This is a genomic window from Cupriavidus sp. D384, from assembly GCF_001652915.1.
Taxonomy (GTDB): Bacteria; Pseudomonadota; Gammaproteobacteria; order Burkholderiales; family Burkholderiaceae; genus Cupriavidus.
Map to the genome: position 1 here is coordinate 169,000 of NZ_BBQI01000090.1, position 374,891 is coordinate 543,890.

Below are 374,891 nucleotides of genomic sequence, written 5' to 3' on the forward strand. Positions count from 1 at the left end.
ACCCGAACTGCGCGTACGGCTGCTGCCCGACTGGGAAACGCTGCCCTACGACAGCTTCTCGCCGCACCAGGACCTGGTGTCCGAACGCCTGGCGACGCTGCACGACATCCAGGGCGGCCAGTGCGACGTGATGATCGTGCCGGCGTCGACCGCGCTCTATCGCCTGGCGCCGCCCTCGTTCCTGGCTGCCTACACGTTCTTCTTCAAGCAGGGCGAAAAGCTCGACGAGGCTGCGCTCAAGGCGCAGTTCACGCTGGCCGGCTACGAGCACGTGAGCGCGGTCATGCGGCCGGGCGAATACAGCGTGCGCGGTGGCCTGATCGACCTGTACCCGATGGGCTCGGCGCTGCCGTACCGGATCGACCTGTTCGGCGACGAGATCGAGACCATCCGCGCGTTCGATCCCGATTCGCAGCGCAGCCTGTATCCGGTCAAGGAAGTGCGCCTGCTGCCGGGCCGCGAGTTTCCGCTGGACGAGCCCGCCCGCACCGCCTTTCGTGGCCGCTGGCGCGAGATCTTCGAAGGCGATCCGACCAAGTCGCCGATCTACAAGGACATCGGCAATGGGGTGCCGTCGGCCGGCATCGAGTACTACCTGCCGCTGTTCTTCGAGCAAAGCGCCACGCTGTTCGACTACCTGCCCGCCGGCACGCAACTGGCGTTCGCCGGCCAGGTCGACGAGGCCATCCGCCGTTTCTGGGCCGACACCACGCAGCGCTACACGTTCATGCGGCACGACCGGGAACGGCCGCTGCTGCCGCCCGCGGACCTGTTCCTGTCCGAAGAACAGTTCTTTATCGGCGCCAAGCCGCTGGCCCGGCTGGTGCTGCACCGCGATGCCGTTGCGGCGGAAGTGCCGGCGTTCGCCGCCAGCCTGCCCGATGTCTCGGTCAACCGCCGTGCCGAAGACCCGCTGGTCAACCTGGAATCGCTGCTGCTGAACAAGGCCACGCGCGTACTCATGTGCGCCGACTCGGCGGGCCGCCGCGAAACGCTGATGCAGCTGTTTGCCGAAAGCGGCCTGCGTCCGATGGTGGTCGAGGACTTCGCCGCGTTCCTGGCCGGCGACTCGCATTTCTCGATCGCCGTGGCGCCGCTGCAGAGCGGCTTTGCCCTGCCCGCCGGGCAGTTTGCATTCGTCACCGAGAACGAGCTGTACGCCGGCACCACCCGCCGCACGGGGCGCCGCAAGCAGGAGCAGGCCAGCACCGTCGATTCGATGGTGCGCGACCTGGCCGAACTGAAGATCGGCGACCCCGTGGTGCATAGCGAGCACGGCATCGGCCGTTACCAGGGCCTGGTCACACTGGACATGGGCCAGGGCGACGAGGAATTCCTGCATCTGGATTACGACAAGGGCAGCAAGCTCTACGTGCCCGTGCATCAACTGCACGTCATTTCGCGCTACTCGGGCGCCGATCCGGATACCGCGCCGCTGCATTCGCTGGGCACCGGCCAGTGGGACAAGGCCAAGCGCCGCGCCGCCCAGCAGATCCGCGACACGGCTGCCGAGCTGCTGAACCTGTACGCGCGCCGCGCGCTGCGCCAGGGCTTTGCCTTCCCGCTGCAGCCCAAGGACTACGAGACCTTTGCAGAGAGCTTCGGTTTCGAGGAAACGCCGGACCAGGCCGCCGCCATCTCCGCCGTGATCGCCGACATGACGTCGGGCAAGCCGATGGACCGCCTGGTCTGCGGCGACGTGGGCTTTGGCAAGACCGAGGTCGCGCTGCGCGCCGCGTTCGTGGCCGTGCTGGGCGGCAAGCAGGTGGCGATGCTGGCCCCCACCACGCTGCTGGCCGAGCAGCATTTCCAGACCCTGTCCGACCGCTTTGCCGAGTGGCCGGTGCGCATCGTGGAGCTGTCGCGCTTCAAGACGAAAAAGGAAGTGGATGCCGCGATCAAGCAGATCAACGAAGGCACGGTCGATATCGTCATCGGCACCCACAAGCTGCTGTCCGACGAGGTGAAGTTCCAGCGCCTGGGCCTGGTCATCATCGACGAGGAACACCGCTTCGGCGTGCGCCAGAAGGAAGCGCTGAAGACGCTGCGCGCCGAGGTGGACGTGCTCACGCTGACAGCCACCCCGATCCCGCGTACGCTGGGCATGGCGCTCGAGGGCCTGCGCGACTTCTCGGTCATCGCCACGGCGCCGCAGAAGCGGCTGGCCATCAAGACCTTCGTGCGGCGCGAGGAAGACGGCGTGATCCGCGAGGCCATCCTGCGCGAGCTGAAGCGTGGCGGACAGGTCTACTTCCTGCACAACGAAGTGGAGACCATCGAGAACAAGCGCGCCAGGCTGGCCGAACTGGTGCCGGAGGCGCGCATTGCCGTGGCGCACGGACAGATGCACGAGCGCGAACTGGAACGCGTAATGCGCGACTTCGTGGCCCGCCGCGACAACATCCTGCTCTGCACGACGATCATCGAGACCGGCATTGACGTGCCCACGGCCAACACGATCCTGATCCACCGCGCCGACCGTTTCGGCCTGGCGCAGCTGCACCAGTTGCGCGGCCGCGTGGGCCGCAGTCACCACCAGGCCTATGCCTATCTGCTGGTGCATGACGTGGACGGCCTGACCAAGCAGGCGCAGCGCCGGCTGGAAGCCATCCAGCAGATGGAGGAACTGGGCGCGGGGTTCTACCTGGCGATGCATGACCTGGAAATCCGCGGCGCCGGCGAGGTGCTGGGCGACAAGCAGTCGGGCGAAATCCACGAGATCGGCTTCCAGCTCTACACGGACATGCTCAACGCGGCCGTGAAATCGCTGAAGGCCGGCAAGGAACCGGACCTGATGGCGCCGCTGGCGGCCACCACCGAGATCAACCTCGGCACGCCGGCCCTGCTGCCAAACGACTATTGCGCCGATGTGCACGAGCGCCTGTCGCTCTACAAGCGCCTGGCAAACTGCGAGACCGGCGAACGCGTGGACGATATCCAGGAAGAGCTGATCGACCGTTTCGGCCGGCTGCCCGCGCAGGCGCAGGCGCTGATCGAAACACACCGGCTGCGCATTGCGGCCGCGCCGCTGGGCGTGCGCAAGATCGACGCCGGCGAGGCCACGGTGAGCATGCAGTTCGTGCCAAACCCGCCGATCGACGCCATCCGGATCATCGACCTCGTGCAAAAGAACAAACACATCAAGCTGGCCGGCCAGGACAAGCTGCGCATCGAGGCCAAGATGCCCGACGTGGGCGCACGTGCGCAAACCATCAAGCACACGCTGCGCCAACTGGCCTGACCGCGCCGACAGGTGTACGATCACATCCTTGACGAATCAACTGTTTCACCATCCCATGCAAGCTGCCGCCGACACCCGAAACACCAACACCGAAGCCCCGCAACGCGGCAGCGCGCTGGACTGGACCCAGCGCCTGGTGTCGTTCGACACCACGTCGCGGCATTCGAACCTGGGCCTGATCGAATCCGTGCGCGACCACTTCCTGGCCAAGGGCCTGCGTCCGCATCTGAGCTACAACCCGCAGGGCGACAAGGCCAATCTGTTCGTGACGATTCCGGCCGCAAACGGTGCCACCGACGGCGGCATCGTGCTGTCCGGCCACACCGACGTGGTGCCGGTGGACGGCCAGAGCTGGACCACCGACCCGTTCAAGCCGGTGATCCGCGACGGCAAGCTCTATGGCCGCGGCACCTGCGACATGAAGGGCTTCATCGGCACCAGCCTGGCGCTGCTGCCCACCATCCTGGATGCGAAGCTGCGCGAGCCGGTGCATTACGCGCTGTCGTTCGACGAGGAAATCGGATGCATGGGGGCGCCGTACCTGCTGGCCGAACTGCGTGACCGCGGCGTGAAGCCGGCGGGCTGCATCGTGGGCGAGCCCACCAGCATGCGCGTGATCGTGGCGCACAAGGGCATCAACGCCTACCGCTGCTGCGTGAAGGGCCAGGCCGCGCACTCGTCGCTGACACCCAAGGGCGTGAACGCCATCGAATATGCGGCGCGCCTGATCTGCTACATCCGCGACATCGCCGACGAATTCAAGGCCAACGGCCCGTACGACCAGGCGTTCGACGTGCCATTCACCACGGCGTCCACCGGCACCATCCACGGCGGCATCGCGCTGAACACGATTCCGGCCGAATGCGAGTTCGTGTTCGAGTTCCGCAACCTGCCCGGCGTGGACCCGGAAGCCATCCTGGCCCGCATCCAGCAATACGTGCACGACGTGCTGGTGCCGAAGATGCGCGCCGAACATGTGGATGCCGGCATGGCGATCAGCAAGATTGCAGCGGCCCCGTCGCTGGACGCCGCAGAATCTGACGCCATCACCCAGCTGGTGCGCGCGCTGACCGCCGACCGCGAAACGAACAAGGTGGCCTACGGCACCGAGGCCGGCCTGTTCCAGCGCGCCGGCATTCCGGCCGTGGTGTGCGGCCCTGGCGATATCCAGCAGGCCCACAAGCCCGACGAATTCGTGGCGCTGGACCAGTTGGCCGCCTGCGAGGCCTTCCTGCACAAGGTGGTGGACAGCCTGCGCGTGGCCTGATCGCCCGCAGCAAGCCGCTGCCAGGGAGCAAGGGCACAGTACAATACGGCCCTTGCCCTGTCGCGCCCGCAGCGCTGCCGGCGCCCTTCTGCACTCTTTCGCACCCTTTCGCACCGTTTCCCGCTTCGCCCGGATTCCTGCCGTCATGCCCCTGATTCTCCAAAGCCTGTCCCCGCTGCCTGCCGCCGACCTCGACGCTGTGCGCGCGGTGGCCAATGCCTCCGATTTCGTGCTTCGCGCCGACAACGTGGCGGCCGCCGAACACTGCAATCCGCTGACCCCGGCGCTGCGCGATGCCCTGGACGATGTGTGCGGTGAACGTGGCATCGACTGGGCCGTGGTGCCGGCGGGCCGCAAGCTGTCGGACTTCCGCCTGGTGGCGATGGACATGGACTCCACGCTGATCACGATTGAGTGCATCGACGAGATCGCCGACTTCTGCGGACTCAAGGCCGAAGTTTCGGCCATTACCGAAGCCGCCATGCGTGGCGAGATCACGGACTTCAACGAAAGCCTGCGCCGTCGCGTGGCCCTGTTGAAGGGGCTGGACGCCAGCGTGCTCGACCGCGTCTACGCCGAACGGCTCAAGCTGTCGCCGGGGGCGGAACGCATGCTGCAGACGGTCCAGGCGCTGGGCATGAAGACGTTGCTGGTATCGGGTGGCTTCGTGCATTTCACCGACCAGCTCAAGCCGCGCCTGAAACTGGATTTCACGCGCGCCAATACGCTGGAAATCGTCGACGGCAAGCTGACCGGCAATGTGGTGGGCGAAATCGTCAATGCGGACGTCAAGGCCCGCACGGTGCGGGAAGTCTGCGAGCAGATCGGCGCGGAACCGTCGCAGGCCATCGTGATGGGTGATGGGTCCAACGACCTCAAGATGATGGCCGTGGCAGGCCTCTCGGTAGCCTTCCGGGCCAAACCCGTGGTCCGTGCGCAAGCCAGCGTCGCGTTCAACCACGTGGGCCTGGACGGCTTGCTCAACCTTTTCCCGCACTAAGCTCGGTCGCATCCACCGATCGCCCCGGGCATTCCAGCGCGGCGATCCTCCCCGTGCCAGGCACCCGTTCGCGGTGCCTGCTGCCGCCCCCAAGCGCTGCCAAGATCTCTTTCGCGCACATCTTGCTGCGCCTGTCACATTACATTTGCGTCATTCGCATTTCGGTCACAGCGATACCACATCGCGGCATAACGCTTTGATTTTCTTGTGAAATCAAATGCGAATCATTATTATTATTCCTTTCCCGCAATTCCCTCCCTCGGGTCGCACGACGCATGCAAGCGTTAGCCGTTTTCCTATCCCTGGCCGCCGCCGCGTGCCTTTACCTTTCCGCGCCCAACCAGGTGCTGTGCGTGGACGCCGACAACAATGGCCGCGCACCGCTGCCGCCCCGCCTGCTGTTCTGGCTGGGCATCGTGCTGGCGATTGCCGGCACCTGGGTCATGAGCATCCCTGAAGGCTGGCCTGTGGCGATTGCCGCAACGCTGGTCACGCTGACCTGCTGCCTGTCCGCCTGGCCGTTCGTGGGCACCTGGATCCACCACAAGCGCTACGACGACATGCCCGGCGAAGGGAGCCCATCATGATCGGAACCAAGTGGCTCGCCGGAGCCTTGCTGGGCCTGCCGCTGGCCATCGCCCTGTGCACCCTGGGCGTCTTGTGGCTGCCGGGCGGCTGGGAAAGCGGCGTCGTGCTGGCCGTGATGCTGAGCTTCGTGCTGTGGGTCACCATCATCAGCCTGAGCCTGCTTTTCCAGACCAGCCGCGCCGCGTGGCTGTGGCTGATCGGGGGCAACCTGGTCTGCTACGGCATCCTGTGGGCTGTTCGCCTGATGCACGCGATGCCGCCGGCATCGACATTGTCGGCCCTGTCAGGGCACTGATCCGGCCACCGAGGCATACGCATGAAACCCAACACCCTGCGCGTATTCAATACGCTCCATACCTGGGTCGGCCTGATGGCCGGCTGGGCACTGTTCATCGCCTTCTTCGCGGGCGCGATCACTGTCTTCCACCATGAGCTGCACGTCTGGCAGAACCCGGCGCGCCTGGAGGGCCATCACGGCGCCGAAGTCCAGGTGGATGGCCCCGCCATCGACGCCTTCGTGCAAAAGCTGGTCGCGGTGCATCCGGACGCGGCCAACAGCGTTTATGTCGGCCTGCCCAGCAAGGAGGAACCGGACTTCAACGCCTACTGGCAGGACAAGGCCGGTGAATGGCACACGATGAACGGCGAGCGCCTGAATGGCGACAAGGCGGCCCAGAACAACACATCGCTCGACCACGTGACTGGTGAACTGTCGGCGTTCCTGAACTCGCTGCACTATTCGCTGGGCCTGGGCATCAACGGCATGTACTTCATGGGGATCATCTCCGTGCTGTACGGCCTGGCGCTGGTATCGGGCGTGATCCTGCACCTGCCCCGCCTGAAAAAGGACCTGTTCGCGGTGCGGCCCGGGCGCAACCTGAAGCGTTTCTGGATGGATACGCATAACGTGCTGGGCCTGTTCAGCCTGCCCTTCCACCTGATCTTCGCCGTCACGGGCGCGTTCTTCTGCCTGTCGCTGATCATGGTGATGGTTTTCAACACGCTGACGTTCGACGGCAAGCTCTTCGAAGCGGTACCGCGCGTCACGGGCGCCGCGCCCGAAGTCACGGCCGCGGGCCGCGCATCGCCCACCATGACGTCAGCCCAGTTGCTCGCGATTGCGCGCGAGCACGGCGGCGAACGGTTCACGCCCAGCGCGATCCGCTTCCAGCGCTATGGCGATGCCAACGCCGTGGCCGAAGTGCGAGGTGACAGTACGCGCGCGCTGGGCAATGGCGGCGCGGTGGGCATCCACGCCGCCGCCAACGAGCCGAATGCCGGCCAGTTGATCGCCAACCAGACGGCTGGCGCACGCGATACGAACCATACGGTCTACAGCGCCATGTTCGCGCTGCACTACGGCACCTATGGCGACCTAGCCGTGCGCTTTGTCTACCTTGTGGCCGGGCTTGCCGGTGCGTTCCTGTTCTATTCCGGCAACCTGTTGTGGATCGAGACGCGCCGGAAGTCGCGCCAGGCCGAACAGCCCCGCGTGCACAGGCTGCTGGCCCAGGCCACGGTTGGCGTCTGCATCGGCACCTGTATCGGCGTGGCGCTGTGCTTCCCGGCCGCCTTGCTGTGGCCCGACCGTGCGGTGAGCTATGTGTTCTGGCCGATGTTCGTGCTGTCCGCAGCCTGGGCGCTGGCCCGGCCGCCAATTCGTGCCGCCGTGGAACTGCTCTACGTGGCCGCACTGGCGACCCTGGCCGTGCCGTTCTCGAACTGGGTCCTGACGGGCGACCACCTGTTTGCCGCCGCACTCCACGGCCGCTGGGTCATCGCCGGCTTCGACATTGGCGCCATTTCCATGGCAGTCGGCTACATCGCACTGGCCCGGGTCACCCAGCGCCGCGCGCAGAATGGTCCCGCAGAATCGGTTTGGGCACCACGTGGTGCCACGGCGCAGGCTGCACCGCAGGCAACGATGCGCAAGGCAGACGTATCCTGACCCGCTTGCAACGGCCGTATCGGCCCGGCTGCAAACAAAAAGCCCCGCTCATCTCTGGCGGGGCTTTTTGCTGCTGGACGCCGGCGGTTAGCGCAGGGTTATCTCCATTGCCTGCTTCAGATCGCCGATCAGGTCGCGCGAATCTTCCAGTCCAATGTACAGGCGCACCAGCTCCCCGGCGTTGATCCAGCCCTCCGGCGGCCAGGTGCCCGCCGGACGCATCGTATCGACGTGATACGGCACGGCCAGGCTATGCGCGCCGCCCCAGGACCAGCCGATCGCAAACAACTTCAGGGCCTCGACAAATGCATCGACCTGTTCGCGCGAAAAGCGACTATGCAGGATGATCGAAAACAGCCCGCTGGCGCCGGAAAAATCGCGCGACCATTCCGCGTGCCCGGGGCAGTCGGTCAGTGCCGGATGCAGGACGCGAGTCACCTCCGGGCGCTGCTTGAGCCATTCGGCAACTTCACGTGCCGCACGGTCGTGCGCGGCCAGGCGCACCGGCATGCTGGCCAATCCGCGCAGCACCAGGAAGCAATCGTCTGCCGACACGCCCCACCCCATGATCATGCGGGTACGCTTGAGACGGTCATGCACCTTGTCGTCCTGCGTGATGACTGCGCCCATCAGCACGTCGCTGCCCCCGGACTGGTACTTCGTCAACGCCTGCACCGAGATATCGATGCCCTTCTCGAAAGGCTTGAAATAAACGCCGGCCGACCACGTGTTGTCGATGGCGGTCAGCACACCATGCGCACGCGCGGCCGAGACGATGGCATCGCTGTCCGGCACCTCCATCGTCACCGAGCCAGGCGCCTCCATCCAGATCAGTCGCGTATTGGGTTGGATCAGCGAAGCGATACCCGCGCCAATCGACGGATGGTAGTACCGAACCGTCACGCCGAATTCGCGCGCCAGCCATTCGCCGTGGTCGCGGTTCGGGCCATAGACATTGTCGGGTACGAGCACGTCGTCGCCGGTTCGCAGCAGGGCAAAGTACACCAGCGAGATGGCGCCCATGCCCGAGGGCAACAGCAATGTGTGCCGGCCACCTTCGATCTGCGCCAGTTGCTGGCACAGCGCCTCGCTGGTGGGCGTGGCGTGCAGGCCGTAGCGCCAGTAAGTCTTGCTGCGATCACCGTAGGCGCGCAGTTCGGCAAGGTTGCGGAAGACGATTGTCGAGCCGCGGTAGGTGGGCGTGGAAAAGGAGTCGAAACCCGGCGCGATATCCAGGTCGGGCTGGACCGCAGTGGTCTGGATATGGCGAGGCGGGTTGCGTGACGAGTCGGAAGCAGACACGGCGGATTCCCTGGAAAATTCGGATCAGGCGTCCGAGCTTACCAGCAAATGCCGCGCTCGCCACGCGAAGTGGCGCCGGCGCACTAACGGGGCTTGCCAGTCGAGATGGAGGACTTCGGCGCAGGCGGCGCATAGGTGATGCCGCTGCCGGAATTCATGTCGAACGGCGGAATCACCAGGTATCCGCCAAACGGCCGAATGAAAAACGGCAGAACGATGGACGGATTGTAGGCATCGGTCCAGGTGCCGCGCACCGCACCATCCCGGTCGATCTGGCCTTCCCAGTTACCGGACACACGCGTGCCATCGTCGGACTCTTCCATCAGGAACGCACCGTTCTCCCACTCCCCGGAAAGCAGCCGCACACCCTTGCCGTCCCCGATCTGGTATTCGCCCTGCAGGCTGTCCCGCGTATCGGTCTTCGGCGCGATGCGCATGCGCACCTGCTTGTCGCCCACCGTGCCGACGTACGTCGGATAGTGCGCGTACTCCTGGCGCGGCGACAGCGTGCGTACCTGCCCTGTCGATAGCGACGCCCCGCGCCGGGCTTCGCCCGCGCGGATAGCGTCGTTGATACCCAAGCTGTCGCCCTGCCCGTTGCCTGTCGACAAATCGTCCCCGGCCGCCATGGTTGCCACCGGCAATGCCACCGAAATGGCGACGATCATCGAATACAGAAGGCGGGACAGGACAGGACGGGACAAGACAGCTTTCTCGGCAATAACGAGCAGGTGACGTTAGACGCGCTCGAAGATCGCGGCAATGCCCTGGCCGCCGCCAATGCACATCGTGACCAGTGCATAGCGACCCTGAACGCGCTGCAGCTCATGCACCGCCTTCACGGTGATCAGTGCGCCCGTGGCGCCAATCGGATGGCCCAGCGAGATGCCCGAACCGTTCGGATTCACCTTGGCGGGGTCCAGGCCCAGGGCCTTGGTCACGGCGCAAGCCTGTGCGGCGAACGCTTCATTGGCCTCGATCACGTCCAGATCCTTGACCGACAGTCCGGCACGCTCGAGCGCAATCCTGGTGGCGGGTACGGGACCGATCCCCATCGTCTTCGGGTCCACCCCGGCATGACCATAGGACACCAGTCGCGCCAGCGGCTTCAGCCCGCGACGCTCGGCTTCCGCCCGTTCCATCAGCACCACCGCCGCAGCGGCGTCATTGAGGCCCGATGCGTTGCCAGCCGTGACCGTGCCGTTTTCCTTGACGAAAACAGGCTTCAGCTTGGTCATGTCGTCCATGGTCGCTTCATGGCGCACGTGTTCGTCGGTATCGAAGACCACGTCGCCCTTGCGCGACTTCAGCGTGACCGGAACGATCTGGTCCTTGAAGTGACCCGCCTTGATCGCGGCCGATGCCCGGCGGTGCGATTCCAGCGCGGCTTCGTCCTGCTGCTGGCGCGAAATGTCGTATTCCTTCGCGACATTTTCGGCGGTCACACCCATGTGAATCGTGTGGAACGGGTCGTGCAGCGCGCCCAGCATCATGTCGACCAGCTTGGCATCGCCCATGCGCGCGCCCCAACGGGCCATCGGCGCCAGATACGGGGCGCGGCTCATGCTTTCGGCACCCCCGCCAATGGCGACGTCGGCATCGCCCAGCAGGATCGTCTGTGCGGCGCTGACAATCGCCTGCAGACCCGAGCCGCACAGGCGGTTCACGGTGAGCGCGGGCGCATTGATCGACACACCGCCGTTCACGGCCGCCACGCGGCCCAGGTACATGTCTTTCGGCTCGGTCTGGATGACATTGCCGAACACGACGTGACCGACGTCATCGCCGGACACGTTGGCGCGGGCCAGTGCTTCGCGCACAACCAGCGCTCCCAGTTCGGTCGGGGCCAGGTCCTTCAGGCTGCCGCCAAAGGTACCGATTGCGGTGCGCACACCGCTGACAACCACCACTTCACGCGTCATGTTTCGTCTCCATGCGTTATGTTGCGGCGCACAGTATAGTCTTCGCCAAGCAAAAGCGAACGACCGTACTTTTACCTAATTGTCTGGACAGGCACACTTGCAGCCCGGCCTTCCGGCCCCCGAAGCCGACACACTGGATCAGGCGATTTCACCCCAGAGGTCGTGGCCGTCGGCGCCCGTAATCTTCACATTGACGAAGTCGCCAGTCTTGAAACGCTGCGACGGCTTTGCAGCCGGATCGATATAAACCAGCCCGTCAATTTCCGGGGCATCGGCGGAAGAGCGACCGATGCCGCCGTCCTGGTTCACCTCGTCGACGAGCACCCGCAGCGTCTGTCCCACCTTGCGCTGAAGCCTGCGCGCCGACACCGCCTCGGCCACTTCCATGAAACGCGCCCGGCGCTCCTCACGGACTTCGTCGGGCAGCGCGCCGGGCAGGTCGTTCGCCGTTGCACCCTCCACCGGCGAATAGGCGAAGCAACCCACGCGGTCGAGTTCGGCTTCGGCAATGAAATCCAGCAGCGTCTGGAATTCCGCTTCCGTTTCGCCCGGGAAACCGGCGATGAACGTGCTGCGGATGGTCAGTTCGGGGCAGATTTCGCGCCAGGCGCGGATGCGGTCGAGGGTCTTTTCGGCATTGGCCGGACGCTTCATGCGCTTGAGCACGTCCGGGTGCGCGTGCTGGAGCGGCACATCCAGATACGGCAGCACATTGCCCTGGTTCATCAGCGGAATGATCTCGTCGACGTGCGGGTACGGATACACATAGTGCAGGCGCACCCAGGCGCCGTACTGGCTAGCCAGTTCGCCCAGCGCCGCCACCAGCTCGGTCATGCGGGTCTTGAGCGGCCGGCCGGCCCAGAACCCGGTACGGTACTTGACGTCCACCCCGTAGGCGCTGGTGTCCTGCGAGATCACCAGCAGTTCCTTCACGCCGGCCTTGAACAGGTTTTCGGCTTCCAGCATCACTTCGGCCACCGGACGGGACACCAGATCGCCGCGCATCGATGGAATGATGCAGAACGAGCAGCGGTGATTGCAGCCTTCCGAGATTTTCAGGTAGGCATAGTGCTTGGGTGTGAGCTTGATTCCCGCAGCCGGCACCAGATCCGTAAACGGATCGTGCGGCTTCGGCAGGTGCGTGTGCACAGCCTGCATGACTTCACCAAGGGCGTGCGGGCCGGTAACGGCCAGCACCTTGGGATGCACCGACGATACGATATCGTGTCCCGCCGCGTCTTTCTTGGCGCCCAGGCAGCCGGTCACGATGACCTTGCCGTTTTCCGTCAACGCCTCGCCGATGGCATCCAGGCTCTCCTGCACCGCCTCGTCGATAAAGCCGCAGGTGTTGACCACCACAAGATCGGCACCGTCGTAGGTGCCACTGATGGCATAGCCTTCGGCGCGCAGCTGCGTGATGATCTGCTCGGAATCGACCAGGGCCTTGGGGCAGCCAAGTGACACAAAGCCGACTTGCGGCGCAGGATTGGACAGATTGGTTTCAGACGACATGGGGCACCGCGAATGTGGGAATCTGGGCGCGCCCTACCGTCCCCGGTGGTGCGCCGCGCTGGTCTAGAGGCAACCGGCGAGCCTGCCGGGCGCCGTCATTTGCCATGAAAGGCGGAGATTTTACCCCGAGCGGCCGTTGTTGGCGCATGGCCCGACCAAATGGGCCGGAAACCGCACCGTCACAGCCCAGCCAGACCGCCCACGCGCTCGATGATCGGCTTCCAGCCAACGGCCAGACCGAGGGCGATGCCCCCGCCCGACGCCACCCAGAAGACCTTGTTGAGTCGGTCTTTCAAGGCGGAAATCCGTTCGTTACTGGAGTGGATGCGATCTCCAAGGCTCTCTTCCAGCTTGTCCACCCTCGCGTCGGATTTATCGAACCGGTCGTCCACCTTGTCGAACCGGATATCCATCTTGTCGAACCGGTCGTCCATCTTGTCCATTCTGGCGTCCATCTGCTCGAACCGCGCGTCCATCTGGTCGAAACGGGCGTCGATGGCATCGAACTTCGCGCCCACGACCTCGAATCTTGCGTCGATCGCGTCGAATCGGGCTTCCATCCGGCTAAAGCGCGCCTCGGAACGGGCATCGATCTCTTGCAGCACACGGGTGATGGTCGACTCCCATTTGCTCTCCGACGCATCCAGCGCCCGGGTCATTCGGGCCTCGGATTCGCGAATGCGGTCGCTCAACCGGGCCTCGGTTTCGACGATCCCCTCACCAAGGCGCCCTTCGGCGGCCCCGATCTGCGCCCGCGTGGCATCGATCCGCTCCTCGATGCCCTGCTGGGCCGCCGACAACGTGCCGACGTCGCGCTGGACCTGCGCGACATGCCCGTACACCCCGAGCGCGAACTCGAAGACATTCGTGAATTTCGGCGATTCGACATGGTCGGGCGAAAGGCCCCACCTAGCGGCTTGGCTGGACATGGATGTGCCTCCAGTTCGGGCCCGATGGCAGCGCGCATTACCCGCGCTCGCGCTTGCGATGCCATCGTGCAGCGAAAAAATAAGGATCAGCGAGTGCCCGGTGCTCAGGGCTTGGCCGATTGGACCACACAAGACGTGCCGTGGTCATCGCCTTACTGGGAGTGCATCACCAATGTGGCAATTCGCCAGACATTCACAACATCTCGTCGCCGCCGCACAACGAAAAAGGCCCTGCAGTCGTGCAGGGCCTTTCTTTGATCGGCGCGCGAGGGGCTGGCCGCTTACTTCTTGTCCGGCTGGTTGAACGGGAACGTGCCGAACATGCTCTTGGCCTGGTTCTGCATCTGTTCCTGCATCTGCACGAACAGGTTCTTGCTCTGCTCGATGTAGTTGCTCATCATCCCCTGCATCATCGGGCCTTGCAGGTTCATGAACTGCGACCACATGTCCGGGCTGAACGCCTCGCCCGAATACAGACCCTTCGAGTTCTCGGCGAGCTTGTTCTGGATATCGATGAACGCCTGGATGTTCTTTTCCAGGTAGGTACCCATCATGCCCTGCATGGCATGGCCGTAGAAACGGATGATCTGCGACAGCATGGCGCTCGAAAACATCGGCACGCCGCCCGTTTCCTCTTCCAGGATGATCTGCAGGAGGATGCTGCGCGTGAGTTCCTCGCCCGTCTTTGCATCGACGACCTTGAATTCCTCGGTATCCATGACCAGCTGCTTGACGTCCGCGAGCGTGATGTAGGTGCTCGTCTGCGTATCGTAGAGCCGGCGATTGGGATATTTCTTGATCAGTCGCTCTGCGCCTTTCTTGGTCGTGGCCATCGGTGCTCTATCCTTTTGTCGTCGCTGATGCCGGCGGTTGGCATCCGCTGCTGCGCCTGGTCGCAACGCTGCTGCACCGCATGCGGTGCAGTGCGCAATGGACGCGCCGTCCCGGGCGGGATCGGCGCCGCAGGCGCGCAAGATACAACCGGACCAGACCCGTGAGGAGCGCTCCTCTTTGGTGCCGGTTGCGCCATTGCCCTGATTCTATGCTCAAGAAAGCACTATGGAAAGACGGCAGTGTTTAAGGAAAACCCGCAGCAAAGTGTCGCGTATACAAAAGAAAGGCCGCCCGCGTGCCAGATAAACACGCGGGCGGCCCGTTTCCGCAAGCCGATTGCCGACCCCGGAATCCGCTTGTGCACTGCGCTGGATGCGCCGCATCAACGCGGCGCCCCAGCGCGTGCCGCCGGCGTCAGCCCATGTGCAGGCCGCCGTTCAGCGAGAAGTCGGCACCGGTCGAAAAACCCGACTCTTCCGATGCCAGCCAGGCGCAGATCGAGGCAATTTCATCCGGCTCGCCCAGGCGCTTGACCGGAATCGTGCCGACGATCTTGTCCAGCACGTCCTGGCGGATGGACTTGACCATATCCGTGGCGATATAGCCCGGCGACACGGTGTTCACCGTCACGCCCTTGGTGGCCATTTCCTGCGCCAGCGCCATCGTGAAGCCATGCAGGCCGGCCTTGGCCGTCGAATAGTTGGTCTGACCGAACTGACCCTTCTGGCCGTTCACCGACGAAATATTGACGATCCGGCCCCAGCCACGGTCGGCCATGCCGTCGATCACCTGCTTGGTCACGTTGAACAGCGACGTCAGGTTGGTGTCGATCACGGCGTCCCAGTCGGCCCGCGTCATCTTGCGGAACACCACGTCGCGCGTGATGCCGGCGTTGTTGACCAGTACGTCAACCTCGCCCACTTCGGACTTGACCTTGTCGAAAGCGGTCTTGGTCGAATCCCAGTCGGCCACGTTGCCCTCGGACGCCACGAACTCGTAGCCGAGCGCGCGTTGCTGTTCGAGCCATTTCTCGCGGCGGGGCGAGTTCGGGCCGCAGCCGGCCACCACCTTGAATCCGTCCTTGGCCAGGCGCTGGCAAATCGCGGTTCCAATGCCACCCATGCCGCCGGTCACATATGCAATGCGCTGAGTCATATCCACTCCTAGTTGGCTCGCTCGATCGTTGTTATCGATGCTCAGGTCTGTACCGAAACCGGCGGGCTGGCGTTCCTCGGCACGCGCCGCCGGCATACTCCTCCTGCAATCAGCGCTCGACTGCCAGCGCCACGCCCATGCCGCCGCCGATACACAGCGAGGCCAGGCCCTTCTTCGCGTCACGACGCTTCATTTCGTGCAGCAGGGTCACCAGAATGCGGCAGCCCGATGCACCGATCGGATGGCCGATGGCAATGGCGCCACCGTTCACGTTGATCTTCGACTGGTCCCAGCCCATCTGCTGGTGAACGGCCAGCGCCTGCGCGGCGAAGGCTTCGTTAATCTCCATCAGGTCCAGGTCCTTGACTTCCCAGCCGGCGCGCGACAGGCAGCGCTTGCTGGCCGGCACCGGGCCCATGCCCATCACGGCCGGGTCCACACCGGCGTTGGCGTAGGCCTTGATCGTAGCCAGCGGCGTGAGGCCCAGTTCCTTGGCCTTGGCGGCCGACATCACCACCACGGCAGCGGCGCCGTCGTTCAGGCCCGACGCATTGGCGGCCGTGACCGTGCCGGCCTTGTCGAAAGCAGGCTTCAGGCCGGCCATGCTGTCCAGCGTGGCGCCCTGGCGCACGAACTCGTCGGTCTTGAAGGCCACCGGATCGCCCTTGCGCTGCGGAATCAGCACGGGAACGATTTCCTCGTCGAACTTGCCGGCCTTCTGGGCGGCCTCGGCCTTGTTCTGCGAAGCCACCGCGAATTCATCCTGGGCTTCGCGGGTGATGCCATATTCCTTGGCGACGTTTTCCGCGGTGATGCCCATGTGGTACTGGTTGTAGACGTCCCACAGGCCGTCCACGATCATCGAGTCCACCAGCTTGGTGTCGCCCATGCGGAAGCCGTCGCGCGAGCCCGGCAGCACGTGCGGGGCGGCGCTCATGTTTTCCATGCCACCGGCCACCACGATCTCGGCTTCGCCCGCGATGATGGCGTTGGCTGCCAGCATCACGGCCTTCAGCCCCGAGCCGCACACCTTGTTGATGGTCATGGCGGGCACCATGTCAGGCAGGCCGGCCTTGCGCGATGCCTGGCGTGCCGGGTTCTGGCCCGCGGCAGCCGTCAGCACCTGGCCCATGATCACTTCGCTCACCTGGTCCGGCTTCACGCCGGCGCGCTCGAGCGCGGCCTTGATCACGAGGGCGCCCAGCTCTGGCGCCGGAATCTTCGCCAGGGAGCCACCGAACTTGCCAACTGCGGTACGGGCTGCGGAAACAATGACGATATCGGTCATTTGAGGTCCTTTCGAGAAAGCGAATCGCGGATCGGTTCGAAACCGGGCCGACCGGAACGGCCAGCCCGCATGAAAATCAGGCGCGCTGACGCACGTAGCGGCCGGGTGCCGGTTCTACAGGCTGGTAATGGGCGTTGCCCAGCGTGTCGGACGCGGCGCGCTTCTGGCCTGCCTGCTTGCCCAGCCAGGTCATCCAGTCGGGCCACCAGCTACCCGGGTGCTCCTGGGCACCGGCCAGCCATTCGTGGGCCGATTCGGGCAGCGCGTCATTGGTCCAGTGGCTGCGCTTCTTCTTGGCCGGGGGATTGATGACGCCAGCGATATGGCCGGAAGCACCCAGCACGAAACGGAGCTTGTTGTTCAGCAGCGCGGTCGATGCATAGGCGGCCATCCACGGCACGATATGGTCTTCGCGCGATCCATAGATATAGGTCGGCACGTCGATCGCGCCCAGGTCCACCGGCGCGTTGCAGACGGTCAGCTTGCCCGGCACCTTGAGTTCGTCCTGCAGGTAGGTGTGGCGCAGGTACCAGCAGTACCACGGGCCCGGCAGGTTGGTGGCGTCGCCGTTCCAGAACAGCAGGTCGAACGGTACCGGCGTATTGCCCTTGAGGTAGTTGTCGACCACGTAGTTCCAGACCAGGTCGTTCGGTCGCAGGAACGAGAACGTGTTCGCCAGTTCGACGCCGCGCAGCAGTCCGCACGGCGCACCGGCTGCGCCGCCCAGCGTGGCCTCGCGCAGCTGTACGTGCGATTCGTCGACGAATACGTCCAGGATGCCGGTATCGGCGAAGTCAAGCAGCGTGGTCAGCAGCGTCAGGCTGGCCACCGGCCGTTCTCCACGGGCGGCCAGCACCGACAGCGCCGTCGAGACGATGGTGCCGCCCACGCAGAAGCCCAGCACGTTGATCTGGTCCTGCCCGCCGATATCGCGCGCCACCTCGATCGCGCGAATGGCCGCGTGCTCGATGTAGTCGTCCCAGGTGCGCTCGGCCATCGAGGCATCGGGATTGCGCCACGACACCAGGAAGACCGTGTGGCCGTTCTCCACGGCGTGCCGCACCAGCGAGCTTTCGGGCTGCAGGTCCAGGATGTAGAACTTGTTGATGCACGGCGGCACCAGCAACAGCGGGCGCGCGTAGACCTTGTCGGTCAGCGGCTTGTACTGCAGCAGCTGGAAATATTCGTTCTCGTAGACCACGGCGCCTTCGGTCACGGCCACATTGCGGCCCACTTCGAAGGCCTTGTCGTCCGTCTGCGAGATCTTGCCGCGCTGCAGGTCTTCCAGCATGTTGCGCACGCCGTTGCGCAGCGATTCGCCGCCCGACTCGATCAGGCGCTGCTGGGCATCGGGATTGGTAGCCAGGAAGTTGGCCGGCGACATCGCATCGACCCATTGCGACACCGCGAAGCGGATGCGCTGGCGCACCTTCGGATCGGCTTCCACGGCATCGGCCAGTTCGGTCATGGCGCGCGCCGTCAGCAGGTAGAACGCGGCGGTATAGCGGTACGGCGCGTTGTTGCGCCAGGCAGGACTGGCGAAGCGGCGATCGGAGAGCCGTTCGCTGGCGCCGCCGTTACCGTTGCCGGCCGGATTGCCGTTGGCAGTCATGGCGCCCTCGCCCATTTCGCGCCAAAGGTCGGCAAAATCCTTCAGGTAGCGTTGCTGGATGCCCGCGAGCTGGTCCGGCGCGATCTTCAGGGGCGCGCCGTTCGCACCGCCATTCGGAAACGCCTGCTGGAACGCCTTGGCGAAGGCATCGCCAGAGGGGAAGCCGCCAGGAAACGCACCGGCCAGACCTGCCGGGAAACCGGCCGGCATCTCGCCATTGGTTTCAGGTGCCCACTGACGGGACCATTCCAGCCATGCAGCTGGATCGAATGGCCCCGGCGCAAATTGAAACGGTTGGGACTTGTCTTCCTTGCCGGAAGCTGCCGCACCTTTGCCGGTCGCCATGATGTAATCGTCTCTCTGCCTGTCGTAGTGGATGACGGGCTCGGGGTAACTGTCTCCCGACCCGCCCCGTATCCGGGTTGCGTCCGCAAGCTGCCCAGGGCTGCTTGGCTCTTACGCTATGCTTGCCGGCGAAACCCTGGAATCGTTCCTCGGTTCCGATACATTTCGAGGCATTGTTGCCTTGCAATGGAGAGACTGTCAATGCGGAAATCGGCATTGCCATGCGGGGGCCGAATAAGTGAAGCCCGACCTACCGGACGGTAATGCTGGCGCGGGTTGCCGGGCCGGTTCACCCCATATTCGAGAAAGATGAAAGCCTGATGTATATCGTGGCAATTGGCTGGCTTTATGTCGCCCTGATGATGGCCATTACCGAGACCAGCATCGTCGCGGGCGTTGCCACGTTCCTGCTGTACGGACTGGCCCCGGTGTCGATCGTCATGTACATCATGGGAACGCCGGGACGACGGCGCCGGCGCAAGGCGCGGGAGGCCCGGGAAGACCGGGAAGCCCGGGAAACGCAGGACGTCAGACAACCCCGGGAATCGTCGGAAGCCGCTACGGCACAGCCCGCGCGGCTTCCTGACGATGGCGGCGCGGGGGCCTAGTCAGCCAGCCAGACCATCGTCGCCATGCGGCCTGTGGTGCGGTCGCGGCGATAGGAGTAGAACCGGCCGGCATCGCTGACCGTGCAGGTATTTCCGCCGAACACCTGCATGCAGCCGGCGCGCGCCAGACGGATGCGTGCCAGTGCATACAGGTCGGCCAAGTATTTGCCCGGCGCGCCTGCCACGAATGCCGCCGCCACCGACGCGTGCTCGTCGGGCAACGCCTGCTGCAGGAACGCTTCGCGCACCTCGGCGCCCACCTCGAAGGCACTGGGGCCGATCGCCGGCCCAAGCCACGCCAGCCACTGCGCTGGCGCACCGGCACGCGCGGCCATGCGTGCCAGCGTGGCCTCGATCACCCCGTCGCACAGCCCGCGCCAGCCGGCGTGGGCGGCACCCACCACCGTGCCTGCCATATTGCACAGCAGCACAGGCAGGCAGTCGGCCGTCATGATCGCGCACACATGCCCCGCCGTGGCACTGACGCTGGCGTCGGCGCGCGGCACGTGGCCGCCAGCGCCCTCGTCATCGGCGGTGGCGACGCCGCAACCATGCACCTGCTCCAGCCAGTGCGGCATGGCCGGCAGATGGCTGGCCAGCCGGGCGCGATTGGCGGCCACCGCGGCCGGGTCGTCGCCGACATGCGTCCCGAGGTTGAGTCCGCCTGCACTGCCGTCCGCCAGCCCGTACGGGCCCGCGCTGACGCCGCCCATGCGCGTGGTGGACAGCGCGCGCACCCGCGCCGGCGCCGGCCAGTCGGGGACGATCCAGGCCGAGGCATCGGCCATCGGATCAGCGGTCGTCCGGTCAGTCGTCATCGTCGTCGGCCTCCCCTTCGTACCATTCGGGCTCGCCCTCGTCCTCGTCGTCCTCTTCCGCATACCGGTCAAAGTCGAGCGCATCGATCAGCGCCTGCAGGTCTTCGGGCGGCTCGGCTTCCCACGACTTCTTGCGGCCCGTTACCGGATGCATCAGCCCCAGCCGGTACGCATGCAGCGCCTGGCGCGTGAACGGCACCGGCAGCGGTACGCGCACGGCCGGGCGCTGGCCGCGTTGCGTGGCCTTGTGGTAGACCGGATCTCCCACCAGCGGATGGCCGATCGACTCAAAATGCACGCGGATCTGGTGCGTGCGACCGGTTTCCAGCTGGCACATCACCATCGACACCTTCGAGCGGCCAAGCGGCACGGTGCCGAGCGTTTCGAAATGGGTGCGCGACGGCTTGCCGCTGTTGGTATGCACGATCGCCATGCGCGTGCGCTCGCGCGGATCGCGGCCGATCGGCGCATCGATGGTGCCCTCGTCGGGCGTTTCGCCCCAGACCAGCGCGATGTACGAGCGCTTGACCGTGCGGGCCTGCAGTTGCCGCACCAGGTCGGTCTGGGCCGTCAGCGTGCGCGCCACCACCATCAGGCCCGAAGTTTCCTTGTCGAGCCGATGCACGATGCCGGCGCGCGGCAGGCGCGCAGCGTGGGGGTCGCGATGCAGCAGGCCATTGAGGACCGTGCCGCTCCAGTTGCCCGCCGCCGGATGCACCACCAGCCCGGCCGGCTTGTTGATGACCAGCAGTGCGTCGTCTTCGTACACGACGTCCAGCGGCACGTCCTCAGCCGTAAAGGCCATCGACTCAGGGGCGGCCTGGGGGTGGATCTCGATCTGCTGCCCCATCTGCACCGATGCCTTGGCGCGGCTGGGCTCGCCGTCCACACGCACGGCGCCGTCCTCGATCCACTGCTGGATGCGGCTGCGCGAAAATTCGCTGAAGTGGCGTGCTAGCAATTTGTCGAGCCGCTCGCCATGGGCTGCGCTATCGACTTCAAGGTACAGTGGCACCAGGTCAGGGGCGGCAGGCGCCGTCGCAGGCACCTCGTCATTGAATTCACCTGCCGACTCCCCTTCGTCGCCATCCTCGAAATGGTCGTCGAAGTCTTCGGATTCCTCATCGGTCACGTCGGCTTTTTCGGTGTGGCGTTCCAGACCGGTTTCGGTCTTGGGGCTTCGGCTATAATGCTTGGCGCTATTTTTTTTCATCCGGAACAGGTTGCCCATGCAATTGCAGAGCATCAAACGCGCGAACTGGCGCGCGAAAATTGGAGCGGTTTTGCTCGCAGGCGGATGCGTCATGCTATCGGCATGCGGCCTGCTGGGAGACCAGCCTGACGAAACGGCCGGCTGGTCGGCCAACAAATTATATTCGGAAGCCAAGGATGCCCTCGATGGCGGCGACTACACGCGCGCCGTCAAGCTGTACGAAAAGCTCGAGGGCCGCTATCCGTTTGGCCGCTACGCACAGCAGGCGCAGATCGATACCGCCTACGCCAACTACAAGGATGGCGAGACCGCTGCCGCGCTGGCGGCCGTGGACCGCTTCATCCAGCTCCACCCGAGCCACCCGAACATCGATTACGCCTACTACCTCAAGGGCCTGATCAACTTCAACGACAACCTCGGCTGGCTGGGCCGCTTCTCGGGCCAGGATCTCAGCGAGCGCGACCCCAAGGCTGCCCGTGCGGCCTATGACGCGTTCCAGACCCTGATCACACGCTATCCGGAAAGCAAGTACACCCCGGACGCCACGCTGCGCATGCAGTACATCGTCAATGCGCTGGCCCAGCACGAAGTGCACGCCGCGCGCTACTACTACCGCCGTGGTGCCTACCTTGCTGCCGTGAACCGCGCGCAGCAGGCGCTCAAGGACTACGATGGCGCGCCGGCCAACGAGGAAGCGCTGTACATCATGGTTCGGTCGTACGATTCACTGGGCATGAAGGACCTGCGCGACGACGCGGCCCGCGTGATGGAACGCAACTACCCGAACAGCGACTTCATCAAGTACGGACAGCGCCGCAAGGACAAGGCCTGGTGGGAAGTGTTCTGAAGACACCCGGTCTGACCGCCGCATGAAAAAGCCCGACCTTGCGTCGGGCTTTTTTGCGCCTTCAGGCCGGGCTGCTCAGGCGCTTCCTGGTGCTTTCTGGCGTTTTTCCTATTCGCCGTCGCCCTGTTCCGCGCCCTCCGCACCTTCCTCGCCGGCCGGCTTGCGCAGGCTTTCCAGGAACCGGACCACGGTGTCTGCCTCGCGCGTGCGCGTGAACGGCGGCAGGCTCTGCCAGATCTGCCGGCCATAGGGTTTTTCCACGAGCCGCGTATCGCAGATCGCCAGCACGCCGCGATCCGATTCCGAGCGGATCAGGCGGCCCGCACCCTGCTTCAGCGTGATGACCGCGTGCGGCAATTGGTGGACGGCAAACGGGCTCAGGCCCTTCTTCTGCAGCACCTCCATGCGGGCGGCCAGCACCGGATCGTCGGGCGGCGCAAACGGCAGCTTGTCGATGATGACCAGCGAAAGCGCCTCGCCGCGCACATCCACACCTTCCCAGAAACTCTGGCTGCCGACCAGCACTGCGTTGCCCAGCTGGCGGAAGCGGTCGAGCAATTCGGTTCGGCTGGCCTGCCCCTGCACCAGCAGCGGCAGGTTGATACCCCGTGCGGCAAACAGGTCATACAGCATGTCCGACGCCTTCTGCACCGCGCGCAGCGTGGTACAGAGCAGGAACGTGCGGCCACCAGCCGCCTCGATCAAAGGCAGCGCCTTTTCCACCACGGCTTCGGTGAACTGGGGTGAATTGGGTGGCGGCATATCGCGCGGCACATACAGCAGGCCCTGCTTCGCGTAGTCGAACGGACTGGGCAGCGTCAGCGACTGATCCTTGTTCAGCCCAAGCTGGGCCGCGTAGTGGGCGAAATTGCCTTTCACCGACAGCGTGGCCGAGGTGAAGACCCATGCGCGTGGCTGGCCCTCGCGCTGCCGCGTGAAGATCGGTGCAATCGACAACGGCGTGCGATGCAGCTGCACGGTGTGCGAGAACACCTCCACCCAGCGCACGGTGTCCGGGCCCAACTGGGCCGGCGCGGGCGGTGGCGGCGTTTCCGTGCCGCCCTCGGTATCCGATGCATCGGACGGGGCTGAGGCCTCGGCAGGCGGCGGTGCGGCGGCGCGGTCGTCGCGCCATACCTCCAGCTTGTTCGCCAGTTCCACGGCCCGGCGGTGGCATTGCTCCAGCGTTTCAGCACGCTCTGCCTGCGATTCCAGCGCCTCGACAAACCCCGACAGCGCTTCTTCCAGCGCATCGAGCGTTTCGTAGAACGGCTCGGCGGTACGCGGATCGGCATCGATCTGCCCCATCGCCATGCGCACGTTGTCGCGGCCGAACGCCAGGCGCAGGTCGCGCGCGGCGCGCTCCAGCGGCGCGCCCAGCGCCACCCAGTCCACCGCGTCGCGGGCGTGGGACAGCCCTTCGGCCACGGTATCGCGCGCCAGCTCCAGCAACTGGCTGGTGGACAGCGTATCGCCGAAGAACAGCGTCGCGGTTTCGGGCAGCTGGTGGGCTTCGTCGAAGATCACGGTGTTGGCGGCGGGCAGCAGCTCGGCCATGCCGGTATCGCGCAGCACCACATCGGCAAAGAACAGGTGATGGTTCACCACCACCACGTCGGCCTGCTGCGCCTCCTTGCGGGCGCGCATGACGAAGCATTCCTTGTAGTTCGGGCATTCGCTGCCCAGACAGTTGTCCCGCGTGGACGTCACCAGTTGCCAGACCGGCGCATTCTCGGGCACGGCCGCCAGTTCGGCCTTGTCGCCGGTGGCCGTCGTCTTGGCAAACTTGCCGATGTCGCGCAACCACGCCGCATCCTGCTTGGAAGCGAGGCGCCCGTTGGCCTGCGCACGCTCCAGGTGGTAGTGGCACAGGTAGTTGGCGCGGCCCTTGAGCAGCGACACCGATACGGGCACGTTCAGCGCATGGCGCACCGTGGGAATGTCGCGCAGGAACAGCTGGTCCTGCAGGTTCTTGGTGCCGGTGGACAGGATGACCTTGCCACCCCAGAGCATGGCCGGCACAAGATAGGCAAAGGTCTTGCCGGTGCCGGTGCCCGCTTCGACGATCACCGTGTCGTTCTGCGCGATGGCGTTGGCCACGGCCTCGGCCATCTTCTGCTGCGAAGCGCGCGGACGATAGCCGGGAATCGCCGTGGCCAGTGTGCCGGTCTCGGCAAACATCTGCGACAGTTGGGCCGCTTGCGAGGCCGCCTGGCTGGCCGATGCCGCGGCCACGGCGTCGCCCAGCGATTTGGCGGGTTCGTGTGCGTCTGGCGCCGCGGCGGCGTCGGACAGAAGGTCGTCGGTGGGATCTGGCAAGGTGGGGCTTTCTTCGGTACCCGCGGCCGGCTGGCCTGCCACGGGAAATGTCTGGTGCTTGGGGCGCGCTTCAGTGGGCCGGGTCGCCAGGCCAGCGCGCCATCGGGGCGACCGTCAGGGCACGACCGGGCAAGACACGGTCACGCAGGGACATCGGGTTCCAGGTGCAGCTGCAGCAAGGTGATCGCATCCTTGAGCTTGAGCCGGCGCTTCTTCAGCCGGCGCAACTGCAGTTCGTCGTGGGCGGGATCGGCGGATAACCGGTCGATCAGGAAATCGAGGTCGCGGTGTTCGATCTGCAACTCGATGATCTGCCGCGCCAGCGTGTTGAGATTTTCATCCATGGTGCGCCTTCGTACTCCATGGCGGCAGCCAGCGGCCCCGCCCGACCCTGCCAACGAATCAGAAACCGAACGGGCTCGGCGCCGAATTCTGGCCGCCCTGCTTCTGCTTCTCCTCGGCACGTGCGCGCCGCTCGTCCAGGTCTTTCTGGCGCTGTGCGGCGTCTGCCTGCTTCTGCTCGTAAGTCTTGACGTTTTCCTGTCGCTGACGCGCGCTTTCGGCGCCCTTCTGCTGGGCTTCCTTCATGCGCGCGTTGTAGTCGTCCTGCTTCTTCTGGTACGCCTCGGCGTTGGCCGCGCGCTGGGGCGCCTGCCCGGTGGCCTGCGCATCGCGCAGCGCCTGTTCCTGCTGCTTGCGATCGAATGCCTCGCGGCTGGCCTGCTCGTTGGCCGCCCGGCCCGGCTGGCCGGCCTCGTATTCGGCGCGGCGCAGCGCCTGCTCGCGATCGCGCGTGGCCGCCTTGTAGGCGCGCTCGGCATCGCCAACTTCCAGGTCCCTGGCGCGCAGCACGTGCAGTTCCTCGCGCTGCACGTCCTGGGCCTTCTCGATGCAGCTGGTGACCAGGAACTTGCTGTAGCACGCCCGCTCGGCCACCGCGAACCGGTAGTTGGTCCAGGCGCGCGAATCGCCGATGGCCTTGCGCTCGGCCTCGAAATCGCGCGGCTTGCCAGGGTCCGGCGGGATGGGTACCGATGCGGGCGCGGACGTGGGAGCGGCAGCGGGTGCCGACGCCTGCGCGTGCGCGGCGCCCAGCGGCGCCGCCAGCAGCAGCGCGGCCAGCGCGAGCGTGGCAATCGGGGGAGCGGAAATGGAAACCGGGCGAGCCATGACGGCCGGAAGGGGCTTGACGATCATGCCGCGATTCTAGCATCCGGGGAGCCCTCGGACCGCGGCACGAACCGGCCGCCGGGTGCCGTGCAGGCGCCACCCGCGCAAGCCGTCGAAAAGACGATGTAAAAGGTGTCTTCCCGTCACCGGAAGCGCGCCGCGCTTGTGGCACAATGCCCCGCTTTCGACTGACTCGTTTTCTCGATGTCCAATCTGCCTGCTTCCGTCCTGCAAAAGATTGTGTCGCTGATCGCGGCCGAACTGTCCGTGCAACCGCGCCAGGTGGCGGCTGCCGTCGACCTGTTGGATGAAGGTTCCACAGTGCCGTTTATCGCCCGCTACCGCAAGGAAGTGACGGGCAACCTGGACGATACGCAACTGCGTACGCTGGAAGAACGCCTGCTCTACCTGCGCGACATGGAAGACCGCCGCGCCACGATCCTGGCGTCGATCGAGGAACAGGGCAAGCTCACCGACGAACTGCGCGCAGCCATCGAGGGTGCCGAGACCAAGCAGACGCTGGAAGACCTGTACCTGCCCTACAAGCCCAAGCGTCGCACGCGCGCCCAGATCGCCCGCGAATGCGGCCTGGAGCCGCTGGCCCAGGCACTGCTGGCCGACCCCACGCTTGACCCGCAGGCCGAGGCTGCCAAGTACGTCAACGGCAACCCCACCGCCGACGGCGGCGTGCCCGATGCGAAGGCCGCGCTGGACGGCGCGCGCGACATCCTGTCCGAACAATTTGGCGAAACAGCCGACCTGCTGGGCAAGCTGCGCGACCACCTGTGGAACAACGGCGTGGTGTCGTCCACGGTCATGGAAGGCAAGGAAACCGCCGAGGAAGAGAAGTTCCGCGACTACTACCAGTACAGCGAGACCATCCGCACCGTGCCGTCGCACCGGGCGCTGGCGCTGTTCCGCGGCCGCAATGCCGGCGTGCTGCTGGTCAAGCTGGGCCTGGGCGACGAACAGGACGCCATGGTGCCGCACCCGTGCGAAGGCATGATCGCGCGCCATGTCGGCATCGAGAACCGCAACCGTCCGGCCGACAAATGGCTGTCCGACGTGTGCCGCTGGTGCTGGCGCGTCAAGGTGCAGCCGCATCTGGAAACCGAACTGCTGACCCAGCTGCGCGAAACCGCCGAGGGCGAGGCCATCAAGGTATTTGGCCGCAATCTGCACGAACTGCTGCTGGCCGCACCGGCCGGCCCCAAGTCCGTGATGGGTATCGACCCCGGCATCCGCACCGGCTGCAAGATCGCCGTGGTGGACAGTACGGGCAAGCTGCTCGATACGGCCACGATCTATCCGCATGAACCGCGCCGTGACTGGACCGGTTCGCTGGCTACGCTGGCCCGCCTGGCGAAGCAGCACAACGTGGCGCTCTGCTCCATCGGCAACGGCACGGCCAGCCGCGAGACCGACAAGCTCGTGCAGGACCTGATGAAGGGCGCCCCGGAATTGAAGCTGACCAAGATCGTGGTCAGCGAAGCCGGCGCGTCGGTGTACTCGGCGTCGGAACTGGCCGCCAAGGAATTCCCGGAACTGGACGTTTCGCTACGTGGCGCGGTGTCGATTGCCCGCCGCCTGCAGGACCCGCTGGCCGAACTGGTCAAGATCGATCCCAAGTCGATCGGCGTGGGCCAGTACCAGCACGACGTGAACCAGCGCGAGCTGGCCCGCGCGCTGGACGCCGTGGTGGAAGACTGCGTGAACGCCGTGGGCGTGGACGTGAACACGGCATCCGCCCCGCTGCTGGCACGCGTTTCGGGCCTGAACTCGGTGCTGGCGCGCAATATCGTCGATTTCCGGGATGCCAACGGCGCGTTCAACAATCGCGAATCGCTGAAAAAGGTGCCGCGCCTGGGGGACAAGACGTTCGAGCAGGCCGCCGGCTTCCTGCGCATCAACACCGGCGACAACCCGCTGGACCGCTCGTCGGTCCACCCGGAAGCCTATCCGGTGGTGCAGAAGATCCTGGACCACATCAAGAAGGGCCTGCCCGACGTGATGGGCAACCGCGAAAGCCTGCGCGGCCTGTCGCCGCAGCAGTTTGCCGACGACAAGTTCGGCCTGCCCACCGTGCGCGACATCCTGACCGAACTGGAAAAGCCGGGCCGCGACCCGCGCCCCGAGTTCAAGACCGCCACCTTCCAGGAAGGCGTGGAAGACGTGAAGGACCTGCAGCCGGGCATGATCCTGGAAGGCGTGGTCACCAACGTGGCGGCCTTCGGTGCGTTCGTCGACATTGGCGTGCATCAGGACGGCCTGGTCCACATTTCGGCGCTGTCGACAAAGTTCGTCAAGGACGCGCACGAAGTGGTCAAGGCGGGCCAGATCGTCAAGGTCAAGGTCATGGAAGTGGACGTCAAGCGCAACCGTATCGGCCTGACGATGCGCCTGGACGACGAGCCCGGCCAGCAGGCGCCGCGTACCGGCGGTGGCGACCGTCCTGCCGATCGCGGCCAGCGCAACGGCGGTGGCAATCGTGGCGCTGGCGGCAACAACCGCCGCGAGTCGGAACAGCAAGGCGCCATGGCCGCGGCCTTTGCCAAGCTGAAGCGCTGAGCCAGCGCCCCCCCGGCACCGCACGGCAGAATGTGAAACGCCCCGCTTGATGCGGGGCGTTTTTCATGGCGGTTCAGTCAGCGAACGGGGTCAGATTTCCACCTTCGTGCCCAGTTCCACCACACGGTTGGCCGGGATCGAGAAGAAGTCCGACGGCTTGGCGCCGTTCTGATGCATCCAGGCAAAGAGCCTTTCACGCCACATCGACATACCCGGCAGCTTTGACGGGATCACCGTCTCGCGTGCGATGAAGAATGACGTTTCCATCAGTTCGAAATGCATGTCGAGCTTGCGCTGCGCCAGATCAAGCACGCGCTGTACGTCCGGCGTTTCCTTGAAGCCGTACTCGGACGCCAGGATGAATACACCGCCGCCCAGGTCCTTGCAGGTCAGGCGGTGATCGTCGTCCACGTACGGAATATCGCGCGTCACGAAGCTCAGGAACACCACGCGCTCGTGCAGCACCCGGTTGTGCTTGAGGTTGTGTAGCAGCGACACCGGCACCGATTCGGTACTGCCGGTCAGGAACACGGCCGTACCTTCCACGCGATGCGGCGGATGCGCCAGCAGGCCTGCGATAAACGGCTCCAGCGGAATGCCGTCTTCAAGGCTGCGCGCCCGCAGCAGCTTGCGGCCGCTGTGCCAGGTCATCAGCAGGAAGAACGCGGTGCTGCCCATCAGCAGCGGGAACCAGCCGCCCTCGGCCACCTTGAGCAGGTTGGCCGCAAAGAACGACAGGTCGACGATCAGGAACGACGCGCCAAGCAGCGTCACCAGCACCCGGTTCCACTTCCAGAACCGGCGCATGACGATGACCGCCAGGAACGTCGTGATCAGCATCGTGGTGGTCACGGCAATGCCGTAGGCGGCGGCCAGGTTCTCTGACTTGCGGAACGACAGCACCACGGCAATCACCAGCACCAGCAGCGCCCAGTTGATCACGGGCAGGTAGATCTGGCCGATTTCCGCCGCCGACGTGTACAGGATGCGCATGCGCGGCAGGAAGCCCAGCTGGATGGCCTGGCTGGTCAGCGAGAACGCCCCCGAGATCACGGCCTGCGACGCGATCACAGTGGCGGCGGTGGCCAGCAGCACCATCGGCAGCTGCAGCATGTCCGGCACCATCAGGAAGAACGGGTTCTCGATGGCTTGCGGGTTGACCAGCAGCAGCGCGCCCTGGCCGAAGTAGTTCAGCATCAGGCAGGGCATCACCAGCGCGAACCAGCCGTAGCGGATTGGCTTGGCGCCGAAATGGCCCATGTCGATGTACAGCGCCTCGGCGCCGGTCAGCACCAGGAACACGCTGCCCAGCACGATAAACGCCAGCAGCGAGTGTTCGATCAGGAACGAGATGCCGTACCAGGGGTTGACGGCCTTGAGGATGTCCGGTGCCTGCACCAGGTTGAAGATGCCCAGCCCGCCCAGCGCCAGGAACCACACCACCATGATCGGCCCGAACAGCTTGCCCACCGCGCTGGTGCCATGGCGCTGGATAAAGAACAGCACGCACAGGATGGACAGCGTGATCGGGATCACGAAATGCGACAGCGCCGGCGCGGCAATCTCCAGGCCCTCCACGGCCGACAGCACCGAGATGGCCGGCGTGATCACGGCATCGCCATAGAACATGCAGGCCCCGAAAATGGCCGACATCATGATCAGCCGGGCCATGCGCGACCGCGGCGCGGCGGTACGCAATGCCAGCGCCATCAGCGCCAGCACCCCGCCTTCGCCGTTGTTGTCGGCGCGCATCACGAAGAGCACGTACTTGATGGAAACGACGACGATCATGGCCCAGAACAGCAGCGAAATGATGCCCAGCACCGCTTCGGGGCTGAACGGGATGCCGTGGTCCTTGCTGAAACACTCCTTCAGCGAATACAGGGGGCTGGTACCGATGTCGCCAAAGACGACGCCGATCGCGCCGATCACGAGCGCACGGGTGCTCGGGCTTTCGACGAAATAATGACTGGTGGTTGCGGACTGGGTCATGGAATTGGGTCAGGTGAACCGGCTCGCGCCTCCCGCGCCTGCCTTTGGCTGTCCCGGCGTGGTGCCAGATGGACAGTCCCTCCAAAGTGCTTTATCAGGCACGATTTCTCTCACGCTTGCGGCTCCGGTCCCCGATGGGGCGTGTGGGCCTTCTCAGTTTCTATTGCGTTGCACAAACGCGCGCATTCTAGATGAAGTGTCGTGCGGCGACCACTGTGGAAATGCCGACGTCGTCGGGCATGACGGATCAAGCATGGGAAAGAAGCCGGGCATGGTCAAGCCCCGCCAATGCCGCAACGGTCGGTTCACCCACGGTCGGGCCGTTGCGAGGGCACGACATCGAATGTCTGATACGTTACTTTTTTCAAACGGGCGTCAGACGCCAAGATAACGATCCAGCGCCGCCGGCGTGGCCGCCAGCTTGGCGGCCGGCCCGGCCATCACCACCTGGCCTTTTTCGAGCACGACCACGCGATCTGCATGCGCCAGTACGGCGCGGTAGTTGCGATCCACCACGATCGATGCAATGCCGGTGCCGCGCACGGTGGCAATCACGTTCCAGATCTCATGCACGATACGGGGCGCCAGCCCCTCGGTGGCCTCGTCAAGGATCAGACAGTCCGGGTTGGTCATCAGCGCCCGGCCAATCGACAACATCTGCTGCTCGCCGCCTGACAGTTGCTGCCCACCATGCGATAGCCGTTCCTTGAGCCGCGGAAACAGGTCCAGCACGCGGGCCTCGTCCCAGTCCTTGCGGCCGTCGCAGCCCGGCCGCGCGGCCATCACCAGGTTTTCGCGCACGCTCAGATTCGGAAAAATGCCACGTCCTTCTGGCACATAGGCGACGCCAAGCCGGGCCACCTCGTGCGGCCGGGCGCGCGACATCTCGCGGCCCGCCACGCGGATGGTGCCGGCGCGTTCCCGGACATGACCCAGCAGCGTACGCAGCAGCGTGCTCTTGCCCATGCCATTGCGCCCCAGCAGCCCGACGGTTTCCCCCGCATTGACGTGGAAGTCGATGCCGCGCAGCACATGGCTCGATCCGTACCAGGCGTTGATGCCGTTGGCGTCGATGATGGCATTGGTGCTCATGCGCCGGCCTCCTGCTTCTGCCCCGCCCCGTCCTCCTCGCCCAGGTAGGCCAGTTGCACCTCGCGGTTCGCGCGGATGCTGGCCGGATCGCCCGAGGCAATGACCGTGCCGTTGACCATCACCGTGATACGGTCGGCCACGGCGAACACAGCCTCCATATCGTGTTCGACCAGCAGGATCGCATGCCCTTCGCGCAGTCCGCGCAGCAGGTCGAGCATGCGGGCCGATTCCTCGGCGCCCATGCCGGCCAGCGGTTCGTCCAGCAGCAGCGCCACCGGCTCGGTAGCCAGGCACATCGCCACTTCAAGCTGGCGCTTCTGCCCGTGGGCCAGTTCGCTGGCAACGCGGCCCGCATGCTGCTCCAGTCCGGCGCGCTCCAGCGCTTCATCGGCCAGCGCCCGGCTGGTGCGGCAGCCCTGCGCCGACTCCCACAGCCGCCATGCGCGCTGGGCGCGCGATTGCGCCGCCAGCCGGCAGTTCTCGCGCACGGTCAGCGGCAGGAAGATATTGTTGCGCTGGTAGCTGCGCCCCACCCCGTGGCGCGCCAGTTTCGGCTGCGCCCAGCCGGTGACCTCGTGCCCCTGCAGATAGAGCTGGCCTTCCGACGGCGGCAGTTCGCCTGACAACAGGTTGATCAGCGTCGACTTGCCCGCGCCGTTGGTGCCGATCACGGCATGGATTTCATTGAGGTGCAGCGACAGGTCCACCTGGTTGACTGCGGTCAGGCCGCCAAAGCGGCGCGACAGCATGTCGGCCTGCATCACCGGTGCCGATGTGGGCTGGTTCATGCGGCCTCCCGGCTTTGCGCGTTCGGGTCGGCGGCCCCCACATGGCGGCGCGCCCGGCGCGGCGAACGTTGCCGCAGCACCGCCGGCACGCTCACCAGCCCGCGCGGCAACAGCGCCACCGCGACGATGATGAAACCGCCCATCAGCAGTTGCCAATGCCTGGTCAGGGTGCCGAACCACTCGGCCAGCAGCACGAACGAGAACGCGCCCAGCACCGCGCCGGCCAGGCTGCCCACGCCGCCCAGGATCACCATCAGCATGGCATTGCCCGACTGGTGCCACGACGCGATCTCGGGGTTCACGAAGCCGAACTGGATCGCATAGAGAAAGCCCGCCAGCCCGGCCAGCATGCCGCCGGCCACAAAGGCCCCCAACTGGTAGCGATACGTGCCAAAGCCGGCCGCGCGCATGCGTTGCTCGTTATGGCGGATGCCGACCAGCGCGTGACCAAAGCGCGAGCGCAGCAGCAACGCCAGCAGGGCCACCGTCAGCACCAGCGCCGCCAGCACGAGCCAGTAGAACTGCACCGGCTCGTTCACCGTAAGCGGCAGTTCCGAGAACAGGCCGAATTCGGGCCGGAAGTAGATATAGGTGCCATCGCTGCCACCAGCGATCTTTGTATCGTGGAACACGAAATACACCATCTGCGCAAAGGCCAGCGTGACCATGATGAAGTAGATGCCGCGCGTACGCAGCACCATCGCGCCCACCACCAGCGCCAGCAGGCCCGCGGCGCCCACCGCGCCCAGCATCAGCAGCCAGCCGTTGCCCGCGCCGCTCTCGGGCGCCAGCATGGCCGTGGCATACGCCGCCATGGCAAAGTACGCCGCGTGCCCCAGGCTGACCAGGCCCGTGTAGCCAATCAGCAGCTGCAGCGACAGCGCGAAGATCGCCATGATCATCACCTTGCTGAGCAGCTCGATGTAGTACTTGTGGCTGTCGGCGGTCAGCAGCAGCGGCACGGCGCACAGCACGGCCAGCGCGATGATCCAGCCCGTGGCCGCCAGCCACGCGGGGCGCCGTACGTCCTGGGGCCCGGTTGTCGAGATATCGGTTTGCATGTCCCTTCCCTGCTCAACCCGCGCGGAACAGCCCTTGCGGCTTCCACAGCAGGATCACGGCCATCAGCAGGTACACCAGCACGCCGGCTGCATCCTGCCAGAACACCTTGCCGAACGTATCCACAAAGCCGATCAGCAGCGACGCCACCAGCGCGCCCTTGACCGACCCGATCCCGCCAATCACGACCACCACGAAGCAGATGATCAGCACCTGGCCCCCCATGCCCGGATACACCGACGACACCGGCGAGGCAATCATCCCCGCCAGCACCGCCAGCGCCACGCCCAGCGCGAACACGAAGCGGTACAGCACGGTGACGTTGATGCCGAGCGATTGCACCATTTCGCGATTGGTGGCGCCCGCGCGGATCATCATGCCCACCCGCGTACGGCGGATCACGTAGTACATCGCCCCGGCCACCAGCAGGCACACCGCCGAGATGAACAGCCGGTAGACCGGATAGGTCATGTCGTTGCCGATCGGCAGCGCACCGTCCAGCAGCGCCGGCACGGGCACGCCGTGGACGTCATCGCCCACCAGGATGCTGCGCAGTTCCTCGAAGACCAGGATCAGCCCGTAGGTCATCAGCACCTGCTGCAGGTGGTCGCGCTGGTACAGGTAGCTGAAGAACGCCCATTCGAGCAGGTAGCCGAACAGCACGGCCAGCACGATGCCCAGCGGCAGCGCGATAAACAGGTTGCCCGTCAGGCTGGCCAGCGTGAACGCCAGGTAGGCCCCCAGCATGTAGAAACTGCCGTGGGCCAGGTTGATCACACCCATGATGCCGAAGATCAGCGTCAGCCCGCTGGCCACCAGGAACAGCAGCAGGCCGTACTGCACGCTGTTCAGGCACTGGATAAGGAAGGAAACAATGTCCATCGTGAAGCCGGCGCTGCCGTCTGGTGGGTCCTGGGGGCCTCGGAGGTTCCGCGGGTCCTGTGGATGGGCCGGATCAGAGGCGGCAGCCGCGCGCCGGGTCGGCCAGCGCCTTCACCGCCACGGTGCTGACCTTGTTCTCGCGGCCGTCCACCTTGCGCAGGTAGAAGTCCTGCACCGGGTTGTGCGCCTTCGACAACGTGAACGCACCGCGCGGGCTGTCCACCCTGGCCGTCTCCATGGCCTTGATGATGTCCGGCTTGCGGGTCATGTCGCCCTTGACCGCGTTCGCACCGGCAGCCAGCAGCTGCGCGGCGTCGTAGCCCTGCACCGCATAGACGTCCGGCTGCAGCTTGTAGGTCTTGGCGTAGTCCAGGCGGAAGGACTTGTCACGCGCGTTGCTCAGGCCGTCGGCATAGTGCAGCGTGGTCTCCAGCCCCTGGGCGGCCGCGCCCTGCGCTTCCAGCGTGCCGTCGGTCAGGAAGCCCGAGCCGTACAGCGGAATCTTGTCCTTCAGGCCGGCGGCCTGCCAGTCCTTCACGAACTTGACCGCGCCGCCGCCAGCAAAGAACACGAACACCGCGTCCGGCTTCAGCGACGCCACCTCGGTAATCAGCGCCTGGAACTCGACGTTCGGGAATGGCAGGCTCAGTTCCTTGACCACCTTGCCGCCCTTGGCCTCGAAGGCCTCCTTGAAACCCTTGACCGACTGCTCGCCGGCCGCGTATTTCCAGGTCAGCGTGACCACCTTCTTCATGCCGCGTTCGGCCAGCACGTGGCCCATGGCATAGCCCGGCTGCCAGTTCGAGAACGACGAACGGAAGATATTCGGGCCGCACAGCGGGCCGGTGGCTTCGTCCACGCCCGCATTCGGGATGATCAGCAGCGTGTTGTTTTCCTTCGCCACCTTGACGATGCCCATCTGCACGCCCGAGTGCACGGTGCCGACCACAACATCCACCTGGTCGCGCCGGATCAGCTTGGTGGCGTTTTCCGGGGCCTTGGCGGGGTCCGATTCATCGTCCACCTTGAAGTACTCCACGTCGCGCCCGCCCAGCTTGCCACCCTGCTGCTGCACATACATGCGAAAGCCGTTCTCGATGGCGGTGCCCAGCGCCGCATAGGTGCCCGTGTACGGCAGCATGAAGCCGACCTTGACCTTGCCACCGGCTGCCGGGGCGGCCGGCGCGGTCTGGGCCACGGCGGCGCTGCCGGCGGCCAGCAGCGCGCTGGCGGCCAGCGTGACGACAGACAGACGACGAGCGTGTAGCAGCCTGCGCAATGCATTGCGATGCATGGATTCTCCTCCTGGTGGTCTGAAGCCGGTGGCGCCGCGCGCACCGGACCGGTGCCGGCCCGGCTGTCGCCGCCAATTATTTTAGGATTGAAGTATTCGCCGTTATAAACGCCGCGGTCGCAGCCGTCAATGCGCCCGCCTGGTCGCGGTGCGGCGAATGCCCACAGCGCGCGAGTTTAAGCAGTACGGTTTGCGGGGCATATCGCTGGATACCCTCGATCTGGGCCATGGTGCCGTACTCGTCGTCCTCGCCCTGCACGGCCAGTACCGGGCAGCGGACGCCGTCCAGCAGCGGGCGCAGGTCAAAGTGGCGAAAGTCCGGGTTGAGCCAGATATCGTTCCAGCCCCAGAACGCCGAATCCACATCGCCGTGGTGGCGCGCCAGCCGCGCGCGCAGGTCGGTGTTCAGGTAGGTCTCGCGCGTGGTGGCAATGCTGCGCACCGAGAGGTCTTCGACGAAGATATGCGGCGCCAGCACCGTCAGGCCATCCGCCGCATCGGGAAAGCTCGCCGCGTAGATCAGCGCGATCGATCCGCCATCGCTGTGGCCCATCAGCCAGGGCCTGCCGTGCTGGCGGCCGGGGCCGACGCCAAGCGTCTCGAACAACACCGGCAGCGCCTCGCGGGCCTGGCGATGCATGAAATCGACTCCCCATTGCTCGTCATGCGGCCGTGGCGTGGAGCGCCCGTAGCCGTAGCGCGAAAAAAACAGGCCCCGGAAGTCGCCGGCCTCGCAGAACTGGCGCGGAAAATCGCGCCACATGCTGACCGAGCCCAGGCCTTCGTGCAGGAACACCACCAGCGGGCGCCGTTCGCGCCCGGGTCTCAGCCATTGATACTCGATGTCGATCTGCCGCCCATCGAAGGGAATCCGAACCAGTTCGCTGCCCATCTCACCACCCCTGTCACCACGCATACCACGCATATCACGGCCCTGCCCGACGGTATGCCGTCACCATCCCTCACGACAACCGCGCCGCTTCCTCGCGCTGGCGCAGCCGGAAACGCTGGATCTTGCCGGTCGCCGTCTTCGGCAGCTCCTCCACACACTCGATCTGCCGCGGATACTTGTACGGCGCCAGTTTCGACTTGACGAAGGCCTGCAGTTCGGCGGCCATGCCGTCGTGCCATTGCTGGCCCGGGCGCAGCACCACGAAGGCCTTGGGCTTGATCAGGTCGTCGGCATCGGCCACGCCGATCACCGCGGCCTCCAGCACGGCCGGATGCTGGGCCAGCGCGGCCTCCACTTCGAATGGCGACACGTAGATGCCGCCGACCTTGAGCATGTCGTCGCTGCGGCCCGCATAGGTGTAGTAGCCGTCGGTGTCGCAGACGTACTTGTCGCCACTGCGGGTCCACGCGCCCACGAACGTATCGCGGCTCTTGTCGCGGTTGCTCCAGTACATCAGCGCGGCCGATGGCCCCTTGATATAGAGGTCGCCGATCTCGCCGGCCGCGCACGGCTCGCCCTGCTCGTCGAGCAGCTTCAGTTCATAGCCCGGCACCGGGCGGCCGGTGGTGCCGTACCGCACTTCGCCGGGGCGGTTCGACAGGAAGATGTGCAGCATCTCGGTGGAACCGATGCCATCCAGGATGTCGCAGCCGAAATGCGCCAGGAAGCGGTCACCGATATCGCGCGGCAGCGCTTCGCCGGCCGACGTGCAGACCCGCATCGCCACACTGGCGCGCGGCGGCAGGTCGGCGGCGGCCAGCATGCCGGCGAACAGCGTCGGCACGCCGCAGAAGACGGTCGGGCGATGTGAAACCAGGCGCTGGAATACCGCCTGGGGCGTCGGCCGCTCGGCCATCAGCACGGTGGTGGCGCCCACCGACAGCGGAAACGTCAGCGCATTGCCCAGCCCGTAGGCAAAGAACAGCTTGGCCGCCGAGAACACCACGTCGTCTTCGCGGATGCCCAGCACGCGGCGCGCGTACAGATCGGCCGTATGGAACAGGTTGCCGTGGGTATGGACGGTGCCCTTGGGACGGCCCGTCGAGCCCGACGAATACAGCCAGAACGCCATGTCGTCGGGGCCCGTGGCCGCGGCGTCCGGCGCGGGTTCGGCATCGGCCACCATGCTGGCGACGGTCGGGCCCGGCCAGCCGGCATCTGGCGCCGGCCCGGGCGCGGCCACGATCACGTCTGGCACAAGCCCGGACTTGTCGATAGCCGCCTGCATCGTGCCCAGCAGCGGCGCCGACACCACCACGGCCCGCGCGCCGCTGTGCGCCAGCATGTATGCGTAGTCTTCAACCGTCAGCAAGGTGTTGACGGCAACCGGCACCCCACCGGCCAGCAGGCAACCCAGGAACACCGTGGGGAAATCGATCGTATCGAGCGCGCACAGCAAGATGCGCTCCTCGCGCCGGAACCCGGCCCGGCGCAAAGCGCCGGCAAAGCGGCGGCAGCGGCCGTCCAGTTCGGCAAAGGTCAGCGTGGTGGAGTCGTCGATATAGGCAGGCTTGCCGCCCCGCCCGGCCTGCAGGTGACGCGCCAGCAGGTCCTCGGCGGCGTTGTAGCGGGCGGGAAGCACGGCCACGCCAGCAACAGACGGGGCAATCGCCGGGCCCGGCGTGTCGGCGGGCGGCACGGAAGACGATGCCATGGATACAGCCGGGGACACCGCCTGCCCTGCCGTACCGGCAGCCGCGGTGCTTGTGATCGGGGGCGTCATGTCTCCACTCCTCTGGCCACCCGGATCGTCGCCAGCCGCAATGCGCGATCCGGTATGGCTTCCAGCAGTTTGTCTTCTTGTACCGGCAGCCATGCCCAGCGCTGCCGCGATGTCGATGCATTTTATTTCATATCGACTATTATGCAAGCAAGGGTATGCACTATATAACTACGCACCATATGCACTGCCACGCATGCCGTGTACGTATAATGCGACGCCCCATCCGACTGACCCAATTTTTCGATACCCGCATGCGTCGCGACCCCGACCCGCTCCTGACCGCCGACAGCCGTGCCGACCAGCGCGCGGAGCCCCGCGCCGCAGGCGAGCGCGACCCCTACCTGACGCAGCTTGGCGAGCGCATTCGTTCGCTGCGCGCAGCACGCGGCATGTCGCGCAAGGATCTGGCACGCGGCGCCGATGTATCCGAGCGCTACCTCGCCAACCTGGAAACCGGCACCGGCAATGCATCGGTCCTGCTGCTGCGCCAGGTGGCTGGCGCGCTGGACGTGCCGCTGCCAGTGGTGCTGGCCGAGGTGGATGGCCACGCCGCCGGTCACGGCGGCTCCCGGGCCGCAGAATTCTCGCAACTGGTGCAGTGGCTGGCACAGCTGCCCGCCACGGATCTGGCGCGCGTGCGCGAGGCGGCGCAGCACGCGCTGTCACCCGCCGAATCGCGCGACGCGCGGCATCGCCGCATCGCACTGATCGGCCTGCGCGGCGCCGGCAAATCCACGCTGGGCCGGTCGCTGGCAGCTGCCGAGGGCATGCCGTTCGTCGAACTGAATGCCGCGATCGAACAGGAAGCTGGCGCGAGCCTGTCGGAAATCCATTCGCTTTATGGTCAGGCTGCCTATCGGCGCTACGAAATGCGCGCCCTTGAACGCGTGCTGCGCGAGCACGACACGATGGTGCTGGCCACGCCGGGCAGCCTGGTGTCGGAGCCCGCCACATTCAACCTGCTGCTGTCGCGCTGCCTGACCGTCTGGGTCCGGACCTCACCCGAGGAACACATGGCCCGCGTGGTCGCCCAGGGCGACATGCGGCCGATGGAGGGCAACCGCGAGGCCATGACCGACCTGCGCCGCATCCTTCAGGCACGCACCCCGCTCTATTCGCGCGCGGACGTGTCGGTCGACACCAGCGGTCAGGACGCCGCATCGTCGCTTCAGGCGCTCCAGACGCAACTGCGCCAGATTCCGCACTAGGCGCATAAGCGGCCCGCCGCCACCCCTGCCCCTTCCGCCCCGCCCTCCCGCTGCACACCAGACCCCGCCGGGGCTTGCATCGCCCGTCATGATGCACTATATTTCATCGCAAACGATACAGCACTATAGTGCATCAAGGAGACGCCCCCATGTCGACGGATACCGCCACGCCCGCCGCTGCCGCCCCGGTGACGTTCGAGCGCCACCCCGACCAGTACCGCCACTGGAAGCTTACGTTCGACGGCCCGGTCGCCACGCTGGCGATGGATGTCGACGAGGAAGGCGGCCTGCGCCCCGGCTACACGCTGAAGCTCAATTCCTACGACCTGGGCGTCGACATCGAACTGCACGACGCACTGCAGCGCATCCGCTTCGAGCACCCCGAAGTCCGCACCGTGATCCTTACCAGCGCCAAGGACCGCATCTTCTGCTCCGGCGCCAATATCTTCATGCTGGGCAAGTCCAGCCATGCCTGGAAGGTGAACTTCTGCAAGTTCACCAATGAAACGCGCAATGGCATCGAGGACGCCAGCCGCCATTCCGGCATCAAGTTCATTGCGGCCTGCAACGGCACCACTGCCGGCGGCGGCTACGAACTGGCCCTGGCCTGCGACGAGATCGTGCTGATCGATGACCGCTCGTCGGCGGTCAGCCTGCCCGAGGTACCGCTGCTGGGCGTGCTGCCGGGCACCGGCGGCCTGACGCGCGTCACTGACAAGCGCCACGTGCGCCGCGACCACGCCGACATCTTCTGCCTGACCACCGAAGGCGTGCGCGGCCAGCGGGCCAGGGACTGGCGCCTGGTGGACGATGTGGTCAAACCCGCCCGCTTTACCGAACACCTGCGCGAACGCGCCCAGGCGCTGGCCGCGCAAAGCGACCGCCCGGCCGGCGAGGCCGGCGTGGTGCTGACGCCGCTGGCACGCCAGGCCAGCGACAGCGGCTATGTCTATGACACGGTACGCGTCGATATCGACCGCCACGCGCGCCACGCCACGATCACCGTTGCCGCCCCCACCGGCGCGCAGCCGAAGGATGTGGCCGGCATCGTCGCCGCCGGCGCTCAGTGGTGGCCCCTGAAAATGGCCCGCGAACTCGACGACGCCATCCTGACCCTGCGTGCCAACCACCTGGACATCGGCATGTGGATCCTGAAGACCCGGGGCGACGCCGCCCAGGTGCTGGCCGCCGACGCGCTGATGGATGCTCACGCCGGCCACTGGTTCGTCCGCGAGACCATCGGTATGTTGCGCCGCACGCTGGCCCGGCTCGATGTGTCGTCGCGCAGCCTGTTCGCACTGGTGGAACCGGGCTCGTGCTTTGCCGGGACACTGCTGGAGCTGGCGCTGGCCGCCGATCGCACCTACATGCTGCACATGCCCGATGCGCCCGGCGAAACCCCGCACCTGCATGCCGACGCCGCCAATTTTGGCCGTTATCCGATGCCGAACGGCCTGACCCGCATTGCCGCACGGTTCTACGAAGAAGCCGATGCGCTCGCCGCCGTGCGCGAGCAGGCGGGCAAGCCGCTCGATGGTCCGGCCGCCGAGGCACTGGGGCTGGTCACCGCCGCGCTGGACGACATCGACTGGGAAGACGAGATCCGCATCGCCATCGAGGAACGCGCCAGCCTGTCGCCCGACGCGCTGACCGGCCTGGAGGCCAATCTGCGCTTTGGCGGCCACGAAACCATGGAAACGCGCATCTTCGGCCGGCTGACAGCCTGGCAGAACTGGATCTTCAACCGCCCCAATGCCGTGGGCGAACACGGAGCGCTCAAGGTCTTCGGCACCGGCAACAAGGCACGCTTCGACTGGGACCGGGTCTGACCGCCGCCCGGCACCCCTGACAACGATAAAAGGAGACCCGCGATGAGCATCGACTACAGCCAGAAGATTCCCAACAACGTCAACTTGTCCGAAGACCGCACGCTGCAGCGTGCCCTGGAGCACTGGCAACCGGCGTTCCTGGACTGGTGGCGCGACATGGGGCCGGACGGCTCGCACAATTTCGATGTCTACCTGCGCACGGCGGTGTCGGTGGACCCGTCGGGCTGGGCGCATTTCGATCACGTGAAAATGCCGGACTACCGCTGGGGCATCTTCCTGCAGCCCGCCGATGCCGAGCGCAAGATCCACTTTGGCGAGCACAAGGGCGAGGCGGCGTGGCAGGAAGTGCCGGGCGAGCACCGCGCCAACCTGCGCCGCATCATCGTCACCCAGGGCGACACCGAACCGGCATCGGTGGAGCAGCAGCGCCACCTGGGCCTGACCGCGCCATCGCTCTACGACCTGCGCAACCTGTTCCAGGTCAATGTGGAGGAAGGCCGGCATCTGTGGGCCATGGTGTACCTGCTGCACCGGCACTTCGGCCGCGACGGCCGCGAAGAAGCCGAGGCGCTGCTGGGCCGCCGATCCGGGGATGAAGACAACCCCCGCATCCTGGGCGCCTTCAACGAGCGCACGCCCGACTGGCTGTCGTTCTTCATGTTCACGTACTTCACCGACCGCGACGGCAAGTTCCAGCTCTGCGCACTGGCCGAATCGGGCTTCGATCCGCTGGCCCGCACCACGCGCTTCATGCTGACCGAGGAAGCCCATCACATGTTCGTGGGCGAATCGGGCGTGTCGCGCGTAATCCAGCGCACCTGCGAGGTCATGCGCGAGCGCGACATCCAGGACCCGGCCGACGTGCGCGCCGCCGGCGTGATCGACCTGGAGACCATCCAGCGCTACCTGAACTTCCACTACAGCGTGACGATCGATTTGTTTGGCGCCGATCAGTCGTCGAATGCGGCCACGTTCTACAGCGCCGGCCTGAAGGGCCGCTTCGAGGAAGGCAAGCGCGCCGACGATCACCTGCTCAAGGGCGACGTGTACCGCATCCTGGAAGTGCGCGACGGCAAGCTGGGCGAGCGCGAGGTGCCGATGCTCAACGCGCTGAACGAGGTGCTGCGCGACGACTACATCAAGGATTCCGTGGGTGGGGTGGCACGCTGGAACAAGGTCATCGAGAAGGCCGGCATTCCGTTCCGGCTGACGGTGCCGCACAAGGCCTTCAACCGCAAGATCGGCACGTTCGCCAACCTGCACGTGTCGCCCACCGGCGACGTGATCGGCGAAGCCGAATGGAATGCCAACAAGGACAAATGGCTGGCCACCGACGCAGACCGTAAATATGTGGCGTCGCTGATGGGCCGGGTGGTGGAGCCGGGCAAGTTCGCCAACTGGATCGCGCCGCCCGCCATCGGCATCAACCGCCAGCCGGTGGACTTCGAGTACGTCCGCTTCAACTGAATTTTCGGAGGAACCGACGATCATGGGCGCCGCCGACATCATCAAGCAACACCTGATCGATCCGGAAATCTGCATTCGCTGCAACACCTGCGAAGACACCTGCCCGATCGATGCCATTACCCACGACGACCGCAACTACGTGGTCAAGGCGGACGTCTGCAACGGCTGCGGCGCGTGCCTGTCGCCCTGTCCCACGGGCGCCATCGACAACTGGCGCACGATGTTCAAGGGCCACGCCTACACCATCGAGGCCCAGCTGGGCTGGGACGAGTTGCCTGCCGAGGTGCCGTTGACCGAAGCAGTCATCGACGCCGCCATCGATGCCGCAGCCGCGGCCGAGCAGGCGATTGGCGACGCGGCGATATCGAGCAAGCCCGTGACGGTGACGGTGCAGGAGGTTGAGACCAGCCGCCATACCTCGCCCAAGGCACCGTGGTCGGCCGCCCATCCGTACGTGAACCTGCATGGCATCCGCGAACCGCTGACCGCCACGGTGGCCGGCAACTACCGGCTGACCGAGACCGATGCGTCAAGCGATATCCACCATATCGTGCTGGACTTCGGCAACCAGTTCTTTCCGGTGCTGGAAGGCCAGGCCATCGGCATCGTGCCGCCCGGCACCGATGCGTCGGGCAAGCCGCACTACATCCGCATGTATTCGGTAGCCAGCCCGCGCGATGGCGAGCGCCCCGGCTACAACAACCTGGCGTTGACCGTGAAGCGCGTGGATACCGACCACGACGGCAACCCGGCGCGCGGCGTGGCATCGAACTTCCTGTGCGACCTGAACAAGGGCGACGCGGTGCAGGTGGTGGGCCCGTTCGGCAATACGTTCCTGATGCCGAACCACCGCGAAGCCAGCGTGATGATGATCTGCACCGGCACGGGGTCCGCGCCAATGCGCGCCATGACCGAGCGGATGCGCCGCAACATGGCCCACTTCGGCGGCCGCCGCCTGCTGTTCTTCGGCGCCCGCAACCGGCGCGAACTGCCCTACTTCGGCCCGCTGCTCAAGCTGCCCAAGGATTTCCTGGACATCCATTTCGCGTTCTCGCGCGATCCCGAGGTGCCGCGGCGCTATGTGCAGGATGCGATACGCGAAACGTCCGCCAACGTTGCCGCATTGCTGGGCGACCCGCATGGCTACATCTACATCTGCGGGCTCAAGGGCATGGAGGAAGGTGTGCTGGAGGCGTTTTCGGAGGTCTGTGCCAGTGCCGGATTGTCGTGGTCTGACATCGAGTCGCGACTACGCGCGGAGGGCCGCCTCCACATCGAAACGTACTAATTGGCGAGTATCCGGAACTGTCTCGATTTGCAACTTCCCAACTGAAACCTGCCGCCTATAATGTTTCTCAAGAAACAGGAGACAACAGGCGATGCAATCGAGGCAGATTCCGGAGACTGCGCCCGCCGGCAACCCTGATCCCGGCGTGACGCTGACCAAGGCAGTGATGCGCGCGGCCGGCTTCCTGGGCATCAGCCAGGCCATCGTAGCCAGCGTGCTGGGCATCAGCACCGCGTCGGTATCCCGCATGGCATCGGGCGGCTATGTGCTGGACACGCATCGAAAGGAATGGGAATTCGCTGTCCTGTTCGTCCGCCTGTTCCGGTCGCTGGATGCCATCCTGGGCCATGACGAGCAGGCGCGACTCTGGCTGACCCACGACAATATCTCGCTTGGCGGCAAGCCACTGGAACTGATCCGTACCACCGAGGGCCTCGTTCGTGTCGTTCACTACCTGGACGCCACCCGCGGTCGCATCTGAGCGCAAGCCGTTCGCGCTCACACTCTGGCGGGCCGTGGAGGCCCAGCACGTTGTCTCGACCATGCCCCTGGTCGACTCGCTCGAAGAGCAGGCTGTCCTGGAGGCCGTGATCGACGCCGGCAAACCCGTCGTGCCCCCCGACGCCCGCCCGCTGCACTACCTGATGTTCACGCCATTCCGCTATCCCGCCACAGAATGGGGTTCGCGCTTTCGCGGCGGCCAGGACCCCGGGGTGTTCTACGGCGCGGATTCGATCCGGACCGCCTGCGCCGAACTTGGCTACTGGCGCTGGCGCTTTCTGATGGACTGCCCGTCCCTGCCCCGCATCGACGCCCGCGCGCAGACGCTGTTCCAGGTGGGTGTCCGCACCGAAGGCGTGGCACTGGACGCGCCTCCGTTCGTGGAGGACGCCGCGCAGTGGACCGCCCCCGACGACTACGGCGCCTGCCAGGCATTCGCACGCATTGCGCGGGAAGCCGGGGTTGGCCTGATCCGCTACACATCTGTGCGCGACCCCGAGCCGGGCATCTGCGTGGCCGTGCTGACGCCGCGCGCGTTCGAACCGCCCCAACCGCTGGCAACGACAACCTGGATGCTCACCGTGCGCCATGACCGCGTGATCTGGCAACGCGACGACTTGCGGCAGCGCGACAGCTTCGAGTTCGAAAGTGCCGGATGGCAGCCGCTGCCGCGCCGCACAAGCGAAATCCCGGCGTCGGCCTGAACGACCTGCCACGAAAGCGCTCCAACTGTTCAGGCACGGCGCGCAGGCGCGTCATTGCAGGCCATCACAGAAGTTTTAAGTTTCTGTTGCAATGCGCCAACGGGTCGCCTATAATCACAGCTTCGACGGACGCGGGGTGGAGCAGTCTGGCAGCTCGTCGGGCTCATAACCCGAAGGTCGCAGGTTCAAATCCTGCCCCCGCAACCAACCGATCGACGTGGATCGGAACCGTCAGGCAGTCACACAGCAAACCCGCCCAATCGGCGGGTTTTTTGTTTTGCGCTGTATTGCGTTCAGACTACTGCGGCGTTCAGACTACTGCGCGCCAGGCCACGTGCATGCCGCAAGTCCGGCGCCGCACACCATCACCACGCTGCGCGCGCCACATCACGCAGGCGCCAAAGCGAGTCTCCGGCGCGGTGATACACTTGCCCCCATTCTTCCCGGACGCCTCCCATGAAATTCTGCTCGAACTGTGGTCATGCGGTTGTGTTGCGCGTGCCCGAAGGCGATAACCGCCCGCGCAGCATGTGCGATAACTGCGGCACCATCCACTACGTCAATCCGCGCAACGTCGTGGGTACGATTCCGGTCTGGGAAGACAAGATCCTGATCTGCAAGCGCGCCATCGAGCCGCGCTACGGATTCTGGACGCTGCCGGCCGGCTTCATGGAAATTGGCGAAACCACGGCCCAGGCTGCGGCGCGCGAGACACTCGAAGAAGCCGGCGCACGCGTGGAGGTAGGCGAGCTGTTTTCGATGCTCAACGTCCCGCACGTGCATCAGGTGCATCTGTTCTACCTGGCGCAGCTGAACGACCTGGACATCGCACCCGGCGAAGAAAGCCTTGAGGTCAAGCTCGTCGACGAAGCCGACGTCCCCTGGGACGACCTGGCCTTTCCGACCGTGATCCACACGCTGCGCTGCTTCTTTGCCGACCGCGCCGCTGGCCGGATCGCCGCAGGCGATTTCCGCCTGCACACGCTCGATATCGACAAGCCGATGCGGCCGCTCACCAGCCGCGCAACGGTCACACCGTAACGGCGCCCCGGCGCCGCCGCCCACCTTCCCGGCATGATCACCTGGCTCGACCCGCAGGATCCGTTTCCGCCGGTCGAGCGCGCGCTCGGCCCTGCCAGCGACGCGCCCGGACTGCTCGCGGCCAGCCGCGACCTGACACCGCAGCGCCTGCTGCTGGCGTATCGCCAGGGCATCTTTCCGTGGTACTCCGAAGGCCAGCCCGTGCTGTGGTGGAGCACAGACCCGCGCATGGTGCTGGCGCCTTCCGCCCTCAAGGTATCGCCCTCCTTGCGCAAGACATTGCGGCGCGTGCTGCGCGACCCCGACTGGGAAATCCGCGTCGACGACAATTTCTCGGCTGTCATGCGCGCCTGCGCCATGACACCGCGCGACGGCCAGCTGGGCACGTGGATCACCCACGAGATCATTGCCGCGTACGTTGCCCTGCACCGGCTGGACCTGGCGCATTCCGTCGAAGCCTGGTACCAGGGCGAGCGCGTCGGGGGCCTGTACGGAGTGGCGCTGGGACGCATGTTCTACGGGGAATCGATGTTCGCCCATCGGACCGATGCCTCGAAGATTGCACTGGCCGCGCTCTGCGCGTTCCTGGAACGCCATGGCGTCACCATGATCGACTGCCAGCAGGAGACCGACCACCTGGCCTCGCTGGGCGCGGCACCGATCGCGCGTACGGACTTCATCGCGCATGTCCGCGCCGCAGCGGCCTCGCCGGCCATCGAACCATGGCGTTTTGACAAGGGCGAACTGCGCCGCTGGGCCGGCACGAACAGCGCCAACGGCGCCACCTGAGCGCCTTCACTTGCCGACCTTTCCTTCCAGCCGGCCCAAGCGGACATTGATGCCGCCGACTTCCTTTTCCAGTCCGGAAAGACGCTGATTGGTTTCGTCGATGCGACGGTTCGTGTCGTCGATCTTGTCGCCGAGGCGCGCTTCCAGCCCCTTCATTTCGCCGCTGAGCTTCTTGTCCAGCGCCACGATTTCACCACTGAGCCGCTTGTCCATTTCCGACATCGTGGATACCACGGCCCCAATCTCGGTTTTCAACATGTCGCCGTAGACCTTGCGCTGGTAATCGAGGATGCCAAACAGTGCGGCGAGCAGCCCGAGACCGACGCCTGCCACCGCCGCCATATCCGCATAGCGTGTCCACCGCCCCACCGGGTAGCCCGCAACCAGCGTCACACCGGACTGCGTCTTTCCCAACCCCTCCTCAAACGGCAGTGATGCCATGATGTGCTCCTGAAGTATCAGAAAGCCCATCGTAGAAAGCCTCTGCCCTGAAAACAATGCGAGGAATCTCAAAATGCGAGCCGGCGCGCCAATGCGGCTTGCAGACGTGCCCCAATGGGCTCTGATAGACTGCCATTCAGACCCGCCATGCCGGCGTCCGACGCGCCGCCCCCTCATTCGACGTCATGAGCAAGCTGAAGGAACTACCGCTTTCCGCGCTGCAGTTTTATGCGACGGCGCCCTACGCTTGCAGCTATCTGGAAGGCCGCATGGCCCGCTCGCAGGTGGCAACGCCTGCCCACCTGATCAACGCCGACGTCTACTCCAGGCTGGTACGGGCCGGGTTTCGCCGCAGCGGCATCTTCACGTACCGGCCCTATTGCGACGAATGCCGCGCCTGCACGCCGTGCCGCGTGCTGGTGGACCAGTTCGAAGCCGACCGCAGCCAGCGCCGCGCATGGAAGCAGCACCAGGACCTGCAGGCGCTGGTGGCGCCACTGACATATGTGGAAGAGCACTACGCGCTGTACCTGCTCTACCAGTCGATGCGCCACGCGGGTGGCGGCATGGACCAGGACAGCCGCGATCAGTACGAGCAGTTCCTGCTGCAAAGCCGCGTGAATTCCCGGCTGGTGGAGTTCCGCGAGCCGCCCGGGTCGCCCGAGGCCGGCAAGCTGCGCATGGTCAGCATGATCGATGTGCTCGACGACGGGCTTTCGTCGGTCTACACGTTCTACGACCCGTTGGTGACCGGCACGAGCTACGGCACCTACAACATCCTCTGGCAGATCAATCAGACCCGCGAACTGGGCCTGCCGCACCTGTACCTCGGCTACTGGATTGCCGACAGCCGCAAGATGGCCTACAAGGCACGCTTCCAGCCGCTGCAGGTGCTGACCGGCAACCAGTGGCACGCGTTCGAAGGCGCGCCCGCGACGCCGGACGCGCAACCCCAGGCCAACCCCGGGCCGGCGCAGGAATAGGCCCTGCGCAAACGCCCCGGCCAAGGCACGCTCCCCCCCCCTCCAAGACGACCAGCTCGGGACGAATCCGAACGATACGCGCCAGAACGGCGCGTTTCTGGGGCAAAGGCGGCCTGAACGGCTACAATGCCGCCCTGGTTCCGACTTCTCGCCGGCTCCGGCCGCGCCCCACTCCGTGCTCAACGCGCTCTATCCCCTGTTTCGCCCCGCCCTGTTCTCCATGGACGCGGAGGACGCCCACCATTTCACGCTGAACAACCTGATGCGCGCCCAGCGCATGGGCCTGGCCGGCTGCCTCGGCAACAGCATTGCCGACGATCCGCGCACCGTGATGGGCATCCGCTTCCCGAATCCCGTGGGCCTGGCTGCCGGCCTGGACAAGGACGGCGCATACATCGACGGACTGGCCGCATTCGGTTTTGGTTTTATCGAAGTCGGCACTGTCACGCCGCGTGCGCAGGCCGGCAACCCGCGTCCGCGCATGTTCCGGCTGCCTCAGGCCGACGCGCTGATCAACCGCATGGGCTTCAACAACGGCGGCGTCGACGCCTTCATCCGCAACGTGCAGGCTTCGCGCTGGAAGGCCGAGGGCGGCGTCCTGGGCCTGAATATCGGCAAGAACGCCGATACGCCGATCGAACGTGCGGCCGACGACTACCTGTACTGCCTGGAGCGCGTCTATCCGCATGCCAGCTACGTGACGGTGAATATCTCGTCGCCCAACACCAAGAACCTGCGCCAGTTGCAGGGCGCCAGCGAACTGGACAGCCTGCTCTCCACGCTCAAGGCCGCGCAGCAGCGCCTGGCCGACCAGCACAAGCGCTACGTTCCGGTGGCGCTGAAGATCGCGCCCGATCTCGACGACGACCAGATTCGCAATATCGGCGATGCACTGGTGCGCCATGGCATCGACGGCGTGATCGCCACCAACACCACCATCTCGCGCGACGCGGTCAAGGGCCTGCGCCATGCCGACGAGGCCGGTGGCCTGTCCGGGCGCCCCGTCTTCGAGGCGTCGACGCGCGTGGTGCGTGAACTGCGCCGTGTCGTCGGCAATGATCTGCCAATTATTGGCGTGGGCGGCATCTTCGACGGTGCGGGCGCCAAGGCCAAAATCGATGCCGGTGCGCAACTGGTACAGGTCTACAGTGGCTTGATTTACCGCGGCCCGACGCTGGTGCGCGACTGCGCCGCCGCCCTGCGCAAGTAGCCTTCCGGCAACGTCGCGAGGGGCGCCATCCCGAGTGGGCCATCGGGCGCATTTCCGCGAAAAATGACAATCTCGCGCAATATCTTGCGGCACACCCTCCCTTGGAAGGTGTTTTACAGCAGGATATGGCGCGATGCAGCACCAAAAGCGATCCCAGCAGGGGCCGGAAATGGTATGCTCGCAGGCTTCGCGCCGTCGTATCCGATGTGACCATGCGCGTGCCCGCACCTGCCGCCGGGCGCGCCGCGTCCGCATCCGGACCGTCGGGCTGTCCGGCAGAACGTCCGATCGTCCTGCCGGCACCCGTCAGGACGGCTGTCGTACCGTTTGCGGCTGACTGACTGAAAAGCACCGAACCCTCGGGGGAGAACAATTACATGCTGCGTCTCAAGGCATCCACCACCCAGTCCATCCTCGGCAGCGCGGTAGCGCTGGCCCTGCTCTACGGCGGCGCCGTGCAGGCCCAGACGGCGACCGTGAAGGTCCTGTCGATCGTGGACCACCCGGCTCTCGACGCCATCCGCGATGGCGTGCGCGACGAGCTGAAGACCGCCGGCTACGACGCCGACAAGAACCTGAAGTGGGAATACCAGAGCGCCCAGGGCAACCCGGGCACCGCTGCCCAGATCGCCCGCAAGTTCGTGGGTGACCAGCCGAGCGCGATCGTGGCCATCGCCACGCCGTCGGCCCAGGCCGTGGTCGCCGCGACCAAGACCGTGCCCGTGGTGTACTCGGGCGTGACCGATCCGGTGGCCGCGCAACTGGTGAAGAGCTGGAGCGCAACGGGCACCAACGTGACGGGCGTGTCGGACAAGCTGCCGCTGGACAAGCAGGTGTCGCTGATCAAGCGCGTGGTGCCCAAGGCCAAGACCGTCGGCATGGTGTACAACCCCGGCGAAGCCAACTCGGTGGTGGTGGTCAAGGAACTGAAGGACCTGCTGGCCAAGCAAGGCATGTCGCTGAAGGAAGCCGCGGCACCGCGCACCGTGGATATCGGCCCGGCTGCCAAGAGCCTGATCGGCAAGGTCGACGTGATCTACACGAACACCGACAACAACGTCGTGTCGGCCTATGAGTCGCTGGTGAAGGTCGCCAACGAATCGAAGATCCCGCTGGTGGCTGCCGACACCGACAGCGTCAAGCGTGGCGCCATCGCCGCGCTGGGCATCAACTACGGCGACCTCGGCCACCAGACCGGCAAGGTCGTGGTGCGCATCCTGAAGGGCGAGAAGCCGGGCGCGATTGCCTCGCAGACGTCGGACAACCTTGAGCTGTTCGTGAACACGGGCGCCGCCGAGAAGCAAGGCGTGACCCTGTCGCCGGACCTGATCAAGGAAGCCAAGACCGTCATCAAGTAATACCGCCGGATGCCGCGCGCCCTACCCTGTGGCGCGCGGCCCGAAGCGCCCCCAATGGCCCTATCCGGGCCGGCCGGACGGCCTGCAAAGGATTCCCCCAATGTCCCTCTTTTCCCTGCTGGGCGCCCTGGAGATCGGCCTGATCTTCAGCCTCGTGGCGCTCGGGGTGCTGATCTCGTTCCGCATCCTCAACTTCCCCGATCTGACCGTCGACGGCAGTTTCCCGCTGGGTGGCGCTGTCGCCGCCACGCTGATCTCCGCCGGACAGGATCCGTTCATCGCCACGGTGGCCGCCATCGTGGCCGGCGCCATGGCCGGCTGGATCACCGGCTGGCTCAACGTGCGCCTGAAGATCATGGATCTGCTGGCCAGTATCCTGATGATGATCGCGCTGTACTCGGTCAACCTGCGCATCATGGGTCGCCCCAACGTGCCGCTGATCACCGAGCCGACGATTTTCACGATCCTGCAGCCCGAATGGATGCCCGACTACGTGCTGCGCCCGCTGGTGCTGTTCGTGGTGGTGGTCATCGCCAAGCTCGCGCTGGACTGGTTCTTCTCGTCGCAGCTTGGCCTGGCCATGCGCGCAACCGGCGCCAATCCGCGCATGGCGCGTTCCCAGGGCGTGCCCACCGGGCGCGCCACGCTGGCCGGCATGGCGCTGTCCAACGCGCTGGTGGCCCTGGCGGGTGCCCTGTTCGCCCAGACGCAAGGCGGCTCGGACATCTCGATGGGTATCGGCACGATCGTGATCGGCCTGGCTGCGGTCATCATCGGCGAGACCATCATCCCGGCGCGACGCCTGGTGTATGTGACGCTGGCCGTGGTGATCGGTGCCATCCTCTACCGGTTCTTCATCGCGCTGGCGCTGAATTCCGAGTTCATCGGCCTCAAGGCACAGGATCTGAACCTGGTGACCGCCGCGCTGGTGACGCTGGCGCTGGTGCTGCCGGCCACGCGCAAGAAGCTGTTCGCCCGCAAGAACGGAGGTGCCTGAGATGCTGCGCGCTGAAAACCTGAAGCTCACCTTCAATCCGGGCACGCCGATCGAAAACCGCGCCCTGCGCGGCCTGAGCCTGGAGATCCCGGCCGGCCAGTTCGTGGCCGTGATCGGCTCCAACGGTGCTGGCAAGTCGACCTTCCTGAACGCCGTCAGCGGCGACACGATGGTCGATAGCGGACGCATCATGATCGACGACACCGATGTCACGCGCCAGCCCGCCTGGGATCGCGCACATCTGGTGGCCCGCGTGTTCCAGGACCCGATGGCCGGCACCTGCGAGGCGCTGACGATCGAGGAAAACATGGCGCTGGCCATGGCGCGTGGGTCGCGCCGCGGTTTCCGTCCGGCGCTGAACAAGCAGTCGCGCGAACTGTTCCGCGACAAGCTGCGCCTGCTGAACCTGGGCCTGGAAAACCGTCTGACCGACCGCATCGGCCTGCTCTCGGGCGGCCAGCGCCAGGCGGTAAGCCTGCTGATGGCATCGCTGCAACCGTCGCGCATCCTGCTGCTCGACGAGCACACGGCGGCGCTGGACCCGAAGACGGCCGCGTTCGTGCTGGAACTGACTGCGCGCATCGTCGAGGAAAGCAAGCTGACGACGATGATGGTCACGCACTCGATGCGCCAGGCGCTGGACTACGGCCAGCGCACCGTGATGCTGCACCAGGGTCAGGTGGTGCTCGACGTGTCGGGCGACCAGCGCAAGGGCCTCGACGTGCCCGACCTGCTCAAGATGTTCGAGCAGACCCGGCATGAGCAACTTGATGACGATGCGCTGCTGCTGAGCTAAGGCGCCCAGCAGCCCATGATGTGCGCTCTCTCCCGCAGGGCGGGAGAGAGGAGCACAGTCACTCAGCGGTTCAAGCCGCCCCGGCCTTGTCCAGCCACTTCCCGAGCTGTTCCGTCACCGCCGTGCTCGAAAACGAGCAGCTATCCTGCGCGAACACTGCCGCCATCTCCATCCGACGTAGCAATTCCTCCATTGCCTGACCGAACACGGGCGGCAGCGTCAGCGACGGCGCCGCGGCACGCCACCTGGCGATCAGTTCGCCGGGGGGCAACGTGCCCGCCAGATGGGCATCCAAAGCCTGGCGCATGACGGCCAGCGTTTCCTGATTGGCGCTCATGAACGCGCCCTCCTTTCCTTGTAAAGCTCGCGGAATGTGCGGCCGCTCGGGGCCGGCATGTCGCGTGTTTCGGTCCAGCCCTTGCCCGCCATTGGCAGGCTGGCAATCAGCTTGCTGCGGCCGCCCATGCGTGACAGCATACGCGCCCCCATCCGCGTGACAAAGGCATACAGGTCCGGCCGCCGGGCCACGTAGCCCCAGACCTGCAGCGCCACGCGCTCCTGCCATGGGCGCAGGTGGCGCTCCATCTGCTTCTCGCGCAGCTTGCGCAGCAGGTCGGACAGCGGAATCGACGCCGGACACACCCGGTTGCACTCGCCGCACAGGGTGGCGGCCTGCGGCAGATCCACCGCATTGGCCAGGCCGACGTAGCTTGGCGTCAGCACGCTGCCCATCGGGCCGGGATAGACCCAGCCGTAGGCGTGGCCGCCGATCTTCTGGTACACGGGACAGTGGTTCATGCACGCGCCGCAGCGGATGCAGCGCAGCATCTCCTGGAATTCGCCACCGATCAGCCCGCTGCGGCCGCCATCGACCAGCACGAAGTACATGTGCTCAGGGCCGTCGCGTTCGCCTTCGGCACGCGGCCCGGTCAGCAGCGAAAAATAGTTGGAGATGGCCTGGCCGGTGGCCGAACGCGGCAGCAGCCGCATGACGGTTGCCAGGTCTTCCAGCGTCGGCAGCACTTTCTCGATGCCCGTCACGGCCACATGCACCCGCGGCATGATCGTGCACATGCCTTCATTGCCTTCGTTCGTGACCACGGCCACGGAGCCGGTCTCGGCAATGATGAAGTTGCCGCCGGTCACGCCCATGTCCGCCGACAGGAACTCGGGGCGCAGCACTTCGCGCGCCTCGCGCGTCATTTCGGGAATGTCGGTCAGGCGCGGTTTGTTGTGGACCTTGGCGAACAGGTCGGCAATCTCGTCCTTGTCCTTGTGGATCACCGGCGCAATGATGTGCGAAGGCGGCTCGGCATCGTTGATCTGCAGGATGTACTCGCCCAGGTCGGTCTCGATGCTCTGCACGCCCATCTCGCCCAGCACCTGGTTCAGGCGCATTTCCTCGGTCACCATCGACTTGCTCTTGATGACCTTCTTCACGCCGTGCTTCTGGGCGATTTCGGCCACCAGCCGGGCAGCATCGGCCGTGGTCTCGGCGAACAGCACCGTGGCACCACGCCTGGTCGCATTTTCTTCAAACGTTGCAAGCCAGACGTCGAGGTTTTCCAGCGCACGGTTGCGGCGTTCCTTCAGCGCAGCACGGGTGGCGTCGAAGTCGATGTCGCGGATGGCGTCGGCGCGGGCCGTCACGAACTTCGTCGACAGCTTCTTGAGGTTCTGCTGCAGGCGCTGATCGGCCAGTTTCTGCCCGGCGCGCGCCTTGAATTCCATGCTATGCACTTGCATCGTGGGGGCTCTCTTGTGGTTCGCGCGTCAGGCGTCGCCGGCCAGCACCTGCGCGATATGAAGCACGCGCGTCTGCGAATCGCCGGAGCGGCGCAGCCGGCCTTCGATATTGAGCATGCAGCCCAGGTCGCCCAGCACCACGGCGTCGGCGCCGCTGGCCTTGATGTTGGCGCACTTCTCGTCGACGATCGCCGTGGAAATATTGCCGTACTTGACCGAAAACGTGCCGCCAAACCCGCAACAGGCCTCGCAGTCCTTCATCTCGGTCAGCTGTACGTTGGACAGCTTGCCCAGCAAGGCGCGCGGTTGCTGCTTGACGCCCAGTTCGCGCAGGCCCGAGCACGAATCGTGATAGGTGATGTGGCCCGCAAAGCCGGAGTCGAGCTTGTCCAGCTTCGCCACGTTGACAAGGAAATCGGTCAGTTCGAACACGCGTTCGCGCAGCCGCTCGTAGCGGCCATGCAGTTCGGGATCGTCGCGCAGCAGGTCGTGGTAGTGGTGGCGGATCATGCCGCCACAGGAGCCGGACGGCACCACCACGTAGTCGAACATCTCGAATTCACGCAGGAATTTCTCGGCCAGATCGCGCGACACGGCTCGCTCGCCCGAGTTGTATGCCGGCTGTCCGCAGCACGTCTGCGCCTCGGGCACCATCACCTCGTAACCGGCCGATTCCAGCAGCTTCAGCACCGAAAACCCGATTTCGGGGCGCATGAGGTCCACCAGACAGGTGGCGAACAGTCCGATTCGCATGACTTCCTTTTCCAGACCCTGAAACCTCGCAATTATGCCCCTTTGCCCCACCGCTGCGGGCATCTGGCGCCGCAATCCTGTTCATCTGGCAATGCAAAGTGGCTCATGGGCGGCAACTTGCCACGCGTCATCTATGGAGGGAAATCTCGAAAATCACGTTTCATCTGTTGAAATTTTCACGATGCGAGATAGAATCAGGCAAACGCTTGATTTGCCGCACGGCAACATTTTTCCACATGGCAGAAGCAGACAAGTCACCCGGCAAGACCTCGATCCAGGTGATCGAGCGCATGATGACGCTGCTGGACGCGCTGGCCCAGCACGCGGATCCCGTCAGCCTGAAAGAGCTGTCGCTGGCCACCGGCCTGCACCCGTCCACCGCGCACCGCATCCTGAACGACATGGTGGCCTGCCGCTTTGTCGATCGCTCCGACCCCGGCAGCTACCGCCTGGGCATGCGCCTGCTGGAACTGGGCAACCTGGTCAAGGCACGCCTTTCGGTCCGCGACGCGGCACTGGCGCCGATGCGGGCCCTGCATCGCGTGACGGGGCAAACCGTGAACCTGTCGGTACGTCAGGGCGACGAGATCGTCTACATCGAACGCGCCTACAGCGAACGCTCGGGCATGCAGGTCGTGCGCGCCATTGGCGGGCGCGCCCCGCTGCACCTGACGTCGGTCGGCAAGCTGTTCCTGGCCGCGGACGAAGCCACGCGCGTGCGTACCTACGCCACGCGCACCGGGCTGGCAGGCCATACGCGTACGTCGATTACCGATCTGCCCAAGCTCGAACGCGAACTGAGCTGGGTGCGCTCGAACGGCTATGCGCGCGACAACGAGGAACTGGAACTGGGCGTGCGCTGCATTGCCGCGGGCATCTACGACGACTCCCGCCGGCTCGTCGCTGGCCTGTCGCTGTCGGCCCCGGCCGACCGCCTGCAGGACAGCTGGCTGCAGAACCTCAAGGAAACCGCGCTGCAGATCTCGCGGGGCATGGGCTACGTGCCCGAGCCGACGGCCTGATCCTGGCTGGCTGTCGCCTGCCCGGCGACGACCTGCACCAGCGGACGGGCAAAAAAGAACGCGCCGGGGGTCTGACACCCCACGGCGCGTTTTCCATGGCGCAATGGCTACAGCTCAGGTGCCATGCGACTGCTGCGATACCAAGACAGCTGCAGGGGATCTAGGACCCTGCGTAAGGTTGGGTGTCGAAGGAAAAGGGCGCGATTGGCCCCCTGCCGACGATGGCTGATGCTCAAGCCAGTTGCGCACACGCGTGGCATCGGCAAAGCGCGACAGCTTGCCCACCGAGTCCAGGAACACCATCACCACGTTGCGATCGTTCACGCGGGTCTGCATGACCAGGCACTGGCCGGCCTCCGAGATGTAGCCGGTCTTCTGCAGGCCGATATCCCAGCTGCCGCCACGCACCAGGCGGTTGGTGCTGACGTAGTGCATCGTGCGGCCCGACACGCTGACCTCATGCTCCGGCTGCGTCGAGAATTCGCGGATGGTCGGGTTGCGGTAGGCGGCGTTGACCAGGCGAGCCAGGTCCATGGCGCTCGACACATTGCTGCTCGACAGGCCGCTCGAATCGACGAAGTGGCTGTCGTTCATGCCCAGTTCGCGCGCCTTCTTGTTCATCGCGCCGACAAACGCCGGCAATCCACCCGGGTAGCTACGGCCCAGCACCGACGCAGCGCGGTTTTCCGAAGACATCAGCGCCAGCAGCAGCATTTCGTGGCGCGTCAGCGTGGTGCCGAAGCGCAGGCGCGAGCTGCTGTGCTTCTCGGTGTCGCGATCGTCCTCGCTCACCGTCAGCATTTCATCCATCGGCAGGTGCGAATCCATCACCACCAGCGCGGTCATCAGCTTGGTGATCGACGCAATCGGCAGCACTGCTGTCGGGTTTTTCTGGAACAGCACCTCGTTGGTGTTCTGGTCCATGACCAGCGCCACCGACGAACGCAGCGACAGCGCGTCCTCGGTATCGCGCAGGCCCATGGCCTCGCCCAGCGACGGCTTGGCCGGCACGAACGCGGCTCGCACCGGCGCGGCGCGGCTGGCCACCACGGTGCGTTTGCCGTTCTTGACGACAATCACCTTGCGTGGAGACGCTTCCGCTTTCGCGGAAGTCACCTTTTTGGTGGATTTAGAGGCTTTTTCGGTCTTTTTGGCCGAAGTTTTCGTCGCAGTCGACTTCGTCGCTGCGTACGCTGCCGGCGGCGCCAGCAGGGCAACGGACACCAGCGCCGAGGTGGCGATAGCGGTCAGTTGGGGAAGGCCAAAGAGTCGGGACATGAAGGAATCGGTCCGGAACATGATCTGTTCAGCGCGGATACGGAATGGCGCTAGTGTAGGAAATTAAGAAATTCTTAGCAAGATTAATGACTTACAGCGACTCTTTAAAGTTTGATTCGCAAACATTTCCGCATTACGGAAAAAGAGCCATACAAATCACATCACTGCTAACGCAAATACAACAGTTTTTTGCCCTGCAGGCCTCAGGCGTCACGCCAGCATCGTCGTCGGTGACGGATCACGTCAACGCGCTTTGTGCCGTGCCGGTTTCTGTCGATAACGGTCTGCATGGCGGAATCCTGAGATCTATCCGGGCAATCAGGAGAGGAAACGCACGAACCCGCTTACCGGTTCACGCTCGGTCGTCAATTGATTGGCTGTGGCGCTCGGGTCTGCATAACCCAGCGACATGCCGCACACCACCATTTCCTCTTCGGTCAGCAGCAGGTGCTGCTTGATGATCGCGTGGAATTGCGTGAACGCCGCCTGCGGGCAGGTATCCAGCCCGCGCGCCCGCGCCGCCACCATGATGCTTTGCAGGAACATGCCGTAATCGAGCCAGCTGCCCTGCTCCATGATCCGGTCGATCGTGAAGATCAGGCCGACCGGCGCATCGAAGAACCGGAAGTTGCGGGCATGCTGTTCGTGCATGCGCGCCTTGTCCTCGCGCTTGATCTCCAGCAGGCTGTACAGGTCCCAGCCAACCTTGCGGCGGCGCGCCAGGTACGGATCGACCCATTCGCGCGGATAGTACGGATATTCCTCGCGATACTTGGCATCGCGCTCGGGATCGTCGTAGGCGGTGAGCACATCGGCGCAGAAGCGCGCCTTGGCATCGCCTGCCAGCACATAGACCTTCCAGGGCTGCGTGTTCGTACCCGACGGCGCGCGGCTGGCTACGGCAAGAATTTCCTCGATGGTCTCGCGCGGCACCGGTGTGTCCAGGAACGCGCGAACCGAACGGCGTGTCGTGATGGCGCGATCGACAATCGCGGCGTCATCTGCGTGCGACATGCTCTGTGGTCTCCTCAAATCTTGTTCATTCTGGCTGGCCAACGACCAGCGCCTGCAATGCCTGACGCAACGCCGGCGGCAAAGCCACCGGCCTGCGTGTTTCGCGATCCACGTACACGTGCACGAAGTGCCCCTGCGCCGCCGCCACATCCTCGTCGTTGCGGAACAGTCCCACTTCGTAACGCACGCTGGAATTCCCCAGCTTCGCCACGCGCAGGCCCGCCACGACCGTATCGGGAAAGCTCAGCGACGAGAAATAGTTGCACTGCGTCTCGATGACCAGGCCGATCGTGGCACCGGCCTCGATGTCGAGCACGCCCTCCCGGATCAGGTACGCATTCACGACGGTATCAAAGTAACTGTAGTAGACAACGTTGTTCACGTGGCCATACACATCGTTATCCATCCAACGCGTCGTGATGGGTTGAAAGTGCGCGTACGCACTACGGCGATCGGGCTCGGGCTTCATCGGTATCGGTTCAGGACAACATCGGGTGAAGACGGAATCGGCGCCGCCGCAGCCACACGGGAGGTCCGTATGAGCGCACGGTGTGCCACAAGGTTCCAAGTTTTTTGCGATGCATCGAAGGCCATCATGCGGCCGCTGCCGGCAGCGGCGACGAAAGCCCCGCATCCAACGCACCAAAGCGTGCATGGCAGGCTGCTGCAAGCGCAACGGTCTGCGTGTGTACGGCCACGGTGTTCTCGATGTGGTTGCCATAGCCGCCGGCCATCGCCACGGCAATCGGCAGTCGTTGCGACAAGGCAAAGTCGAACACCATCGTGTCGCGCCGGGCCAGGCCCGCCATCGTCAGGCGCAGGCGCCCCAGCCGGTCGTCTTCGTGCGGGTCGGCGCCGGCCAGATAGATCAGCAGATCGGGAGCAAAGCGCGCCTTCAGCGATTCCAGCGCGCCGGCCAGCGCGGCGGCATAGCCATCGTCGTCACAGCCATCGGGGAGCCCGATATCGAGATCGCTGGCTTCCTTGCGGAACGGATAGTTCTTCTCGCCGTGAAGCGACAGCGTGAAGACCGTGGGATCGTCGCGCAGGATCGACGCCGTGCCGTTCCCCTGGTGGACATCGAGATCGATCACGGCCACACGCCGCACCTGACCATCACGCTGCAGCTGGCGCGCAGCGATGGCGGCGTCGTTGAACACACAGAAGCCGCCGCCCTTGTCGGCGTAGGCATGGTGGGTGCCGCCGGCCAGATTGACCGCAATGCCCTGCGTCAGCGCGGTACGGCAGGCCGCAATCGTGGCGCCGGCAGACCGCCGCGAGCGCTCCACCATCTCATGCGACCACGGAAAGCCGATCTCGCGCTGGCGCGCCGGGTCCAGCCGCCCTGCCGAGACGTCGGCGATATAGCCGGCAGAATGGGCCAGTGCCAGCGCGTCGTCACCGGCACGCGGTGCCTCGTGCAATTCGAGCCCCGGCACCTCGCGCACCACGGCATCGCGCAGCATGCTGTACTTGCGCATGGGAAAGCGATGTCCGGGCGGCAGTGGCAGGACGAAGTGGTCGGCGTAGAAGGCTAGCATCAGGGGCGCTGGGGGTCGGGGCGCGGGGATCTTGGCCGGCAAGTGGCGTGTTGACGTCATTTACCGACCGGACAGTCAGCGATGGTAGCACCGAGTGCGACGGCAGGCCCGTGGCGATGCCGCAAAGCGTGTGAAACACCCGTTTTTCTCGCGTCGCACCACCTCTGCGACGACTACCCAGATCGGGACAAACCCTTACCCATGGCGGGATAGTGGCCCGCAATGCCCTTCTGAACGGCATTCCCCCGGTATTTTTGGTGCGCCGCACAAAAACCGCTTGACACCCAATTTGCCTTGCTTAGAATTGGAATTGTTGCGGCGCATCAAAGACCGAGGCGATCTCGGAAAACGCCGACGAACATACGAAGGTACGCTCGGGCTGGCCAGACACTTGAAGTCATGGCCCTGACATCTGGGCGGCTTAATTTTACTTTTGCTTGACCTTGAAGTTCACCACTGGAGACCAGCAATGATCCTGACCCCGGAACAAGTTGCAGCTGCACAAAAAGCCAACCTCGAGACCCTGTTCGGTCTGACCTCGAAGGCCTTCGAAGGCGTTGAGAAGCTCGTTGAGCTGAACCTGCAAGTGGTCAAGGCTACGTTCGCCGAGAACGTCGACAACGCCAAGAAGGCCCTTGGTGCCAAGGATGCCCAGGAACTGCTGGCCATCCAGGCTGCCCTGGTGCAGCCGGTTGCCGAAAAGACCCTGGCCTACACGCGTCACCTGTACGAAATCGCTTCGGAAACCCAAAGCGAGTTCACGAAGGTTGCCGAAGCCCAGCTGGCCGAAGGCACGAAGAACGTGCAAGCCCTGGTCGACAACTTCGCCAAGAACGCCCCGGCCGGTTCGGAATCGACCGTCGCCATCGTGAAGTCGGCCATCTCGGCTGCCAACAACGCCTACGAGTCGGTCCAGAAGGCCACCAAGCAGGCTGTTGAAATGGCCGAAAGCAACTTCCAGGCTGCCGCCACGGCCGCCACGAAGGCTGCCCAGCAAGCCAGCGCCACGGCCCGCACCGCCGCCAAGAAGTCGGCTGCTGCCGCCTAAGGCACCGTAGTTCTCCAGCGCACCGGCTTCGGCCGGTCCGTTGGCAAAGCATCCCCCCGCCGAGCGGACATGGGTGTTTTGCCAACGGAAGCGAAGACCGGAGCGATTTTTTCGCCCTGTCCACCGCCCTGTACCGATGTCTCCTCGGTACCGATTCCAAAAGGTATCGTTCAGGCCCGGCCCTGCAAGCAGGTTGCCGGGCTTTTTTTCGCCCGCTCGACGTTGGCGGAAATGCATGGCGGTTAATTGAATAATTGACCTCAAAAAGAAACCCGCCGGATGGCGGGCTTCTTCATTGCGACGGGCCCAATCAGCGCTTGCGCGGCGGCGGCACGTCGGTGCAGACGCCTTCGTAGATCTCGGCGGCCATGCCGATCGACTCGCCCAGCGTCGGGTGCGGGTGGATCGTCTTGCCGATATCCACGGCGTCGGCGCCCATCTCGATGGCCAGGCAGACTTCGCTGATCAGGTCGCCCGCATGGGTGCCGACGATGCCGCCACCGATGATGCGGTGCGTTTCCTCGTCGAAGATCAGCTTGGTAAAGCCTTCGTCGCGGCCATTGGCGATCGCGCGGCCCGAAGCGGCCCACGGGAACACGCCCTTGCCGTACTTGATGCCCTGCGCCTTGCACTGGTCTTCGGTCAAGCCGGCCCAGGCCACTTCAGGATCGGTATAGGCCACCGACGGAATCTGCTTGACGTCGAAGTACGCCTTCTCGCCATGGGCGGCCTCGGCGGCCACGTGTGCCTCGTGCACGGCCTTGTGCGCCAGCATCGGCTGGCCGACGATGTCGCCAATCGCGAAGATGTGCGGCACGTTGGTACGCAATTGCTTGTCGACGTCGATGAAGCCACGGTCGGTCACGGCCACGCCAGCCTTCTCGGCGCCAATCTTCTTGCCGTTCGGCGTGCGGCCCACCGACACCAGCACGGCGTCGTAGCGAACCGGTTCGGCCGGGGCACCCTCGCCTTCGAACTTGACGTAGATGCCGTCCGGCTTGGCTTCCACGCCAACCGTCTTGGTCTTCAGCATCACGTTGTCGAAGCGCTGCTTGTTCATCTTGTCCCAGACCTTGACCAGATCGCGGTCGGCGCCCTGCATCAGGCCGTCGAGCATTTCGACCACGTCGATGCGTGCGCCCAGGGTGCTGTAGACGGTGGCCATTTCCAGGCCGATGATGCCGCCGCCGATCACGAGCATCTTGTTCGGGATGTCGCGCAATTCCAGCGCGCCGGTCGAATCGAAGATACGCGGGTCTTCGGGGATGAACGGCAGCTTCACAGCCTGGCTGCCGGCCGCGATGATCGCCTTTTCGAAGCGGATCACGGTCTTCTTGCCCGTAGTAGCCTTGGCATCACCTTCGGTTTCCTGCACTTCGAGGTGATTCGGGTCCAGGAACGTGCCAATGCCGCGCACCACCTGCACCTTGCGCGCCTTGGCCATGCCGGCCAGGCCGCCGGTCAGCTTGCTGACGACCGATTCCTTGTAATGGCGCAGGCCGTCCAGGTCGATCTTGGCTTCGCCGAACAGGATGCCGTGCGCGGCCAGGGCCTTGGCCTCGTCGATGACGGCCGCATTGTGCAGCAGTGCCTTCGACGGAATACAACCCACGTTCAGGCAGACGCCGCCCAGCGAGCCGTAGCGTTCCACCAGGACCGTGTTCATGCCCAGGTCGGCCGACCGGAAGGCGGCCGAGTAACCACCGGGGCCAGCGCCCAGCACCAGCATGTCGCACTGGATGTCGGCGCTGCCGCTGTGCTTGCCAGCTACAGGGGCCGCGGCCGGCGCGGCGGCCGGAGCCGGAGCTGCCGCCGGCGCGGGGGCCGCAGCAGGTGCCGGCGCCGGGGCAGCGGCCGCGCCGCCTTCCACCGTGCAGATCACCGTGCCCTTGGCCACCTTGTCGCCCACCTTGACCTTGACGTCCACCACCTTGCCGGCGGACGACGACGGCACTTCCATGCTGGCCTTGTCGCTTTCCAGCACGATCAGCGACTGCTCTTCCTCGACCGTATCGCCGGCCTTGACCAGCACCTCGATCACTTCCACCGCGTCGAAATCGCCGATATCCGGCACCTTGACTTCGATCACACTCATGCTTTTCCTCCTGGGATGCGCGCCCTGCCCGCTCCGGGCTCAGGCCGCGCCGTCTTTGTTGGTTGCCGCGCCGCCGGGTTGCTGGGGCGTCTCATGGGGTGCCGCAAGAATCTTCACCGTGTGCACGTCGATCGGGCCCGCCGAGCTCTTGTCGAACTCGATCCCCGCGTCGACCCCGATCCGCGCAATGTCGCCGGCGTCCATTTCGGGCCGGTCGTACACCGCGTGCATGGCCCCGAGCGCATAGTTGCGGCCCGAGCCGATGCCCCAGAAACGGTCGAACGAAAACACCTCGCGGTAGGAATAAACGCCAAAGATGCCGCCGGGATTGGCGATCAGGCAAACGATCTGCGATGACTCGTAGGGGTCGTCCTCGTCTTCCTTGGTGTTGATGAAATACTCGTTCTTGAGCCTTTCATGCACCTTGAGGAAGGTCCGGAACACGTCGTCGCGGGTCATCAGGCGGCATTCTTCGCCCATGCCCGTCAACAGTGCGCGCATGACCGGGAAATGCGCCGTGGTACCCGCCAGCGCGACAAAGCTCTCGCCTACGGGAATCACTTTCTGGTTACGCTCGTAGGCACGCGACAGCCGCGTATCGCCGAACGTCACCAGCGCATCGGCCGCGATCGCCACCTCGTCACCCTTGCGTACAACAACGCAGGTAGTCATGGCACGCCCCCTTACTCGGCAATTCGCACACCGGCACCGCCGGTGTGCGTTGCGGTTGCTTCAGGATGAAGCGAAGCGGTTCTGGCGCTGCGCGCGGCCGCAGACAGTACCAGCGGTACGGCCACGCCGCGCAACGACGCCAGAATCATCTTCAAGCGACCGCTTACAGCAGGATGCGGCGGAAGTCCGCCAGCAGTGCAGCAAAGTACGTATTGAAGCGTGCGGCCTCGGCGCCGTCGATCACGCGGTGATCCCACGACAGCGACAGCGGCAGCGTCAGGCGCGGCGCAAACTGCTTGCCGTCCCAGACCGGCTTCATGTACGACTTGCAGACGCCCATGATGGCCACTTCCGGCGCGTTGATGATCGGCGTGAAATATGTGCCGCCAATGCCACCCAGCGACGAGATCGAGAAGCAGCCGCCCTGCATCTGGTCAGGCTTGAGCTTGCCGTCGCGTGCCAGCTTGGCCAGCTCGCCCATTTCCTGGCTGATCTCGATCACGCCCTTCTTGTCGGCGTCCTTGATCACCGGCACGACCAGGCCGTTCGGCGTGTCGGCGGCGAAGCCGATGTTGAAGTACTTCTTCAGCACCAGGTTGTCGCCGTCCAGCGACGCATTGAAGTTCGGGAACTTCTTCAGCGCCGCCACGGTGGCCTTGATCATGAACGCGAGCATCGTGACCTTGATGCCAGCCTTCTCGTTTTCCTTGTTCAGCTGCACGCGGAACGCTTCCAGGTCCGTGATATCCGCCTCGTCGCAGTTCGTGACGTGCGGGATCATCACCCAGTTGCGGTGCAGGTTGGCGCCCGAGATCTTCTTGATGCGCGACAGCGGCTTCGATTCCACCTCGCCAAAGCGCGTGAAATCGACCTTCGGCCACGGCAGCAGGTCCAGGCCGACGCCCGAGCCACCGCCAGCGGCGGCAGCCGGCGCAGCGGTCTGGCCCGACATCACGCCCTTGACGAAGTTCTGCACGTCCTGCTGGGTGATACGGCCCTTCGGACCAGAGCCCGGCACGCGCGTCACGTCCACACCCAGTTCACGCGCGAACTTGCGCACGGACGGGCTGGCATGGGCGGCCTTGCCGGTCACACCCTGGGCGGGCGCAGCGGCGGGAGCGGGCGCCGGCGCGGGCGCAGCAGCAGCAGGCGCGGGCGCCGGAGCAGCGGCCGGTGCCGGGGCAGCAGCGGGTGCTGCGGCCGGCGCCGTGGCGGCGCCACCGGCAGCTTCCAGGATCAGGATCAACGTGCCTTCGGCCACGTTGTCGCCAACCTTGACCTTCACTTCCTTGACGATGCCACCCTGCGGGGCCGGCACGTCCATCGTGGCCTTGTCCGATTCCAGCGTGACCAGCGCGTCTTCCGCGTTGATCTGGTCGCCCGGCTTCACGTGGACTTCGATGACAGGAACGGCGTCGTAGTCGCCGATGTCCGGCACCTTGACTTCGACCGTGCCACCACCGGCCGGCGCGGCTGCGGGGGCCGGAGCCGGCGCAGCGGGAGCCGGGGCCGGCGCAGCGGCGGCCGGTGCCGGAGCTGCGGCCGGAGCCGGGGCGGCTGCGGCGGCGCCGGCAGGCTCCAGCATGACCAGGACCGTGCCTTCGGCCACGTTGTCGCCCACCTTGATCTTGACTTCCTTGACCGTGCCGGCCTGCGGCGACGGCACGTCCATCGTGGCCTTGTCCGATTCCAGCGTGACCAGCGCGTCTTCCGCGTTGATCTGGTCGCCCGGCTTCACATGCACTTCGATGACGGGAACGGCGTCGTAGTCGCCGATGTCCGGCACCTTGATTTCAATCGCTTGACTCATTCAGTGTCTCTCCTGGGCAGCCGGCACCCTGGTTCGTTACGCTCAACACGACAAACGCAATCGGCGAGGTTACTCTCGCCGCACGCATCTGTCACGCTGCCGCGCATCACCTGCGCCGCGGGGCACCGCCGGGCCAGCCGGGGGCGCCCGCGGCGCGGCGGGTTGCCGCGCTGCGGGGGTTCAGTCGTGCAAGTCCGGGGAATCAGACCGACATCGGGTTCGGCTTGCTCGGGTCGAGGTTGTACTTCTTGATGGCTTCCGCCACCTTCTCGCGACCGATCGCACCTTCGTCAGCCAGCGCCTTCAGCGCGGCCACCGTCACCCAGTTGCGATCCACTTCGAAGAAGTGACGCAGCTTCTCGCGGGTATCCGAGCGGCCGAAGCCGTCGGTGCCCAGCACCACGTAGCGACGCGGCACGAACGGACGGATCTGCTCGGCAAACGCGCGGATGTAGTCGGTCGACGCGATGACCGGGCCACGCACGCCCTTGAGCTTCTGGGCCACGAACGACTCGCGCGGCGCTTCCGTCGGGTGCAGCAGGTTGTGGCGCTCCGTGGCCTGGCCTTCGCGGGCCAGTTCGGTGAAGCTCGGGCAGCTCCAGATGTCCGATTCCACGCCCCAGTCCTTCTTGAGCATGTCGGCGGCGGCAATCACCTCGCGGAAGATCGTGCCCGAACCCAGCAGCTGCACGCGCGGTGCATTGCTGTTTTCCACGCCCTTGCGGAACTGGTACATGCCCTTGACGATGTCCTTCTCCACGCCAGCCGGCATTTCCGGATGCTCGTAGTTCTCGTTCATCACCGTCAGGTAGTAGTACACGTCTTCCTGTTCGGCGTACATGCGGCGCAGGCCGTCCTGCATGATCACGGCCAGCTCGTACTGGAACGTCGGGTCGTACGAGATGCAGTTCGGGATCACGGCGTGGAACACGTGCGAGTGGCCGTCCTCGTGCTGCAGGCCTTCGCCGTTCAGCGTGGTGCGGCCCGACGTGCCGCCCAGCAGGAAGCCGCGCGAGCGCATGTCGGCAGCGGCCCAGCACAGGTCGCCGATACGCTGGATACCGAACATCGAGTAGTAGATGTAGAACGGGATCATCTGCACGCCGTGCGTCGAATACGACGTGGCCGCGGCGATCCAGTCGCACATGGCGCCGGCTTCGTTGATGCCTTCCTGCAGCACCTGACCCGTCTGCGATTCCTTGTAGAACATCAGCTGGTCATGGTCTTCCGGCACGTACTTCTGGCCTTCCTGGTTCCAGATACCCACCTGGCGGAACAGGCCTTCCATGCCGAACGTGCGCGATTCGTCCGGCACGATGGGTACCACGTGCTTGCCGATCTGCTTGTCCTTGAGCAGCGTGTTCAGGATACGCACGAAGGCCATGGTGGTGGACACTTCGCGGCCTTCGCCGGTGGCCTTGAGCAGCGCGTCGAACGCCGACAGCTCGGGCACCTTCAGCGGGTCGGCCTTCTGGCGGCGGGCCGGCAGGTAGCCGCCCAGGTTCATGCGCGCCTGGCGCATGTATTCCAGTTCCTTCGAGCCTTCCTCGAAGGTCAGGTACGGCACTTCTTCCAGCTTGTCGTCCGGCACCGGGATATTGAACTGGTCGCGGAACGCGCGAATGGCGTCCACCGGCATCTTCTTCTGCTGGTGGGCCACGTTCATGGCCTGGCCGGCATCGCCCATGCCATAGCCCTTGATGGTCTTGGCCAGGATCAGCGTCGGCTGGCCCTTGTGCTCGCTGGCCGCCTTGTAGGCCGCGTAGACCTTGTGCGGGTCATGGCCGCCACGGTTCAGGCGCCAGATGTCGTCGTCGGACCAGTCGGCCACCATGGCCTTCAGTTCCGGCGTGTTGAAGAAGAACTCGCGCACGTAGGCGCCGTCCTTGGCCTTGAAGGTCTGGTATTCGCCGTCCACGCATTCCATCATGCGCTTCATCAGCAGGCCCTTGGTGTCGCGCTGCAGCAGCTGGTCCCAGCGGCTGCCCCACACCACCTTGATCACGTTCCAGCCCGAACCGCGGAATTCCGATTCCAGTTCCTGGATGATCTTGCCGTTGCCGCGCACCGGGCCGTCCAGGCGCTGCAGGTTGCAGTTGATCACGAAGACCAGGTTGTCCAGCTTCTCGCGGCCAGCCATGCCGATCGCGCCCAGCGATTCCGGCTCGTCGGTCTCGCCGTCGCCCAGGAAGGCCCAGACCTTGCGGCCTTCGGCGTTCACCAGGCCGCGGCTGCCCAGGTACTTCATGAAGCGGGCCTGGTAGATGGCCATGATCGGGCCCAGGCCCATCGACACGGTCGGGAACTGCCAGAAATCCGGCATCAGCCACGGGTGCGGGTACGACGAGATGCCCTTGCCGTCCACTTCCTGGCGGAAGTTGTCGAGCTGCTCGACCGTCAGGCGGCCCAGCAGGAAGGCGCGCGAGTACACGCCCGGAGCCGAGTGGCCCTGCACGAAGACCAGGTCGCCACCGCTCTGTTCCGACGGGGCGCGCCAGAAGTGGTTGTAGCCCACGTCATAGAGCGTGGCTGCCGAGGCGAACGACGAGATATGGCCGCCGACGTTGGTGTTCTTGTTGGCGCGCAGCACCATGGCCATCGCGTTCCAGCGCGTGTACGAGCGGATGCGGTGCTCGATATCCTGGTCGCCCGGAATGCGTGCCTGCTGCTCCACCGGAATGGTGTTGATGTACGGCGTCTCGGCGTGGAACGGCTGCGTCACGCCGTTCACGCGGGCGTACTGGATCTGCTTGTCGATCAGGAAGGCCGCGCGTTCGGCGCCTTCCGCATTCAGGACGCCCTGCAGGGCATCCAGCCATTCGTGCGTTTCCTGGGGATCTGCGTCGTTGGCGCTGCTGGCGCCGAGGATCTGCTCTGGTACAGCGGACATGACTGTCTCCTGGGTAAATTCCTGCCCCGGCGCCCGCCCGGTATGGCGGATCTCGGTTGGCCGGTCTGACGGTTTTGACGTCGCGGCGAAAGCCTTGCCTGTGTGCCCCTGGCATCGGTTCAATGGCCAGGGCCGGGATCTTTCGCGTCGGGTCGCAGCGCCCGGATCCTCGACGGCAAGCACATGGCTCCGCCCGCATTGTTCGGTCGAAGCGATTCTATGGAAGCACAGCAACGGCTGACAAGCTAAATTTTCAGATTACGAAGTCATTTCTTATAATGTGGAATATTGCCGCAGTGCACCAGAAACCGCCCGGCGGCGCCGGAAACCGGCCTGCCGGATTTGGCGGATTCCCTGTGCCGGATAGGCGCTTTCCCCAAGCGACGCACCGCAATAAAGCCGATACACTGGCCGGTCGACCGTCAATACCCTATGCAGTTCTTCCAACGAATCCTCTCCGGCCTGCGAATGGCCATCCTGCCGCCGAATTCCGCCGGTACCGTCAGCGATTCCAGCCAGGGCGTGGCGCCCGGCGTGGCGCGCGCTGGCCATGGCGACCCGCATGGCGGGCACGATGAGCACCCCGAACACGGCGATCATGCCGACGTCATGGAGCCGCTGGCCGCACCGCCGCGCCGGCTGTGGATCATGCGCTGGCGCAACCTGGTTGCAACCAGCTGGTTCATGTTCATTCCGCTGGTGGCAATCGTGCTGTTCACGGTGGCGATGGGCGTCATCCTGTGGTCGTTGCACGAAACCGAACGCCAGCAGCAGCGCGATTCGCTGTACCGCGATGCCGCCTGGGCGCAGCAGCGGGTGCGGCTGTCCCTGCTGAGCAACCAGGACCAGATGGCCTCGCTGGCGCGCGACATCGCCGCCGCGCAGCTGGACCAGGGCGCCTACCGCACCGCCGCCCAGGAAATCCTGCGCGAGAACCCCGAGATCGTCTTCATCAACTGGCTCGACGCCACCAAGCGTGGCCGCTGGTCGCTGCCATCCACCTCCGAATTCGCCAGCCGGCTGCGTGAAACCGTGGACCAGCCGCTGGAACCGGAAGTCCTGGACACCTTCGACGCCGCCCGCGAGACCCAGCGCGTGGTCTATTCCCGCCCGCTGACCAACGATCGCGGCGACAGCTTCATGCTGATGGAAGTGCCGATCGTGCGCGACAACGAGTTCCTGGGCACCCTCGGCGCGCTCTATTCGATCAACGGCATCCTGACCCACCTGCTGCCACCCGAGCTGACCGAGCGCTACCGCTTCTCGCTGATCGACAAGAACAACCAGACCCGGGCCAGCACGTCGGTACGGCCGGTGCCGGGCAATGCGCTGTCCTACGAGGTGCTGCTCGACCCCCCGGGTCATTCGCTGTCGCTGCGTGCCGATGCCTATCCGCCGCCATCGAACCTGCCCAACAACATGCTGCTGTGGCTGGTGGTGGGGCTGTCGTGCTTCCTGCTCTGGAGCCTCTGGAGCATGTGGCGGCACACCAGCCGCCGCTCCGAGGCGCAGCGCGCGCTGCTGGCCGAGACTTCGTTCCGGCGCGCGATGGAAAATTCGATGCTGATCGGCCTGCGGGCGCTGGACCTGAACGGCCGCATCACCTACGTGAACCCGGCGTTCTGCCGCATGACGGGGTGGTCCGAGCCCGAACTGGTGGGCCGCATCCCGCCCTTCCCCTACTGGCCGCCCAACGACCAGCAGGAAATGCAGAAGCAGATCGACCTGACGCTGCAGGGCAAGTCGCCGGCCACCGGCTATGAAATGCGCGTGATGCGCCGCGACGGCAGCAGCTTCTTTGCGCGGATGTACGTGTCGCCGCTGGTCGACAGCCGCGGGCGCCATACCGGCTGGATGAGTTCGATGACGGACATCACCGAGCCCAAGCGCGCCCGCGAGGAACTGGCCGCCGCCCACGACCGCTTCACCACGGTGCTGGAAAGCCTGGATGCCGCGGTGTCGGTGCTTGCCACCGACAAGGCCGAACTGCTGTTCGCCAACCGCTACTACCGCCAGCTGTTCGGCTGGGAGGCCGAGGGGCACCTGAAGCTGGCCGGCGACGACTTCGACAAGGAGCAGATGTCGAGTGACAACACCGACTTCGTCGACGCCTATGCCGGCCTGCCCGCCTCGGAGCTGATGCCGTACGCGTCGGACGCCCGCGAGGTGTTCGTGCCGGACATGCAGAAATGGTTCGAAGTGCGCCGCCGCTATATCCAGTGGGTGGACGGCCATCTGGCGCAGATGCAGATCGCCACCGACATCACGGTGCGCAAGGCCGCCGAGGAAATGGCGCGCCAGCATGAGGAACGCCTGCAGTTCACCAGCCGCCTGACCACCATGGGCGAGATGGCGTCGTCGCTGGCGCACGAGCTGAACCAGCCGCTGGCAGCCATCAATAACTACTGCATGGGTGCCGTGGCGCGCCTGCACTCGGGCCGAAGCACGCCGGAGGACCTGATTCCGGTGCTGGAGAAGACGTCGGCGCAGGCCGTGCGGGCCGGCACCATCATCAGCCGCATCCGGGGTTTCGTGAAGCGCAGCCAGCCGCAACGGCGCGAGGCCGCCCTGCACGACATCGTGGCCGACGCCGTGGGCCTGGCCGACCTGGAAGCCACGCGCCGCCGCGTGACCATCCTGACGCGCCTGCCCGCCCCGCCGCTGATGCTCTATGTCGATCCGGTGCTGATCGAACAGGTGCTTGTCAACCTGCTCAAGAACGCCGTGGAAGCCATGGCCGGCCTGCCGGCAATGCGCGCGGCCGGCGTGGTCCGGCTCCATGCGCGGGTCGAGAATGTTGAGTTCGGTCAATCGGTGTGCATCGACGTGATCGACCAGGGTCCGGGCGTGGACGAAGCCACCAAGGAACGCCTGTTCGAGCCGTTCTTCAGCACCAAATCGGACGGCATGGGCATGGGCCTGAACATCTGCCGGTCGATCATTGAATCCCACCAGGGCCGCCTGTGGGTGGAAAACAATGTGGACGGCATCGGTTGTACGTTTAAAATCACCCTGCCGCTGCAGCCCGCGCTACCCGAGCAATAACCTCGGGAGCGCCCCCGGGCATGCCGGACGACCCTCTGCCGCGGGGCATCGGGAGGCCGTCCGGACGATTTGCCTGGGGGTGTTGCGCGCCGCCGCATGCAGTTACACTTCGTTGCAAACGACTTTGCCCCAGGAGACTTCATGACCGCAACGCCCAGCCCAACGCCGCATCGTGGCGAGACCGTCTTCATCGTCGACGACGATGAAGCGATGCGCGACTCGCTGACCTGGCTGCTAGAGGGCAACGGCTACCAGGTGCGCAGCTTCAACAGCGCCGAGCAGTTCCTGTCCGCCTACGACACCAGTTCGGTGGCCTGCCTGATCCTTGACGTGCGCATGCCGGGCATGAGCGGCCCGGAACTGCAGGAGCGCATGATCGCCGAGAACATCGATATCCCCATCGTCTTCATCACCGGCCATGGCGACGTGCCGATGGCGGTGTCGACGATGAAGCGCGGTGCCATCGATTTCATCGAAAAGCCGTTCGACGAATCGGAACTGCGCGCGCTGGTGGAACGGATGCTGCAAAAGGCCCGCACCGATCATTCCACCGCCCGCGAGCAGCGCGCCGCCAAGGACCTGCTGTCCAAGCTGACCACGCGCGAGCAGCAGGTGCTGGAGCGCATCGTGGCCGGCCGCCTGAACAAGCAGATCGCCGACGACCTGGGTATTTCCATCAAGACCGTGGAGGCGCACCGCGCCAACATCATGGAAAAGCTCAACGTCAACACCGTGGCCGACCTGCTGCGCCTGGCGCTGTCGCGCAACAGCTGATCCGCGCAGGACAGGCGACGCGCCGGCCGCCCGTGCATCGCCACGGGGTGGCCGGCGCGGCCGCTGCGGGTGGCGCACCCCTGCCTTTGCCCGCCTCCCGGCCCAAGCCGGGTCCGGCCCCTACTTTCCCTCCAGATATTCCGCGTCGGCGAACGTCACCACCCATTGCGGGCGGTAGATGACGAAGATGGCCACCAGCATGCCGGTCAGGAACGCCTCGCCAAAGGCGATGATCACCACGCCGGTCAGCCAGTCGCCCACAGTCAGCCCGGCATCGCCCGTCTGCCCCGCCAGCATCAGCCAGGCCAGGCGCAGCACCCCCGACACAATGGCCGCCACCAGCGCGGCAAAATAGCCGTGGCCCAGGATAAAGATGAACAGGTGCCGTGGCAGCCAGTGCCGCAGGGTGGCCTGCAGGCCGGCGGTGACCAGCCCGGGCACGGCCGCCATCCAGATAAAGCGCGGCGCCAGCGATACCCAGTGGATGTCCTGCCACGCCTGCCCGGCCAGGTAGGCCAGCCCGACCAGCGAGATCACGTTGGCGATGGCCAGCGTCACCAGCGCCATCGGCAGGCCGAACATCGTCACGGCCAGCGTAGCCCCCATCAGCTGGATGACCACCCCGCCGCCCAGCGTGGCGCGCGCCGTCCAGAGCAGCGCCAGGAACACCAGCGTCCCTAGCCAGGCATGCTGGATCGGCTCGCGCCGCAGCACCCGCCACGGCCGTTGCGAGAGCGCCCAGGCCAGCACGGCCACCGCCAGGGTAGGCAGCGGCCAGGTCGCCAGCAATTCCGGAATTGAAGAATCGTCGATGTCCATCGGCGGATGCTAGCAGCCGCCGGCCGATCTCCGCTTGCATCCGGTCAAGCCGGCTCCGAATCGCGCCAAGCCTTTATAATCCGGGTTTTGCACGCGCCCGCCCCCGCGCGGCGCGCGCCCCCATCCTTCCAGCCTTTCCAGTCACGTACGCCCATGTCCGCCCAACTGATCGACGGTAACGCCCTTGCCAAACAAATCCGTGCCGAAGCCGCCCAGCGCGCCGCCCGCCTGACCGCCGCCGGTCACCAGCCCGGGCTCGCCGTGGTGCTGGTGGGCGAAGACCCCGCCAGCCAGGTCTATGTGCGCAACAAGGTCAAGGCCTGCGAGGACAACGGCTTCTACTCCTCGCTGGACCGCTACCCGGCCGACCTGTCCGAAGCCGACCTGCTGGCCCGCATCGACGCGCTGAACAACGATCCGAAGATCCACGGCATCCTGGTGCAACTGCCGCTGCCCAAGCATATCGACAGCCACAAGGTGCTGGAAGCGATCGCCCCCGAGAAGGACGTCGACGGCTTCCACGTGGCCAACGCCGGTGCGCTGATGACCGGCGCCCCGCTGTTCCGCCCCTGCACCCCGTACGGCTGCATGAAGATGCTGGAATCGATCCAGTACCCGCTGCGCGGCGCCCGCGCCGTGGTGGTGGGGGCATCGAACATCGTGGGCAAGCCGATGGCGATGCTGCTGCTGCAGGCCGGTGCAACCGTCACCATCTGCAACAGCAAGACGCGCGACCTGGCTGCCCACACCCGTGACGCCGACGTCATCGTGGCCGCCGTAGGCCGCCGCAACATCATCACCGCCAACATGGTCAAGCCCGGCGCCGTGGTCATCGACGTGGGCATGAACCGTGACGACGCCGGCAAGCTGTGCGGCGACGTGGACTTTGCAGGCGTGCGCGAGGTGGCCGGCCACATCACGCCGGTTCCGGGCGGCGTGGGCCCGATGACGATCACGATGCTGCTGATCAACACGCTGGAAGCCGCCGAGCGCCGCGCAGGCCTGGCCTGAAGCATTGTCTCGATGGGTCCCGACGGCGCGCCCGCCGCGCCTCAATCACCCTGATAGCAAAGTCGTACTGGATATTTGGCCGCAAAGGCCTCATCTTGCACAGGTAACCGTGCCGTCACGCGCGCAGGCGCCTTTTACCGGCGGCACGCCAACGGGGAATTGTCATGACTGATACCACCGACCGCGCCAACAACCCGCTGCTGGATTTCGCGGACCTGCCGCGTTTTGCCGAGATTCGCCCCGAGCACATCGGACCTGCGCTGGACGTCCTGCTGGCGCAGGCCCAGGTCGCCGTCACGCGCGCCGAAGCCCCGGAAACGCCGGCGTCCTGGAACACCGCTGTCGAAGCGCTTGAAACCGCCACCGAGCCACTGGGCCGCGCCTGGGGCGTGGTGGGCCATCTGAGCGCCGTGGCCGATACGCCCGAGTTGCGCAAGGCTCACTCCGACAACCTGCCGCGCATGACCGAATTCTGGTCGTCGCTGGGCCAGAGCCTGGCGCTGTACGAGAAATACAAGGCCGTGGCCGCCGGCCCCGAGTTCGCCGGCCTGTCGCCGGCCCGCAAGCAACTGCTGGAAAACGAGTTGCGCGGCTTTCGCCTGGGCGGCGCCGAGCTGCCCGAAGACAGGAAGCCTCGTTTTGCCGAGATCCAGGAGCAGCAGGCCCAGTTGTCGAAGGCCTTCTCCGACCACGTGCTCGATGCCACGAACGCCTACGCGCTCTACATCGACGACGAAAAGCGCCTGACCGGCATTCCGGCCGACGCACTGGAAGCCGCAAAGCTGGGCGCCGAAAAGGATGGCAAGGCCGGCTGGAAGTTCACGCTGCACTTCCCGTCGTACTTCCCGGTGCTGCAGTACGCCGATGACCGCGCCCTGCGCCAGACCATGTACGAGGCCAGCGTCACGCGCGCGTCGGAACTGGGCCCACGCTACAACAACGGCCAGGCCGACTGGGACAACACGTCGAACATGCGCGAGCAGCTGACGCTGCGCCGGGAAGAGGCGCAGATGCTCGGCTACAACAACTACGGCGAAGTCTCGCTGGTGCCGAAGATGGCCGAATCGCCGGCCGACGTCCTGAAGTTCCTGGACGAACTGGCTGTGCGCGCCCGCCGCTTCGCCGAAGCCGACTGGAAGGAACTGCGCGAATTCGCGGCCGCCGAACTGGGCCTGGACAAGATCGAGCCATGGGACGTGGCCTACGCCTCGGAAAAGCTGCGGCAGAAGCGCTACGCGTTCTCCGACGACGAGGTGAAGCAGTACTTCCAGGAGCCGCAGGTACTGAAGGGGCTGTTTGGGGTGGTCGAGAAGCTGTTCTCGGTGAAGATCGAGCCGGACAACGCCCAGACCTGGCACAAGGATGTGCGCTTCTTCCGCGTGGTGTCGCCGCAGGGCGCGCTGCTGGCCCAGTTCTATATCGACCTCTACGCACGCGAAGGCAAGCGCGGCGGCGCGTGGATGGACGACGCCCGTGGCCGCAAGGAGCGCGACAACGGCACCGTGCAGACGCCGGTGGCCTACCTGACCTGCAACTTCACCGCACCGGTGGGGGGCAAGCCGGCGCTGTTCACGCACGATGAAGTGATCACGCTGTTCCACGAGTTCGGCCACGGCCTGCACCATATGCTGACGCAGGTGGGCGACCTGGGCGTCTCGGGTATCAATGGCGTGGAATGGGATGCCGTGGAACTGCCGTCACAGTTCATGGAAAACTTCTGCTGGGAATACGAGGTGCTGTCGACCATGACGGCCCACGTGGAGACCGGCGCCCCGCTGCCGCGCGCGCTGTTCGACCGCATGCTGGCAGCGAAGAACTTCCAGAACGGCATGATGACGCTGCGCCAGATCGTGTTCTCGTCGTTCGACATGCACCTGCATACCGACTACGACCCGCAAGGCGCGGTGTCGGTGCTGGAGCTGTCGCGCCAGATCAACGACGCCAAGCACGTGGTGCCGCAGTCGCCGCTGTCGCGCTGGCCGAACACGTTCAGCCATATCTTTGCGGGCGGCTACGCGGCCGGGTACTACAGCTACAAGTGGGCCGAAGTATTGTCGGCCGACGTGTACGCGGCCTTCGAGGAAGCCGCCAAGCTGTCGGGCAGCGTGCTCGACGCGGCGACCGGCGAGCGCTACCGGCAGGAAATCCTGTCGGTGGGCGGCAGCCGCCCGGCCATGGAATCGTTCGTGGCCTTCCGTGGCCGCACCCCGCAGATCGACGCACTGTTGCGGCACGGCGGCATGGCCGAAACGGCGGCAGCAGCAGCCTGATCGCATCGCCCCGACCAGGCGCCCCGGCTCATGGAGATTCCTGTTCCGATCCGCAAGGAATGTCCGCCGGGCGCCTGCGTCTGCAACCGCGAGGCGCTGCTCGACAATCCGCACGCCGACCGGCGCATCCTGCAGCTCACGCAGCAGGAAGAAAAGAAACTCGTAGAACGACTAGAAAACATCGCCACGCTGGCCGAGCTGAACCGCATGCAGGAACGGATGCACGCGCTGCTGGGCATCACGATCATGATCACACCCAGTGACAACGTGGTGCGCACCACGCGCGGCTTCCGCATCGAACTGGCCGACCAGCCGGGGCTGTGCCGCAAGACCCGGCAGGCAATTCCGGCCGCCATCCGGCGCAGCATGGAAACCCATCCCGAAATCGCGTTCGAGATTCTCGACCAGCGCGATCTGCTGGGCGGCAGCCGCAACCTTTTTGGCGAAAGCGCCAACCCCGAAGAATAACGACCCATGAGAATCGCGAGCTGGAACGTCAACTCCCTGAAGGTCCGCCTGCCGCAGGTGCTGCAATGGCTGGCCGCGCAGGACGCCGCGGGCACCCCGATCGACGCGCTGTGCCTGCAGGAACTGAAGCTGCCCGACGACAAATACCCGCTGGCCGAACTGGAAGCAGCCGGCTTCCACAGCATCTTCACGGGCCAGAAGACCTATAACGGCGTGGCGATCGTGGCGCGCGACGGTGCCATGCCGGCGCCAACCGATGTCGTGCGCAACATTCCGGGCTACGAAGACGCGCAGCAGCGCGTGGTGGCCGGCACCTATGGCGATGTGCGCCTGATCAGCGCGTACTTCCCGAACGGCCAGGCGCTTGATTCGGACAAGTTCGTCTACAAGCTCGACTGGCTCCGCGCCATGACCGACTGGCTGCGCGCCGAGATGATCAAGTATCCGAAGCTGGCACTGCTGGGCGATTTCAATATCGCGCCGGAAGACCGCGACGTGCACGATCCGGCCAAGTGGGAAGGCCAGAACCTGGTATCGCCGCAGGAACGCGATGCGTTCAAGGCACTGGTGGCGATGGGCCTGGTCGATTCGTTCCGCATGTTCGAGCAGCCCGAGAAGGTGTTTTCGTGGTGGGATTACCGCATGATGGGCTTCCGCCGCAACGCCGGCCTGCGTATCGACCACATCCTGCTGTCGCCCCACCTGGCCCAGCACTGCACGACCTGCGTGATCGACAAGGAACCGCGCCGCTGGGACCAGCCGTCGGACCACACGCCTGTGGTGGCGTCGCTTCAGCTCGACTGAGCCGATGAGCGCCGCCGCCCGCGCCAATCCCTCCGCCCTGCAACGCTGGTTCCCCTGGCTCCGGCGCGTCACCCCGCTGACGCTGCGGGCGGACGTCATCGCCGGCCTGCTCGGCGCGGTGCTGGTCTTGCCCCAGGGCGTAGCCTTCGCCACGCTGGCCGGGCTGCCGCCGCAATATGGCATCTACACGGCGGTCATCCCCTGTATCGTGGCGGCCCTGTTCGGGTCGAGCTGGCATGTGATGTCCGGGCCGACCAATGCCAATTCGCTCGCGCTATTCGCCATGCTAAGTCCGGTGGCCTTCGCGGGCAGTCCGGCCTATATCGCACTGGCGCTGGCCGTGACGATGCTGGTAGGCCTGCTGCAGCTTGCGGTCGGGGCGTTGCGGCTGGGTTCGCTGGCGAACTTCATCTCGCCGTCGGTGTTGCTCGGCTTCACATGTGGCGCGGCCACGCTGATCGGGCTCTACGCGCTCAAGGACCTGTTCGGCCTGGCGGTGCCCACCGGCACCAGCGCGTTTGGCGTGGTGCGTTTCCTGTTCGATAACCTGGACACCGTCAACGGCAGCGCGCTGATCGTCGGTGCCGTGACGCTGGTGGCCACCGTCGCCATCAAGCGCATATCGCGGCGGCTGCCGTTCATGCTGCTGGGCCTGCTGGCCGGTTACTGCGTGGCGCTGCTGCTGAACCATAGCGGCTGGGGCGGCGCCCAGCATGTGAACGTGGTGGGGCCGATTCCGTCGGCCATTCCGCCCTTCCATGTGCCCGACATCAACTGGCGCACGGTGCCCGACCTGCTCGGCATTGCCGCCGCGCTGACCATCGTGGCGCTGGGCCAGTCGATCTCGATCGCCAAGGCCGTGGCGCTGCGATCGGGACAGCATGTCGACGCCAACCGCGAATTCATCGGCCAGGGGCTGTCGAATATCGCGGGCGGGCTGTTTTCCGGCTATATCTCGTGCGGCTCGCTGAACCGCTCGATGCCGAATTTCGAGGCCGGTGCGCAGACGCCGCTGGCCAGCGTGTTCTCGGCCCTGCTGCTGGTGGTGCTGGTCACGGTCAGCGCCCCGCTGCTGGCCCAGATTCCGCTGGCAGCCATCGCGGCCATGCTGATGCTGGTGGCCTGGGGCCTGTTCGATTTCCAGCGGCTGCGCCGCATTGCACAGCTATCGCGCACCGAATTCGCCATTGCGGTGGGCACGTTCGCCGCCACGCTGGTGATCCGTCTGGAAATGGCCGTATTGCTAGGCACGATACTGTCGCTGGTGGCCTATCTCTATCGCACGTCGCGCCCGGCAGTGCGCAGCCTGGTGCCCGACGCCGACGACCCGGGCCGCCGCTTCACGCCGCTGGATGAACTGCGACGTCCGCAGCCCGAATGTCCGCAACTGAAGCTGCTGCGCATGGAAGGCGCAATCTACTTCGGCGCGGTGCAGTACGTGACCGATCGCCTGCACTGGCTGCGCACTGTCGATGCCGACCAGAAGCATCTGCTGGCGATGACCAAGAGCATGAACTTCATCGACCTGGCCGGCGCCGAGATGTGGGAGTCGGAACTGTCCGAGCGGCGCGGCGCGGACGGCGACCTGTACTTCCATCGCCCGCGTACGCAAGTGCTGGAAACATGGGAACAGACGGGCTTTACCGCCAAGCTGGGCAGCGATCATATCTTCCCGACCAAGCGGCAGGCACTTCACACGATCATTGACAGGCTGTCGCCCGAAATCTGCGCACAGTGCCAGGCGCGCATTTTCGAGGAATGCGCCCAGCGGCCAGGCGGCTCCGCAAGCCAGCAGGAACAGGACAGCACCGTTCAGTCCGCGCCACGGCATGACGCAAGACTGGACACGACGCATCCTGCCTGAATGGCAATGCAGACAACCAGACTTTGAAAAAACTGCTGAGAACTACTCGAAAGGCGCCCTGAAACTACTGGCGTCTGGCGCGCCGGCCGGCCTGCGGTGAAGCAGGGCCGAAGCCGGCGGGCGGAGGGTTGCTACCGTCGGCCGGCCTTCAGACCGGCGCCACGTGCGCCCGCTTGACCACGACCGGCTGGGGCACGCCCTGCTCGATCAGCACCACGGCCGCGCGTTCGATCGTGTCACGACCGGCGCGGAACGCCTCTTCCAGCGACAGCACCTGATCGGCGCTGAAGCCTTCCCAGAGTGCTTCGCGTGTTACCACGCATGTCACTTGCTCACCATCGACAAGCGCGTGGAACAGCAAACCCTCGTTGTTGATGTCGTAGCGGTCTTGCTCCTGGAATTTGATTTCCATCATCACAGCCCTCCATATGCAAGTGGAAAAGAATCCTAACATGGCTTTGCGGAAATCGTCTTCGATCCCCTACATGCCATCAGCAGAATAAGATTCGTCCCAATGACCAGTGGCGGGTGCAGCAAGTTCCGTCATTTGTCGTCTGTGCTGCATGGTGACGCCACCGCAACCGCGCAGCATGCCATGCGTGTGTGTCAGCGCGATGTGCCGACTGTTCTGCCGAATGGGCCGATCAATCCGGTCACGCGTCAGCTTGCAGCGCGCATGCGAGCCTGCCTTCCGGCCGGTTTATTCGCGGCACGCATTTAGCGTTTGACAAAGTCAAAAATGCTGCTAGAATCTCGGTCTTCGTCGGGGCGTTAGCTCAGTTGGTAGAGCAGCGGACTCTTAATCCGTAGGTCGAGTGTTCGAGTCACTCACGCCCCACCAGACACAGAAAGGCCGGAAGCAGCGATGCTTCCGGCCTTTTGCTTTTTCCAGCCAATACCGCTTTTTCCGGCCAATTCCGTTCCCGGCCTGGCTGGAGCCGGATCGCTCATGCGATCCGCTCATCAAAGCACGCTGACCCGACGTATCAAACCCTGGCGCTTTCGAACAGCTCGCGCGCCAGCCGGCGATGATCGGCCAGCACGTTCGGCAGATCGACCGTGCGCAGCTGGCCGTCCCGCACCACCACGCGGCCGTTGATGATGCTGGTCGACACATTGGCCGGCGTGCAGAACACCAGTGCCGCCACCGGGTCGTGACCGCCGCCGGCAAAGCCCACGGCCGACATGTCGAACGACACGATGTCGGCCGACATGCCCGGCACCAGCGCGCCGATATCATCGCGGTTCAGCACGCGCGCACCGCCCAGCGTGGCAATCTCCAGCGCCTCGCGTGCGCTCATGGCCGCCGGGCCAAATCCCACGCGCTGCAGCAGCATGGCCTGACGCGCCTCGCCCAGCATGTGCGCACCGTCGTTCGACGCGCTGCCGTCGACACCCAACCCCACCGCCACGCCCGCATCGCGCATCCGGCGAATTGGCGCGATGCCCGATGCCAGCCGCATGTTCGAGCACGGGCAATGCGCCACACCCGTGCCGGTACGCGCGAACAGCGCCACGCCCTCGTCGTCGAGCTTCACGCAGTGCGCGTGCCAGACATCGTGCCCCACCCAACCCAGATCCTCGGCATATTGCGCCGGCGTCATGCCAAACTTCTCGCGCGAGTAAGCGATATCGTTGTCGTTCTCGGCCAGGTGGGTGTGCAGCGACACGCCATAGTGGCGCGCCATCGTTGCCGATTCGCGCATCAGGTCGCGCGACACCGAAAACGGCGAGCACGGCGCCAGCACCACGCGCAGCATCGCGTGGCGCGAGGCGTCGTGGTACTGCTCCACCAGCCGCTGGCTGTCGCGCAGGATATCGGCCTCGCGTTCGACCACCACATCGGGCGGCAGGCCGCCCTGGCTGCGGCCCACGCTCATGGAGCCGCGCGCCGCGTGGAAGCGCATGCCGATCTGCCGCGCCGCATCGATGGAATCGTCGAGCTTCGATCCGTTCGGATACAGGTAAAGGTGATCGCTCGTGGTCGTACAGCCGGACAGCATCAGTTCGGCCATCGCCGTCTGCGTCGAGACGCGGATCATCTCGGGCGTCAGGTGCGACCAGATCATGTACAGGTTGGTCAGCCAGCCGAACAGCTCGGCGTCCTGCGCGGCCGGCACCGCACGCGTCAGGCTCTGGTACATGTGATGGTGCGTGTTGACCAGGCCGGGCATGACCACATGGCCGCGCATGTTCACCACGTCGGCGCTGCCGTCGTCGATCATGCGGCGATAGGTCTCGGGCAGCGCGGCGGTGGCGCCCACCCACTCGATGGCCGGGCCGTTGGCGACCAGGGCGCCGTCGGCGATCTCGCGGCGCTGGGCGTCCATGGTGACGAGCACGTCGGCGTGCTGGAGAATCAGGGTCATGGCAGTCGGGTGTCCGGTTGGTGATGCCCGGAGTCTACGCATCGCCGGCACGTGACCCCAAGCACAGAATTTCGCGCGGGGTGTCCACAATTTGTGGACAGACGACTATCGGAACAGACCGGCCAGCGCCTCTGACATGGCATCCGCCATCAACCCGGCGGCCGGCGACAACTGGCTGCGGCCACGCGCCACGAGCCGCAGCGTCTGGCGCTGCAGGCCGGTATCGCGCAGCGGCACGAATACCACCGCCCCGCGCGCCCGCTCTTCCATCACATCGAGCGGGTTCAGCAGCGCCACACCGGCTCCAGTCGCCACCAGGCGCTGGATCAGCACCACCGAGGTGGACTCCACGACCGGCATCAATTCGATCGACTGGCGGGCGAAGGCATCGTCGACCAGCGCACGGATCGACAGCGACGGTGCGGGCAGGATCAGCGGATATCCAGCACATTCGGCCAGCGTGGCCGATGTCTGGGCCGCCAGCGGATGCCCGGGCGCCACCACGGCGCCAATCGACCAGTCGCGGCTGGCCATCACACGAAAGGCCGCCACTTCCGGCAGGTCGTAGCCCAGCCCCAGGTCGGCATCGCCCTGCTCCACCGCCGTGACGATGCCGCTGACCGGCAGGTCGGCCACGCGCACGACGATGCCCGGCTGATGCTGGCGGAAGTCATGCACCAGCGACGGCATCAGCGCGCCGGCCAGCCCCGATGTCGTGGCTACGGTCACCATGCCGCGCCGCGCCCCCTTGATCTCGGCCACTCGCGCCTGCAGCGCCTCGTGCTCGCGCAGCGTCTGCCGGACATGCGCCAGCACGGCCTCGCCCAGCGGCGTCAGGTGCAGGCGCTTGTGGATGCGGTCGAACAGCGGCGCGCCAAGCTCGGCTTCCAGTTCAAGGATCTGGCGATTGATTGCCGTGGGCGCCACGTGCAGCGACTCCGCCGCGCGCCGGATCGAACCACGGCGGACAACCTCGTCGAGATAGCGCAGAACACGTGCATGCATGGTCGTAGATAGAAAGGAATGGGCAGAAACCGGCGAGTCAGGGGCCGGCCCAGGAACCCGCGCATTGTACGGGGCAGCAAAATCCTCAAAAAAATCGGCAAAGGGGCTTGCGCGATACAAATCCCCTTGCTACAATCTTTTTCTTCGTTGGGGCGTTAGCTCAGTTGGTAGAGCAGCGGACTCTTAATCCGTAGGTCGAGTGTTCGAGTCACTCACGCCCCACCAGCGAATTCCTGAAAAGCCCGAAGCCTATCGCTTCGGGCTTTTTGCTTTTCCGGCCGTGTCTGCCTTGCCGCCCGCCGGTCTCTGCTTTTCCCCGCCTGCCGCTTCCCCAACCCTCCCGGCCGCTGACGCCAGTCGCGCCCATACCGCCTGCCCGTCAGTCCAGCCGGTGGTCTGATCTCCACGGGTTCCCCCCTATATCCCACCCCTTGCCTTTCGCGGTTGAATGCTTCCCGACGCATATCACGGAACGTAGTTCCGTATTGCGGAACCCGGACCTGTAGCCGGGCAATACAAGCAATATGTTGGGAGGCATCTCTTGAAAGCTGTTCTGAAAGTGGGCGCTGCGGGCGCCCTCGCCGCATTGGGTCTGGTCGCAACCGCCGCGCAAGCGCAGTCGTATCCGAACAAGCCGATCCGCCTGATCGTGCCGTTCGCAGCGGGCGGCACCACCGATATCGTTGGCCGTGCCGTATCCGATGCGCTCGGCCGCGAACTGGGTCAGCCGGTGGTGGTGGAGAACCGTGGCGGCGGCGGCGGCGCGATTGGCGCCGACGCGCTGGCAAAGTCCGCGCCGGACGGCTACACGCTGGGTATTGCCACCGTCAGCACGATGGCCACCAACCCGGCCACGAACGCCAAGAACCCGTACGATCCGATCAAGGACTTCGCGCCGATCACCAACCTGGTGAACGTGCCGAACGTGCTGACGGTGAACCCGAAGGTGCCGGCCAAGAACCTCAAGGAATTCGTGGCCCTGCTCAAGTCGAACCCGGGCAAGTACAGCTACGCGTCGGCCGGCAAGGGCAGCATCTCGCATCTGGACGGCGAGCTGTTCAAGTACATCACCAAGACCGACATGGTCCACATCCCCTACCGTGGATCGGGCCCGGCCCTGAACGACACGCTGGCTGGCCAGGTGAATGCCCAGTTCGACAACCTGCCGTCGTCGATGCCGTTCATCCAGACCGAAAAGCTGCGAGCGCTGGCCGTGGCCGCGCCCAAGCGCGTGGAAGGCCTGCCCAATGTGCCGACCTTTGCCGAAGAAGGCATGAAGGACATGAACAACATGGCCTGGTACGGCCTGGTGGCACCGGCTGGCACGCCGGCCGCGATCGTCACCAAGGTGCACGATGCCGCGATCAAGGCACTGCAGGATCCGAACGTGAAGAAGCGCCTGCACGACGCCGGCGCCTACCCGGACGGCAATACGCCGCAGCAATATGCCGCGCAGATCAAGCGCGAACTGGAACTGCGCAAGAAGATTGCGACCGACCAGAACATCACGCTCGAATGACAGCATGATGATGGCGTGGCAGTAACGTGAAGTAACGTGACGTGCCCGTCGCCCGAGTATTGTTACTACAACTCCCGGCGGCAGGCCGTCACAAATCCCGGTACAGTGTCATTATCGATGCAGGCATTTTCTACAAATTTCTGCTTTTGGCCGGTTCCACTATCCGGCCCTCACTTGAGAGGATGATGATGCTGAAGAAGACCGTACCGACGCTGATCGTTGCCGCCCTGACTGCCCTGGGCGCCGTGCAACTTGCCCACGCGCAGAAGAACTACACGGACGGCGGCGATCTCTACAGCGGTAGCCATACGAAGAACAAGGCGAATCCGAACCAGAACCCGGCCAAGTCCGGCAAGTTCGATCCGTACACCGACGGCGCCAAGAAATCCACGCGCGCCGATCTGGCCCCGAACAAGAAGGCCGACCCGTACACCGATGGCGCCAAGTCCGGCAAGCCCGATCCGTACCTGGACGGTGCAAAGAGCGGCAAGCCCGATCCGTACCTGGATGGCGCAAAATCCGGCAAGGCCGATCCGTACACCGACGGCGCCAAGAAGCAGTAAGACAGCACAGCCCGCTGCCAACGACTCCAGGCCCCTGCCATCCGGCAGGGGCTTTTTCATTTGCGCACGGCACCGCGCCCCCCCACACATCGGACATCAGACGCCCGTCCCGCCCTGCAGCGCCGAGCGGCAGGCTCGCCGCCTCAGCCAAAAGATTGACTAGGACATACCCGACCTGTCACGCAAATGTCCCAACATTACTGCTAGTGTTCAGCCCTACCGATTTTCAATGAAGAGCGACCCGCCCGAAAAAGAGGCAGGCGCCAAAGCCGTCCGGGCCGGCCAATGCACCGGCCCAAGAAGTGTCAGGCGGCAAAAAGAAACCCTTTATGGGAGACCTGAGCAAATGCAGCCCAAAGCACTCGAAATTCACGAGCCTGTCGTGCTCTCGCTTGTCGACGCGGTCACCGCGTGGCAGTGCGCCCTGGAACAGACGTTGAGCGTCTCGGGGCTGTCCTATCCGAAATGGTTGCTGTTGCGCGCCATCCGCTCCGGCGAATTCACGCGCGGCGAGCCATGCCAGGGCGCGATCTTCCTCGACGTGCCCCAGACCGAACGGCTGTTACGCGAACTTCATGCCGATGGCTGGCTGGAGTTTCCGAGCGACGGCACGCCGCAGGTTGCCCTCGAAGCCTGTTCGCGCCTGGAGCGCGCCGCGCTGGCCGTGCGCGCGCTGCATTCGGTCTCGATCTCGCATCTGGCGCCGGCGGAACGCACCGCGCTGACCAGCCTGCTGCACCGCATGACCGCCACGCTGGACGATCATGCCGAACGCCATAGCCGCCAGGCCGCGCGCAACACCGCGGAACTGTCGCTGGTGGTGGCCGACCACGCCGCCGCCCGCACCGCACAACACGCGCTGGCCGCCTGAGCGCACCCCGGGCTTCGGCCCGTGCGCACCCTTTGCTGCCCTGACGCCCCGCCCTGCGGGGCGTCGTCGTTTTGTCACCCCGGCCTCGTAAATCTTTCCTACAGTGTGAGCATGCACCGGCACACCACCGAGAACACCGAGGAGAGGCCATGCCCCCCGAGAACGAAGAAAAGGTTGCGCAACTGCTCGAGGACCTGGTTGCATTCGCGCGCGAACGCCTGCCCGCCGCCACGTTTGCCATTGTCGAACCGCTGTTCCGGCATTACTACGACCTGGCCGATGCCGAAGACCTGCTGGCGCGCGACGTGGCGGACCTGTACGGCGCCGTGATGGCGCACTGGCAGACGGCACAGAAGTTCGTTTCGGGCGCCGCGCGGCTGCGCGTGTACAACCCGAACCTGGAAGAACATGGCTGGCATTCCGACCACACGATCGTCGAGATCGTGAACGACGACATGCCGTTCCTGGTGGACTCCGTGACGATGGAGATCAACCGTCACGGCCTGACCCTGCATTCGGCCATCCATCCGGTGTTCCGCGTCTGTCGCGACGCGCGCGGCGCGATCGAGAGCATCGGCCTGGGCGGCACCGAGGCCAGCACCGAAAGCTGCCGGCTCGAATCGTTCATCCATTTCGAAGTGGACCGCACCGGCGAGGCCACCCGGCTCGACGCGCTGCGCGTGGGCATTGGCGCCGCGCTCGGTGACGTGCGGGCGGCCGTGGAAGACTGGCCGCGCATGCGCCAGATCGCGCAGGAAACCGTGGCCGGCATGGCCCACGCGGCCGATGCCGCCACGCCGGAGTCCGCCGAGGCGCGCGCATTCCTGGAATGGATGCTCGACGACCATTTCACGTTTCTGGGCCAGCGCGACTACGAACTGGTATCGCGCGACGGCCATTATTTCCTGCGCGGCGTGGCGGGCTCGGGTGCGGGCATCCTGCGCGAGGCCCTGCGCGACCCGGGTACCGACGATGTCACGCCGCTGCCGCCCGCCGCCCGCGCCATCATCGAAGGCGCGTCGCCGATCTTCATCACCAAGGCCAATTCGCGATCCACCGTGCACCGGCCCGGCTACCTCGACTATGTGGGGGTGAAGCTGCTGGACGCCAACGGCAAGCTGTTCGGCGAACGCCGCTACGTAGGCCTGTACACGTCCACGGCCTACATGGTGAGCACCAGCGAGATTCCGCTGGTGCGCCGCAAGTGCGCCAATATCCTGCAGCGGGCCGGCTTCCTGACCAAGGGCCACCTGTACAAGTCGCTGGTAACGATCCTGGAGCAGTATCCGCGCGACGAGCTGTTCCAGGCCGACGAGGACGAACTGTTCGACATCACGCTGGGCATCCTGCGCCTGCAGGAACACCAGCGTACGCGGCTGTTCGTGCGGCGCGACCGATTCGACCGCTTTATCTCGTGCCTGGTCTTCGTGCCGCGCGACAAGTACAACACCGACCTGCGCCAGCGCATCCAGAAGCTGCTGGTGCAGTCATTCAACGGCACCAGCTGCGAATTCACGCCGCAGTTGTCGGAATCGCCGCTGGCACGCATCCAGCTGACGGTGCGCGGCCAGCCCGGCACGATGCCCGAGGTGGACACGCGCGAACTGGAAGAGAAGATCGTGCAGGCCACGCGCCGCTGGCAGGACGATCTGGCGCAGGCGCTGCATGACAGCCGGGGCGAGGAACACGGCAACCGCCTGCTGCGCCGCTATGGCGACTCGTTCCCGGCCGGCTACCGCGAGGACTACGCGGCGCGCACCGCCGTGCGCGATATCGAGCTGATGGAACACGCGCGCCAGCATCCGAGCAAGCTGGCGATGAACCTGTACCGGCCCATCGAGGCCGCCTCGGGCGCCTTCCGCTTCAAGGTCTACCGTGCCGGCGAGCCCATTGCGTTGTCGCTGAGCCTGCCGATGCTGGAGCACCTGGGCGTGCGGGTGGACGAGGAACGCCCCTACCTGATCGAGCCCGACGGCTGCGAGCCCGTGTGGATCCACGACTTCGGCCTGGAGATCGCCGCCGACCCCGATGGCAAGCCGCTGGACATCGACATCGAGAAGATCAAGCCGCTGTTCGAGGACGCCTTCGGCCGTGCCTGGAACGGCGAGATCGAGAACGACGACTTCAACCGGCTGGTGCTGCGCGCGGGCCTGGCGGCGCGCGACGTGACCATCCTGCGTGCCTATGCCAAATACCTGCGGCAGGTAGGATCGACGTTCAGCAACGCGTATATCGAACGGGCCCTGACCGCCAATCCCAATATCGCGGCGATGCTGGTGTCGCTGTTCCTGGCGCGCTTCGACCCGGCCACGGCCTCTCCGCCCGCTCCGGCCATCGCCCCCGATCACGCGGAAAAGAGCGACGACCCGCAAACCCGCAAATGGCTGGCCGATATCGATGCCGCGCTCGATCAGGTACCCAACCTGGACGAGGACCGCATCCTGCGGCTGTTCCTGAACGTGGTCAACGCCACGGTGCGCACCAACTATTTCCATCGCGGCGCGGACGGGCAGTCACGCCCGTACGTATCGTTCAAGTTCAATCCGGCGCTGGTGCAGGGCCTGCCCGAACCGCGACCGATGTTCGAGATCTGGGTTTATTCGCCACGCGTGGAAGGCGTACACCTGCGCGGCGGACGGGTGGCGCGCGGCGGCCTGCGCTGGTCGGACAGGCGCGAGGATTTCCGTACCGAGGTGCTGGGCCTGATGAAGGCCCAGATGGTCAAGAACACGGTGATCGTGCCGGTGGGCTCCAAGGGCGGATTCGTGGTCAAGCGCCCGCCACCGGCCACCGATCGCGATGCGTTCCTGGCCGAAGGCGTGGCCTGCTACCAGACCTTCCTGCGCGGCCTGCTGGACCTGACCGACAACCTGGTCTCGGGCCAGCTGGTGCCGCCGCCCGACGTGGTGCGCCACGACGAGAACGACCCCTACCTGGTGGTGGCGGCCGACAAGGGCACGGCCACGTTCTCCGACTACGCCAATGCAATCTCGGCCGAATACGGCTTCTGGCTCGACGATGCCTTCGCATCCGGCGGCTCGGTGGGCTACGACCACAAGAAGATGGGCATCACCGCGCGCGGCGCGTGGGAAAGCGTCAAGCGGCACTTCCGCGAGATGGGCGTCAACATCCAGAGCACCCCGTTCACGGTGGTGGGCGTAGGCGACATGTCGGGCGACGTGTTCGGCAACGGCATGCTGCTGTCGCCCCATATCAAGCTGCTGGCGGCGTTCGACCATCGCCATATCTTCCTCGACCCCGATCCCGACTGTGCCAGGACCCTGGCCGAACGCCAGCGCCTGTTCGACCTGCCCCGCTCCAGCTGGGCCGACTACGACACCGCGCTGATCTCCGCCGGCGGCGGTGTATTCCCGCGCACGGCCAAGACGATCCCGCTGTCGCCCCAGGTGCAGGCGGCGCTGGGCATCCAGGCCACGGCGCTGTCGCCGAACGAGCTGATGCACGCGATCCTGACTGCGCCGGTGGACCTGCTCTACAACGGCGGCATCGGCACCTACGTCAAGGCCAGCACCGAGACGCACCTGCAGGCCGGCGACCGCTCCAACGACGCCATCCGCGTGAACGGCAGCGAACTGCGGTGCAAGGTGGTGGGCGAAGGCGGCAATCTGGGGTTCACGCAACTGGGCCGCATCGAGTTCGCGCGCAATGGCGGACGGATCAATACCGATGCCATCGACAACTCGGCCGGCGTCGACTGTTCGGACCACGAGGTCAATATCAAGATCCTGCTTGGCCTGGTGGTGGCCGATGGCGAGATGACCGAGAAGCAGCGCAACAAGCTGCTGGCCGAGATGACCGACGAGGTGGGCCTGCTGGTCCTGGAAGACAACTACTACCAGACCCAGGCCCTGTCGGTGGCCGGGCGCGAGGCGCCGACGCTGGTGGATGCCGAGGGCCGGCTGATCCGCTGGCTGGAACGCGCGGGCCGCCTCAACCGTCCGCTCGAATTCCTGCCGTCGGACACCGATATCGCCGAACGCAAGTCGCTGGGCCAGGGCCTGACATCGCCCGAACGCGCGGTGCTGCTGGCCTACAGCAAGATGTGGCTCTACGACGAACTGCTGGTATCGGACCTGCCTGAAGATGCGCTGGTGGCAGGCCTGCTGGTCGACTACTTCCCCAGGCCGCTGCAACAGCAGCATGCCGCAGCCATGCAGCGGCATCCGCTGCGGCGCGAGATTCTGGCGACGCACCTGACCAACATGCTGGTCAATCGCATCGGCGCCACGTTCGTCCACCGGCTGATGGAAGAAACCGATGCCCGGCCCGCCGACATCGTGCGGGCATGCCTGCTGGCGCGCGACGTATTCGGGCTGACCGCGCTGTGGGAACGCATCGACGCGCTCGACAATCGCGTGGACGATGCCATCCAGGCGCGCATGTTCGGCGCGCTGGGCCGGCTGCTGGAGCGCGCCACGCTCTGGTTCGTGCGCTATCTGCGTGGCGGCGGCACCGTGGAACCGGGTGCAACCCGTTTCATGGAAGCCGCGCAGTGGCTGACACCGCAGTTGGCAACCCTGCTGCCGCCCGAGACCTCGCAGACCATGGCCGATGCCGCGCTGTCGCTGACCGAGGCCGGCGTCGACGACGATCTTGCGCTGCGCGTGGCGGCCAGCGATACCGCCGCGGCCGCCCTCGACATTGCCGAGGTGGCGGCGTCGTGCCATCGCAGCCTGGCCGCGGTGGCAGCGGTCTACTTCGCGCTCGATACCGAGCTGAATTTTGGATGGCTGCGCGAACGCGCGCTGTCGTTGCCGGCGGATACGCACTGGGACCTGCTCGCACGCACCACCACGCTGGAAGACCTGGGCCGGCTCAAGCGCGCTCTCACCACCAGCGTGCTGGCACAGGCGCAGGACAGCGACGATGCCGCCGCGATGATCCACGGCTGGCGTGGCAGCCGGCAGGTGGCGCTGGACCGCTACGCGCAGATGCTGACCGACCAGCGTGCATCGGGCGTGTCCGGCGTGGCGGCGCTGTCGATGCTGTCGGTGGCGGTCAGGGAGATCGGCCTGCTCGACCGCGCCTGACACGCTGCGAGCGCACCCGCCCAGCGGAAATAGAAACGGCCCGCACATGGCGGGCCGGAAGGTGGTGGTCAAACAGTCGTATGAAGCCGCGGATTGCGACGGCCTGGGATACGTCGGCTTCAGTCGTCGTCGATGACGTCGTCGTCATCGATATCGCGCAGCGGCGGTGGGTCGTCACCGTCGTCCGTCAGATCATCGTCGGCCCCATCGCCACGCGCGCGGAATTCCAGTCCGAGACGCAGGAAGAGGTCAAACGCATCGGCCAGCAGGTGCTTTTGGCGCGGCAGCAGGCTTGCGTACGGCATGTCGTAGATCGACTGATGCGTGCCGCGCGCCCCCTTGAGCCCGCGGTCTCGTGCGATGTCAGACAGCAGCGCGGCAAAGCCCGAGAGATCCTGCGCCGCCAGCGCGGTGTTCAGCACCCTGGCAATGACCTGTGGGGATGCACCCGACCATCCAATGACTTCGGCATTGGAGGCGGCATCGTGAGAGATATCGCTAATGTCCATGATTGTCTTAACGGTACAAGAGCGCGCCGTCTTGAGGTGACATCGCTATCGCAATCGACGTCGCCCCTTTTGCACGGCGAAGTCAGTGCCGTTTTCCACGGTGAGGCGCCGGCCTGGACGGACGCTCCGGCGCCGCAGCAACAGGAGCGTGAGGAACCTGGCGATATTTTGGCGCGCCGTCCGGCCCTTGTCGGGCCTCCAGGTGATTGCGCGCGCCACACAGCGGGCAGCGGAACAACGGGCCCTGCCCTTCGTTCCGGATCTCCACCTCGTCGGGCGCCCAGTGCGCGCCGCAAGGCTGGTTCTGGCAGACAAACATCATGAACTCCAAATGAAGCGAGTCATCGTATCACGCAGGCATCACGGGTCACACCGCGCAATGTCACGATTCACGCCCCACGTCGGCGGGATGGCGTGACCGTCCTAGCCATTGTTCTGCACCCAGTGGCGAGCCCACGCCCCGGCAGCCAGCCGCGCCTCGCCCGCACTCAGAAACGTGGCCGGCGGCCCACCCGCTTCCTGCACCACGGCCCCGGATTCCCAGATATCGCACCACGCGCGATAGCGCTCCGGCGCCAGGGCCTGCCAGAACAGGTGCACGACAAACCCACGGTACTCGAACATGTCCGACCCGCCGTCGGTCGCGTGCGACGCGGCCATCGACCGCGCCGGCCCGGCAGGGGCATGCCCGGCCTCGTCGGCACGATCGGCATCCGCCTCGGCGAGCGTCCCGGCCAGCCCGCTGGCGTTTCGCGCGCGTTGGCCGCCCAGCCATGCACATAAGCCAGCCGTGATGGCACCTGTCAGCAATCCCGCAGCAAACCAGCAGGTCCTGCTTTCCCGTTCCAACATGCATAGCCCTCCGCTTCGAGACGTCTCTCCGATGTCGAGATGCGCCGGAAGATCGGAGGTTCCTGCACTTCAGGTTATACCAATCTGGGGATGGGTCAGCGTCGGAGTCGGCGACGGAGCGGCGATGGAGCGGGGATAGGTGGGAGGGTGACGCGATGCAATGTCGTCGATAGGAGACTTTTCTGAATCGGCGACCGGTATGGAAAATTGAGAATCGGGCACGTGCAGGGGCACGGCAAGGCCGCTATACTACTGTACGTTTATACAGTATCCGCCGCACCGCTGTTTTTCCCGGACGCAATCGCCACCCCACCATCATGCCCGCCTACCAAGCTGCCTCGATCCTGCTGGAAGCCCATTACTTCGGCGACGACGCCGAGTTGCTGCGCCTGCCCTGTGACAGCGTCACGGTACAAGGCGGCGCCATCGTCGTCGATGGCCTGGAAACCCGGTTCCTGCGCGGCCTGCGATGGACGCCCGACTATCTGTCGTTCGAGGCCGGCGGCGACCATCATCGATATCCGGTCAGCCGGCCGGCGGTTGTGGGGCCTCAGGTCGCGCGCTTCGCGCTGCTCTAGGCTCACCGGCCCCAGGGTTTCCGGGGCCGGCGGCATCCCGCCCGCCTTGGCGCATCAACGCCGCAACGCTGCCCCGCCCGCATAGCGCGCTCGATTGCCGAGCATGCGCTCGATACGCAGCAACTGGTTGTACTTGGCCGTACGATCGGCGCGCGACATCGATCCGGTCTTGATCTGTCCACAGCGCGTAGCCACGGCCACATCGGCAATCGTGACGTCCTCGGTCTCGCCCGAACGATGCGACATCACCGCGGCATAGCCGTGACCGTGGGCCACGCGTACCGTCTCCAGCATTTCACTGAGCGTGCCAATCTGGTTGGGCTTGACCAGGATGGCATTGGCGATGTGCCGGTCCACGCCTTCGCGCAGCAACGTGGGATGGGTACAGAACACATCATCGCCCACCAGCTGGCAACGCTTGCCTAGCCGCCGCGTCAGCAATTGCCAGCCTTCCGCGTCGTCTTCGGCCATGCCGTCCTCGATCGACACGATCGGGTAGCGCGCCGCCAACCCAGCCAGGTAGTCCACCTGTTCGGCCCGCGAACGCGTCATGCCTTCGCCCGCGTAGCGATACTGGCCGTCCGCATACAGCTCGCTCGCGGCAGGGTCCAGAGCCAGTGCAATGTCCTCGCCCGGCCGGTATCCGGCCCGGCCAATCGCCTCGACCAGAAAGTCCAATGCCGATTCGGCGGTGCGCAACTCCGGGGCAAAGCCACCCTCGTCGCCCACGTTCGTGTTGTGACCCGCCGACTTGAGCAGGCCACGCAGCGTATGGAATACCTCGGCACTGGCACGCATCGCATCGGCAAACGTGGCCGCGCCCACCGGGGCAATCATGAATTCCTGAAAGTCGAGCGCGTTATCGGCGTGGGCGCCGCCATTGATCACGTTGATCAGCGGCAGCGGCAACAGCGTGGCGCGCTCGCCACCAAGGCTGGCGAACAGCGGCTGGCGCTTCGAGACTGCCGCGGCCCGTGCCACGGCCAGCGACGCGCCGAGCATGGCGTTGGCGCCGAGCCGGCTTTTGTCCGGCGTGCCATCGACGTCAATCATGATGGTGTCGGCCTGCGCCTGATCGCGCGCATCGAGCCCCAGCAGCGCGTCGCGCAAGGTGGTGTCGACCGCCCGGACAGCGCGCGACACGCCGCGTCCCAGAAAGCGCCGCGGCTCTCCGTCGCGTAGCTCCAGCGCTTCGCGCGCCCCCGTCGACGCGCCCGACGGCACGATGGCGCGGCCGCTCGCGCCATCGTCCAGCACCACTTCCACCTCCACCGTCGGGTTGCCCCGGCTGTCCAGCACCTCCAGTCCCGTCACCGCCACGATCCGTGCCATGCCAACTCCCCGTCAAAGAATTTGAGAACTTCGTGAGAAAAATGTCGATGGGTGGATCGTAAAGAGCTTCCTGGACGGCGGATATCGAGTTATTTTCCTGAATTCGTCAGTTTTTCTCACAAAGCCATCATGCGCACCCTGCCCCCGATGTCCACGCTGCGCGCGTTCGAAGCCACGGCCCGAACCGGCTCGGTCACGCGCGCTGCCGAGGAGCTGTGCCGCACCCACGGCGCGGTCAGCCGGCAGCTGCGCCAGTTGCAGGAGCACGCAGGCGTGGAACTGTTCGAGCGCGACGGCACCGGCGTGCGGCTCAACGACCACGGCCATGCGTTCCACGACGTGGTGCGCGCAGTGTTCGACCAGCTTGAACAAGGCTATGGCCGCGTTCTCGATCAGGCGCGAGGACCCACCTTGCATGTGGCCTGCAGCGCCACGTTCGCAATGCGCTGGCTGGTGCCGGAGCTGGCGGATTTCTATCGTGTACGGCCCGATATCCGGATTCGGCTATCGATGACGTCGGCCCGCGAGATGCGCACCGAGGGCGCCGATGTGGTGATTGCCTGGGATCTTTCGTCGTACCCCGCCGCCGACCGGCAGCGCGCGATGCCGCTGGCGCCGGTCCTGTTCGGCCCGGTCTGCACACCGGCGCATGCAAAGCGGATCGCCACCGGCCAGCGCATCACGCACGACTTCACGTCGAGTGCATGGGATCAATGGGAAGCAAAAACCGGCAAGCGCATCGCGCGCCATGGCGGTCTGACGTTTCCGCATACCCACTTGTGCATCCAGGCGGCGCTGGCGGGATTGGGGGTGGCGCTGGTGGAGCAGCGGCTGATACGTGCCGAGCTGGATTCGGGCGCGCTGGTGGCGCCCTATGGCTTTACGCCGTTCGACGGCGGCCTGATGGCGGTACCGGCCGAACGTCCGGCCCGCACCGACGTTCGCGCCGCCGACACTCACACCGATATCGCGGCATTCGTCGGCTGGCTACGCGAGCGTTTGCGCTAGCACGGGCATGCCCCTCGCCCGCGCGCAGCCGGGAAAGGGGCAGAGCCGGCAATCAGGCGTCGATGCCGACGATGACGCTCGATGCCTTGAACATCGCCGCAGCGGCCTTGCCCACGGCCAGGCCCAGGCGATCGACGCTGTTGTTGGTAATGATGGCGGACACGGCCAGGCCGCTGGCATCGGTAATCGTCAGATCGGCGTTGACCGCACCCTTGGTCAGCTCGGTGACCTTGCCCTGCATGACGAAGGAAAGGCCCGCCGACGGATGCCGTACATCACACGCGAGCCATGACCATCATGCCGCCTGGCGCCCCGCTGCCCGCAGCGCAAAGGTCAGCGTCGTGCCGCCTTGCCGGTCCACCAGCCTGACCTGACTGCCATTCAGCTGCAGCATGCGCTGCACGATCAGCAGGCCCAGGCCACCGCCCCGATGCGCGCCGCCCGACGGAAACGGCCGTTGGAAGATCGATTCGCGCAGTGCCGGCGGAATGCCCGGCCCCGTGTCGCTGACCGTGACCGCCACCTTGCCGTCCTGGCTGGCAAGGTCGATCTCGACCGTGCCGCCGGCCGGCGTGTGCCGGATCGCGTTGTCCAGCAGATTGGTCAGCACGCGCTCGATCATGCCCAGGTCAGCCGACACGGCCGGCAGCGCGGGCGGCACCCCGGCGCGCAGTTGCAGGTGCTTGGCCTCGGCGGGCAAGGCGAATTTTTCGAGCACGTCCTGCGTCAGGTCAACCATCGAAAAATCCTCGGGCACGGCCTGCACCATGCCATGCTCCAGACGCGCCAGTTCGAACAGCGCCTGCGCCAGGCCGCCCACCTTGGCGCTTTGCGCCAGCGCAATCGCCAGGTAGCGCTGACGTTCGTCTGCGCTCAGGCTGTCGGCCTTGACCGACAATGTCTCCAGATAGCCGTGCAGCGATGTCAGCGGCGTACGCAGATCGTGCGAGATATTGGCTACCATCTCGCGCCGTTCCTGGTCCTGCTGCTTGAGCGCGCGCCACTGGCTGTCGATGCGATCCGACATCTGGCGAAACGCCGATTCCAGCGCGGCCATCTCGTCGCGCGGCACAGGCTCGGATGGCATGGCCTGCGGGTCGCCGCTGGTGAACGCATCGCCGGAGTCGAACTGCCGGATCTCGTTGGTCAGCCGCCGCAGCGGCCGCGTGATCAGCGCAAAGGCCACCAGACCGGCGATCAGGCCCAGCGAGGCTACCAGCGCCATCGACCACAGCGTGGTGCGCATGACCGAATCCTGCGACGCCCGTGCGGCCAGCCGGTCGTGCGTCTCGCCCATCAGCACCACATAGATATAGCCGCCCTGCCGCAACGGCGCGGCACTGAACACCTTGCGCCCGGACGCACTGCGCGGGTCGTCGCCAAGGATTGGCAGCGGGCCGCCTTCGATCAGCCTTTTCACCGGCGCCAGGTCCACCCGGTCACGGATCAGGTGGCCGCTGGGCGCGTCGTGCCCGCGGATGTGGCCCTGGTCGTCCAGCAGGTAGACCTCGACGCTGGGATTCACCACCATCAATTGGCCGAACAGCTGGCGCAGCGCCTGAGGCGCGATGGCGCTCTGGTCCTCGAGCAAGGCATTGCGCGCGATGTAGGCCGCCAGGCCGCGCGACAGGTTCTGGACCACCTCCTTCTCGTGCATGGCGTTGGCACGGACCTGCAGCCAGGCCGACGCGCCGCAGCAGGCCAGCAGCAGCGCCGCGAACACGGCGGACAGGCGCTGGGTCAGCGACAGGTTCACGATGCCTCCCCCTTGTCGGCCTTGTCGGCCTTGTCGGCCTTGCCCGGCTTGTCGCCTTCGTCGCCCAGCGGCGCCGCAGCCGGGTCGGCCACGAACCGGTAACCCCGGCGCCAGACGGTCAGGATGCGCATCGGCCGCGCCGGATCGGCCTCGATCTTGGTGCGCAACCGGTTGATATGCGTGTTCACGGTGTGCTCGTAGCCTTCGTGCTGATAGCCCCATACCGCATTGAGCAGGTCCATGCGCGAGAAGACCTTGTCCGGATGGCGGGCAAAGAAGTACAGCAGGTCGAACTCGCGGGGCGTGAGATCGAGCCGCCGGCCATCGACCGAGGCCTGCCGTGCCAGCGGGTCGATGACCAGGCCCGCCAGTTCCAGGCTGCCCGCATCGGCGCGTACATCGCGGGCCATGGCCTCCACGCGCCGCAGCAGCGCCTTGACGCGCGCCACCAGTTCCAGCACCGAGAACGGCTTTGCCAGGTAGTCGTCGGCGCCCAGTTCCAGGCCCAGGATGCGGTGGACTTCGCTGGACCGCGCGCTGGTGATGATGATCGGCGTGTAGCGGGTCATGGCGCGCGCGCGCCGGCAGATCTCCAGCCCGTCCACGCCCGGCAGCATCAGGTCCAGCACCAGCGCATCCCAGCCGCCCTGCTCCAGCAGGCGCAGCCCCTCGGCGCCGTCGGCGCTGTGCACGACCTCGTAGCGCTCGTCGCGCAAGTGCATCGCCAGCACATTGGCAATGCCGGCATCGTCTTCAACCAGCAGGATCCTTTTCGGGTGTTCCATGTTGTACCGGGTGGGCAGAAACTGACGGAAAGATTGGGCAATCGGGAAGCGGGAATGTGTCGCTATTGTGCAGAAATCCGCGCCGGCAGTTATCACGAATTGTTTAAGGTTCGGCGAGGACTCCGATACGCCCCGTTGCCTACCATCCGATCACCCCTTCCTGAGCACGGAGTCCACCATGCGCATCACCCGACGCTTTTTGCTGTCCGGCGGCACCCTGACCGCTGCAGTGGCCGCCGTGGGCGGCTGGCGCCTGCTGGCCGGCCCGGCCACCGCCGGTACTGCGCCCCAGGCTCCCGAGAAATTCGAAGTGACCATGAGCGAGACCGAATGGCGCAAGAAGCTGACGGCCGCCCAGTACAACGTGCTGCGCCAGGAAGGGACGGAACGGCCGTTCAGCAGCCCGCTCAACGACGAGCACCGCAAGGGCGTGTTTGCCTGCGCGGGCTGCCAACTCGACCTGTTCCCGTCGACGACCAAGTTTGACAGCGGCACCGGCTGGCCCAGCTTCTGGGCGCCGCTGACCAATGCGGTGGGCACCACCCAGGACGTGTCGTTCGGGATGATCCGCACGGCCGTCCATTGCCGGCGCTGCGGCGGCCACCTGGGCCATGTATTCGACGATGGCCCCAAGCCCACCGGCCTGCGCTACTGCATGAACGGCGTGGCGATGACCTTCCGGCCGGCTGCGGCCTGACGCACCGCGATCCGTCGACCCATCGACCCATCGACCAATTTGCCGCCCGACCTTCCGACCACCTGACCAAGAGCGCCACGCCATGTTGCTGCTGATACTTGCCTACCTGGGCGGGGTCCTGACGATCCTGAGCCCCTGCATCCTGCCCGTCCTGCCGTTCGTCTTCGCGCGGGCCGACCAGCCATTCGTGCGCAGCGGCCTGCCCCTGCTGGCCGGCATGGGCATCACGTTCGCCGGCGTGGCCACGCTGGCCGCGGTAGGCGGCGGCTGGGTGGCGCAGGCCAATGAACTGGGCCGCTGGCTTGCCATCGCGTTGCTGGCCGTGTTCGGCCTGACGCTGCTGCTGCCAGGCCTGGCCGAACGGCTGACCCAGCCGCTGGTACACGCGGGCAGTCGCCTGACCAGCTTCGCCCAAGCGGACGGCCGTCCGGCCAGCCCCGCGTCGTCGTTCCTGCTTGGCATCGCCACCGGACTGCTCTGGGCGCCCTGCGCGGGCCCGATCCTGGGCCTGGTGCTGACGGGCGCCGCGCTGCAGGGCGCCAGCATCGGCACCACCCTGCTGCTGGTTGCCTATGCCGCCGGGGCGGCTACCTCGCTGGCCGTGGCGCTGCTGGTGGGCGGGCGCGTGTTTGCCGCCATGAAGCGATCGCTGGGCGCGGGCGAATGGATCCGCCGCGGTATCGGCGCCGCCATGCTGCTGGGCGTGGCAGCCATCGCGCTCGGGCTCGATACGGGCATCCTCACACGCATTTCCACGGTAGCCACCGGCGGCCTGGAACAGCGGCTGGTCGACACGTTCGCGGGCCGCAAGGACGGCAGCGACGGTGCCGGCGGCGCGATGATGATGCAGGCGAAGCCACAGGCCATGGCGCAGAACACCATGGCGATGTCGGCCACGCCGCAGGCTTCCGGCGGTTCGATGATGATGCGCGCGACGGCCGACCATGCGTCGAACCTGCCGGTCGAGGGCAGGTTCCCCGGTGTGGATGGTGCCGTGGCCTGGCTGAATTCGCCCCCGCTGACGGCCGACGCGCTGCGTGGCAAGGTGGTGCTGGTCGACTTCTGGACATACTCGTGCATCAACTGCCTGCGCTCGCTGCCGTACGTGAAGGCGTGGGCCGAGAAATATCGCGACCAGGGCCTGGTGGTGATCGGCGTGCACGCGCCCGAGTTCGCCTTCGAGCGCAATGTCGACAATGTCCGCAAGGCCACGAAGGACCTGGGCGTGACCTATCCGGTTGCCATCGACAACAACTATGCCATCTGGCGCGCCTTCAATAACAACTACTGGCCCGCGCACTACTTCATCGACGCCCAGGGGCGCGTGCGCTTCCACCATTTTGGCGAAGGCGAGTACGACAAGTCCGAGCAGGTCATTCGCGAACTGCTGGCCGAGGCCGGTCACGGCGACATGGGCAAGATGGCCGCTGGCAGCACCGTAGCCGGGCAAGGCATGGCACAAGGCGTGGAGATGGCAGGCGATGCAAAGGCCGTGCAGTCACCCGAAACCTATGTCGGCTACGCGCGGGCCGAGAACTTCGCCTCGCCCGGCGGCGCCCGGGAAGACGCCACCAAGGACTACGCCGCGCCCACCGGTCCCGCGCTGAACCAGTGGGGCCTGGCCGGCCAGTGGAATGTCGGCGAGGAACATGCATCGCTGGTGAAGCCCGATGGCCGCATCGTCTACCGCTTCCACGCCCGCGACCTGCACCTGGTGCTGGGTCCCGGCAGCGACGGCAAGCCGGTGCGCTTCCGTGTGACGATCGACGGCCAGTCGCCAGGCGCCTCGCACGGTACCGACGTGGCCGCCGACGGCACCGGCACGGTCACGGACCAGCGGCTCTACCAGCTGGTGCGCCAGGACGGCATTGTCCGCGATCGCACCTTTGCCATCGAGTTTCTCGACCCTGGCGTGCAGGCCTACGCGTTCACGTTCGGTTAACGGACCCGATCCGCGCGATTCACGCGATTCACGCGATTCACGCGACCCAAGCGATCCACACTGATTTCGACAGCGAAAGGAACATCACCATGACTGCCATCGCCAAACTGCAACGCTGGACCCGCCCTACCACGCTCAAGATGATGGGCCTGGCCTTCGTCGCGGCCATCGCCACCACCTATCGCGTGCCCGCCCTGTCGGCCGAGGATGCCGTGAAGATCCCCGCCCCTGCCGTCGACGAAAAGCCGGGGGCCAGCCATTCCGCCACCGCTGTCTTTGCGGGGGGCTGCTTCTGGGGGGTGCAGGGGGTGTTCCAGCATGTACGTGGCGTAACACTGGTCACATCCGGTTACGCGGGAGGCGCAGCCAATACGGCGCAATACGAGAAGGTGGGCACCGGCAATACCGGCCACGCCGAGTCGGTGGAAGTCCGTTACGATCCCACGCAGATTACCTACGGCAAGCTGCTGCAGGTGTTTTTCTCGGTAGCCCATAATCCGACGCAACTGAACTATCAGGGGCCGGATCACGGCACCCAATATCGCTCCGCCATTTTCCCGCTCACAGCCGAGCAGAAATCGATTGCCGAAGCCTATATTGCGCAGCTGGGCAGCACCCGGGCCTGGCCGTCACCCATCGTGACACGCGTGGAGCCCAACAAGCCGTTCTATGCCGCCGAGAGCTATCATCAGGACTATCTGGCCCGGAATCCGCGAGACATGTACATCGTCTTCAACGATCTGCCGAAAATCGGCAATCTGAAGAAGACGTTCCCGGACCTCTACCGGAACGATCCGGTGCTGGTATCGAAAGCGCAGTGAAGGACCGTCACGCTCAGCCGAGCACCTTGACCGCAGCGGTCACGATCCAGCCCACGGCCACACAGGCACCTACCCATCCACAACCAATCAGTAAGACGTCACGCCAGGTCATCAGTAAATATATGCAGCCGCACGATAAAAGCCCGTCGCGCGGCTTTTCACGAGATTGATGAATGGGGTTAAGGCTAGACCATCACAGACGCAGAACAATGTCTGAGATGTAAGGAAATTTTGCGGTTTGCCACGCGACGGGCCCCTGTCGAACTGGCAAATCCGGCAATGCATTCGCCGAGAATCGGAAAAGACAAAGCCCGCGTAACCAATCGATTACGCGGGCTTTTATTTTCTGGTCGGGGCGAGAGGATTTGAACCTCCGACCACCTGCACCCCATGCAGGTACGCTACCAGGCTGCGCTACGCCCCGAAGAAGAACGAGATTATATCAGAGCCAACAGTAATGGCTAGTGGTTTGCAGTTAATTTATTCGTGCTTCGCGATCTGCCGCAGTTGCGCCAGCAGATGCTGAACTTCCACCAGCTCGCCGCGCAGCGTGTTCAGGTCCACCGACAGCACCGGCGCTTGCACCCCGGCAGCCGGTTGCGATTCGACGGCCTGTACCGGCATGGCTTCGGCAACGCCGTGATGGCGTCCCTCGTCGAGCCGATTGCGCGCCCCGTTGATCGTAAACCCCTGCTCGTAGAGCAGTTCGCGAATCCGACGGATCAGCAGCACCTCATGATGCTGGTAGTAGCGGCGGTTGCCGCGGCGCTTCACCGGCTTTAGCTGCGTGAACTCCTGTTCCCAGTAGCGCAGCACGTGCGGCTTGACGGCGCAAAGCTCGCTGACTTCACCGATCGTGAAATAGCGTTTTGCGGGAATCGGCGGCAGCGCGACGCGCTCGCTGGATTTTTCCGTCATCGATGGGGGAAGCTGATGTCAGCCCCGTCAGGGGCGAGACGCGGTTGGCGCGACGTACGCGCGGCATTGCAGGATACAGATAGCCACCGCCTCGGGCAATCCAACCGATGTGGCAATTTGATACAGATGTCTGCGCGCCGCGACGGTCGTCACTCAACAGGCCACTGACGCGCACGCAATGCGCGCAGCGTCAGATCCTGCCGTGACGTCAGCCCGGAAGCGCCACGTCGGCGCGTTCCTCGACCAGGCTCTTGAGCTTCTGGCTGGCGTGGAACGTCACCACACGGCGCGCGGTGATCGGAATGATCTCGCCCGTCTTGGGGTTGCGGCCGGGACGTTGCGCCTTGTCGCGCAACTGGAAGTTGCCGAAGCCGGACAGCTTCACGCTATCGCCCTTTTCCAGGGCTTCGCGAATCACGTCGAAGAAAGCTTCGACCATGTCCTTCGATTCGCGCTTGTTCAGGCCAACCTGGTCGAACAGCATTTCTGCGAGTTCGGCCTTGGTCAGCGTAGGCACCTCGGTAGCGCGGGCTTCCGGCGATGCATCGTCGAAGGAGGCAGCGTGCCGGTCGCTTGCCTCGCCCAGGTCTGCAGCATTCATGGAAATCGCGTCTCGATCGTTCATCCTTGATCGCTCTCTTGCATCTGTCTGGCGATCCGCCCGGGAGCTGTGCCCGGGCGCTCCAACTGCGATGGTGGCTTAACCGCGCAGACGGGCTTCGAAGCCCGCTGTCAGCGCGTCGACCATGCAACGCACCGCGCTGTCGACTGTCTCGTCCTGGAGGGTCGCCCCAGTATCTTGCAAGGTTACCCGGAAGGCAAGACTTTTCTCATCAGCGCCAATTGACGCCGACGCCGCCTTGGGACGGAACTCGTCGAACAGTACCAGGCTCTGGACAAAGTGGCCCGAGCCGGCCTTGTCCAGCGCCGCGCGCATGGCATCGATCATGTCCTGTACGCGAACCTGCTGCTTGACCACCACCGCCAGGTCACGCACTGCCGCCGGGAACTTGGAAATCTCCGTGTAGACCGGCAGGCCGACGTCGCGCAGCGCATCCAGTTCCAGCTCGAACACCACGGGTGCGTTGGTCAGCTCGTACTCCTGCAGCCAGCGCGGGTGAACTTCACCCACCACGCCGACGGGCTTGCCGTCGACGATCACGCGGGCGGCGCGGCCCGGGTGCAGCGCGGGGTGTGCTACCGGCTCGAAGCGCGGCGTGCGCGGGTGGAACAGTGCCTCCACATCGCCCTTGACGTCGAAGTAGTCCACCGGGCGCGTTGCCACGCCCCACTGTTCTTCGAACGCAGGACCGTAGGCGATGCCAGCCGCCATCATCGGCTGGCGGTAGCCGGCCACGGTCAGGCCGCCATCGGCCACGCTGGCGTCGCGATGGAACACGCGGCCCACCTCGAACAGGCGCACGCGCGCAGCCTTGCGGTTAAGGTTGTAGCGAACCTTGTCCACCAGGCCGCCGATCAGCGTGGAACGCATCACTGCCAGCTGGCTGGCGATGGGGTTCAGCAGGCGGATCGGGTTGTCGTTGGCGGCAAAGTCGCGCTCCCACTGCTCTTCCACGAAGGCGAAGTTGATCACCTCGTTGAAGTCGCGGGCGGCCAGCGCGTGGCGCACCACGTGCTGCGAGCGGCGCCCCTCGTTGGTCGGGCGCATTTCACTTTCGGCGATCGGCGGACGCGCCACGATGCGCTCGAAACCGTAGATCCGCGCCACTTCCTCGATCAGGTCTTCCTCGATCTCGATGTCGAAGCGGTAGCTCGGCGGCGTCACCTCGAACACCTCGCCATCAGCGCCCTGCGAACGCGTGAACGGCAGGTTCAAGCGCTGGAACACATCGGCAATTTCCGCCGACGACAGTTCGATACCGAGCACGCGCTCGGCACGCGCCACGCGCAGGGCCACTGGCTTGCGCTGCGGCAGGTTGACGATCTGGTCATCGACCGGTCCGGCCTGGCCGCCGCAGATTTCAAGAATCAGCGCGCTGATGCGTTCGATATGTTCGACGGTGGTGGCGTAGTCCACGCCGCGCTCGAACCGATGCGCGGCATCGGTCGAGAAGTTGTAGCGGCGCGCACGGCCCTGGATGGCATTGGGCCACCAGAATGCGGCTTCCAGATAGATATTCGTGGTGTCCAGCGACACGGCGGTGCTGTCGCCGCCCATGATACCGGCCAGGCTTTCGATTTCCTTGTCGTCGGAGATCACGCCAACCTGCTCGTCCACCTCGACGGTGTTGCCGTTCAGCAGCTTGAGCTGTTCGCCCTTGCGGCCCCAGCGCACGTCCAGCCCGCCATGGATCTTGTCCAGGTCGAACACGTGCGACGGACGGCCCAGTTCCAGCATCACGAAGTTCGAGATGTCGACCAGCGCCGAGATGCTGCGCTGCCCCGAGCGCTCCAGGCGCTGGACCATCCAGGCCGGCGTGGCTGCACGGGCGTTCACGCCGCGGATGATACGACCCGAGAAACGGCCGCACAGGTCGGGCGCCGAGATCTTGACCGGCAGCTTGTCCTGCAGCGTCACGGCCACCGGCGACATGTCCGGCAGCGTCAGCGCGGCACCGGTCAGCGCCGATACTTCGCGCGCCACGCCATGAATCGACAGGCAGTCCGCCTTGTTCGGCGTCAGCTTGATCGTGAATACCTGGTCGTCAAGGTCCAGGTACTGGCGGATGTCCTGGCCTACCGGCGCGTCGTCCGGCAGCACCAGCAGGCCGCCGTGGTCTTCCGACAGCTTCAATTCGCGGGCCGAGCACAGCATGCCGAAGCTGTCGACGCCACGGAGCTTGCCCACCTTGATTTCGAACGGCTTGCCACCCTCTTCGGCCGGCGGCAGCACGGCACCCACCAGCGCGCAAGGCACCTTGATGCCCGGCTTCACGTTGGGCGCGCCGCACACGATTTGCAGCGTCTCGCCGGTACCGGCATCGACCTGGCAAACGTTCAGGCGGTCGGCATTGGGATGGCGTTCGGTCGCCAGCACGCTGGCCACCACGATCTTGTTGAACGGCGGCGCAACCGGGCCAACCTCTTCCACTTCGAGACCGGCCATGGTCAGGCTGTGCGACAGCGCGTCGGTCGAGATCTTTTCAGGATTGGCGAATGTGCGAAGCCAGGATTCCGAGAATTGCATGGCGCTTCTGATCCGGTAGGTATTCTGTGATGTCTTTGACGATATGCAGGCAGCGGGCTGCGGCGATCAGGCGAACTGGCGCAGGAAGCGCACGTCGCCCTCGAAGAACAGGCGCAGGTCGTTGATGCCATAGCGCAGCATCGTCAGGCGCTCCAGGCCGGAGCCGAACGCGAAGCCGATGTAGCGCTCGGGGTCCAGGCCCATGTTGCGCAGCACGTTCGGGTGTACCTGGCCCGAGCCGGAAATCTCCAGCCACTTGCCATTGCCGAACGCCATGTCGATTTCGGCCGACGGCTCGGTGAACGGGAAGTACGACGGGCGGAAGCGCACCTGGATATCGTCGCGCTCGAAAAACTTGCGCAGGAAATCGGTGTAGACGCCCTTCAGGTCGGCAAAGCTCACGTCCTCGCCAATCCACAGCCCTTCCACTTGGTTGAACATCGGCGAGTGCGTGGCGTCGCTGTCCACGCGATAGGTGCGGCCCGGGCAGATCACCTTGATCGGCGGCATTGCCTTGCCGGCGTACTTCTGCACGTGCATGCGGGCATAGCGCACCTGCATCGGGCTGGTGTGGGTACGCAGCAGCAGGAGCTTGTCATCGCTGTCGCGGCCGTCCACGTAGAACGTATCCTGCATCGAACGCGCCGGATGGTTGTCCGGGTTGTTCAGCGCGGTGAAGTTCATCCAGTCGGTTTCGATCTCGGGGCCATCGGCCACGTCGAAGCCAATCGAGCCGAAGATCTGCTCGACGCGCTCCCACGTCCGCATCACCGGGTGTACGCTGCCGCGCGCCACGGCGCGGCCAGGCAGCGTCACGTCGATGGCCTCGGCGGCCAGGCGCGCGTTCATCAGCGCATCGGCCAGCGCCTGGCGGCGCGCCTGCAGCGCACCCTCCACCTGCTGCTTGACCTGGTTGATGCGGGCGCCCTCGGTCTTGCGGGCCTCCGGGTCCAGCTTGCCGAGACCCTTCAGCAGTTCGGTCAGCGCGCCGGTCTTGCCCAGGAAGCGGGCCTTCTCGTTTTCCAGCGTGGCGTTGTCGTTGGCGGCAGCGAAGGCGGCCTGTGCGTCGGCGACGATTTGATCCAGATCCAGGGACATGACGGCTATACGTGGACGGTACGTGGATGGTGCATAGAAAGGTTTGGCACTGCCGCCGGGAGCGATACGCGATATGCAGTAGGTGCGATATGCAGTAGATCGTACGCGGCGATGCATTGTCATTTCGGATGCGGTGCCGGCCTCGGGAAGCCCGCGTTCGGCACGGCATTCGAAATGAAAACGGGGCTCGGTGAGGAGCCCCGTTTCAGCAGACCTTGCGGTCGGTGCTTGCCCGGAAGCGCGTTACGCGCTTCCCGAACGGCCATCAGGCAACGGTGGCTTTCACCTGGTTGACGATGGCGGCAAAGGCAGGCTTGTCATGGATGGCCATGTCCGACAGCACCTTGCGGTCCAGTTCAATCGAAGCCTTCTTCAGGCCGTTCATGAACACGCTGTAGGTCATGCCATGCTCACGCGTCGCGGCATTGATACGTGCAATCCACAGCGCGCGGAACACACGCTTCTTGTTGCGACGATCGCGGTACGCGTACTGGCCAGCACGCATGACCGCCTGCTTGGCGATACGGTAGACATTATTGCGACGGCCGCGGTAACCCTTGGCAGCGTCGATAACCTTCTTGTGACGGGCCCGTGCAGTGACCCCACGCTTGACTCGAGGCATGTAATACTCCTTTCGTTATCGTTTGGGGTTATGCGTAAGGCATCATCGCGCGAACCGACTTCAGGTTCGTCTCATGGACGTCCTGGGTGCCGCGCAGTTGACGCTTGTTCTTGGTGGTCTTCTTCGTCAGGATGTGACGCTTGAAGGCCTGGCCGCGCTTGAACGAACCGTTCGGGCGCGCCGTAAAGCGCTTGGAGGCGCTTTTCTTGGTCTTCATCTTAGGCATGAAAAACTCCAGCTCTATGACATGCATGCAGGTGGATGACTGTCGCCATCGCTTGCAAGACCCGCATTCACTTGTTTTTGTACGCGGCACCGGGGCGCGAACCCCGTACACCTCGCACGATTTCCGCACAGGGCAACGCCGGGATACCCCCGGCATCCCGGCCGTCGCCTCGCGCAGGAATTACTTCTTCTTCTTGGGAGCCAGCACCATCACCATCTGGCGACCTTCCATCTTCGGCATCTGCTCGACCTGACCCAGTTCTTCCAGGTCAGCCTTCAGACGCTCGAGCATGCGCGCGCCAATTTCCTGGTGGGCCATCTCACGACCGCGGAAACGCAGCGTGATCTTGGTCTTATCCCCATCCTCCAGGAAGCGTCGCAGGTTGCGCAGCTTGACGTTGTAGTCGCCATCATCCGTGCCAGGACGGAATTTCACTTCCTTGACCTGGATGATCTTCTGCTTGAGCTTGGCCTCATGGGCGCGCTTGGCTTCCTCGTACTTGAACTTGCCGTAGTCCATGATGCGGGCCACGGGAGGAGCCGCGTTAGGCGCGATCTCCACCAGATCCAAGTCCTTCTCCTCGGCCATGCGCAGTGCGTCCATGAACTTGACGATGCCGAGCTGCTCGTTATCAACCCCTACCAGGCGCAGCTCAGGCGCGCTGATTTCCCGGTTGATACGGTGACCTTTGTCTGTAGCGATGTTCCGTTACCTCAAGAAGACAAAAAAACAAGCCGTGCTTCACACCCTCAGGCTTTGCTGGCAACGTCGTTCTGAAGACGTTCCACAAACGCGGAAACGGGCATGACACCCAGATCCGCGTTGCCACGGGCACGCACGGCCACTTGATTGGCGTCCCGCTCCTTGTCGCCTACCACTAACAGGTAGGGAATCTTCTGGAGCGAGTGCTCGCGGATTTTATACGTAATTTTCTCGTTACGCAAATCCGCCTTGGCCCTAAACCCTTGTTTTTGCAAGAGTTGCACGACGCTTTCGGCATATTCCGACTGCGATTCGGCGATATTCATGACCACAACCTGCTCCGGAGCCAGCCAGGCGGGCAGCGCACCCGCATGATTTTCCAGCAGGATGCCCAGGAAGCGCTCGAACGAACCGAGGATTGCGCGGTGCAGCATGACCGGACGCTTCCGGCCATTGTCGTCCGCAACGTATTCGGCACCCAGGCGTTCCGGCAGCACCAGGTCAAGCTGCAGCGTACCGCACTGCCACGAACGGCCGATCGCGTCCTTGATGTGGTACTCGACCTTCGGGCCGTAGAAGGCACCCTCGCCCGGCAGTTCTTCCCACTCCACGCCGCAGGCACGCAGCGCCAGGCGCAGGCCGTCTTCGGCGTGATCCCACACGGCATCCGAGCCGGCGCGCTTTTCAGGGCGCAGCGACAGCTTGACCTTGACGTCCTTGAAGCCGAAGTCGTCATACACCGAGAACGCGAGTTCGTTGAACGCCTTCGCTTCCTCGACGATCTGCTCTTCCGTGCAGAAGATGTGCGCATCATCCTGCACAAATCCGCGCACACGCATCAGGCCATGCAGCGCGCCGGACGGCTCGTTGCGGTGGCACGAGCCGAATTCGGCAAAGCGCAGCGGCAGGTCGCGATACGAACGCAGGCCATGATTGAAGATCTGGACATGTCCCGGGCAGTTCATCGGCTTGATCGCGTAGTCGCGCTTTTCCGATTCCGTGACGAACATGTTTTCCTTGTAGTTCTCCCAGTGGCCAGACTTTTCCCAAAGAGAACGATCCATCACCTGCGGCGTGCGCACTTCCTGATAGCCAGCTTCCGTCAGACGGCCGCGCATATATTGCTCGACGGCCTGCCAGACGCTCCAGCCCTTCGGGTGCCAGAACACCATGCCGGGCGCTTCTTCCTGCAGATGAAACAGGTCCAGCGTCTTGCCCAGGCGGCGGTGGTCGCGCTTCTCGGCCTCCTCCAGCATCGTCAGGTACGCTTCCTGGTCTTCCTTCCTGGCCCAGGCCGTGCCGTAGATGCGCTGAAGCATCTCGTTGTTCGAGTCGCCGCGCCAGTAGGCGCCGGCCACCTTCATCAGCTTGAAGACTTTCAGCTTGCCCGTCGACGGCACGTGCGGGCCGCGGCACAGATCGACAAAACTGCCTTCGCGATACAGGCCGATTTCCTGGTCGGCCGGGATCGAACCAATGATCTCGGCCTTGTACTTCTCGCCCATCGATTCGAACAGCGCCACCGCCTCGTCGCGATTCCACACTTCGCGCGTGACCTTCTCATCCTTGCGGGCCAGCTCCGTCATCTTCTTCTCGATGGCGGCGAGATCCTCGGGCGTGAAAGGACGCTTGTAGGAAAAGTCGTAGTAGAAGCCGTTCTCGATGACCGGGCCGATCGTAACCTGCGCATCCGGGAACAATTCCTTGACCGCGTAGGCCAGCAAGTGGGCAGTCGAGTGACGGATGACGTCGACGCCATCGGCGTCCTTGTCCGTGACGATAGCCAGCGAAGCGTCCTGGTCGATCGTGTAGCTCGTATCGACCATGCGACCGTCGACCTTGCCGGCGAGCGCCGCCTTGGCCAGGCCCGAGCCGATGCTCTGCGCCACTTCGGCCACCGTGACGGGACCGGGGTATTCGCGACGGGAACCGTCCGGCAGCGTGATTGCGATCATCATTGCACCTCTTGTGGATTCCACCGCGCCGGCGTCTCGGTGCCTGGCGGGAGGACAAAGCAACTTTTGTGGCGCCGAGCCACCCGATGCGGCGCACGCGCGCATCGAACAACACCGGCAACGGAAATCTCTCGGACTGACCCGCACCCGAAACCGGGCGACGCGGCAGCTTAGCAGCACGCTGGCAAACGACAGACGAAAAAAAACGCGGCCAAGGCCGCGTTTTTCTGTGTTTCCCCGCATCCTGCACGGGTCGAAGGCGCACCTCGACTACTGTCGCTAACCAGCGGTAGTAGTTCGAGTTGTCATGTTCATAGTGCGCTTCCGGCGTTGTACTGCATGTTCGTTGGTAGGCTCGATTGGACTCGAACCAACGACCCCCACCATGTCAAGGTGGTGCTCTAACCAGCTGAGCTACGAGCCTAGCGAAGCGCAGAGTATAACCTTATTTCCGCCGGGCGTGCAACACCCCCTGCACTTCCTCGATGATCGACAGTGCGCGCTGCAACTGCGTGGCCTCGGAAACCTCCGCCGTAAACTGCATGCGCGCCACACCCTTGCTCGACAGCGTCTTCACGCCCGTCACGTTGATTTTCTCCCGCGACAGCACTTCGGAGATATCGCGCAACAGGCCCTGGCGATCCACCGCCTCCACCTGGATATCGACCGGATACACCGCGTCGCTGCGCTTGCCCCACTCGGTCTGGATCACGCGCTCGGGCGCCCGCGCCGACAACTGAAGGAACGTGCTGCAGTTGCGGCGATGGATCGACACCCCGCGCCCGCGCGTGACAAAACCAACGATCTCGTCGGGCGGGGCCGGTTTGCAGCAACGTGACATCTGCGTCATCAGCGAATCCACGCCCACCACCAGCACGCCGCTCTTGGCGCCCCTGGCCACGCTGGTCGCGCGGCTCTTCTTGGTGACGGCCTCTTCCTCGCTGAACTGCGGCTGCGCCTCGCCCTCCGGGTGACGTAGCGCATGCTCCACATGACGCAGACTGAACTCTTCCTTGGCCACGGCCGCGTAGAGATCGTCGGTGGACTTGAAGTTGAGCCGGGTGGCCAGGTCGTCCAGATTGACGGCCGTCTTGCCCTCGCGCTGCAGCGTCTTTTCGATCAGCGCGCGGCCCTGTGCCAGCGTTTCCTGGGAATCAAGGGCATTGAACCAGGCCCGCACCTTGGCCCGCGCGCGATTGCTCGCCAGGTAGCCAAGCTCGGGATTCAGCCAGTCGCGCGAAGGCCCGCCCTGCTTGACCGCCACGATCTCCACGGTCTGCCCGTTCTTGAGCGGCGTGTTCAGCGGCACCATCGACCCATCCACACGCGCGCCACGGCACCGGTGGCCCAGGTCGCTGTGCAGGTAGTAGGCAAAGTCCACCGGCGTGGCGCCGTGCGGCAACGCCACCACGCGCGCCTGCGGCGTCAGTACATAGATATGGTCGTCGATGGCCGCATGCTTGAGCTGCTCCCATGGCGAATCTTCGTGCGCCACGGTGTGATCGGCCTCGTCTTTCCAGGCCAGCAGCTGCCGCAGCCAGGCAATCTTCTCGTCGTAGGTGTTGTCGGCGGCAAACTGGCCGCTATAGCCCTTGCCGCCCGCCTCCTTGTAGCGCCAGTGCGCGGCCACGCCGTACTCGGCAAAGTGGTGCATCTCCTGCGTGCGGATCTGCACTTCGAAGGCGCGCCCATCGTCGCCGATCACCACGGTATGCAGCGACTTGTAGCCGTTCGCCTTCGGCCGCGAGATATAGTCGTCGAACTCGCGCGGAATCGGCTGCCAGATATGGTGGACGATGCCCAGGACGGTGTAGCAGTCCTTGATGTCGTCGACGATCACGCGGAACGCGCGCACGTCGTACAGGTCGGCAAAGTCGAGTTCCTTGCCGCGCATCTTCTTCCAGATGCTGTAGATGTGCTTGGGCCGGCCCGTCACCTCGGCACGGATGCCGGCCGCGGCCAGTTCCGACTGCAGGCGGCCGATGGCCTGGGCGATATAGCCTTCGCGCTCGATACGCTTTTCGTCCAGCAGCTTGGCGATGCGCTTGTAGGTATCGGGCTGCTCGAAGCGGAACGCCAGGTCTTCCAGTTCCCACTTCACCTGCCAGATTCCCAGACGGTTGGCCAGCGGCGCGTAGATATCCAGCGTCTCGCGGGCCACGCCGGACAGCGGCGGGGTCTTGGTCTGGGCCAGCCAGCGCAGCGTTTGCAGGCGCGACGCCAGCCGCACCAGCACCACGCGGATATCCTGCGCAAACGCCAGCAGCATCTTGCGCAAGGCCTCGACCTGCTCGTGGCGCGCGGCCACCTGCGATTTCGACGACTCCGACACATCGGCCTGCGTCACCGCAATGGCGCCGATGCGCAGCAGCTGGCGCACGCCCTTCACCAGGCGCACCACCTCCTCGCCAAACCTGGGTTCGATCTGCGCCTCGGCATCGGGCACGAAGGCCGCCGCCGCGAACAGGCAGGCCGCGGCCCGCGCGGCATCGTCCACCCGCAGGCCATCCAGGATGCGCAGCATCCCTTCGGCGTGCGACAACACGCTCTCGCCGGTGGGCAACAGCACGGGGTTTTCGCCGTCGGCCACGTCGCGCACAAAGGCCAGTGCGCGCTCGACAAGCCCGGCATCCGGAATGCCTGCGGTCTGGCCCGTCAGCTCCGTTGACGTCACCATGTCACAACGCCTGCATCAGTTGAGGGCGGCCGTCACCACCACTTCGATCAGGTAGTCGGGATTGGCCAGCTTTGCTTCCACCGTCGCGCGCGGGGGGGTGTTGCCCTGGGGGACCCATTCGTCCCACACCTCGTTCATCTCGCCGATGCGAGTGACGTCGGTCAGGAAGATCTGGCACATCAGGATGCGCGTCTTGTCGCTGCCGGCCTCGGCCAGCAGGCGGTCGATGTGACCGAGCACCTCGCGGGTCTGGCCGCGCAGGTCGGCCTTGGGGTCGACCTCGGGCACCTGGCCGGCCAGGTAGACCACGCCGTTGTAGACCGCGTATTCGGACAGACGCTTGCCCACGTGGGCGCGCTTGAGGGTGTTGGTGCTCATATCAGATTCTTCTCAGCAAAAAATTCGTTACGTACCCAGGAAAAAAGCCCGGGCAACGGCAATCTGCGCCGGATCGACAAACGTGGGCGCGTGCCCCACATCGGGGATTTCGACGGTCGACACCTGCTTGCCGCGCGCCACCATCTCGGCAACCGTCTCGCGCAGCAACAGGTCGGATTGGGCGCCTCGCACGATCAGCGTCGGCCCCGGGGCTGCCTCGAACATGTGCCACAGCGCCAGCTCGCCGGCCTGCACCGCCTCGGGCGACGTTTCCCTGAACGGCACGGCCAGCGCGGGATCATAGTGCAACCCCCACTCCAGCCCCTCGGTGCCCTGCACCGGCTTGAGGATGGCACCGTTAAGCTCGCGCCACTGCTCGGGCGTATGGCGCCCGAACGACGCGCTGATCGTCTGCAGGTACGCCAGGCCTTCCTCGAAAGTCTTGAACCGGACCGGCAGGCCCAGGTAGGCGCCGATGCGTTCCAGCGCCTGCGCCGTGATGCGCGGCCCCACATCGTTGAGCAGCAGCTTGCGCACCGGCGACTTCGGCAGCCCGGCCAGGCCCATGCCGATCAGCCCGCCCATCGACGTGCCGAACCAGTCCACCTGGTCCACGTTGAGCCGCGCGATCAGCGTCACCATGTCCGACACATACTGTGGCACCACATAGTGATGCGGATCGGCCAGCCATTCCGAGCGTCCACGGCCGACCACGTCGGGACACACCACGCGATACTCGTCGGACATCGCCTGCGCCAGCGCATCGAAGTCGCGCCCCGTACGCGTCAGGCCATGCACGCACATCAGCACGCGCGGATTCAGGGGATCGCCCCATTCGTGATAGGCCATGCGATGCAGGCCCGACGGGCTGATGCACTGGACGAATCCGAGGCGCGGACTGGAAGACATCTGTTGACTCCCCTGCTGGTGCCACCGCATCTCTTGCGGCGTGCGAGTTTTTCCGGAATTTCTTGCCCGCGATAAAACACCGGGCAGAACGCGACGAAATACGGCGCCAGGCCAAAGCCGGATTGTACGCCCTGCGAGTACAATGCCACAGCACATCCTGACACTCCCGACGGAGGCTTACATGCTCAAAGGCAAGACGGCACTGGTCACGGGCTCGACCAGCGGTATCGGACTCGGCATCGCGCAGGCTCTGGCTGCGCAGGGCGCGAACATCATTGTCAACGGATTCGGTGATGCCGACGGCGCAAAGGCGGAAATCGCCCGCGCCGGCAGCGGCATCCAGGTGGGCTACCACGGCGCCGACATGAGCAAGGCGGGAGAGATCGAGGACATGATGCGCTATGCCGAAAAGGACTTCGGCGGCGTGGACATCCTGGTCAACAACGCTGGCATCCAGTTCGTGGCAAAGATCGAGGAATTCCCGGTGGACAAGTGGGATGCCATCATCGCCATCAACCTGACCTCCGCCTTTCATACCACCCGCCTTGCCCTGCCGTCGATGAAGACGAAGAACTGGGGCCGCATCATCAACGTGGCATCCACCCACGGCCTGGTCGCCTCGGCCGAGAAGTCGGCCTACGTGGCAGCCAAGCACGGCATTGTGGGCTTCACCAAGGTCACCGCACTGGAAACCGCGCAGACCGGCGTCACCGCCAATGCGATCTGTCCGGGCTGGGTGCTGACCCCGCTGGTGCAGAAGCAGGTGGAAGCCCGCGCACAGAAGGAGGGCATTCCGGTCGAACAGGCCAAGCGCGAGCTGGTACTGGAAAAGCAGCCGTCGGGCCAGTTTGTCACGCCCGAGGAACTGGGCGCGCTGGCCGTGTTCCTGTCCAGCGAAGCGGCCAGGCAGGTGCGCGGCGCGATCTGGAACATGGACGGCGGCTGGGTGGCGCAATAAGGAGGCATCGATGCAGCGTAGTCAATCGGGACGCCAGTCGCGACGCAATGCCCTGCGCACCCTCGGTGCCAGCGCCCTGCTGCTGTCCCCGCTGATGGCTCTGGCCCAATCGCCAAAAGCCCTGAAGATCGACGTCTACAAGAGCCCGACCTGCGGCTGTTGCGAAGACTGGGTCAAGCATCTGCGCGACAACGGCTTTACCGTCGCCACGCATGATGTCGAAGATACCGGGGTGTATCGCAAGAAATACGGCATTCCCGAGCGCTTCGGCTCCTGCCATACCGGCGTCATCGACGGCTATGGTATCGAGGGCCACGTGCCGGCCAGCGACATCAGGAAACTGGTGGCCGCGAAGCCCAAGGCAGCCGGCCTGGCCGTGCCGGGCATGCCGGTAGGCTCGCCCGGCATGGAGTACGGCCCGCGCAAGGACCCCTTCGACGTGCTCCTGGTGAAGTCCGATGGCGCCGCGTCGGTCTTTTCGAGCTACAACAAGCCCAAGACCTGAGCCTTGGGCGCCCTGACCGGCCAACCCGGTCAACGCGCTGCTCGGATCAGAAGCAAAAACCCCCGCCGGCGCAAACCGGCGGGGGTTTTTTATTGATGCTGCGGCCTCGGCTCAGCCGCTCAAATCAGCTCGGCTTCCGTCTTCGCCTGGACTTCCTCGCGCGACACGCCCGGCGCCGTTTCCACCAGCTTCAGGCCTTGCGGCGTCACGTCGATCACGGCCAGGTCGGTGATGATGCGGTTGACCACGCCCAGTCCGGTCAGCGGCAGGTTGCATTCCTTGAGGATCTTGACGTCCTCGGTGCCGTCCTTCTTCTTGGCCGTGTGTTCCATCAGCACCACCACGCGGCCCACACCGGCCACCAGGTCCATTGCGCCGCCCATGCCCTTGACCATCTTGCCCGGGATCATCCAGTTGGCAAGGTCGCCGCGCTGGCTGACCTGCATGGCGCCCAGGATAGCCAGGTTGATCTTGCCGCCGCGGATCATCGCGAACGAATCGGCCGACGAGAAGATCGACGACCCCGGCAGCGTCGTCACGGTCTGCTTGCCGGCGTTGATCATGTCGGCGTCCACTTCTTCCTCGGTCGGGAACGGGCCGATGCCGAGCAGGCCGTTTTCCGACTGGAGCCACACCTCCATGCCTTGCGGCACGTGATTCGCCACCAGCGTCGGCAGGCCGATACCCAGGTTCACATAGAAGCCGTCCTGCAGCTCCGCGGCCGCGCGTGCGGCCATTTCGTCACGTGTCCATGCCATGATCTGTCTCCTTACTTGGCACGCACGGTGCGCTGTTCGATGCGTTTTTCGGGGTTCGTGTTCAGTACGACGCGGTGTACGAAGATGCCGGGCAGGTGAACGTCGTCCGGGTCGATCTCGCCGGTTTCGACGATCTCTTCCACTTCGGCGATCGTGATCTTGCCGGACATGGCGCACACCGGGTTGAAGTTGCGCGCGGTGCGGCGGAATACCAGGTTGCCGGCCTTGTCGGCTTTCTGGGCCTTGACGATGGCTACGTCGGACACCAGCGATTTCTCCATCACGTAGGTCTCGCCGTTGAATTCGCGCGTTTCCTTACCGTCGGCGACGATCGTGCCCACGCCAGTCTTGGTGAAGAAGGCCGGGATGCCCGAGCCGCCGGCGCGCAGCTTTTCGGCCAGCGTGCCCTGCGGCGTGAATTCGAGCTCGAGTTCGCCGGCCAGATACTGGCGCTCGAACTCCTTGTTCTCGCCGACATACGACGAGATCATCTTCTTGATCTGACGGGTTGCCAGCAGCTGGCCCAGGCCGAAGCCGTCCACGCCGGCGTTGTTGGAGATGCAGGTGAGCTGCTTGACGCCGCTGTCGCGCAGTGCAGCGATCAGCGCTTCGGGGATGCCGCACAGACCGAAACCGCCCACGGCGATCGTCTGGCCGTCGCGTACGACGCCCGCGAGCGCCTCGGCGGCGCTGGCGTAGACCTTGTTCATGTTCGCTCCTTCCTCGGTAGTCCCGCTCTTGCGCGGCCGGTTGGCCACACGCGGAAATTGTAACGGTACAATCGGCGGTCAGGCGCCGCCGTTGACGCCCCAAAGGATACGTCAACGGATGCCGCGAACGCCATTACGTAAAAGTACATAAGGGATAATGCCGTCCATCGACTACCAGACCGCATTCCAGCTGGCTCCGGTCGGCCTGGTGCTCTCGCGCGCCCGGAGGATCGAGGATTGCAACGACGAGGTCTGCCGGATCTTCGGCACCACGCGTGATGCCCTGATGGGCCAGTCGTTCCAGGTGCTCTACCCCACCGCCGACGAGTTCGAGCGCACCGGCGCGCGCATCGTGCCGGTCATGAACACCCGGGGGCTGTATTCCGACGAACGGATCATGAAGCGCGCCAGCGGCGAGCTGTTCTGGTGCCATGTCACGGGCCGCGCGCTGGACCGCGCCGATCCGCTGGGCGCCGGCATCTGGACGTTCGAGGATCTGTCACAGAAGCGGCCGGTCACGGCCGAGCTGACCGCCCGGGAACGCGACATCGCGGCGCAGCTGGTGGAAGGCAAGACCAGCAAGCAGATCGGCAAGCTGCTGGCGATCAGCCCGCGCACGGTGGACATCTACCGGGCGCGGCTGATGAAGAAATACGGGGCCCACACGGCCGTGGACCTGGTCCAGCGCCTGGTGAACCACTGAGGGAAACTCTGCCCCCTCTCCCCATGAGGGAAAAGGGAGCCAGAACCCTGCCTTCTGTTGGCACCTGGGCGTGGCGCGCGGCGGCGGCCGTCGAACAGCCGACAGCCGCGCCTGACGCCATCCGCTACCCCTCGATCAGCCGCCGGATCGCATCCGGCACCGGCACGCTCTTCTCCACCGCGTAGTCGCACCACACCACCTTGGCCCCGCCCTCGGCCCAGACCACATCGGGCAGGTCGGTACGGCGGATCTCGATCTTCGTCTCGAAGCTCGACCTGCCGAGCTGGCCCGCGTACACCCGGCATTCGATATCGCCGGGGTAGCGCAGCTGCTTCAGGAACGTCATGTGGGCGTTGATCAGCACGGGCCCGTGGCCGTTGCCGTCCCGGCCATTGCGGCCGATCGACTCGAACCACTCGATCCGCGCCTGCTCCAGGTAGCGGAAGTACACAGTGTTGTTGACATGGCCCATTGCGTCCATGTCACCCCACCGGATCGGCATGACGCAGGTGAAGACGTGCTTCATCAACGCTTGGCGATCGACGCTTCGGCCTTGGTCACCAGGTCGGCGCCAATCTGCTTCTTCCACTTGTCGTAGACCTTGGCCGTGGCCTTCTTGAACGCGTCGTGCTCGGCCGGCGACAGCGAGACCACCTTCACGCCGTGCTGCTCCATGTCCTTCCAGGCCGGCGCGCCCGGCTCCACCAGGCCCTTGCGGGCCAGCCCGATTTCCTGCTTGCCAGCGTCGATGGCAGCCTGCTTGACGATCTCGCGGTCAGCCGGCGTCCAGCTTTCCCAGATCTGCTTGTTCACCACGAAGATCAGCGGATCGGCGACATAGCCCCAGGTCGTCACGTACTTCTGGCCGACCGTGTACAGCTTGGCGGCAGCGAACACGCTCTGCGGGTTTTCCTGGCCGTCCACCGCGCCCGAGGCCATGGCCGGCTGCGCATCGGCCCAGCTCATCTGGGTCGGGTTGGCACCCAGCGCGTTGAAGGTCTCGATGTACAGCGGCGAGCCCACCACGCGCAGCTTCAGGCCCTTGAGGTCTTCGGGCTTGCGGATCTCATGTTTCGAATTCGACACTTCGCGGAAGCCGTTCTCGCCCCAGGCCAGCGGCACCACGCCGGACTTTTCCAGCGTGGCAAAGATCGACTTGCCGACTTCGCCCTGCGTCAGCGCGTCCAGCGCCTTGTAGTCGGGCATCAGGAACGGCAGCGAGAACAGGTTCAGTTCCTTGACCTGCGGCGACCAGTTGATGGTCGAGCCCACCGCCATGTCGATCACGCCCTGGCGGATGGCCGAAAACTCGCGCGTCTGGTCGCCGGCCACCAGCGACGTGCCCGGATACAGCTTGATGTTGATGCGGCCGTTGGTACGCTGGCGCACCAGGTCTGCCCAGATTTCGCCGCCCTTGCCCCACGGGAACGCAGGGCCAAGCACCAGCGACATCTTGTATTCGGACTTGTAGGTCTGGGCCATCGCGGACGGCGCGGCAAAGGCAGCGGCGGCAATCGAGGCGGCAACGGACAGCATCAGGGCACGGCGTTTCATGCGGGAATCTCCTCGTTTCATTTTCGTCTTGTCGTTCAAATCAGTAGCCCAGGTAATCGGGCAGCCAGGTAGCCAGCGGCGGATAGGCCAGCACCATCAGCATGGCGATGAACATCGCCAGCAGCATCCAGATCACCCAGGGCACGGTTTCTTCCATGCGCACGCGGGCGATTCGGCACGACACCATCAGGTTCACGGCCAGCGGCGGCGTGAACTGGCCCAGCGCCACCTTCAGCGTCAGCACCACGCCAAACCAGACCGGGTTCCAGTGGAACGCGTTGGCAATGGGCAGCAGCAGCGGCACGAAGATCAGGAAGATCGAGATGCCGTCCAGGAACATGCCCACCGTCATCAGCAGCAGCACGATCAGCGCCAGCACGCCGTACTCGCCCAGGCCCGAATGCGCGATGGCGTTCGCCAGCGGGTCGATCACGCCAAGCGTGGACAGCGCGTAGGCAAAGATGCCGGCCAGCGCCACCACCAGCAGGATTACCGCCGACGTCTCCGCGGCCTCCTGGAAGATCGTGAACAGGTCGCGCATGCCGATGCTGCGGTAGATCACCATGCCGACGAACAGCCCGTAGACCACGGCCACCACGGCAGCCTCGGTCGGCGTGAACCAGCCCGCGCGCATGCCTCCCAGGATCAGGAACGGCGCCACCAGGCCCCAAGCGGCTTCGCGCAGGCTCTTCCAGAACGGCGGGCGCGGCAGCGCGGCCTCGATATGCCCCATGTTGTGCTTGCGCGCCAGCCACACGGCCGGCACGATCAGCGCCACACCGGCCAGGATGCCCGGGATCATGCCCGCCGCGAACAGCGCCGGCACCGATGCACCCGGCACCAGCACGCTATAGATGATGAAGGCCACCGACGGCGGGATCAGGATGTCCGTGGCCGCCGCGGCGCCCACCACCGCGGCGCTGTACGCCCCCGGATAGCCGGCACGCGACATCGCCGCGATCATCACGCCGCCCACGGCCGCCGCATTGGCGGGGCCGGAGCCCGAGATGCCGCCCAGGAACATCGCCACCAGGATGGCTACCAGCGGCAGCATGCCCGGGCCGCGTCCCACGATGGCGATGGCAAACGTCACCAGCCGCTGTGCCACGCCGGAGCGGTCGAAAATCGACCCGACCAGCACGAACATCGGAATCGCCAGCAACGGGTATTTGGCAAGCCCGGCATAGAAGTTCTGCGGCACGGCCAGCAGGCCGAACATCTGCGTGTCCAGGTTCGACAGGCCGATAGCCACCAGACCGCCCAGCCCCAGCGACACGCCGATCGGCACGCCCAGCAGCATCAGGCCGATGAACACCACGAAAAGGATAATGGCGACCAGTGTCATTGCGGCTGGCCTCCGTCCCGGTTCGCGGCATGGAGCGCCTTCAGCGCGCGGACATTGCGCAGCGCCAGGGCCAGCGCCCGCAGCGCGATGGCCGCCGACAGCACCGGCAGCCAGATCGAATACCACCAGCTGGGCACGCCGATGCCTGGCGAAGTCTCGCCGAACGTGTACTCATCCCAGGTGATCCGCGCCCCCAGCACCGCCAGCGCCAGGAACATCACCGCCACGGCCACGGCCGACAGGATCGCCAGCCGCTTCTGCCGCGCCGCGCTGCCCCGGTCGAAGAAGTACTCGATGCGGATATTGCGGTCACGCGCCACGGCAGCGCTGCCGGCCACCAGGGCCAGCACGATCATCAGGAAGACCGAGAATTCCTCGGTCCAGGCAAACGATTCGTCGGTGAAATAGCGGACCACCACATTGGCAAACGTGATGGACACCAGCAACACCATCACGATTACGCCAATCCAGTCCTCGATACGCGGTGAAATGCGGAATTCGCTGTCGCGTGCCTCGTCGGCGGCTTCGGGAACGATCACCGAATCGACGATATGCTGCGGCCCGGCGTCGCGCCGTGCCTGTTCTTCTTGAGCCATCAAAACCCGGCCTCCGGTTCCGGGCCGCCCCTGGCCGTCTGGCCGTCCGGGGCGTTTCTCCTGTTGCTTATTCTTTTATCGGCCCGCCCCCTCCCCGAAGGGTCGGCGGTCAGACCATGCCATCGTCGGCAGTGACCACCGCGCCGTTGATAAAGCGCGATGCATCGGACGCCAGCAGCAGCAAGAGGCCATCGAGGTCTTCGGGTTGGCCCAGGCGCTTGCGCGGCAGCATCTGGATCAGCTTCTGCCCCGCATCGGTATCCCAGTGGTGGTGGTTGATTTCGGTGTCGATATAGCCGGGGCAGATCGCGTTCACGTTGATACCGTGGCGCGCCCACTCCAGGGCCATGGCCTTGGTCATGTGGACCACGGCGGCCTTGCTCATGCAGTAGACACCAATCTGCGACAGTACCTTGAGACCGGCCACCGACGCAATATTGACAATGCGCGCCTGGGGCAGCGGATTGCCCATTTTTTCGGCGCCCTTGGCCCGCGCGATCATGCGCTTTGCCACTTCCTGGGCCACGAAGAACGCGCCGCGGGTATTGGTATCGAAAACGAAATCGAAGTCGTCGGCCGTGACGTCGGTGAGCTTCTGCGTGGTGGACACACCCGAGTTGTTCACCAGGATGTCGATGGAACCGGCCTCGGTCTCGGCATGCGCCACGGCGGCGCGGATGCTGTCGGGGTCGGTCACGTCCAGCCGCACCACGTGGGCGCTGCCGCCATCGGCCTCGATTGCGGCCCGCAACTCCTTGAGTCGCTCCACGCGGCGCGAGGCCAGGATGACCTTGGCGCCGGCGGCCGCCAGAACGTGGGAAAACCGCGTGCCCAGTCCGCTCGACGCCCCGGTCACCAGCGCGACCTTGCCTTCCAGATTGATCGACAAACCCATAGTTACCTCGGTGTGGGAGCAACCGCGCCGGCCGGCCCGGCCGGCTGTTCCGCATCGCGGGCGCCGGGAAAGGCACCTGCCGATGTGCGGCCGCAGCTTATCAAAAAAAAGAACGGTCGTTCAAAAAAATGTCTTGCCTGAGGGTGTCGAGTCCCGGACAATGCCGAAGATTCTAAGAACTTGGTCCCCAAAGGGAAAGAGGAAAAACGCCTAGATCCGGCCCGGTAACCCGCCGACGGCCTGGTCAGCGCGCATGCCGCGCCGCGCCCGCACCGGGCTCGCGCGTGCCGCCACACGTCGAACCCGCCTCGCACCCCGCACGGTCCCCGGTTCCGCAGAGCCACGATTACCGCATCCCACAATCCGCACGCCTGGAGAGGGCTGCAACATGCGGCAGTATTGCCGCCCAGAAGAAACTGAGGGTTAGAGACAATGGATCAGCAACAGCTCGTCGAGCAGTTCGGCCCGCGCGAAGCCATGGAGTATGACGTGGTCATCGTCGGCGGCGGTCCCGCCGGCCTGGCCACCGCCATCCGCCTGAAGCAGCTTGCCACGGAAAAAGGCGGCGACGTCAATGTGTGCGTGCTGGAAAAGGGCTCCGAGCCCGGCGCGCATATCCTGTCGGGCGCCATCATGGACCCGATCGCGCTGAACGAGCTGATCCCGAACTGGAAGGAACTGGGCGCCCCGCTGAACCAGCCCGTCACCGAAGACAAATTCCTGTTCCTCGACGAAGCCGGCTCCAAGGGTGCCCCGCTGCTGCCCGAGTGCTTCCATAACGAAGGCAACTACATCGTCAGCCTGTCGAACTTCGTGCGCTGGCTGGGCCAGCAGGCCGAAGCGCTGGGCGTGGAGATCTTCCCGGGTTTCCCGGCTGCCGAGGTGCTCTACAACGACGACGGCTCCGTGAAGGGCGTTGCCACCGGCAACATGGGCATCAACAAGGAAGGCGAGCCCACCGAGAACTTCCAGCTCGGCATGGAACTGCATGCCAAGTACACGATCTTCGCCGAAGGCGCGCGCGGACACCTGGGCAAGCAGATCATCGCCAAATACCAGCTCGATGCCGGGAAGGACCCGCAGAGCTACGGTATCGGCCTGAAGGAACTCTGGGAAATCGACCCGGCCAAGCACAAGCCCGGCCTGGTGGTGCACACGGCCGGCTGGCCGCTGGACCCGGCCACCTACGGCGGTTCGTTCCTCTATCACATGGAAGACGGCAAGGTCGCCGTCGGCTTCGTGGTGGGCCTGGACTACACCAACCCGTGGCTGTCGCCGTTCGAGGAATTCCAGCGCTTCAAGACGCACCCGGAAATCCGCCAGTATTTCGAAGGCGGCAAGCGCATTGGCTACGGCGCCCGCGCCATTACGGCTGGCGGCCTGCTGTCGCTGCCGAAGACCGTATTCCCGGGCGGCGCGCTGGTCGGCTGCGATGCCGGTTACCTGAATGCCTCGCGCATCAAGGGCAGCCACGCCGCGATCAAGACCGGCATGATGGCCGCCGAAGCCGCCTATGACGCGCTGCAGGCTGGACGCCAGCACGACGAACTGACCGCCTACCCGGCCGCGTTCGAACAAAGCTGGCTGCACAAGGAACTGCTGCAGGCCAAGAACTTCAAGCAATGGTTCAAGAAGGGCCGCACCACGGCCACGCTGATGACCGGCATCGAGCAGTGGCTGCTGCCGAAGCTGGGCATCCGCAACCCGCCCTGGACCATTCACCGCACCAAGCCGGACCACGTGTACCTGAAGCCGGCCGCCGAGTGCCAGAAGATCGAGTACCCGAAGCCGGATGGCAAGCTCACGTTCGACCGCCTGTCGTCGGTGTTCATCAGCAACACCAACCACGAAGAGAACCAGCCCGCGCACCTGACGCTCAAGGACGCCAGCGTGCCGGTCAACGTCAACTGGGAAAAGTTTGCCGGCCCCGAGTCGCGCTACTGCCCGGCCGGCGTGTACGAATTCGTGCAGAACGACGACGGCAAGGAGCGCCTGCAGATCAACGCGCAGAACTGCGTACACTGCAAGACGTGCGACATCAAGGACCCGACGCAGAACATCGTGTGGGTCACGCCGGAAGGCGGCGGCGGCCCGAACTACGTGGGCATGTAAGCCGCGCCTGGCGCAGCACCCGGAACGCCGGCCAGTGGCCGGCGTTTTTCTTTGGCGTCTACGCAGACCGGGCAAGATGCGCAGTGGCGTCACGCATCCGCGCCGCGCGGTGCGTGGAACACATCCACGTCCGGCGCCTTGCCCCGGAATCTCTCCACCTGCACCATCCCCGTATGGCCGCAGTTGCCCTGCGCAAGCTTCGACGTGCCGATTCCGGTCGTCAGGTTGTTGACATCGCCATACCGGCACAGCGACCCCGGCTGGCCGCCTTCGACCGGGTCGTACCAGCCGCCTTCGCAGATACGGATGGCACCTTGCCGGATATCGGCCGTCAGCCTCACACCCGCCAGGATCTGACCCCGGTCATTGAAAACACGAACGATATCGCCGTCGGCAATGCCGCGCGCCCTGGCGTCGTCCGGATGCATCAGGCATGGCTCGCGGCCCTGGATCGCATAGTGCTTGCGCAGTACGGTGCCGCATAGCTGCGAATGCAGCCGGTCCTTCGGATGGCTGCTGACAATATGCAGCGGGTACTTCGCCCCCGGCCCGCCCAACCACTCGATTGGCTCCATCCAGGTCGGATGCGGCGGGCAATCGTCGTACTTCATCCGCGCGATGTTCGCCGAATAGATCTCGATTCGGCCCGACGCCGTGCCCAGCGCATTGAGCAGCGGATCATCGCGAAACGCCTTGTGCCGGATAAAGCCCCTGGCCTCGTCGCTGATCGGGAATGCCAGCGGCTTGTTGCTGTTCCAGAACACATCGAACACTGGCATCTCCAGGCGCTTGCCCCGGGCCTGCACACGTCCTGCCTCGTAGAACGAACGGATCCAGCCCATTTCGTCGCGGCCTTCGGTAAAGGCCTTGCGGGTACCCATCCGCTCGCAGATGTCGGCGAAGATATCGTAGTCATTGCGAGCCTCGAAGACGGGATCCACCACCTTGCGCATGGCAAGGATATGGCTCATCGCATAATCGCCAATTCCCTCGATATCGTTGCGCTCGTAGCTGGTGGTGCAAGGCAGAACGATGTCAGCATGCCGCGCCGTGGCCGTCCACTGAAAGTCGTGAACGATAAACGTGTCCAGCTTCTGCCACGCCTTGAGCATCCGGTTGCGATCCTGGTGATGCATGAACGGATTGCCACCGACCCAATAGGCCAGCCTGATATCGGGATACTTCGAGCGCCGGCCGTTGAAGTCGTACGGCTTGCCGGGATTTTCGAGCATGTCGACGATGCGCGAGACCGGAATCGACTCCGTGCCGCCCGCCTCCAGCCACTCCGATCCGGCCGGCGGCTTGGCCCCGCCGATGATGCCAGGCAGCACTGGCCCGGTTGCCGTCGGGCTTCCGCCATTGGCGTAATGATAGGTAAAGCCGTAGCCGCCACCAGGCAGGCCGATCTGTCCGAGCATCGACGCGAGCGTGACCAGCATCCAGTGCGACTGCTCGCCATGATGCTGTCGCTGGATCGACCACCCCGCCGCCAGCATCGTACGATTTGCCGCAAAGCGACGAGCGAGCTCACGAATCGTGTTCGCCGGAATTCCGCAAATGGCTTCGGCCCAGGCCGCATCCTTGGGCACGCCATCGGACTTGCCCGTCAGATACGGCACAAAGCGATCAAAACCAGTGGTGTAGCGCGCCAGGAATTTTGCGTCGTGGAGATTTTCCGAATACAGCGTATGGGCGATGCCCAGCATCATGGCCACATCCGTATGCGGGCGCGGCGCGATCCATTCGGCATCGAAATACTGGCAGGTTTCCGTGCGTACCGGATCGATGCAAATGACCTTGACACCCTTCTTCCTGAGCGCCTCCATGCCCGGATAAGCGCCGTGGTCCGGCACCTGCCACCCGATCTGGTTGGTCACCATGGGATCGGCGGCCCAGAACACCATCAGTTCGGTGTGGGCTTCCAGCACCGGCCAGACGGTGGGCTGCTCGTACACGTCGATCGAGCCCACCACATAGGGCAGGATGACCTGCGCCGCACCGGTGGAATAGTCACCGCTGCGGCTCACGAAGCCGCCATTGACGGTCATCGCCCGCGACAGCAGGGTCTGGCAGTTGTGCAGCTTGCCTGGGCTTTTCCAGCCATACGAGCCCGCGAAAATGGACGTCGGACCATGCTTGCGGCGCACGCGATCAAGTTCCTTCGCCACCAGGTCCAGCGCCCGCTCCCAACTCACGCGCACGAAGTCGCCCTTGCCGCGGCCGGCGCGATCGGCGCCTGGTCCTTTCTCCAGCCAGGCGCGCCGCACCATCGGATAGCGAATGCGCGTTGGCGAATAGATCGAGTCGATCACGCCCGGCAACTGGTGCGATGGCCTGGGGTCCTTTTCCCACGGGCGGACACCCGTAACCCGCCCTTTCTCGACACGCGCATAGAAGGCGCCCCAGTGCGAGCCGGTCAACACTTCGGAAACGCCGGCAGGCGCCTGCTTGCCTGCGCCGGAGGCCAGCAACGCAGGGCTGGAACCCAGGGCGCCTGTGGCGAGTACGCCTTTGATGAAACGGCGACGGGACGTGCTCAGTTCGCGGTTCTTCCATTCATTCGGCATGTTGACTCCATTCTTGTGGTGCGGGATCCGGCGTGTGCCCAAGCAGCACGCCAAGCAGACTGGTGCTGGCGCCATAGAAGCCGCCGGGATCCATCTGGCGGCATCGCACGATCAGCGCTGGTACCCAGGCGTAGAGATGCCCGCGCATCAGTGCCATGCCCTCCCTGTCGCCGCGGCGCAGCAGATGCGCATACAGGGCGAGTTCCACCGCAACGTGGTCCGAGGGCTCGCCCGGGTGCACCAGCGACATGTCAAAGCGCACCAGCAGATCGTTCATCTCATCGACCGCCTTGCCAAACGGCCGGGCATTCGGCGTCGCGGGCTCGTTCGCATAGGCGCTCTCGTAAGGGGACACGGCCGGCGCGCCCGTCACGCCCTCGAACAGCCGGGTCCAGGACACGGCAATGTCGAGTGCCACCGTGGCAGGCGATGCCCCGGCCAACGCCGCGCACAGCGCCTGCACCTGCGCTGCGCAGTCGAATTCCTCGGCAAGCGCGGCAAGCATTGCCTGCCCGTTGGCCGACTGCAGCTGCGCGACGACATGCTCGGCCGGAGGCGCAGCCAGCCAGCCGGCCACGCGGTCGATCGCCAGCCCGCATAGCTCGCGCTGGGCGCGGGCCAGTACATGCGCATTGGTCATTCGGCACCACCGTGCGGTTTGCCGTGCGCGCCGCCGCCCACGTCCTTGGAGTGGTTCTGCAGCCAGGACAGCATCAGCCGGTACTCGGCATCGTCAAGCGATGTATAGCGCTTCATCGCCCCAAGCGTGCCGATCCACTGGTTCGCCAGGTACTCATCGGTGTGCGGCAACGCGTGGCAGCTCGCGCACGATTGGCGATATGTCTCGTCGCTGTGTTTCCAGAGTTGTGACAGGTCGGCCGACAGGCCAGCGGCAGGAATCCAGACCGTCAGACGGCCTTCGTGCCAATCCTGCCCGGTCTCTTCGTCGCGCTCCGTCCTGACACGCTCTACCTTGGCAATTGCCTCGGGCGACAGCACGGCCAGCATGATGCGTTGCCCCCTGAGCGCATACATCGCGCTGTCGGAGCCATCCTGCTGCCAGCCCTCCACGCGCACCTGCAAGCGCTCCGCTTCGCGCCTCAGCACGGCCAGCCGGGTGGCGCCGAGCAGCTTGCCGTCCTCGCCCGTGCCGCCCGCCTCCAGCGTGAATGGGGTCGGGGACACCACGTACAACGCATCCTCGGCCGCCAGCGTGTCAGCCGGCGACGCCAGAGACGCCAATCGGGATGGCCCTGCATGCGTCTGGCCTGCGGGCAGCAGTACCACTTCCTCGGTGCGGTTGGGCCGGGGTGCGCCAGCATTGGGCGCTTCCACACCGGGCAGCGACTTCAGGTAGACGGCCATCGCCAGCCGGTCGGACTCCGACAGGCGCGCGGTATTCACGATGACTTCCTTCATGTCGCCACCGGCCTTGATGCCGATAGGATTGACGCCCTCTTCCAGATATCGCGCGATGTCATTGACCGACCAGTAGCCGATGCCAGTCTCGTCCTGCGTGATGTTGGGGATATGGCCGGTGCCTTCCGGATTCGGGCCGCCCGAGAAGCGCCTGGCGAACGGGATGGCGCCCATGACGTTGCGCGGCGAATGGCATTCCACGCAGTGCGCCGAGCTTTCCACCAGGTAGCGGCCGCGGTTCCACTGTTCGCCCTTCGCCAGGTCGTCGGTCAATGGCTTGCCGTCCAGGAAGGCCAGCCGCCACAGTCCTACGCCACGGCGCACGGAGAACGGGAATTTCAGATCGTGATCGGGTACCTTGCCTGCCACTGGCGGCAGCGTCTGCATATATGCAAACAGGTCGCGCAGATCATTGGCCGTCATGCGCTGGTACGACGTGTAAGGAAAGGACGGATAGGCGTTGCCCTTGCCCGGAATCACGCCCTCGCGCATCGCCATGATGAACTGCTCGATCGTCCAGCCGCCGATGCCGTCGTTCGGGTGGGACGAGATATTGGGCATGTGGAACACGCCGAACGCGGTGTCGAGCGAGCGCCCGCCGCCGAGCAGGGTTTCGTCGCCCTTGCCAACCGATGCGTGGCACGTTGCGCAGTCTCCCGCGATGAACTGCGTCCTTCCGTTCTTCAGGTCGGGCGTCGACGCGTCTGGCAAATCGCGCGAAGCGTGCAGTAGTCGCCAGGTGCTGGGTGCCGTCAGCAGCAGGAATGCGACGACACTAACCAGCGCGACGATGGCGCCGATTGCCAGGGACCTTTTTCTCGTTGTCATACGGTGACCTCGTTGAGCAATCCGTCGGGATGCCCATAACCGTATGCTTTCGAGGGATATTAACGATTGACGCGGCGCAACGGCGATATCACCTGGAACAGTCTGGTACAAAGGCGCGCGTCAGCGCTGCCACGATGACAACCATGGCACCGGGAATGCCATGGTCTGTACGCGCATCGCCGCGTTGCCGGCTATCGAGGCAGAAGCCGCAACAGAGACAGAAGCAGATGCCGGCGTCAGACCGGCATGCAGGTGGTCGCCAGAAGCTGCTCGTAGATAAAGCACTGCAGCAGCGTCAGTTCGCGCTCGCCCAGCGCGTCGAACGCCACGCCAAAGGCGGGGAATTCCTCATCATCCTGCCCCGGCGCGCTGCGTACCGTGGCGTCGATCATGACTTCGGCATCGAGCGCCCCAGTGCGCAACTGGAAGCGAAGCTGCACCTTCTGCCCCACTGCGGGCGCGGGCGATGACGTCTGCACCAGCGCGCCGCCAGTGCTGAGGTCGGACAGCAGCCCCAGCCGCGCCAGGCCCTCGCCCACACGCCGGTCGACGGTCAGATCGGTGACGGTCTGGCTGGCGCCATCGCCACCGATTTCGCCATTGCTGTCATGGCCGCCCTCGTCAGCGTCGGCACCCGCGCCATCCGCATCGATCAGATAGGCTGCCAGGCGCGTTGGCACACGCGCGGCACGGCGCACCGGCATCTGCTCGGTCTGCGCCGGCGCCGACAGCACCAGGTATCGGAACGGGCTGCGGCACACGGCCGTTACGGTCGACGTGAAGCTGTGGATGGCGTGGCCCGAGAACCCCCGCAGCAGCAGGTTTTCGCCGGCATGCACGGCCAGTTCGCGCCCGCCCAGCGTTGGCCACGTCACAAACAGCCCCTGTTCGATAAAGCCGATCAGGCGGCTTGCTGCGGCACGCGACTGGTCGCCCGGCGTCTTCACGTGCAGCAATGTGCCCACCTGCAGGCCCAGCGGCCCGGCGCTGAGGCGCGAGCCGGCCAGGGCATCGGGCTCGTTGCCGGGCTCCGGCATGTCGTCAGGCCGGCAGACGGTGCCGTGCCGGAACATCAGCGCCAGATCGCGCGCATCGGGAATGATGCTGCCACTGCCAAGCATCAGGTTGCCCTGTCCGTCCAGCAGGGACCAGGGAAGCGGCTGCCCGACGGGCAGGTCTTGCGGCGTAAGCGGAATCATGGCGTCGAGGACTCCCCGCGCGCCGACGCACGCCGCGCCAGCGCAAGAAATCGAGATGGATGGCTGCCTGCCCTGACCAATGACGGACACACCAACCTGATGCGTCTGCTATCGACCAATGTGACAGAACCTTGACCCCACCTTGGTAGCGTGCACATTCGGGACAAACCCTTGTGGCGTCGCCGCCATTCCGCCATCGCGGTATCAAGAGATGCTTGACGGCCATCAATCGACCTTGCAGAATCAGCGTTCTACGAAAAGCTGTCAGACAGCCTGACAGCATGCCGGATCACAATGGATCGCCTGTCCCGCCCCGCTTCCCTTGCCAGCCGCATCGCCCAGACCTTGCGCGACGATATCGCCGCCGGACGCTTTGCCGCCGGGGCGCGCCTGCCGGCCGAGGCGGCACTGGCCGAAACGTTCGACGTCAGCCGCCCCATCGTGCGCGAGGCCATCGCCCTGCTGAAGGCGGACGGCGTGCTGGTCACGCGCAAGGGTTCCGGCGCCTATGTGTCTGAGACGCCGGGCGGCCAGGTCTGGCGCGTAGCCAGCACGCCCGACGGCGGCCCGACCCTGGCCCAGCTTTTCGAACTGCGGCGCGTGGTGGAAACCGCCTGCGCCGAAATGGCGGCGCTGCGTCGCACCGAAGCCGATCTGCAACAGATTCGCGACGCCCTCGCCAGCATGCAGCGCCATGCTGCGGATTTCCCCAGTGCCGCCGCGGCGGACATCGCGTTTCATCACGCCATCGCCCAGGCCGCACACAACCCGTGTTTCACGGGACTGACCGATTTCGTCAGCCAGCAACTGCTGGTGGCCCGCCAGCATGCGTGGGAAAACAGCGCCCGGCTGCACGCCGCCCAGGGCGTACCGCGGGCGGCCGATGCCGAACATGCCGCGCTGGTCGACGCCATCGCCGCCGGCAACCCCGAAGCGGCGCGCGCCGCCGCATCGGCCCACCTGAGCGCCGCCGCGCAACGGATGGGGCTCGACTGAACACCCGACAACAGCACAGACTGGAACAAGACAGGAGCAGACAGATGGAAAACGTGGATTGCGTCGTGATCGGCGCTGGCGTGGTAGGCCTGGCCGTGGCACGCGCACTGGCGCAACAGGGCCGCGAGGTCATCATCCTGGAAGCCGAAAACGCGTTCGGCACGATCACCAGCGCGCGCAACAGCGAAGTCATCCACGCCGGCATCTACTATCCCGCCGGATCGCTCAAGGCCGACCTGTGCGTGCGCGGCAAGGCCATGCTCTATGACTATTGCGCCAGCCACCACGTGACGCACCAGCGCTGCGGCAAGCTGATCGTTGCCACCAGCGAAGCCCAGGTTGCCACGCTGGCCGGCATTCGCGCCAAGGCCGAAGCCAATGGCGTGCACGACCTGCGTCTGCTGACGCGCGACGAGGCACGCGCCCTGGAGCCCCAGCTCGAATGTCATGCCGCCCTGCTGTCGCCATCCACCGGCATCATCGACAGCCATGGCCTGATGACCGCCCTGCTGGGCGATGCCGAACAGGCCGGCGCGATGCTGGCCGTGCAGTCGCCGGTGGTATCCGGCGCCGTTACGCCCGATGGCATTCGTCTGGAAGTGGCTGGAGAAGATGGCGATACGACGCTGCTGGCGCGTACCGTCGTCAACTCGGCCGGATTGACCGCCCCCGAACTGGCGCGCCGTATCGACGGTATTCCGCCCGAGCACATTCCCGGCCAGTACTACGCCAAGGGCTGCTATTTCACGCTGGCTGGCCGGGCGCCGTTCTCGCGCCTGATCTACCCCGTGCCCGAGGCGGCCGGGCTTGGCGTTCACCTGACGCTGGACCTGGGCGGCCAGGCGCGCTTCGGCCCCAATGTGCGCTGGATCGACGAGATCGAATACAGCGTGCCGCCGCACGACGCCGACAGCTTCTACGACGAGGTGCGGCGCTACTGGCCGGGTCTGGCCGATGGCGCCCTGCAGCCGGGCTACGCCGGTATCCGCCCGAAGATCAGCGGCCCCGGCGAGACAGCCGCCGATTTCCGCATCGACGGCCCGCAGGTGCACGGCATACCGGGGCTGGTGAATCTGTTCGGGATCGAATCGCCGGGGCTGACGTCGTCGCTGGCGATTGCGGAGAAGGTGGCGGGGTTGCTGGCAAATTGATGATTAGCCCGCCTCTCCCATTGCATGGGCAAGGCGGGCGCATATTGACGGCGTGTCGGGCCGACACGGACAGCCTCAGGCCCGCCCGGCCTCCCCGCGAAAACTCATCACCGCGCAGCCGGCGCCCAGCGCCGCCGCCAGCGCCGCCAGCCCGAACGTGTGCATCGGCGCCAGCGTCTTCCACGTCCACCCCATGACCAGGCCGCCGAGCGTGCCGCCAAGGCCGTAGGAAATGCCCGTATAGAGCGCCTGCCCGCGCCCTTGCAGCGGCCCGGCAAACCAGCGCTGCAGCCGTTTCAGGCTGGCGCTGTGGTGCGCGGCAAAGGTGGCCGCGTGCAGGACCTGCACGGCCGCCATCAGCCAGGCGTACTGGGCGAAATACCCGGTCACGCCAAAGCGCAGCGCTGCCAGGACGAAGGTGCCCGCCAGGATCGTGCGCAGCGCCAGCGCGCCGAACAGCCGCCCCTGATAGAAGAAGAACACGATCTCGGCCACCACGCCGATGGTCCACATCACGCCAATGGCGATCTTGCTATAGCCCAGTTGCTCCAGGTACAGGGAATAGAACACGTAGAGCGCCGCGTGGGCGAACATCATCAGGAAGGCCGACGCCAGGAACCAGGCCACATCGGGCCTGCGCAGCAGCGGCAGTGCCGGTGGCGGCTTGACGCGCGGTCCCTCGTCTTCGGCATCGCGCAGCCCGAACACCACCACGGCGAACAGCGCCAGCATTGCGCTGGCCAGCCACGGGAAGGCCGGCATGCCGAAGTGCTCGAACAGCGCGCCGCCCAGCAGCACGGCCGCGATAAAGCCGACCGAGCCGAACATGCGCACACGGCCATAGCGATGGTCGAACGCGCCATGGCGCCGCAGCGTGGAAATCGTCAGCGCATCGCCCAGTGGCGACATGGCGCTGGTAATCAGGTTGAGCCCGATCATCATCGCCATCATGCCGCCATAGCTGTGGACGCCGGGCACGGCCAGGAACGCCAGCAGCGACGCCACGGCCGCCAGCCGCAGCAGTTTCACGCGCGTATGGGTGACGTCCGACAGCCAGCCCCAGAGGTAGGGGCCGACGATGCGGCTTAGCTGGAAACAGGCCATCAGCACGCCGATCTGTACCGGCGAGAAGCCGCGATCGGCGAAGAACAGGCTTACATAGGGCGAGATGACGCCAACGTAGCCGTAGTAGCCGAGGTAGAAAAGTCCGAAACGGAGATAGGTGGCCGGGTCGATCGACCCCGGCCGGTATGAGGCGGTACTCAGGATTTGACCTGCGCCGGGATGCGCGGCGTATCCACGCGCACATCGCCGCACTGGGCGCGGTGGCGCAGCGCATGATCCATCAGCACCAGCGCCAGCATTGCTTCGGCAATCGGCGTGGCCCGGATGCCCACGCACGGGTCATGGCGGCCGAACGTCTCGACGCTGGCCGACTGGCCTGCCTTGTCGATCGATTCACGCGCGGTGCGGATGCTCGACGTCGGCTTGATCGCCAGCGACACCGTCACGTCCTGCCCGGTGGAGATACCGCCCAGCACCCCGCCCGAGTTGTTGGTGCGGAAGCCTTCCGGCGTCAGTTCGTCGCCATGCACGGTGCCGCGCTGGGCCACGCTGTCGAAGCCGGCGCCAATCTCCACGCCCTTGACCGCGTTGATGCCCATCATCGCGTGCGCGATATCGGCGTCAAGCTTGTCGAACAACGGCTCGCCCAGGCCCACCGGCACGCCACTGGCCACCACCTCGATGCGCGCGCCGACGGAATCGCCATCGCGGCGCAGTGCATCCATATAGGTTTCCAGCTCGGGCACGATATCGGCGTTCGGCGCGAAGAACGGGTTCTCCGGCACATGCTTCCAGTCCGTGAACGGCACTTCGATCTCGCCGAGTTGCGACATGTAGCCACGGATCTCGGTGCCGTACTGCTCGCGCAGCCACTTCCTGGCAATCGCCGCCGCGGCCACCACCGGCGCCGTCAGGCGCGCCGACGAACGGCCACCGCCGCGATAGTCGCGGATGCCGTACTTGTGCCAGTAGGTGTAGTCGGCATGGCCGGGACGGAAGGTCTCGACGATATTGCCGTAGTCCTTGCTGCGCTGGTCGGTGTTGCGGATCAGCAGGCAGATCGGCGTACCCGTGGTCTTGCCTTCGAACACCCCCGACAGGATTTCAACCTGGTCCGGCTCCTGGCGTTGTGTGACATGGCGCGACGTGCCGGGCTTGCGGCGATCCAGGTCGATCTGGATATCGGCTTCGGTCAGCGACATGCCCGGCGGGCAGCCATCCACAACCGCGCCAATGGCCGGGCCGTGCGATTCGCCGAACGTGGTGACTGTGAAAAGCAGGCCGAGGGTATTGCCAGACATGATTGAAATGCGCAGGAATTGGGGGACGGGCTACATTGTAAGGCCATTAGCGCCCGGACAGACGCGTCGGCGGCCGGAAGCTGGCCCCGGCGCCGGCTCAGGCGCCAGCCGTCTCGGGTGTGCCAATGCCGGCAGCCGGCTTGCCGAAATCGGGCGCAAACACGCCGCCGCCCACGAAATCGGGATAAAACTGCGCCCGCATGCGCACCAGGTAGGCCTGCAGGTTGGCGTGCGATTGCGCGGCCGCCCGGATCGGCGTCTCGAACACCGGCGATTGCAGGCTGGCCGCGAACGCGAACAAGGTGGCGTCGGCGCCGCATGGCCGATCACCCATCAGGTACGGCTTGTTGCCCAGGATGTCGGCCACGGCCTGCACGCCCTGCACCGCGATGGCGGTCATGTCGTCCAGGCTATGGCGCCCCAGGCCTTGCGACCACAGCATCTGGCGCACACGGCGCTTGACCAGCGCCTTGACCATGCCGCGCAGCGGCCCAGGCACCACGTTGAAGAACTGCGCCGGCCCGCGCTCGAAATTGTCGCCTTCCAGCCAGCGCACGCGTGCCACGGCCCAGTAGAGATTGTCCTCGAGCAGTTTTTCCACCGCCCAGGCCGCGCCGCGCTCGGCCGGCGTCAGGCCTTCGTCGAAATCCACGTGGTAGGTCTTCTCGAGATGCCAGCGGATCAACGTCGAATCGGCAACCTGCCGGCCCATGTCGTCCAGGTACGGCAGCTTGCCCTTGGGCGCCCGGCGCACGTTGCCGCGCCGGGTCTGGTATGGCAATCCGGCCAGCTTCAGCAGCATCTCGGCCTTGATGACGAACGGGCTGGCGTCGGGCAGGCCGAACGCGGGACCAAACGTGAACAGCGTGATCATCGTTATTTCCAGTCGCCGCGCAGGGCAAGCACCATCTGTTGCAGACTTTCGGGCGTGGCCGCCTCCGGCGGCACCGGCTCGCCCACCACCAGTTCCAGCTTGCTCAGCAGGCCGCGCCGGAACGGCCGGGTCATGGCCGGCGCGCCCTTGCGCGAGAAGAAGCTGCCCCACAGGCCGCGCAGCGCCATCGGCACCACCGGCACCGGCGTGCGCTGGATGATCTGCGAAACACCAGTCTTGAACGAGTTGATCTCGCCGGTGGCGGTGATCTTGCCCTCCGGGAAGATGCAGACCAGTTCGCCGTCTTCCAGCGCAGCCGCCACGGCGTCGTAGGCACGCGACAGCAGTTCGGGATTCTCGCGCGCCGGCGCGATCGGAATGGCCTTGGCCTGGCGGAAGAACCACGACAGCCCCGGCACCTTGAAGATATTGTGATCCATCACAAAGCGCACCGGGCGCGGGCTGGCGGCCATCAGCACCACGGCATCGGCAAAGCTCACGTGGTTGCAGACCAGCACGGCGGCGCCCGCTTCCGGAATCCGCTCGGCATTCACGCGGCGCAGCCGGTAGATGGTATGCACGAGCAGCCACGCGATAAAGCGCAGCAGGAACTCGGGCACCAGCGTGTAGATATAGACAGCCACCACGGCATTGAGCAGCCCGACCACCAGGAACAGCTGCGGGATCGAATAGCCCGCCTGGGTCATGAACACACCCAGCAGCGACGCGGCGATCATGAAGAAGCTGTTCAGGATGTTGTTGGCGGCGATGATGCGCGCACGGTGCGTGGGCGCCGAACGGCTCTGGATCAGCGCATAGAGCGGCACGCTGTAGAACCCGCCGAACATCGCCACGCAGAACAGGTCGACCAGCACGCGCCAGTGGCCCGGCTGGGCCAGGAAACCACCTACGCCGCTGAGCGCGCCGACCGACGCGTGGCCATGCGTGGCGAAAAAGAGATCCACCGCGAACACCGTCATGCCGATCGACCCGAACGGCACCAGCCCGATTTCCACATGGCGCCCCGACAGCCGCTCGCACAGCAGCGACCCGATGCCGATCCCGACCGAGAACACGGCCAGCAGCAGCGTGACCACGTTCTGGTCGCCGCCCAGCACATCCTTGGCAAAGCTGAAGAACGACGTCAGGAAGGTGGCGCCCAGGAACCAGAGCCACGAAATGCCCAGCAGGCTTAGGAACACCACGCGGCTCTGGCGCGCCAGGATCAGGTTGCGCCAGGTCTCGGTGAACGGGTTCCAGTTGATGCGCAGGTCCGGCTGGGGCGCCGGAGACAGCGGCACGCCCTGCGAGACCGTGCGCCCGGCCAGCGCGATGGCGACGCAGACGATGCCCACATAGAGCGGTCCCACCACCTTGCCATCGGCGCCCGTCAGGCCTGCCAGTTCGCCGCCCAGCAGCGTGCCCAGCAGGATGGCGACGAAGGTACCCATTTCCACAAGCCCGTTGCCGCCCACCAGTTCGGTCTGGTCCAGATGCTGGGGCAGATAGGCAAACTTGACCGGCCCGAACAGCGTGGAATGCAGCCCCATCAGGAATGTGCCCGCGTAGAGCAGCGTGGCGCTGTGCAGGTAGAAGCCAGCCAGCCCCAGCACCATGATGCCGATCTCCAGCGACTTCACCAGCCGGATCAGCCGCGACTTCTCGATCTTGTCGGCAATCTGCCCGCTGGTGGCCGAAAACAGCACGAACGGCGCGATGAAGATGGCGGAAATCAGGAAAGCGGCGCTATGCGGATCGACACCGTCGAACAGCGCGGCGTGATAGGTGACCAGCGAGGTAAAGGCAACCTTGAAGACGTTGTCGTTCATGGCCCCCAGGAACTGCGTCCAGAAAAACGGGGCGAAACGGCGCACGCCAAGCAGGCGAAACTGGCTTTGTTGGCTCATCGATGGCAAACAGGATGTGGACCCCGGTGACCCGCCGGGGCATCAGTTCGCCGCCATCATGCCAGCAGCGGGCAGGATCGGCTACGGGGAGAGGCCCAAATTAGAAAAGTCTGATATCCGGAAGGTCCGATGCCGTGGCGGCACCGGACGGCAGCGGGCTAGCGCGCCGGCTGTTCCTTTTCTTCCGGCCAGTCGCGGATGTACGCCTTGAGCATCTTGTTCTCGAAGCTCTGTTCCTCGACCACGGCCTTGGCGACGTCGTAGAACGAGATCACGCCCATCAGCGTGCGTTTTTCGAGTACCGGCAGGTAGCGGGTGTGTCGCTCGAGCATCATGCGGCGCACCTCGTTGACGTCGGTTTCGGGGGTGCAGGTCAGCGGCGCGTCGTCCATGACCTTGCGGATGCTGTGGGTGCCCAGCGTGCCATTGTTGGCGGCCAGGACCTCGATGATCTCGCGGAAGGTCAGCATGCCGACGAGATCGCCGTACTCCATGACCACCAGCGAGCCAATGTCGTGCTCGGCCATGGTCTGGATGGCCTGCTGCAGCGGCGTATCCGGCTTGACGGTAAAGAGCGTGTTGCCCTTGATCTGCAGGATGTCGCTGACTTTCATGATGGTGTCTCCAGGGCTGCCTTGTATTGCAGGGTCTGTGGCTCAGGTTTGATGGTCGATGCTAGCCCAAACCGCCGCCTCAAGTAAAGCGAGCGTGACCTCCAGAGGCCTGCCAGGCGGGCCTGGAGGCCCCATCCGGCGGGAAAAACCCGGACTGCCCCGTGTGGCGCATGATGCTAGGATGCCGGTCGGAGACAACCACACGCGGCCCGGCCGACCGGGCCCTTTCCCGCCATGTCCACATCGTCTGGCAGCCGCTTCGACACGCTGGCCCTGCACGCCGGCGCCGCGCCCGACCCCGCCACCGGGGCCCGCGCCACACCGATCCACCTGACCACGTCGTTCGTGTTCCGCGACAGCGAGCATGCGGCGTCGCTGTTCAACATGGAACGCGCCGGTCACGTTTACTCACGCATCAGCAACCCCACGGTGGCCGTGTTCGAGGAGCGCGTGGCCGCGCTGGAAAACGGCGCAGGGGCCATCGGCACGGCCTCGGGCCAGGCCGCGCTGCACCTGGCCGTGGCAACGCTGATGGGAGCCGGCTCGCATATCGTGGCGTCCACCGCGCTGTACGGCGGCTCGCACAATCTGTTGCATTACACGCTGCGCCGCTTCGGCATCGAGACCACCTTCGTCAATCCGCGCGATATCGACGCCTGGCGCGCCGCCATCCGTCCGGAGACGAAGCTGCTGTTCGGCGAGACGCTGGGCAACCCCGGCCTGGACGTGCTCGATATCGAGACGGTCGCCCAGCTCGGCCAGGAACACCGCATTCCGCTGCTGGTGGACTCCACGTTCACCACGCCCTACCTGCTGCGGCCGTTCGACCATGGCGCCGGCCTGCTCTACCACTCGGCCACCAAGTTCCTGGGCGGCCACGGCACCACCATCGGCGGCGTGCTGGCCGAAGGCGGCACGTTCGACTTCGAGGCCTCGGGCCGTTTCCCGGAACTGTCCGAGCCCTACGAGGGCTTCCACAACATGGTGTTCACCGAGGAAAGCACGGTGGCGCCGTTCCTGTTGCGCGCGCGCCGCGAAGGGCTGCGCGACTTTGGCGCCTGCATGAATCCGATGGCGGCCTGGCAGCTTCTGCAGGGCATCGAGACGCTGCCGCTGCGCATGAGCCGCCACGTCGACAACACGCGCCGCGTGGTGCAGTTCCTGGCCGCCCACCCGATGGTGGAATCGGTGGCCTACCCCGAACTGGAATCGCATCCGGACTACGAACTGGCGAAACGGCTACTGCCGCGCGGCTGCGGCGCCGTGTTCAGCTTCAACCTGAAGGCCGATCGCAAGGCCGGCCAGCGCTTTATCGAGAGCCTGTCGCTGTTCTCGCACCTGGCAAACGTCGGCGATGCCCGCTCGCTGGTGATCCATCCGGCCTCGACCACGCATTTCCGCATGGACGCCGCCGCGCTGAAGGCGGCCGGCATTGGCGAAGGGACGATCCGGTTGTCGATCGGCCTGGAAGACCCGGACGACCTGATCGACGACCTGAAACGCGGGCTCAAGGCCGCGGAGAAGGCCATGGGAGGCAAGGCGTGATGAAACTGACCGTTGCCGGCCAACCGGCCTATGCCTATACGGGCGGCAAGCCATTCGACGCCACCCTGCCCTGCGCGATCTTCGTCCACGGCGCCCAGAACGATCACAGCGTCTGGGCGCTGCAGACGCGCTGGTTCGCCAATCACGGATTTTCGGTGCTGGCCGTGGACCTGCCCGGCCACAACCGCAGCGCGGGCGCGCCGCTGACCACCGTCGAGGACATGGCCGACTGGGTCATGGCACTGGCCCGCGCGGCCGGCGTCACGGCCCCGGCGCTGGTGTTCGGCCACAGCATGGGGTCACTGATCGCGCTCGAATGTGCGGCCCGGCATCCGCAGGCCGTGCGCGGCATCGGGCTGCTGGCCACGGCGTATCCGATGAAGGTGTCCGACGCGCTGCTCGACGCCGCGCTGCACCGCGAAAGCGATGCCATCGCAATGGTCAGCCAGTGGTCCATTTCCAGTCTCGCCAGCAAGCCGTCGTCGCCGGGGCCCGGTGCGTGGATGCATGGCGGCAGCCAGCGGCTGATGGAGCGCGTCAGCGCCCGCAACCCTGATGCCCACGTCTTCCACACCGATTTCTCCGCCTGCAACGCCTATGCCCATGGCGACGAAGCGGCCGCTGCGGTGGCCTGTCCGGCCCTGTTCATCGTGGGCAGCAAGGACATGATGACCTCGCCAAAAGCGGCCCAGGCGCTGGCGGGCAAGATGCCGAAGGCCCGGGTCGTGTCCGTGGCGAGCGGCCACGCGATGATGGGCGAAAAGCCCGACGACGTGCTCGACGCACTGGCCGCGTTCGCAAGGTCTACACTTCAGGAATAGGAAGACTTCGAAAACAACAACAAAATCAGGAGACTGCGATGGCCCAGGCCCATGCCAAGGAATTCGCCAGCTTTGCCGATTTCTATCCGTACTACCTGGGCGAACACCGCGACCGCACCTGCCGGCGGCTGCATTTCGCCGGCTCCACGCTGGCGCTGGCCTGCCTGGTGACCCTGGTGGTCACCGGCAACGCGTGGTGGCTGCTGGCGGCGCTGGTATCGGGCTACGCCTTCGCCTGGGTCGGTCACTTCGGCTTCGAGAAAAACCGCCCGGCCACGTTCCGGCATCCGTTCTACAGCCTGATGGGCGACTGGGTGATGTACGCCGATATCCTGCGCGGCAAGATCCCGTTCTGAAGGCGCGCCGCGCAGGCGGCGTGCCCCGGCCGTGCTCAGCCCTGTCCGTGCCGGCCCGGCGGCACCGCCTGGACCACGGCGCTACCCGCGTCATTCGCGTCATTCGCTTCGTTCGCTGCCGCACCGGCAGTCTGCTGCCGAAACACGGCTTCCAGCGGCTGGTCCAGCTGCGGGTTGTCCAGGATGCCACGCAGCACCTCCACCCCCTGCATCTGCTGCGCCAGCGCCGTGCGCGGCAGGCGCGCCATGTTCAGCACGAGCCGGTCATGCAGCGTGCGCAGCGTGACCTGGGACGGATCGCACAGCAGCGCCCAGTGCGCCTGACCATGGTCCTGCTGCAGCTTGCCCACCAGGTGCAGCGCCTTGAGCTTGGCAAGCAGCCCGGCCAGGTAGTCGGCCTCCACCCGCAGCTTGCGCCCCATGTCCAGTTCGCCCACGCTGCGCGGCACCTCCTCGCGCGCGCGGTACAGCACGTAGAGCACGCCCAGCGCGTCAAAAAACTCGCTGCCCGCGAACGTGCGGCGGCGCCAGTGGCCCTCGCGGATCACCGGCAGGTTCGCGGCGATGGTGGCACCCAGCAGCGTCACCAGCCAGCTTACGTACATCCACAGCAGGAACAGCGGCAGCACGGCAAACGCGCCATAGACGGCCGTGTAGGTCGGAATATGGGTGATGAAATAGCCGAAGGCGCGCTTGGCAACCTCGAAGGCCACGGCAGCCACGATGCCGGCGAAGATCGCGTCGCGCCAGTCCACGTAGGCATACGGCACGGCCATGTACAGGAAGGCAAACGCCAGCGCGGTCAGTCCGATGGGAATCAGGCTGACCACCAGGCCCATGCCGAACGGCAGGTTGCCGACATAGCCCATCGAGATCGAGATCAGGTACGAACTGACCGACAGGCTGCCGCCGATCAGCACCGGCCCGAGCGTCAGCACGGCCCAGAACACGAGCACCCGCTGGGCCAGCGGGCGGCGGCGCTTGACGCGCCAGATCGCGTTGAGCGCATCTTCCACGGTCAGCATGGTCAGCACCGACGTCACCATCAGGCCGCCCAGGCCCAGGGCTGTCAGCCCGCGCGCGCTCTTGGAAAACTGCCCAAGGTAGCGCGACACCGAGTCGCTGATATTGCCGCCCGGGATCAGGTTCTGGAACAGGAAACCCTCGATTTCGCCGCGAAACTCGCGGAACATCGGAAACGCCGCCAGCAGCGCGAACGCCACGGTCAGCACGGGCACCACGGACAGGAACGTCGTGAACGTCAGGCTGGCGGCCACCTGCGGCAGGCGGTTCTCGCCGGCACGGCGCAGCGCGTAGCGGGCCAGTGCGCGCACCTTCTGCAGGTTCCATTCCCTGCGCAGGCGGGCAATGCGGACGGCGGACATGCGGGGGCTTTCTCCTTCGGATTCGATGAAACCAGCCGCGAGGCCGGCGGCGCGGCACTTGGGGCAGCGCCGCAACTATAATACGCGGATCGTTTTGCGGCGCTTGTCCCGGCACCGTCCGCCGCCCGCGCCTGCCCATCCATGACCGACATCCTCGTCCTTTACTACAGCCGCCACGGCGCCACCCGCAGGCTCGCCGAACTGATTGCCACCGGTATCGAAAGCGTCCCCGGCGCCCAGGCCCGCCTGCGTACCGTGCCGCCGGTGTCCACGGTCTGCGAGGCCACCGCGCCCGACATCCCGCCCGAGGGCGCGCCCTATGCGGAACTGCGCGACCTGGAGGAATGCGCCGGGCTGGCGCTGGGCAGCCCCACCCGGTTCGGCAACATGGCCGCCCCGATGAAGTACTTCCTCGATGGCACGGTTGCCCAGTGGCTGTCCGGCGCGCTCGCCGGCAAGCCGGGCTGCGTGTTCACGTCGACCGGCAGCCTGCACGGCGGCCAGGAAACCACGCTGCTGTCGATGATGCTGCCGCTGCTGCACCACGGCATGGTAATCGTCGGCCTGCCCTATTCCGAGGCCGGCCTGATGTCCACCACGGCCGGCGGCACGCCCTACGGCCCCAGCCACCACGCCCACGTGGACAACCACGGCCCGGTCACCGACCAGGAATCCGCGCTGGCAACGGCCATGGGCCGCCGGCTGGCACAAACCGCCCTGAAGCTCGCCGCACGATGAAGACCCCCGACGATGTTGCGCTGCACAGCCCGGCGCTCTGGCGCCTGAGCCTGACCAGCCTGATCGCGCTGATCGCGCTGTGCATCGCCTGGGAGTGGTTTCTGGCGCCGCTGCGCCCGGGCGGCTCGTGGCTGATCCTGAAGTGCGTGCTGCTGCTGCCGGTGCTGCGCGGCGTCTGGATGCGCAATCGCTACACCATGCAGTGGTCGTCGATGCTGATCCTGCTGTATTTCACCGAGGGCATCGTGCGCGCCACCAGCGACCGTGCCCCGTCGTCGTGGCTGGCCTGGGCCGAGGTCGCCCTGACGCTGCTGTTCTTCGTCAGCACGATCCTGTACCTGCGCCCTTACAAGCGCCGCGCCAAAACCATCGCCAAGACGTCCCAACCCTCCTGATTGCCATGACCGCCGTGCATTCCGACTCGTTCCTCGATCTCTGCCGGGCCGCCATCGGCCCGCAAAACGTGCTGACCGACGCGGCCGACAAGGCGCCGTACCTGACCGACTGGCGCCGCCGCTATACCGGCGACGCACTGGCCGTGCTGCGCCCCGGCACCACCGAGGAAGTGGCCGCCGTGATGCATGCCTGCCACGCGCACAAGCTGGCCGTGGTGCCGCAGGGCGGCAATACGGGCCTGTGCGGCGGCGCCACGCCCGGGGCCGGCGAGTCCGCCGCGCGGGGCGTGGTGGTGCTGTCGCTGCAACGCATGAACCGCGTGCGCCAGGTGGACCCGCTCAACAATACGATCACGGTGGAAGCCGGCGTGATCCTGCAGCAGCTGCAGGACGTGGCGCGCGAGCACGGGCGCCTGTTTCCGCTGTCGCTGGCGGCCGAAGGCAGCTGCACGATCGGCGGCAACCTGTCCACAAACGCCGGCGGCACGGCCGTGCTGCGCTATGGCAATACGCGCGAGCTGTGCCTGGGGCTGGAGGTGGTCAACGTCCGCGGCGAGGTCTGGGACGGCCTGCGCGGCTTGCGCAAGGACAATACCGGCTATGACCTGCGCGACCTGTTTATCGGCGCGGAAGGCACGCTCGGCGTCATCACCGCCGCCGTGATGAAGCTGTTCCCGGCGCCGCGCGCCCGCGTGACGGCGCTGGCGGCGGTCAAGAGCCCGCGCGCCGCGCTGGCCCTGCTGGCTATCGCCCAGTCGCACGCCAGCGCCATGCTCACCGGCTTCGAGCTGATGTCGGCGATGTGCATCGACCTGGTGACCCGGCACTTTCCGCAGCTGCGCTATCCGTTCAGCGAGCACCATCCGCAACTGGTGCTGCTGGAGCTGTCCGACAGCGAGAGCGAAGCGCACGCCCGCGGCATCTTCGAGACCATGATGGAAGCGGCCTTCGACGCCGGCGTGGTGACCGATGCCGTCGTGGCGGAATCGGTGCAGCAGTCGCGCGATTTCTGGAACCTGCGCGAGCATATTCCGCTGGCCCAGGTGGAGGAAGGCAAGAACGTCAAGCACGACATTGCCGTGCCGATCTCGCGCGTGGCCGACTTCATCGAGACCACCGATGCGCTGCTGCAGGACGCCTTTCCCGGATCGCGCATGGTCACGTTCGGCCACCTGGGCGACGGCAACCTGCACTACAACGTATCGCCGCCGGTCGGCGTCGACAACGACCAGTTCCTGAAGCACCAGGACGCCATCAACCTGATCGTCCACAACAGCGTCCATGCCCACAACGGCTCGATCTCGGCCGAACACGGGCTGGGGCAGCTCAAGCTGGAAGAAAACCGCCGCTACAAGAGCGACGTGGAACTGGCGATGATGCGCGCGATCAAGCAGGCGCTGGACCCGCAGGGACTGATGAATCCGGGCAAGGTGGTCTGAGCCGTCGAGCCTGCCTTTCCCTCCCAGCCATGGGAGAGGAAGCCATCACCGTCATCAATGCAGCACCGGCGTCTCGCCGCCCCCATCGGGCTCGCCAAACAGCTGCCCGCACACCGCCTGCCCCTCTTCGGTCAGCCGGGCCGAGCCGCGCCCGTCCTCTTCCATGACCGTCTCGACCAGGTCGGCGGCGCCCAACTGTGTCAGCATGCGCCGCAGCACGCTCATCTGCACCGCGGCGCGCTTGCTCAGCCGGGCCAGGGTCAGGCCCTTGTCCGATCCGCCCTGGCCGTGGTCCCACAGCGTCTTCAGGATGGCGCCCACCACGGGGTCCAGATCCTCGCCCTCGTCTTCCGGCATGTCGTCTGCCGCGTCGTTCGTCATGTCGTCTCCCTTTCTTGTAATGTCGCCACGAGCTTGCCCAGCGTGATCACGGCGGCTTCCATGTCTTCCGACCAGGCGCCGCTGTAGTTCAGGCGGATGCAGTTCGTGTAGGTGGGCACCGGCGAGAAGATATGTCCCGGCGCCACGGTGATGCGCCGCTCCAGCGCGGCGTGGTACAGCGCCATGGCATCCACCTCGTCGGGCAGTTCCACCCACAGCACGTAGCCGCCCGCCGGACGCGAGACGCGCGTACCGGCCGGGAAGAAGCGCCGCACGGCGGCGGCCATGATATTGGCCTGCTGGGCGTAGGCCTTGCGCACGCGGCGCAGGTGGTAGTCGTAGCCGTCGCGGCGCAGGAACTCGGCAATCGCCAGTTGCGGAATCGTCGAAGTGGTCAGCGTATTCAGGAACTTGAGCCGCTCCACCTTTTCCTTGTATCGCCCCGGCAACGCCCAGCCGATACGGTAGGCATTCGTCAGCGTCTTCGAAAATGACGAGCAGTGCAGCACGATGCCGGCCGTGTCATAGGATTTCAGCGAAGTTGGATGGGCATCGCCGTAATACAGCTCGCCGTAGACATCGTTCTCGATGACGGGGATATCACGCTCGGTCAGCAACGCCACCAGCGCCTGCTTGCGCGCGTCGGACATCTGGAAACCCAGCGGATTCTGGAAGTTCGGCATGACCATGCAGGCGGCCACGGGCCGTTCGTCGATCAGCCGGGCCAGCGCCTGCACGTCGATGCCTTCGACGGGATCGGTAGCCACCTCCACGGCGCGCATGCCCAGGCGCTCGATGGCGTGCAGCATCGCGTAGTAGGTGGGCGACTCCACGGCAATCGTGTCGCCTGGCTTTGCCACGGCCTGCAGGCACAGGTTGATGGCCTCGGTGGCGCCAATCGTGACGATCACCTCGTTCGGGTCCACCGTGTAGCCGTTTTCCAGGTAGCGGCGCGTGATCTGCCGGATCAGCTCGGGCGACCCGGGCGGCAGGTCGTCGAGCACGCTCCAGGTGTCATAGCGCTTGCCGATGGTGTTGGCGTACTGGATGATGCGCTGCCACGGATACAGCTTGGGATCGGGGTATGGCGAACCGAGCGGCACGGCGTCGTCGGCGCGGATCGAGCGCAGCGTGGACAGCACCAGCGCGCTGACATCGACCGCCGACGGCCGCGCCGCCGGGCGCGTGGGCTGCAGGTCGATGGCCGGCTCGCCGGGCCGGGCGCGCACGAAATAGCCGGACTGGGGACGGCTTTCCAGGATGCCGCGCGACTCCAGCAGCAGGTAGGCGCGGATCACCGTGGTAATGCTCAGCCGGTGGTGCTGGGCCGCCTGCCGCACCGACGGAATCTTTTCGCCGGGCAGCAGCACGCCCTGCTGCACCAGCGCCTCGATATCGGCCGCGAGCTTTTCGTACAGGGTTGCCAAAGGGTCTTCGCCTTTTTCTGGATGGTCCGGGGGGCGCCGGACCACCCAGGCGTCAGCCTGCGGCCTCCAGCGAATCGGATGCTAATACGGATACAGGCGAAGTGTATTCGACGAAGCCATCCTGGCGGCAAAAGCTCAGCAGCCGCACGCCGGCCTGTTCCGCGATGCGGATGGCGAGCGAGGTTGGCGCCGAGATCGTCGCCAGCATCGGAATCTGCATGCGGGCGGCCTTGCGCACCAGCTCGTAGCTGGCCCGGCTGGACAGGAACACGAATCCGTCGCCGAAACTCTCGCGGGCCCGCGCCAGGTGGCCAATCAGCTTGTCCAGCGCATTGTGCCGCCCCACGTCCTCGAACACGGCACGCAGCTGGCCGTCCGGCCCGCACCACGCCGCGGCATGGACGCCGCCAGTGGCCGCCATCAGGTGCTGGCGGGCGCGCAAGGCGTCGGACGCCTGCCGGATCATGGCCGCCGACGGCGCAATGGTGCGCGCCGCCGCCAGCGGCTCGGGCACCAGGTCGAGCAAGGCCAGGCTCTCGATGCCGCAGACGCCGCAGCCGGTACGGCCAGCCAGCGTGCGGCGGCGTTCCTTCATGGCCATGAACGCGCGCTGGCTGACGTTCAGGCGCACCTCGATGCCGTCGCAGCCCGGCTCGACCTCGACGTCGTAGATCTCGCGCACGCTGTCGACAATGCCTTCGGTCAGCGAAAAGCCGACCGCGAACGCCTCCAGGTCCAGCGGCGTCGCCATCATCACCGCGTGCGAGATGTCGTTGTAGACCAGCGCAACCGGTACTTCCTCGGCCACGTTGTCGATCTCCAGCGCGACGGCGTCGCCCTGGTGGCGGCGAATCTCGCGCGTGATGTAACCGCGTTCGGCCATGTACTACCCCCTGCGGTGAACTTCAGCCTTGCCCGGCGCGTTGCAGCAGCACCGGAATCGACTTCGACGTGGGCGTGCCCGACCGGTCGCCGATGCTTTCCAGCGGCACCAGCGGGTTCGTCTCCGGATAATAGGCGCCCAGGCAGCCGGCCGGAATGTCGTAGTCGACGAGCAGGAAGTCTTGCACATGGCGCGTCACGTCGTCTTCCCAGACACTGGTGATATTTACGCGTTCGCCCTCTGCAAACCCCAGACGCTCGCGGTCGGCCCGGTTGATGAACACCACGCGGCGCAAGCCGAACACACCGCGATAGCGGTCGTCCAGGCCATAGATCGTGGTGTTGTACTGGTCGTGCGAGCGCGTGGTCATCATCACCAGCAGGTCGTCGCCGTACTTGTCGCGGGCGCGCTTGATCGGCGTGTCGCGGTCGATCGGATGCACCAGGAACTCGGCCTTGCCCGATGCCGTGCGCCACACGCGGTTGCGCGAGGCCGGCGTCAGGTGGAAGCCGCCCGGCTGCGCCACGCGCTCGTTGTAGCGCTCGAAGCCCGGAATCACCTTCTCGATGGCGTCGCGGATGCGCGCGTAGTCCTGCGCGAACCACAGCCAGTCCACCTTGTTCGATCCCAGCGTGGCGTCGGCCATCTTTGCCACGATCATCGTCTCGGACAGCAGGTGCGGCGACGCCGGCTTGTTCATGCCGTACGAGATATGCACCATGCAGACCGAATCTTCCACGGTCACGCCCTGCGCCACGCCGTTCTGCTCGTCCACCTCGGTACGGCCCAGCGTTGGCAGCAGCAGCGAATCCTTGCCAATCACCAGGTGGCTGCGGTTCAGCTTGGTGGCGATATTGACGGTCAGGTCGCACTGGCGCAGCGCTTCCCAGGTGCGCGGCGTGTCGGGCGTGGCAATCGAGAAATTGCCGCCCAGGCCTACAAACACCTTGACCTTGCCTTCCAGCATCGCATTGATGGCGGCCACCACGTCCTGGCCGTGGTGGCGCGGCGGCTCGAAGCCGAAGGTGGCGCCCAGGCGGTCCAGGAAGGCGTCGTCGGGCTGTTCCTCGATGCCCATCGTGCGGTCGCCCTGCACGTTCGAATGGCCGCGCACCGGCATCAGGCCCGCACCGGGCCGGCCGATATTGCCGCGCAGCATCATCACGTTGGACAACAGCTGGATCGTGCGCACGCTCTGCTTGTGCTGCGTCAGGCCCATGCCCCAGCACATGATGGTGCGCTCGCTGTCGATGTAGACGTCGGCCAGCGCGTCGATATCCTCGCGCGTCACGCCCGATTCGGCCACGATGTCGGGCCAGCTCTCGGCGCGCAGGTCGGCCGCGAATGCCTCGTAGCCGGCCGTATGGTCGTTGACGAAGGCGATATCCACCACGCGCTTGCCGCCCGTGGCCACGGCCTGGTCATCCAGTTCGATGACGCGCTTGCCAATGCCCTTGAGCAGCGCAAAGTCGCCGCCCAGCGTGGGCCGCACGAACATCGACGCAATCTGGGTGCCGCTGCCGCCGAGCATTTCCGTCACGTGCTGCGGGCTGACAAAGCGCTCCAGGCCGCGTTCCTTGAGCGGGTTGATCGACACGATCCTGGCGCCGCGCTTCGAGGCATCGCGCAGTTCGTTGAGCATGCGCGGATGATTGGTAGCCGGATTCTGGCCCCAGACCATGATGGTGTCGGCCAGCTGGAAGTCATCGAGCAGCACCGTGGCCTTGCCCACGCCCACCGTCACCGGCAGGCCGCGGCTGGTGGCCTCGTGGCACATGTTCGAGCAGTCCGGGAAGTTGTTGGTGCCATACATCCGCACGAACAGCTGGAACAGGAAAGCCGCCTCGTTGCTGGCCCGGCCCGAGGTATAGAACGTGGCCGCGTCGGGGTTGTCCAGGCGGCGCAGGTGATCGGCGATCAGGCGGCACGCGTCGTCCCACTCCACCGGCACGTACTTGTCGGTGGTGGCGTCGTACCGCACCGGATAGGTCAGGCGACCGTGCTGCTCCAGTTCGTAATCCGACTGCTGCATCAGCTCGGTGACCGTGTACTTCGCAAAGAACTCGTTGGTCACGCGCTTGCTGGTGGCCTCGGCCGCCACGGCCTTGACGCCGTTTTCGCAAAACTCGAACGTGGACGCGTGCTGGCGGTCAGGCCAGGCGCAGCCCGGGCAATCGAAACCGTCCGGCTGGTTCTGCCTGAACAGCGTCTTGTACTTGCCGCCGGCAACTCTTTCCTTGACCAGGTTGATGGCGACCTGCTTGAGCGCACCCCAGCCGGCGGCCGGGTGCGTATAGGGGGCGATATGCCCCTTTTCGGGCGTGGGAGTACTCATGGGGGCGACTTCCAGAACAAGTGCCCGAGTGCCCGGCCCGGTTTTCCGTGTGATGTCCGGGCGCTCGCTGCGATGGTTGCAGACTAGGCCCGGAATGTGACCCGAGGGACGTACAGAACAGGTACAGCCGAAAGAGTACAGTTTGCGCCATCGCAGTGCACAAACCTTGAACTGTGCTTATCGGTTTTGCATGACTGCACCAGCTTGAGTCATATTTCTCATGATTTTGTCGCAAATTGCCGATTCTGGAGGCCTCGGGCCACCTGATCGTCGCGCTGGCTGCTGTCTGGGGCCGCTACTCCGGCTGCTGCGGCGTGGCGTCGATGATGTCCTCCAGCTGCGCGCTCATCGGAATGCCAAGCCGCTCGCCGGTGGGAAGCCGGTTCAGGAACCACTGCTTGTAGAGTCGCCCCAGTTCGCCGGACGTGATCAGGTCGCGTACGGCCTTGTCGACCACGGCCGCAAATTGCGGATCGCTCCGGCGCAGCATGATGCCGTACGGGTCGTAGGACAGGAATTCGCTGGTCACGATGAACTGCTTGCCCGCGTTGTAGTGCGCCAGGAAGCCGTACAGCAGCACGTCGTCGCCGGCGTAGGCATCGGCGCCGCCATGGCGCAGCACCTCGAAGGCATCGGCATGGTCGCGGGCGTGGATCAGCTTGATGCCCAGGTTGAACCGTGTGGACAGGTCCTCGATGGCGCTGGCGTTGGTGGTGCCAGCCGTTGCCACCACGGTCTTGCCCTTGAGGTCGCGGAAGGTCTTGACCGGCGAATTGCGCGGCACCATCAGCTTGGTCCCCGCCACGAAGATCACCGGCGAGAATGCCACCATGCGCATGCGCTCGGCATTGCGCGTGGTCGACCCGCATTCCAGGTCGGCCTTGCCCGACGTAATGGCGTCGAAGCGGTTCTCGGACGTCACCGGCACCCATTGCACGGTCAGGTTGCGGCTGATTTCGGCGGCTGCGGCGTCGACAATGGCCTGGCAGATGTCGATCGAATAGCCGATGGGCCGCTTTGCCTGGTTCAGGTACGAAAACGGCAGCGAAGACTCCCGGTAGCCGATGGTCAGCACGCCGGTGTCCTTGGCCTTCTTCAGCGTGCCGGACAGCGCCACGGCGTCCTGCGCCTGGGCAGCCATTGCGCCACAGCCGAACAGCATCAGCGCGGCCAGGCCCCTTGCGGCCAGTTTCCAGACGGATGCGCGCATGGCGTCAGGCCTCCGCGGTGCCGGGCGTGCGGGGCTCCTCGCCCGGTATGTCCTTCTCGGTCTCGGGCACCGGCCCGGAAGCCAGCTGCCCTTCCCACTTGGCTACCACGGCCGCGGCAATCGAATTGCCCACGGCGTTGGTGGCCGAGCGGCCCATGTCCAGGAACTGGTCCACACCCATGATCAGCAGCAGGCCCGCCTCGGGAATGCCAAACTGGTTCAGCGTGGCCGCGATCACCACCAGCGACGCGCGGGGCACGCCCGCCATGCCCTTCGAGGTCAGCATCAGCAACAGCAGCATCGTGATCTGCGTACCCATCGGCAGGTGGATGTCATAGGCCTGGGCGATAAACAGCACAGCAAACGTGCAGTACATCATCGAGCCATCCAGGTTGAACGAGTAACCCAGCGGCAGCACGAAACTGGAGATTTTGCGATTCACGCCGAAGCGGTCGAGCGAGTCGAGCAGCTTCGGATAGGCGGCCTCGGAACTGGCCGTGGAGAACGACAGCAGGAACGGTTCGCGGATCAGCCGCACCAGTTCGAAAATGCGCTTCCCCAAGAACACAAAGCCGGCCAGCGTCAGCAGCCCCCAGAGCACGAAGAGCGCCAGGTAGAAACTGCCCATGAACTTGGCAAACGTGATCAGGATGCCCAGCCCCTGCGTGGTCACGGTCGATGCAATCGCCGCGAACACCGCGATGGGTGCCAGCCACATCACCGCGCCGGTGATCTTCAGCATGATCTGCGCCAGATCCTCGATCACGGCGGCCATGCGCGCGCCGCGCTCGCCCAGCGTGGCAATGGCCGTGCCGAAGAAGATCGAGAACACCACGATCTGCAGGATTTCGTTGTTGGCCATGGCCTCGGCCACCGATTTGGGCACCAGGTGCGCCACGAAGTCCTTGAGCGTGAACGCATTGGTTTTCAGGTTGGTGGCCGCGCCCACGTCGGGCAGCGGCAGGCCGATGTTCACGCCCGGATGCAGCAGCGTCGCCATGATCAGGCCCAGCGTCAGCGATACCAGCGACGCCGTGATGAACCAGGCCAGCGCCTTGACCCCGACGCGCCCCACCGTGCTGGCATCGCCCATGTGCGCGATACCGATCACCAGCGTGGAGAACACCAGTGGCGCAATGATCATCTTGATCAGCCGAAGGAAGACGTCGGTGATGATCGAGATATACCCGGCGATCTCCTTTGCCACCTTCGGATCGGGGAACGCCGTGTTGCACGCATAGCCGACCACGGCACCCAGGATCATCGCGATCAGGATCCAGGTCGTGATATTTGACTTCTTGCTCATGACGTCTCCTTGGGAGCGGCCGTATGGAAGTCCTGCGCCGGGGTCTGCACCTGTAACGATAGGATGCGGGGGTGCCATGGGCAAACCCGGAAACGTGGATCTGCCCCCTGCCGGCGCATCGCATTTCCTTTGATTGCACCAACAAGGGGCGATGTTTATAATCCGCCACACTCGCCACCGGCCCGATGCGGCCGGAGCGTCATACCCAAAAGCGCGCGCTGCGCTACCCGATCGAGCCATCGGGCCGCGCTGACCGTGCCACCGGGCCTCACCGGCCCACCGACCGCCCGGCATCCCATCCGCCTGGCGGCGGCCGACTTTGCGATACCCACCCAACCCACGCCGGGCTTCGGCGCGCCGCCGCATGGCCGGGCGCGATGCACGGTGTTAGCAGTCGTTCGTCCTCTATGGCGCATTTTTTCCTTCGCCGCCCCGCGTTTGCGTGGGTGCTTGCCATCCTGACCGTGGTCGCCGGCCTGGTCGCGCTGAACCGCATTCCGATGGCGCAATACCCGGCCGTGGCCCCGCCGATGGTGATTCTTTACGCCGACTACCCGGGCGCCACCGCGCGCACCGTGGAAGACCGCGTGACGGCCGTGCTGGAGCAGCAGATGCACGGCATTCCGGGCCTGCTCTATATCGACTCGAACAGCGAGGCCGGCACCGCCACGGTGACCATCGGCTTCAAGCAGGGCACCGATCCGCAACTGGCCCAGGTCAACGTGCGAAACCGGGTGGCCCAGGCCGAGCCGCTGTTGCCCGAGGTGGTTCGCCGGGGTGGCGTCTACGTCGACCAGGCCAGCGCCAGCCCGTTCATGTACGTGTCGCTGATCTCGAAGACCGGCTCGATGTCCGAGACCGCGCTGGCCGACTACGCGGCGGGCACGGTGCTGCCCATGCTGCGGCGCCTGCCCGGCATCGGCAAGGTGGAACCGTACAGCGCCGAATACGCGCTGCGCGTCTGGTTCAACCCCGACCAGCTGCACGCCTACGGCCTGACCACGGCCGATGTGGAAGCCGCCATCCGCGCGCGCAACGGCAGCGTCACGCCGGGCCAGCTTGGCGGGGCGCCGGCCGCGCCGGGGCAATCGTTCCAGGCCATCGTGCGGCCCCCCGCGCCGCTGTCCAATGCGGAATCGTTCGGGCGCATCGTGCTGCGCCCGGGCAAGGACGGCTCGGCGGTGCTGCTGCGTGACGTCGCGCGCGTGGAAATGGCAGCCGCCGACTTCCGGTACAGCTCATCGCTCAATGGCCGCGAAGCCGCGTCGATGGGCCTGAAACTGGCCGATGGCGCCAACGTGCTTGCCACCTCCCGCATCGTGCGCGCGGCGCTGGACGAGGCCGCCCGCGGCTTTCCGGCCGGCGTGACCTACGACATCTCGTACGACACCGCGCACTTCGTGCAGAACTCGATCACGCGCGTGCTCGTCACGCTGGGCGAGGCCACGGTGCTGGTGTTCCTGATCCTGTGGCTGTTCCTGGGCAACCTGCGTGCCACGCTGATCCCATGCATCGTGGTGCCGGTATCGCTGCTGGGCACGGTGGCCTGCCTGCAGGCGTTCGGGCTGTCGCTGAACGTGATCACGCTGTTTGGCGTGGTGCTGGCAATCGGCATCCTGGTGGACGATGCCATCGTCGTGGTGGAGAACGTCGAGCGCATCATGCGCGAGGACGGCGTGGACGCGTTCACGGCCGCATCGCGGTCGATGCGCGAGGTCTCGGGCGCGCTGCTGGCCGTCACCCTGGTGCTGTGCGCGGTGTTCGTGCCGATGACGTTCATGGACAGCGCGGTGGGCGTGATCTACCGCCACTTCGCCATGACGCTGGCAATCTCGATCGCGTTCTCGCTGTTCTTTGCGCTGACGCTGGCGCCGGCCATGTGCGCCACGCTGCTGCGCCACGGCGCCGCCCCGGCACGTGGCCCGCTGGCGTGGTTCGAAGCCCGCTTTGCCGCCTTCACCGCGCGCTATGCCGGCTGGATCCACCGGCTGCAGCAACGGCGCCTGCGCTGGCTGGCCGTCTACCTGGCCATGACGGCCGCCTGCGCGCTGACGCTCTGGCAACTGCCGGGCGGCTTCCTGCCCGAAGAGGACACCGGCGAACTGGTGATCGACGTGGAACTGCCGCCGGGCAGCACCCAGGCCCAGACGCGCGAGGCCATCGCCCGGATGGAGCAGTGGATGACTGCCGAGAAATTCCCGATCAAGACCACGTTCTCGCTGCTGGGCTGGAACAATGGCGGCTCGGGCGAGCAGCGCGCCAGCGTGTTCCTGTCGCTCGACGACTGGCAGCAGCGTGGCCGCGCCAACGCGGCCGATGTGGTGCTGGCGCGGCTGGGCAAGGGCCTGGAAACGTGGCCCGGCAAGGGGGAGGCCCAGCTCTACCCGTACAACGGCACTGCCCTGCCCGAACTCGGCAGCACCAGCGGCCTGGACATGCGCCTGGTGACGCGCCGCGAAGGCGGCCGGCAAGACCTGTACGCCGCCCGCGACAAGCTGATCGCGCGCGCCAAGGCCGATCCGCTGTTTGCCGAGGTGCGTGCCACGGCCGGCCAGCCCACGCCGGCACTGGATCTGGCGATCGACTATCGCAAGGCGGAGAGCTTCGGCGTGGACGCCGAGGCCATCCATCATGCGCTGTCGACCACCATCGGCTCGCGCTATATCGACGAACTGGCCCGCGAAGGCCGCGTGCGCCGCGTGATCCTGCAGGCCGATGCGCCGTTCCGCATGCAGGCCGCCCACCTGGCTCGCGTGCACGTGCGCAACGCCAGCGGCCAGATGGTGTCGCTGGGCGCGTTCGCCACGCTGGAATGGGGCAACAGCGAATCGACGCTGGAGCGCTACAACGGCCTGACCTCGGTGCGCATCAATGCGGATACGGCGCCCGGCGTGAGCACCGGCGCGGCGATGGCGCGGCTCGACGCCATGGTCCGGGAACTGGGCCCCGACTTCGAGGTGCGCTGGAATGGCCGCGCGTTCGAACAGCAGCAAAGCGGCACGCAGGCGCCGTGGCTGTTCGCGCTGTCGCTGCTGTTCATCTTCCTGTGCCTGGTCGCGCTCTATGAAAGCTGGACGCTGCCGCTGGCCGTGCTCGCCATCGTGCCTGCCGGGCTGATGGGCGCGGCAGCGGCGGTGTGGCTGCGCGGGCTGCCCAACGACGTCTACTTCAAGGTGGGCGTGGTCGTCATCATGGGGCTGGCCGCCAAGAACGCAATCCTGGTGGTCGAATATGCCGAGCAACTGCGGCGCGGCGGCATGGAACGCGTGCAGGCCGCCACGCAGGCGGCGCGCCAGCGGCTGCGCCCCGTGGTGATGACGTCACTGGCGTTCATCCTGGGCGTGGTGCCGCTGGCGATCAGCACCGGGCCCGGCGCCGGCGCGCAGCGCGCGGTGGGCACCGGCGTGCTGGGCGGCATGCTGGGCGCCACGCTGCTGGGTACGCTGGTGATTCCGCTGCTGTATGCGTGGATTGCGCGCTGGTCGGCGGCAAGAAAAGCTATGCCCGACCCGGCAACCGGCGCCGCCGACGCCTGAGGCCCCTGGCAGCGCCCTGCGGGCTGGCTAGCGCTTCTGCCAGACCCGCAGGCCAAACACCGGCAGCACGCCGTACACGTGATCGAACAGGTCCGACTGGATCTGCTCGTAGGTCTCCCAGCGCGTGTCGCTGAGGTACAGGAAGACTTCCAGCGGCAGGCCCTGGCTTTCCGATTGAACGTGGCGCACCACCAGCGGCAGGTCCTGCCGCACGGCCGGATGCTGGCGGAAATAGCCCAGCATGTAGCGGCGCAGCATGCCCAGGTTGGTCAGCGGCTGACCGTCGGCTTGCGGGGCCACGGGCAGCTTCAGCGCGCGGCAGGCGTTCAGTCCGCCCAGCAGCGCGTCGTCGCAGAAACGCACACTGTCCGCATCCACGGGGATGCTGTGCTTTACGCGCCGGCCGCCAGATTCCACCATGCCGCGCCAGTTCCGGACGCCATTGGTCAGCAGCACGTAGCTGGGCAGTGTCACGATCGTATTGTCGAAATTGCGCACCTTGATGGTGTTGAGCGCGATATCGGTGACCACGCCGTCCGCCACATAGCCGGGCACCTCGATCCAGTCGCCGATGCGCAGCATGTCGTAGGCCGCCAGCTGGATGCTCGCCACGAAGCCCAGCAGCGAGTCGCGGAACACGATGATCAGCAGCGCCGTCATGGCACTGACGCCGGTCAGGAAGTATGTGGGAGGCCGGCCCAGCAGCAGCGAGACGATGGCGACGAAGGCCAGCAGGTACAGCACGAGCGTAGCCACCTGGAGAAAGCTCTTGATCGGGCGTTCGCTGGCGTGAGGCAGATGGCTGTAGCGGTCCTCGATACTGCCCAGAAACGCAAAGCCCGCGCGCAGCCCGGTGTAGACCATGAAACAGGCCGCAGCCACCCCCAGCGGCGCGCCCAGCATCGCAATCACCGGAAACGTCAGGCTGCTGATCAGCGGCGCGGCCAGGTAGACGATCAGCGCCGGCACGATCGGCGCCAGCCGATGGAAGACCTTGCGCCGTTCCGCCGCGCGCAGCCATTTGCGGTGCTCGCCGCGCGCCAGCCGGCCTACCGCCCACAGCATCAGCGTGCGGGTCAGGTAGTAGCAGGCCACGCTCGCCAGCACGATGGCTGCCAGCAGCAGCGCCACCAGGATGATTGCCACGGCCAGGCTGTCGGTATGGACGAAGAACTGGTGTCCGTCTGGTCCCGTCTCGATGCGAATCAGGTTGCCGAACATGCATCCTCCCCGCCGGGCCGCCCCGTGCGCCATCCAGCCAGTGTAGTCGCTGGCCGCGCAGCGGGTGCGGCGAACTACATACGAATACAAAATCCCCCCCGCCCGCACACAAACCGGATACGCGGCCGTCGCAATATCGTCCCGAGATCAAACCAGTCAGGACGAGGAACGACATGGACCTTTCAACGACAAAGGCGGCCAGGGCCGCCCTGGTATTCGGCGGCTCGCGCGGCATTGGCGCGGCCATTGCCACGCGGCTGGCGCAGGACGGCTTTCACGTCGCGCTGACCTACGCCACGCGGCCCGACAAGGCCGCCGACGTGGTAGCGCGGATCGAGGCGGCCGGCGGCCAGGCGCTGGCCATTGCGGCGGACAGTGCCGACCCGGCCGCCATCCGCGCCGCCGTGCGGCAGGCGGTGGCGCGCTTCGGCCCGCTCGATGCCACGGTGGTCAATGCCGGCGTGCTGCGGCTGGGCGCCATCGACACCGTGGCCGATGCCGATCTCGGCCTGATGCTCGATGTGAATATCCGCGGCGTGTTCGTCGCCATCCAGGCTGCCGCGGCGCAGCTGCGCGACGGTGGGCGGCTGATCACCATCGGCAGCAACACGGCCATCCGCACCGGTGCGCCGGGTGGCGCGGTCTACGCCATGACCAAGGCAGCCGTGGCGGCGCTGGTAAGAACGTGGCGCTGGAACTGGCGCCGCGCGGCATCACGATCAACAACATCCAGCCTGGCCCGACCGTGACCGACATGACGGCCGACATGATCGAGCACCTGATCCCGAAAATTCCGCTGGGTCGTGTGGGCCGGCCCGAGGAGATTGCCGGGCTGGCAAGCTGGCTCGCCAGCCCGGCGTCGGCCTACATGACCGGCGCCAGCCTGACCATCGATGGCGGCTACGTGCTCTGAGGCCCCGGTGCGCCCCCTCAGCCCCCCTCGGCAAAGATGCCCATGCGATGCTGAATAAAGGCCAGCACCTCCAGCGCCGCCGCCGGCAACGGGCGCCCGGCCTTGACCAGCAGCCGGGCCTGCGTGCCCCGGAACAGCGGATGGTCGATCGGTACCGTGGCCAGGCTGCCGGCGGCCACCTCGCGGTAGGCGGCGAACTGGCCGATCAGCGTCACGAAATCGTCGTAGGCCACGAACTGCTTGAGCGCCGACAGCGAATTGGTGACCAGCGTGGGCCGGATGCGGATGTTCTCGGCGAATTCCAGCATCCTGGCCGCATGCCCGATGCCATAGGACTCTGGCATCAGCGCCAGGGGGTAGGCCATCACGTCATGGATGGTGGCCGCGCCACCGCGCAGCGCCAGCGGATGATCGTGGCGCGTCAGCAGCACGATGGGCTGCGCCGAACTGGCGCGGTACTCGATGCGCGGGTGCAGCGGCGGGTTGTAGGCCAGGCCGATATGGGCGCGGCTTTCGGCCACCTCGTTGAGCACGTCGTCCACGGGCAGGATCTCCATGCGGATATCGACCATCGGGTATTGCGCGCAGAACGGCGCCACCACCTCGTTGACCAGCGCATCGACATAGCCCTCGCTCAGCACGATCTGCACCAGGCCCTGCTGCAGCCCCATCAGCGCGTGCAACTGGTCTTCAAGCTTTTCCTGGTGCGAGCGGTACCCGCGCCAGAACTCCAGCAGGTGGGCCGCCGCCTCGGTGGGCCGCACGCCGCGCGCCTGCCGCTCGAACAGCGTGGTGCCCAGTTCCTCTTCCAGCAGCCGGATCTGGCGCGTGATGACCGACGGCGACGTATTGAGGCTCTCGGCCGCGCCACGGATCGTGCCGTGCGCCAGCACTTCCCGGAAATAGCGCAGCCGCTGCTGATTGATTTCGCGCATCGCATGCCTTTTTGTTATCTAAAAGCCGCTTTTAGTGCGCCGAGCGCCGCTGCGTTGCTTTCAGAAGAACGAAGTGTGGACTTTGTTACTGTTGGTATCAGTCTACGCGGCTGCCACTATCGAAGCCAATCCCACAACCATCACAACGCTCTGGAGACTGGCAAATGTTAGTGATGTCGAACCCCGCCGCCGTAGACGGCACTGCCGCGCTGTATCAGAAGATCAACCTGCGGCTGCTGCCGTTTTTGCTGGTCTGCTACCTGTTTGCGTACCTGGACCGCGTCAACGTTGGCTTTGCCAAGCTCCAGATGCAGGGCGACCTGGGCTTTTCCGATGCGGCCTACGGCGTGGGCGCCGGCATCTTCTTCATCGGCTACGTGCTGTTCGAAATCCCGAGCAACCTGATGCTGCCGCGTATCGGGGCACGCAAGACCTTCAGCCGCATCCTGGTGCTCTGGGGCATCACGTCGGCCTGCATGCTGTTCGTGCGCGACGTGCCCACGTTCTACGCCATGCGCTTCCTGCTGGGCGTATTCGAGGCCGGCTTCGCACCGGGCATGATCTATTACCTGTCGTGCTGGTACGGGCCGCAGCGCATGGCACGCGCCATCGCCATCGTGTTCCTGGCGGGCCCGATCGGCGGCATCGTCGGCGGCCCGTTGTCGGCCTGGCTGATGACCACGCTGGCGGGCCATGCCGGGCTGGCCGGCTGGCAATGGATGTTCCTGATCGAGGGCCTGCCCTGCCTGGTGCTTGGCGTGCTGGCCTGGAAGCTCGTGCCCGACCGTCCCGCCGATGCGAACTGGCTCACCGCCGACGAAAAGCGCCTGCTCGAACAGGAACTGGCCGTGCCGGCCGCGCACAAGCACTCGTTCGGCGCCGTGGCACGCGACCCCAAAGTCTACGTGCTGGCGTTCGCCTACTTCTGCGTGATCGCCGCCATCTACGCGCTGAGCTTCTGGCTGCCGACGCTGATCAAGGCCCAGGGTGTCAACGACACGGTGCAGCTGGGCTGGTACACGGCCCTGCCCTATCTGGGCGGCGCCATCGGCATGATCTACATGGGCCGCCGCTCGGACCGCAAGCGCGAACGCCGCTACCACGCCGCGGTGCCGGCACTGGCGGGCGCCGCGCTGCTGGCAGGCTCGACCCTGGCCGACGGCCACCTGGCGGGCACCATCGCGCTGCTGACGCTGGGCACCACCACCCTGTGGATGACCTACACGGTGTTCTGGGCCATGCCGTCCGAATACATCAAGGGGCCGGCGGCCGCCGGCGGCATCGCGCTGATCAACACCATCGGCCTGTCCGGCGGCTTCTGGGGCCCCGCCATCATCGGCTGGGCCAAGGCGGCCAGCGGCAGCCTGCATCCGGGCGTGCTGATCATCGCCGCCATGCCGCTGGCGGCCGCGCTGATCATCCTTGCCACGCGGCTGCCGTCGCGGCACTGAATCACTGAACCGCATCCAACCCGTCGCTCTCCCCGCAACACCCCCACGTAAAACAAGGAGTCAATCATGCTGCTGTACCTGTCCACCTGGTCTGAAATCGAGCAGTACCTGAAGCGCAGCCGGACCATCGTCATCCCGATCGGCTCCAACGAGCAACATGGCCCCACGGGCCTGCTGGGCACCGACTGGATGTGTCCGGAGATCATCTGCCGCGCGGCCGAGCAGCAGGCCGATATCCTGGTGGCACCCACCTTCAATATCGGCATGGCCCAGCACCACCTGGGCTTTGCCGGCACCATCTCGCTGCGCCCGACCACGTTTATCGCGGCCATCGTGGACTGGACGCGCTCGCTGGCCCGCCACGGTTTCGAGAAGATCCTGTTCCTGAACGGCCACGGCGGCAATATCGCGTCGGTCGAGGCGGCGTTTTCCGAGATCTATGCCGAATCGAGCTTCGCCGGGCGCCGCGCCGGCTTTGCGATGAAGCTCACCAACTGGTGGGACCTGGAAGGCGTGAACGAGCTGGCGAAGGAGATGTTCCCCACTGGCCATGGCGCACATGCCACGCCGTCGGAGATTGCCGTCACGCAATATGCGTACGAGCACGCGATAAAGCATGCCGACTACGCGCCGCGCATCGCGCCATCGGGCCCCATCCGCGAAGCGCTGGACTTCCGCGCGCGCTTCCCCGATGGCCGCATGGGATCGGACCCGAACCAGGCCACGCCGGAAAAGGGCCGCGCGCTGGTCGAGCTGGCGGCCCGCAGCCTGGTCAAGGAACTGGCGGCGTTCGGGGACGAGGCCGTGCCGGGCTGATCGATCCCCGGCGTTTTGCGCCCGCTCCCGCGCTGCGGGAGAAGGCGCGGCGGTTCAAGCCGAGACCTGCCGCGGATTGCACCGCCCGCCCTCTCCCCCACCCCTCTCCCACTACATGGGAGAGGGGAGCGCATAGCAAAGCGCACCGGCAAACCCGGCCAACGTTTTGCTCCCTCTCCCGAGCTGCGGGAGAGGGGCCGGGGGAGAGGGCGCGGCGGCTCAAGTCGAGACCTGTCGCCGATTGCACCGCTCGCCCTCTCCCCCACCCCTCTCCCACTACATGGGAGAGGGGAGCGCATAGCAAAGCGCACCGGCAAACCCGGCCAACGTTTTGCATAGCAAAGCGCACCGGCAAATCCAGCCAACGTTTTGCTCCCCTCTCCCATGTAGTGGGAGAGGGGCCGGGGGAGAGGGCGCGGCGGTTCAAGTCGAGACCTGCCGCCGATTGCGCCGCCCGCCCTCTGCCCCGCGCCTGACTACATGGCAGAGACAACAGCCGGGATCATCGATACTGCCGGCGCCCGCCCGGCGCCATCGCCTGGAACACCCCGTCGCGCAGCACCAGCGCATGCAGCAGCGCGGCGGCCAGGTGCAGCAGCACCACCGCGAACAGCGTCAGTCCCAGCCACGTGTGCAACGTTCGCAGCAACGCGAACAGGCTCACGTTGGCGGGCAGGATCGGCGGCAGGTGAAAGCCACCTGCCATCGTCACCGGATAGCCGCCGGCCGACAGCATGCCCCAGCCGATCAGCGGCATCGCCAGCATCAGCCCGTACAGCACGTAATGCGATGCCTTGGCGATGGCGCGCTGCGCGGGCGGCATGCTGTCCGGCAGCGGCGGCGCGCCGCGCCGCAGGCGCACGGCCAGGCGCACGATCACCAGCAGCAGCAAGGCGATGCCCAGCGGCCGGTGCAGCGCCACCAGCGTGTCATGCGCACGCGAAACGGTAAAGACCATCCCGACCCCGACGAACAGCATCGACAGGATCAGCACGGCCATCAGCCAGTGCAGCAGCTTCTGCAAGCCGCTGAATTGTGTATGCGTAGCCTTCATGCCTGGTTCCTTTTATCGGGATGCCTGCTGTCCGTGCGCGTCGAGGGCCTCCTCGCGCGAGCGGCGCTGGTACGACAGCGCATAGGCCGCCGAACGGGCAGCCAGCAGCGGGTCGTTCGACGCGGCGATGCCCGATGGCAGCACGGTCGGATCAAAGTTGACATCGCGGCAGACGCCGCCATCGGCCTGCGAACTCGCGCGCTCGATCACGAGCGTGCCGGCGTCCACCTGCTGGCGGTCATCGGGCCAGGCCTGCGTGGCATCGTCGGTGGCGTCGCCGGGCGCACCCAGCGTCAGCATCAGGCGCCAGCGCAGCGGACCGGCGGCCAGTTTCTGCGTCAGGTCGGCGGCCAGGAACGAGGCCTCGCCCTTCTCGGCGTCGGTGACCGGGGCATAGGGCAACTCGGGCTGCACCGACCAGCGCACGGCCTGCCGCTTGCCGCCCGCGTCGACCAGATAGAACGCGTTGACGCTGTAATAGGCGCTGTTGGCGAAGCTCGACGACGGGGGATGGCCCTTGACCCAGCCCTGGAACGCCCCGAGCGTGGGATTGGCCTCGGCGAACGCCTTGAGCCTGGCGGGATCGGGCTTGTGCGTGGCCGGGTCGGGCTGGCTGGCCTGCAGCAGCCCATAGAACTGCTCCGGCGTATGCACCGGGAACAGCGGCACCGAATTCATGCCGGTACGCCACTGCTGGCCGTCCGCCTGCTTGAACATCAGCGCGAAACTGCGAATCGGCACGCTGCCATCCGCCGCCTGCGGATTGCCGCCCGGAATAGCCAGGCGCCCGATCACCGGCGTTCGGCCCGCGGCGAACACGCCGGCCTTCGACAGTTGCGCAGCCCCTCCGGTACTTTCGAAATAGCCTTCGACGCAGACGCCCTTGGCGTGATTGCGCCGGTATCCTTCGTGCAATCCGTCGTTGCGCTGGAACTGGTTGACGATGGTCTGGGTGGATAGCCGGTGCGGCGCGATCCACCCGCCCGTATAGGCGAAACCGCCGGCCAGCACGAGCACGACGGCGCCGATGGCGCCCAGGCGGCACGGCACGCAGATGCGCGTGCCCGATTGTGATGTGGGGGTGTTGTCGGTCAATGCGTACTCCCGATGAGTGAGGACTCATCCGGTATACGCACAACTCCGGGGGCTATTCCATCCCACCCGAAAAATTCGCCCGGTATCCGGGCGAACATCGGGCGAATCCGAAACCGCTTACGGTTTCTCGCGGGTGATCGACAGCGCGCTGAACGACTGTGTCACCGGCATCACTTCCAGGTAGTTGATATTGACGCGCGCGGGCAGCGTGGCGGCCCAGAACACGGTCTCGGCGATATCGTCGGGCGTCAGCGCATCGGCGCCTTCGTAGACCTTGTCCACGCGCGACTGGTCGCCGCTGAAGCGCACATTGGAGAATTCCGTGCCACCCACCAGCCCCGGCGCCACATCGGTCACGCGCACGCGGGTGCCGGTCAGGTCGGCACGCAGGTTAAGCGAGAACTGGTGCACGAACGCCTTGGTGGCGCCGTAGACGTTGCCACCCGGGTAGGAATAGGCACCGGCCACCGATCCGATGTTGACCACGTGGCCGCGATTGCGCGCGACCATGCCCGGCAGGACCGCACGCGTCATCGTCACCAGGCCCGTGACGTTGGTATCGATCATCGTTTCCCACTGGTCCAGGTCGGCGCGGTGCGCCGGCTCCAGGCCCAGTGCCAGGCCCGCGTTGTTCACCAGCAGATCGATCTCGGCATAGTCGGCCGGGAGGTTGGCGACAGCGGCGAACACGGCGTCGCGGTCGCGCACATCCAGCACCAGCGGCAGCACATTGTCGCTGCCCAGTTCATCGACCAGGGCCTGCAGCCGGTCTTCACGGCGGCCGGCGGCAACGACGCGGTGGCCGGCATTGACAAAGCGACGGGCGATGGCGGCGCCGAATCCGGCAGTGGCACCGGTGACGAAAACGATCATGTTGGCTCTCCAGCTTGAAACAGGTTTGGCCCCGGATACTACACCGTTGCCCGCAAACCCGTGTGTCACTGGATGCAGATCGATATTACGCGGCGCGCGGCAGGATCACCCGGCAACGCGGGAAGTTCATGCACCCCCAGAACGGGCCCGCCTTGCCCTGGCGCGCCACCAGCTTGACGCCACAGGCCGCGCAGCTGGGCGTGCTGAAATCGCCGGCGAAGGCCGATTCCATCAGCATGGCCTGCGTCTCGGCCGGCAACGCACGGATGCGGGCCACGATGGCCTCGCCATCGAGCAGCTGGATGCCGGCGCGCCCGGCCGATTCCCGCACCGGCTGGCCCACGTAGCCCGACAGCGACCAGAACACGCCGCGCCGCACCTGCCGCTCCAGCATCACGCCGCCCAGCGCCCGCACCTGCTCCACCTTGACGGGCCGGTTCCACGCCTTGCATTGCACGACCGCCAGCGGCGCGCGCTGGCCGCGCTTGTACAGCGTGGCATCTACGCCGCCGTCCGGGCCATTGGGCACGGTCTTCACCTTGAAGCCCATGGCCTCGTAGTAGGTCACGCACAACAGCTCGAAGCGCTTCCATTCCAGTTGTTTGAGCGCGTCGAGCGACCATTCGCGGATCGGTGCCGGTGCCGCCTGCGGCATTGCCGGCGGAAGCGGCGCTGCGGCATCCGCTACGGCAATCCTGGTGCTGGCCTGGGGCACGGTCCTGATCGTGTCGGCATACGGAGGCGGCCCGGGCGGCGACGCCACGGGCCGGCGCCCCGGTGCCACGCGCCGGCGCTGCTGCGCTTCCTGCTGGCGGCGCTCCCCGGCGTGCCGGTGCGACATCCAGGCCACGATGGCGGCAAGTGCCGCCACCACGGACGCCAACAGGCGGAGAACCCCGGCCAGGCCTGACGCGGCCGGGGGCAGCGCATGCGAATGGACCAGAAAACCGATCATGCCCGGCATGACCACGTAGAGCGTGACATAGCAGGCGATGCCCAGCAGCACCGTCATCCACCATGGCGCCTCGAACAGCGTGGCGATGACCGAATGCCGGTCCCATTGCCGCTGCGCTTGCGTACGCGGCTGCGCGCCCATCCCTCGAACCATTGACCCACCTCTTTTTTGTTTTTGAAGGTGTCCGAGGCGTCCGACCGGTCCCGTCCAGTCATATGTGTACGCCCGGAAAATGCCAAATGTATCGAAGATGTCTTGCGGCCGGGTTGTATCGTGCCCACACCCGCCTTTCGCGGGGTGCGGCAGCGCACCATGTGCCGTTATCGCATCGGCTATTGCATTCGTTTTGCGACTTTATTTTGTGAATTCAAGTCATTTTGGGAATTTAATGCGGAGGCGTAGCCTTTGCGTACGGCTCGAACGGAGCCGATCACAACAACACACCATCATGACCTCGAAGACTCTCCTGATCCCTGCCCTGCTTCTCGCCCCCATGCTGGCCTGGAGCGCCCCCGCCCCCACCCCCGTCAGCCACGAAGCCGCCCTGTTCGGCAGCCCGGCGCCCGTGCAGACCGTCGGCCGCACCATCACGATCGGGCCGGATACGCGCTACGTCACGGTGGCATCGGGGGAATCGGTCGCCATTCGTGCCGGTGGCCAGACCGTCAACTGGACGTTCCTTGAGGCGCTCAATGGCGCCACGATGCCGCTGCACCTGCTGATGCCCGGCACGCAACAGGCCAGCGGCGTCTATATCCACGTGGCCCCGAGCGAGGTGTACAGCGCGGGCTGAGCCGCCCGCGCGGACTGAGGGCCGGTCGATAACTGGGCGATGACCGGGCCGGACCAGCCCTAGAGCGGCTGCCAGCCGCCGCCGGTGGCCACCATCGCCTGCTTCAGCTCCAGCTTGCCACTGCCCCTGAGCACCCGCGCCAGCACCGGAAACGCGCCCTGCACCGACGCATCGCTGGCCCACGCCGCCGGTTCCAGCGTGTAGGTATAGCGGACGGTGGTGGTCAGGCGAACCGGCGTTTCGTCGGTCTTTTGCGGCTTGTCCCAGCCCGTGACCTTCGCCAGCCGCACGCGACCATAGCAAAGGTCCGGCTGGCTGGCGCTGGCGCCATGCGCAGCCGTGTGCGGGCTGTCGTTGACGTACTGGCGCCCCTTGTCGGTCAGGTCATAGCGCAGCGCCTTGACCTTCTCGTCCTCCCCGTTCTGATGATGCAGCGTCATCTCGGCGCTGACATGCGAGACCAGCCCCGCATGTTCGAGGGCCGGCATCTGGATGCCATCGCGCATCTGCGCGGCAACGGGCAGGTCGGGTACGTCCACCGGCCACTGGTGGCGGCCAATGCAGAGATCGCCATGCGCGGTCAGGTGCTTGTCCAGCGCGGCGCTGAAGTTGGCTTCGGTGGCGGCGTCTGGCGCGTTGCAGCCCGCCAGCAGCAGGCTCGTGGCCGCTGTCAGCGCGGCGGTCAGCAGAATCGGTTTCATCGTAGGACTCGGGGTATCAGTGGGTCTTGGCGGCCTTCTGCGCGTTGGCATCGGCAAAGGCATTCGCCACCGTGTGGCCATGCGCATCGCCGTCGGCAGCATTGGCCGGCGCGACGTAGCCGTCGGTGAGCGTGTTCAGGAAGGCGATCAGGTCGTGCATCTCCTGATCGGTCATCGGCGGCTGGCTGCCGGCGCGGCGCTGGTCCAGCGGCATCTGGTCGTCCAGGTTGGCGCGATATTTCGCAGGCAGGTCGTTGAATTTGGCAACCTTGCCGCGTGCATCGCGCGGATACCATTTGTCCGGCGACGTATCGCGCGTGTTGTAGAAGCGGACCACCTCTTCCAGCGACCGGAACACGCCGTTGTGCATGAACGCGTGGCGCGTGGCGGCATTGCGCAGCACCGGCGTCTTGAACATGCCGCAGGTGGCTGCCGCCCCGCGGTCCTTGCCGGGGCGATGGTCGGTGCGCAGCGGCCCGCACAAGCCCAGGTCGAAGTACTTCGGATCGGCGTTGGCCGGAATATCCATATTGCGCGGCACGCCGATCGCGGCGAACGAGTAGTCGCTGGTCATGTCCTGGCTGCCGTCGTTGCCGCCGCCCAGCAGGTGGCAGGCCATGCAGTTGCCCTTGGTGGGGTCCATGAACACCCGCAGGCCGCGGATCTCGGCATCGTTCAGCGCGCCGCCCACCTTGTTGGTGCGGTAGCGGTCGAACTTGCTGCTGTACGGGTGGAAGCTGCGATCTTCGATCTGGAACGCCTGCAGCGCCGCGCCCACCAGCGCAAACGCCTTGTCGGTATCGTCGAACACGTTCTGACCATAGGCCTGGCGGAACGCATCGGCATGGGCGCCATTGCGCACGGCATCGACCACGGCCGCCTTGCTGGCTGCCGCCATCTCGTTGGGCGCCAGCAGCGGAATCGCGGCCTGCTCGGCGATGGTGTTGGCGCGGCCGTCCCAGGTCAGGCCGCCGCCGGGTCCGGGCGGGCTGATCATGTCGGGGTTCTCGAACGTGTCGGAATAGGCGTTGGTGTACTCCTTGTACATCAGCGTCGGCACGGCGCGCGTGCCGGGCTGCTTGCCATCGGTGCCGCCCAGCTGCACGGACAGGTCATTGGCTGGCCCATAGGCGTGGTTGGGGTCGTGGCAGGTGGCACAGGACATCTTGCCCGAGCCCGAGAGCGATGGATCGAAGAACAGCCTGGCGCCGGCCTGCGCGGCGGGCGACAGCGGCGATGCCGGCGCGGCGGCCACGGTAGCCGACACGGGCTGCACGGCGGCAGGCTGCGCCGGGGCCTTGTGGCCGGACGCGCCCGTCTGGGCCGCCCGGGCCGGCTTGCCGGAATCGGTGGCAGGCTGGCAGGCAGCCAGCGCCACGGCAAGCAGTACCGCGCAGCAGCGCGCGGCAAGTGGAAGAACACGCATGGTGAGGGTGGGCGGTGGCAGCCGCCATCCATTGTCGGTTTGAACACGGCAAGCCACCTGGCCGTGGCCGGTGGCTTGCCCGGGGCTCTGGTGCTTTACGACTTGATCGCCCAGATATTGGTCTGGGTAGCATCCGGGCCCGTGGCGGTGTTGTTGCCGGAGCCCACCGAACCGCTGCCGCTGCCGCCGGCCACGCTGCCGCCCGACTGCAGGTCGCCGGCCTTGACCACGTACTTGTGGTTCATCGGGCGAACCGAGTCGAAGTGCGTATTGGCGCTGCCCGAGTACTCCGCCAGGTTCGCCAGGTTGTCGGCGATGTACTGCTCGGTGTACTTCGAGCGGTTCATGTACGACGTCGGCACAGCGGGGTCTGCCAGGCCGAACATGTCCTGCATCGTGCGCACGAACGAGAAGTGGCTGTAGGCGTCGGAATCGACGATCTGCTTCGGCGCGCCGGGCTGGTTGGTCAGCAGCGCGAAGATGGTCGGGCCGTCGCCCTTGTTGCCGCCGTTGTAGCGCGGAACGGCCGTGGTGATGCCCTCGCCCAGCGGCGCACCGCTGGTGGCGGCACCACCCACATTCCAGCCGCAGCACGACGAACTGCCGAAGAAGCTGCTGCCTTCGTCGAACAGCATCACGATGGCCGAACGGCGGCTGGTGTTCTTCCAGACCGGCGATGCCTGGATCTGGTCCACCAGGTACTTGGCGTACGCATCGCCACGCGCGATATTGGTCGACGAGCAGGTGCCCACGCCGTGGATGTCGTCGCACTGGTCCGGCACGATGTAGTTCAGCGCACCGATATCGCCGCTCTTGAGGTCATCCTCGAACTGGTGCGTGTTCCACGTGATGCTGTTGGCCGCCGCGTAGCTGACGATCGACGCATCCCACTGGCCGCCGCTCACCGTGCGGTTCAGGTTCTTGAAGAAGTCCGGGCGGTTGCGCACGTCGTCGAAGTTGACTGCCGGGTGGTGCTTGGTCTTGTACAGGCCGGCAGGCATCGTCTCCGAGGCGCCCGAGGTGGGGTTCGGACCCGTGATCGACGCATTGGCCACGCCGTCCTTGCGCGGATCCTGGCCCGGGTTCATCGACTCGCTGTACACGCGCGCCGCCATGCCGGCCTTGTAGAGCGCCGTGAACATGTTGCGGCGGCCCTTCAGGTTGTGGACCTTGGTATCGGCATTGCACGCCGTGACCGGCACGTAGACGTCGGTCGGCTGGTTGGCCGTGTCGCCGGCAGGCAGGCAGTTCCATGCGTTGTCGTCGGCCACGCCCCAGTCATCGGCGCTGGCCAGCGAGATGTAGTTCGGCTCGCTGGGGTTGCCGGTCGAGAAGTAGTTGGCCGCCTTGTTGCCTTCCGTGTGCAGGTACTTGTAGAAGTTCGGGTAGGCCGCGTTGTCGATGGTCTGGTTGCTGTGGTTCTCGAAGATCACCACGAACAGGTGGTCGTAGCGCGGAATGCCTTCGGGGTTGAACGCGGCGTCCTGTGCAGCCTTCAGCGAGGTCACCGGGTCGGCAGCGCTGTCGCTGGCGTAGCCGCGATCCAGGATCGTGGTGGCCTGCGTGTAGCGGGCGGCCAGCGTGTTGTCCTCGACCAGCAGCGCCTTGGTGGCGGCCGCGCTGGCCAGCGAACCCGGCAACGCCACCACATCGTCGGCGTTGATGGCGACATCGGCCGTGCCGCCGGTGAAGCTCAGGCGCCCGGCGATGGCGGCCTTGGCATCGGCGAACTTCATCGATTCCGATTCCGTCAGGCGCACCGCCTCGGTGGAAAGCGGGCTGATGACCACGTCCGTACCGGCCGCAGCCTGTTCGGCGGCACTGCGCAGGATCATCTTGCTGGCCACCTTGGTATTGCCAGCCACGGGGTCGACAAACGACGCATCGGTGCCCACCACGGCCACCAGGCTGGCGGCCGGCGTGGCCAGTGTGAAGCGGCCATTGGCGTCGGTACGCGTGGCAGCCTCGCCGGTATCGCACAGGCCATTGCTGTTGGTATCGGCGCAGACCGTGGCGTTGGCATAGGTCACGGGCACGAACGCCTGGTCGACGTTGTCGCCGGTGGTGCTCTTGGCGTAGTCAACGCCGGTGGCCGACGAATTCGCCACGCCGGTCGGGTTCTTGACGGCCGCGCCGGCCACGACGCCGCTCACGGTCTGCGTGGTACCGCCGTTGCCGGTGGTGCCCGTCGCCGTGGTGGTGGTGTCATCGCCGCCGCAGGCGGTCAGCAGCGCAGCAGCCGCCAGCGCGGTAAGCAAGGGGACGTAGGTAGTTTTGTTTGGGTGCATGGTTCTGGCTCGCCGGTAATCGCGCGATGGTTATCAGTGGGACTCGAGTGGGTCTCGAGGAGAGTCTCTTTAGCGCCGCACCAGAGGCTGCCCCGTCGCGATGGTGCTGGCGGGCGCGCCGCCTGCGCAGGAAGGCTCCGGGCCGGCGACAGCGCGAAAGCCATCCCCAACCCTGTGCAGCGGGCCAGATGCTAGAAATTGAATGTGACGATTTCGTGGAATGCTTGACGTATCGAGTTACAGAAGATTTCGACGCGACGAATCCCGATACAAAGCGGACATACAGTTGCCAGGGCCGCTGCCACGGGGCAATACTTGCGGCCGCCCCGTTTTCATCCGTCCTTGCGACTCGTGGAGGAATCCCGCTCATGCACCCCGCCCCGCACTCCGACAACGCACCCCGCCAGATGGCGACGCTCCATTTCTCGCCGGAACTGCGCGACTGGATCGTGGGGGCGCTGAAGCGTGGCGGTACGGCACCGGAGATCGCCGAAGCGCTGGTGTCACGGCAGTTCGATCCGGCCGTGGCCCGTACGCTGGTGGATGCCTTTGCGCGCGTGTTGCACGACGGCGGGCCGTTGCCCGAAGGCCAGATCAGCGTCGAACGGATGCCGATGGCGCCGGCCGTGCCCAGGCTGCCATATGCTTCTGTGCTACGCGGCGGCGATCGTGACGTGCACGTCCTGTCGCGCACGGACAAACCGGTGGTGGCCGTGCTCGAAGGCGTGCTCAGTCATGCGGAATGCGATGCGCTAATGGCGGCGGCACGCCCACGCCTGGCGCCGTCGACCATCGTCGACCCGCGTACCGGCGCGCATGTGGTCAGCGCCGACCGCAGCAGCCAGGGCATGTTCTTCCAGCTGGCCGAGTCCGCGCTGCTGGCAGCCATCGACGCGCGCGTATCGGCGCTGATGCAGTGGCCCACGGAACACGGCGAGGGCCTGCAGGTGCTGCAGTACCGGCCCGGCGCCGAGAGCCGGCCGCATTTTGACTTCCTGATGCCAAACAACGCGGCCAACCAGGCATCGATCGCGCGCAGCGGCCAGCGCGTGAGCACCATGGTGATCTACCTGAACGATGTGGAAGAAGGCGGCGAAACGGTGTTTCCGGAAATTGGCCTGATGGTGGTGCCGCGCAAGGGCAATGCGGTGTACTTCGAGTATTGCGACAGCAACGGGCAGCTCGACGGCAAGACGCTTCACGCCGCAGCCCCGGTTGCGCGAGGCGAAAAATGGGTGGCTACCAAGTGGATGCGACAGCGGCGCTTTGTGTCCGCGGCCGAAGAGGCGCAGATCGCATCGATGTAGGACGCGGGCCAGCCAGCCGCCGGCCCTGCGCGCTATGCGCGACGGCGCGGCGCCATCACCGGTTCGGCCAGATGGGCGAACACAATGCCCAGCGCCGCCCACAGCACCGCCTGGATGCCGAACGCCGCCACGCGATATTGCCACAGCAGCGTGGACGGAAAATGCTCGGGCACCTCGTTGATCTCGGGCAGCAGCGCATGTGCCAGCGCGCCCAGCACCACGAAGATCGCGCCGGCGGCCAGGCCCACGGTCCAGCCGTCCCGGCGCGCGGCCAGTCGCCGCGCCACCACCACCGCCACCACCATGGCCGCCAGCGACACGGCGATCATCGAAAAGAACAGCGCCGTGCGCAGGCCGATGGTCGACGGATCGCCGATGGCCGGCGGATTCGGCGGGTACTTGAAGAACGGCACCAGCACGATCGCGATATAGCCAAGCAGCGCCAGCAGCCCCGAGGTTGCCCGTGGACCCAGCGCCCCCAGGGCGCCCATGCGGCCGTGGACGAACGCGAAGACCAGCGCGAACAATCCGCCCAGCGCGGCGCCGAACACGCCCAGCCCGACAAACAGGCCGACACCCGACTGGGTGTCGCGGCTGACCAGTTCGGGCATCTCGTGCGCATGGCTGCCGCCCATCGCATGGGTGGCCTGTTCCTCGAAGGCGATGGCCGCCTCCACCTGCGGTTCACCCACCACGCGAGCGAACGCAAAGGCCAGCAGGCTGGCCACAAAGCCCGCGATCATGCCGCGGACCAGCAGACTTCTCACCATGAAGGGGCCTTCTCAGTGGCAGGGAAAGCCAAGCAGATGGCGGCCGTCGTGCACGAACTCGTGCACGTACATGGTGTTGAAGATGGCGGCGGCGCCCTCTTCCACACCCACGAAGTAGATCGCCAGAAGCAGCAGCATGCCGCCGAAGATGGCCCAGGGCAGCAGTTCGCGAACAGGGATCGTGACCGGCGCGATGGCCGGCGCAAGGGTGGCGCTTGCAGTAGCGCTTGCGTGCATGAGGATTCTCCTTGAGGATGACGCGTCCCGTGATGGATCGTTGTGCCCGAGGAGAAGGTCTGACTTGCCAGCGCCGCCCGCGATATCACGCAGGCAGGCCGGAATACAGTGGCGCGACCGTGCCGGAATCTCACCGGCTTCCTCTCGTCGGAGTGCGTGCATTCTAGTCGAGGGACTACCAATCCACCTAATCGTCATCGCCCAGTTGCCACCCAGCCCGCTGCCAGACGTCATGCCCCGCCGCCTCACCCTGCTCTGTGTACCCGCCACGGCCGCCCTGCGTGCCGGGCGCTTTCCTGCCGACGACGGGCTCGATGCAGACAATCTCGTCCAGCTGGCCGGGTGGGCCGGCAAACCCGGCCGGCCAGACCGCGTGCTGTGCAGCCCGATGGCGTGCGCGCGCGACACGGCGCGGGCGCTGGGCCTGCCTGTCACGGTGGAAGATGCGCTGCGGGAAGTGGACTACGGACGCTGGCGCGGGCGGTCGCTCAAGGAAATCGGCGCCGCCGAGCCCGACGCACTGGCCGCATGGCTGTCCGATCCGGAGATGAATGCACACGGTGGCGAGTCGCTGGCAGCAGTCATCGACCGTGCCGGCCTGTGGCTGTCGCGCTGCGAGCCCGGCCATACGCTGGCCGTGACCCATGCCAGCGTGATCCGCGCCATCGTCGTGCATGCGCTGGGGGCGGGGGCACAGGCTGGAATGCGGCTCGATGTCGCGCCGCTGACGCTCACCACGCTGTCAGGCCATGACGCCGCGTGGCGCGTGACGTCGGTGGCCGCCCAGCCTTACTGAGTCGGACAGTTCGTCGCCCCGCCCTGGTCGGTATTGCGGAAGGTCACCACCAGGCGGCTGTCCTTTGCCATCATCAGCGTGTTGCCGTAGGTCACGGTCGGCATGAACGCGATATCGGGGGCCACGGCCACCGGCGGCTGCCGTTCGGCATCGACGGTGAGCACCAGTTCGACGGTATAGGTGTCGACGGCAGCGCCCTGCGGCGACTGCGCAAACTTCTGGCGGAACGCGCACATGTCGCGCGTAATGGTGTCGAGCGCCGCCTGCACGGATACCGACTTGCCGGGCGGGATGGGCGCGGTATTGCACCCCGCCAGCAGCACGGAAGCCAGACTCGCCAGGACAGTGAAGCGCAAGGGCCGGATCATCGATATCTCCCGCACGGCGGGCGCCGTTGATGCGATGCACTCTACTGCCCACCCGTGCGGCACTCCAATTGGCCCGAAGGCCAACCCTGATTGCCTTTTACGCGACACATCGCCGTCTCGAAGGCGTTTTTTATGCTCTATAAAGCACTTATCACGACATCAGTCTTTGCAACATGCCGGGTACGCCACAGGCACGCCTACCCGTCATCGTGCGACTGCTGCTGGAAAAGATGGCGCGAAACATGGAGGATGCTGAACGTAACAACCAAGGAACGACATGACTGCTGACAAGGCCATTCTCGATGCCTTCGCCCCGACCGGCGTGCTGCGCGCATCGATCAACCTGGGTAACCCGGTGCTGGCGCATCGCAAGGACGGCGGCGGTGCCGGCGGCGTCTCCGTGGAACTGGCGACGGCGCTGGCCGGACGGCTTGGCGTGAAGCTGGAACTGGTGGTGGTGGAGACGGCAGGCAAGTCGGTGGATGTGGTCTCGAACGAGGAAGCGGACATCGGCTTCTTCGCCATCGATCCCAAGCGCGGCGCCACCATTGCGTTCACGGCGCCGTATGTGCTGATCGAGGGCTACTACATGGTGCGCGACGATTCGCCGGTGCGCGCCAATGCCGATGTCGACCGTGCTGGTACGCGCGTGGTGGTTGGCAAGGGCAGCGCCTATGACCTCTACCTGACGCGCGAACTGCAGCACGCCGAGATCGTGCGCGCGCCGTCGTCGCAGACCGTGGTGAAGACGTTCCTGGAAGAACAACGCGACGTGGCCGCCGGCGTGAAGCAGCAACTGGAGGCCGACACGGCCGGCATGAGCGGGCTGCGCCTGCTGGGCGAGCGCTTCATGGTGATCCGTCAGGCGATGGGCGTGCATAAATCGCGCGGCGAGGCTGCGGCGGCTTATCTGGCGAAATTCGTCGAGGAGATGAAGGCATCGGGCCAGGTGGCCGCTGCCTTGCAGAAGCACAACATCCAGGGCGCCAACGTGGCACCGGCCGAAGGCTGAAACGGCCGCGGGGGGCGGGGAGAAACAGAAGGAACGGGATGCCAGGGCCTGGCCCTGGCAGATCCCCCACCCCCGGGTCCCCGTGTTGCTGCAAACGGGACCCGGTGCGGGAGATTGTCCGGCAGGATTACGAGCCGACCTTCAGCTGGCCGCCGCGACCCAGGCCGCCCTTGACTTCCTGCGCCTTGTAGTTGCGCAGCGACACCACCATGTTGTTGTAGGCGTCCATGAATGCCGCCACGGTGGCCTTGCCTTCAGGCGTACGCGAGAAGCCACCCAGGCCGCCGGCTGCACCACCGCCGAACGCGCCCAGTGCCGCGCCGAAGTTCGTCGCCGTGGCATTGCCTTCCGAGATCGACAGTTGCACGCCCGAGCGGATGTCGAACATGGTCAGCGTCACGACCGAAGCCTTGCTCGCCATGGCACCGCCAACCAGCGCGCCAACGCTGCCGAACAGGCTGCCCACGCCGGCGGCGAGTTGGCCCGTGGGGTCGTTGTCGATGATGATGGCCGGTTCCATATAGTAGTCGGCGGCCACGCGCTGGCCCTTCTGCTGCTTCGAACCGGCGCGGAATTCGCCCGAGTTGCGCTGCTTGTCGGTGATGTTCGACAGCTTGCTTTCCGTGCGGTTGTTGCCCACGGAGGTGATTACGAAACAGTTCGACTGCTGCACGGCCAGGCGGATCAGCGGCTCGATGGTCGTGATCTTCGTGGTGGCGCCAAAGCTTGCATACCATTCCTTGCCACGGCCATCGTCAACGGCCAGCGTGCCCAGCGGCGTATCGCAACGCTCCAGCGTCGGGTTGGCGTTCACGCTGGTTGCGCCGCCTGCTGCGCCGGTGGCAGCCGTAGGCGCCGTGCCGGTGCTGATCGAGCCACCACCCATGTTGGCACAGCCGGCCAGCACCAGTGACGCGGCCAGTGCAGCCGCGCGCAGAGAGTTCTTCTTGGACATGAATTCGCGTTCCTGTTGACGGAAGTGAAAGGAAAAGTCAGGGAGGGAAGAAATGGCGCCCGGCGCTTAGCGCTGGTACCAGCCGGAGGGGCCCCAGACCCAGTAATACGGATAGCCGCTGTACCACGCGTACCACGACGTGCGATAGGCCTCGCGCACGCGGTACAGGGCCTGTTCATCCTTCTTGGCGGCCTGGGCCTGCGGAATCAGCGCCGCGGCTTCCTTGTTGCCCTTGGCGGCAGCACGGGTCAGCCATGCCTCGGCTTCGGCCGGGTCCGAGCCCATTTCCTCGAAGCCCATCAGATAGAGGCGGCCCAGCGCCAGTTGCGCCTGCACATGGCCGTTGTCGCCAGCCTTGCGCATCCATTCCAGCGCCTGGTAGGTGTTGCGCTCGACGCCGTCGCCGCGCAGCAGGCGCAGGCCCAGGTCATAGGCCGCATTCGGATTGCCCTCTGCCTTTTCCGCCAGCGCCTGCATGCGGCGATCGGATTCGGTGGGACCCGCCGGGGTAAAGGTCGCGACGCGCCGGTCCTGCTCCGAGCAGGCATTGCCATTGCACAGCCGCACCGTCGGCGACCGCGACAGCTGCGATTCCGGCGCCTGGGCGCAGGCAGCCAGGCCTAGAACTGCCGTAAATACCAAAGGAACAAAAACGCGCATGAAACGACCACCCCGAAGTTTTGTTTAGTTTTTATTCGTTTTGCTACAACAGCACATTGTAAGCAAACGTTTAGATTGTAACCATAGTACATGTAGCGATTGCAATACTTTGTACCGTTCGCCCGCCTGCCACCCGCCCGGGCGTTCCCAATACGCAACAGTAATCATTCGCTTTTGCATGCCCTCTGACGGCTCTGAAATAGGGAAACTCCCACTTTCAGGTGGCTTTGTGCGACGACTACGATGGTCCTGAACGTCCATATCGTAGTCAACATGTCCATACCATGGACAACAAGCCAATGCCCCTCGACAAGACCGACGCCGAACCGCTCACCCCCTACCAGTACCCCAATCCGCCCGATGCGCTGCCCGAAATCGTGGTGCCGCACGCGATTCCGACCGACGAGCGGCTGTGGGTGCCGCAGGCGCCCAGCGTCTGGTTCCGCCCGCTGTGCCTGAACCGCAGCCAGGGCTACTGGATGAACCTGCTGCGCGTGCGCAAATCGGGCGTGCTGAGCCGGCACCGTCATCCGCAGGCCGTGCATGGCTTTGTGCTCAAGGGCCGCTGGCGCTATCTCGAACACGACTGGGAGGCCACCGAGGGCAGCTATGTGTTCGAGCCGCCAGGCGAAACCCATACGCTGTACGTGCCGCCCGATGTCGAGGAAATGATCACGTACTTCCAGGTCAACGGCGTCATGTACTACACCGACCCGTATGGCAAGGGCATGGGCTACGAAGACGTCTTCACCAAGATCGACATGTGCCGCAAGCATTTCGAGGAGGTGGGCCTGGGGGCGGACTTCGTGAACCAGTTCATCCGATGAGCACCGCCCGTTACGACTTCCAGGGCACCGTGGCCGTGGTCACGGGCGGCGCGGCCGGCATCGGTGCGGCGATTGCCGCGCGCCTGCGGGCCGACGGTGCCACCGTGGTGGTGTGGGATCTGGCGCCTGGTGACGCCGAAGTGTCGGACTTTCATCGCGTCGATGTCACCAACCCGGCGACGCTGCGCGCAGCCACGGCTGCCACGCTGGGCCGGTTCGGCCGCATCGGCTGCCTGGTCAACAACGCCGGCTATGCGGGCCCGACGATGCCGCTCGATGCCTACGACGCGGCCATCTGGCAACGGATCATCGACGTCAACCTGACAGGGGTATTCCACGCCTGCCAGGCCGTGGTGCCAGCCATGCGCGCGGCGGCCGCGGGCCGCATCGTCAATATCGCGTCGCTGGCCGGCAAGGAAGGCACGCCCAATGCATCGGCCTACAGCGCCGCCAAGGCGGGCGTGCTGAGCCTGACCAAGTCGCTGGGCAAGGAACTGGCGACCGCCGGCATCCTGGTGAATGCGGTCGCCCCCGCCGCCGTCCGCACGCGCTTGCTGGAGCAGATGTCGCCGGCTCATGTCCAGACCATGATCGACAAGAGTCCGATGCAACGCCTGGGCGAGCCCGAGGAAGTCGCCGAGATGGTGGCGTGGCTCTGCTCCGCGTCATGCACGTTCAACACCGGCGCTGTCTTCGATCTTTCCGGAGGCCGCGCCACCTGCTGACCCTTCCGCCGTACCCCCGCCGTACCCCCGCCGCACTCTGCCGCACGCGAGCCACTGCACCAATAACGATATTTGGAGACAAGCCCATGAACATCGCCAAGACCGGGGCATTCCGCCTCGGATGCGCCCTGACGCTGCTGACCTCGCTGGCGTGCGTTGCCACTGCGCCAGCCCATGCCCAGTCCGGCTATCCGAGCCACAGCATCGAACTGGTGGTGCCCTTCCAGGCCGGCGGCGGCACCGATGCGCTGGCGCGGGCGTTTGCCGAATCGTCGCGCAAGCACCTGCCGCAGAGCGTGGTGGTTACCAACAAGCCTGGCGCCAGCGGGGCCATCGGCTGGGCCGATGTTGCCAACGCCAAACCCGATGGTTACAAGCTGTCGCTGATCACGGCAGACCTGGCGATCGTGCCGCACCTGGGCCTGACCAAGCTGACCTACGAGAACTTCACGCCGATCGCGCGCTTCAACGCCGACCCGTCGGCCATCACCGTGCGCAGCGATTCGCCGTACACCACGATCGAACAGTTCCTGGACGCGGCCCGCAAGAACCCGGGTGGCATGCGCGTGGGCAACGCCGGCAATGGGTCGATCTGGCACCTGGCGGCAGCCGCGCTCGAAGACAAGACCAGCACCAGGTTCAACCACATCCCGTTCCAGGGCGGCAACCCGGCTGTGCTGGCGCTGCTGGGCGGCCATATCGATGCCGTGGCGGTGAGCCCGGCCGAGGTGTCCGCCTATGTGACCGCCGGCAAGCTCAAGACGCTGGCCGTGATGGCCGACGCGCGCGTCAAGGGCTTCGAGTCGGTGCCGACACTCAAGGAGCGCAAGATCGACCTGTCGATCGGCACATGGCGCGGCATCGCGGCGCCCGCCAATACCCCGCCCGAAGTCGTCAAGGTGCTGCGCGCGGCGGCGGCAGCCACGGCCAGGGAGCCCGCGCTGCGTGAAACGCTCGACAAGCAGAACCTGGGCTACGCCTATGCCGACCAGGACGAGTTCAAGGCGGCCATCGCCCAAGACGACGCGTATTTCAAATCGCTGATCGCCAAGTTCGGAATGCGCCAATGACCTTTGACTCCCGACTCTTCGAAGGCCGGCGCGCGCTGGTCACCGGCGCGACGCAGGGGATTGGCGCGGGCGTGGCCAACCGGCTGGCCGAACTGGGCGCGCGGGTCACCGCCAGCGGCATCGATCGTGGCGACGGCTCGCTGGCCGCCGGCATCGACGTGAAAATCGCCGACGTCAGCAAGGAAGGCGACGTGGCCGACCTGGTGGGCAGCTTCGATGCGCTCGATATCGTCGTGAACTGCGCAGGCATTATCCGGCGCGGGGCAGAACACGATCCGGATGTCTTTGCGCAGGTACTGGCCGTGAACCTGACCGGCACCATGCGCATCTGCAGCGCCGCCCGGCCACTGCTGGCGCAACGGCGCGGCACCATCGTCAATACAGCATCGATGCTGAGCTTTTTCGGTGGAGCGCTGGTGCCGGGCTACGCGGCCAGCAAGGGTGGCGTGGCGCAGCTGACCAAGTCGCTGGCGCTGGCCTATGCGCAGGAGGGCATCCGCGTCAATGCGGTGGCGCCGGGCTGGATCGCCACCCCGCTGACCCAGGCACTGCAGGACGACCCGGCCCGCGCCGAACCAATCCTCTCGCGCACGCCGCTGGGCCGCTGGGGCACCCCGCGCGATGTCGCCGACGTGGTGGCCTTCCTGTGCTCGCCCGCCGCCGCATTCATGACCGGGGTGATCCTGCCGGTGGATGGAGGATATCTGGTGGCCTGAAGCCGCGATGGGCTTTACCGTTGTTCCACGCAATGCAGGAGGGGGCGGGGAGAAGGCAGTGCATTCGAACTCGCGATCGTCGCGGGTTGAGCCCTACCCTCCCCCCCCCGGCCCCTCGCCCGCATGCGTGAGAGGGGCGCCACCCGTCCGCTCACATATTCCGCGCGGCGGCCAGTGCCGGCGCCTCGGCCACACGGCGCGAGATTTCGCGGCAGGCTTCGATCAGTGGCTTGACATAGGCCGCGTCGGGATCGGGCTTCTGGCGGAAGCGCAGCGTGCTGACGCTGACCGCCGCCACCGGCTGCCCCTGCGGATCGACCACGGGCGCGCCGAAGCAATAGATGCCCGCCTCGTTCTCCTCGGCATCGACCGACCATCCCTGCAGCCGGAACTGCTCCACCTGCGCCCTCAGCGCGTCGGGCGTCATGATCGTATCGGGCATATAGCGCGCAAAGGTCAGCCGGGCGATCAGCGCATCGCGTGCAGCGGGCTGCAGCGCGCTCAGGTAGGCCTTGCCGACCGCCGTCGAGTGCATCGATACCGATGTGCCGATGCGCGACGCCATGCGTACCGCGCTGGTGCTCTCCAGCTTCTCGATATAGATCATCGTGGTGTCGTTCGGCACGGCCAGATGCACGGTCTCGCCGGTCAGGTCGCGGAGCGCCTTGAGCGCGTCCATGGCGGCCAGGCGCAGGTCCGAGCGCGACCAGCTGCGGCTCGCAAGCTGCATGAGCCGCGTGCCCAGCGCCAGCACGCCGGTCGCCGGATGCTCCTGCAGCATCCCCTCCGCCACCAGTGCCGCCACGATGCGGTAGACCGTGGGACGCGGATAGCCCGACACCCGCGCCAGCCCGGCCACCGTCATCGGTTCGTCGGCGTCGGCCACGAGCTGCAGGACTTCCATGAACTTCGAGAAGGCGGCGGTGCCGGCCACCTTGGCAGAGGTCGCGGACGGTGTCGAAGCGGGCATGTTCGGATCAAAGTGGCACTCGGTCACGCATTATCGCCCACACGTTCCACTGTTGCGCGAAAAGTGCCAGCGAATCTGCGTTTTGTGTAGAGGCACGCGCGCGCACCTTCCCTACCATGCGATGGCACACCGGCATCGCGCCGCGTGTGCCGGCCAGTACAAGAGTCGATCACGACCCTGGCCGTCGATACCCATACCAGTCCAACGGACGGAGACATGACACCCACCATCAGAACGGCGCACAGCGCCGCGCTTGGCCTTGCCCTGGCCTGCTGCCTTGCTACGCCCGGCCACGCCGAGGATATTCCCGCACCCGCCCCGAACGCACCGCCACCCGGATACGTCCAGCCGGTCAACTGGAACGATACCTACCTTGGCTACCGCTGGGCACCAAATTCGTACTTTCCGGGCAGCGACCACAAGGTCGTGCAGAACATCGGCTTCCTGAACACCGTGGGCGGCTTCAAGTACGGCAGCTACTTCTTCAACGTCGAATACCTGGTCTCGGACAAGAACAACCCCGAGGCCAACGGCACCGGCGGCGCGCAGGAAATCTACAGCGTCGGCCGTGTCGCGTGGAGCGCCAGCAAGATCCTGGGCCGCCCGCTGGACTACGGCGTGATCCACGATGCCGGCCTGGTCACCGGTTTCGACTTCAGCGCCAAGAACGATGCATTCGGCAACCGGGCGCGGATGTTCATCCTGGGCCCGTCCATCGACTTCGCCGTGCCGCGCGGCTTCTGGAACGTGATGCTGGGCCTGCGCACCGAATCGAACCACAACGGCATCTCGCACACCGACGTCACCTACTCCACGGCCTTCCACGCCGAAAGCACCTGGAACGTGCCATTCCACGTGGCATCGGCGCCGCTGGTCTTCAAGGGCTTCGTCAGCCTGACCGGCCCCAAGGGCAAGGACGGCTTCCATACCGAGACCAAGACCGAACTGCTGATGCGCACATCGCTGCTGCTCGACGTCGGCGCCCTGGCCGGCCATCCGCGCGTGGTCTACATGGGACCCGGCTACGAGTACTGGCACAACATGTTCGGCACGCCGTCGAGCGAGGCGCCGGGCACCCTGCGGTCGCAGGTGATGCTGGTGACGGAGGTGCATTTCTGAGGGCCTTCCGTTCCCCTACGGCAGCGCCCGCTTCGGCGGGCGTTTTTTTATGGGCGACGCGCGCCGCAATAAAAAAACGCCGTGCAAGCACGGCGCCCAAAGCACTATCGCTACATCGACAGGATTCAATGACTGGGGACGAACAGCGGCATGGCCTCTTCCCAGACCGTATCGGTCAGCGGCTTCTTGCCCGATCCATCGGCGTTCATCAGCCAGTTCTGGCCGTCCGGCTGGAACGTGAAGTCGTAGAGCGCCACTTCGTCGCGGTAGCCGTAGATGCCCGAGTTGTAGAGGATGCGGCCGTCCCAGGTCCAGACCGCGTGGCCGTCGTTGGCGCCGTGCGTGGTCAGGCGGGTCAGCTGGGTACCGTCGGGACGGATCGTGAACACGTCATAGTTGTACCGGTTCGGGTTCGACGGGTCCACCTGCTTGCGCGTGAAGACGATCCTGCTGCCATCCGGCGACCAGCCGGGCGTGTTGTCGGGCTCGGTGGTCAGCGTGGTGATGGCGCGCGTGTTCACGTCGATGATGCGCAAGCCCACTTCGGCGGGGCTCCAGACACGGTAGACCAGCTTCGAGCCGTCCGGCGAATAGCTCGGGAAGCCCGAATTGATGGTGCCGTCGGTCAGGAATTCCGGCACGCCGTTCATGCTGCCGTCGGTCTTGATGCGGGCGATGCGGCCCGGGCCTGCGGCGCGCGTCAGGAACCACTGGCCCACCCCGAACGCCACCCACTTGCGGTCGGGCGACCAGGTGGGCTGGAAGGCGCCCGCCAGCCCCTTGGCGATCAGCGCCGGATCCACACCGCTGGTGACGGGGTCATAGATGCGCGTATAGCCCGTGAAATCCGGGTTGATCGTGGCGATGGAGCCATTGATCGCCTTTTCCGTGTAGACCAGCTTCTGGCGGTCGCGCGACAACTGCGGGAACACGTCGGTGTACTTGTAGTCCCAGTTGCGGTCGAAGCTGTACAGCGCCGTGCCGTTGGTCCGCGCCGGCTGGAATGCCACCTTCTCGTAGACCATGCGCAGGCCATCGGCGGAATAGTGCGGCGACCGCAGGCCGCTGCCGGCTGTTGAACGGAATGCCCCGGCCGTGGTGTAGATGCCTTCCGTCGCCCCGCCCTTCACGTGCCAGGCAATCGTGCCGCCGTCCAGGTACTGCGGGAACACCTTGTAACCCGGCCCCGAGGTCAGCGTCGTCTTCTCCAGCGTCAGGACGTTCACCGCCACCACCTGCGAACTGACCGCGTTGATCAGCTCCGGACGGTGCGCGCCCCAGGTGGCTTCCTGCGTCGACTCGTAGAACACCAGGCTCGCGCCGTCGGGCGACCAGGTGGGGGATCCATCCGCATAGCCAGGGTTGCTGGCAACTTTCCTGAAGCCGGAGCCATCGGGCCGGATCACGTAGATCGCGCTTTCCTGCGTACGCTCCCAGCCGTTGGGCAGGTCGTGGCCGCGCCAGTCGGTGCCCACGTCGGACGAGAATGCCAGCCACTGGCCGTCCGGCGACCACGACGGCCGGAAGTAACCATGCGGCTTGCTGGGGTCGAACGGCAGCGATCCGGTGACGTTCTTCAACGCGCCGGTGGCGATATTCAGCGTCCAGATATTTGCCGTGGCCCAGCCGTCGGCGCCCTTGCGCGACGACACGAAGGCAATCACATTCGCGTCGGTGGGCGAGAACACCGCCTGGTCATCCACGGCGATATGGTCGGTCAACCGCTGCAGGTGCGTGCCATCGATCTTGACGCGGAACAGGTTTGACTGGCCCAGGCCGTCACGTTCCGATGTGAAGACCACCCACTGCCCGTCCTTCGAAAACGAGGCGTGATAGTCGAAGCCCGTGGTGCCCAGCAGCTTGTGCTCGCCCGTGCCATCGGCGTTCGATACATAGAGTTCGGAACTGACCGGACCGATGCGGTTCAGCAGCAGCTCGCCCCTGGTTGCGGAGCCGGCCTGTGCCGGCGTGGTCGGCAGTGCGGTCATTGCCGCCGCCACCGCGATGGCGGTCAGGATGTTATGTGTTGTTTTCATCGTGTTGTCTCCCGCATTGCATTAGAACACGTGCCGGATGCCGGCCATGACGGATTGTTCGGAGCCGCCCGGCAGCGGCGGCGTGCCCGGCGGATTCGAGCTGACCGGGGCGGCCAGCGTGCCGCTGTTCTTGATCATCGACGCCGACAGGTACACCAGCGTGCGCTTCGAGAACGTGTAGCTGCCGCGCAGCGTGACCAGCACGGCCTTGTTGGGCGATTCCTCGAACTTGTTCATCGCCACCATGCCGTCGATCGTGAACGCCTTGGCGACCGGCTGCGACGCAACGATCCAGTACAGGTTGCTCCGGGGTGTGGTGCTACCTTCGTTGATGCGCTTGAGCCAGCCGGCGCCAAGCTGCGTTTCCCCGAGTTGCAGGTAGCCGTTGACGGTCAGGCGGCTGTCGGTCAGGTCCGAGTTGACCAGGCCGCCGTACGTGGCTGCCGTGCCGCCATAGATGCGCTCCCAGGCGCTGACAATGCCCCACTTGCCGCCGTTGTACTTCAGGTAGGCCGAATACTCGCGGCACTGCTTCGCGTCGCCCGGCACTTCGCCCGCGCAGTTGGTGGCGGCCGGGTTGTTGCCCGATGCCGCGTCGCGCCCGAAGCTGTAGTTCAGGCCGCCGCTGATCGGCCCGTAGGCGCCCCGGTACGAGATGGAGTTGTCGGCGCGGGCGTTCGGAATGCCGGCATCGAGCACGCCCAGGCCCTGCGACGCCGCCGCAAAGATATCGGCATCGAGCATGCCGTAGTAGCGCATTGTGTACTGGCGGCCGAAACTGATGGTGCCCCAGTCGTTCTGCAGCCCCACCCAGGCCTGGCGGCCAAACATGCGCGACTGGCTCTGCCCGCCCGTATCGACCATGATGCCGCCCTCCAGCGTGAACAGCGCCTTGAGCCCGCCGCCCAGGTCCTCCACGCCCTTGATGCCCCAGCGCGATGGCGCCCCGCCGTAGCCCATGCGCATCTGGCTGCCCGTGGTGCCGGGTCCGGTCTGCGCACCGTGGATGTACTCGACGCCAACGTCCACCAGTCCGTACAGCGTGATGGACGTCGGCTGCGGCACGTTCTGCGGTTGCTGCCCGACCTGCGCCCATGCGGGCGTGGTCACCAGTGCCGCGCCGCATACGCATGCGGCGATCCCTTGCTTCATTCTCTGTCTCCTCTGTTTTTATTTGCGGCTGGTTGCCGGGCGCGCCGCCATGCCTGGCGGCGCGCCGTCCGTTCTTGTTCTGGTGCGGCTTTTCCTCCCCTGCGCCTGCGGCGCCCTGCCGGCGTCAGCCCAGGCTGCCCGTCACGTCGTCGAACAGCTCGTCCACCGACAGGCGGCGCAGAATGATGCGCTGGTCCAGCGCCCAGTCGATGGCAAGCTGGATGCCCTTGCGGTTGGCTTCGAGCCCGATGGGCGGAAAGACGGCTGGCACGCCGCCCTCGGCCTGCGCCCGGCTCTTGACGATCATCCGGTACAGTTCGCGCACGATGTCCGGCCGCTGTTTCGAGATGTCCTGATGCACCACGAACATGTGGTTGACCGGCACCACGCCTTCGCGCGCAAACCAGTCTCGGGCGGCGTCCTGCGCGTTCGGCACCAGCGTGCGCACGCGGTCGTCCCGGGGCATGTCCTCGCCCAGCAGCGCGGCCGCCAGCTCGCCGCCGAGCATCATGTCGGGGATCGACGAACCCTTGGGCAGGCGCTGGCAGTTGGGCGGATCGGCGTACTCGGCCAGATGCCCGTCGTTGAGCGTCATCCAGGTGACCTTGTCCAGGTCCACGCCGTATTCGTGGCGCAGGATGCCGCGGATCCACAGCGCGGTGGTCTGGGTGTAGGTACGCACCCCTACCCGCTTCCCCTCGATGTCCTTCGGGTCGAGATGGCCGAAATCGATATTGAAACCGGCGCAGTGATGCTGGAAGCGGCCCGAGATCGGCGCAGGCAGCAGCACGTATGGCTTGCCGTAGGCCTTCGCCTGCAGGAACGTGACGATGGCCAGCTCGCCCGCATCGAACGCGTTCTCGCGCACCATCGCCTTGAAGCCGTTATGCGCGGGCGTGGGGCCGCAGAAGTCCAGCCTGACCCGATCGGACGACACGCGGCCGTCGCGCAGCGCCTGCGTGACCTTGTACTCGGCCAGGTTGGTGCGCAGCGTGGGCACGCCATCGGGCGCGGCAGTCACGGCGGTGCTGGAAGCCGAAGTCATGGCGGCCTCCATCAGTAGCCTGCCATCTCGCGCGCCGCGCCGGCCACGCCGTAGCTCTTGAGCGGCGCCGACATCAGCATGCGGTAGCCCTCCTCCAGCAGCCGCTTGTGGTTCTTGGCGTTGACGTGCGGATTGCCCACCACCACGTCGTGCTTGCGGCAGGTCTCCACGATCTGGCGCATCGCGTCGGCCACCTCGGGGTGGTCATACTGGCGCGGAAAGCCCAGTTGCTGGCTCAGGTCGCCTTCGCCGATCAGGATGAAGCCGATGCCGGGCACGTTTGCCAGCATATCGTCGAGGTTCTCGATGGCCTCGGTGCTCTCGCACATCAGTCCCACCAGGATCTCGCCCTCGGGTGCCAGCGGCCAGACGTCGGCGCGGCGGTAGTATTCGGGCATCGACAGGCCCCAGTAGCGCGCGGCGTTGGCCGGGCCGTCGCCACGAATGCCCTTGGGCTCGTACAGCGGCGCGTGCTTCGGCCGTGCGTAGCGGCAGGCGGCCACCGCGTTGTAGGCCTGTTCCACCGTCGACACGTGCGGCCAGATCACACCGTAGCAGCCACGGTCCAGCACCTGCTTGGCGAACGACTGGTTCATCTCGGCGCCGTTGGCGGGGATGCGCGCAATCGGGGTCACGCCCGGCGCCATCGAACCGCGTTCGGCGATGGCCTTGCGGTTCAGCATGTACTGCAGCGCGTCGCCCAGCGCCGATACGTCGTACGGGTTGTGTTCCATCTCGAACACGACGCCGTCATAGGGCGCATCGCTCATCTCGATGGCGGTCTGCTTGTCCAGCTTGGAGAATGCCGCGTAGGCGGGCTTGCCCGATTCGAAGGCGCGGATGATGCCGTTCAGGCGGTTGTCGCTCATGGTGTCTGTTCCTTGACGAATGTGTGAACCAGGCCGGTCAGGCCTTCCAGTACATGAAGCCCATGCCCTCGCCGGTGCCGGCCGGCGTGCGCCAGCACGGCACGTAGTCCACCAGCGTCATGGCGGCGCCGGTTTCCTGCAGCGCCTTCATCACGCTGACGTAGAGCTTGATCTCGGAGGTGCCCGACTGGTACGAGCGGTTGTCCACGGCGGCCAGGCCGTCGTAGTCGTAATCGGCCAGCATCTTCATGATGCGGTGGTCGAATTCCTCGTCGTTGACGAAGTGCGACAGCCCGCCCGATGCGAAGATGCCCACCCGCACGTCTTCGGGCCACGCCGCGATGGCATCGCGCAGCACGCGGCCGAACTCGATGCAACGCGACATCGACGGCTGCGTCGGCGGGTAGAAGCAGTTCATGATCACCGGCACATGCGGCGGCGGGTTGTCGCCCATGATCTGGTGGTAGACAAAGCTGTACGCGTGCGGCACCACCGGGTACTCGGGCAGCGGCTTCATCCACACGTTGTCGGGCCAGGCGAACAGATCGGTCAGGTCGAAGTTCTCGCGCTGGAAGTATTCGATCAGGTAGGTCGCCAACTGCGGATGGCACGGGTGCACCACATGGTGATCGGGCGCGTAGACGGCGCGCTGCGGCGGGCCGTTGTGCACTTCCTTGCCGCTGTAGATCGCAATCGACGGCGAGAAGTCCGTGAAGATTTCCTTCTGGTCCTTGCCCAGGATGATCGCCACGTCGATATCGGCCTCCCGGTATGCGGCGGCCATTGTGTCCAGCGCCACGCGGCAGCGCGCGGCCCGCGCGGTGCGCTCTTCCAGCGTCAGGTATTTCTCGAAGGCGGCCTCGCGGTGCGCCTCCAGTTCAGGGTACGTCCAGGTACGGTTGCGGAACCACAGCTCGGGGTTGGCGCGGTCGCGCTCGCCGTTCTTGAGCCAGTCCTCGGGAGCCTGGCCGAGCATGCCGCTATGCGGTACGGCCATCCCGAATACGATTTTCGCCATAAGGATTCTTCAGAAGATTGATGGGTTCAGGGGTGTTCAGGCCTCGGCAGCATGCGGGCGCTCCTGCGCCTCGGTCAGCCGTGGCGCCCATTCCGGGCGAAACAGGATGGCGGTAGCCAGCGCGCCGATCACCAGGAAGACCAGGATCACCAGCATCGGCAGGTCGTAGCTGCCGCTCACGTGCAGCAGCCAGCCCGACAGGCTCGCCGCCACGCCGCCGGCCAGGCTGGTAGCCACCTGCTGCACGCCGGTCACCAGGCCGATGGCAGGTTTCGGGATCAGCGTCAGGCGCGACAGCGCCAGGTTGTTGGCCGTGGTCAGGCCCAGCAGCGACAGCGACAGCACGTTCCAGAACAGCGCCATCTCCAGCGACCTGGCCTGGGCGCCCAGCAGCACCGTGCAGCCGCCGATAAAGCCGCCGATGATGAAGATCTTGCGCACCCGCACCGCGTCGTGGCCCCGGGCGATGATCCGATCCGCGGCCCAGCCCGCCACGGCGGCCACGATGGCAATGCCCGCGAAGCTGACAAACGTGTAGACGCCCGACTCCTTGAGCGACAGCCCGCGTTGCTCCACCAGGTAGGCCGGCATCCAGCTCATGCAGTAGAACGTGAAGTAGCCGTAGCAGAAGTTCGTGATCAGGCCACCCCACACCACCGGACTTGCCAGGATGCTGCCCAGCGACACCGCGCTGGCCTTGCGATGCGCCACCGCCAGCTCCGCCTTCGACGGAAAGTCGTTGCGCACCAGCACCAGCCACGGCGCCAGCCAGATCAGGCCCACCACGCCTGTCGCCACGAACATGAACTGCCACGAGTAGTTGACGATCAGCCAGGCTCCGACCGGTGCGCCAATGGCCGGGCCGAACTTGTTGCCCATGGCAAGGATGCCCACGGCCAGGCCGTTCTGGCTTTCGTCGAAGTTGTTGCGGATCCAGCGGTAGCTGGCCGGAATGACGATGGCCTCGGCCATGCCGATGACCAGCCGCATCGCCACCAGCCCTGCCAGCGCGGTGACCGCGCCCATCAGCGCCGTTGCCACGCACCAGGCGGCAAAGCACAGCGCGTAGGGCCATTTCACGCCATAGCGGTCGGCCACCCAGCCCATCGGCACCTGGAACAGGCCGTACGACCAGAAGAAGGCCGAGTTGATCCAGCCGCGATCCACGCTGGACAGCCCGAACTCCCTGACGAAGGCCGTATCGGCCAGTGCCGACGCGATACTGGTGCGGTCGACAAAGGAAATCAGTACGCCGGTGGCGAGCAGCGCCAGAATCGTCCACCGGCTCAGCGCCTGCTGTGGCGGCTGGGTCGATGACGATGCCGATGCCGACCGCGTTGATTGGGTTGTCTCCATGTCTTCTATTTGGAATGCACTGCGATGCTTCATGCAGGCCGCCATCGGCGGCGGCCTGCCCCTGCTGCGCTGCCGCCCCGCAAGGGCGGGCAGATCAGGCCAGGCCCGGATAGAGCTTTTGCGCGGTCTTGCCAAAGATCCACGCGCGCTCGGTCTCGTTCAGGCAGGCCAGCCCTTCGCGCGCCGTTGCCAGGATCTCGGCCAGCGTGCCCGGCGAGGTCGGGAAGTTCGATCCCCAGGCAAGCCGTCCCGCGCCAAAGGCCTCCACCACGCGCGGGAAGAACGTCTCGGCGCTGGCGCGCTCCTTCTTCACATCGCCGAAGATGCGCGGCGTGAGCTTCAGGTAGATGTTCTCCAGCGCCGCCAGGTCGAACAGGCTTTGCGCGTTCGCATACGGCGGGCCGTCGGCCACTTCGGGACGGCCCAGGTGATCGAGCAGGATGCGCACCGTGGGAAAGCGCTTCGCCAGCGCCGTCACCTGCGGCAGCCCCACCGGACCGGTCTGGATGCACATCGTCAGCCCCAGTTCGCCACACATCTCCCAGGCCGGAAACGCGCGCGGATCGTCCAGTTCGCTCGGATCGAAGTCCTTGGTGCTGCCGCCCGTGAACAGGCGCAGGCCGGCCAGGCCGCGCTCCACCCACTCGCGGATGCGCTGCGGCGCGTCGGGCTGCAGCACGTCGACCGAGCCCACCGCGACCAGCCGCCCGGCATACTGGTTGCAGCCGTCCACCACGTAGCTGTTGTCGAAGCCGTACGTGGTGGACGAATGCACCACCGCGGCCCTGGCAACGCCAGCCGCATCCATCGCGGCGATCAGCGTCTGGACCGTGGTGGGCCGCTCCTTCGACCATTCCGAGCGCTTGCCGAACAGCGGTGCCGGCGGATACCGTTCCTCGTCGTCGGAAATGATGTGCGGGTGGATATCGATGATCTGTTGCGATGTCATGCCAGGGCTCCCTGCTTGGCGCGTGCCTTCAGGCGGGCATCCAGGCGCGGGTACACGCGGCGCGCATTGCCTTCGAAGATGTTGTAGCGGTCGGCATCGCTGAGCGCCGCGCAGGCGTCCAGATAGCGCTTGGTGTCGTCGAAGTTGTGGCCGGTGTCGGGGTCCTTGCCGCGCACCGCGCCGATCATCTCCGAGCCGAACAGCACGTTGCTGGACGGAATCACCTTGGTCAGCAGTTCCACGCCGGGGTGGTGGTAGACACACGAATCGAAGAACACGTTGTCGAGCAGCCCTTCCAGCGGACGCTCGCGCATTTCCAGCGACATGCCGCGATATCGGCCCCAGTGGTAAGGCACCGCACCGCCACCGTGCGGAATCACGAGGCGCAGCGTGGGAAAGTCCTTGAACAGGTCGCCCTGCAGCAGCTGCATGAAGACCGACGTATCGGCGTTCAGGTAGTGCGCGCCCGTGCCATGGGCGCACGGGTTGCACGACGCCGCCACGTGGATCATGGCCGGCACGTCCAGGTCGACCAGTGCCTCGTAGAGCGGATACCACGAGCGGTCGGTCATCGGCTTGCCGGTCCAGTAGCCGCCCGACGGGTCGGGATTCAGGTTGCAGCCGACAAAGCCCAGCTGCTCCACGCAGCGGCGCAGTTCGGGAACGCAGTTGGCCGGATCGGCGCCGGGCGACTGCGGCAACTGGCACACCGGCGCGAAGTTGTCGGGGTACATCTCGGTGACGCGGTAGACCAGATCGTTCGAGATCTCGGCCCACTCCAGGCTGGTGCGCTCGTTGCCCAGGTGGTGGCTCATCAGGCCGGCAATCGGCGAGAACAGCGTAAGGTCGCTGCCGCGCTCCTTCTGCAGTCGAAGCTGGCCGTTGCCAACGCCTTCGCGGATTTCGTCGTCGGACACATGCGCGCCCGACAGCGGCGGCGCGTTGGCGATGTCGTCGGCGCTATCCACCTGTTTGGCGCGCCAGGCGCGGAACGATGCGGGGACGGTCGTGAAATGACCGTGGCAGTCGATGATCATGATGCGTTTCCGTATGGGTTCAGCGGGCCAGCGGGTCCACGAACAGTTCGTGGACAGCCATGCGGCGCGGGGTCAGGCCCTGCTTGAAAGCCGTGGCTTCGAGCGTTTCGATGGTCTTGATGTTTTCCGGCAGGCCGTAGGGCAGCGGATCGTGGCCGACGATCTTGCGAAGTTCCAGATACTTCCTGTCGCTGGCGCTGGTGGCCTCGCCGGCATCGAGCCGGGCCAGCCATTCCTGCTTGGCCTGCGCAAAGGCGTCGTAGATCGACCTGGCAATCCACGGGTGCTCGGCCAGCACCGAATCCTTGACCACGATGGTCCCGTGCATCGGATAGACGCCGGTACGCGCGTAGTACTCCGATTCCAGTTCGGCCGCGTTGGGCAGCAGGTCCGGGTAATCGGCCTCGACTTCCTTCCAGCCGCCGGTCGGCGCGCCGGTGCGCCCGATGCCGGCCGCTGCCGCAAAGCCGGCCACCAGTTCGCCGCTGGCCATCATGTCGGCCAGCGATTTGCCAGCCGGGGCGTGGATCACGTTCGACGGCAGCTCCAGCTGCGTCACGTGCTCTTCGTCATCGACCACCCAGGTCACCTTCGAGGCATCGAGCCCGAATTCGTCGATCAGCACCTGGCGCGTCCATACGCCGGTGGTCACCGAGTAGGCGCGCACGCCCACCTGCTTGCCTTCGAGGTCTTTCGGATGCCGGATGCCGGCATCGGGCCGCACCAGCAGCCCGCCGTGGTGGAAGCGGCGCACCACGAAGACCGGCAGCGCCACGAACGGCGCGCCGTAGGCACGGGCAATGATGTAGGTGGTGGGCGCCAGTTCGCAGACATCGAACTCGACATCGCGCACCATGCGGCGGAAGGCGCCGATCTGCGGCTGCACCGTGATGAATTCGGCATCCACGCCTTCGATGGGAATGGTGCCGTTGCGGATGGCCGAGGTATGCGGGTGCTCGGCAATCGCGATCTTGAGCGGGACTTTCTTTGCCAACTGCTTCTCCTTTGGGTATCTCGCGTCCGCCGCACCAGATCACGGGGCTGGCACCGGACGCGTCGTCTCGATGGAGAGCAAGAATATTGAGCACGCAGCGCCGCGTCCCTACACAAAACAGAGATTCACTGGGACTTTTGTGAACGGACGCGAAGTCGGGGCACAATGGCCGCCACAGGCCCACGCGCGCGGCTAGGGGTCATCCCTGAGCCGGACAGGAAGTGCCAGCAAAGCTGCGTTTTGTGCAAGGACGCACGGCCAGGCGTGGCCTACGCTTCTCGCGCTGAAATCACCCTGACACCACACGAAAAGAACAATGACGCTGATTTCCCGCAGGCAGACCTTGAAGCGGTGCGGCGCGCTGGCGGCGCTGGCCGTATCGGGCATACCCGTGGCGCCGCTGCTGGCCGCCTCTCCGGCGCCAGGCCCGCCGGGCGCCGCACAAGGCGAACTGGTCTATGTCGGCATGCAGGAGCGCCAGATCCGCACGCTGCGCTTCGACGCCGCCACCGGCACGCTGGGCGCGCTTGGCACCGTGGCCGAAGGGCTGCGCTCCACCTGGACGCTTGCACATCCGAAGCTGCCGGTGCTCTATGCGGTGGACGACGACAACACGCGCGAAGGCAGCGTGACCGCGTTTGCCGTGCACCGGCAGACCGGCGCGCTGACGCGCATCAACGAGGTAGCCAGCGGCGGCAGCGGCACCACTTATCTGTCGCTGGATGTGCCGTCGATGACGCTGCTCGCGGCCAATTTCGGGGGCGGGTCGTCGTCGAGCATTGCCGTGCAACCCGATGGCAGCCTGGGCGCGCGCGTCTCGACCATCAAGGAAACGGGCTCGGGGCCGCATCGGCGCCAGACCAGCGCGCACGCGCACGGCATCGTCATCGACCCTTCGGGGCGCTTTGCGCTGGTATCCGATCTGGGCGCCGATCGCGTGTTTGTGTACGGCTTCGACCGGGCCACGCACGAGCTGTCGCGCGACGACGCGGCCAATCCGGCGCCGTTCGTCGCCACGCCCGGCAGCGGCCCGCGGCATATGGCGTTCGGGGCCGACGGACGCATTGCCTACCTGCTCAGCGAACTGACCGCCGAAATCGTCACGCTACGCTGGGACGCCGCACGCGGCACGCTGACGGCGGTGCAGACGCAAGCGGTCAGCAGCACCGCCTTCGAAGGGGTCAGGAGTGGTGCGGAACTCGCAGTCAGCCGCGATGGCCGCCATGTCTACGTGGCGGATCGGGGCGAAAACACGATGGTGGTCTATCGCGTCGCCGCCGGCTCGGGAGAGCTGTCGCTGGTGCAGCGCGTGCCATCGGGCGGTGAACGGCCCTGGCACTTCGCCATCCATGACTCCGGCAAGTGGATGCTGGTCGCCAACCAGCGCAGCGGCAGGGTCAGCGTGTTTGCCGTCGACCCCGCTTCCGGCAAGCTGACCGATACCGGCCATGCCGCCGAAGTGCCCTCGCCCGTCAGCCTGACTTTTGTGAAGTAGGCTGCTGGCGCGCTGCAATGCGGAACTGGCTCGGCGCCTGGCCCACTTCCTTGCGGAAAAAGCGCGTGAAGTAGGCGGCATCGGCAAAACCGAGCCAGAACGCGATCTGCTCCACGGACATGTCACCGAAGATCAGGCTGCGCTTGGCTTCGGTGACGATGCGCGCATGGATCAGCTTGGTCGGGCTCTGCCCCGTGGCCGACGCGCACGCGGCACGCAGCTGCACCGGCGACACGGCCAGCTTCGATGCATAGTCCTGCAGCGACAGGTTGTCCCGGTAGTGCTGGTCGATCAGTTCGCGGAAGCGCTCGGCCAGACGGACGTCGTGCCGTGCCGTGCCATCGCCCCCCGCCATGTCCAGCGTGGTGCCGCGCAGCAGCATCAGCAGCAGCGTGGTCAGCAACGCCTCGGTGCCCACCACATGGCCCACCGACTGCGACTGGATTTCCTGCTCCAGGCTGCGGATCAGCCGGTGGAACTCGATCTCTGCATCGGCAGAATACGCCAGTGAAATCATGCGCGGCGACGACCAGAGCTGCACGAACGCCTGCAGCTTGGCATTGAGCTGCGCCAGGTAGGTGACCTCGATGGTCACCACCCAGCGGTCGACATCGATCTCGTAGTCCAGCCCGTGTACGCACTCGGTGGGTAGCAGCAGCGCGCACGGGCCTTCGAATGCCACACTGCTGCCCTCCAGGTTCATCACGCCCTTGCCGCTGCGCACGAAGATCACCTGGCCATAGGCCGGATGCGCGTGCGGCTCGGTCTTCCAGCGCCCGCGCTCGGTCACGTGGCCGACATTGACGAACCAGTCTTCCTTCTTCTCTTCGGGACGCTCCACATAGAGCCGCACCTTGGGCACCGTGGTCGGTGCCGCATTGGGATTCGCGGTGCGCGATGGCCGGGCGGCCGCAGCGTGTTCCATACACAAGTCTCCTGGGCTGCGGGATCGTCGTGGTCATGCCGCGCCCGAAGGCTGGCGCGCGTCCCGCTAGTACCTTTTGTGTGCCACCGGGCAGTGGAGTGCACCCGCATGTGATGCATCCGCCCGGCAGGCGATCGCGACATTCTAGACCCGCAGCGCACGCGGCTCAATGCACGGGATCTTACGAATGGTTAGGCAAAAACCCGCATGCGCTGCCGCCCGTCAGGCCGGCACCCGGGCAGCGCATGGGAATGTGCCTTGCGAAGCGCGCCACGGTCTGGCAGGCCGGCCACCACGATGTCGCTGCACAGCGCGATGCCCTGCCCCGCCCCGGGAACCGCAACATCGATCCGGCGACGGCCTCGGGCGGCACCAAAGAAAACGGGCGCTGCTTGCGCAGCGCCCGGCACCGTCTTGAGACCCCTGTTTTCTTATTCGTTCACGGCCAGGCCGGAATCGGGCACCTCGACCACCGGCTTGCTCTTTCCGCCGCGACCGCGCCATGCCGACCACGTCACCGCCGTCACCAGCAGCACCGAGATCACCACGAAGGTGCAACTGATCGGGCGCTGGATAAAGACCGACAGGTCACCACGCGACAGCAGCAGCGCACGGCGGAAGTTCTCCTCGACCATCGGTCCCAGCACGAAGCCCAGCAGGATCGGCGCCACCGAGAACTCCAGGTACATCAGCAATGCGCCGATCAGGCCGAAAGCCAGCACTTCCCAGATCTGGAACAGGCTGCTCTGCGTGCTGAACACGCCCACCGCGATAAAGAACATGGCCGACGGGAACAAGTAGCGATACGGCACCTGCAGCAGCTTGACCCACACGCCGATCATCGGCACGTTCAGGATCATCAGGATCACGTTGCCGATCCAGAAGCTGGCGATCAGGCCCCAGAAGATGTCCGGGTGATCGCTGATCAGCTGCGGACCCGGGGCAATGCCCTGGATCATCAGCGCGCCCAGGATCAGCGCCATCACCGCGTCGCCGGGAATGCCCAGGCTCATCGTCGGGATGAAGTCGACCTGCGTCTTCGAATGCGACGATGCCTCGGGCGCGGCCACGCCAGCGATCATGCCCGTGCCGAACTTCTCGGGCGTCTTCGAGATCTTGCGCTCCAGCGCATAGGCCACGAACGTGGTGATGGTCGGGCCGGTGCCCGGCATGGCGCCGAACAGCGTGCCCACGCCAGTGCCACGCACCATCGGCCAGAACGCCTGCTTCAGCTCGGCCATGCTCGGACGCATGTCGCGGATACGCAGCTTGGCATTGCTGGTCACGGCGGTCATGCGGTTGACGTTCAGGATGAAGTCGGCCACGCCGAACAGGCCCATGGCGATCGCCACCAGTTCCAGGCCGTCGCTCAGCTCGGGAATCCCCAGCGCAAAACGGAACGTACCGGTGTTCACGTCGGTACCCACCACGCCGCACAGCAGGCCGAACAGCGTCATCGCCACGCCCTTGAGCGGCGATCCGCGCGACATGGTCGATCCGGCCAGCAGCCCCAGCAGCATGATCGAGAAAATCTCCGCCGGGCCGAACTTGAATGCGATGGCGGTCAGCAGCGGCGACGCGAAGATCATCACCAGGATGCCCACCGATGCCGCAAAGAACGAGCAGATCATCGTGATGCCCAGCGCGGTACCGCCCTTGCCTGCGCGCGTCATCGGATAGCCGTCCAGGCACGTCACCGCGTGCGGCGGGTGCGACGGCAGGTTGAGCAGGATGGCGCCGATGGCGCCGCCGTACTGCGATCCGTAGAAGATGCCGGCCAGCATCAGGATGGCAGGCACCGGATGCATTACGTACGTCAGCGGCAGCAGGATCGAGATGGCCGACAGCGCGCCCATGCCGGGCAGCACGCCGATCAGGTTGCCGACCAGCACGCCAAAGAACGACCACATCAGGTTGCTGCCCTGGAACGCTACGCCGAAGCCGAACCAGAGATCATGCAAGGCATTGGAAACCATGGCTCAGCCCCCCCAGGTAAACAACGGCAACTGGATCTGCAGCAGCCACGAGAACACCGCTGCGGCAATCACGCACATCGCCACGGCCAGAGCAGCCGCCTGCTTGATGTTGTTGTTGCGATCACCGAGCGCGGAAATAAAGACGATGGCAAACGTGGCCGGAATCATGCCGCCGTACACGCCGAACAGCAGGAACGCCAGGGTGCCCAGCACGATGCAGACCGTGCCGCGCAGGTCGGGGGCCGCATGGCCGTGACCGTGCCCTGCGGGCTGTTCCGCCTGCGATGCCGACTGACCCCGTGCAGAACTGGCGATCAGCACGCCAACAAATGCCAGCAGCGCGCCCACGGCAACAGGGAAGAATCCGGGGCCCATGCGGCTGAGCGTGCCGGTGTGGTACTGCAGGCCGGCGGCCACGGCGGCCAGACCGACGAGCACCATCAGCGCACCACCGTAGTAGTCCTTCTTGAAGCGATGTGCCTGGCTCATTGGTCGGCCCTCCTGCAGTCGTGCTGCGAGGGTTGGATACGGCGATCGAACATCGTTTGTCTCCTTCATTGCCCGCGCATGCGGGTCAAGCGGAAATCTACAAACGATGTCTTCCAAGGGCCTTTCATGAAGCTTCCATCAACCTTACATTTAGCATCACGTTGTGATGTATTTGCCTTCGTCTCCGGTTTTCTCGGTGTTATCCCTGCATTGGGAGACAAGCGGCTCCGGGGGAAGTTGTATGAGACACGCAGACACATTGCGACGCCCGTTTGCGGCGCGTCGGGTGGTTGCCTGTGCGCAGCGCCGCAACGATTTCGTCACATTTCCATCAACGCCATGTCACGCAGATTCCAGACACTTGCCGCTTTTCAAGAACGCAAGACCGAGGAACGCCGTCATGACCAGCAAGAAGCCGTACACCCCTGCACTGCCGCTCGACACCCGTGCGCTCGAAGGGATTCCAGACCGTCAGCGCCGCCTGTTGCTGCGCGCTGGCCTGGGCATGTCCCTGGGCGGTTCGGCAGCCTTGCTGGCCGCCTGCGGTGGCGGCGACGATGCGCCGGCAGGATCATCGGCCACGCCCGGCGCCACCGCCCCCGGCGGCACGACGCCAGCGGGCAAGGTTTCAAGCTTTGCGCTGGCCGTGCTGCCCGATACGCAGTTTTACTCGCGCTACGCCACCACCGACGAGAACCTGCAGTTCCAGCGCAAGTACGGTTCCACGCCATTCCTGGCCCAGACCAAGTGGATCACGCAGAACGCCGCCAGCTTCCGCATTCCGTTCACGATCCATCTGGGCGACGTGGTGGACCAGCAGGGCAAGCCGCTGCAGTGGCAGATCGCGGACGAGGCCATGAACGTGCTGGAGCGCGCCAACGCGCCCTACTCCATCCTGGCCGGCAACCACGATGTGATCTCGGATGTGGACTACGTGAATGCCAGCAGCCAGGCATCGAACACCGATGCCCAGCGCAACCTTGCCAACGAGCCGTACCTGAAGACGTTCCCCACCACGCGCGCGCAGCGCCAGACCACCTTCGGTGGCCGCGATCCGTCCGGCTTCCATGAGTACCACCTGTTCGACGTCGACGGCAATCAGTTCATGGTGCTGTCGATGTCGTGGCGCGCCTCTGACGCGGCCATCACGTGGGCGCGCCAGGTACTGGCCGATCACCCGAAGGTGCCGGTGATCCTGTCCACGCACCAGCTGCTCAATATCGGCCCCGATGGCGTGACGCCGCTCGAAGTGCCGTACGGCCTGATGCTCTGGGAAAAGCTGATCAAGGACAACGACCAGATCTTCATGACGCTGAACGGCCACTACCACGGCGCCGCGCACCTGACCAAGGTGAACAATTTCGGCAATCCGGTCGAGGAAATGGTGGTCGACTACCAGATGGCCTATATGGGCGGTAACGGCCTGATGCGCCTGTACGAGTTCGACCTGACCAACAACAAGATCAAGATCCTGTCGTTCTCGCCGTGGGTGCCGCAGAAGCCCAGCAGCACGCTGAACGAATTCGACGTGGCGGTGCTGACCGAAGGCAACCAGCAGTTCGAGATCGATTTCGATTTCCGCACGCGCTTTGCCCGCTTCAACCCCGGCTTCGTGATCCCGGCCGCCGGCAACGACCCGATCAACGTCCGCGCCAAGGCGGCCATCCTCGCCAACTACAACGAGCCGACCATCACCGACAAGAAGCCCGCGGCCGATGTGAACGACTATCCGCTGGTGGCATCCACCGTGGCGCACTGGCGCTTCTTCGGCGGCACCGATGGCGCCGCCGTGCCGGTGGGCCAGGTCATCGACGACGTGACGGGTGCCAACCCGGTGGCGCGCGAAGCGCTGGCCAATGGCGGCGCCGCCCAGCTCGGCGACATGACGTGGTCCAACGACCACCACTACCTGTCGGCCGCACCGGGCAGCGTCATGTTCTCGAATTCGACCAATTCGCCGACGCGCATGAGCTACTTCGCCACGCAGACCACCGCGGCGATCAACGCGCTGACCTTCGACACCGGCTATACGGTCGAGGCGTTCATCAAGCTGCCGGCCACGTGGACGGCCGCCAACAACGCGTGGATGAACATCATGGAGCGCGAAGGCCGGCGCGGTAACGTTACCGGCTTTGGCAGCGGCGACGCCAGCGAAAGCCCGCTGATCTTCGCGATCTCCAGCCTGCGCGAAGTGCAATGGGAGGTGACGCCCAGCACCACCGGCACAAAGAACCCCGCCGCCAACTGGTCGGGCGAGATCATTGCAGGCAAATGGGTGCATGTGGCCGTGGTGAACGATCCCGCGACCAACGAGACGGTGATGTACGTGGAAGGCGCCCCGGTGCTGCGCAACGCGTCGAATACGCGCGGCATCGCCTTCGTCACGGCCGCCAGCCGCATGTTCATCGGCGGCGGCGTCTACAACAACGCGCCGTCCAACGGCTTCCTGGGCCAGATCGGCGAGGTACGCATCTGCACCGAACCGCTGACCACCGACAAGTGGCTGACCGCCCGGCGCGCCTGATCGGCGTCAATAGCGGCGGTTACGAATGGTTGCACTGAAGCCGCCGCTTCTCGTTTGCACTACGCTGCTGCGCGGCAACAAGGAAACGGCCGGTCAGAGGACCGGCCGTCGTGGCCGCTGGCAGCGGCAAGGATCAGCAGTTGCCCTTCTTGGCCTGGCCCGGCGGGCAGAATCCGTTGCCTGGGCCGCCTTGCGGATGGGCGGCCGGCCCATGGTCGGGCACGTAATAGGCGCAGCCGCCAAGCAGCGTCACGCCGGTGACAATCATGATGAGGATGGTTTTCATGGTATGCAGGGCAAATGCCCGTGTCAGTCGCCTGTTTTAAAAACTGAAGTTGACGCCGGACTGGCCGCCATTGAATACGTTGACGTTATTGGTCTGTGTCGCCCCGCCCGTGCTGGTGGCCTGCACCGAATACTGGCCGGCGGCGGATGACACGGCGGACAGCGTGATCGGCAACGTCGTACTGTAGGTGCCGAACAGCGGCGCGGCGGCCGGCAATGCCAGCGAATAGGCGCCCGTATCGAGGTTGGCATTGGCCGAGGCAATTTCGTACGACACCGACCCGATGGTCTGCAGCGCGCGCACGGCAGCCTGCGCCGACGCCGTGGCCGTGCCCGACACCGTATTGGTCGTCGATGCCGGCAGCGTGATTGGCGACGCAGCCGTGGCGACCGATGTCGTGGCGCTGGCGGTGACCGGCACGGCACCGATGATGCCGGTGGCGTGGCCGGACGGCAGCTTGTTGTCGACGATGACCACGTCATAGTTACCGCCGGTGCTGCTTTGCACAAGCGGCGTCAGCACGAACTTCCCGCTGGCATCGGCCACGGTGCCACGCACGATCTTGCCGTTCTGCTCCGCGTAGACGGTGGCCCCAGCCTGCGCAGTCGCCACAAAGCCGGTGATCGAACCGCTGACCGTCATCGGCGTGGCGGTGACCACGGGCTTCAGGCTATATCCGCCGTTGCCCTGCTGGACGATGGACTTGCAGGCGTTGAAGTCCAGGATCAGGTCGACCAGCGTATTGGCCGGCACCGTGAATGGCTGGATGATCTTGTACCCGCTCTGCGTGGCGCTGGGCGTAGCCAGCGGCAGTTCGGCAGTCGTTCCGGACACCACCACTGCATTCGCCAGCGAATTGCCCTGGTTGGCGCTCAGCACCAGGCGCACCTGCTGGTACTGGCCGGCCGGCAGCGGCGCCCGCCCCAGATCGAACAGCACGCCGTTCGTCAGCGACAACAGGTCGACCCGCTGCGGCGTCGCCAGCGCGATATCTGTCCAGCCACCATCGTTGTCGCCCGCCGAGTTGCTCGCATTCACGCGCACCTTGCTGACCGTGACAAAGACGTGGTCGAAGCCGCAGGCCGGGGCATCGGTCATTGACACATGCAGCGTGCCATTGGTGGAAGTCGTGTTGTCGCTGCCGCCGCCGTCTCCGCCGCCGCACGCGACGACAATAAACGAAGCCGGTAGTACGGCCAGGATTTTCGCCAGATCAAGCGGGCTTCTGATTTTCATGACGAGCCTCTCCTCAGGGCACGGTGATGCCTGAAGCATAGGGCCGGCACCCCGGCTCGCGGATCCGGCATTGCAACGAATCGTAACGGAAATGAAACAGATCGGCGCCAGCAGCGGGCGCCTACGTTGGGCACGGCACATCCGGCACCGGCCAGTGTCGCCTACAGTGGTTCTTGTCTGTCTGCGCGCGACGCGCATCCGCAGCACTTTCCGCACTTCGAGCATTGCCAGCAAGGAGAACCGCCGTGGGCAAACTGCAAGATCGTCGCCGCTTCCTGGGCGCCGCCCTGACCGGCGCGCTGGTCCCCACCCTGCCCGCCTGTGGCGGCAGCGACGACCCGGCCCCTGCACCGGCGCCCGCCCCTGCTCCCGTGCCCGAGGCACAGATCACCCAGGCCATCGCCCAGGTCGACACACTGGCTGCCAACCTGATGACCAGCTCCGGCGTGCCCGGCATGGCCATTGCCGTGGTACGCGGCAACCAGACCGTGTATGCCAGGGGGTTCGGACGGCGGCTGGTGACCGATCCAGCGCCCGTCGATGCCGACACCGTGTTCCAGCTGGCGTCGGTATCCAAGCCCATCGGCGCCACGGTGGTGGCGCGTCAGGTGGGGCGCGGCAGCATCCAGTGGGACACGCCCGTCATCGCGCAGTTGCCCTGGTTTGCACTGTCGGATGCCGATTCCACACAGGCCGTGACCGTCGGCGACTTCTACGCGCATCGTTCGGGGCTGCCCGACCATGCGGGCGACCGGCTCGAAGACATGGGCTACGACCGCCGCGAAGTATTGACGCGCCTGCGCTTCCTGCCCGTGCACCCGTTGCGCACCGCGTACGCGTACACCAATTTCGGCATGACGGCCGGGGCCGAGGCCGTGGCAACCGCAGCCGGCATCGACTGGGCCACGCTGTCGGAGCAGGCCATCTACCAGCCGCTGGGCATGATGCGCACCAGTTCGCGCTACGCAGATTTTGCTGCCCGCGACAACCGCGCGCTCGGCCATGTCAAGGTCAACGGCGCCTGGGTGCAGGGCATGGGAACCATGCCCGATGCGCAATCGCCGGCGGGCGGCGTCAGTTCGTCAGTCAACGACCTGGCAAAATGGCTGATCATGCTGCTGGCGACGGGCGAGTTTGCCGGCCAGCGCATCGTCGATGCAGCGGCCCTGGCACCCGCACTGGCGCAGCAGATGCAAAGCGGCCCGCCCGCCAACGGCCGCCCGGCAAGCTGGTACGGCTACGGCTTCAATGTCGGCACCACCGAACTGGGCCTGACGTCCTACAGCCATTCGGGCGCGTTTGCCGTGGGTGCCGCCACCAGCTTTACCGTCGTGCCGGCGCTGAACCTGGCCATCGTCACGCTGACCAACGGCTACCCCATCGGCATCCCCGAGACGCTGAACGCGCAGTTTTTCGACCTGGTGCAATACGGCGCCTTCCGCCGCGACTGGGGGGCCATCTTCACCGATGCCCTGGCGCCGCTGCTGCTGCCCGAAGGCCGTCTGGTGGGCCAGTCGCCGCCGGCCAGCCCGCTGCCGGCGCGGGCGCTGTCGACCTACACCGGCACCTATCGCAACGACTACTACGGCCCGCTGCAGGTCACCGAACAGGGCGGCGCACTGGTCATGACGCTGGGCGCCAGGCCGCTGACCCTGTCACTGACACACTGGGACGGCGACGTCTTCACGTTCACGCTCCATAACGAGAACGCCACACCGGGCACGATCTCGCAGGCGGCATTTGCGAGCGACCGGGTGTGGCTGGAGTATTACGACCACGAAGGGCTCGGGGTGTTCCTGCGCTGAAACGCAGCGCCGCGCGCCACGGATATCACCCCGCCAGTTGCCCCGCCCGGGGATCGAAGCGTGCCAGCCGGGCCAGCAGATGGTCGACTTCGGTCCTGGCCTTGGCGCTCATCGGCGCGGACGGCTTGCGCTGCGCCGCGGACGCCAGGATGCCCCGGCGCATCAGCACATATTTGCGGACTGCCAGGCCGGCGCCCGGTTGCTGCTCGTACCGCAGCAACGGCAGGTGCGCGTCGAAAAGATCGTGTGCGGCCTCGCGCTGGCCTTCCTGGCTCAGGCGCACCACGTCGCAAAGCATGTCGGGAAACGCATAGCCCGTGTTGGCGCCATCGGCGCCCCGCTCCATCTCGTAGTCCAGGAACAGCCCGTTATTGCCGCACAGGATCGAGATATGCCGCATGGAACCCTCGGCCTCGAAGGCGCGCAGCGTGGAGATCTTCTCCAGGCCGGGCCAGTCCTCGTGTTTCAGCATCACGCACGACGGCAGTTCCTGCACGATGCGGCGGATCACGCCGGGCGTCATCTGCACCGAGAAAGTCAGCGGGTAGTCCTGCAGCACAAACGGCACGTCGGCACCAATGGCCTCCACGGCCTGGCGGTAGTAGCCCACGATCTGGTCGTCGGTACGCAGGGTGTTGGGCGGCGCGATCATGACGCCGGTCGCGCCACGGTCCATGACGTCGCGGGTCAGTGCGCGCATGGCGGCAAAGCCCGGAGCCGACACGCCCACCACCACCGGCAGCTTGCCGGCGCGGGCGATCACGCGCGACGCCACGTCGAGCGATTCCGCGTGCTCCAGCTTGGACGCCTCGCCAAGCTGACCGAGCACCGTCACGCCAGTCGAGCCACAGCCGGCGTAGAAGTCCATCATGCGGTCGATGGAAGCCGTATCGATGGTGCCATCGTCAAAGAACGGGGTGGGCGCGATCGGGAACACGCCCTTGGCATCGGAGGTCAGCAGCATCAGTCGTTCACCTGTAGTAAGCGGATGGAAAGCCGGCAAGTGCCTGCCGTGGCACATCTGACACCACAAGTGCCGCCGCAGTCAATCCGTCAATCGGCATACGCGCTGGCGGCAACAGCGCCAGGCCCTAGCTGCCCGTATACGTCGTGATCAGCCCGACCAGCGACACCATGCCGCCACCCGGTCGTCGTCGACCGAGGCAGCGGCCGGGCGCAGCTTCGCGCCGGGCGCCACCGGATAGCGGCTGTCGTAGATGTGCATAGGGCAGTCGCAGGCGCCCGCGAAAGCCATGACGGCGGTGGGAGCGGCGTTCATGCGACGCGTCCGCCATGCACCGGCGCGCCGCCTTCCGGCATCTCCGCGCACAGGACGGAACCGGTCGTGGACTCGGTCATCAGCAGCGTCCTGCCGTCGGCACCACCGAAGCACAGGTTGGTCAGCGATGCGCCCACGGGGGTACGAATCACTTCAACCGGCTCGGCACGATGGTTGAGCACCCAGACATGGCCCAGCCCCGGATTGGCCACCAGCAGGAAGCCATCGGCGCGCATGGCAAGGCCGTCGGGGCCGCTTGGTCCGTACGACGTAAAAAACTGGCCGACCTTGCTGACCGAGCCATCGGCCTGCAATGGCACGCGCCACACGCAGTTGCCGCGTGTCATTGCCACATACAGCACCTTCTCGTCGGGCGACAGCACCAGGCCGTTCGGGCTGGGCGCATTGGTCAGCAGCACATCGAGCCTGCCGTCAGGCGCCAGGCGATACACGCGGCCCGTGGGATCGTGCATGCCGGTCTGGCCCTGATCCGTGAAATACAGGTTGCCGGCCGAGTCGAAGGTCAGGTCGTTCACGCCACGGAAGCGCTCCGAATTCCGCCGCTCCAGGAACGGCGTCACGGTGCCGGTGCGGGCGTCGAGCCGCATCAGGCCGTTCCGGTAGTCGGTAATCAGGAAATCGCCGCCGGCCAGGCGTTTCATGCCGTTGGGCTCGCCGTCGTACTCGGCCACCTGCTCCCAGTCGCCGTGCAGCGACACGCGGAAGATCCGGCCGTAGGGAATATCGGTCACCCAGAGATGGCCGTCCGCCCAGACCGGGCCTTCCAGGAACGAATCGGTAACCGCGCCGCCGCGATTTGCCAGCGACCAGGCGTTGTCACGATCCTGCCGGCGAAACGCTTCCGGCAGGCGGGTAAGCACGGTGGCGTCGCGCACGCTGGGGGACTGAAGCAGCATCATGATGGCTATTGCTTTTCGATATTGGCTTTCTGTGCAACGGTGGCCCATTGCGCCGTTTCCCGCTGGATCAGCTGCGCAAACGCGGGGCTGTCCAGGTTGCCCGGCTGCGAACCCATCTTTGCCAGGAATTCCTTCATGTCGGGCGCCTGCAGCGCCTTCTGGATCTCCGCCTGCAGCTGGGCGATGACTTCGCTGGGCGTGCCCTTCGGCGCGGCCAGGCCCGACCAGTTGAACAGGCTGAAGGCCGGCACGCCGGCTTCGGCAAACGTGGGCACGTTCGGGAACACATCGACCCGGCGCTTGCCGCTGATACCGAGCAGACGCATCTGGTTGCCCTTGACCGGCGCCAGCGCGGTCGGCGTGGACACCACCAGCAGATCGACGCTGCCGCCCAGCAGGCCCACCATCGCCTCGCCAGCACCCTTGTACGGCACGTGCATCAGCTTGATGCCGGCGGCCTGCTGGAACGCCTCGGCGGCAAAGTGCGGCGAGCTGCCGGGGCCGCCGGTGCCGAACGTGACTTCGCCCGGATGCGCCTTGGCGTAGCTGACCAGCGACTGCAAGTCCTTGAAGCGCGAATCGGCCTTCACGCCCACCACCACCGGCGAGAACGCAAACGGTGCGATCGGGACCAGGGCGGTCTGGTGGTCCCAGTTCAGCTTTTTGAATACGTAAGGCAGCGTCGTGTACGAATTGTCGTTCGCCAGCAGCGTGTAGCCATCGGCCGGCGCGTTCACGACCTGCGTGGTACCGATCGTGCCCGATGCTCCCGGCTTGTTCTCCACCACGAAGCTCTGGCCCGTCTGCTGGGTCAGTTTCTGCGCCACCTTGCGCGTCACCACATCGACGGCGCCGCCCGGCGGGTTGGGCACGACGATCCGGACGGGCTTGTCGGGATAAGCCGCCTGCGCGGGCACGCCCAGGCCGGCCAGTACTGTGGCGGCGGCCAGTGGCGCCGCCATGCGGGAAAATGCGCGATGCAACATCGTTGTCTCCTGGCGCCTGCGGCGGGCCCGGCCTGGGGCCAGACCCACCGCGACGCCTGTTTCTATCCTGGGAAGCCTGAGGCTCCCCTTACACCGCCGTGGCGGCGTCCTGCAGCACGGCCAGCACGTTCTTCGCCGCGCCAACGCCCATGTTCACGTAGGCCGCATCGCTGACACCGCCAATGTGCGGCGACAGGATCAGGTTCGGAATCTGCTGGAACGGGTGCGGCACCGTCATCGGCTCCACTGCGAAGCTGTCCAGGCCAGCCGCGTAGAGCTTGCCGCTGGACAGCGCCTCGGCCAGTGCCGGTTCGTCGATCAGGCCGCCGCGCGCCGTATTGACCAGGATCGCGCCGTCCTTGAACTGGGCCAGCGTCTCGCGGTTCAGCATGCCGCGGTTGTCGTCGGTCAGCGGGCAATGCAGCGACACCACGTCGGCTTCGCGATAGATCTGCGGCAGGTCCACCAGCGTCACGCCCTGGGGCACGGTCTTCGCATAGGGATCGAACGCGATCACGCGCATGCCCAGTGCCACGCCGGTCACCGCGGCGCGGCGGCCGATCTCGCCCAGACCCACGATGCCCAGCGTGCGGCCGTTCAGTTCGATGGTCTTGTGGGTCGACTTGTCCCAATGACCGGCGCGCATACGCGCGTTCAGATGCGGCACGGCCTTGGCGCAGGCCAGGATCAGCGCCCACGCGTGCTCGGCCACGGCTGCGGCATTGGCGCCCACCGCCGCCTTCACCGCGATGCCGCGCTGCGCGGCGGCGGGCTGGTCGATCACGTCGATGCCGCTGCCGTGCTTGGAGATCACCTTCAGGGAAGGCGCGGCATCCATGATCGTCGCCCCCACCTTGCCGTAGCGCACGATGATGGCCACCGGGTCCTTTTCCTTCGCCAGCGCCAGCACGGTTTCCTCGCTGCATTGCTTGCCGGCGAAGCACACGTCGAAGTCCTTGAGCAGTTCCAGCGCCTGCGGCGCGAGGTCATTGCCCATGACCAGCAAAACAGGTTTCTGCATGATGCTCACAGCGATTCACCTTCGGCCAGCACGCCGGCGGCGCGCAGTTCCTTGTCGAGCCAGCCCGGACGCAGGTCGCCGGCCTTGATGGCGGCAATGCGCTTCGCTTCGGCATCCACCTTCTTCTGGGCCAGTTCCAGGATGGCTGGCACGTCTTCACGCGGGATGACCACCACGCCATCGGCATCGCCAACGATCAGGTCGCCCGGATTGACGGCAACGCCGGCCACCGAAGCGGGCCAGTTGACCAGGCCGCCGATGGCCTTGGTGGGGCCGCACGGGTTGGTGCCGGCGGAGAACACCGGGAACGGGCCATGGGCCAGTTCGTGAGAATCGCGCACGGCGGCATCGATCACGAAGCCGGCCAGGCCCGAGGCCTGCGCCTGCGTCGCCATGATTTCGCCGCACAGGGCAGCGGTCTGGTCGCCCTTGCCGTCGACCACGATCACGTCGCCGGGCTTGGCCAGCGCCAAGCCCACGTGGAACATCAGGTTGTCGCCGGGACGCACTTCGACGGTCAGCGCCGGGCCGCACACCTTCATGGCGGGCGACAGGCCCTGCACGCGGGCGTTCAGCGTGCCGCGACGGCCCACCACATCGGCCAGGATGGCGGCCTGGAAGTTCGACGCACGCGCCACCAGTTCAGGCGAAACGCGCTCGAAATCGCGGCGGATGGCAGGGGATGTTTTGGCTTGGGTGCTCATGTACGACTCCAGATATGGCGGACAGACAAGGGGGTGCAACTAAGGGGCTTACTTCGTGGAAGCGATCTTCCAGAGGCTTTCGAACTTGCCGCGCTGCGTGGCCATGTGCTGCGTCCACGCGGCGCCGGACAGATAGGAGATGCCGCGCGCCTCGTTGACGGCGCGGGCCAGGAATTCGGGGTCTTTTGTCGTGGCCTCGATGGCGTCCTGCAGACGCTTTGCAATCTCCGGCGGCAGGCCACGTGGTGCCGCGAAGCCGCGCTCGGACGAAATCGTGATGTCGAGCTTCTGCTCGCGGGCGGTCGGCACATCCGCCACCAGGCCCGGGCGGCGTTCGTTGCCCAGTTGCGCCAGCAACTTCACATCCTTCGAAGCGCGATCGGCCTCGGTGAATTCGGTGGTGCTCATTGCCATCACATCGATGTGGTGACCCAGCAGGCTCGTCTTGGTCTGCGACGTCCCGGCAAACGGAATGTGATTGACGCGGGCGCCAGTGGCCTGCTGCAGGGCCAGGGCGGCCATATGGCCATTCGTGCCAATGCCGTTGCTGCCCATCGACAGGCCTTCCGGATTGGCCTTCAGTTGCTTGACCAGATCCGCCATCGACGCCAGCTTGCTATCGCCCGCGACGACGAACATGGTCGGGTCATCAATGACGCGCGCCAGCGGCACGATGCTGGCGGGGTCGTACTTGGGCTTGCGCTGGATCGGAATGGTCAGCAGCGATGGCGTCGACACGATGCCGATGGTGTAGCCATCCGCCGCCGCCCGCGACAGCGCCGAGTACGCGATCTCGCCCGAGGCGCCCGGCTTGTTCACCACCACGATGCGGGCCTTGCCGCCGAGATGCTTCTGCAGGAACGGCGTCATGGCGCGCGCCAGCAGGTCCGTGCCTCCCCCGGCGGCAAAGCCGACGTAGACCTCGATGGGCCGGTCATCGGGCCAGGCCGCGTGGGCGGAGATGGCCGTCATCGCGAACGCCGTGGCGAGAAGGAATCGGACTTGACGCATTGGTTGTCTCCGTTTCTTGTTGCGTTGTACTGTGTACAACCGCGTTTCATAAATTTGAGACAACTATAGTCCGTTTAAAGTCGCGGCTCCATCTGGCGTTTACCCTTGTACCGTACAAAATGGCGTTGTACACAGTACAATGCTCGAAATCACGTACCGGAATAAGAGATGAGTAACCATGGGGTAGCCGCCGTCGAAAAGGCGCTTGGTTTGCTGGACTGCTTCCGCCTTGGCGCAGAGATCCAGTCGCTGGCGCAGCTTTCCAGCACCTCCGGCATGCACAAGACGACGGTGTTCCGTCTGCTGAATTCGCTGGAGCGGATGAGCTATGTGGTGCGCACGGCCGATGGGCGCTATGCGCTGGGGCCGCGCGTGCTGTATCTGGGCAAGCTGTACGAGCAGTCGTTCCAGCTGGGCTCGGTCATCGAGCCCGTGCTGCAGGAGCTGGCGCTGGCGACCAGGGAAAGCGCGTCGTACTACGTGCTGCACGGCGACGAGCAGCGCATGTGCCTGTATCGCGCCGAGCCCAGCGAAGGCCTGCGCGAGACGCGCCTGCCCGGCACCATCCTGCCGCTCGACGACACCGCAATCGGGTCGGTGCTCAAGTACTGGGGGAAGGAAGATGAATCGGCGCGGCGCGACGAGCCGCTGCCATGGTTCACCGCCGGCGTGCGCGACATCTATACCGCGGCCTTCGCCACGCCGTTGTTCGGGGCTGGCGACAAGTTCATGGCGTCGCTCACGCTCTCCGGCCCGGCCACACGCCTGCAGGCGGCGGATCGCACCGAGATCGCCCGGGTGCAGCTGGTGGCTGCCACCAAGCTGTCAAGGCTGCTCGGCGCAAGTCCGGCCTGGTGCGAGAAGGTCTACAGCACCGGCAACTTCGTTCACGACTGAAACCGCGCCGTCTTCCCTGATTTGACGGCTCTACCCGCCCCGACCGTGTAAACTCCCCGTTTTTTCATCCTGGCGACATGATGCAAGTGCCACAGCGCACGGGTCTCAGCGGCCCGAAACTGCTACGCCTGCTGGCTCGCCTGACGGACGCGAATGCCTCGGGCGCCGCACAGTCGCTGTCTGCCGTGATGAGCCGGTGGCTTGGCTGGACCGACGCCATCGCATTGTCGGCCGCGCTCAACGGCAATCCGCCCGAAGTGGCGTCCGGCGCACCGGCGCGTGCTGGCAGCGGCAGGCCAGCGGCCATCGGCGACGCCGCCGGCGCGCATGTGCGCGCGATGCTGACCGCCGCGATCACCGGGCAGGCCGCTTCGGCCGACAACCGGCGCCGCATGCCGGCACGGCCCGCCGCGCAGGACCCGGCCGAGGCCGATTTTGCCGTCCATCGCCAGCGCTACGTAGCGCTGCAACAGCAGATGGAGCACGAGATTGCCGGTCTGCGGGCGCGCTTGCGCACGGCCCTGGCAACCCGCACCGCGCAGGCGGGCCGGCTCGCCATGCTGGATACCGTCATGGAGCAGGTGCTCGGCCCGCGCGAACAGGCCGTGCTGGCGGCCGTGCCGGGCATGCTGGAACCGCATTTCACACGGCTGCGCGGCGCTGAGGGCGCGTGGCTCAACGAATTTCGCAGGGACATGCAGAGCGTGCTGCTGGCCGAGCTGGAGATCCGCTTCCAGCCCGTGGATGCGCTGCTCGCAGCCCTGCGCGAAAGCTGAATCGACATGAAGAGACCTCTCACATCCAACGCCGCACCCCTGATCGTCTTCCTCGCGGGCCTGGCCGTTGTCGGCTGGGTTGGCGCGGGCTACGCGGGCACGAATGCGCTGGCGCTGGCCGTCACGCTGATCATCGGCGGCTTCTACGTGGGCGGCGCACTCGAACTGCACCGCTACCGCGAGGCCACGCCCACGCTGACCGCCGCGCTGGCCGACCTTGCCACCCCGCCGGCCAGCCTTGGCGCCTGGCTCGACCGTCTTCACCCAAGCCTGCGCAATGCCGTGCGCCTGCGCGTGGAAGGCGAGCGCGTGGCCCTGCCCGGCCCGGCCATGACACCGTATCTGGTGGGCCTGCTGGTGCTGCTGGGCATGCTCGGCACCTTCCTCGGCATGGTCGGCACGCTGCGCACGACCGGCGTGGCGCTGGAAAGCGCCGCCGACCTGCAGGCCATCCGCGCGTCGCTGGCGGCACCGGTCAAGGGCCTGGGCTTCGCGTTCGGCACGTCGGTGGCCGGCGTCGCCACTTCCGCCATGCTCGGGCTGCTCTCGACGCTGGCCCGCCGCGAGCGGGTACAGGCCGCGCAGATGCTCGATGAACGCATCGCCACCACGCTGCGCGTGCATTCGCGCCATCACCAGAATGAGGCCGTGTTCGCATTGCTGCAGCGGCAGGCCGAGCTGATGCCCGCGCTTGTGGATCGCCTGGAAACCATGACCACGGCGATGTCCCGCCAGAACGAAGCGCTCGGCGAGCGCCTGTCGGCCAGCCAGGACGCCTTCCACACCCGCACCGATGCCGCCTACGCGCGACTGGCCGAAACCGTGGGGCAGTCGCTGAAGGACGGGATTGCCGACAGCGCGCGCGCCGCCAGCGCCGCGATCCAGCCCGCCGTGGACACCACGATGGCCGGCCTGGCCCACGAAGCGGCCACCGTGCGCGAATCGGTCACGCAGACCGTGCAGCAGCATCTGGACGGTCTGTCCGCGCGCTTCGATGCCACCACCACCGCCGTGACCGATACCTGGCGCCAGGCCCTGGCACAGCACCAGCAGGCAAACAGCGCGCTGACGACTGACCTGCGCGCATCGCTCGACGGCTTTGGCGAGACCTTCGCGCAACGCTCGGCCACGCTGGTGAACGATATCGGCACCCGCCTCGACGCGGCAACGGCCGACGCCACCCGCACGTGGGATGCCGCGCTGTCGCGCCTGGCGCAAACCGGCGCTGCGCTCACCGAAGGCAACCGACAGGCCATGGCCGATGCGTCGGCCGCCTTTGCGCAGCACGCTGCCGGCATTGCCGGCACGGTCAGCCAGTCGCACGCCGACCTTCAATCGCAACTGGCCACGCAGGAGACGGCGCGCCAGTCGGCAAGCGCCGACCGCGACGAGGCCCGTCTGGCCGCCTGGCGCGACACGCTGGCCGCCATGGCCGCAACCCTGCGCGATGCGTGGCAACAGGCAGGCGAGGCTTCGGCGGCACGCCACCAGGACGTGCATGACGCCCTGTCGCAGAGCGCCCGCGATATCGCCACGCATGCGCAAACCCACGCCACCGGCACCGTTGCCGAGATCGATCGCCTGCTGCAAGCCGCGTCTTCGCTGCAGGCCGAACTGGCCGCGCGCGACGAGCAGCGCCTGACGGCATGGCGCGACACGCTGGCCGCCATGGCCGCCACGATGCGCGACGAGTGGCAGCAGGCGAGCGCAGCGTCAGCCGCCCGCCAGCAGGAGGTTCACGACACTCTGTCGCAGAGCGCCCGCGATATCGCCACGCACGCGCAAACCCACGCCACCGGCACCGTTGCCGAGATCGATCGCCTGCTGCAAGCCGCGTCTTCGCTGCAGGCCGAACTGGCCGCGCGCGACGAGCAGCGCCTGACGGCATGGCGCGACACGCTGGCCGCCATGGCCGCCACGATGCGCGACGAGTGGCAGCAGGCGAGCGCGCAATCCGCCGATCACCAGCAGCAGATCCGCGACGCGCTCTCCCAGACGGCCCGCGACATCGCCACGCACACGCAGCAGCAGGCCAGCGAGACCATCGCCGAGGTGGCCCATCTGGCACAGGTTGCGACAGAGGCGCCCAAGGCCGCCGCCGACGTCATCGCCGAACTGCGCCAGAAGCTGACTGACGGCATGGCGCGCGACAACGCGATGCTGGAGGAACGTGGCCGCCTGCTGGAAACCCTGGGCACGCTGCTTGACGCCGTGAACCATGCCTCCACCGAGCAGCGCACGGCCGTGGATGGGCTGGTCACGACCACGGCCGACCTGCTGGAGCGCGTTGGCACGCGCTTCACCGAGCAGGTGGCGCAGGAGGCTGGCAAGCTGGACGGCATCGCCGCGCAGATCACCGGCAGCGCCGTCGAGGTGGCGAGCCTGGGCGAAGCGTTCGGCGCGGCGGTACAGCTGTTCGGCGCATCGAACGACAAGCTGGCCGAGCATCTGGCCCGCATCGAGGCCGCGCTCGACAAGTCGATGACACGCAGCGACGAGCAACTGGCCTACTACGTGGCCCAGGCGCGCGAGGTGGTCGACCTCAGCATGCTGTCCCAGAAGCAGATCCTGGAGAACCTGCAGCAGTACTCCGCCCAACAGCCTGGTGCCGAGGCGGCATGACGGACGATATCGACGCCGGCGTGGAGCCGACCGTCCCGGCCTGGGCGGTGTTCGGTGACCTGATGTCGGTCATGCTGGGCGCCTTCGTGCTGGTGCTGCTGGGCGTGATCGGGGTGCAGATGGAGTTGTCGGCCCGGCTGGAGAACGAGGTCAAGCAGCGGCAGGAGGAACTGAAGCGGCGCCAGACGCTGGAACAGGCGCTGGCCGGGCCGCTGGCGGCTGGCCGCGTCACCCTCAAGGACGGCCGCATCGGCATCAGCGGCAACGTGCTGTTTGCGCTGAACTCCGACCAGTTGCAGCCCGAAGGCCGCGCGCTGCTCAAGAGCCTGGCCGCCCCGCTGTCGGCCTACCTGGGCGCGCGCGACGAGATCTTGATGGTGAGCGGCTTTACCGACGACCAACAGGTCAGGGAAGGCAACCGGCGGTTTGCCGACAACCTGGAACTGTCGGCCCAGCGCGCGCTGACCGTGACGCGTGCCTTGATCGAGGCGGGCGTCCCCCCTGCATCGGTATTCTCGGCGGCATTCGGCGCGCAGCAACCGGTTGCGCCGAATGCCACGGAAGAAAGCCGGGCGAAAAACCGGCGCGTGGAAATCGCGCCGGTACCGCGTATTTCGGCGGGGGCCGGTGCCACGACAGGCAAGCCCAGGCCCGATGCATAGCGACGAGCGCGACGCATTGCGCGACGACCTTGGCGACCAGGCCCGCCAGGAACCCGCTCAGGAAGCCCGCGGCGCCCGCGCCCTGCTCGACGGCTGGCGCGACAGCGGCGCCGACCGCGCGGACCCGGTTCGCTTTCGCTTTATCGACGCGCTGGCCCGGCGCGCATCCGGCTACGACGGCCAGGCGCGGCAGTTGCTGGAGCAACGGCTGGCGGGCCTCATCGCCGACTTTGGCGATGGACTGGCACGCACGCCAGGCGGCAATCCATCGTCCGATGGCCCCGCCGACACGCTGCAGCCACAACCCGGCATGCGCTCCGATCTTGCCAGCCTGACGGAGCGCCTGGTCCGGAGCACGCAGCCTGCCGCAGCCGCAACGCCCCAGGCACCTCAAGCTCCTGACGCACCTAACGCGCCTCACGCACCTCACGCAGCGCATGCGCTGGCCGCCAACGAACAGCGTGCCCGCCATGCCGAGCCGGCCCTGGCCGACTACTTCCGCGAGACGTGGGCGCGCGTCAGCGTGGACCGCCAGCTTCGCGCATCGCAGGCGGGCGTGCCGGAGAACGCGGGCCCCCTCAACACGAACCACCTGGTGCATCGCTCGCTGTCGCTGATGCGCGAGGTATCGCCAGGCTACCTGGAGCAGTTCCTGTCCTATGTCGATGCGCTGTCGTGGCTCGAAGGCATGCATGCCATCTCGCTGGTGCCAGACCGCGAGGCGCAGCGCACGCCAGCGCCGCGCAAGGCGCGGGCCAGGTCAGGCAAGCCGGGGAGCAGCGCAACGTAAGAAGGCAGCCGTTCGGGCAGCCTTCTGGCCGATGTCAGGCGGACATCAGGCTGGCTGGTGGCACGGGGCCAACGCCGGCCGATTGTAGATGCGGCGTATTTCCCTGGCAGTCTTTCAGGGCATCTCTCAGGGCCTCTTTCGCGGCATGCTCAGGCGGGCTTGCGGCTTTCCCGCGACGCAGGCACCGGATCTTCCGCGACGGATTCGCCATCGGTCGTGGCGATCAACGCCTTGGGCGCCAGCGGAATCAGGATCAAGATCAGCGCGTACACGGCCGTGGTGGCGATGACGCAGTACACAAACCCATGCGACGGCGCGCTGTGATAGATCCATGACCCCAGCAGGTCGCCGGCCCGCCCGGACAGTGCGAGCACGCCGTCCACCAGCATCATCAGCGTGCCTTGCAGGCCCGGCGGACACGACCGCATCGCAAGATCGAGGTACGCGGCCGTGGCAATGCCGCCCATCAGCCCGGTGGGTGCCGCCATCATCAGGGCGAGATCGGCGGAGTGGATAAACGCCAGCGGAATCATCTGCGGCACGGCAATGATCGTGCCCCACCACAGCAGCTTGCCGAGCGCGACCCGCTTGCACAGGAAACCGTAGAGCAGGAATGTCGGGACGAACGCTGCCGCAAAGATGCCGTTGTAGTACGAATACACGGAATCCGACGCGTGCAGTTCGTTGGTCAGGTAGAACTGCAACGGCGTGGCCGACCCCGGGGCGAAATTCCAGAGAAAGCAGATCAGCACTGCCGGATAGACGGCCTTGTGCCTGACCAGCCGTCTGATATTCCCGACAAAGTCCGTGGCGTGGGCCTGCTTCCGGTCATAGATCTGCCCGAAGACCGACGGCGGCTTCCAGAGCGCCAGGGCAACGATCAGCAGATTGAAGATGGCTACCAGATAGATGGCCTGCCGGGCCGCCAGATGGTCGGAGACGTAGCCCGAAGCGAAAGCGCCCGCCACCACCGGGACGGAGCTGATCACATTCCACAGCGCGCTCAGCCGGCCTGACATGAGCTTTTCCTGGCCGACCAGGGCGATCAGCCCCTGACAGGCCGCCGCCACGAACCGGAATGCCAGCATGGCCATCAGCGTGCCCACCAGCAGGCCGATATACGTGAAGCCCGCATACGCCATCCAGACGCAGGCCAGCGCCGTGACCGGCGCGAAGACCAGGAAATAGCCGCGATCGCGCATGCCGAACGGGCTCCACTGGTCGCGTGCCAGGCCGAACACGAACGCGACATAGACGGGGATGCCCGTGACCAGCCGGAATGTAGAGATCTGCGTGGCCGTCGCATGCAGCTCGTTCTTGAGCATGTACGACGTCTGGATGTCGACCAGCGCGCCGGCGGGCGTCGCCAGATAGACGAACAAGGTCAGCCATCCGAAATACACCAGGGTTCGGTCGCTGCCCTCGCCGTCCTGACGACCAGAATCGGTCCGCATCGCCGTACCCGCCTGAGCCTGCCCGGACTAAGTGTAGGCAAAAAATGGGGGCGCGGATCCAGCGCTCCGGGCGACCCGGGCGATGCGGACAACCAGCGCCTTAGCTCGTGGCGATGCGCCGGCGGCGGGGTTTTGCTGCCGGCCCTTCCTCGCGCACGCGGTCCAGTACCCACTGCACCCTGTCGGAGCAATCCAGGTCTTCGGGCCGGTTCTCGACGTTCCGGATCACGGCGAGCAGGTGATCCTTGTTCTGCTGCAGGCGCTGCTGCATATCCTCGATTTCGGCGACCTTGCGCCGCAGGGCGTCCAGCAGCTCGTCATGCTGCCAGTTGCCCGAACCGATCGGCAGCAGGTGGCGGATCTGATCGAGCGAGAACCCCGCCCCCTGGGCGGTGTCGATGATTTCCAGAATCCACACCGCGTCGGGCGAGTAGTCGCGATACCCGTTTGCCGAGCGCTCGACCGCGGTGATCAGCCCGGCCGACTCGTAGAAACGGATGCGCGAGGCCGTCAGGCCGCTGAGCCGTGCCAGTTCCCCAATTCTCATAACCTGAAAAAGATTGACCTTGAAGTGAGCTTCAATCCTACAGTGGTTTCTGGCCCGGACGCCCGAACGAACCGGTACCGCGGGCCCAGACCGGCTGCGGCGTGCCCGCGCCGTCCGCCGGATTCGCGAATCGATGGTTCATGGCTGCACCAAACAGGAGAAGCGAGCATGGGATACGTCACAACCAAGGACGGCGTTGATATCTTCTACAAGGACTGGGGGCCGCGCGACGCGCAAGTGATCTTTTTCCATCACGGCTGGCCGCTCAGCGCCGACGACTGGGACGCACAAATGCTGTTCTTCCTGGCGCAGGGCTATCGGGTCGTGGCCCATGACCGGCGCGGCCACGGGCGGTCAAGCCAGGTCTGGGACGGTCACGACATGGATCACTACGCCGACGATGTGGCGGCAGTGGTGAAACACCTCGGCGTGCAAAAGGCCGTCCACGTCGGCCATTCCACGGGCGGCGGCGAGGTCATCCACTACGTTGCGCGCCATGGCGAGGATCGCGTCGCCAAGGCCGTGCTTGTCAGTGCCGTGCCGCCGTTGATGGTCAAGACCGAAAGCAACCCGGGCGGTCTTCCCAAGGACGTCTTCGACGGTTTCCAGGCGCAGCTTGCCGCCAATCGCGCGCAGTTCTACCTCGACATTCCCACCGGCCCCTTCTACGGCTACAACCGCCCGGACGCGAAGCCGTCCGAAGGGGTCATCCGGAACTGGTGGCGCCAGGGCATGATGGGCAGCGCCAAGGCCCACTACGACGGTATCGTGGCGTTCTCGCAGACCGATTTCACCGAGGACCTGAAGCGCGCCACCATTCCCGTCCTGGTCATGCATGGCGACGACGACCAGATCGTTCCCTATGCCGATTCGGCGCCGTTGTCCGCCAAGCTGCTGAAGAACGGCACGCTGAAGACCTACCCCGGTTTTCCGCACGGCATGCCCACCACCAACGCCGACACCATCAATGCCGATCTGCTGGCCTTTGTGCGCAGCTAGGCGCCTTTGACGGATATCGGTCCTGCAGGCCCGTCCCGCTTCCGGGGCGGGCCTGCCGGCTTCCTGCGGCCGGATCCGGGCGCGCCAGAAAACCCTTGACCTTAAAGTCAGCTTTAAGCTTAAAGTCGGCACACGCTCCCACCAGGTGACCTCATGAACGTGTTCGACAAGCTGGTGCTTGGCAACGGTGCCAGCATCCCCAACCGCATTGCCAAGGCTGCGATGGAAGAGAACATGGCCGACGCCGACCATGCGCCGTCCGATGCGCTGATCCGCCTGTACAAGGCATGGGCAGACGGCGGCGCCGGCCTGCTGCTGACCGGCAATGTGATGGTGGACGGGCGCGCCATGACGGGGCCCGGCGGCGTCGTGCTCGAAGACGCCACGCATCTGGACCGGTTCAGCCGCTGGGCCAGCGCGGGCCGCGCCAACGGGGCGCAGTTCTGGCTCCAGATCAATCATCCGGGCCGTCAGATGCCCGCCAGCCTGAAGCAGCCCACCTGGGCTCCGTCCGCCGTGCCGATGGACCTGGGCAATATGTCGAAGCACTTCGGCACGCCCAGGGCCATGACGCAGGACGTGATCGAAGACGTCATCCGGCGCTTTGCCCGCACCGCGCAACTGGGCCAGCAGGCCGGCTTCACGGGTGTCCAGATCCACGCGGCGCACGGCTACCTGCTGAGCCAGTTCCTGTCGCCGCTGACCAATCGCCGAAGCGATGCATGGGGCGGCCGGCTGGAGAACCGCGCCCGGCTGCTGATTGAAATCGTCAAGGCGGTACGGGCCGCGGTCTCGCCAGGCTTCGCGGTCGCGGTGAAGCTCAACTCGGCCGACTTCCAGCGCGGCGGCTTCAGCGTCGAGGACGCCCGTGAAGTCGTGAAAATGCTCAACGATCTGGGCGTCGACCTGGTCGAGTTGTCGGGCGGCAGCTACGAGGCGCCCGCCATGCAGGGCCAGGCGCGCGACGGCCGGACGCTGGCCCGGGAGGCCTACTTCGTCGAGTTCGCGCGCGACATCCGCACCGTGGCGCAGATGCCGGTGATGGTCACCGGCGGCATCCGCCGCCAGCCCGTGGCCGAGCAGGTGGTGCGCAGCGGCGTGGACATGGTTGGCATCGGCACCGCCCTGGCCATCAATCCCAACCTGCCGCGCGACTGGCTCGCCGGCAAGGACAGTGAACCGGCGCTGCTGCCCATCACCTGGAAAAACAAGGTGCTGGCGTCGCTGGCCAACATGGCTGCGGTCAAGTTCCAGCTGCGCAACCTGAGCCGCGGCAAGGCCACCCATCCCGGGGTGTCGCCGCTGCGCGCGCTGATCCTGCAACAGGTATCCGATGCCTGCCGCGTGCGCCGGTATCGGCGATGGGCGGCGCAGCGCGTACGGGCCTGAAGGGTGCGGACCCGGCCTGCCCCTGCCCCGCAGACTGCATTGCCGGGGCGCGGCTGCAGCTGCGCCGGTGTTACCCCAAAGTGCCATTGCGCCCGGTCTGCCTACCCATAAAATGAAGTAGCGGGCGGTCCGGAGGGTCCGCCGGGATTGCCAACGCCCGTTGCAGCCGATGCCCCGGCACCCTGTGCGGGGTAGACCTCATGCGAGATCGGATCGGCGACGCGCGCGGCGGCAACCGCCCCGCGCCAACCGGATCGCGCAGACCAAGGCCGTCATGGAAACGCTTGGACGATCATGGCAGTGTCGGCCCCTTGTCGGCCTTTCGCTCCTGGCATGGATGCTGGGCGGCGGCGAGGCGCTCGCGGCCCCCGCCAATATCGTTCCGGTGACGTTCGCCAGCGCGCCCCTGACCACCTTTGACCGCTCGTTCAGTGCCGCCGTACGAGCATTTCGCGATGAAGGGCTGGCCGACATCAGCGCAGACCGGCGCGCCGGTTCCATCACCGGACGCGCAGGGGCGACGACCATCAGTGCCGCGTTCCGCACGCAGGCCGACGGCACGCTCAATGTCCAGTTCGCGTCGCCGGACCCGAAGGCCAGGGATCTGGTGCAGCGCATCTACAACGCCTACAACCGACGCATGGGACGATGATGTCCGCGCACTCAGGAAACCATGTCATGACGATACGGCCAGGTCCGTTCCGATTGCGCCTTGCCTCGTTGCGATCCTGGGGCCTGGCGACCGTCTTCGCCCTGCTGGCGCAGGCAGCGCTTGCCCAGCAGCATTTCGACACGGCCCAGGACGGCATGCGCGCGTTTGGCGAGGCGGTACTGGCCGACGATCAGCCCGCGCTTACCCAGATGCTTGGCGACGACTTCCGGGCGATTGTCCCGCCCCCCGGCGACGCGGCCCGCGAGACATTCATTCGCGCGTGGAACGTGTCCCACTCCGTTCGAACCGCCAACGGGCATGCGTTCATCGTGGTGGGCGACAGCGGATGGACCCTGCCCGTCCCGCTGGTGAAGCGCTCTGCCGGCTGGCAGTTCGACACCCGGACTGGCCTGCAGGAAATGCGCGTACGCCGGATCGGGCGCAACGAACTGGCCGCGATACAAACCCTGCTTGCCATACGCGACGCCCAGGACGACTACGCCGAGACCGCGCATGACGGCGACAAGCTTCTCGTCTATGCCAGCAAGCTCGCCAGCAGCCCCGGCAAGCACGACGGCCTGTACTGGCCCACCGCGCCAGGCGAGCCTCCGAGCCCGCTTGGCGAGGCCTTCAGCGATGCCAGCCGGCCCAACCAGGGCGCGGACGGCTACAACGGCTACCGCTTCAAACTGCTCACCGCCCAGGGCAAGCACGCGCAGTCCGGCGCATTGAACTATGTGGTGGACGGCAAGCTCTTCGGCGGCTTCGCCGTGATCGCGTGGCCGGTGCGCTACGGCGACACAGGCGTGATGACCTTCATGGTGAACCACCTCGGGATCGTCTATGAACGCAACCTCGGCCCGCAGACCGAAATGAAGGCGTCCGGCACCCAGACATTCGATCCAGCCCCGGGCTGGAGGCGGGTAGCGCCATGAACCGCCGCGCCATCGTGACGGCATGCATCGCGCTGATGCTGGCCGGGTGCCAGACCAATCCGCCAGCGACCGGCGCGGCCGACGCCACGGCGCAGGCACCGGGCGCCGCACCGGCACAATCGCTGGACCAGGCCCGTCTGGCCGCCGTGCAGAAGCCGGCCGGCGCCGCGTACAAGCCCGAGGAAATCGAGGCGCTGGTGGCCCCGATCGCCTTGTACCCGGACAGCCTGCTTTCCCAGGTGCTGATGGCTTCCACCTATCCGATGGAAATCGTCCTGGCCGCCCGCTGGCTGAAGGCGCATCCCGACCTGAAGGGCGACGCCGCCATCCAGGCCGCGCAGAAAGAGACGTGGGACGCCAGCGTGAAGTCGCTTCTCGCCTTTCCGCAGGTGCTTGAGCCGATGAACGACAAGATCGACTGGACGCAGAATCTCGGCGACGCCTTCCTGGCACAGCAAAAGGACGTCTTCGATGCCGTCCAGCGGCTACGCGCAAAGGCGCGGCAGACCGGCAACCTGCAGTCCAATGCCCAGCAGACGGTCACCACGCAAACGACGGCAGCCGGCCAGAGCGTTGTGATCATCGAGCCGGCCAATCCGCAGACGATCTACGTGCCGGCGTACGACCCGGGCGTGGTCTATGGTGCCTGGGCCTATCCCGCCTACCCGTACTACTACTGGCCGCCTTATCCCGCCTACTATCCTGGCTACGGTTCGGGGATCGCCTTTGGCGTGGGGTTGATCACGGCGGCGGCAATCTTCGGCAATTGCGACTGGAACAACAACAACGTCCATATCGAGCATCACAAGGCCCGCAATATCGACCGCAACTTCGATTCGAGCAAACTGTCTGGAGACCGCTGGCAGCACGACGCCCGACATCGCCAGGGGGTGGCCTACCGCGACAACGCGTCGCGCGAGAAATTCGGCCGTAGTTCGCCCGGCGCGGAGACGCGCAACGGATTCCGTGGCCGCGACGGTGCGTCGGGCCGTGACAGCGGGTTCAACGGCGTCGGCAATGGCCGCGGCGAGATGCAGCGCGACCTGAACCGCGGCAACTCGAGCCTTGGTTCAGGCTCCCGCGGCAGCGCCGCCGGTAGCGGAGGCGGCTTCCGCGGCAGTGGCGGCGGTGGGGGACGCGGGTTCGGTGGCGGCGGCCGGGGTGGCCGGCGCTAGGCAGGCGCCCGGGACGAACAACGCGCGGCCTGCGCCCCGCCCGGTATCAATCTTCGCTGGCTCGCGGCGGCGAACCTTCCGGCACACGGGCACGCCCTTTCGGCGATTTCGCCCGGGCCGGCCCTTCGCACTCGTGCGCCAGCATCGCTAGCGTGACCTTCCCGAACTTTGCCAGCATCACGGCTTCGGCTTCCAGCACGGTTGCCGACAAGTGCGCGTTCACGGCCTGCTCCACCATGCATTCGGGATGGTCCCGGGACACCAGATCCGAAAATAGCGGGGGCTCGCCAACCGCGCGATAGACATCCAGCAGCGTAATGTCCTCCAGCGGCCTGGCCAGCACCCAGCCACCGCCGTGCCCCTTTTCCGACACCACGTACCCCATGTCGCGCAGACCGCCGAACAGGCGCCTGACAACGACCGCGTTGGTGCAAAGCATTTCGCCCAGCGCTTCGGAAGTCAGCGGGCCATCGGCATGCTTCATGTGGATCAACGCGTGCAAGACGCGAGATATACGGCTATCGGTTCTCATCGTGGACCGCCATCTCAGGAAACTTTTCAGGTTGCATGAAAGTTTAACATGGCGCTATCATGCAACTTCTTATGTTGCGTGAAGCGCAGGAGGAAATCATGGATACGCACTATGACGTCATCGTGGTCGGCGGCAGCTTCGCCGGCCTTTCAGCCGCCATGCAGCTGGCGCGGGCCCGGCGCCGCGTACTGGTGCTGGATGGCGCCAAGCCTCGCAACCGGTTTGCACCCCATTCGCACGGATTCCTGGGACAGGATGGCAAGGCACCGGCAGCCATCGTCGGCGAAGCCAGGACCCAGCTTGCCGCCTATCCGACGGCACGCATCGTGGCGGGCGAGGCAACCGCGGCACAGCGCGCCGATGATCGGTTCGTCGTGACGCACGGCGACGGACACACGGCCAGCGCCGATCGGCTGATCCTGGCGACAGGCCTGCGCGACGAACTTCCGCCGTTGCCCGGCCTGGCGGAATGTTGGGGGGTATCGGTGCTGCATTGCCCGTATTGCCACGGCTACGAGGTTGCGGACAAGCAACTCGGCGTCCTGGCGACGCATGCGCTGTCGATCCATCAGGCCATGCTCGTTCCAGACTGGGGACCGACGACATGGTTCACGCAAGGCATCGTCGTGCCAACATCCGACGAAGCCGCGCTGCTGGCCCGCCGCAATGTGCGGGTCGAGCCGGCACCCGTCGTCGAAGTCCTGGGCGATGCGCCCAACCTGACGGGGTTGCGCCTTGCCGATGACCGCGTGATCCGCATCGATGCGCTTTTCGTGGGGCCGCGCACGCACATGGCAAGCCCCCTGGCGGAACAGCTCGGCTGCGCATTCGACGAAGGTCCGATGGGCCCGGTCATTCGCGTCGACGACCTGAAGCAGACCAGCGTGCCCGGCGTGTTCGCCGCCGGCGATGCATCGACGATGTGGAGCAACGCGACGTTCGCATCCGCTGCCGGTGTGGCCGCAGGCGTCTCGGCCCATCGTTCCCTGATCTTCGGCCTGTAGGCGGCAACCCCACGCCGGTGCTGCCCGCGTTCGTGAAGCAATGCAATCGCACGGCAATCAGACATCTCCGGTTCCGTGCGCAGCGCCAAAGTCCAGCGGATAGTCGGGCGCTTCGCCCAGCCGCTGCCGCAATGCGTTGACCTGTGCCTTGAGTTCGATCATGCGCAGTTCGCGGCCCACCGTCGCTGCATTGAAGCGTTCGAGTTCGACATTGCGCGCGCGGAGTTCCTCCTCTGTCCGCGCACGCTCCACGGCTGCCAACGTGTGTTCCGCCACCAGTTCCAGGAATGTCAGTTCCTCGGCCGACCAGCGGTATTGTGTTCGCAGATGCACGGCCAGCGTGCCGGTTACCCGTCCGCACGACATCGTGGGCAGGTTCGCCCACGCGCCGATTGCGAGATTGCCATCGGCAATGTCATGCGCGGCGGCCACGGGGAAGTTCTCGGCCGTCCCGTCGTTTCCACTCTTGTGAGGCGAAAGCAGCTCGCCCGGAACGTGCTCCGCGCTGCCACCCACCACATAGCGCCGGCCAACGTCGGCTGCCTCTGGCGCACAGTCGATGGCCGCGATGCGCGGCATGCCGCCATCGTCTTTCTCGACCCAGATGACACGCAGGGCATTCAGTTGCTCGCGCAGCAGGCGCGCCGCGGTTTCCTGCATATCGGAGGCGATGGACAGCGAGCGAAACGAATCGGCCAGCCGCACCAGAAACGCGCTGCGCCCTGCACTCTCGTGCAGCGCCTGCTCTGCGCACTTGCGTTCGGTGATGTCCGTGAACGTTATCGCAACGCCTGCCACCGCCTGCGCAGCGGTGAGATACGGCCGGATCCGACGCAGATACCACCGGTTGTCCTGGCTGCAGACCTCGGCTTCCCGCGGCGCGCGGCAGGCCAGCACGCTGCGCACATCGGCAAGAAACGCCGCATCGTCGAACCTGGCGTTCAGGTCGGTGACCCGGCGGCCAACGTCGGCAGGCATCAGCGGCAGCAAGGCGGTGATCGCTGGCGTGAACCACTGGATGCGCAGCCGTTCGTCGAGAAATAACGTCATCACCGCGCCGGCACTCAGGACACCGCTTTGCATTTCAAGCTCGGTGAGCTTCTCCTTGAGTTGCTCGTTCGATATCCGCAGTTCTTCGTTGAGCACCTGAAGTTCTTCGCGCGACGCATCGATTTCGGCATACGACGCGCGCATCGCGATATTGTTCGCTTCGATGTCTTGGGCCCTGTCTGTCCCGTCGCACGACAGCGCATCGGTGCCGTCCTGGGTTGCCGTACTGGCTTCCGGAGGGATGAAGGAAACCAGAAGCCGGGCCTCCGCCGTGCCGTTGACGGATCGCACCGGCGTCACGCGCAACTTCGACAGATACCTGCCGCTGACGCGATCGCGAATGCATTGCAGCGTCACCGGCCGGCTGGCGGCGATGGCCTCTGCGGCAGCAGCGTGGAATTCGATCGCCACGTCCCGTTCCAGCAGATCAAGCAGGTTGTCGCCGGGCTGCCCGGTCGCCTGCCGCAGATAGTTGCTGGTATCGCCGTAGAACTCCAGAATCCGTAATTCCTGGTCCACCATGACCGACGGCAGGTCGTAGTGCGCGATGGCCGCCCGGTGCGCGATGGCCGTCGCAGCCGCGCGGTCTCCGAGCGCCTCGTGCTGGGTCGTGGTCCGGATATGGCCCCCCGCCGCGGCACCTACCTTCCGATAGATGCCAAAGCGCCTTGAAACGATTTCGAAGCCCCGCTGGTGGGCGGGCAAGGCTTCGTTGATCCCGAGGAAGAGATAGCCTCCGATGCGCAGCGCGGCATGCAGCAATGCCAGAACGCGGTCGATGGCATTGCTGTTCAGATAGATCAGCAAATTGCGGCACGTGACAAGGTCCAGGTCTGGCAGCGGCGGATTGACCAGAAGATCGTGCGGTGCAAACACCATCCGCTCGCGCAGGTCGCGCTTGACGCGATAGATACCGTCGGCGCCATAGAAGAACATTGACCTGCGCGCCTGGGACACCTGCTGCATGGCTGCCTGCGAGAATACGCCCCGGCTGGCCCGCGCGACAATTTCCGGCGATGCGTCAGTCGCAAAAACCTGGAACCCGGCGCGGCCGTCTCCGGGCGCCATCGATTCTGCCAGCAGCATCGCGGCGGAGTATGCCTCCTCGCCTGTGGCACACGCTGTGGTCCATGCGCGCAATGGGGTGTTCTTGCGGCTTTCCACCAGCGGCAGGACGACATCAGTATTCAGGGCCTCCCAGGCAGCCGGATCGCGAAAGAAACCGGTCACATGAATCGGCAGGCCGCGAATCAGGGCCTGCAGTTCTGCCGGATCGTCGCGCAACAACGACTCGTAGTCGCGCAGCAGCATGACGCGGCGCTCGTCCATGCGCTTCCTAATGCGCCAGAGCAACGGCGACGCCTTGTAGCCGCCGAGATCGAGGCCTTCCTGCCAGCGGATCAGCCCGACAATCCCGTCGACAGCCGCAAACGTCGCGGCGGTCGAGTCGACTGTCCTGACAGGTCTCTCGTATTCTCTCGTTGCGCATTGCCGCAGCTGCGGCATGATTTTGCTGACCGGAAGGACATAATGGGCGGCGCTGCGCTCGATCACGGCACGTGGCATGCCGTCATGCATCGCGGTAAGCGGGTCCTGCACGATCACGGTGCCGCCGTTCTGCCCGACGCATGCGGCGCCGTCGGCGCCATCGCTTCCCATGCCCGAGAGAATGACGGCGATTGCCCTCGGCCCGTATGCACTGGCCAGGCTCTCCAGGAACGCGTCGATGTTATCGATCCCGGGACGCCGGTGCCCGCTTTCGTCGCAGGAAGAGTGAAAGACTCCGCCCCCGACCGTGAGCACTTCGTCGCTGCGTGCCACGTAGAGATGACCGGCACACAAACGCTCTCCGGTGCGCGCCTGACTTGCCGGCAGCGCCGACCATCGCGAGAGAAGGTCAAGCAGGCGGTCATTCTGCCCGGGCGTCAGGTGCTGCACGACCACGAGCGTCAGGCAGGACCCCGCCGGCACGGCACTCAGGAGTGTTTGCAGTTCCGAAATGCCGCCGGCGGACGCCCCGATGCCTACTACGCAAAACTCAGAGCCAGCTGCTTGCCGGACCGAACTTTTCGTCATAAGCCGCCCTTTCAAAGACCTGACACCAGTTTAGTGGCTTGAGCCTCTTCTCGGTATGGCGCCTTGCCGCCGCGCTCGCATGAAGAAAGGCGCCGCACCGCATGTGGACCTTTCTTCACCCGGAAAGGGGCATCTGCGGCGGCGAAGTCAACGCCGGAGTGTCGGCCCGCGTGACGGGGGACACCAGGACTTTTGCGTTATGGGAGTGGCGTCGAGGGCGAACCGCTGCTTCATCGGCGACGCCGGTCTTCGGAATCGCGAGGAACGGTACTGGCTTGCGCTTCGCGCCGTGACAGTGAAATGGTGACTGATCCCGCTATGTCGCCGCGCTTGACCTGCGCGCCGTCATGCCGCCGGCACCTCGCTGTCGGCGGTTTGCGCTTGCCGGAGGGGGACACGGTGGGATTGCCCTCCGCCTCACCGGCTTTCCTGGGAATCCTCTTCGCTGGCTGCCCCGTCAGGGAGTTCGCTGATAAAGACGGCCTGGTACGTGGCCAGCAGCGTCTTGACGTCTTCCAGTTGCGTCGCCGGCACGCCGGAAACCTCCAGTCTCGCCGCGCATCCATCCGGACGCTCGTCGCCGTCCGTGCCTTGCACACCGACGATTTCCACCATCAGACTGCGTAGCCCTGACAGCACGCCATCCTCGTCATGTTCGCCGCCACCTTCCGATGCCAGACGCAAGGCGACGCCAAGACCCTGGTATCGGTCAGCAAGCGCCTGACATGCGACACCCGCCGCGGAACGATCGGAAAATCCGGCAACTATCGTCGGCATGACATCTCCCGTGAAGCCGTTTCCCGCAGGCGACGCAAAATCCGGTCCAAGCCGGGCCGTTTGAAGCGCGCCTGAGGAATGCATGACTGGGAGGGATGACTACCGGAAGGGGGTACTGGCCGGGCAAGGCCACCATCCTTATCCGGACGTCACGGTGTCAGCCCGGCGCCAGGCCAAAGGGACCAACTCGCCGTGCGGCGCGGACGGGGCCGTAGTGCGCATTGCAAGTTGCGTGTAAAGGCGTTGTAGATTCGCGGCGAGCCGCGGCGGTCAGGCTCCGTGCGTCGAGCTAGCGGCTTGCGCCACCCGGCTGCCAGCCGCCCCGGAGATTGAATCGGTCCACCACCGCATTGAGGCGCACCGCCTGACTCTTGCCAATGGATGCCTTTCACCCGGCGCCATCTTCCGAAAGGGCCTGATGGTGCCCGACTACAAGGAACCGACTGTCATCTACGATGACGGCATCAACATCCAGACCACGGACCCGTCCGAGAGCAACGTTGGGTACGATTCGCCCTTCACCCCGATCCCGGGCTGATCTGCCAGCTCTATCGCTACGTTCGAACCCACACCACCACCCCGCCCCGTCACCTTGCAATCATGGCGATGCCCGATAGCGCGAGCAAGGCAGCAACAAGTGGCCGCATCACGGTCGGGCGCACTGGTGGGGGCATCTTCATGGTCAGCCGTGTAGTGAAGTGGACAATGGGGAACGACAGTACGCAGAGCAGCAGCGCGTGGGAAGACAGCCCCATGGAGAAGGCCACCAGCACCAGGCGCACGCTGGCGTTGCTGGCAAACATCACCAGCAGCGCGCGGCGGACGACGTCGGTGGTGAGCGGCTGCCGGTACAGATAGAAGACGATGGGTGGCCCCGAGGTACCAAACAGGCCGCCCATCAATCCTGACAGCGCACCGGGCTTCTCAGCCATGACAGTCCCCTAATAGTTTGTATCAGGACGCCCGACTCACGGTCAGCGGATACCAAAGCAGGCTCGTGGATGTCGGGGTCTTTCGCTTCTCGGACTGCACGGGCATCGACCGTTTAGGCCGTGGGCTGCCTATCGCGCTGCCACAGTGAGATAAGGGATTCGAGTGTCTGACCTGTTGGCGCAGGATTCGCGTTGCCGGGCTGGCCCGCGGACGCATTCTGTGGGGCAATGGCACTCTGCCCTCATGGTCTGCCACGCGTCGTCAAGCTCGACAGATAGTGCGCGCAAGGCGCTCGGCCTCGGCCCGGTTCTTCGTGCCCAGGCTGCGGATAATCTCGCGCTTGCCGCTGTGCTGCGCGATGAGGTCTAAGGAGGATTTTGCGGCGGAAGTAGTAGCCGCTGCCGCGCAGCTGGATGTTGGCCGCCATTCGGATTCTCACAGGTACCGGTGTAACACCTGCGCGGCATAGGGTACCGCCTGAATCCCGCTCCAAAAAACAAAACCCCGGAAGACCGCGATCTTCCGGGGTTCGCCGCCTATACAGATGTATTGGCGGAGACGGAGGGATTCGAACCCTCGATCCAGGTTTTGGCCCGGATGCTCCCTTAGCAGGGGAGTGCCTTCGACCTCTCGGCCACGTCTCCCAAACTTTTGTTGTGCAAGGGAGGCTGCACAACAGAGCGCGTATTCTAGCGAGGCAGTCTCGACTGGTCAATGAATTTCTCGTGACCCGTGACAAAAATCACGCCAATCCTGCCCGCCGGAATATTCAGCAGCGGATCACGCCTGATCCAGCTCGAACACCTTGTGCAGCGCGCGTACGGCGAGCTCCATGTACTTCTCGTCGATCAGCACCGAGATCTTGATTTCCGAGGTGGAGATCATCTGGATGTTGATACCCTCTTCCGACAGCGTGCGGAACATCTTGCTGGCGATGCCCACGTGCGAACGCATGCCCACGCCCACCACCGACACCTTCGACACCTTCGGGTCGCCCGACACGCTGGCGGCACCGATATGGGCCTTCACGCTGTCGTTCAGGATGGTCAGCGCGCGCTGGTAGTCGCCGCGCGGCACGGTGAACGTGAAGTCGGTCTTGCCGTCCACCGACTGGTTCTGGATGATCATGTCGACGTCGATATTGGCGTCGGCGATCGGGCCCAGGATCTGGTAGGCGATGCCCGGCTTGTCCGGCACGCCCAGCACGGTGATCTTGGCCTCGTCACGGGCAAAGGCAATGCCGGAGATGACGGCTGCTTCCATTTCAGACTCTTCCTCAAAAGTAATCAGCGTGCCCGAATGCATTTCCTGTTCGAGCGGCATCAGGGGGTCGGTCAGCGACGACAGCACGCGGGTCTTCACGCGATACTTGCCGGCGAATTCCACCGAGCGGATCTGCAGCACCTTCGAACCCAGGCTGGCCATTTCCAGCATTTCCTCGAAGGTGATCTGGTCCAGCCGGCGGGCGTCCTCGACCACGCGCGGATCAGTCGTGTACACGCCGTCCACGTCGGTATAGATCAGGCACTCGTCGGCCTCGATGGCGGCGGCGATAGCCACGGCCGAGGTATCCGAACCACCGCGACCCAGCGTGGTGATGTTGCCTTCGTCGTCGATGCCCTGGAAGCCGGTGACCACCACCACCTTGCCGGCGTCGAGGTCGCCCAGGATGCGCTCGTCATCGATCGACTCGATACGGGCCTTGGTGAAAGCCGAATCGGTCTTCACCGGCACTTGCCAGCCGGTGTAGCTGACCGCGTCGATGCCTTCGCCGTGCAGCGCGATCGCCAGCAACGCCACGCTGGCCTGCTCGCCAGTCGAGGCCAGCATGTCCAGTTCACGCGGGTCCGGCTGTGCGGAGATTTCCTTGGCAAGGCCCAGCAGGCGATTGGTCTCGCCCGACATGGCCGAAGGCACCACGACAACGCGGTGACCTGCGCGGTGCCACTTGGCCACGCGCTTGGCGACATTCTTGATGCGTTCCGTGGAACCCATCGAAGTGCCGCCGTATTTGTGAACGATGAGAGCCATCTTCTTGTCGACGCCAGCGGTTGTGCAAAGCCGATGAAATTACACCAAGAGTGGCTACCCGTAAAGGCCGAAGGGCGAAAATCCCGCAAAAACGCCACACATTCGGCGCGATTTTTATGTGAAAAATATTCACATAGCGGATTCTATCTGTCCCTATTTAACAGCCGATGGCAGGTCTAATCACCCCGTTCCGGCCCTGACAACCACGTCACGCGCCAGCGCGGCGCATGTGGCGTATCCGCCGGCCAGCGGCGATGCATGCCCAGTCCGGCGGCCAGCACAAGTGTGTCGCCGCTCCACAGCAGCGGCAGATGGGCGCGCCGCCAGGCCGGGATATCCGCCTCCTGGTACGCCTGCTTCAGCGCCCTTGCCGGGCCGCCCGGACGCAGCACGATGCGCTCCCCCCCTGCCCTGGCCGCCAGGCGCAGCGGTGCCCTCAGGATGGCCTCAGGCACGCCAAACGTGTCATCCCTGTCGAAGTGCAGCTCCCCCCGCCAGGCGGGCACCACGATGCGCGCCTCGCCGCGCCATTCGAACGCGAACGGCGCCGGCACCCCCGCAGGCACCGCGCGGCAGGCCAGCACACGATCGCGAAAGCGCCGCAGGATCAGGCCGTCGTGCGCCACGGCAGGCTCGCCACCTTCATGCTCGATCAGCTGGATACGCATTGCGGCCAGGCGGGCCGTGGATGGCGGCAACGCGCCGAGATCGCGCAGCCAGTGCCGCAGCACCGCGTCGGCATGCTCCGCAGTCAAGGCGCGCAGACCCGCTAGATCGAGCTCGGAAAGGGTATCGGCGTCGCGCCCGCTGCAGACCAGCCTGGCAAGAGACTGGGCGGCAAGCGCGTCGAGCATGCCGGCCGCCTGCGCAAAATGCGAGGCGGCCTGGGTAACGTTGTCGTATAGCGCGGGAAAGGCCTGCAGCAGCGCTGGCAACTGGGCGCGCAGGGCGTTGCGCGCAAAGCGCGTGTCAGTGTTCGAGGGATCGTCGATCCAGCGCAGGCCATGCGCTGCGCAGTAGGCATCGATGTCGGCGCGCGGCACGTCCAGCCAGGGGCGCAGCAGCCGGACCTCGCCTTCGGCATCGCCAAGGGCATCGAGGGGGCGGCTGGCCGGCATGCCAGCCATGCCGGCGACGCCGGTGCCGCGAAACAGCCGGAGCAGCACGGTTTCCACCTGGTCGTCGCGATGATGGGCGAACAGCAGCAGTCGGGCACCCTGCTCGCGGCACATCCGTCCCAGCGCCGCATGCCGGGCACGCCGCGCCGCGGCTTCGATGCCCTCGCCCGCCGTGGGTTGCACGGTCACGCGCGTGCTCGCCAGCGGCACCCGCAGGTCCGTGCACAGCGCCGCGCAGAAAAGGTCCCATTCGTCGGCCTGGGCCTGCAGCCCATGATGCACATGCAACGCCACCACGCGCGCCAGCGGGCACGCCGCGGCCAGCGCATCGCGCGTCGCGTGCAGCAGCGCCACCGAATCGCGGCCACCAGACAGCGCCACGGCTACGGTTACGGGACGGCCATCCTCAGAAACAACAAAGGCCGCACTGGCCTGAACAGCCTGTGCGACCTTGTCGGTCAGACGCGCGGTGAGGTGCGTCGAGTCTTCAGCGCTCACATCACTCCTGGGCGCCGGTTTCCTTGAATTTGCCATAGGCCATCAGGCGCTCGTGGCGGCGGGCCTGCAGTTCCTTGACGCTCATGCCCTGGAACTGGCGCAGCGATTCGGCCAGCGTGCGCTTGAGCATCGTCGCCATGCCCTTCGGATCGCGATGCGCGCCGCCCAGCGGCTCGTTCACGATCTTGTCGATCAGGCCCAGCGCCTTCAGGCGGTGCGCGGTCAGGCCCAGGGCCTCGGCCGCTTCGGGCGCCTTCTCGGCCGTCTTCCAAAGGATCGATGCGCAGCCTTCCGGCGAGATCACGGCGTACGTGGCGAACTGCAGCATCTGCACGACGTCGCCCACGGCAATCGCCAGCGCGCCGCCCGAACCGCCTTCGCCAATGATCGTGGCGATCAGGGGCACCTTCAGGCCAGCCATCACATAGAGGTTATGGCCGATGGCTTCCGACTGGCCGCGCTCCTCGGCATCGATGCCCGGGAATGCGCCCGGGGTGTCGACGAACGTGAAGATCGGCACGCCGAACTTGTCGGCCAGTTCCATCAGGCGCTTGGCCTTGCGGTAGCCCTCGGGCTTGGACATGCCGAAGTTGCGCAGCGCGCGTTCCTTCGTGTCGCGGCCCTTCTGATGGCCGATGACCATGCAGGCCTGGCCGTTGAAACGCGCCAGACCCCCAACGATCGACAGATCGTCCGCAAAGGCACGGTCGCCATGCAGTTCATGGAAGTCGGTGAAGATCTCGCGCACGTAATCCAGCGTGTACGGACGCTGGGGGTGACGCGCGATCTGCGCAACCTGCCACGGGGTCAGGTTGGCATAGATATCCTTGGTCAGCTGCTGGCTCTTGCCGGCCAGCCGCGAAATCTCTTCGGAAATATCGACAGCCGAATCGTCCTGCACAAAACGCAGTTCTTCGATCTTTGCCTCGAGCTCGGCAATCGGCTGCTCGAAATCCAGGAAGGTGGTTTTCATAAAAACGCGGACCTGTCTGTGAAGGGGCGCATTCTACCGGAAAAAATCCAGAAAACCGCCGCACAATATGTTGATTCTTATGCATATTTGGCAAGAATCAACGCCGTCACCACTGCAATCCCTCCGATCCAGTTACTAATACGTCACTGGCAACGGATCCAGACTGCGCCACATGTACCAGGTAGCCACCGTGCGCCACGGCTCCCAGTTCGCCGCCACCTCGCGCGCTTCGCTGCGAGTGACGGGTTCGCCACTGAAATAATTGGCCGAGATGGCGTTGATCAGCCCTACGTCATCGAGCGGCAACACGTTGGGACGCATCAGATTGAACATCAGGAACATCTCTGCCGTCCAGCGGCCGATGCCGCGGATCTGGGTCAGCTCGGCGATCACGGCCTCGTCATCCATGCCGGCCCACTCCTTGACATGGACAGTGCCAGCCTTGAAATGGTCCGCCAGATCGGTGATGTATTCCGCCTTGCGTTTCGACAGGCCGCATCCGGCCAGCTGCTCGGTACCGGCCTTCAGGAACTGCGCCGGCGTGACGCGCGGGCACAGCGTTACCAGGCGCTCCCACACAGACTGCGCGGCCTTGACCGAGATCTGCTGACCGACGATCGAACGGGCCAGCGTAATGAACGGATCGCCGCGCGACACCAGGTGCGCGGGCCCGTACGTAGGAATCATCTTGCGCAGGATGCGGTCGCGCTTCATCAGGTCCGCGCAGGCTTCGTCCCAGTAGGCCGGACGCACGGCGTCGACCACCGTCTCCACGGGCAGCGGAACGGCCTGCGCCTCCGGCAGGTCAGGCTTGCGCGCCTTGCCGGATGCCCTGGCCGTGGCGGGTGCCTTGGCGACGTCCCGGGCCGGCGCCTTGGCCGATACCTTGGGCGCCTGCCTGGCCGCAGTCTTGCCGGCAGGCTTCGGCGCCACGGCAACGGACTTCGGCTTGCGCACGGCAGCGTTCAAGCACGCCTCCACTCGGTGGCGCCACCCGGCTTGTCTTCCAGCACCACGCCCGCCGCCAGCAGCGCCGCGCGGATGCTGTCCGCCTCGGCGAAATTGCGCTCGGCCTTGGCCGTGCGGCGTGCGGCGATCTGCGCTTCGATCTGGTCGGCACTCAGGCCATCGGCCGCCGTGCTCCCCTGCAGGAAGGTATGCGGGTCGCGCTCCAGCAGGCCCAGCGTGCCGGCCAGCGCCTTGAGCTGGTGGGCGGCCTGGACCGATCCGGTGCGATTGACCTCGCTTGCCAGGTCGAACAGCACCGACATCGCGATCGGCGTGTTGAAGTCGTCATTCATCGCATCGGCAAAGCGCTGCGCATGCGGCTCGGCCCAGTCCACCGCGCAACCGCCGGGCTGCGTTTCCTTGAGCGCCGTGTACAGGCGCGTCAGCGCATGGCGGGCATCGTCCAGGTGGGCATCGCTGTAGTTCAGCGGGCTGCGGTAGTGCGCGCGCAGGATGAAGAAGCGTACGACTTCGGGGTCGTACTGCTTCAGGACTTCGCGGATCGTGAAGAAATTGCCAAGCGATTTCGACATCTTCTCGTCATTGATACGCACGAAGCCGTTGTGCATCCACATATTGACGAACGGCTTGCCGCTGGCGCCTTCCGACTGGGCAATCTCGTTCTCGTGGTGCGGGAACTGCAGATCGGCGCCACCACCGTGGATGTCGAAATGCTCGCCCAGCAGCGTGCAGCTCATGGCAGAGCATTCAATATGCCAGCCCGGGCGGCCACTGCCCCACTTCGAATCCCACTTGCTCTCGGGCGGCTCGCTTTCCTTGGCCGACTTCCACAGCACGAAGTCCAGCGGGTCCTGCTTGGCGTCGTTGGCGCTGACGCGTTCGCCGGCGCGCAGGTCTTCCAGCGACTTGCCTGACAGCTTGCCGTAGCCCGGAAACTTGCGCACCGAATAGTTCACGTCCCCGTCGGCGGCGTGGTAGGCCAGGCCCTTGGCCTCGAGCTTCTCGATGATGTTGAGCATCTGCGGCACGAACTCCGTGGCGCGCGGCTCGTAGTCCGGCCGGATCACGCCCAGCGCGGCAGCGTCCTCATGCATGTACTGGATGAAGCGCGTGGTCAGCTGGCCGATGGTCTCGCCGTTCTCGGCGGCGCGACGGATGATCTTGTCGTCGATATCGGTGATGTTCTGCACGTACGTCACGTCGTAGCCCGCGGCGCGCAGCCAGCGGTGCACCATATCGAACACCACCATCACGCGCGCGTGGCCCACGTGGCAGTAGTCGTACACGGTCATGCCGCACACGTACATGCGGACCTTGCCGGGTTCGATAGGCACGAAAGGCTGCTTTTCACGCGCAAGCGTGTTGTAGATGTTCAGTTGCTGCATGGAGCGATGTGATTGGGTGACGATGCGGCGCGCGCGATGGCGCACGGGCCCCATATCTTACCGGAAGCTTGTCAGGCCGGCCCGAGGCGGGTCTCGGCATTGCGCCCTGTCCTGCACGCCCTGCCGCTTTGCTAGAATGCCGCGGAGTATAACGGACCGCCCTTACATGAGCCTGCTTCTGCCCACCACCATCCTTGCAACGGCCCGCCGCGGCGCCAGCCTGTCCGCCCTCACTGCCCAGGCCGCCCTTCGCGCCGCCGGCGGCGTGCTGGCGATGACGGCGGCCCTGGCAGCCGCGCCGGCCCTGGCGCAGAACGGGCCCGTATCCATGCCAGCCCCGCCGGCACCGACCAGCGGCGTGGCGTCCACCGACCCCGGCATGGTGCCGGCGCAGAAGGCCGTCAACGACAAGCGTTACGAGGACGCCATCAAGGGCTTCGACAAGGTGCTGGCGACCAACCCGCGCAACGCCCAGGCCCGTTTCCAGCGCGCATGGGCCATGGCGCAGGCCGGCCACGAAGACGAGGCGATCCAGGCCTTTGCCGAAATGGCGCAGGACTTCCCCGAGCTGCCCGAACCGCACAACAACCTGGCCCTGCTCTACGCCAAGCGCGGCGACCTGAAGCGCGCCGAGGCCGAACTGCTGCTCGCCATCGACGCCAAGCCCGACTACGCCATCGCCTACAGCAACCTGGGCGATGTCTATCGCCGGCTGGCCGAAAAGGCTTATGGCGACGCGGTACGCCGCAACCCGGGCGACACGCGCGCCGCCGCAGGCCTGCGCCAGCTGGGCGTGGCACCGGTGGCAGCCCCGGCTTCGGCCCCGGCTGCCGCGCCCAAATCGCGCAAGGCGCCGGCCAGCGCGCCGGCGGCCCGCTAGACACCCAGGCCATGCCGGCGTCATCGGCGCCGGCAGCCTGCCCCACCTGCTCACCTGCAATGCAAGACGGAGTCCCAGAGATGACCCTTTCCCGCCGCATCGTCCTGGCTGGCCTGGTGGCCGCCACCACCGCACTGTCCCCGCTGGCCGCCCTGGCCCAGGGCGCCAGCCCGGCCGCCGCCGCGCCGAAGTCCGAGCGTGTGCAGTTCGTCACCAGCGCCGGCAAGTTCACGGTCGAGGTGTATCCCGACGCCGCTCCCAAGACCGTCGCCAACTTTATGGAATATGTGAAGAGCGGGTTCTACGGTGGCACGATCTTCCACCGCGTGATCAACGGCTTCATGGTTCAGGGCGGCGGCTTCGACCGAGACATGAAGGAAAAGCCCACGCGTGCGCCGATTCCGCTGGAAGCGCAGAATGGCCTGAAGAACAAGGCCGGCACGGTAGCCATGGCGCGTACGTCGAATCCGAATTCCGCCACTGCGCAGTTCTTCGTCAATGTGGTGGATAATCCGAACCTCGACTACCCGCAGCCGGATGGCAACGGATATGCCGTATTCGGCAAGGTGGTGGAAGGCATGGACACGATCGACAAGATCAAGACCACCCCGACCACGGCTTACGGCGCCATGCGCAACGTGCCGGCCGCGCCCATCGTGATCGAGTCCGCCACCGTCGTCACCAAGTAAGGCCGCGCGCACCGCGCGTGGTCATAACCGTCACCGAACAGAGGTAACCCATGAGCAAGGTACAACTCCAAACGACGCAAGGCGTCATCACGATCGAACTGGACGCCGAGAAGGCCCCGAAATCGGTCGAGAACTTCCTGTCGTACGTGCGCAAGGGCCACTATGACAACACGGTCTTTCATCGCGTGATCAAGAACTTCATGATCCAGGGCGGCGGCTTCGAGCCGGGCATGAAGCAGAAGGACACCGATGCCCCGATCGAGAACGAGGCCGGCAATGGCCTGAAGAACGACCGCTACACGGTTGCCATGGCCCGCACCAACGCGCCGCACTCGGCCACGGCCCAGTTCTTCATCAACGTGGTGGACAACGACTTCCTGAACTTCAGCTCGCCCACGCCGCAAGGCTTCGGCTATGCCGTGTTCGGCAAGGTCGTGGAAGGCACCGACGTCGTGGACGCCATCAAGGGCGTGCGCACGGGCAGCTCGGGCTTCCACCAGGACGTGCCGGTGGACGACGTGGTGATCCAGAAGGCCACCATCGTCGAATAATCCGGCGACAACGTTCCTTTCGATGGCGGCATGCCGCTCGTGGTGAACACACCTCTCCGACACGCATGACCGCATCCGACCGCACGCCGGCGGCCGCACCGATCGAGGTGCAGGCGCCGGCGTGGTTCATTTCCGACCTGCACCTGACACCCGGCATGCCGCGCACGCTGGCCGCCTTCCAGCGCGTGCTGGACCAGGCCGCGCGGCAGGCACGCACGCTGTTCATCCTGGGCGACTTCTTCGAATTCTGGGTGGGCGACGAGGAAACCGAAACGCCGTTCGCGGCAGAGGTGGCGGCCGCCTTGCGCCGGCTGGCCAATGCCGGGGTGCCGGTCTACCTGATGCACGGCAATCGCGATTTCCTGATTGGCCGGCGTTTTGCCGATGCGGCCGGCGCCACGTTGCTGCCGGACCCTTCGATCATCCATTGCGCCGGGCAGCGTGTGGTACTGAGCCACGGCGACATGCTCTGCACCGACGATCCACGCTACAACCGTTTCCGCCACTGGACCCGCAAGGGCTGGGTGCAGCGGCTGTTCCTGGCGCTGCCGCTTGCCACGCGGCTGAAGATCGCGCGCCGCCTGAGGTCCGACAGCGAGTCCGGACGAGCGCGCCAGGCCGCAGGCGCCGCGCCGCCAGACTATGGCGATGCGGCACCGGCTGCCGTCGATGCCCTGCTGGCATCAAGCGGCGCTCCTACCCTGATACACGGCCACACGCACCGGCCGGCCCGCCATGCGCATGCGCGCGGCGACCGCTGGGTGCTGACCGACTGGGACCTCGATGGCCGCCATCCTCGCGCGGCCGTGCTGCAGCTGGACACCGGCGGCTTCACGTTGCTGTCGCAGGTGGATTGACGATGCGGTCGGCCCCGCGAACCACACCGCGCCGCTCGGCGTGCCAGTCAGTCGCCCGCACGCCTATTTCATCAACTTGCGTAATTCGCTCGCGTCAAAGCGGTCGTTCGGGGTGTTCTCGAGATGCTCGCCGAGCCGGTCGAGCGCGGCCAGCACGGCCTCGATGCGGTCATGTTGCTTGGCCGCGTTGTCGATCAGGCTCTTGAGCGCCAGCGATACCGGATCGTCGGCGTTCGGCGTGATGCCGTAGGCCGAGAACTCCTGCTTTGCGCCCTGCTGCTGCGGCGGCGCGTCGGGCATGATGATGCGGGCCGGAATGCCCACCGCGGTAGCGCCCGGCGGCACCGGCTTGAGCACCACGGCATTGGAACCCACGCGGGCACCATCGCCCACCTCGAATCCGCCCAGCACCTTGGCGCCGGCACTGACCACCACGCCGGCACCCAGCGTTGGATGGCGCTTCTGGCCCTTGTAGAGCGACGTACCGCCCAGCGTCACGCCTTGGTAGATCGTGCAGTCATCGCCAATTTCGGCAGTTTCCCCAATCACCACACCCATGCCGTGATCGATGAATACGCGGCGGCCAAGCCTGACCGCCGGATGGATCTCGATCCCGGTCAGCCAGCGCGACCAGTGCGAGATCCAGCGGCCGAGCCAGTGGAATCCACTGCCCCAGCACGCGTGGGCCACGCGATGGAAAATCACGGCGTGCAGCCCCGGATAGCAGGTCAGCACCTCCAGGCGGCTGCGTGCGGCGGGGTCGCGCCGCATGATGGCATCGATATCTTCCTTCAGGCGAGTGAACATCTTCGTCGTGTCGTGTTGCCGCGCCGATGCGCCGTTCGCCCAACGTGCGAACGGTCGCCGGCGCGGTCAGGAGCCGGTCTTGTGCTTCTGGATTGCGTGGGGGACGGCCTGGGCGCGTGCGAGCAGGGAGTGTAAGAGATTTGTGCGCCTGCCGCCGGGCCCTGAGGCCATCAGGGCTTTTCGGGTCGCGACGGCTTCAACATCGCGGCGTCTGACCAACGCACGCGCGAACGCCGGTCTGCCCGGGGGTCGGGCCAGTGGAATCGTTGCGCATGTCGTATGCCGGGATGGAAATCACGGTTCAGCTTTCCTTGTTGCCGTCTGTCTGCCTGCCCTGCCTGCCGGCCCTGTCGTCGCCATCGCTCGCCAGCAGCATGCGCTTGGCGATGCCACGCAGGATGTTGACCTCTTCGCGTTCGAGTCCGGCCCGGGCGAACATTCGCCGCAGACGCGGCATCAGCTTGCGCGGATTGTCCGGATCGAGAAATCCGATGGCCACCAGCCCGGCCTGGAGATGGCCGAACATCGATTCGACCTGTTCCGCCGTGGCAGGCTCACCAGCATAGCCGATATTCGGCGCCCCGTCCGATGCCTCGCCCGCCACCGCCTGCCCTTCCAGCAATGCCAGCCGCATCTCGTAGGCGATCAGCTGCACCGCCTGCGCCAGGTTCAGCGACGCGTAGGCAGGGTTGGCCGGAATATGGGTCACCGCCGAACAGCGCAGCACGGCGTCGTTGGGCAATCCGTAGCGCTCGTTGCCGAATACGAAGGCAATGATGCCGCCACCATCGGCTGCCAGCACAGCCTGACCCCGTGCGGCGGCGGCACGCGGCAGCAGGCGCGGCGGACCGAATTCACGCTGCCGGGCGGTCATCGCCACGGTGAACGCCGTGCCAGCCAGCGCGCTTTCCACATCCTCGATAATGCGGGCGCCAGCCAGCACGTCGTCGGCGCCGCTGGCCAACGCCACGGCTTCCGGGTGCGTCAGCACGCCGGGCTCGCGCGGCGACACCAGCACCAGGCTGCCGGGCTGGCCGCCAAAGCCCATGGTCTTCATCGCCCGCGCCACCGAACCGACGTTGCCCGGGTGGCTGGTTTCCACCAGCACCACGCGCACACGCGAAAATATGTCTGCCGCGCCACTTTCGGTGGCCGCTACGGAAATGGGTTCAGCCTGCGAGTTCAATGCTTCAGTCATGTGGGATGCCCCTGCCGCGGCGTTTGCCGCCGTCGGCTCGTACAGCGGGCCGGGTTCCTATACAATGGCGCCTTCCAATTGCGGTGCGGCGCCCAACAGGGCGACGCCCCTCGTTCTTCTACAATCTGTTGTGCTGTTCGGCCAATGCCGGGCGGTTCGCGCGCCCTTCACCCATTGCCGGTGGATGCCGCCGTCGCGAATCATGTCCCGCGCGGCCCCTGGAGAGATTCATGCATCCGATGCTTAATATCGCCGTCAAGGCGGCCCGCAAGGCGGGATCCATCATCAACCGCGCGTCGATCGACGTCGACCTGGTCCGCGTTTCGCGCAAACAGCACAACGATTTCGTGACCGAAGTCGATCGCGCGGCCGAAGCCGCCATCATCGAGGTCATCCGCACCGCCTACCCCGAGCACGCCATTCTAGCGGAAGAGTCCGGCCAGTCCTGGGCCGAGGGCGACGACCAGCACGAATTCACCTGGGTGATCGATCCGCTGGACGGCACCACCAACTTCATTCACGGCTTCCCTCAATACGCAGTATCGATCGGCCTGCTGCACAAGGGCGTGCCCTCGCAGGCTGTGGTCTACGATCCTACGCGCGACGAACTGTTCACGGCCAGCAAGGGCGCCGGCGCGTTCCTGAACAACCGCCGCATCCGCGTGACCCGCCGCGACAAGCTCGCCGACTGCCTGATCGGCACGGGCTTCCCGTTCCGTGACCTGGAAGGGATGGACGAATACCTTGAAATTTTTGCGCTGATGACGCGCAGCTGCGCCGGCCTGCGTCGCCCGGGCGCCGCCGCGCTGGACCTGGCCTACGTGGCATGCGGCCGCCTGGACGCATTCTTCGAGCGCGGCCTGAAGCCGTGGGACATGGCTGCCGGCATGCTGCTGATCACCGAGGCCGGTGGCCTGGTGGGCAACTACAACGGCGAATCGCGCCAGATGGAACAGGGCGAAGTGATGGCCGGCAACCCGAAGGCGTTCGCGCAGATGGTACGTCTGCTGTCGCCGTATTCGCTGGACAACGTCAAGCCGTCGCTGAAGCCGATCGGCGAGTAAGCGCCCCGGCCGCTAGCTGGTCGAATCGATGAAACACGCGGTGGGCAGTTGCTGCGGCGTCACGGCGTCGCTGCCAACCCGCACCGCGCAGTTCCACGTGCCGTTGGCCAGGCGGCCCACCGTCAGGCGCGTGCCCCTGACCGCCGGATGCACGTCACCATCAAGCGTGACGACGATACTGCCGGAGCCGTCCGCGTTGAAGTCGAACCGGTTTGGCGTGGTGGTCAGTTGTGACCGGATATAGCCAAGCGACACGACCGGATCCGGAAATGAGTTCTGGCCGTTCTGCAGCCGCTCTTCCACCGGAATCTTGTACGCCGATGCCTCCCAGTAGGCGCGGCCGATCTCGGCCTTCACCACAAAGCCCTGATAGGTGGGAATGGCGATCGCGGCAAGAATGCCCACGATCGCCACCACGATCATCAGCTCGATCAGCGTGAATCCGCGATGAGGCGATGGCCGCCAGGCCATCCTCCCCACCGGGCCCCCTGCCCCAGGCCTCCCCTGCCATTTTCCCGTCTTTGCTTTTTTCATCTTGCGACCCGTCATGTTGCCGGCCTCTGCGTGCCGGTACGCCCTGACTTATCCAAGGACCGTGCCAGGCCGATATGGCGTCGCGAGTGACAGTTTTTGTCGGAAACATCTGGTTACATATGGCAATGACTGACAGGTTTGCAGCGCGCTGCGCGGCCGGGTGACAAATCTCGTCGCCAGCACCTCACTTTGAGAATCCGGCCCAGGACTTCTTGATCTGCTCCGCCTAGAGTCTCCCTTCATACACAAACGAGTTGCACCCCCTTATCGTCGTGTGTATTTTTACACACGGATCGCCATGGAGAACAACGATATGGAATTTCCGATTGCCATTCACAAGGATCCCGAGCGCATTCACGGCGTGACGGTGCCTGACGTGCCGGGCTGCTACGCATCGGGCGACACCATTGAGGACGCCATCCGCAATGCGCGCGAGGCGATCATCAGCCACTTCGAGGTGCTGCTGTCACTGGGCGAGGAGACCAGGCTGACGGCCACGCCGATCGCCGAACTGGCGGAGCGGCCCGAATTTGCGGAGGCGGTCTGGGCGCTGGCAGACGTCGACTTGACTCGGCTCGACAACCGGCCCGAGCGCATCAACATCAGCCTGCCCCGCTTTGTACTGCACAGGATCGACACCTTCGTCGGCGCCCGCCATGAGACGCGCAGCGGCTTTCTGGCCCGCGCGGCGCTGGAAGCCATGGCCAACGACGCATGAGTCGGCGCAAAAGCCCCCTAACTTCCGAGCAAAAATGAGAATCCGGGACGAAGTTCCGGGATGGGCTGGCAGTAAAATGCCGCTTTGCGCCGCGGTCGGGAACAGGCCGGTGACGCCGGGACAACTCCCGGGCGTCTGACCGAAGAACTGCCTGCCGCGCGGCAACCGATATACCGGCGGCCCCGATGTGGCGCCGCCCGAGAGGAATGCATGTCCGCTGAAGCCGTTTCCAACCCGTCCACGACCTCGCCCGACGACTCGCCGCGTGAGGATGACATCCGCGAAGCCGGCAACGGAGCCCTTGCTGCCGACGCCCTGGCTGCCGCCGAAGGCACGACTCCGCGCAACGGAAAGGCGGGCAGGTCGGACAAGGCCGATAAAACAGACAAGGCCGAAAAACACACGCCCATGATGCTGCAGTATCTGCGGATCAAGGCGGACCATCCGGACACGCTGCTCTTCTACCGGATGGGCGATTTCTACGAACTGTTCCATGACGATGCCGAGAAGGCCGCCCGCCTGCTCGACATCACGCTGACGTCGCGCGGCCAGTCTGGCGGCGTGCCGATCCGCATGGCCGGCATTCCGTTCCACTCGGTCGACCAGTACCTGGCACGCCTGGTCAAACTTGGCGAATCGGTGGCGATCTGCGAGCAGATTGGCGATCCTGCCACCAGCAAGGGCCCGGTCGAGCGCAAGGTGGTACGCATCGTCACGCCGGGCACGCTGACCGACGCGGCGCTGCTGCCCGAGAAGACCGACAGCTATCTGATGGCCGTGCACCAGCAAACCACGCGCCGCGGCATCAGCAAGACGGGCCTGGCGTGGCTGAACCTGGCAAGCGGCGAACTGCGCCTGATGGAATGCGATGCAGCCCAGCTCTCGCGCGAACTGGAACGCATCCGTCCGGCGGAACTGCTTTACGCGGACGGGATCGACCTGCCGGTACTGCCGTGCGCCCGCACCCGCCTGCCCGAATGGCACTTCGACCAGGACGCCGGCACCCGCCGGCTGCGCGAGCAGATTGGCGTGGCCAGCCTGGAACCGTTTGGCTGCGCCGGACTGGGTGCCGCCCTGGGCGCGGCGGGCGCACTGCTCAACTATGCCGCCACCACGCAGGGCCAATCGCTGCGCCACGTGCAGGGCGTGACCGTCGAGCGGGAGTCCGAGTTCGTCGGGCTGGACACGGCCACCCGGCGCAATCTCGAATTGACCGAAACGCTGCGCGGCGGCGAGTCGCCGACGCTGTTTTCGCTGCTCGACACCTGTTCCACGACGATGGGCAGCCGCGCGCTGCGCCACTGGCTGCATCACCCGCTGCGCGACCCGGCACTGCCACGCGCGCGGCAGCAGGCCATCGGCGTACTGATCGCCCAGGATCCGGAAAGCGTGCGCACCACCCTGCGCCGGCTGTGCGATGTCGAACGCGTCACGGCGCGCCTGGCGCTGCTGTCCGCACGCCCCCGCGACCTGTCGTCGCTGCGCGACACGCTCAAGGCGCTGCCCGCCGTGCAGGCCAGTGTTGTCGCCGCGCACGAATCGCCGTTGCTTGCGCAGACGATCGACGAACTCGAAGTCCCGGCTGACTGCCTGACGCTGTTGACACGTGCAGTGGCCGAGGAGCCGTCGACGGTGATCCGCGACGGTGGCGTGATCGCGCGCGGCTACGATGCCGAGCTTGATGAACTGCGCGACATTTCGGAAAACTGCGGCCAGTTCCTGATCGAACTGGAGACGCGGGAACGCCAACGTACCGGCATTTCGAACCTGCGCGTCGAGTACAACCGCGTGCATGGCTTCTATATCGAGGTGACAAACGGCCAGGCCGACAAGGTCCCCGACGACTATCGCCGCCGCCAGACGCTGAAGAACGCCGAACGCTACATCACGCCGGAACTCAAGGCCTTCGAGGACAAGGCATTGTCCGCGCAGGACCGCGCATTGGCACGCGAGAAACAGCTTTACGAAGCATTGCTGCAGGCGCTGCTGCCTCATATCGGCGGCCTGCAACGCGTGGCGGGCGCCCTGGCCCGGCTCGACGTGCTGACTACGCTGGCCGAGCGTGCCCGAACGCTCGACTGGACCCAGCCCGAGCGCGTCAGCGAAAACGTGGTCGACATCGCCCAGGGCCGGCATCCGGTGGTGGAAGGCCAGCTGGCGGCGGAATCGGTGGCCTTCATCGCCAACGACTGCCAACTCAACGAGGCGCGCAAGCTGCTGCTGATTACCGGCCCGAACATGGGCGGTAAGTCGACCTTCATGCGTCAGACTGCACTGATCGTGCTGCTGGCCTGCGTAGGCGCCTGGGTGCCGGCGCGGCAAGCCAGGATCGGGCCGATCGACCGCATCTTCACGCGGATCGGTGCCGCCGACGACCTTGCCGGCGGGCGGTCGACCTTCATGGTGGAAATGACCGAGGCGGCCGGCATCCTCCATAACGCCACGCCATCGAGCCTGGTGCTGATGGACGAAATCGGCCGAGGCACGTCAACGTTCGACGGCCTGGCGCTGGCATGGGCGATTGCCCGCCACCTGCTGTCGCACAACCGCAGCCACACGCTGTTCGCCACGCACTACTTCGAGCTCACGCAACTGCCACAGGAATTTTCGCAGGCGGCAAACGTCCATCTTTCCGCCGTGGAGCACGGCGACGGCATCGTCTTCCTGCATGCCGTGCAGGATGGCCCGGCCAGCCAGAGCTACGGCCTGCAGGTAGCGCAACTGGCGGGGGTGCCGCAACCGGTGATTCGCGCCGCGCGCAAGCACCTGGCCTGGCTGGAACAACAGTCGGCCGATGCCACGCCCACGCCGCAGATGGACCTGTTCGCGGCACCGGCCACGCCGCTGGACGACGACGACGCGGCACCAGCCATGGCAACCGCGTCGGCCGAGCAGACAGCCGCGCTCGATGCGCTGGCCGATATCGATCCGGACAGCCTGTCGCCACGCGACGCGCTGGAGGCACTGTATCGGCTCAAGGCCATTGCGGAATCCGCTGCCAAAGCATGAGCGCCACGCACGGCTCCGGACGCGTGGCCCTGGCAGCGGCCGTCATGGCGGGCTTTGTCTGCCTGATGTCGCCAGGCGCTGCCGAGGCGGCACGTACCAGCAAGGTGACGCCGCCACCAGCGCCAGCCGTACAGCTCACGCGCATGGCGTTGATTGCCGACCTGCCGCAATGGCCGGCGGCGGAAGCCGATATGGCTGCCCTGTTCGACCAGATGAACGCGCGGCAGGTGGCGTTGATCATTCATGCCGGCGGCATCAAGGGTGACACGGAATCCTGCGGCGATGCCGTGCTGGGCGCGCGGCTGCGGGCCCTCGACGACTCGCCCGCGCCCGTGCTTTACGTCCCCGGAGAAACGGACTGGGCGGAATGCCAGAAGCCGGTCAATGGCAGATTCGATGCGGTCGAGCGGCTTAACCGGTTGCGCGAACTGTTCTTCCCGGTCGATGCCACGCTCGGCCGGCGCACGATTCCGGTGGTGCGCCAGTCGGATCAGGCCATGTTCCGCAGCTTTCGCGAGAACGTGCGACTGGTGGAAGGCAACGTGATGGTGGTCGGGCTGAACCTGCCCGGCGACAACAATCACTATCGCAGCGAAGGCGGCCGCAATGGCGAGTTCGAGGACCGCCGCGAAGCCAACCGGCAATGGCTGGGGCGGGCATTCTCGGTGGCTACCCAGCGCGACCTGCCAGGCATCCTCGTGGTGGCCCATGCCGACCCGATGTTCGGCAACGGGTGGGAAAAACGTGGCAAGCCATCGCTGCTCGACGGATTCCTGCGCCGCGGCACACGCGACGGCTATCTGGAATTCAAGCGGCAACTGCGCGACCTGACGGCCAAGTTTCCAGGCCAGGTGTTGCTCGTGCATGCCAGCGACAGTGGCTTCAGCGTCGACAAGCCGTTGCGAGACACTGCCGGCAAGGTGATAGGTAACTTTACGCGCGTGGCATTGCCCATCGGCAATCCGTCACGCTGGGTCGAATTGACCGTTAGTCCCGGCACGCGGTCGGTGTTCCAGGTGGAAGTCCAGGACGGCCCCAAACCGAACTAGAACGGCCGGAACGGTTTGGTTGGTGGGCGCCGATTGACATGCGTCAGGCATCCGGTTCATCGCCTTCCCCGGGGCCGGGCCAGTTCAAATAGAAAAAGCCGGCAAATGCCGGCTTTTCCATGTTCGCGATGACCTGTCGCGTATCGCTCGACTGGCGCAAATCCAGTATCAGATCAGTGCAGCGTGCGCGGGCTGTCGCCTTCGCCGCCTTCATCCTCGTCTTCGTCGACGACTTCGATGCCCGAAGCGCCGTGCGCGTGACCGTGTTCCACTTCCTCGGCGGTGGCTTCACGCACCTCGGAGACCTTCAGCCAGAAACGCAGCGCCATGCCGGCCAGCGGGTGGTTGCCGTCAAGCACGACCTTGTCTTCGGCAACGTCGGTCACCGTGTAGATGATCGAATCTTCGTCGTCACCGTCTTCGGGCACGCCTTCAAATTGCATGCCAACTTCCAGCGGCTCAGGGAAGCGATCGCGCGGCTCGACCTTCACCAGTTCGGCATCATAGTCGCCGAACGCTTCTTCGGGCTCCAGCTGCAGCTCGGTCTCGAAGCCGGCATCGTGGCCGTCCAGCGCTTCCTCGATCTTGGGGAACGTGCCATCATACCCGCCGTGCAAATAGACCATGGGCTCATCGGATTCCTCGATGAGATTGCCCTGCGCGTCCGACAGCTTGTACACAACGGACACCACCGTGTTCTTAGCGATTTTCAATTCTTGACTCCATGAGCGATTCCGCATTATACGCGCAGGCCCTGCCTGCGGGCCCGATTGATCCCGACGCTCCGCTCACGCTGCTCGGGGGCATGACGCCCGCGGCATTCATGCGTGACGTCTGGCACCGCAAACCATTGCTGATTCGACAGGCCGTGCCCGGAATCGTGCCTCCTGTGTCGCGCGAAGCGCTTTTTGAACTGGCCGACCGGGACGATGTGGAATCGCGCCTGGTGTCGTACTTTCGCAACCGCTGGAAGCTCGAACATGGTCCTTTCGCCGAGGACAACCTGCCGTCACGCAAGTCTGGCAAGTGGACACTGCTGGTGCAGGGTGTGAACCTGCACAACCGCGCAGCTGCCGACTTGATGAGCCAGTTCCGCTTCGTGCCCGACGCGCGGCTCGACGACGTCATGATCAGCTACGCCACCGATGGCGGCGGCGTCGGCCCCCACTTCGATTCGTACGACGTTTTCCTGCTGCAAGTATCGGGCCGGCGCCGCTGGCGTATTTCGTCACAGACGAAGCTCGACCTGATACCCGACGTGCCGCTCAAGATCCTGTCGGACTTCAGCACAGAACAGGAGTGGGTGCTCGAACCCGGCGACATGCTGTACCTGCCCCCGCAGTACGCCCACGATGGCGTCGCCGAGGGCGAGTGCATGACCGCGTCGATCGGCTTCCGCGCACCGGCCTACCGCGAACTGGCGGGCCACTTCCTGGCCTGGCTGTCTGAGACGGTCGAGGGCAACGAAGACCTGGACGGCCGCTACGCCGATGCCGGCGAGGCAGCTACGGCCACCCCGGCCCAGCTTCCCGCCGGCCTGGCGCGCGCCGTGGCCGACCGCCTGCAGGCACTGAAATGGGACAAGGGCATGGTGTCCGAATTCCTGGGCTCGTACCTGTCGGAGCCCAAGCAATCGGTCCAATTCGACGAAGTTACGGAAATCAGCCTCAAGCAGTACACGAAGCTTGCCAAGGCACATGGCGTGGTCCTTGCTCCGGCCTCCATTGCGCTCTACGACCGCACGCACTTCTTCCTGAACGGCGAGGCGTACGAACCACCGCCCGCACTGGCGAAATGGCTGCGCCGGCTGGCAGACCTGCGCCAGCTCACTGCCGAGGAGGTCTCGGCGTGCGCAGCACTTCCGGACCTCATGGACACATTTCACGACTGGGCCATGGAAGGCTGGTTGCAGATCGCGCCGGCAGGTGTGTAATTTTGCGTAACAGAATGAACCGGCATATTTCGCCTATACACAAGGCGGGAAAACGCGGATATAATCGCCCGCTGGCTAGTACTGTGGACCACTGCACTGTCGGCACCCGGGAGAGCCTCATATTTGCAGTACAAGAGCGATAATTACCGGTAATTATTCATCGCCTGTTTTCGTTTTATTAAAAGTTAAAGGACGAACAATGAAGAAGTCTCTCCTGATCGCATCCCTGCTGGCTGCTGTTGCTCTGGCCGCTTGCGGCAAGAAGGAAGAAGCCGCTGCCCCCGCTGCTGACACCGCTGCTTCGGCTCCGGCTGCTGCTGCTCCGGCTGCTGACGCTTCGGCTCCCGCAGCTGCTGCTCCGGCTGCTGACGCTTCGGCTCCGGCTGCCGACGCTTCGGCTCCGGCTGCTGACGCTTCGGCTCCGGCTGCCAAGCAGTAATCGGATTTTTCCGAGAAACAAAAAGCCGACCTTCGGGTCGGCTTTTTGTTTTGGCGATTATCTGACACCCCTTCATTAGCGGCATCGGCGCTCGCCGATTATGCCCGCACAGGCTGCCAGCCCAGCCCTTCTTCCTGGTCCGCGATCAGAATTTCACCAGGCAGTACACCCAGCACCGTAGCCAGCGCTCCAGCCGCCAGTTCACGGGTATTGTTCTGCTTGCTCAAGTGTGCCGCCACCACGCGCGACAGACCCGGATGGGTCACCTGCGACAGGATACTGGCCGCAATATCGTTTGCCAGATGGCCAAAATCACCACCTATCCGCCGCTTCAGCGACCACGGATAGACCGAGTTGGCCAGCATGTCGCGATCATGGTTGCATTCGAGGACCAGCGCATCCACGCCAGCCAGACGCGCCGTGACGTAGGGCGTTTCCATGCCCGCATCGGTCAGCACGCCAAGCCGCGCATCGCCATCGGTCAGCACGAACTGCAACGGCTCCCGCGCATCGTGCGGCACCGTATAGGGATGGATCTGCAGACCGCCCACCGCGAATACGTGATCGGCGCAACATACCCGCACATCGGCCTGGTCGGCGCCACGCATGTGCGAAGTAGCCAGCCAGGTGCCGTGACTGGTGTGAACCGGAAGCTTGTGCCGTGCGGCAAATGCATAGGCAGAGCCGACGTGATCGCCGTGCTCGTGGGTGACCAGCACCGCGTCGAGTTGTCCGGGCAAGACGCCCAGCCGCTCCAGGCGACGCGCCGTTTCCTTGATGCCGAAACCGCAGTCAAGCAGCACACGCGTCACGGACGCGCCCTCGCCGGCCTCGATCAGCAGCGAGTTGCCTTCGCTGCCACTTCCCAAAAAAGCAAAGCGCATCATCGATGCGCTCGCTTGGGAAGATGCCCGACGGCGGGCGCCGTCGGCATCGATGGACTACAGACGACCATCAGTGCAGCTGTTCGTCCAGCAGCGACAGGATACGCTTGCTGATCTCGGTGTTTTCCGGCTGGCCGGCATCGTTCTGCACGGTGACCGTGGTGCCGGTGCCATTGCCCTTCAGCGACACGCGATACTTCTTCGCGGTCTTGCCGTCGTTGGCCTTCGTGAAGAGCTTCGAGAAGAAGCCGCGATCGTCCACAGCCTGCTTCGGATCCACGTAGCGCACGTAGTACAGGCCTTGCGCGCGGTCGCGGTCTTCCACGGTGAAGTTCACGCGATCCAGCGACAGGCCGACCGAACGCCATGCACGGTCGAACGGCTCCGGCAGCTGCAGCGCCGGGGCACCATTGACCTGCGCCAGGAACGACTTGCTGTCGACGGCGCTGGCCGAGGCTGCACCGGTTGCCGCAGCGGCACCGATACCGGTGGCGTCGCCCGAAGTCGCCGGGGCTACGGCGGCTGCAGCATTGCCCACCGGAGTCGGGTTCTTGGCCATCTGGTTGGCCTGCTCCTTCTGCACGCCCAGGCGCTGGGCCAGGCGCGACAGGAATTCGGCTTCCAGTTCCGGATCAGCCGGACGCGGCGTCCAGACCGTGGTCGACTTGTCCACGCCGGTCAGTTGCTCCTGCGCGCCACGGTGGCTGATGAACACTTCGAGCTGACCGTTCTGGGCGCGCTCCACACGCGTACGGAACTTGTCGCGCTCGGAGGTCGAGTACAGGCCGTCGAACACCTTGCCGATCGTATTGCGGATGATGTCCTGCGGAATCTTGGCGCGGTTTTCGGCCCAGTCCGTTTCCATGATCCCGGTCTGCGGCGAGTCCTGGGTCAGCAGGAAGCCATTTTCCTGCCAGAAGCCGCGCAGCGACTCCCACAGTTGGTCGGCGCGCATGCCGTTGCTGATCACCAGCCAGCGCTGGTTGCCATCACGCTCCATGCGGATGCCCTGCGAGGAGGGCAGCACGTTGGTGGCGGGCTCGGCCTCGCGCGTCTTGGTAGCCTGCTGGTAGTTCGACAGCGTCGACGTGCCTGCCGCGTCGGGCACGGTATAACGGCGGTCGCCTTCGAGCTTGGTCAGGTCCGGCGGAATGTCCAGCGACGCGGTCTTCTTGCCCTGGGACTTGTAGTCGATCTTGTCGGGCTGCATGGCTTCGTTGATGCTGCTGCAGCCGGCAATCAGCGTCAGCGCCAGCACGGGCGCAACCACGGCGACACGGCGGATCTGCGTCGCGCCGCGACGGTTAAGCTTCTGTTTCATTGACACGTAATCCTGGTTTCAAGAATCGGCGAATAGCCGAACGTTCAGCCGGCGAATCTCAGCCCAGCAGGCCGGCCGCTGCCAGCGCGCGGCGCACGGTTTCGTGCTGGCCTTCCGCCAGCGGGGTCAACGGCAGGCGGATACCGCCTTCCATCTTGCCCATCTGCTGGAGCGCCCACTTGACCGGAATCGGATTGGCCTCGACGAACATCGCGCGGTTGAGGTCGATCAGTTCCATGTGCAGGCGGCGGGCCGTCACCACATCGCCCTTCAGGGCCGCGACGCACATTTCGTGCATCTTGCGCGGCGCCACGTTGGCAGTGACCGAGATATTGCCCTTGCCACCCAGCAGGATCAGCGCCACCGCGGTGGGATCGTCGCCACTGTAGATGGCGAACGTATCGGGTGCGTCCTTGATCAGTTGCGCGGCACGGTCGATGTTGCCGGTCGCTTCCTTCACGCCCACGATGCCCGGCACCTGCGCCAGGCGCAGGATCGTCTCGTTGTTCATGTCCGCCACGGTACGGCCGGGGACATTGTAAAGCAGCACCGGCAGGTCAACGGCTTCCGCGATCGTGCGGAAATGGCGGTACATGCCTTCCTGCGTCGGCTTGTTGTAGTACGGCACGACCTGCAGCGACGCATCGGCGCCCACCTTCTTCGCAAAGGCGGTCAGTTCGATGGCCTCGTTCGTGGAATTGCCGCCGGTCCCGGCGATGATGGGCACGCGGCCAGCCGACTGCTCGACCGCCACGCGGATCAGTTCGCAATGCTCCTCGACGTTGACCGTCGGCGACTCGCCCGTGGTGCCCACGATCACGATGCCATCGGTGCCTTCCGCCGCATGCCAGTCGATGAGGGCGCGCAGGGCCGGGTAATCCAGGCTGCCATCCTCATGCATCGGGGTGACGATGGCCACGATGCTGCCGGTAATCTGTGTCATATCTCAGGGAATTCGGGAAATTCGAACAAACGGGATTGTACCGGAACCGTCAGGGGCTCCGCCCCCCCTATCAATGAGGGAAAACGTTAGCGGGCGTAACGTGTGGCGCGCCGGTCTCGCTGACGGCCGCCGCTGCGCTCCCGGCGCCTCACGACTGGGGCCATCCGGGCAGCGGATATCGCCGCGGCGCGGCCTCGGGCGCGCTCCCGGGTACCTCGCGCACGGCACAAATCCGCTGCACGAAGGCCTCGCGCGGCGCCGCCAGCGTGCCGTCCTCGTAACCTGCCACCCGCAACCTGCCGCGCGTCACTTCGAGCAATTCACCGGGTTGCAGCAGGAAATCGGGCCGCGACGGCTTGCCGACGGTTTCGTTGCCGGCCGCAAAGGTCTCGTAGACCAGCACCCCGCCCGGCGCCAGCGCGTCCAGCAGATGCGGCCACAGCGGCCGGTGCAGGTAGTTGGTGACCACCACCGCGTCAAACCGGCCGGCATCCGCCAAGGGCCAGGCGCCCTGCTCCAGATCGGCCACGCGGCCCTCGATGCCAGCCGGCAACCCGGCAACCGCCTCGGCATCGCGGTCCACGGCCAGCACCGCAAACCCCTGCCCCGCCAGCCAGACGGCGTGGCGCCCGCTGCCGCAGGCCAGGTCGAGCACCCGGCCGCCGGGCCGGATCAGGTGGGCCCATCGGGTCAGCCAGGTGGAAGGCGCGGCAAGCTGGGAATGCATCGGCGGGAACAGGGAAAAGGAAGGGAGCCGGGAAGCCGGAACAAGGGGGACAGGCCGGGCCGGTGCTACTGCAGCACCATCAGCACCGGGCGCAGCATGAGTTCGACGATCGACAGCAGCACCGTCATCACCGGCTGCATCCAGATTCGCGTGATGACACCGGCAGCCACCAGCGCCAGCACGATGAAGATGCCGTACGGCTCGACCCGGCCCACCGCCTCGGCCATGCGACGCGGCAGGAACGCCGTCAGCACGCGGCCGCCATCGAGCGGCGGAATCGGGAACAGGTTGAACGCGGCCACCACCGTGTTGACCAGCACACCGGCGCGGGCCATCTGGCTCCAGAAGGGCTCCTGGATCTGCGCCAGGGCCAGGCCGACGGCGATCAGCGCCCACAGGAACGCCTGCACGACGTTGCTGGCGGGACCGGCCAGCGCCACCCACATGCCATGCCAGCGCGGGTTGCGCAGGTGGTCGAACACCACCGGCACCGGCTTGGCAAACCCGAACACGAACTGGCCGGCCGTCAGGAAATACAGCAGCAGCGGCACGGCCACGGTGCCAATCGGATCGATATGGCGAATCGGGTTCAGGCTGACGCGCCCCAGCAGCCAGGCGGTGTTGTCGCCGAAATACTTGGCCACGAAGCCGTGCGCGGCCTCGTGCAACGTGATGGCAAACAGCACGGGCAGTGCATATACAGCGAAGGTCTGGACGATCGAGGAATCCATGCGAATTATTCTATCGGGCCGCCGGCGCCCAAGGCTGTCCGGCATGTCCGTGGATGTGCGGTATGTATCAGAAACGACAGGTCAAATGACACAAGGCTGGCCGGATCAGGCGGCAGCGACCAGCCCAAAGCGTTCGACATCGCCACGCCCGGCGCGCACCAGTTCCGGCTCGCCGCTGGTCAGGTCGATCACGGTGGTCGGCTGGGCCGGCGCGGGGCCGCCGCAGATCACCAGGTCGAGCTGCTTCTCCAGCCGCGTACGGATCTCGGCCGGCTCGTTCATCGGCGCCTCGTCGTCCGGCATCTGCAGCGTGGCCGAAATCAGCGGCTGCCCCAGTTCGGCCAGCAGCGCCAGCGGAATCGCATGGTCCGGCACGCGCACGCCGATGGTCTTGCGCGCCGGGTGCGACAACCGCCTGGGCACTTCCTTGGTCGCTTCCAGGATAAACACGTACGGACCCGGCGTGGCGCCCTTGATCCAGCGGTACTGGCGGTTATCGACCCGGGCAAAGTTGCCGAGTTCCGACAGGTCGCTGCACATCAGCGTCAGATGGTGTTTTTCGTCGATGTCGCGCAGCCGGCGCAGGCGCTCCACGGCAGACTTGTCGTCAAGCCGGCAGGCCAGGGCGTAGCTGGAATCGGTCGGCAGCGCGATCAGGCCGCCCTTCTGCACGATCTGCGCGGCCTGCTTGACCAGCCGCGCCTGCGGGTTTTCGGGATGAATCTCGAAGTACTGGGACATGAGGGGCGCGGATTTCCGGGGCGGGGCAGGTTACCAGTCGTACCAGACCGGCGTGACGTCCGACGGCAGCGGCGGCAGCGTGCCGATTTCCACGCGTCCCTCGCCGGGACCGTGGAAATCCGATCCGCGCGATGCCAGCAAACCATAGTGGCGCGCCACGTCGGCGTAGCGGCGGAACTGGTCGGGCGTATGGCTGCCGGTCACGACCTCGACCGCGCGGCCGCCCAGTTGCGTGAATTCGTCGAACAGCGCGTCGTGCTGCAAGTCTGTGTAGTTGTATCGGCCCGGATGCGCCATCACCGCAACGCCGCCGGCGCCGCGGATCCAGCCCACCGCCTCCTTCAATGCCGACCAGCGGTGCGGCACAAAGCCCGGACGGCCTTCCGACAGGTATTCGCTGAACACGTCGCCGATGGTCTTGCAACGGCCCTCGTCCACCAGCCAGCGCGCAAAGTGCGTGCGGGAAATCAGGTCGGGGTTGCCAACGTAGCGCAGCGCGCCTTCGTAGGCGCCGGTAATGCCGACTTTCGCCAGCGCCTCGCTAATGTCCTGCGCGCGGCGCGCACGGCCGTCGCGGGTCCGGGCCAGGCCATCGATCAGGTCCGCGTTGAACGGATCGATCTGCAGGCCGACGATATGCACGGTCTGCCCGGCCCAGGTCACCGAAATCTCCACGCCCGGCACGTAGCGCATGCCCAGCGCTTCGGCCGCGGTGCGGGCTTCGGCCTGGCCGCCCACCTCATCGTGGTCGGTCAGGGCCCAGAACGCCACGCCGCCGGCGTGCGCACGTGCGGCCACCTCGGACGGCGACAACATCCCGTCGGACACGGTGGAATGGCAGTGCAGGTCAGCGTTGATGGCATTGGCGTTTTGCATGGTCATATTCTACTCCCGGCAGGGTTTTTTAGCCCTGCCACCAAAGGTGGCGTGCCCGGATTGCCGCAGCACGCAAGGTATGATGGGGCCTGTCCAGACCGCTTTTTTCCGCTTCCAGCCATGTCCACCACGCCCGCATCCCCGACCCCGGAAACCATTCAGACCGATGTGCTGATCGTCGGTGCCGGCCCGGTGGGCCTGTTCGCCGCATTCCAGGCAGGCGTGCTGGGCCTCAAATGCGAGCTGATCGACGTGCTGGACCGCGCTGGCGGCCAATGCACCGAGCTGTATCCCGAAAAGCCGATCTACGACATTCCGGCCGTACCAGGCTGCCTGGCGCAGGAACTGGTGGATCGACTGCTCGAACAGTGCGCACCGTTCGCGTTTCCGATGCACTTCAACCAGCGCGCGCAGTCTGTCAGCGACACCCACGGCGCCGATGGCCACCCGCGTCTGTTGATCACCACGGATGGCGGCAAGCGCTTCGACGTGGCTGCCGTGCTGATCTGCGCCGGGGCCGGGGCCTTCGCCCCGCAGCGCGTGTCGCTGCCCGAGGTTGCGCCGCTGGAAGACCGGCACGTCCACTATGCCGTGCGCGACGTGTCACGCTTTGCCGGCAAGCGCGTGATCGTGGCCGGCGGCGGCGATTCGGCGCTGGACTGGGCGCTGGCCTTGCGCAAGGTGGCGGCACGCGTGACGCTGCTGCACCGGCGCGAAGGCTTTCGTGCCGCCGATCACTCGGTGGCCGCCATGCGCGCGGCCGTCGAGGCAGGCGAGATGGATTTCGTGGTCGGCATGCTCGGCAGCCTGCAAACCGATGACACCGGCGCCCTCACCCACGCCGGCATCAAGACGCGCGACGGCGACCGCACCGTGGAAGCCGACGAACTTGTCGCGCTGTACGGTCTGGTGTCCGAACCGGGGCCGATCGCCCAGTGGGACCTCGACATGCACGCGGGCCGCATCCATATCGAGAACACCACCACGTACGAAACGTCGCGCCGCGGCATCTTTGCCGCTGGCGACATCGCCGTTTATCCAAACAAGCAGAAGCTAATCCTGTCGGGCTTCCACGAGGCCGCGCTGGCCCTGCGCAAGGCGTATCACTATGCCTTCCCTGACAAAGCGCTGGTGCACATGCACACCAGCAACAACCCCGCGCTGAAGCAAAAGCTCACGCACGCGTAACCGGGATACGCTCCGCTCAGGCCAGGAAATCCTCGATCAGCCCGGCCACCACCTGCGGCTGGTCGTGGTGGAGCATGTGCCCGGCGTCGTCGACGAATACCTCGCGGAAATCGGGGAATGCGCGGAAACGCTCCTTGAATTCCTCGACGGTCTGCTTGTGCGCGATGTGCTTCAGCGTGGCCGAATCCCGCGCTTCCACGTGCAGCACCGGCGCCGCCACCTTTTCCCAGATCGCCATGATCTCGTCGATGCGGTACAGCGTCGGGTTGGTCATCTTGTGCGCCGCATCTCCCAGGATTTCCCAGCGACCGGCCTCGTTGCGGCGCGACCAGTGCGCGGCCAGGAACGCGGCACGATCGTCGGGCAGGCGCGGATTGGTCTTCTGCAGCCGCGCGGCCACGGCAGCCTCGCTGTCGTAGGTCTTCAGTTCGGGCGGCGTGCGCAGTTCGTCAAGCCAGCGCGCCAGCCGGGCTGGCGCCTGGTCCGGCCGCGTGCGCGTCAGGCCGAAGCCTTCCAGGTCCACCACGCGCCGTACGCGCTCCGGCCGCACACCCGCGTAGATGCACACCGCGTTGGCGCCCATGCTGTGGCCCACCAGGTCCACCTGCCCGTCGGGCTGGTAATGGTCGAGCAGCGCTTCCAGGTCGGCCACGTAGTCGGGAAACCAGTACGAGCGCGTGCCCGGGTATTGCGTCGGGTATTCGGTCTCGCCAAAGCCGCGCCAGTCCATGGCGATCACATGCCAGTCGCGCTGGAATGCATCGACCAGGAACTGGAACGACGCCGCCACATCCATCCAGCCATGCAGCATGAACAGCTTGGGCGCGCCGGGTTGTCCCCAGTGGCGGACGTGCGTGCGCAGGCCACGCAGCGTGATAAATTCGGAACGCGAAGTTTCCGTGATGGTCATGGTGTCTACCCTCTGTGCCCGGGTCTTCTGATGCGCGCGCAGCGATGGCCGCGCGGCAGCCCGGATAAAAATAGAACGATCGTTCGCTTGTCGGATTATAGCCAAACGGCTAGTCGAAGCGAGCAAGAACATTGGAGACATTGGCATGACCGCCTTGCCGGCCACGCGCCGTGACGACTATCACGCGCTGCATGAATCGTTCCACTGGAACGTCCCGGAGTTTTTCAACCTGGCCGAAGTCTGCTGCGGCCGCTGGGCCCGCGACCCGGCCACGGCAAGCCGCATCGCCGTGCACACCGAGCATGAGGATGGCCGGCGCGCGTCGTACACCTATGCGCATATCCAGGCCGAAGCCAACCGGCTGTCGCGGGCGCTGCGCGAACTGGGCGTGCAGCGCGGCGACCGCGTAGCCATCGTGATGCCCCAGCGAATCGAGACGGTGATCGCCGGCATGGCCGTTTACCAGCTTGGCGCGATTGCCATGCCGCTGTCGATGCTGTTCGGCCCCGAGGCGCTTTCCTACCGGATCGACCACAGCGAAACCCGCGTGGCAATTGCCGACGAAACGTCGATCGACAACCTGCTGGCCGCCCGCCCGGAATGCCCGACGCTGAAGACCATCATCGGTGCCGGTCAGGCCACTGGCCGCGGCGACCTGGACTGGGACACCCTGCTGGCCGCGCAACTGCCCGACTTCACCGCCGAACAGACCAAGGCCGACGAGGCCGCGGTGCTGATCTACACCAGCGGCACCACCGGGCCGCCCAAGGGCGCGCTGATTCCGCACCGTGCGCTGATCGGCAACCTGACCGGCTTTGTCTGTTCGCAGAACTGGTATCCGCAGGACGACGACGTGTTCTGGAGCCCCGCCGACTGGGCCTGGACCGGCGGCCTGTGGGACGCGCTGATGCCGGCGCTGTATTTCGGCCGTCCGATCGTCGGCTACCAGGGCCGCTTTTCGGCCGAACGCGCCTTCGAACTGCTGGAACGCTACGGCGTGACCAACACATTCCTGTTCCCGACCGCCCTCAAGCAGATGATGAAGGCCTGCCCGGAGCCATCGGAAAAGTACGATCTGAAGCTGCGCGCCATCATGAGCGCGGGCGAGGCCGTGGGCGAGACGGTGTTCACGTGGTGCCGCGACGCGCTGGGCGTGATCGTCAACGAGATGTTCGGCCAGACCGAGATCAACTACATCGTTGGCAACTGCACGGCGCAGTACGACGACGATCACCTGGGCTGGCCGGCGCGTCCGGGATCGATGGGCCGCCCCTACCCCGGGCACCGCGTGGCCGTGATCGATGATGACGGCCGCCCGTGTGCGCCCGGCGAGGACGGAGAGGTCGCCGTCTGCGCCACCGATATCCATGGCCACCCCGACCCGGTGTTTTTCCTGGGCTACTGGAAGAACGATGCCGCCACGGCTGGCAAGTATTCGGAATCGGATGGCCTGCGCTGGTGCCGCACCGGCGACCTGGCCCGCGTCGATGCCGAGGGCTATCTCTGGTATCAGGGCCGGGCCGACGACGTGTTCAAATCGTCGGGCTATCGCATCGGGCCGAGCGAGATCGAGAACTGTCTGCTCAAGCATCCGGCGGTGTCCAACTGCGCCGTCGTGCCATCGCCGGACCCCGAGCGCGGCGCCATCGTCAAGGCGTTTATCGTGCTGACGCCCGCCGTGGCGCGTTCCTTCGATAACGATGCGGCGCTGGTGGCCGAGCTGCAGCAGCATGTGCGCGGCCAGCTGGCGCCGTACGAATATCCGAGGGCCATCGAATTCATCGACCAGTTGCCGATGACGACCACGGGCAAGATCCAGCGCCGGGTGCTGCGGCTGATGGAGCAGGAACGGGCGCAGCCACAGCAGCAGGCCGGAAATCCGGCCAACTAGCCCGCCGAGGCTTCCAGCCAGGCCAGTTCATCCTCGTCGAATCCGGCCGCGCGCCGGGCGTCGAGGTTGAACGGGCCGCGCAGCTTCGGCGCCTTGTACTGCTCGGCCAGTTGCGCGTAGGTGGCCACGGGCTCCAGTCCGCGCTGCGTGCAGAGCCAGCGGTACCAGTGGTTGCCAATGGCGACATGGCCCACTTCGTCACGCAGGATGATGTCGATGATCGCGGCGGCCGCTTCGTCGCCGGCATCGGCCAGCTTGGCGCGCACCGGCGGCGAGGCATCCAGCCCGCGCGCTTCCAGCGTGCGCGGCACCAGCGCCATGCGCGCCAGCACGTCGACCGCCGTCTTGTCGGTCATCTCCCACAGGCTGTTGTGCGCCGGAAAATCGCCATAGGCAGCGCCCAGCGTCTGCAGGTGATCGGCCAGCAATGTGAAGTGATAGGCCTCTTCGTCGGCCACACGCAGCCAGTCGCGGTAGTAGTCGGCCGGCATGCCGGAAAAACGCCAGACGGCGTCGAGCGCAAGGTTGATCGCGTTGAATTCGATATGGCACAGCGCATGGATCATGTTGGCGCGGCCGGCGGTGGTGTGGATCGACCGGCGCCGCTCCACGCGCATCGGCGGCACCAGCTCGGGGCGCGCCGGCCGGCCCGGCACCGCGCCGGGTGCCGCCACAAGGCTTTCATCGGGATCGACAACGGTATCGACACCGGCCAGCAGCGCGGCATACAGGGCCCGCGCTGCCGCAGCCTTGGCCCGGGCATCGGTCATGCATAGCACGTCCAGTGCCCACCGGCGGGCGGAGGCGGGGCCGGCGGTTGCCCCGGGCGTGGGCGCGACAAGTGGCGAGGGCGCGATGTCGGCGGGTGCGATCACTGGCATAGGCGTAAAATTCGGGAAGCCGCCATTGTAGAGCCCCCGCCCGCCCGAGGCTTGTCCCGGGCGGCCGCGTTCAGCGGGCCCTTTTAATCCGCGCGGCCATCCCCAATTACGCACATTCAGCAGGAGACCCCATGGCGCTTTACCAGCTCGGCGATACCGCCCCGAAAATTCACGAAGATGCCTACGTGGCGGCGGAAGCCACCATTATTGGCAACGTGACGCTCAAGGCGCGTGCCAGTGCCTGGCCGGGCGTGGTGATTCGCGGCGACAACGAGCCGATCGTGGTGGGCGAAGACACCAACATCCAGGAAGGCTCGGTGCTGCATACCGATCCGGGCCGTCCGCTGACGCTGGGCGACAAGGTGTCCGTGGGCCACCAGGCCATGCTGCATGGCTGCACCGTGGGCGAAGGCTCGCTGATCGGCATCCAGGCCGTGGTGCTCAATGGCGCCGTGATCGGCAAGGAATGCCTGGTCGGCGCTGGCGCCGTGATCACCGAGAACAAGGTGTTCCCCGACCGGTCGCTGATCCTGGGCGCGCCCGCCAAGGTGGTGCGCGAGCTGACCGACGCCGACGTGGCCAACCTCTATCGCAACGCCGAAACGTATGCGAAGCGGCAGGCCGTATACAAGACCGAACTCAAGCGCATCGGCTGAGAGCGTCCTGACGCCGCCGATTCGCCGACTTAACCGCCAGACAGAACCGTGACCGCTTCCTCGAATCCCGATACGCTTCAGAAATTCCTGTTCGATGCCGCCCCCGTGCGTGGCGAACTGGTCCGCATCGAATCCACCTGGCAAGAGGTGCTGAACCGCCATGCCTACCCGGAGCCGGTGCGGCGCGTGCTGGGCGAGATGGTCGCGGCCGCGGCGCTGCTGTCGGCCAACCTCAAGTTCAACGGCGCGCTGGTCATGCAGGTGCATGGCGACGGGCCCGTGCGCATGCTGGTGGTGGAATGCCTGTCCGACCTGTCGATGCGCGCCACGGCCAAGATCGCCGAAGGCGCCGAGATTGCCGACGACACCACGCTGAAGCAGCTCGTGAACGTGCATGGCAAGGGCCGCTTTGCCATCACGCTCGACCCGCAGGACAAGCTGCCGGGCCAGCAGGCCTACCAGGGCATCGTGCCGCTGGCCGACGAACACGGCCCGCTGGCTACCATGACCGAGGTCCTCGAACACTACATGCAGGCCTCCGAACAGCTCGACACGCGCCTGTGGCTGGCGTCGAACGACCAGGTGGCAGCCGGCATGCTGCTGCAGAAGCTGCCGTCGTATGGCGGTACGGCCGGCGCGCAGGTTGGCGAAACCGGCGCCGCGCTGACCGAGGAAGGCCAGGGCCAGGACCTGGACACCTGGGATCGCGCCTGCCAGCTGGGCGCCACGCTGAAGGAAGACGAGCTGCTGGCAGAATCGCCAGATACGCTGCTGCGCCGCCTGTTCTGGGAAGAACTGCAGAACGCCGGCCTGCGCGTGTTCGAACCGATGACACCGCACTTCCAGTGTTCGTGCTCGCGCGAAAAAGTGGCGAATATGTTGCATACGCTAGGCCGGGACGAGATCGAAGGCATCATCGCCGAGCGTGGCGAGGTGGAAATCCACTGCGATTTCTGCGGCCAGCGCTATGCGTTCGACCCCGTGGACGCAGCCCAGCTATTCACCGCACCGGTCGCCACAGGTGCCGGCGAGGGCGCAAATCAGCAGCACTGAGGCATGGCCTGCCCCTTTTTCGGAAGATCAGGGGCAGGAACAATGCCAGTCTGCCAACCGTGCGGAACCACACACACGGGTGGTCGGGTCCAATGGCATGCTTGTTTTTCAGCCGTCCGAACGGAGTCCGATATGACCGCGACCATTCGTTCCAGATCGACCCATTCCCTGACCGGCACGCTGGCCTGCGTACTGGCGCTTGCCAGCCTGATCGCCGGCTGCGCGGCGCCGGTGCCGCGCAGTCCCGACGGGGTGCCGGCCACGGCACGGCTGCCGGACAACGCCATTCCTCCCGCCCCGCTTAACGACGCCGAGCGCCAGAGGCTGGGCGCACTGAACCAGCAGATCCTCCAGGAACAGGCCACGGTGATGGCCAACCAGCAGTCGGCGGCCGCATGGAGCCGCGCGTCGTACTACCCGAACACGAGCGTCAACATGTTCTACAACGGCTGGGGTGGTGGTGGCGGCTGGGGAGCCGGCGTGGGCTTCGGTTTCCCGGGCTACGGCTACGGTGGCTATCCTTACGGCGGCTGGTGGTAACGGACCGCCCGGAAACGATACCGGCCGCGTTGCGCGGCCGGACCTGATACCTCTGATGACGCCTGCTGGACGACGGCTAGTGACCGCCTCGTCCGGCGACGGAATTGGCTGGCGGCGGCAGTGGCGGCGTGGCGCTGACCTTCGGGGCCGGAGCCACGAACTGGACGAACACCTCGTCGTCCTTGACCATGCCCAGCTCGTAGCGGGCGCGTTCCTCGATGGCGCCGGTGCCATCCTGCAGATCCTTCACTTCGCCTTCCAGCTTGGCGTTGCGCAGCTTCAGCGCCTGGTTGTGCGTCACCTGCTCGCCCACCTGGCGGTTCAGATCCCAGACACGCAGCCAGCCGCCCTTGCCCAGCCAAAGCGGGTACTGAACGGCCAGCAACAGCACGAACAACAGCAGGGAAATCAGGCGCATCGGGGCAAAAGGCGCAATGGAATAGAGACAGGGTCGGAGGTTTCCGATGGGCACCAATGATCCATCATGCGGCCGCAGATTGCAAAACAAAAGACGCTACAAAGCGCAACAACGGTGCGTCTCGCACCAGGTATCGGCACAATCGCCACACCAGATGGCAAAAAAACGCCACCCCGGCGAACCGGAGGCGGCGTTTTTATCGGCTTGCCGGCGGCGCGGGCCGCCCGCAGGCTCAGGGCATCAGCGCAGGTTGTAGAACGCGCTCTTGCCCGGGTACGTCGCGATATCGCCCAGATCTTCCTCGATACGGATCAGCTGGTTGTACTTGGCGATACGATCCGAACGCGACAGCGAGCCGGTCTTGATCTGACCAGCATTGGTGCCCACGGCGATGTCGGCAATCGTGCTGTCCTCGGTCTCGCCCGAACGGTGCGAGATCACGGCGGTGTAGCCGGCGCGCTTGGCCATCTCGATGGCGGCGAACGTCTCGGTCAGCGTACCGATCTGGTTGATCTTGATCAGGATCGAGTTGCCGATGCCGCGCTCGATGCCTTCCTTCAGGATCTTGGTGTTGGTCACGAACAGGTCGTCACCCACCAGCTGCACGCGCTTGCCAAGCTTCTCGGTCAGCGTCTTCCAGCCTTCCCAGTCGCCTTCGGCCATGCCGTCCTCGATCGACACGATCGGGAACTTGTCGCACAGGTTGGCCAGGTAGTCGGCAAATTGCGTCGACGTCAGCTTCAGGCCTTCGCCTTCCAGCGCGTAGACGTCTTCGGCCTCGTGGTAGAACTCGCTGGCGGCGCAGTCCAGCGCCAGCAGCACGTCTTCACCCATCTTGTAGCCGGCCTTCTCGACAGCTTGCACGATGGTGTTCAGGCATTCCTCGTTCGACGAGAAGTTCGGGGCGAAACCGCCCTCGTCGCCCACGGCCGTCGACATGCCCTTGTCGGCCAGGATCTTCTTCAGTGCGTGGAACACTTCGGCGCCGCAACGCAGGGCTTCACGGAAGCTGGTCTGCGACACGGGCATGATCATGAATTCCTGGATGTCCAGGCTGTTGTTGGCGTGCGCGCCACCGTTGACGATGTTCATCATCGGCACCGGCATCTGCATCGCGCCCGAACCGCCGAAGTAGCGGTACAGCGGCAGGCCAGCCTCTTCGGCAGCAGCCTTGGCCACGGCCATCGACACGGCCAGCATGGCGTTGGCGCCCAGGCGGCCCTTGTTCTCGGTGCCGTCCAGTTCGATCAGCGTGCGGTCCAGGAACGCCTGCTCGGAAGCGTCCAGGCCCATGATGGCTTCGGAGATTTCGGTGTTGATGTGCTCGACGGCCTTCAGCACGCCCTTGCCCAGGTAGCGCGACTTGTCGCCGTCACGCAGTTCGATGGCTTCGCGCGAGCCCGTCGATGCACCCGACGGCACGGCGGCACGGCCCATCACGCCGGATTCCAGCAGCACGTCGCACTCGACCGTGGGATTGCCGCGCGAGTCCAGCACCTCGCGACCGATGATATCTACGATTGCACTCATATTTCCTCTCAGGACTGTTGAATCTTCGTGAATCTTCTACGTGCCAGATGACGGGTGGAAGTCTCAGACGCCTTCCACGACGATCATGTTCATCTTTGCGGCATGCTCGCGGGATTGGCGGGCCGCCAGGTATTCCTCGCTGGCGTAAAAGGCCTTCGCGGCCTCGTAGCTCGGGAATTTCAGCACCACCACGCGCGTCGGCGCCCATTGCCCCTCGAGCGGCTCGGTCTTCCCGCCCCGCACCAGCACTTCCGCGCCGTGGGCCTGCATGGCCCGCGAGGAAAGCACCTTGTACTGCTCGTACTGCTGGGGATCCGTCACGTCGACGTACGCGATGATAAGGCCGGCGGCCATACGCTATCTCCGAATCTTTTGTATTGTCTTTCGATACCAGTGCGTCAAGGTTGATTCAGCCTCACCGGAATTGACACTGCTGGAAGCGACACCGCCCGCGACAGGCGCGGGCGGCGGGTACAGCGGGCTGGATCAGGCGCAGGCCGGCCAGCCGAAGTTGTCTTCGAGGAAGCCGGCGCGCTTGACCAGGGTATCCAGGTCTTTCAGCACGGCCAGCAATTCCTTCATGCGCGACAGCGGCACCGCGTTCGGGCCGTCGGACATGGCCTTGCTCGGGTCCGGATGGGTTTCCATGAACAGGCCCGCCACGCCAGTCGCCACCGCGGCACGCGACAGCACCGGCACGAACTCGCGCTGGCCGCCCGAGCTGGTGCCCTGGCCGCCCGGCAACTGCACCGAGTGGGTGGCATCGAACACCACCGGGGCACCGGTCTCGCGCATGATCGCCAGCGAGCGCATGTCCGATACCAGGTTGTTGTAGCCAAAGGAAACGCCACGCTCGCAGGCCATGAACACGTCATCGGGCAGACCGGCCTCGCGGGCCGCGTCACGCGCCTTGTCGATCACGTTCTTCATGTCGTGCGGCGCCAGGAACTGGCCCTTCTTGATGTTCACCGGACGGCCGCTCTGGGCGCACGCACGGATGAAATCGGTCTGGCGGCACAGGAAGGCCGGCGTCTGCAGCACGTCTACCACGGCGGCGACGGGCTTGATCTCGTCGATTTCGTGGATGTCCGTCAGCACGGGCACGCCGATTTCGCGCTTCACGGTGGCCAGGATCTCCAGACCCTTTTCCATGCCGAGACCGCGGAACGACTTGCCCGACGACCGGTTGGCCTTGTCGAACGACGACTTGTAGATGAACGGAATGCCCAGTTCGCCGGTGATCTGCTTGAGCTCGCCGGCGGTGTCCAGCGCCATCTGTTCGGACTCGATGACACACGGGCCGGCAATCAGGAAGAACGGCTTGTCGAGGCCGACGTCGAATCCACACAGTTTCATGGCTTGTCTCCTTCGTCGCGGCGCGTCAGGCGCCCTTGCGCTGCTGCGAGGCCAGCGCGGCTTCCACGTAGGCCTTGAACAGCGGGTGGCCGTCACGCGGGGTCGACGTGAATTCCGGGTGGAACTGCACGCCCACGAACCACGGGTGCATCGATTCGGGCAGCTCCATCATTTCCGGCAGGTTTTCGGTCGGGGTACGGGCCGAGATCACCATGCCGGCCTTTTCGAGCTGGGGCACGTAGTGATTGTTGACCTCGTAGCGATGGCGGTGGCGCTCGTTGACTTCGGCGCCGTAGATCTGCGCAGCCTTGGTGCCAGCCTGGATGGGCACGCGTTGCGCGCCCAGGCGCATCGTGCCGCCCAGGTCGGATTCTGCCGAACGCTGTTCCACCTTGCCCTCGCGATCGAGCCATTCGGTGATCAGTGCCACCACCGGGTGCTCGGTCTCGAGGTTGAATTCGGTCGAGTTGGCGTCCTTCATGCCTGCCACGTCGCGGGCGAACTCGATCACGGCCAGCTGCATGCCCAGGCAGATGCCCAGGTACGGCACCTTGTTCTCGCGGGCATACTGGATCGCGCGGATCTTGCCTTCCGTACCGCGCTTGCCGAAACCGCCCGGCACCAGGATGGCGTCCAGCGGCTGCAGCACTTCGAGGTGACCCGATTCCAGTTCCTCGGAATCGATGTACTCGATATTGACGCGCGTGGCGGTGTGCATGCCGGCGTGGCGCAGTGCCTCGATCAGCGACTTGTACGACTCGGTCAGGTCGACATACTTGCCGACCATGCCGATCGTGATCTCGTGCTGCGGGTTTTCCTGCGCGTTGACCAGCTTCTGCCACATCGACAGGTCGGCCGGCTTCGGATCCAGACGCAGTTCCTCGCAGATCAGGCGGTCCAGGCCCTGCTCGTTGAGCATCTGCGGGATCTTGTAGATGCTGTCGGCATCCCACACCGAAATCACGGCGTCCTGCGGGATATTGGCGAACAGCGAAATCTTGGCGCGCTCGTCGTCCGGAATCGGACGGTCGGCGCGGCACAGCAGCGCGGTCGGCGAGATGCCGATTTCACGCAGCTTCTGCACCGAGTGCTGGGTCGGCTTGGTCTTCAGCTCGCCGGCGCTGGCGATGAACGGCACCAGCGTCAGGTGAACGAATGCGCAGTGGTTGCGGCCCATGCGCAGGCTCATCTGGCGGGCGGCTTCCAGGAACGGCAGCGATTCGATATCGCCCACCGTACCGCCGATTTCCACCAGTGCCACGTCGGCCTTGCCGTCGTGCGAGGCGGCCGCGCCGCGTTCCACGAATGCCTGGATCTCGTTGGTGATATGCGGAATCACCTGCACGGTCTTGCCGAGGTACTCGCCGCGGCGCTCCTTGCGGATCACCGATTCATAGATCTGGCCAGTCGTGAAGTTGTTCGACTTGCGCATCTTGGCCGACACGAAGCGCTCGTAGTGACCCAGATCGAGGTCAGTTTCGGCGCCATCCTCGGTCACGAACACCTCGCCATGCTGGAAAGGGCTCATCGTGCCGGGGTCGACATTGATGTAGGGATCGAGCTTGAGGAGGGTGACTTTGAGGCCGCGCGACTCGAGAATAGCCGCGAGCGAAGCAGCAGCGATGCCCTTGCCGAGAGAAGAGACGACGCCACCGGTGACGAAGACGAATTTGGTCATAAACCGAGCTTGCCGGGGAAATCGGGATTATACATGAGAGCCCGTCCGCCGCCGACCCGGATTTTGTGACAGCACGGTGTTCGCGCGCCCTGCCCCGCCCCTGCGGCGCATGCGCCGCTCCACGGCGAACCGGTTGTCAGTGACCGCTCTCGCGCATCTGGCCGATCAGCTCGCGCACGGTACTGGCGGTCTCCAGCGGGCGCTCCATCGGATAAAGGTGCCCGCCTTCCATGAAGCGCAGGCGGTCGCCCACGAGCTTGCGCGTGGCGCCCAGCCCCACCTGCCTGACCTCGCGCGACTTCGTGCCGGCGATAAACCCCACCGGCACCGGCGCGCCATGCGCAACGCGCCGGCCCAGGCTGGTGGGCAGCGTGCGATAGATGCGGTATTCCACGTCTCGATCGAAACGCAGGCGGCGCTCGGCGGCGCGGCCGGTCGGTTCGGTGCCGTGCTCGGCGTAGTCGCGCAGCACGTCCGGGTCCCACACCTGGAAATTGCGCTTGGCCTGGAAGTGGGTCCGGACCGACTCGGTGTCGGGCCAGTGCGTACGGCGGTTCTTGGTCACGGCGGCCGGGCTTGGCTTCTCGTCCAGGCCCAGCACCTGCGACGCGCGCAGCAAAGACGCCCGCCAGCCGGCGATGATGGGCGAGTCGAGCATCACCACGCCGCGCACGCGCTGCGGCTCGCGCAGCGCGGCCATCAGCGACAGGAAGCCCCCTAGCGAATGACCCACCAGCCAGACCTTGCGGTCATCGGCGCCCTCGCGGCGGGCCCGTTCAATTTCGCGTAGTAGTTCGTCCACCAGATTGGGCCACTCGCGCGTGACCGGGTACCTGGGATCATGACCGTAGCGTTCGACGGCGCGAATCTCGAAGGCATCGTCCAGCGCGCCGAACAGCTTGCGGTACGTGGATACGGGAAATCCGTTGGCGTGGGAGAACAGCAGGATGTCGCGCATGAGACAAATGCAATGGGAATGTGGCAGTCGCCGCAAAGTGTACTGCGACACCCCGCCGTTCGACGCCCACCCCAGCGCGAATGGGGTAGACGTTTCCCTCTACCGCTCGCGGCGTGCCCGCACGGGCTGGCCCCAGCGGTCTGCCTCGTCGCGTGCCAGCGGAAACTCCGCCGGCTGGCCGGCATCCCATTCGGGATTGCAGATCTCGCCGAACACCTGGCGCAGGCGCTGGCCCCAGGTGTCGCGGATCATGCGGAAGTAGGCGTTTTTCTCGTCGATGTTGACAAAGCGCGTCACGCGCAGCGAATCGGCTTCGTACACCAGCAGGTCCAGCGGCAGGCCTACCGAGATATTCGACTTGAGCGTCGAATCCATCGAGATCAGCGCGCACTTGGCAGCCTCGCCCAGCGGCAGCGACGGCGACACCACGCGGTCGACGATCGGCTTGCCGTACTTGGCCTCGCCAATCTGGAAGTAGCAGTTCTCGGGCGATGCCTCGACGAAATTGCCGGCCGCATAGATATTGAACAGCCGCGTGCGCTCGCCGCGGATCTGGCCGCCGAAGATCATGCTGACATTGAAGTCGATGCCGGCCTCGCGCAGCGCGTGGGCATCGCGCTTGTGCACGGCGCGCACGGCGTCGCCAACGATCGTGGCGGCTTCGAACATGTCGCGGGCCGTCCACAGCGACCGCTTCTCGTCGCGCGCCTCGGCCAGCAGTTGCCGCACCGACTGGCTGATCGCCAGGTTGCCGGCCGTCATCAGCACCAGCACGCGATCGCCCGGCTCTTCGAAGACCGTCATCTTGCGCGCGGTGGAAATGGCATCCACCCCGGCATTGGTTCGGGAATCGGACAGGAATACCAGACCGGCATCCAGTCGCATCGCTACGCAGTACGTCATGAACAGGTGTCTTTTTTGGGGGCGCCGCTGGAGAGGCGGCAAATTTGCATTCTAGCCGCTCGGCAAAACGCTACGCCGTTTGGATGGCCGGATCGGCCGCTCAGGCAGCGGGCGTGATGGCGATATCGACGTCGAGCGTTTCGCCGGCACCGCCTTCCAGGATGCCCCGGATTGGTGCGGCCGAGGCGTAGTCGCGCCCCACGGCGAGCCGCACATGGCGGGCGTCTGTCACACAGCGGTGCGTCACGTCGATACTGCACCAGAGACCGCGGTCGGCATCCAGGCAGACATCGGCCCAGGCATGGCTGGCGAGCGCCGTGGCCGCCGGATCATAGAAGTAGCCACTGACATAGCGCGCCGGGATACCCAGCGCGCGGCAGGCGGCCACCATCACCTGCGCCTGGTCCTGGCAGACGCCGCTGCCCAGCTGGAAAGCCTGTGCGGCCGACGTGCCGACATCGGTCGTATTGGCCTTGTAGCGCACCCGGTCGGCAATGCCACCCGCCAGCGCCAGCAATGCCGGCAGGTCGTGGCCGGCCGCCACATAGGGCGCCGCAAACGCCCGCATGCCTTGCGGGGCCTGTGTAAGCGGCGTAGTCGACACAAAATACAGCGGCGACACGCGTGACTCGCCCGAATCTGGCTGATCGACGAAAGCGTGGTGGCCGCCATGCTGGCCCGCACCGCCCTGCACTTCCACCTCGCCGGTGGCAGTAATGGCGATGGTGCGGGCCGGGCCGGCCATGGTGAAGTTGTGGACGATATTGCCGAACCCGTCGCGCGCCTCGGTCAGGTTGCCCGGCGCCGAAAGTTGCCAGTCCTGCACTGACTGCAGCGGCCCCGAGCGCGGGGCCAGCCGCAGTTCATGCACGCTGCGGCGCACCGGTTCGGTGTATTGATAGACGGTCTGGTGGTGGATCCTGTATTTCACGATGCGTATCGCGCGCCCGGCACGGCACCTGCCGGTGCTTCACTGGCCCGATGCATGACGCATCGGGCACATGCAGAACGATTCAGGCGGCCTGCAACGGCACGAGGAAATCCCGGCTGATGCCATTGCCGAGATCGCCGATGCGCTCCAGGAAGCTGGTCAGGTACGCGTGCAGCCCGACGGCAAAGATATCGTCGATGCGCGCGTATTTGAGGTCGGCGTGGAGTTTACCAGCCTGGCGCTCGGTCTCCGACGATTGCTGGTTGGAAACCAGCGCCAGGATCGCCACCACTTCATCCATGCTCGACACCAGCGAGCGCGGCATGTCCGGCCGCAGGACCAGCAGCTCGGCCACGCGCTGCGGCGTGATCACGGCGCGGTAGATCTTGCGGTAGACCTCGAAGCCCGACACCGACCGCAGCACGGCTGCCCAGTGGTAGAAGTCGTTCTGCTCGCGGTTCGGATCACTGTCGTCGCGGCCCGACGCCTGGAACTTGACGTCCAGGATCCGCGCCGTGTTGTCGGCGCGCTCCAGGAACGTGCCCAGCCGCATGAAGTGGAACGCGTCGTCCTTGAGCATCGTGCCGAACTGCACGCCGCGCGCCAGGTGCGAACGGAACTTGACCCATTCGAAGAAGCGCGACGGGTCATCGCGCAGTTCGCCATCGGCGATCATGCGCTGCACGTCCAGCCATGTGGTGTTGATGGTCTCCCAGACCTCGGTCGTCAGCGACCCCCGCACCGCCCGCGCGTTCTCGCGCGCCGCGCGCAGGCAGCTCATGATCGACGACGGGTTGGTCATGTCGCGCACCATGAAATCGATCACGTCGTCACGGTGCAGCAGGCCGTACTTGTGGTCGTAGGCCTGGGTCAGCTCGGAGATATCGAGCATCGCCCACCAGCCCTGCTCGGCCACTTCGGCCGACTGCGGCAGCAGCGAGGTCTGGTAGTTGACGTCGAGCATGCGCGCGGTGTTTTCCGCGCGCTCGGTGTAGCGGGCCATCCAGAACAGGTGGTCGGCGGTACGGCTCAGCATGATGGGGTCTCCCGGCGATCAGTGTGTTCGGCTTCAGCGTTCCAGCACCCAGGTGTCCTTGGTGCCGCCGCCCTGCGAGGAATTCACCACCAGCGACCCCTCGCGCAGCGCCACGCGGGTCAGGCCTCCCGGCACCATGCGCACTTCCTTGCCCGACAGCACGAACGGCCGCAGGTCGATATGGCGCGGCGCGATGCCCGATTCCACATAGGTCGGGCACGTGGACAGCGCCAGGGTGGGCTGGGCGATGTACTGCTCGGGCCGGGCCTTGACCACCTCGCGGAACTGGTCGATTTCGGCCTTCGTCGCCGCCGGGCCCACCAGCATGCCGTAGCCGCCGGCGCCGTGGGTTTCCTTGACCACCAGGTCGGCCATATGGTCGAGCACGTATTGCAGGTCGTCCGGCCGCCGGCACATGTACGTGGGCACGTTCGACAGGATGGCCTCTTCGCCCAGGTAGAAGCGGATCATGTCCGGCACATACGGATAGATCGACTTGTCGTCGGCCACGCCGGTGCCGATCGCATTGGAGATCGTCACGTTGCCGGCGCGATAGACCGACAGCAGCCCGGCCGCGCCCAGCGTCGAATCTGGCCGGAAAACGAGCGGATCGAGAAAATCGTCGTCCACGCGGCGGTAGATCACGTCGATGCGCTGCGGCCCCTGCGTGGTGCGCATGTAGAGGTGATCGTCCTCCACGAACAGGTCGCTGCCCTCCACCAGTTCCACGCCCATCTGCTGGGCCAGGAACGCATGCTCGAAGTAGGCCGAGTTGTACATGCCCGGCGTGAGCACCACCACGGTGGGATCGGCAATATTCTGCGGCGACACGCTGCGCAGCATGTCGAGCAGCAGGTCGGGATAGTGCGCCACCGGCGCCACGCGGTTGCGCGCGAACAGGTCGGGGAACAATCGCATCATCATCTTGCGGTTTTCCAGCATGTACGACACGCCCGACGGCACGCGCAGGTTGTCTTCCAGCACGTAGAACTCGCCCTGGCCGGCGCGCACCACGTCGATGCCGGCCACATGCGCATAGATGTCGCGCGGCACGTCGATGCCGAGCATCTCGGGCCGGTACTGGGCGTTGTTGTAGATCTGGTCAGGCGGGATCACGCCGGCGCGGATGATGTCCTGCCCGTGATAGATGTCGTGGATGAAGCGGTTCAGCGCCGCCACCCGCTGCCGCAGGCCGCGCTCCAGCGTGGCCCATTCGCTGGCCGGGAACACGCGCGGGATCACGTCGAACGGAATGGTCCGCTCGGTGCCGCTGTTGGACTCGTCCTTGTCGCCGTAGACGGCGAAGGTGATGCCCACGCGCCGGAAGATCAGGTCTGCTTCCGCGCGCTTGTTGTCCATCGTCGCTGCTGACTGCCGTCCGAGCCAGTCCGCAAAACTCCGGTAGTGGGACCGGACCGCCCCTGGCGGCAACACCTGTCCGGCCTCGACGGCCGTTACCGTGCCGTCCTCTCGCCCTTCCAGCATCTCGTCGAAAAACCGCGCCGCCATGATGGCCGCTCCTTCGTGGAAATGGGCGCCTGCCGCGGTCCGTGCCGCGTGACTGCTCTTCGGCCTTGCTGCACGGCTCTACCGCCGGCCGCCCGTTTATCGATGCCTCGTCGAGTCGACTCTTCCAGCATATCCGCACCGGCAAATCCCGCAAGGGGTTGCATGCACAAGACATGCGCCGGTACGCAAAACGGTTTAGCAAGATGCTTGCCAGCCACGCTGGCCGGCCATGGTGCCATGTCAGTGCGCGGTCTTTGCCTGCCCCGTGCAAGAGGCGGATTCCGGCGGGCATTTGGTCAGGATGTCCTCGACCAGGACTTCGGGCGCGCGGCGGATATCCAGCACCAGCGCGTCCTGCGGCTCTTCCAGCGTCTCGAACTGGCTCTGCAGCAGCGCCGGATTGAAGAAGTGGTCCGATCGGGCCGACAGGCGGCCGCCGATCGTCGCGGCATCGCCCTTCATGAACACGAACGTCACGCCGCCGTCGGGCGGGGTCAGGCGGTCGCGATAGGTCTGGCGCAGCGCCGAACAGGTGAATACGTGGGTGCGACCCTCGGCGCGGGCGGCATCGATCGCCGCGCGCATGGCCGCCAGCCAGGGCCAGCGGTCTTCGTCGGTCAGCGGCACGCCGGCGTGCATCTTGGCCTTGTTGGCCTCGCTGTGAAAGGTGTCGGCATCATGAAAGCCGCAGTGCAGCTGCTGTGCCAGCAACTGGCCCACGGTGGTCTTGCCGCTGCCGGAAACGCCCATCAGGATATAGATCATGTCTGCTCCATCGAACATGGTGTCGGGTGGTATTGCCACCCTTGTCGGTAGCCGCCGACCACGCACTGGCGTGGCCCGGCGGTGCCCCGGCGCGCCAGCGCCACGGGGAATACGGAATGTCTGAAAGATTGGCCGGAGCGGGTCGGTGCCTGCCCGGACGTCCGGCTATTGTGCGACGGCGGACGCGGATTTGACAGCCGCGCCAGGCGTGCCCGACGGCGCAGCATCGGCCTCGGACAGGTCGAGCGCGCTGCCGCCCTCTTCGGCAATGCGGGCATGGCGCCGGAACAGCCCGAACAGGCCACGGCCCATGCTGAAGTTTGCGAAATCGTCTGCCGGTGCCGGTGCCGGCGTGCGCGCGGCGAAATCGGCCTGCACGCCAGCGTCGCCCACCAGTTCGAGCGTACCGGCCAGCGCATCGACGCGAATGACGTCTCCGTCACGCACACGTGCCAGCGGGCCGCCTACAAGTGCCTCGGGGCCCACATGAATCACGGCCGGCACCTTGCCCGACGCACCCGACATGCGGCCATCGGTTACCAGCGCCACCTTGTGTCCGGCGTCTTGCAACGCGCCCAGCGCCGGGGTCAGCCGATGCAGTTCGGGCATGCCGTTGGCATTCGGGCCCTGGAAGCGCACCACTGCCACCACGTCGCGATTGAGTTCGTCGGCCTCGAATGCGGCCTGCAGCGCCTCCTGCGAATCGAACACGCGCGCCGGGGCTTCCACGACGCGGTGCTCGCCGGCCACGGCGGACACCTTGATCACGCCACGCCCCAGGTTGCCCGCCATCAGCCGCAGGCCGCCCTCGGCCGAGAAAGGTGCCGATGCCGGCGCCAGCACGGCCGTATCGCCGCTGGTGGCCGGGCCATCGCGCCAGCGCAGCGCGCCATCGGTCATCACCGGCTCCTGGGTATAGCGCGCCAGGCCACGGCCTACCACGGTATTCACATCCTCATGCAGCAGACCGGCTTCCAGCAGCTGGCCGATCACGTAGGCCACGCCGCCTGCCGCGTGGAAATGGTTGACGTCCGCCGAACCGTTCGGATAGACGCGCGCCAGCAGCGGCGTCACGGCCGACAGGCGGTCGAAGTCGTTCCAGTCGATCAGGATGCCGGCGGCACGCGCCATCGCCACCAGGTGGATCGTGTGATTGGTCGAACCGCCCGTAGCCAGCAGGCCAACCATGGCATTGACGACGGCCCGCTCGTCGACGATCTGCGCCAGCGGCGTGTATTCGCGGCCGCGCGCGATCAGTGCCAGCGCGCGCTGGGCCGCCGCCGTGGTCAGCGCATCGCGCAGGCCGCTGTCCGGATGCACGAACGCCGCGCCCGGCATGTGCAGGCCCATGATTTCCATCAGGAACTGGTTGCTGTTGGCCGTACCGTAGAACGTGCAGGTGCCGGCGCCATGGTAGGCCGCGCATTCGGCTTCGAGTAGCGCGTCGCGCCCGACCTGCCCCGTGGCGTAAAGCTGGCGCACACGCGCCTTTTCCTTGTTCGACAGCCCCGAGGCCATCGGGCCGGCCGGCACGAACACGACCGGCAGGTGGCCGAACTGTAGCGCGCCCATCAGCAGGCCCGGCACGATCTTGTCGCAGACGCCCAGCATCAGCGCGGCGTCGAACGTGTTGTGCGACAGCGCCACGGCGGTGCTCATGGCAATGGCATCGCGCGAGAACAGCGACAGTTCCATGCCCGCATTGCCCTGCGTGATGCCGTCACACATCGCCGGCACGCCGCCCGCCACCTGCGCCACCGCCCCGACGGCGCGCGCGGCTTCGCGGATCACGGCCGGATAGCGCTCGTAGGGCTGGTGGGCCGACAGCATGTCGTTGTACGCGGTGACGATGCCCAGGTTCGGCGCATGTTCCACGCGCAGCTTGAGCTTGTCGTCGGCGGGCAGCGCCGCGTAGCCGTGGGCCAGGTTGGCGCACGACATGCCGCGCAGCGGGCCCAGGTCCTGCTGGGCACGCTCGCAGCGCGCCAGGTAGGCGGCGCGGCTGGCGCGGCTGCGTTCGACGATGCGGTCGGTGACGGCCGAAACTTCGGCACGGACGTGGCCCTTGGCGGCTTGGGTCATGGCGGAATGGATCCTCGTGGGGCGATCCGGACAACCGCACGACAGGTCAGAACACGTCGCAACAAGCCACCGAATCTGTAGATTTTCTACATTATAGCCACAGCCAATACACCGCCGGAAGCCTTGTCATCGCGCTGAAATGGCGTTATGCGCGCAAATTCGGGTAAATCCGGAGATGAAAACCGGGCGTCGGGGGCTGCGAATCGTCCCATCGAATGTGTAGAATCTCTACAAATTTCAAGGCGATGCCAGTAACGCCCGCCATCACGAATCCCACGCACCGTTTCCCGCACGACCTTCACCATGCGCGACAGAATCCTTGCCGTCTATGACACGCTACGCCCGTCCGAGCGCCGGCTGGCCGACTATGTGGCCCGCCACGGCGCCAGCGTCATCCGGCTGACCATGCCGGAACTGGCCGAACGCGCCGGGGTCTCGCAGCCGACGATCGCGCGCTTCTGCGCGGCGCTCGGCTACGACGGCTTCAAGGAATTCAAGCTCCAGTTTGCCCAGAACGTGGGCGGCGGCACGCCGTTCGTGCACCAGGACGTGGAGGCCAACGACCGCCCCGCCGACATCGCCGGCAAGGTCTTCGACCGCACCATCGCCACGCTGATGTCCGTGCGCAACGCGCTGTCTGCCGACCAGATCGAGCACGCCATCCGCCTGCTCGCCAGCGCGCGGCGCATCGAATTCTACGGCTGCGGCAACTCGGGCATCGTCGCGCTTGATATCCAGCACAAGTTCTTCCGTCTGGGCATCCCCACCACGGCGTATTCTGATTCGCACGTGTTCAGCATGTCGGCTGCGCTGCTGCGTCCGGGCGACGTGGCCGTGCTGGTGTCGAACAGTGGCCGCACCTGGGACATGCTGGCCGCCGCCACGCTGGCACGTGGCAGCGGTGCGGGCGTCCTGGCGCTGACCCACAGCGGATCGCCGCTGGCCAGGCTGGCCGATGTTTGCGTGTTCTCCGACGTCGAGGAAGACAGCGAGGTCTATACGCCGATGACGTCGCGCATCTGCCATCTGGTGCTGGGCGACGTGCTGGCCGCTGGCGTGGCACTGGAGCGTGCCGAGTCGGTGGCGGGCGGCCTGCAGCGCGCCAAGGCCCATCTGCGCGAGCGCCGCATCGCCGGCGCGGAACCGGCAGTACTGGCCGATCAAATCGACGCGGGGGTCGACGATCAGCCAGGCAATCTCGACGAAGCAGCAAGGGACGACGCCATCCGGCCAGCGGCCAAAAAACCGCCTAGGGCCCGGAAGGCCGCCGCAAAAGCCGCCGTCCCAGCCAAACCAGCCAAGGCACCCGCACGCGCCAGCTGACGCGCATCAACGCGGCGCTGGCGGCCCATCGCGCCAGTAGCGGCGATACTGCTGCCGATACGGCACCACCTCAAGCGCGTCGCCCGACGTCATGATCGATACGGCGCCGGTTTCGTCCGTCCGATATCGCGCGATTCCGGCTCGCTCGTAGCGTCGCCAGACGTCTTCGCGCGGATGGCGGTAGCGGTTGGCAAACCCGAGCTGGAAGATTGCCACCTCTGGTCGCACCGCGCGCAGGAACGCCACATGCGATGACGTGCCACTGCCGTGATGCGGCACCAGCAGGACATCGGCACGCAGTTGGTCCGGCGGCTGGCGCCCGACCAGCGCCAGTTCCTCGCGCACGCCGATATCGCCGGTCAGCAGCAGGCTGCGGTGCGCTGTTGCCACCCGCAACACGCAACTCCGGGCATTGCTCTGGAGCCTGCCGGCGACCAACTCCTCCGCCAGGGGATGCAGGACGTCGAACCGCACCCCATCCCACTGCCAGTTCGCGCCGCTTACACAGGGGTCCCAGCCTGGTCCACCCGGCCCCGACATCAGCCGGTGCGCAGACGGCCCGGCGGTCAGTCGCGATTCAACCGGCACCGCCTGCATGACATCGCGCACGCCGCCGGCATGGTCGGCATCTTCGTGGCTGACCATCAGCATATCGAGCCTCCGAATGCCCGAGGCGCGCAGGAACGGCACGACAACCTGCCCGCCGGCGCTGGTCCCGGACACGTAGGCCGGCCCTGCGTCATAGAGCAGCGCGTGGCCCCGCGTTTCCACCAGCACCGCCGTACCCTGCCCGACATCGAGCGCCGTGACGCGCATCTCGCCTTCGGCCACGGCGGCGCGCCCCGTCACCAGCATCGGCACGATCAGGCCGGCGCCCGCCCAGCGCGGCATCGGCCGCCCCGTTCGCGGCCACATCGGCCGCCGCGGCACAAGCAGCAGCCAGACCCCGCCGATGGCGAGCGCCGTGCGCCACCAGCCCGGATGCGCGGCTTCCCACACGGCCCAGGCGGGGGCGGCCAGCCACGCCAGCCCGCTCACCAGCCACGCCAGCACCGCGTGCGCCACGGCCAGCAACGGCGCGGCAAGCGGCACCGGCAGCACGGCGCCGGCCAGCGCGAGCGGCGTCACGAGCAGGCTTACGACCGGAATTGCCACCGCATTCGCCACGCAGGACACCAGTGACACCTGACCAAACAGCAGCAGCGTCAGCGGCACCAGCCCGATGGTCACGGCCCACTGCGTGCGTGCGGCATCGGCAATACTGGCACCGAGCCGCGCCATGCGTCCGCGCGCCCCATGCGCGCCCGCCTCCGGCTGCCTGTCCTCCGGACGGTCGCGCGCATGAAGAAAGATCACCGCTACAGCGCCGAAAGACAGCCAGAAGCCCGGCGACATGACCGCCCAGGGATCGATCGCCACCGCAATGCCGGCGGCCCACGCCAGCACCACCGACACGGGCGTCGCCCGTCCGCTCCACAGCGCCAGCGCAGCCACGACCAGCATCGCGACGGTGCGCAACGCGGGTATCTGCATGCCGGCGATCCAGCCATAACCGAGCGCGGCCAGCACCGTCACCACCAGCGCGGCCTGCTGGGCGGGCCAAAGCAGCGGGAGCGGCCGGCGCAGCCGCCGCCCAAGCCCGAACGAGTGCCGCCACAGCGTGCGCGCAAGCGCTCCGGCCGCGCCCGCGATCATCGTGATATGCAGGCCCGAGATACTGACCAGATGCGAGATGCCGGTGCGCCGGAAGATGTCCCAGTCCGCCTGCGCGATCCCCCGCTGATCGCCGATCACCAGCGCGATCAGTACGGGTCCGTAGCGCGCGTCGTCAGGCAATGCGGCACGCAGGTGATCACGAAGGCCGGCACGCCACATCGCGATACGCACCGGCCACGGCACGGGGCCGCCGGCCGCCAGCGCGGTGCCGTGCCGCACATAGCCCGTGGCATGCACGCCTTCGGCCAGCAGCCAGTACGCGTAGTCGAAGCCGTGTGGGTTGGCCAGCCCGCGCGGACGACGCAGGCGCACGGTCAGCCGGTAGCGCTGCCCCGGCCGCAACGCCCCGGCGGTGCCGGGCACGGCTTGCTCGCCGGGCACGGCAGTTTCACCGGGCGGCCCGTCGCGCCATGTCAGCAGCAGCCGCTCCGGCAGCGGTTGCCGGGCCGCGCCGTCGTCCGGCCATCGTTCGACACGGAACAGGAAACGGCTGCCGTGCGGGGCGGCATCGGGCAAGCCCGCCACGATGCCTTCCACCACAAGATCGCGCCCCGCCATGTCCGGCGCCAGCCAGCGACCGATGCGGCCATCCGCACGCCACGCCGCCCAGCCCAGGCCGAGCAGCAGCGCCAGCGCACCGCCAAGGACCAGGCGCATGTGCCGAGTCCATCCACCAAGCAGGCGTGCCGATGTCGATGTCGATGTCGATGTCGATACCGAAGTCGCGCCAGCCAACCCAACCAGAGCGATCCCTGCAAGCGCGGCCCCGGCGACCCATTCCGCGCGGCCCGGCAGCGCGCCCTGCTGCTGCTGCAGCCAGCACCCTGCCACGAACGCCAGCAACAGCAAGCGCATGAAGCCCTCCGGATCGACATCACGAAGGGGGCTTTGTACCGTGCAAAAGAGGGGAAAAACGTGTCCGGGTGATACGCCGGTGTGTCAATACGTTAAATCTGCATCGACCCGGCATATCCGGCGCAAAAACGGCGCCAGATCGGCGCCGGAAATGGCAAAAAAACGATGGCTAGCGTGGCGCCATGATGTCCGCGAACGCGCCCAGGCGTGGCAATGCCGCCACCGAATTGCGCCACATGGTCTCTGCCAGCTCGCGCTCCGGCACGCCTCGTAGTTCGGCCATCACGCGCGCCACACCGGCCACCTCGCCGGGCGTGTTGCGCGCCTTGTGCTGCTCGCCGAACTGGTCGTCGGACAGCCATGCCGGGGCGATATCGGGGGCATCGGTTTCCAGCACGATGGCCTCGATGGGCAGTTCCGTCGCCAGGCGCCGGATCTGCTTCGCGCGCGAGAACGTCACGTTGCCGCCGAAGCCTAGCTTCATGCCGTGCTCCACATAGCGGCGTGCCTGCTCGTGACTGCCATTGAAGGCATGCGCAATGCCCTGCCGCACGCCCACGCGCCGCAGTCCGGCATACACCTGATCCTGCGACTTGCGTACATGCAGCAGCACCGGCAGGTCGAATTCGCGGGCGATCTTGAGCTGCTCGGTGTAGAGCCAGGTCTGGTGCTGGGCATCCAGGCCAGGGACAAAGAAGTCGAGGCCAATCTCGCCGATGGCGACCAGGCGGGGATCGTCGATCGACGCCGCCACCTGTTGCCGCAAGGCGTCAAGGTCGGCCTGCCCGGCGCCCGGCGTGCACAGCGGATGGATGCCCAGCGCGTAGACGCAGCGGGATCCCTCGCCGGCCAGCGCGCGCACGGCGTCGAAGTTCGACACCGCCACGGCCGGCAGCACGATGCCCGAGATGCCGGCCGCCACGGCGGCATCGATCACGCCCTGGCGGTCGGCGTCGAACTCGCAGGCATCCAGATGACAATGGGTGTCGATCCACATTGGCGGCGGCGCTGGTCAGCGTTCCTGGTGCAGATGTCCGTCGCGCAGCCGGAATACGCGGTCGCAACGGCCTGCCAGTTCCATGTCGTGCGTCACGATCACGAAGCTCGTGCCCAGCGTGCGCGACAGGTCGAGCATCAGATCGTAGACGCCGCCGGCGGTGTGGTCGTCCAGATTGCCGGTCGGCTCGTCGGCCAGCACGCACGCCGGCTGCCCCACCAGTGCCCGCGCAATGGCTACGCGCTGGCGCTCGCCGCCCGACAGCTCGCCCGGACGGTGCTTCGAGCGTCCACCCAGGCCCACGCGCTCCAGCACCGCCTGGGCCGCGTCGCGCGCCTGGCGCTCATTCTGGCCGCGGATGCGCATCGGCATCGCCACGTTGTCGAGCGCCGTGAACTCGGGCAGCAGATGGTGGAACTGATAAACGAAGCCCAGCGAGCGGTTGCGCACGATGTTGCGCTCCTTCTCGCGCAGCGCCGTGAACGGCTTGCCCAGCAGCGCCACACGGCCGGCGTCGGGATTGTCCAGGCCGCCCAGCACATGCAGCAGCGTCGACTTGCCCGAGCCCGACGCGCCCACGATCGCCACCTTCTCGCCCGCATTGACGCGCACGTCCACGCCGCGCAACACCTCCACATCGAGCCCGCCCTGCTTGAAGCGCTTGGTCAGGCCTTCGGCCACCAGCACCGGCGATCCGCCGGTCTGGATCGAGGCGGCGGGCACGGCTGCTGCATCCGGAATCAGCGTCGTGTCACTCATAACGCAGGGCCTCCGCCGGATTCACGCGGGCAGCACGCCAGCTGGGGTAGAGCGTAGCCAGCGTGGCCAGCACGAAGGAGATGATGCCGATGGTGGCGATGTCGTTCACGCGGGGATCCGAAGGCAATTCGCTGATGAAATAGATGTCCTTGGGCAGGAACTGCACGTGCAGCACGCGCTCGATGAACGGCACGATCACGTCGATATTGGTGGCGATCAGCGTGCCGCCCAGCACGCCCAGCACCGTGCCGATGAAGCCGATGGCCACGCCCTGCACGATGAAGATCTTCATGATCGAGCGCGGCTGCGCACCCATCGTGCGCAGGATGGCGATATCGGCCTGCTTGTCGGTCACGGTCATGACCAGCGTCGACACCAGGTTGAACGCCGCCACGGCGATGATCAGCGTCAGGATGATGAACATCATGCGCTTTTCGGTCTGCACGGCGGCAAACCAGTTGCGGTTCTGGCGCGACCAGTCGCGCAGGTACAGGTCGCCTGACATCGTGGTGGACAGCGCCTGCGCCACCTGCGGGGCCCGCTGCATGTCCTGCAGCTTGAGCCGCACGCCGGTCGGGCCGTTCTGGCGGAACAGCAGTTCGGCGTCTTCCATGTTGATCAGCGCCAGTGCGCTGTCGAACTCGTAGTGCCCCGACGAGAAGACGCCCACCACGGTGAACTGCTTCAGGCGCGGCAGGATGCCGGCCGGCGTGATGGTGCCCTGCGGCGCCACCAGCGTGACCTTGTCGCCCACGCGCACGCCCAGCGCGTTGGCCAGTTCGCTGCCCAGCGCAATATCGAAGCCGCCCGGGACCAGCGCGTTCATGCTGCCGGCGCGGAACTGGCTGCCGATGTCGGACACCTTGGGCTCCTGGCTCGGGTCCACGCCGCGCAGCAGCACGCCGCGCACGGCATCGTCGCGCGTGAGCATCGCCTGCGCCGCCACATAGGGCGCCGCGCCGATCACCTCCTTGTTGCGCTCGGCCTCGGCGGCGGTCTTCTGCCAATCCTGCAGCGGCCCTGCCCCGATCACTTCGATGTGCGACAGCACCGACAGCATGCGGTCGCGCACCTCCTTCTGGAAACCGTTCATGACCGACAGCACGACGATCAGCGCCGCCACGCCCAGCGCGATGCCAAGCATCGAGATCATCGAAATGAACGAAATGAACGTGTTGCGGCTGGCGCGCTTGCTTGCGCGGGTATATCGCCAGCCGATCTGCCACTCGTAAGGAAAGTTCAAGAGGAGTCCTGTTGTTCTGGAAACGCGTCGGCGCCAATTTTGCCACCTTGGGGTGACGGAAAACTGGCGCCGGCCAGCCGGAAGTTTACAATCTCGGCAACCATGATGACGCACCTGACCCTGATTGTGCCTTTTTCCGTCCCGCCTGGCGCCGGCGACGACGCCACGGACGATGTCGTCCCTGGCGCGCTGCTGCGCCAGTTGGAGTTGCCCGCGCTCGGAAAGTTGCTGACGCGCGCCACGCCGGGACCCCGCGAAACGCACGACGACCCCTACCTGCGCACGCTGCCGCAGGAACGCTGGCTGGCTGGCCGCGCCGGCCTGGATACCGTCCAGGTGCCGACTGCGCCCTTTATGCGACTGGCCGACCGTGCCGCCGCGGGACTGCCCGCCGGGTCGGAGGCATCGGCCGAAGCGCCAGGCCCGGGCACCGGCTGGGCCTGCCTGCAGCCGGTGCACATCCACGCCGCACGCGACCATCTGGTGCTGATGCACCCCGATCAGCTCGACATCCGCGCCGACGAGGCCGACACGCTGCGAGCGGCCATCGCCGACCTGCTTGCTGAATCCGGCATCCCGCTGGAAGCGCCCCACCCGGCGCGCTGGTATGTGCCCGAAGGCACCTTCGGCGAGCTGACGGCCACCACGCCGGTTCGTGCCACCGGCCGCAATATCGATATCTGGATGCAGGCCGGGGCGCGCGCCCGCGACTGGCGCCGGCTGCAGAACGAGATCCAGATGACCTGGCACGGCCATCCGGTCAACGACGCCCGCGAAGCCGAAGGCCGCCTGCCGGTCAATTCGGTCTGGCTGCATGGCGGCGGCGAGCCCGCCACCGCACGCAAGCTGGCCGACACGGTACTGACCGGCGACCCGTTCATGGCCGGCCTGGCCCTGGCCGCAGGCAGCCGCATCGGCCCGCAGCCAGCCCGCTTTGCCGACGTGGCGAACACGGACGGCAGCGTCATGTGCATGCTGGACAGCGCCACCGAAGCCCATATCGCATCCGACTGGGGCCTGTGGCTCGAACGCATGCATGCGCTGGACGCCGAATGGTTCCAGCCCGTGCTCGACGCGCTGACCGCCGGCCAGATCCAGGCCGTCACGCTGGTACTGGGCGGCGAGAACCACTTTGCCGAATTCACGGTCACCCGGGCCGACCTGCGCAAGTTCTGGCGCGGCCTGGGTGCACGCGGCGACTGGCGCGCACTGCTGTCGAACCTGGCCATGGCCGCCTAGCCGTCACCGGAACGAAGATCATGACCCGGATTGCCATCCGCTCCTATTCCGACGACCACGCCAGCGTGCTGGCCGCCGCCGGCCTGCACCCCACGCTGGCCCGCATCCTGTCCGCGCGCGGCGTGCTCGATCCGGCCGAACTGGCTACCGAGCTGCCCGGACTGGTGCCCCCTTCCGCCATGAAGGGGATCGACCACGCTGCCGCATACCTGGCCGACGCCATCGCCGCCCAGCGCAAGCTGCTGATCGTGGCCGACTACGACTGCGACGGCGCCACCGCCTGTGCCGTGGGCGTGCGGGGACTGCGCATGCTGGGCGCCAGGGTGGACTACATCGTGCCGAACCGTTTCGAGTACGGCTATGGCCTGACGCCCGAGATCGTCGAACTGGCCGCGCAGCAGCGGCCCGACGTGATCGTGACCGTGGACAACGGCATTGCCAGCGTCGACGGCGTGGCAGCTGCCAATGCACGGGGCATCGACGTGGTGGTGACCGATCACCACCTGCCGGGCGCGGTGCTGCCCGACGCCGCCGTCATCGTGAATCCGAACCAGCCCGGGTGCGAATTCCCGAGCAAGAACCTGGCCGGCGTGGGCGTGATGTTCTACGTGCTGCTGGCGCTGCGTGCCGAACTGCGCCAGCGCGGGGTCTATACCAAGGAAACCCAGCCGCCGCTGCAGACGCTGCTGGACCTGGTGGCGCTGGGCACCGTGGCCGACGTGGTCAAGCTGGACGCCAACAACCGCATTCTGGTGGCGCAAGGCCTGAAGCGCATGCGCATGGGCCGCATGCACGCCGGCGTGGCCGCGTTGTTCCGGGCCGCAGGCCGCGACGCGCCGCGCGCCAATACATTCGACCTGGGCTTCGGGCTGGGGCCGCGCCTCAATGCGGCAGGCCGCCTGGCGGACATGTCGCTGGGCATCGAGTGCCTGCTGACCGACGACGCCAACCGCGCCTGGGAAATCGCCCAGGAACTGGACGGCATGAACCGGGAGCGCCGCGATATCGAGGCCGGGATGCAGCAGGAAGCGCTGCAGATCCTGGAGCAGCCGCTGGCCGGGCTCGACCCGGCGTCGCGCCACACGCTGAGCGTGTTCCACGAAACCTGGCATCAGGGCGTGATCGGCATCGTCGCCTCGCGGCTCAAGGAGAAATTCCACCGTCCGACGATCACCTTCGCGCCGGGCGACGACGAGCACATCAAGGGGTCTGGCCGGTCGATCCCGGGCTTTCACCTGCGCGATGCGCTGGATCTGGTGTCCAAGCGCCATCCCGGCCTGCTGGTGAAATTTGGCGGACACGCCATGGCGGCCGGCCTGACTGTGCGCGCGAAGGATTTCGACACCTTCGTGGCGGCCTTCGAGGCCGTGGGCCGCGAGTGGCTCAACGAAGAGCAGCTGGCCCGGGTGATCGAAACCGACGGCGATATCGACGATGGCTGCTTCAGCCCCGAATTCGTGACCCTGCTGGAAGGCCAGGTCTGGGGCCAGGGCTTTCCGCCGCCCACGTTCTCGGGCGAGTTCGAGGTGCTGCGCCAGACCGTGCTCAAGGGCAAGCACCTGAAACTGCAGCTGGGCCGCGGCAGCCAGCGTTTCGACGCAATCTGGTTCAACCACGCCGACGCGCTTGACGGTGCCAGCGCGCTGGTGGCCTACCGGCTCGACAACAACACGTTCAACGGTGTGACGCGCGTGCAGCTGGTGGTGGAGCACGCGCAGTAAGCCGGCCTCCCGGGCTGGTGCCCGGGCCCTTCCTCGTGATCCCGTTACGATGCCGTTACGATCCCGTTATCCGCGCGGCGGCAGGTAGCTGGCCGGATTCACCGGCTTGCCGTTGCCGCGCACTTCAAAGTGCAGCTCGTTGGTGCGGGTCATGCTGCCGATGTCCTGCCCGGCCGAGATCCGGTCGTTTTCCTTGACCAGCGGGCGGTCCAGGTTGCCGTACACGGTCAGCCAGTCGTCGTTGTGCTTGATGATGACCAGCTGGCCATAGCCGCGCAACGTGCCCACGTGGATTGCCCAGCCGGACGCCGCGGCGCGCACCGTGCCACCGGCGGGCACCTCGATCCGCAACCCTTTTTCGGACGGCGGCGCAAAGCTGCCGGTCACGCGCCCGTCGGCCGGCCATTGCAGGCGGATGGCGCTGGCAGGTGGCTTCGACGACGTGGTATCGGGGGCGGCGGCACGCGGGGCGGTGGTTGCGGCAGGCTTGTCGGTGGCCTTGGCGGCCGAGATTCCGGCGCCAGCGGGCGGCTTGACGCGAATCAGCTGCCCAACCTCGATCTGGCTCGAATCGGAAATGTTGCTCCAGCGCGCGAGATCGGCCACCGAGCGGTTGTGGCGCCGGGCGATCGAATACAGCGTGTCGCCGCGCTCGACGCGGTAATAACCCTCGGGTGCGGGCTCGCTGGGCGCGGTGCCGCAGGCGGCCAGCATGGCGGCCAGCGAGATCGCGGCCAGGCGCCCCAGCGTGCGCCGGCGCGCACCCTGCGGGCGCGTCACGTCGTGATGGACTGCGTGGATTCCTGTCATGCGTACGGGGAAACTCCTGATCGTGGCCGCTATTGTCGCCGAAGTTGGAACGCAACCTTGCAGCGAAAAGAGGGGAAAGTCACGCAATAGACCGTTCGACATGCGAACAGTTCAGCCAACCGCTCGGCCACCCCCTCGCCCAGACTGCAATCCGGGTGGCACGGAGGCCGGATTCGCGGCGCCAATCCGCTATAATTCCACGTTTTGCAAGCGCAGAATTTCTAGGAATATCAATGGAAGCAGAACGCCTCAACGCCATCTCCGGTGCCATCTCCGATCTCCGTTCGCGAACGGAAGATCTACGGGGGTATCTTTGACTACGATGTCAAAGAAAACCGCCTAGACGAAGTCAACGGACTCCTGGAAGACCCGGACGTCTGGAACAACCCCAAGCGTGCCCAGGACCTGGGCAAGGAAAAGAAGGCGCTCGAAGCCGTCGTGCAGACGCTGGGCAAGCTCACCGAAGACCTGGCTGGCGCGGACGAGCTGTTCGAACTCGCACGCGAGGAAGGTGACGACGAGACGCTGGAATCGATCAATGCCGACGTGCAGGGTTTCGAGGCGATCGTCGCCGACATGGAATTCCGCCGCATGTTCTCGGGCGAGATGGACCAGGCCAACGCGTTCATCGACATCCAGGCCGGCGCCGGCGGTACCGAGGCGTGCGACTGGGCATCGATGCTGCTGCGCCAGTACCTGAAGTACTGCGAGCGCAAGGGCTTCAAGGCCGAGGTGCTCGAAGAGTCCGAGGGCGACGTGGCCGGCATCAAGAGCGCCACGATCAAGATCGAGGGCGAATACGCATTCGGCTACCTGCGCACCGAAACCGGCGTGCACCGCCTGGTGCGCAAGTCGCCGTTCGATTCGTCGGGCGGCCGCCATACGTCGTTCTCGTCGGTGTTCGTCTACCCCGAGGTGGATGATTCGTTCGAAGTTGAAGTCAACCCGGCCGACCTGCGCGTGGATACCTACCGCGCATCGGGCGCCGGCGGCCAGCACATCAACAAGACCGATTCGGCCGTGCGGATCACGCACATCCCGACCGGCATCGTCGTGCAGTGCCAGAACGACCGTTCGCAGCACCGCAACCGCGCCGAAGCCATGTCGATGCTGAAGTCGCGCCTGTACGAGCACGAGATGCGCAAGCGTCAGGCCGAGGCCGACAAGCTCGAAGCCGGCAAGACCGATGTGGGCTGGGGCCACCAGATCCGCTCGTACGTGCTGGACCAGAGCCGCATCAAGGACCTGCGCACCAACGTGGAAATGTCCAACACGCAGAAGGTGCTCGACGGCGACCTCGACCCGTTCATCGAGGCCAGCCTGAAACAGGGCCTGTAACACCGGCAACGCCTGCAGCCGCAGCCGCGCCGCCATGCCTGCCCCGTGTTGGCATGGCGGCGCGACAAGAACCCAGAGTCTCCATCCCGAAGTCGCCGTTTCATCGAACAAGGTCCAAGTCATGACCACCGGAACGCCCCGCTCCACCCATCTCTACATCGTCACCGGCGCCTCGCGCGGCCTGGGTGCGTCGCTCGTGCGCGCGCTGCTCAAGCCGGGCAATCGCATCATCGGCGTGGCGCGCAGCCGCAATACCGACCTGGAACGCGAGGCTTCGGCCAGCGGCGTGCCGGTGGCCTGGCACCTGCAGGACCTGTCGCAGCCCGGCCCGTCGGCCGGCTGGCTGTCCAGCGTGCTGGAAGCCGTGGACGATGCCCCGGCCAGCGTGACGCTGATCCTGAACGCCGGCGTGGTGGAGCCCATCGGCCCGATTACCGAGCTGCACGAAAACACGCTGGTACCGCATCTGCAGACCAACCTGGTCACGCCGATGACAATGACCGGCGCGTTCATCGACGCCACCGCGCGCTTCGACTGCCCGCGCAAGGTGCTGGCCATCTCGTCGGGCGCGGCGCGCAACCCGGTGCCGGGCTGGAGCGCCTACTGCGCCGGCAAGGCGGGCCTGGACATGTTCATCCGCTCGGTCAACGCCGAGTACGCCGGCCTGGCCGACGACCGCGCGGTGCGCGCCGTGGCGCTGGCGCCGGGCGTGGTGGACACGGGCATGCAGGAAACCATCCGCGGTGCCGACTTCGCCCAGGTACAGCGCTTCCGCGACCTGAAGGCGAATGACCAGCTGGCGTCGCCGGACGATGTCGCGCAACGCATCGCCACCTATCTGGAGCGCGCCGACTTCGGCAAGACCGAACTCGACGACATCCGCAACTATTGAACTGAACCATCGCGCAGGCCCCGCGCCTTGTGCGACCGAAGCTGACACCATGACCGAACCGACCCGCACGCCTGCCGCCGCACCCGCCGACGCGCCTGCCGTAGACGAGAACAAGATCATTGCCGAACGGCGCGAGAAGCTGCAGGCCCTGCGCGAGCAAGGCGTGGCCTTCCCGAACGATTTCCGCCCGACGCACCAGGCCGGCGCGCTGCATGCGCAGTATGGCGAGACCGACCAGGCCGCGCTCGAAGCCAGCCCGGTGGAAGTGTCGATCGCCGGCCGCATGATGCTCAAGCGCGTGATGGGCAAGGCCAGCTTTGCCACCGTTCAGGACGGCAGCGGCCAGATCCAGTTCTACATCACGCGCGACAAGGTGGGCGAGGACGTCTACGCCGCCTTCAAGCACTGGGACCTGGGTGACATCATCAGCGCGCGCGGCGAGCTGTTCCGCACCAACAAGGGCGAACTGTCGGTGCAGGTGCGCGAACTGCGCCTGCTGTCGAAGAGCCTGCGCCCGCTGCCGGACAAGTTCCACGGCCTGGCCGACCAGGAAATGAAGTACCGCCAGCGCTATGTCGACCTGATTGTCTCGCCCGAAACGCGCGACACGTTCCGTGCCCGTACCAAGGCGATGTCGTCGCTGCGCCGCCATATGTCCGACGCCGGCTTCATGGAAGTGGAAACGCCGATGCTGCACCCGATTCCGGGCGGCGCGGCGGCCAAGCCGTTCATCACGCACCACAATGCGCTGGACATGCAGATGTTCATGCGTATCGCTCCCGAGCTGTACCTGAAGCGCCTGATCGTCGGCGGCTTCGAGCGCGTGTTCGAGATCAACCGCAACTTCCGTAACGAGGGGGTGAGCCCGCGCCACAACCCCGAGTTCACGATGATGGAGTTCTACGCGGCCTACACGGACTACCGCTGGCTGATGGACTTCACCGAGAACCTGATCCGCCAGGCGGCCATCGACGCCAGCGGCAGCGCCGTGCTGAACTATCAGGGCCGCGAACTGGACCTGTCCAAGCCCTTCCATCGCCTGACGATCTGCCAGGCCATCCAGAAGTACGCGCCGGAATATACCGATGCGCAGCTGGCCGACGCAGACTTCCTGCGTGCCGAGCTGAAGGGCAAGTTCAAGATCAACACCAGCGCGCCGCAGTTCCTGAACGCCGGCGTGGGCACGCTGCAACTGGTGCTGTTCGAGGAAACGGCCGAGTCGCAGCTGTGGGAGCCGACCTATATCGTCGACTACCCCGTGGAAGTGTCGCCGCTGGCGCGCGCCTCTGACACGCAGGCAGGCATCACCGAGCGTTTCGAACTGTTCATCACGGGCCGCGAGATTGCCAACGGCTTCTCGGAGCTGAACGATCCGGAAGACCAGGCCGACCGCTTCCGCAAGCAGGTGGAGCAGAAGGACGCCGGCGACGAGGAAGCCATGTACTTCGACGCCGACTACATCCGCGCGCTTGAGTACGGCATGCCCCCGACCGGCGGCTGCGGCATCGGCATCGACCGTCTGGTCATGCTGCTGACCGACAGCCCGAACATCCGCGACGTGATCCTGTTCCCGCACCTGCGCCGCGAAGACTGATCGGCTCATCGTAGTTTTTGTAGTTTCCCCTCTCCCCAGCGCCCCCAAGCGCAGGAGAGGGGCGCTTCCGCCCCCTCCGGTGTTACAGACGCCGCGCCACATCGCGCCAGATCCCGCCGTAACCCGTTGATTTTCCGGCCCATTCCCCGCTACAGATCCTTACAAAATCAAACGGAAACCGGATCGTAATTCGGCCAGACTCTAGGTATCCACCGCTTGCCGGTGACTTGGAGAACAAGAAATGTCTGGTCCGGAAACCCTCCCCGCCCTACCGTCGCAACGCCGCCTGAATCCGCTGGTGGGCGCAGCCGCCGTTGCACTCGTCGTGGCGAGCCTGACGGTGGTCGCAGCTGTGACGGGCGTGTTGCCGATTACCAAGGCCACCCAGGGGCCGACGACGGAGGCTTCGTACAGCAACAGCAACGCATACGGCAATGCGGGCAGCAACACCGGCGCGCAGCCGATCGCGCCCGAGCCGCCAGCGCTGACGAGCCAGGTGGCACCGGGTTCGACCACCCGCCCGCCCGCCTATGATGCCCGCCAGGCCCAGAACACCATGGCCCCGCCGCCTGCCCAGCCGATGCAGCAGGCCCAGGCCGAAGAAAAGCCTGCGGCCCGCCCGAGCCATACGGCCGGCCATGTGACCGGCGTGCAGGTGGTGGAAGCTGAAAAGCCGACCAGCGGCCTGGGCGCCGTGGGCGGTGCCGTCGTGGGCGGCTTGCTGGGCAACCAGATCGGTTCCGGCAACGGCCGGATTCTGGGCACCGTGGCCGGTGCGGCAGCCGGTGGTTTTGGCGGTAACTACGCCGAAAAGAAGCTCAATACGAACAAGTCGTACCGCGTCAGCGTGAAGATGGATGACGGCTCGCGCCGTACGTTCACGTATCAGAACCCGCCGGGGGTCGAAGTCGGCCAGCGCGTGCATCTGGAGCGTGGTGTGCTGGTGACCGGCTGACGCCATTCGGATGCCGCGCCGGTCGGGCGCGTCCGTGCCCGACCGGCCAATAAAAAAGCACGGCTGCTGCTACGCCGTGCTTTTTGCTTTGTTTGCCTGGGGTCAGCCAGGCTTACTCCGCTTCCTCGATCCACGCCTGCTGGATCGCCTCCAGGATCTTCTCGCCCGAGCGCTCCGGCAGGTCGCTGAAACCGTCCAGTTCCAGCACCCACTGGCGCAGTTGCGTAAACCGCACCGTCACCGGGTCGACGTCAGGAAACTTGTCGTACAGCGCGGCGGCGATGTCGTAGGTATCTGTCCATTTCATGGGGAAACTCCTCGCGCGGGCCTTAGTGGCCTTCCTTGGCGTGGTTGATCGTGTACTTCGGGATTTCGACGGTCAGGTCCGTTTCCGCGACGAGTGCCTGGCACGACAGGCGCGAATTGGGCTCCAGGCCCCACGCCTTGTCCAGCAGGTCTTCCTCTTTTTCCTCGGCATCTTCCAGCGAGTTGAAGCCCTCGCGCACCACCACGTGGCACGTGGTGCAGGCGCACGACTTCTCGCAGGCGTGCTCGATGTTGATACCGTTGTTCAGCAGCGCGTCGCAGATGCTGGTACCGGTGCTGGCCTCGAAGACAGCGCCCTCCGGACACAACTCGACGTGGGGCAAAACGATGATCTGTGGCATGTGATTCCTGTTTTCTCTTTCCTGGCAGGCAGCTGCTGCGGCTCAGCCCAGCTCCTGCACCTTCTTTCCGGCCAGCGCGCTCTTGATCGAGCGATCCATGCGGCGTGCGGCAAATTCGTCAGTGCCATGCGACAGCTGCTCGACGGCCGCCTTGATCGCGTGGTGGTCGTCGCCGCGAGCGATCTCGGTCACCCGGGCCATCAGCGCATCCACGGCCGCGCGTTCGTCGGCTGACAGCAAATCGCCGTCAACTTCCAGCGCCCGTCCCGTGGCCTCCACCAGACGCGCCGCCTCGACGCGTTCCTCGGCCAGCGCGCGGCTCTTCATGTCGTGCTCGGCCTCACGGAAGCTTTCCTGCAGCATGCGCGCGATATCGTCGTCGGCCAGCCCGTACGACGGCTTGACCGACACCGACGCTTCCACGCCGGAGTTGGTCTCGCGCGCCGACACCGACAGCAGCCCGTCCGCGTCCACCTGGTAGGTCACGCGAATGCGCGCCGCCCCCGCCACCATCGGCGGGATGCCGCGCAGCTCGAAGCGCGCCAGCGACCGGCAGTCGCTGGCAAGCTCGCGCTCGCCTTGCAGCACGTGAATGGCCATGGCGGTCTGGCCATCCTTGAAGGTGGTGAATTCCTGCGCACGCGCCACCGGAATCGTGCTGTTGCGCGGGATGATCTTCTCGACCAGGCCGCCCATCGTTTCCACGCCCAGCGACAGCGGGATCACGTCGAGCAGCAGCCAGTCTTCGCCCGGCGCATGGTTGCCGGCCAGCAGGTTGGCCTGCATGGCGGCGCCCAGCGCCACCACCTTGTCCGGGTCCAGGTTGGTCAGCGGCTGCTGGCCGAAATACTCGCCCACCGCCTTGCGGATGGCCGGCATGCGCGTGGCACCCCCCACCAGCACCACGCCCTTGACGTCATCAGGCGCAACGCCTGCGTCGCGCAGCGCCTTGCGCACCGGCGTCAGGGTCTTCTGCACCAGATTGGCGGTGATGGTGATGAACGTCTGGGCGTCCAGCGGGAGATGCACGATCTCGCCGGTGGTCAGTACCGCGTCGATCACGGTGCTGTCACTGGCGGACAGCGCTTCCTTGGCGGCACGGGCACGCATCATCAGCAGGCGCGTATCCTCGGCCGACAGCGGCTGCAGGCTGGCCTGCTCGACCACCCAGCACAGCAGGCGCTGATCGAAGTCGTCGCCGCCCAGCGCCGAATCGCCGCCGGTGGACATCACCTCGAACACGCCCTTGGTCAGCTTGAGCACCGAGATATCGAACGTGCCGCCGCCCAGGTCGTACACGGCGTAGATGCCTTCGGCCGCATTGTCGAGGCCGTAGGCAATGGCCGCGGCGGTCGGCTCGTTGAGCAGACGCATCACGTCCAGGCCCGCCAGTTGCGCGGCGTCCTTGGTGGCCTGGCGCTGGGCGTCGTCGAAGTACGCGGGCACCGTGATCACGGCACCCACCAGTTCGTCACCCAGCGAATCCTCGGCTCGCTGGCGCAGCGTGGCGAGGATCTCGGCCGAGACCTCCACCGGGCTCTTGATGCCGGCGGCGGTCTTCAACTGCACCATGCCCGGCGCATCGACAAAGTCGTACGGGCTGTGCTCGATGTTTGCCACGTCGCGCAGACCGCGTCCCATGAACCGCTTGACGGAAACGATCGTGTTCTTGGGGTCGCGCACCGCCTCGTCCTGGGCCTTGTAGCCGATATGCGCGTTGCCGTTGGGCAGGTAGCGCACCACCGACGGCAGCAGCGAGCGGCCATTGTCGTCGGGCAGGACTTCGGGAATGCTGTTGCGCACGGCTGCCACCAGCGAGTTGGTGGTGCCAAGGTCGATGCCAACGGCAAGCCGGCGCTGGTGAGGCGCGGGCGACATGCCGGGTTCGGAAATCTGGAGCAGTGCCATGAGAATCTTCTAATCTTCGAGCCGATCGATCGCCTCGCTGGCGTCGTGTTCGATCTTCTCGATAAACATCAGCTGGCGCGCGGCGGCGCCGGCGGCTTCGTTGTCACCGGCATCGAGCAATGCGCCCAGCGCCGCGTGGCGCTCGCGCTTTTCCTGGCGCAGGTCGCGCAGCAGGCTGTCGAGCTGGCCGACGTCGCGCGCCTGGGTCGCGTCCTGCAGCGCCTCGCGCCATTCCATTTGCTGCATCAGGAACGCCGGTGCCATCGCCGTATTGCTTTCGGCCTGGATGTCCACGCCCCGCAGGTGCAGCAGGTAGATCGCCCGCTTCAGTGGCTGGCGCAGCGTGCGGTACCCCTCGTTGGCGTGCGCGGCCCACTGCATGGCGACGCGGCGCTCGGCATCGCCGGCATTGGCGAAGCGGTCAGGGTGCGCCTGCGACTGGACGGTGCGGTAGGCCGCGTCCAGCGCGGCTTCGTCCACTTCGTATCGGGCAGGTAGTCCGAACAGCGAGAAAAAATCGTCTTTCAAAGCGCGTCTTTCCAAAACATCACAACAAAAAGGAGCGGTCATGCCGCCCCTTGTCGTGTCGCCGCCCTCGCATCGGTTGCCGATCCGGGCGCGGCACGGGCCATCAGACCCGGAACGACTCGCCGCAGCCGCACTCGTCCTTGACGTTCGGGTTGTTGAACTTGAAGCCTTCGTTCAACCCCTCGCGCGCGAAGTCCAGTTCGGTACCGTCGATGTACGGCAGGCTCTTCGGATCCACGATCACCTTGATGCCGCGCGTCTCGAATACCTGATCTTCCGGCTGCAGTTCGTCCACGTACTCAAGCTTGTACGCCAGGCCCGAGCAGCCGGTAGTCTTCACGCCCACGCGCAGGCCCAGGCCCTTGCCGCGGCGTTCCAGGTAGCGGGAAACGTGTTTCGCCGCCTTTTCGGTCATCGTGATCATCTTTGCCTTGCTGTCGAACGCCACGCGCGATACCGCACCGCGCGCGGCCATACCAAACCGTCTGAAGCGGACCAGCCGCTCAGGCAGCCTTCTGCTCGGCGCCGCCGTGCTTCTTCTTGTAATCCTCGACGGCCGCCTTGATGGCGTCTTCCGCCAGGATCGAGCAGTGGATCTTCACCGGCGGCAGCGCCAGTTCTTCGGCGATCTGGGTGTTCTTGATCTCCAGCGCCTGATCCACGGTCTTGCCCTTGACCCATTCGGTCACCAGCGACGACGAGGCGATAGCCGAGCCGCAGCCGTAGGTCTTGAACTTGGCGTCTTCGATCACGCCCGCCTCGTTCACCTTGATCTGCAGCTTCATCACGTCGCCGCAGGCCGGGGCGCCGACCATGCCGGTACCCACCGCGTCGTCGTTCTTGTCGAACGAACCGACATTGCGCGGATTTTCATAGTGGTCGAGAACCTGGTTGCTGTAAGACATTTTGGTTACCTCTGACGAATCTTTATGGGGTTCTTGTTTTTGCCGTGGGTCGCAATCAGTGCGCGGCCCACTGGATCGAATTCAGGTCGACGCCGTCCTTGAACATCTCCCACAGCGGCGACAGGTCGCGCAGCTTGCCGATCTTGTTCTTGAGCAGCTCGACGGTGTAGTCGATCTCGGCTTCGGTCGTAAAACGGCCAACCGTGAAGCGGATCGAGCTATGTGCCAGCTCGTCGTTGCGGCCCAGGGCGCGCAGTACATACGACGGCTCCAGCGACGCCGACGTGCAGGCCGAGCCCGACGACACGGCCACGTCCTTGATGGCCATGATCAGCGACTCGCCTTCGACGAAGTTGAAGCTGACGTTCAGGTTGTGCGGCACGCGGTGTTCCATCGAGCCGTTCAGGTACACCTCTTCCATCGACGACAGGCCGTTCCACAGGCGATCACGCAGCATGCGGATACGCTCGTTCTCGGTCGCCATTTCCTCACGGGCCAGGCGGAATGCCTCGCCCATGCCGACGATCTGGTGCGTCGCCAGCGTGCCCGAACGCATGCCGCGCTCATGACCGCCGCCGTGCATCTGGGCCTCGATACGCACGCGCGGCTTGCGGCGCACGTACAGCGCACCGATGCCCTTCGGGCCGTACGTCTTGTGGGCCGAGAACGACATCAGGTCGCACTTCAGCGTTGCCAGGTCGATGGCAACCTTGCCGGTGGCCTGCGCGGCATCGCAGTGGAAAATGATGCCCTTCTCGCGGCAGATCTCGCCGATCTGCTCGACGTCCTGGATCACGCCGATCTCGTTGTTCACCAGCATCACCGACACCAGGATCGTGTCCGGGCGGATCGCCTGCTTGAACACGTCCATGTCGATCAGGCCGTCGTCCTTGACGTCGAGGTACGTCACCTCGAAGCCCTGGCGCTCCAGTTCACGCGTGGTATCCAGCACGGCCTTGTGCTCGGTCTTCACGGTGATGATGTGCTTGCCCTTGCCCGAGTAGAAATTGGCCGCGCCCTTGATGGCGAGGTTGTCCGACTCGGTCGCACCCGACGTCCACACGATCTCGCGCGGATCGGCACCCACCAGCGCCGCCACCTGCTCGCGCGCTTCTTCCACGGCGCGCTCGGCATCCCAGCCGTACGCGTGGCTGCGCGACGCCGGATTGCCAAACTGCTCGCGCAGGTACGGAATCATCTTGTCCGCCACGCGCGGGTCCACCGGCGTGGTGGCCGAGTAATCCATGTAGATCGGGAAATGTGGGGTGGTGCTCATCTTATGACTGCCTTATAGGGATCGCTAATCGCGTACTGCCTACCGATAGTTTAATGCAGGTGCTACAACCTTGCTTACGACTGCGCGAGGCTGAACACCGAGTTGACCACACGGGCGCGCGCCGGCTTTTCCTGCTTCTCGGCCTTGCCGCGCGAAACAGTCACCGGCTGCTGCGCGGCGTCTTCGCGCATGTCATGCAGGACGGCCGGCTGGCGGGCGCGTTGCTGGTCAACGAGATTCTTCAGCGACACGGAGTCCAGGTACTCGACCATCTTCTGGTTCAGCGTGGCCCACAGCTCGTGGGTCATGCAGCGCCCGGATCCGTCATCTCCGTTACAATTGCCCTTCCCACCGCACTGGGTGGCGTCGAGCGGCTCGTCCACGGCAATGATGATGTCTGCCACCGTGACGTCCTCGGCCTTCCGCGCGAGGCTGTAGCCACCGCCGGGACCGCGTACGCTCTCGACGATCTCGTGCCGGCGCAGCTTGCCAAACAGCTGCTCCAGGTACGACAGCGAGATCTTCTGACGCTGACTGATGCCTGCCAGAGTGACAGGCCCCTGATCCTGGCGCATGGCCAGGTCGATCATGGCGGTTACCGCAAAGCGGCCTTTGGTGGTCAGTCTCATGATGCTCGGGGAGAGGGAATACTTGAGAATTTCGCTCGAGTTTAAGATATCCCGACTAAATCAGTCAAGTACCCCATCCCGCAACGCACTATTCCACGACCTATAACGATCGCGCCGCCATTGCTTCGCAAAACGGCCATGCAAAGCACGCCGGCTTGATTTCCGGCATGGCGCATCCCGCAATCTTGAAAGTGCAGGTTCAGGCCGGATCAGGCAAGTTCGCGCCGCAGCATCTCGATCACGCCGTCGCAGGCGTCCTCGATATAGTCCAGCACGCGCTCGAAGCCATCGCCCTCGCCGTAGTACGGATCCGGCACTTCTTCGACCCGATGGCGGACGGCAAAGCTCATCAGCAGGCGCAGCTTGTCTGGGCTGACCCGCGGATGCAGCCGGCGCAGCGCGGCCATATTGTCGAGATCCATCGCCAGCACGAGATCGAAGCGATCGAAGTCCGCCACGCCCACCTGCCGGGCCCGCAGCGCCGAGAGGTCGTAGCCGCGCTGCAGCGCGTGGCGCTGGCTGCGGGCATCGGGGGCGCGTCCGACGTGATAGTCGTGGGTACCGGCGGAGTCTAATTCGACCCGGTCGGCCAGGCCGGCAGCCTGAAGCTTGGCGCGCAGGACGCCCTCCGCCGTTGGGGAACGGCAGATATTGCCCATGCAGCACATCAGAATGGCGTATTTTTTCATCGGCGCGATTTTACCGCCCTGCACGCCGTCGAAGACCCACGCCAGGCGACAGAGGCGCTAGAGCCGCTCGGCGAGTTGCTTGCCGCGCGCAAATCCGGCGGATTCGGCATCCGCGGGCGACTTGTAGTGCTCTGACGTGGGCGAGGTTTCGACCAGCGTGTCGGCCGCGCGGATGTTCGTGCCCTTGCGGCACACGCGAACCGTGTAGTCCCATTCGATGGGCGACCGGGGTTTCACCAGCACCTGGATCTCGTGCGTTTCGAAAACCCTCTTCTTCCATTCACTGCTATAGGACATCAGTGTCTCCTGGCGTGCCGGCCTTCTTCGAGCGCAACTTGGGGTGGCGGATTCGGGTTTCAGCTCACCTCGCCGGCATCTATTGTCCGCATGGCTTCGGCTTCCGCCAGCGCAAGCGCTGCTTCTGGCGTATCGGCCGAACCGGTTTCCGTTTCAAACGTGGGGCCGCCGGGCTCGCCAAACGCATCGGAAATGGTCAACACCCCGGCGAAACCGCCGCCCGCATGCGCAATGGCACGGGCAACAACCGTATAACCACCATATTCGAACTGTGTCACCATGGCACACTCCCTGGTTCGTGATCCGGCGTCCCGCGCTGGGCGGATTGCCTAATCACTATAGGATGCCGTGGCGCACCATGCCCATCGGGCGCCGATCAGGTCTTCCCTCAGCTTGACGGCGGCAGCAGATGGTCGCCTTCGGCGCCAGCCCCGAACACCTGGGCACGCAGCTTGGCCAGCTGGTCGCGCACCTGGGCCGCCTTTTCGAACTCCAGGTTCTTGGCGTGATCGAGCATCTGCTTCTCCAGGCGCTTGATTTCCTTGGCCACCTGCTTCTCGCTCATGTCCTCGTACCTGGCGCGCTCCGCGGCGGCGGTCAGCTCGGCCTTGACCTCGTCGGCATCGTAGACGCCATCGATAATGTCCTTGATCCGCTTGACCACGCCGCGCGGCGTGATGCCGTGGGCTTCGTTGTGCGCCATCTGCTTGGCGCGCCGGCGCTCGGTTTCCTGGATCGCCACCTTCATCGAATCGGTCATGCGGTCGCCGTAGAGAATCGCCGTGCCGTTGACGTTCCGCGCGGCCCGCCCAATGGTCTGGATCAGCGACCGCTCCGCGCGCAGGAAACCCTCCTTGTCGGCGTCGAGAATGGCGACCAGCGACACTTCCGGAATATCCAGGCCTTCGCGCAGCAGGTTGATCCCCACCAGCACGTCGAACGTGCCCAGGCGCAGGTCACGGATGATTTCCACGCGCTCGACCGTGTCGATGTCCGAATGCAGGTAGCGCACCTTGATGCCGTTTTCGGACAGGAACTCGGTCAGCTGCTCGGCCATGCGCTTGGTCAGCGTGGTCACCAGCACGCGCTCGCCGGCCTGCACGCGCAAGTGGATCTCGCCGAGCAGGTCGTCCACCTGCGTGGTGGCGGGCCGCACATGGATGATCGGGTCGACCAGACCGGTCGGCCGTACCACCTGTTCCACCACCTGCCCCGCGTGCTCCTTCTCGTAGTTCGCCGGCGTGGCCGTCACGAACACCGCCTGGCGCATCTTGCGCTCGTATTCCTCGAACTTCAGCGGACGGTTGTCCAGTGCCGACGGCAGCCGGAAGCCGTACTCCACCAGCGTGGTCTTGCGTGCCCGGTCGCCGTTGTACATGCCGTTCAGCTGGCCGATCAGCACGTGCGATTCGTCCAGAAACATCAGCGCATCGGGCGGCAGGTAGTCGACCAGCGTCGGTGGCGGCTCGCCGGGTTTCGCGCCAGACAAATGCCGCGAGTAATTCTCGATGCCCTTGCAGAAGCCCAGCTCGGAGAGCATTTCCAGGTCGAAACGCGTACGCTGCTCAAGCCGCTGCGCCTCGACCAGCCGGTTTTCCTTGTAGAAGAAGTCAAGCCGCTCGCGCAGCTCCACCTTGATGTCCTCGATCGCGCGCAGCACGGTCTCGCGCGGCGTCACATAGTGGCTCGACGGGTAGACCGTGAAGCGCGGAATCTTCTGCCGCACGCGGCCAGTGAGCGGATCGAAGAACTGCAGCGAATCCACCTCGTCGTCGAACAGCTCCACGCGCACGGCCATCTCGGCATGCTCGGCCGGGAAGATATCGAGCGTGTCGCCCCGCACGCGGAACGTGCCGCGCTGGAAATCGGTCTCGTTGCGCGTGTACTGCATGGCGATCAGCCGCGCGATCACGTCGCGCTGGCTCAGCTTGTCGCCGGTGCGCAACGTCAGGATCATCTGGTGGTATTCGCTCGGATTACCGATACCGTAGATCGCCGACACCGTCGCCACGATGATCGTGTCGCGCCGCTCCAGCAGGCTCTTGGTGGCCGACAGCCGCATCTGCTCGATATGCTCGTTGATCGACGAGTCCTTCTCGATAAACAGGTCGCGCTGCGGCACGTACGCCTCAGGCTGGTAGTAGTCGTAGTAGCTGACGAAGTATTCCACCGCGTTGCGCGGGAAAAATTCGCGGAATTCCGAGTACAACTGCGCCGCCAGCGTCTTGTTTGGCGCAAATACGATGGCCGGCCGGCCCATCCGGGCGATCACATTCGCCATCGTGAAGGTCTTGCCCGAACCGGTCACGCCCAGCAGCGTCTGGAACGACAGGCCGTCATCCACGCCCTCCACCAGTTGCCGGATGGCCTCGGGCTGGTCGCCCGCAGGCGGATACGGCTGGTAAAGCTGGAACGGGGACCCCGGGAACGTGACGAATTTGTCTTCGTCCAGGGGCGGGGCGACTTCGGCTAGATTCGTCATAAACGTAGGGAAAAACCTGAGGAATACTGGCGGGATACGCTAGAATCTGGGGGTTGCGCGGATCGGTTCAAGCCCGGTTTGCCTGTAGTTTGCCGAAGGGATACTGTCAGGTTCTGTCAGTAGTGACAGGAAGTCCGTCAGGAATCCGCCACCGGTGCCGCCGCAGCCACAGCGCAGTTCGAAGCATTCTACGCCCTCCGTTTTGTTACACAGCTGACCACGAGATCCCAAATGAGTTTGTTTTCTGCCGTCGAGATGGCCCCGCGCGACCCGATCCTGGGCCTGAATGAAGCATTCAATGCCGATACCCGTGCCACCAAGGTGAATCTGGGCGTTGGCGTGTACTTCACCGACGAAGGGAAAATTCCGCTGCTGCGCGCAGTCCAGGAAGCCGAAAAGGCCCGCCTGACCACGGCCACGCCGCGCGGCTACCTGCCCATCGAAGGCATCGCCGCCTATGACCAGGCCGTGCAGACCCTGCTGTTCGGCAAGGATTCGGCCCTGATCACCGAAGGCCGCGTCGTGACGGCTCAGGCACTTGGCGGCACCGGCGCGCTGAAGATCGGCGCCGACTTCCTGAAGCGCCTGTACCCGAACGCATCGGTCGCCATCAGCGACCCGAGCTGGGAAAACCACCGCGCGCTGTTCGAAGCCGCCGGTTTCCCGGTGGTCAACTACGCCTACTACGATGCCCCGTCGCACGGCCTGAACTTCGCCGGCATGGTGGAATCGCTGAAGTCGTACCCGGCCAACACGATCGTCGTGCTGCACGCTTGCTGCCACAACCCGACCGGCGTGGACCTGAACGACGCCCAGTGGAAGCAGGTGGTGGAACTGGTCAAGGAACGCAACCTGATCCCGTTCCTGGACATGGCCTACCAGGGCTTTGCCGAAGGTATCGACCCGGACGGCGCAGCCGTGCGCCTGTTCGCCGAATCGGGCCTGCCCTTCTTCGTGTCGAGCTCGTTCTCGAAGAGCTTCTCGCTGTACGGCGAGCGCGTGGGCGCGCTGTCGATCGTCACCACGGGCAAGGACGAAGCCCAGCGCGTGATGTCGCAGATCAAGCGTGTGATCCGCACGAACTATTCGAACCCCCCGACCCATGGCGGCACCGTGGTGGCAACCGTGCTGAACAGCCCGGAATTGCGCGCCATGTGGGAGCAGGAACTGGCCGAAATGCGCGACCGCATCAAGCTGATGCGCAACGCACTGGTCGACAAGCTGGCCGCCAAGGGCGTGCCGGGCGACTTCTCGTTCGTGAAGGCCCAGCGCGGCATGTTCTCGTACTCGGGCCTGACGTCGGCCCAGGTGGATCGCCTGCGCACCGAGCACGGCATCTACGCCGTGGGCACCGGCCGCATCTGCGTGGCCGCGTTGAACAGCCGCAACATCGACGCCGTGGTCAACGCCATCGCCGCCGTGTACTAAAAAGCAACACCTGACCCTGCGTCAGCAACAAAAGGCGACCTGGAGGCCACTCCGGTCGCCTTTTTTGTCATTGTCGGCCGGTGTCATCCGGATTTAGCGCCAATGTCCTATTGTCTTCTCCGCTTGCCGACGTAATTTGGAAGCGTATGCTGCAAAGCACGATCGTTCGATTGCGGGCATAATCAGTTGCGCGACAAAGCACTCGCGACAAGAAAGGCTAGACAGGTACCGGCATGCTTTACCAACTGCATGAATTCCAGCGCTCGATGCTGAACCCGCTGACCGCGTGGGCCCAGGCGACCGCCAAGACATTTACGAATCCCCTCAGCCCGCTCTCGCTGATTCCGGGCGCGCCCCGCATGGCAGCCGGATACGAGCTGCTATACCGGCTCGGCAAGGAATACGAGAAGCCGGAGTTTGGCATCAAGAGCGTGCGCTCCAACGGCCGCGACATCCCGATCGTCGAGCAGACCGTGCTGGAAAAGCCGTTCTGCAAGCTGGTGCGCTTCAAGCGCTACGCCGACGACCCCGAGACCATCAAGCTGCTCAAGGACGAGCCCGTGGTGCTGGTCTGCGCGCCGCTGTCGGGCCATCATGCCACGCTGCTGCGCGACACCGTGCGCACGCTGCTGCAGGACCACAAGGTCTATGTGACCGACTGGGTCGATGCCCGCATGGTGCCGGCCGAGGATGGCGCCTTCCACCTGGCCGACTACATCTACTACATCCAGGAATTCATCCGCCATATCGGCGCCGACAAGCTGCACGTGATTTCGGTCTGCCAGCCCACCGTCCCGGTGCTGGCCGCGATCTCGCTGATGGCATCGGCCGGCGAAAAGACGCCGCGCACGATGACGATGATGGGTGGCCCGATCGATGCCCGCAAGAGCCCGACGTCGGTCAACTCGCTGGCGACGAACAAATCGTTCGAATGGTTCGAGAACAACGTTATCTACACGGTGCCGGCGAACTATCCGGGCCACGGCCGCAAGGTGTATCCGGGCTTCCTGCAGCACGCCGGCTTCGTGGCGATGAATCCGGATCGCCATCTGTCGTCGCACTATGACTATTACCTGAGCCTGATCGAGGGCGACGCCGACGACGCAGAAGCCCACGTGCGCTTCTACGACGAATACAACGCGGTGCTGGACATGGCCGCCGAGTACTACCTCGACACGATCCGCGAAGTGTTCCAGGAATTCCGCCTGGCCAACGGCACGTGGGAAATCGATGGCGACCCGGTACGTCCGCAGGACATCAAGGGCACGGCGCTGCTGACGATCGAAGGCGAGCTCGACGACATCTCGGGCGCGGGCCAGACCGCCGCAGCACACGACCTGTGCGCCGGCATTCCGAAAACGCGCAAGCAACACATCACCGCGCCGAAGTGCGGCCACTACGGGATCTTCTCGGGCCGCCGCTGGCGCGAGAACATCTACCCGGAACTGCGCGACTTCATTCGCAAGTACTGAGCCTGACCTGGCTCCGCCAGGCATCGGCATGGCAAAACGCCCGCAAGGACTTGCGGGCGTTTTTATTTTTGCCGGAGCTTTCTGGACGAACGGCTATGCCGTCCGGCATCGGCTCACCGATTGGTCAGGTACGACAGCAGCATGTCGGTATGCAGGTCGGCAAAGCGCGCGTGCTCTTCCTCGGTTGCCACGTCGCGGCCGATGACGGCGCTGATCGTGTACCGGTTCGACAGCACGTAATAACCCAGCGCCGAGATCGTCAGGTAGAACTGCGGCACGTCGATGGCGTCCCGGAACACGCCCTGCTGCTGGCCGCGCCGGATGATGTCGGCCAGCACATCCACCACCGGATTGATCAGCTGATGAAGCTGGGCCGACTTCTTCAGATGGCGCGCCTCGTGCAGGTTCTCGCTGTTCACCAGCCGGATGAACTCGGGGTGCGCGTAGTACCAGTCCCAGACGAAGCGGGCCAGCGTGCGTACCGCCGCCTCTGGATCCTCGTCGGTGATATGCAATTGCTCCTCGGCCGCGCGAAACTCGGCGTACTGTTTTTCGAGCACGGCCAGGAACAGGCCTTCCTTGCTGCCGTAGTAGTAATAGAGCATGCGCTCGTTGGTCTCGGCACGGCGTGCGATCTGATCGACGCGTGCGCCGGCCAGGCCGCCCTTGGCAAACTCCTCGGTGGCGGCGGCCATGATGCGGCGGCGCGTGCCCTCGGGGTCCCGCTTGGTTTTTGGCTCGTTCGACATGAATATCTGATCTGTCAGTTGCGCGGATTATGGCACAGCCCGTCACCTCGTCAGGGCTCCTCTCCCCGATCGGGTGACGGCGAATGATCGCCTTTTCTGCACTGCGGCGAAATCGGGGATAATCCTTGCCGCACACACGTCCACAGAGGCGTGCAAGATTCCAGTCGTCCCCAGAATTCCGTACCCCAGTCGTGATCCGTTCCCCCTCATCCGTTGCCGGCACCGCCAGCCTGGCAGACCGCCTGGAAGCCCTGCTACCGCAAACCCAGTGCACCAAGTGCGGGTTCGACGGCTGCCGCCCCTACGCAGAAGCCATGGCGGCGGGCCAGGCCGCCAGCAACCGCTGCCCGCCCGGCGGCGCCGAGGGCATCGTGCGGCTGTCAGCCATGCTGGGCGTCGCGCCCCAGCCGCTGGACCCCGAACACGGCGTCGAGCAGGCACGCGCCGTGGCCCGTATCGACGAATCGCTCTGTATCGGCTGCACGCTCTGCATCCAGGCCTGCCCGGTAGACGCCATCGTGGGCGCCGCCAAGCAGATGCATACCGTGCTGCCCGACTGGTGTACCGGCTGCGACCTCTGCGTGGCCCCCTGCCCGGTGGACTGCATTGCGATGATTCCGGTCACCGGCGCCAATACGGGCTGGGCTGCCTGGTCGCAGGAACAGGCCGATGCCGCGCACGGGCGCTACCAGTCGCGCAAGATCCGCCTGGTGCGCGAGCGCGAGGAAAACGACGCCCGCCTGGCCGCCAAGGCCGCCGCCAAGCTCGAGGCGCTACAGGCCGAAGCCGCCGCCAGCGACGCTGAGCAGGCCGCGCAGGCGCGCAAGAAGGCGATCATCCAGGCCGCCATCGAACGCGCGCGCCAGAAAGCCGCCGCCGTACCGCCGCGCAACACCGACAATGTCTCGCCCGGCGTGCAGGCGCAGATCGATGCCGCCGAAGCGCGCCGCGCAAAACTGGGCCTGACGGATCAGCCCGATCCGCAAAGCCAGAACAAACCGCACAACCAGAACAACCCGGACGGCAGCGCCGGCCCCGGCGAAAACAGCAAAAACGACGATTCCCGCTCATGAATCCCGCCAAGCGCGTTGCCATTTTCGAGACCCTGCGTGAGGTCAATCCGAATCCGGAGACGGAGCTGGAATACAGCTCGCCGTTCGAACTGCTGATCGCGGTGCTGCTGTCCGCCCAGGCTACCGACGTTGGCGTGAACAAGGCTACCCGAAAGCTGTTCCCGGTGGCCCACACCCCGCAGCAGATCCTGGATCTGGGCGAGGCCGGACTGATCGAATACATCAAGACGATTGGCCTCTACAAGACCAAGGCCAAGCACGTGATGGAGACCTGCCGCATCCTTGTGGAGCAGCACGGCGGCAAGGTGCCACCCGTGCGCGAAGCGCTGGAGGCGCTGCCGGGGGTGGGTCGTAAAACCGCCAATGTGGTGCTGAACGTGGCGTTCGGCCAGCCGACGATTGCCGTCGACACGCATATCTTCCGCGTCGCCAATCGCACTGGCCTGGCCCCGGGCAAGAACCCCGATGCCGTGGAACAGAAGCTGTTGAAGGTGACGCCCACCGAATTCCTGCACGATGCGCACCACTGGCTGATCCTGCACGGCCGCTACGTCTGCAAGGCGCGCAAGCCCGAATGCTGGCATTGCGCCATCGAGCCGCTCTGCGAGTTCAAGCCCAAGACGCCGGCGCCGAACGTCTAGGCGCCGTCCGGACCTCGCAGGACCAGCGCCAGCTGCAAGGCCGTGCGCGCCACGGTGTCCACGTCAGGCGTGTATCCATTGCGGATCCAGTACAGCGCCACATGCACGATGCCGCCTGCCACGCCGGCGGCCAGCATCGCATCCACCGCCGTCCCGGGCGGCATCAGCGTACGGGCCATCAGCGCGCCGAAGTCGCATAGCGATACCGCCAGCGCCTCGTCCACGAGCCTGCTGACCCCGCGAATTTCCACCAGGAACACCCGCGCCGAACGCGGCTCGCATTGCAGCGCCCCGAAATAGGCGCGCAGCATCGCCAGTACGCGATGTTGGCCACTGCCGCCGGCCTCGTCCCCTGCCCGTTCCAGCGTTTGAAGCAGCCGATGGGTGACCGTTTCATACGACGCCAGCAGCAATGCCTCGCTGTTGGCAAACGACTCGTAGAAGTACCGCTCCGTCAGGCCGGCGGCCTCGCACACCGCCTTGACGGTGGCGTTCTGGTAGCCGCGCTCGCCGTAGACCTGCACGGCGGCGGCAATCAGCTGCTCGCGCCGCTGGGCGCGGCGCTCTTCGGCTTCGGCACCGCGGTAGCGGCGGGCGGGAGATAGCTCGGTGGTCATGGCGGCCATTATGACATTCCCTATTGTCAGATGGCTTCTGACAACCTATGTTGTCAGAATACTCACTCGCCCCCGGTAGCCGTCATGCGCCCTCAAAGTCCCGATGACGATGTTCTGGATGTCCTGATCGTTGGCGCCGGCCTGTCCGGCATCGGCGCCGCCCGGCAGTTGCAGCAGCAGTGCCCGGACAAGCGTTTCGCCATCCTCGAAGCCCGCGAAGCCATTGGCGGCACCTGGGACCTGTTCCGCTACCCCGGCATCCGCTCGGATTCGGACATGTACACGCTGGGCTACCGCTTCAAGCCCTGGCGCGGGGCCAAGGCCATTGCGGATGGCCCATCGATCCTGGCGTATATCCGCGAGACAGCCGAGGAGACGGGCATCACTCGCCATATCCGGTTCGGCCACAAGGTCGTGGGCGCCGCCTGGCGCAGCGACGAAGCCTGCTGGACCATCGACGCCGAACGCAGCGCCGACGGCAGCCGCCAGCGCCTGCGTGCCCGCCTGCTCTATGTCTGCGCCGGCTACTACAGCTATGCCGAAGGGCATCGGCCCGAATTTCCGGGCGAGCAGGAATTCGGCGGCCAGATGGTCCACCCCCAGTTCTGGGACCCTGCCATCGACTACGCCGGCAAGCGCGTGGTGGTGATCGGCAGCGGCGCCACGGCCGTCACGCTGGTGCCGGCCATGGCCGAAACCGCTGCGCATGTGACGATGCTGCAACGTTCGCCCACATACATTGTGACCCGTCCGGGTGAGGACCCCATCGCGCACAAGCTCCGGCGCATGCTGCCCGAACGCCTGGCCTACCGCGCCACGCGCTGGAAAAACGTGCTGCTGGGCATGTTCTTCTTCCAGCTGGCGCGTCGCCGTCCGGCCAGGGTCAAGGAGCGCATCGTCGGCATGGCGGCGGCCCAGCTGGCGCCGGGCTTCGACGTCGGCACCCATTTCACGCCGCGCTACAACCCGTGGGACCAGCGCGTCTGCCTGGTGCCCGACGGCGACCTGTTCCGCGAAATCCGCAACGGCCGCGCCTCGGTGGTCACCGACCAGATCGACCGTTTTACCCCCGACGGCATCCTGCTGAAGTCCGGACAGACATTGCCGGCCGATGTGGTGGTCGTGGCCACCGGCCTGAAGCTGAACATGCTTGGCGATATCGCGCTGACTGTCGACGGCCAGCCGCGCCGCCCGTCCGAATCGCTGGCTTACAAGGGCATGATGCTTGGCAACGTGCCCAACCTGGCGCTGGCGTTTGGCTACACCAATGCGTCGTGGACGCTCAAGGCCGATCTCACCGCCGAGTATGTCTGCCGTCTGCTGCGGTTCATGGACCGGCGCGGCTACCGGATCGCGATGCCCGAGGTCGATCCCACCGTGCAGACCGTGCCGTTCCTGGACTTCTCGTCGGGCTACGTGCAGCGCGCCGCGTCCGTGCTGCCGCGCCAGGGACACCGCAAACCGTGGCGCGTGTATCAGAATTACCTGATGGACATGCTGACCATCCGGCATGGCCGCATCGACGATGGCGTGCTGCGCTTTGACCGCGTGGCCGCCACGCTGCCGAACAACGATCCGATTGCCGAGGCCCAATCTTGAACGTCTTTCTTGCGCTGATTGCCGTGGTGGTGGCCCTGGCCGCCGCCCTGCTCGTCCTGCTGTTCCTGTTCACCCGGCACACGGTGCGCAAGATCGAGGCCGGGCTGCCGCCCACCGGACGCTTTGTCGACGTACCCGGCGCCCGCCTGCACGTGATCGAACAGGGCCAGGGCCAGCCGGTGCTGCTGGTCCACGGCCTGTCCGGGCAGCTTGCCAACTTCGCGTACGGGATGGTCGAACCGCTGGCGCGGGACTTCCGCGTGGTGGCCGTCGATCGCCCGGCCGCCGGCTGGTCCACGCGCGAGCCCGGCGCACCGGCCGACCTGCGCGCGCAGGCCGATACGCTGGCCGCGCTGATCGACAAGCTGGGGCTGGAAAAACCGCTGGTGGTCGGCCATTCGCTGGGCGGCGCCATTGCGCTGGCGCTGGCCACCCACCACCCCGAGCGCGTGGGCGGCCTGGCGCTGATCGCCCCGCTGACCCATCCGCCCCAAGGAAATCTCGCCGGTGTTCAAGGCCATGACGATCCCGAGCACGGCCATGCGCAAGCTGATCGCCTGGACGCTGCTGATCCCGATGTCGATCCGCAATCGCGAGCAGGTCATGGATATCGTGTTCGGCCCCGATGCCGTGCCGGCTGACTTTCCGGTGCGCGGCGGCGGGCTGCTGGCGCTGCGGCCCGGACATTTCCTGGGCGCGTCCGAAGACCTGATCGGTGCCGCACACAGCCTGCCGCCGCTGGTGGCGCAATATGGCGACCTGCGCGTGCCGGTGAACATCCTCTACGGGCGCGAAGACCGCATCCTCGATTACCGCAAGAACGGCGAAGCGTTTGTCGCCAGGGTGCCCGCCGCCCGGCTGACCCTGGTGACTGGCGGGCATATGCTGCCGGTGACCGCCATCGATGCCAGCGTCGATTTCGTGCGCACCGCGGCCGCCCGCCTGCGCGAGCCGGCAACCGCCTGACCCGCAGCCATCAAAGAAAGGAAACCAACCATGGCTTCTTCCACCGGCTACAACCCCTACCGGCGCGACCTGGGCACCGCGTTCCAGGCCATCCGCAAGCTGCTTGCCGACGGCAACGACACGGAACAGGTGTTCAAGATCATGCGGGCGCTGAACGGCCCGTCGATGCCGCACAACTACAGCCGCCTGCTATCCACCGCCGATGGCCGGCGCATGGCCTATCAGCGCGTCGAACTGGCTGAAAAACTATCCGATCCGGGCTACGTGGCGCGCTTCGCGCCGGGCACCGTGGGCGCCGCGTATCGCGCTTTCCTGGAAAAGACCGGCTACAGCGCCGATGGCCTGGCAAAGGTATCGAACCTGAACCAGGAGCCCATCGTCGAGGACGCCTATATGTGGTTTGGCCGCCGGACCCGCGACGTCCACGACATCTGGCACGTGCTGACCGGCTACCGCGCCGACGAAAGCCTGGGCGAAGCAGCGCTGGTGGCGTTCAGCTATGCGCAGACCGGCGGCAAGGGCTGGGCCTTTATCGCCATCGCCGCATCACTGAAAAGCTGGCGCGTGACGCGCAGCCTGGCCTTTGCCCGGGCCGTGCTCGAAGGCTACCGGCTGGGCCGCCGCGCCAGCTGGCTGCTGGGCGAGGACTACGAAAAGCTGCTGGCCGAGCCGTTTGACGCCGCGCGCACGCGGTTGGGCATTGCCGAGGCGGTGCGTTACCAGGCGTGCAATCCGATGCAGGAGTGGTCGGCCTGAGCCGGGTCATCGGCGCGGACCCAAACCCGCAACGAAAAAAGGCGACCCCCGAGGGTCGCCTTTTCGTTTGCAGGCAGTTTGCCGAAGCCGGAATCAGACGATGCGGCAGGCTTCGTCGAACGACAGGCGCGGCAGGCGCGGATGGACCTTGTCGGCCTCGCCGTAGCCCAGGTTGATCAGGAAGTTGACCGACCACTTGCCGTCGGGGAAGAACGCGGCGTTGACCTTGCCGGCATCGAAGCCGCCCATCGGGCCGCAGTCGAGGCCCAGCGCACGTGCGGCCAGGATGAAGTAGCCGCCCTGCAGCGAGCTGTTCATCAGGGCATCGCGGGCAATCTTTTCGTCATTGCCGGCGTACCAGGAACGCGCATCGGCGTGCGGGAACAGCTTCGGCAGTTGGTCGTGGAACGCGTTGTCGAAGGCGATGATCGCGGTGACCGGCGCCGAACGGGTCTTCTCCACGTTGCCGGCGGACACGCACTCCACCAGGCGGGCTTTCTGCTCGGCCGACTTCACGAAAACGATGCGGGCCGGCGAGCTGTTGGCAGCCGTGGGACCGAACTTCATCGCTTCGTAAACCTGCTTAAGCAGCGCATCGTCCACGTGCTTGTCTTGCCACACGTTGTGGGTGCGGGCTTCGGTGAACAGTTGTGCGATGGCAGCCTGATCGACGGATTTCATTGCGCGTTTTCCGGGTTTTGTGAAGGAAGAAGGCGCGATTGTACCCAAGCAACCGCCACCCACCCACAAGCGGTTTGATGAAACCATTCAATTCCGTTCGTCGGCGGTATCCAGCGGCGGCGTTCCGCTGGCGCGGCGGGTGAGCCAGAGGACACCCAGCAGGATCAGGCCGCCCCCAACTGCCTGCGTGACGCCGATATGTTCGCCCAGCAGTGCGGCCGCCAGCACCACGGTTACCACCGGCTCCAGCGTCGACAGCATCGACGCCTTCGAGGCCCCCAGCCGCTGCAGGCCGGCAAAGAACGTCAGGATGGCCAATACCGTCGACACCAGCGCAATGGCCACCAGTGCCAGCCAGCCGCCGGCCGTGGACGGAAACTGGGGCGGCACGCCCGCGCTGGTGCGCAGGATGCCGACCGTCACATAGACCAGCGCGGCGGCCGAACAGATCACCGTGGTGGTGGCAATGGCATTGACGCCCGCCGTCACCCTGGCCCCCACCACGATATAGACCGAATAGATCGCGGCAGCTGCCACGCCCAGCGCGATGCCCAGTGGCTCGCCCTCGCCACCGCCGACGGTCAGGCCCGCGCCGACCGAACAGAGCACCAGCGCGATCACGGCCGGCGTGGTCAGCCGTTCCTTGAGGAAGACGGCCGCCAGGATGGTCACGAACAGCGGATACAGATAGAGCAGCAACGCCACCAGGCTGGCCTGCGCGTGGTTCAGCGCAGTGAAGAAGCAGTACGACTGGCCGACATAGCCAATGCCGCCCATCGCCGCCAGCGCCAGCACGCGCCGCAGTGGCGGCAGCGCGATGCCGCGCGTACGCATGACGAACGCCATGGCGATGGCCGCCACCACGAAGCGCACGGCCAGCAGGCCATAGACATCGGCCCCCGCCGCGTAGGCAAACCGCGCAAAGATAGCCATGGCGCCAAAGGCGCTGGCCGACAGCGCGATCAGCAGCACGCCTGCGAGCTTGTCGCGGGCGTGGCCCAGGGTGCCGGTGGCAGAGGCGGTCATAGGGGACGAAAGGGATCCGAAAGCTCGCATTCTACTCACGCGGGCGGCCGCCCCGGCAGCATCCGGACCGCTGCACTACAATAGCGGCCATCATGTTCAATCCCTCAAGAGAAGAAGTCCGCCGTTTCTTCTGCGAAGCCTGGCAGAAGCGCGTTGCGGGCAGTGTCCTCACGCCGCTCGAGGCAATCGCGGTCGACTGGATCGACCAGCATCCCGAATATCACGACCAGCTGGACGATACCGAAGGCGCCGTCGCACGCGACTACACGCCCGAAGCCGGCCAGACCAATCCGTTCCTGCACCTGGCCATGCACCTGTCGATTTCCGAGCAGGTGTCGATCGACCAGCCGCCCGGCATCCGTGCGGCGTACGAGGCACTGAGCCGCCGCCTTGACTCGCCGCACGCCGCCCAGCACGAGATCATGGAAGCACTTGGCCAGATGCTCTGGAATGCCCAGCGCAACGGCACGCCGCCGGACGGACAGGCCTACGTGGACGACATCAAACGCCGCGCAGCGGGCTGAGCGCGTCCGACAGACACCGACAAGAGCATCGCGCGCCGCATGCTAATCTCATGCGGTCGCAACTTTTGTCATGCCCGCACCACCTGACCCTTGCCGGTTGCGCCTTCCGGTGCGGCGTGCCGTTGTCCCATGCCTTTCAACTTCCCCGTGCGGGCCGCTCGACGGCCCGCCGTTGCCCGGCCTGTGTCTGCGCGCGTGTCGACGCTGGTTTGCGCGCTGACCATGGCGGGCGCCGTGCTGATGCCGATGGCGGCGCACGGCGCCGTGGCGCTGCTGCAGCCGCCGCGCCAGGTCGATGGCACCCGGCCGCTCACGCTGACGTTGCTGGTCAGTGCCGATGCGGCGACACGCCGCTACGCGGTGCCCGAATCGCTGCAGGTGACCGCGTCGGGCGACCTGGCCGCGCCGATCCGCATCGACCTGAAACGCGTGGGCAGCGGGCCGGCCGTGCTGAACCTGCATCCCGGCGAAAACCGCACCATCGCCTATAGCGGCGAATGGCCGGCCGACCTGCGCGGCCAGGTGCGCCTGGACGTCACCGGCATCGACGCCGCGCCGGTACTGGTCACGCTCAATCGTGCGCCGGCGCCGGGCGACATCGCACCAGCATCGCCCACATCGTCCGCAGTGGCCGCCACGCCTGCCGCGTCGGCCCCCGAGGCAAAACCGCCGGTCACGCCCATCGTCATGGCAGGCAACAACGCTCCGGCGCCCGCCCCGGCGGACCTTCGCGACGCCCAGCGCCTGTCGTTCAACGAGCCGATGTACATCATGTTTGGCGCACACGATGGCGCCAACGCCAAGTTCCAGATCAGCTTCAAATACCGGATCTTCGAAGGCAAGGATCCGAATTCGAAGTCGGTGCTGGACAACCTGTACTTCGCCTACACGCAGTTCTCGCTGTGGGACCTGGCCGGCGACTCGCGCCCGTTCAAGGACACCAACTACCGGCCCAGCCTGTATTACTACCTGTCGGATACGGGCGTGAAGAACAGCGTGCTCAGCCGCCTGTCGGTAGCCACCGGTTTCGAACACGAATCGAACGGCAAGTCCGGCGACGAATCGCGCGGGGTCAACACGCTGTTCGTGAAACCGACGATGTACTTTGGCGACCAGACCGATTGGCACTGGCGCGTGGCGCCCAAGCTCTACGCCTACGTGGGCAAGAGCGACAACGAGGACATCGCGCACTATCGCGGCTACATGGACCTGAACATCGCCTATGGCAAGGCCGATTCCTGGGAACTGGCCGCCACCCTGCGCAAGGGCACGCGCAAGGGCTATGGCAGCGTCGACACGCAACTGACCTACCCGCTGGCGCGGTTGCTGCCCGGCACGGCCGGCTTCCTGATGGCGGGCTTCTTCTACGGCTACGGCGAGAGCCTGCTCTACTACAACCAGAAGACGCCGTGGCAGTTCCGCATCGGCTACGCGCTGTCCCGCTGATGGCGCGGGCCCCGGGGGGGCCAGTGGGGGTGAGCCAGCCAATCAGCCGGCCAGCGGCTTGCCCTCGGCCTTGAGCCGCGCATTGCCGGCCGCCGCGGCGAACTGGCCGTAGCCATGCCAGCCGGTGGCGCGCCCGAGCTTCTTGCCATTGTGGAAGAACATGAACACGGGAATGCCGTGCAGGCCGAAGCGGCGGCCCAGTTCGGGATGCGCGTAGACGTTGGTGTGCAGCCAGCGCAGGTTCAGCACACGCAGCTTGTCGGGATCGGCCAGGATGGCCTTCTTCGCCATCTCGCAATTGAAGCAGTCCACGCCCCAGAAGAAGACGCAGACCAGGTCGTCGCCAGCGGCCGCGATGGCGGCATCGATGGTGTCGGGGCCTACCGGCTCCATGGCGAGCGCCTCGAAGGCACGATGATCGAGGTGGGGTTCTTGCGCGTCGGACATCGACGGGTCCTCCGGAAACAACAACGCCCGGAGACCTTGCGGCCACCGGGCGTCTTTCAGTCCGTTATATCGAAACGGGTCAGCGCGGCGCCGAGACCGTCACCAGCGCCGGACGCAGCACGCGGTCGGCAATCGTGTAGCCACGTTGCAGCACCGTGACCACCGTGTTCGGTTCCTGCTCGGACGGCACCATCGAGATGGCCTGGTGGCGATGCGGATCGAACTTCTCGCCGACCGGGTTGACCTCGACGATCTTGCCGCGCTCGAAGGCAGCACCCAGCTGACGTGCCGTAAGCTCCACACCTTCGCGCAGCTTGGCCAGGTCGCCGGTGTTGTCGGCCAATGCAGCCTGCAGGCTGTCCATCACGGGCACGAGGTTGTCGGCAAAGTTTTCAATGGCGAACTTGTGCGCCTTGGCGACTTCGTCCTGCGAGCGGCGGCGGATGTTCTCGCCTTCGGCCGTGGCGCGCATGAACAGGTCGTAGGTTTCCTTGACCTTGGCTTCCAGCTCGGCCACCTGCTGGGTCAGGCGAGCAACATCGTCGGCACCGGCGGCGGCAGCCTCGGGCGCCGGCGCTGCAGCGGCGTTGGCCGCCTGCTGCGTGTTCGTATCTGGCGTCTGATTCTGTTCTTCCATGTCGATTCGTATCAAAAATGCAAAACCGCGGCCCGCGCTGACTGCGGACCGAGGGGTGGATCGGATGCCAATCGGCAAGTCTAGCCGCACATGGCGCCGCGCTTCCAGTTTTTCAAGTGTGCGGGTTCAGAGACCCCGAAATACGCCGTTACAAAGGCCTGTTTCATGCAATCTGGTGTTCATTGATTTGCTGCAACGCAAACACTAAGATTCAATACAGGAAAAAATGACAAAAATAACGGGAGCAAAAAGGTGGATCAATTTGGTGCATCTTTAGGACGCTTCACCATGCACAAGCTACCAGTCGTGACGTTCTGCCTGGTCGCCGTACTGTCGGCGATGACGGCCTTTATCTGTCTGTCCGAAGCGGTGGCGCCGCGCGACACCGAGTATGGCAGCGGCAAGGCCGTATTCAAGCATTACCTCGTGCAGTACGTCCGCTGACTGCCCCTTCCGCGCGATCCGGCTGCGGCAGCCATGCCGTGGCGGGATGCCTGCCATTTCCGATTCCCTATCCTCTGAAGCTGTCGATCCGGCGCCGGTCGCGCTTGGTCGGACGCCCCTGCAGTTCGGCGGTCGGCTCGGGCTGCATGCGCCGCCGGTCTGACTCCGCCTGGCGCCGGGACTGGCTTTCCGGGCTTTCCTCGTAGGTACTCTGGGCAATCGGGGCCGCGCCGCGCGACGCCGGTACACCCTTGACCACCACTTCCCAGCGCTGCTGGTGAGCTTCCAGCACCACCGTATCGCCAGGCTTCACTTCCCGCGAATTCTTGACCGGCTGGCCATTCACCGTCACCCGGCCACGCTCCACCGCATCGGCCGCCAGCGAGCGCGTCTTGAAGAACCGCGCGCACCACAGCCACTTGTCGATGCGCATCCGCGCACCTGCCTCGAAATCCACTTGCATCGTCAAATCCTTCCCGACTCCCTTGCTGCCCGCCCTGCCATCGCTCAGGCCGCCGCGCCGCGCGTCTGGGCACGGCTGCGGCGCGCTTCCAGTTCGTGCGGATGCGGCACGCCCAGCGGCCAGCCTTGCAGATGTTGCAGGGCAATGTCGGCCAAACCGGCGATCCAGGGCTCGGAATCATTCATGCATGGAATGAAATGGAAATCCTGGCCGCCCGCCACCCGGAACTCGCTTTGCCCTTCCATCGCAATTTCCTCAAGCGTCTCGATGCAATCGGCCGGAAAGCCCGGACAGAACACATCCACGCGCTGCGTCCCGACCTTGCCCAGTTCCGTCAGCGTCGGCGCCGTATAGGGCTGCAGCCATTCGGCCTTGCCAAAGCGCGACTGGAACGTCACCTGATACTGGCCCGGTTGCAGGCCCAGGGCCTCGCCGAGCAGCCGGCCCGTCTTCAGGCATTCGCAATGATAGGGATCGCCCAGGTCCAGCAGCCGGCGCGGCAGGCCGTGGAACGACAGGATCAGCTTGTCGCCCCGCGCGAAGTCCGGCACCCCGTGGTGCGTCCAGTACGCCCGAACCTGGGCGTCCAGCGCCGCGATATAGGCCGGATGATCATGAAAGTGTTTTATTAGCCGCAATTCCGGCTGGTTGCGCCAGCCGCCCAGTACCCGGAACAGCTCGTCGAAGGCGGTGGCCGTGGTGGTGCCCGAGAACTGCGGATAGAGCGGCAGCACCAGGACCTGCTCGGTGCCCTGCCGACGCAGCGCTTCCATCACCGAGCCGATCGACGGATTGCCGTAGCGCATGGCGCAGGCCACGGTCACGTCATGCCCCAGCTTGTGCATCAGCAGTTGCAGTGCATGTGCCTGGCGCTCCGTGTGGACCAGCAGCGGCGACCCGGTCATATGCGCCTCGCGCAGCCAGATCGACTCGTATTTCATGGCCGACGCCCGCGAACGGAACGGCAGGATCAGCCCATGCAGGATAGGCAGCCAGGCCAGGCGCGGGATTTCCACCACGCGCGGATCGGACAGGAACGCCTTCAGGTAGCGGCCCACCGCCTTGGGCGTGGGGGCATCGGGGGTGCCGAGGTTGATCAGCAGAATCGCGGTGCGCGGCGGCTGGCCGTGCTGGTATGCCGGTTCAGGCGAAAACGTCATGGGGTTTCGGTTTCTGATGCCGGGGCGCTGGCAATCGGGAATTCGGTCTGGAAAATGGAATGGTAGCCGGGCGCCGGTGTCCGGCCCCTAGAGGACAGACACCGGCACCGCATCAGGAGTTCTGGCTCAGCGCGCTGGACAGCAGCCTGGCCGTGATGTCGACGATCGGGATCACCCGCTCGTAGGCCATGCGGGTCGGGCCGATCACGCCCAGCGTGCCGACGATCTGGCCATCCACCTCGTAGGGCGCCGTGATGACGGCCATGTCTTCCAGCGGCACGAGCTGGCTCTCGCCGCCAATGAAGATCTGCACGCCCTGCGCGTGGCTGGACACGTCCAGCAGCTGCAGCAGGCTGGTCTTGTGTTCGAACACGTCAAAGAGCCGGCGCAGCTTGTCCATGCTCGACGACAGGTCTTCCACTTCCAGCAGCCGGCGTTCGCCCGAAATGAACACCTGCTCGACGTTGTCCTCGGCCATGGCGTTGCTGCCGGCCTCCACCGCCGCCTGCATCAGCGACGACATGTCGCGCCGCAGTGCCTGCAGCTCACCCCGCAGGTGGTCGCGCACGGCGTTGAAGCTCATGCCCGCATAGTGGGTGTTGAAGAAGTTGGCGGCCTCGATCAGCTGGGCTGGCGTGTAGGACAGCTCGGTCTGGATGATACGGTTCTGCACGTCGCCCTCGGGGCTGACGATGATCAGCAGGATGCGCTTGTCCGACAGCCGCATGAATTCCACCTGCCGGAACGCCTGGGCGCGCCGTGGCGTCATCACCACGCCGGCAAAGCGCGACAGGTTCGACAGCGTATGGGCGGCCGCCGTGATCATGCGCTGCGGGCCCAGCTGCTGGCTTGCCATCTGGCCCTGGATCTGGTCCTTCAGGTCGGCCAGCTCGGCGCTCAGGCCCGGTGGGCCTTCCAGCGGGCGCGCGGTCAGCATGGTGTCGACGAACAGCCGGTAGCCACGGGGCGTGGGAATGCGGCCGGCCGACGTGTGCGGGCTGGCAATGAATCCCATTTCCTCAAGGTCCGACATCACATTGCGGATGGTGGCCGGCGACAGGTCCAGACCCGAGTACTTCGACAGGGTCCGCGAGCCCACGGGCTGCCCTTCGGCGATGTAGCGCTCGATCAGGGTCTTGAGCAGCGTTTTAGAACGTTCGTCCATGATGCTGGGGATTTTAATCAAAACTGGCCCGTTCGGGCGCCGCCGCACGTGGTTGACCCGACGATTGGTGTGCGCGACGGGTGCGCCGGGCGCCTTTCCGGCGGTGCCGGGCCGAAGCTGGCAATGGTCATGCCGGTATGTTCTAATCCCGCCATGTCTGCCCCCTCAAAGCCCAGCGCCGCGCGCGCTCCGTTCAAGACTGTCGCCCTGGTGGGCAGGCACTCGACCGCCGGTATCGAAGGCCCGCTGGAGGAGCTTGCGTCCTGCATATCCCGCAACGGCCAGGATGTGGTGTTCGAGCGCGAGACGGCCATGGCCACGGGGCTGACCGGCTACCCGGTGCTGAGCCCCGAGGAAATCGGCCGCGAAGCCGACGTGGCCGTGGTGCTGGGGGGCGATGGCACGCTGCTGGGCCTGGCCCGCCAGCTGGCCGGCCACAACGTGCCGGTGATCGGCGTCAACCACGGCCGGCTGGGCTTCATGACCGACATCCCGCTTGAGGACGTCACCCGGACACTGCCCGAAATGCTGGCCGGCCGCTACGAGGCCGAATCGCGCATGCTGCTGGAATCGCGCGTGATCCGCGACGATGCCGTCATTTTCTCGGCGCTGGCGTTCAATGACGTGGTGGTGAACCGATCCGGCATCTCGGGCATGGTCGAACTGGCCGTCTCGGTCGACGGCTATTTCATGTACAACCAGCGGTCGGACGGCCTGATCGTGTCCACGCCCACCGGTTCCACCGCCTACGCGCTGGCCGCGGGCGGCCCGATCCTGCATCCCACGCTGTCGGGGCTGGTGCTGGTGCCGATTGCCCCGCACGCGCTGTCGAACCGGCCGATCGTGCTGCCGCACGATGCCGAGGTCACGATCGAGGTGGCCAGCGCGCGCGATGTCAGCGTCAACTTCGACATGCAGTCACTGGCGTCGCTGCTGCCCGGCGACCGGATCGTCGTGCGCCGCTCGGCCAAGACCGTCAACCTGCTGCACCCGCTGGGCTACAACTACTACGCCACGCTGCGCAAGAAGCTGCACTGGCACGAGTACCCGACCGAAGACAACCGGCTCTGAGCCTGCCCTTCCCCGTTTCCGCCTGACGCCACCTACCGCTCAAGATGCTGCGCAGCCTGTCCATCCGCGATTTCGTCATCGTCGATACGCTCGACCTCGACTTCTCGGCCGGCTTCACCGTGTTCACCGGCGAAACCGGCGCCGGCAAGTCGATCCTGATCGATGCACTGGCGCTGGTGCTGGGCGAGCGCGCCGATGCCGGCGTGGTCCGTGAAGGCGCGGCCCGCGCCAGCATCAGCGCCACCTTCCTGACACATCCCGCGCTGGACGCCTGGCTGGCGGAACGCGAACTCGCCGGCGACGACGACACCGTGCTGCTGCGCCGCACCGTCGACGCTTCGGGCCGCGGCAAGGCATTCATCAATGGCGCCGCCGCCACGCTGGCCCAGCTGCGCGAAGTGGGCGACCAGCTCGTCGATATCCACGGCCAGCACGCACACCAGCAACTGCTGCGCCCGGACGCCCAGCGTCACCTGTTCGATGCCCACGCGGGGCTGACCGAGCAGGCCGGCGCCGTCGCCGAGTCCTGGCGCGCCTGGCGGGCCGCTCGCTCGCAGCGCGAGGCGGTGGAACACCAGTCGCGCGAGATGCAGCTTGAACGCGAGCGGCTTGAATGGCAGGTGGGCGAACTTGACAAGCTGGCGCCGCAGGCCGGCGAGTGGGACGAAATCCAGTCCGAATACAACCGCCTGTCGCATGCGGCGAGCCTGATCGACGGCAGCCGCGCGGCGCTGGACGCGCTGTCCGAATCCGATGGCGCCGTGGCATCGGTGCTCAACGGCGTGGTTCACCGCCTGCAGCAGCTTGCCGATGTCGACCCGGGCCTGCGCGACGTGCTGGCCGCGCTGGAACCGGCGCTGGTGCAGGTCGACGAGGCCGCCCATTCGCTGACCCGCTACGTCGACCGGCTCGAACTGGACCCCGAGCGGCTGCAGGCCGTGGAAGAACGCATGCAGGCGTTGCACACCACCGCGCGCAAGTACCGGCTGCCGCCGGAGCAGTTGCCCGATGAACTGCTGGCCCGCAGGCAGCAGCTTGACGACCTGCAGGCCGCCCAGGACATCAACAAGGTGCTGGCCCGCGAGGCCGCCGCCCGCGCCGCCTACCTGACGCTGGCCCAGCATCTTTCGGCCGCGCGCAAGGTGGCCGCCACCGCCCTGTCGGCCGCCGTCACCGATGCCATGCAGGGGCTGTCGATGGCCGGCGGCACATTTGCGGTGGCCCTGAATCCGCTGGACGAAGGCCTGAGCCATGGACTGGAGCAGGTGGAATTCCTGGTCGCCGGCCATGCAGGCGTCAGCGCCCGGCCTCTGGCACGCGTGGCATCGGGCGGCGAACTGGCCCGTATCAGTCTGGCGATCTCGGTGATCACCAGCGAGGCCGCGCCCACCCCGACACTGATCTTCGATGAAGTCGATACCGGCATCGGCGGCGCCGTGGCCGAGGTGGTGGGCCGCAGGCTGCAGGAACTGGGCCGCTCGCGCCAGGTGCTGTGCGTCACGCACCTGCCGCAGGTGGCCGCGCAGGCTGGCGCCCATCTGCTGGTCAGCAAGGAAAGCAAGACCGACAAGGCCGGCGCGGTCACGCGTTCGCGCATCCGCCTGCTGGATACCGAGGGCCGCATCAACGAGACCGCGCGCATGCTTGGCGGTGCCACGGTGACTGCCACGACGGTGCAACACGCCGAAGAGATGCTGGCCCAGGGTGCCCGCGCCACCGCGCAGGCGGCCAATGCGCCGCGCGAAGGCGGGGGCAGGAAGCCTCGCCGCGCGGCGGGCTGAGCCCCGCGCTCCCCCCGGCCGGCACCCACGCAAACAAGGACAGGAGTTTCAAACCGATGACCCATGGCAAGCTGCCATCGACCCGCCGCACGATTGCCGGACCGGTTGCCGATCCGATCGCCCGAACGCCGGCTGGCCGGTTCACCCGCCACCTGGCCGCCTCCGCGCTGGTGGCGCTGGGCCTGACCGCGCTGACCGCCTTGTCGGGCTGTGCTTCCGAATCGAAATCGTTTGCCCCGCCGCGTGGCAGCATCACCGACGACCGTGCCATCGGCGACATCCTGGTGAAGTTCACGCCGCCGGAGGTGACCATGTCCGAGGATGCCGGCAAGCTGCTGGCCGACGTGCAGGGCCCGGTGCGCTACATCGTCAAGCGGCCGATGTCGGGCGGTGCCTGGCTCGTGACGGCGATCACCGCGTCGGCCGACGTCACGCTGGCGCAGGCCGTGGCTACGTTGCAGGCGGCGCCGCGCGTGGAATCCGCCACCGCCGACCGCATGCTGCGGCCGCATCGCACCAAGCCGGCCGGCCGCGACATGCCGAACCCGTAAGCCCAAAGCCCAAGGCACCCGGCGCGAAAAGCAACCCATACTGATCTATCAGCAGTTCGCATCAAACGTTCTCCACAGGAGTCCAGATGTCGCACGCAACGCTGAAGTCCCGCAAAGGCTCAATCGCGCCGGTATTGCTGGCGATGGCGGCCAGCGCCCTGCTTGGCCTGCCCGGCATCTCCCACGCCGATGCCGCCATGACGCAGGCATCGTCATCGGCTGCTTCATCGGCTTCGGCGTCCGCCTCGGCCACCTCCTCCACGGTACGGCCGGCGCCACGCTACACCGGCAACTACATCGTGCGGTGGCGCGACGGCAGCCAGAGCACCGACACCAGCGCCGACACCGCGCGCATGCGCCGGGTGGCATCCAATACCGGGCTGGCGCTGTCGGTCAGGCGCCCGATGGCCAACGCCATGCAGTTGCTGACGGTCAAGGACAGCCGTGGCGACGATCCGCAAACCGTCGCCAGGCGGCTGCGGCAGGACCCGCGCGTGGCGGACGCCGTACCCGACCGCTGGCTGCAACTGCACGACACCGTGCCGAACGACTCCGATTTCGCGAACCAGGTGGCCTACATGGGTTCGCCGACGACCACGACCGGCGCGGCCAACCTGTCGCGCGCCTGGGACCGCTCCCGCGGGAGCGCCAATGTGGTGATTGCCGTGGTGGACACCGGCTATCTCGATCACCCCGATCTGGCGGGCCGGCTGGTGGCCGGCTACGACTTCATCAGCACCACGTCGGTATCGGTCGATGGCGACGGACGCGACAGCGACGCGCACGACCCGGGCGACTACGTGCCGTCCGGCACCACCTGCCCCGACGGCTCCGGCGCCAGCGACAGCAGCTGGCATGGCACGCGCGTAGCCAGCGTATTGGGCGCGGCCACCAACAATGCAAGCGGTATTGCCGGGGTGGACTGGAATGCGCGCATCCAGCCAGTGCGCGTGTCGGGCCGCTGCGGCGCGCTGCTGTCCGATACGGTCGATGGCATGCGCTGGGCCGGTGGCCTGCCGGTACCCGGCGTGCCGAACAACCCGACGCCGGCCAAGGTGGTCAACGTCAGCCTGGGCGGCGGCAGCTGCTCCAGCATCGAGCAGCAGGCCGTGAACGACCTCAATGCCGCGGGCGTGGTGGTGGTGGCTGCCGCCGGCAATTCGGCCGGCGCGGTCGAGGCCCCGGCCGACTGCTCGGGCGTGATCGCCGTGACGGCCAACGCCAACGATGGCGAGAACGCCAGCTTTGCCAACGTGGGGCCGGAAGTGACGCTCAGTGCGCCCGGCGGCGGCTGCGGCAACTCGAAGGTCATCGTTACCAACGGTACGGCGACGGGCTGCACCACCGCCCAGTCGTTTATCCGCACGCTGTCGAACGCCGGTACGGCCGGGCCCACCACTTACAACATCGTCAGTTCGCAGGGCACCAGTTTCTCGGCGCCGATGGTGTCGGGCGTGGTGAGCCTGATGTTTGCGGTCAACCCGGCGCTGACGCCTGCACAGGTCACCGCGGTACTGAAGAACACGGCACGTGCCCATCCGGCCAACACGTTCTGCACAAGCAGCGCCAATGTCGGCAAATGTGGCGCAGGCCTGCTCGACGCCGACGCCGCGCTGGCAGCGGCGCCGAATCCGCCATCAAGCGGCTCCACATCGACCAGCACGACGGCGGATAGCGGCGGTGGTGGCGGCGGCGGTGGTGGCGCGTTCTCGCCGTGGAGCGCGGCGGTATTGCTTGTGATCGGCCTGATCGGCTTCGGCACGCGACGACGGGCGCAGCGGTAGGCGTCCACAGTACCTCTCGCGCCCGCGCTCTCCCCAAGCCCCTCTCCCGCAGGCGGGAGAGGCGCGCAAATCTTCGGCACTCGCCAATCGTCAGCGCCGCCGCTGGCCCCACCACTCCTGCAGCAGCCAGCACGCCAGGCCGGCCACCGCGCCGGCCGCATGGGCGCCGCGCACCACGCCAAAGCCCCACGACGGGTCGAATACGATGGCGGCCAGCCAGGATTGTTCGATCCAGACCTTGCCCAGCACGATCACGCACGTCACCACGCCGATCACGCGCGACCACCCAGGTGCCTGCAGCAGCCGCAGCGCCGTCCATAGCGCCAGGCCGTGCGTGGCGCCGGACAATCCGCCGTACCAGCCAACGGCGGGCATGCGCAGCAGCGCCACCTGCACGGCCAGGCCGCAGATCACCAGCACCAGCAGCATCTCGCGGATACGGGCCACGCGGCCGGCCAGAAACAGCAGGCCGGCCGTGGCCGCCACATCGGACAGGTAATGGCGCCAGTCCAGGTGCACCCACATCGCCGTCAGCACGCGCCACCACTGCCCGTCCAGCCGCACGGCGTCACGCACATAGAGCCCGTGCGCGTGCCACCACGGCACGAAGGTGAACAGCGCGGACAGGGCCGCCACGCCAGCCACCGTCGCCAGCATGGCCCGCCACCCGGGCTGCCCCGATGGCGGGGGCGCGGCCGTCAACGGCTGATGTACGCTCACGCGCCGCTCAGCGTTCGCCGAACACCGACTGCCAGAGCGCGCGCACCGGCGCGGTCTGCTCGGCCACGCTGTCGGGCGCCACGCGCGCCTGGTCCTGACCATCGAGCCGCAGCTTGTGCTGGCGCGCGCGGAACAACCGGTAGGCATCGCCCACGGCCAGCGCCAGCCCGGCGTCGATCAGGTTCAGCACGCCGGCCATGCGCAGCAGCGCGATATTGCCCGCATTGCGCGTCAGTTCCGGATGCGCGCCGCTGTGCAGCAGCACCAGGTACTGCACCGTGAACTCGATATCGACCATGCCGCCGCGATCGTGCTTGAGATCGAACAACGCGGTCGGGTTCGGATGGCCCTCGGCCACCTTCGCGCGCATCTGCACGATTTCCTCGCGCAGCGCCACGGCATCGCGCGGCTGGCGCAAGATCTCGTCGCGCAGATCCTCGAACCGGTTGCCGATCTCGCGGTCGCCGGCACCGAAGCGCGCACGCGTCAGCGCCTGGTGCTCCCACACCCACGCGGTGTTGTCGCCCTCGCGCAGCTGGTAGCGCCGGAACGCGTCGAAGCTTGTCACCAGCAGCCCCGCCGCCCCGTTCGGCCGCAGCCGCGTGTCCACGTCGAACAGCATTCCTGCCGCCGTATGGCTGGTCAGCCAGGTAATCAGCCGGCGCGCGTATGCGGCGTAGACATCGGGTGCGCGTTCATGGTCGTCGTCGTACAGGAAGATCAGGTCCAGGTCCGACGCGTAGCCCAGTTCCTTGCCGCCCAGCCGGCCGTAGGCGATCACCGCGAAGCGCGGCGTCTCGCAATGGCGCGTAGCCAGCTGGCGCCACACGGCCTGCATCGTGACCTCCAGCATGGCATCGGCCAGGTCCGACAGGCGGTCGGCCACCTGCTCCACGGTCAGCAGCCCCTGCAGGTCCTGCAGCAGGATGCGGAATGTCTCGGCATGGTGCTCGCGGCGCAGGATGTCCATCTGCGTTTCGACCTGGCCGTCGGACGCGTGCAGCCGCTCCGACAGGCGTTGCCGGAAACCGGCCCAGTCCGGCGCGCCCGCCAGCGCGTCGCTGTCCAGCAGTTCGTCCAGCAGCTGCGGATGGCGGGTCAGGTAGGTGGCCGCCCAGCGCGAGGCGTGCAGCGTCTGCGCCACGCGATCCATTGCCTGCGGATACTCGGACAGCAGCGACAGGTACGAAGCCCGGCGGCTGATCGCATCCAGGAAGTCCAGGAAACGCGCGATCGTGGCATCGGCATCGTCCTGCTTGACCGCCAGCTCCAGCGCGCGGTTCACCAGCAGGTCGAAGCGCCCCCGGCTGGTTTCCGACAGCGCACGATAGCGCATCGACGTGCCGATGGCCCGCAGGCGGTCGTAGAGGCCCGTGCAGTCGCTGAAGCCCGCCGCCTGCAGCGCCTGGCACGGCGAAGACTGCGGATCGGTCTCGTCGTCCTCGTCGCCGGGGTTCGACTGCGTGGCGCGCGAGGCCATTTCCTCGCGCACCAGCGCCGGCCAGAGCGGTTCGCTCTGCGCCGTCTCGCCGTCGGCGAACGGATCGGCGAAGGTGGCCTCGAACTGCTGCGCCACCGGGTCCATCAGCGTGTTCATCTGCGCGACCAGCGTTTCCCAGTCGGCGCAGCCCATCATCAGCGCCACGGCCTGCCGTTCATCGTCCGAAGTGGGCAGGTGATGCGTCTGGGCGTCGTCGCGGTACTGGAGCCGGTGCTCCAGCTGGCGCAGGAAGCGGTAGGCGTCGGCCAGTTGCTCGGCCTGGCCGGCCGGCAGCAGGTTGCGCGCCACAGCCACATCCAGCACCTCCAGCGTGGGCCGCACGCGCAGCGCCGGGTCCTGTCCGCCGCGGATCAGCTGGAAGACCTGGGCCATGAACTCGATCTCGCGAATGCCGCCCCGGCCCAGCTTGATATTGAACGAGCGCTGGTTCACGCCATGGCCTGCCAGGCCGCCGCTGCGCTTGGCCGCCTCCGAGCGGATCTGGGCGTGCAGCGAGCGGATGGCAGCGATCACGCCGTAGTCCAGGTAACGGCGGAACACGAACGGCGTGGTCATGCGGCCCAGCAGCGCGGCGGCCCGCTCCGCGTGCGGGGTATCGACGGCGGACACCACGCGGCCCTTGATCCAGGCATACCGTTCCCACTCGCGGCCCTGCACCACCAGGTATTCCTCGAGCATGCCAAAGCTGCAGACCAGCGGCCCGGCGTCGCCGTTCGGACGCAGGCGCATGTCCACGCGGAACACATAGCCGTCGCCGGTGACTTCGGACAGCAGCGTGATCAGCCGCCGCCCCAGCCGGATGAAATACTCGTGGTTCGACAGGCTGCGCGACCCGCCACGCGTGTCGCCATCCTCGTCGTAGAGAAAGATCAGGTCGATATCGGACGACACATTCAGCTCGCGCCCGCCCAGCTTGCCCATGCCGACCACCACCAGTTCCTGCACCTCGCCGCTCTGGTCGCCGGTGGGCTGCCCGAAGGTGGCCGCCAGGTCGTCGTCCAGCACGCGCAGGCCATGCTGGATCGACAATTCGGCCAGGTCGGTCATGGCACCGGTGATCTCGGCCAGCGTGGCCAGCCCGCGCAGGTCGCGCTCGATCACCACGCACATGACTTCGGCACGCAGGCGCCGCAGCGCCTGGCCCGCGGCGGCCTCGGCATCGGCCGAGGGCGCGTGCAGGGCCTGCAGGCGCGCTTCCATCCAGTCGCGCGTGATGGGCCCGACCGCCGCATCCGCCACCACGGCGGGCAGCCCGGGGCGCGCGGCCAGAACGCGGCGCGCGTAATGGGAGTACGCCGCCGAGTACAATACGTGTCCCTCGCAATCGGCGGGGGTCAGTCCCTGCGCCGTCATCGTGGCAAAGGCCCCCTGGGCCATGTTGCCGAGCGGTCCGGCGGCGCCCGGCGATGCCAGAATCGAAGTGGTTCCGGCGCCATCCAGCGGGTGCTGCGGGCCGGTCGATGCCGGGGCGGTGCCCGCGGCGGAACTCGTCGGATCAGGGACAGTCATTCCAGTTACTTTGCAATATCGGGCAGGCGCCGTAAGACCGCGGTGGCGCTTGCGCGCACCACTTTGGAGAGCGGCTAGTATTGTCGGATAATCTGCGCATGTCCAGCCGCCCTACCGCCCCTGACGACGGCGCCGCATCCCCACACGCGGGCGGTGACGGCACCTCTGCGGTCGCCGCCTCCCCTGTTTCGCATGGTTCCGCGCCTGGCCGTGGCCGGCGCCTGCTGGCGCTCGCCCGGCAAGGGCTGGGCATGACCTGGCGCGGGCTGCGCGCGCTGGTGCGCCACCCGGCCTGGACCCGGCTCTGGCGCATGCTGGTGCGCATCGTGGCCGTGCTGGCCGCGCTGGCGGTGGTTGCCGTCCTGCTGATCCGCTTCGTGCTCTGGCCCCAGGCCCATACCGCGCGCCAGTGGCTGGAGCAGCAGGGCTCGGCCGCGCTTACCGCCAATCTCACCATCGGCCAGCTCGACACCTACTGGGACGGCTGGCACCCGGCGTTTCGCGCCAGCAACGTGCAGGCGGTGGATCGCGATCACCGCATGCTGCTGTCGGCGGCCACGCTCGAAGGCAAGCTGTCCTGGCAGTCGGTGCCGGCACTGACCCTGCAGTTCGCCAGCCTGACGGCCGACCGTACCGACGTGCTGATCCGCCGTACCGAAAAGGGCGCGCTGCTGGTGGCCGGGGTGCCGATCGAGGCCACCAAGTCGTCCAGCGAGGACGACCCGTTCCTGAACTGGCTGCTGTCGCAGGGCCATATCGAGCTGAAGAGCGGCAATCTGCGCTGGCTCGACGAAAAGGCGAAGCTGCCGCGACTGGACGTCGCCGATATCCATTTCACGGCCGAGCGCCATGGCGTGCAGCATACGGTGCGGCTGGAGGCGCGCAGCGCGTCGCTGGCGCCCCAGGCGCTGGTCTTCCAGGCCAACCTGCGGCACGACTACCTGTACGGCGCCGGCAACTGGCGCCACTGGGCCGGCCAGGCCAGCTGGGCCTTCAACCAGTTGCAACTGCCGGTGGTGCAGCGCTACCTGGCAATCTTCGACAACGTCAACAGCGGCGTCTTCAGCACCGACGGCACCGTCGATATCCGGGGCGGCCATGTGCTGCGCAGCCAGCTCCGGCTGCGCGCGACCGGCGTGGACCTGCTGCTGACGGGTGCCACGGAGCCGCTCAAGCTGGCAAACGCGCAGGCGCTGCTGCTGCACAAGGGCGACCGCACCGGCAACAACTCGCTGACCATCGACACGCTGCTCTGGCAGGGCGAACCGCAGGCCGGCCCGCCTTCCGCCGCCGATGCATCGTGGCGCGACGGCATGCGCAAGGTCACCATCGACTGGGCGCGCGACAACGCCGGCCAGTTGCGCAAGTTCGCGCTGCGCGCGCCAACGTTCGACCTGAACACGGTGCGCGCGCTCGCCACGTCGATGCCGATTGATACCGCGGTGCTGCGCCAGTTGCGCGCGCTGCAGCCGGCCGGTCATATCGACAACCTAGACGTTTCCTGGTCGCGCGAGCGGGCCGGGCTGCTGTCGCGCGGCCCCGGCACCCCGCACTACACGGTGCAGGGCACGCTGCGCAGCGTATCGGTCAACAGCCAGCCCGCGGTGCCGGCGGTGGGCCCCGACGGCAAACCCCACACCGGCACGCCCGGCTTCAGCCGCCTGTCCGGCAACTTCAGCTTCGACGACCGCCAGGGCACCGCACGCGTGGACAGCACCGGCGCCACGCTGAGCTTCCCCGGCGTCTTTGACGATCCGCTGGTGCCGTTCGACGAACTGCGCGGCGAAGTGCGCTGGCGCCACGACACCGACAACAAGCTCGTGGTGAGCACCGAGGGCATCCGCTTTGCCAACACCGACACGGCTGGCACCGTCCGCGGCAGCTGGCGCGGGGGCGGCGACGGCCAAAGCGGCATCGCCGACCTGTCCGGCGAACTGGAGCGCGCGCTGGCAAACCGTGTGCCGCGCTACCTGCCTTCGACCATGCCGGCCACGCGGCACTACCTGGAAGGCGCGCTGGTCGGCGGCGAAGCCCATGACGTGAAGTTCCTGGTCAAGGGCGACCTGTACCACTTCCCGTTCCACCCGCCGTTTGCCAAGGCCGGCGACTTCCGTGTGGAGGTGCCGGTACGCAACGTGAGCTACCAGATCGCGCCGCACGAAACGGGCCCGAACACCGGCGGGGCCGCCAGCAATGGGGGCACCCCGGCCAATGGCGGCAACGCCAGCACCGGCATGGCCTGGCCCGATTTCACGGACATTTCCGGCGACCTGCTGTTCGACCGCAGCACGATGTCATTCCTGGTCAAACAGGCCGGCGTACGCGGCATTCCCGGCATCGTGCTGCGCGATGTCAGCGGCCGGATCGACGACCTCAGCGACCACGGCCACCTGGCGATCGACGGCGGCGCCACCGGTCCGGTGCAGGGCTTCCTGCGCTACGTAGCCACCACGCCGGTCAAGGGCTGGACTGCCAGCGTCACCGAGCACGCGCGTGCGCCGGGCCATGGCGAACTGAAGCTGAAGCTCGACCTGCCGCTGAGCCACGCAGCCGGATCGAAGGTCAACGGCGAATTCCGCTTCCCCGGCAATGACGTGACGCTGTTCCCGGAATTGCCCACGCTGTACGGCGCCACCGGGGCGGTCGCCTTCGACGAGCACGGCTTCCAGCTGAACAACGTGCGCGCCCGCTTCCTGGGCGGCGAAACCCGCGTCACCGGCGGCACGCAACCGGACGGCACCACCCATGTCGCCATCGGCGGCACCGCCACGGCCCAGGGGCTGCGCGATGTGCTGGGGCCCGGTGCCGCCGCGCTGGGCAAGCGCATCGAGGGCAGCACGCCGTACAGCGCCGTGGTTGGCGTGCGCGAGAAGCGCCTGCAGGTGCAGGTGGCGTCCGAACTCAACGGGCTGGCGCTCGACCTGCCGCCGCCGCTGGCAAAGCTGGCGGGCCAGGACATGCCGCTGCGCTTCGACCTGCGCCCGTCGGCCACCCGTGCCGGGCTGGACGACATGACGATCCAGCTGGGCAACAATGCCGCTGCGCGCTATGTGCTGCGCCGGGGCGACACGACCGAAGTGATTGCCGGCGGCGTCGGCGTGGGCCAGCCTGCCCCGCAGCCGGCCAGCGGCGTGACCGCGGCGATTACCGCAGACCGGCTCGATGTGGACGCCTGGCGCACCGTGCTCGATCCGGCGCCGAACGACCGCCAGCCCGCCGGCGACGTGGACCGTTCTTCACCGTTCCTGCCCGAGCGCGTCAATGTGCGGACCAAATCGCTCGACGCCTTCGGCCGCGTACTGAACGACGTGACAATCGACGCCAATCGCGAAAGCAGCGGCTGGAACCTGCAGATGGCATCGCGCCAGATCACGGGCAATGGTCAGTGGCGGCGTGACAGCACCACGCCGGCCGGTGCGCTGACGGTACGGTTGTCGCACCTGGATATTCCCGACGCCACCGACGACGGCCACATGACCGAGGCCATCACGCGCAGCGTCGAGGAAATGCCCGCACTGGACCTTTCCGTCGAGAAGTTCGTGCTGCACGGCCGCGATTTCGGCAAGCTCGAGGTCAAGGCCCATACCAGCCACACCGACAACCAGCCGGTCTGGACGCTGGACAGCCTCAGCATCGAGCAGCCGGGCGCGACGCTGACCGGCAACGGCAGCTGGCGCCTGCCGCGCCGTCTGCGCGAGGCTGCGGCGCAGGGCAACGTCCCCCCCGCCGAGAGCCGCCGCACGCTGCTCAACTTCAAGCTCGACATCCGCAATGCCGGCGACGTGCTGGACCGCTTTGGCCTGGCGCACACGGTGCGCGACGGCAAGGGGTCGCTCGAAGGCCGCATCGCATGGCGCGGATCGCCAATGTCGATCGACTACCCCACCCTTTCGGGCCGGCTGAGCCTGAGCCTGGAAAACGGCCAGATCCTCAGCGTGGAACCGGGCGCCGCGCGCCTGCTGGGGGTGCTGAGCCTGCAGAGCCTGCTGCGCTTTGCCACGCTCGACTTCCGCTCGCTGGCCAGCAAGGGGCTGGTGTTCGACGACATCACCGGTTCGGGCACCATCGAGAATGGTGTGGGCAAGATCGACGAATTCCGTTTCAAGGGCAGCCAGGTGATGGCCTCGATGACCGGCACGGCGGACCTGCTGCATGAAACACAGGACCTGCAGGTGGCCGTGGTGCCGCGTATCAACGCCACCACGACCTCGGTGGCTGCCGCGTTCATCAACCCGGTGCTCGGCATCGGCACGCTGGCAGCCCAGCTGCTGTTCGCGGACGAATTCTCGAAAGTGTTCACCCAGCACTACCACGTGAGCGGATCGTGGGCCGACCCCAAGGTCACCAAAGTGGAGGACAATAAGTCGCGCCAGGCGCCCGTACAGGACCGCTCGGGCATCTTTACCCGCTGAAGCCGGACCCGATCCCGTCCCCGCACCGATTCGTTTGAGGAAGCCACGATGACCGCTGCCACCCCGTTCCGCGTCGCCGCCATCCAGACCGTGACGGGCACGTCGCTCGACGACAACCTTGCCCGCGCCGACGCGCTGATCGCGGAGGCCGCCCACGGCGGCGCAGGCCTGGTGTTGCTGCCCGAGTACTTCTGCATGATGGGCCGGCACGAGTCGGACAAGGTAGCCATCCGCGAGCGCGAAGGCGAAGGCCCGGTGCAGCGCTTCCTGTCCGAAGCCGCGCGCCGGCACCGGATCTGGCTGGTGGGCGGCACGCTGCCGATGTGGTGCGGAGACGACAATCGCGTCTATAACGCATCGCTGGCCTTCGACCCGCACGGCGCGCGCGTGGCCCGCTACGACAAGATCCACCTCTTCGGATTTACCAAGGGCGACGAGAATTTCGACGAATCGCGAACCATCCTGGCCGGCAAGACGCCCGTGGCATTTGATGCCCCGTGTGGCCGCGTGGCGATGTCGATCTGCTACGACCTGCGCTTTCCGGAGCTGTATCGCGGCCTGGCCCGGGACGGCGAAGGTATCAGCCTGATCCTGATGCCGGCCGCCTTCACCTACACGACTGGGCAGGCCCATTGGGAAATCCTGCTACGGGCACGCGCCATCGAAAACCAGTGCTATGTGCTGGCTGCGGCACAAGGCGGCAAGCACGAAAATGGCCGGCGCACCTGGGGACACTCGATGCTGGTGGACCCCTGGGGCGAGTTGATGGGCGTGCTGCCGGAAGGCGAAGGCGTGGTGTCGGGCGTGGTGGATCCGGCCAGGCTGGCCGAAGTGCGTCAGAACCTGCCGGCACTGCGCCATCGCGTACTGTAGGATTCAGGGCATTACCGTTTGCATTTCCCCGTGGCCCGGGTCGCCATGGGGTTCAAGACAAGGACAATCATGAACGCCGGAGATCTCGGAATTCGCAACCTGGCCACCGCACAACAGCTGCTGCTGGCACCGTACGGCCTTGACGAGGCCACGCTCCAGCGCGTGCTGGCCGACATCTTCACGCACAAGGTGGACTACGCCGACCTGTACTTCCAGCACACGCGCAACGAGGCGTGGAGCCTGGAGGAAGGCATCGTCAAGTCGGGCAGCTTCAGCATCGACCAGGGCGTGGGCGTGCGCGCCGTATCGGGCGACAAGACCGCCTTTGCCTATTCGGACGACATCAGCCTGGCCGCCCTGTCGCAGGCCGCCGCGGCCACGCGCACGATCGGCCGCGCCGGCAGCGGCCGCGTCAAGGTGGCCGGTGCCATGGCATCGCATACGGGCCGCAACCTCTACGCGCCGAACGACCCGCTGGATTCGATGACGGCCACCGAAAAGGTGGCGCTGCTGGAAAAGATCGAGAAGCTGGCCCGTGCCAAGGACCCGCGCGTGGTGCAGGTCATGGCCGGCCTGGCCGGTGAATACGACGTGGTGCTGGTGGCGCGCAGCGACGGCGTGATCGCCGCCGACGTGCGCCCGCTGGTGCGGGTGTCGGTCACGGTCATCGCCGAACAGAACGGCCGCCGCGAGATTGGTTCGTCCGGTGGTGGCGGCCGCTATGCGTACGGCTATTTCACCGACGACCTGCTGCGCAAGTACGTGGACGAAGCCGTGGCATCGGCACTGGTCAACCTGGAGGCGCGCCCCGCCCCCGCCGGCGCGATGACCGTGGTCCTGGGCCCGGGCTGGCCCGGCGTGCTGCTGCACGAGGCAGTGGGCCACGGCCTGGAAGGCGACTTCAACCGCAAGGGTTCGTCGGCCTTCGCCGGCCGCATGGGCGAACGCGTGGCCGCCAAGGGCGTGACCGTGGTGGATGACGGCACGATCGAGAACCGCCGCGGATCGCTGAATCTCGACGACGAGGGCAACCCGACCCAATGCACGACGCTGATCGAGGACGGCATCCTGACCGGCTTTATCCAGGACACGCTCAACGCGCGCCTGATGAAGATGCCGGTCACCGGCAACGCCCGCCGCGAAAGCTACGCCGCGCTGCCGATGCCGCGCATGACCAACACCTACATGCTGAACGGTGACCGCGACCCGCAGGAAATCATCGCCAGCGTGAAGCGTGGCCTGTATGCCGTGAACTTCGGCGGCGGCCAGGTGGACATCACCAATGGCAAGTTCGTGTTCTCGGCCAGCGAGGCCTACATGATCGAGGACGGCAAGATCACGTACCCGGTCAAGGGCGCGACGCTGGTCGGCAACGGCCCCGAGTCGCTGAAGGACGTGACGATGATCGGCAACGACATGCGCCTGGATTCGGGCGTGGGCGTCTGCGGCAAGGAAGGCCAGAGCGTGCCGGTGGGCGTGGGCCAGCCGACGCTGCGCATCGAGAACATGACGGTGGGCGGCACGGCCTGACTCTGCCTTGTCTTTCTCCCCTCTCCCGCAAGCGCGAGAGGGGAGAACCCCTGTTCCCCCTTTTTCCCTGTTCCCTCTTCCCTCTGCCCGCTTTCGCTCTCTACGGCCTGACCTCGTACACCAGGTTGAACGGCGTCTGCGCGGCACGCCGGAAGCTGTGGAAGCCACCCTGCTCCGCCACGCCGCGCATGCGCGCCTCGCCCGCCTGCGCGCCCAGGCACATCGCCCCCTCCTGCGAACGCGACCCCGGCGTGCAGATGAACGTCGACGCCGAATAGAACACGCGCCCAACGGGGTTCAGGTTGTCCTGCAGGTTGTCGTTGGCAAACGGCTCCACGATCATCCAGCATCCGTCGGGCTTCAGGGTGCCGCGGATATGGCGCGCGGCGCCAACCGGATCGCCCATGTCGTGCAGGCAATCGAACACCGTCACCAGGTCGTAGCCCGTGCCCGGAAAGTCCTTGGCCGATGCCACCTCGAAGGTCACGCGGTCGCTCACGCCGGCGCGGCGCGCGGCTTCGGTGGCATGGCGGATCGACGGCTCGTGATAATCGAAGCCGCTAAATCTGGTCAGCGGAAAGGCCTGCGCCATGATGATCGTCGAAGCGCCATGGCCGCAGCCGACATCGGCCACGCTGGCCCCGGCCTTGAGCCTGGCATCCATGTCTTCCAGCGCCGGAATCCACTCGCTGACCAGATGCGCGGCATACCCGGGCCGGAAGAAACGCTCCGTGCCGTGGAACAGCGCGGGATCATGCTCGTGCCAGCCCAGCCCGCGCCCGTTGCGGAAGATATCGATCATCTTCGGGATGGCGCGAAACTGTGCCACGGCAATCTGGAACGCCCCCGGAATGAAGGCGGGACTACCCTCCTGCGCCAGCGCGAAGGCCTGCTCCTCGGTCAGCGAGAACATGTCGGTGGCCGGATCGTATTCGACATAGCCGCTGGCGGCCTGCGCCGACAGCCATTCCCGCAGGTAGCGCGGGTCGGTGCGCGTCTTCTCCGCCAGCGTGGCGGCCGTCATCGGCTTTTCGGCCATCGCCTTGTACAGGCCCAGTTCGTCGCCCACCACCACGGTCGCCGCATGCATCACGGCGCCCAGGTCATGGACGAACCGCTCCATGAAGGCCTGTAGCCTTTTTTCATCGACAGACATGATCGGCACCTCCCCTGCTTCGCTTTTCTTGTTTGGCACGCGCGGCAGCACGCAATATCAATATAGGCAGCAGGGACACTCTGCATACGCTTAAATCTGTTGCACCGGCCGCTTGCCAGCGCCGTGGAAAAGCGCTATAAAGATGCTTCGTTGTCGCGCGGGCGGCGACCGCACCCGTCAATTTTCGGGATCGCGGCGCAATAAAATGCCTCGCCATCTCGCGCCGCAGCATAAATTTCACGCATCAGCGTAAAACCGACACAAGCTCGCTACAGCCGATCCGATTTCCGCCATGTCCGCCAAGTTTTACTTTTACTTCTTTTGGCATCTCACACCGCTGGCGGATAGAGAGGGACAGCTGTAAGCAACCCTGAATGCAAAAAAACCGCCAGCGAACCTGGCGGTTTTTTTATGCCCGCCGGTCGCCGCGCAGAACCCAACCAGACCAACGACCTCACAAGACCCGGAGCCATCATGCTGAAGAACACCGACGACCTGCGTATTCGAGAACTCAAGGAACTGCTGCCGCCTGCGCACCTGATCCGCGAGTTCGCCTGCTCCGAGGCGGCGTCCGACGTGATCTACGGCGCCCGCCAGGCCATGCACCGCATCCTGCATGGCATGGATGACCGCCTGATCGTCATCGTCGGCCCGTGCTCGATCCATGACACGCGCGCGGCCCTGGAATACGCCAAGCTGCTCAAGGTGCAGCGCGACCGCTTCGCGGGCGAGCTCGAGGTTGTCATGCGCGTCTATTTCGAGAAGCCGCGCACCACGGTGGGCTGGAAGGGGCTGATCAACGATCCGCACATGGATGGCAGCTTCAAGATCAACGACGGCCTGCGCACCGCGCGCGAACTGCTGCTGAACATCAGCGAATTGGGCGTGCCCACGGGCACCGAATACCTGGACATGATCAGCCCGCAATATATCGCCGACCTGGTCAGCTGGGGCGCCATCGGTGCCCGCACCACGGAATCGCAGGTGCACCGCGAGCTGGCGTCGGGACTGTCGTGCCCGGTCGGCTTCAAGAACGGCACCGATGGCAATGTGAAGATTGCCGTCGATGCGATCAAGGCCGCCTCGCAGCCCCACCATTTCCTGTCGGTGACCAAAGGTGGCCATTCGGCCATCGTGTCGACCTCCGGCAACGAGGACTGCCACATCATCCTGCGCGGCGGCAAGGCACCGAACTACGACGCCGCCAGCGTGGCCGAGGCCTGCGACGCGATTTCCAAGGCCGGCCTGGCCGCGCGCCTGATGATCGATGCCTCGCACGCCAACAGCAGCAAGAAACATGAGAACCAGCTGCCGGTCTGCGAGGACATCGGCCGCCAGGTGGCCGGTGGCGACCAGCGCATCATCGGCGTCATGGTGGAATCGCACCTGGTGGCCGGCCGCCAGGACCACGTCCAGGGCACGCCGGTGGAAAACCTGACCTACGGCCAGTCGGTGACCGACGCCTGCATCGGCTGGGACGATTCCCTGTCGATCCTGGAAACGCTGTCCAACGCGGTGAAGCAGCGCCGCCTGGCCACGGGCAGCGGCAACTGACGGGCTGCCGCGCGACAAGGAACAACGCCGACCCTGTGGTCGGCGTTGTTTTTTGGACGTCCCAACGAAAAAACCGCCCCGGAGGGCGGCTTTCGATGCGCGACGGCACCCGGCCGGCGCTTACTTCTTCAGCACCAGGTCGCCCTTCAGCGAACCGATATACGCGGCGATATCCTTCAGCTCGGCGCGCGTGAACGGGCGCGGCTTGCCGTGCTTGTCAGTGACGGCCGGGTTGCTGTTGACCTGGCCGGCCATGATCGCGTTGGTGCGGCCCACCAGCGGGTTGCCGCTGACCTGGTACGACGCCAGTGCGTGGTAGAGGTAGTCCGGATGCTGGCCAGCCAGCTTCGGATAGTCGGGAGAGATCGGCGCGTTCAGGTCCTTGCCATGGCAGGCCACGCAGCCGCCCTTTTCCACCAGCGCCTTGCCGGCTGCAATATCCGCCGCCGAGGCGGACATGGCAGCGGCGCCAAGCGCGGCAGCACCCAGCACGAACGAAACAGCTTTCAGCATCTTCATGATCAGGGGCCTCTTACTTGAGCGGATTGTTCTGCGTGTCGCCCTTCTGCTGCGAGTAGTACGCAGCAACGGCGGCGATGTCCTGGTCGGACAGGCTGTCGGCAATCCCCCGCATGGTCGGATGCTTGCGATCACCCTTCTTGTAGCCGTGGAGCGCGTTCTCGATGTACTTGGCGCTCTGGCCGCCAAGCATTGGCACCTGATAGACCTCGGGGAACGAAGCACGGTAACCCGGAATGCCATGGCAGCCGATGCACATGGCCACTTTGTCGCGGGCGGTGTCGACATTGCCCTTGTCCTGGGCATGCGCTGCCGTTGCGGCCGCGCCCAACACTACCATCGTGAGGAGCTTTTTCATTTTCGTAGCTGATTGGGAAGTGTTAAACCGCGTGTGACCTGCCCCTGCTGGGGCGCCAGACGGCTTGCTACGAATGGGGATGGGGAGCGGATTGCCGGAGATCTGCCACGGGCGAAGCCGGTCAGACAAAGGCGCAGCCGGGGCGAATGCTGATGTGCCGCGGTGCTCTAACACCATTCTGCAACCATCTCGCGCTGTTGTCGCCTCCCGATGATCTGCCATGTCTCTGGTGACAGAACTGCCGGGCGTGAGGAGGAAATTGACTGGGGGGCGCGTCAAACCGGCGCATTGTACCGCAGCGTGCACGCGCCAGTCCACGGCGTGCGCCTTGGGGTGAGCCCCACTGAACGCGAATGTCAATCTGCTCTTATACTGGCCCATTCCGGCCGAATTTCGGGTTGTTGCCGCCCGTTGTTGCAGGATTTCGGCCCAGCCGGTTGTTGTTTCCCATTGTCATTCGACCGGCCTGCCTGGCAGGCCGGCAGCGATACACCCAGGTTGCCTCATGTCCACCTCCGCCAACGCCAATCCGTCCCAGCAGGTCAAGTTCGAAGGTAGCGCCCAGTATGTGGCCACCGACGACCTGAAGCTGGCCGTCAACGCCGCGCGCACGCTGCAGCGCCCGCTGCTGATCAAGGGCGAGCCCGGCACCGGCAAGACCATGCTGGCCGAGGAAGTGGCCGCCGCGCTGGGCATGCCGCTGTTGCAGTGGCACATCAAGTCGACCACCAAGGCCCAGCAGGGCCTGTACGAATACGATGCGGTGTCGCGTCTGCGCGACTCCCAGCTTGGCGACGACCGCGTGCACGACATCAAGAACTACATCGTCAAGGGCGTGCTGTGGCAGGCATTCGAGGCCGAGCAGCCCGTGGTGCTGCTGATCGACGAGATCGACAAGGCCGACATCGAATTCCCGAACGACCTGCTGCGCGAACTGGACCGCATGGAGTTCTACGTCTACGAGACGCGCGAACTGATCAAGGCCCGGCATCGCCCGCTGGTCATCATCACGTCGAACAACGAGAAGGAACTGCCCGACGCCTTCCTGCGCCGCTGCTTCTTCCACTACATCAAGTTCCCCGACGCCGAAACGATGCAGCAGATCGTTGACGTCCACTACCCCGGCATCAAGCGCGAGCTGGTGGCCGCGGCGCTGGAAGCGTTCTACGAAATGCGCAACCTGCCGGGCCTGAAGAAAAAGCCGAGCACGTCGGAACTGATCGACTGGCTCAAGCTGCTGATGGCCGAGGATATCCCCGCCGAGGCGCTGCGCAGCCCCGACCGCAAGGCCGCCATTCCGCCGCTGCATGGCGCCTTGCTTAAAAACGAGCAGGACGTGCACCTGTTCGAGCGCCTGGTGTTCATGAACCGCGCCAACCGCTGACCAGGATAGGCAAACGACGATGACGAAGTTTGTCCAGCCCGTTACGCTGACCGGGCAGCACGCCACGCTGGCGCCCTTGTCGGCCGATCACCTGACTGGCCTGCGCGAAGCCGCCGCCGACGGCGAACTGTTCCGCCTGTGGTACACGAGCGTGCCCTCGCCCGAAGGCATGGCGGCCGAGATCGAGCGCCGCCTGGGCCTGCAGACGCAGGATTCGATGCAGCCGTTCACCGTGCTCGATGCCGATGGCCGTGTCGCCGGCATGACCACGTACATGAATATCGACGGCAAGAACCGCCGCGTCGAAATCGGCTCGACGTGGTACGCCCAGCGCGTGCAGCGTACCGGGCTCAACACCGAGTGCAAGCTGATGCTGCTGCGCCATGCGTTCGAGACGCTCGACTGCATCGCCGTGGAATTCCGCACGCACTGGATGAACCACCAGAGCCGCGCGGCCATTGCGCGCCTGGGCGCCAAGCAGGACGGCGTGCTGCGCAACCATCTGCGCATGCCCGACGGATCGTTCCGCGACACGGTGGTCTTCTCGATCATCGCCAGCGAATGGCCGATGGTGCGCGCGCATCTGCAATACCAGCTCGAACGCCCGCGTTGATCGGAGTCAAGCCATGCTGATCGACTTTTTCTTCTCGCTGCGCCACGCCAAGCTGCCGGTATCGGTCAAGGAATACCTGACCATGCTCGAAGCGCTGCGCGCGCAGGTTATTTCGCCGTCGATCGACGAGTTCTACTACCTGTCCCGCATGACGCTGGTCAAGGACGAGAAGCACTTCGACAAGTTCGACCAGACCTTTGCCGCCTACTTCAAGGGCGTGGAAAGCCTGGTGGACTGGAAGAGCGACATCCCGCTGGACTGGCTGCAGAAGACGCTGGAGCGCGAGCTTTCGGCCGAGGAAAAGGCCAGGATCGAGGCGATGGGCGGGCTCGACAAGCTCATGGAACGCCTGAAGCAACTGCTGGAAGAGCAGAAGGAAAAGCACGAAGGCGGCAACAAGTGGATTGGCACGGGCGGCACATCGCCGTTTGGCCATGGCGGCTACAACCCCGAGGGCATCCGCATCGGCGGGCCGTCCAAGGGCAACCGTACCGCCATCAAGGTCTGGGAATCGCGCGCGTACAAGGACTACGACGACCAGGTGGAACTGGGCACGCGCAACATCAAGGTGGCGCTGCGCCGCCTGCGCCGGTTTGCGCGCGAGGGCGCCGATACCGAACTGGACCTCGACGACACGATTCACTCCACGGCAGCCAATGCGGGCATGCTCGACATCAAGCTGCGGCCCGAGCGCCACAACAAGGTGAAGGTGCTGATGCTGATGGATGTGGGCGGCTCGATGGACGACCACATCAAGCGCGTGGAAGAGCTGTTCTCTGCCACCAAGACCGAGTTCAAGCACCTGGAGTACTTCTACTTCCACAACTGCCTGTACGACTACGTGTGGAAGAACAACCGGCGCCGCCACGCGGAGAAGATTGCCACGTGGGACCTGATGCACAAGTACACGCCGGACTACAAGGTGATCTTCGTCGGCGACGCAACGATGAGCCCTTACGAAATCCTGCAGCCCGGCGGCTCGGTCGAGTACAACAACCCCGAAGCGGGCGCGGTGTGGCTGAACCGCATGATCGAGCAGTTTCCGCGCTTTGTCTGGCTCAACCCCGAGCCGGAGGGCCTGTGGCAATACCGCCAGTCGATCACGGTCATCAACCAGATCATGAAGAACCGCATGTATCCGGTCACGCTGGCCGGGCTGGAAGAAGCGATGAAGGTGCTGTCGAAGTAGTTGCGCGCGGTGGCGGGACTGCCGGTCACGCCACCACGTCGACACCTTCCATCAGCCACTGCCGGAATGTCAGCAGCGCCGGCAGATGGGCCTTCTGCTCGGGATAGCACAGGTAGTACCCCTTCCGGGCCAGCACGCGCGCCGGATGCGCCACGATCAGCGTGCCCGTGGCCAGTTCCGCTTCGATCAGGCAGCGCGGGATCAGCGCAATACCCAGCCCCGACATGGCCGCCTGCGTCAGCAGCGTGAACTGGTCGAAGCGCGCCCCGCTCCACGCCTTGCGCGTCGACACCCCAAGCTCCGACAGCCAGTCGGGCCATGCCTCGGGCACGGTCGTATGGTGCAGCAGCGGATATTTCAGCAGCGCCGCCGGCGTCTTCGCCACGCCATCGGGCTCGTGCACGAGCAGCCCGGGCCGGCAAACCGGCAGCACCTCGCGGCCGGTCATGTAGTCGGCCAGGCTGCCCGGCCAGACACCGTCGCCAAAACGGATGGCCGCATCGAGATCGGGCTGGGAAAAATCGTAGCCCTGCGCATGGGGCACGAATTCGAGCGTGACCTCCGGATGCCTGGCAAAGAACTGCGGCAACCGCGGAATCAGCCATTTCGCACCAAGCGTGGGCATGCTGGCGATATGCAGGATGCCGCCGCGTCCCTGCCGCGCGATCAGCTCGACGCTGGCCGCCTCGATCTCGCCAAGACTGGGCCCGATGCGCTCCAGGTAGCGCGCGCCGGCCTCGGTCAGCAACAGCCGCTGGCGCACGCGCTCGAACAGTTCCACGCCCAGGAATGCCTCCAGGCTCCGTACCTGCTTGCTGACCGCGCCCTGCGTCACATGCAGTTCGCGCGCCGCCACCGTGAAACTGCTATGCCGCGCTGCCGCCTCGAAGGCCATCAATTCGGTCATCGACGGACACAAGCGCCGCATACCGCACCCCCTACTTCACTACCAAATGGAATGAGCTAGGGATTTTAAATCGTTTGCTACGAACTTGCATTGGCGCGCAGAATCAGGACGCACAATTTTTGCATTACCCCTTGCAGGCTACCCATCAGGTCCGCAGAGACCGGCCTCCATCTCTCCTTTCAATTACCTTTCGACTGGAATCCTTTCGATGCAACGCCGTCCCCTGCTCAAGATCCTGGCCGCCGCCACTGCCTTTGCTGCTGCCGGCCTGACCCTGCCCGCCTTTGCCCAGGGCACCTACCCGACCAAGCCGATCACGCTCGTCGTGCCGTTCCCGGCCGGCGGCACCACCGATATCGTGGCGCGCATCGTCGCCGACAAGCTGGGCCAGCAACTGGGCCAGGCCGTGGTGGTGGATAACCGCGGCGGCGCTGGCGGCAGCATCGGCACCGGCTACCTGGCCAAGGCCACGCCGGACGGCTACACGCTGGGCATTGCCACGGCCTCCACGCACGGCATCAACCCGGCCGTATACCCGCGCCTGTCGTACGACGCCACCAAGGACTTCACCCCCATCACGAACCTGGCTTCGGTGCCGAACGTGATGAGCATCCACCCCGGCGTGAAGGCCACCGACATGAAGTCGTTCATCGCGCTGGCCAAGTCCGAGCCGAACAAGCTGGCCTACGGCTCGGCCGGCAACGGCAGCGTGTCGCACATGATGGGTGAACTGTTCAAGATGAGCAGCAAGACCGAACTGCTGCACGTGCCTTACAAGGGCGTGGGCCCGGCGCTGAACGACGCGCTGGCCGGCCAGGTGCAGATCCTGTTCGACAACCTGCCGTCGTCGCTGCCGTTCATCGAAGGCGGCAAGCTGCGCGCACTGGCCGTGGCTGCGCCCAAGCGCGTGGCCGCCCTGCCGAACGTGCCGACCTTCGCCGAACTCGGCCTGCCCGAAGTGAACGACGCCGCCTGGTTCGGCCTGATCGCCCCGGCCAAGCTGCCGGCCGACATCCAGGCCAAGCTGAACGCCGCCGCCATCAAGGTGCTGGCCATGCCCGAGGTGAAGGCCAAGCTCGAGAAGCTGGGCGCGACCCCGGTGGGCGACACGCCGCAGCACTTCGCGCAGCAGATCGCCACCGAAGTGGCGAAGAACAAGAAGGTGGCAGCCGCCGCCAAGATCTCCCTGGACTAATCCTCACCGGCAGTTCGTATGACCGACGCTGAACGAAAGACCGCGGAAAGCCCGTACTTCCTGCAGATGCCGGAAGGCGAGAGCGGCCCGCTCTTTCTTGACTCACCGCATAGCTGCACCACCTACCCGGCGGACTTCCGCTACGCCGGCAACCTGCCCCTGCCGCTGCTGCGGCAGGCGGAAGACACGTTCGTGGAGCAGCTTTATGCCGATGCCCCGGCACGGGGCATCCCGCTGCTGGCCGCCGGCTGCCCGCGCAGCTACCTCGACGCCAACCGCGGCCTGGAGGAAATCGACGAGGCGTTGCTCGACGCGCCGTGGCCGGGCCTGAAGAAGGAAACGTCCAAGACGCGCCTGGGCAAGGGCCTGGTCTGGCGCGTACTGGACACCGGCGAGCCGATCTACGATCGCAAGCTGAGCGTGGCAGAACTGCAGGCACGGATCGACAACTACTACCTGCCGTACTACGCGCAGCTGCAGAAGTTGTCGGACGCAGCCGTGGCGCGCCATGGCCGCGTGTTCCACATCAACTGCCACTCGATGCCCAGCGAGGCAGCGAAGTTCGCCACCGAACATCCGGGCCTGCAGCATCCGGATTTCGTGGTGGGCGACCGCGACGGCACCACGTGCGACACGCGCTTCACCGATCGCGTGGAAGCCGTGCTCAAGGAAATGGGCTACGACGTGTGGCGCAACCACCCTTACAAGGGCGTGGAGATCGTGCGCGTGGTGGGCCAGCCGCAAGCCAACCGCCACAGCCTGCAGCTCGAAGTCAACCGCAAGCTCTACATGGACGAAGTGGGCCTGACCCACTCGGCCGGCTTCGACAAGCTCAAGCGCGATCTCAACGCGCTGATGGACGATCTGCTGCGCTTCGCCAGCACGTTCTGAAGTCGTCTGGAACGGGCGCTGCAATGGCGCCCGGCACCTCGGGACACGCTACTTGCGTGTCTCGGGGTTCGCCTGAGTTGCATGAGTCCTGTGACATCCGCTATCGCACGCAGGTAATAGCGCCTGATCCCCGCAAGTTGTAAGCAGTTAGAACGAAGGGTAACAAGATTTAGGAACTCCGCCGGCAGGCTTTCCTCTATCATGGCAATCCTTCACCAACCCTCCTTGCTGACTCAGGCAAAGACGATCCCGTGATCAAACGAATTTCCAGACTGTTTGGCAGCCAGCTGCGCATGCTGACTGCCGCAGTGGCAGGCGCGATTGCGCTGGCCGGCTGCGCCACCGCGCCGACCGACGACACCGCCCAGGCCGCCGCCACACCGGCCAGCCCGGCCGGCATGCCCGCCACCGCACCGACCGCCTCGACCAGCCCCCCCGGCGTCAAGCCGCCTCCCGTCGTCAACAAGAATCCGCCGACCACCACGGTCACACTGCCCGACAAGGGCCGCGTGAGCCTGGCCGAGTATCGTGCGCAGATGCGCGAGCAGTTGATGAAATCGGAGAATGCCGCGGCCGATGTGGCCGACTGCGCGGCACATGCCAGCTGGGTGGTGCCGCGTTCGGCGTCCTATGACGCACTGAAGATCCCCACCGGCGCGCTGTCGTCCAGCCAGGCCACCGAGGAACGCTGGGAAGGCCGCTTCTCGCCAGGCAAGCAGGCCGTGCCCGTCAGCTCGGTGGTGACGTTCAGTGCCACGGCCCACAAGCGCAAGGGCGAGGCCCAGTGGCAACCGGTCAAGGTGCGCTGCGGCTACAACGACGGCATGATGCTCGCCTACGAGCTGCTCGACAGCAACGGCGACACGATCACAGAGCCGGCAGCGGCACCGGCCGTGTCCACGGCGTCGCACAGCAAGAAGAAGGGCAAGAGCAGCGCCAAGGCTTCGTCGTCGAAGTCGACGTCCTCGTCCAAATCGACGTCGAGCACCAAGAGCACGTCTTCTTCGTCCTCCAAGACGAAAAAGAAGAACTGAGCCCAAGCTGCTGATCTGCTGATATCCGCCCCCCCTCCCGCGTGCGGGAGGGGGGCGAAAAACGCAGGCGTCACTCGCGTCAGACCATTCTCAGCCCAGATATTCCAGAATCGCCTGCAGCATCGCCGTGCCCAGCAGCGCGCTCTTCGCGCCGTTCCAGCCCACGGCCGGGTCGGGCAGGTCGGCGTTGTCCTTGAACGGCATTTCCAGCGTCAGCGCCAGGCAGCCAAAGGTGTGGCCGATGTACTTCGAGGCCAGCTTCAGCGCGTCGGCGTTGTACTTGCTGGCGGCGTAACCGTGCACGTCCTGGAAATCGGGCGTGGCACGCTTGAAAGCCTCGATAAAGCGTGACTGCTGCTCGCGCTGGGCTTCGGTAAAGCCGGGCAGCATCTCGCTGCCGGCCACGAAGTTGTACGGCAGCGCCTCGTCGCCATGGATATCGAAGAACAGGTCCACGCCGGTGCGCTCGATGGCGCGGCGCACGTGGTAGACCTCGGGGCTCGTTTCCTCGCTCGGCTGCATCCACTCGCGGTTCAGGTTCGCACCCGCCGCGTTGGTGCGCAGGTTGCCGCGCGAGGAGCCGTCGGGGTTCATGTTCGGCACGATATGGAACACGGCGCGGTCCAGCAGCCTGCGCGCGACCGGGTCGCCATTCCACGCGCCAGTGCCGGTCAGGCGCTGCAGCACGCCCTCGCAGAACCACTCGGCCATGCTTTCGCCCGGATGCTGGCGCGCGATCATCCAGATTGTTTTCTTGCCCGGGCCGGGCTGGCCCAGCGTCACGCAGGTCAGGTCGCGTCCATCGACGGTGCTGCCCAGGTGCGACAGCTTCGCCAGCGGCGAGCGCTGGCACGTCGCCAGCAGCGACAGGTGCCGCTCGTCGGAATACGGCTCGAAGTACGCCAGCCACACGCTGTCGTGTTCGGGCGTGAAGTCGACGGTCATCGTGGTGCCGTCGTACTGCGTCGGCACGCGGAACCAGTGCGCGCGGTCGTACGACGCCACCGCGTGGTAGTCGCGCCAGCCATCGGGATAAGTACACTCGCCGGCGTTCAGGAACTTGAGCCGGCACGCCTGTCCGGCCGCGCCCTGCAGGCGGAAGTGGAACCACTGGCGAAAATCGGCGTGCGAATCGGCGCGGATGCGCAGGCGGATATCGTCGGCGCGGTCGAGCGCTTCGACTTCGATCGCGCCCGAATCGAACAGCGAGGAAATATGGAGTGCCGAGGTCATCGAATCTGTCCTTGTTCTCAGTCTTCCAGGCGGCGGCGGAACACCCAGCGCGAATCGTCGGAGGCGGCCTTGTCGAACGCGTAGCCGTCTTCCTTGAAGCGCTTGAGCTGCGCCGGGTCTGTCACCCGGTGCGTGACCGCAAAGCGGGCCATCGTACCGCGCGCGCGCTTGGCATGGAACGAAATAATCTTGTAGCGGCCGCCCTTCCAGTCCTCGAACACGGGCGTGATCACGCGGGCGTCGAGCACCTTGGGGCGCACCACCTTGAAATACTCCTCTGACGCCAGGTTCACCAGCGTGGGCGCGCCCTCGTGCTTGAGGTCGGCCATATCCTTGTTGATCAGCGTCGTGACGTCGTCGCCCCAGAACGCGTACAGGTCGCGGCCGGCGGCGTTGTCCAGGCGGGTGCCCATTTCCAGGCGGTATGGCTGCATCCAGTCCATCGGGCGCAGCACGCCATAGAGGCCGGACAGGATGCGAATGTGCTTCTGGGCGAACGCCAGGTCATCGGTGGACAGCGTCCGGGCGTCCAGGCCGTCGTAGACATCGCCATTGAAGGCCAGCACGGCCTGCTTGCTGTTGGCGGCCGAGAACTCGGTGGTCCAGTCCGCATAGCGGGTCACGTTCAGCACGGCCAGCTTGTCGGAGATGTCCATGAGCGACGCCACGTCCTGCGGCGCCAGCTTGCGCAGGCGCTCGATCAGCGCGGCGGAACGGTCGATAAAACGCGGCATCGTATGGGTCTTGACGCGCGGCGGTGTCTCGTAGTCCAGGGACTTGGCGGGAGACAGGACGATGAGCATGGCAAAATCGCGGGCAGAAACAAAGCTGAGATTGTAGCGAATGCCCACCGAAGTCACCGCCGGCGCCCTGCCCGGCCCCTCCGCCCCCCGTGTCGTGCTCGATTCCAACGTCTGGGTCGACCTGCTCGTGTTCCGCGACCCACATGTCGAGCCAATCCGCGCCGCGCTGGCGTCCGGCGCCATCGCCCCGGTCATCCGGGCCGACTGCCGCGAGGAACTGCGCCGGGTGCTGGCCTATCCGCAATTTGCCCGGTTCGCCGTCGATATCGACGCCGCGCTGGCCGAGGTGGATCGCCTGACCACATTGGCCCCGCCCCCCGAACCGGCCGACGCGGGCGCCATCCGCCTGCCGAAATGCCGCGACACCGACGACCAGAAGTTCATCGAACTGGCTCACTTCGCGCAAGCCGAACTGCTGGTGTCGAAGGACAAGGCCGTGCTCAAGCTCAGGAGCCGCCTGCGCCGCACCAGCGGGGTGGACGTGCTGACGCCGCTGGCCTTCCCGGGCTGGCTGGCCGCTCGTGTGGCCGCCGATGCCGCCGGTACGGACCCGGCCGGCGATCCCCGCTAGAATGTCGCTCTGGTTTCCTGCCCGGTTATTTACCGTTTCCGCCCAGTCATGTCCGAATCGACCCCTGCCCCGCTGAATCCGCTGAATCCGCCGCTGTCGCGCCTGCCCAACGTGGGCACCACGATCTTCACCGTGATGTCGGCGCTGGCCGCCGAAAAGAACGCCGTGAACCTGGGCCAGGGCTTTCCGGACTTCGACTGCGACCCGCGCATCGTCGACGCCGTGACCGGCGCCATGCGCGCGGGCCACAACCAGTACCCGCCGATGGCTGGCGTGCCCAAGCTGCGCCAGGCCATCGCCGGCAAGATCGCCACGCTGTACGGCCACCAGTACGACTGGAACACCGAGATCACGATCACCGCAGGCGCCACGCAGGGCCTGCTGACGTCGATCCTGTGCGCGGTACACCCGGGCGACGAAGTCATCGTGCTGGAGCCCTGCTACGACAGCTATCTGCCGTCGATCGAACTGGCCGGCGCCAAGGCCGTGCCGGTGCGGCTGGAAGCCCCGCTGTTCCGCATCCCGTTCGACAAGCTGGCCGCCGCGATCACGCCCAGGACGCGCATGATCATGATCAACACGCCGCACAACCCCACCGGCACGATCTGGCGCGCGGAAGACATGCAGCAACTGGCCGACCTGCTGGCCGGCACCGACATCCTGGTGCTGTCCGACGAAGTCTACGAACACATGGTCTATGACGGCCAGCAGCACGCATCGGTGTCGCGCCACCCGGAACTGGCGCGCCGCAGCTTCGTGGTGTCGAGCTTTGGCAAGACCTATCACGTCACGGGCTGGAAGGTGGGCTATGTGGCTGCGCCGGCCGCGCTGATGAACGAATTCCGCAAGGTCCATCAGTTCAACGTGTTCACCGTGAACACGCCGGTGCAGCATGGCCTGGCCGACTATATGGCCGATCCCGCCCCATACCTGGACCTGGCGGCCTTCTACCAGGCCAAGCGCGACTACTTCCGCGCCGGGCTGGCCAATTCGCGCTTCAAGCTGCTGCCATCGGACGGCACGTATTTCCAGTGCGTCGACTATTCGGCCATTTCCGATATGAGCGAGGCCGATTTCTCGATGTGGCTGACGCGCGAAATTGGCGTTGCGGCGATTCCCGTCTCGGCGTTCTATTCCGAGCCCCGGGAGTCGGGTGTGGTGCGCTTCTGCTTCGCCAAGAAGGAAGAGACGCTGAAGCTGGCGCTGGAGCGGCTGGCCCGGCTATAAGCGCCGCGCATTCCCGCCATGAAGAAAAGCCCCGCTGGCTTCCCGCCGCGGGGCTTTTTGCTTATTTTGGCGCGCTGATGCTGCCTTGCCATGGTTGGCGTGCTGCAGCTGGCACGATACCTCCGGCGCCCCTGCCCCGCTTACTTGTTCCGGCTGAGCATCAGCTCGGTGTTGGCCTTGCGTTCGGCATTGACCTTCTGCACGGTCGGCCGCTCGGCCATCGCCTTCAGGTAATCCTTGACCGGCAAGCCCGCGAGCAGGTCTTCGCCGTAGATGATCTTCGTGCAGGACGAAATCAGCGGCAGATGGCACACGGCGGCGCAGTCGGCCAGCGTGAAGGTGTCGCCGGCGATATATGGCGAGAACTTCGCCAGGCGGCCGAAAGCGGGGATGTACTTGTCCAGCAGGTTGCGCTGGCGTTCCTTGACGCGGTCACTGACCGTGCCGCCGAAGAACGCTTCGGCGTACAGCTCGCGGGCCGTGAGTTCCAGGTAAAGCTCCAGGAACGTGATGATTTCGCGCACCTTGCCGGCCTGGAAGGGGTCTTGCGGCAGCAGCGGCGCCTGGATATAGGTGGTCTCCAGGTATTCGACGATGGTTTCGGACTCGCACAGCGGGCCGGCATCGGTGATGATGTAGGGAACCTTGCCCAGCGGCGATGCCGCCAGGTCGGTCTCGCCGATCCAGGCCAGCACTTCCTCGAATGGCAGGTTCTTTTCCAGCAGCGCCAGCTTGACCTTGTTGTAGTAGTTGCTGGCGGCAAAACCGCAAAGCTTCAGCATGTCGTCTCTCTCCGTATTGGGATGGAATCGCTGGTGTCGACCCGGGGCCGCACCGTCGCCGTCTGCCCTGCCACGCATGGCCGATCAGCGCACGCCGCATGCGCGGCGCCTCTGTCGCGAAGGGTGCAGAAAACGTACGATCGTGCTAATTTAGCCACAACTTTTTTGGACCAACAATGAGCAATTCCACTATCCAGACGCTCGGCATCGTTGGCACTGGCGCCATGGGCCGCGGCATCGCCCAGATCGCCGCGCAGGCCGGCCTGACCGTACACCTGTTCGACACCAACGCCCAGGCCGTGGCCGCCGCGCGCCAGTACCTGCAGGATACCTTTGCCAAGCTGGCCGACAAGGGCAAGATCAGCGCCGCCGACAGCGACGCCGCACTGGCCCGCGTGAAGGCCGCCAGCGCGCTGGAAGACCTGGCCGGCTGCGACATGGTGGTGGAAGCCATCGTCGAACGCCTGGACGTCAAGCGCGACCTGGTGGCCAAGCTCGAAGCCATCCTGCCTGAAGACGCGGTCATCGCATCGAACACCTCGTCGCTGTCGATCACGGCAATCGCCGTGGGCGCGAAGCAGCCGGGCCGGGTGGTCGGCTACCACTTCTTCAACCCTGTGCCGCTGATGAAGGTCGTGGAAGTGATCGATGGCCTGTCCGGCGACCCGGCCGTGGGCGACCGCCTGATGGAGCTGTCGCGCCGCATGGGCCATACGCCGGTGCGCTGCAAGGACATGCCGGGCTTCATCGTGAACCATGCCGGCCGCGGCATGAACATCGAGGGCCTGAAGGCCGCGCAGGAAGGCGTGGCCGAGTTCGTCGACATCGACAACATCATGCGCGAGCAGGCCGGCTTCCGCATGGGCCCGTTCGAGCTGATGGACCTGACCGGGCTCGACGTGTCGCACCCGGTGATGGAATCGATCTACAACCAGTTCTACCAGGAGCCGCGCTACCGCCCGTCGCCGATCACGGCGCTGCGTTCGGTGGGTGGCCTGCTGGGCCGCAAGACCGGCGCCGGCTTCTATGCATACCCGGAAGGCCAGAAGCAGGTGCCCGCGGCAAAGCCGGTGCCCGATGCGCGCCCGGCCAGCGTGTGGGTGAGCCGCGCCAACGCGCGTGGCAACGCCATGACCGTGAAGCTGCTGACCGCGCTGGGCGTGACCGTTGAAGCCGGCAACCAGCCGTCGTCCGACGCCCTGATCGTGGTCACGCCGCTGGGCCTGGACGCCACCACCGCCGCGCTGGAAGAAGGCCTGGACGCCACGCGCGTGGTTGCCATCGACACGCTGCTGCCGTTTGAAGCCACCAAGCGCCGCACGCTGATGACCACGCCGGCCACCAGCGCCGCCGCCCGCGATGCCGCGCACGGCCTGTTTGCCAGCGATGGCGTGCCGGTGACCGTGATCCGCGATTCGGCCGGTTTCATTGCCCAGCGCATCATCGGCTGCATCGTGAACATCGCCAGCGACATCGCACAGCAGCGCATCGCCACGCCGACCGATATCGACCTGGCCGTGAACCTGGGTCTGGGCTATCCGAAGGGTCCGCTGGCACTGGGCGACACGATCGGCGCCGCAGTGATCCTGGAAGTGCTGCGCAACATGAATCGCCTGACCGGCGACATGCGCTACCGTCCGAGCCCGTGGCTCTGGCGCCGCGCCGGCCTGGGCCTGTCGCTGCTGACCGAAGAAGCCTGATCGAGTGGGCGCCCCGCCGAGACACGGGGCGCCCTTTTTGTATTTGCCGCAAGAACTTGCCCCAGGATAACGAGGCTGCCATGACTGCCCAGTTGCTGTCCGAACGCGTCGACGCGACGCTCGTGCTGACCATCTCCAACCCGGAGGCGCGTAACGCGCTGCATCCGGATATCTACGCCGCCTCGCAGGAAGCCCTCGAAGTGGCCGCCCGCGACGACTCGATCCGGGCCGTGGTGCTGACCGGTGCCAATGGCGTGTTCTGCGCAGGCGGCAACCTGAACCGCCTGCTCGGCAACCGCGCGCAACCGCCGTCGGTGCAGGCCGAGAGCATCGAGACGCTGCATCACTGGATCGAATCGTTCCACGCATTCCCCAAGCCGATCATCGCTGCGGTGGAAGGCCCCGCCGCCGGCGCGGGCTTCTCGCTGGTACTGGCCTGCGACTACGTGGTGGCCGCCAGCGACGCCAAGTTCGTCATGGCCTACGTCAAGGTCGGCCTGACCCCCGATGGCGGCGGCTCGTATGAGATTGCGCGCATGCTGCCGCGCCAGCTGGCCAGCGAAATCCTGATGGAAGGCAAGCCGGTGGACCCGGCGCGTCTTGCACACTTCGGCATCGTCAACCGCGTGGTGCAGCCGGGTCACGCGCTGACCGAAGCGCTGCGCATCGCCGAAAACCTGGCCAAGGAGTCGCCCAACGCCGTGCGCGGCATGAAGTCGCTGATCAACCACGCGGGCACCGCCACGCTGACCGAGCACCTTGCCGCCGAGCGCGACAGTTTCGTGGCCGCGCTCCATCACAAGGATGGGGGCGAAGGCATTACGGCGTTCCTTGAGAAGCGCAAGCCGAATTACAGGTAATCCAAACACCTGTAACACGCCTTCGATAATGATCACAAAATAAAGACACTGCGGAGAGAGACAGACATGAGCAGCAACGTATCGCACTTTGAAGGTACGCGCCCCGTGGCAGACCAGCAGCGCTTCGACGTGGGCGCGCTGGAGGCCTGGATGCGCGAGCATGTCGAGGGCTTTGCCGGCCCGCTGACCGTCGAGCAGTTCAAGGGCGGCCAGTCCAACCCCACGTTCAAGCTGATCACGCCGGGCCAGACCTACGTGATGCGCGCCAAGCCGGGGCCGAAGTCGAAGCTGCTGCCGTCCGCCCACGCCATCGAGCGCGAATACCGCGTGATGAAGGCGCTGGCCGGCACGGATGTGCCCGTGGCCCATATGTACGCGCTGTGCGAGGACGAAGACGTGATCGGCCGCGCGTTCTACATCATGGAGTTCGTCAGCGGCCGCGTGCTGTGGGACCAGTCGCTGCCCGACATGAGCGCGGCCGAACGCGGCGCGATCTACGACGAGATGAACCGGGTCATCGCCGCGCTGCATACGGTGGACTACAAGGCCATCGGCCTGGCCGACTATGGCAAGCCCGGCAACTACTTCCAGCGCCAGATCGAGCGTTGGAGCAAGCAGTACAAGCTGTCCGAGACGGAATCGATCCCGGCCATGGACCAGCTGATGGCCTGGCTGCCCGATCATATTCCGCAGGAAGACGTCGACCTGACCTGCATCGTCCACGGCGACTACCGGCTCGACAACCTGATGTTCCACCCGACCGAGCCACGCGTGCTGGCCGTGCTGGACTGGGAGCTGTCCACGCTGGGCCACCCGATGGCCGACTTCGGCTACCACTGCATGAGCTGGCACATCGCGCCGGGCCAGTTCCGTGGCATCGCCGGCCTGGATCACAAGGGCCTGGGCATTCCCGACGAGGCAACCTATCGCCGCATGTACGAGCAGCGCACCGGCCGCCAGATCACCGGCGACTGGAATTTCTACCTTGCCTTCAGCATGTTCCGGATCGCCGGCATCCTGCAGGGCATCATGAAGCGCGTGGTGGACGGCACGGCATCGTCGGCGCAGGCCCTAAACGCCGGCAAACGCGCCCGCCCGATGGCGGAAATGGGTTGGGAATACGCGAAGAAGTCGGGCGCCTGAACGGACATCCTTCCTCACCATTGGGTTTTTTTCCGCTCTCCCGCACCTTGCGGGAGAAAGGGGCGGGGAAAAGGGCGGGAAAAGGGCGGGGAAAAGGGGCGGGGAAAAGGGGCGTGGCGGTTAAATCTCCGTATGCCGCATCTTGAGACGCTTGCCTTTTCCCCCAGCCCTCTCCCATCGCATGGGAGAGGTGAGAAAGCATCATCGCGCGCCCATGTCATCAGACAACTGAGCACAAACCCGCCCTGCATCCGGCTTTTCCGCCACCTCGAGGTGGAACGCGACGAATCCCTCCTGGCCGCATTGTTGCTACATTTGCCGGTACAGGACTACGTGTTTTCCCGATAGACCCAATCGAAAAGCGGGCCTACACTCCCATCCAAATCGTTGTACGACGACTGACGATAAGTGTTGACTGGAGACACAGCATGACCTCTTCTCGCCGCCAATTCCTTGGCCAGCTTCCGGGCCTTGCGGCCCTTGGTGCCGTGGGCACGTCCGGCATCCTGGCGCCGGCTTCGGCCTGGGCGCAGGACAAGTGGCCGACCCGGCCGATCCGCCTGGTGGTGCCCTATCCCGCCGGTGGCTCGTCGGACATCATCGCCCGCCTGATCAGCAAGCAGCTTGGCGAAGCGCTGGGTCAGCCCATCGTGGTGGATAACCGCCCGGGTGCCAATGGCAACATCGGCGCCGCCATGGTGGCGCAGGCCGGCACGGAAAACCACACGCTGCTGCTGTGCGACGTGGGCGCGCTGGCGATCACCCCGTCGGTCTACACCAAGCTCACCTTCAACCCCGAGAAGGATCTCAAGGGCGTGGCGATGCTGGCGTATTCGCCGCACCTGCTGGTCGTGCATCCGTCGGTCCCGGCCAACAACCTCAAGGAACTGGTCGACCTGTCGCACAAGCAGTCGCTGAACTTTGCCGTGACCGCCATCGGCAGCGCGCCGCACCTGGCGGGCGTGGCCGTCCAGCAGGCCACCAAGGCCGGCTGGCAGTACGTGCCTTACAAGGGTGGTGCACAGGCAATTGCCGACACCGTTGGCGGTACCGCCCAGGTGCTGATGAACGGCATGCTGGCGACTTACCCCCACGTGCAATCGGGCAAGCTCAAGCTGCTGGCCGTCTCCAAGCGCACCCGCATGGCGCTGGTTGGCCAGACGCCGACCATCGCCGAAAGCGGCGTGCCGAACTTCGAATCGGGTACCTGGCAAGGCGTGATGGCGCCGGCCGGCATGCCCGATGCGCTGGTCCAGCGCATCAACACCGAGCTGGTCAAGATCATCCGCACGCCGGAAATCCGCGCCAATCTGGCCGGCCAGGGTGCCGAGGTCGTGACGATGTCCCCGGCGGAAACCTCCAAGTGGTTCCAGACCGAGGAAAAGCGCTGGGCACAAGTCGTGAAGGCGGCAGGGGTCAAGCTGGACGCATAAATCCGGCAATCACAACAGGCAAGACTGAAACGGGCGCGAATTTCGCGCCCGTTTTTTCTTGCCAGCCGCCTCGGGCTGCAAACGCAGCCCGGCGGCCTGTCGCGCGACTCAGTCGCCCAGTGCCACGCCTTCGCGGCGCGGGTCCGCGCCACCGGCCCAGACGGCCTTGCCGTTGACCGTCTTGCGCATGATGGCCTGCGTGCCGCTGGTCATCTCGATCTCGGCCACCTGGTGACCCTGCTGCTTCAGCGCCTGCACCAGCTGCGGCGTCACCAGGCCCTTCTCCACTTCGGTCGGGCCATTGCGGCTGCCGAAGTTCGCCATGCCCACGGCCTGCTGCACGTCCATGTCCCAATCGAGCAGGCCCACCAGCGTCTTCGACACATACTCGATGATCTGCGAGCCGCCCGGCGAACCCAGCGCCGCCACCAGCTTGCCGCTCTGGCGATCGAACACCAGCGTCGGCGCCATCGACGAGCGCGGACGCTTGCCAGCCTGCACGCGGTTGGCCACCGGCTTGCCGTTCTCGGTCGGCGTGAACGAGAAGTCGGTCAGCTGGTTGTTGAGCATGAAGCCGCGCACCATGATGTGCGAGCCGAAGTACGACTCGATGGTGGTCGTCATCGACAGCGCGCCACCCCGGTTGTCCACGGCCACGATCTGCGACGTGGAAACGCGCGGCGGCGAGCGATCCGGCGCAAACGAAACCTTCACGCCGGGCGGCGTGCCGGGCTGCGCCTTGCCCATGCTCTTGTCACCAATCAGCGCCGCCCGCTCGGCCAGATAGTTCGGATTGACCATCGCGGCCACGTCCACCGGCACGAAATCGGCATCGGCCACATACAGGCCGCGATCTGCGTAGGCCAGCCGGTCGGCTTCGGCAATCGCATGGACGGCCAGCGGATTCGGCTCCATCAGCGACGGCAGGTCGACCTTCGTCGGTTTCAGGCTCGCCAGCGCGTAGCGCGGATCACGCTTTTCCAGCGCCTCCAGCGTGCCAAGGATCTGCGCAATGGCAATGCCGCCCGACGACGGCGGCGGCATGCCGCAGATCTTCCACTGGCGGTAGTCCGTGCACACCGGCACGCGCACCTTGGCCTTGTAGCCCTTCAGGTCCGCCTCCGAAAGGCTGCCCGCGTTCTGGTGGCCGTTGACCTTGGCGGCGATGTCTCGCGCGATCGGCCCGTTGTAGAACACGTTCGGGCCGCTCCTGGCAATCTCGCGCAGCGTCTGCGCCAGCTGCGGGTTCTTGATGATCGAGCCGACCGCCCTGGCCTTGCCCTGCTCATCCAGGAAGTAGCCGGTCATCTCGGGCGAGCCGCCCATGAACTTGTCGGCCGCCACTTGCGTATAGAGCCGCTGCGACATCGGGAAGCCCTTGTCCGCCAGGCGGATGGCCGGCTGGAACAGCCGCGCCCAGGGCAGGCGCCCGTGCTCGCGATGGGCCATCTCCAGCGCGCGCAGCACGCCTGGCACGCCCACCGACCGGCCGCCGATCTGCCCTTCGGAGAATTCCATCGGCTTGCCGTCGGCACGCATGAACAGGTTTTCCGTGGCACCAGCCGGCGCGGTCTCGCGGCCATCGTAGGCCTGCACGCGCTTGCCGTCCCAGTACATGATGAAGGCCCCGCCGCCAATACCGGTGGCCTGCGGCTCCACCAGCGTCAGCACGGCCTGCATGGCAACGGCGGCGTCGATGGCCGAGCCACCAGCCCGCAGGATCTCCCGGCCAGCCTCGGTAGCCAGCGGATTGGCTGCGGCCGCCATGTGCTTCTGCGCGTAGGTGGTGGTCATGTCCGGGCGATAGCCCGACGACACTTCAGGGGCTGGCGGCATCGCCGCCTGCGCGGGAGGCGCAGAGGCCGGCGCGGCCGATGCGGCGGGTGTACCCGCGCCCTTGTCCGGCGTTCCGCAGGCCGCCAGCAACGCGGTCAGCGCCACGGCCAGCGCGCCACGCCAGCGCAGTGAATCGGATGGATGCGAGGTCAGGTCCGTGGAACGGGGTGCCGCTGCTTCAGTCATGCCGTGTCTCCTGGAGGAAATCTTCGGCGATTGTAGCGGCGAAAGATGCTGGCGGATGTGCGAATCGTCTGAAAGCCGGCCTTGCGTTTCGCGGCATTTTTTCCTATGCGCCATCGCCTTCTGCGGCAGGGCAGCATGGCAGGCGCGAATAAATTCGTGACTGGCGTCAACCCCGTGCGCGGGCCTGCTTCGTTTCATGCCCAGGGCGCGCTTCGCGCCGGCTGCATGCCACAAGGAGAACAACATGCGCACAGGGCTTTCTGCATCGAACATCACCCCATGGACGGCAGCGCTTGGCGCCGTCATGGCGCTGGGGCTGGCCGCATGCAGCGGATCGCCACCGGTCAGCCCGGCAGCACATCCGGCAGAGCCGGCGCCGCCACCGGTGCCCGCGCCCACGCCGCCGTATATCCTCCAGCCCCCGGCAGAGAAGACTGGCAAGCCCGGGGCATCCCGGGACAGCTCCCGAAATCGCGAGCCGGCCGCGGAAGCTCCTGCGCAGGCCCGCGCGGAGACCCGCCCGGAAGCCCACAGGGCCATGCGCGTGCCCGCTCCGCAGTCGCCTGCGCTGTCTGCGCTGATGGTGACGCCCGCGCCCGCGCCCGCGTTCGCCCCGCCACCGCAGGACCGCGAACGCTATGGAGCGATCGACGAAAACGGCGTCCGGCAGGTGGCACAGGCGCCAGTTTCCACGTTCAGCATCGATGTCGACACTGGCAGCTACAGCAACGTGCGCCGCATGCTCAATGCGGGGCGCCTGCCGCCATCCGATGCGGTGCGCGTCGAGGAACTGGTCAACTACTTTTCCTACGACTACGCCGGGCCGGCCGACGGCAGGCCCTTCGCCGTGCATGCCGCGCTGGCGCCTGCCCCCTGGCAGCCGCGCAACGTGCTGCTGCGGATCGGTATCAAGGGCCAGGACATGGCGCGCGCCAGCCTGCCTGCCGCCAATCTCGTTTTCCTGGTCGATGTGTCCGGTTCGATGAACGCGCCCGACAAGCTGCCGCTGCTGAAGGCGTCACTGAAGCTGCTGGTCAACGCGCTGCGCCCTCAGGATCGCATCACGCTGGTCACCTACGCCGGCAGCACACGCGTGGCGCTGCCACCCACGCCCGGCAGCGAAAAGACCGCGATTGCCAGCGCCATCGACCAGCTCGTGGCGGGCGGCAGCACGGCCGGCGCCAGCGGCATCGCGCTGGCCTACCAGGCAGCGCAGCAGCGCTATGTCGCTGGCGGCATCAATCGCGTGCTGCTTGCCACCGACGGCGACTTCAACGTCGGCATCACCGACTTCCGCCAGTTGAAGAGCCTGGTCGAGGAGAAGCGCAAGTCGGGCGTATCGCTGTCCACGCTTGGCTTCGGCACCGGCAACTACAACGACCAGCTCATGGAGCAGCTGGCCGATGCCGGCGACGGCGCGTACTCGTACATCGACAATCTCACGGAAGGCAACAAGGTGCTGGTCAGCGAAATGAGTTCGACGCTGGCAACCATTGCCCGCGACGTGAAGATCCAGGTGGAATTCAATCCGGCCACGGTACGCGAGTACCGGCTGATCGGCTACGAAAACCGCCTGCTGGCGCGCGAGGACTTCAACAACGACAAGGTGGACGCAGGCGATATCGGTGCCGGCCATACCGTGACGGCGTTGTACGAACTGACGCTGGCCGACGGGCCGGGGCTGATCGATGACCTGCGTTACCAGCCGACAGCCACCGCGAGCCGCCATGGCAACGAACTCGCGCATGTGAAGCTGCGCTACAAGCGCCCCGGCGCCAGCGCCAGCGAGCTGACCGACGTCACCGTCGCGCGCGACACCATCCGCCCGCTGGCCCAGGGCGATGCCGACTTTCGCTTCGCGGCCGCCGTCAGCGGCTTCGGTCAGGTGCTGCGCGGCGGCAGGTTCACCGGCCGATGGACGCTCGACGATGCACGTGCCCTGGCGCAGGATGCGCGCGGCGCGGATCGCTTTGGCTACCGGGGCGAGTTCCTGAAGCTCGTGGCGCTGGCGCAGGCGCTGCAGACGGTGCCGATGCCGGCCGGTGCCGACGCCCGCTGACCGGCGATCTATACTCGATGCCATGACGCCTGCCAGCCCCACCCCCAATATTGCTGCGCTGCCCGACGCCGACCTGATGCTGCTGGTGGCGGGCGGCGTCATCGAGGCCCCGATCGGCGAACTGTTCCGCCGCCACAACAGCGGACTGTTCAACTATGTTGCCTGGCTCTGCCGTGGCGACACGGGCGAAGCCGAGGACATCGCGCAGAAGACGTGGATCCAGCTGATGACGCGCTGTGGCGACTACACGCCCACCGCCGCGTTCCGCACCTTCCTGTTCCAGATCGCGCGCAACGCCTGGCTGGACCAGGTGCGCAGCGCGCACGCGCGGCTGCGTGAATCGATCGACGCGCACGAACCGGAAATGCCGGTCGACGATCTGACGCCCGAGACCGAGGCGCAATTGCGCGAGCATCTGACCAGCGTGCACCAGGCGCTGCTGCAGCTGCCCGTGGCGCAACGCGAAGTGGTGGTGCTGCGCTTTTTCAGCGAGATGAGCGTCGAGGAAATCGCCGCAATGCTGGGCGAGAAGTTCGAAACGGTGAAAAGCCGGCTGCGCTATGCGTTTGCACGGCTGCGCACGGTGCTGGCCGATGGCGGCATGGTCGCCGGGGAGCCCCGGCCATGACAACACTGCGCCCCGACGACTCGCGCCACGACGCCGCCGACCGCTTTATCGCCGGCGAAGACCGGTTGTCCGCGCTGTTGCGCGACGTGCCGCGCTTTGAGGCGCCAGCCAGCCTGAGCAGTGCCGTGGTCTCCGCCGCGCGCGCGGTGCAGGCGCGCATGGCCGCCGAAGCGGAGCGCGATGCGGTGCGGGCATCGGCGCCCCCGCCCACCTTCGCCGCCCCGCCCACGCTGTCCGACAGCGTGCTGCGCGAGGCCGCGCGACTGCAGGCCGCGCAGGCCACGCGCCGCGATGTGGTGTTCGGCCAGGTGCTGCAAGGCAAGCCGGCCGGCGACGTGCTCGGTGCACCGGTCAGCGCGCCCACCGCGGCATGGCTGCGCGCGCAGGCCGCGCAGCAGCGCGACGCAGCGGCGGCAGCCGCATCCGTGGCGCGGGCTGCGGCCCCACCGGCCAGGCGCGCTTCTGCGGTGTCGCGCTGGTGGAAGTCGCTTGGCGTCGCGGCCACCGCGTTCGCCGTGGCGGGCCTTGCCACGAAGATCGTGCTGAGCCAGCTCGATGACGGCACGCCGATGACGGCCGCGCTTTCGTCGAACGTCATCATCGCCGACAACGCAGGACCGGCACCGCGGGCCGAACCGGCGCTGGCATCCACGCCGGCTCCGGACATCGCGCCAGCCACGCAGGAATCGCCGCCGGAAACGCAGACCGCGGACGCCCCGTCGGCCACCGCACCGGCGACAGCGCCCGTAAGTCGACCGGCCGCGCCATCGCAGGCCGCCCGCAGGGAACGCGCACCGGCACCGTCGCATGCACCGCCGCCGGCTCCGTCGCCTGCCTTTGCGGCGCCGCCTGCGCCTCTACCGGCGCCTCTACCGGCGCCTTTGCCCGAGCCTTCATCGGTACCGGCCACCGCCGCGCTGGCACCCTCGCCTCCTGCGCCCGCCGCCCCTGCCGCACCCGCCATCCTGGCCGCGCCAGCACCGATGGCATCGATACAGGCACAGGCCGATACAGCACCGGCACCCGCAGCCACACCAGGCGCCGGTGCCGAAGCGCGCGCACGGCGCATGCCACAGTCGGCGTATATGGCGGCGCCCGCGCCGGTGCCAGCGCCCGCTGAATCGCTGGCCGCTTCAAAGGCCACGGCAAAGGCGGCCGCGCCCGTGGCGGAGAAATCGGCCACCGTCACGCTGGAAGACGATCCCGCATCGGTTGCCATGCAATGGCGCCCCGGCAAGGGGCTGCAAGTGTGGAGCGCAGAGCCAGACAATGCGGCCGTGCGCGACTGGGTGGCGCGCCTGTGGGCGGCCATGCCTGCCGATGCGCGACCCGTGGCGCCCTACGGCATCCAGCGCGACGACGCGCTCGCACGCGGCCAGTTGCGCATCGAACAGGGTGCCGAGCATCCCGGCGTCAAATAGCAGGCCGCCAGACAAGGGCGCGCCATGAAAAACGGGAGGCAGATGCCTCCCGTTTTCTTCCCGGCATGGCGCCAGGCGTTCTCGCTCACAGCATTACAGCGTGGTGAACGACCAGTTCAGGTTCACGCCCTGCCCGTTCAGCGTTCCGCTGACCGTCACGTTGTAGCGCGTCTTGCTGGCCAGCGGTGCCGTGGGCGTGCAGATCGCCAGCCCGCTCGCGGCGCCGGACATGCCCGACGTGCGGGCATCCACCTTCTCGCACGGCACGGTGTTGCCCGACGCATCGGTGATCGAGAACGTGTCGGCATTGAACACCAGCGACGTGTTCACCGCCTGCACCGTGACCGGATAGCCCATGGTCTTGCCCGCGTAGGCCGGTGCCGGATTCGGGCTCTCGCTGTTGACCCAGCTGACCGGCACATCGGCCTGGCCGTTGTACGGATACGCCACCATCTGGTTATCGGCGCCGCCCGGGCTGCGGTCGGCAAGGTCGATGGTCTGGAAGTAGTACGCCTGCGTGCCGCCGCTGCTGCCCGCGCCCACGCTTTCGGCAAACCCGCTGCCGGCCGAGCCGTAGCTGCCCAGCAGTGCCGCGCGATGGAACGGGGCATCGACCAGATCGATCACGAGCTGATCCTTGGGCGTCATCGACAGGTCTGCGCCCGCCTGCGACGTCCAGCGATTGGCGCCGGCCACCACTTCGGCCGTGGCATTGCTGGCGTAAGCGGCCTGGATGCGGTCGTTCGGGGCCGCGCCGGTGTAGGCGGGCTTGCCCGATTGCTCGTCGTGCGTCAGCGTGTTGTTGGCGAGCATGTAGGCCGTGTGGTTCTGGGCCACGGTGTTGAGCGCGTCGCGGGCGGTCAGCGGGGCCAGGCCCACCTGCTCGCGGCGATAGTTGGCGTAGCACAGGCCCGCGCTGCGCGCATCGGCCAGTACGTGATAGCCGGACACGCCCGTGCCACGCGCGGGCAGCAGGGCGACCGAACCGGTCACCGGTGCCGGTGCGGTGCCCGATACCGTATAGCAGGCGCGGTCGGTCCCGCCGGGGGTCGGAGCGGCAGCAGCCTGGCCGCTGGTGGCCGGCTGGGCAGCCGAGCCCGATTGCGCCGCGCTGCCGCCACCGCCGCTGCTGGCCGAGGTTGCGGAACCGCCACCGTCACCGCCGCCGCATGCGGCCAGTGTCAAAGCGGCACAGGCGGCGATGGCGCCGAGTGCAATCGGTCGTCCGTTGATGAAAGCAGAGCGCAAGAGTTTCCCTGGCATGTGAGCGTGCCTCGATGTCATAGGTCTGGATTGGGGAAACTGCCCGCATCCCGGTGTGTGAACCGGGACGACGCCTGGGCGCTGCGGCGCCGCCATTTGAGGCGTCGGGGACAGATGGAACGCAGTGATGGTAGGGACGCCTGCCACCACCGTCCATCTTTCGAACACTTTCTTACGCTGTGATCCGAGCGCGCTGCACTGCGCCTGCGCGGCCCATCAACCGTGGCTCAGGCGTCCGCCCCGGCCGAGACATCGCCCATGCCGCTGCCCAGCGACGACATGACCGCCATCAGCTGCTCGCGCAGCCAGCGGTTGGCGCCATCGTTCTCGCCGCCCGCGTGCCAGTACAGGTGCAGTTCCAGCGACGGCACCTTGAACGGCAGCGACAGCAGCCGGTTGGCATAGGGCTCGTTGGCGATGCGTGCGTAGCGCAGCGGCAGCGTGGCCAGCAGGTCCGTACAGCTGACCACGCGGCAGGCCGCCGCGTAGTGCTGGCAGCGCAGCCGCACACGGCGCGTCAGGCCCATGCGGTGCAGCGCCTGGTCCTCCAGCCCTGCCCCGCGCCGGCGCGACGACACATGCACGTGCTCGGCCGACAGGTAGCGTTCCAGCGTCAGTTCCTTCTTCACCAGCGGATGGTCGCGCCGGGCCAGCACCACCATCGGGTCCGACATGAAGGCACTGTGGTGAATGGCGGGCGACACCGGCAGCAGGATGTCGATGGCGGTGTCCAGCGTGCCGGCCAGCAGTTCGGACTCCATCTCGCGACGATCAAAGCGGATGGCGGCGATTTCCACGTGTGGCGCCATGGCGGTCACGCGCGCCATCAGCGGCGGCAGCAGCGTGCTTTCCAGCGCGTCACGCATGCCGATGGTGAAGCGCCGCGTGGTGTTGGCGGGATCGAAGTGCGGGGTGTCCTGCAACGTGCGGGCGAACGATTGCAGCGCGCCGCGCACCTCGCCCGCCAGCGACCGCGCCAGCGGCGTGGGCGCCATGCCCTGCCCGCGCCGCTCGAACAGCGGATCGTCGAACAGCGTGCGCAGGCGCCCCAGCGCGTGGCTCACGGCGGGCTGCGTCAGGTTCAGCTGGCGCGCCGCGGCCGTGATGCTGCCTTCGCTGTAGATGGCGTCGAACACGACGAAGAGATTGAGGTCGATCCGGCTGAGTTGCATGGCACCTTCCTGCACGCGTGCTTTACTGAGGCATCAATGTCGCGCATTCTGGCATGGAATGCAGCAGATTGATACTGACCAATCCAGAAAATTCATTTTTCTAATTAGCCTCGTTCCGCTAGAGTAGCCACAGTCGGCACGGCGTGCCCATCAAAAACCCCGAGGAGACCCCATGCAATTCGAATACTCGCCCAAGGTCAAGGAGATGCAGGCCAGGCTGCTGGCCTTCTTCGACAAGCACATCTACCCGAACGAAAAGCGCTTCTACGCCGAGGTGCAGGCCAACCGCGAAGCGGGCAATGCATGGGTGCCGACCAAGGTCGTGGAAGAACTGAAGCCGCTGGCCCGCGAAGCCGGCCTGTGGAACCTGTTCCTGCCGCGCTCGAAGCGGGCCCCGGAAGGCCTGTCGAACCTGGAATATGCGCCGATGTGCGAGATCATGGGCCGGGTGCCCTGGTCGGCCGAGGTGTTCAACTGCGCCGCGCCGGACACCGGCAACATGGAGACGCTGGAGCGCTACGCGTCGGAAGAACTGAAGGACCAGTGGCTGGAACCGCTGCTGCGCGGCGAGATCCGCTCGGCCTTCCTGATGACCGAGCCGGCCGTCGCCTCGTCCGACGCCACCAATATCGAATGCCGCATCGAGCGCGATGGTGACCATTACGTCATCAACGGCACCAAGTGGTGGTCGTCGGGAGCCGGCGATCCGCGCTGCAAGGTCTACATCGTGATGGGCAAGACCGACCCCGAGGCGGGCCGCCACGAGCAGCAGTCGATGATCGTGGTGCCGGCCGACACGCCGGGCATCACCATCAAGCGCTTCCTGCCCGTGTTCGGCTACGACGACGCGCCGCACGGCCACATGGAAATCGAACTGAAGAACGTGCGCGTGCCGGCCAGCAATATCCTGCTGGGCGAAGGCCGCGGCTTCGAGATCGCGCAGGGCCGCCTGGGCCCGGGCCGTATCCACCACTGCATGCGCAGCGTTGGCGTGGCCGAGCGTGCGCTGGAACTGATGTGCAAGCGCAGCCTGCAACGCGTGGCGTTCGGCAAGGAAGTGGCCCGCCAGGGCGTGACGCAGGAGCGCATCGCCGAAGCCCGTTGCGATATCGAGATGGCCCGCCTGCTGACGCTGAAGGCCGCCTACATGATGGACACCGTGGGCAACAAGGTGGCGAAGGCCGAAATCGCGATGATCAAGGTGGTGGCGCCGAACGTGGCGCTGCGCGTGATCGACTGGGCCATCCAGGTGCACGGCGCCGCGGGCGTGTCCGGCGACTTCCCGCTGGCCAACTGGTGGGCGCACCAGCGCACGCTGCGCCTGGCTGACGGCCCGGATGAGGTACACCGCAACGCCATCGCCAAGCTGGAACTGGCCAAGCACATGAACGTCAATGCCGACAGCATCCAGATGCCCGTGACGCGCGGTTCGTGACAGGCCCGGTGGCCTGCCACGCGAGAAGCCCGGCCCTGTGCCGGGCTTTTTCATGCACGGCCAGCAGGGTTATTCACTCTGTGCTTAAATTCCCCGGCCTATCTTCCACGGAGAACGTTGCACATGATCGACGTCTACACCTGGGCCACCCCGAACGGCCACAAGGTCCACATCATGCTTGAGGAATGCGGCCTGGAGTACAAGGTCCACCCGATCAATATCGGTGCCGGCGACCAGTTCGGCGCCGACTTCCTGAAGATCAGCCCCAACAACAAGATTCCGGCGATCGTCGACAGCGACGGCCCCGACGGCGAGCCGATCTCGCTGTTCGAATCGGGCGCGATCCTGCTGTACCTGGCCAGCAAGACTGGCAAGTTCCTGCCCGACGACGTACGCGGCAAGTACGATGCGCTGCAGTGGCTGATGTTCCAGATGGGTGGTGTCGGCCCGATGCTGGGCCAGGCGCACCATTTCCGGATCTATGCGCCCGAGAAAATCGAATACGCGGTGAACCGCTATACCAACGAGGCCAAGCGGCTGTATGGCGTGATCGACAAGCAGTTGTCGCAACACGCCTGGCTGGCCGGTGACAGCTATTCGATCGCGGACATCGCCACGTTCCCGTGGCTGCGCAGCTGGCAGAACCAGGGCGTGGAGCTGGACGACTACCCGCACCTGAAGCGCTGGTTCAACGAGATTGCCGAGCGCCCGGCCGTGAAGCGCGGCGTGGAGGTCCTGGCAAAGGAACGCAAGCCGCTGCAATCGGACAAGGAGCGCGAGATCCTGTTCGGCGCCACGCAATACCAGCGGCGCTAAGCCCTGGCATCACCCGGACGGGTGTCGTAATCCGCACGGCTTGCGGCAGGCGTCAGGAGCTGGCCGTTGCCGGAATGACACAGTAATGAGAATCGATGCCGAAACCGGCATCGATTGCTCGTGTCAAATAACGGATTCCGGCCCGGCAGCGGAGGCATGAAAAGCCGGATGGTATTTCGATGAAATCGGGCTTGCGTGCGGAGGGTGCCGGATGCCCAATGGTCCGCGTGGCGCGGATTTCCGCCACATCGACGCCGCCTGGTCATCACGTACCAAGGGGGTCTGTGATGACTGCCCCGCGCGGCAACTGTGCCGCATTGGCGACAGGCGTATCGCTTACGATGAGGATCTGGTACCGATAGAACGACAAACTATAAGTTGTCGTTCCGCATAGATCGAGCCCTTAGTCTCGATCGACTTAGCGACTTAATATCCACACAGCAGCATATGACAGCAGACCCACTCAAGCTGTTCGGGCGACATTTGACCTGGTTGCGCAAGCAGCGTGGCTGGTCACAGGAAGCGCTGTCGCTGGAAAGCGGCCTGGCCCGATCCTACCTCAGCGGCATCGAGCGCGGCACGCGCAATGTTGCGCTATATAACATTTGTACCCTCGCTGACACGCTCGGTGTTTCGCCTACCGAGATGCTTGACTTTTCCAAGCATCGACCGGAAGAGGCGCAGGAAGCCGCCCGCTCGCCGTTCGACGCCGAGCAGTCTCCCTCGGTACAGGCAACGCTGCGCTATATGGCCGATCTCAACGACGTCGATCGCGACGTCGTGGCTGGCGTGGCACGGGCACTGGCGCGCCGGCACGCTCGCTGAAACGCCCCGCCCGAGGCAGGGCGCATGCAGGCTCAGACGTTCAGCATGCCCTGCTGCTCGATAAAGGCAATCACCTGGTCCAGGCCCTGCCCTGACTTGACACTGCCCATCACGAACGGACGATCGCCGCGCATCTTGCGCGTATCGCTCTCCATGATTTCGAGCGACGCCCCCACGTAGGGCGCCAGGTCGGTCTTGTTGACCACCAGCAGGTCGGACTTCGTAATCCCTGGTCCGCCCTTGCGAGGAATCTTCTCCCCCCCCGCCACATCGATCACGTAGATCGTCAGATCGGACAATTCCGGGCTGAAGGTCGCGGCCAGGTTGTCGCCTCCCGATTCGATGAACACCACGTCGGCATCCGGAAACCGGGCCAGCATGCGGTCCACTGCTTCCAGGTTGATGGAAGCGTCCTCGCGGATCGCCGTGTGCGGGCAGCCGCCCGTTTCCACGCCCATGATGCGCTCGGCCGGCAGGGCGCCCGAGATCGTCAGCAGGCGCTGGTCTTCCTTGGTGTAGATATCGTTGGTGATGGCGACCAGGTCATAGCGGTCACGCATGGCCTTGCAGAGCATCTCCAGCAGGGTGGTCTTGCCGGAGCCCACGGGGCCGCCCACGCCAACGCGCAGCGGAGGATTCTTCTTGGTTCGGGTCATGATCGGATTCAGGTGCGCTAGGAGCGGAAAAGCCGGGAATACTGGGTCTCGTGCCGTGCCGACAGCAGGCCCAGCATCGGGGAAAACGTGGAAAGCCGCGGTGGCTCGGCATCGGCACGGCGGGTGGCCTCATCCACGGCGTCGAGCACATGGCGGTGCAGGCCGCGCAGGATCTGCTGGCCGGCCACCTGGCCCAGCGGCACCGCCTTGAGCGCGGCAGCCACCTGGTTCTCGGCCCAGTTGAAGGCATAGGCGGCCAGCCCCTCGCGGGCATCGATATCGAGCGCCACGCACGCCGCCGTAAAGGCCGTGGGCAGGCACAGCGGCGACAGGCCGCGCAAGGTGTCGCGCAATGCCGCATCGCCCCACTCCATCTGGGCAATCAGCTTTGCCAGCGACCAGCCCATCTGCTCGGTTTCGAGCCGCAACTCGGACGTTTCGCGCGTGACGTGGAACCAGTCGTTCCAGCGGGCAACCGATGCCGCGTCCTGCTGCCGCCAGGCACGATGCAGCAGCAGCCAGACCGGCGCCTCGCACTGGGCCTGCACATGCATCAGATTGTCGCGAATCCAGTGCTCGGCCGTCGCGGCATCGCCGACCATCCCGCAGTCGATGGCCGCCTCAAGCCCCTGCGAATAGCTGAACCCGCCAATCGGCAACGCCGGCGACGCAAGGTGCAGCAGCGAGATCAGTTGCGGAAGTGCCGTCATGGCGTCTGGCTCCGCTTACCGGTTGCCGGCAACCCCTCAACGAATCCATTGGCCAAAGCAGCCTGACGAATGGTTTCCAGCACACCCTCGATCTGATCGTGGATCTCGTTGTTCCAGAAGTGCAGCACCGTAAAGCCCTGGTCTCGCAGCCACACATCGCGATCGACGTCGTAAAGCGAGCCATGCTGACTACCATCGGCCTCGACGATCAGTTTGTGCTCCATGCAGATGAAGTCGGCAATATACGGCCCGACTGGCGTCTGACGTCTGAATTTCAGGCCAAAGAAGCGATGGGCACGCAGGAAGTACCACAGGCGCTCTTCGGCTGCAGTTTGATGGGAGCGTAGCGCTTTCGCGAATTCGTGGTTGGTCAGCCGCCTGCCCTCTCCCCCGGCCCCTCTCCCGCTGGCGGGAGAGGGGAGAAAACCAGCGGCGTTCGACACCTCGGTGGTGGTCTCCCCTCTCCCGTGCACGGGAGAGGGGTTGGGGGAGAGGGCAAGCGTCTGATTCACGATCACATTCGGTTAGTGCTTGTGCCCACAGTGCGCGTCGTGCACGTGATCGTGCCCGTGGCCGTGCGAATGGTCGTGGCCGTGACCATGACCATGGCTATGCCCGTGGTCATGCCCGTGATGCTCGTGGAACACTGCCTGGGCCGCCGCGTAGTCTTCGGCGAAGGTCGCGTCGTGGCCGTGCTTGTGGCCGCCGCCATAGGCGCCGGCCTCGGGCTCGAACGGCTGCTCGGCGCGCACGATCTGCACGCCCAGGCGCGTCAGCATATCGGCCAGCACCGGGTCGAATTCCAGGCGCAGGTAGTCGCGCCCCACTTCCACCGGCGTATGGCGGTTGCCAAGGTGGTACGCCGCGCGCATCAGGGCCAGCGGATCGGTGGCTGTCACCTGCAGCACCGATTCCGGCGCGGCCTGGACCTCGACGAAGGTGCCGTCCTCGGCCACCAGCAGGTCACCGCCGCGCAGCACGGTGCCGCGTGGCAGGAACAGCGCCGCCTCGGTGCCATTGTCGAGCGCCGCGCGCAGGCGGCTCTTGCTGCGGTCGCCGAACGGCAGGACCAGCTTGGGGGCGCGCCGCACCAGCACGGGGGCGATACCATGCGGCGCGGGCAGGACTTTGTCGATCTTGATCACGGCTTCGGCTTCAGAACAGGAAGTAGCGTTGCGCCATCGGCAGCACCGTGGCGGGCTCGCACATCAGCAACTGGCCGTCGGCCACCACCTGGTAGGTCTCGGGGTCCACGGTGACGTGCGGCTGCCAGTCATTGTGCACCATGTCGCGCTTGCTGACGGTGCGGCATCCGCGTACGGCGGCCAGCGTCTTGGCAAGCCCGTAGCGCCCGCCCACATCGGCCGCCAGTGCCGCCTGCGAGACAAACGTCAGCGACGATTTCGGCAGCGCTCCGCCGGCCGACGCGAACATGGGCCGGTAGTGCACGGGCTGCGGCGTCGGGATCGAGGCATTGGGGTCGCCCATGGCCGCCGCCGCGATCATGCCGCCCTTCAGGATCAGGCTCGGTTTCACGCCGAAGAACGCCGGCTTCCACAGCACCAGGTCGGCCCACTTGCCCACCTCGATCGACCCCACCTCGTGCGCAATGCCGTGCGTCAGCGCCGGATTGATCGTGTACTTGGCGACATAGCGGCGCACGCGGAAATTGTCGTGGCCGCCGCGCGCATCGTGCGGATCGCCGGGCAGCTTGCCGCGCTGCGCCGCCATCTTGTGCGCAGTCTGCCAGGTACGGATGATGACCTCGCCCACGCGGCCCATGGCCTGCGAATCGCTGGAGATCATCGAGAACGCGCCCAGGTCGTGCAGGATGTCCTCGGCGGCGATGGTCTCGCGCCGGATGCGCGACTCGGCAAAGGCGATGTCCTCGGCAATGGCCGGGTCCAGGTGATGGCAGACCATCAGCATGTCCAGGTGCTCGTCGAGCGTGTTCACCGTGTACGGCCGCGTCGGGTTGGTCGACGACGGCAGCACGTTCGATTCGCCGCACACCTTGATGATGTCCGGTGCATGGCCGCCGCCCGCGCCTTCGGTGTGGTACGTGTGGATCGTGCGGCCCTTGAACGCTGCAATCGTCGCCTCGACAAAGCCGCCTTCGTTGAGCGTATCGGTGTGGATGGCCACCTGCGTATCGGTGTCGTCCGCCACGGACAGGCAGGTGTCGATGGCCTGCGGCGTGGTGCCCCAGTCCTCGTGCAGCTTCAGGCCGATGGCCCCTGCCTCCACCTGCTCGGTCAGCGGCGCCGGCTGGCTGGCGTTGCCCTTGCCCAGGAAGCCAATGTTCATCGGGTAGGCATCGGCAGCCTGCAGCATGCGCTCCATGTACCACGGCCCGGGTGTGACGGTGGTGGCGAAGGTGCCCGTGGCCGGGCCGGTGCCGCCGCCGATCATCGTCGTCACGCCGCTCATCAGCGCCTCGTCGATCTGCTGCGGGCAGATGAAGTGGATGTGCGTGTCGATGCCGCCCGCCGTGACGATCATGCCCTCGCCGGCGATCACCTCGGTGCCGGGGCCCACGACGATGGTCACGCCCGGCTGGATGTCGGGGTTCCCGGCCTTGCCGATTCCGGCGATGCGGCCGTGCTTGAGGCCGATGTCAGCCTTGACGATGCCCCAGTGGTCAATGATCAGCGCATTGGTGATGACCGTGTCGACGCAGTCCTTCGACATGCGCTGGCTCTGGCCCATGCCATCGCGAATCACCTTGCCGCCGCCGAACTTGACCTCCTCGCCGTAGATCGTGAAATCCTTTTCCACTTCGATGACCAGGCCGGTGTCGGCCAGCCGCAGGCGGTCGCCGGTGGTCGGGCCAAACATCTCGGCATAGGCCTGCCGCGAAATCTTCACGCTCATCACAGCGCTCCCATGATCTTGCCGTTGAACCCATAGACGATGCGGTCGCCGTCCAGCGCCACAAGCTGCACCGTGCGCGACTGGCCCGGCTCGAAGCGCACCGCCGTACCGGCCGCGATATCCAGCCGGAAGCCGCGCGTGGCTTCGCGGTCGAACGACAGCGCCGCGTTGGTTTCATAGAAGTGGAAGTGCGACCCGACCTGCACCGGACGGTCGCCCGTATTTGCCACCGTCACGCCGACCGTGGCACGGCCCGCGTTCAGTTCGATCTCGCCGTCAAGCGGCATCAGTTCACCGGGAATCATCGCCAGGCTCCTTTGCGGACTTCAGGCCACCAGCAGGCCGACGCCATACAGCGCCACGCCCGCCCCGGCCACGCGCGCCATCCAGCCCGCATGGCGACGCAGGAACGCGCCCGCGCCGATACCCATCACGTGCAGCGTCATGGTGCTGACAGCAAAGCCGCCGACATAGGCCAGCACGCCAGGCAGCGCCGCGGCGGTGGCAGGCAGCTCTGCCCCGTGCGCATAGCCGTGGAACAGCGCGAAGCCACCGACGATGGCCATGCCGGACAGCGCCGACAGCCGGGCGCGCGCAGCCACCAGCAGGCCGATCACGAGCAGCGAGACGGCGATCATCGGCTCCACGGCCGGCAGCGTCACGCCGGCCAGTCCCAGCGCCGCGCCAACCAGCATCATGACGACAAAGGCCAGCGGCAGGCGCAGCATGTCCAGCTTCGATGCGCCCTGGCCGAAGGCGCCCTTTGGCGCGGCGATCAACGCGCTCCAGACGCCCACGGCGGCCATTGCCAGCAGGTGATCGGCGCCCGTGAACGGGTGCGCCAGGCCAGCGAACAGGCTGGCGCCGACCGTGGCGGCATCGTGGCCGGGGTGGGCAAAGGCGGAAGCGGCTGCCAGCGAGAGCGTGGCGCCGGTCATGACGCGGGCGAGAGTCGGGCGTGCGAAGGTCGGGCGGTGCATAGGGTTGGTCCTCTTCTTGTTGAGCGTTCGGTTCGGTGATCGGATTCAGACGATCGGGTGGTGCACGGTGACCAGCTTGGTGCCGTCCGGGAACGTGGCCTCCACCTGGATTTCCGGAATCATCTCGGCCACGCCATCCATGACGTCCTCGCGCCGCAGCACCGTGGTGCCCTCGTGCATCAGTTCGGCCACGGTGCGGCCGTCGCGCGCGCCTTCCATGATGGCGGCCGTGATCAGCGCCACCGCCTCGGGGTAGTTGAGCTTGAGCCCGCGCGCCCGGCGGCGCTCGGCCAGCAGGGCGGCGGTGAAGATCAGCAGCTTGTCTTTCTCGCGCGGAGTCAGTTCCATGTTGGCTTTCCGTTCTGGTGTTCTTGTTGGCGTTTTGCGTCGGCGTAAGCGTCGTTCAGGTGGCCCAGAGCCGCAGCGGCCGGGCCGGCACGCCATGTATCGGCATGCGCAGGGCGTTCCAGCCATCGATCATCAGGTGGCGCACCGCTTCCATGTCGCGGCCCAGCACGCGCAGCAGCAGCATCGACTGGCTTGCCGGCTGCCCGCGTCCTGCCAGGCAGGTCACGCCGGCACGCAGGTCCGGGCGGTACGGCAACTGCTCGGCCAGCGACTCGGCCAGTTCCTGCGTGGCGCCCTGCCCCACGGCCCATAGCGTGCCGAGGATGGACAGACCGTCCATACCGGCCAGCGCGCCACGCAATGGCGACGCGGCGTCGAAATGCGACTGCTCGATCCACAATGCGCGATCCGGGCCGGCAATGCGCGTATCGAGCCACAGCGAGCCCCGGGACCAATGCTCGCCCGATGCCAGCCGGCCCAGCACCACGGCGTCCCAGCCGATGGCGCTGCCGCCGGGCGCCACCACCACGTCGGTGGCAATGCGCGCGCGGGCATCGTCGAACACGATGTTTTCCTGCGGCAGCCAGTCCAGCCTGGCGCCTTCGGCCACGTCGATACGCACCTGCTGGGCGGCGTCGCGGCCCTGCGACTTGTACCACTTGGTGGCGCCGGGCGTTGCCAGCACGGCATGCGCGCCAGCCTCGACGGCAATGTCGATATCGAGCAGGTCGCCGCCGGCCACGCCCGCCGGCGGGTGCAGCACCACGCCATGGCAGATCGCACCTTCCGGGTAGAGCGGCTTCTGCACGCGCAGCGGCCCCTCGTGGCGGCGCTCGACCATGGCAGTACGGCCCGCGCGCTCGGCAAAGCGCAGGCGCAGGCGGGCATGCCATGCAACGGGCATGGCGAGCGAGGAAGGAAAATCCGGATGACGCATGATGAAAAGGCAGGCGCGGGGGCGCGCGGAGGTATCCCACAGATCATAGCGCGCGGCCGCCATCACCGGAAGGCGAAGCGGCACGCACGCCCTCGCCGGGGATCACACCGCGATCAGTTCCCGCACGCCGTCCTGCTCCATCGTCGCGCCTGCGCCCTTGGCCACCACTTCACCGCGGCTCATCACCACATAGTGATCGGCCAGATGGCGCGCGAATTCGTAGTACTGCTCCACCAGCAGCACGGTCATGCCGAACTCGTCCACCAGCAGGCGCAGTGCGCGGCCGATGTCCTGGATGATCGACGGCTGGATGCCTTCGGTGGGTTCGTCCAGGATCAGCAGCTGGGGTTCGCTCATCAGCGCGCGGCCGATCGCCAGCTGTTGCTGCTGGCCGCCCGACAGGTCGCCACCCCGGCGCTGGCGCATGGTGCGCAGCACCGGGAACAGCTCGTAGATACGGTCGGGCACGCCGGCGGGCTTGCCGCGGCTGGCGGCACCGATCAGCAGGTTTTCCTCGACGGTCAGGCGCGGGAAGATCTCGCGGCCCTGCGGCACGTAGGCCAGACCGGCCGACACACGCTCGTACGGCGCCTTCTTCTCCAGCGCCTTGCCGTCCCAGCTGACGCTGCCGCTGCGCGTGGGCACCACGCCCATCAGGCATTTGAGCAGCGTGCTCTTGCCCACGCCGTTGCGGCCCAGCAGCGTGGTCAGCTTGCCGTGCGGCACTTCGAACGACACGTTGCGCAGGATATGGCTGCCGCCGTAGTACTGGTTCAGTGCATTGACCTGCAGCATGGTTATCTTCCCAGGTAGGATTCGATCACGCGCTCGTCGCGCTTGACGGCATCGAGCGTGCCCTCGGCCAGCAGGCTGCCTTCGGCCAGCACGGTCACGCGGCCGGCGTCGCCAGCCAGTGCGGCCACGAACTCCATGTCGTGCTCCACGACCATCATCGAGCAGCTGCCGCGCAGGCTGTTGAGCAGCGCCGCAAGCTGCATGGTTTCCTCGTCGGTCATGCCGGCCACCGGCTCGTCGAGCAGCAGCAGTTGCGGCTGCTGCATCAGCAGCATGCCGATCTCCAGCCGCTGCTTCTGGCCGTGCGACAGCAGGCCGGCGGGCCGGTAGGCCTCGTCTTCCAGGCCGGTCAGCGCCAGCGTTTCCTCGATACGGCGATGGCCCTCGCCGGTCAGCCGCGCACGCAGCGACGACCACCAGCGCTTGTCGGCCTTCATCGCCAGTTCCAGGTTTTCCCACACCGCGTGCTGTTCGAACACGGTGGGCTTCTGGAACTTGCGCCCGATGCCGGTCTGGGCGATCTTCGGCTCGGTCATGCGCATCAGGTCGATGGTCTGGCCCAGGAACACCCGCCCCGTCACGTTGGCGTTGCGCGGGCCGGTCTTGCCGGTGATGACGTCCATCATCGTCGTCTTGCCGGCGCCGTTCGGGCCGATCACGCAGCGCAGCTCGCCGTGGTCGATCGACAGCGACAGCTTGTTCAGCGCGCGGAAGCCGTCGAACTGCACGGTCAGGTCCTCGACATAGAGGATGGGGCCGTGCGTGGTGTCGATAACCCCGGGTTCGACGATGCGGCCCAGGCCGGTGGCGTCTCCGTTCTCGGCCTGTTGCAGTCCCAGCGCGGCGTTCATGCGTTGCTCCCTTGTTGTGGCGCCACCACCGCTTCATCGGTGGCCGCCTCGATCTTTTCCGCGGCGGTGCGCTGGCCGCGCAGGCGGCGCACCAGGCCAACCACGCCGTCGGGCAGGTACAGCGTCACGAGCACGAACATCGCGCCCAGCAGGAACAGCCAGTACTCGGCAAAGTAGGCCGTGAACATGGTCTTGGCACCGTTCACCAGGAACGCGCCGACGATGGGCCCGATCAGCGTGCCGCGGCCACCCACGGCCACCCACACGGCCATTTCGATCGAGTTCGCCGGCGACATCTCGCCCGGGTTGATGATGCCCACCTGCGGCACGTACAGCGCGCCGGCAATGCCGCACAGCACGGCCGAGAACGTCCACACGAACAGCTTGTAGCCCAGCGGGTTGTAGCCCGAGAACATCACGCGCGTTTCGGCGTCGCGCACGGCGGTCACCACGCGGCCCAGCTTCGACGTGACGATGTAGCGGCAGGCAATGAACCCGGCCACCAGCGCCAGGAACGTCAGCACGAACAGGGCCGTGCGGGTCTGCGGCGCGGCCACGGCAAAGCCGGCGATGCGCTTGAAGTCGGTAAAGCCGTTGTTGCCGCCGAAGCCCGTCTCGTTGCGGAAGAACAGCAGCATCGCGGCATAGGTCATGGCCTGCGTGATGATCGACAGGTACACGCCCTTGATGCGCGAACGGAACGCGAAGAAGCCGAACAGCCACGCCAGCACACCGGGCAGCAGCACCACCAGCAGCAGCGCATACGGCAGGTGCTCGGTGCCGTGCCAGAACCACGGCAGCTCCTTCCAGTCCAGGAACACCATGAAGTCGGGCAGGTCGCTCTTGTAGACGCCCTCGCGGCCGATCGAGCGCATCAGGTACATGCCCATCGCATAGCCCCCCAGCGCGAAGAACAGGCCGTGGCCGAGGCTCAGGATGCCGCAGTAGCCCCACACCAGGTCCAGCGCGATGGCGGCCAGCGCAAAGCACATGATCTTGCCGAACAGCGTCAGCGCGTAGGCCGACAGGTGCATCGGATGGGTCTCCGGCAACACCAGCGCGCAGACCGGCACGCCGATGGCGACAACCACGGTCAGCAGCACCAGCAGCGTCCATACGCGGCCCGAGAACAGCGGCTGGGG

The 374,891-nt window shown here is 66.0% G+C and carries 337 protein-coding genes, 6 tRNA genes, 3 pseudogenes and 1 riboswitch (1 of these 347 running past the window's edge); of the genes and pseudogenes, 140 read left to right on the forward strand and 206 right to left on the reverse strand.

Translation table 11 applies throughout. The annotated features are described in order from the left end of the window. The 6 genes from mfd to A9J21_RS18580 all read left to right on the forward strand — a co-directional run. On the forward strand, nt 1-3,241 hold the 3' portion of the coding sequence (mfd, locus tag A9J21_RS18555; RefSeq protein ID WP_066738310.1) for a transcription-repair coupling factor. 212 nt of this gene lie to the left of the window's left edge; only the last 3,241 of its 3,453 coding nucleotides appear in the window; its start codon lies off the left edge, out of view; the stop codon is at nt 3,239-3,241. Between the two features lie 55 nt (nt 3,242-3,296). Beyond that, nucleotides 3,297-4,508: an acetylornithine deacetylase gene (argE, locus tag A9J21_RS18560; RefSeq protein ID WP_066738312.1), complete on the forward strand. Its 1,212-nt coding sequence runs from the start codon at nt 3,297-3,299 to the stop codon at nt 4,506-4,508. A gap of 145 nt (nt 4,509-4,653) precedes the next feature. Continuing rightward, nucleotides 4,654-5,508 carry a phosphoserine phosphatase SerB gene (gene serB, locus A9J21_RS18565; protein ID WP_066738315.1) on the forward strand — a complete coding sequence of 285 codons (855 nt, stop codon included), beginning with the start codon at nt 4,654-4,656 and terminating at the stop codon, nt 5,506-5,508. A 275-nt stretch (nt 5,509-5,783) separates the two neighbouring features. Next, a complete protein-coding gene (locus A9J21_RS18570) occupies nt 5,784-6,095 on the forward strand; it encodes a hypothetical protein (protein ID WP_066738318.1) in 312 nt (103 codons plus the stop codon). Continuing rightward, nucleotides 6,092-6,391: a hypothetical protein gene (locus A9J21_RS18575; protein WP_066738321.1), complete on the forward strand. Its 300-nt coding sequence runs from the start codon at nt 6,092-6,094 to the stop codon at nt 6,389-6,391. The genes A9J21_RS18570 and A9J21_RS18575 overlap by 4 nt, the downstream gene beginning before the upstream one ends. Before the next feature lie 21 nt (nt 6,392-6,412). Further along, complete coding sequence (locus A9J21_RS18580) at nt 6,413-8,044, forward strand: PepSY domain-containing protein (protein WP_066738324.1); 1,632 nt, start codon at nt 6,413-6,415, stop codon at nt 8,042-8,044. An 87-nt stretch (nt 8,045-8,131) separates the two neighbouring features. On the opposite strand, the gene A9J21_RS18585 is transcribed toward A9J21_RS18580, so the two are convergent. The 9 genes from A9J21_RS18585 to phaC all read right to left on the reverse strand — a co-directional run bounded on the left by A9J21_RS18585 (nt 8,132) and on the right by phaC (nt 18,943). After that, a complete protein-coding gene (locus A9J21_RS18585) occupies nt 8,132-9,346 on the reverse strand; it encodes a cystathionine beta-lyase (protein ID WP_066738326.1) in 1,215 nt (404 codons plus the stop codon). An 83-nt stretch (nt 9,347-9,429) separates the two neighbouring features. Continuing rightward, nucleotides 9,430-9,975 carry a hypothetical protein gene (locus tag A9J21_RS18590; protein WP_231906986.1) on the reverse strand — a complete coding sequence of 182 codons (546 nt, stop codon included), beginning with the start codon at nt 9,973-9,975 and terminating at the stop codon, nt 9,430-9,432. Between the two features lie 108 nt (nt 9,976-10,083). Then, the gene (bktB, locus tag A9J21_RS18595; protein ID WP_066738330.1) at nt 10,084-11,268 is read right to left on the reverse strand and encodes a beta-ketothiolase BktB; all 1,185 of its coding nucleotides are present in this window, start codon (nt 11,266-11,268) and stop codon (nt 10,084-10,086) included. Nucleotides 11,269-11,406: 138 nt separating this feature from the next. Further along, complete coding sequence (gene rimO, locus A9J21_RS18600; protein ID WP_066738333.1) at nt 11,407-12,780, reverse strand: 30S ribosomal protein S12 methylthiotransferase RimO; 1,374 nt, start codon at nt 12,778-12,780, stop codon at nt 11,407-11,409. 179 nt (nt 12,781-12,959) lie between these two features. After that, a complete protein-coding gene (locus A9J21_RS18605) occupies nt 12,960-13,709 on the reverse strand; it encodes a hypothetical protein (RefSeq protein ID WP_066738336.1) in 750 nt (249 codons plus the stop codon). A gap of 281 nt (nt 13,710-13,990) precedes the next feature. Further along, complete coding sequence (gene phaR / locus A9J21_RS18610) at nt 13,991-14,542, reverse strand: polyhydroxyalkanoate synthesis repressor PhaR (protein ID WP_029050631.1); 552 nt, start codon at nt 14,540-14,542, stop codon at nt 13,991-13,993. A 415-nt stretch (nt 14,543-14,957) separates the two neighbouring features. Next, complete coding sequence (locus A9J21_RS18615; RefSeq protein ID WP_066738916.1) at nt 14,958-15,698, reverse strand: 3-ketoacyl-ACP reductase; 741 nt, start codon at nt 15,696-15,698, stop codon at nt 14,958-14,960. Nucleotides 15,699-15,807: 109 nt separating this feature from the next. After that, entirely contained in the window at nt 15,808-16,986 is a 1,179-nt protein-coding gene (locus A9J21_RS18620; protein ID WP_066738339.1) for an acetyl-CoA C-acetyltransferase, read from the reverse strand. Nucleotides 16,987-17,062: 76 nt separating this feature from the next. Then, the gene (gene phaC / locus A9J21_RS18625) at nt 17,063-18,943 is read right to left on the reverse strand and encodes a class I poly(R)-hydroxyalkanoic acid synthase (protein ID WP_066738341.1); all 1,881 of its coding nucleotides are present in this window, start codon (nt 18,941-18,943) and stop codon (nt 17,063-17,065) included. Nucleotides 18,944-19,263: 320 nt separating this feature from the next. On the opposite strand from phaC, the gene A9J21_RS18630 reads away from it, so the two are divergent. Then, on the forward strand, nt 19,264-19,551 hold the full coding sequence (locus A9J21_RS18630; protein ID WP_066738917.1) for a hypothetical protein: 288 nt from the start codon (nt 19,264-19,266) through the stop codon (nt 19,549-19,551). Here the strand turns inward: A9J21_RS18630 and pgeF are convergent. Beyond that, a complete protein-coding gene (gene pgeF / locus A9J21_RS18635) occupies nt 19,548-20,369 on the reverse strand; it encodes a peptidoglycan editing factor PgeF (protein WP_231906973.1) in 822 nt (273 codons plus the stop codon). The genes A9J21_RS18630 and pgeF overlap by 4 nt on opposite strands. Further along, nucleotides 20,359-21,582, reverse strand: a complete 1,224-nt coding sequence (locus A9J21_RS18640; RefSeq protein WP_066738918.1) for an RluA family pseudouridine synthase — start codon at nt 21,580-21,582, stop codon at nt 20,359-20,361. The genes pgeF and A9J21_RS18640 overlap by 11 nt, the downstream gene beginning before the upstream one ends. Before the next feature lie 16 nt (nt 21,583-21,598). Here A9J21_RS18640 and A9J21_RS18645 point away from each other — a divergent pair, with 16 nt between their 5' ends. Continuing rightward, nucleotides 21,599-22,429, forward strand: coding sequence for an outer membrane protein assembly factor BamD (locus A9J21_RS18645; protein ID WP_082926505.1), 831 nt, complete (start codon nt 21,599-21,601; stop codon nt 22,427-22,429). Nucleotides 22,430-22,537: 108 nt separating this feature from the next. Here A9J21_RS18645 and A9J21_RS18650 read toward each other — a convergent pair whose 3' ends face one another. The 3 genes from A9J21_RS18650 to A9J21_RS18660 all read right to left on the reverse strand — a co-directional run bounded on the left by A9J21_RS18650 (nt 22,538) and on the right by A9J21_RS18660 (nt 25,945). Then, entirely contained in the window at nt 22,538-24,748 is a 2,211-nt protein-coding gene (locus A9J21_RS18650) for an ATP-dependent DNA helicase (RefSeq protein ID WP_066738919.1), read from the reverse strand. A 140-nt stretch (nt 24,749-24,888) separates the two neighbouring features. Then, a complete protein-coding gene (locus A9J21_RS18655) occupies nt 24,889-25,092 on the reverse strand; it encodes a DUF465 domain-containing protein (RefSeq protein WP_029050639.1) in 204 nt (67 codons plus the stop codon). 58 nt (nt 25,093-25,150) lie between these two features. Then, a complete protein-coding gene (locus tag A9J21_RS18660) occupies nt 25,151-25,945 on the reverse strand; it encodes a hypothetical protein (protein WP_066738355.1) in 795 nt (264 codons plus the stop codon). A gap of 177 nt (nt 25,946-26,122) precedes the next feature. Between A9J21_RS18660 and A9J21_RS18665 the strand changes: the two genes are divergently transcribed. Continuing rightward, on the forward strand, nt 26,123-28,486 hold the full coding sequence (locus A9J21_RS18665; protein ID WP_066738358.1) for a Tex family protein: 2,364 nt from the start codon (nt 26,123-26,125) through the stop codon (nt 28,484-28,486). A 90-nt stretch (nt 28,487-28,576) separates the two neighbouring features. Here A9J21_RS18665 and A9J21_RS18670 read toward each other — a convergent pair whose 3' ends face one another. From A9J21_RS18670 to A9J21_RS18705, 8 genes are all read right to left on the reverse strand, one after another. Then, on the reverse strand, nt 28,577-30,478 hold the full coding sequence (locus A9J21_RS18670; RefSeq protein ID WP_066738361.1) for a potassium transporter Kup: 1,902 nt from the start codon (nt 30,476-30,478) through the stop codon (nt 28,577-28,579). A gap of 375 nt (nt 30,479-30,853) precedes the next feature. Next, nucleotides 30,854-31,570: an ABC transporter ATP-binding protein gene (locus tag A9J21_RS18675; protein ID WP_066738364.1), complete on the reverse strand. Its 717-nt coding sequence runs from the start codon at nt 31,568-31,570 to the stop codon at nt 30,854-30,856. Continuing rightward, nucleotides 31,567-32,358 (reverse strand): ABC transporter ATP-binding protein, encoded by a 792-nt coding sequence (locus A9J21_RS18680; protein ID WP_066738367.1) that lies wholly within the window; start codon nt 32,356-32,358, stop codon nt 31,567-31,569. The genes A9J21_RS18675 and A9J21_RS18680 overlap by 4 nt, the downstream gene beginning before the upstream one ends. Further along, nucleotides 32,355-33,419, reverse strand: coding sequence for a branched-chain amino acid ABC transporter permease (locus A9J21_RS18685; RefSeq protein ID WP_066738369.1), 1,065 nt, complete (start codon nt 33,417-33,419; stop codon nt 32,355-32,357). Before A9J21_RS18685 ends, A9J21_RS18680 begins: the two co-directional genes overlap by 4 nt. A 13-nt stretch (nt 33,420-33,432) precedes the next feature. Then, on the reverse strand, nt 33,433-34,299 hold the full coding sequence (locus A9J21_RS18690) for a branched-chain amino acid ABC transporter permease (protein WP_066738371.1): 867 nt from the start codon (nt 34,297-34,299) through the stop codon (nt 33,433-33,435). Nucleotides 34,300-34,372: 73 nt separating this feature from the next. Further along, the gene (locus A9J21_RS18695; RefSeq protein ID WP_066738380.1) at nt 34,373-35,593 is read right to left on the reverse strand and encodes an ABC transporter substrate-binding protein; all 1,221 of its coding nucleotides are present in this window, start codon (nt 35,591-35,593) and stop codon (nt 34,373-34,375) included. Nucleotides 35,594-35,669: 76 nt separating this feature from the next. Then, entirely contained in the window at nt 35,670-36,485 is an 816-nt protein-coding gene (locus A9J21_RS18700; protein WP_066738382.1) for an alpha/beta fold hydrolase, read from the reverse strand. A gap of 70 nt (nt 36,486-36,555) precedes the next feature. Beyond that, on the reverse strand, nt 36,556-38,268 hold the full coding sequence (locus A9J21_RS18705; RefSeq protein ID WP_082926506.1) for a benzoate-CoA ligase family protein: 1,713 nt from the start codon (nt 38,266-38,268) through the stop codon (nt 36,556-36,558). 251 nt (nt 38,269-38,519) lie between these two features. Between A9J21_RS18705 and A9J21_RS18710 the strand changes: the two genes are divergently transcribed. The 9 genes from A9J21_RS18710 (at nt 38,520) to aat (ending at nt 47,095) form a co-directional block, all read left to right on the forward strand. Then, the gene (locus tag A9J21_RS18710) at nt 38,520-39,476 is read left to right on the forward strand and encodes a helix-turn-helix transcriptional regulator (RefSeq protein WP_066738386.1); all 957 of its coding nucleotides are present in this window, start codon (nt 38,520-38,522) and stop codon (nt 39,474-39,476) included. 149 nt (nt 39,477-39,625) lie between these two features. Further along, a complete protein-coding gene (gene boxC, locus A9J21_RS18715; RefSeq protein ID WP_066738389.1) occupies nt 39,626-41,305 on the forward strand; it encodes a 2,3-epoxybenzoyl-CoA dihydrolase in 1,680 nt (559 codons plus the stop codon). Nucleotides 41,306-41,347: 42 nt separating this feature from the next. Further along, entirely contained in the window at nt 41,348-42,772 is a 1,425-nt protein-coding gene (boxB, locus tag A9J21_RS18720; RefSeq protein WP_066738393.1) for a benzoyl-CoA 2,3-epoxidase subunit BoxB, read from the forward strand. A gap of 22 nt (nt 42,773-42,794) precedes the next feature. Next, a complete protein-coding gene (boxA, locus tag A9J21_RS18725; RefSeq protein WP_066738397.1) occupies nt 42,795-44,060 on the forward strand; it encodes a benzoyl-CoA 2,3-epoxidase subunit BoxA in 1,266 nt (421 codons plus the stop codon). Between the two features lie 91 nt (nt 44,061-44,151). Next, nucleotides 44,152-44,541: an antitoxin Xre/MbcA/ParS toxin-binding domain-containing protein gene (locus A9J21_RS18730; protein WP_066738400.1), complete on the forward strand. Its 390-nt coding sequence runs from the start codon at nt 44,152-44,154 to the stop codon at nt 44,539-44,541. Beyond that, nucleotides 44,501-45,265, forward strand: a complete 765-nt coding sequence (locus A9J21_RS18735; RefSeq protein ID WP_197497526.1) for an RES family NAD+ phosphorylase — start codon at nt 44,501-44,503, stop codon at nt 45,263-45,265. The genes A9J21_RS18730 and A9J21_RS18735 overlap by 41 nt, the downstream gene beginning before the upstream one ends. Nucleotides 45,266-45,395: 130 nt before the next feature. Further along, nucleotides 45,396-45,472 (forward strand) — tRNA-Met (locus A9J21_RS18740). 249 nt (nt 45,473-45,721) lie between these two features. Then, nucleotides 45,722-46,306 carry an NUDIX hydrolase gene (locus A9J21_RS18745; protein WP_066738405.1) on the forward strand — a complete coding sequence of 195 codons (585 nt, stop codon included), beginning with the start codon at nt 45,722-45,724 and terminating at the stop codon, nt 46,304-46,306. 33 nt (nt 46,307-46,339) lie between these two features. Continuing rightward, nucleotides 46,340-47,095, forward strand: a complete 756-nt coding sequence (aat, locus tag A9J21_RS18750; RefSeq protein ID WP_066738408.1) for a leucyl/phenylalanyl-tRNA--protein transferase — start codon at nt 46,340-46,342, stop codon at nt 47,093-47,095. Between the two features lie 6 nt (nt 47,096-47,101). On the opposite strand, the gene A9J21_RS18755 is transcribed toward aat, so the two are convergent. After that, nucleotides 47,102-47,536, reverse strand: coding sequence for a hypothetical protein (locus A9J21_RS18755; protein WP_156546002.1), 435 nt, complete (start codon nt 47,534-47,536; stop codon nt 47,102-47,104). 185 nt (nt 47,537-47,721) lie between these two features. Here A9J21_RS18755 and A9J21_RS18760 point away from each other — a divergent pair, with 185 nt between their 5' ends. The 5 genes from A9J21_RS18760 (at nt 47,722) to A9J21_RS18780 (ending at nt 52,880) form a co-directional block, all read left to right on the forward strand. Next, on the forward strand, nt 47,722-48,519 hold the full coding sequence (locus tag A9J21_RS18760) for an arginyltransferase (protein ID WP_066738413.1): 798 nt from the start codon (nt 47,722-47,724) through the stop codon (nt 48,517-48,519). Nucleotides 48,520-48,694: 175 nt separating this feature from the next. Then, a complete protein-coding gene (locus tag A9J21_RS18765; protein WP_066738416.1) occupies nt 48,695-49,729 on the forward strand; it encodes a quinone-dependent dihydroorotate dehydrogenase in 1,035 nt (344 codons plus the stop codon). Nucleotides 49,730-50,106: 377 nt separating this feature from the next. Then, a complete protein-coding gene (locus A9J21_RS18770) occupies nt 50,107-51,087 on the forward strand; it encodes an ABC transporter substrate-binding protein (RefSeq protein ID WP_066738419.1) in 981 nt (326 codons plus the stop codon). Nucleotides 51,088-51,187: 100 nt separating this feature from the next. After that, on the forward strand, nt 51,188-52,084 hold the full coding sequence (locus tag A9J21_RS18775; protein ID WP_066738421.1) for an ABC transporter permease: 897 nt from the start codon (nt 51,188-51,190) through the stop codon (nt 52,082-52,084). A gap of 1 nt (nt 52,085) precedes the next feature. After that, the gene (locus A9J21_RS18780; RefSeq protein ID WP_066738424.1) at nt 52,086-52,880 is read left to right on the forward strand and encodes an ABC transporter ATP-binding protein; all 795 of its coding nucleotides are present in this window, start codon (nt 52,086-52,088) and stop codon (nt 52,878-52,880) included. A gap of 70 nt (nt 52,881-52,950) precedes the next feature. Here A9J21_RS18780 and A9J21_RS18785 read toward each other — a convergent pair whose 3' ends face one another. From A9J21_RS18785 to A9J21_RS18795, 3 genes are read right to left on the reverse strand one after another with little or no spacing between them, the layout of a single operon-like run. Then, nucleotides 52,951-53,217: a hypothetical protein gene (locus A9J21_RS18785; RefSeq protein WP_066738427.1), complete on the reverse strand. Its 267-nt coding sequence runs from the start codon at nt 53,215-53,217 to the stop codon at nt 52,951-52,953. Continuing rightward, nucleotides 53,214-54,626 (reverse strand): LutB/LldF family L-lactate oxidation iron-sulfur protein, encoded by a 1,413-nt coding sequence (locus tag A9J21_RS18790; protein WP_066738430.1) that lies wholly within the window; start codon nt 54,624-54,626, stop codon nt 53,214-53,216. The genes A9J21_RS18785 and A9J21_RS18790 overlap by 4 nt, the downstream gene beginning before the upstream one ends. A gap of 27 nt (nt 54,627-54,653) precedes the next feature. Then, nucleotides 54,654-55,379 carry a (Fe-S)-binding protein gene (locus tag A9J21_RS18795; protein ID WP_066738433.1) on the reverse strand — a complete coding sequence of 242 codons (726 nt, stop codon included), beginning with the start codon at nt 55,377-55,379 and terminating at the stop codon, nt 54,654-54,656. Nucleotides 55,380-55,615: 236 nt separating this feature from the next. Between A9J21_RS18795 and A9J21_RS18800 the strand changes: the two genes are divergently transcribed. Beyond that, nucleotides 55,616-56,401 (forward strand): IclR family transcriptional regulator, encoded by a 786-nt coding sequence (locus tag A9J21_RS18800; protein ID WP_066738436.1) that lies wholly within the window; start codon nt 55,616-55,618, stop codon nt 56,399-56,401. A 114-nt stretch (nt 56,402-56,515) separates the two neighbouring features. Here the strand turns inward: A9J21_RS18800 and pbpG are convergent, their stop codons facing one another. The 4 genes from pbpG to A9J21_RS18820 form a co-directional block, all read right to left on the reverse strand. Beyond that, nucleotides 56,516-57,700 carry a D-alanyl-D-alanine endopeptidase gene (gene pbpG, locus A9J21_RS18805; protein WP_066738439.1) on the reverse strand — a complete coding sequence of 395 codons (1,185 nt, stop codon included), beginning with the start codon at nt 57,698-57,700 and terminating at the stop codon, nt 56,516-56,518. Between the two features lie 297 nt (nt 57,701-57,997). After that, nucleotides 57,998-58,693, reverse strand: coding sequence for a nitroreductase (locus tag A9J21_RS18810; protein WP_066738441.1), 696 nt, complete (start codon nt 58,691-58,693; stop codon nt 57,998-58,000). A 25-nt stretch (nt 58,694-58,718) separates the two neighbouring features. Then, nucleotides 58,719-59,162, reverse strand: a complete 444-nt coding sequence (locus A9J21_RS18815) for a thioesterase family protein (protein WP_066738451.1) — start codon at nt 59,160-59,162, stop codon at nt 58,719-58,721. A 124-nt stretch (nt 59,163-59,286) separates the two neighbouring features. Then, complete coding sequence (locus A9J21_RS18820) at nt 59,287-60,234, reverse strand: histone deacetylase (protein ID WP_066738453.1); 948 nt, start codon at nt 60,232-60,234, stop codon at nt 59,287-59,289. A gap of 469 nt (nt 60,235-60,703) precedes the next feature. Between A9J21_RS18820 and phaP1 the strand changes: the two genes are divergently transcribed. Next, nucleotides 60,704-61,282 (forward strand): TIGR01841 family phasin PhaP1, encoded by a 579-nt coding sequence (phaP1, locus tag A9J21_RS18825; RefSeq protein WP_066738456.1) that lies wholly within the window; start codon nt 60,704-60,706, stop codon nt 61,280-61,282. Nucleotides 61,283-61,592: 310 nt separating this feature from the next. Here phaP1 and lpdA read toward each other — a convergent pair whose 3' ends face one another. From lpdA to aceE, 4 genes are all read right to left on the reverse strand, one after another. Continuing rightward, on the reverse strand, nt 61,593-63,377 hold the full coding sequence (gene lpdA, locus A9J21_RS18830) for a dihydrolipoyl dehydrogenase (protein WP_066738459.1): 1,785 nt from the start codon (nt 63,375-63,377) through the stop codon (nt 61,593-61,595). Between the two features lie 39 nt (nt 63,378-63,416). Beyond that, nucleotides 63,417-64,049 carry an MFS transporter gene (locus tag A9J21_RS18835; RefSeq protein ID WP_066738462.1) on the reverse strand — a complete coding sequence of 211 codons (633 nt, stop codon included), beginning with the start codon at nt 64,047-64,049 and terminating at the stop codon, nt 63,417-63,419. A gap of 163 nt (nt 64,050-64,212) precedes the next feature. Further along, nucleotides 64,213-65,859, reverse strand: a complete 1,647-nt coding sequence (gene aceF / locus A9J21_RS18840) for a dihydrolipoyllysine-residue acetyltransferase (protein ID WP_066738465.1) — start codon at nt 65,857-65,859, stop codon at nt 64,213-64,215. A gap of 202 nt (nt 65,860-66,061) precedes the next feature. Continuing rightward, nucleotides 66,062-68,749 carry a pyruvate dehydrogenase (acetyl-transferring), homodimeric type gene (aceE, locus tag A9J21_RS18845; protein WP_066738468.1) on the reverse strand — a complete coding sequence of 896 codons (2,688 nt, stop codon included), beginning with the start codon at nt 68,747-68,749 and terminating at the stop codon, nt 66,062-66,064. A 432-nt stretch (nt 68,750-69,181) separates the two neighbouring features. Between aceE and A9J21_RS18850 the strand changes: the two genes are divergently transcribed. After that, entirely contained in the window at nt 69,182-71,794 is a 2,613-nt protein-coding gene (locus A9J21_RS18850; protein WP_066738471.1) for a PAS domain S-box protein, read from the forward strand. A gap of 141 nt (nt 71,795-71,935) precedes the next feature. Next, on the forward strand, nt 71,936-72,568 hold the full coding sequence (locus A9J21_RS18855; protein ID WP_066738474.1) for a response regulator transcription factor: 633 nt from the start codon (nt 71,936-71,938) through the stop codon (nt 72,566-72,568). A gap of 120 nt (nt 72,569-72,688) precedes the next feature. Here the strand turns inward: A9J21_RS18855 and A9J21_RS18860 are convergent, their stop codons facing one another. Continuing rightward, nucleotides 72,689-73,387, reverse strand: a complete 699-nt coding sequence (locus A9J21_RS18860; protein ID WP_066738477.1) for an energy-coupling factor ABC transporter permease — start codon at nt 73,385-73,387, stop codon at nt 72,689-72,691. A 153-nt stretch (nt 73,388-73,540) separates the two neighbouring features. On the opposite strand from A9J21_RS18860, the gene folD reads away from it, so the two are divergent. The 5 genes from folD (at nt 73,541) to A9J21_RS18885 (ending at nt 79,804) form a co-directional block, all read left to right on the forward strand. Then, complete coding sequence (gene folD, locus A9J21_RS18865; RefSeq protein WP_066738480.1) at nt 73,541-74,398, forward strand: bifunctional methylenetetrahydrofolate dehydrogenase/methenyltetrahydrofolate cyclohydrolase FolD; 858 nt, start codon at nt 73,541-73,543, stop codon at nt 74,396-74,398. Between the two features lie 164 nt (nt 74,399-74,562). Further along, nucleotides 74,563-76,668: a M3 family metallopeptidase gene (locus tag A9J21_RS18870; protein ID WP_066738483.1), complete on the forward strand. Its 2,106-nt coding sequence runs from the start codon at nt 74,563-74,565 to the stop codon at nt 76,666-76,668. A 30-nt stretch (nt 76,669-76,698) separates the two neighbouring features. Beyond that, a complete protein-coding gene (locus tag A9J21_RS18875; protein WP_066738486.1) occupies nt 76,699-77,136 on the forward strand; it encodes a hypothetical protein in 438 nt (145 codons plus the stop codon). A gap of 6 nt (nt 77,137-77,142) precedes the next feature. Beyond that, nucleotides 77,143-77,940, forward strand: a complete 798-nt coding sequence (xth, locus tag A9J21_RS18880) for an exodeoxyribonuclease III (RefSeq protein WP_066738496.1) — start codon at nt 77,143-77,145, stop codon at nt 77,938-77,940. 4 nt (nt 77,941-77,944) lie between these two features. Further along, a complete protein-coding gene (locus A9J21_RS18885; RefSeq protein ID WP_066738498.1) occupies nt 77,945-79,804 on the forward strand; it encodes a SulP family inorganic anion transporter in 1,860 nt (619 codons plus the stop codon). A gap of 148 nt (nt 79,805-79,952) precedes the next feature. Here A9J21_RS18885 and A9J21_RS18890 read toward each other — a convergent pair whose 3' ends face one another. Further along, a complete protein-coding gene (locus tag A9J21_RS18890; protein WP_066738920.1) occupies nt 79,953-80,216 on the reverse strand; it encodes a DUF1488 domain-containing protein in 264 nt (87 codons plus the stop codon). 353 nt (nt 80,217-80,569) lie between these two features. Between A9J21_RS18890 and A9J21_RS18895 the strand changes: the two genes are divergently transcribed. Continuing rightward, a tRNA-Lys gene (locus A9J21_RS18895) sits at nt 80,570-80,645 on the forward strand. Here the strand turns inward: A9J21_RS18895 and A9J21_RS32525 are convergent. The 3 genes from A9J21_RS32525 to A9J21_RS18905 form a co-directional block, all read right to left on the reverse strand. Continuing rightward, the gene (locus tag A9J21_RS32525) at nt 80,633-80,755 is read right to left on the reverse strand and encodes a hypothetical protein (RefSeq protein WP_255366042.1); all 123 of its coding nucleotides are present in this window, start codon (nt 80,753-80,755) and stop codon (nt 80,633-80,635) included. The genes A9J21_RS18895 and A9J21_RS32525 overlap by 13 nt on opposite strands. A gap of 35 nt (nt 80,756-80,790) precedes the next feature. Continuing rightward, nucleotides 80,791-82,173, reverse strand: coding sequence for an 8-oxoguanine deaminase (locus A9J21_RS18900; protein ID WP_066738501.1), 1,383 nt, complete (start codon nt 82,171-82,173; stop codon nt 80,791-80,793). 105 nt (nt 82,174-82,278) lie between these two features. Next, on the reverse strand, nt 82,279-83,178 hold the full coding sequence (locus A9J21_RS18905) for a LysR substrate-binding domain-containing protein (protein WP_066738504.1): 900 nt from the start codon (nt 83,176-83,178) through the stop codon (nt 82,279-82,281). A gap of 149 nt (nt 83,179-83,327) precedes the next feature. On the opposite strand from A9J21_RS18905, the gene A9J21_RS18910 reads away from it, so the two are divergent. From A9J21_RS18910 to A9J21_RS18930, 5 genes are all read left to right on the forward strand, one after another. Beyond that, nucleotides 83,328-83,403: transfer RNA gene (locus tag A9J21_RS18910), tRNA-Lys, on the forward strand. A gap of 316 nt (nt 83,404-83,719) precedes the next feature. Beyond that, the gene (locus tag A9J21_RS18915; protein WP_066738507.1) at nt 83,720-84,697 is read left to right on the forward strand and encodes a tripartite tricarboxylate transporter substrate binding protein BugE; all 978 of its coding nucleotides are present in this window, start codon (nt 83,720-83,722) and stop codon (nt 84,695-84,697) included. Between the two features lie 188 nt (nt 84,698-84,885). Then, nucleotides 84,886-85,260 carry a hypothetical protein gene (locus A9J21_RS18920; RefSeq protein ID WP_066738921.1) on the forward strand — a complete coding sequence of 125 codons (375 nt, stop codon included), beginning with the start codon at nt 84,886-84,888 and terminating at the stop codon, nt 85,258-85,260. 346 nt (nt 85,261-85,606) lie between these two features. Further along, a complete protein-coding gene (locus A9J21_RS18925; protein WP_066738509.1) occupies nt 85,607-86,131 on the forward strand; it encodes a MarR family transcriptional regulator in 525 nt (174 codons plus the stop codon). A gap of 149 nt (nt 86,132-86,280) precedes the next feature. Beyond that, nucleotides 86,281-91,182 carry an NAD-glutamate dehydrogenase gene (locus tag A9J21_RS18930; RefSeq protein ID WP_066738511.1) on the forward strand — a complete coding sequence of 1,634 codons (4,902 nt, stop codon included), beginning with the start codon at nt 86,281-86,283 and terminating at the stop codon, nt 91,180-91,182. 119 nt (nt 91,183-91,301) lie between these two features. Here A9J21_RS18930 and A9J21_RS18935 read toward each other — a convergent pair whose 3' ends face one another. Both A9J21_RS18935 and A9J21_RS18940 read right to left on the reverse strand, forming a co-directional pair. Then, entirely contained in the window at nt 91,302-91,691 is a 390-nt protein-coding gene (locus A9J21_RS18935; RefSeq protein ID WP_066738513.1) for a hypothetical protein, read from the reverse strand. 423 nt (nt 91,692-92,114) lie between these two features. Beyond that, the gene (locus tag A9J21_RS18940) at nt 92,115-92,543 is read right to left on the reverse strand and encodes a hypothetical protein (protein ID WP_066738516.1); all 429 of its coding nucleotides are present in this window, start codon (nt 92,541-92,543) and stop codon (nt 92,115-92,117) included. 317 nt (nt 92,544-92,860) lie between these two features. Between A9J21_RS18940 and A9J21_RS18945 the strand changes: the two genes are divergently transcribed. Next, nucleotides 92,861-93,121: a hypothetical protein gene (locus A9J21_RS18945; protein WP_066738518.1), complete on the forward strand. Its 261-nt coding sequence runs from the start codon at nt 92,861-92,863 to the stop codon at nt 93,119-93,121. 54 nt (nt 93,122-93,175) lie between these two features. Here A9J21_RS18945 and eno (A9J21_RS18950) read toward each other — a convergent pair whose 3' ends face one another. Beyond that, on the reverse strand, nt 93,176-94,453 hold the full coding sequence (eno, locus tag A9J21_RS18950) for a phosphopyruvate hydratase (protein ID WP_066738521.1): 1,278 nt from the start codon (nt 94,451-94,453) through the stop codon (nt 93,176-93,178). 129 nt (nt 94,454-94,582) lie between these two features. On the opposite strand from eno (A9J21_RS18950), the gene A9J21_RS18955 reads away from it, so the two are divergent. Continuing rightward, nucleotides 94,583-95,461 (forward strand): LysR family transcriptional regulator, encoded by an 879-nt coding sequence (locus A9J21_RS18955; protein WP_066738524.1) that lies wholly within the window; start codon nt 94,583-94,585, stop codon nt 95,459-95,461. 52 nt (nt 95,462-95,513) lie between these two features. On the opposite strand, the pseudogene A9J21_RS18960 reads toward A9J21_RS18955, so the two are convergent. The 3 genes and pseudogenes from A9J21_RS18960 to A9J21_RS18970 form a co-directional block, all read right to left on the reverse strand. Next, a pseudogene (locus A9J21_RS18960) lies at nt 95,514-95,696 on the reverse strand (molybdopterin-binding protein); the annotation flags it as partial. A 60-nt stretch (nt 95,697-95,756) separates the two neighbouring features. Next, nucleotides 95,757-97,217, reverse strand: a complete 1,461-nt coding sequence (locus tag A9J21_RS18965) for a HAMP domain-containing sensor histidine kinase (protein ID WP_066738526.1) — start codon at nt 97,215-97,217, stop codon at nt 95,757-95,759. After that, nucleotides 97,214-98,002: a response regulator transcription factor gene (locus A9J21_RS18970; RefSeq protein WP_066738529.1), complete on the reverse strand. Its 789-nt coding sequence runs from the start codon at nt 98,000-98,002 to the stop codon at nt 97,214-97,216. Before A9J21_RS18970 ends, A9J21_RS18965 begins: the two co-directional genes overlap by 4 nt. Before the next feature lie 178 nt (nt 98,003-98,180). Between A9J21_RS18970 and msrB the strand changes: the two genes are divergently transcribed. The 3 genes from msrB to msrA all read left to right on the forward strand — a co-directional run bounded on the left by msrB (nt 98,181) and on the right by msrA (nt 101,462). After that, entirely contained in the window at nt 98,181-98,699 is a 519-nt protein-coding gene (gene msrB / locus A9J21_RS18975) for a peptide-methionine (R)-S-oxide reductase MsrB (RefSeq protein WP_066738531.1), read from the forward strand. Nucleotides 98,700-98,781: 82 nt separating this feature from the next. Then, complete coding sequence (locus A9J21_RS18980) at nt 98,782-100,641, forward strand: cytochrome c biogenesis protein DipZ (protein WP_066738533.1); 1,860 nt, start codon at nt 98,782-98,784, stop codon at nt 100,639-100,641. An 89-nt stretch (nt 100,642-100,730) separates the two neighbouring features. Next, nucleotides 100,731-101,462, forward strand: coding sequence for a peptide-methionine (S)-S-oxide reductase MsrA (msrA, locus tag A9J21_RS18985; protein ID WP_066738536.1), 732 nt, complete (start codon nt 100,731-100,733; stop codon nt 101,460-101,462). 347 nt (nt 101,463-101,809) lie between these two features. Here the strand turns inward: msrA and A9J21_RS18990 are convergent. The 13 genes from A9J21_RS18990 to A9J21_RS19050 form a co-directional block, all read right to left on the reverse strand. Continuing rightward, nucleotides 101,810-101,886: transfer RNA gene (locus A9J21_RS18990), tRNA-Pro, on the reverse strand. Between the two features lie 56 nt (nt 101,887-101,942). Further along, a complete protein-coding gene (locus A9J21_RS18995; RefSeq protein ID WP_066738539.1) occupies nt 101,943-102,380 on the reverse strand; it encodes a MerR family transcriptional regulator in 438 nt (145 codons plus the stop codon). Nucleotides 102,381-102,588: 208 nt separating this feature from the next. Further along, nucleotides 102,589-103,005, reverse strand: a complete 417-nt coding sequence (locus A9J21_RS19000; protein ID WP_066738541.1) for an integration host factor subunit alpha — start codon at nt 103,003-103,005, stop codon at nt 102,589-102,591. Between the two features lie 75 nt (nt 103,006-103,080). Then, nucleotides 103,081-105,528: a phenylalanine--tRNA ligase subunit beta gene (gene pheT / locus A9J21_RS19005; protein WP_066738543.1), complete on the reverse strand. Its 2,448-nt coding sequence runs from the start codon at nt 105,526-105,528 to the stop codon at nt 103,081-103,083. Between the two features lie 66 nt (nt 105,529-105,594). Further along, a complete protein-coding gene (gene pheS, locus A9J21_RS19010; RefSeq protein ID WP_180862935.1) occupies nt 105,595-106,620 on the reverse strand; it encodes a phenylalanine--tRNA ligase subunit alpha in 1,026 nt (341 codons plus the stop codon). A gap of 271 nt (nt 106,621-106,891) precedes the next feature. Beyond that, the gene (gene rplT / locus A9J21_RS19015) at nt 106,892-107,248 is read right to left on the reverse strand and encodes a 50S ribosomal protein L20 (protein WP_008650487.1); all 357 of its coding nucleotides are present in this window, start codon (nt 107,246-107,248) and stop codon (nt 106,892-106,894) included. A 28-nt stretch (nt 107,249-107,276) separates the two neighbouring features. Further along, the gene (rpmI, locus tag A9J21_RS19020) at nt 107,277-107,474 is read right to left on the reverse strand and encodes a 50S ribosomal protein L35 (protein WP_006575466.1); all 198 of its coding nucleotides are present in this window, start codon (nt 107,472-107,474) and stop codon (nt 107,277-107,279) included. A 180-nt stretch (nt 107,475-107,654) separates the two neighbouring features. Next, nucleotides 107,655-108,176 carry a translation initiation factor IF-3 gene (gene infC / locus A9J21_RS19025; RefSeq protein ID WP_082926507.1) on the reverse strand — a complete coding sequence of 174 codons (522 nt, stop codon included), beginning with the start codon at nt 108,174-108,176 and terminating at the stop codon, nt 107,655-107,657. A gap of 47 nt (nt 108,177-108,223) precedes the next feature. Then, a complete protein-coding gene (gene thrS / locus A9J21_RS19030) occupies nt 108,224-110,131 on the reverse strand; it encodes a threonine--tRNA ligase (protein WP_066738922.1) in 1,908 nt (635 codons plus the stop codon). A 347-nt stretch (nt 110,132-110,478) separates the two neighbouring features. Then, nucleotides 110,479-110,555, reverse strand: a tRNA-Val gene (locus A9J21_RS19035). A gap of 21 nt (nt 110,556-110,576) precedes the next feature. Next, complete coding sequence (locus A9J21_RS19040; protein WP_066738553.1) at nt 110,577-112,808, reverse strand: bifunctional (p)ppGpp synthetase/guanosine-3',5'-bis(diphosphate) 3'-pyrophosphohydrolase; 2,232 nt, start codon at nt 112,806-112,808, stop codon at nt 110,577-110,579. 15 nt (nt 112,809-112,823) lie between these two features. Next, nucleotides 112,824-113,186: a RidA family protein gene (locus A9J21_RS19045; protein WP_066738555.1), complete on the reverse strand. Its 363-nt coding sequence runs from the start codon at nt 113,184-113,186 to the stop codon at nt 112,824-112,826. 27 nt (nt 113,187-113,213) lie between these two features. Beyond that, the gene (locus tag A9J21_RS19050; RefSeq protein ID WP_066738558.1) at nt 113,214-114,095 is read right to left on the reverse strand and encodes an alpha/beta fold hydrolase; all 882 of its coding nucleotides are present in this window, start codon (nt 114,093-114,095) and stop codon (nt 113,214-113,216) included. Between the two features lie 181 nt (nt 114,096-114,276). Here A9J21_RS19050 and A9J21_RS19055 point away from each other — a divergent pair, with 181 nt between their 5' ends. Both A9J21_RS19055 and A9J21_RS19060 read left to right on the forward strand, forming a co-directional pair. Next, nucleotides 114,277-115,053, forward strand: a complete 777-nt coding sequence (locus tag A9J21_RS19055; protein ID WP_066738562.1) for a 3-hydroxybutyrate dehydrogenase — start codon at nt 114,277-114,279, stop codon at nt 115,051-115,053. A gap of 10 nt (nt 115,054-115,063) precedes the next feature. Further along, nucleotides 115,064-115,558, forward strand: coding sequence for a DUF411 domain-containing protein (locus tag A9J21_RS19060; protein ID WP_066738564.1), 495 nt, complete (start codon nt 115,064-115,066; stop codon nt 115,556-115,558). A 119-nt stretch (nt 115,559-115,677) separates the two neighbouring features. On the opposite strand, the gene A9J21_RS19065 is transcribed toward A9J21_RS19060, so the two are convergent. After that, nucleotides 115,678-116,316, reverse strand: coding sequence for a CoA transferase subunit B (locus tag A9J21_RS19065; protein WP_066738566.1), 639 nt, complete (start codon nt 116,314-116,316; stop codon nt 115,678-115,680). 11 nt (nt 116,317-116,327) lie between these two features. Further along, nucleotides 116,328-117,026 (reverse strand): CoA transferase subunit A, encoded by a 699-nt coding sequence (locus tag A9J21_RS19070; RefSeq protein WP_066738568.1) that lies wholly within the window; start codon nt 117,024-117,026, stop codon nt 116,328-116,330. Nucleotides 117,027-117,183: 157 nt separating this feature from the next. Between A9J21_RS19070 and A9J21_RS19075 the strand changes: the two genes are divergently transcribed. Continuing rightward, nucleotides 117,184-117,729, forward strand: a complete 546-nt coding sequence (locus A9J21_RS19075) for a PAS and helix-turn-helix domain-containing protein (RefSeq protein WP_066738569.1) — start codon at nt 117,184-117,186, stop codon at nt 117,727-117,729. A gap of 124 nt (nt 117,730-117,853) precedes the next feature. Here the strand turns inward: A9J21_RS19075 and A9J21_RS19080 are convergent, their stop codons facing one another. The 5 genes from A9J21_RS19080 to A9J21_RS19100 all read right to left on the reverse strand — a co-directional run bounded on the left by A9J21_RS19080 (nt 117,854) and on the right by A9J21_RS19100 (nt 122,119). Next, nucleotides 117,854-118,255 (reverse strand): thioesterase family protein, encoded by a 402-nt coding sequence (locus A9J21_RS19080; protein ID WP_066738571.1) that lies wholly within the window; start codon nt 118,253-118,255, stop codon nt 117,854-117,856. After that, a complete protein-coding gene (locus tag A9J21_RS19085; RefSeq protein ID WP_066738572.1) occupies nt 118,255-119,283 on the reverse strand; it encodes a DctP family TRAP transporter solute-binding subunit in 1,029 nt (342 codons plus the stop codon). Before A9J21_RS19085 ends, A9J21_RS19080 begins: the two co-directional genes overlap by 1 nt. Before the next feature lie 40 nt (nt 119,284-119,323). After that, a complete protein-coding gene (locus tag A9J21_RS19090) occupies nt 119,324-120,628 on the reverse strand; it encodes a TRAP transporter large permease (RefSeq protein WP_197497527.1) in 1,305 nt (434 codons plus the stop codon). Beyond that, nucleotides 120,625-121,224: a TRAP transporter small permease gene (locus tag A9J21_RS19095; protein ID WP_066738573.1), complete on the reverse strand. Its 600-nt coding sequence runs from the start codon at nt 121,222-121,224 to the stop codon at nt 120,625-120,627. The genes A9J21_RS19090 and A9J21_RS19095 overlap by 4 nt, the downstream gene beginning before the upstream one ends. A 109-nt stretch (nt 121,225-121,333) precedes the next feature. Then, the gene (locus A9J21_RS19100) at nt 121,334-122,119 is read right to left on the reverse strand and encodes an SDR family oxidoreductase (protein ID WP_066738575.1); all 786 of its coding nucleotides are present in this window, start codon (nt 122,117-122,119) and stop codon (nt 121,334-121,336) included. Between the two features lie 432 nt (nt 122,120-122,551). Here A9J21_RS19100 and A9J21_RS19105 point away from each other — a divergent pair, with 432 nt between their 5' ends. Then, entirely contained in the window at nt 122,552-124,231 is a 1,680-nt protein-coding gene (locus A9J21_RS19105) for an electron transfer flavoprotein-ubiquinone oxidoreductase (protein WP_066738577.1), read from the forward strand. 89 nt (nt 124,232-124,320) lie between these two features. Here the strand turns inward: A9J21_RS19105 and torA are convergent, their stop codons facing one another. From torA to A9J21_RS19125, 4 genes are all read right to left on the reverse strand, one after another. Next, nucleotides 124,321-126,798: a trimethylamine-N-oxide reductase TorA gene (gene torA / locus A9J21_RS19110; protein ID WP_066738579.1), complete on the reverse strand. Its 2,478-nt coding sequence runs from the start codon at nt 126,796-126,798 to the stop codon at nt 124,321-124,323. Then, nucleotides 126,788-127,438, reverse strand: coding sequence for a molecular chaperone TorD family protein (locus A9J21_RS19115; RefSeq protein ID WP_066738581.1), 651 nt, complete (start codon nt 127,436-127,438; stop codon nt 126,788-126,790). The genes torA and A9J21_RS19115 overlap by 11 nt, the downstream gene beginning before the upstream one ends. Further along, nucleotides 127,435-129,045 carry a c-type cytochrome gene (locus A9J21_RS19120; protein WP_066738583.1) on the reverse strand — a complete coding sequence of 537 codons (1,611 nt, stop codon included), beginning with the start codon at nt 129,043-129,045 and terminating at the stop codon, nt 127,435-127,437. Before A9J21_RS19120 ends, A9J21_RS19115 begins: the two co-directional genes overlap by 4 nt. A gap of 236 nt (nt 129,046-129,281) precedes the next feature. Next, nucleotides 129,282-130,244, reverse strand: coding sequence for a flagellar brake protein (locus A9J21_RS19125; protein ID WP_066738585.1), 963 nt, complete (start codon nt 130,242-130,244; stop codon nt 129,282-129,284). 294 nt (nt 130,245-130,538) lie between these two features. On the opposite strand from A9J21_RS19125, the gene A9J21_RS19130 reads away from it, so the two are divergent. Further along, nucleotides 130,539-131,240 carry a FadR/GntR family transcriptional regulator gene (locus A9J21_RS19130; RefSeq protein WP_066738587.1) on the forward strand — a complete coding sequence of 234 codons (702 nt, stop codon included), beginning with the start codon at nt 130,539-130,541 and terminating at the stop codon, nt 131,238-131,240. Between the two features lie 44 nt (nt 131,241-131,284). Continuing rightward, a complete protein-coding gene (locus A9J21_RS19135) occupies nt 131,285-132,391 on the forward strand; it encodes an NAD(P)/FAD-dependent oxidoreductase (RefSeq protein ID WP_066738589.1) in 1,107 nt (368 codons plus the stop codon). Nucleotides 132,392-132,466: 75 nt separating this feature from the next. Here A9J21_RS19135 and A9J21_RS19140 read toward each other — a convergent pair whose 3' ends face one another. The 5 genes from A9J21_RS19140 to A9J21_RS19160 form a co-directional block, all read right to left on the reverse strand. Next, the gene (locus A9J21_RS19140) at nt 132,467-133,708 is read right to left on the reverse strand and encodes an MFS transporter (protein WP_404851394.1); all 1,242 of its coding nucleotides are present in this window, start codon (nt 133,706-133,708) and stop codon (nt 132,467-132,469) included. Further along, entirely contained in the window at nt 133,654-134,757 is a 1,104-nt protein-coding gene (aroC, locus tag A9J21_RS19145) for a chorismate synthase (RefSeq protein WP_066738591.1), read from the reverse strand. Before aroC ends, A9J21_RS19140 begins: the two co-directional genes overlap by 55 nt. A gap of 97 nt (nt 134,758-134,854) precedes the next feature. Further along, entirely contained in the window at nt 134,855-135,631 is a 777-nt protein-coding gene (locus A9J21_RS19150; RefSeq protein ID WP_066738593.1) for a glutathione S-transferase family protein, read from the reverse strand. A 2-nt stretch (nt 135,632-135,633) separates the two neighbouring features. Beyond that, nucleotides 135,634-137,538: an MFS transporter gene (locus tag A9J21_RS19155; protein ID WP_066738595.1), complete on the reverse strand. Its 1,905-nt coding sequence runs from the start codon at nt 137,536-137,538 to the stop codon at nt 135,634-135,636. Between the two features lie 158 nt (nt 137,539-137,696). Continuing rightward, nucleotides 137,697-138,152: a CBS domain-containing protein gene (locus tag A9J21_RS19160; protein WP_066738597.1), complete on the reverse strand. Its 456-nt coding sequence runs from the start codon at nt 138,150-138,152 to the stop codon at nt 137,697-137,699. 234 nt (nt 138,153-138,386) lie between these two features. Here A9J21_RS19160 and A9J21_RS19165 point away from each other — a divergent pair, with 234 nt between their 5' ends. From A9J21_RS19165 to A9J21_RS19175, 3 genes are read left to right on the forward strand one after another with little or no spacing between them, the layout of a single operon-like run. Further along, the gene (locus A9J21_RS19165; RefSeq protein ID WP_066738599.1) at nt 138,387-139,697 is read left to right on the forward strand and encodes an O-acetylhomoserine aminocarboxypropyltransferase; all 1,311 of its coding nucleotides are present in this window, start codon (nt 138,387-138,389) and stop codon (nt 139,695-139,697) included. Beyond that, a complete protein-coding gene (locus tag A9J21_RS19170) occupies nt 139,697-140,518 on the forward strand; it encodes an alpha/beta fold hydrolase (protein WP_066738601.1) in 822 nt (273 codons plus the stop codon). The genes A9J21_RS19165 and A9J21_RS19170 overlap by 1 nt, the downstream gene beginning before the upstream one ends. A gap of 38 nt (nt 140,519-140,556) precedes the next feature. Next, nucleotides 140,557-140,874: an Mpo1-like protein gene (locus A9J21_RS19175; protein ID WP_066738602.1), complete on the forward strand. Its 318-nt coding sequence runs from the start codon at nt 140,557-140,559 to the stop codon at nt 140,872-140,874. 35 nt (nt 140,875-140,909) lie between these two features. Here A9J21_RS19175 and A9J21_RS19180 read toward each other — a convergent pair whose 3' ends face one another. Further along, nucleotides 140,910-142,259, reverse strand: coding sequence for a YihY family inner membrane protein (locus A9J21_RS19180; RefSeq protein WP_066738604.1), 1,350 nt, complete (start codon nt 142,257-142,259; stop codon nt 140,910-140,912). 141 nt (nt 142,260-142,400) lie between these two features. On the opposite strand from A9J21_RS19180, the gene wrbA reads away from it, so the two are divergent. From wrbA to A9J21_RS19195, 3 genes are read left to right on the forward strand one after another with little or no spacing between them, the layout of a single operon-like run. Further along, nucleotides 142,401-142,997, forward strand: a complete 597-nt coding sequence (gene wrbA, locus A9J21_RS19185) for an NAD(P)H:quinone oxidoreductase (protein WP_066738606.1) — start codon at nt 142,401-142,403, stop codon at nt 142,995-142,997. Then, on the forward strand, nt 142,994-143,392 hold the full coding sequence (locus A9J21_RS19190; RefSeq protein ID WP_066738607.1) for a DUF2069 domain-containing protein: 399 nt from the start codon (nt 142,994-142,996) through the stop codon (nt 143,390-143,392). The genes wrbA and A9J21_RS19190 overlap by 4 nt, the downstream gene beginning before the upstream one ends. A 14-nt stretch (nt 143,393-143,406) precedes the next feature. Further along, complete coding sequence (locus tag A9J21_RS19195) at nt 143,407-144,831, forward strand: FAD-binding oxidoreductase (protein ID WP_156546024.1); 1,425 nt, start codon at nt 143,407-143,409, stop codon at nt 144,829-144,831. 54 nt (nt 144,832-144,885) lie between these two features. On the opposite strand, the gene A9J21_RS19200 is transcribed toward A9J21_RS19195, so the two are convergent. From A9J21_RS19200 to A9J21_RS19225, 6 genes are all read right to left on the reverse strand, one after another. Beyond that, nucleotides 144,886-145,212 (reverse strand): hypothetical protein, encoded by a 327-nt coding sequence (locus A9J21_RS19200; RefSeq protein ID WP_066738611.1) that lies wholly within the window; start codon nt 145,210-145,212, stop codon nt 144,886-144,888. After that, nucleotides 145,209-146,639 (reverse strand): PLP-dependent aminotransferase family protein, encoded by a 1,431-nt coding sequence (locus A9J21_RS19205; protein ID WP_066738613.1) that lies wholly within the window; start codon nt 146,637-146,639, stop codon nt 145,209-145,211. The genes A9J21_RS19200 and A9J21_RS19205 overlap by 4 nt, the downstream gene beginning before the upstream one ends. Nucleotides 146,640-146,691: 52 nt before the next feature. Then, nucleotides 146,692-147,522 carry a formate dehydrogenase accessory sulfurtransferase FdhD gene (fdhD, locus tag A9J21_RS19210; RefSeq protein ID WP_066738616.1) on the reverse strand — a complete coding sequence of 277 codons (831 nt, stop codon included), beginning with the start codon at nt 147,520-147,522 and terminating at the stop codon, nt 146,692-146,694. Nucleotides 147,523-147,544: 22 nt separating this feature from the next. Further along, nucleotides 147,545-149,857: an FdhF/YdeP family oxidoreductase gene (locus A9J21_RS19215; protein WP_066738618.1), complete on the reverse strand. Its 2,313-nt coding sequence runs from the start codon at nt 149,855-149,857 to the stop codon at nt 147,545-147,547. Between the two features lie 295 nt (nt 149,858-150,152). Beyond that, complete coding sequence (locus A9J21_RS19220; RefSeq protein WP_156546004.1) at nt 150,153-151,067, reverse strand: amino acid ABC transporter substrate-binding protein; 915 nt, start codon at nt 151,065-151,067, stop codon at nt 150,153-150,155. Nucleotides 151,068-151,071: 4 nt separating this feature from the next. Next, nucleotides 151,072-152,373, reverse strand: a complete 1,302-nt coding sequence (locus A9J21_RS19225; protein WP_066738619.1) for a dicarboxylate/amino acid:cation symporter — start codon at nt 152,371-152,373, stop codon at nt 151,072-151,074. A 407-nt stretch (nt 152,374-152,780) separates the two neighbouring features. Between A9J21_RS19225 and A9J21_RS19230 the strand changes: the two genes are divergently transcribed. Continuing rightward, nucleotides 152,781-155,909: an efflux RND transporter permease subunit gene (locus tag A9J21_RS19230; protein ID WP_066738620.1), complete on the forward strand. Its 3,129-nt coding sequence runs from the start codon at nt 152,781-152,783 to the stop codon at nt 155,907-155,909. A gap of 27 nt (nt 155,910-155,936) precedes the next feature. Here A9J21_RS19230 and A9J21_RS19235 read toward each other — a convergent pair whose 3' ends face one another. Further along, on the reverse strand, nt 155,937-157,130 hold the full coding sequence (locus tag A9J21_RS19235; RefSeq protein WP_066738621.1) for a mechanosensitive ion channel family protein: 1,194 nt from the start codon (nt 157,128-157,130) through the stop codon (nt 155,937-155,939). A gap of 173 nt (nt 157,131-157,303) precedes the next feature. Between A9J21_RS19235 and A9J21_RS19240 the strand changes: the two are divergent. Then, nucleotides 157,304-158,043 (forward strand): annotated as a pseudogene (locus A9J21_RS19240) (SDR family oxidoreductase). A 17-nt stretch (nt 158,044-158,060) separates the two neighbouring features. Here A9J21_RS19240 and A9J21_RS19245 read toward each other — a convergent pair. After that, entirely contained in the window at nt 158,061-158,978 is a 918-nt protein-coding gene (locus A9J21_RS19245; RefSeq protein ID WP_066738623.1) for a LysR family transcriptional regulator, read from the reverse strand. Between the two features lie 164 nt (nt 158,979-159,142). Here A9J21_RS19245 and A9J21_RS19250 point away from each other — a divergent pair, with 164 nt between their 5' ends. Both A9J21_RS19250 and A9J21_RS19255 read left to right on the forward strand, forming a co-directional pair. Beyond that, the gene (locus A9J21_RS19250; protein ID WP_066738625.1) at nt 159,143-160,429 is read left to right on the forward strand and encodes an MFS transporter; all 1,287 of its coding nucleotides are present in this window, start codon (nt 159,143-159,145) and stop codon (nt 160,427-160,429) included. A gap of 66 nt (nt 160,430-160,495) precedes the next feature. Next, nucleotides 160,496-161,245, forward strand: coding sequence for a creatininase family protein (locus tag A9J21_RS19255; protein ID WP_066738632.1), 750 nt, complete (start codon nt 160,496-160,498; stop codon nt 161,243-161,245). A gap of 502 nt (nt 161,246-161,747) precedes the next feature. On the opposite strand, the gene A9J21_RS19260 is transcribed toward A9J21_RS19255, so the two are convergent. The 4 genes from A9J21_RS19260 to A9J21_RS19275 all read right to left on the reverse strand — a co-directional run bounded on the left by A9J21_RS19260 (nt 161,748) and on the right by A9J21_RS19275 (nt 165,375). Then, entirely contained in the window at nt 161,748-162,299 is a 552-nt protein-coding gene (locus tag A9J21_RS19260) for a cytochrome b (protein ID WP_066738634.1), read from the reverse strand. Nucleotides 162,300-162,311: 12 nt separating this feature from the next. Then, nucleotides 162,312-163,394, reverse strand: a complete 1,083-nt coding sequence (locus tag A9J21_RS19265) for a catalase family peroxidase (protein ID WP_066738635.1) — start codon at nt 163,392-163,394, stop codon at nt 162,312-162,314. 117 nt (nt 163,395-163,511) lie between these two features. After that, nucleotides 163,512-164,267, reverse strand: a complete 756-nt coding sequence (ydfG, locus tag A9J21_RS19270; protein ID WP_066738636.1) for a bifunctional NADP-dependent 3-hydroxy acid dehydrogenase/3-hydroxypropionate dehydrogenase YdfG — start codon at nt 164,265-164,267, stop codon at nt 163,512-163,514. A gap of 85 nt (nt 164,268-164,352) precedes the next feature. Continuing rightward, nucleotides 164,353-165,375 (reverse strand): restriction endonuclease, encoded by a 1,023-nt coding sequence (locus tag A9J21_RS19275; RefSeq protein WP_231906974.1) that lies wholly within the window; start codon nt 165,373-165,375, stop codon nt 164,353-164,355. A 295-nt stretch (nt 165,376-165,670) separates the two neighbouring features. Here A9J21_RS19275 and A9J21_RS19280 point away from each other — a divergent pair, with 295 nt between their 5' ends. Continuing rightward, nucleotides 165,671-166,015, forward strand: coding sequence for a CzcE family metal-binding protein (locus tag A9J21_RS19280; RefSeq protein WP_231906975.1), 345 nt, complete (start codon nt 165,671-165,673; stop codon nt 166,013-166,015). Nucleotides 166,016-166,074: 59 nt separating this feature from the next. Here A9J21_RS19280 and A9J21_RS19285 read toward each other — a convergent pair whose 3' ends face one another. The 3 genes from A9J21_RS19285 to A9J21_RS19295 form a co-directional block, all read right to left on the reverse strand. Continuing rightward, nucleotides 166,075-166,716, reverse strand: a complete 642-nt coding sequence (locus A9J21_RS19285; protein WP_066738644.1) for a hypothetical protein — start codon at nt 166,714-166,716, stop codon at nt 166,075-166,077. A 16-nt stretch (nt 166,717-166,732) separates the two neighbouring features. Then, entirely contained in the window at nt 166,733-168,142 is a 1,410-nt protein-coding gene (locus A9J21_RS19290; protein WP_066738646.1) for a cytochrome-c peroxidase, read from the reverse strand. Between the two features lie 95 nt (nt 168,143-168,237). Next, complete coding sequence (locus A9J21_RS19295; RefSeq protein WP_066738647.1) at nt 168,238-170,430, reverse strand: alkaline phosphatase family protein; 2,193 nt, start codon at nt 170,428-170,430, stop codon at nt 168,238-168,240. A gap of 368 nt (nt 170,431-170,798) precedes the next feature. Here A9J21_RS19295 and A9J21_RS19300 point away from each other — a divergent pair, with 368 nt between their 5' ends. Continuing rightward, nucleotides 170,799-171,737: a 2OG-Fe(II) oxygenase gene (locus A9J21_RS19300; RefSeq protein ID WP_231906976.1), complete on the forward strand. Its 939-nt coding sequence runs from the start codon at nt 170,799-170,801 to the stop codon at nt 171,735-171,737. A 32-nt stretch (nt 171,738-171,769) separates the two neighbouring features. Here A9J21_RS19300 and A9J21_RS19305 read toward each other — a convergent pair whose 3' ends face one another. Together A9J21_RS19305 and A9J21_RS19310 are read right to left on the reverse strand one after the other, a co-directional pair. Beyond that, on the reverse strand, nt 171,770-172,507 hold the full coding sequence (locus tag A9J21_RS19305) for a CbtA family protein (RefSeq protein WP_066738654.1): 738 nt from the start codon (nt 172,505-172,507) through the stop codon (nt 171,770-171,772). Nucleotides 172,508-172,519: 12 nt separating this feature from the next. Then, nucleotides 172,520-172,744: a CbtB-domain containing protein gene (locus A9J21_RS19310; RefSeq protein WP_066738656.1), complete on the reverse strand. Its 225-nt coding sequence runs from the start codon at nt 172,742-172,744 to the stop codon at nt 172,520-172,522. A 34-nt stretch (nt 172,745-172,778) separates the two neighbouring features. After that, nucleotides 172,779-172,927, reverse strand: a riboswitch (cobalamin riboswitch). Between the two features lie 49 nt (nt 172,928-172,976). Here A9J21_RS19310 and A9J21_RS19315 point away from each other — a divergent pair. Beyond that, on the forward strand, nt 172,977-173,540 hold the full coding sequence (locus A9J21_RS19315; RefSeq protein ID WP_066738658.1) for a histidine phosphatase family protein: 564 nt from the start codon (nt 172,977-172,979) through the stop codon (nt 173,538-173,540). Here A9J21_RS19315 and A9J21_RS19320 read toward each other — a convergent pair. Continuing rightward, entirely contained in the window at nt 173,534-173,908 is a 375-nt protein-coding gene (locus A9J21_RS19320; RefSeq protein ID WP_156546006.1) for a hypothetical protein, read from the reverse strand. The genes A9J21_RS19315 and A9J21_RS19320 overlap by 7 nt on opposite strands. A gap of 277 nt (nt 173,909-174,185) precedes the next feature. Here A9J21_RS19320 and A9J21_RS19325 point away from each other — a divergent pair, with 277 nt between their 5' ends. Beyond that, nucleotides 174,186-174,920, forward strand: coding sequence for an ABC transporter substrate-binding protein (locus A9J21_RS19325; protein WP_066738660.1), 735 nt, complete (start codon nt 174,186-174,188; stop codon nt 174,918-174,920). A 127-nt stretch (nt 174,921-175,047) separates the two neighbouring features. On the opposite strand, the gene A9J21_RS19330 is transcribed toward A9J21_RS19325, so the two are convergent. Both A9J21_RS19330 and A9J21_RS19335 read right to left on the reverse strand, forming a co-directional pair. Beyond that, nucleotides 175,048-175,875 carry a hypothetical protein gene (locus A9J21_RS19330; protein WP_066738662.1) on the reverse strand — a complete coding sequence of 276 codons (828 nt, stop codon included), beginning with the start codon at nt 175,873-175,875 and terminating at the stop codon, nt 175,048-175,050. 66 nt (nt 175,876-175,941) lie between these two features. Next, nucleotides 175,942-176,535, reverse strand: a complete 594-nt coding sequence (locus A9J21_RS19335) for a tetratricopeptide repeat protein (RefSeq protein WP_066738664.1) — start codon at nt 176,533-176,535, stop codon at nt 175,942-175,944. Between the two features lie 299 nt (nt 176,536-176,834). On the opposite strand from A9J21_RS19335, the gene A9J21_RS19340 reads away from it, so the two are divergent. From A9J21_RS19340 to A9J21_RS19355, 4 genes are all read left to right on the forward strand, one after another. Continuing rightward, entirely contained in the window at nt 176,835-177,362 is a 528-nt protein-coding gene (locus tag A9J21_RS19340) for a 2,4'-dihydroxyacetophenone dioxygenase family protein (RefSeq protein ID WP_066738929.1), read from the forward strand. Beyond that, nucleotides 177,359-178,087 (forward strand): SDR family NAD(P)-dependent oxidoreductase, encoded by a 729-nt coding sequence (locus tag A9J21_RS19345; protein WP_066738666.1) that lies wholly within the window; start codon nt 177,359-177,361, stop codon nt 178,085-178,087. Before A9J21_RS19340 ends, A9J21_RS19345 begins: the two co-directional genes overlap by 4 nt. 86 nt (nt 178,088-178,173) lie before the next feature. Next, nucleotides 178,174-179,157 (forward strand): tripartite tricarboxylate transporter substrate binding protein, encoded by a 984-nt coding sequence (locus tag A9J21_RS19350; protein WP_066738667.1) that lies wholly within the window; start codon nt 178,174-178,176, stop codon nt 179,155-179,157. Further along, entirely contained in the window at nt 179,154-179,873 is a 720-nt protein-coding gene (locus tag A9J21_RS19355) for an SDR family NAD(P)-dependent oxidoreductase (RefSeq protein WP_066738668.1), read from the forward strand. The genes A9J21_RS19350 and A9J21_RS19355 overlap by 4 nt, the downstream gene beginning before the upstream one ends. A gap of 151 nt (nt 179,874-180,024) precedes the next feature. Here A9J21_RS19355 and A9J21_RS19360 read toward each other — a convergent pair whose 3' ends face one another. Next, entirely contained in the window at nt 180,025-180,843 is an 819-nt protein-coding gene (locus A9J21_RS19360) for an IclR family transcriptional regulator (protein ID WP_066738669.1), read from the reverse strand. A 216-nt stretch (nt 180,844-181,059) separates the two neighbouring features. Between A9J21_RS19360 and A9J21_RS19365 the strand changes: the two genes are divergently transcribed. Next, nucleotides 181,060-181,962, forward strand: a complete 903-nt coding sequence (locus tag A9J21_RS19365; protein WP_066738670.1) for a hypothetical protein — start codon at nt 181,060-181,062, stop codon at nt 181,960-181,962. Between the two features lie 125 nt (nt 181,963-182,087). Here the strand turns inward: A9J21_RS19365 and A9J21_RS19370 are convergent, their stop codons facing one another. From A9J21_RS19370 to A9J21_RS19410, 9 genes are all read right to left on the reverse strand, one after another. Then, entirely contained in the window at nt 182,088-183,998 is a 1,911-nt protein-coding gene (locus A9J21_RS19370) for a PD40 domain-containing protein (RefSeq protein WP_082926509.1), read from the reverse strand. Nucleotides 183,999-184,019: 21 nt separating this feature from the next. Beyond that, nucleotides 184,020-185,150 (reverse strand): porin, encoded by a 1,131-nt coding sequence (locus tag A9J21_RS19375; protein WP_082926510.1) that lies wholly within the window; start codon nt 185,148-185,150, stop codon nt 184,020-184,022. A 124-nt stretch (nt 185,151-185,274) separates the two neighbouring features. Then, a complete protein-coding gene (locus tag A9J21_RS19380) occupies nt 185,275-186,195 on the reverse strand; it encodes a phosphate ABC transporter substrate-binding protein (RefSeq protein ID WP_066738932.1) in 921 nt (306 codons plus the stop codon). Nucleotides 186,196-186,206: 11 nt separating this feature from the next. Further along, nucleotides 186,207-187,064 carry an HpcH/HpaI aldolase/citrate lyase family protein gene (locus A9J21_RS19385; RefSeq protein WP_066738672.1) on the reverse strand — a complete coding sequence of 286 codons (858 nt, stop codon included), beginning with the start codon at nt 187,062-187,064 and terminating at the stop codon, nt 186,207-186,209. Nucleotides 187,065-187,101: 37 nt separating this feature from the next. Further along, nucleotides 187,102-188,082, reverse strand: coding sequence for a protocatechuate 3,4-dioxygenase (locus A9J21_RS19390; RefSeq protein ID WP_066738674.1), 981 nt, complete (start codon nt 188,080-188,082; stop codon nt 187,102-187,104). A 36-nt stretch (nt 188,083-188,118) separates the two neighbouring features. After that, a complete protein-coding gene (locus A9J21_RS19395) occupies nt 188,119-189,438 on the reverse strand; it encodes an MFS transporter (RefSeq protein WP_082926511.1) in 1,320 nt (439 codons plus the stop codon). 94 nt (nt 189,439-189,532) lie between these two features. After that, nucleotides 189,533-190,387 (reverse strand): amidohydrolase, encoded by an 855-nt coding sequence (locus A9J21_RS19400; RefSeq protein WP_066738676.1) that lies wholly within the window; start codon nt 190,385-190,387, stop codon nt 189,533-189,535. Further along, on the reverse strand, nt 190,384-191,424 hold the full coding sequence (locus A9J21_RS19405) for an amidohydrolase family protein (protein WP_066738678.1): 1,041 nt from the start codon (nt 191,422-191,424) through the stop codon (nt 190,384-190,386). Before A9J21_RS19405 ends, A9J21_RS19400 begins: the two co-directional genes overlap by 4 nt. A 19-nt stretch (nt 191,425-191,443) precedes the next feature. Next, nucleotides 191,444-192,418 (reverse strand): PhnD/SsuA/transferrin family substrate-binding protein, encoded by a 975-nt coding sequence (locus A9J21_RS19410; protein WP_066738680.1) that lies wholly within the window; start codon nt 192,416-192,418, stop codon nt 191,444-191,446. A 316-nt stretch (nt 192,419-192,734) separates the two neighbouring features. On the opposite strand from A9J21_RS19410, the gene A9J21_RS19415 reads away from it, so the two are divergent. Then, nucleotides 192,735-193,913 (forward strand): lactonase family protein, encoded by a 1,179-nt coding sequence (locus tag A9J21_RS19415; RefSeq protein WP_082926512.1) that lies wholly within the window; start codon nt 192,735-192,737, stop codon nt 193,911-193,913. On the opposite strand, the gene A9J21_RS19420 is transcribed toward A9J21_RS19415, so the two are convergent. The 3 genes from A9J21_RS19420 to A9J21_RS19430 all read right to left on the reverse strand — a co-directional run bounded on the left by A9J21_RS19420 (nt 193,891) and on the right by A9J21_RS19430 (nt 197,303). Then, on the reverse strand, nt 193,891-194,838 hold the full coding sequence (locus tag A9J21_RS19420; protein ID WP_066738682.1) for a helix-turn-helix domain-containing protein: 948 nt from the start codon (nt 194,836-194,838) through the stop codon (nt 193,891-193,893). The two genes, A9J21_RS19415 and A9J21_RS19420, sit on opposite strands and share 23 nt — an antisense overlap. 431 nt (nt 194,839-195,269) lie before the next feature. Then, nucleotides 195,270-196,814, reverse strand: coding sequence for a tripartite tricarboxylate transporter permease (locus tag A9J21_RS19425; RefSeq protein WP_066738684.1), 1,545 nt, complete (start codon nt 196,812-196,814; stop codon nt 195,270-195,272). A gap of 3 nt (nt 196,815-196,817) precedes the next feature. Further along, nucleotides 196,818-197,303 (reverse strand): tripartite tricarboxylate transporter TctB family protein, encoded by a 486-nt coding sequence (locus A9J21_RS19430; RefSeq protein ID WP_197497528.1) that lies wholly within the window; start codon nt 197,301-197,303, stop codon nt 196,818-196,820. A gap of 400 nt (nt 197,304-197,703) precedes the next feature. Here A9J21_RS19430 and A9J21_RS19435 point away from each other — a divergent pair, with 400 nt between their 5' ends. Then, nucleotides 197,704-199,827 carry a LamG-like jellyroll fold domain-containing protein gene (locus tag A9J21_RS19435; protein WP_082926513.1) on the forward strand — a complete coding sequence of 708 codons (2,124 nt, stop codon included), beginning with the start codon at nt 197,704-197,706 and terminating at the stop codon, nt 199,825-199,827. A gap of 133 nt (nt 199,828-199,960) precedes the next feature. Here A9J21_RS19435 and A9J21_RS32025 read toward each other — a convergent pair whose 3' ends face one another. Both A9J21_RS32025 and A9J21_RS19440 read right to left on the reverse strand, forming a co-directional pair. Next, nucleotides 199,961-200,113 carry a hypothetical protein gene (locus A9J21_RS32025; protein ID WP_197497529.1) on the reverse strand — a complete coding sequence of 51 codons (153 nt, stop codon included), beginning with the start codon at nt 200,111-200,113 and terminating at the stop codon, nt 199,961-199,963. Between the two features lie 36 nt (nt 200,114-200,149). Continuing rightward, nucleotides 200,150-201,349, reverse strand: a complete 1,200-nt coding sequence (locus A9J21_RS19440; RefSeq protein ID WP_066738686.1) for a DUF4382 domain-containing protein — start codon at nt 201,347-201,349, stop codon at nt 200,150-200,152. A 245-nt stretch (nt 201,350-201,594) separates the two neighbouring features. On the opposite strand from A9J21_RS19440, the gene A9J21_RS19445 reads away from it, so the two are divergent. Continuing rightward, nucleotides 201,595-203,154, forward strand: coding sequence for a serine hydrolase (locus tag A9J21_RS19445; protein WP_066738687.1), 1,560 nt, complete (start codon nt 201,595-201,597; stop codon nt 203,152-203,154). A 25-nt stretch (nt 203,155-203,179) separates the two neighbouring features. On the opposite strand, the gene A9J21_RS19450 is transcribed toward A9J21_RS19445, so the two are convergent. The 7 genes from A9J21_RS19450 to A9J21_RS19475 form a co-directional block, all read right to left on the reverse strand. After that, nucleotides 203,180-204,118 (reverse strand): dihydrodipicolinate synthase family protein, encoded by a 939-nt coding sequence (locus A9J21_RS19450; RefSeq protein ID WP_066738690.1) that lies wholly within the window; start codon nt 204,116-204,118, stop codon nt 203,180-203,182. Nucleotides 204,119-204,268: 150 nt separating this feature from the next. After that, nucleotides 204,269-204,433 carry a hypothetical protein gene (locus A9J21_RS31655; RefSeq protein WP_197497530.1) on the reverse strand — a complete coding sequence of 55 codons (165 nt, stop codon included), beginning with the start codon at nt 204,431-204,433 and terminating at the stop codon, nt 204,269-204,271. Further along, on the reverse strand, nt 204,430-205,353 hold the full coding sequence (locus A9J21_RS19455) for an SMP-30/gluconolactonase/LRE family protein (RefSeq protein ID WP_066738692.1): 924 nt from the start codon (nt 205,351-205,353) through the stop codon (nt 204,430-204,432). The genes A9J21_RS31655 and A9J21_RS19455 overlap by 4 nt, the downstream gene beginning before the upstream one ends. A gap of 5 nt (nt 205,354-205,358) precedes the next feature. Next, nucleotides 205,359-206,339 carry a Bug family tripartite tricarboxylate transporter substrate binding protein gene (locus A9J21_RS19460; protein WP_404851395.1) on the reverse strand — a complete coding sequence of 327 codons (981 nt, stop codon included), beginning with the start codon at nt 206,337-206,339 and terminating at the stop codon, nt 205,359-205,361. 88 nt (nt 206,340-206,427) lie between these two features. Next, a complete protein-coding gene (locus tag A9J21_RS19465) occupies nt 206,428-207,360 on the reverse strand; it encodes a hydroxyacid dehydrogenase (RefSeq protein WP_066738937.1) in 933 nt (310 codons plus the stop codon). Nucleotides 207,361-207,365: 5 nt separating this feature from the next. Beyond that, nucleotides 207,366-208,064 (reverse strand): RraA family protein, encoded by a 699-nt coding sequence (locus A9J21_RS19470; RefSeq protein WP_066738696.1) that lies wholly within the window; start codon nt 208,062-208,064, stop codon nt 207,366-207,368. Nucleotides 208,065-208,112: 48 nt separating this feature from the next. Then, nucleotides 208,113-209,075: a tripartite tricarboxylate transporter substrate binding protein gene (locus tag A9J21_RS19475; protein ID WP_066738697.1), complete on the reverse strand. Its 963-nt coding sequence runs from the start codon at nt 209,073-209,075 to the stop codon at nt 208,113-208,115. A gap of 168 nt (nt 209,076-209,243) precedes the next feature. Here A9J21_RS19475 and A9J21_RS19480 point away from each other — a divergent pair, with 168 nt between their 5' ends. The 5 genes from A9J21_RS19480 to A9J21_RS19500 all read left to right on the forward strand — a co-directional run bounded on the left by A9J21_RS19480 (nt 209,244) and on the right by A9J21_RS19500 (nt 214,822). Next, complete coding sequence (locus tag A9J21_RS19480; protein ID WP_066738698.1) at nt 209,244-209,972, forward strand: IclR family transcriptional regulator; 729 nt, start codon at nt 209,244-209,246, stop codon at nt 209,970-209,972. 77 nt (nt 209,973-210,049) lie between these two features. Beyond that, complete coding sequence (locus tag A9J21_RS19485; protein ID WP_066738701.1) at nt 210,050-210,748, forward strand: DUF3348 domain-containing protein; 699 nt, start codon at nt 210,050-210,052, stop codon at nt 210,746-210,748. A 6-nt stretch (nt 210,749-210,754) separates the two neighbouring features. Further along, a complete protein-coding gene (locus tag A9J21_RS19490) occupies nt 210,755-213,370 on the forward strand; it encodes a DUF802 domain-containing protein (RefSeq protein ID WP_066738702.1) in 2,616 nt (871 codons plus the stop codon). Continuing rightward, nucleotides 213,367-214,032 carry an OmpA family protein gene (locus tag A9J21_RS19495; RefSeq protein ID WP_066738704.1) on the forward strand — a complete coding sequence of 222 codons (666 nt, stop codon included), beginning with the start codon at nt 213,367-213,369 and terminating at the stop codon, nt 214,030-214,032. The genes A9J21_RS19490 and A9J21_RS19495 overlap by 4 nt, the downstream gene beginning before the upstream one ends. Next, nucleotides 214,025-214,822 (forward strand): DUF2894 domain-containing protein, encoded by a 798-nt coding sequence (locus A9J21_RS19500; protein ID WP_082926514.1) that lies wholly within the window; start codon nt 214,025-214,027, stop codon nt 214,820-214,822. The genes A9J21_RS19495 and A9J21_RS19500 overlap by 8 nt, the downstream gene beginning before the upstream one ends. A 149-nt stretch (nt 214,823-214,971) precedes the next feature. On the opposite strand, the gene A9J21_RS19505 is transcribed toward A9J21_RS19500, so the two are convergent. Together A9J21_RS19505 and A9J21_RS19510 are read right to left on the reverse strand one after the other, a co-directional pair. Continuing rightward, nucleotides 214,972-216,276 (reverse strand): MFS transporter, encoded by a 1,305-nt coding sequence (locus A9J21_RS19505; protein WP_066738706.1) that lies wholly within the window; start codon nt 216,274-216,276, stop codon nt 214,972-214,974. Nucleotides 216,277-216,376: 100 nt separating this feature from the next. After that, nucleotides 216,377-216,823: a MerR family transcriptional regulator gene (locus A9J21_RS19510; RefSeq protein WP_066738709.1), complete on the reverse strand. Its 447-nt coding sequence runs from the start codon at nt 216,821-216,823 to the stop codon at nt 216,377-216,379. A gap of 168 nt (nt 216,824-216,991) precedes the next feature. Between A9J21_RS19510 and A9J21_RS19515 the strand changes: the two genes are divergently transcribed. From A9J21_RS19515 to A9J21_RS19535, 5 genes are all read left to right on the forward strand, one after another. After that, nucleotides 216,992-217,822 carry an alpha/beta fold hydrolase gene (locus A9J21_RS19515; RefSeq protein ID WP_066738710.1) on the forward strand — a complete coding sequence of 277 codons (831 nt, stop codon included), beginning with the start codon at nt 216,992-216,994 and terminating at the stop codon, nt 217,820-217,822. A 153-nt stretch (nt 217,823-217,975) separates the two neighbouring features. Next, a complete protein-coding gene (locus tag A9J21_RS19520; RefSeq protein ID WP_066738712.1) occupies nt 217,976-219,211 on the forward strand; it encodes an NADH:flavin oxidoreductase/NADH oxidase family protein in 1,236 nt (411 codons plus the stop codon). 274 nt (nt 219,212-219,485) lie between these two features. Then, nucleotides 219,486-219,863 (forward strand): hypothetical protein, encoded by a 378-nt coding sequence (locus A9J21_RS19525; protein ID WP_156546008.1) that lies wholly within the window; start codon nt 219,486-219,488, stop codon nt 219,861-219,863. A gap of 26 nt (nt 219,864-219,889) precedes the next feature. Beyond that, nucleotides 219,890-220,798: a DUF2950 domain-containing protein gene (locus tag A9J21_RS19530; RefSeq protein WP_156546010.1), complete on the forward strand. Its 909-nt coding sequence runs from the start codon at nt 219,890-219,892 to the stop codon at nt 220,796-220,798. Then, a complete protein-coding gene (locus A9J21_RS19535; protein ID WP_082926515.1) occupies nt 220,795-221,973 on the forward strand; it encodes a DUF3300 domain-containing protein in 1,179 nt (392 codons plus the stop codon). Before A9J21_RS19530 ends, A9J21_RS19535 begins: the two co-directional genes overlap by 4 nt. A 46-nt stretch (nt 221,974-222,019) precedes the next feature. Here the strand turns inward: A9J21_RS19535 and A9J21_RS19540 are convergent, their stop codons facing one another. Further along, nucleotides 222,020-222,505 (reverse strand): Rrf2 family transcriptional regulator, encoded by a 486-nt coding sequence (locus A9J21_RS19540; protein WP_066738716.1) that lies wholly within the window; start codon nt 222,503-222,505, stop codon nt 222,020-222,022. Between the two features lie 98 nt (nt 222,506-222,603). Here A9J21_RS19540 and A9J21_RS19545 point away from each other — a divergent pair, with 98 nt between their 5' ends. Further along, nucleotides 222,604-223,509, forward strand: a complete 906-nt coding sequence (locus A9J21_RS19545) for an NAD(P)/FAD-dependent oxidoreductase (RefSeq protein WP_066738941.1) — start codon at nt 222,604-222,606, stop codon at nt 223,507-223,509. Between the two features lie 57 nt (nt 223,510-223,566). On the opposite strand, the gene A9J21_RS19550 is transcribed toward A9J21_RS19545, so the two are convergent. The 10 genes from A9J21_RS19550 to cysS form a co-directional block, all read right to left on the reverse strand. Next, the gene (locus tag A9J21_RS19550; protein WP_082926516.1) at nt 223,567-226,635 is read right to left on the reverse strand and encodes a chemotaxis protein CheB; all 3,069 of its coding nucleotides are present in this window, start codon (nt 226,633-226,635) and stop codon (nt 223,567-223,569) included. 417 nt (nt 226,636-227,052) lie between these two features. Continuing rightward, nucleotides 227,053-227,412, reverse strand: coding sequence for a hypothetical protein (locus A9J21_RS19555; protein ID WP_156546012.1), 360 nt, complete (start codon nt 227,410-227,412; stop codon nt 227,053-227,055). Between the two features lie 587 nt (nt 227,413-227,999). After that, nucleotides 228,000-228,344, reverse strand: coding sequence for a hypothetical protein (locus A9J21_RS19565; RefSeq protein WP_156546014.1), 345 nt, complete (start codon nt 228,342-228,344; stop codon nt 228,000-228,002). Between the two features lie 262 nt (nt 228,345-228,606). After that, nucleotides 228,607-228,705 (reverse strand): DUF6538 domain-containing protein, encoded by a 99-nt coding sequence (locus A9J21_RS32715; protein ID WP_404851398.1) that lies wholly within the window; start codon nt 228,703-228,705, stop codon nt 228,607-228,609. Nucleotides 228,706-228,895: 190 nt separating this feature from the next. Then, nucleotides 228,896-228,989, reverse strand: a tRNA-Ser gene (locus tag A9J21_RS19570). 136 nt (nt 228,990-229,125) lie between these two features. Further along, nucleotides 229,126-230,376: an aspartate kinase gene (locus A9J21_RS19575; protein ID WP_066738726.1), complete on the reverse strand. Its 1,251-nt coding sequence runs from the start codon at nt 230,374-230,376 to the stop codon at nt 229,126-229,128. Nucleotides 230,377-230,552: 176 nt separating this feature from the next. Then, on the reverse strand, nt 230,553-232,028 hold the full coding sequence (tilS, locus tag A9J21_RS19580) for a tRNA lysidine(34) synthetase TilS (RefSeq protein ID WP_197497531.1): 1,476 nt from the start codon (nt 232,026-232,028) through the stop codon (nt 230,553-230,555). Next, nucleotides 231,994-232,965 (reverse strand): acetyl-CoA carboxylase carboxyltransferase subunit alpha, encoded by a 972-nt coding sequence (locus A9J21_RS19585; protein WP_066738727.1) that lies wholly within the window; start codon nt 232,963-232,965, stop codon nt 231,994-231,996. The genes tilS and A9J21_RS19585 overlap by 35 nt, the downstream gene beginning before the upstream one ends. 135 nt (nt 232,966-233,100) lie before the next feature. Then, nucleotides 233,101-233,934 carry a DNA-3-methyladenine glycosylase gene (locus A9J21_RS19590; protein WP_066738729.1) on the reverse strand — a complete coding sequence of 278 codons (834 nt, stop codon included), beginning with the start codon at nt 233,932-233,934 and terminating at the stop codon, nt 233,101-233,103. Next, the gene (gene cysS, locus A9J21_RS19595; protein ID WP_066738943.1) at nt 233,931-235,319 is read right to left on the reverse strand and encodes a cysteine--tRNA ligase; all 1,389 of its coding nucleotides are present in this window, start codon (nt 235,317-235,319) and stop codon (nt 233,931-233,933) included. The genes A9J21_RS19590 and cysS overlap by 4 nt, the downstream gene beginning before the upstream one ends. Before the next feature lie 166 nt (nt 235,320-235,485). Here cysS and A9J21_RS19600 point away from each other — a divergent pair, with 166 nt between their 5' ends. From A9J21_RS19600 to A9J21_RS19615, 4 genes are all read left to right on the forward strand, one after another. After that, nucleotides 235,486-236,199, forward strand: a complete 714-nt coding sequence (locus A9J21_RS19600) for a tetratricopeptide repeat protein (RefSeq protein ID WP_066738735.1) — start codon at nt 235,486-235,488, stop codon at nt 236,197-236,199. Between the two features lie 80 nt (nt 236,200-236,279). Next, nucleotides 236,280-236,888 carry a peptidylprolyl isomerase gene (locus tag A9J21_RS19605; RefSeq protein WP_066738736.1) on the forward strand — a complete coding sequence of 203 codons (609 nt, stop codon included), beginning with the start codon at nt 236,280-236,282 and terminating at the stop codon, nt 236,886-236,888. Nucleotides 236,889-236,938: 50 nt separating this feature from the next. Continuing rightward, nucleotides 236,939-237,439 carry a peptidylprolyl isomerase gene (locus A9J21_RS19610; RefSeq protein WP_066738737.1) on the forward strand — a complete coding sequence of 167 codons (501 nt, stop codon included), beginning with the start codon at nt 236,939-236,941 and terminating at the stop codon, nt 237,437-237,439. Between the two features lie 65 nt (nt 237,440-237,504). Then, nucleotides 237,505-238,296, forward strand: a complete 792-nt coding sequence (locus A9J21_RS19615) for a UDP-2,3-diacylglucosamine diphosphatase (protein WP_066738738.1) — start codon at nt 237,505-237,507, stop codon at nt 238,294-238,296. Nucleotides 238,297-238,359: 63 nt separating this feature from the next. Here the strand turns inward: A9J21_RS19615 and cysE are convergent, their stop codons facing one another. Both cysE and A9J21_RS19625 read right to left on the reverse strand, forming a co-directional pair. Beyond that, the gene (gene cysE, locus A9J21_RS19620; protein ID WP_066738739.1) at nt 238,360-239,103 is read right to left on the reverse strand and encodes a serine O-acetyltransferase; all 744 of its coding nucleotides are present in this window, start codon (nt 239,101-239,103) and stop codon (nt 238,360-238,362) included. Between the two features lie 301 nt (nt 239,104-239,404). Beyond that, nucleotides 239,405-240,301: an RNA methyltransferase gene (locus tag A9J21_RS19625; RefSeq protein WP_066738744.1), complete on the reverse strand. Its 897-nt coding sequence runs from the start codon at nt 240,299-240,301 to the stop codon at nt 239,405-239,407. Nucleotides 240,302-240,531: 230 nt separating this feature from the next. Here A9J21_RS19625 and A9J21_RS19630 point away from each other — a divergent pair, with 230 nt between their 5' ends. Then, nucleotides 240,532-241,365, forward strand: coding sequence for an inositol monophosphatase family protein (locus tag A9J21_RS19630; protein WP_066738746.1), 834 nt, complete (start codon nt 240,532-240,534; stop codon nt 241,363-241,365). A gap of 12 nt (nt 241,366-241,377) precedes the next feature. Here the strand turns inward: A9J21_RS19630 and A9J21_RS19635 are convergent, their stop codons facing one another. Continuing rightward, entirely contained in the window at nt 241,378-241,836 is a 459-nt protein-coding gene (locus A9J21_RS19635) for a pilin (RefSeq protein WP_066738748.1), read from the reverse strand. Between the two features lie 376 nt (nt 241,837-242,212). Here A9J21_RS19635 and A9J21_RS19640 point away from each other — a divergent pair, with 376 nt between their 5' ends. The 3 genes from A9J21_RS19640 (at nt 242,213) to A9J21_RS19650 (ending at nt 246,675) form a co-directional block, all read left to right on the forward strand. Beyond that, nucleotides 242,213-242,617 carry a type II toxin-antitoxin system HicB family antitoxin gene (locus A9J21_RS19640; protein WP_066738944.1) on the forward strand — a complete coding sequence of 135 codons (405 nt, stop codon included), beginning with the start codon at nt 242,213-242,215 and terminating at the stop codon, nt 242,615-242,617. Nucleotides 242,618-243,025: 408 nt separating this feature from the next. After that, a complete protein-coding gene (mutS, locus tag A9J21_RS19645) occupies nt 243,026-245,626 on the forward strand; it encodes a DNA mismatch repair protein MutS (RefSeq protein ID WP_066738945.1) in 2,601 nt (866 codons plus the stop codon). A 44-nt stretch (nt 245,627-245,670) separates the two neighbouring features. Beyond that, nucleotides 245,671-246,675 (forward strand): hypothetical protein, encoded by a 1,005-nt coding sequence (locus A9J21_RS19650; protein ID WP_404851399.1) that lies wholly within the window; start codon nt 245,671-245,673, stop codon nt 246,673-246,675. A 43-nt stretch (nt 246,676-246,718) separates the two neighbouring features. Here the strand turns inward: A9J21_RS19650 and A9J21_RS31660 are convergent, their stop codons facing one another. Both A9J21_RS31660 and A9J21_RS19655 read right to left on the reverse strand, forming a co-directional pair. Continuing rightward, nucleotides 246,719-246,889: a hypothetical protein gene (locus A9J21_RS31660; RefSeq protein WP_156546016.1), complete on the reverse strand. Its 171-nt coding sequence runs from the start codon at nt 246,887-246,889 to the stop codon at nt 246,719-246,721. Beyond that, the gene (locus tag A9J21_RS19655) at nt 246,849-247,388 is read right to left on the reverse strand and encodes a peptidylprolyl isomerase (protein WP_066738753.1); all 540 of its coding nucleotides are present in this window, start codon (nt 247,386-247,388) and stop codon (nt 246,849-246,851) included. The genes A9J21_RS31660 and A9J21_RS19655 overlap by 41 nt, the downstream gene beginning before the upstream one ends. 11 nt (nt 247,389-247,399) lie before the next feature. On the opposite strand from A9J21_RS19655, the gene A9J21_RS19660 reads away from it, so the two are divergent. Both A9J21_RS19660 and A9J21_RS31100 read left to right on the forward strand, forming a co-directional pair. After that, a complete protein-coding gene (locus tag A9J21_RS19660) occupies nt 247,400-248,608 on the forward strand; it encodes a cupin domain-containing protein (RefSeq protein WP_197497532.1) in 1,209 nt (402 codons plus the stop codon). Between the two features lie 199 nt (nt 248,609-248,807). Then, nucleotides 248,808-249,047 (forward strand): hypothetical protein, encoded by a 240-nt coding sequence (locus tag A9J21_RS31100; protein WP_082926518.1) that lies wholly within the window; start codon nt 248,808-248,810, stop codon nt 249,045-249,047. Between the two features lie 98 nt (nt 249,048-249,145). Here A9J21_RS31100 and A9J21_RS19665 read toward each other — a convergent pair whose 3' ends face one another. The 7 genes from A9J21_RS19665 to A9J21_RS19695 form a co-directional block, all read right to left on the reverse strand. Next, a complete protein-coding gene (locus A9J21_RS19665) occupies nt 249,146-249,934 on the reverse strand; it encodes an MBL fold metallo-hydrolase (RefSeq protein ID WP_066738755.1) in 789 nt (262 codons plus the stop codon). A gap of 67 nt (nt 249,935-250,001) precedes the next feature. Next, the gene (gene bamC / locus A9J21_RS19670; RefSeq protein WP_066738757.1) at nt 250,002-251,252 is read right to left on the reverse strand and encodes an outer membrane protein assembly factor BamC; all 1,251 of its coding nucleotides are present in this window, start codon (nt 251,250-251,252) and stop codon (nt 250,002-250,004) included. 58 nt (nt 251,253-251,310) lie between these two features. Further along, nucleotides 251,311-252,195: a 4-hydroxy-tetrahydrodipicolinate synthase gene (gene dapA, locus A9J21_RS19675; protein WP_066738759.1), complete on the reverse strand. Its 885-nt coding sequence runs from the start codon at nt 252,193-252,195 to the stop codon at nt 251,311-251,313. 148 nt (nt 252,196-252,343) lie between these two features. Continuing rightward, nucleotides 252,344-252,922, reverse strand: a complete 579-nt coding sequence (locus A9J21_RS19680) for a bifunctional 2-polyprenyl-6-hydroxyphenol methylase/3-demethylubiquinol 3-O-methyltransferase UbiG (protein WP_066738761.1) — start codon at nt 252,920-252,922, stop codon at nt 252,344-252,346. A gap of 65 nt (nt 252,923-252,987) precedes the next feature. Continuing rightward, a complete protein-coding gene (locus A9J21_RS19685; RefSeq protein ID WP_066738762.1) occupies nt 252,988-253,653 on the reverse strand; it encodes a site-2 protease family protein in 666 nt (221 codons plus the stop codon). A 105-nt stretch (nt 253,654-253,758) separates the two neighbouring features. Further along, nucleotides 253,759-254,394 (reverse strand): L-threonylcarbamoyladenylate synthase, encoded by a 636-nt coding sequence (locus A9J21_RS19690; RefSeq protein WP_066738763.1) that lies wholly within the window; start codon nt 254,392-254,394, stop codon nt 253,759-253,761. A gap of 30 nt (nt 254,395-254,424) precedes the next feature. Beyond that, nucleotides 254,425-255,270, reverse strand: coding sequence for a 3',5'-nucleoside bisphosphate phosphatase (locus A9J21_RS19695; RefSeq protein WP_066738947.1), 846 nt, complete (start codon nt 255,268-255,270; stop codon nt 254,425-254,427). Between the two features lie 120 nt (nt 255,271-255,390). Here A9J21_RS19695 and A9J21_RS19700 point away from each other — a divergent pair, with 120 nt between their 5' ends. Further along, nucleotides 255,391-256,458, forward strand: a complete 1,068-nt coding sequence (locus tag A9J21_RS19700) for an NAD(P)/FAD-dependent oxidoreductase (RefSeq protein WP_066738766.1) — start codon at nt 255,391-255,393, stop codon at nt 256,456-256,458. Between the two features lie 16 nt (nt 256,459-256,474). Here the strand turns inward: A9J21_RS19700 and A9J21_RS19705 are convergent, their stop codons facing one another. Next, on the reverse strand, nt 256,475-257,368 hold the full coding sequence (locus A9J21_RS19705) for an alpha/beta fold hydrolase (RefSeq protein ID WP_066738768.1): 894 nt from the start codon (nt 257,366-257,368) through the stop codon (nt 256,475-256,477). 145 nt (nt 257,369-257,513) lie between these two features. On the opposite strand from A9J21_RS19705, the gene A9J21_RS19710 reads away from it, so the two are divergent. After that, nucleotides 257,514-259,259, forward strand: coding sequence for an AMP-binding protein (locus A9J21_RS19710; protein WP_066738770.1), 1,746 nt, complete (start codon nt 257,514-257,516; stop codon nt 259,257-259,259). Here the strand turns inward: A9J21_RS19710 and A9J21_RS19715 are convergent. Next, nucleotides 259,256-260,140, reverse strand: coding sequence for a ferritin-like domain-containing protein (locus A9J21_RS19715; RefSeq protein WP_066738772.1), 885 nt, complete (start codon nt 260,138-260,140; stop codon nt 259,256-259,258). The two genes, A9J21_RS19710 and A9J21_RS19715, sit on opposite strands and share 4 nt — an antisense overlap. A 131-nt stretch (nt 260,141-260,271) precedes the next feature. Between A9J21_RS19715 and A9J21_RS19720 the strand changes: the two genes are divergently transcribed. The 3 genes from A9J21_RS19720 to A9J21_RS19730 all read left to right on the forward strand — a co-directional run bounded on the left by A9J21_RS19720 (nt 260,272) and on the right by A9J21_RS19730 (nt 262,389). Then, on the forward strand, nt 260,272-260,796 hold the full coding sequence (locus tag A9J21_RS19720) for a gamma carbonic anhydrase family protein (protein WP_066738778.1): 525 nt from the start codon (nt 260,272-260,274) through the stop codon (nt 260,794-260,796). A 48-nt stretch (nt 260,797-260,844) separates the two neighbouring features. Next, nucleotides 260,845-261,849 carry an Hsp33 family molecular chaperone HslO gene (locus A9J21_RS19725; protein WP_066738779.1) on the forward strand — a complete coding sequence of 335 codons (1,005 nt, stop codon included), beginning with the start codon at nt 260,845-260,847 and terminating at the stop codon, nt 261,847-261,849. Nucleotides 261,850-261,981: 132 nt separating this feature from the next. Further along, nucleotides 261,982-262,389 (forward strand): hypothetical protein, encoded by a 408-nt coding sequence (locus tag A9J21_RS19730; RefSeq protein WP_066738780.1) that lies wholly within the window; start codon nt 261,982-261,984, stop codon nt 262,387-262,389. 76 nt (nt 262,390-262,465) lie between these two features. On the opposite strand, the gene ftsB is transcribed toward A9J21_RS19730, so the two are convergent. The 12 genes from ftsB to edd all read right to left on the reverse strand — a co-directional run bounded on the left by ftsB (nt 262,466) and on the right by edd (nt 275,555). Continuing rightward, nucleotides 262,466-262,807, reverse strand: a complete 342-nt coding sequence (gene ftsB / locus A9J21_RS19735) for a cell division protein FtsB (RefSeq protein ID WP_066738781.1) — start codon at nt 262,805-262,807, stop codon at nt 262,466-262,468. Nucleotides 262,808-263,047: 240 nt separating this feature from the next. Then, complete coding sequence (eno, locus tag A9J21_RS19740; protein WP_066738783.1) at nt 263,048-264,337, reverse strand: phosphopyruvate hydratase; 1,290 nt, start codon at nt 264,335-264,337, stop codon at nt 263,048-263,050. A gap of 63 nt (nt 264,338-264,400) precedes the next feature. Continuing rightward, nucleotides 264,401-264,691, reverse strand: a complete 291-nt coding sequence (locus A9J21_RS19745) for a DUF1330 domain-containing protein (RefSeq protein WP_066738785.1) — start codon at nt 264,689-264,691, stop codon at nt 264,401-264,403. Nucleotides 264,692-264,823: 132 nt separating this feature from the next. Next, the gene (gene kdsA, locus A9J21_RS19750; RefSeq protein WP_066738786.1) at nt 264,824-265,693 is read right to left on the reverse strand and encodes a 3-deoxy-8-phosphooctulonate synthase; all 870 of its coding nucleotides are present in this window, start codon (nt 265,691-265,693) and stop codon (nt 264,824-264,826) included. 25 nt (nt 265,694-265,718) lie between these two features. Further along, nucleotides 265,719-267,371, reverse strand: coding sequence for a CTP synthase (locus tag A9J21_RS19755; protein ID WP_066738788.1), 1,653 nt, complete (start codon nt 267,369-267,371; stop codon nt 265,719-265,721). Between the two features lie 136 nt (nt 267,372-267,507). Continuing rightward, complete coding sequence (locus A9J21_RS19760) at nt 267,508-268,329, reverse strand: alpha/beta fold hydrolase (protein WP_066738790.1); 822 nt, start codon at nt 268,327-268,329, stop codon at nt 267,508-267,510. A gap of 99 nt (nt 268,330-268,428) precedes the next feature. After that, nucleotides 268,429-269,232, reverse strand: coding sequence for a peptidase (locus A9J21_RS19765; protein ID WP_066738792.1), 804 nt, complete (start codon nt 269,230-269,232; stop codon nt 268,429-268,431). A gap of 100 nt (nt 269,233-269,332) precedes the next feature. Next, nucleotides 269,333-270,163 (reverse strand): transglutaminase family protein, encoded by an 831-nt coding sequence (locus tag A9J21_RS19770; protein WP_066738793.1) that lies wholly within the window; start codon nt 270,161-270,163, stop codon nt 269,333-269,335. 82 nt (nt 270,164-270,245) lie between these two features. Next, on the reverse strand, nt 270,246-271,199 hold the full coding sequence (locus A9J21_RS19775) for an alpha-E domain-containing protein (RefSeq protein WP_066738794.1): 954 nt from the start codon (nt 271,197-271,199) through the stop codon (nt 270,246-270,248). A gap of 33 nt (nt 271,200-271,232) precedes the next feature. Next, nucleotides 271,233-272,708 (reverse strand): circularly permuted type 2 ATP-grasp protein, encoded by a 1,476-nt coding sequence (locus tag A9J21_RS19780; RefSeq protein ID WP_066738796.1) that lies wholly within the window; start codon nt 272,706-272,708, stop codon nt 271,233-271,235. A 240-nt stretch (nt 272,709-272,948) separates the two neighbouring features. Continuing rightward, the gene (locus A9J21_RS19785; RefSeq protein WP_066738948.1) at nt 272,949-273,473 is read right to left on the reverse strand and encodes a gluconokinase; all 525 of its coding nucleotides are present in this window, start codon (nt 273,471-273,473) and stop codon (nt 272,949-272,951) included. A gap of 165 nt (nt 273,474-273,638) precedes the next feature. Beyond that, entirely contained in the window at nt 273,639-275,555 is a 1,917-nt protein-coding gene (gene edd / locus A9J21_RS19790) for a phosphogluconate dehydratase (RefSeq protein WP_066738798.1), read from the reverse strand. A gap of 303 nt (nt 275,556-275,858) precedes the next feature. Between edd and A9J21_RS19795 the strand changes: the two genes are divergently transcribed. Next, nucleotides 275,859-276,878: a MurR/RpiR family transcriptional regulator gene (locus A9J21_RS19795; RefSeq protein WP_066738800.1), complete on the forward strand. Its 1,020-nt coding sequence runs from the start codon at nt 275,859-275,861 to the stop codon at nt 276,876-276,878. Between the two features lie 6 nt (nt 276,879-276,884). On the opposite strand, the gene A9J21_RS19800 is transcribed toward A9J21_RS19795, so the two are convergent. The 4 genes from A9J21_RS19800 to A9J21_RS19815 all read right to left on the reverse strand — a co-directional run bounded on the left by A9J21_RS19800 (nt 276,885) and on the right by A9J21_RS19815 (nt 282,448). After that, complete coding sequence (locus tag A9J21_RS19800) at nt 276,885-279,449, reverse strand: DNA internalization-related competence protein ComEC/Rec2 (RefSeq protein ID WP_066738802.1); 2,565 nt, start codon at nt 279,447-279,449, stop codon at nt 276,885-276,887. 169 nt (nt 279,450-279,618) lie between these two features. Beyond that, on the reverse strand, nt 279,619-280,446 hold the full coding sequence (locus A9J21_RS19805; RefSeq protein WP_066738803.1) for a TatD family hydrolase: 828 nt from the start codon (nt 280,444-280,446) through the stop codon (nt 279,619-279,621). Nucleotides 280,447-280,461: 15 nt separating this feature from the next. Continuing rightward, nucleotides 280,462-281,205: a lipoprotein-releasing ABC transporter ATP-binding protein LolD gene (gene lolD / locus A9J21_RS19810; RefSeq protein ID WP_066738805.1), complete on the reverse strand. Its 744-nt coding sequence runs from the start codon at nt 281,203-281,205 to the stop codon at nt 280,462-280,464. Continuing rightward, nucleotides 281,198-282,448 carry a lipoprotein-releasing ABC transporter permease subunit gene (locus A9J21_RS19815; protein WP_066738808.1) on the reverse strand — a complete coding sequence of 417 codons (1,251 nt, stop codon included), beginning with the start codon at nt 282,446-282,448 and terminating at the stop codon, nt 281,198-281,200. Before A9J21_RS19815 ends, lolD begins: the two co-directional genes overlap by 8 nt. Before the next feature lie 102 nt (nt 282,449-282,550). Between A9J21_RS19815 and A9J21_RS19820 the strand changes: the two genes are divergently transcribed. Beyond that, nucleotides 282,551-283,687: a hypothetical protein gene (locus A9J21_RS19820; RefSeq protein ID WP_066738809.1), complete on the forward strand. Its 1,137-nt coding sequence runs from the start codon at nt 282,551-282,553 to the stop codon at nt 283,685-283,687. A 20-nt stretch (nt 283,688-283,707) separates the two neighbouring features. Beyond that, nucleotides 283,708-285,408, forward strand: a complete 1,701-nt coding sequence (gene recJ, locus A9J21_RS19825; protein WP_066738813.1) for a single-stranded-DNA-specific exonuclease RecJ — start codon at nt 283,708-283,710, stop codon at nt 285,406-285,408. A gap of 66 nt (nt 285,409-285,474) precedes the next feature. On the opposite strand, the gene A9J21_RS19830 is transcribed toward recJ, so the two are convergent. After that, nucleotides 285,475-286,209, reverse strand: coding sequence for a peptidoglycan DD-metalloendopeptidase family protein (locus A9J21_RS19830; RefSeq protein WP_404851400.1), 735 nt, complete (start codon nt 286,207-286,209; stop codon nt 285,475-285,477). A 242-nt stretch (nt 286,210-286,451) separates the two neighbouring features. Between A9J21_RS19830 and prfB the strand changes: the two genes are divergently transcribed. The 4 genes from prfB to A9J21_RS32375 all read left to right on the forward strand — a co-directional run bounded on the left by prfB (nt 286,452) and on the right by A9J21_RS32375 (nt 290,997). Beyond that, a protein-coding gene (gene prfB / locus A9J21_RS19835) for a peptide chain release factor 2 (RefSeq protein WP_156546019.1) occupies nt 286,452-287,556 on the forward strand; the annotation gives its coding sequence in 2 pieces (ribosomal slippage) (nt 286,452-286,532 and nt 286,534-287,556; 1,104 coding nt in all). Between the two features lie 121 nt (nt 287,557-287,677). Continuing rightward, complete coding sequence (locus A9J21_RS19840) at nt 287,678-288,448, forward strand: SDR family oxidoreductase (protein ID WP_066738816.1); 771 nt, start codon at nt 287,678-287,680, stop codon at nt 288,446-288,448. Between the two features lie 49 nt (nt 288,449-288,497). After that, a complete protein-coding gene (gene lysS / locus A9J21_RS19845; RefSeq protein ID WP_066738818.1) occupies nt 288,498-290,042 on the forward strand; it encodes a lysine--tRNA ligase in 1,545 nt (514 codons plus the stop codon). 241 nt (nt 290,043-290,283) lie between these two features. After that, nucleotides 290,284-290,997 carry a glycine zipper 2TM domain-containing protein gene (locus tag A9J21_RS32375; RefSeq protein WP_066738819.1) on the forward strand — a complete coding sequence of 238 codons (714 nt, stop codon included), beginning with the start codon at nt 290,284-290,286 and terminating at the stop codon, nt 290,995-290,997. Between the two features lie 112 nt (nt 290,998-291,109). Here the strand turns inward: A9J21_RS32375 and iscX are convergent, their stop codons facing one another. The 12 genes from iscX to uvrB form a co-directional block, all read right to left on the reverse strand. Beyond that, entirely contained in the window at nt 291,110-291,304 is a 195-nt protein-coding gene (gene iscX / locus A9J21_RS19855; protein WP_066738820.1) for a Fe-S cluster assembly protein IscX, read from the reverse strand. 22 nt (nt 291,305-291,326) lie between these two features. After that, complete coding sequence (fdx, locus tag A9J21_RS19860; RefSeq protein WP_066738822.1) at nt 291,327-291,665, reverse strand: ISC system 2Fe-2S type ferredoxin; 339 nt, start codon at nt 291,663-291,665, stop codon at nt 291,327-291,329. Between the two features lie 42 nt (nt 291,666-291,707). After that, nucleotides 291,708-293,573 (reverse strand): Fe-S protein assembly chaperone HscA, encoded by a 1,866-nt coding sequence (gene hscA, locus A9J21_RS19865; RefSeq protein WP_066738824.1) that lies wholly within the window; start codon nt 293,571-293,573, stop codon nt 291,708-291,710. Nucleotides 293,574-293,582: 9 nt separating this feature from the next. Beyond that, on the reverse strand, nt 293,583-294,101 hold the full coding sequence (gene hscB, locus A9J21_RS19870; RefSeq protein WP_066738827.1) for a Fe-S protein assembly co-chaperone HscB: 519 nt from the start codon (nt 294,099-294,101) through the stop codon (nt 293,583-293,585). Between the two features lie 103 nt (nt 294,102-294,204). Then, complete coding sequence (iscA, locus tag A9J21_RS19875) at nt 294,205-294,525, reverse strand: iron-sulfur cluster assembly protein IscA (RefSeq protein WP_066738950.1); 321 nt, start codon at nt 294,523-294,525, stop codon at nt 294,205-294,207. A 79-nt stretch (nt 294,526-294,604) separates the two neighbouring features. Further along, nucleotides 294,605-295,006: a Fe-S cluster assembly scaffold IscU gene (gene iscU, locus A9J21_RS19880; RefSeq protein ID WP_066738828.1), complete on the reverse strand. Its 402-nt coding sequence runs from the start codon at nt 295,004-295,006 to the stop codon at nt 294,605-294,607. A gap of 55 nt (nt 295,007-295,061) precedes the next feature. Then, the gene (locus tag A9J21_RS19885; protein WP_066738830.1) at nt 295,062-296,282 is read right to left on the reverse strand and encodes an IscS subfamily cysteine desulfurase; all 1,221 of its coding nucleotides are present in this window, start codon (nt 296,280-296,282) and stop codon (nt 295,062-295,064) included. Between the two features lie 74 nt (nt 296,283-296,356). Continuing rightward, a complete protein-coding gene (gene iscR / locus A9J21_RS19890; protein ID WP_066738832.1) occupies nt 296,357-296,911 on the reverse strand; it encodes a Fe-S cluster assembly transcriptional regulator IscR in 555 nt (184 codons plus the stop codon). Between the two features lie 209 nt (nt 296,912-297,120). Continuing rightward, nucleotides 297,121-297,600 carry a low molecular weight protein-tyrosine-phosphatase gene (locus A9J21_RS19895; RefSeq protein WP_066738833.1) on the reverse strand — a complete coding sequence of 160 codons (480 nt, stop codon included), beginning with the start codon at nt 297,598-297,600 and terminating at the stop codon, nt 297,121-297,123. A gap of 57 nt (nt 297,601-297,657) precedes the next feature. Then, nucleotides 297,658-297,897, reverse strand: a complete 240-nt coding sequence (locus A9J21_RS19900; RefSeq protein ID WP_066738834.1) for a hypothetical protein — start codon at nt 297,895-297,897, stop codon at nt 297,658-297,660. 59 nt (nt 297,898-297,956) lie between these two features. Beyond that, entirely contained in the window at nt 297,957-298,178 is a 222-nt protein-coding gene (locus tag A9J21_RS19905) for a hypothetical protein (protein ID WP_066738836.1), read from the reverse strand. A 107-nt stretch (nt 298,179-298,285) separates the two neighbouring features. Continuing rightward, complete coding sequence (uvrB, locus tag A9J21_RS19910; RefSeq protein WP_066738838.1) at nt 298,286-300,379, reverse strand: excinuclease ABC subunit UvrB; 2,094 nt, start codon at nt 300,377-300,379, stop codon at nt 298,286-298,288. A gap of 231 nt (nt 300,380-300,610) precedes the next feature. Here uvrB and A9J21_RS19915 point away from each other — a divergent pair, with 231 nt between their 5' ends. Both A9J21_RS19915 and A9J21_RS19920 read left to right on the forward strand, forming a co-directional pair. After that, on the forward strand, nt 300,611-301,807 hold the full coding sequence (locus A9J21_RS19915) for an amino acid aminotransferase (protein WP_066738839.1): 1,197 nt from the start codon (nt 300,611-300,613) through the stop codon (nt 301,805-301,807). 233 nt (nt 301,808-302,040) lie between these two features. Then, on the forward strand, nt 302,041-303,279 hold the full coding sequence (locus A9J21_RS19920) for a polyhydroxyalkanoate depolymerase (RefSeq protein ID WP_066738840.1): 1,239 nt from the start codon (nt 302,041-302,043) through the stop codon (nt 303,277-303,279). 113 nt (nt 303,280-303,392) lie between these two features. On the opposite strand, the gene A9J21_RS19925 is transcribed toward A9J21_RS19920, so the two are convergent. Continuing rightward, nucleotides 303,393-304,028 (reverse strand): TetR family transcriptional regulator, encoded by a 636-nt coding sequence (locus tag A9J21_RS19925; RefSeq protein WP_066738841.1) that lies wholly within the window; start codon nt 304,026-304,028, stop codon nt 303,393-303,395. 191 nt (nt 304,029-304,219) lie between these two features. On the opposite strand from A9J21_RS19925, the gene rsxB reads away from it, so the two are divergent. Continuing rightward, on the forward strand, nt 304,220-305,101 hold the full coding sequence (rsxB, locus tag A9J21_RS19930; protein ID WP_156546021.1) for an electron transport complex subunit RsxB: 882 nt from the start codon (nt 304,220-304,222) through the stop codon (nt 305,099-305,101). Continuing rightward, nucleotides 305,098-305,742, forward strand: coding sequence for an endonuclease III (nth, locus tag A9J21_RS19935; protein ID WP_066738842.1), 645 nt, complete (start codon nt 305,098-305,100; stop codon nt 305,740-305,742). Before rsxB ends, nth begins: the two co-directional genes overlap by 4 nt. Here nth and A9J21_RS19940 read toward each other — a convergent pair. Then, entirely contained in the window at nt 305,739-306,368 is a 630-nt protein-coding gene (locus tag A9J21_RS19940; protein WP_066738843.1) for a TetR/AcrR family transcriptional regulator, read from the reverse strand. The genes nth and A9J21_RS19940 overlap by 4 nt on opposite strands. Nucleotides 306,369-306,443: 75 nt before the next feature. On the opposite strand from A9J21_RS19940, the gene A9J21_RS19945 reads away from it, so the two are divergent. The 3 genes and pseudogenes from A9J21_RS19945 (at nt 306,444) to A9J21_RS19955 (ending at nt 309,680) form a co-directional block, all read left to right on the forward strand. Next, nucleotides 306,444-307,958, forward strand: a complete 1,515-nt coding sequence (locus A9J21_RS19945) for an NAD(P)/FAD-dependent oxidoreductase (protein ID WP_066738844.1) — start codon at nt 306,444-306,446, stop codon at nt 307,956-307,958. Further along, nucleotides 307,955-308,924 (forward strand): annotated as a pseudogene (locus tag A9J21_RS19950) (alpha/beta fold hydrolase). The gene A9J21_RS19945 and the pseudogene A9J21_RS19950 overlap by 4 nt, the downstream one beginning before the upstream one ends. A 30-nt stretch (nt 308,925-308,954) precedes the next feature. After that, nucleotides 308,955-309,680 carry a Coq4 family protein gene (locus tag A9J21_RS19955; protein ID WP_066738845.1) on the forward strand — a complete coding sequence of 242 codons (726 nt, stop codon included), beginning with the start codon at nt 308,955-308,957 and terminating at the stop codon, nt 309,678-309,680. 93 nt (nt 309,681-309,773) lie between these two features. Here the strand turns inward: A9J21_RS19955 and A9J21_RS19960 are convergent, their stop codons facing one another. Continuing rightward, nucleotides 309,774-310,361, reverse strand: a complete 588-nt coding sequence (locus A9J21_RS19960) for a malonic semialdehyde reductase (protein WP_066738846.1) — start codon at nt 310,359-310,361, stop codon at nt 309,774-309,776. 87 nt (nt 310,362-310,448) lie between these two features. Further along, complete coding sequence (locus tag A9J21_RS19965) at nt 310,449-311,387, reverse strand: DMT family transporter (RefSeq protein ID WP_066738847.1); 939 nt, start codon at nt 311,385-311,387, stop codon at nt 310,449-310,451. Nucleotides 311,388-311,479: 92 nt separating this feature from the next. Here A9J21_RS19965 and A9J21_RS19970 point away from each other — a divergent pair, with 92 nt between their 5' ends. Continuing rightward, complete coding sequence (locus tag A9J21_RS19970) at nt 311,480-311,911, forward strand: DUF1841 family protein (RefSeq protein ID WP_066738848.1); 432 nt, start codon at nt 311,480-311,482, stop codon at nt 311,909-311,911. Nucleotides 311,912-312,040: 129 nt separating this feature from the next. Further along, nucleotides 312,041-313,357 (forward strand): phospholipase A, encoded by a 1,317-nt coding sequence (locus A9J21_RS19975; protein ID WP_066738849.1) that lies wholly within the window; start codon nt 312,041-312,043, stop codon nt 313,355-313,357. A gap of 42 nt (nt 313,358-313,399) precedes the next feature. Here the strand turns inward: A9J21_RS19975 and A9J21_RS19980 are convergent, their stop codons facing one another. Together A9J21_RS19980 and grpE are read right to left on the reverse strand one after the other, a co-directional pair. Then, complete coding sequence (locus A9J21_RS19980) at nt 313,400-313,804, reverse strand: co-chaperone YbbN (RefSeq protein WP_066738850.1); 405 nt, start codon at nt 313,802-313,804, stop codon at nt 313,400-313,402. Nucleotides 313,805-313,883: 79 nt separating this feature from the next. Then, complete coding sequence (gene grpE / locus A9J21_RS19985; protein WP_066738851.1) at nt 313,884-314,441, reverse strand: nucleotide exchange factor GrpE; 558 nt, start codon at nt 314,439-314,441, stop codon at nt 313,884-313,886. A gap of 288 nt (nt 314,442-314,729) precedes the next feature. On the opposite strand from grpE, the gene A9J21_RS32030 reads away from it, so the two are divergent. Then, nucleotides 314,730-314,885, forward strand: coding sequence for a hypothetical protein (locus tag A9J21_RS32030; RefSeq protein WP_029051749.1), 156 nt, complete (start codon nt 314,730-314,732; stop codon nt 314,883-314,885). A 67-nt stretch (nt 314,886-314,952) separates the two neighbouring features. On the opposite strand, the gene A9J21_RS19990 is transcribed toward A9J21_RS32030, so the two are convergent. The 3 genes from A9J21_RS19990 to hrcA form a co-directional block, all read right to left on the reverse strand. Then, nucleotides 314,953-315,348, reverse strand: coding sequence for an RNA-binding S4 domain-containing protein (locus tag A9J21_RS19990; protein WP_066738852.1), 396 nt, complete (start codon nt 315,346-315,348; stop codon nt 314,953-314,955). Nucleotides 315,349-315,392: 44 nt separating this feature from the next. Further along, nucleotides 315,393-316,508, reverse strand: a complete 1,116-nt coding sequence (gene hemH, locus A9J21_RS19995) for a ferrochelatase (protein ID WP_066738853.1) — start codon at nt 316,506-316,508, stop codon at nt 315,393-315,395. A 112-nt stretch (nt 316,509-316,620) separates the two neighbouring features. After that, a complete protein-coding gene (gene hrcA / locus A9J21_RS20000) occupies nt 316,621-317,673 on the reverse strand; it encodes a heat-inducible transcriptional repressor HrcA (RefSeq protein ID WP_066738854.1) in 1,053 nt (350 codons plus the stop codon). Between the two features lie 153 nt (nt 317,674-317,826). Here hrcA and A9J21_RS20005 point away from each other — a divergent pair, with 153 nt between their 5' ends. From A9J21_RS20005 to mprA, 4 genes are all read left to right on the forward strand, one after another. Further along, complete coding sequence (locus A9J21_RS20005) at nt 317,827-318,744, forward strand: NAD kinase (protein ID WP_066738855.1); 918 nt, start codon at nt 317,827-317,829, stop codon at nt 318,742-318,744. A gap of 44 nt (nt 318,745-318,788) precedes the next feature. Then, complete coding sequence (gene recN / locus A9J21_RS20010) at nt 318,789-320,525, forward strand: DNA repair protein RecN (protein ID WP_066738856.1); 1,737 nt, start codon at nt 318,789-318,791, stop codon at nt 320,523-320,525. Nucleotides 320,526-320,581: 56 nt separating this feature from the next. Next, nucleotides 320,582-321,076 carry a hypothetical protein gene (locus A9J21_RS20015; protein ID WP_231906977.1) on the forward strand — a complete coding sequence of 165 codons (495 nt, stop codon included), beginning with the start codon at nt 320,582-320,584 and terminating at the stop codon, nt 321,074-321,076. Between the two features lie 86 nt (nt 321,077-321,162). Continuing rightward, on the forward strand, nt 321,163-322,860 hold the full coding sequence (gene mprA, locus A9J21_RS20020; RefSeq protein WP_231906978.1) for an MprA protease, GlyGly-CTERM protein-sorting domain-containing form: 1,698 nt from the start codon (nt 321,163-321,165) through the stop codon (nt 322,858-322,860). Nucleotides 322,861-322,950: 90 nt separating this feature from the next. On the opposite strand, the gene rrtA is transcribed toward mprA, so the two are convergent. Further along, nucleotides 322,951-323,517 carry a rhombosortase gene (gene rrtA / locus A9J21_RS20025; RefSeq protein ID WP_066738857.1) on the reverse strand — a complete coding sequence of 189 codons (567 nt, stop codon included), beginning with the start codon at nt 323,515-323,517 and terminating at the stop codon, nt 322,951-322,953. 70 nt (nt 323,518-323,587) lie between these two features. Next, the gene (gene glnE / locus A9J21_RS20030; protein WP_066738858.1) at nt 323,588-326,590 is read right to left on the reverse strand and encodes a bifunctional [glutamate--ammonia ligase]-adenylyl-L-tyrosine phosphorylase/[glutamate--ammonia-ligase] adenylyltransferase; all 3,003 of its coding nucleotides are present in this window, start codon (nt 326,588-326,590) and stop codon (nt 323,588-323,590) included. Between the two features lie 98 nt (nt 326,591-326,688). Here glnE and A9J21_RS20035 point away from each other — a divergent pair, with 98 nt between their 5' ends. The 3 genes from A9J21_RS20035 (at nt 326,689) to tldD (ending at nt 333,405) form a co-directional block, all read left to right on the forward strand. Further along, nucleotides 326,689-331,002, forward strand: a complete 4,314-nt coding sequence (locus A9J21_RS20035) for a YhdP family protein (protein WP_082926520.1) — start codon at nt 326,689-326,691, stop codon at nt 331,000-331,002. A 48-nt stretch (nt 331,003-331,050) separates the two neighbouring features. Beyond that, the gene (locus A9J21_RS20040) at nt 331,051-331,875 is read left to right on the forward strand and encodes a carbon-nitrogen hydrolase family protein (RefSeq protein ID WP_066738860.1); all 825 of its coding nucleotides are present in this window, start codon (nt 331,051-331,053) and stop codon (nt 331,873-331,875) included. Nucleotides 331,876-331,944: 69 nt separating this feature from the next. Next, nucleotides 331,945-333,405, forward strand: a complete 1,461-nt coding sequence (gene tldD / locus A9J21_RS20045) for a metalloprotease TldD (protein ID WP_066738954.1) — start codon at nt 331,945-331,947, stop codon at nt 333,403-333,405. A 100-nt stretch (nt 333,406-333,505) separates the two neighbouring features. Here the strand turns inward: tldD and A9J21_RS20050 are convergent, their stop codons facing one another. Next, nucleotides 333,506-334,561, reverse strand: coding sequence for a class I SAM-dependent methyltransferase (locus A9J21_RS20050; protein ID WP_066738955.1), 1,056 nt, complete (start codon nt 334,559-334,561; stop codon nt 333,506-333,508). A 474-nt stretch (nt 334,562-335,035) separates the two neighbouring features. Here A9J21_RS20050 and aroG point away from each other — a divergent pair, with 474 nt between their 5' ends. After that, nucleotides 335,036-336,115, forward strand: coding sequence for a 3-deoxy-7-phosphoheptulonate synthase AroG (aroG, locus tag A9J21_RS20055; RefSeq protein ID WP_066738956.1), 1,080 nt, complete (start codon nt 335,036-335,038; stop codon nt 336,113-336,115). A 120-nt stretch (nt 336,116-336,235) separates the two neighbouring features. Here aroG and A9J21_RS20060 read toward each other — a convergent pair whose 3' ends face one another. Both A9J21_RS20060 and A9J21_RS20065 read right to left on the reverse strand, forming a co-directional pair. Then, nucleotides 336,236-336,634: a c-type cytochrome gene (locus tag A9J21_RS20060; RefSeq protein ID WP_066738861.1), complete on the reverse strand. Its 399-nt coding sequence runs from the start codon at nt 336,632-336,634 to the stop codon at nt 336,236-336,238. Between the two features lie 13 nt (nt 336,635-336,647). After that, nucleotides 336,648-336,992: a cytochrome c gene (locus A9J21_RS20065; RefSeq protein ID WP_066738862.1), complete on the reverse strand. Its 345-nt coding sequence runs from the start codon at nt 336,990-336,992 to the stop codon at nt 336,648-336,650. Nucleotides 336,993-337,497: 505 nt separating this feature from the next. Between A9J21_RS20065 and A9J21_RS20070 the strand changes: the two genes are divergently transcribed. From A9J21_RS20070 to A9J21_RS20080, 3 genes are read left to right on the forward strand one after another with little or no spacing between them, the layout of a single operon-like run. Then, nucleotides 337,498-338,376 carry a MoxR family ATPase gene (locus A9J21_RS20070; protein ID WP_066738863.1) on the forward strand — a complete coding sequence of 293 codons (879 nt, stop codon included), beginning with the start codon at nt 337,498-337,500 and terminating at the stop codon, nt 338,374-338,376. A gap of 19 nt (nt 338,377-338,395) precedes the next feature. Continuing rightward, nucleotides 338,396-338,989, forward strand: a complete 594-nt coding sequence (locus A9J21_RS20075) for a GNAT family N-acetyltransferase (protein ID WP_066738864.1) — start codon at nt 338,396-338,398, stop codon at nt 338,987-338,989. A 13-nt stretch (nt 338,990-339,002) separates the two neighbouring features. Further along, nucleotides 339,003-340,178, forward strand: coding sequence for a VWA domain-containing protein (locus tag A9J21_RS20080; RefSeq protein ID WP_066738865.1), 1,176 nt, complete (start codon nt 339,003-339,005; stop codon nt 340,176-340,178). Nucleotides 340,179-340,203: 25 nt separating this feature from the next. Here A9J21_RS20080 and A9J21_RS20085 read toward each other — a convergent pair whose 3' ends face one another. Beyond that, nucleotides 340,204-341,106, reverse strand: coding sequence for a LysR family transcriptional regulator (locus tag A9J21_RS20085; protein WP_066738866.1), 903 nt, complete (start codon nt 341,104-341,106; stop codon nt 340,204-340,206). A gap of 187 nt (nt 341,107-341,293) precedes the next feature. On the opposite strand from A9J21_RS20085, the gene A9J21_RS20090 reads away from it, so the two are divergent. From A9J21_RS20090 to A9J21_RS20100, 3 genes are all read left to right on the forward strand, one after another. Beyond that, on the forward strand, nt 341,294-342,280 hold the full coding sequence (locus A9J21_RS20090) for a tripartite tricarboxylate transporter substrate binding protein (protein ID WP_066738867.1): 987 nt from the start codon (nt 341,294-341,296) through the stop codon (nt 342,278-342,280). Nucleotides 342,281-342,298: 18 nt separating this feature from the next. Further along, nucleotides 342,299-343,171 carry an N-formylglutamate amidohydrolase gene (locus A9J21_RS20095; protein ID WP_066738868.1) on the forward strand — a complete coding sequence of 291 codons (873 nt, stop codon included), beginning with the start codon at nt 342,299-342,301 and terminating at the stop codon, nt 343,169-343,171. A 251-nt stretch (nt 343,172-343,422) separates the two neighbouring features. Next, entirely contained in the window at nt 343,423-344,205 is a 783-nt protein-coding gene (locus tag A9J21_RS20100) for a BspC domain-containing protein (RefSeq protein ID WP_404851396.1), read from the forward strand. 90 nt (nt 344,206-344,295) lie between these two features. Here the strand turns inward: A9J21_RS20100 and A9J21_RS20105 are convergent, their stop codons facing one another. Further along, entirely contained in the window at nt 344,296-345,438 is a 1,143-nt protein-coding gene (locus A9J21_RS20105) for a M14-type cytosolic carboxypeptidase (protein ID WP_066738870.1), read from the reverse strand. A 17-nt stretch (nt 345,439-345,455) separates the two neighbouring features. After that, on the reverse strand, nt 345,456-346,241 hold the full coding sequence (gene yaaA / locus A9J21_RS20110; protein ID WP_066738957.1) for a peroxide stress protein YaaA: 786 nt from the start codon (nt 346,239-346,241) through the stop codon (nt 345,456-345,458). A 40-nt stretch (nt 346,242-346,281) separates the two neighbouring features. Between yaaA and A9J21_RS20115 the strand changes: the two genes are divergently transcribed. Then, complete coding sequence (locus A9J21_RS20115) at nt 346,282-346,812, forward strand: putative toxin-antitoxin system toxin component, PIN family (RefSeq protein WP_066738871.1); 531 nt, start codon at nt 346,282-346,284, stop codon at nt 346,810-346,812. Between the two features lie 48 nt (nt 346,813-346,860). After that, nucleotides 346,861-348,039, forward strand: coding sequence for a pyridoxal phosphate-dependent aminotransferase (locus A9J21_RS20120; protein ID WP_066738872.1), 1,179 nt, complete (start codon nt 346,861-346,863; stop codon nt 348,037-348,039). A gap of 140 nt (nt 348,040-348,179) precedes the next feature. Here A9J21_RS20120 and A9J21_RS20125 read toward each other — a convergent pair whose 3' ends face one another. Next, nucleotides 348,180-348,821: a glutathione S-transferase gene (locus A9J21_RS20125; RefSeq protein WP_066738873.1), complete on the reverse strand. Its 642-nt coding sequence runs from the start codon at nt 348,819-348,821 to the stop codon at nt 348,180-348,182. Nucleotides 348,822-348,997: 176 nt separating this feature from the next. Here A9J21_RS20125 and A9J21_RS20130 point away from each other — a divergent pair, with 176 nt between their 5' ends. The 4 genes from A9J21_RS20130 to A9J21_RS20145 all read left to right on the forward strand — a co-directional run bounded on the left by A9J21_RS20130 (nt 348,998) and on the right by A9J21_RS20145 (nt 353,957). Further along, nucleotides 348,998-350,521: a 3-hydroxyacyl-CoA dehydrogenase gene (locus tag A9J21_RS20130; RefSeq protein WP_066738874.1), complete on the forward strand. Its 1,524-nt coding sequence runs from the start codon at nt 348,998-349,000 to the stop codon at nt 350,519-350,521. Between the two features lie 80 nt (nt 350,522-350,601). After that, complete coding sequence (locus A9J21_RS20135; protein ID WP_066738875.1) at nt 350,602-351,381, forward strand: oxepin-CoA hydrolase, alternative type; 780 nt, start codon at nt 350,602-350,604, stop codon at nt 351,379-351,381. Nucleotides 351,382-351,447: 66 nt separating this feature from the next. Then, nucleotides 351,448-352,524 (forward strand): phosphotransferase, encoded by a 1,077-nt coding sequence (locus tag A9J21_RS20140; RefSeq protein ID WP_066738876.1) that lies wholly within the window; start codon nt 351,448-351,450, stop codon nt 352,522-352,524. A 428-nt stretch (nt 352,525-352,952) separates the two neighbouring features. Beyond that, complete coding sequence (locus A9J21_RS20145; protein ID WP_066738877.1) at nt 352,953-353,957, forward strand: tripartite tricarboxylate transporter substrate binding protein; 1,005 nt, start codon at nt 352,953-352,955, stop codon at nt 353,955-353,957. 108 nt (nt 353,958-354,065) lie between these two features. On the opposite strand, the gene ggt is transcribed toward A9J21_RS20145, so the two are convergent. Continuing rightward, nucleotides 354,066-355,979 carry a gamma-glutamyltransferase gene (ggt, locus tag A9J21_RS20150; protein ID WP_066738878.1) on the reverse strand — a complete coding sequence of 638 codons (1,914 nt, stop codon included), beginning with the start codon at nt 355,977-355,979 and terminating at the stop codon, nt 354,066-354,068. A 304-nt stretch (nt 355,980-356,283) separates the two neighbouring features. Between ggt and A9J21_RS20155 the strand changes: the two genes are divergently transcribed. From A9J21_RS20155 to A9J21_RS20165, 3 genes are read left to right on the forward strand one after another with little or no spacing between them, the layout of a single operon-like run. Next, nucleotides 356,284-358,038, forward strand: a complete 1,755-nt coding sequence (locus A9J21_RS20155) for a VWA domain-containing protein (protein ID WP_156546036.1) — start codon at nt 356,284-356,286, stop codon at nt 358,036-358,038. A 22-nt stretch (nt 358,039-358,060) separates the two neighbouring features. Continuing rightward, nucleotides 358,061-358,666, forward strand: coding sequence for an RNA polymerase sigma factor (locus A9J21_RS20160; RefSeq protein ID WP_066738879.1), 606 nt, complete (start codon nt 358,061-358,063; stop codon nt 358,664-358,666). After that, nucleotides 358,663-360,087 carry a hypothetical protein gene (locus A9J21_RS20165; protein ID WP_066738880.1) on the forward strand — a complete coding sequence of 475 codons (1,425 nt, stop codon included), beginning with the start codon at nt 358,663-358,665 and terminating at the stop codon, nt 360,085-360,087. Before A9J21_RS20160 ends, A9J21_RS20165 begins: the two co-directional genes overlap by 4 nt. 93 nt (nt 360,088-360,180) lie before the next feature. Here the strand turns inward: A9J21_RS20165 and A9J21_RS20170 are convergent, their stop codons facing one another. Together A9J21_RS20170 and A9J21_RS20175 are read right to left on the reverse strand one after the other, a co-directional pair. Beyond that, nucleotides 360,181-361,350, reverse strand: coding sequence for a CAP domain-containing protein (locus A9J21_RS20170; protein WP_066738881.1), 1,170 nt, complete (start codon nt 361,348-361,350; stop codon nt 360,181-360,183). Nucleotides 361,351-361,577: 227 nt separating this feature from the next. Continuing rightward, on the reverse strand, nt 361,578-362,522 hold the full coding sequence (locus A9J21_RS20175) for a LysR family transcriptional regulator (RefSeq protein ID WP_066738882.1): 945 nt from the start codon (nt 362,520-362,522) through the stop codon (nt 361,578-361,580). 172 nt (nt 362,523-362,694) lie between these two features. On the opposite strand from A9J21_RS20175, the gene A9J21_RS20180 reads away from it, so the two are divergent. The 3 genes from A9J21_RS20180 to A9J21_RS20190 all read left to right on the forward strand — a co-directional run bounded on the left by A9J21_RS20180 (nt 362,695) and on the right by A9J21_RS20190 (nt 365,598). Continuing rightward, on the forward strand, nt 362,695-363,957 hold the full coding sequence (locus tag A9J21_RS20180) for an acyl-CoA dehydrogenase family protein (protein ID WP_066738883.1): 1,263 nt from the start codon (nt 362,695-362,697) through the stop codon (nt 363,955-363,957). Nucleotides 363,958-364,080: 123 nt separating this feature from the next. Continuing rightward, the gene (locus tag A9J21_RS20185; RefSeq protein WP_066738884.1) at nt 364,081-364,773 is read left to right on the forward strand and encodes a glutathione binding-like protein; all 693 of its coding nucleotides are present in this window, start codon (nt 364,081-364,083) and stop codon (nt 364,771-364,773) included. Nucleotides 364,774-365,220: 447 nt separating this feature from the next. Then, the gene (locus A9J21_RS20190) at nt 365,221-365,598 is read left to right on the forward strand and encodes a helix-turn-helix domain-containing protein (protein ID WP_066738885.1); all 378 of its coding nucleotides are present in this window, start codon (nt 365,221-365,223) and stop codon (nt 365,596-365,598) included. Between the two features lie 32 nt (nt 365,599-365,630). Here the strand turns inward: A9J21_RS20190 and ureG are convergent, their stop codons facing one another. The 12 genes from ureG to urtC all read right to left on the reverse strand — a co-directional run. Beyond that, entirely contained in the window at nt 365,631-366,254 is a 624-nt protein-coding gene (gene ureG / locus A9J21_RS20195; RefSeq protein ID WP_066738886.1) for an urease accessory protein UreG, read from the reverse strand. Nucleotides 366,255-366,271: 17 nt separating this feature from the next. Further along, entirely contained in the window at nt 366,272-366,964 is a 693-nt protein-coding gene (locus A9J21_RS20200; RefSeq protein WP_066738887.1) for an urease accessory protein UreF, read from the reverse strand. Next, a complete protein-coding gene (locus tag A9J21_RS20205; protein WP_231906979.1) occupies nt 366,961-367,476 on the reverse strand; it encodes an endonuclease domain-containing protein in 516 nt (171 codons plus the stop codon). Before A9J21_RS20205 ends, A9J21_RS20200 begins: the two co-directional genes overlap by 4 nt. A gap of 12 nt (nt 367,477-367,488) precedes the next feature. After that, nucleotides 367,489-368,109, reverse strand: a complete 621-nt coding sequence (gene ureE, locus A9J21_RS20210) for an urease accessory protein UreE (protein ID WP_066738888.1) — start codon at nt 368,107-368,109, stop codon at nt 367,489-367,491. 10 nt (nt 368,110-368,119) lie between these two features. Then, nucleotides 368,120-369,838, reverse strand: a complete 1,719-nt coding sequence (ureC, locus tag A9J21_RS20215) for an urease subunit alpha (protein ID WP_066738889.1) — start codon at nt 369,836-369,838, stop codon at nt 368,120-368,122. Further along, entirely contained in the window at nt 369,838-370,143 is a 306-nt protein-coding gene (locus tag A9J21_RS20220; protein WP_066738890.1) for an urease subunit beta, read from the reverse strand. The genes ureC and A9J21_RS20220 overlap by 1 nt, the downstream gene beginning before the upstream one ends. Before the next feature lie 21 nt (nt 370,144-370,164). Next, nucleotides 370,165-370,818 (reverse strand): HupE/UreJ family protein, encoded by a 654-nt coding sequence (locus A9J21_RS20225; protein WP_066738891.1) that lies wholly within the window; start codon nt 370,816-370,818, stop codon nt 370,165-370,167. Between the two features lie 45 nt (nt 370,819-370,863). Further along, on the reverse strand, nt 370,864-371,166 hold the full coding sequence (locus A9J21_RS20230; protein WP_066738892.1) for an urease subunit gamma: 303 nt from the start codon (nt 371,164-371,166) through the stop codon (nt 370,864-370,866). A gap of 55 nt (nt 371,167-371,221) precedes the next feature. Beyond that, the gene (locus A9J21_RS20235) at nt 371,222-372,103 is read right to left on the reverse strand and encodes an urease accessory protein UreD (protein WP_066738960.1); all 882 of its coding nucleotides are present in this window, start codon (nt 372,101-372,103) and stop codon (nt 371,222-371,224) included. A gap of 102 nt (nt 372,104-372,205) precedes the next feature. Next, nucleotides 372,206-372,898, reverse strand: a complete 693-nt coding sequence (urtE, locus tag A9J21_RS20240; RefSeq protein WP_066738893.1) for an urea ABC transporter ATP-binding subunit UrtE — start codon at nt 372,896-372,898, stop codon at nt 372,206-372,208. A 2-nt stretch (nt 372,899-372,900) separates the two neighbouring features. Beyond that, a complete protein-coding gene (gene urtD / locus A9J21_RS20245; RefSeq protein ID WP_066738894.1) occupies nt 372,901-373,749 on the reverse strand; it encodes an urea ABC transporter ATP-binding protein UrtD in 849 nt (282 codons plus the stop codon). Beyond that, the coding region (gene urtC, locus A9J21_RS20250) for an urea ABC transporter permease subunit UrtC (protein ID WP_066738895.1) at nt 373,746-374,891 on the reverse strand (1,146 nt) is incomplete at its 5' end. The genes urtD and urtC, both read right to left, overlap by 4 nt.

What these genes read in the sequence shown, in the direction of transcription:
- A9J21_RS19900 (WP_066738834.1), bottom strand. Translation starts at nt 297,897, where the DNA reads ATGTCCTATAGCAGTGAATGGAAGAAGAGGGTTTTCGAAACGCACGAG.
- A9J21_RS19155 (WP_066738595.1), bottom strand. Translation starts at nt 137,538, where the DNA reads ATGAGCCAACAAAGCCAGTTTCGCCTGCTTGGCGTGCGCCGTTTCGCC.
- A9J21_RS19685 (WP_066738762.1), bottom strand. Translation starts at nt 253,653, where the DNA reads ATGGATTCCTCGATCGTCCAGACCTTCGCTGTATATGCACTGCCCGTG.
- A9J21_RS19780 (WP_066738796.1), bottom strand. Translation starts at nt 272,708, where the DNA reads ATGGCGGCGCGGTTTTTCGACGAGATGCTGGAAGGGCGAGAGGACGGC.
- A9J21_RS19180 (WP_066738604.1), bottom strand. Translation starts at nt 142,259, where the DNA reads ATGTCCGCCGTCCGCATTGCCCGCCTGCGCAGGGAATGGAACCTGCAG.
- A9J21_RS19165 (WP_066738599.1), top strand. Translation starts at nt 138,387, where the DNA reads ATGTCCACATCGTCTGGCAGCCGCTTCGACACGCTGGCCCTGCACGCC.
- A9J21_RS19615 (WP_066738738.1), top strand. Translation starts at nt 237,505, where the DNA reads ATGACCGCATCCGACCGCACGCCGGCGGCCGCACCGATCGAGGTGCAG.
- A9J21_RS19575 (WP_066738726.1), bottom strand. Translation starts at nt 230,376, where the DNA reads ATGGCTCTCATCGTTCACAAATACGGCGGCACTTCGATGGGTTCCACG.
- A9J21_RS19450 (WP_066738690.1), bottom strand. Translation starts at nt 204,118, where the DNA reads ATGCTGCTGACCTCCGATGCCAAGGGCGTGTTCCCGATCGCGCCCACC.
- A9J21_RS19805 (WP_066738803.1), bottom strand. Translation starts at nt 280,446, where the DNA reads ATGTGGATCGACACCCATTGTCATCTGGATGCCTGCGAGTTCGACGCC.
- A9J21_RS19105 (WP_066738577.1), top strand. Translation starts at nt 122,552, where the DNA reads ATGGATCAGCAACAGCTCGTCGAGCAGTTCGGCCCGCGCGAAGCCATG.
- A9J21_RS18905 (WP_066738504.1), bottom strand. Translation starts at nt 83,178, where the DNA reads ATGCATGCACGTGTTCTGCGCTATCTCGACGAGGTTGTCCGCCGTGGT.
- A9J21_RS18935 (WP_066738513.1), bottom strand. Translation starts at nt 91,691, where the DNA reads ATGGACATTAGCGATATCTCTCACGATGCCGCCTCCAATGCCGAAGTC.
- A9J21_RS19200 (WP_066738611.1), bottom strand. Translation starts at nt 145,212, where the DNA reads ATGACGAACGACGCGGCAGACGACATGCCGGAAGACGAGGGCGAGGAT.
- A9J21_RS18795 (WP_066738433.1), bottom strand. Translation starts at nt 55,379, where the DNA reads ATGCGAATCGGACTGTTCGCCACCTGTCTGGTGGACCTCATGCGCCCC.
- A9J21_RS18645 (WP_082926505.1), top strand. Translation starts at nt 21,599, where the DNA reads ATGCAATTGCAGAGCATCAAACGCGCGAACTGGCGCGCGAAAATTGGA.
- A9J21_RS20065 (WP_066738862.1), bottom strand. Translation starts at nt 336,992, where the DNA reads ATGAAAAAGCTCCTCACGATGGTAGTGTTGGGCGCGGCCGCAACGGCA.
- A9J21_RS19160 (WP_066738597.1), bottom strand. Translation starts at nt 138,152, where the DNA reads ATGAAAGTCAGCGACATCCTGCAGATCAAGGGCAACACGCTCTTTACC.
- A9J21_RS18775 (WP_066738421.1), top strand. Translation starts at nt 51,188, where the DNA reads ATGTCCCTCTTTTCCCTGCTGGGCGCCCTGGAGATCGGCCTGATCTTC.
- boxA (WP_066738397.1), top strand. Translation starts at nt 42,795, where the DNA reads ATGGGCGCCGCCGACATCATCAAGCAACACCTGATCGATCCGGAAATC.
- aat (WP_066738408.1), top strand. Translation starts at nt 46,340, where the DNA reads ATGATCACCTGGCTCGACCCGCAGGATCCGTTTCCGCCGGTCGAGCGC.
- A9J21_RS20060 (WP_066738861.1), bottom strand. Translation starts at nt 336,634, where the DNA reads ATGAAGATGCTGAAAGCTGTTTCGTTCGTGCTGGGTGCTGCCGCGCTT.
- thrS (WP_066738922.1), bottom strand. Translation starts at nt 110,131, where the DNA reads ATGATCGCAATCACGCTGCCGGACGGTTCCCGTCGCGAATACCCCGGT.
- A9J21_RS18630 (WP_066738917.1), top strand. Translation starts at nt 19,264, where the DNA reads ATGTATATCGTGGCAATTGGCTGGCTTTATGTCGCCCTGATGATGGCC.
- A9J21_RS18675 (WP_066738364.1), bottom strand. Translation starts at nt 31,570, where the DNA reads ATGAGCACCAATGCCATCATCGACGCCAACGGCATCAACGCCTGGTAC.
- recJ (WP_066738813.1), top strand. Translation starts at nt 283,708, where the DNA reads ATGACCCGGATTGCCATCCGCTCCTATTCCGACGACCACGCCAGCGTG.
- iscR (WP_066738832.1), bottom strand. Translation starts at nt 296,911, where the DNA reads ATGAGACTGACCACCAAAGGCCGCTTTGCGGTAACCGCCATGATCGAC.
- A9J21_RS19115 (WP_066738581.1), bottom strand. Translation starts at nt 127,438, where the DNA reads ATGACCAATGCGCATGTACTGGCCCGCGCCCAGCGCGAGCTATGCGGG.
- A9J21_RS20140 (WP_066738876.1), top strand. Translation starts at nt 351,448, where the DNA reads ATGAGCAGCAACGTATCGCACTTTGAAGGTACGCGCCCCGTGGCAGAC.
- A9J21_RS20040 (WP_066738860.1), top strand. Translation starts at nt 331,051, where the DNA reads ATGACCGCTGCCACCCCGTTCCGCGTCGCCGCCATCCAGACCGTGACG.
- A9J21_RS19435 (WP_082926513.1), top strand. Translation starts at nt 197,704, where the DNA reads ATGACCAGCAAGAAGCCGTACACCCCTGCACTGCCGCTCGACACCCGT.
- A9J21_RS20130 (WP_066738874.1), top strand. Translation starts at nt 348,998, where the DNA reads ATGAGCAATTCCACTATCCAGACGCTCGGCATCGTTGGCACTGGCGCC.
- A9J21_RS19915 (WP_066738839.1), top strand. Translation starts at nt 300,611, where the DNA reads ATGAGTTTGTTTTCTGCCGTCGAGATGGCCCCGCGCGACCCGATCCTG.
- ftsB (WP_066738781.1), bottom strand. Translation starts at nt 262,807, where the DNA reads ATGCGCCTGATTTCCCTGCTGTTGTTCGTGCTGTTGCTGGCCGTTCAG.
- A9J21_RS19175 (WP_066738602.1), top strand. Translation starts at nt 140,557, where the DNA reads ATGGCCCAGGCCCATGCCAAGGAATTCGCCAGCTTTGCCGATTTCTAT.
- recN (WP_066738856.1), top strand. Translation starts at nt 318,789, where the DNA reads ATGCTGCGCAGCCTGTCCATCCGCGATTTCGTCATCGTCGATACGCTC.
- A9J21_RS19550 (WP_082926516.1), bottom strand. Translation starts at nt 226,635, where the DNA reads ATGACGAAAAGTTCGGTCCGGCAAGCAGCTGGCTCTGAGTTTTGCGTA.
- A9J21_RS19555 (WP_156546012.1), bottom strand. Translation starts at nt 227,412, where the DNA reads ATGCCGACGATAGTTGCCGGATTTTCCGATCGTTCCGCGGCGGGTGTC.
- eno (WP_066738783.1), bottom strand. Translation starts at nt 264,337, where the DNA reads ATGAGTGCAATCGTAGATATCATCGGTCGCGAGGTGCTGGACTCGCGC.
- A9J21_RS19090 (WP_197497527.1), bottom strand. Translation starts at nt 120,628, where the DNA reads ATGACACTGGTCGCCATTATCCTTTTCGTGGTGTTCATCGGCCTGATG.
- A9J21_RS18970 (WP_066738529.1), bottom strand. Translation starts at nt 98,002, where the DNA reads ATGGAACACCCGAAAAGGATCCTGCTGGTTGAAGACGATGCCGGCATT.
- nth (WP_066738842.1), top strand. Translation starts at nt 305,098, where the DNA reads ATGAATCCCGCCAAGCGCGTTGCCATTTTCGAGACCCTGCGTGAGGTC.
- A9J21_RS20190 (WP_066738885.1), top strand. Translation starts at nt 365,221, where the DNA reads ATGACAGCAGACCCACTCAAGCTGTTCGGGCGACATTTGACCTGGTTG.
- A9J21_RS19280 (WP_231906975.1), top strand. Translation starts at nt 165,671, where the DNA reads ATGACCTCGAAGACTCTCCTGATCCCTGCCCTGCTTCTCGCCCCCATG.
- A9J21_RS19680 (WP_066738761.1), bottom strand. Translation starts at nt 252,922, where the DNA reads ATGCATTCCCAGCTTGCCGCGCCTTCCACCTGGCTGACCCGATGGGCC.
- A9J21_RS18730 (WP_066738400.1), top strand. Translation starts at nt 44,152, where the DNA reads ATGCAATCGAGGCAGATTCCGGAGACTGCGCCCGCCGGCAACCCTGAT.
- A9J21_RS19425 (WP_066738684.1), bottom strand. Translation starts at nt 196,814, where the DNA reads ATGGTTTCCAATGCCTTGCATGATCTCTGGTTCGGCTTCGGCGTAGCG.
- boxC (WP_066738389.1), top strand. Translation starts at nt 39,626, where the DNA reads ATGTCGACGGATACCGCCACGCCCGCCGCTGCCGCCCCGGTGACGTTC.
- A9J21_RS19490 (WP_066738702.1), top strand. Translation starts at nt 210,755, where the DNA reads ATGAAGAGACCTCTCACATCCAACGCCGCACCCCTGATCGTCTTCCTC.
- A9J21_RS18620 (WP_066738339.1), bottom strand. Translation starts at nt 16,986, where the DNA reads ATGACCGATATCGTCATTGTTTCCGCAGCCCGTACCGCAGTTGGCAAG.
- A9J21_RS18860 (WP_066738477.1), bottom strand. Translation starts at nt 73,387, where the DNA reads ATGGACATCGACGATTCTTCAATTCCGGAATTGCTGGCGACCTGGCCG.
- A9J21_RS19320 (WP_156546006.1), bottom strand. Translation starts at nt 173,908, where the DNA reads ATGATCCGGCCCTTGCGCTTCACTGTCCTGGCGAGTCTGGCTTCCGTG.
- A9J21_RS18705 (WP_082926506.1), bottom strand. Translation starts at nt 38,268, where the DNA reads ATGACGCCCCCGATCACAAGCACCGCGGCTGCCGGTACGGCAGGGCAG.
- A9J21_RS20180 (WP_066738883.1), top strand. Translation starts at nt 362,695, where the DNA reads ATGCAATTCGAATACTCGCCCAAGGTCAAGGAGATGCAGGCCAGGCTG.
- A9J21_RS19385 (WP_066738672.1), bottom strand. Translation starts at nt 187,064, where the DNA reads ATGAGCGACAACCGCCTGAACGGCATCATCCGCGCCTTCGAATCGGGC.
- argE (WP_066738312.1), top strand. Translation starts at nt 3,297, where the DNA reads ATGCAAGCTGCCGCCGACACCCGAAACACCAACACCGAAGCCCCGCAA.
- A9J21_RS19375 (WP_082926510.1), bottom strand. Translation starts at nt 185,150, where the DNA reads ATGAAGCAAGGGATCGCCGCATGCGTATGCGGCGCGGCACTGGTGACC.
- A9J21_RS18580 (WP_066738324.1), top strand. Translation starts at nt 6,413, where the DNA reads ATGAAACCCAACACCCTGCGCGTATTCAATACGCTCCATACCTGGGTC.
- tilS (WP_197497531.1), bottom strand. Translation starts at nt 232,028, where the DNA reads ATGGCAAATTCAAGGAAACCGGCGCCCAGGAGTGATGTGAGCGCTGAA.
- A9J21_RS19795 (WP_066738800.1), top strand. Translation starts at nt 275,859, where the DNA reads ATGCGCGACAGAATCCTTGCCGTCTATGACACGCTACGCCCGTCCGAG.
- A9J21_RS20220 (WP_066738890.1), bottom strand. Translation starts at nt 370,143, where the DNA reads ATGATTCCCGGTGAACTGATGCCGCTTGACGGCGAGATCGAACTGAAC.
- A9J21_RS18980 (WP_066738533.1), top strand. Translation starts at nt 98,782, where the DNA reads ATGTTGCTGCTGATACTTGCCTACCTGGGCGGGGTCCTGACGATCCTG.
- A9J21_RS19340 (WP_066738929.1), top strand. Translation starts at nt 176,835, where the DNA reads ATGCCCCTCGACAAGACCGACGCCGAACCGCTCACCCCCTACCAGTAC.
- A9J21_RS19775 (WP_066738794.1), bottom strand. Translation starts at nt 271,199, where the DNA reads ATGCTGAGCCGTACCGCCGACCACCTGTTCTGGATGGCCCGCTACACC.
- A9J21_RS19085 (WP_066738572.1), bottom strand. Translation starts at nt 119,283, where the DNA reads ATGAAACGCCGTGCCCTGATGCTGTCCGTTGCCGCCTCGATTGCCGCC.
- A9J21_RS19610 (WP_066738737.1), top strand. Translation starts at nt 236,939, where the DNA reads ATGAGCAAGGTACAACTCCAAACGACGCAAGGCGTCATCACGATCGAA.
- A9J21_RS20135 (WP_066738875.1), top strand. Translation starts at nt 350,602, where the DNA reads ATGACTGCCCAGTTGCTGTCCGAACGCGTCGACGCGACGCTCGTGCTG.
- A9J21_RS19650 (WP_404851399.1), top strand. Translation starts at nt 245,671, where the DNA reads ATGGCGGGCTTTGTCTGCCTGATGTCGCCAGGCGCTGCCGAGGCGGCA.
- A9J21_RS19245 (WP_066738623.1), bottom strand. Translation starts at nt 158,978, where the DNA reads ATGCGCGAAATCAATCAGCAGCGGCTGCGCTATTTCCGGGAAGTGCTG.
- A9J21_RS20015 (WP_231906977.1), top strand. Translation starts at nt 320,582, where the DNA reads ATGACCCATGGCAAGCTGCCATCGACCCGCCGCACGATTGCCGGACCG.
- bktB (WP_066738330.1), bottom strand. Translation starts at nt 11,268, where the DNA reads ATGACGCGTGAAGTGGTGGTTGTCAGCGGTGTGCGCACCGCAATCGGT.
- A9J21_RS19330 (WP_066738662.1), bottom strand. Translation starts at nt 175,875, where the DNA reads ATGTCCAAGAAGAACTCTCTGCGCGCGGCTGCACTGGCCGCGTCACTG.
- A9J21_RS20085 (WP_066738866.1), bottom strand. Translation starts at nt 341,106, where the DNA reads ATGCGGCGCTTGTGTCCGTCGATGACCGAATTGATGGCCTTCGAGGCG.
- A9J21_RS18690 (WP_066738371.1), bottom strand. Translation starts at nt 34,299, where the DNA reads ATGGACATTGTTTCCTTCCTTATCCAGTGCCTGAACAGCGTGCAGTAC.
- A9J21_RS19345 (WP_066738666.1), top strand. Translation starts at nt 177,359, where the DNA reads ATGAGCACCGCCCGTTACGACTTCCAGGGCACCGTGGCCGTGGTCACG.
- A9J21_RS18790 (WP_066738430.1), bottom strand. Translation starts at nt 54,626, where the DNA reads ATGCAAGTGCATAGCATGGAATTCAAGGCGCGCGCCGGGCAGAAACTG.
- A9J21_RS19310 (WP_066738656.1), bottom strand. Translation starts at nt 172,744, where the DNA reads ATGCACGCAAGCGCTACTGCAAGCGCCACCCTTGCGCCGGCCATCGCG.
- A9J21_RS19290 (WP_066738646.1), bottom strand. Translation starts at nt 168,142, where the DNA reads ATGCGTGTTCTTCCACTTGCCGCGCGCTGCTGCGCGGTACTGCTTGCC.
- A9J21_RS19545 (WP_066738941.1), top strand. Translation starts at nt 222,604, where the DNA reads ATGGATACGCACTATGACGTCATCGTGGTCGGCGGCAGCTTCGCCGGC.
- A9J21_RS18680 (WP_066738367.1), bottom strand. Translation starts at nt 32,358, where the DNA reads ATGAACCAGCCCACATCGGCACCGGTGATGCAGGCCGACATGCTGTCG.
- rpmI (WP_006575466.1), bottom strand. Translation starts at nt 107,474, where the DNA reads ATGCCTAAGATGAAGACCAAGAAAAGCGCCTCCAAGCGCTTTACGGCG.
- hemH (WP_066738853.1), bottom strand. Translation starts at nt 316,508, where the DNA reads ATGACGTTTTCGCCTGAACCGGCATACCAGCACGGCCAGCCGCCGCGC.
- fdhD (WP_066738616.1), bottom strand. Translation starts at nt 147,522, where the DNA reads ATGGCCGAACGCGGTTACATCACGCGCGAGATTCGCCGCCACCAGGGC.
- aroG (WP_066738956.1), top strand. Translation starts at nt 335,036, where the DNA reads ATGCTGAAGAACACCGACGACCTGCGTATTCGAGAACTCAAGGAACTG.
- A9J21_RS19955 (WP_066738845.1), top strand. Translation starts at nt 308,955, where the DNA reads ATGGCTTCTTCCACCGGCTACAACCCCTACCGGCGCGACCTGGGCACC.
- A9J21_RS18700 (WP_066738382.1), bottom strand. Translation starts at nt 36,485, where the DNA reads ATGGGCAGCGAACTGGTTCGGATTCCCTTCGATGGGCGGCAGATCGAC.
- iscA (WP_066738950.1), bottom strand. Translation starts at nt 294,525, where the DNA reads ATGATCACGATGACCGAAAAGGCGGCGAAACACGTTTCCCGCTACCTG.
- cysS (WP_066738943.1), bottom strand. Translation starts at nt 235,319, where the DNA reads ATGCAGCAACTGAACATCTACAACACGCTTGCGCGTGAAAAGCAGCCT.
- folD (WP_066738480.1), top strand. Translation starts at nt 73,541, where the DNA reads ATGTCCGCCCAACTGATCGACGGTAACGCCCTTGCCAAACAAATCCGT.
- A9J21_RS19275 (WP_231906974.1), bottom strand. Translation starts at nt 165,375, where the DNA reads ATGGTTCGAGGGATGGGCGCGCAGCCGCGTACGCAAGCGCAGCGGCAA.
- A9J21_RS19785 (WP_066738948.1), bottom strand. Translation starts at nt 273,473, where the DNA reads ATGATCTATATCCTGATGGGCGTTTCCGGCAGCGGCAAGACCACCGTG.
- A9J21_RS19925 (WP_066738841.1), bottom strand. Translation starts at nt 304,028, where the DNA reads ATGTCGAACGAGCCAAAAACCAAGCGGGACCCCGAGGGCACGCGCCGC.
- A9J21_RS19520 (WP_066738712.1), top strand. Translation starts at nt 217,976, where the DNA reads ATGAACGTGTTCGACAAGCTGGTGCTTGGCAACGGTGCCAGCATCCCC.
- A9J21_RS19605 (WP_066738736.1), top strand. Translation starts at nt 236,280, where the DNA reads ATGACCCTTTCCCGCCGCATCGTCCTGGCTGGCCTGGTGGCCGCCACC.
- A9J21_RS19535 (WP_082926515.1), top strand. Translation starts at nt 220,795, where the DNA reads ATGAACCGCCGCGCCATCGTGACGGCATGCATCGCGCTGATGCTGGCC.
- A9J21_RS19565 (WP_156546014.1), bottom strand. Translation starts at nt 228,344, where the DNA reads ATGGCTGAGAAGCCCGGTGCGCTGTCAGGATTGATGGGCGGCCTGTTT.
- A9J21_RS31100 (WP_082926518.1), top strand. Translation starts at nt 248,808, where the DNA reads ATGAAGAAGTCTCTCCTGATCGCATCCCTGCTGGCTGCTGTTGCTCTG.
- edd (WP_066738798.1), bottom strand. Translation starts at nt 275,555, where the DNA reads ATGACCCAAGCCGCCAAGGGCCACGTCCGTGCCGAAGTTTCGGCCGTC.
- ureG (WP_066738886.1), bottom strand. Translation starts at nt 366,254, where the DNA reads ATGACCCGAACCAAGAAGAATCCTCCGCTGCGCGTTGGCGTGGGCGGC.
- A9J21_RS20070 (WP_066738863.1), top strand. Translation starts at nt 337,498, where the DNA reads ATGTCCACCTCCGCCAACGCCAATCCGTCCCAGCAGGTCAAGTTCGAA.
- rrtA (WP_066738857.1), bottom strand. Translation starts at nt 323,517, where the DNA reads ATGCTGGCGACGGTGGCTGGCGTGGCGGCCCTGTCCGCGCTGTTCACC.
- A9J21_RS18710 (WP_066738386.1), top strand. Translation starts at nt 38,520, where the DNA reads ATGCGTCGCGACCCCGACCCGCTCCTGACCGCCGACAGCCGTGCCGAC.
- A9J21_RS19260 (WP_066738634.1), bottom strand. Translation starts at nt 162,299, where the DNA reads ATGAAGGCTACGCATACACAATTCAGCGGCTTGCAGAAGCTGCTGCAC.
- A9J21_RS19430 (WP_197497528.1), bottom strand. Translation starts at nt 197,303, where the DNA reads ATGAGCCAGGCACATCGCTTCAAGAAGGACTACTACGGTGGTGCGCTG.
- A9J21_RS19505 (WP_066738706.1), bottom strand. Translation starts at nt 216,276, where the DNA reads ATGCGGACCGATTCTGGTCGTCAGGACGGCGAGGGCAGCGACCGAACC.
- A9J21_RS19530 (WP_156546010.1), top strand. Translation starts at nt 219,890, where the DNA reads ATGACGATACGGCCAGGTCCGTTCCGATTGCGCCTTGCCTCGTTGCGA.
- A9J21_RS19250 (WP_066738625.1), top strand. Translation starts at nt 159,143, where the DNA reads ATGTTAGTGATGTCGAACCCCGCCGCCGTAGACGGCACTGCCGCGCTG.
- iscX (WP_066738820.1), bottom strand. Translation starts at nt 291,304, where the DNA reads ATGAAATGGACAGATACCTACGACATCGCCGCCGCGCTGTACGACAAG.
- A9J21_RS18800 (WP_066738436.1), top strand. Translation starts at nt 55,616, where the DNA reads ATGGCAGAAGCAGACAAGTCACCCGGCAAGACCTCGATCCAGGTGATC.
- A9J21_RS19660 (WP_197497532.1), top strand. Translation starts at nt 247,400, where the DNA reads ATGAGCGATTCCGCATTATACGCGCAGGCCCTGCCTGCGGGCCCGATT.
- A9J21_RS19665 (WP_066738755.1), bottom strand. Translation starts at nt 249,934, where the DNA reads ATGATGCGCTTTGCTTTTTTGGGAAGTGGCAGCGAAGGCAACTCGCTG.
- A9J21_RS19760 (WP_066738790.1), bottom strand. Translation starts at nt 268,329, where the DNA reads ATGCGCGACATCCTGCTGTTCTCCCACGCCAACGGATTTCCCGTATCC.
- A9J21_RS19480 (WP_066738698.1), top strand. Translation starts at nt 209,244, where the DNA reads ATGAGTAACCATGGGGTAGCCGCCGTCGAAAAGGCGCTTGGTTTGCTG.
- A9J21_RS19755 (WP_066738788.1), bottom strand. Translation starts at nt 267,371, where the DNA reads ATGACCAAATTCGTCTTCGTCACCGGTGGCGTCGTCTCTTCTCTCGGC.
- uvrB (WP_066738838.1), bottom strand. Translation starts at nt 300,379, where the DNA reads ATGACGAATCTAGCCGAAGTCGCCCCGCCCCTGGACGAAGACAAATTC.
- A9J21_RS19625 (WP_066738744.1), bottom strand. Translation starts at nt 240,301, where the DNA reads ATGACTGAAGCATTGAACTCGCAGGCTGAACCCATTTCCGTAGCGGCC.
- A9J21_RS19315 (WP_066738658.1), top strand. Translation starts at nt 172,977, where the DNA reads ATGCCCCGCCGCCTCACCCTGCTCTGTGTACCCGCCACGGCCGCCCTG.
- A9J21_RS19715 (WP_066738772.1), bottom strand. Translation starts at nt 260,140, where the DNA reads ATGCCAGTGATCGCACCCGCCGACATCGCGCCCTCGCCACTTGTCGCG.
- A9J21_RS19055 (WP_066738562.1), top strand. Translation starts at nt 114,277, where the DNA reads ATGCTCAAAGGCAAGACGGCACTGGTCACGGGCTCGACCAGCGGTATC.
- A9J21_RS19390 (WP_066738674.1), bottom strand. Translation starts at nt 188,082, where the DNA reads ATGGCGAAAATCGTATTCGGGATGGCCGTACCGCATAGCGGCATGCTC.
- A9J21_RS19745 (WP_066738785.1), bottom strand. Translation starts at nt 264,691, where the DNA reads ATGGCCGCCGGCCTTATCATCGCGTACGTCGACGTGACGGATCCCCAG.
- A9J21_RS19495 (WP_066738704.1), top strand. Translation starts at nt 213,367, where the DNA reads ATGACGGACGATATCGACGCCGGCGTGGAGCCGACCGTCCCGGCCTGG.
- A9J21_RS18665 (WP_066738358.1), top strand. Translation starts at nt 26,123, where the DNA reads ATGTCCAATCTGCCTGCTTCCGTCCTGCAAAAGATTGTGTCGCTGATC.
- A9J21_RS19415 (WP_082926512.1), top strand. Translation starts at nt 192,735, where the DNA reads ATGACGCTGATTTCCCGCAGGCAGACCTTGAAGCGGTGCGGCGCGCTG.
- A9J21_RS19820 (WP_066738809.1), top strand. Translation starts at nt 282,551, where the DNA reads ATGATGACGCACCTGACCCTGATTGTGCCTTTTTCCGTCCCGCCTGGC.
- A9J21_RS19720 (WP_066738778.1), top strand. Translation starts at nt 260,272, where the DNA reads ATGGCGCTTTACCAGCTCGGCGATACCGCCCCGAAAATTCACGAAGAT.
- boxB (WP_066738393.1), top strand. Translation starts at nt 41,348, where the DNA reads ATGAGCATCGACTACAGCCAGAAGATTCCCAACAACGTCAACTTGTCC.
- A9J21_RS19400 (WP_066738676.1), bottom strand. Translation starts at nt 190,387, where the DNA reads ATGACATCGCAACAGATCATCGATATCCACCCGCACATCATTTCCGAC.
- A9J21_RS18955 (WP_066738524.1), top strand. Translation starts at nt 94,583, where the DNA reads ATGCGCACCCTGCCCCCGATGTCCACGCTGCGCGCGTTCGAAGCCACG.
- pbpG (WP_066738439.1), bottom strand. Translation starts at nt 57,700, where the DNA reads ATGTTCCGGACCGATTCCTTCATGTCCCGACTCTTTGGCCTTCCCCAA.
- A9J21_RS20095 (WP_066738868.1), top strand. Translation starts at nt 342,299, where the DNA reads ATGACCGACGCTGAACGAAAGACCGCGGAAAGCCCGTACTTCCTGCAG.
- A9J21_RS18605 (WP_066738336.1), bottom strand. Translation starts at nt 13,709, where the DNA reads ATGTCCAGCCAAGCCGCTAGGTGGGGCCTTTCGCCCGACCATGTCGAA.
- A9J21_RS19285 (WP_066738644.1), bottom strand. Translation starts at nt 166,716, where the DNA reads ATGAAACCGATTCTGCTGACCGCCGCGCTGACAGCGGCCACGAGCCTG.
- A9J21_RS18575 (WP_066738321.1), top strand. Translation starts at nt 6,092, where the DNA reads ATGATCGGAACCAAGTGGCTCGCCGGAGCCTTGCTGGGCCTGCCGCTG.
- A9J21_RS20105 (WP_066738870.1), bottom strand. Translation starts at nt 345,438, where the DNA reads ATGACCTCGGCACTCCATATTTCCTCGCTGTTCGATTCGGGCGCGATC.
- A9J21_RS19130 (WP_066738587.1), top strand. Translation starts at nt 130,539, where the DNA reads ATGGATCGCCTGTCCCGCCCCGCTTCCCTTGCCAGCCGCATCGCCCAG.
- A9J21_RS18670 (WP_066738361.1), bottom strand. Translation starts at nt 30,478, where the DNA reads ATGACCCAGTCCGCAACCACCAGTCATTATTTCGTCGAAAGCCCGAGC.
- A9J21_RS19050 (WP_066738558.1), bottom strand. Translation starts at nt 114,095, where the DNA reads ATGTCTTCCAGTCCGCGCCTCGGATTCGTCCAGTGCATCAGCCCGTCG.
- A9J21_RS19980 (WP_066738850.1), bottom strand. Translation starts at nt 313,804, where the DNA reads ATGTCCGACGCGCAAGAACCCCACCTCGATCATCGTGCCTTCGAGGCG.
- A9J21_RS18815 (WP_066738451.1), bottom strand. Translation starts at nt 59,162, where the DNA reads ATGAAGCCCGAGCCCGATCGCCGTAGTGCGTACGCGCACTTTCAACCC.
- A9J21_RS18900 (WP_066738501.1), bottom strand. Translation starts at nt 82,173, where the DNA reads ATGACCCTGATTCTCCAGCACGCCGACGTGCTCGTCACCATGGACGCC.
- A9J21_RS19455 (WP_066738692.1), bottom strand. Translation starts at nt 205,353, where the DNA reads ATGATGCTGCTTCAGTCCCCCAGCGTGCGCGACGCCACCGTGCTTACC.
- cysE (WP_066738739.1), bottom strand. Translation starts at nt 239,103, where the DNA reads ATGTTCACTCGCCTGAAGGAAGATATCGATGCCATCATGCGGCGCGAC.
- A9J21_RS20005 (WP_066738855.1), top strand. Translation starts at nt 317,827, where the DNA reads ATGTCTGCCCCCTCAAAGCCCAGCGCCGCGCGCGCTCCGTTCAAGACT.
- A9J21_RS18745 (WP_066738405.1), top strand. Translation starts at nt 45,722, where the DNA reads ATGAAATTCTGCTCGAACTGTGGTCATGCGGTTGTGTTGCGCGTGCCC.
- A9J21_RS19150 (WP_066738593.1), bottom strand. Translation starts at nt 135,631, where the DNA reads ATGATCACGCTGTTCACGTTTGGTCCCGCGTTCGGCCTGCCCGACGCC.
- A9J21_RS19730 (WP_066738780.1), top strand. Translation starts at nt 261,982, where the DNA reads ATGACCGCGACCATTCGTTCCAGATCGACCCATTCCCTGACCGGCACG.
- A9J21_RS19075 (WP_066738569.1), top strand. Translation starts at nt 117,184, where the DNA reads ATGCCGTCCATCGACTACCAGACCGCATTCCAGCTGGCTCCGGTCGGC.
- A9J21_RS19940 (WP_066738843.1), bottom strand. Translation starts at nt 306,368, where the DNA reads ATGGCCGCCATGACCACCGAGCTATCTCCCGCCCGCCGCTACCGCGGT.
- A9J21_RS18870 (WP_066738483.1), top strand. Translation starts at nt 74,563, where the DNA reads ATGACTGATACCACCGACCGCGCCAACAACCCGCTGCTGGATTTCGCG.
- mutS (WP_066738945.1), top strand. Translation starts at nt 243,026, where the DNA reads ATGATGCTGCAGTATCTGCGGATCAAGGCGGACCATCCGGACACGCTG.
- bamC (WP_066738757.1), bottom strand. Translation starts at nt 251,252, where the DNA reads ATGAAACAGAAGCTTAACCGTCGCGGCGCGACGCAGATCCGCCGTGTC.
- A9J21_RS19305 (WP_066738654.1), bottom strand. Translation starts at nt 172,507, where the DNA reads ATGGTGAGAAGTCTGCTGGTCCGCGGCATGATCGCGGGCTTTGTGGCC.
- A9J21_RS19380 (WP_066738932.1), bottom strand. Translation starts at nt 186,195, where the DNA reads ATGACTTCGGCTTCCAGCACCGCCGTGACTGCCGCGCCCGATGGCGTG.
- A9J21_RS19040 (WP_066738553.1), bottom strand. Translation starts at nt 112,808, where the DNA reads ATGGTGACGTCAACGGAGCTGACGGGCCAGACCGCAGGCATTCCGGAT.
- A9J21_RS20035 (WP_082926520.1), top strand. Translation starts at nt 326,689, where the DNA reads ATGTCCAGCCGCCCTACCGCCCCTGACGACGGCGCCGCATCCCCACAC.
- aceF (WP_066738465.1), bottom strand. Translation starts at nt 65,859, where the DNA reads ATGAGTCAAGCGATTGAAATCAAGGTGCCGGACATCGGCGACTACGAC.
- phaC (WP_066738341.1), bottom strand. Translation starts at nt 18,943, where the DNA reads ATGGCGACCGGCAAAGGTGCGGCAGCTTCCGGCAAGGAAGACAAGTCC.
- tldD (WP_066738954.1), top strand. Translation starts at nt 331,945, where the DNA reads ATGAACGCCGGAGATCTCGGAATTCGCAACCTGGCCACCGCACAACAG.
- A9J21_RS18925 (WP_066738509.1), top strand. Translation starts at nt 85,607, where the DNA reads ATGCAGCCCAAAGCACTCGAAATTCACGAGCCTGTCGTGCTCTCGCTT.
- wrbA (WP_066738606.1), top strand. Translation starts at nt 142,401, where the DNA reads ATGACCGACATCCTCGTCCTTTACTACAGCCGCCACGGCGCCACCCGC.
- A9J21_RS20160 (WP_066738879.1), top strand. Translation starts at nt 358,061, where the DNA reads ATGACGCCTGCCAGCCCCACCCCCAATATTGCTGCGCTGCCCGACGCC.
- A9J21_RS19630 (WP_066738746.1), top strand. Translation starts at nt 240,532, where the DNA reads ATGCATCCGATGCTTAATATCGCCGTCAAGGCGGCCCGCAAGGCGGGA.
- hscA (WP_066738824.1), bottom strand. Translation starts at nt 293,573, where the DNA reads ATGGCACTGCTCCAGATTTCCGAACCCGGCATGTCGCCCGCGCCTCAC.
- A9J21_RS31655 (WP_197497530.1), bottom strand. Translation starts at nt 204,433, where the DNA reads ATGAACGCCGCTCCCACCGCCGTCATGGCTTTCGCGGGCGCCTGCGAC.
- A9J21_RS19440 (WP_066738686.1), bottom strand. Translation starts at nt 201,349, where the DNA reads ATGAAAATCAGAAGCCCGCTTGATCTGGCGAAAATCCTGGCCGTACTA.
- A9J21_RS19350 (WP_066738667.1), top strand. Translation starts at nt 178,174, where the DNA reads ATGAACATCGCCAAGACCGGGGCATTCCGCCTCGGATGCGCCCTGACG.
- A9J21_RS19395 (WP_082926511.1), bottom strand. Translation starts at nt 189,438, where the DNA reads ATGGAGACAACCCAATCAACGCGGTCGGCATCGGCATCGTCATCGACC.
- grpE (WP_066738851.1), bottom strand. Translation starts at nt 314,441, where the DNA reads ATGGAAGAACAGAATCAGACGCCAGATACGAACACGCAGCAGGCGGCC.
- A9J21_RS20170 (WP_066738881.1), bottom strand. Translation starts at nt 361,350, where the DNA reads ATGCCAGGGAAACTCTTGCGCTCTGCTTTCATCAACGGACGACCGATT.
- xth (WP_066738496.1), top strand. Translation starts at nt 77,143, where the DNA reads ATGAGAATCGCGAGCTGGAACGTCAACTCCCTGAAGGTCCGCCTGCCG.
- A9J21_RS19460 (WP_404851395.1), bottom strand. Translation starts at nt 206,339, where the DNA reads ATGTTGCATCGCGCATTTTCCCGCATGGCGGCGCCACTGGCCGCCGCC.
- A9J21_RS19485 (WP_066738701.1), top strand. Translation starts at nt 210,050, where the DNA reads ATGATGCAAGTGCCACAGCGCACGGGTCTCAGCGGCCCGAAACTGCTA.
- eno (WP_066738521.1), bottom strand. Translation starts at nt 94,453, where the DNA reads ATGGCACGGATCGTGGCGGTGACGGGACTGGAGGTGCTGGACAGCCGG.
- A9J21_RS19895 (WP_066738833.1), bottom strand. Translation starts at nt 297,600, where the DNA reads ATGAAAAAATACGCCATTCTGATGTGCTGCATGGGCAATATCTGCCGT.
- A9J21_RS19135 (WP_066738589.1), top strand. Translation starts at nt 131,285, where the DNA reads ATGGAAAACGTGGATTGCGTCGTGATCGGCGCTGGCGTGGTAGGCCTG.
- phaP1 (WP_066738456.1), top strand. Translation starts at nt 60,704, where the DNA reads ATGATCCTGACCCCGGAACAAGTTGCAGCTGCACAAAAAGCCAACCTC.
- hrcA (WP_066738854.1), bottom strand. Translation starts at nt 317,673, where the DNA reads ATGGACGAACGTTCTAAAACGCTGCTCAAGACCCTGATCGAGCGCTAC.
- A9J21_RS18875 (WP_066738486.1), top strand. Translation starts at nt 76,699, where the DNA reads ATGGAGATTCCTGTTCCGATCCGCAAGGAATGTCCGCCGGGCGCCTGC.
- A9J21_RS19965 (WP_066738847.1), bottom strand. Translation starts at nt 311,387, where the DNA reads ATGACCGCCTCTGCCACCGGCACCCTGGGCCACGCCCGCGACAAGCTC.
- A9J21_RS19220 (WP_156546004.1), bottom strand. Translation starts at nt 151,067, where the DNA reads ATGCGCGCATCCGTCTGGAAACTGGCCGCAAGGGGCCTGGCCGCGCTG.
- A9J21_RS19100 (WP_066738575.1), bottom strand. Translation starts at nt 122,119, where the DNA reads ATGGGTTTGTCGATCAATCTGGAAGGCAAGGTCGCGCTGGTGACCGGG.
- A9J21_RS32030 (WP_029051749.1), top strand. Translation starts at nt 314,730, where the DNA reads ATGCACAAGCTACCAGTCGTGACGTTCTGCCTGGTCGCCGTACTGTCG.
- A9J21_RS31660 (WP_156546016.1), bottom strand. Translation starts at nt 246,889, where the DNA reads ATGAAGGCGGCGAAGGCGACAGCCCGCGCACGCTGCACTGATCTGATA.
- A9J21_RS18570 (WP_066738318.1), top strand. Translation starts at nt 5,784, where the DNA reads ATGCAAGCGTTAGCCGTTTTCCTATCCCTGGCCGCCGCCGCGTGCCTT.
- mprA (WP_231906978.1), top strand. Translation starts at nt 321,163, where the DNA reads ATGTCGCACGCAACGCTGAAGTCCCGCAAAGGCTCAATCGCGCCGGTA.
- A9J21_RS20200 (WP_066738887.1), bottom strand. Translation starts at nt 366,964, where the DNA reads ATGACGGCACTTCCGCAACTGATCTCGCTGCTGCACCTTGCGTCGCCG.
- A9J21_RS20175 (WP_066738882.1), bottom strand. Translation starts at nt 362,522, where the DNA reads ATGCAACTCAGCCGGATCGACCTCAATCTCTTCGTCGTGTTCGACGCC.
- A9J21_RS19470 (WP_066738696.1), bottom strand. Translation starts at nt 208,064, where the DNA reads ATGAGCACCCAAGCCAAAACATCCCCTGCCATCCGCCGCGATTTCGAG.
- A9J21_RS19125 (WP_066738585.1), bottom strand. Translation starts at nt 130,244, where the DNA reads ATGATTCCGCTTACGCCGCAAGACCTGCCCGTCGGGCAGCCGCTTCCC.
- A9J21_RS18850 (WP_066738471.1), top strand. Translation starts at nt 69,182, where the DNA reads ATGCAGTTCTTCCAACGAATCCTCTCCGGCCTGCGAATGGCCATCCTG.
- A9J21_RS18785 (WP_066738427.1), bottom strand. Translation starts at nt 53,217, where the DNA reads ATGAGCGCCAATCAGGAAACGCTGGCCGTCATGCGCCAGGCTTTGGAT.
- ggt (WP_066738878.1), bottom strand. Translation starts at nt 355,979, where the DNA reads ATGACTGAAGCAGCGGCACCCCGTTCCACGGACCTGACCTCGCATCCA.
- A9J21_RS32525 (WP_255366042.1), bottom strand. Translation starts at nt 80,755, where the DNA reads ATGAGCGATCCGGCTCCAGCCAGGCCGGGAACGGAATTGGCCGGAAAA.
- rplT (WP_008650487.1), bottom strand. Translation starts at nt 107,248, where the DNA reads ATGCCTCGAGTCAAGCGTGGGGTCACTGCACGGGCCCGTCACAAGAAG.
- A9J21_RS19920 (WP_066738840.1), top strand. Translation starts at nt 302,041, where the DNA reads ATGCTTTACCAACTGCATGAATTCCAGCGCTCGATGCTGAACCCGCTG.
- rimO (WP_066738333.1), bottom strand. Translation starts at nt 12,780, where the DNA reads ATGTCGTCTGAAACCAATCTGTCCAATCCTGCGCCGCAAGTCGGCTTT.
- A9J21_RS19360 (WP_066738669.1), bottom strand. Translation starts at nt 180,843, where the DNA reads ATGCCCGCTTCGACACCGTCCGCGACCTCTGCCAAGGTGGCCGGCACC.
- aroC (WP_066738591.1), bottom strand. Translation starts at nt 134,757, where the DNA reads ATGTCTGGCAATACCCTCGGCCTGCTTTTCACAGTCACCACGTTCGGC.
- A9J21_RS19765 (WP_066738792.1), bottom strand. Translation starts at nt 269,232, where the DNA reads ATGACGTACTGCGTAGCGATGCGACTGGATGCCGGTCTGGTATTCCTG.
- A9J21_RS18615 (WP_066738916.1), bottom strand. Translation starts at nt 15,698, where the DNA reads ATGACTCAGCGCATTGCATATGTGACCGGCGGCATGGGTGGCATTGGA.
- A9J21_RS19500 (WP_082926514.1), top strand. Translation starts at nt 214,025, where the DNA reads ATGCATAGCGACGAGCGCGACGCATTGCGCGACGACCTTGGCGACCAG.
- fdx (WP_066738822.1), bottom strand. Translation starts at nt 291,665, where the DNA reads ATGCCACAGATCATCGTTTTGCCCCACGTCGAGTTGTGTCCGGAGGGC.
- A9J21_RS19510 (WP_066738709.1), bottom strand. Translation starts at nt 216,823, where the DNA reads ATGAGAATTGGGGAACTGGCACGGCTCAGCGGCCTGACGGCCTCGCGC.
- A9J21_RS19225 (WP_066738619.1), bottom strand. Translation starts at nt 152,373, where the DNA reads ATGAGCAAGAAGTCAAATATCACGACCTGGATCCTGATCGCGATGATC.
- A9J21_RS20230 (WP_066738892.1), bottom strand. Translation starts at nt 371,166, where the DNA reads ATGGAACTGACTCCGCGCGAGAAAGACAAGCTGCTGATCTTCACCGCC.
- A9J21_RS18855 (WP_066738474.1), top strand. Translation starts at nt 71,936, where the DNA reads ATGACCGCAACGCCCAGCCCAACGCCGCATCGTGGCGAGACCGTCTTC.
- A9J21_RS19885 (WP_066738830.1), bottom strand. Translation starts at nt 296,282, where the DNA reads ATGAGCACCACCCCACATTTCCCGATCTACATGGATTACTCGGCCACC.
- A9J21_RS19635 (WP_066738748.1), bottom strand. Translation starts at nt 241,836, where the DNA reads ATGGCCTGGCGGCCATCGCCTCATCGCGGATTCACGCTGATCGAGCTG.
- lysS (WP_066738818.1), top strand. Translation starts at nt 288,498, where the DNA reads ATGACCGAACCGACCCGCACGCCTGCCGCCGCACCCGCCGACGCGCCT.
- A9J21_RS19975 (WP_066738849.1), top strand. Translation starts at nt 312,041, where the DNA reads ATGCCTTTCAACTTCCCCGTGCGGGCCGCTCGACGGCCCGCCGTTGCC.
- phaR (WP_029050631.1), bottom strand. Translation starts at nt 14,542, where the DNA reads ATGGCCACGACCAAGAAAGGCGCAGAGCGACTGATCAAGAAATATCCC.
- A9J21_RS32025 (WP_197497529.1), bottom strand. Translation starts at nt 200,113, where the DNA reads ATGAAAACCATCCTCATCATGATTGTCACCGGCGTGACGCTGCTTGGC.
- A9J21_RS19000 (WP_066738541.1), bottom strand. Translation starts at nt 103,005, where the DNA reads ATGAACGATCGAGACGCGATTTCCATGAATGCTGCAGACCTGGGCGAG.
- A9J21_RS19080 (WP_066738571.1), bottom strand. Translation starts at nt 118,255, where the DNA reads ATGAAGCACGTCTTCACCTGCGTCATGCCGATCCGGTGGGGTGACATG.
- A9J21_RS18940 (WP_066738516.1), bottom strand. Translation starts at nt 92,543, where the DNA reads ATGTTGGAACGGGAAAGCAGGACCTGCTGGTTTGCTGCGGGATTGCTG.
- A9J21_RS19070 (WP_066738568.1), bottom strand. Translation starts at nt 117,026, where the DNA reads ATGAACAAGGTCTACGCCAGCGCCGCCGAGGCGCTCGCGGGCGTCGTA.
- A9J21_RS19710 (WP_066738770.1), top strand. Translation starts at nt 257,514, where the DNA reads ATGACCGCCTTGCCGGCCACGCGCCGTGACGACTATCACGCGCTGCAT.
- A9J21_RS18640 (WP_066738918.1), bottom strand. Translation starts at nt 21,582, where the DNA reads ATGAAAAAAAATAGCGCCAAGCATTATAGCCGAAGCCCCAAGACCGAA.
- A9J21_RS19585 (WP_066738727.1), bottom strand. Translation starts at nt 232,965, where the DNA reads ATGAAAACCACCTTCCTGGATTTCGAGCAGCCGATTGCCGAGCTCGAG.
- pheT (WP_066738543.1), bottom strand. Translation starts at nt 105,528, where the DNA reads ATGCAATTCTCGGAATCCTGGCTTCGCACATTCGCCAATCCTGAAAAG.
- A9J21_RS19355 (WP_066738668.1), top strand. Translation starts at nt 179,154, where the DNA reads ATGACCTTTGACTCCCGACTCTTCGAAGGCCGGCGCGCGCTGGTCACC.
- A9J21_RS18695 (WP_066738380.1), bottom strand. Translation starts at nt 35,593, where the DNA reads ATGCATCGCAATGCATTGCGCAGGCTGCTACACGCTCGTCGTCTGTCT.
- A9J21_RS18590 (WP_231906986.1), bottom strand. Translation starts at nt 9,975, where the DNA reads ATGGCGGCCGGGGACGATTTGTCGACAGGCAACGGGCAGGGCGACAGC.
- A9J21_RS19405 (WP_066738678.1), bottom strand. Translation starts at nt 191,424, where the DNA reads ATGATCATCGACTGCCACGGTCATTTCACGACCGTCCCCGCATCGTTC.
- A9J21_RS19465 (WP_066738937.1), bottom strand. Translation starts at nt 207,360, where the DNA reads ATGCAGAAACCTGTTTTGCTGGTCATGGGCAATGACCTCGCGCCGCAG.
- lolD (WP_066738805.1), bottom strand. Translation starts at nt 281,205, where the DNA reads ATGAGTGACACGACGCTGATTCCGGATGCAGCAGCCGTGCCCGCCGCC.
- A9J21_RS19420 (WP_066738682.1), bottom strand. Translation starts at nt 194,838, where the DNA reads ATGGAACACGCTGCGGCCGCCCGGCCATCGCGCACCGCGAATCCCAAT.
- A9J21_RS18820 (WP_066738453.1), bottom strand. Translation starts at nt 60,234, where the DNA reads ATGCTAGCCTTCTACGCCGACCACTTCGTCCTGCCACTGCCGCCCGGA.
- A9J21_RS18930 (WP_066738511.1), top strand. Translation starts at nt 86,281, where the DNA reads ATGCCCCCCGAGAACGAAGAAAAGGTTGCGCAACTGCTCGAGGACCTG.
- A9J21_RS20185 (WP_066738884.1), top strand. Translation starts at nt 364,081, where the DNA reads ATGATCGACGTCTACACCTGGGCCACCCCGAACGGCCACAAGGTCCAC.
- A9J21_RS20125 (WP_066738873.1), bottom strand. Translation starts at nt 348,821, where the DNA reads ATGCTGAAGCTTTGCGGTTTTGCCGCCAGCAACTACTACAACAAGGTC.
- A9J21_RS20235 (WP_066738960.1), bottom strand. Translation starts at nt 372,103, where the DNA reads ATGCGTCATCCGGATTTTCCTTCCTCGCTCGCCATGCCCGTTGCATGG.
- yaaA (WP_066738957.1), bottom strand. Translation starts at nt 346,241, where the DNA reads ATGCTCATCGTCCTGTCTCCCGCCAAGTCCCTGGACTACGAGACACCG.
- A9J21_RS19335 (WP_066738664.1), bottom strand. Translation starts at nt 176,535, where the DNA reads ATGCGCGTTTTTGTTCCTTTGGTATTTACGGCAGTTCTAGGCCTGGCT.
- A9J21_RS20145 (WP_066738877.1), top strand. Translation starts at nt 352,953, where the DNA reads ATGACCTCTTCTCGCCGCCAATTCCTTGGCCAGCTTCCGGGCCTTGCG.
- glnE (WP_066738858.1), bottom strand. Translation starts at nt 326,590, where the DNA reads ATGACTGTCCCTGATCCGACGAGTTCCGCCGCGGGCACCGCCCCGGCA.
- A9J21_RS19170 (WP_066738601.1), top strand. Translation starts at nt 139,697, where the DNA reads ATGAAACTGACCGTTGCCGGCCAACCGGCCTATGCCTATACGGGCGGC.
- torA (WP_066738579.1), bottom strand. Translation starts at nt 126,798, where the DNA reads ATGCCGAATGAATGGAAGAACCGCGAACTGAGCACGTCCCGTCGCCGT.
- A9J21_RS19840 (WP_066738816.1), top strand. Translation starts at nt 287,678, where the DNA reads ATGACCACCGGAACGCCCCGCTCCACCCATCTCTACATCGTCACCGGC.
- A9J21_RS19215 (WP_066738618.1), bottom strand. Translation starts at nt 149,857, where the DNA reads ATGAGTACTCCCACGCCCGAAAAGGGGCATATCGCCCCCTATACGCAC.
- A9J21_RS19540 (WP_066738716.1), bottom strand. Translation starts at nt 222,505, where the DNA reads ATGAGAACCGATAGCCGTATATCTCGCGTCTTGCACGCGTTGATCCAC.
- A9J21_RS20050 (WP_066738955.1), bottom strand. Translation starts at nt 334,561, where the DNA reads ATGTCTGTCGATGAAAAAAGGCTACAGGCCTTCATGGAGCGGTTCGTC.
- aceE (WP_066738468.1), bottom strand. Translation starts at nt 68,749, where the DNA reads ATGTCCGCTGTACCAGAGCAGATCCTCGGCGCCAGCAGCGCCAACGAC.
- serB (WP_066738315.1), top strand. Translation starts at nt 4,654, where the DNA reads ATGCCCCTGATTCTCCAAAGCCTGTCCCCGCTGCCTGCCGCCGACCTC.
- A9J21_RS19255 (WP_066738632.1), top strand. Translation starts at nt 160,496, where the DNA reads ATGCTGCTGTACCTGTCCACCTGGTCTGAAATCGAGCAGTACCTGAAG.
- A9J21_RS19365 (WP_066738670.1), top strand. Translation starts at nt 181,060, where the DNA reads ATGACACCCACCATCAGAACGGCGCACAGCGCCGCGCTTGGCCTTGCC.
- A9J21_RS20080 (WP_066738865.1), top strand. Translation starts at nt 339,003, where the DNA reads ATGCTGATCGACTTTTTCTTCTCGCTGCGCCACGCCAAGCTGCCGGTA.
- A9J21_RS20115 (WP_066738871.1), top strand. Translation starts at nt 346,282, where the DNA reads ATGCCCACCGAAGTCACCGCCGGCGCCCTGCCCGGCCCCTCCGCCCCC.
- A9J21_RS19190 (WP_066738607.1), top strand. Translation starts at nt 142,994, where the DNA reads ATGAAGACCCCCGACGATGTTGCGCTGCACAGCCCGGCGCTCTGGCGC.
- A9J21_RS18755 (WP_156546002.1), bottom strand. Translation starts at nt 47,536, where the DNA reads ATGGCATCACTGCCGTTTGAGGAGGGGTTGGGAAAGACGCAGTCCGGT.
- A9J21_RS32375 (WP_066738819.1), top strand. Translation starts at nt 290,284, where the DNA reads ATGTCTGGTCCGGAAACCCTCCCCGCCCTACCGTCGCAACGCCGCCTG.
- A9J21_RS18995 (WP_066738539.1), bottom strand. Translation starts at nt 102,380, where the DNA reads ATGACGGAAAAATCCAGCGAGCGCGTCGCGCTGCCGCCGATTCCCGCA.
- A9J21_RS19690 (WP_066738763.1), bottom strand. Translation starts at nt 254,394, where the DNA reads ATGTCCCAGTACTTCGAGATTCATCCCGAAAACCCGCAGGCGCGGCTG.
- dapA (WP_066738759.1), bottom strand. Translation starts at nt 252,195, where the DNA reads ATGACACAGATTACCGGCAGCATCGTGGCCATCGTCACCCCGATGCAT.
- A9J21_RS19475 (WP_066738697.1), bottom strand. Translation starts at nt 209,075, where the DNA reads ATGCGTCAAGTCCGATTCCTTCTCGCCACGGCGTTCGCGATGACGGCC.
- A9J21_RS19970 (WP_066738848.1), top strand. Translation starts at nt 311,480, where the DNA reads ATGTTCAATCCCTCAAGAGAAGAAGTCCGCCGTTTCTTCTGCGAAGCC.
- A9J21_RS18920 (WP_066738921.1), top strand. Translation starts at nt 84,886, where the DNA reads ATGCTGAAGAAGACCGTACCGACGCTGATCGTTGCCGCCCTGACTGCC.
- A9J21_RS20075 (WP_066738864.1), top strand. Translation starts at nt 338,396, where the DNA reads ATGACGAAGTTTGTCCAGCCCGTTACGCTGACCGGGCAGCACGCCACG.
- A9J21_RS20155 (WP_156546036.1), top strand. Translation starts at nt 356,284, where the DNA reads ATGGCGCTGGGGCTGGCCGCATGCAGCGGATCGCCACCGGTCAGCCCG.
- msrA (WP_066738536.1), top strand. Translation starts at nt 100,731, where the DNA reads ATGACTGCCATCGCCAAACTGCAACGCTGGACCCGCCCTACCACGCTC.
- A9J21_RS18780 (WP_066738424.1), top strand. Translation starts at nt 52,086, where the DNA reads ATGCTGCGCGCTGAAAACCTGAAGCTCACCTTCAATCCGGGCACGCCG.
- A9J21_RS18660 (WP_066738355.1), bottom strand. Translation starts at nt 25,945, where the DNA reads ATGATCGTCAAGCCCCTTCCGGCCGTCATGGCTCGCCCGGTTTCCATT.
- pgeF (WP_231906973.1), bottom strand. Translation starts at nt 20,369, where the DNA reads ATGACGACTGACCGGACGACCGCTGATCCGATGGCCGATGCCTCGGCC.
- A9J21_RS19230 (WP_066738620.1), top strand. Translation starts at nt 152,781, where the DNA reads ATGGCGCATTTTTTCCTTCGCCGCCCCGCGTTTGCGTGGGTGCTTGCC.
- A9J21_RS19045 (WP_066738555.1), bottom strand. Translation starts at nt 113,186, where the DNA reads ATGAGCACCAACACCCTCAAGCGCGCCCACGTGGGCAAGCGTCTGTCC.
- iscU (WP_066738828.1), bottom strand. Translation starts at nt 295,006, where the DNA reads ATGTCTTACAGCAACCAGGTTCTCGACCACTATGAAAATCCGCGCAAT.
- A9J21_RS19525 (WP_156546008.1), top strand. Translation starts at nt 219,486, where the DNA reads ATGGAAACGCTTGGACGATCATGGCAGTGTCGGCCCCTTGTCGGCCTT.
- A9J21_RS19120 (WP_066738583.1), bottom strand. Translation starts at nt 129,045, where the DNA reads ATGACAACGAGAAAAAGGTCCCTGGCAATCGGCGCCATCGTCGCGCTG.
- A9J21_RS18760 (WP_066738413.1), top strand. Translation starts at nt 47,722, where the DNA reads ATGAGCAAGCTGAAGGAACTACCGCTTTCCGCGCTGCAGTTTTATGCG.
- A9J21_RS19600 (WP_066738735.1), top strand. Translation starts at nt 235,486, where the DNA reads ATGAGCCTGCTTCTGCCCACCACCATCCTTGCAACGGCCCGCCGCGGC.
- A9J21_RS18885 (WP_066738498.1), top strand. Translation starts at nt 77,945, where the DNA reads ATGAGCGCCGCCGCCCGCGCCAATCCCTCCGCCCTGCAACGCTGGTTC.
- A9J21_RS19905 (WP_066738836.1), bottom strand. Translation starts at nt 298,178, where the DNA reads ATGGTGACACAGTTCGAATATGGTGGTTATACGGTTGTTGCCCGTGCC.
- A9J21_RS19295 (WP_066738647.1), bottom strand. Translation starts at nt 170,430, where the DNA reads ATGCACCCAAACAAAACTACCTACGTCCCCTTGCTTACCGCGCTGGCG.
- A9J21_RS19235 (WP_066738621.1), bottom strand. Translation starts at nt 157,130, where the DNA reads ATGTTCGGCAACCTGATTCGCATCGAGACGGGACCAGACGGACACCAG.
- A9J21_RS19300 (WP_231906976.1), top strand. Translation starts at nt 170,799, where the DNA reads ATGCACCCCGCCCCGCACTCCGACAACGCACCCCGCCAGATGGCGACG.
- A9J21_RS19705 (WP_066738768.1), bottom strand. Translation starts at nt 257,368, where the DNA reads ATGACCATCACGGAAACTTCGCGTTCCGAATTTATCACGCTGCGTGGC.
- A9J21_RS20120 (WP_066738872.1), top strand. Translation starts at nt 346,861, where the DNA reads ATGTCCGAATCGACCCCTGCCCCGCTGAATCCGCTGAATCCGCCGCTG.
- A9J21_RS19325 (WP_066738660.1), top strand. Translation starts at nt 174,186, where the DNA reads ATGACTGCTGACAAGGCCATTCTCGATGCCTTCGCCCCGACCGGCGTG.
- A9J21_RS19095 (WP_066738573.1), bottom strand. Translation starts at nt 121,224, where the DNA reads ATGGCTCAAGAAGAACAGGCACGGCGCGACGCCGGGCCGCAGCATATC.
- A9J21_RS19640 (WP_066738944.1), top strand. Translation starts at nt 242,213, where the DNA reads ATGGAATTTCCGATTGCCATTCACAAGGATCCCGAGCGCATTCACGGC.
- urtD (WP_066738894.1), bottom strand. Translation starts at nt 373,749, where the DNA reads ATGAACGCCGCGCTGGGACTGCAACAGGCCGAGAACGGAGACGCCACC.
- A9J21_RS18945 (WP_066738518.1), top strand. Translation starts at nt 92,861, where the DNA reads ATGCCCGCCTACCAAGCTGCCTCGATCCTGCTGGAAGCCCATTACTTC.
- urtE (WP_066738893.1), bottom strand. Translation starts at nt 372,898, where the DNA reads ATGCTGCAGGTCAATGCACTGAACCAGTACTACGGCGGCAGCCATATC.
- A9J21_RS19700 (WP_066738766.1), top strand. Translation starts at nt 255,391, where the DNA reads ATGTCCACCACGCCCGCATCCCCGACCCCGGAAACCATTCAGACCGAT.
- lpdA (WP_066738459.1), bottom strand. Translation starts at nt 63,377, where the DNA reads ATGAGTGTGATCGAAGTCAAGGTGCCGGATATCGGCGATTTCGACGCG.
- A9J21_RS20090 (WP_066738867.1), top strand. Translation starts at nt 341,294, where the DNA reads ATGCAACGCCGTCCCCTGCTCAAGATCCTGGCCGCCGCCACTGCCTTT.
- A9J21_RS18685 (WP_066738369.1), bottom strand. Translation starts at nt 33,419, where the DNA reads ATGCAAACCGATATCTCGACAACCGGGCCCCAGGACGTACGGCGCCCC.
- A9J21_RS18890 (WP_066738920.1), bottom strand. Translation starts at nt 80,216, where the DNA reads ATGGAAATCAAATTCCAGGAGCAAGACCGCTACGACATCAACAACGAG.
- A9J21_RS19695 (WP_066738947.1), bottom strand. Translation starts at nt 255,270, where the DNA reads ATGCAAAACGCCAATGCCATCAACGCTGACCTGCACTGCCATTCCACC.
- A9J21_RS18655 (WP_029050639.1), bottom strand. Translation starts at nt 25,092, where the DNA reads ATGGATGAAAATCTCAACACGCTGGCGCGGCAGATCATCGAGTTGCAG.
- A9J21_RS19945 (WP_066738844.1), top strand. Translation starts at nt 306,444, where the DNA reads ATGCGCCCTCAAAGTCCCGATGACGATGTTCTGGATGTCCTGATCGTT.
- ydfG (WP_066738636.1), bottom strand. Translation starts at nt 164,267, where the DNA reads ATGATCGTTTTCGTCACCGGTGCCACTGCCGGATTCGGCGCCGCCATC.
- A9J21_RS19800 (WP_066738802.1), bottom strand. Translation starts at nt 279,449, where the DNA reads ATGCGCTTGCTGTTGCTGGCGTTCGTGGCAGGGTGCTGGCTGCAGCAG.
- A9J21_RS20225 (WP_066738891.1), bottom strand. Translation starts at nt 370,818, where the DNA reads ATGCACCGCCCGACCTTCGCACGCCCGACTCTCGCCCGCGTCATGACC.
- A9J21_RS19960 (WP_066738846.1), bottom strand. Translation starts at nt 310,361, where the DNA reads ATGAAATCCGTCGATCAGGCTGCCATCGCACAACTGTTCACCGAAGCC.
- A9J21_RS19060 (WP_066738564.1), top strand. Translation starts at nt 115,064, where the DNA reads ATGCAGCGTAGTCAATCGGGACGCCAGTCGCGACGCAATGCCCTGCGC.
- A9J21_RS18835 (WP_066738462.1), bottom strand. Translation starts at nt 64,049, where the DNA reads ATGACTACCTGCGTTGTTGTACGCAAGGGTGACGAGGTGGCGATCGCG.
- A9J21_RS19515 (WP_066738710.1), top strand. Translation starts at nt 216,992, where the DNA reads ATGGGATACGTCACAACCAAGGACGGCGTTGATATCTTCTACAAGGAC.
- ureC (WP_066738889.1), bottom strand. Translation starts at nt 369,838, where the DNA reads ATGAGCGTGAAGATTTCGCGGCAGGCCTATGCCGAGATGTTTGGCCCG.
- A9J21_RS19370 (WP_082926509.1), bottom strand. Translation starts at nt 183,998, where the DNA reads ATGAAAACAACACATAACATCCTGACCGCCATCGCGGTGGCGGCGGCA.
- A9J21_RS18810 (WP_066738441.1), bottom strand. Translation starts at nt 58,693, where the DNA reads ATGTCGCACGCAGATGACGCCGCGATTGTCGATCGCGCCATCACGACA.
- kdsA (WP_066738786.1), bottom strand. Translation starts at nt 265,693, where the DNA reads ATGAAACTGTGTGGATTCGACGTCGGCCTCGACAAGCCGTTCTTCCTG.
- A9J21_RS19990 (WP_066738852.1), bottom strand. Translation starts at nt 315,348, where the DNA reads ATGCAAGTGGATTTCGAGGCAGGTGCGCGGATGCGCATCGACAAGTGG.
- msrB (WP_066738531.1), top strand. Translation starts at nt 98,181, where the DNA reads ATGCGCATCACCCGACGCTTTTTGCTGTCCGGCGGCACCCTGACCGCT.
- A9J21_RS18770 (WP_066738419.1), top strand. Translation starts at nt 50,107, where the DNA reads ATGCTGCGTCTCAAGGCATCCACCACCCAGTCCATCCTCGGCAGCGCG.
- A9J21_RS20165 (WP_066738880.1), top strand. Translation starts at nt 358,663, where the DNA reads ATGACAACACTGCGCCCCGACGACTCGCGCCACGACGCCGCCGACCGC.
- A9J21_RS19065 (WP_066738566.1), bottom strand. Translation starts at nt 116,316, where the DNA reads ATGGCATGGACACGTGACGAAATGGCCGCACGCGCGGCCGCGGAGCTG.